Source organism: Pseudomonas hormoni, assembly GCF_018502625.1.
Lineage (GTDB): Bacteria > Pseudomonadota > Gammaproteobacteria > Pseudomonadales > Pseudomonadaceae > Aquipseudomonas > Aquipseudomonas hormoni.
This window is the reverse complement of the sequence record NZ_CP075566.1, coordinates 2,000,480-2,461,852: the sequence shown is the minus strand read 5'-3', so window position 1 is coordinate 2,461,852 and position 461,373 is coordinate 2,000,480. Positions and strand designations below refer to the sequence as shown.

The window sequence follows — 461,373 nt, the reverse complement described above, 5'->3', positions numbered from 1 at the left end:
CCGAAACTTCCTGAAGGTGATGGTTATCTGGCAGCGATAATCAACTACCGGTTCATGGCAAACGCCGTATGGACTACCGAAGAAGTACTCGGAATGTTGGGTGGCAAGGTTTGATTGAGCCGCATGTCACGGGGTTGAGTCCGGCCTCGTGGCAGGATGTCCTCTTGGGGTGAGTTTCAATGCGCTTTGCTTGTTCAATGAGTTCAGCAATTGTTTTGCAGCACGCAGATCAGCTGAATCAAAGCCCTCGGAAAATCGGTTGTAGACGCTCTGAAGTCGCTGGCCTGCCTCGGCGTCCCGGCCTTGCAAAAGATGCAGACGGGTAAGAGAGATAGCGGTGCGCAGTTCCCAAGCCAAGGCCGATAGACGTTCGGCGCAGGCCAGTGAGCGATTCAAGTATTGCTCGGCCAGGGCCAGGTCTGGGCTCGGTCGATACGCATACAAGTCTGCGGTCACCCGCAAAATTTCTGGGGTATCAAATGTTTCTCCGACGTTCTCGACCATTTCCAGTGCGCCGCTGGCGATTTCGATCGCATTGTCATATCGGCCTTTGGCCGCAACACCCTTTGCAAGGCATCTTACAAACATGGTGGTGAGCACCTGATGGTTCTCAATGCTCAGCACGTTTAAGCAGTCATGCAAGAGGTGTATGCCTGCATCCACTCTATCTTGGCCGATCAGCAGAATGCCTTTTAAACCTATACCCGCGGCATGATCGTGCCCGAAGGCATGCTCTTCGGCCGTCGAGATGAGTTTATCAATTGTCTGTTCGGCATTGTTCCAATCACCCACCCATAAAAAAACCGTTGCCACATAAATGAGCGAAAGGCAGATGGTCGCGGGATGGCGCAAGTTGTAGGCGTCACCCAAAGCTTGTCGTCCAATTCGGGCAGCTTGATCCGGGTATCCGCGTAGCCATAAAACTCTAGCCAAAGATGCCAGTGCTCGAATGCGATAGTCATAACCGAAGGAAAATTCGTCCTCGTTCACGAGCGGCGGCTTTAGGTCTGAATTCGCTTTGCATATTCGGAACGAGAACCCCGGCACGCCGGCAGGACGCCCACTGTTTTCCAGCGTCCACTGCATCATGGCGATAATTTTCGGTTCAGTAATTCGCGTACTGAGATTTAGGTTCTGCCACTGGATATCATGAGGGCTCCGTTTCCCCTCAGATCCAGGAAGATCAAAATTCTGCGATTGACGAAGTAGGTTGTCGTCTGGATTTGCGACGGATTCAATTCCCTTGTGATGGTTGATCGGCAAGGTATGTTGGGTCCCTGACGTCATCATCGGAGGGATTGACCGTGGCCAATGCTGCACTACGAGCGGTGGCGCTCCATTGGTTACTTCGGCCCGTGCCGCCAAGGCTCGCTCACTCCACCGTCGACACTCATCGAGCATCGATAAACCAAGGAATAGTGGTGCGGATGCCGCGGCGAGACGGATACCGAGCAGCAGGTTGCGATGATTGGAAAACGCCCATTCCAATGCTGAGCAAATGTTCCCCAAGTGCTCAATGTACAGTTGAATTCGCTCGTATTCAGGAAGCGTTTCCCCTGGCACGTTCAGTCGTTCCAGCATTGATAACAAGTAAATGGCATGACGTTCGATCGTCAAATCCACTTCACCACTGGTACGTAGCTTTTCCAGTGCATAGGCCCGCATTGTATGTGGCAGCTTGTAACGCATCGACCGACCAGCACGCTCAACCAGAATCAAAGATTTCGTGACCAGGCGTCCAATCGCGTCGATAACCAATGACTCATCGACTTCCGATTTGACGATTGCCGTGACCATTTCCAGGGAAAAAACACCGCTGAGAACCGACAACCGTCGTAGCACCATAGCTTCGGTTTCAGATAGCAGGTCACAACTCCAATCGAACATAGCCATTAGCGATTGATGGCGTGGCAGCGCTGTCCGCCTGCCGTCCCAAAAAAGGCTGACACGATTATTCAGTAACTCGGCAATGCCCTGAATCCCATAGGCCTCGACTTGGCCAGCTGCCAGTTCTATCGCTAAAGGCATGCCATCGAGTTTGCGACAAATATGCGCAACCATCGGCGCGTCGTTGTCGCTCAGGATGAACGCGTTATCATTGTTATGAACTCGCTCGACAAGTAATCGCACCGCCGAAAACGTTAACGCGTCAGTTGCCGTCAACCCACACATCTCCGGCGGACAGGTCAAAGGACACAATCGATGGACATGCTCACCTTCAGCCCGCAATGGCTCGCGACTGGTCACCAGAATATGTACGTGTTCGGTTTCTCCATACAGCTTTTCTGCAAGGTAAGTGGCGGCAACGATGATGTGGTCACAGCTATCAAGCACCAGCAACAATCGCTGTTCTTGTGAAAAAGCCATTAGCTCCTGAAGGGGGTCCATCCCCCGATATTGGATGCCTAAAGCAGACGCCAGAATGCCTGGCAACAAAGCAGGATCGGCAATGGAACTCATATCCTGGAAGAGAACCAGGCTTCCAAAATGCGTTGCCAAATGATGAGTTACTGCCAGCGCAAGCGTCGTTTTTCCCATACCGCCATGGCCGCAGATCGTCACGAAACGGTGGAGTTTGATCAGCTGCGCTATGGCGGGCACTGTTTCATCGCGGCCTACCATTCGTAGCAGGCGCGGCGGCAGCGCGCCGATCGAGGTCGTAGGCGACACCTGGGCAGTGTCAGAATCACAATCACGGGTAACGGAGGCCACGAAGCTATAGCCGCGACCAGGAACGTTGGCGATATAGCTCACGTCTGTTTCGGCACAGGCCAAAGCTTTGCGTAATGCGGAAATATGCACACGCAAGCAGCTCTCATCCACAATCACGTCCTGCCAGACCATTCTGATCAGATCGCGGTTGCTGACCACCTCACCCGCATGTTCGAGCAGTGCAATCAGGACGTCGAGAGCGCGGCTACCGAGTTCAATCGGTTTTCCGTTTTTCAATAACAGTCGTTGGGCAGGGAGCAGATGAAATTGGCCGAAGGTGATCGACTGGGGACATTGAGTGTCCGAAGAGTCGCTCGCTGACCCGTTCATGATTCGCAAGCTCGTGCGACCTGGCACGCTGGTTTTCGGTAAAGTGACCGCATAAGCGAGTCGATAGCTGATGCCGTATTCATGGGCGTCACTGACTATAGATGAACTTACCTAGGCAGCTCACTCTGTAGCGTCCGTGACTCCAGTTTTAAGCCTGCCGGTTTGTTATCTCCCTATACGAAATTTTGCTCATCTTGCAGTGTAGGTGCCATGTGGATGTTGGGTAATGAAATTTGTAACCGCAGCCCGATCCGGGCGGTGTGTGCCAATTACAGGGTAAAACTGCCGGGAAGGTTACAACCATGCTGGGTGTTGTAGCGTTGTGATTTCTCAGCCCGTGCTGCAACCACCTCCTTCGACCAAGTACGTTGCGATATGCCGCTCACCTTTGGAGTCTTCATACACCATCTCGGCTTGCACAATCCCGCAGGCCTGGCTGGTATCGGAGATGCTGATGGTTTTTGTCACATCGAATGGAACGCCGGTGCGCCCAGTCTGTACGTCATTAGCGGCGAACGCGCTGCCAGCAGCTACGGTCAGGAACAAAGCAAAAAAAGTGTTCATGGTTTTCATAGTCTTTTCCGTGGAGTTTGTGGGTGATGGCCCGCACTGCGGGCCGGTATCCGTTTAGAAAGGGCGCAGTGGCAGGAACTTGCCATCGAGGGTGATCACTGCACGGTGACCGCCTTCTGGATCTTCGACTTTCTTCATATTCAGCTTGAAGTTGATCGCGCTGATGATGCCGTCGCCGAACTGCTCGTGAACCAGGGCTTTCAGGGTGGTGCCATAGATCTGAATCATTTCGTAGAAACGGTAGATGGTCGGATCCGTTGGAACACCCGACAGGCTGCCGCGCAGTGGGATGATTTGCAGACGGGCGACCGAGTCGGCGTCCAGGTCGAGTTTTTCGCCGATCACTTTGGCAGCGGCTTCAGGCAGTGGGTGCTGACCGAGCAGCGCGGCGGTGACATAAGCCAGACCGAGGCCGGTGCCTTGAGCCATGTCTTCGAAGGACAGGTTTTTACGCGCCTTGGCGTCGAGGATTTTCGCGGTCAGCTCGAGGCTGGTGTCGTTGTAAGCGTGGGACTGTTGCATGGTGTTTCTCCTATCGGGTTTGCTAGTTGGCTGTTTGCCAGGGTGGTGTTGCTTGGGTGTGAAGCAATGTTCTGCTGGTTGCTCGATAGCGTCCAAGACCGATATACAATGCAACGCATAAGCGGGGCCTATAGAGGAGAAATCCCATGCTGCTACGACACTTGCGATATCTGTTGGCTGTTGCCGATAACTCCGGCTTCACCCGCGCCGCCGAGGCGCTGCATGTTTCCCAGCCGACCTTGTCGCAACAGATCCGACAGTTGGAAGAGACCCTAGGCGTTGTGCTGTTCGACAGGACCTCGCGCACGGTAAAACCTACCGATGCGGGGCAGGCTTACATCGAATGTGCACGTCGTGTATTGGTTGAGTTGGAAGCTGGCAAGCGCGCATTGCACGATGTGAAGGATTTGTCCCGCGGCACCCTGCGCCTGGCCATGACACCGACGTTCATGGCGTACCTGGTAGGACCGTTGATGCGCGACTACAAGGCTCTCTATCCAAATATCCATCTTGAGATCTTTGAACTCTCCATGGCCGATATCGAAACCGGCCTGGCGGATGACTCGCTGGATATCGCCATTGCGTTTGATGAGGTGAGAAACCCGGACATCGAAACGATCCCGGCTTTTATTGAAACCCTGGGGCTGGTGGTGGGGCGGGATCATCCGTTATACGACTGTAAGAAACCGTTGACCGCCGAGCAGGTCGCTCAACTGGACTTTGCGTTGCTGACTCCCGACTTCGCTACCCGCATCTGTATTGACGAGTACTTCGCCAAGACGCAGATCACACCCAAGGTGGTGATCGAGGTCAATTCGGTCAACACTTTGCTGGAAGTCATGCGGCACACTGCGGTCGCCACTATTCTTCCGGAGCCCATCGCTACCCAGGACCGAGCCTTGCGCAGGATCGCGCTGCTGGACAAGGGGCCACGGCGCGGAGCCGCCCTGTTACGGCGTAAAAACAACTATCACAGCGCGGCGTCAGTCGCCTTTATGGACCTGATGTTGGGAGTGTCGGTGGGGCAGTAGCTTCGGCAAAAAAAAATGATCATTACACGCAGTGAAATGCTGGATTGTAATTGCTGGTCATTCCGCTGTTTATGAGAGGAGGGGAAGATAACTCCATCGACGCGATCACCGGGTCGAACTCAAACAACATCGGAGCACGTCATGTCCCAGCAAGCGATCAAACTTTATCGTCACCCTTTGTCTGGCCACTCCCATCGGGTCGAACTGATGCTGTCCCTGCTGGGACTGCCAACCGAACTGGTATTCGTGGATCTGATGAAGGGCGCGCACAAAGCGCCTGACTTCCTGGCTCTCAACCGCTTTGGCCAAGTGCCGGTGATCGATGACAACGGCACCGTCCTGGCAGACTCCAACGCCATCGTGGTTTATCTCGCCGCCAAATATGGCAAGGGCCAATGGCTGCCGACCGATCCGGCAGAGCAAGCCAAGGTTCAACGCTGGTTGTCGGTGGCCGCCGGTCAAATCAATTCGGGCCCTGCCTCCGCGCGGTTGATCACCGTGTTTGGTGCCGGTTATGACGCCGAAGATACGATCAAACGTTCTCATGCCCTGCTCAAGGTCATGGAGGAGGAGCTGGGTCAGAGTAAATTCCTGGCCGGCGACAAGCCGACCGTCGCCGATGTTGCTGCCTACACTTACGTGTCCCACGCACCGGAAGGTAACGTGGCGCTGACTGACTACCCGAATGTCCGTGCCTGGTTGAGCAGCATCGAAGGGTTGCCGAACTTCGTTGGCATGCAACGTACTGCTGTAGGCTTGCAAGAGGCTTGACTCGATTCTGAAGGAGCTTGCCGGGAGAATAATTCCGGCCAGTTCCTTTTCATTTGTCTCGCGGTTCTCCCAGGACGCTGTACGTACATGCAGCCAGCCCGACGGCGCGTGCGAAAGTCGCTGTAGCCGACGATACTGGCAATCAGGTCTTCCCGCGCTAGCGGCCAGATACCTCGCTGTCCTCTCATCAAGACAGGGGCGACTATGGATCGTTTTCAAGAAATGCAGATATTCATGGCAGTAGCCGAGGAAGAAGGCTTTGCCGCCGCCGCCCGCCTGTTGAATATCTCTCCCCCCAGCGTGACCCGTGCCATTGCCGCGATGGAGGAGCGAATCGGCACACAGCTCCTTTCTCGAACCACTCGCAGCCTGCATCTCACCGAAGCGGGTCAACGCTATCTCGAGGATTGTCGGCGTATCCTCAGTGATATCGACGAGGCGGAGGAGGCGGCTGCCGGTAGTTACTCGATACCCTGCGGGCATTTGACCGTGACCGCGTCGGTGCTGTTTGGCGAGTTGTACATCGCGCCGCTGCTGGCCGACTACGTGGACCAGTTTCCTTCGGTGCACCTCAATGCCTTGCTGGTGGATCGTGTCGTGAACATGGCTGACGAGGGTATCGATGTGGCCATACGCATCGGCCACTTGCATGAGGCTAATCAGCACGCCATCAAAGTTGGCGAAGTACGTCAGGTGATCTGCGGTACCCCCGATTATTTTGAGCGCTACGGCAGGCCGCGTCATCCCGGTGAACTCAGTACCGCCAACATCGTCATGTCTTCGGCCAGCCATTTGCTGAGCGACTGGCAATTCGTCAATGACGGCAATGCACTGAGCTTTCGATTTGAACCGCGATTGGTGGTCACCGCGAATCAGGCCGCGATCAATATCGCCAGCCTGGGCTGGGGCGTCACGCGGGTGTTGTCCTATCAGGTGGCCAACCAGGTGGCGGCTGGCGAACTGGAATTGGTGCTGGAGGACTTCGAACCACCTGCGCTGCCCATTCAAGTGGTCTACCTCAAGAGCACCCGAATACCGGCAAAGGTTCGTACCTTCGTGGATTTTCTCGCGGATCGACTCGGCAAGGATTCGGCGCTCAAGGCTGTGGTGAAGGGTTCCAACTGATGGATCGCTACCATGAAATGCTGATGTTCGAAGCGTTATCGGAGCGTCCCAGTCTGGCTGCTGCGGCCCGTCGTCTGGATGTGTCCGGACCTACGGTCGTTCGTGCCATTGCACGGCTGGAGGAACGTCTTGGCGTGCCTTTGTTACTTCGAAGCACCCGTGGGGTGTCGCTGACCGAGGCCGGCGCCGGCTTCATGGCCGATTGTTCACGCATTCTCAGGGCCATCGAAGACGCAGAGGCTTCGGCCAAGGGCTTGCACGTTCAGGCCCAAGGCAATCTCACGGTGCTGATGCCTTTGCTGTTCAGCCGTTATGTCATGACCTCGATTCTGACGGACTACATGAGTCTGTATCCCGAGGTAAAAGTCTTTGCGCAATACCATGATCGTTTTCCGAACATGAATGAAGAGGGCATCGATGTGGCGGTGCTGGTCGGCAATCTACCAAGTTCGTCATTGATCGCACGACAGGTGGGCTACGTACGCTCGATGGTATGCAGCAGCCCCGCTTATCTGGCTACTCACGGTGAGCCCGGCGTACCTGAGGATCTGCAAAATCATCGACTGGTCGCCACCCATGCTTATCGAGACAGAGTCCAGTGGGACTTCCAACACGACGGTGAGGTGAATCACTTAAAAGCCCGTACACGGATCAGTTGCGCGACGGTACAGGCGGCCATCGATGCAGCCGCTTATGGCGCCGGCATTACCCGTTGTCTGAGCTATCCGTTGTACGAGTATTTGAACACTGGGCGATTGCGGCGTGTGTTGCAGCCCTATGAGTTACCGGCGCTGCCGGTGCACGTGGTGTACCGCGAAGGGCGCAAGGCCTCGATGCGGGTGCGCAGTTTTGTTGACCACATCGTCGATGGCCTGCGCGAGCATCCGGCCATGCAGCCGGATGTTCTTTGAACGCTTGCAGCGCATGCAACAGCTGAGGTCACTGCTAGTCATTACTTAGCAGTGGCAGCTGTTTCAATCAGGCTGGCAACGACTTTCGGATTGGACACCATCACCCCATGGGACGCGTCTTTGACTACGACAGTCTTCTTGGCGTGTGCCCGCTCAGCCATGAACACCTGGGCATGCGCAGGGATGTTCTTGTCCTTGTCGCCATAGACGAAGTACGACGGAACGGTGTTCCACGCGGGTTCGCTCGAGGAAGCCGCGATCACGGGTAGCCGTCTTCTTCCAGAAGCTGTGTCTCGTATGTGTCTGATTTGCCCGCCCGGCGCATGGAAATACGTCTGAAATCGCCTGAGCTATAAACGCCGTTCGGGCATTTCAGTGAGCGAAATAGTGGATTGTATTTTGTGGTCGTTCTCTACATCGCGGTTAAGGCGGAGCATAAGCACACACACTCTTCCATGCTGTACAGCAGAGGCTCATGACCGATGAAACGCGTGCTTATGTTACTGGCCAACGGCGTAGAGCCCCTGGAAATGGCCGCTTTTACCGATGTGCTTGGCTGGGCCAACCTGCTGGGTGATTACCCTGTGGAACTGGTCAACGCCGGCCTTCGCAGAAAGATCGTGACCACCTTCGGTCTCATGCTCAATCCGAGTTTTTTATTGAGCGATCTGGACGTGAGCAGCTTCGATGCCTTGGCACTGCCGGGTGGTTTTGAACCGTCGGGTTTTTACGAGGAAGCCTTGAGCGAACCCTTCCTGGCGGCCATCCGGCAATTCGTCGAAGCCGGTAAACCTGTTGCCAGCGTTTGCGTGTCTTCCGTGTGCCTGGGCGTGGCCGGCGTGCTGCGTGACAGGAACGCCACGACCTACCACCAGGAGGGCGGCAAGCGGAAAAACCAACTGTTGGAAACCGGTGCACGCTTTGTCGATCGTCCCGTGGTTGTCGATGACCAGATCATCACTTCAAGCGGGCCGGGGACTGCCACCGAAGTTGCATTCGTACTGCTCGAAAAAATAACGAGCGTCGAAAATGCCGCTTTTATCCGCAAGAAGATGCGCTTCGCCACCCCCGACCGTGATTGGTACGAAACGCCGCAAGTGCCCTGAAATGAATCCACCAACTCCGATCGACTTTTTACCAAGGTAACCATATGACCAACACAGCACTCATCGTCGTTGATATTCAGAACGACTATTTTTCCGGCGGCAAATGGGAACTCAACGCTACTGATTCGGCCGCTGACAATGCGGCTCGTGTGATTGGAGCAGCACGTGAGCGGGGTGACTTGGTCATCCATATCCGTCACGAGACTTTAGCCCCTGATGCACCGTTTTTTGTCCCAGGATCCGACGGCGCGCAATTGCACGAGAAGGTGCGCAATCTTGGGGACGAGTTGGTCATCGTCAAACACTTCATGAACCCATACCGCGAAACGGAACTGCTCGAAGTGCTTGAACACAACGAGATTGAACGGGTCACCGTGGTCGGCAACATGAGCCACATGTGCATCGATGCTGTCACCCGCGCGTCTGACGACTTCGGGTTTGAGGCGACAGTTATTCACGATGCCTGTACGACCCACGACCTGGAATTCAACGACGTCAAGGTTCCTGCACATCTGGTGCATGCGGCGTTCATGGCCGCTTTGAAGTTCGGGTACGCCGAAGTGTTGAGCACTGACGAGTATGTGGCCTAGGTTTTCATTCTGCTGCCGAAAAAGGTAACCCAATGTTCAATCTTTCCAATGCTGTCGATTACTACTACTGGCCAACCCCCAACGGGCAGAAGGTCGCCATTTTTCTTGAGGAATCGGAACATCCCTACGTCGCGCATCCCGTCAATATCAGCAATGGTGAGCAATTTTCCACTGAGTTCACCCGAATTTCACCTAATCAGCGCATTCCAGCGATAGTCGACAGAGAGACGGGTGTATCGGTCTTTGAGTCAGGGGCGATTTTGTTGTACCTGGCTCAGCGCCGCGGGCAATTCATCCCCGACGATGCGAAAGGGGCGGCTGAAGTCATGCAGTGGCTGTTCTGGCAAGCGGCGAACCTGGGGCCGATATTGGGACAGGCAGTGTTCTTCCTTAATTACGCCTCTGAACATGTGCCGCTCGCCGTGGCACGGTTCAGTAAAGAGACCGAACGTTTGTATGGCGTTCTGGAGCAGCAATTGAGCGAACGACCTTACGTCGCCGGCGAGTACTCCATTGCCGATATGGCGATCTATCCTTGGGTGCTGCAACATGACAAGCAAGGAATGACGCTCGATGGTTATCCTAACGTCGCCGCTTGGCTAGAAAAGATCAGCATGCGCCCAGCAGTGGTTCGGGCCTACGCTAAAGGGGAGCAAATTCGTCCATCTGGTCAAACTGATCAAGACAGAAAAAAGCTTTATGGGCTTCCATAGCGGGGTTGCTACAACTTAGTCGATTCCAGGTTGCTCGAGTGCGTGCAGGGTCTGTCTCGAGCTTCATGAGGTTGCAAAGCGCAGAGTTGATGATCACCGGCAACTGCGTATTAGACCCCGCTGCCGGGGATTCAACCATTCCTCGCCGGGCGGCGGGTGAAGGGCACCTGTTTACGAATGCGTAGAGGTGATCATGAATCAGTCGGACGCGCCAGGAACATCCCCTTGGCATGCGGGTGAGCGTGAATTGCAGGAAAGCGTCGGCGTCGCCGATCAAATGGAGGTATTCGGACGCAAGGTCGTACGTGACTTCATGCCTGATCAGCATCGATTGTTTTACAACCAGCTGCCTTACCTGGTGGTGGGCGCGGTCGATGAACAAGGGATGCCTTGGGCCACGTTGATCGAAGGCCCCCCTGGCTTCATCCATTCACCCGATCCGCGAATGCTGCAACTCGACCGCCTGCCCGCCGAGGGTGATCCGGTCAGGGCGGCCCTTAAGCAAGGCGCTGCGGTGGGACTGCTGGGCATTGACCTGAAGACCCGAAGGCGCAATCGCATGAACGGCAACATCAGCACCGCCTCGTCAGGCGGTTTTGCCGTTTCTGTGGTGCACGCTTTCGGCAACTGCCCGCAATACATTCAGTTGCGAGGCGTTGAGCCGGTCAGCCTTGGCCAAGCCTCAGCAAATGTTGCGGCCGAATGTCTCAGCGAACTGGATGAAGCCGCGAAGGCGGCCATCAGCAAGGCCGATACCTTTTTCATCGCCAGCTATGTCGACCTGGATGGCGATGCATCCCGGCGCTCGGTGGACGTTTCTCACCGGGGTGGCAATTCAGGTTTCGTCAGGATCGAAGGCAACGTGCTGACGATTCCCGATTTCGCCGGCAACCTGCACTTCAACACCTTGGGTAATTTCCTGCTCAACCCGCGCGCGGGGCTGGTGTTCATCGATTTTGAAACAGGCGACATGCTGCAAGTCAGCGGGCGTACCGAGATCATTCTCGAGGGGCCGGAGATTGCCGCCTTTCAGGGGGCTGAGCGGCTCTGGACGCTGACCGTGGAACAGGTGGTTCGACGTCAGGCTGTGTTGGCCCTCCGTTGGCGGTTTGAAGGTTTTTCGCCTAACAGCCTGATGACGGGCAGTTGGGAGCAAGCTGAGGGCCGATTGCAAGCCGATAACCTGCGCGATCAATGGCGACCGCTGAGGGTGACGCGGATCGTTGACGAGAGCAGCTCCATTCGCTCCTTCTATTTTGAACCGGCCGATGGCGCGGGCATACCGCGATTTGAGGCTGGCCAACATCTGCCGGTGCGCTTTTGCCTTGCTGAAGGACAGGCGCCTCTGGTCAGAACCTACAGCCTGTCGAGTGCGCCGTCGGACAGTTTTTTCCGCATCAGCGTCAAGCGTGACGGACTCATCTCGTCGCATCTGCACGACCGCGTTCAGGTAGGGGATCTGGTTGAAGCCCGTGCCCCTCAAGGGCGCTTCACGGTGCAAGCCGATGAATATCGACCGTTGGTTTTGCTGGCCGCGGGCGTGGGCGTGACCCCACTGCTGTCGATGTTGCGTGAAGTGATTTATGAAGGCGAACGTATCCGTCGCACTCGACCCACCTGGTTCATCCAAAGTGCGCGCAGCCTGGGTGAACTCGGGTTTCGCGATGAGCTTTACGAACTGGCGACCCGTGCCAAGGATAAAATTCGTGCGCTACGTCTGCTCAGTCAGCCGGAAACTCATGCTCGTGTTGGTGAGGATTTTGAGGTGGCGGGGCGGGTGGATGTCGAACTGCTCAAGGCATTGCTGCCGCTGGACGATTACGACTTTTACCTGTGTGGCCCTGGTGCTTTTACCCAGGCGCTTTACGACGGCCTGCGTCAGTTGCGTATTGGCGATGATCGTATTCACGCGGAGACTTTCGGTCCTTCGACCCTGGTTCGCCAACGGGATCATTTAACCCCGGCGGTCGAGCAGATACCCGCGGCAAGCAGCCCGGTCAAAGTGCTGTTTTCGGCGTCGGCGAAGGAAGCTCGTTGGGAGCCGGGTGGCGGGAGTTTACTGGAACTGGCCGAGAGCCGTGGCCTGAACCCGGACTTCAGTTGCCGGGGCGGATCGTGCGGTACATGCCGGACCCGATTGGTCAGTGGCCAGGTGCATTATCTGAACCTGCCGGCTGAGATGCCGGCCGAAGGGGAGGTACTGATTTGCTGTGCGGTGCCAGCGCAAGCCAAGGAGGGCGACGCCCCCCTGGTGCTGGATTTGTGAGCTGGCGTCATCGGTGCTCATCCCGCCATGCGCGGGTTGAGTACCTGGTCGATGCCGCCTTCGCTTTCAAGTTGAGCCAAGTCATCGAAGCCGCCAACGTGCCAGTTGCCGAAAAAGATCTGCGGGACGGTACGGCGACCGCTTCGGCTGACCATTTCGTTCTTCACGTCGACTGAGCGTACATCGATTTCCTTGTACGCAACCCCTTTGGCATCAAGCAAACGCTTGGCATTACGGCAGTAGGGGCAGGTCGTGGTGGTGTACATAGTGACTTCAATCATGTTGAGGACTCCTGAAAATTAGAGGCTGATTTAGGCAACAGCTTTTGCTGGACGGGCATGAACGGCAACGGTGTTCGGATGCTTGACCAGTGACTTGAAGGTCTTGTTGTCGGCGTCCAAGGCGTCGATTGAACCGGTCCCGATGTCGTAGACCCAGCCATGCAGATTCACCAGACCTTTTTCCTGAGCCAGGCGCACGCTTGGATGAGTCTGAATGTTGGCCAGTTGGGCGATGACGTTTTCACGCACCATGGAACTGACTTTGGCGGCTTCACTGGCGTGAGGACGCGATTCGTTGATGACTTTCGCCGACTCGGCATGTTGCAACCAGCCGGCGACCGCAGGCAGATGATCCATGCACTTGCACTTGGCGACAGCGGTCATGGCACCACAATCGGAATGGCCGCAGATCACGATATCGGTCACGCCCAGTACGGCGACGGCGTATTCGACCGTGGCCGACACACCGCCGGAATGCGGGCTGTAGGACGGCACAATGTTGCCAGCGTTACGGATTACGAACAATTCGCCAGGCTCTTGCTGCGTCAGCAGTTCCGGTACAACACGGCTGTCGGAGCAGGTGATGAACAACGTGCCTGGATGTTGCGTGGTGGCCAAGTGTTTGAACAGGTCAGTGCGTTGTGGAAATGCTTCTTTTTGGAACTTCAAAAAACCTTCGATGAGCGCTTTCATGATGTTTTACCTTTCATTGAGTGTTGAGTGAGTGACAATTAGTTGGTGCAGCCGCTACCGATCACGCTGTATTCCAGGATGTGGGTTTCACCGTGCGAATCGCGGTAAGTCATTTGCACGGGTGTCGGGCCGCAGACATCAGCCGTCGGGGTGATGTGAATGACTTTGGCGATATCCAGGTGCATGCCATACGCATATGGAACGGCCTCCGGTGCGACTACGGCTGGCTGGGCGTAAGCCGACAGCGAAGCGGTCAGTGACAGGGCGAGAAACAGAATTTTTTTCATGACGAATCCTCCATTCAAATGTGGTGATTGATCGAAAAGGGTTTAGAAATTTTTTGAAGCAGGCCCGCAAGGCTGCGGGCCGATTTACAGGTCCGGTTGCATCCTTAGAAAGGACGCAGTGGCAGGAACTTGCCATCGAGGGTGATCACTGCACGGTGACCGCCTTCTGGGTCTTCGACTTTCTTCATGTTCAGCTTGAAGTTGATTGCGCTGATGATGCCGTCGCCGAACTGCTCGTGAACCAGGGCTTTCAAGGTGGTGCCGTAGATCTGGATCATTTCGTAGAAGCGGTAGATGGTCGGGTCGGTAGGGACGCCATCGAGGCTGCCGCGCAGCGGGATGATTTGCAGGCGGGCGACCGAATCGGCGTCCAGGTCCAGTTTTTCACCAATCACTTTGGCAGCGGCTTCAGGCAGTGGATGCTGGCCGAGCAGGGCGGCGGTGACGTAAGCCAGGCCAAGGCCGGTGCCTTCGGTCACTTGTTCGAAGGACAGATTCTTGCGCGCCTTGGCGTCCAGGATTTTCGCGGTCAGCTCGAGGCTGGTGTCGTTGTAAGCGTGGGACTGTTGCATGGTGTTTCTCCTATCGGGTTTGCTTGGTGGCGGTTGCCAGGTTGGTGTTGCTTGGGTGTGAAGCAATCTTCTGCCGTTTGCTCGATAGCGTCCAAGACCGATATACAATCCTGCGCATAAGTCGTTCCTATAGATGCAGGTCGGAGCGTTCATGAACGTTGAAAACTCAGAGGCGCTGCTATTGATCCCCAACGGCTTTCCGGTTTGGATTGACGTGGCTCAGGCAAGCATTGGAGGGGCGGGCACGGCGATGCGCTTTGTATTGCCCTTACATGCTCACAACCTACCGTTGATGCATCGTCAGGAAACCAAACTGGTGGTGGCGCTCAAGGGCGAACTGGATATTCGTGCCGGTCGACAGCGAATCGCGTTGCTTCAGGAAGGCGAGGCTATAAAACTCGACCCCGGGATCGCTCACCGCATCCATCAGTGTGGAACGGTGGCGAGCACTGTCGGTGCGGTGTTATGGCCAGGTGCGGTCGAACAAGCCTTTCGAGAACTTGCGGTGGCCGCCCTTCAAAAGGCTTATCAACGCAGCGACATGATTGAGATCCTCGCTCGTTACGATGTGGTCTGGACCACGCAATCTCATGACCATGATCCTGAATCGATAACGGTCCGGCCTTTCCGGGATTGGCTAAGCGATCTGCCAGAGGCATTGGCGAGGCTATTAGTGCTGCGGTGGGGATGGTGAAAGCTTTCGCCTCGATCTGGCCGACGAGGCGAAGCTTTGTGTAAGTCGCAGAGGTAAAAGTCAGGGACTGGCGTAATCTACTTCCACAGCCGTAAATTTTTAGGGAGTAACGGCATGCAGTCGTCTGCCTTTGACACTTACCTGTTGGCCGATGGCAAACTCTTCGCGCGGAGAACGCACTACTTGTTCTTCGCCTGTATTACTCCGAACTGTGTAAGCGCGCTCCTCCAGACCGCTTGCTGTCTGGACCTCACGTCCTCCCAACAATCCTAATCCTGCTCCGATCAACGCTCCTAAAGGTCCGCCGACAGCACCTCCAATTAATACTCCAGTGCCTGCACCAAATGCGGCGCCCGCTGTGGTGTCACCAGTTTGTGAGAGGACCTCGTCGGCTCGCGTTGTACCTGCGCTGAAAAGTGAAAGTCCGACAATAACGGTTAAAACACTTAGGTTTTTCATGCTGCCTCCGAATGGCAAGCACCCGGTACCTACCATATTGATCATCATGAGCGACTGACATAAATCGCTCCCTAACCTTTCTTGAGCATCAAATAACACGGATATTTCTGTGGCACTGACTAGCAATCACCTCAGCCAAAAGGCACCACTTTGCGGGAGCCTGGGAGCTATTGGGGGAAGACCTATTCCTTCAGTTTCGCTGCAATTTTTGCGACGTATTGCCCTTGGTGGTGAGCAATACCTAATTCACGCGAGTCCGGTTGGCGGGAGCCATCAGCACCTGCAATGGTGGATGCCCCATAGGGCGTACCGCCGCCTGGTTGCGATACATCGAACAAGGCTGGATCGGAATAACCGATAGGCACAATGACCATGCCGTGATGAGCAAGTGTCGTCCACGTCGAGGTGATGGTCATCTCTTGGCCACCGCCAGTACCCGTTGATGTAAATACACTTGCGACCTTGCCAACCAGTGCTCCGCTAGCCCACAGGCCGCCAGTCTGATCGAGGAAGTTGCGCATCTGTCCTGACATGTTGCCAAAGCGGGTAGGCGTGCCGAATATGATGGCGTCATAGCCAGACAACTCAGCAGGGTTTGCCACTGGAGCCGCCTGGTCAGTTTTGCCATGTGCCGCTTTGAATGCCTCAGGGTCCATGGTTTCAGGAACACGCTTTACCGTGACTTCAACCCCAGGGACGCTGCTAGCACCCTGAGCTACATGCTGCGCCATAGTTTCGATATGGCCGTACATCGAATGATAGAGAACCAGAATCTTGACCATCTTCACGTCCTCGTTTCGCTACATCGTCTGTCGAACGCCGGTTGTTACAGGCCTAAATCAGAAAGACCCGGATGATCGTCAGGGCGACGGCCTAACGGCCAACGAAATTTTCGCTCCGACTCTTTGATTGGCATGTCATTGACGCAGGCAAACCGATGAGCCATCAGTCCGTTTTCAGCAAACTCCCAATTCTCGTTTCCGTATGAGCGATACCAATTACCGGAGTCATCGTGCCATTCGTAGGCGTAACGTACCGCGATGCGGTTATCGGTAAATGCCCACAACTCTTTGATCAGTCGATAGTCCAGTTCTTTGTTCCATTTTCGGGTGAGGAATGCTGCGGCTTCAGCCCTGTTTACTGCGAAGTCGACTCGATTTCGCCACTTGGTATCAGTTGTGTAAGCCAGTGAAACTTTTTCTGCATCGCGGGAGTTCCAGCCATCTTCTGCAAGCCGGACTTTGAGAATTGCCGATTCGCGATCGAAAGGGGGTAGTGGGGGACGGGTTTCAGATTCAGCCATGATTTTCACTCCGAACGTGTGGGGACATCGTGGTCAAGCAGGCAATGTGCTTAGGGAGCAGGTGAGCCCTATGCCGTTGTTTCTGGAAACTCCGCCAATGGAACGAATTTGTTGGTTCTGCCATCGAGCGCGACGATGGACCCTGTCTCGATGTCATAGACCCAACCATGCAGATTCAGCTTTTTCTGTTCCAGAGCCAATCTGACGCTGGGGTGGGTTTTCAGGTTGGAGAGCTGAGCGATAACATTTTCCCGAACCATTGAGCTGACACGTTCTTTGTCGGATGCGTGGGTACGGGTCGCGTTCACTACCTTCGCCGACTCCGCATAGCTCATCCAGGCCGCCACTGCCGGTAAATGATTCAATGATTTGCCACTGGAAACCGCCGTCATTGCTCCGCAATCCGAGTGACCGCAAATGACGATGTCATGGACCTCAAGTACCGCAACGGCATACTCGACAGAGGCGGTGACACCACCCGGCTGTGGTCCATAGGATGGAACTATGTTTCCAGCGTTGCGTATAACGAATAGCTCTCCGGGCTCTTGCTGTGTGAGCAACTCCGGAATGACTCTACTGTCGGAGCACGTGATAAATAACGTTTCTGGGTTTTGAGTAGTGGCGAGATATTTGAAAAGGTCCGTTCGCTGAGGAAAAACTTCTTTTTGAAACTTGATGAAACCTTCGATGAGTGCTTTCATGTGCAAGTTCCGGCGTTAAGCGTCTGGGTGAAATTGCGAAGACCGATGTTAGAGGCCTGACTAAATATCGTCCAAGAATAAGAGGGAGCAATGATTTATTTGTTATATAGGATAAATCTAATGCTGTTGAACGCTCATGCTGGTTGAAGGGCAAATCGTGACTTCGCTTATCAATTACTGCAATAATTAGGCTTGGTTAACCTGAATTATTGACTGAAATTTTAAGCCGCTTCTTTTTTTGCACTAATCTCGAGCAAAGTTCTACTTTTTTCGCTCAAGTAATCAGCTATGCGGGAGCGTAACCAACGCTCGCCTGGATCGTTGTCCAGCGTGGCGCTCCATGACATGGATAGATCGAGGGTCGGGAGAGTCATCGGAACGGGGTCCGCGCGTAGACCACCTTGTCGAATCATGGCCTTGGCCACGTAATCGGGTACGACGGCCAACATCTGCGTGTCCTCAAGCAGTGTTTTAAGCGCACTGTATTGCGGAACTGCCAGGATGATTTGGCGTTGCCGCCCCAGAGATCCCAACGCTCGGTCAATGTAATCGGACGCTTCACCGTTGACCGAAACAGAGACATGTGGGCGATTACAGTACTCGTTGAGGTCCAGAAGACCCGCTATGGTGTTGGCACTTAAAACAGTCGGTCGGATGCTGCGCAGAAATTTTCGTTTGGCATTGGCAGGGAGTTCCCGGCAGTGGCACACGCCCAGTGACACCTCGCCTGTAGCCAGCTGGTTGGCCAGCAATGAATGGTCGGTACGGCGCACGATGAAACTGACTTGAGGCGCTTCCATGCGCAGTTGGCGAAGCAGGCCTGGCAGCAAGGAATATTCAACATCATCGGAAAGCCCAATTCTGAAGATGTTGGTACTGGTTGTGGGATCAAATTCGCTAATGTTGCTCAGCGCAGCCGCCATGTTGTCCAGCGCCGGAGTCAACGTGAGTTGTATTTCAAATGCTCTGCTCGTGGGCTCCATGGTTCGACCCATCCGAATGAACAGCGGATCATCGAAAAACTGACGCAAACGATTCAAGGAGGCACTGATTGCCGATTGACAGAGAAATAATTTCTCACCGGCACGGGTAAGATTTCGTTCGTGCATCAGCGTTTCGAAAACGATCAAAAGACTGAAGTCGATTTTGCGAAGATCGTTTCTATTCATCGTCATCACCAAAAGGGTTGCGGCCCGTCATTGTGCTTCAGCGCGCAAAGAGCGATGTTCAAAGGGCATCTGACTCATTGCCTGTGAGCCTCTAAGCGGACGGTAATGATCAAATCAATTAAACAGCTTTGAAGACCAGTGTTTAATTGAAATTCCGCTTCGTTGGCTTGGATGTATAGTGAATGATGATGACTTGATTAGCACTTCTACGTAGGTTTCACTTTTCTAGGGTATAAGTGGTAGTGGCTAATACTTGAGTATAAGGGGTGTTAATTAAGTGGGCTGGGTGAGTGCGTCGAATAAGAAACAATTAATATTTTTTAGTTAAATAGCGAGGTTTGACAGGGCGCATCGCGGTTGTCAGTTTACGATAAGGCCTGTCTCTCTATTTCTCAGAATTTGCTCAATACAGTCAATCATTACTTGTCCATCAAATGGTTTGCTGAGAAAGCAGATCGCTCCCGCGGATTTTGCACGTTTTTGAACCAACTCCTCCGGGTATGCGGTGATGAAAATAATGGGGATGTCGTGCCCTTTACTGAGGAGTTCAGATTGCAGATCCAGGCCAGACATGCCCGGCATTTGAACGTCCGAGATCAGGCAGTCCGTGCCGTAGCTTTTGGCGCAGGCGAGAAAATCTTCGGCGCAGGAAAAAAGACTGGGTTCACAGCCCATGGAACGCACCAGGCTACTGAGTGCAATTCGACCAGATTCGTCATCGTCGACAATGGAGATCACAGGGACTTTATTCATTGCGCAGATCCTGGCGCGACATCAATGGATTCGAAACAGCTGAAAAGCTATCGCGCCAATTCCACTCTATTTGCCGATACCCTTAAAAGAAATCATACACACGTATGTGTTGCTCAGCGTTTTGGTCCGATCCCCAGGGTTTGTGCCGTTCGGACCAGGTCTGCAAACGACTTTGCGTGCATTTTTTTCATCACATGCCCGCGATGGATTTTGACGGTGATTTCACTGAGATTCATTTCTCCCGCAATCTGTTTATTCATCAGACCCTTGGCTGCGTGGGCCATGACCTCTCGCTCACGTGCTGTCAGCGTTTGGTAGCAGGCATGCATTTCGGCGTCCTGCTGGTCGATTTTCCGACGCTTGGCATCCCTGTGGTGAGCAGCGGCTACGGCATCCAGCAAATCCTGATCGCGGAACGGTTTGACCAGAAAATCCACGGCCCCGGCCTTCATCGCCTTGACTGACATGGCGATGTCCCCATGTCCCGAGATGAAGATGATGGGCAATGCGATCTTCGATTCCACCAACTGATGTTGGAACTCCAGGCCACTGGCGCCTTGAAGCCGTACATCGAGGACCAGACAGCTGGGCGCATCGGGATCGGGTAGTTGTAGAAATTCTGTCGGCGAGGCAAAAGTCTGCACGTGGAGCCCCACCGAACGAAAGAGACTACTGAGCGCTTCGCGCATGGGGGCCTCGTCGTCAATCACAAAGACAACAGGGCCCTTGTCCATGGGCCCCTTATCCATGGAAGAAATATCTTCGTTCACGCAGGCTCCTCATTGCTGGAGGGGAAGGACAAGTGGAATGCCGCGCCTTCACCTGCTTCACTTGTTGCCCAGATGCGGCCACCATGGGCATCAATGATCGATCGACAAATGGATAACCCCATACCCATTCCGTCGGGCTTGGTAGTGTAGAAAGCGTTGAAGAGTTTGGGCATGCTTTGCGGCGATATACCGGGGCCGTTGTCTTTGACATCAACGCACAGTTCGCCCGCATCAGAACGCCTAAGGTGCAAATGGAGTGTGCGATGTTTACCTTTGGTATTGGACATTGCCTGCACACCATTCATGATCAGATTGATGATGACCTGCTGAAGTTGGACGCGGTCACCAATAATCTGGGCCACCTCAGTATCGTATTGATGGTCTAGCACAATTTTGTTCCGTCTGACCTCCCTGTCGACCAGCGCCAATGACTCTTCTATGACTTCCATGAGATCAACCGGGACGCTTTGAGGATCGGTCTTACGTGACATTGCCCGGATACGGCGAATCACCTCGCTCGCTCGATGGGTCTCGCTCATCATCCGCTCCATTGCACTGCGCACCTCGTCGATGTCAGGCACCTCGCGGTTCAACCAACGCAAACCAGCAGTGCCATTTGTGGTAACGGCGGCCAATGGCTGGTTGACTTCATGTGCTATCGATGCCGCCAGCTCACCCAACGTTGTGATTCGGGTCACGTGAGCCAATTCTGTCTGCGAGCGATGGAGTGCTTCCTCCGACAGCTTTGCATCAGTGACATCCATCAGCGCCCCGATGTATTCAAAATTCCCGGTGGCATCCTGAACGGGATGAGCCAACATTTGCACATGCTTGATCCGCCCGTCTGTCATCAAAAGCCGGTATTCCACCTTGATGTGAGGCTCTTTCTGATAGGCGTGCTTGATCGATACTTTGACCAGGTCCAGATCATCTGGATGGGTTTTTTTCAGGACGTTTGACAGCAGCGGTTCCTCGTCGTCGCCGAACTCGAATATCCGCCGAGCCTCGTCGGACCAATACATCTCGCCACTTGGGATTTTCAGACCAATGCTCCCGGTCTGACTCAGCCATTGAGCACCGGCCAGAAACGCTTCGCTGCGTCGCAGGGCATTGATGGCCCTTTTTTGCTCGGTGATGTCGTTGTGAGTGGCCAAAACCGCTTTTGGCTGATTGCTCTCGTCCCGTGACAGGGAGCAACGACTTACAACCGTCACAGGTGTTCCGTCACGTCGGTGTTCCACAACTTCACCTTCCCATCGGCCGGTTTCAATCAGCGAGTTCATCATTTGCTCCCAGGTGAGCGTCAGTTGAGGCCGCAGAAGCTTTCGAAAATCCTGACCGATAGCTTGTGCTTTGGACCAGCCATACAAGGCTTCGGCGCCCGGGCTCCACGTAGTGATGATGCCATCCATGTCTCGAACGATGATGGCGTCGTGGGTTTGCGCGAGCATCCGCACCTGCTCCTGCAACTCGTCATTGGCTGCTTTGTTTTTCAGTGCCAGTAAAGTGGTGATACCGATCGCGGACAGGCTAACCAGGCAACGGGCGAACGCGGAGCTGTTGAAGTCGCTGCCATGGGAAATAAAAAACGCGGCCAACGTCAATCCAAAGCAGGAGAGCGAAACGCCAATTACACCTTTCCGGGAAAACAGGTTCACCGACATCAAAATCACGGCGACGTAGAGCACCGCTATGGCGATATGGATCGAAGTGAGTGTGTCGATGATGAAGATGGCGCCTGCAAGCGTGGCGGCGCCAAATCTCTGGAGGTGCGTATGAGGGGTAGGGTGCTCGGGGTTTTCTACAGCTACCGTCGGTTCAATTGAGATTTTCATATCAATCAATAGGCCTGCTGGGAATGCAATTCGTCACGGGTGATTGCAGTGAACACCCCTGGCGAAATTGCAGCAAGCAAAACCCATATCGGAAGCGAAGCGTGTTGGTTCCTACCGAAAAACGACGTCGCTCCCGTGTTTCTATGAGTGAAGACGGTTAACGTAAAGTTGGGGAAACGTATGTCAGATACTAGGCAATCAAACCTGTCTTCGACGAGAAGAGCATGCGCACCAGGCGGAACGGGCGATGGAGGTACTCGGCAACTTGTGCGCTGTAGCTATTGCCGTTGATGCACCAATTACAAAAGTGTTCGCAGTTGTTTGACATGATTTTGTACTGTGATTCTCCGACTCTCGACATGGCCCGTACAATGATCTCGTCGCTGGAAAAAGCGCATTGTTCGTGATGTACCCAGATGGAACTGCCGTTGCCGAAGCGATCCAGGTCAGTGACTTCGATCGGGCCGGCTTGCAGCGATGCACTCAATCCAGAGTAATGAGCGACCTTGCCATCGCCAAGGTAGATGCCGTGATGAACATAGAACTTGCGCGGACTCACCAGGTGCGATCCTGCGCTCAGGTGATCAGGGTCGCGGACTATGAAGGCTGCATGCTTTGAGTTTGCATCCCATGGTGTTGGCGCACTATTAGCGTTGCAGGCATGGGAACCGTTTTCAAAAAACGGGTCATTCACGTTTGATCCACATTCCATATTGACGACTGCCGAGTTCAAATAGATCGAACCCAGGGAGGATACAATGCCAATTGTTTTCATCAGTAGCTTGTTCATGATGAAGTCCTCTGGAACCTTTGAAAGTAGAGTATCTTTCCAGAGAGAAATAATCAGTCGTGCATAGGTTTGTAGCCGGTAGTCACTGTATATGGGCGTCTCATACTTCAGTATTATTCGGGGCGCAGATCGAGCTCAATCCGAATCGATGATTCATCCGAAAGCCACTCGCACTGGTTGAGCCGAACCTGCCCGAAGGGTTTGTATCAGAAGGTATCCCTAATCTCCCTCCCGCTAACTTTGCATACAAAACGGCAGTCAGCCCGACACGTGCCATCAGCCTCTTCGGCACTGGACAGCCGATAATCCTGATCACGCAACAAAAACACTGCATCTCCTGCATTCAGCTGCTGCGCCTGATTCTGTCCATTGATATGCAGCCAAACCCTTCTCAATCCGGAGCTTAGCCGTACAGCTGGCAGTTGAATCCAAGAGCAGGCAATTGGATCGCCTGTCTGGGCAGGTTAGCCCAATTGAAAGTCGCCCCAGTTGTTAAGGCAGCGATTTCACGCCGGTATCGAAGCGAATGTGCTGGTACCACAGAGGCCAATGAAAAAGCTCTTCAATAATTGGGTTTCAGGCTTGCTGTACCAGTGCCAGCCTTACGGAGAATCCTATGAGAAGAGTACCGAATAGCCACTGCTGAATGCGTTGCGCCAGCGCGCTTCGTTCAAGCCAGCGGCCTACCCATGCGCTGGCGGTTGCAAAAATACTGTCGAACAGAAGCCCTGTAATTACGAGGACGATACCTAACACGGCAAATTGCTCCCATACGGAGGAGCGATTGGGCTCAATGAATTGTGGTAGCAATATTGAGCTGAACAGTAACGCTTTCGGATTGAGCAGATTCGTCAGAAGACCACGCCGGAAAGCTGCCTTCAAGGATGGCGATGCAACGGGATTCTCAGCTGCTGCTGGCGAGCTTGCGCCACTGCTTTTGAACATTTGTAACCCTATCCAGAGTAGATAAGCAGCGCCTGCGTATTTAACGACATCAAATGTCCAAGGAAAAACTTTGAACATCGTTGCCAGCCCCAAAGCGGTCAATGTGACGTGGCAGGCACGAGCAAATGCCAAACCCAGTGCGGTTGCCAATGCGGCCGTTCTGCCTTGTTTTGCGCCGGTTTGCAGCAGCAGGATCATGTCCGGGCCGGGCATTAAAAAGATCATTGAAAGGGCTAAGAGATACAGCGCTTTATCTTCCATTCTGAAGCGGCTCAGTGAGTGGTGAGGGAGATAAATTCTAGGTCCAAGGGGGAGGGCAGGTGGTTGCGTTTTGAACTCAATACTCTGGTTTTTTTGGCAGTTTATGCCATTAAATGTTTATAAAAGGTTTGTGTATGCCAAATTTTCGAAATCCTTAAATAAAGCTCGGTGTTTATCAGGCAACGCTAGATGCAGAGTCGGTGGGGTTGGGGCTGACGGTGTTCGTTGGAGTAAAAGTCGAAAGCCATCATGAGGTTGGAGGCCCGAAAATTTCGAGTGACGGTTCTGGCGCTTGCAGAGGTGGTGTCAGCTTTCCTGATGTCTGGCGAATCAGATTTCCTCCTGCACGTAGTTGTTCCAGACCTGCGTGGGTACGGGCGTTTCCTGACAAATGTCTTGCTGGGCTTCCTGGTGTCAGGGACATTCGCAGCAATAGGTCCAAGGCAGTTGGTTGCAAACTGCATTTCCCAGCCCTGTGGTGACAGTTCCCGCTCAGGAAGAGCCATAATCCCAGCGTTATGATGGTGATACAAACGCCATTGTCTCCAGATTTTCGTACAAAACCTAAAGACTAAAAAATTGATCTCTTCCCCGTTCTTTAGCTACATAGAGAGCTTTATCAGCTTGCGCCAGTAGTACGTTAGACGGGTGCAGTGGACCAAATGTATGAACTGAATAACCGATGCTTATAGTCAAGTAGCCTGTGCTGGAAGCGGAGTGCGGTATTCTCAAATCTCGCACTCGTTGGCATAGCGACTTGACATACAGCGCTGCCTGGTCTTTCGCCATGCCATTGGACAGAATCACAAATTCTTCGCCGCCATACCTGGCTGCAAAATCAGAGCCTCGCTGGAAGGACTTATTCAAACTATCTGCGACACGTATTAACGCTTCATCGCCCGCTTGATGTCCATAAATATCATTGAATGATTTGAAGTGATCAACATCAATAATGGCAAGAGTCAATGAGTCACCATTGCGGCATGCAATTTTACATTGAATTTCTAACTGTGTATCAAAAAAGCGGCGATTGTAAATGCCGGTGAGTCCATCTTTTATGGATAGTTGCTCAAAGTGTATTTTCATTTTTTCGAGAGACTGATGCTCGTCGCGAAGTTGCTGCTGTATTATCATTCTAGGTGTTACATCTTTTTGGATTCCAATAAAGTTGGTTACAGCTCCGTTCTCATCATGAATTGGCGATATGCTTAACTCGTTCCAAAACATAGTTCCATCCTTGCGGTAGTTTCGCAAGGTTACTAGGCAGTACTCGCCTTTTTTAACGGCATTGTGAACAATTTTCAGCTCAGGTTGTTTTCGATCGTTTCTTTGTAGGTATCGACAGTTAATGTTAGTAATTTCTTCGAACGAGTAGCCAGTCATGCGCTCAAAAGCAGGATTTACAAAAATCAACGGATTATCGTCAATGCAATTGTCGGAGATGGTGATACCGTCCCGTGAGTCCATAACCGCTTGTTTTAGAATTTCAATCTTCATGTGAAGTCCGCTAGTAAGATCAAAGGGGAGGGCGCTGTTTTCAAGGGAGCAACATACAGGTATAAAAATTCATTGAGTCACTTAACTTACAAGTGTAGTCGTTGGAAAAGTAAACAATGTCTGTTTTTCTATACTATCCGATCATAGGGGGGATTGATTTCAGTCAAAGGTTCCGCTGAAATCTCCTTATCTGCGCTGAATTTCGTCAGAAATTACACTACATTGGAACACAATGACGCCAGCCGTATTAAGGGCTTCACCGGTCACTTATTTTTCGCGCGACCGCCTGATGATAGGCAACTTCTGGCCGTTTTATGCCTGTTGCGTGAGGCGGCAACCGACCCATAGCGGCCTTCCAGTGCGACCGTGGTGAGGACAGGAGAGCCGGTTTTGCTTGCCTCCAGGAAGCAGCGGTAGCTTTCAAACAGTGGCTGCGGTAACGAAGGCATGGGACGACCTACACAAAGCATGAACTTAGGGCAATGAATATCCGGATATAACAGTTATCGGATATAGACTTGAGTTGAAGGCCTCGATCTGAAACAGGCATACGATCAAAATAAAAGTTAACTAAACTAAATAGCTGTTTAGTGTAATTAACCTCGGAGCCGATTTCGCGCTCATCAGACGGATGGTATCGACGGGTAGTTGGAAAATCAAGTCGCACCATTTTGGCAAAGCTTAGAAACTGCAAGTATAGAATGTGGCTGTGTTGATTTCGGTGAAGGGCGAGCCTTATTGAGCGTTGCGTGTATATATTATCGACTTATCTATTAAACCACGTTCGGTATCGCTCCATTTTTTTTGCGCTGATTCAACCCTCACAGGTTCTGCGAGAGCTGCATCAAGGCATGGGGAACTATCCTGGCGACTCCTCTGGTACGGGCGTAACGAAGCCTTAATCGGTAAAGTCGGGTAGCTCATTTCCGATAATTTCGGTGAATTTCATGTTTTTCCGGCGGTTTAAGAATTCGTTTGTAGCTTCATAATTCTGATCCACGAGCCAGAGCGTGCCTCTTTATGGTTTTGCGGGGATTCCGGTGACTCAAGAATTATTGTCCGTGACTTGTGAGTCGTCACACCTTTTCACCCAACGTTTAATCGGTCTGTTTCGGACAATCCAAATTACAATTGATCTCTATAAATTCGTCCGAAGTTCGCCCAAAGCAGGCGCAGCGCTTAAGGTTGAATGAAACCGCATCTTCCAACCTTTAACTGCATCAGACCGCCAGCAACGCAGGTAACCGCTCTAAAATGGTATGTCTGCCGGATGGGCTTTCGTTTGTGAGCCTTAAAAGATTCGCAGGACTCTTTTCCATAAGTTCTACCTAAAATCAGCTTTTCGCCGTAAGAGGCTGACTTGGCTAGGATTCCAGCTTTTATGCGCCTTCAGTCCAATTTTTAGCTGATCGTCACAAGATCTGCGTGCAACGGGGCCAGCCTCGAAACATTTTGTTACGTGTAATGTATATTATGTTAAATCATGTATTGCTCTATAGATACGCATACTTCAGGCTTTCGCCTCGTCAGTCCGAGTGCCGTCAGGATCGACGGCATTGTGTATGGGCGAAATCTTGCCATCTCGCACCTCGAGAATCTGGTCTGCAATGCGGATCACGGCAGGACGATGGGACACCGCAATGACGGTGATGCCAGGGGTCAGATTCTTTAGCACCTGGCATATTTCGGCCTCCGATTCCGGATCGAGCGCGCTGGTGGCTTCGTCCAGGATCAGTAGCCTGGGGCGATGCGCCAAGGCACGCGCGATGACGATACGCTGCCTTTGCCCTCCGGAAAGTTTGGCACCGCGCTCGCCTACGATCGATTGCAGCCCGCCGGGACACTCCTGCACGAACTGCCATGCACCGGCTTGACGGAGCGCGCGCTCTGCGTCGGCAGCATTCAGGGCCCTGTCGCCCAAGGTGACGTTCGCCAGGATGCTATCGTGCAGCAGCAAGGTTTCCTGTGTGACGTAGCCGATCATGCGGCGCCAGGCCTTCCTGTCCAGGTCATGCAAGTCACATTCGTCTACTCTGATGCGTCCGGACTGTGGCTCGAGCAGCGAACAGATCAGGTCGAGCACGGTGGTCTTGCCTGCACCGGAAGGACCGATCATGGTGGTGAATGAACCGACCGGAAAGCTCATCGACACGTCGTCAAGAACCTGCCGCCCCCCGTAGCCAAAGTTGATATTTTCGAAAACGATATGCCGCTTCAAGGCAGGAGCGCAGGTCCCTCCAGCAGGCTCGGCATCGGCATTAGCGTTGTCGATCGACTCTTTAATGGCCCAGTAGGCGCTCTCTTGCGCGGCCATCCGGTGATAGCGCTGCTGCGCCTTGTGCAGCAGCCCCAGCATGCGCACCACCACGAATATGAGCACCATCACCGAAGACAGCGGCAGTCCGCCGATGACAAGCCCCGCGTAGAGGCCCGCTGCGGCAAGGATCGCAAGCATGGGCTCCTGCAAGGCTCTCAGCGTTTCGCGGCTCATTACTTCGCGCTCTAATGCTGCGTTGAGCTCGCCGGCATGACGACGCAATAGAGAATCGGCGATGTCATCTCGGGCCATGGCTTTGAGCGGTTTCACCGAAGCAAGCGTGTCCGTCAGGTAGACCAGCAGCTCGCGCATCAGTCGGGTTTGGCTTTTCCCCACGCGTCGCGATGTCTTCACCAGTCCCCGCACGGCCACCAGTAAAACAAAGCCGATCAGCAGCGACAGGATCGCTGCCTGCCAGGAGACAAAAAGCGCAATGATTGCGTAGGCTGCTGCCTGAATACCCAGCGCCAGCATATTGGCCGCATGCTCATAGGCGGTAGAAGCGCGGAAGGCTTCGCTTGCCACGGCGTTGGCCAGTGCTCCGGCCGGTTGGCGTAGATAATATTCCCAGCGGCTGCCCAGCGACGCTTTGATAAGGTCAATACGCAGGTCGGTTGCCACATGCGCCACGGTGTAGCCGACCTGTCGATTGCCCAGCAGGATCAGCAGGTTGCTCAGCGTCATGCCCACGACAATGATCACCAGCATGTTCGGGATCGAGGGTTCCAGGCCAATCGTGTCCATTATCCCGAAGACCTGGACCGCCAGCTTTGAATGGGGCTGGTCTTCAAGCACGGCCGATATCAGGGGAAGCATCGTGCTCAGGCTGATGCTTTCAACCACCCCTGCCAACAGCAGACTCAGCAGCATCAGGACGGTGCGGGCCGGATAGGAGCGGCCGAAGGCAAAAATAATCCGCATGAGTGTCGTTCACTATGACGTAGGTAAAGATTAACTCACCAACAGCTCGCGACACTCATCAAGCGCCCACTGTGACGAGGCCCATCGGGCCACGCAATGAAGCGAAGGCCTCGATGATCTGGTCTATTTGTTCAGATGTATGAGCCGCACTGACGCTGCAACGCACCAGGGTAACGGCGCCGGGTGTCGCGGGAGGAAGGACCAGATTGACATAGACGCCCTTCTCTATCAGCGCCCGCCAGACGGCCAGGCCCTCGTGAGGCGACTTCAGCATGACGGCAATCACCGGACTGGCTTGCGGCCCCAACTGGTAGCCTGACTCTGCCAGACCTTGATAAAGCCGCCGGGCGTTCGACCACAGCTGACGCCGCAACTCCGGGCGTTTCTTGATGGCTGCCAGCGCCGACCTTACCGAGGCTATCGCCGAGGGGGCTGGTGAAGCAGTAAAAATATAAGGTCTGCTGGCGTAGCGAAGCAGGTCCATTTGCGCGTCGTGACAGGCGGCAAATCCGCCGACGGCGCCCAGGCTCTTGCTGAACGTGCCCAACAGAATGTCCACCTCCGAGTCCACGTCCAGCTCCTCGGCCAGCCCTCGCCCGTTGGCCCCCAGGACACCAAAGGAATGCGCCTCGTCAACTAACAGGTAACCTCCGAGACGGCGCTTGACCTCGACTATTTCTCTGAGCGGAGCCTGGTCACCCAGCATGCTGTAGATCCCTTCCACCAGAATAATCGCTTCCCGCGCGCGGTCGCCGAGCCGGACCATGCGCCGTTCCAGATCAGCGACATCGTTATGGCGAAAACGGATGATCTCTGCCCCTCCCAGCTTGCAAGCGTCGTAGATGCTCGCGTGGCAGTCCGCGTCAAGCAGCACCACCTCGCGCGCACCCGCCAGCGTTCCGATGACACCCAGATTGGCGACATACCCGGTCGAGAACACAATGACAGAACGGCGCCCCAGAAAATCAACCAGTTCGTCCTCCAGCGCGCTGTGCCCGGCGTAACTGCCGTTGGCCATGCGAGAGCCGGTGGTGCCGGTTCCTTCAAGCTCCAGTGAGCGCTGCGCCGCCTTGATGCTATCGGGGTCGAAAGTCAGCCCGAGATAATTATTGGTGCCGGCCAGAATGACCCTTTGTCCCTGAATACTGCCCTCGGTCGGGGAATACATCTCGTCGATGCGAATTCCAAAAGGATGCAGTTGTGAATCCGAGAGACTGGCGCGCTCGGTTGCCAGCTTGCCGAATTTGTCAAACAGTCCCATCGGCATGCTCCATCAGGTTAAGAATGGCGTGAGACAACTGCGCAGGCGTGCGCACATCCATCAAAATATTGAGATGGATCGAGATGTCGAATTCGTCTTCCAGTTCCATCAGCATGTCCATCACCTTTATCGACTCCATCCCCAGGTCCTGGGCCAGGTCGGTATTCGGGTTGATTGGCGTTCCTGGTGGTGCGAGCCGCCCGATGAGTAACATCACCCTTTCGAGTATCGTTTCTTGTGTGATCATCATGGGTCTCCTTGAGTTCAGTGGCTCTTTGCCCGCTCAGAACAGGTGATTGCGCAACGCTTGCCGTAAGAGAATCCGGGGCTCCCAGCCCAATGTCGCGCTGATGAGGGCATTGCTGCAGGTCCAGTCAGGGTGCATCAGCTCATTGACTTTACCGGGGGTCAGCATGGGTGCACGCCGGGTGAAACGCGACAGCACCAGATTCGCTCGTGCGATCCCTTTCAATACCGCGGCAGGCATTACCGCTTGCCGTACCGGTGCATTGCGGATGTCGGAGGCGATGCTGGCCAGGCTTGCCCAGTTGTACCCCTGCGCCTGGCCGTCACACAACTCAAAGGTCTGCGATTGCACGACAGGTGCATCCAGCCACTGCATGACGGCACTGACCAGATCGTCCACATGGAGAAAGCTCAGCAGTGAATCGCCTTGACCAAGGGTCACCAGCCAGCCGCGCAGAAGCCATTCGAACACGGGACGCAACTCGCGGTCGCCCGGCCCATACACGGCGGTCGGCCTGAAAATACAGACGGGAATCGCCCCCGCAACGGCCCTGACCTGCCGTTCGCCTTCGAACTTGGAAGCGGCGTACCAGGACAACGTCGGATGCCTGGCCGCAAGGGACGAGATCAGCAGAAAACGCTCGCAACTGCCGCCAAGCCGCGCCGCCTCCATCAAGCGCTTGCTGCCCTGCACATTGACCGCATCGAAATCTCGGGCGTCCCTGCCCCTGACCTTGCCTGCGCAGTGAATGACGGCATCCGCCCCTCTGGTGAGCTCGGCGAGGGCATGTTCATCTTCCAGTGTTCCCTTGATCCACTTTGTTCCATCCTCTGCCGTCCCGCCCCTGGAGCGAGCCAAGGCACGGACCTCCACGCCACGGGCGACGAGTCGTTCGCGTAGGACGCTGCCGATGAAGCCAGTCGCGCCAGTGAGCGAAACAACGCGAGCGCTCACGTCTCCTCCAGTGCTGGATAAGGAAGATCGGTGTTCGCCTGGGCCATGAATCGTTCTAGGGCTTCGGCACGGGAAGGCTTGCCAGAGGAGGTTCGAGGCAGCGAGTGAGGAGGTACAAGGTGTACGTCAGCAGCGAGACCGAATTCACTGAGGATCTTCGCGACCAGGGTACGGACCAGGTGCTCGCGACTTTCCGGCTCACGGATACGGCATTGAATCTGGACCACGACTTTTGGCACATCATCGCCGGGAACGACAAATACGATGGCATCGCCGGGCCTCAGTTCGGGTTCGGACTCCACCAGGTATTCAATATCCTGCGGCCAGATGTTTCGACCGCGGACGATGAGCAAATCCTTGCGCCGACCGGTGATATGGAGTTCACCTTGTGACAGATAGCCCAGGTCACCGGTGTCCAGCCAGTCATCTTTCAAGGCTGCCTGGGTGCTCTGCGGGTCATTGAAATAACCTGACATTACGCTGGGCCCCTGCACGAATATCTGCCCTACCTCACGCTCCGCAACCACAAGCCCCGCAGCGTTGCGGATTTCGACGCGATGGCCGGGCAACGGTGCGCCACAATTGGTAAAGGCACAGCTTCCCGGATCATCGGCGGCGCACTTCTGCGCCCTGAGCTGATACTCCAATACCTGGCGATCGACATGATCCACCAATATCCCGCGGCGGGCGAAGCTGACGGCAAGTGTGCTTTCCGCGAGACCGTAGCAAGGCATGAATGAGGCCGGATCGAATCCGGTGTCGAGAAAACAATCCGCGAAACGGCTCAACACCGATGCACGAATGGGCTCGGCGCCGATCCCCGCGACACGCCAGCAGGAGAGATCCAGCGTCGCTTTTTCCTGGGCCCTGACTCGCCGGGTACAAAGGTCATAGCCAAACGGCGGAGATACCGAAACAGTCACCCGATTCTGGCTGATAAGCTTGAGCCATTGGCCGGGCCGAGTGGCGAAATCCCGGGTCTGCAAGTAGTCGACAGTCAGTTGCGCCGCCATGGGCGCGAGGACAAAACCCACCAGCCCCATGTCATGGTAAAAAGGCAACCAGGAGGCGCACCGGTCCCCCGGACGAACGCCGACCCCGTCCACGACGATGCCTCTGACGTTGGCCATCACCGCGCGCTGGGTAATGATTACGCCACGAGGAAAGCGGGTACTGCCAGAAGTGTATTGCAAATAGGCGATGTCCTCCGCAAAGACGGTGGGAAGGGTCTGCACCGCGGGCAATTCGCCCAATTGCTCAACGGTTCCTACGAATACCTGCCGGGTGTCCTCCAGCGCTTCGCGGATATAGGGAAGCCATTCCTCCAACCCTAAAACGGCCGCCGGGGCGCAATTGGCGAACAGCCCTTTCAACTTGTCCACGTAGGAACGATGGCTTCCCAGGCTGGAAGGAAGCAGAAGAGGAACGGCGATCAGGCCGGCGTATTGGCAGGCGAAAAAGGACTCGACAAAGCTGGGGTGCGTATCGGCGATGAGCGCGACCCGGTCGCCTTTCTTCAACTTGAGCCCAAGTAGCCGCTGAGCAATCGCGACAGCATTACTTCTGAGCGTCGCGTATTCAACCGAGGTACTCAAGTGGCAATGCCTGTCGTAGAAGTTCATGCCGGTCTGACCTGAAGCGGCATAATCGAGTGCTTCCACTAGCGTGGAAAAGTCGGCTAGACGTTGGGCCAATATCTGATTTGTGATGGTCGCAGACATAAAAAAACCCATCCATTTAGCCCATGTAAGGATAAGTCAAATAGCGGGTTGATCAGCGGCGCCAGTAAAGAACGTGCCGTTTTACTGCCCTCAAATCCGTTTCATGGAGTTCAGGCCCCAAGGATATCCGGCTCGGCCTTTTCAATTAATTACAAAGCCTAACGCAATACTAATCGGCATCTGGGTGATCGCAAATTTTTTCCCGGGTGAGCGACGACTGGCGATTATCGAATGTAGCAATTGCACTTCGTTCTCAAACGCAACATTTGTCGCAAAGGCCCGGTTTATCCAGGGCACTGGACCATTGTTTGCAGCACCCCCTGCCCTGCTCCAATACTTCAGCTACGCTTTCTCAGGTACTGAAAAAGAGATGCTAGTTCAACTGCTACGGACTTTTGTGGCCAACGATGATCGATAACAAGTTACCAATCATTACTCGACCCGTCCTCACACGTTTGGATCTCAAGACATTCATCAGTTTCCCCGGCACCCTGTATCGCAACGATCCTTGCTGGATCGAGCCGATCCATTACGAGCGCCATGAACTCCTTTCTGAAAAGAATCCCGCCTCCCCCCATCTGACATGGCAGGCGTGGCTGGCCTGGTCGGGAACGGAAGTCGTGGGGCGTATCACCGCACAGATCGACAACCTTCACCGGGAATTGCACGGCCATGATTCGGGTCACTTCGGGATGCTTGAAGCCGTGGACGACCCCGCCGTATTCGACAGCCTGTTCGCGGCTGCAGAGGCCTGGCTGCGTGAACATGGCGCTGCACGCATCACAGGCCCCTTCAACCTGACCATCAACCAGGAAAGCGGGCTGCTGGTGGAGGGGTTCGATCGTCCCCCGTCCGCCATGATGGGACACGGACAGCGTTATTATGACCAAAGGCTCGCCGCCCTGGGCTACCGGCAAGCCAAGGATCTGCTCGCCTACTGGATGCGCACCGACCAATTGCACTTCCCACCGGCCTTGTCGGCGATGATGGCGCGTGAGCGAAAACGCGTTGTGATCAGGCCCCTGGACACCCGTCAGTTCCGGCGGGACATGCGAATCCTGCGAGAAATATTCAATGATGCCTGGAGCCGCAACTGGGGCTTCGTACCCTTCACCGAATCCGAATTTTTTGAGCTTGGCAGCCAATTGAGGCTGTTGGTCCCCAAAGACATGTTGTACATCGCCGAAGTCGACGGCGAGCCCTGCGCGTTTATCGTGGCCATACCCAACATCAACGAGGCGATCGCTTCCCTCAAGGGGCACTTGCTGCCCTTTGGCTGGCTGCGGCTGCTGTGGCGGCTGTATGTCAAGGGCACGCGGACTGCGCGCGTGCCCCTGATGGGCGTCAAACAGGCTTACCAGTTCAGCCGATTGGGACCCACACTTGCCTTGCTATTGATCGAAGCGCTCAAGCCGCCCTTCGTCAAACGCGGTATAGAAGCCCTGGAAATGTCCTGGATCCTGGAATCGAATGCGGTCATGCGCAAGATCCTCGATCAGATCGGTGCCACCTCTTACAAGCGCTACCGGATTTATGAAAAGCGAATCTGAGGCGAGACAGTTCACCGCTTTGGTCCTGGCTGCTGACAGGGGCCCGGCCGATCCCGTTGCCGCCATGGCCGGGACAGGCTGCAAGGCACTGGCGCCGGTGGCTGGGGTACCCATGGTCCGTCGCGTCATCGAGGCGCTGGAGACCTGTGACCGGATCGACCGAATCGTACTGGTAGGCCCTGCACGGAATTTACTTGCGCAAGATGCCTCGATGACGCAACTGCTGGACACCGCCAGAGTCAGTTGGCTGGAACCCGCCAGCTCCCCCAGTGCCAGTGCGGCGCGGGCGCTGGTGCGTCAACCCGCAGACAGGCCAGTGTTGGTGACTACGGCGGATCATGCGCTGCTCTGCCGGGAAATGGTCGACTATTTTCTTCAGCAAGCGACTGCAGGCAGCCATGACTTTGTGGTGGCGGTGACACCACTGGACACGGTTCTGGCTCGTTTTCCAGGAACCCGCCGAACCAGCATTCGGCTTCGCGGCGGCCCGTATTGCGGCAGCAACCTGTTCGCCTTCATGACCGAGGATGCTCGACGCCTCGCCAGCTTCTGGCAACGGCTCGAACAGGATCGCAAGCATCCCGGGCGGGTCATCGCCGGCGCTCTGGGCCTTCAGGGAGTACTGCGCTATTTGTTGGGGCGGTTAACCCTGGAACAGGCGCTGCAACAGCTTTCCGGCAGGTTGGGGGTGAGTATCGGCGCGGTGATCATGCCCTTTGCGGAGGCCGCTATCGATGTCGATTCGCCGCTGGATTATCAAATGGTGGAGAGGTTTCATGCCCAGAGATATCAATCGATACCGAGCGATACCTGATGAATCCGGACGGCAGAAATGCCCGATCGCCCGAGTGCAGTGCTGGCATGGCGAAAGGTCAGGGACCGGGATATGTTCCTGATCGAACGCTACGTGATCGCCGAAATCCGGCGGCCGGTGGTGGTGATGGTCAGCATCCTGGTGTTCATCTTTGCCAGCTATTCCGCAGAGCGGTATCTCTCTGACGCAGTCGAGGGCACTCTCGCTTTGCAGGCAGTACTGGAGATGGTGTTCTACAAGGTACTGATTGCCCTAGAAATGCTGGTGCCGGTGGCTTTATATGCCTCGGTAACGCTTGCGGTTGGACGCCTGTGCCATGATTCCGAAGTCATTGCGATAGCGGCCTCGGGTGCAAGCCCGCTGCGGATCTATCGGGCTGTCCTGCTGCTGGCAATTCCAATCTCGCTGGCGGTGGCAATGCTTTCGCTCTACGGGCGCCCCTGGGCTTATACGCAGGCCTATGTACTGGAACAGCAATCCCGAACAGATCTGGACGTCAATCATCTGCAAGCGCAACGGTTCAACCTGAACAACGAAAACGGCAGGATGATTCTGGCAGAACGGATCGACCGGACTGATGGCCGGCTCCACGACGTGCTGATCTATGATCCGGGTGACTCGAGATCCCGTGTGTTTCGCGCCGAGCAAGCCCGCATCCTGGATCCAGATCCAGACGATCCGATCGTGGAGCTGACGCAAGGCCATTCCTATTTGCTCAAGCACAGTGCTTCACGGGACATTTGGGAAAAGTTTGAGCATATGCGGCTGCACTTGCTACCCATCGAACGGGCCGCCGAGGGTAAGCGCAAGGCGGCTTCCAACGAAGTGCTGAAGGCTTCCAGCGCGCCTCTGGACAAGGCCGAATTGCAATGGCGCCAGACGCGGGGCGTAAGCGCGACGGTACTTGCATTGCTCGCCATTCCGTTGAGCCGCACCCGGCCCAGGCAGGGACGATTCGCTACCCTGCTGCCCGTGACCGCCGTCTTCGCCTTGATCTACTACGCCGCGGACATTTGCAAGACGATGGTGGGCAACGACACCCTGCCCTTGTATCCGGGTTTGTGGACAGTGCCGCTAATGATGAGCCTGGCCCTGCTGATTTTCCTGGCGCGCGATCTGGCAAACTTTCGGTTCGGCTACCGATGAAAATCCTCGACCGCTACATTACCCGTCATGTGTTCTTCGGCTTCGCGGCGGCGGCGGCGCTGCTGCTACCGCTGTTCACCACCCTCGACCTGGTGGGTGAACTTGACGACGTAACGCCTGGCGGATACCGGTTGAGCCAGGCCATCGAAGTCGTATTCATGACGCTGCCACGCCGTGTTGTCGAGCTTGGACCCTTTATCGCCCTGCTGGGTGGCATTGCTGCGCTGGGTCAACTGTCAGCCACCCGGGAACTGACGGTCATGCGCGCCACCGGGCTGTCGATTGCCCGGATCGGGTTCACGGCGACGCTGGCCGGGCTCGCGCTGGCGCTGGCATGGGCGGCGCTGGATGAATGGGTGGCCTCTCCCCTCCAGCAAAATGGCCTGGAACTGCGCAACGAGGCAATGGCCGCCGGCGCGCAGTCCAGCAACGATCAAGGGAGTGTATGGGCTCGACAGGACGATCAGATCGTACGTATTGGCAATCTTCAGCACAAACGGTTGCCGGTGAATATCGAGATCTTCAGGTTCGACAATGACCGTTCACTGGTTTCCTACATCTTTGCAGAGACGGCGGACATACAGGACGCAGGCCAATGGCGTTTGAACAATGTCCAGGTGAAACAGTGGGACCAGGGCGCCGAAACTACGCAGCAACTCGATCATATGCCTTGGCACTCGATTTTTGGCGGAGCACGATTGGGCGACATCACGCTGCCGACCGAAAGCCTGTCTGCCCGCCAGCTCTACCGTTACATCGCGTACCTCAAAGGCTCGGGCCAGCCCTCGGCACAATACGAAATGGCGATGTGGCAAAAGCTCGGGCGACCGATCCTGACCCTGGCGATGATCCTGTTCGCCATCCCGTTTGCCTTTGCACAACCGCGCTCGCCCAACCTGGGGGCGCGGTTGGCATTGGGTGCGCTCGTCGGGTTAATGGTCTATGTAAGTAATCAGATCATCGTAAACCTCGGTCTACTGCTAAAGATGAACATCCTGATTACTACTTTGGGGCCGGCACTGGTCTTGCTCGCAGTGGCTATTGTGATGGTGGGACATCTGGACCGGGGCAGTCGTTGAAACCGGTCATGCTATTCAATGGACAGGGCGTTGCCGCCCGCTCCTTCAATCAATGTGATTCGGCGCAGGCGGAACAATGAAGACTCCCGTATACCTGATCTGTAGTAGCCCGGTGCGGCTGTGGGGCCTGACGTCCAGGGAGCGAGTGGGCCGTATGCTCGCAAAGCTTCCCAACGCCCATCTCTGCAATGCAGACGATCCGTTGCCGGCACAAGGTGAAGTCGTCCTGCTGCGCGAGGATTACCTTTACGATGACCGCGTGCTCCGGGGGCTGATGGCAACGCCTGAGGTCGCTCTACAGGATCCGCGGACCGGTACCATCGTCGCAGCCCACGCCAGTGTCGACCGGCTCGCACACTTGCCCAGCCTGGACAGTGACGCCGTAGCCGGATTACGCAAAGTGGTTCCCGGCACCGTGGCCACCGCGATGCAGACACAACTGCGCAAATTCGATCCGCCGTGGGTCGCGCAAATCACCGCTGCCAATCAGGCACATCTCGAGAAGTCTCTGTTCAACGGTTCCTACAAAGGCGTCACCGACTTCATCACCCGCGCGATCTGGCCTGTCCCGGCTCGCTGGGCCACCGTCTGGTGCGTGCGGCTGGGGCTCAGTCCCAATCAGGTCACGGCAGCCAGCTATGTCCTGGCCATCCTGGCAGGCATTCTGTTCTGGCATGGGCATTTTGGCGCGGGCCTGGTCGCCGGCTGGCTGATGACGTTTCTGGATACGGTGGATGGCAAGCTGGCACGCGTCACCGTGACCTCCACTCGTTTCGGAAACATTTTCGACCATGGCCTGGACCTGATACACCCACCGCTCTGGTATATCGCGTGGGGAATGGGGTATGAGGCAACCTGGGACTCGGATATCCCCCTCAGCCCTGTGCTCTGGGCCATTTGCCTGGGCTATGTCGCAGGTCGGCTGTGCGAAGTTGCGTTCAGGTTCGCCGCGCCTTTTTCGCTGTTTCTCTGGCGCCCCTTCGACTCACTCAACAGGCTGGTGACCGCGCGACGCAATCCCAATTTGCTCATATTGACCTGCTTATGGGCGGTGGATGCCCATGACACGGGGTTGATCTGGGTGGCCGTCTGGACCTGCGTCTCGACCCTGGTGCTGGGGGTTCGCACGATGTCCGCCATTGTCTTGAAGCACCGAGGTCACCCGCCACAGCCCTGGCTTAGTCGAATCGACATGGCCGCCGAAAGCGACCGTTTGATTGTGCGGATGTTCGCGCCCCGCTCCGGCCTCAATGATGCATGACGCCTGCTCGCGGCCACAGAAAGTCGGAATCTTGCTCAACCCTTGCAGCGGAACCATTCGACGCGCCTTGCCCAAGTTCCGCCTGCTCGCTCGAAACGTACGCGGCGCTGCTGTACTCGAAGCGACTACCCCCCAGCAGATCGCCCACGCCGTGCGCCACTTCCAGCTCAGGGAAAGTGACCTGCTGGTCATCCTGGGTGGGGACGGAACGCTGCAAGCCGCCATCTCCAGTCTGCTGAGCCGCGAGCCTTCAAGCCTACCCATCGTTCTGGTTGTACCGGGGGGCACCACTAACATGAGCGCGATCGATCTGGGCGCGCACCTGAGCGTCGAAAAGGCCTTGATGAGCTTATCCAACTGGCTCGCCGGGAACGTCGCCACGCCAAAAATCGTATCCCGCGCGGCACTTCGGGTTGATGACCCGCTGTGCCACGGACCGCGATTCGGGATGTTCTTCGGCATTGGCGCTGTTGTGAACGGGGTGCGCTACTACCATCGAACGCTGCGGCCCAAACGCGTACCCGGGGCGCTGGGACCGTCGCTGGCCTTCGGCCGAATGCTGCTTTCAGCGCTGCACAACTTGCCGCACGATCTGTTCCGGGCATTGCCTGCTCGCCTGGGCACCCAACATGGTGTCTGGGAAGGCGACTGGCTGGTGGTGTTTGCCACCACCCTGAACAGGCTCCTGGCTGGGAGCAGACCTTATTGGGGCACCGAACAGGAGCCCATTCATCTGACCGCCATCGCACATCGGCCCAAACGACTGGCCCTCATCCTACCGTTCCTGCTCTGCGGGCGGGCCATCTCGATGATCAAAGAGCAGGATGGTTACTTCAGTCACAATTTCACCCGGATGGATCTCGGTGGTGCTGACGAGTACGTGCTGGACGGTGAAATTTTTGCAGCACAAGGCACGATCACGTTAGCCGCCACGGACCCGATCCGCTTCATGACCTTTTAGGACAATTGAGATCGATGCGAGCTTCTGATTCCATGCCGCCCCCCGCGGACCTGCTTGAACAGGTCAGGGAGCAATGCATGCAACCGATGCCCGGCGAGCTGGATGGGATTGTCCAGGCATTGCACACACGCCTGGGCGATGCATTGGTGGCGCTGCTGGTCTACGGTTCATGCCTGCGCAACGGCGATCTCACCGATGGCATGGTCGACTTTTATGCGCTGGTCGATAGCTACGCTCACGCTCATCACAAGCGCTTTCAGCAGCTCGCCAACGCATGGCTTCCGCCTACCGTGATCCTCGTCAGGGTTCCTGCGCCCGATGGACAAATACTCCATGCCAAATGCGCCATCCTCTCGCTGCAGGACTTCGAGGCGGGTACCGGTTCGTGGTTTCAAAGCTACCTCTGGGCCCGTTTTGCCCAACCGTGCCGGCTCGTTTATTTCAAGGACGAGGAGGCGCACAAGCGAATCCATTTCGCACTGGCTCAAGCCGTGATGACGCTGATGGGTCGCTGCGTCGCCAATCTACCGGATCGATTCGACAGCTTTACACTATGGGAAAGAGCACTGTCGCTGACCTACGGAGCCGAGTTGCGTCCCGAGTCAGCCGATCGTCCCGGGCAACTCGTCAGGCATGACAAAGCCTATTATTCGCGCATTACCCGAGCCGCCGCGCCTGCTGTGAAGCACATTGCAGCCTGTGCGGGCGAAGAGAATTGTTATCGCAACCTTTGCCCGCCCGCAACGCGCCGAGGTTACGAACGACAGTGGAGACTCAGGCGAATCCAGGGAAGAACCTTGAACGTAGCGCGATTGGTCAAATCTTTTTTCACCTTCGAAAACGGCGTCGACTATCTCATCTGGAAGCTCGAGCGCCACTTGGGTGAGCCCATCGTGGTGACCCATCGATTGCGCCGCTTTCCGTTGGTCTTTGGATGGCCATTGCTCTGGCGCCTGTTGAAAAGCCGCCGGCTACGCTGATGACGTTGCTCCTCGCCAACGCGAACAACAGAGGCAACCCATGAATAGAGGCAAAGATCGACCAGCAAAGCGTAAGCATCGCCCTAGCGTGGCGCTCGGCTTGTGGATCATCAAGTGTCTTGAAAAGGCCATCCTGCGATATTCCACAGTGGGCGACAGCCCTTTCTTCGAGCCCCGACAGTTTGCGTGGGTTGCCGAGCTGGAAGCGAACTGGCCGAGCATTCTCAAGGAACTTGAAGCCGTCCTCCATGACCGCGACCGGCTGCCCAACTTTCAAGACATCTCCAAAGATCAGCGCAACATTACCCAGGACGACAAGTGGAAAACTTTTTTCCTCTTCGGCTATGGTTACAAAATGGATAAGAACTGTGCCGGGTGCCCTGACACCACGAGAGTGGTAGAAGCGATACCGGGCATGTTTACCGCGTTCTTTTCGATCCTGGCCCCAGGCAAACATATCCCCCTCCATCGAGGCCCTTACAACGGGCTTTTGCGCGTGCATCTAGGGCTCGTGGTGCCTGAACCTGAAGAGAGATGTCGAATTCAGGTCGGCGATCAAATCCGCCATTGGGAAAGCGGCAAATGCCTGATATTCGACGACACATACCGGCATCAAGTGTGGAACGATACGACGGGCACCCGGGTGATTTTGTTTCTTGACGTCGAACGACCGCTCAACCGACGGGGCAGACTGCTCAATAGATTCGTGCTTCGTCTGATTCGCTGGTCGCCATTCATTCAGGACGCGCGCCGCAACCATCGTGCCTGGGAGCGTGGTCTTGAACCATAGCGGCGCCAACGGACGAAAAATGAAGCGCAGAGCCCTGTCGGGTATAGAGGATTTCCAGCAACGATGACCAGTCTTCTGCATATTTCCGATACGCATTTCGGCACAGAACAGCCCCCTGTCATGCAAGCTTTCGAAACGCACGTCAAGGCTCATGGCGCCGATCTGGTACTTTTTACAGGGGACATCACGCAACGCGCCAGACGTGAGCAGTTCGCCTCGGCGCAGGCATTCATCAAGCGCATCAAGGACTACGGAGTACCGCAAGTCCTGACGATACCCGGCAACCACGATATCCCCATGTACAACCTGCTCGCGCGCATATTTTCACCCTACGGGAATTATCGCAGGTACATCGACAGCAATCTCGCACCCATTTTCGAGAATGACGATGCATTGATCATCGGTTTGAATACAACGCACCCTACACGCCGCAAAGCAGGCAAGGTCACTGCCCGGCAAGTCGAGGAAGTGGCTGAGCGGCTACAGAAGTGCGATCCGCAAAAGCTGCGCATCGTCGTCGCTCATCAACCGTTCGGCTCAATCGTCGCGTCCGACCGACGCAATCTGCAGATCGGTGCAAGGGCTGCACTGGAACGCTGGGCCTCGTCCGGGCTGGATCTGGTGATGGGGGGGCACATACATCTTCCCTATGTGCTGGCACTCAGCACGCAATATGCCGGACTGTCCAAGGAAATCTGGGGTGTGCAGGCGGGAACGACCCTCTCGTCACGTATACGCGGCAATTCCCCCAATTCGTTCAATCGACTTTATCTGGACAAACGAACAAGGCAAGTCGCTATCGAGCGCTGGGAGTATTCTGACTCCCGCGCTGCCTTTGAGCGCAGCGCCGAATTTCATTGTGACTGTGTGCTGTCTGCGTCGCCACGTCAGGACCGTGGTTTCTCGCCCTGAGCAAGGGAGAGTTCCGTGCCAGGCTCGCGGTCGGCCCAAGGCTTGACCAGTTCCTGCGCTGCCCTAAGGTCGGCAGGAAAGTCCAACTCCACCCAGCCCAACCCTTCGATTGACTGTGCGAAAACCTGTCCAGTAGTCCCTGCAAGGTAATCGATGATGCTCAAGTACCACATTTGCAAGGCTTCAGGGCGGCGCATGCTTTCTTCCAGCGCACTTCGAAACAGCGGTCCTCCCCCTGTCTGAAAATGCATCATGCCAATAGACTCCCCGTCGACAAAATCGAGCGGAATCAGTTTGCTGATGGCGCTAATTCGATCACCGATGAGTTGGACTTTCATATCGTCGCTGTCATAAGCCGGTTTCCTGTCGACCGCGAGTGTTATCGCCCTGGCAGGAGCATCAAGTAGTCGCTCCAGGACTGGCTGGTCGAATAACGTATCGCCATTAAGCAGGATGAAATCGTCATGCATGATTTGCCGAGCCATCCAACAACTGGCCAGATTATCGGCAACCTCAAAGAACGGGTTGTAAATCGTAGAAATGAAGCCTGGCCCGTAACGGTCGTTCAACACCCGTTCGACCTGCTCTGCACCATAGCCGATCACAACGGTGATCCGGCTTATCCCGGCGGCCATTAGTGCATCAATCTGCCATTCTATAACCCGCTGGCCACCGACCTCGATCAGGCACTTGGGAGTGTTCGTCGTATAGGGAAGAAGCCGTCGTCCTTGCCCGGCGCTCAATAGGATTGCAGTTGTACGAGTGCGTTGTTCGAATAGACCCATTTTCTACCGGGCTCCTGTCTAAGGATTTGAACTAGCAAGACCCTGCGATCATTTAAATACTTGCTTGGTAGACTAGAACAATCCATTCGCTCAGTTAAACCTTTCGACACCCGCCCATCGCCTCGATTCAAAAAAGCACCGCACGGAAACTTTGTCCTCGACTTCTCGTATTTCGCTCTATGCTTTGGGGATTAATTCGCCGAGGAAACGCTCATGCGCTTGGAGGGTTCAGCACAGTCATCCTCAAGCATCGATACCTGCGACCCCGTCGCCTCAGGGGACATAGGGGAACAAATCGCGATACCCCGCATCGAGCCGATAGTTTTGGTAGCCCGAGCCGGGGCACCGCAGGCACCCGCCGTGCGCATATTTCTGGGTACCGAACCTGCGCAACACCGCGCCGAGCGCATGTTTGTCTATGCGCTGGAGCAGGTGCGAAACCCGGACCGCCGCTATGAGATTTACCGGATGACGGGCCTGCCCGGTTTCGCCCAGGCGGGCTGGCGTACCGGCTTCACCAATTATCGCTTCGCTATCCCGGACCTGGCGGGGCGCCACGGTCGCGCTCTATATAACGACGTCGATCAACTCTATACCGCCGACCCGGCCCCTCTGTTCGACCAACCGATGGGCGAGCACGGCTACCTGGCGCTCTCTCCCAGAGAAACGGCTGTCATGCTCATCGACTGCGAGCGGATGCAACGCTGCTGGAATATGAAAGCAGCCACCACGACCAGCAAAAAAAAATTGCACGCGCTTGCAGCCGAAATACCGGGCTGCTTCGGGATACTGGATGCCATCTGGCACGCCCGGGATCTGGAATACAAACACGGCGAATCCCGATTGTTGCATTACACAACGCTGCATCTGCAGCCCTGGAGACCGCTGCCCGCCCAATACAGCTATCAGATCCATCCCTACGCCGAAATTTTTCTCAGCCTTGAGGAGGCGGCAGATGCCAGCGGGTATGAGCTCTACACGGCAGCGCAGCCCAGTCCTCGATTCGTTCACTCCAGTCGGGAAGTCACTACGCACCCGGCGCTTATCCCGGAAGATGTCAAGCTGCTCAGTCGTAAGCTGCAGTGCGCGAAGCTCGGGCTGATCGGACCCTGGCAACAAGCGAAGACACTCGGCCCGGCGGTCAGGCAGATCGATATTGACCAGCTTCGCCAGGTCGATTTACCCCCTCAGGATTTCATCGCGGCCCATGGTCTTGAAAAGTTGGCTCCGGAAGATCTGCCCTGGGTCATGGATCGCCTGTTCAGTCTGGCCACCCGATTGCTTTACATTCAGGCAAGGCTCAGTGGCGATGGTTCGATGATCAGCTCTGTAAGCGGTTGGCGCCGACTCCTGCGGCGCATCGCACGGCGCTATCCGGATCGTTGCTGGCAGCTCGATTGCGAGGATGAAAAGGGTCGCACGCAGCGCTTCGTCGCTGACTATGCGTTGCGTGTCAAGACGGCTGATAGCCCCAAGGTCTGGGTGTTGCTGAGCAAACATGCGGGCGACAACGCACAGCTGATTGCGATGGCCGACGCGTTGGGCTGGCCCTACGAATGCAAACGTATAACCACACCTCCCCGTCCTTATCTGCTCGACGCCCTGCTGGGCACCAGGTTGCCCAGACAGCCAGTACCGGGCCTGAGCGCGCCCTGGCCAGACCTGGTCTTGAGTTCGGGACGGCGTTGCGCCCAGGTTGCCCAATGGATCAAGCATCGCTCCAGGGGCACGACACGACTGGCCCATGTGGGACGTGCCCAGGTCCCGTTGTGGCGCTTCGACCTGGTCTTGTCGACTCCGCAATATGGGCTTGCCCTGGCAGACAATGTAGTGGACCTCCCTGCCCCGTATATGAACCCGCGCACGCTGGATCAGGCGCAACTGGAGTTATGGCGACAGCGCTTCACTTCACTGCCTCGTCCCTGGATCGCCGTCCTCGTGGGAGCAAGCGCCTCACCCTATTGTATGGACGCGGATGCAGAGGTTCGACTCGGCCGTGAAGCCAATGCTGCGGTCAAAGCCATGGGTGGCTCGATCCTGTTATCGACCAGTCCTCGCTCATCTGCAACGACCACCGATACGTTGCTGTCTGCCATTGACATCCCATGCTGGTCGTATCGATTCGGTGAGACGCAAGATAATCCTTATCCCGCATTTCTCGCGCTGGCGGATGGATTTATCGTCACCGGCGACAGCCTTTCAATGCTGACTGAGGCCTGCATGACCGGGCGTCCGGTTGCGGTATTTCCGTTGCCCATCCAACGCAGGGGCAAAGCCCGGCTTCGCCACGCACTGGAACAACGACTGGGGGTAATTGACCGGACAACAGGGGTACGTGGCACGCCCAAGCAGCAGGAGGGCTTCAGCAGACTCTATTTCAAACTCGTGTCGGGCGGATTGATAAGGCGGGAACGACAATTCGAGCAGGCGCATATCGCACTGGGCGTGATGCCCTTGTCAGAAGGGCTTATCCAGCCACCAGGCCTTTCTCCACAATTGCTGAAAAGTGCCCGCGAACGAGCCATCAACGCTATTCGCGGCTTGATAATAGGTGACCACCCATCAAGTTACTGATTGAGGGCTATGGCGCATCAATATGAAGAGCGTCTGATCAAGGCCGGCGCAGCGAGCTTCGCCTACGGGCACCGAAGGACTCTATAGATCTCGGAAACAACCTGCATCGTTGCGTCTTCGATCGTTCCTTCGTTACGGCATAAAACCCAGCCGTGATCTGCAATTGTTTGCTCGAACGCCTTGGTACAAGCGACATGTTCTTCCAGCTTATGGATCACAGTACTGCCCAGCCCACGCCCTCGTGCTGCAGCCCTTGCCCACGAAATTTCAGGGGCGGTGACAACCCCGACATGCAGGTCTGGCACTTGCACGTTTCGATCAATGTTCAACTGTAGTATTTCTGCAAACGGGACTAACCGGCGAAATGCGGCATCAGACGGGTACCAGCGATCGATCAGGATGATGCTGTCTGGTGGCTGTTTAGTCAGCACGTGCCGGGAAATCCAGGTACGGCTATCGGCAAAGCGCTCACAAACCCTCAACTCCAGATCCCGGGTGGGATTTCTGACGAGCTTGTTAACGAGGGTCATTGTTTCCCCTCTATAGGGATCGCTTTTTTTCTCGCAAAGACGGATCACCTTTTTGTTGTCTGCCCTCAGTACTTTCGTCACGGCTTCCAACAGTGTGGTTTTGCCGGCTCCCTTGGGCCCATCTAGAGAAACAAACAGCGGACGATTCATTCTTCACATAACGATTGAGATACGGTTTTTTTTGCCCGGTTCGTTCGCTGGAACCGCTTGGCGCGACTACGCGAATCGAGTGGAGGGACCTGATGAGCAGACATTGATGAACACTCTAACTTGGTTTTTGGCTAACGGGTCTCAAAATCCGGGGTTATAGCCGCTTATGACATCGGTCGTCGCCCGTAAGTTAAATCCTGAATCAAAGGCTCTCAGATAAAACCGGTCGTAAACCGCCCGCGCAAGTAGTCGACAAAAACGCTAACAGCTCTGGGCACATGGGCGGAATAAGGACGCACCAGATAAATGTCCTCCGGGAAGGCTCCTACGACTCTCCACGTTGGCAGCACCTGCACCAGTCCTCCATTTTTGAGCCCTGCTTGGGCGCTGAAGTCGGGCAAAAGCGCTATACCCAGATCAGTCAAGGCCGCATCACGCAACGCTTCGCTATTGTTGGTTGCAAAGGTGCCGCCGATAGGAACAGTCAACCGTTTCTCCTCTCCGTGCGCGAGGTCGATGCCTTCAAAAGCCCAGGCAGGCGTATCGTTGCCTCGTGGGTAGAACAGGCAGTTGTGTTCGACGAGATCTTCCGGACGTTGAGGTTCGCCGAATCTCTCCAGATAGCTGCGGGTTGCAACAAGCACCGACCGAGTCGCGCACAACTTCCAGGCGACATGGGTATCCGGGATCTGATTGCTATGCCGAACCGCCAGATCAAACCCCTCCGAGGCGATGGAGGAAATATGATCGGAAACGTCAAGCTGCACTTTGACTTCGGGATATTTTTTGAAGAACCCGGCCAGTTCCGGAATCAATTGCTGGCGCGCAAACGCGACCGGAGCCGTCAGCCGTATGAGTCCCCGTGCCACACCTGCCGAGTCTCGAACATCGGAAAAACTGCGGGCAATGTGCTCATATGCGCTGCGCACGTCACGTACCAAAGCGTTTCCCGCATCGGTCAACCGCACACTGCGCGTCGTGCGCAACACCAGGCTCAGCCCCGTGGCTTTTTCCAGTTCGGCAATTCGCTGGCTCACCGCTGACTTGCTCACCCCTAATCGGATCGCCGCCGCGGTATACGTGCCCTGCTCTGCAAGGATCGCCAACCAGTGAAGATGGGTCCAGAGTCTTTCGACTTCCACTTTCAGCATGATTTGATTGTTCTCCTGTAGAAACAATTAATTCGATTTTTGCGCCTCGTCATGAACAAAGCAACCGCTTAGTGTGGACATCAAGACCTGCGACGCAGGCATCCCCTCCATACTCGAGATTACCCACATGCCCCTGATGAAATTCGATGTCGTAGAAGGTCGTGATGATGCGCAGCTCAACGCATTACTGGATGCTGCGCATCGTGCGATGGTCGTCGCTTTTGAAGTGCCCGAACGTGATCGTTATCAGATCGTCAATGAACACCGCCCCAGCCGTATGATCGTCGAAGATACCGGGCTGGATATCCCGAGAACGAAAGACGTGATCATTGTCAGCGTCACCAGCAGACCGCGCAGTGAAGCCTCGAAGATCAAATTCTACGAGCTGCTCACTCACGAGCTACACACCCATTGCAATATCCAGCCAAGCGACGTGATCGTTTCCATTGTGATCAACGACGATGCCGACTGGAGTTTCGGCAATGGACGGGCACAGTTTCTGACGGGCGAGCTCTGATCCGCACACAGGCGTTGCAGGGGAACAGACTCAATGGCTCCCCTGCCCCCCTCATTCAGCGATGCCGGAAAACCGGAGCTCGCTTGGCGAGAAACGCCTGCATGCCTTCCTTCTGGCCGTCGGTCGCGAATGCAGCCTGGAACAATCTGCGCTCGTGCAGCATGCCTTCGGTCAGGCTCACTTCCTGCGCGCGATTGACCGCTTCTTTGGCCATTCGCACGGCGGGGGCGTTGTAGCCGGCGATGGTGTGAGCGGCCTCCAGCGCGGTTTGCAACAGATCAGCCGAAGGGACGACTCGGGCAACCAGCCCGGCTGCCTTGGCTTCGATGGCGTTGATGGTGCGACCGGTGAGGATCATGTCCATCGCCAGCGCCTTGCCGACCGATCGGGTAAGGCGCTGCGAGCCGCCGATCCCGGGCAGGATACCCAACTTGATTTCCGGTTGGCCGAACTGTGCGTCTTCTGAAGCGATAATAAAGTCACACATCATCGCCAGTTCGCAACCGCCCCCCAGTGCATAGCCGCTAACGGCTGCGATGATTGGTTTGCTGACTGTGTGCAATTGCGACCATGCCGCGAAGACGTCGTGTTGCTGCAGTTCGACGAAGGTCTTCTCAGCCATTTCTTCAATGTCCGCACCTGCGGCGAATGCCCTTGGGCTGCCGGCGATAACGATCGCGCCGATATTGTCATCGACATCGAAGCTGTGCAGCGCTGCGACCACTTCGCGGGACATGGCCACGCTCAGTGCATTGAGGCTCTTGGGTCTGTGCAGCGTGATCAGCCCGACGCGTTCGCGTCGTTCGACCAGGATCGATTCGTAGCGAGGTGTCGATGCGCTCCGGGTCTCTGTCTCGTTGCTGAGCTTGATGTTGGTGGTTGCCGATTTTTTGTCTTGGGTGGCTGGAACGGTTGCGGCTGTCATGGAGAATTCTCCTGGGGAAATGGGCAGGTATGAAAAGTGAGTCGATGTGCTAGATAGCTTCTTTCAGCAGCGATTCGTCGAAGGCACCCGTGGCTGGCGCGTAGTCTCCGGTGGGTGACATCAGCTGCGAGAGGATGCGTTCACGGTGCTCATCCAGACCCGGCGCGCGCACCGGCGTGGTGACGTCGATGTCGGCATAGGCGTTGAGCTTGATGGGATTGCCGGCGGTGCGGAAAGCACGACCGCCCTCGCCCTGCACCTGGATGATCATGTTGCGTGCGGCCAGTTGCGGATGCTCGAACAGCTTGTCGATGGTGTTGATCGGTGAGCACGGCACCCCTGCTTCGTTGAGCCGGTCAATCCAGTGTGCGATGGGGGCGGTCCGCGTGATCGCCTGTATCGCCTCGATCAACGCCGGGCGATTGCGGCAACGCTGGGCGTTGCTGAGAAACTGCGGCTCCAGCGCCATTTGCGGGCTGCCAAGTGCGTCGGCCATGAACATGAACAACTGGTCGTTACCTGCCGCGATGATGAAGCGCCCGTCTTGCGCGTCATAAGCTTCAAACGGCGAAAGCGAGGGATGGGCGTCGCCCGTGCGTGTTGGCACCTTCCCTTCCACGTCGTAAGTCGCCAACGCGGTTTCCATGAGTGCCGCCTGGCAGTCCAGCATCGCGATATCAACCCGAGAGCCCTGCGCGTCCCGGGTTCGCTTGTACAGTGATGACAGGATGCCGATCACTGCAAACAGCCCGGCACTGAGATCGCCAAAACTGGTGCCGACGCGAGCCGGCGGTGCATCGGGCCAACCGGTCAGGCTCATGATGCCGCCCATGGCCTGTACCACCATGTCGTAGCCCGGCAGGTCACTCATCGGGCCGGTCTGGCCAAAACCCGAAATGGAGGCATAAACCAGGTGCGGATGAGACTGCGCAAGCCGCTCGGCGCCGTAGCCCAGACGGTCCATTACCCCCGGCCGGAAGTTTTCTACCAAGACGTCGGCCTCGGCAAGCATGCGGTCGACCAGCTGCCGGTCCCGAGGACTTTTGAGGTCCAGCGCAATGCTTTCCTTGCCTCGGTTGAAACAGGTGAAATACGCGGAGTCATCCTCTACAAAGGGGCCAAAGGCGCGCGTGTCGTCGCCAGTGGCGAGTCGTTCGACCTTGATTACGCGGGCGCCGAGGTCAGCGAGCACCATCGTGCAATACGGACCTGACAGAACGCGTGAGAAATCAAGGACGGTGATGCCGTCCAAAGGCCCCTTCTTGGCAGGCAGGCCTTGCGAGAAATCCATAATGTTATTTCCTCTTTAGATGGATTAGTGACCGGCGATGATCCAGCGTGCGGCTTTCTCCGCGATCATCAGCGTCGGGCTGTTGGTGTTGCCGCCGGTGATGGTCGGCATGATGCTCGCATCGACGACCCGCAGGCCCTGGATGCCGTGCACTCGCAGATGGCTGTCCACGACGGCCATCGGATCGGAGGCCTTGCCCATTTTCGCCGTGCCAACGGGATGGAAAATCGTCGAGCCAATGTCGCCCGCCAGGCGTGCCAGTTGCTCGTCGGTCTGGTACTGGATGCCCGGTTTGTATTCCTCGGGGCTAAAGCCCGCCATCGCCGGCTGTGACGCGATGCGACGTGTCACACGCAGCGAATCAGCGGCCACGCGACGGTCTTCGTCGGTGCTCAAGTACTCAGGTGCAATGATTGGCGCGTCGCGGAAATCCGCGCTGCGAATCGACACCGTGCCGCGACTGGTCGGGTGGATGTTGCAGACGCTGGCGGTGATGGCGGGGAATGTGTGTAGCGGCTGGCCAAACGCTTCCAGACTCAACGGTTGTACGTGGTACTGGAGATTGGGTTGGGCATAGGACTCATCACTGCTGGTGAAAATGCCCAGTTGCGAAGGCGCCATGCTCATCGGTCCACTGCGTTTGAGTGCGTACTCAAGGGCGATAGCGGCCTTGCCCAGCAGAGACGTCGCCTTGGTGTTCAAGGTAGGCGCACCTTGCACCTTGTACACCGAACGGATCTGCAAATGGTCCTGCAGGTTTGCACCCACGCCCGGCAAATGCCGGACCACCGGAATCTGGTGATCATTCAGCAAGGCGGCATCGCCGATACCTGAAAGCTGCAGCAACTGTGGGCTTCCGATGGCGCCGGCGCTAAGAATCACTTCGCGGTTGGCCCGGACTTTACGTTGCCCGCCTTCGTGAATCAGATCGACGCCGCAACAGGTTTGTTGCCCGTCTTCACGCGGTTCAAATCGCAGACGAGAGACTTGCGCGCCGGTCCAGACAGTGAGGTTCGTGCGTTGCTTGAGGATCGGTCGAAGAAACGCTTTGGAGGCATTCCAGCGCCAGCCGCTGCGCTGATTGACGTCAAAGTAACCGACACCGCGGTTGTCCCCGCCATTGAAGTCATCGGTCGCAGCAATACCTGCCTGCTCTGCTGCCTTGGCAAAGGCATCAAGAATGTCCCAGCGCAGGCGCTGTTTTTCAACGCGCCACTCGCCGCCGTTGCTGTGCAAGGTTCTGAAGCGTGCGGCCTGGCTGTTTTCGCCCTCGGTCATCGCTGCATCGAGGCGATAGTGGTCCTCGTGAGCACGGAAGTCCTTCAGGCAGGTTTCCCAATTCCACTCTTCATCGCCAGTGACGCTTGCCCAGTGATCGTAGTCCTGAGCCTGGCCGCGCATGTAGATCATGCCGTTGATGCTTGAGCTTCCGCCCAGTGTCTTGCCGCGTGGATAGAGCAATTCGCGGCCATTGAGGCCGGCCGATGGCGCCGTTCGGAAACGCCAGTCGGTACGCGGGTTATCGATGCAATACAGATAACCCACGGGGATGTGAATCCACGGATAGTTGTCCGGGCCGCCGGCCTCGAGGAGCAACACCCGATGGTTTGGATCGGCACTGAGCCGGTTGGCCAGCAAGCAGCCGGCCGTGCCGGCGCCGATGACGATGTAGTCGAAAGTTGGCTCACTCATTGGGACGCCTCACTTCTAACGAACGATTCAAAGTCTTTCATATTAATTAGACCGATCGTATATAAAGGGTGAAAAAAAAGAGCCTAAGACCTCAGGCTCATCAAAAAAATATCTGCAAAAACCCGCAACGGCTCGCCGTTGCGCTCAAGCTTGGCGCGCAGAACAGCACCTTCCCAGCCAATCCAGAAAAACGCCGCCAAACGCGCGCTATCCGCATTCGTGGAGATTTCGCCCGCTGCCTTGGCTTCGTCCAGGCAGCGCTCGAACCGGGCCTGCCAGTCCAGAAGGACATCGGTCAGTTGTGCGCGAAAGGCTTCCGGCAACGCTCCCATTTCCTGTCCCAAGTTACCGACGAGGCAACCCCGGCGGAAATCGAATCGCTGCATGCCGTGCTCTGCTTCTTGGCAAAAGGCTTCGATGCGCTTGAGCGGTGTCAGGCTCTCGTCGAGCAGATACCGATCAAGCTTGCGCACGAAATAACGGGCGTACAGCGTGATCAGCTCACTGCCGTACGCTTCCTTGCTCGCGAAGAAATGATAGAAGGAGCCTTTGGGCACGCCGACTGACTTGAGTATTTCGTCAATGCCAGTGGCCGAAAACCCCTTCTCGGTCAAGGCGGCAACCCCGGCACGGCAAAGGGTTTCGCGTGTCTCCCGGAAGTCGCCTGCGGCTTTCGCCGGGCGACCGCGCTTGCGAGGGATAGCAGTAATGTTCGTCATGCGTCGATTAATAGACAGATCGTCTTTATAAATCAACTGATTTCTCACGCTCGCATCCCTCCTGTTGAAACAGCGGCTTTATTTCGCGGTCGGCATCGCAAACTCGGCACCTTTGCCGATGCTTTCCGGCCAGCGCTGCATGATGGATTTTTGCTTGGTGTAAAAGCGTACGCCCTCCTCTCCATAAGCATGCATGTCCCCAAACAGGCTCTTTTTCCAGCCGCCAAAGCCATGCCAGGCCATGGGCACCGGGATCGGCACGTTGATGCCGACCATGCCGACCTGGATGCGACGGCTGAACTCACGTGCCACGTTGCCGTCGCGGGTGAAGCAGGCCACGCCGTTACCGAACTCGTGGTCGTTGACCAACTGCACCGCAGTAGCGAAATCAGGCACGCGCATGCACGCAAGCACCGGGCCGAAGATTTCTTCTTTATAGATGCGCATATCCGGGGTGACATGGTCGAACAGGGTGCCGCCCATCCAAAAGCCTTCCTCGCAGCCTTCGCCAGCGTCCGCGCTATTGAAATTTCGGCCATCGACGAGCAATTGCGCGCCTTCGTTGATGCCTTGCTCGATATATCCGGTAATACGGGCATGGGCAGCCGGGGTGACGATCGGACCCATTTCAGCCGCCAGGTTGCTGCCGTTGAGGACCTTCAGGGCCTTGGTACGCTCCAGCAGTTTTGGCATGACTTTGTCAGCCACGTCGCCGACCAGCACTGCAACCGAGATCGCCATGCAGCGTTCGCCTGCCGAGCCATAACCCGCGCCGATCAGTGCATCAACGACCTGATCGACATCAGCGTCAGGCATGACCACCATATGGTTCTTCGCACCGCCCAGGGCTTGCACGCGCTTGCCGTGGCGAGCACCGGTTTCGTAGATGTAATTGGCGATTGGCGTGGAGCCGACGAAGGACACCGCTTTCACATCCGGGTGGACCAGCAACGCATCCACGGCCTCTTTGTCGCCTTGAACCACGTTGAACACGCCGTCAGGCAAACCAGCCTGCTTCAGCAAATCAGCCATGAACAGACTGGCGCTAGGATCGGTCGGGCTTGGCTTGAGAATGAAGGTGTTGCCCGCCGCGATCGCCACCGGGAACATCCACATCGGTACCATCACCGGAAAGTTAAACGGCGTGATGCCGGCGACGACACCCAAGGGTTGGCGTAGCGTCCAGTTGTCCATGTTGGTGGACACCTGATCGGAGAAGTCGCCCTTGAGCAATTGCGGAATGCCACAAGAGAATTCAACGATGTCGATACCACGGGCCACTTCGCCCTGAGCATCGGTGAAGACCTTGCCATGTTCGGCAGTGATCAGATGCGCCAGTGCGTCTTTGTTCTGGTTCAACAGTTCCAGAAACTTGAACAATACCCGGGCACGGCGGATGGGCGGCGTGTTCGACCAGGCAGGAAAGGCAGCCTGGGCGGAGGCCACTGCGGCGTCTACGTCCTGCGAGGTGCCCAGGCGCACATGGTTACTGACGGCGCCGGTGGCCGGATTGTAAACGGGTTGAGTGCGTACACCGCTGCCGACGACGTGGGCGCCGTGGATGTACTGGGCAATTTCTTTGTTGTCGATAACATGGGTCATGACAGTCTCGCTGCGGTGAATGAAATTAAATTTCACCTCCACAGTAGGCAGCAGTTATCGCCCTGACTACGGCAATAACTTGAATTGATTGTTCGTCGTAGTGAACAATCAATTAGTCGTATTTCCGCAAAATTGGCACTTCAAATACTATCGCCAACCGGTACTGGCCTTACCGATGGCCTCCAAGTGTACCGAGGGGGTGAGTCGAGTCATCCACCGTGGTAACCAGATTTTCGATTAACGGTCTGACGCCTAATGAGGCTTGCAAACTATTGATAGATTGACTGTTTTTACTGCGTACCGATTCGAATGACAGGCTACAAACATTTGCTTACAAAGCAGCAGCTCGCTAAACACCGAGCCTATAGCTACAAGTGATAGGTTGAGCTGCCTGACCTGGCCATGAGATGCACAGCCTCAATGATGCGCATCCACCTACCCACCCTCCCTGCCTTCGGGGCTTATGTTGCCCTCTCTTGCCTTTTTGCGACCGCTTGGTTCACCCATCCCGCTCCCGAGCATGCTTCCTTTGCCCAGATGAATCCGGTGAGGGCTGTGGCAGATCAAGTCGCTCAACCCATTTATACCAGTCGGTTTGCCTCATCCGGGCTGGTGGATTTCGTGCATTCCTCGGCGGTAACCGCCTTGCCGGACGGCAGCCTGATGGCGGTCTGGTTCGCCGGCACTCGCGAGGGTGCGGCCGACGTGCAGGTGCGCTCTGCCCGCTTCGACGCGGCAACCGGCGAATGGGGCGCGGAACAGGTATTGGCGACGCGGGATTCGACCCAACAGGGCACTGGAAAATACATACGCAAATTGGGTAACCCGGTCATTGCGCTCGCACCGGACAACCGCCTCTGGTTGTTCTACGTGTCCGTCTCCATGGGGGGCTGGGCCGGTAGTGCGGTCAACGTGATGGTCTCTGACGACTATGGTCGCCAGTGGTCCGAGCCACGCCAATTGATCACCTCACCCTTTCTGAATATCAGCACCCTGGTACGTTCGGCCCCGGTGTTCCATGCCGACGGATCCATCGGCTTACCGGTCTATCACGAATTTCTGGGCAAGTTTGCCGAGTACCTGTACCTGAGCGCAGACGGTGATGTGATCGACAAATTCCGCATCAGCCACGGCAATAACTCATTGCAACCCACGGTCGTTCCACTGGATGGCCAGCGCGGTATCGCCTTGTTGCGCTATGCCGGCAACACCCACCACCGTGTGCTGGCGACCCGCACTGAAGACGCCGGGCAAACCTGGAGCGAGCCTTATCCGCTCGACCCCTCGAATCCGAATTCTTCGTTGGCGGCCATCGCAACACCCGAACACGGGTTGCTGGTGGCGCTCAATGACTTGCAGGACGGGCGCTTCAAACTGAGTCTTTATGGTACCGACGCAAAAATGGATGATTGGCGCTCGCTGCGGGATCTCGACAAATCACCTGACCCAGAGGGCGATACGTTTTCACCCGAGGCGTACAAGGAAATCATCGGCAGAGAGTTTCGCGGATCCAGTGGTGCACTTCGCCAACCGCTGGAGGCTCAGTTCCTGAACAACCTAGACAGCCGAGTCTGCAAAGACCAGGCCTGCAGTTTCGAATATGAATACCCGTACTTCATCCGAAGTCCCGACGGTATGTATCACCTGGTTTATTCCTGGAACAACACCTTCATCAAGCACGTCACCTTCAACGATGCATGGTTGTCGGAGCGTGCCAAATGATCAATCTGTGGCAAGCCCATATCAGCTTCACCATTATCATCTTCCTGTTGCTGCCTTCGTTTGGTTTAAAGAGGGCCGCGCGGATCGCGCTGTTGGTCGCATTGCTGGCAGCCAGCTTCATACCGCTGGATGGCTTGTCGTTGGCTGCGTACTTACGCAGCCACATTGATGACCTTGCGGTCACGACCTTGGTGTTCATGGCGTGGGGCTGTTTACGCCGACTGAATTTACTGCCGTTTGCGCAGCAAGGTGCAACCGGCGTGTTGATCATCTTTGCCGCGATGGCGCTAGTGCTCTATCCGGCGACGCTGGGATTGAGCTATCTGGACCCTTACCGGTTTGGCTTCAGCCCGCGCCCGATGCTGATCTTCGTCGCACTGCTCACGGCAGGTCTGTTTTACCTGCGCAGTTACCTGGCCGTCGTAATGCTGGCCAGTGCGACCCTGGCTTTCATCGCCGGGATAAAACCTTCGCAAAACTATTGGGATTACCTGGTTGATCCGCTGCTGGGCCTGTATTGCTGCGCGGCACTGCTGATGCTTGCGGTGCGCTGGACGTATGGCTGGCTAAACACGCGGCGTGGCTCAGTGAAAGACTCCGGATCCGTTTGAGATTCAACGACATTTTTATTAGGGGAACAGGGATGGGTTGGCTGCAATCAAGACGTTTGCACTATTGGCTAGGCGCAACAGCGATTGCGTTTGTGCTGTTTGCAGTGCTACGGGTGGTGTTCTTTTTCGGATTCTCCGGTTTTGACGCCAGAGCATTGAGCGACGACCATGCAGTCCTCGAAACCTTGGGCATCGGCTTTCGTTTCGATCTGCGCCTGGCCATCCTGGTCATGTTGCCACTGGCGTTGCTGGCCTGGATTCCGCGTTGGAATCTTGTCAGTAGCCGCCTGCTTCGTCGATTGGCACGTGTGTATGTGTCAGCCGCCATGGGCGCCCTGCTGCTGATCTATATCGTCGATTTTGGCCATTACGCCTACCTGGGCGTAAGGATCAACGCAACCGTGCTGCGCTTCATCGAAGACGCGCAAATTTCCCGTGACATGGTTTGGCAAACCTACCCGGTCATCTGGATTTCACTGGGGTGGCTGGCAACGGTTGCACTGGTGACGCTGGCCCTGGTGCGTCTGGAACGCGTGACACTGGACCGCTCCCGCAAAGCCATCCACCCGCTCTCCGCCACATGGGGTGGCGCGTTGATGGTCGTGCTGGTGCTGCTGGGTATTTTGGGCCGTGTCGAGAACATGAACCTTGAAAACCCTGTGCCATTGCGCTGGAGCGATGCGTTCTTCTCCGGCAATAACCAGGTCGCTGCGTTGGGCCTGAACCCGGTGATTTTCCTTTACGACACGGTCAAGGTCGGCCAGTCGCGCTATGACGAAGCGCAGGTGCGTGAACACTACGCCGTGATTGCCAAGTACCTGGGGGTCGACCAGCCCGACCCGCAAACCCTGAATTTCGTCCGTCATCAATCGCCACAACCCTACAAAGTATCGAGCACACGGCCGCCGAACGTGATGTTTGTGATGCTTGAGTCCCTGGGTACCAGTGCCGTCGGCGCCTATGGCAACCCGATCAATCCGACACCCAATATCGATCGCCTGGCCACGCAGAGCTGGTTCTTCGAGCACTTCTATGTTCCGGTCACCGGGACTGCAAAAACCGTATGGGCCAGCATCAGCGGGGTTCCAGACGTCACTCGACAGGAAACCGCGACGCGTAATCCGCTGATCACCAAGCAGCACACATTGATCAATGCCTTCACCGGTTACGAGAAGATCTACACCATTGGCGGCAACTCCGGTTGGGCCAACATGAACGCCTTGATTCGGCAAAGTATCGACGGGGTTCGTTTGCTCGAAGAGCGGGACTGGCAATCCCCGGTCGTGGATGTCTGGGGGATTTCAGACCTCGACCTGTTCAAGGAAACCGACAAGATCCTGCAGGCACTGCCCAAGGACAAACCGTTCTTTGCCTATGTGCAGACGGCCGGCAACCATCGTCCCTTCACGATTCCCAAGAGCAATGACGGATTCGAGGTCAAGCACCCTACCCTCGCGGAAGTTCAGGCCGCAGGGTCGCGCAGTGTCGAGCAGTACAACGCCGTGCGCTTGCTGGACTTCAACATCGGACGCTTGATGGAAATTGCCAAGGAAGGTGGTTATTACGACAACACCATTTTCGTGCTGTTTGGCGACCACAACACCCGTATCGCCCAGATCCCTTTCCTGGCACCGGCTTATGAGCAACTGGGTCTGGAAAGCAACGCGGTGCCCATGATCATCCACGCACCGGGCCTGCTCGGCACGCGGACCGTCAAGGAAGCCGTCGGTCTGGTGGACTTGTTGCCAACCGTGGCGGGTATGGCCGGTCTTGAGTTTCGCAACAGCGGCCTGGGGCGTGATATCCAGCAGCCTTCGCCCGAGGGTGAACGCGTGGTGCCGTTGGTGCTGCGTGAAGGCACGTTCCCGTTGATTGCGGGCGTCACTCAACACTACATGGTGCAGATGCAGCACGACGGCAGCTCGCCGACGCTGCACGACCTGGCCTCACGGACGCCGCTGGACAACGTGGCCCGGCAAAACCCTGAAGAGTTCACGCGCCTGGTGCAGCTGACCCGCGGCTTGCATGAAACCTCAAGGTTGATGCTGTACCAGAACGTGCGCAAGTGACCGGGATTGCCAGCCCGATTGCGTCGGGGCCGGACTACCGCGCCGGCTCCGACAGCGTGCACGCACCGTTGTCTACTCGCGACCCTCGCCCTGCCCTTCCTTCCAGTCCTCCGGATGGACCTTTAGATAGCTGCTGACGGCGACGCCTAATGTCGGAAAGAACGCAGCTTCGCCAAACCGCTCGAAAAGTCCGAATCGCTTCAACTTGTCTTTGACGGGGTCCTTCATCTCGGCCACGCAGAATGTGATGCCAGCCGCGTTCAAGGTTTCGTCCAGTTCGGCCAGCATGTCGGCGGAAGTCACATCCACGCTGGTGACCGGTTCCGCAGCGACCACCAGCCAACGAACCGGCGTGGGCGATGTCGCCACGGCATCCAGCACTCGGTCATGGAACAGTTCTGCGTTGGCAAAAAACAACGGGGCATCCCAGCGAAACAGCACCAGACCGGGAATAAGATGCGCATCTGGATAACGCGTGATGTCGTGATAGCCCTGGATGCCTTTGGCGCGGCCCAGAACCGCAGAATACGGACGCCAGGCATCCCATAGAAACTCGATCACAGCTATGACGATGGCCAGGCCAATGCCCTCGATGGCGCCGAATACGGCCACACCTGCCGTACAAACGATCGATAACCAGAATTCCCAGCGCTGGATACGATAAATCCGTCGCAGGTCGGCGACTTCGATCAGGCCGATAGCCGATGCGATGACCACCGCCGCCAATGCGCTTGTGGGCAGGTTCTTCAGCAAATCCGGGGCAAACAAAAGCAATAAAGCAACAGCCAGCGCTCCCACCACGCCGGTGAGTTGGGTTCGGGCGCCCGCGGCCTCGGCCACGGGCGTCCGTGACGAACTGCTGCTGATGGGAAAGCCCTGGAACAAACCGCCGGCAAGGTTGGCGACGCCGAGTCCTACCATCTCCTGGTTGGGGTCGACATAGGTCTGGGTCCGCGCCGCATAGACACGCGAGAGCACACTGGTGTCGGCGAACGAGACCAGCGCAACGGCGCAACCCCCGATCAGCACAGGAACGATATCGGCGCTGCTGATCCAGGGGATGGCAAACGCAGGCAAGCCTTGGGGCAGAGAACCGAGGACCGCCACATCGTGGGCTGCAAGGTCCAGCACGCCAACGGCGACGGTGGCTCCTGCCACGGCGATCAGAATCCCGGGCACGCGTTTTTTGTCCTTGAGCAACAAGATGACCGCCACGGTGGCCGCGCCGATCATGAAGGTGGTCCAGTTGGTTTTTCCATCCATCACCGAGGTGGCAATGGCCCACAGGTTGCGCAACGGTCCGTCGGTTTCGATCGAAAAGCCGAAAAACTTGGGTAGTTGACTGATCAACACCGTCAGTGCAATGCCGTTCATGTAGCCATAACGGATCGGTTTGGAAAGCAACTCGGTGACGAAACCCAGCCGCGCTATGCCGGCCAGGATGCACACCGTCCCCGAAACGATCGCCATCATGCCGGCAAGGGCAATCGCGCGATGCGGGTCGCCGCCGGACAGCGGCAGAACGACAGCGAGAATGACGGCTGCCAATGAGGAATCCGGCCCCAGCACCAGGATTCGGCTGGGGCCGAATAACGCATAAGCGAGCAATGGAACAATGGTCGCGTAAAGGCCATAAATGCCGGGCACCCCCGATGCCACCGCGTAGGCGATGCCGACGGGCACCAGCATGGTGGTGAGCACGAGTCCGGCCACAATGTCGTGCTGCAACCATGCCATCTTATAGCGGCCCAACGTCCGCAGCCCCGGCATCCAACGGCTCCAGCTGGTTAGATCGCCAGTATGCCTGCGCGTAATCCGACCCGGTTCAGGAACGGGGGGCGGAGCATCCGAATCGCTCATGGGACTTTAGCCCTCAGGGGTAACAAGCAGAGTAGTTATCAAACGTCGCAAATTCATAAATTCTCGCCGGTCACACGATCTTTTTTTCCTTAATCTCCGTAGATGATGCCAATGTGCCTTCATTGCAGCTTACGCTGACCTCTCGATCGCCCATCGACTAGCTGACTCAGGAATTATGGACTATGGAAAACTGGAAAATCAGGACTCACCTGCTTGTGCTCACCAGCACTTTGCTCCTGGGTTTGTTGTGTGTCGGCGGGCTTGGACTCTTGGGAATGCAATCCGCTGTACACAATCTGGAGACCGTGTACCTCGATCGAGTCGTGCCGCTGCGGGACTTGAAAAAAATCGCTGACCTGTACGCCGTGGACATCGTCGATGCCACCCACAAGGCACGCAATGGCAACTTCACCAGCGCTGAATCATTGAGCCGGATAGAGCAAGCGCAGCGGGAAATCGATCACACGTGGCAAGCGTACCAATCGACAACACTGATCCCCGCAGAAACCCGGTTGATCGCGCAAATCAACCCGCTGATGGAAGCCACCCGCGGGCCCTTGCAAAACCTGCAGGGCATGCTGCGCCAGAACGACAACGCCGGTCTCGCACGTTTCGCGACAGACCAGCTGTATCCACTGATCGATCCCTTGTCAGCCAAGTTTTCCGAGTTGATCGAGGTTCAACTGGTTGAGGCCAAGTCCCAGTTCGAGCAGAACCAGATCGCCTATACCTCCAGTCTCCAGCTCAGCCTGTTGATTCTGGCATTGGCGTTGATCGCGGGCGTGGCCTACACGTTTTTGTTCACCCGACTGTTGAGTCGCCAGCTCGGTGCCGAACCGGCAGAACTTGCCGCCATCAGTTCGAACATCGCCCAAGGGAAACTGGCCGCTACACAGTTTGATCAACAGCAGTCGACGGGCGTGCTGCACTCCGTCCAGGCGATGCGCCACAGCCTGAGCGACATGATCGGCAAGATCAGCCAGGCCTCCGAGCAGATCGAGAGTGCCGCGCTGCAATTGTCTGCGTCCTCCGAACAAGGATTGAGCAGCGCCGCCATGCAAAGCGAGACAGCCTCTTCCATGGCGGCCACGGTAGAAGAGCTTTCCGTCAGCATCACTCACATCGCCGACAATGCTCGACAGGCCCAGAGCACCGCGCAGAAAGCGGGCGAAATCACCAGCGAAGGCATGGAGGTCATGCAAGCATCCATCCAGGAAATGAGCCAGATTGCCGATCTGGTTGCACAAAGCTCATCGGACATCGATCAACTGGCGATTCAGTCTAACGACATCAGCCTGATTGTCGGTGTGATTCGGGGCATCGCCGAACAGACCAATCTCCTGGCCCTCAATGCCGCCATCGAAGCGGCACGCGCGGGGGAGCAAGGTCGCGGCTTCGCCGTGGTCGCCGATGAAGTGCGCAGCCTGGCCGCCCGCACCGCCCAATCCACCACGGAAATCGTGGCCTTGGTCAATGCCATACAAAGCGGCATGGTCAAAGCAAAAGACAGCATGGCCGCCGGCTGTGAGCGCGTGACCCATGGCCAGCAACTGGTCGAAAGCGCGGGCCTTTCCATGGGCAGGATCAAGGGAGCACTGGACGAATCCCTGGCAGCCGTCAGTTTCATTTCGTTGTCGCTCCAGGAACAACGCGCCGCCAGTGAACAGGTCGCCAGCAACGTCGAAAGAGTGGCGCAAAGCGTGGAAGAGAACGCCACAGCCCAAGGCGGGATCGTTAGCACAACCCAGAAACTCAAGGCAATGTCCGACGGACTGGGCGTAATTCTGCAGCGGTTCAGTTTCTAGCCCCCCGACGCTATCGTTGAGCTGTCCTCGCATTGGCGAATCACCTCAACTACCTGCTGACTGAGCAGGGTCCGTCACATCGTCGAGCTACTGATCCAGCCGCAGATTCGCTACTATGTTTGTCCGTTTCCTTTACCGTCAGCTTTCCTCACTTTGGAGTCCGAATGCCTAGTCAAAAGGACATCGCCACCGAAAACGGCGCACCGATGATCCCTGAACAGCGCCGTGAATTGATGCTGCGACAGTTGCGCAAGCATCAGGTGCTGAGCGTTCATCAATTGATGGAAATGTTCGACTGTTCGCACATGACCATTCGCCGCGACATCGCGTTGCTGGAGCAGGAAGGTCGTGCTTACTCGGTAACGGGTGGGGTGCGGATCGCCAGCCAGCTCCATAGTGAGCCCAGCCATCAGTTCAAGGCGGTGGTCGAGTTGCCACAGAAGCAGGCCATGGCCAGGCTCGCCGCCGGGTTACTGCATGCCGATATGACGATTTACCTGGATGCGGGAACCAGCACACTGGAAATCGTCCCCCACATCAAGGCGCTTTCCGGCATGACCGTGGTGACTAACGACTTCGGTATTGTCCAGGCACTGATCGACGCACCCCATGTCACGGTGATTCATACCGGCGGGCAGCTGGATCACTCGAATCAATCGTGCGTGGGCAGCCTGGCGGTTGCCACCTTGCGTCAAGTCGTTACTGATATCGCCTTCATATCGACCAGTTCCTGGGATTTGCGCCGAGGCCTGACCACGCCTTCGGCGCTGAAGGTGGAGGTCAAACAAGCCGCGATGCAATCGGCCTCGCAAGCGGTGCTGGTGGCCAGCAGTTCGAAATACGGCACATTCAGTATGTACAGGATCGCCGGGCTCGAGCAGTTCGACATCATCCTCAGCGATGACGCGTTGGCCCCTGCCGCAGCCGATGGCATCCGCAAGCAGGGTGTCGAATTGTTGCTGCCGTCGAACAATATTCCGGCTTGAAACAACGGGCTCCCGCATCCGGCAGAGCCCGTCTCCCCTCCTGTGCTGCGCTTAGCGCGCCTTCCAGTCCCGCAACCACTGCAAGCCGGCAGACGTGTTGCCTCGCGGCCGATATTCGCACCCTACCCAACCGTCATAACCCAACTGGTCGATCAGCTCGAACAGATAGGGATAGTTGATTTCTCCCAGGTTCGGTTCATGCCGGTCAGGCACGCCGGCGATCTGGATATGGCCGATTCCGTCGAAGTCCCGACGCAGTTTAGTGGCCAGGTCACCTTCGACGATTTGGCAGTGGTAGCAGTCGAACTGAACCTTCAGGTTACTGGCGCCCACTTCCTTGCAGATGGCCTGAGCCTGATCCTGTCGATTGAGGAAAAAGCCCGGCATGTCCCGTGTATTGATCGGCTCGAGCAATACTGTGACGCCTACCTTGGCCGCCTGTGCAGTGGCGTAGGCAAGGTTGTCCAGGTAAACACCTTGATGCCGCACCCGGTCATCCTCGGAGGGCAGCAGGCCGGCCATGACATGGATGCGTGAATTGCCCAGCACGCCGGCGTATTCCAGTGCGCGATCAAAACCGCTACGAAATTCACTCTCCCGACCGGGCAACGACACTATCCCCCGCTCGCCCGCCGCCCAATCACCGGGCGGTGCATTGAACAGTGCCTGTACCAGGCCATTGTCACTCAAGCGTTGCTTGAGTTCTTGAGTGCTGTAGTCGTAGGGAAACAGGTACTCCACCGCTTCGAAACCATCGGCAGCTGCGGCGGCGAAACGATCCAGAAACTGATGCTCCGGGTAGAGCATGCTTAGATTGGCAGCAAAACGAGGCATGGTAGCTCCTATAGATGGCGTTATTGCAGTAGCACGGCTTGCCGTAATGCCTGTCAGTTAAGAGAATTTGAGGAGCGAGCTTGCTCCGGGCGGCGTTCCGACGATGGACTCAAGAGCGCCGTGTTTAGCCAGTAAACACGCGTTTTCGTTAAAGACCATCGCGAGCAATCGGGCGTCGACCGGCTGCTCCTACAGTGCATCACCTTCGCTTAACTGATCGGCATCACGGCTTGCCGGCGATGGCGTCCTTGGGATCGCCATCGCCAGCAAGCTCGGCTCCTACAGGTCGACAGTTCGTTAGACAAAGGGCCAGATCAACAGGGTAATACAGAAACCCAGGGTGCCGAGCAAGGTGGTCAATACCGTCCAGGTGCGCAAGCCGTCGGCCACATTCAGCCCGGCCAGTTTGGTGAAAATCCAGTAACCGGCATCATTGATATGGGACATGGCCAACCCGCCGCCACCCATCGCCAGGCACAGCAGGGCCATGTGGTTCGGAGTGAGACTGAGGGTCGCAATCAGCGGGCTGATGATGCCGGCAGTGGTCACCAGCGCCACCGTGGTCGAGCCCTGCACCGCGCGCAAGAGCATGGTCAGCAGAAAGCCCAGCGCCAGCACCGGCAGACCGGTGGTGCGCAACATATCGGAGACCACGGCACCGATTCCGGTATCCACCAGCACCTTGCCGAACACACCGCCGGCACCGGCAATCAGAATCACCATCGCCACACCGGGCAAGGCCGAACCGATGACATCTGACACCTGAGTGCGGCTCCAGCCCCGACGTGAACCCAGCAACCAGGCACACAGCAAGGTGTCGATCAGCAACGCCACCAGCGGAGCGCCGAGCACGGTCATGATGCCGCGCAGGGTCGATTCAGCAGGCAGCAATGAGGTGGACAGTGTTCCCAACAGAATCAGAATGATGGGTAGCAGGATCAGGCTGACGATCAGACCAAAACCCGGCGGTGGTGCCGGCGGCAATTTGGAAACGATGCTGCTGGTGGATTCTTCCAGGCCCATGTGCGACACAGCGACAGCCGCCTGTTCAGAGCTTTTGTCGTTGCCATTGGACCAGGCGGCCAGATCTTCGTTGGTGACATGCGGGCCATAGACCTCGGCACGAATATCGTCGGTCATCGGGTACACGCGACGGGTCATGCGCCCGGCCACGCGGTAACCGACATAGCAAAGGAACGCGGTCATCGGCAGCCCGAACATCAGCACGCGGCCCAGATCTGCGCCCAATTGGCTGGCAGCGGCCACTGCGCCCGGGTGTGGCGGCAGAAAGGCGTGAACGGTCAACAACGCCGCGCACATCGGCAGCGCGAACACCAACAGCGGCTTACGCGCACTGCGGGCAACGCCATAGGCCAGCGGCATGAGGATGATCACACCGACCTCGAAGAACACCGGCACCCCGACCATGAAGCCGGCAATCGTCAACGCCAGGGGAGTACGCCGGTTGCCGAAACGGGAAATCAGTGTCTTGGCCAGCGCCTCGGCACCACCGGAGAGTTCGATGATCCGCCCGATCATCGCGCCCAAGGCAATGATGATCGCGATATGGCCCAAGGTCTTGCCCATGCCTCCTTCGATGGTAGCGACCAGATCGGCCGGTTTTACCCCGGCCACCAGCGCCACCAGAATACTCACCAGCATCAAGGCCACGAAGGGCTGGAACTTGTACTTGAGCACCAGAAACAACAACAGAGCGATCCCTAACCCCGCTGTAACCAAAAGGATTAACGGGCTCATTTCAGAAGCCCTCCGTGCCGGGAGAGCGAAAGGGTTGTTCTAAAAATGCCGCAGTGAAAGTGAGTCATACCTGGATGTCCTCTTGTTATTGTATTTTTCAGGCAAGCCGGGGTCGTTGGGAGTCGCTGCGCGTCTCCCAAACAAGGCCTGCGTTTTCGATCTATCGAGTTCTGTCGTGCTGAACCAGCGCTCTACCAGTGCGCGCCAAAGGTCTCTCGCAGCTCGTCCAGCGCTGCCTGGTCGAGCGGTTCGGGCTTGGGATTGCTCATCAGCCACAGCCGCGCAGTTTCCTCGAGTTCTTCCAGAGCGTAGCTGGCCCTGGATACCGAACTCTCCCAGACCACCGGGCCCAGCCGTTCGAGCATTACGCCGCGAACGCTGTTGGCCAGTTGGGCGACTTGCTCGGCCACCTTCGGCGAGCCGGGGCGCTGGTAGCCAATCAACGGGATATGCCCGACTTTCATGACTTGATACGGCGTCAGTGGAGGCAGAATATCGTCCGCCTGCCAGACACCGGCGAGCGTCAACGCCACCAGATGGGTGGAGTGGGTATGTACCACGCCACCAACGCTCGGGTTGCGGTCGTAGACCTGGCGATGCAGCGCCAGGGTCTTTGAAGGTTTGTCACCGGACACCCATTCACCGGCCAGATTGACCTTGGCGATGGTCGCCGGATCGAGGCGCCCGAGGCAGACGTCAGTCGGGGTGATCAACCAGCCGTCGTCCAGGCGCGCGCTGATATTGCCGGCGCTGCCGACGGTGTAACCGCGCTGGTAGAGGCTGCGGCCCACCTCACAGATTTCTTCGCGCAGGGCGTTTTCGTTACTCACTGCGCGCCTCCGGCCTGGGCAAGTTGATTCAAGGCCTTGGTGAAGAAGTCCGGGCCACCGAAGTTGCCCGACTTGAGTGCCAGCGCCAAAGGCTCGTCAGTGCTGCTGACGGTCGCCGGCACACCCGGATCGATCTGCGCGCCGATCTGCAGCAGTTGTACGCCCAGCGCCTGAACCACAGCGCCCGACGTTTCACCGCCGGCGATCACGAAGCGGCGCACACCGCTCTGGCGCAGACCTTGTGCAATTTCGCCAAGGGCGTTTTCCACCAGGCTGCCAGCTTGCTCCACACCCAGTTGCTGTTGCACCGACTTGACCTCTTCCGGTGAGCTGGTGGCGTAGATCAATACGGTTTCTTCGTTATCACGGGCGAAGGTCAAGGCTTGCGCCACCACCGGTTCACCCGCAGCCAAGGCCAACGGATCAATCCGAAAGGCTGGCCGACTGGCTTCAAGCCAGGCCGCCACTTGCCCATTGGTGGCGATCGAAGCACTACCGGCCAACACCACTTCTCCACCGAACACTGCCGGGAGTTTCGAGGCATCGAGGTCGCGCAACTTGCCGGCACGACGGAAATTCTCCGGCAAGCCCAATGCCAGCCCCGAACCACCCGTCAACAATGGAAGATCGGCGCAAGCGGCACCGAGGGTATACAGATCGCTGTCAGACAAGGCATCGGCGATTGCCATGCCGACACCTTGAGCCTTCAACTCTGCGATTCGCGCACGTACCGGCTCGATACCGCGGGCAATGGTGTCGTAGCGCAACAGGCCGACATTCAGGCGGGTCTGCGATTGAAGCACCCGAACCAGATTGGCATCGTCCATCGGCGTCAGCGGGTGATGCTGCATACCCGACTCGCTGAGCAGTTGATCCTGCACAAACAAGTGGCCGCGAAAGATCGTCCGGCCATTCTCCGGGAATGCCGGGCAGGCCAGGGTGAAGTCGCTACTCAATGCGCCCAGCAGTGCTTCGCTGACCTGGCCGATATTGCCGGCCGCGGTGGAGTCGAACGTCGAGCAGTACTTGAAGAAGATCTGCTCGCAGCCTTGTTCGCGCAACCATTCCAGCGCAGCGAGAGACTGTTCGACCGCTTCGGCAACCGGCGTGGTACGCGACTTCAGGGCGATGACGATCGCATCGGCGTCAAGCCCGGCAGCAACTTCCGAGCTCGGGATACCGATGCTTTGCACGGTACGCATACCGCCGCGCACCAGCATGTTGGCAAGGTCCGTGGCACCCGTGAAATCGTCGGCGATGCAGCCCAACAGCGGGCGTGCGGTGGAGGTAGTCATGGTGTGTTCCTCAAACGGACTCAGGCTTGGCAGTCGGCAATTCGATGCCCGGGAAAATCTTGATCACCGCCGAATCATCCTCACGACCGAAACCTGCACTGGAAGCCTGCATGAACATCTGGTGAGCGGTGGCCGACAGCGGCAGCGGGAATTTGCTGGCCCGGGCGGTATCCAGCACCAGTCCCAGGTCCTTGACGAAAATATCCACCGCGGACAACGGCGTGTAGTCAGCCTTGAGAATGTGCGGTACGCGGTTTTCGAACATCCAGGAATTACCGGCGCTATGGGTAATCACCTCATACAGCGCATCGGCATCGACCCCTTCACGCAGGCCCAGCGCCATGGCTTCGGCAGAGGCGGCAATATGTACCCCGGCGAGCAGCTGGTTGATGATTTTGACCTTCGAACCCAGGCCATGGACGTCACCCAGGCGATAAACCTTGCCGGCCATGCCCGCCAGGATCGACTCAGCCTTGGCATAGGCGTCGGCTGGACCCGAGGTCATCATGGTCATCTCGCCAGCGGCAGCTTTGGCGGCGCCCCCGGAAATCGGTGCATCCAGATACAGCAGGCCCAACGCGGCCAGGCGCTGGCCCAGTTCCACGGCATAGGTCGGGGCCACGGTGGCGCAGCCGATCACCAGGCTACCCGGCCGTAGCGAGGCCACGGCACCACCCTCACCAAACAATACGGTTTCGGTCTGCTCGGCGTTGACCACGACGGTAATGATCACGTCACACTCAGCGGCCATGTGCGATGGCGAAGGGCAAGCTACACCGCCCTCCCCGGCGAACTGTTCTGTTACGGCAGCGCGCACATCACAGGCATGCACATTGAAACCGCTGCGCAGCAACGAGCGGGCAATGCCCAGTCCCATCGCGCCCAGACCGACAACACCGACATTCTTGTTATTCATGGCGTACTCCAGAGGAAAGCTGCGACTGCTTCCACGCCTGTAAGGCGCAGACGGCGGGCGCGTTGGATAGGGGCGCGGCAGTCAGGATCAGCACCGAGCGGATAAACCAGCTGAGGAGCGCTGTCGTTCAGCACGTGAGTCGAGATCTCATCGAACATCAAGGCAGTCCTGCTTTTATCTTGTTAGCAAGTTGTCATACCGGCTGCACAGATCATCCCCCAATGAGCGGATTATGTGAAGTATTTTTTCTATATAACATTTTTTAACACTGCGGCCGATCACAGCATTCAAATGTCGCTGGTCTCCTGCTACGTGATCCATGCCTGAGGCTGGCGCGAAATGTACAGGTCGAAGGCGCTCCGGCGGTGCTCCGGGCTTTTGTCTGATGGCGTCCGGCCCGGGAGAAACCCAAGCAGGTCATGTGTGTGGAAAACGTATAGACAGTGCGCCGGCCCCCAACACCTGAAGCCGGGGCCAGCTAATTCAATCCTCTGCCGGCCTTCTGAACACCAGCAACTTCCCGGTCGCGCGTTGCACCACTTTGTCATTCTGATTGAGCGTTTCCATGAACAGCGTCACCACGCCCCGATCCGGTTTGGAGGCAGACGGATCGATGGCCTGCACCGTGCTGAACAGGCGCAACACGTCATCCGGATAGGTCGGCGTTGGCCAACTCAGCTCGATGCTCAGGCCAATGATGCCGTCCGCCAAGGGCACGCTGGCCACCAGCAGTTTCATGGTCAGGGCCGCGGTGTTCCAGCCGCTGGCAGCCAGGCCGCCGAACAGACTCAACTTGGCCTCTTCGGCGCTCAGGTGGAAGGGTTGCGGATCGTATTCGCGAGCAAACGCCAGCATCGCTTCCCGGTGGACGCGAACAGGGTCGCTTTCAAATTCCTGACCCAGGCTCAGGTCATCGAGATAGAGTTTTTCCCAGGAATGCAGGGTCATGATTCATTCCTCCGCAGTGCATTACGAGTAGCCGATGTCGCTGAGGTCGATGGCCACCAGCAAGGCGTCCTTGTCCGCCTGGCCGTCAGCCTTGCGGCGATAGGCACGCCGCTTGCCGGGCATGCGCAAGCCATCGGCTTCAACATAGCCATGCACGTACTGGGCGGCAGACAGGCCACCGCTGACGTCCACGTTGTAGTCGTGTCGACACAGTAGAAAGTCGTCACCGAAGTAGAAATCCTGCACCGCGCAGTGCGTGGCGATGCTCTCGGGAAAGGTCACTCGCAAGCGTCGCCAGCGTTGTGAACCCTCTTGCCAGGGCTCGACTTCCTCGGTCACGACACCCGGCCAGGTGAACTGGAAAGGCATGGTCAGGTAGGACCAGAGTGCGTAACCGTTGAAGTACGCACGATGCAGGGGATCCCATGGACTGTTTTCCCCATGGTCGAGGAAGGATTCCCTCGGCGTTGCTCGCTCGGCAATCACCTTGCCGGCGGTATTTTCGATGGCAATTCGATCCGGGGTGTAGGCGGTGAATTGATCGGCTCCGCCAAAGGGCGTCACCGAAGCCCGTTGTTCATGCAGCCACACGGTCATCTGCCGTGGCGCGCTGTCCTGGGTCAGCCCTTTCATTGCCCAGAGCGAGCCACCGGTCACGATTGTCGCGCGTACCTGATTGAAACTGTTCCAGCGTTCCAGCCCACCGTGGGCGATCAGTACCTGGTCCAGCAGTTCATGACACGGTGCACTCATGGTGGCGGCCCTCCACTTTCCGGATGCCGATCCTGTACCCATTGCCAGAATAATTGGTACCCGACCGCCAGCACTACCGGGCCGATGAACAGGCCGAGAATCCCGCCAGTGACCATGCCGCCAAGGGCGCCGATCAGTATCACCGGCATCGGCACATCGACACCGCGCCCCAGCAGCAACGGCTTGAGTACGTTATCCACCAGGCCGGCAACGAAGACATAGACAGCAAACACGATTGTCGCCGTGCTGGCACCTTCCGTGGCGAACACAAAGGCAATCACGGGGAGCGTAATCAACGTCGCCGGCAACTGCATGATTCCGAGCAGCAGCACCCCCAGTGCCAGCAACCCGGCACCGGGAACACCCTTGACCACGAAACCCAGGCCTACCAGCAGCATCTGGATGAAGGCGATGCCGACCACCCCCAGTGCAACCGCACGAATCGTTGCGGTGCACAGCCCGGCGATTTTCGCCCCCTTTTCCGGGCCGCTGATGCGGGAGGCTATCTGAACCGAGCTGCGGTAACCGTTTTCACCATAGGCCATGAAGATCCCGGCGATGATCAAGGCGAAAATGAACATCAGGAAACCCATGCCGACACCGGCGAGTTTGCTCAACAGGTTCAGGCTGACGTCTTTGATCTGCGGAATGTACTTCTCTGTCAGGCCCGGAAGATCGGTGGAAGCCTGTAGCCAAAGGGCCGACAGAGGCTTGCCCACCAATGGCCATTCGGCGACTGAATCGGCGGGCGGCGGAATGTGGAAGCCACCGTTCTTGATCACGCTGATGGCATGCTCGACCGAGTCGGCAATCGAGGTGCCCATCAGATAGATCGGTACCATCAGGATCAGGATGGCGACCAGTATGATCAGCGTCGCAATGCGCCCTTCCTTTTGCCCCAGCGGTCCTTTGAGTCGCTCTTGCAACGGATAAAGGGTGATCGCCAGGATCAGCGACCACAGCATCAGGTCGCGGAACGGGCTGAAGATCTCGAAGCAGAACAGCACCAGAACGGCGATCAACCCGGCCCGGATAAAAACATCGAGCAGCGTGCGCGTCAGCGTTTTTTCGGATAAGGACGTGGGCTCCATGGATGCCTCCCTGATCACTGCAACGGTACGGGATCGGTTAGCCCAGCATAGTCGTTCGGCGGAAAACGCGAGGATTCAACGCAGTTTCAATGGATCAACCAATCCGGCGGCAATGGCCATGCCGACCAGGTCCGGCAGGGTATTGGCCTGCATGCGTTTCATCACGCGTGAGCGGTAGAGGTCGACGGTTTTTGCGCTGACGCCCAGTTGTTCGGCGATTTCCCGGGTGGTGTAACCCTGCACCAGCGGCAGCAAGACGTCACGTTCCCGTGGGGTCAGCGTGAGCAAGCGAGCCTGCAACGCTTCATGCCCTTGATTGCCCGAACGGTGGGTCGCGCAGTTGCTGAGAGCCTGTTGCACGCTGTCCAGCAGCAATTGCTCGTTATAAGGCTTTTCAATGAAGTCGTGAGCACCGGCCTTGAATGCACGCACCACGATCGGCACATCGGCGTGACCGCTGACGAAGATGATCGGCAGATTCAGTTCGCGCACACGCATTTCTTCCTGCACGTTCAAGCCGCCCATGCCAGGCATACGCACATCCAGTAGCACACAGGCCGCCAGACTGGCATCGCAGGCATTGAGGAACTCGACGCCACTGGTGAACGGCAACGCCTTGAGGCCGACCGACTCGAGTAACCAGACTGTTGAATCGAGCATGCCTTGATCGTCATCGACCACATACACCACGTGCTCCGTCACACCCGCCATTGCATTATTCCTGTTGTTGTTTTGTTGGGCCGGCAAGCGGCAAGCGACAGCACATCAGCAGCCCGACCGGTTGGCGGCGGGCCTGCAATTCGCCGCCGAAACCTTCGATGATGCTGCGGCTCATGGACAACCCGAGCCCCAGGCCATCGGCCTTGCTGGTATAGAACGGGGTAAAGATCTGCTCCAGTTCCGGCTCGCTCACGCCGGGGCCCTGGTCTTGCACATTGATGTCCAGGGTGGCAGCATTGCCCTGCCCCGCAGTCATCACGATCAGCGAAGGCTGGCCGGGATGTTGTTCGCGATTGGCATCGATGGCGTTGCGCAACAGATTGAGCAGGACCTGCTCCAGCAGCACCCGGTCGGCATAAACGGGCGGCAGATTATCCGGCAGTCGATCCTCGATTGTCACTTGGCAATTGCTTGCCTCCCAGGCGCACAAACGCACGGCTTCGCGGGCGACATCGGTGACATTCAGTGCCTGCATGCGGCGCTGGCCTTTGCGCAGAAACGCGCGCAAACGGCGGATCACTTCCGAGGCGTGTGTGGCGTGGTGGGTGATGCGCTCCAGGCCTTGCGCCACCCGGGCGGCGGCTTGCGGATTGGAATCCACGGTCTGCAAATAGCGCTGGCTGGCATTGGCGTAATTGACCACCGCGGCCAGTGGCTGATTGATTTCGTGGGCGATGCCCGAGGCCAGTTCACCTAGGGTGACCAGGCGCGCAGTGTGCGCCAGTTCATCCTGATGGCGACGCTGTTGCACTTCGCGCAGCTCACGTTCGGTCATGTCCCGCGCCACGAGGGAATAGTAGCGCTCGCCGCCAGCCGAACGGTGCGCCAACAGCACCAACGACACCGGCACCGACGCGCCACCGCCCGGCGGTTGCAAGCGCGCATCGGTGCTCCAGACGCCGTCACGTTCGGCGCCGCTCCAGCCGTCACGCTGCAGACGCGTCAAGTCAGCGCTGGCGAACAGTTCCGCCAGGGTCGGCATCGGCTGTTGCTCGCCGATTCCGAGGATGCGTCGTGCCGCCGGGTTGAGGTAAGTGACTTGCCCCTCGGGGTCGATAAACAGCACCGGGTCGATGTTGGCCTCGACGACTTCGGCCAGGCGCCGCTTGTTCTCTTCGGCCTGCACCCGGGCGGTGATGTCCCGGGAGACGCTGACCACCTCGACCACCGTGCCGGTGTAGGTTTCACGAATCGCCCGGCTGGCGGTCTCGAACCACAGGTAATGCCCGTCCCGATGACGAATGCGATACGTCATCGTGTGATAACCGTCCTGCTCCAGCGCATCGCGGGCCCGCTGCACCAGGCTGGCCAGGTCCTGACCATGGAACAGACCCTGGGCCATTTGCCCGCGCAATTCTTCCGGCCAGTAACCGAGCAATGTCCACGAGGCGGGCGAAGCATCGAGAAAACGGCCGTCCGGTGTGTGCCGGGAAATCAGGTCGGTGGTGTTCTCGATGATCAACCGGTACAGCCGCCGCGCCTGGGTCGCTTCGCGTTCGGCCAGCACCTGCACGGTGGCGTCGCGGCAACGGGCAAGCACGCGGTTGTCCTGGGGATCGGGAATGAACGTCCAGATCAGGATCTGCGCTTCGAACTGGGCTTCAACCCCTTCAATGGCGCGTTGCTGGTCCAGACAGGCGCGCACTAGCACCCGATGATTGACCGGCAGAAATCCCAGCACGTCGGTCAGCGGCTTTTCCGCCAGCAGCGCCAGCAACGCCGCATTGAATTCCTGCGGCCTGCCCTGCGCGTCGAGCAACAGGCTCGGCTGCGGATCGTGGCCCAACAGCGGCGAACCGCGCAGCATGCCGTTGACGCTGCTGAGCAAAGTCGTCAGCAGATCCTGCACCCAACCCAGCCAATCGAAACTCACGCCCTCGCACACTTCCACCAGCAACAGGCCCGCCTGCCCAGGCGTCAACGCCAGATCAAACACCTGACCATGGCTGATCGCGGCGCGGCGCAGTCGACCGGCCAGCCAGCAATCCAGTTGCCGTACTTGCGCCAGATCGAGGCGCCCCGCTTCCAGCAGCCGCTCGAACAACAACTGGTCGCTGGCCTGCGACGGGTCGCCCTGGCCCGGTGGAAAATGCTGGGCGGCGCCTTCGTGGCTGTAGATCCGCGCCTGGGGTTGCCAGCTCAGGTAAACCGCGCGACGCACCTCGGGGCAATCCTGCAAGGCCCGACACAACGCATCGGCCCGGGCAGCCAGAGAAACGCCTTCGCGCTGCAGGCGCAACCAGCTGTGCAATCGAACGGGAGTCAGGGTCATCACGGGTCCGCTTCGTTAGGGAAACCAAGGATATACCGGCCTTGGCGATATGACTGCAGTCATTTAGATCAACAAGAATTCAATATAGTATATATCCTATACGCTATAGGTTGTACTTCCATATTGATGGAAGATTGTTATATAAAGCAGACCGGACATAAAGGTGACCTCAGCGGCTACGCTGAAAGTCCACCGATAGAGCTAACAATCAGCCACCGAGTACCCGCACATGTCGATCTATGAACAAGGGCTAGGCCCTTCGGCTGTCAATCACATCGCCCTGTCTCCGCTCAGCTTTCTCGAGCGCACGGCCAACGTTTACCCCGACTACCCCGCGGTCATCCACGGCTCCATTCGCCGTACCTGGGCGCAGACCTACACCCGTTGCCGACGCCTGGCCTCGGCACTGGCCGGTCGCGGTATCGGCAAGAACGACACCGTGGCGGTGATGCTGCCCAACATCCCCGAAATGCTCGAAGTGCATTTTGGCGTACCGATGATCGGCGCCGTGCTCAACCCGCTCAACGTGCGCCTGGATGCCGAAGCCATTGCCTTCATGCTGCAGCATGGCGAGGCCAAGGTGCTGATCACCGACCGTGAGTTCCATAACGTGATTCACGCCGCCATCGGCATGCTGGATCACCCGCCGCTGGTCATCGACGTCAACGACCCGGAATACGGCGAAGGCCAGGCCGTCAGCGACCTGGACTATGAAGCCCTGCTGGCCGAAGGCGATCCGGCGTTCGCCTGGCAATGGCCGGTCAACGAGTGGCAAGCCATCTCGCTGAACTACACCTCCGGCACCACCGGCAATCCCAAAGGCGTGGTCTATCACCACCGCGGCGCTTACCTGAACGCCTTGGGCAACCAGATGACCTGGGCCATGGGCAATCACCCGGTGTACCTCTGGACCCTGCCGATGTTCCATTGCAACGGCTGGTGCTACCCGTGGACCATCACCGCGCTGGCCGGTGTGCACGTGTTCCTGCGCCGCGTCGATCCGCAGAAAATCCTCACGCTGATCCGCGAACACCAGGTCACCCACCTGTGTGGCGCGCCGATTGTGCTCAATGCGCTGGTCAACATGCCGGAATCGGCGAAGGCGGCCATCGATCACCCGGTCGACGCCATGGTCGCCGGTGCTGCACCGCCGGCCAAAGTCATTGGCGCCGTGGAAGAAATGGGCATCAAGGTCACCCACGTCTACGGCCTGACCGAAACCTATGGCCCGGTGACCCTTTGCGCCTGGCATGCCGAATGGGATGAGCTGCCACTGGAAGAACGGGCGCAGATCAAGTCCCGCCAGGGTGTGCGCTACCCGACGCTCGAAGGCGTGATGGTCGGCGATTCGAAGACCCTGGAGCCAACCCCGCGCGATGGCCAGACCATCGGTGAAGTGTTCATGCGCGGCAACACCGTGATGAAGGGCTACCTGAAAAACCCGACGGCCACCGCCGAAGCGTTCGAGGGCGGCTGGTTCCATACCGGCGACCTGGCGGTGTGTCATCCCGACGGTTATGTCGAGATCAAGGACCGCCTCAAAGACATCATCATTTCCGGTGGCGAGAACATTTCCACCATCGAACTCGAAGGCGTGCTGTATCGCCATCCGGGCGTGATGGAAGCCGCCGTGGTCGCCCGTCCCGATGAAAAATGGGGCGAAACGCCCTGCGCCTTCATCACCTTGAAGGCTGATCACCAGGACGTTCGCGAGGCCGACATCATCAGTTTCTGCCGCGAACACCTGGCCGGTTTCAAAGTCCCGCGCACGGTGATTTTCACCCTGCTGCCGAAGACCTCCACCGGCAAGATCCAGAAGTACGTGCTGCGCGACAGGGCCAAGGCCCTCTAACCCTCACCCACGTTTCACCTATCAGGCGGCAGGTGTCTTACCTGCCGCTTCGGGCTCGTGCAGGCCGAATTCGGCCTGCCCTGCCCCCTCACACCGATAACAACAACAATGTGGAGCGCACCATGATCGACATCCATGCAACCGATACCCAACGCTGTGAACGTATTCGGACCAACCCGAAATTCCTTCAATTGGTCAGCAGCCGTTCGCGCCTGGCCTGGTCGTTGAGTGCTGCCGTGCTGGGCACTTATTACCTGTTCATGCTCGTGGTGGCGTTTGCCCCGCAGTGGCTGCACGCACCGCTCGGCGAGCATCGGATGTTGACCCTGGGCATGCCGGTTGGCGCGGCGATCATTATTTTTTCCTGGCTGCTGACTGGCTGGTATGTCTACAGCGCCAACACGCGCTTCGATGCACTGGGCGCCGCCATTCTTGAGGAGAGCAAGTGATGCGTAACCTCATCCTCGCCGCAGCGTGCCTGCTGCCGGCCTCCGCTGTGTTCGCCGCACCCGCGTTGGGTGCCATAGAAAAACAACCGCTGAACCTGCATGCCATCGGCATGTTCTTCGTGTTCGTCCTCGGTACGCTGGCGATCACCTGGTGGGCCGCACGCCAGACCAAATCCACGTCGGATTTCTACACCGCCGGCGGTGGCATCACCGGGTTTCAGAACGGCCTGGCGATCGCCGGCGACTACATGTCCGCCGCCACATTGCTGGGGCTGTCGAGCCTGGTGTTCGCCAAGGGTTATGACGGATTCATCTACACCATCGGCTTCTTTGTCGGCTGGCCGATCATCACCTTCCTGATGGCCGAGCGTCTGCGCAATCTGGGGCGCTACACCTTTGCCGACATCGTTTCCTATCGACTGGACCAGAACAAAGTACGGATCTTCGCCGCGTTCGGTTCGTTGACGGTGGTGTGCTGCTACCTGATCGTGCAGATGGTCGGTGCCGGCCAGTTGATCAAATTGCTGTTTGGCCTCGACTACCCGGTAGCGGTGATGATCGTTGGCGCGTTGATGCTGGTGTATGTGATTTTCGGCGGGATGATCGCCACCACCTGGGTGCAGATCATCAAAGCCGTGCTGCTGCTCGCCGGCGGCACAACCCTCGCGGTCATGGCCATGTCGCAGTTCGGTTTCAGCTACGAAACCCTCGCCACCAAAGCAGTCGAGGCGCATGCCAGCGGCTGGAACATCATGGGCCCCGGCTCAATGCTCGCCGACCCGATCAACACCGCGTCGATGTCGCTCGGCCTGGTGTTCGGCATCGCCGGTTTGCCGCACATCCTGATGCGTTTCTTCACCGTGCCCAACGCCAAGGAAGCGCGTAAATCGGTGTTCTACGCCACCGGTTTCATCGGTTTCTTCTTCCTGGTGGTCTGCACCCTGGGCTTCGCCGCGATGGTGATCATCGGCACCGATCCGCAGTACTACGTCAACGGCGAAGTCGGCGGTGCCTTGATCGGCGGCGGCAACATGGTCGCGATGCACCTGGCCAAAGCGGTGGGCGGCAACCTGTTCTTCGGCTTCCTCTCGGCCGTTGCCTTCGCCACCATCCTTGCGGTGGTCTCCGGGCTGGCCCTGGCCGGTGCGTCGGCGATTTCCCACGATCTCTACGCCACCGTGTTCAAGAAAGGCAAAGCCACCCAGAAACAGGAAATGCGCGTGACCCGCCTGGCTACCGTTGGCCTGGGCATCATCGCGATTCTGCTGGGCATTCTGTTCGAGAAGATGAACGTCGCGTTCCTGGTCGGCCTGACGTTCGGCATCGCCGCGTCGACCAACTTCCCGGTGCTGATCATGGCCATGTACTGGAAAGGCCTGACCACCAAAGGCGCGATCATCGGCGGTTTTGCCGGCCTGATCTGCGCCCTGGTGCTGGTGATTCTTTCCCCGGCCGTGTGGGTGACCGTGCTCGGTCATGCTCACGCGATCTTCCCGTACGACCACCCGGCGCTGTTCTCCATGCCGTTGGCGTTCCTGGTGATCGTCTTGGTGTCCCGACTCGACCGCAGCGTGCGGGCCGACAAGGAACGTGATGCCTACGCCGACCAGTTCGTGCGCGCCCAGACCGGCCTCGGTGCCGCCAGCGCTTCCAGTCATTGATTGAAAGGCACGGCGCGCCGTAGCGGCGCCGTGCACAACCGTCCTGTTGAGGTTCACGTTATGCCCGAATTCAAAGCCCCCCTGCGCGACATGCGCTTCGTCCTGCATGAAGTGTTCGACGCCCCGGCCCTGTGGGCACGCCTGCCGGCCCTGGCTGACAACATCGATACCGACATCGCCGACGCGATCCTTGAGGAAGCGGGGAAAGTCACCGCGCACCTGATCGCCCCCTTGAACCGCAGCGGCGACGAGGAAGGCGCGCAGTGGCATGAAGGCCAGGTCACGACGCCGATCGGCTTCAAACAGGCTTATGCCACGTACATCGAAGGTGGCTGGGTCGGCCTCTCGGGTAATACCGAGTATGGCGGCATGGGCATGCCGAAGATGCTGGCCGTGCAGTTTGAAGAGATGCTGTACGGCGCCAATTCAAGCTTCGCGCTGTACTCGGCATTGAGCTCCGGTGCCTGCCTGGCCCTGGATGCCCACGCCAGCGACAGTTTGAAAGACCTGTACCTGCCGCCGATGTATGAAGGTCGCTGGGCCGGCTCCATGTGCCTGACCGAAGCCCATGCCGGCACCGATCTGGGGCTCATCCGCACCCGCGCCGAACCTCGGGCCGACGGCAGTTTCAGCATCACCGGCAGCAAGATTTTCATCACCGGTGGCGATCAGGACCTGACCGAGAACATCGTCCATCTGGTACTGGCCAAACTGCCGGATGCACCGGCCGGGCCGAAAGGTATCTCGCTGTTTGTAGTGCCCAAGGTGCTGCTCAATGCCGACGGTTCCCTCGGTGACGCCAACGCTGTGAGTTGCGGTTCGATCGAACACAAGATGGGCATCAAGGCCTCGGCCACCTGCGTGATGAATTTCGACGGCGCCAGCGGCTGGCTGGTGGGCGAAGCCAACAAAGGCCTCGCGGCGATGTTCACCATGATGAACTACGAACGCCTGTCCATCGGCATTCAGGGCATTGGCTGCGCCGAAGCGTCCTACCAGAGCGCCGTGGCGTACGCCCGTGAACGCATTCAGAGCCGCGCTCCGACGGGCGCCATGGCCCCGGACAAAGTCGCCGATCCGATCATCGTTCACCCCGACGTGCGCCGCATGCTGCTCAGCATGAAAGCCATGACCGAAGGTGGCCGCGCGTTCGCCAGTTATGTCGGGCAGCAGCTCGATCTGGCGAAGTTCTCCGACGATGCGCAAGAACGCGACACCGCGCAAACCCTGGTCGCCCTGCTGACACCGATTGCCAAGGCCTTCTTCACCGACACTGGCCTGGAAAGCTGCATCAACGGCCAGCAAGTGTTCGGCGGCCATGGCTACATCCGCGAGTGGGGCCAGGAACAATTGGTCCGCGACGTGCGCATCGCACAGATCTACGAAGGCACCAACGGCATTCAGGCGCTGGACCTGCTCGGCCGCAAGGTGCTGGCTGATAACGGTGCCGCGCTGCGTCAGTTCACCGGCGAGATCCGCCATTTCGCCCACCAGCCTGACGCGCCCTACTCCGCGCAGCTGTTCGATGCCGTGCAGCGTCTGGAAGACCTGAGCGACTGGTTGCAGGACCGGGCGGCGACCAACCGCAACGAAGTCGGCGCCGCTTCCGTGGAATATCTGCATCTGTTCGGTTACGTCGCTTACGCCTGGCTATGGGCGCGCATGGCGCAGGTTGCCCAGCAAAAACGCGGCGAAGACGAAGCGTTCTACGGCGCGAAAATCGCCACCGCCGACTTCTACATCCATCGCTTGCTGCCGCGCATTTTGAGCCTTGAACAGTCGATTCGCGCCGGCAGTGCCTCGTTGTTCGGTCTGAGCGCCGAGCAGTTCTAACGATTGAACCGCACGCGGCGCCACGCTCCTCTCTTTTCGGTGCCCGCGTTTTTTATTGATAAGCCCTCGCCCGGTTGGCGAGGGTCGCGCAAACCGTCATTCCATAATAAAAACAAAGGGGCTTCACATGGATCGCAACACCCGAACTCTCGCTACCCGACTGTTGCTGGCCGGCGGTGTCATCAGCCTCTCGGCCCCCGCCGCTGCTGACTTTATCAAGGACAGCAAGGCCAGCCTCGAGCTGCGTAACTTCTACTTCAACCGTGACTACCGTCAGGCCAACGCGGCGCAATCGAAACAGGAGGAATGGGCGCAGGGTTTCCTGCTGCGCTACGAATCCGGCTTTACCGAGGGTTTGATCGGGGTCGGCTTCGATACGATCGGCCTGCTGGGCGTCAAACTCGACTCCAGTCCGGATCGCGCCGGTTCCGGTGTGCTCCAGCGCCATCGCGACACGCGCAAAGGTGCTCAGGACGAGTACGGTGAACTGGGCCTGACCGCCAAAGTGCGCGCCTCCAAAAGCACCCTGAAACTCGGTACGTTGCTGCCCAAATTGCCGACGGTGCTGGCCAACGATTCACGGCTGTTGCCGCAAACGTTCAAGGGTGGTCAGTTGACCTCCCTGGAAATCGAAGGCCTGAGCGTGGATGCCGGACGACTGACGCAGGTCAACCAGCGCGACTCCTCGGACTACGAGGACATGGGCATCACCCGCACCGGCGCCAAAGGCATCACCAGCCGTCATCTGGACAGCGACAGCTTCGATTTCGCCAGCCTCAACTACAAATGGACCAGTAACCTCGCCACCGGTTACAGCTACGGTCACCTCGACAATTTCTACAGCCAGCACCTGGTCAACCTGACCTACGTATTGCCGGTCACCACCGGCCAGTCGCTGAAGACCGACTTGCGTTTCGCCCGCTCCACCGACGACGGCGGCAGCAATGTCGACAACAACGCGATTGGCGCGATGTTCACCTACAGCCTCGGCGGGCATGCGTTCGGCCTGGGTTATCAAGGCATGAGCGGCGACACCGGGTATGCCTACGTCAATGGCACCGATGCGTTCCTGGTGAACTTCGTGCAGATCGGCGACTTCGCCAGCAAGGATGAAAAATCCTGGCAGACGCGTTACGACTACAATTTTGCCGCGATGGGCGTGCCGGGCCTGACGTTCATGACGCGCTATATCACTGGTGACAATATCGACCTGGGCGGCAACCGCCCGGAAGGCAAGGAGTGGGAGCGCGATACCGACATCGGGTATGTCGTGCAGAGCGGGCCGCTGAAAAATGTCGGGGTGAAGTGGCGCAACGCGACGGTGCGCTCGACCAATTTTGGCAGCGACCTCGATGAAAACCGTTTGATTGTCAGTTACACGTTGCCGATCTGGTAACTCGATTCAGGTTTAAAAAAGAGGACTCGCTCGACGGCGCAGTCCTCTTTTCTATTGTGGATTTTCATTGTGACGGCGGGCCTCATCGCGAGCAGGCTCGCTCCCACATTGGATCTTCAGTGTTCACAAATCCCCTGTGGGAGCGGGCTTGTTCGCGAAGACGGCCTCAGAAGCACTAAAGATGCTGAACCTGGCTTCCCTCCCCCGACACCATCCCGCGGCCGCAGCCATAGTAGGTTAAGATGCCTGCAAACCAGGCTCGCCACGAGACGCCCCGCATGCCAGATAACAGTCGGAACACTCCCCGCCTGATCAAGAAGTATCCCAATCGCCGACTGTATGACACCCACACCAGCAGTCACCTGACGCTCGCGGACATACGCCAGTTGGTCGTCGATAAGGTTTCGTTTCAGGTGGTCGATGCCAAGTCTGGCGAGGATCTGACTCGCAGCATCCTGCTGCAGGTGATTCTGGAAGCGGAAAGCGGCGGTGAGCCGATCTTCACCAGCGAGATGCTGATGGGGATTATCCAGTTCTACGGTCCTTATCAGGGTGTGCTGGGCAGCTACCTCGACAAAAGCATTCAGACCGTGATCGATATCCAGTCCCAGACCGGCGCGCAATCCTCCGAAGCCTGGAGCACTTTCATGCACCAGCAGGCCCCGGTCATGAAGGACCTGATGCGCCAGTATGTCGACCAGTCCAAGGCGCTCTACCTGAACACGCAAAACATGTTTGGCCTGTTCACCGGCAAACCTGAAAGCGAAAACGGCACGAAAAAAAATGGCGACGGGGAATAAACCCGTCGCCATCGGTGCTGCCAGCCTGATTTGACTTACTTGTTACCGCTGGTGGCCTTGGCGCTGGCTTCTGGCGCTGCTTTGGCGGCAGCGGCAGTGGCGGCGTCAAAATTGTTCTGAGCCACATCTGAAGCCTGTTTCACGGCTTTCTGTGCGCTTTCAAACACGGTACTGGCATTCGCCAGGCCGGACTTGAATGCAGCCACTACAGGCTCGGAGCCGGCCGGTGCATTCTTGCTGATCGATTCAATAAACTCATTCACCTGCTGGGTGCCCGCCTCGACCTGACTCGACGTCAGTTTGGCGATGTCCGACTGCGTGCCCACGATCAGCGCCTGAACCTGGCGATTGAACTCCGCCAGGCGTTCGCTTTGCGCGCTCGGCTGGGTGAACGACGCCTGCAAATCAGCAAAACCTTGTGCATCACGGACGGCCAGCAGCTTGCGCACGCCTTCGAAGTGCTCTTCGGTGGAGTCACGCAGTGCCTTGAACTGCAACTGGCTCAGCTGTTCAACGCTGGCGAACACTTTGCCGCTGATTTGCTGCAACAGGTCGAGGTTGGCTTTCTGAGCAGTTTGCAGATTTTCCGGGTTGAAAAAAGACATGCTTGAATCTCCTGGTACTGGAAGGCCCGGATGGGCCTGAGGACGCGATAGCGATCCTGCCAGTCATCGCGCTGGGTTTGATATTGCAGTGCACAAAACTATTTGGCAACGCCTATTTTGTGCGGCGCACAATAAAGTTCGCTTCCTCGGCTGATATTCCCTATACACTCGTGACAATCAAATGGCCGGCTTGGCTTCTATTAGTCAGGACGACATTCCCACGCATGGCGTCAGGAGTTCACGATGGGTCAGGAAGAAAATATTGCGCTGCAAGATGAAGGGCTTTCAGCTCCGTCCGGTTTGTTTGAGCACCTGAACCATCTCCAGCGCCTCAACACCCTCAACGTTCTCGACGCCGCTCAACAGCGCCAGGCCAAAACCTACGCGCCTTCAAGCCTTGGGCTGCTTAAACAGCCGACCGGCGCTGACTGGCAGGAATACGTCACCGACCTGGGCCAACGCAGCGTGCTGTTCTGGGACACCTTGCGTCAGCGCGGTGACAACACCCTGGCCCACGAACGCGCCGGGTATCCGCTGCTGCTCAAGTTCAATCATGAAACCCTGGTCGCCGGTGAAGACCTGCTTCGCCCGGTCAACTACTCGTTGCTGCAGATCCTCGCGGGCCCCGGGCAACGGCTCGACAGCAAAAAACAGCCGGTGATCATCATTGACCCGCGCGGCGGTCACGGCTCGGGGATTGGCGGTTTCAAACAGGATTCGGTCATCGGCGAAAGCCTGCGCGCCGGCCATCCGACTTATTTCATCTCGTTCAGCCATTCGCCACGCCCGGGGCAAACCCTGGCGGACATCGTTGAAGCCCAGGCGCGGTTCCTCGAAGAGGTCAGCGCGCGACATCCCGCCAGCGCCAAACCCGTGGTGATCGGCAACTGCCAGGCCGGATGGGCATTGATGGGCCTGGCGGCGACCCGCCCGGAACTGCCAGGACTGATCATCGTCAATGGCGCGCCTTTGTCGTACTGGGCCGGCGTCAATGGGCGCAATCCGATGCGCTACACCGGCGGTTTGCTGGGTGGCGGCTGGATGGCGCGCCTGGGCAGCGACCTGGGCAATGACCGTTTCGACGGCACCTGGCTGGTGAGCAATTTCGAAAGCCTCGACCCGGCCAACACCTGGTGGGGTAAGTACTACCACCTGTTCAGCGAAGTCGACAGCGAAGCACCGCGCTTTCTGGATTTCGAACGCTGGTGGGGCAGCCCGACCCTGCTCAATGGTGAAGAGATCGAGATGATTGTCGACGATCTGTTCATCGGCAATCAGCTGTCCGGCGGCCTTGGGCGCAAGAGCAGCGGGCTCGACCTCAAACGCATCGAAGTGCCGGTGGTGGTGTTCTGCTCCTATGGCGACAACATCACCTCGCCGCAGCAGGCGCTGGACTGGATCACCGACGTCTATCCCAGCGATCTCGCCCTGCAAAATGCCGGTCGCACTATCGTTTACCTGCGGCACGCGAGCATCGGTCATCTGGGCATCTTCGTGTCGGGTGAAGTGGCGCGGCGTGAACACCGTGAGTTGCTGGGCGCGGTCGACACGATCAATGAACTGCCGGGCGGGCTCTATGAAATGCTCATCGATGACCTGCCGGAAAACTCGGATACGCCGTACGCCGTGCGTTTCGAGCGACGGCGTATCGCTGACATCCACGGCAAAGTGCAGCCGCCCCGTGACGACGATCGCGAATTCGCACTGGTCGAACGTGCCTCTGATTTCAACAACACGCTTTATGACGGATTTGTACGGCCGTGGTTGCGTCAGTTGATCAACGAGCCGACCGCCGAAATGATGCGCAAGGCCCATCCGTTCCACCAGCAACAAGTGATGTGGAACAGCCTGAACCCGGCGCTCTGGTGGCTGGCAGGCAGTGCCGCTCAAGTGAGCAAGGATCGACATCCCGCCAGCCCGTCCAATCCGTTGCTGGCCTGGCAGGAACTGTTTTCCAACCAGGTACAGGATGCCTTGAATGGCTATCGGGACCTGCGTGATGCCGCTCAGGAGATGAGTTTTTACGGCGTGTATGGCGTACTCAATAGCCTCGCCGGCAATACCCCGGGGCGAGATCTCCAGGCGCATGCCAGGCAGCACGATAAAGTTCTGACCCAACGCCTTCAGGACGCCCTGCCCCTTGGCGGTTTGATGGAAGCCTTGATCCGGATCCTGTTCCTGCTGGGCCGTGACAGCGATGAGCCGGGCAAGCAAAGCGTCGAGAAACTGATCCTGCAATTGCAAGTGCTGCTGCAGGACTACAGTGCCGAGCCGCTGGACCTGCGCGAAACCCTTCGCCTGCAAAAACTGCTGGTCGCCACCCACCCGCAGGAAAGCCTGCACAGCTTGCCCCTGATGCTGGTTGAGCCCGAAGAACGCCAACAAGTGCTGGCGGCCGTCGCCAATTTGCTGCCGGAACTGTTGACCAGCGGCGCAGACAACCCGTTCTGGTGTGAATTGCACACACTGCTCGATGTGCCGCTGCCGGGGTTCAGCCTGACTCAGCCTTCAGGTGAAGCCGATGTTGTCGTGGAGAAAATCCCGGCGATAACCCCGGAGCCGATCAAGCCGAAAACTCCGGTCGTTGTACCAGAGCCGGTCAAGCAAAAAGCTCCGGTCGTCGCACCAGAGCCGGTCAAGCAAAAAGCCCCGGTCGTCGTTCCAGAGCCGGTCAAGCAAAAAGCTCCGGTCGTCGTCGCTGAGCCGACTGCCCCGGTAACGCCGACAAAAACGCGCAAACCCGCGAAGGGCAAAAAAGGCGCGAAGAAACCGCCTGCACCATGATGAGCAACCTGTGTGATCGAGCCTGTGTGTATGTCTGTGGCGAGGAGCTTGCTCCCGCTCGGCTGCGAAGCAGTCGCAAAGCTTTGGGGCCGCTTCGCGACCCAGCGGGAGCAAGCTCCCTCGCCACACAGGTTCGCTCCCACAGGGGATTCATTGCTTACAAAATGGTGGACCAGGCTCAAGCACTGACAAGCACCGCATCACACCGGTGCGGCTTCCTCGATCTCGAACGATTCATCGGAGCGGTACTGACCCGGTGTCATGCCAAACCAGCGGCTACAGGCTTTGTTGAAGCTGCTGTGGTCATGAAAACCAAGGAGATACGCGACATGCTTCATGTTGAAGTGAGAATGACGCAGGTAGAAATCGGCCAGTTGTCGACGCACCGCGTTCAGCACATCCTTGAATTGTGTCCCTTCCTTTTCCAGCGCACGTTGCAGCGTTCGCTTGCTGATGTTCAAGGCTGCCGCGATCGACTCCATGTCGCACTGCCCCTGCCCCTGACTCAAGCGCTCGGTAACCAGCGCGCGAATCCGGCCGACAATGCAAAAACCAAACAGCAGGTCCAGTTGCGCCTCGGCAAAACTGTCATGCAGCACCGCCAACGCTTCGTTGGCCATGCTCAGCGGCCGCATCAGCTCCTGCCCGTCAAACAAAATGCTGTCGTAAGGCGCGTCGAAATGCAGATTGCAACCAAACAGCCGTCGATGCTCGGAGATGTCTTCAGGTTTGGGATAGGTGAATTCGACACTCAAGGGTTGCGGTGTGTTGCCGCCCGACAGCTTGCGACAGAAACCCAGCAATGACGCGAGCCCGGCATCGGTGTATTGGCGCGGTTTGACCGAACCCTGCTGCTGATGGTCGAGCCCGGACAGACGGTAATGTTGCTGTTCCGAAGTGAAGAAAAGGCTGAACCCGGTGCCAATCAACGGACTGAAACGGACCAGGCGTTCAAGGGCTTTTTTCAGATTCAGGCTGGACATCATTGTGTAGCCGACGATCTGAAAGCTGCCGGGGTGGAAACTGCCATAGGCCCGTAAGCCAATGTCCGGATCGCCCGAGGCCTCAGTGGCCAGTTCCCAGAGTCGATAGATGGCCTTTCGCTCGCAAAACTCTCCTGGTTTGTTTGCGAGATTAACGTCTAGTCCAGCCTCCCGACACAGACTGGCAACATCCAGTCCTTGAGCCGAGAGCGTATTTACCAGCACGCTGGCATAGCCTGAACTCATTCTATACATGGCGTCCTCAATGACCTGTGGAACCGAACATCCTGTCCGGAGCCATACGGATCTGCGATAAATCAAAGACTAACGGGTAGTTCAGTTGCCAATATTGATCCCAGTATAGGTAATCCTCATTTTTAGCCATGTTTCAGGCCATTCGTCGCCCAGATGCAACTAAACCGGACATGGCACCTTTGGACACCAGCCCGTCACCTCCCAACACTTCCGCATCCCGCGCCAATACCGAACAATCCTCCCTCATCTTGCAGCGCAAAATACAAAAAGGATTGGAGCTTATGAAGTCGCTTGGTCGTATTGCGTTGGTCACGGGTGGTATGGGTGGGATTGGCACGGCGATAAGCCAGCGCCTGTACAAGGAAGGATTCAAGGTCATCGTCGGTTGCAGCGCTGATTCCGCCCGCAAGAACGACTGGATTGCCACTCAGTTGGCGGCGGGTTATCAGTTCGAGTGCATCTACGGCGACATCACCAATTGGGAGTCGACGCGCAAGGCCTTCGAGATGGCGCGCGAACAATTCGGCCCGATCGATGTGCTGGTCAATAACGCCGGCATCACGCGTGATGCCTCTTTTCGCAAGCTGACGCCCGAGGACTGGAACGCGGTCATCGGCACCAACCTGAGCGGCGTGTTCAACACCACCAAGCAGGTGATTGAAGGGATGTTGGCCAAAGGCTGGGGACGAGTGATCAATATCTCCTCGATCAACGGTCAGCGTGGCCAGTTCGGCCAGACCAACTACAGCGCGGCCAAAGCCGGCATCCACGGTTTCACCATGGCACTGGCACGGGAAGTGTCCGGCAAGGGCGTGACCGTCAACACCGTCTCGCCGGGTTACATCCAGACCAGCATGACCGCGGCCATCCGCCCGGACATCCTCGACACCATGATTGCAGCCACCCCGGTCGGGCGCCTCGGCCAACCCGAAGAAATCGCTTCGATCGTTGCCTGGCTGGCTTCCGATGAATCGGGCTACAGCACCGGCGCCGACTTCTCGGTGAACGGCGGCATGAACATGCAGTAGACCGATCAGGGCAAGGATGCCCTGCTCCCGCTGGACAAAATCTTAATGAGGTCACGCATGAACGAAGTCGTAATCGTTGCCGCTACTCGTACCGCCATTGGCAGTTTTCAAGGTGCCTTGTCCGCGATTCCAGCCACCGAACTGGGCGCCACAGTGATTCGCCGTCTGCTGGAAGAGACCGGTCTGGACGGTGCGCAGATCGATGAAGTGATCCTCGGCCAGGTTCTCACCGCAGGCTCGGGACAAAACCCGGCACGCCAGACGGCTATCAAGGCTGGCCTGCCCTTTACCACTCCTGCCCTGACCCTGAACAAGGTCTGCGGCTCGGGCCTCAAGGCCGTGCAACTGGCTGTTCAGGCGATCCGTTGCGGCGACGCCGAACTGGTGATTGCCGGCGGTCAGGAAAACATGAGCCTGGCACCTTATGTGCTGCCCAAGGCACGCACCGGTCTGCGTCTGGGTCATGCGCAATTGCAAGACAGCGTGATTCAGGACGGTTTGTGGGACGCCTTCAACGACTACCACATGGGCATCACCGCTGAGAATCTGGCCACTCAGTACAGCCTCAGCCGCGAAGATCAGGACGCCTTCGCCGCCGCCTCGCAACAGAAAGCGGCTGCCGCCATCGAAGCGGGCTACTTCAAGCGTGAAATCACGCCGATCCTGATCCCTCAGCGCAAGGGCGATCCGCTGGTGTTCGATACGGATGAACAACCGCGCCCGGGCGGCACGTTGCAAGCCATGAGTAACCTGAAACCGGCGTTCAAGAAAGACGGCAGCGTGACCGCCGGCAACTCGTCGACCCTCAACGATGGCGCCGCCGTGTTGCTGCTGGCCAGCGCCGCCAAGGCCCAGGCCCTCGGCTTGCCGGTGCTGGCACGCATCAAGGCTTACGCCAGCGCGGGCGTCGACCCGTCGATCATGGGCATCGGCCCAGTACCGGCCACCCGTCTGGTGCTGGAAAAAGCCGGCTGGAGCCTGGACGACCTCGACCTGATCGAAGCCAACGAAGCGTTCGCCGCGCAATCACTGGCGGTCGGCAAAGAACTGGGCTGGGACACCCGCAAGGTCAACGTCAACGGTGGCGCGATTGCGCTGGGTCATCCGATCGGCGCGTCGGGCGCGCGGATTCTGGTGTCGCTGGTGCACGAACTGATTCGCCGTGACGGCAAAAAAGGCTTGGCCACGTTGTGCATCGGTGGCGGCCAAGGCGTCAGCCTGGTCATCGAACGATAAAAATAAGAAACACAGGACTGCTTGCTTGACTGCTGACGCGGTGCCGAATTCCGGCACCGCGGTTTTTTTCTGCCCGGTTTACTGATGTGGGCAAGGAGTTCCATGAACACTAACGCGCACACCTTCAACACCTTCTGGTCCGGTCAGGTTCCGTTCATTGCCTCCTTTGCAGTGCAACAATTACGTTTATGGGTCAGCACCAATCCATGGTTTACCGGGCAGGAATACAACGAGTGGTTCGACCTGCCGCGCGGCACCCTGGACAGCCTTCAGTCGGACTATCAGCTGCAATGGACGGACCTCGGCCAACGGTTGATGACCGGCCAACCCTTCACCTTTGAAGATCGACGTTTCGCCAGTGGCAACTGGAGCCAGCCGCTGTTCGGCTCCCTCGCCGCGTTTTACCTGCTCAACGCCGGGTTCCTGCTCAAACTGCTCGACAAACTGCCGATCAAAGACAAGAAACCCCGCCAGCGCCTGCTGTACCTCGTGGAGCAAGCCATCGCCGCGGGTGCGCCGAGCAATTTTCTGGTGAGTAATCCCGATGCTCTGCAGCGGGCCGCGGACACTCAAGGCGGCAGCCTGCTCTCAGGCCTGTTGCACCTGGCCAGCGACCTGCAGGAAGGCAAGATGCGCCAGTGCGACAGCGGCGCCTTCAAGGTTGGCGTCGATCTGGCCAACACCCCTGGCGAAGTGGTGTTCGAGAATGAACTGTTCCAGCTGATTCAGTACTACCCGCAAAGCGAAACCCAGTATCGGCGCCCGGTGTTCATCGTCCCGCCGTCGATCAACAAGTACTACATCCTCGACCTGCGCCCGGACAACTCGATGGTTCGCCATCTGTTACAACAAGGTCATCCGGTGTTTCTGATGTCGTGGCGCAACTTCGATCAGGCACATGCCGGCACCACCTGGGATGACCTGATCGAAACCGGCATCATCAAAGGCCTGCAAGTGACCCGTGAAATCAGCGGCGAACAACGCCCCAACTGCGTCGGCTTCTGCATTGGCGGCACGCTGCTGAGTTCGGCGCTGGCCGTATTGGCGGCGCGCGGTGACAAGGAAATCGGCAGCGTGAGCCTGTTGACCACGTTCCTCGATTACCTCGACACCGGCCCAATCGACATCTTCGTCGACGAGCAACTGGTGGCTTACCGCGAGCGCACCATCGGTGGCGTTGACGGCCCCATCGGCCTGTTCAAGGGCGAGGACATGGGCAACACCTTCTCGCTGTTGCGCCCCAATGATTTGTGGTGGAACTACAACGTCGACAAGTACCTCAAGGGTCAGAAGCCTATTCCGCTGGACTTGTTGTTCTGGAACAACGACAGCACCAACCTCCCAGGCCCGATGTATTGCTGGTATTTGCGCCACACCTATTTGCAGAACGACCTGAAATCCGGCGAGCTGGACTGCTGCGGGGTCAAGCTCGACCTGCGCGCCATCGACGCGCCGGCGTACATCCTCGCCACCCATGACGATCACATCGTGCCGTGGCGAAGCGCCTACGCCAGCACCGAACTGCTGTCCGGCACCAAGCGCTTCGTGCTGGGCGCGTCGGGGCATATCGCCGGGGTCATCAACCCGCCCGCCAGGGAAAAGCGCAATTACTGGACCAACAACCGGGTCACGAAAAACCCCGACACCTGGTTCAAGAATGCCGAGCAACATCCCGGTAGCTGGTGGAATGACTGGTTCGCCTGGCTGGCCGAACACGCCGGTGAACGCCAGCCTTCGGCGCTGCACACCGGCAACGCGCAGTACCCTGCACTTGAATCGGCACCCGGTCGTTACGTGATGCAATGACGGACTGTCCCGCGCGATAGCTTTTATTGCGCGGGGCGGCGCGGTGATCTCGCCCCGCAAGAAAGTCAAAACACAGCACACCAGTTCAATATCCCCGCGTGAATTTACGCAACCATGGCCTCCTCACTCACCCGTAAGGACATCGCCATGGCTATCGCAAAAGCAGTTCCCGGCAAAACCCTGCTGACCCCGACCGACCACACGCTGATCATGATCGACCACCAGTCGCAGATGTCCTTTGCGACCAAGTCGATCGACGCCGTGACCCTGCGCAACAACGCTGCGCTGGTGGCCAAGGCTGCTCGCGGCTTCAAGGTCTCGACCATCCTCACCACGGTTGCCGAGAAGAGCTTCTCCGGTCCGATCTTCGACGAAATCAAATCGGTGTTCCCGGAACACAACGTCATCGACCGCACCAGCATGAACACCTGGGAAGACGAGCGCATCGCCGTTGAAGTGAACAAGTTCGGCAAACAGAAAATCGTCCTCGCCGGCCTGTGGACCTCCGTGTGCATCGTCGGCCCGGCGCTGTCGGCCATCGACCAGGGTTTTGATGTCTACGTGATTGCTGACGCCTGCGGCGACGTCAGCACCGAAGCACATGAAATGGCCATGCAACGCATGATCCAGATCGGCGCGCGGCCGATGACTTCGTTGCAATACCTGCTTGAGTTGCAGCGCGACTGGGCACGTACCGAGACCTATGATGAAACCGTGAAAACCTCGATTGCCAACGGTGGCTCCTACGGTCTGGGGCTGATCTACGCCAAGACTATGTTTGGTGCTTCCGAAGGCCACTAAGCAATACCAGCGGCTCCGCGGCCTGCGGAGTCGCTTTCCCCCGCGGTGATTGACCGATGAAATATTCCTCGCAAGACCTCCGGGTCAGGTTGCCATTGTGCCTGTCCGTGCTTTTAGCCAGCACCACTGGAGCCGCCCGTGCCGATGACTCGGCGCAAGGTTTTCTTGAAGGCTCGAAGGTCGACGTGTTGAGCCGCAACTTCTACCTCAACAGCGATTACCGCACGCCCTCGCCCACCGGCAAGAGTTACAAGGCGGAATGGGCCCAGGGTTTTATCAGCTCGTTCGAATCGGGGTTCACCCACGGCACCCTGGGATTTGGCCTCGATGCCCACGGGTTTCTGGGGCTGAAACTTGATGGCGGCAAGGGCCATTCCGGGACAGGATTATTGCCGCTGGACAGTGACGGCAGGAGCGAAGACAACTACTCCAGTGGCGGCGGCGCATTAAAGATCAAGGCCTCGAAAACCACCCTGGCCTTCGGTGAAATGATGGTCGAAACCCCGGTCTTCGACACCGCCGACAAACGTCTGCAACCGGAATACGCCAGCGGTTTTCTGTTGAACAGTCGCGAAATCGACGGGATGAACCTGGTCGCCGGCCACTTTACGGCGTTCAAGAACCAGGACGGCTCTTCGGGCAAGGGCAACTTTTACGGCTATGGCGCAAACACCGAGGCGGGCGGCATTTCATTGCTGGGTGCCGACCTGTTTACGCAAAGCCCTCTCGGCGCAGCCCTGTACGCATCGGAATTGACCGACACCTGGCATCAGTACTACGGCAATCTGCACCTCAAACAGTCCGGCTGGTTCCTCGACGCCAATCTTTATCACACCCAGGACACCGGCCGATCACTTGCCGGCGCCATCGATAACACAGCGTTCAGCCTGTCGGGCAAATACACCGTCGATGCCCATGCCTTCACCTTGGCCTATCAGAAGGTCAACGGCGATACACCGTTCGATTTCGTCGGCGGCGATTCCATTTACCTCGCCAACTCGATCAAGTACGCCGACTTCAACGGCGCCCACGAACAATCCTGGCAAGCGCGTTACGACCTGGATCTGGGCGCCTATGGCATCCCCGGTCTGAAATTCATGACCCGGTATGTCAGGGGTAGCCAGATTGATGGCACCCATGCACCCCAAGGCGGCGCTTACAACCCGTTCGATGAATCGCTGGGCACGAACGTGCCGCAACAAGGTGATGGCGGACGGCATTGGGAGCGCGACATCGACTTGCGCTACATCGTGCAGTCCGGTTCGGCCAAGGGCTTGTCACTGCAACTGTCCCATGTCTCGCACCGGGCCAACAGCGCCCAGGCCGGTGATGATATCGACCGGGTTTACGTGGTCATCGAGTACCCGTTGAACTTCGGGCGCTTCTGATGGAATGGCGGAAGGCAGCGGGAGTCGAACCTGCCCGGGAACGGATGCCGTCCCCAACCGGGTTTGAAGCCCGGCCGCGCCACCGGGCGCGATTGCCTTCCATGAACTCAGTGCTCTGTTGGCTGGGCCAGTGCGCTGTCCAGACGCACATGGCGCTTGTCGCCAAAGCGTCGGGTCAGGCCGATGCGGTCGAAGTATTCGAGGATCTGGATGCTGCGTTTGCGCCCCAGGCCCACCGCATCGCGAAACGCCGTGACTTGAATCACCTCGTTTTGCGCCGCCAGTTGCAAGAGCATAGCCGCCAGGCGACGCAGCATCGCATCGGTGTAAAACAGGTCACGGACCACTTGATGCATCAGGCCCAGACGCGCCATCTTGCGCAGCAGCAAGCGCACCGCCACCTCATCGCCGCCCAGATCACGCACCCACGGCGAATCGAATCCGGCCTGCTCGAACAACGGTTGCAGGTGTTGCCACAGGGCTTCGTCCTCCTCGCTCAAACGTACCTGATGGCCGGGCAAATGCAGCCACGGTCCGCTGGCGATAATCACGCCGCTTGCCAGTAGTTCGTCGATCAGGCTGATGAACGTCGCGCGGTCCAGCGCCGTGCCGGTGAACCGGCGCAGGCGATCCCGGTCCGGGCCCATTTGATCCGGTTCCAATTGATGAAAGCGTATCAAATGCTCCTGCAACTGGGCTTTTTGTGTTTCCCAACGCAGCGTACTGAACAACAGTTGTCCCTGACGTGTGTCGATCAGGCGCATATCATCGGGCAAATTCCAGGTGCCGCGCGGACGGTTGAACTGGCGCTCCAGACGCTGCGGGTCAAGCCCGGTGTCGCTGTTGGCCAGCAATGCCGGCAAGACGTCTTCCAGATTTGTCGTCGCGGCCAGTGCTTGCAATTGCGCCAGTCGCTCTGGGCTTCGGCGCTGTCGGGATGGCGCGAACGGGTCCAGCACCCGGCCACCGCCGAGGGTGCGTTGAGCGCTTTGATCGCGCAGGATCAAAGGGTCGCCGTTCACCGCATGCACGGGGGCATTGAGCAGGAGTTGCGCGAACATTCGCTCACCCGGCGCCAGGCTGGAACCCTCCAGCAACGCCACTCGCCCCGTTACGTCCTGAGTGCCGAGGTGCACGTGCACCGGCTGAAAATGTTCGAATGCCCTGGGTTCGCTGGCCAGCAAATGCATGTCGATATCCACGCGTTGGGTCGGCGCATACAGCCACTCGGCCAACAACCAGTGCCCTCGGTGAATCTGCACCAGCGCCAGACGCTCGGCGCTCAGGTTCAACGCCACGCGCTGGCCCGCCGTTGCGCTGTCGGCGGCCTGATTCTGCGCGTGCAGGCCCCGTACCCGCACCGGTTTGCCCTGCGGACCGAGCAATAGCGTGTCGCCGACCGTCACCTGCCCGGACAACGCCGTGCCGGTCACCACAATTCCCGCGCCGGCGACGCTGAAAGCCCGATCAATCGCCAGCCGAAACCCGCCGTGGGTACTGCGCTGGAGGACGTTTTTTTGGGGAGCCAGCAAGGCCTGACGCAGCGTTTCGATGCCCTCGCCGGTCGTGTTCGACACCGCAATCTGCAGCGCACCGGCAAATGGACCGGGCGCCAGCAAGGTGGCGATTTGTTCCCGCACGGCCTGAACCCTCGAAGGATCGACCCGGTCGCATTTGGTGATCGCTATCAGTGCCCGAGGAATGCCCAGCAGTTCGACGATGGCCAGGTGTTCGCGGGTCTGGGGCATGACGCCATCGTCGGCGGCCACCACCAGCAACACCAGATCAATGCCCTGCGCCCCGGCCAGCATGTTGTGGGTGAAGCGTTCATGGCCGGGCACGTCGATAAAACCGGTCAGGGCTGCACCGGGTTCGAGCGCGCAATACAGATAGCCGAGGTCGATGGTCATGCCCCGCTCACGCTCTTCCCGGCGACGGTCGCCCGCCTGGCCGGTCAAGGCCTGCAGCAAGGCGGTCTTGCCGTGGTCGATGTGCCCGGCGGTGCCGACGATCACCCGGGCACCTGCAGTTGATCGAGTTGCGCCAGCCACGCCGGCTCGTCGTCCAGTTGCCGCAGATCCAGCCACAGTGCGTCGTCATCGAGGCGACCGAGCACTGGAATGGCCAGTTTTCTGAAGGCAGCCTCCAGATCAAGCAACCGCCGACCGCGTATGCGCTTGCTGACATCCGGTCGCAGGCACAACGCCGCACTCGGCAGGCGCGCCACCGGTTGGCTGCCGCTGCCGATCATGCCCAGCGCCGGCACTGCGCTGACGCTCCAGCCCTCGCCCAACACCCTGGCCAGCGATGGTTGCAGGCGTTCGGCCTGGGCGAGGATGTCTGCCTGCGGGCGGGTGAGCAGGCGCAAACTCGGCAGGCGTTCCGCCAGGCGATCCGGATCGCGATACAGACCCAGCACGGCTTCGAGGGCGGCCAGGGTCAGTTTATCGACGCGCAATGCTCGCTTGAGCGGGTTCTTCTTGATCTTCGCGATCAGCTCTTTACGGCCGACAATCAGCCCGGCCTGCGGGCCGCCGAGCAGTTTGTCGCCGCTGAAGGTGACGATGTCCGCACCGTCGAGCAATGCCTGGCGCACGGTTGGTTCGGCGGGCAAGCCCCAGCGAGTCAGGTCCAGCAGGCTGCCGCTGCCGAGGTCTTCGAGCAGCGGCAAACCATGCTTGTGCGCCAGCTCCGCCAGTTCAGCGGTCGGCACGCTCGTGGTGAAGCCCTGAATGTTGTAGTTGCTGGCGTGCACGCGCATGACCAGACCGCTGCGCGGGCCGATGGCGGCTTCGTAATCCTTGGCGTGGGTGCGATTGGTGGTCCCGACTTCATGCAGCTTCACCCCGGCCCGCGCCATGATGTCGGGAATGCGAAACGCACCGCCGATTTCGATCAGTTCGCCCCGGGAAATGATCCCTTCCTTGCGCGCGCCCAGACTGTTGAGCGTCAGCAGCACGGCGGCCGCGTTGTTGTTGACCACGGTCACGGCTTCGGCACCCGTCAGTTCGCGGATCAGGCCTTCGATCAGGTCGTCTCGGTCGCCGCGCTTGCCGCTGTGCAGGTCGAATTCCAGGTTGAGCGGATAACGGGCGGCCATCTGCACCGCGTCAATCGCTTCCTGTGGCAACAACGCGCGACCGAGATTGGTGTGCAGCACGGTGCCGGTGAGATTGAATACGCGACGGACATGGCTGCGATGTCGTTGGGCAAGGCGCTCGCCTGCCCTGCCCGCGAGGGTTTCGGGGGTGATTTCCAGGGCGTCGAGTTGCCCTGAAATGACCGGTTCACGCAGGTCATCCAGCAGTTGCCGCAAACTGGCCAGCAGCGCCTCGCGTCCGTAGCGCTCGGCCAGTGGCTGACAGGCCGGATGGCGCAGCAAACGGTCGATGGAAGGTAGCCGCAAGGCCGGGCTGGCGGATCTGGAGGACATCAGGGGCTCCCGTAAACGGCTGACCGCCTGAGTGTAGTCGGTGAGGTTATTTGCGAGCGGGCTCGCGCCTGCAATGGATCTGCGTACGGCTGGCGCTCCTGCGATGGCGGCCTGACAGCCGACCGGTTTTTGCGGATGTCCCCGGAACCCCTGTGGGAGCGAGCCTACTCGCGAAGGCGGCCTGACAGACGACCTCTGTTCTCGCGGATGTACCCGAAACCCTGTGGGAGCTGGCTTGCCTGCGATGACGGTGTATCAGGAGACGTAGGTTTTGATGGTGTACATATCCGTTGCTGCGGTAACGGCTGCTATTGGTTCCGCCCTTACGGCGGGTTACTTGGAAGAGCGCCAAGTAACCAAGCGCCAGCGCCCCTGACGTACGGTGCCTCGCTATGGCTCGGCATGCCCTCGCTCCGGTCCTGCTCCGTGGGCCCGCCGCCATCGGCCATCCATGGCCGGGGGCGGCTAACCCGGCATCCATGCCGGGTTGCCCACTGCGCAGAACCTGCGCTCGGCCTTCCGACGGGGCAGATCAAGGTCAAAAACCAGATCAAAAGCCAAAGCTAAAGCCAGATCAACAACTGGAGCGAACTCATACCTGTGGGAGCTAGCCTGCTAGCGATGGACGTCCAGACACCGCGTTCATTCAGACCTCACGCGTTAACGTTAACGTCCATCGCTAGCAGGCTAGCTCCCACAGGGGGAATGCGTTCGATCAAAGAGCCAGGCCGGCCGGTAAGGCCGCCTCGCGGTGCTGTGGCGGTAGTCGCAACCTATATCGAGAGGCCGAGTGGAGGTTCTGCGCGGTGGGCACCGCGGCAAGGATGCCGCGGTAGCCGCCCCCGGCCATGGATGCCCGATGGCGGCGGGCCCACGGAGCAGGACCGGAGCGAGGGCATGCCGAGCATTAGCGAGGCACCGAACGAAAGGGGCAAAAGCGCTTGGTTACTTTGCGCCGGGCGGCGTTCCGTTTTTCCAAGTGACTCGCCGTAAGGGCGAAACCAATAGCCGCCGTTACCGAAGAAACGGATATGCCCCCCCAGCATTCCCCAACAAGACAGACTCAATCCCCCCCAGGCGCAAACAAAAGGTTCGGCGCTAGCCGTTGATACCCTTCCTGCTCCAAGCGCATATCCAGCATCAGACTAGTCAAGTCACCCGACAGCGCTTCAGCATCAGCATCGTTCTCCAGATACAACAACTTCAGGTAACTGCGACAGCCAGGACAGACCTCAGCCCGCAACGGCGCCTGATTGGCGGCATGGCGGTCATCATCAAGGCTGACATATTCAAGTCCCTTGCTCTGCTCGCAATACACACATTTGACCCGCACCACATGCCATTCACAAGCACACAGCGAACACACCAGATAGCGCAAGCCATTGTGTTTGCCGCGATGCCGGATCACCCCGGCCATCGCCGGCGAACCGCAGGCCGGACACTGGCTGAGGCTGTCGCCAGGTTTCAAGACCAGATCAGGCGTGTTCAGCAACCAATGGCTCCAGACGACCTGCAATGCCGCGCCCAGGAACGGCACCAACGCCGCAGGCAGCAACGCAAACTGGCCACTGACCAAAGCAATTGCCCAGCCTTTGAGTTGGCCGACGCTGGCATTGCGCAAACGGATTATCGCGTTCTCGACTTCCAGTTGCGCCGGTGGCTTATAACGCCGCAACAGCGCATCGAGCCAAGGCAACCAATCGTCCTCGCGCACCAGACTGTCGGCAGCGAACGGCGGCAAGCCATGCTGCTGGCAAACCAGCAGGCGTTCGGGGTCCGGCGACGCAGCGACGGGAGGAGCGTCCATCAACTGCTGCTGAACATCACACAACCCAACCACCAAAAGCAGGTAATCGGCCAAAGGATGCCCCTCGGCCAACCGTTCCAGTCGCCGCGCGCGCAACGCAAACAGGTTGTTCGGCGGCAGGTGCAGAAACGGCGGTGAACTTGCCGCCGCTTCAATCTCGCCAGGCTCAAGAATCGTCGCCAAGGTGCTTATCCTTTTTTACTGACCGGCCGTTCGGGGTGTTCGTCGCGCGTCACTTCCCGGTACCAGAGTTCATGGTGTTTCCTTGCCCAGGCGCGGCTGACCCAGCCATGCACCATGGCGCTGACCGAGCCCTTGATCCAGATACCAGCGTAGATGTGCACGATGATGCTCAACACCAATACAAATCCCGCCAAGGCATGCAGCAGCATCGCCCAGCGAATCGAGGTGATGCCGAAATACTCGCTGAAATACGCGCGCCAGATCACCAACCCGCTGAACAGCAGCACCAGCATGCACAGCAGCAACGTCCAGAACAGCAGCTTCTGCCCCGGGTTGTACTTGCCGATCGGCGGTACGCCCTCCTCCTCGTTCTGGATCACCCGCCCGACGCGGCGCAGCCACAAGCGGTCATTGCTGATAAAGAAGTTCGCCCGAAAGAATTGAATCACCAGACCGAGGAACAACACGAACATCACCACGCCCATGAACGGATGCAGGATGCGCGTCCACGGCCCGCCGCCGAACAGGTTGCTGAGCCAGAAGAGCGCCGGATGAAACAGCGCCAGCCCCGACAGCGCCGCCATGAAGAAGGAGATCGCCACCAGCCAGTGGTTGGTGCGCTGGTTCGAGGTGTAGCGCAGGATCTGTTTGCGAATCATGGTCTGTCCTCCCCGCGCGGATCGAAGGTGTGCACCGCCGGGTCGACTTCATGCACCGCAGAGTCTTTGAGGATCGGAAGTTCGTCTTCCTCGACAATCTGCGGGCCAATGCGCACGTAATGGAAGAACCCGGCCAGCACCGCCAGCCCCATGGCCAACAGACCCAAGGGTTTGCTCACGCCTTTCCACAACTCCACCAGCGGACTGATCGTCGGGCTGTTCGGTAAACCGGCGTACAGCACCGGCGTGTCGGCGTGATGCAACACGTACATGACGTGCGTGCCGCCCACACCTTCGGGGTCGTACAGACCGGCGTTGGCGAAGCCGCGGCTCTTGAGGTCGACGATGCGTTCGGCGGCGTGTTCCTTCATGTCGTCCTTGGTGCCGAACACAATCGCTCCGGTCGGGCAGGTTTTCACGCAGGCCGGTTCCAGGCCCACCGCGACCCGGTCGGAGCACAGCGTGCACTTGTAGGCCTTGTGATCCTTTTGCGAGATCCGCGGGATGTTGAACGGGCAGCCGGTGATGCAATAACCGCAGCCGATGCAATGGTCCTGATCGAAATCGACGATGCCGTTGGCGTGCTTGATGATCGCCCCTGGACTCGGGCACGCCGCCAGGCAGCCCGGCTCGGCGCAATGCATGCAGCCGTCCTTGCGGATCAGCCACTCGAGGTTGCCGGCGTCGGTTTCGTGCTCGGTGAAGCGCATCAGGGTCCAGGTTTCGGCGCTCAGGTCCTGGGGATTGTCGTAAGTGCCGAGGTTGTGACCGACGTCGTCGCGCAACTCGTTCCATTCCGAACAGGCGACCTGGCAGGCCTTGCAGCCGATGCACTTGGTGGTGTCGATCAGCTTGGCCACTTCCTCCTGATTGCGCACCGATGGCGAAACCGTCGTGGTGGCCGAACGGGCAATGATGTCTTGGCTGGCCATTTAGACTTTCTCCACGTTGACCAGGAATGACTTGGATTCCGGGGTCTGAGTGTTGCCATCGCCGAGGAACGGCACCAGGGTGTTGGTCAGGTATCCGTGACGCGTGAGCCCGGTAAATCCCCAGTGCAACGGGATGCCGATCTGGTGCACCACCTGATTGTTGACCTGCAGCGGACGTATCCGCTTGGTCACCACCGCCACCGCTTCGATGTGCCCGCGCTTGCTGCTGACCCGCACCCGGTCACCGGCAACGATGCCTTTTTCCTTGGCCAGCACCTCGCCGATCTCGACGAACTGCTCCGGCTGGGCAATTGCGTTGAGCTTGCAATGCTTGCTCCAGAAGTGGAAATGCTCGGTCAGGCGGTAACTGGTGGCGGCGTACGGATAGTCCTTGGCTACGCCGAGGGAATCCCACACCGAATCGAAGATCCGCGCTGCCGGGTTGCTGGTGGCTTTCTTGTTATCCGGGTGCAGCGGGTTGATGCCGATGGGCGTTTCGAACGGCTCGTAGTGTTCCGGGAACGGGCCTTCGTTCATCTTGTCCACGGCAAAGAACCGCGCCACGCCTTCGGGGTTCATGATGAACGGGTTCATGCCGGCTTCCGGTGGCGAGTCGGCCTTGAAGTCCGGCACGTCGGTTCCGCCCCAGACTTTGCCGTTCCACCACACCAGACGTTTTTTCTCGTCCCACGGTTTGCCTTGCGGGTCGCACGAGGCGCGGTTGTAGAGAATCCGTCGGTTTGCCGGCCAGGCCCACGCCCATCCCTGATGCTGTTTCATGCCGTACGGGTCGCTGTTGTCGCGCCGGGCCATCTGGTTACCGGTCTCGGTCCAGCTGCCGCAGAAAATCCAGCAGCCTGACGCGGTGCTGCCGTCGTCCTTGAGTTGGCCGAAGCCGGCCAGTTGCGCATTGCCCTTGATCGCCACACCCGTCGCATCGGTGAAGTCGGTCGTGGCGTAGCCGTTAATTTCCCTGGCCAGCTCTTCCGGCGTCGGTTCGTCGGCAATCTTGTAGGGCCACGACAGTTTGAGGATCGGGTCGGGATAAGTACCACCATTGGCTTGATAGCGCTGACGCAGGCGCAGGAACAGCTCGCTCATGATCTGTACGTCGGTGCGCGCTTCGCCAGGGCCGTCGGCGCCTTTCCAGTGCCATTGCAGCCAGCGACTGCTGTTGACCAGCGAGCCGTCTTCCTCGGCGAAACAGGTGGTGGGCAGGCGAATCACTTCGGTCTGGATGCCCGCGGTTTCCACGTCGTTGTAGGGACCGACGTTGCGCCAGAACTCCGAGGTTTCGGTGGACAGCGGGTCCATCACCACCAGCCATTTCAACTTGGCCAGCGCCGCCATCACCCGGTTTTTGTCGGGCAGCGCGGCAATCGGGTTGAAGCCCTGGCACATGTAGCCGTTGACCTTGCCCTGCCCCATCAGGTCGAACACTTTGAGAATGTCGTAGTTGGGGATGTCGAGTTTCGGCAAATAGTCATACGCCCAATTGTTCTCGATCGTGGCGTTGCCGGCGTACCAGGCTTTCATCAGGCTGACGTGGAATTTGCTGTAGTTCTGCCAGTAGGACAGTTGCCCCGGCCGCAAGGGTTTTTGCGTGCGTTTGGTGATGTAGGCGTTGTAGTCCTGCTCCGCGTCCTGCGGCAGCGTCAGATAGCCCGGCAGCGCATTGGACAGCAGCCCGAGGTCGGTCAGCCCCTGGATATTGGAGTGCCCGCGCAAGGCATTGACGCCCCCGCCCGGCATGCCGACGTTGCCCAGCAGCAACTGCACCATGGCGGCGCTGCGAATGATCTGCGAACCGATCGAATGCTGCGTCCAGCCCAGGGCATAGAGGATCGTCATGGTCTTGCCCGGTTGCGAACAGGTGGCAATCTCATCCCAGATCTTTTGCATGGCCTCCACGGGCATGCCGCAAATCTGACTGGCCAGCTCGATGTTGTAGCGGCTGTAATGCTGCTTCATCAGTTGGTAGACGCAATGCGGGTCTTGCAGGGTCGGGTCGACCTTGACGAAGCCGTCTTCACCGAGTTCATAACCCCAGCCGGACTTGTCGGTATACGCGCGCTTGGCCACGTCGTACCCGCTGAAGATTCCGTCCTCGAAGCCATACCCGGCTTTGACGATGAACGACACGTCGGTGTAGTTGCGCACGTACTCGTGCTGGATCTTGTCCTCGGTCAGCAGGTAATTGATCAGTCCGCCCATAAAGGCAATGTCGGTGCCGGTGCGGATGGGCGCGTAATAGTCGGCCACGGACGCGGTGCGGGTGAATCGCGGGTCGACCACGATCAGCCTCGCGGCGTTGTGCGCCTTGGCTTCGGTCACCCATTTGAAACCGCACGGGTGCGCTTCTGCTGCGTTGCCGCCCATCACCAGGATCAGATTCGCGTTGGCGATATCGGTCCAGGTATTGGTCATGGCACCACGGCCGTACGTCGGGGCAAGACTTGCCACCGTCGGGCCGTGTCAGACACGCGCCTGGTTATCGAACCCCAGCATGCCGAGACTGCGAATGACCTTGTGGGTGATGTAGCCCGCTTCGTTGGACGCCGCAGAGGCCGCAAGGAAACCGGTGGTCAGCCAGCGGTTCACCGTTTGGCCCTGGTCATTCTTCTCGATGAAGTTGGCGTCGCGGTCGGCCTTCATCAGGTCGGCGATGCGATCCAGCGCAGCATCCCACGACACCCGCGTCCATTCGCTGCTGCCCGGCTTGCGCACCTGCGGGTATTGCAGGCGGCCGGGGCTGTGAATGAAGTCCAGCAGGCCCGCGCCTTTCGGGCACAGCGTGCCGCGATTGACCGGATGGTCGGCATCGCCTTCGATGTGGATGATGGTTTGCGCGACATTCTTGGCGGCATCGCCCTGGCTGTACATGATCAAGCCGCAACCGACCGAGCAGTACGGGCAGGTGTTGCGGGTTTCATGGGTGTGGGCAAGCTTGAAGTGGCGCACCTGCTCGGCGAAGGCTGGCGCCGGGAACATGCCCAGCGCGCCCAGGCTCGAGCCTGCAAGGCCGATACCGGCGACCTTGAAGAACTGACGACGGTTGAGGTCCATCGTGCACTCCTGATCAGGTGAAGACCCGGTACTTTTGCCGGGTTTTTCTGGACGATCACGGTGGCGGCAGCGTGGCTACCGACACTTGAAACTCTAGACAATGCTGTTGCGGGCTGTGTGAAAACCGACCGCCGGACAAGATTTGGACATCACTGCCTGTAGAGCCCGAACCTTTGTGGCGAGGGGATTTATCCCCGTTGGGCTGCGAAGCGGCCCCAGCATTTCAAAGGCCAACCGCGTGTACAGAGTTGACGACTGCTTCGCAGCCGAACGGGGATAAATCCCCTCGCCACAAAATCCCCTCTCCACACGGCTCGCTCCCACACGGCTTGGCGCTTATCATGTCTGCCGAATTAATCCCGGCCTTTATGAGATGAGCATGACTTTCGATTTTGATCAGGTGTTCGACCGCCACCACACCGGCAGTACCAAGTGGAGCCGCTACCCGGCCGAGGTATTGCCGATGTGGGTCGCCGACATGGACTTCGCCGCGCCACCGGTGATCATCCAGGCCCTGCAAAAACGTCTGGAACACCCGTTGCTCGGCTACAGCGTGGCTCAGGATGACTTGCGCCACGCCATCGTCAACGATCTGTGGAACAAGTACGCCTGGCGCGTCGAGCCACAGGAACTGATTTTCCTGCCGGGCGTGGAATCGGGTTTTAACATGGCCCTGAACGCGCTGGTGCAACCGCAACAGAACGTCGTGGTCCAGGTTCCCAACTACCCGCCGCTGCGGCATGCCCCCGGCCATTGGGGCCTGAACAAGGTTGAACTGAATTTCGACACACTGGCTGACGGTACCTACGCCACGCCACTCGACGCCTTGCGCCAGTCGCTGGCCGGTGGCGGCGCGTTGCTGCTGAGCAATCCGCACAACCCGCTGGGCAAGGCGTTTCCACGGGACGAACTGCAAGCGGTGGCGGACATCTGCCGGGAACAGGACGCCTGGATCATCTCCGACGAAATCCACGCCGAACTGTGCTTCGACGGGCGCAAACACATTCCCACCGCGTCGTTGAGCCTGGAAATCGCCCGGCGCACCATCACGCTGATGTCGGCGAGCAAGGCCTACAACATCGCAGGTCTGAAGACCTCGTTCATGATCATCCAGGATCGGGCCTTGCGTGAGCGGGTCAACCACGCTCGTTGCGGCATGGTCGACAGCGTCAACCCGCTGGGCATGGAAGCGACGCGGGTTGCTTATACCGAAGCCGGGCCGTGGCTGACTGAGCTGGTGGGTTACCTGCAAGGCAACCGCGATTACCTGGTCGATGCGGTTCGCACCCGGCTGCCGGGCGTCACCATGAATGTACCGCAGAGCACTTATCTGGCGTGGCTCGATTGCTCGGCGCTGGGTCTGGAGAATCCGCAGCAGTTCTTCCTTGAACAAGCAAAGGTCGGGCTCAGCCCAGGCCTGGATTTTGGCGATGACTGCAAACAGTTCGTCCGCCTGAATTTCGGCTGCCCGCGTGCGTTGCTGGAGGAAGGGATTGCACGGATGGAGCGCAGCCTGATCAATCTCAAGGCCTGATTCCATCTCAAGGCAAAGACAATCCCCCTGTGGGAGCTAGCCTGCTAGCGATGGCGTCGGATCAGTCAGCGTCTATGTCGACTGACACTCCGCCATCGCTAGCAGGCTAGCTCCCACAGGAGGTCGGGTTGATTTGAAGGTTTCAGCAACCGTCCGAAATCCAACCGAACTCAAGCCAAAAGAGCAGGGTCCACCCTTTGACTCTTCTGCCTTGAGAACGGAGATTTCCAGATGACTGACTATCCAAAACCACCCTTCAAGAAGCAGGGCCAGCCCGTCCCCGGCTCCCAGAAGAAAATGGACCCGTACCCGGATTGTGGCGAGCAGAGCTACAAAGGCTCCGGCCGTCTGGACGGCAAGATCGCCCTGATCACCGGCGCCGACAGCGGTATCGGCCGCGCCGTCGCGATCGCCTTCGCCCGTGAAGGCGCGGACGTCGCCGTTGCCTACCTCAATGAACATGAAGACGCGCAGGAAACCGCGCGCTGGGTCGAACAGGCCGGGCGTCAGTGCGTGTTGCTGCCTGGTGACATCGCGCAGAAAGCGCAATGCCAGGCGCTGGTCGACAAGACCGTCGAACGCTTTGGCCGGATCGACATCCTGGTCAACAACGCCGCATTCCAGATGACCCACGAAAATTTCGAGGACATCCCGGACGAAGAATGGGTGATGACCTTCGACGTCAACATCACCGCCATTTTCCGGATCTGCCAGGCGGCACTGAAGCACATGAAACCCGGTAGTTCGATCATCAACACCAGTTCGGTCAATTCGGACATGCCCAAGCCGACCCTCCTCCCCTACGCCACGACCAAAGGCGCGATTGCCAACTTCACCGCCGGCCTGGGGCAGATGCTGGGGCCGAAAAACATCCGGGTGAACTGCGTGGCACCGGGGCCCATCTGGACGCCGCTGATCGTTTCGACCATGCCGGATGAGGAAGTGCAGAACTTTGGCGGGCAAACACCGCTGGGACGGCCAGGACAACCGGTCGAAGTGGCGCCGATTTATGTGCTGCTGGCGTCGGATGAGGCCAGCTACATCACCGGTCAGCGCTACGGGATTACCGGTGGCAAGCCGATGCTTTGAATGAGCATCCTGTGCCGACCGAGCTTGCTCGCGCTTGAGTGCGCAGCGCTCACAAAAGGGGCCGCTGCGCAGCCCGGCGGGAGCAAGCTCCCTCGCCACAAAAGCGGCTTAGGGTGACTCTTGAGAAATCACCGGAATCTTGCCACCGGTCAGCGCTGCGGGATACCGGCGGCAAGCCTATGCTTTGAATGTGCATCCTGTGGCGAGCGAGCTTGCTCGCGCTTGAGTGCGCAGCGCTCACAAAAGGGGCCGCTGCGCAGCCCGGCGGGAGCAAGCTCCCTCGCCACAAAAACGGCTTAGGGTGACTCTTGAGAAATCACCGAAGTCTTGCCACCGGTCAGCGCTTCGGGATACCGGCGGCAAGTCTATGCTTTGAATGAGCATCCTGTGGCGAGCGAGCTTGCTCGCGCTTGAGTGCGCAGCGCTCACAAAAGGGGCCGCTGCGCAGCCCGGCGGGAGCAAGCTCCCTCGCCACAAAAACGGCTTAGGGTGACTCTTGAGAAATCACAGGAATCTTGCCACCGGTCAGCGCTGCGGGATACCGGCGGCAAGTCTATGCTTTGAATGAGCATCCTGTGGCGAGCGAGCTTGCTCGCGCTTGAGTGCGCAGCGCTCACAAAAGGGGCCGCTGCGCAGCCCGGCGGGAGCAAGCTCCCTCGCCACAGAAAGCGGTTCAGGGCGAGTCTTGGGCAATCACCGAAATCTTGCCGTTTCGTTCAAGGATCGCAAACTTGATCTGATCCAGGGTTTCGATGCCCTGACTCGAACGGGCGGCCTCCATGATGTCGGCCTCGATCAAACGTGCGTGGCGCAGGCGCTTGTGCAGCACCTTGCCGTTCTCGACGATGATCGTCGGCTCGCCATCGATCAGCTGGGACAACCAGTGCGAGCGCTGCTTGAGCAGCGACAGCCCAACGTCAATCGCAATCAGCGTGACGATGACCAGCATTGAATTAGTCAGGGAAAAGTCATCGCCCAGCAACGCCTGTTGCGTCGCCTCGCCGATGATCATCAGCAGCACAAAATCGAAGGTGGTCAATTCGGCCAGCGAGCGCCGGCCGGCAATCTTGAACAGCACCATCAGGGCCAGATACATCACTGCCGCGCGCAATACCGAATCCATAGGTCACCTAAGGGAAAATGAATTGATCCAGCTGCACCGGCATGGCACCGGGGGAAGAAATACGGCTGCGAAACAACCCGAGCCCGTCGCCGCGTAACGTCAGATAAAGGTTGACCTGTCCCTGCGCATCGGTTTGCAACCACAGCTTCATGCCCTGCCCCGCACTCAGGGCGCGAACGGGTTGCGGTTGCAGGGTTTCGATGCTGAATCCGTCCAGCAGCGCCGCCGAAAGCTCCAGTTCGACCGTGGCATCCGGCGCACCGATCACGCTGATCTGCATCGCGTTGGTCGAGCCATTGCGGTGGAACATCTCGTACTGCACCCGGACCTTGCCATCGCCACCGGAGACGTCCCGAGTGCTCAACGGCCCGTGGGAAAACAGGCCGAGCAGCGCCAGCAAAACCAACACCACCAGGACGTACCAGCCCACACGTTCAAACCGCCAGACTTTGACCTGGTACGCCATGTCGTCCTGCACGGGATAGTCGCGACTTTGGTAATCGCGTTGAGCGGATTCATCGCTCATGACCTTCTCCCTGGCCTGGCCCGCTGGCCAACGCACGCTGATGGAAATCAGGCAGCAGCTTCAAGGCATGTTCTGCGGCTATCAGCTGCACCTGACTCCGTGTGCCGAAAAACCGCTTCTGTCGACTGAAGACACTGCGCCCGTGAGGGGTCTGATAGGCCCAGGCAAAACAGATGGTGCCGGCCGGAATGCCATCGACGTCTTCCGGCCCAAGGATGCCGGTGGTCGCCACGGCAACATTGGCAGTGCTGTCGCGTAGCGCCCCGTCCGCCATTTCCCGGGCGACTTCACAACTGGTCAGGTTGAACGTTTCGATGGTCGAAGGGCTGACGTTGAGCAAGCGTTGTTTCGCTTCGGGGGAATAGACCACGTAGCCGCTTTCGATCAACTCACCGCTGTGCGGCACCTCGGCAAGGAGCGTGACGATTTTTCCGGCGGTGCAGGACTCTGCAGTGGTCAGCAGTAAATCGTGCTCACGCAGGTACTCGACCACGGTTTGGCTGACGCTCATGGTAATTCTCCCGACAGAGAGCTGCTCGGTTGACCTTCCCCTTTGCAAACATTCCCTCTATTGGACCACGTCCGTCTGCGGCGAGAAAAAGTGAACCCCTGACAATGCTCGCCCCTCAATACGTTCAGGGGCCCCTGTCACGGGGCCGCTCCCGATCAGGAGGTCGTCATGTCCGCACTTATCGTCAAGTTGTTTACCCAACCGAACTTCGCGTGGACGGATATCCGCAAGGAAGAGGAAGCCCAGCCTCGCCACCCATGAGCTTCATTCTTTGGGTAGCGGTATTGGGAGCGGTGCTGCTGACTCTGGCGTTGACGTCCTCGTACCTGCGCTGGATGCCGGTGACGACATCGGCGGTGTGCCTGATGCTGGGGGTCGCCATCGGGCCGTCAGCGCTCGGTCTATTGAAGCTGGACATGAACGATGCCTCGATCTGGATGGAGCACCTGACGGAAGTCGCGGTGCTCTTTTCGCTGTTTGTGTGCGGCCTGAAGTTACGCTCGCCCTTCAAGGATAAAAACTGGCGCATCGCGGTCGGCCTGGCCGGACCGGTGATGGTGTTGACCATTGCCGGTGTCAGCCTGCTGTTGCACTACGGTTTCGAATTGTCCTGGGGCACCGCGGTGTTGATTGGCTCGATACTGGCACCCACCGACCCGGTACTCGCCGCGCTGGTACAAGTCAACGACGCCCGGGATGACGACAGTGTGCGCTTCGGCCTCTCCGGTGAGGCGGGGCTCAATGACGGGATTGCCTTTCCGTTCGTGATTCTCGGGTTGCTGCTGTTGCAACACGACGGCAACCCCGGCTGGCTGGGCGACTGGGCGCTGCGCAGCCTGCTCTGGGCCGTCCCTGCCGGCTTGCTCACGGGTTATGCGATGGGGCGTGGCATTGGTCGCCTGACGTTGGCGCTGCGGATCAAAAATGACGACAGCACCCTTTCACCCAACGATTACCTGGCCCTCGCGTTGATTGCCCTGGCGTACGTCGGCGCCGAAGCGGTTCATGGCTACGGTTTTCTGTCAGTGTTCGCGGCGGGCCTGGGTCTGCGTCATGAAGAGGTCAAATCCACCGGCGATGACGAACTGCCGGCCGAGCATCGGGTACAGCCGGTGGTCGGCCATCAGAACGTCGAGCCGCACGAGGCCGTCCATGGCGATACCGAAGGTCTCGAAGACACGCAGGTCGCCGCCGGCATCATGATGGGCGACATGCTCGCGTTCGGCAGCTTGGTCGAACGTGCCATGGAAGTGTTTCTGGTGACGCTGCTCGGTGTCGTGCTGATTGGGCACTGGGACTGGCGAGCGCTGCTGATCGGCGGCGTGTTGTTTTGCCTGATTCGACCGCTAAGCGTTGTCGCCCTGCCCTGGCGTGGCTTGCTGGACGGTCGCCAGCGCCTGTTGATCGGCTGGTTCGGCATTCGCGGGATCGGTAGCCTGTATTACCTTTTCTATGCCCTGAACCATGGGCTCGCGCCTTCAATCGCAGCGCTTTGCACCGACCTGACGTTGTCGGTGGTTGCGCTGAGCATTCTCGTCCATGGCATCAGCACGCAACCAATGCTGGCTTGGTACGAACAGCGCAAAAAGCAAAAGACTTGATTTGATGGCGGTGAGTTTTCACGAAATCCGAAGCCGCGAACTGCATGAGTCAAAATCCGGACTCATGCAGCCTGCATGACCGCAGTTCGCCATCAGCCAATCCAACCCGTTGATTTTCAAGGCGCTTGCTTCAGCAACTTATCGGCACAACAAATGCTCAAGGACTATCAGCGACCTTCGGCCTCGAGACCGTTCGCGCTCATCCCCGTGACTATTTGAGAGACTCGACCATGAACGCCATTGACCTGTTGCAAGCCGACCATGAACGCGTAAAAGGCATCCTGACCCAACTGAGCGAATCCACCGAACGTGGCGTTAAAAAACGCACCGAGCTGCTGGCCAAGCTTGAAATGGAGATCACCATCCATACCCGACTCGAAGAGGAAGTCTTGTACCCTGCGTATAAGAAAGCGGGTGGCAAAGAACAGGACGTCATGTATTACGAAGCCAAGGAAGAACACCGCACCGTCGATTCTCTGGTACTGCCTGACTTGAAAGTCACCGACCCGTCCTCTGTGGAATTCGCCGGGCGCGTGAAAGTGGTCAAGGAGCTGCTGGAGCACCACATCGAAGAGGAAGAAACGGAAATGTTTCCTCAGGCCAAAAAGCTGCTGGGCAAAGCCACCCTCGAAGAATTGGGTGCGCAAATGGAAAGCCTCAAGGCCCAGTACAAGAAAGAAATGAGTGCGGCCAATCTGGCGGCCTGATCTAAGTGGCAGGCGTAAAAAAGGCCCGGCGTTTGCCGGGCCTTTTTTGCTTTTGCGTCTCATGCGCCAGGATTGGTCACCTGGATATAAAACGCGTAACTACCCAGCAACACCCAGAACGTGGCGAAAATCCAGGGAGTGCGCACCGAGAACAACAGCGACTTGCGGTAGCCCTTGTGGGACGACTCCATCTCGCTGAACAGCGGCGACTCGTCGTAGGCCAGTCCCATCAAGGGTTCGCTGCGCAGTAGTTCACTCTGTTTGAAGTGCCAGTGATCGATGATGTCGTACGCCGCGCGAATGCCCGGCCAGGCGTTGAGGGAACTGAGTAGCCCCAACAGCGCCAGAAACGGCGGCACCACCAGGGTAAAGAGTTTGCCCCACTCGGGATTGAGGTTGGCCATGCACGATGCGAAGGCAATCACCAGAAACGATTGCGCCGCGAGGTAGGCGTCGGTGCGATTGGCCAGAATGCTGGTTTCGTACTGGATTTCCCGCCGGTAGAAATCCAGGCGTTCCTTGGGCGAGCCGAACATCTTGGCATTGTGTTCGGTCAGGGCTTCTTCAGCAGTCGCTTCAGTCAGTATTCTTGGCAAGGGAGTCACGCACATAATGGAAAACGTTTAGAAGAAACGCCTACTGACAAGTTCAGCTGGATTAACACTGCAAGGGGCCTGCAATGGACGATCTTGATTGGGTGCAATGGCCAGCGATGCTGGTGACGGTGCTGGCGGCGTGGCTGATCGGTTCACGAGCCCCCAGGCGTCGGGTCTGGGGGTTCATCTGTTTTATCCTCAGCAACATTTTGTGGGTGATCTGGGGGTATCAGTCCCAGGCCTACGCGTTGATCGTGTTGCAGTTTTGCCTGTGCGCCATGAACCTGCGCGGCTTCAAAAAGAACGCAGGCTCCGCGACCGGACAATGAGTCATTTCATCGTCGATGCAATGATTTCTACCAGATTGAGTTGAGTAAAAGGTTTGGACAGGCGTGGGAGTCTGGTCGCAAAACCTTCCAGTCGCTCGGCATAACCCGTGGCGAGGACGATCGGCAGGTCCGGCTTGATGTTTCGAATCGCCTGCGCCAGTTGCGCGCCATCCATTTGCGGCATGGCCATGTCGGTAATGACCAGGTCGATGGCCTGCTCGCTGTCGAACACTTTCAGCGCTTGAGCCCCGGATACCGCACTGATCACCCGGTGCCCCAAATCTTCAAGCAACAGGCAGGTACTGGTCAGCACCAGGCTGTCGTCGTCCACCACCAGCACGCACAGGCGCGACACCGGCGGTGCGGCCTCCTCCTGGGCAGGCTTGGCAGCCAAACCGTTTGTGGCGACGGGGATCCACAGTTCGGCCGTGGTTCCCTTGTCCTTTTGGCTTTTCAGAATGAACCGCCCGCCCAACTGTTCGATGAAACCATGAACCATCGACAATCCCAGCCCCGTGCCTTTGCCCACCCCCTTGGTGGTGAAAAACGGGTCCATCGCCGAGGCAAGGGTGGCCTCATCCATGCCCTCCCCCGAATCACTGACGCTCAGGCAGACAAAACGGCCTGACTTTGGCGAGAGCGAGGAATGATCCCCGGCTTCCTCAGACTTGGCGCTGATCAGGATTTTCCCGCCGTGGGGCATTGCATCGCGGGCGTTGGTCACCAGGTTCAGGACCGCCAGTTCCAGCTGGTTAACGTCTGCCACCACCGGCTCGATGTCTTGCGGAAAACGGGTTTCGAGTACCACGGAAGGTCCGAGGGAACTGCGCAACAGACCGGTAATGCCCTCTACCAACCTCGGTATTTCGACAGACTCGGTCTTCAATTCCTGACGCCGGGCAAAGGCCAGCATGCGCTGGGTCAGCGAAACCCCGCGTAAGGCACCCTGAGCGGCGTTGTCCAGCAACCGGGTGATTTTCGGATCCTCGCCCACGCGCTTGCGGACGATTTCCAGATTGCCAAGGATCACCGTCAGCAGGTTATTGAAGTCATGGGCAATGCCTCCGCTGAGTTGCCCGATGGCCTGCATTTTTTGCGCCTGAAAGAGCGCCTCGCGGGTTTGTTCGAGGGCCTGCTGGGCGAGGGTCGCTTCGGTGATATCCCGGGTGATCTTGGCGAAACCGAGCAATGTGCCGGTGTCGCCCCAGATCGGGTCGACCACGACATGCGCCATAAACCGTGTGCCGTCCTTGCGCAGTCGCCAGCCCTTGTTTTCGAATCGCCCCTCGCGAACCGCAATGTCCAGGGTGCGTTTCGGTTCGCCGGCTTCGCGATCTTCCGGGGTGTAGAACATCGAAAAATGCTTGCCGATCACTTCTTCTGGCAGGTAACCCTTGATGCGCTGGGCACCAGGATTCCAGTTTGTCAGGCGTCCATCAGCGTCGAGCATGTAGATCGCGTAGTCCGTGACGCTTTGCACCAATAACCGGAACTGCTGCTCGCTCTGCTTGAGGACTTCTTCGGCCATCTTGCGGTCGGTCAGGTCCCGGGTGATCTTGGCAAAACCCAACAATGTGCCCGTCGCATCGAAAATCGGATCGATCACCACGTGGCACCAGAAATGCGTACCGTCCTTGCGAACCCGCCAGCCTTCGCCCTCGAACCGTCCCTCGCGGATCGCCGTATCCAGCGCCCGTTGGGGCAACCCTTTGAGACGATCCTCTTCGGTGTAGAAACGCGAGAAGTGCTGACCGAGAATCTCGGCTTCCTCATACCCTTTAAAGCGCTTGGCGCCGGAATTCCAGCTGGTGATGATGCCGTCGGGATCAATCATGTAGATCGCATAGTCAATCACCGCATCGATCAACAGGCGAAAACGCCCGTCCTCGATGGGGCTGGCTTTGATTCGATCTTCGCTCATTGCGCCCTCACGTCAGGAATGTTTTTTTGGAGTATGGGACAAACCGAAGAATTGGAAAGCACGAAAATAGACCCTGGCGTGTGTGTTGATCAGGTTACCTCATGGCAATGGGGTTGCTCCAATGCACAAGCGTGAGTCCCCGACCGACCACCAACGCGGCAGGAGCTGCCTGACCTTGCTGTCGCCAAACCGGTCATCGATCAACATCACCACCCCTTGATCCTGTTGGGTGCGGATCACGCGTCCGGCCGCCTGAACTACTTTCTGCACGCCGGGAAACAGGTAGGCGTAGTCATAACCGGCTCCGAAAATTGCTGCCATCCGATGTTTCAACTGTTCATTGACCGGGTTGAGTTGCGCCAGTCCGAGGGTGGCGATAAAAGCGCCGATCAACCGGGCACCGGGCAAGTCGATGCCTTCGCCAAATGCCCCGCCCAGTACCGCGAAACCGATGCCCTGGCTATGCGCAGTGAACTGATCGAGAAAGTCCTGACGCTGCCCTTCCCCCATGCCCCGGGATTGCGACCAGAGATTGATGTGTGGATGGGTCTCGGCCAGCAACTGTGCGACTTGCTGCAAGTAATCGAAGCTGCTGAAAAACGCCAGGTAATTGCCTGGGCGTTGGCTGAATTGCCTGGCGATCAGCTCGACGATCGGCGCCAGAGAAGACTGTCGATGGACAAACCGCGTGGAAATCTGGCTGACGATATGGACCTTCAACTGGTCAGCGTGAAACGGTGACTCGACGTCGATCCAGACTGTGTTCGCCGGCGTTCCGAGTAAATCGGCGTAGTAATGGCGCGGACTCAACGTCGCGGAAAACAGCACGGTGCTGCGTGCCGCCGTCAGGCGCGGGCGGATGAAACCGGCGGGCACCACGTTGCGCAGGCACAGTTGCGACAGGTTGCGTTGGCGGTCGAGGTCGCGCTTGCTGATGTCGAACAGGAACTGCTCATCGAAGAGCTCGGCGACGCGGCAGAATTGCAGCATGTCGAAATAGAAAGTCTGTAAGGCGCTGTCCAGGCCCTGGGGATGATCATTGAGGTAGTCGCCGATGCTCGCGCTGCATGACGACAATGCCTGGAGCAGTTTCTCCGGTGGTTTGTCGTAGGCCTGGTACGGCGCGAGTTGCAGGTTATGCAGGGCGTTCCACTCGCGATTGACCCGTTGCAAGGTTTTCTTCAAGGGCTCGGGAGCGGTTTTGCGCACACCGTTGAGCGCCGACTGGTCAAGGCTGGCGCTGTACATCTGCCGCCCGCGCTCCACCAGATTGTGGGCTTCGTCCACCAGGACCGCGACTTTCCAGTTGTTGGCCTGGGCCAGCCCGAACAACAGCGCGCTGAAATCGAAATAGTAGTTGTAGTCAGCAACCACCACGTCGGCCCAACGGGCCATTTCCTGGCTCAGGTAATAAGGGCAGACGTTGTGCTTCAGGGCCACTTCGCGCAAGGCGTTCTGGTTCAACAGCGTCAGCTCGCTGGCGGCCTGGCGCGCGGCCGGCAACCGATCATAGAAACCCTGGGCCAACGGGCAGGATTCGCCATGGCAGGCCTTGTCCGGATGCTCGCAGGCCTTGTCCCGGGCGATCATTTCCAGGACCCGCAACGGTGGCGCAGCGGCGCTGTCGAGAATGACCTGCGCCGCATCGAGCGCCAGTTTGCGCCCGGGGGTTTTTGCCGTGAGGAAAAACACTTTGTCCAGCTGCTGCGGTGCCAGGGCCTTGAGCATCGGAAACAGCGTGCCGACGGTCTTGCCAATACCGGTCGGCGCCTGGGCCATCAGGCAACGGCCAGTGCTGACGGCCTTGAACACGGACTCCGCCAGATGCCGTTGCCCCGGACGAAAATCGACATGGGGAAACGCCAGTTGCTGCGCCGCAGCGTTGCGTGCTTCGCGATGGGCCATTTCCTGTTCGGCCCAGCGCAGGAACAGTTGGCAATGGTGTTCGAAGAACGTCTTCAGTGCGTCAGCGCTGAAAGCCTCGACCAGGCAGGTCTCCTTTTCGCTGACGATGTCGAAATACACCAGCGCCAGGTTGATCTGCGCCAGGTCCAGTTTCTGGCACATCAACCAGCCGTAGACCTTGGCCTGCGCCCAGTGCAGTTGACGATGATTGGCCGGCTGCTTGCTCAGGTCGCCGCGGTAGGTTTTGACTTCTTCCAGGCAGTTTTGCACCGGGTCGTAGCCGTCCGCCCTGCCTTTGACCTTCAACGTTTGATACAGGCCTTCAAGCGCGACTTCACTCTGATAACCGTCGCTGCGCCGGGACGCCACCGTCCGGTGGCCGACGATGCCTTCCAGTGCAGTCGGCGAGGGTGTGAAGCGCAGGTCGAGGTCGCCGACCTTGGCGGTGAACTCACACAACGCCCGCACCGCGATGCTGTAGCTCAAGCGCTCTGCTCCGCCCATTGCACGTAGCAGACGGCAATGGGCATCTGGTGTTCATGGCAGAACTCGAGCCAGCGCAACTGATTGTCTTGCAGGCGATCGCCAGGGCCTTTGACTTCGATCATGCGGTAGGTCTTGTGCTGCGGCCAGAACTGGATCAGGTCCGGCATCCCGGCGCGGTTGACCTTGATGTCCAGCAGCAAACGGTTGAACCAGTGTTTGAGGTGCTCGGCCGGCAGGCAATCAAGCGCCTGATCGAGCAATTCTTCGTTTAACGCGCCCCAGAACACAAAGGGCGATTGCACGCCCCACTTGGCGGCATACCGCTCCCGGATCGTCTGCAGGTAACGCCCATCATCGAGCTCGGCTAGGCAGACCTGGAACAGATCGGCCCGCCGTGCCTGGAAGTCTTCATTGAGCAGATCCACCGGCCCACGCTGGAACGGGTGAAAAAACGACCCCGGCAAGGGCGCGAAGATCGCTGGCCAGCACAGCAACCCGAACAGCGAGTTGATCAGGCTGTTTTCGACGTAATGCACCGGTGCCGAATCCTCCGCCAGATGCGCCTGTACGTAAAACTCCACCGATAGCGTGGGATCGATTCTGGGCAGTTGCAGGTCCAGGCGCAGCATTTCCCTTGGGGACGGACGTTTTGCTGGCGGCCCGCCGAGCTTACGCCGCAACCTGGGCAATACACGCAGCAGTTGCTGTTGTTCGGCAGCGCTTTCCGGCGATTGGCCGGCAACCGTGGCCAGGTCCATGGCCAGTTGATATTCGCCGCAGCGCTCCAGCACCCGAATCAACCGCGACCTCGCACCGGGCCAGGCACAGTCGCGGTAAATGCTCAGCGCATTGGAGAAATCCGCCATGCGTTCGCAGTGCTGACCGATCTGGAACAACAGCTTGCTGCGCCGTTTTTGCAACCAGGGATTGGTCAGTGTCAGCCCGTTGATCTGCTCGACGACCTCCGCCACCGCTTCACCCACCTCCAAACGCTGCTGGCATTCGTGAAGAAAGAAACAGGCATCCACATCCTCGCGACTGCGCAAGCCTCGGGATTCGACGCAAAACTCGACTTTTTCGTAGGTAAAGATGCCGAGGTCGGCCAGCACGAACTCCGACCAGTCCTGATAAAGATTGCCGAAGAACATCAGGCGCAGACGATCACAAAGACCCATGATGGTCAGACTGAACAACCGGTCCTCCAGGGGGGCGCACCAATGGGTAAAACTGAGCGTTTCGGGAAACCGCTCGCTCAGGGTCGCAAGCCAGTCGGTCTTTTTGCCTTTGGGCTTATCAATGGCCGTGCCGAAGCACTGCACGATTTCCGCCTTGAGCAACACGTCGAATAACGTTTCGAGCGACAGCGGCGCCTGATCATCGATCCAGCCAAGTTCCAGCAACGGCTTGGCGGCACTGGCGATGTCGCCAATCTCGAGGTAATGCAGTTTGCTCGCCCGGAAGTGAACCCCCTTGCGCATCACCATCCGCACCAGCAGCGCCCTGGATTCGCGGGGCAACCGGTTGAATTCACGGATGAAGGTTCGCTCCTCGAGCGTCAGCACATCGGCATAGCGATGCTCAAGCCAATCAAGCACTTGCATGAAGTTGTTCAAGTAATAGAACGGATCGTCGAGCGGATTCTGGGTCACAGGAAAGCAGGGCCACGGGGAGCGAGTACTGGTTATGCGTACAGATACCAGCAACGCCCTGTCCGGCGCAAACGGAAAAGGATAAGCGGCGGCGCGATCGGGAATATTTCGCCTGCCAGTCGAACTTTCCCGCAATCCATCGTACCAACCGCGTTAGAGGTACAGTGACGATTGAAGGATTCGAAGCAGTCGCGCTGTTTTTTGGAGGATGAGAGGTGGTTATGAATATCAAGACTCTGGGTTTGCCCATGGCAGTGGCGGCCCTGCTGGCCCTCGCCGGTTGCTCGACGCCAACAGTGGTGACACTGCAGAACGGCACCCAGTATTTGACCAAGGACATGCCGAAAGCCAATAACAAGGAAGGTTTTTACGAGTTTGAAGATATTTCCGGGACGAAGGTGAAGGTCAAGGTTGATGACGTGGCCACGGTGCGCAAGGAAGACTGAAGACCGAGTTATCGTTCATCGCGGGCAAGCCCGCTCCCACAGGTTCTGAAGTGAATGCACAATTCGTGCTCGACCATGATCCCTGTGGGAGCGGGCTTGCCCGCGATGAGGCCCTTGCCGGCGCCACATCACCTTCAGGCAATAACAATACCGGCACCGGAAAGGCTATCCAGCCCCACCCCGACCAGCGTCACCGAATCATTGCCAAACGTCAGCACCGTATCCTGCCCCACAACCGTGGCATGGGACAGAAAGTCATCGTTCGGCCCCACCCCCTGAACCCCGAGAAACACCAGCTTGTCATTCGCCTGATAGCCCACCACTCGGTCATGGCCAAACGCACCACTGAACAGGAACGTATCGATCCCGCCGCCCGACTCCATCAGGTCATTCCCCGCTCCGCCGACAAACACGTCGTTGCCTTGGCCTCCGATCAGATGGTCGTTACCCTCCAGGCCAAACAACCAATCACCGCTGACGTGAGCTTTCAGCGTATCGGCGCCCGCTCCGCCCTTCAGCGTCGAGGCGTATTGAGTCAGGTTATTCCCCACCGCCAAACCGTTAGCCGTAACGCTGTGGCTCACGTCATCCTTGAACACCCCCCAGAGAAACCCCGGCTCCTTGGTAACAATGCTGCCAATGTCGCGGGTGATGCTGATGCCGCCCTGCGCATCGCGGATGTACAGGTTGCCGGCGCCGTCATTGGCGAAATCGAAGTTTTTCACCGACTGCTGCAAGTCCAGCACGTTGCTGCCCTTACCGCCCAGCACGATGTTGTAGCCACCGCCGTCGCGGAAGGTGTCATTGCCATCGCGGCCTTCCAGGTAGTCGTTGCCCTTGCCGCCCTGGATCAGGTCGTTGCCGTCGCTGCCGATGATGAAGGTGCTGCCCTTGTGGGGGTCGGCGTTGCGATTGAGGTCCTGGACCCAGGTGTTCCCGCGCACCGGATCGGACAGGTTGGCGACGATGACGGTCGAGTCTTTGCTGGTGAGGTCATAGAACTTCGATTCCAGCACCCGTGACATGCCATCGCCATAACCCGTGGGCAGGTGGGAAATCCAGGTCGGGATATTAAGGATGGAAAACGGCAGCACATTCCACGCCGTCGAGGCGTAATGATCGTTGAAGCTGACGAGGTTGTGGGTCGCCGAGTCCTGATGGGCATCGTGCACACCCACCGACGACAGATTGAAGGATGAACCATCGAGCGCACGGAACACCGGATCGTTCTCATAACCGACGTTGAGCACTTTATCGGTGCTGCTTTGAGTGGGCGACGCGTAGGCAATGTAGTTGGAGTCCTTGTAGAACCCGGCCCACTTGTCGTTGCTCAGGTCCGCCAGGCTGTTGACCGCCAGGCCGCCGAGGCTGTGGCCGCTGACCAGTACGTCCTTGCCCGACAAGCCATTGGCCCGGGCAAATGCCGCGACATCGCCCAGCAAGTCGCCAAACGCTTCGCCCACGTAGTTCTTCGCGTAATCCTTCGGCCCCAATGCGGCGAGCAGATCGTTGATCCCGTCAGCGATCGAGTCGCTGATCAGGCTTTCCCGTGGCCCACTGGTGCCGCGAAAGGCGATGCCGATTTCGCTGAGATGGCCCTGGGCGTCGTACTTGCCGAGGATTTCCACCTGGGCGCTGGTGTAGCCGGCCTTTTCGCCGAAGAAGGTTCCTCGGGCATCGATCTTGCCGTCATAGCCCAGTTGAGTCGCGGTAATGGGCGTCCAGCCAGCCTTGTGCACCGCGTCGAGCGCGGCTTTTTCCGAATCCGGGTTCCACGGCACGCCAGGGATCACGCCCTGGGAATCGGTGCCGCCAATCAGCGCAGTCACCAGCGTCGCCGGTAAGCCGAGGCCAAAGCCGTTGTGCTGGTAACCGGTGGCAAAGCCGTTATCGAGGTTGTGATAGGAATACAGCGTGATCGCCATGGCGTCGGTGAACAACGCCTTTGAATCTGCCGTGCCAAAGTTTTTGTAGTCGTACACACCCATGGTAAAGCCTCTCTTTTTGTTGGAATGCTGGTCACCTAGTGCATACCTTTGTGGCGAGCGAGCTTACTCGCGCTGGGCTGCGTAGCGGCCCCAAAAATCTGACAGCCATTGCCGATTTTTTGTGAGTGCTACGCACTCAAGCGGGAGCAAGCTCCCTCGCCACAGATGTGGGTGCCCGCCGGTATTTCACTGGTGTCAAAGATCTTTGCGGCGTGACTCCGGGCCTTGCCCAAACGCCTCGTCAACCTTGGCCAGGTCCTGCTCGTTCAGCGTTCCGGCGTAGTAATGCAGCTTGATCCAGGCCATCAAATAGTCGTACCGGGTCTGGGCCAGGTCGCGGCGTGTGGTGTAGAGCTGTTGTTCGGCGTTGAGCGCATCGAGGTTGACCCGTTCACCGCCAAGGATGCTCTGCTTCGTCGAGACCACCAGGGCTTCGGCGGACGTCAGGGCTTTCTGATAGGCCCGCAGTTTGCTCACCCCCGACTGGCACGCACTGAATTGCCGGCGCAGCTCGATCAGCGTCTCCCGGGTCTGACCCTCTAGCTGGTACTCCGCCTGCTCCATGGCGCGGCTGGCCTGGCGGGTCGAGGCGGAAACCCCACCGCCGGCATACAGCGGCACGTTGACTTCAATGCCGATGGTGTTGGTGTCGTAGCGCTGGTTGTAGGTGTTGCCGCTTTCCGATTCGTTCTGCCGCACCGACGCGTACGCACTGACTTTCGGCAGGTGCCCGGCGCGATTGCGTTCGACTTCGTAGCGCGCCACTTCCACGGCCTGGCGCTGTGAAGCCAGGTTCGGGTTGTTCGCCACGGCCATTTCGTGCCAGGTGTCGTAACGGGCGGGTTGCAGGGTGAAGGTCTGAAAGTTCTGGTCCAGCGGCGCCAGGTCCGCGATGTCGATTGCCGGCACGCCAATCAGCGCACCGAGTTCCCGCAAGGACGCATCCTGCTCGTTGCGCGCCTCGATTTCCTCGGCGGTCGCCAGTTCGTAGCGGGATTCGGCCTCGAGAATATCGGTGCGCGTGCCCTCGCCCTGGCGGAACATGTGTTCGTTCTGCTGGAACTGTTGCTCGAAGGCCTTCTTTTTCGCCAGTGCAATGTCGATCTGGTCTTGGGCGAACAGCGCCTGCGTGTAGTTTTCCAGCACGCGCACCAGCAATTCCTGGCTCTTTCCGCGGAAGGCTTCGTCGGCAAACAGCGATTGCGCCACACCTTTGCGGTACGCCGCATAGGCTTCGTAATCGATCAAGGGCTGCTGCAACGTCAGCGTCGAGCCGTAACTGCTGTAGTTGCGATCATCGCGCTGATTTTGCCCGCGCTCGTTGAGGTAGGTGACCTTGGAGGTATTGCGGCCCTTGTTGTAGGTGTAACCCAGGTGTGGCAGCAGCCCGGCGCGGCCGATGGCGCGGTTTTCCAGGCCGGCATCGCGTTCCTTGATGGCGCCGAGAAACACCGGATCATTGCGCAACGCTTGTTCGTAAATATCGAACGGGCCCATGGCCATTGACGCGTTGCAGGTCAGCAACGCGAGACTCGCTGCGAAAAGGGAAAGCTTATTCATACAGCGGAACATCCTTATTCCTCGGTCAACGCGGAACCTGCGCGGTCGAGCAGCGGTTTGAACAGATAGTTGAGAAGAGAGCGCTCGCCGGTGCGCACGAACATTTCCGCGGGCATGCCGGGCTTGATCACCAGGCCGTTGAGTTTTTCCATCGCCTGATCGCTGACACTGCTGCGCAGCACGTAATACGGCACGCCGGTTTTCTCATCGACCATCTGGTCGGCGGAAATCAGGCTGACTTCGCCCGGCACACGCGGGGTTCGGCTCTGGTTGAACGCGGTGAACAGGATGTCCACCGGCAGGTGCGTGCCGACCTTGTCGATCAGGTTGATCGGCAGGTGCCCTTCGACTTCCAGGTGTGTGCCTTGCGGGACGATCTCCAGCAGGGTTTCGCCCTGACGGACCACGGCGCCTTCGGTGTGCACACCCAGGTTGACCGCGATGCCGTCGGCGGTGGCGATGATCTCGCTGTGTTGCAGGTCGAATCCGGCGGAGGTCAGCTGCTCTTCGAGGGTCACGCTTTTGAGCTGCGCATCGGCCAGTTGGGTGCGGACTTCTTTCTGGTATTCCTCGATGTGTTGTTGCAGCTTCAGGCGCGATTCGAGGATGCCCTGCTCCACCCGCCCACTTTCACCGGCGTTTTCTGCCAATTGTTGTTGAACTTGCGACAACTGACGTTGGTACTCCATCAGCCGGTTGCGCGGGATGTAGCCGTTGTCCGCCAGCGGCTGAAGATTGCCCAGCTGTTGTTGCAGCGAGCTGGCCTGGGCCGTCAGGTCCAAGCGGGCGCGGCGCATGCCGGCCAGTTGCGCCCCGGCGCCTTCGATGCTGGCGCGCAAGGCGGCCTGTTCGCGGGAAAACGCTTCGCGGCGACTGCTGAACAACTGCCGTTGACCTTCCAGCACCAATGCCAGGCGCGGGTCAGGATCGTTGCTCAGTTCGGCAGGGAAACTCACCTGCTTGAGGTTGTCCCGTTCGCTTTGCCAGCGCGCCAGGCTGGCCCAGGCCAGGCGGTATTGGGCGCGCAGGGATTGCACGTCGGCGGCGACTTGCGTGCGATCGAGCTGGAACAACGGCTGGCCCTGCTTCACCACCTCGCCTTCGCGCACCAGGATCTGGCTGACCACGCCGCTGCTCATCGATTGCACGGCTTTGCGTTTACCGGAGACCACGACCGTGCCTTGCACGGGAATGCCTTGGTCGAGCGGCGCGAGGCTGGCCCAGGTAAAAAAACTGCCAGCGCCGACAATCGCCAGTATCCAGCCCACGCGGGCGAAATAGCGCGCATCGCGTTCAGGGCGCTCGGCGATGTAATCGTGTTCCAGGGTGGCTTCGCTGTGACTGCTCATACGCCCGAATTCCTTGTCGAGGACTGATATTGCCGGCTCATGCTCAGCCCGGCCGGTGCCTGCGCGGGCTTGTATTCCTGAGCGCCGGCGAGCGCCTTGAGCACGTCCTGGCTCGGGCCGAACGCCTGCAACCGTCCATCATTGAGGACCAGCAATTTGTCAGCCTGGGCCAGCGCCGAAGAACGGTGAGTCACCAGAATCACGCTGGTGCCCTGGGCTTTCATTTGCGCAATAGCGCCGGCCAATGCGGCTTCGCCGACGGTGTCGAGGTTGGAATTAGGTTCATCCAGCACCACCAGGCTCGGTTTGCCGTACAGGGCTCGTGCGAGCGCCACGCGCTGTTTCTGACCGCCGGACAAACCGCTTCCATCCTCGCCAAGCACCGTGTCGTAGCCCTGAGGCAGGCGCAGGATCAAGTCATGGACGCCCGCCTGATGCGCCGCTTCCACGACTTTTTGCGGATCGGCCTCACGAAATCTGGCGATGTTTTGCGCGATGCTGCCGCTGAACAATTCGATGTCCTGCGGCAAGTAACCGATGAAGGGGCCGAGTTCGTCGCGATTCCAGCGATGGATGTCGGCACCGTCGAGCCGCACGGTGCCGCCGAGGGTCGGCCACACGCCGACCAGTACACGGGCCAGCGTCGATTTGCCGGAACCGGAAGCACCCAGCACGCCTAGCACTTCGCCAGCGCCGAGCTGGAAACTGACCAGATGCAACGTCGCGCCCCGTTGCCCGGGAGGACCGGCACTGACCTGTTCGAACGTGATCTGCCCTTTGGGCGCCGGCAACGCCATGGCGTCGTCGCTCGGTGGAAAGGCTTGCAGCAGCGCGTCGAGACGCCGATAGGCGAGTTTCGCGCCACTCCACTGTTTCCACACGGCGATCAACTGGTCGATGGGACTCAGCACACGCCCCATCAGAATCGAGCCGGCGATCATCATCCCGGCCGTCATGTCGCCCTTGATCACCAGCAATGCGCCAAGCCCCAGCACGAGTGATTGCAGGCAAAGGCGCAGGGTTTTGCTCAGGGAGCTGATGACCGCGCCGGTATCACTGGCCTGGTTCTGCAGGCCGAGGAAGCGCGAATGCACCTGGAACCAGCGATGGCGCAAGGTACCGAGCATGCCCATCGCTTGAATGGTTTCCGCGTTATGCAGGTGACTGGTGGCCATCTGGCTGGACTTCTGGGAAAAAACCGCCGCTTCACCCAGCGGCTTTTTGGTCATCGCCTCATTGAGACATGCCAACCCGATCAACAACACCGCGCCCGCCGTGGCAAACACGCCAAGCCAGACGTTGAACAGATAAATCACGAACAGGTACACCGGAAACCAAGGTGCATCGAAGAAGGCAAACAGCGCCGGGCCGGTAACGAACTGGCGAATATGCGTCAGATCCCCCAGCGACTGCCCGGCGTTGCCCTCGCCTCTGAACAGGTTGCGCTCGAAAGCGGCCTGATACACCCGCAGGTTGAAGCGTCGCTCCAATTGGCTGCCGATACGAATGACGATGAAACTGCGAATAATCTCCAGCAAACCGATAAACGCAAAGAACCCGACGACCATGAGTGACAACATGGCCAGCGTGGTTTCATTTTGTGAGGACAATACCCGGTCATAAACCTGAAGCATGTAAATAGAGGGCACTAACATCAGAATGTTGATCAGCGCCGTGAAACAGCCGACGCTGACCAGAATGCTCTTGTAATCACCCAGCGCCATAATTAACGGCGCGGTGACCGGGTTCTTAGCCATCTTCATGCGCTCTTCCTGAGGTGTTATCCCTCGCCTGCCTGGCGAGGTCGTTACTTACACTTTAATAACAACTCATAGGGTTTCGATTAATGCAGCGGGTGCTCAAGTGTAATGACCAGCCCGGTCTTCGAAGTGCCTCGATACAGTCCGTCACGCTGACGACTGAAAAACACAATCTTCGACCCTTCCTTACCGGTGAGCGCGATGCCGTCGGGCTCAGGAAACCAACTGATCGGCTGCTCTCCCAGCCATCCAGCGAGGCACTCGGTGCCGTCGCCCAAAGTCTGGTTAGCTTTGAATTCGAGGGGGCAAACGTTCGACGGGTTGTCCTGTTGCGTCACCCGCCACTTTCCCGCCAATTCCGACGGGTCTGCCAATTTCAGGCTACTTGCCATGGCTACATCTCCAAAAAAAATCATGAGCGTCGCAAACAGCCACGCGGTTGCTTTGTAGGTAAAAGCGTCAGGGATCATAAGGCGTTTTTCTCAGGGTTGTGGCTCAAGGGGCAAAGAGCGGCGCTTTAGGCGCCGCCCTCCTTTTGCCTTGAATCAGGCCACGATGTCCGAGAACGCCGCCTGGCCCACGGTGCTGACCAGGAAGTCAGCCACGCCATGCCCGGAGAAGTCCACCGACAGCAGGCTGTTGCCACCGGAGTTGGTCAGCACTGCATCGCCCGCCGCACCCGTGAATGCGCTCACGAAATGCAGGCCTGCGCCGTTGGTGATGCCGGTCAGGTCGATCTTGTCCAGACCACTGACAAAATCGAGGATCTGGTCGACCGCGCCCGGTTTGGAGTCGCTGCTGGCCGCGAACACGAAGGTGTCCGAACCGGCGCCGCCCCACAACTTGTCTGCACCGCCCGCGCCGAAAAGGATGTCGTTGCCGGCACCGCCCTTCAGCTCGTTGGCTACACCGTTACCGATCAGCAGATCATTGCCCGAACCGCCGATGGCGTTTTCGACGGTAACACCCTTGGCGATGGACACGTTACCCACTAGGCCGCCAACGTCGGAGAACGAGGCTTCATTGAGGTTGATCTTCTGGTTTTGAGTAAATCCGGAGAAATCCAGGGTGTCCTTGCCGCCCGCATCCCACACCGAAAACACGACCTTGTCCGACGACGAGGACGCGCTCAGGAAATCGCGACCGGCGTTGGAGTTGAAACCGTAAGTGGTGTCACCGGTCCGGGTGGTGGTGTTGGCGCCGTAGAGCTTCTGAATGGCCGCGATATCGTCCATCAGCGGGCCCGACGAATAGGCTTCGACACCGCCCTTGCTGAAGTTCTGGCTGGTGTTGCTTTCACTCCAGTAGCTCATGACGCTGTAGCCGCGGGTGTCTTGCCCGTAGGACGCGTCGTTGTAGGTCGGTGCGCCTTCACCGGCGTTGTAGTCGCCGGGATGGGCCAGGCCCAGGGTGTGACCGATTTCGTGGGTCAGGGTTTGCCGGCCGTAGTTGTTCAGGTCCGGGGTTTTGTTGGGCGTGTAGCTGCTGTTGGTCAGGTACCAGGAAGTCCCGTCGTAACCTGCGCCCGTGCCAGGCAAGTAAGCGAATGCCGCCGCGCCGTCCTGACCGCCGCTGTAGTTGCCGAAGGTCATGTGACCGTCGCCGCCAGTGGCCTTTTCCGTGAAGGTGACGTTGGCCACGTCGGCCCAGGATTGCATGGCGAGCACAGCCTGGCCTTTTTGTTGGGCACTGAATTGGCTGAACCCGGTGATCCCGTGCTTGTTCATGGTGCTCGACGAGGCCGAGGTCAGGAACGTGTAAGTCAGTTCGATTTTGCCGCTGCCGTCCTTGTCCTGGTAGGCAGCGCCGTCGCGCAGCAATTGGGTGGCTGCCTGGTCGACGGAGAACGACGGTTTGCCGTTGACCGTGAGGTTGCCGCCACGGTCGTACTGATGGCTGAAACTATTGATCTGATTGAACGCAGAACTGGGGGCAGCCAATGCTTGCAAAGGTTGAAAGGCCAGTTCGGCACTCTCAATAGCGTTACCTTTTACTTTCGACATAAACACACTTCCTTGTATTGCTATGGAACAGTTTTAGTCAGATAGCGACAATCTCTGGCGAGATCGTCCTATCACTCGCCCAATGAAGGCGAAAAGAAACTGACACAATTTGAAATCAATCGTCCACTACTTTTTTGGCGTCATGTTTGTGTGTTTCGGAAAGCGCCCGGAAACAATAGGCACCTTGAGAGAAGTTGAATGTAAAAATAAGGAGCCGCCGTTATTGTCTGACAATCGACAATTTAAATATTAAATAAAAGTAAGTTATTCAGGCCGGAATCGTCCGACTATTCATGTTTGGGTTCGCACACTTCGATCAGGGAAAATTAGACTTTTCGAGGAATGTGACCACACTGAAATACCGACTTATCGTTCTTCGCGGGACTCACGAAATGATCCGGGTGAAGCCGACATGAAAATGGTAACGCCCTTTTTGGCCGCTCTCATCGCCGCCAGCGCATGCGCGGCAACGAGCCTTTGTGCAAAGTCCGAGACTTCTACGGTCCTGGCGACCAGCTTCGATTGCGCCACGGCCAGCGCAGCTGTCGAGAAGCTAATCTGTCGCGACCCTCAACTGAAGCAGATGGATATTGAACTGACGCGCCTCTATCGCCTGACGCTCACGGACGTTCATTCGGTGCCGAGTCCTGACAAAGTCGAGATCGAACAGCGGTTCTGGACCGACGCCCGCAATCAGTGTGCCGCCGGTGCAGAGCCCAAGGCATGCACGATCCGAAGTTATGCCGAGCGAGCGCATCAGCTTCGTCAGGGCTCGGCGATTGCGCGAACCAAGGACCCGAGCAGACTCACCGATGGCCCCATAGCCTTGCGTTGTGAGGGGTTCAACGCGTTGATTGGCGCCACTTTCTTCAATGTCGAGCCGCGTGTCATGTACCTGAAATGGGCGAATACCGCTGTCACCCTTATCCAGGTGCCGAATGTTGCCGCGACCCGATACAGCGCCAAGGACTCCCGGGGGAGCTACAGCTTCTTGCAAGACGGCGACGAGGCCTTTTTCCAGATGCCGGGATCGAAACAAATGAGTTGCACGGTCGAGCCGACCGGCTGACCACGCAACGGGACATCCTGTCCCGCTGGCCTGATCCAGCCTGTCAGCTTCCGGTGCGAATCTTGTTCCACACCCTCGTCCGAATCCGGTCTACATTCAGCGGCATCGCTTCCAGCGCAAACAATTTCCCCATCATTTCCGGGCTCGGGTAGACCTTGGTGTCGTTCTTGATCGCCGGGTCGATCAGACTGTCTGACTGTTCGTTGCCATTGGCGTAATGCACGTAGTTGCTGATGCTGGCCATGACGTCCGGGCGCAGCAGGTAGTTCATGAAGGCGTAACCGGCTTTTTCGTCCGGGGCATCGGCGGGCATGGCGACCATGTCGAACCAGATCGCGGCGCCTTCCTTGGGAATCGCATAGCCGATGTCCACGCCGTTGTTGGCTTCCTTCGCGCGGTTTTCGGCTTGCAGGATATCGCCGGAGAAACCGACAGCCACGCAGATGTCACCGTTGGCGAGGTCGCTGGTGTACTTGGACGAGTGGAAATAGCTGACATAAGGCCGGACTTTCATCAGCAGCGCTTCAGCCTTTTTGTAGTCTTCCGGCTTTTTGCTGTGATGCGGCAGGCCCAGGTAGTTCAGCGCCGCCGGGAGCAATTCCGGGCCATTGTCGAGGATCGCCACGCCGCACTTCTGCAGCTTCGCCATGTTCTCGGGCTTGAAGATCAGGTCCCAGGAATCCACGGGTGCGTTATCGCCCAATACGGCTTTGACCTTGGCGATGTTGTAGCCGATGCCGGTGCTGCCCCATAGATACGGGAAGCCGTGCTCGTTGCCCGGGTCGTTGGTCTGCAAAGCCGTGAGCAAGACCGGATTCAGATTCTTCCAGTTCGGCAACTGACTTTTATCGAGTTTTTTCAGCGCCCCGCCCTGAATCTGCCGGGCCATGAAGTGGTTGGACGGGAACACCACGTCGTAGCCGGATTTACCGGTCATCAACTTGCCGTCGAGGGTTTCGTTGCTGTCGTAGACGTCGTAGCTGAAGCCGATACCGGTCGCTGTCTGGAAGTTTTTGGTGGTGTCCGGTGCGATGTAGTCCGACCAGTTGTAGATCTTGACGGTGTCGGCCGCGTGGCTGAAGGACACGACGAGCGCCAGTGGGGCCAGTGCCAGGGTCTTTCGGATCATGAGTGGATTCCTGTGTGGTTTGTTTTTGTTGGCAGGCAATCAGAGGATCAAAAAATCAGAACGTAGGTCTTGCGCACGGTTTCCTGGATGTCCCAGATACCGAGACTGTTGGCTGGCAACATCAGAGCATCGCCGGCTTCTATGTAGAGGGTTTCACCGTCGTCGGGGGTGAAGGTGCAGCGCCCCTGGATGAAATGACAAAATTCCTGGGCCACGATCTGCCGGCGCCAGCGGCCGGGGGTGCATTCCCAGACGCCGGTTTCGACGCCATCGTCGCGTTCGACGCTGGTGGTGGACGCCACCGCCACGGGGGTACCCAGCGGCACGGCGACCGGGTTTGATTCGTCCAGTTTCAGGGTTGCGGTGTTCTTGAATTGCGTGATGCTCATGGGAATACCTTTCGATGTAGAGAGCGCCGTTTACTGCATGAAACCTTCCATGAACCCGGCCACCCCGCTGGCCAGTTTGCGCCGCCAGGGCGCGGTGGCCGGGTTGGCCAGGGTCTGGTCTTCGTGGACGAAGCTGCGGATGATCGCGTTGTAGCCGAGCCAGCGGCAGGGTTCCGGTTCCCAGGCTTTGAGCGCATCGAGACCACCTTGAGGGATGACCCACGGCTGATGAACCAGCTCGGTATCGCGTTGCAGGATCAGATCGGCCAGGGTTCGCCCACCCAGGTTGCTGGCGCCGACGCCCTCCCCGCCATAACCGCCAGAAATCGCAATGCCGCTCGCTTGATCGCACAGCATGTGCGGCTTGAACCGCCGGGACATGCCCAGGTTGCCGCCCCAGCCGTGAGTGATACGTACGTTCTTGAGTTGCGGGAACAACTCGCCGAACAGGTAACGGCGCAACTCCACTTCGTTGCGGGTCAGGTCGAAGTCATGGCGCAGCTTGCCGGCGAACTGATAGCCGCCCCTCGCGCCGAACACCAGACGGTTATCCGCCGTGCGCTGACCGTAAGTGACCTGGCGGCTGCTTTCGCCGAACGCCTGGCCGCGACTCAGGCCGATTTCGTCCCAAGTGGCAGCGGACAGCGGCTCAGTCGCCACAATCAGGCTTTGCACCGGCAACTGGTAACGACCCAGCGGTGGCAAGGTGGCCGCATAACCTTCTACCGCCGGAACGATCCAGCGACTGCGCACGGTAGCTTTCGCCGTGCGCAGGCTGCCCGATTGCCAGTGAGTGACCGGGCTGTTTTCGTAAATCCTGACGCCCATGCGTTCTACCGTCCGGGCCAGACCTCGCACCAACTTTGCCGGGTGAAGGGTCGCGACGTGCGGCGCATAGATACCGCCATAAGGCTTGGCAATTCTGATCTGTTGCGCCAACTGCTCAGGGCTGAGCCAGCGGTAATCGCTTTCGGTCAGGCCCTGTTGGTAGAGCTTGTCCAGATAGTGTCGAAGGCTGGATTCCTGCTCGGGATAGCGCGCAGCGCAATATAGCGCGCCACCTTTGCGGTAATCGCAGTTGATGCCTTCACGTTCGAGGACAATCTCCACTTCGTCTGGAATGCTGTGCAAGAGATCATAAGAAGCGCGACGTTGTTCGGCCGATAGATCGGCCAGCAAGCGGTCTTCGCCGAGGATGTTGCCCATCAGCCAGCCGCCGTTGCGTCCCGAGGCACCAAAACCGGCGGTCTGCGCTTCAATGATGGCGATGTCCAGGCCCGGCGCCAGACGTTTGAGGTAGTACGCGGTCCAGAGTCCGGTGTACCCCGCGCCAATGATGGCGACGTCGACGTCCAGATTCTGCTCCAGCGCCGGACGCGCCAACAAGGGCTCGTCGAGCTGGTCCATCCACAAACTGATAGTGCGCCACGCCGGCATGCAAGACTCCGCCACTCAAGTTTCGATGGCGTTGATCCTAGTGCGTGGGCTCAGAGGCTGTCTTGCGCGCGTGCACGCAAAGAAATTTGTTTGGCGTAGGCCTTAGGCGACAGGCCGGTGTGCTGACGGAAACAGCTGTAGAACGCCGACAGCGAATTGAAGCCGGCGGCAAACGCCAGCTCATCGATCCGCAGCGGCGGCGTGGCGGTGTCCAGCGCGGCGAGCAGATGCTGCAACCGCGCCTGGTTAACGTAGCGATAGAAACTCTGGCCCAGCACCTGATTGAGCAGATAGGAAATCTGATTGCGAGTGTAGCCGCACTCTTTCGCCACCCGTTGCAGGTCTAGCTCCGGATCCAGATAGGGCTGCTGACGCTGGAAATACTGTTGCAGGTCTTGCGCCATGAAACTCAGCTGACGCGGCGACAACCCGAGCCGGCTGGCGGCCGGACGCTGATTGTTGGCGGTTTTGCTGACGGGCCGCTCATGCACCAGCGAGGCGTATTCATTGACCCGCCAGATCAGCCCGTCGCGCACGGTAATCGCTTCACTGGCGCGAAATGACACCAACCCTTCACCGCCGCGCAGGGTGATGCGGTATTGAATGAATGCCGTGTCGCCGTCCAGTCGAATGCGGTCCGAATGCTCCAGCGCTTCATCAGGATCGCGCGGCATGCTGCTGCGCACGTACTCGCGCAACTCGTCGAGCCCCATCACACGGTTCTGGAAAAAGTCGTTGTACTGAACATCCGGGTGATAAAGCGCCATGACCCCGTCCAGGTCCCGGTGTTTCCAGCGCAGGTGATAGCGCATGACCGTCTCGCTCGTGGCTTGGGTTTGCAGCGGACCATCATCATCGGCGGGCATAGATATCTCGATGAGAAAAAAGCGAGCTTGCCGAAATTCAGCACCGGCTTCAACGTTGACTCGGTACTGGCCTTTTGCCTAACAACCATGGCGCTGTGACCTGAATCAAAAAAAACTGAACCAATCGCTAAACGGCCTGAAAAATCCACATTGTTTTCACATCCGGATGCTACTTTTAAATGCAATCACCGGTTGAGCCAATGAAGGCTCTTCCCTCCTAACATGAGCTAACGGAAGCGCTCGATGAAGAAGGCGGGCAACATATGAATAAAGGGTTCAGTAAGGTCACCTTTCCAAACGCCTGCCAGCTGATGCGCTGGCATTTTCATCCCATGGGTTTTGAGGCGAGCATGGACGCCCCGGGCAGTATGATCGCCCGTCTGTTTGACCGCGCCAGTGGCGAGACCATGATCGCCATCGCCGGTATTCCATGCGCAACGGTCATGAATGCCGCGGATGTGGAACGAATAATCGAAGCGGTGGAGGATGAGCTCGAGTCCTTCATTCCACCGGTGGCCCTCAGGAGCTATGTCTGAAGGCTGAGTCAGCGAATAAAAAAAGCCCACGTCATGTGGGCTTTTTCTTGTCCGGGATTAAACGGCCTTGCCCACGCGGTGATCGACAAAGAACGGCTTGCCCTTGCCGATCCGGTCGGAGGCCTTGGGCATGTTCGCCGCTTGGCTGTCCTGGCCATCGACGTACCAATAGCAATGACTCACCGCCCGCGTGATGCCGACATACGCCAGCCGCAAGATCTCGTCTTTCTGTGAGTTGTCGTAGGCCTCGTTGTCGCCAGGCTTGCCGAGACCGGCCATGCGGTAGACCTGATTCTTGTAAGGCGAACTGGTCAGGTGTTGACAATCCCCCAGCAAGAATACGGCATCCGCCTGAAGGCCTTTGGCGCTGTGATAGGTCAGTTGCTTCAGGCGTCGGCTTTCGTACGGCAAGCTAGAATCCACATTAACTACAGATTGAATATGCTCTTCTATCAATGACTTATCGCTACTTTTTCGATAAAGCATCAAGATTGAATCACCCTTTCTGTAGTGCTCCATCAGGCGTTTGGCCATGCCCTGATCGTCGCGATCCAGCACATTGACCGGAAGCAGCGTCTTGGGCTCGCCGCTGGCCCTGGCCTTTTTCCCGGCGATGGCCGGCGCGGCGCGGACGATATGTTCGGCGGCATCGATGATGTGCTGATGGCTGCGGTAGTTGTCACTGAGCATGACCCTGGTGGTGCTCGGCGACGGGAATTCCTTGTTGAACTCCATGAAGTACGTGGGTGAACTGCCGCGCCATCCATAAATGGACTGCCAGTCATCGCCCACGCAAAGCAGTGACGAACGCTGGGCTCCGCGACCGACGTGCATGGCCGGACCACGACTGCGAATCTCGGCCAGGCTGGCACGAATCCAGGAAACGATCTGCGGCGAGACATCCTGGAATTCGTCGATCATCAGGTGCGACAGTGGTCGCAGCAATTCGTCGCTCAGCAGTTTCTGATTTTCCGGGGAGTGCTCGCTGAACAAGGCAAACATGCGGTTGTAGGTCATCACCGGTGGTTTCTGATCCAGCAGATGATCTTCCAGGGCACGCCAGTAAAGACTCAGGGCCTCAAAGAAAAAACGGTCCGGGTCGTCCTTGGCGAAACTCATCTGGCCAACCGCGTTCGGGACATCCACGCCCAGGTTCTCGATAAACCCGGCCGCCGCGACGAAACAGTCGAGCAACGGCGCGGAACCGAGTTCACCCTTGACCTTGTAATCGAACCCCGGCCCGGCGCTGGCATCCCCTGCCAGCGAGGCCAAGACTCGTTTTGATGATTCATAACTGTCCAGCCATATCAATGGCTTACGACAGAAAGCTTGAAACAGGGTTCGCTTTACCGCCCACTCGGCGCGAACGCTGAGCTTGGCATTCGGGCGGCTGACCTGCGGGTTTTCCCGCGGATCGAATCCCAGCACCACCCAGGCGTCCAGGCTTGGAATATAGCCATGACAATGAAACGTCGAGCCGTTGATATCGAACGACTGACGATTGGGCTCGATGCCCTTGATCGGCCAGGCACCGGCGCGAAACCACAAGTCCTCGATGAAATCGCACAACTCTTCATCACGCTTGGCCGCCAGTTCGGTCACAGCCATGCGCTTTTGCACGTCCGGGTGATCGCGCTCCAATTCCTTGAGCTGCAAGGCATGGCGGGATAACGGTTTGATCAGCTCGCGGAAACGCTCATCGCGGGTGTGCAGGCTGTGATAACAGGCGTTGAGCTGCTGACGCTGGGCGTCATTGATACGCAGGTCGAACGGATTGCTGTCGGCTTCCTCATCGCCATGTTGTGGGCGGTGACTGAGATTTTCGAAAGCCTGTAGCCGTTCGAAGCCCGGCAGACTGCGCACCATTGGCAGGATTCGCGAATGGAAGGTGCGCACCAGATCCCGTGCTTCTTTAAAGCTGAGTGCCCGGCCCCAGAGTGCAAACAGCTCGATCAGCTTATTGATGAAGTCCTTGCGCGACTCCCGCGTAAACGTCACCACGGTCATCGAATCGAGTTCGAAGCCCAGGTAGTGAGTCAGCAGCAAAATACGCAGCACCAGCGTGGTGGACTTGCCCGCACCCGCGCCGGCGATTACCGACGTCGATGGCGTGTCGCTGAAGATCATCTTCCACTGTGAGGCACTGGGCTGGGCATGGGCTGGCAGTAACCGGGCGACGTCGGCCTTCATGCGCTTTTTCAAGTCAGCACTCAATGGCAGACGCCAATCATCGAACAGGTTGTCGTCGACGTTGGGCGGGCGGTGTTCGGTCGAGCGCGAGTCACGGATCAGCAACACTTGCCGACCTTCCTCCAACCCTTCGAGCTTGCCTTCCTTATAGCCATAATCCACCCCGGCACTGTGGCCACTGCGAAAGCCATCGGCCTGGCCATGCAACCATGACGCGCGGTGCTGCGCGCGCAGCCGGGTCAGGCCATGGCCGAAGAACCGGGCCGCAAGACGCTTGAGCAGCGGGATCTCGGCCAGGGGACGAAGTTCAGGAGGAAGATCGGGGGTGTGTTGCGGCACGCGGGCTGACTCCAGGGTGTGAGGCTGTTGAAGGCTATGGTGTCTGCATTTGCCTTTCAGTTCTAGTGAAATGCTTACAGGTCATTGGCTTATGCGATGAAGTGAAGGCTGGGTGAGAATGTTTCGAGGTTATTTAACATCAATTAATTCGATGCTATTGAGGCATTTTTTACGCTTTTTATCGATCAGTGCCTGATGGATGATGCTCGCCATCAAAACCCATTTCAGGAGACGATCATGCTCGAACTCAGACCTTTCAACTCCCTGGGCGGCGCCCACCATGGCTGGTTGGATGCTCATCACCACTTTTCGTTCGCCGAGTACCACGACCCCAAACGCATGAACTGGGGCAACCTGCGGGTGTGGAACGATGACGTGATCGCCTCCGGCACCGGCTTCCCGAAACACCCTCACCGGGACATGGAGATCATCACTTACGTTCGTGAAGGCGCAATTACCCACGAAGACAACCTCGGCAACAAGGGCCGCACCGAAGCGGGCGACGTTCAGGTCATGAGTGCCGGCACCGGGATCGCGCATAGCGAGTACAACCTGGAAGCCACCGAAACCAAAATCTTCCAGATCTGGATCATCCCGAACGAAACCGGCCTGGCACCATCGTGGGGCGCCAAGCCGTTTCCTAAAGGCCAGCGCGAAGGTTTTGTGACCCTGGCGAGCGGCAAGAGCGGCGACGACCAAAGCCTGCGGATTCGCGCGGATGCGCGGCTGGTGGCAGCGAACCTGAAGGCTGGCGAGTCTGCCGAATATCGGCTGGACAGCGGCCGTCGTGCTTATCTGGTACCGGCCACGGGCGTGATTGAAGTCAATGGGTTACGTGCACAAGCTCGAGACGGTGTTGCAGTGGCTGATGAGCAGGTGTTGCGGGTGACGGCCATTGAGGACAGTGAGATTGTTTTGGTGGACCTGGCTTGATTGGGTAAATGCAGGACGAAAAAAGGGGCGACCGGAAATGGTCGCCCCTTTTTTATACCTGAATGTGGTTTACACCTCTTTCAGGACTAGACAGTTACCCATTGTGGCGAGGGAGCTTGCTCCCGCTGGGTCGCGAAGCGGCCCCAAATCGCTTGGCGAGGTGTAACAGATACACCGTGCCGGCTGGTTTGCGTCTGCTTCGCAGCCGAACGGGAGCAAGCTCCCTCGCCACAGGGCCCTCGATCACTTCGCTGAAATAGCGCTGTCCACCAGCGTTTGAGCTTCGGCCACCAACTGCTTCAGGTGTTCGTCACTGACGAAACTCTCGGCGTAAATCTTGTAGATGTCCTCGGTGCCCGACGGACGCGCCGCGAACCAGCCGTTCTCGGTCATGACTTTCAGGCCACCGATGGCCTGGTCGTTGCCCGGTGCATGGCTGAGGATGCTCTGGATCGCTTCGCCTGCCAGTTGGGTCGAGGTGACCTGGTCCGGCGACAACTTGCTCAGCAGCGCTTTCTGTTGCGGATTGGCCTTGGCATCGACTCGCACCGAGAACGGTTCGCCCAGTTCGTCAGTCAATGCGCGGTAAGCCTGGCTCGGGTCACGACCGGTACGAGCGGTCATTTCTGCAGCCAATAACGCCGGGATCAAACCGTCCTTGTCGGTACTCCAGACACCGCCGTCCTTGCGCAGGAACGACGCGCCGGCGCTTTCTTCGCCACCAAAACCCAACGAGCCGTCAAACAGACCGTCCGCAAACCATTTGAAGCCGACCGGCACTTCGTACAGGCGACGGCCCAAACGCTTGGCCACGCGATCGATCAAACCGCTGCTGACCACGGTTTTGCCCACGGCCGCATCGGCACGCCATTGCGGACGGTTCTGGAACAGGTAGTCAATCGATACCGCCAGGTAACTGTTCGGCGCGAGCAGCCCACCCGACGGGGTCACGATGCCGTGGCGGTCGTGATCCGGATCGCAGGCAAACGCCACGTCGAAGCGCTCTTTCAGACCGATCAAGCCTTGCATGGCGTGGCTGGACGACGGGTCCATACGGATCTGGCCATCCCAGTCGACCGTCATGAAGCGGAAAGTCGGATCGACCTGCTTGTTCACCACTTCCAGGTCCAGCTTGTAATGCTCGGCAATCGCCGACCAGTAGCGCACCCCTGCTCCGCCCAGCGGATCAACGCCCAGACGCAGCTTGGCATCGCGAATGGCATCGAAGTCGATCACGTTGATCAGGTCGGCAACATAGGTGTTGAGGTAATCATGACGATGGGTGGTGCTGGCCTTCAGCGCCTGTTCGAAGCTGATGCGTTTGACGCCGGCGAGCTTGTTGCCCAGCAGTTCGTTGGCCTTGGCTTCGATCCACTTGGTGATGTGGGTATCGGCCGGGCCACCGTTGGTAGGGTTGTATTTGTAGCCACCGCTTTGCGGCGGGTTGTGGGACGGCGTGATGACGATACCGTCCGCCAGCCCGGAAGTGCGGCCGCGGTTGTAGCAGAGAATGGCGTGGGAAATTGCCGGTGTCGGGGTGTATTCGTCACCCTCGGCAATCATCACCGTCACGCCATTGGCCGCCAGTACCTCGAGGGCGCTGGCGCCGGCCGGGGTGGACAGCGCGTGGGTATCGATGCCGACGAACAACGGGCCATCAATGCCCTGGGCTTCGCGGTACAGGCAGATCGCCTGGCTGATCGCCAGGACGTGCCATTCGTTGAAACTCAGGTCGAACGAGCTGCCCCGGTGCCCGGACGTGCCGAAGGCGACGCGCTGGGTGGAGATGGCGGCATCGGGCTGGCCGGTGTAATAGGCCGTTACCAGTCGCGGGATGTCGACCAACAATTCTGCCGGTGCCGGTTTGCCCGCAAAAGGACTGAGTGTCATGCAAAACCTCTGGAATAGAGTGGTTCAGGAATAGGACCGCAGTTTACTGGCAGTTTGACCGCAACGCGATGGGATCGATCCACGGGCACAAAGGATGTTTACGGCCGTGTTCAGTCCACCGACTCCAACCGCAAGGCATCCCCCAGCAGGCCCAACGCAGCACCGATGTCATGATCTACGCCGAACGCATGACTCAAGCGCAAGTGCTGCGTGTGCAGGCCCTGCAGACTGAAGAGCTCCCCCGGCGCAATCACCACATGATGCTTGAGCAAGCGCTGGAACACTCGACGCATATCGACCTGACGCAGGGAGCGCGCCCAGATTGTCGCCCCACCCTGAGGATCGACGACCTGCAGGGCGTCCCCGAGACGCTCCTGCAATAGCTGCGTCATGTGCACCTTGCGGTCCTTGAGCAACCTGCGCAGCACCTGAAGGTGCTGATCGATCCGGCCATTGCCGTACAAACGGGCAATGGCTTTCTGGCGAATCGGCGACAGGCGAAATGAGCGTAGCAGAAAGTGCCGCTGCAATTGCTCGCTGAAATGCCGCGAAAGCAGATAGCCGTACGGCGCTTCCGGACCGATGATTTTCTCGAATGTGGAGAACACGATCAGCCGGCCGGGGTCGAGCAGGTCGCGGAATCGCAAGCCGCCCGGCTCGAATTCGAGTTCGCCATAACAGTCGTTTTCCAGCACCCAACTGCCATGCTGTTCCAGCAACTGCGCAATGGCGTATCGATTGTCGTCGGGCGGCAGGCTCCCCCGCGGCACGCTCAACCCCGATGACAGCATCACCAGCCGCACCGGCCGGGTTTCCAGCAGCTCCTTGAGTCGCTCGACGTCCAGGCTGCCATTGGCTTGCACCGGCCATTCGATCACTTGAACATCCGCGGCCTGAAGCAAGCGCAAAATCGTCCAGTCACACGGCGACTCGACGACCACCACTGCGTCCTTGAGACCCAGTACAACGATCAATATTTCCAGGACTCCGCGCAAGTCTGCGCCGACATAGACGTCATCGGCATGCCAGCAGCGCACCGGCGACGTGGTGTAACGCGCCGCGAGTGCGGTGCGCAGTTCGAGCTCGCCGCAAGGTTGTGAAGGCGGTTGTGGCAGACGCGGGTATTGGCGCAGCAGTTCGCGTTCCAGCAGCAACAACGGACTGTCGAGGGGCTGCAGCAGCGCCGGCTCATCGGCGCTGAAGACCAGCATGCCCGGGCGCCTGGCGCTGACATAGACAGTTTCGAGCAGGTCGTTGCCACTGCCGGGCATATTGATCGAGGACACCGGCAACGCGTAGTAGCCGGACTTGGCCACCGAATAGACACGCCCTTCTTTCTCCAGCAGCGAATAAGCGTACTGAATGGTCGAGATCGACACGTTCAGACGATTCGCCAACTGGCGTAACGACGGCAAGCGGACACTCGTGTCGCTGACCGGCTCGTTGATCAGGTGGGTCAGGTATCGGTACACCGCCTGATAGGCAAAGTCAGTCTCGCGAGGTCCTTTCAATGTCCCGCTGACCATTCACCCGCCACCGCAGCATCGTGGTCATGATCGGCGGCTTCGGATTGCCCGTCCGCGCCGTCAGTCACCCTGCCCTCGGCGTCAGGCACTGGCCCCATACGGTACAGCTTGCCGATCAGGCTGACGGGCAGCCCGCTGACGTCGACCATCCAATGCGCAATCTGTTCCGACACCGGGTTGCCCTGCATCGCCCTGTGCAAGTCAGGCATCGCCACCAGCATGCCCGGATGGCACTGACGCAGGAAACGCTCAAGCCCGGCACCTTTTTCGATAAAAGGCGCGAAGAGCAGGCACACCAACTGCGCCTCGCTCAACCCGAGGCTTTTCTGTGCCTCGGCCGCTGCCAGTGCGCGCTGATCGGAAACCCTCGCCGGGTTGCCAAAGGCCTCCACGGCTTGTTCGCACAGGCGCTCCGGCAGTTGCTTGCGGCGCATCATCACCAAGGCTCGCTGCAAGTATTCGGCGACGCCCGACTCATAGCTGTGACCGTGCACGGAGCACGCATGCAGCCCCCGGACATGGGCAGATATCGAAGGGCTGACGTATTCGTTGTCGCTGAGCTGGGCCGTGAGTTCGTCAGGCTGAAAACCCAGAAACTCAGTGAGCAGCGGCCATCGCTCTTCCCGGTTGCTGACCAGCAGGTCGTGAATGTCGATGAACGTGGCGCGGCGGCAGGCTTCAAACTGTTCGGCCGGGCGCCATTGCGCTTGCCCTTGCCCTTGCCCGTCATAAAACATGCGGTAACAATCGCTGCCGAGTTCGTCGAGCACTGCAAACAGCTCGTCAAAGCCCGTTCCGGGATGATTCGACGTCTTGAGCCCGGCCTTCGCGGCCGCCCGCTTCAAGCCCTCGAGAAACTGTTTCTGCTGACGCAGCGTGTCACTGCTGATCAATGCATCGACGCCGCTGTGCCACCGGGCAATTTGCCCAACGAACTCGCCAGTGGCCAGATAGCCGTCGTCCCACAGATCGATCGGCCCGTCCAGGGGACGACGATGCCCCACCATCAGCAGATTGAGCCGACTGGCTTCGCGGCCCTCCTCCGAGATCGGTGCCAGGTGCCTGAACGGCAAAACCTGCCGATTATCGGCCATCAATACTTCGACCCGAGGATCATCGTAGAGGAACAATGCGCTGTAGCTGCGATGAATGTTGTCCTGGGCCGTCGAACTGACGCCGTTCATGCGCAATGAAGCGACGCGCAGCTGGAACGTGGAAGGTGACCTGCCGGCAATACTCAGCTGCGCGGCGCGCAGCAGCGCCAGGGTGTAGCAACTGTCCCGGGACCCGGACTGGATGGCCAGCACCTTGTAATCGCCAATGCGCTCCATGCCGCCGGCGGTGACCACCAACCGCTGAATCATCAGCTGCAATGCCGTGCGTTCGGCCCGGGAAAAGAAACTCAGCAAGCGTTGCAGCATTTGCTGATAGACATAATTCATCGCCTGGTCATGGATAAGGGTCATTTTTATTTACCTGATACTCGTAAGTTCAACAGCGCGCAAACAACGACATGCAATGCGCAAACCGATTGCCTGCCACGATTGAAGTGCTGGACGTTATTCCCAAATGCTAACACTTAAGCTTTTAGTAATTATTTGAAATGCCTGAGCAGCGCAGTTGCCGTGGCGACAGACAGACCACCGCCAAGCCCCGTAATACCGGCGCCTCGGGGCTGCGAGAGAGATCCTAGGAAATGTCCGACAACATCCCACAGACATTTAGCACAAGAAATAAGGAAAGAAGTCGCACATGACTGTTTGGCAACTGCGCAACGAACAACGGTTTGTCGGAAATATATTAACGATGTGCATTGAGAAGTATCAAACCGATACCCAGCCATGACTCTTTCCTTGAGATGAAAGTAATCATTCAATTATCAGGGCTTAAATGGCGATTAGAAGATACAGATCGAGAGCAAAAACCAGTTCAGTTGCTGAACTGACCCCATCGGCAGGGGCGCCTGATGTTTTCAGAGGGCAAAAAAAAGTCCGTGCAGGCACGGACTTTTTCAGAGGGTGTTACGCAGGCTCGACCTGCAGGGCAACCCGTTCGCGGCATGGGCATTCGTCCATGTAGCGGTGTGCTTCGACAAACTCGGAAAACGGAAAGACCCGAGTCTTGAGCGGCAGCAGAACGCGATCGGCTGTCATCTGGTTGATGTCGCGCAAGGCACGTTGCAGTGCGACCTGGTCCTGAATGATGCCCAGTTCCGGCTTGCCGGTGAAGTTGCCGATGCAGTGCACAAAGAACTGAATGTTCTTCTGGAACGCTGCACAGGCCGGGAACGGCGTCTGGTTGCCGCCTTGCAGGCCGTACAGCACCAGGCTGCCGCGCGGGGCCAGCACATCGCCGAGCAGCGACATCTGTGGGCCACCCAGGCCATCGAACACCACATCGACACCGCGGTTATCGGTAATTTTGTTGATCCGCATGAGCAGATCTTCTTCCTCGGTGACGATGACCTTCTCTGCACCCAGTGACAGCAGGTATTCACGCTCTTCGGCCGTCTTCGTGGCGGCAATCACCCGTACACCCAAGGCTTTACCCAGTTGGACGAAAGAAGGTCCGGCACAGTGACTGGCGTCGGTGACCAGGGCGAATTGCCCGGGCTTGACCCGTGCCAGGTCGGCATAAGCGAAGTAGGCAATCAACAGCGGCGTGTAGTGCACTGCTGCTTCAATCGGGCTGAGCACGTCCGGATAACGGGTCAGTGCCGAGCGCGGCAGAACGATCTGCTCGCCATAGACTGGATAGTCGTTCGGGCTTTCAGCCGGGAAACTGGCGACCTTGTCACCGACAGCCAGGTCATCGACGCCCTCGCCGACCGCCGTCACGACGCCAGACATTTCATGGCCGAGGCCTGAAGGCAGACGAGCGTGGGACGAGGCCAGGTTCTGGCGCCAGAGAATGTCGTACCAGCTGATGCCAATCGCCTCGACGCGCACCTGCACTTCGCCCGGCGCAGGGAGAGCGGCCGCATGCTCTTCGCATTTGAGCACCTCGGCTGGACCAAACTTGTGAAAACGGATCGTGCGGGACATCGCAAACCTCGTCAAAGAAACCTCTAATGCCCTGAACTCTATCTGGGCTTTCTACCCAAGACTATCAGTGGCTATTAATAGTCGACATGCCTGTCATTGATTCCGCAGCGCCGGCGACATCTTCCAGTGTCGTAAGAAACCGAAGCAGCCTTTGTAGGAAAACTGAATTACTCGGTGCAGAGTAGCAGCCTTTCCCCGTAATATTCATGCCGGCCATTGTTCTCATATGGCCGCTCTCGTCAAGCTTGATGACTCTGCCAGGACTCCAGATGAATCGTAATGACCTGCGTCGTGTCGACCTGAACCTGTTGATCGTTTTCGAAACATTGATGCACGAACGCAGTGTGACCCGCGCTGCGGAGAAATTGTTCCTCGGCCAGCCTGCCATCAGTGCGGCGCTCTCGCGCCTGCGCGGGCTGTTCGATGATCCGTTGTTCGTGCGAACCGGACGCAGCATGGAACCGTCCGCCCGGGCGGTGGAGATCTTCGCCCTGCTCTCTCCGGCCCTGGACTCGATTTCCACCGCCGTCAGCCGTGCGGCGGAATTCGACCCTGCGACCAGCACCGCGGTGTTCCGCATCGGCTTGTCGGACGATGTCGAATTCGCATTGCTGCCGATGCTGCTCAAGCGCCTGCGCGCCGAATCACCGGGGATTGTGCTGGTGGTGCGTCGAGCCAACTACATCCTGATGCCGAGCCTGCTCGCCTCGGGCGAGATTTCAATCGGCGTCAGCTACACCGCCGACCTGCCGGCCAACGCCAAGCGCAAAGTGCTGCGCCGCAGCCTGCCCAAACTGTTGCGCGCCGACAGCGTGCCGGGGCCATTGAGCCTGGACGACTTCTGCGAGCGCCCCCATGCGCTGGTGTCATTCGCCGGCGACCTGAGCGGCTTTATAGATGAAGAACTGGAAAAACTCGGGCGCAAACGGCATGTCGTGCTCGCTGTGCCCCAGTTCAACGGGTTGAGTACGCTAATCAGCGGCACTGACATTGTCGCCACCGTGCCGGATTACACAGCCGAAGCATTGACGGCAGCCGGTGGTGTGCGGGCGGAAGATCCGCCGTTGCCGGTGCGTAGCTTTGAATTGCACATGGCGTGGCGTGGGTCGCAGGACAATGATCCGGGTGAGCGGTGGCTAAGGTCGCGGATTCAGATGTTCTTCGGGGATCCGGACAGCCTCCAGTAACTGCGCACAAACTTTGTAAAAAACAGTTCGGATAGTCTTAAAGTTACGCTGCGCCCGGTCGATAACGACGTGGGTACTCAGCATTCAGGTTAAGGAAAACGATGGCAATGGTCTTTTGTCGTGCATGCGCCAAGGAAATTCACGAGACAGCCCCAACATGCCCCCAATGCGGAGCAAACCAACAACTCACCATAGCCGCAACGAATGGTGCCGGTTCGCCCTGGTTGGCCATTCTCTCGTTAGTGTTGGGCGTCATCTGCGTACTCAGCCTGTTTGATAATTCTGAATGGGATAGAGATACCGTCTTTGGATTGGGTACCTTTTCCACTGCAGGTCTCATTTGCGGGATCATCAGCATTAACCAAAAAAGATCAGGAAATAACCTAGCGATCGCCGGTGTTATCACGTCGGCGATTACGACACTTATTTTCTTAGGATTGTCGTTTAACTAATTTTAGGGAAAAAATATGAGCATGGTTTTTTGTCGTGGTTGCGCCAAGGAAATCCACAACAGTGCAGTGGCCTGCCCCCAATGTGGCGCCCCTCAGGCTGTCCAGCAGGCAGCAACGGCGCAAAGCGCTGCAATTGCCAGTGGCAATCCGTACATTGAAGTGCTGAAAAAATATGCGGTATTCACTGGCCGCGCCAGCCGCAGAGAGTACTGGATGTTTATCCTGATCAACCTTCTGATTGCTGTAGGACTGGGCATTGTTGACGGCTTGCTGGGTGGCAAAGGGTTCATTTCGAACAGCTACAGCCTGGCCATGTTTATTCCCAGTATCGCTGTAGGCGTTCGCCGGATGCACGATACCGATCGCAGTGGCTGGTGGCTGTTGCTGCCTATCGTCAACATTGTCTTCCTGGCCCAGGACAGTCAACGCGGCGACAACCGCTTCGGACCGAACCCTAAAGGGATTGTCTGAATTCAGGTTCGCAAGACGTTTAAAGAGACGGCCTGAGGGCCGTCTTTTTGTTTCGGCAAAACAGACTTTCAGTCGACGCGACCGTTGCACGCTACGCAACACTGAATTGTCATCAATCCAATTGATCGCCCTTACACAGGAGGCGCATGCTAGAGGGCTAGCTTTGAGCTTATATCATTCCGAATGATAGTTACCTTCGCTTCATTCGATTCGTGCGATGCCACCTCGCCGAGCATCATCCGCCCATCTCTATACATTGGCGGATGCATCCATGGAACAGTCATTCAAACATTTGCGCTTCCCATTGGCCTTGTTGGCCGTGCTGGTGATGAGCGCGTGCGGCAAGGCTCCGCAGTCGGCCGCGACCATGCCTGCGGCGAAAGTCAGCGTCGCCAAGGTGCTGGAACAACCGGTCAACGAGTGGGACGAATTCACCGGGCGCCTTGAAGCGCCGGAAACGGTAGAGATTCGTCCACGGGTCTCCGGCCAGATTGATGACGTTGCCTTCACTGAAGGCGCGCTGGTCAAGAAAGGTGACCTGCTGTTCCAGATCGACCCACGCCCTTTCCAGGCTGAGGTCCGCCGCCTCGAAGCACTGGTTGCCCAATCCCGCGCCAATGCCACCCGCAGCGAAAATGAAGCCCAGCGCGGTGAGCGTCTGCGCACCAGCAACGCGATTTCCGCCGAATTGGCCGATTCGCGCACTAGCGCTGCGCAGGAAGCCCGCGCCGCAGTGGGTGCCCTTCAAGCACAGCTGGATCTGGCGAAACTGAACCTGAGCTTCACCCGCGTCACCGCGCCAATCAGCGGCCGCGTCAGCCGTGCGGAAATCACCGCCGGCAACCTGGTGACCGCCGATACCACACCGCTGACCAGCGTGGTGTCCACCGACAAGGTCTACGCCTACTTCGATGCCGACGAGCGTGTGTTCCTCAAGTACACCCAGCTCGCTCGCCAGGGCAAACGCGGCGCCACCACCCCGGTGTACCTCGGCCTGTCCAACGAAGATGGCAACCCGCACCAGGGCGTGATGAACTTCGTCGACAATCAGGTCAACCCGAAAACCGGCACCATCCGTGGTCGCGCGGTGTTCGACAACACCGACGGCACCTACACCCCTGGCCTGTATGCCCGTCTGAAACTGGTTGGCAGCGGCACCTACTCCGCCGTGCTGATCAACGACGAAGCGGTCGGTACCGACCTGGGTAAAAAGTTCGTATTGGTGATGGATGCCGACAACAAAACGGCATACCGCGCGGTCGAGCTGGGTCCGAAAATCGAAGGGTTACGCATCGTGCGCAACGGCCTGAACAAGGACGACACGATCATCGTCAAGGGCCTGCAACGGGTACGTCCCGGTTCGCCAGTCACCCCTGAAGTGATCCCGATGGCCAGCGAACAAACCCTCGCGGCACTCGCACAACAACGACAAGCGCTGGAAGCCAGCAACCTGCCCCAAGTCGCGCCTGCCAAGGTCGCGCCGGGTTCGGTTGTGAAACTGGCTGCTGCGACTCCACGCGGTTAAGGGACAACAACTCCGATGAATTTTTCCCAATTCTTCATTTCTCGGCCGATCTTCGCAGCGGTACTGTCGCTGCTGATCCTGATCGCCGGCGCCATCTCGCTGTTCCAGTTGCCGATCAGCGAATACCCGGAAGTCGTGCCGCCGACCGTTGTGGTCCGTGCCAACTTCCCGGGCGCCAACCCAAAAGTCATCGGTGAAACCGTGGCCGCTCCATTGGAGCAAGCCATCACCGGCGTCGAGAACATGCTGTACATGTCCTCGCAGTCCACCGCTGACGGCAAGATCACCCTGACCATCACCTTTGCGCTGGGCACCGACCTGGACAACGCACAGGTGCAGGTGCAGAACCGCGTGACCCGGACTGAGCCGAAACTTCCAGAAGAAGTGACGCGCATCGGTATCACCGTGGACAAGGCTTCGCCCGACCTGACCATGGTTGTGCACTTGACCTCGCCGGACAAACGCTACGACATGCTGTACCTGTCCAACTATGCCTTGCTCAACATCAAGGATGAGCTGGCGCGTCTGGGCGGTGTCGGTGACGTGCAGCTGTTTGGCATGGGCGATTACTCGCTGCGAGTGTGGCTCGACCCGAACAAGACCGCTTCGCGCAACCTGACCGCCACCGATGTGGTGACCGCGATTCGTGAGCAGAACCGTCAGGTGGCTGCCGGTGCCTTGGGCGCCCCGCCCGCCCCGAACGCCACGGCGTTCCAGTTGTCGGTCAACACCCAAGGTCGTCTGGTTTCTGAAGAAGAGTTCGAGAACATCATCATTCGCTCCGGCGACAACGGTGAAATCACTCGTCTGAAAGACATCGCGCGCGTCGAACTGGGTTCCAGCCAATACGCCCTGCGTTCCTTGCTGAACAACCAACCGGCGGTGGCGATCCCGATCTTCCAGCGCCCGGGTTCCAACGCGATCGAAATTTCCAACGAAGTGCGCGACAAGATGGCGGAGCTGAAGAAGAGCTTCCCGGAAGGCATGGACTTCAGCATCGTCTATGACCCGACGATCTTTGTGCGCGGTTCCATCGAAGCGGTGGTTCACACCCTCTTCGAAGCACTGATCCTCGTTGTTCTGGTGGTGATCCTGTTCCTGCAAACCTGGCGTGCCTCGATCATTCCATTGGTGGCGGTGCCGGTTTCGCTGATCGGTACGTTTGCCGTGATGCACCTGTTCGGCTTCTCGCTGAACGCCTTGTCATTGTTCGGTTTGGTATTGGCCATCGGTATCGTGGTGGACGACGCCATCGTGGTGGTGGAGAACGTGGAAAGGCACATCGAGCTGGGAGAAACGCCCGTCGAAGCCACCAAGAAAGCCATGCGAGAGGTGACCGGGCCGATCATCGCGACGGCGCTGGTGCTGTGTGCAGTATTTATCCCGGCGGCGTTCATTTCCGGACTCACCGGCCAGTTCTACAAACAGTTTGCTCTGACCATTGCCATCTCGACCGTGATCTCGGCGTTCAACTCGCTGACACTGTCCCCAGCCCTGGCCGCCGTGCTGCTCAAGAGCCACAGTGCGCCGAAAGATCGCTTTACCAAAGTGCTTGATAAACTATTGGGCGGCTGGCTGTTCCGTCCGTTCAACCGGTTCTTCGAACGCGCCAGCCATGGCTATGTCGGCACCGTAGCGCGGGTTATCCGTAGCAGCGGTATTGCCCTGCTGTTGTACGCAGGCCTGATGGTGCTGACCTTCTTCGGTTTCGCCCACACCCCGACCGGTTTCGTACCCGGCCAGGACAAGCAATACCTGGTGGCTTTCGCGCAACTGCCGGACGCTTCGAGCCTGGACCGTACCGAAGACGTGATCAAACGCATGTCCGACCTGGCCCTGAAACAGCCTGGCGTGGAAAGTGCGGTAGCGTTCCCGGGCCTGTCGATCAACGGTTTCACCAACAGCCCGAACGCCGGCATTGTGTTCGTGACCCTGAAACCGTTCGACGAGCGTAAAGACCCAAGCATGTCCGCCGGTGCGATTGCCGGTGCATTGAACGGCCAGTTCGCCGGGATTCAGGAAGCCTACATGGCCATCTTCCCACCGCCGCCGGTACAAGGCCTGGGCACCATCGGTGGTTTCCGCCTGCAGATCGAAGACCGGGGCAACCTGGGTTACGACGAGCTGTACAAAGAAACCATGAACATCATCACCAAGAGCCACAACGTGCCGGAACTGGCCGCGCTGTTCACCAGCTACACCGTGAACGTGCCGCAGGTCGATGCCGCCATCGACCGGGAAAAAGCCAAGACCCACGGCGTGGCTGTCAGCGACATCTTCGACACCCTGCAGATCTACCTGGGTTCGCTGTATGCCAACGACTTCAACCGCTTCGGTCGTACCTATCAGGTGAACGTTCAGGCCGAGCAACAGTTCCGCCTCGAGCCGGACCAGATCGGCCAGCTGAAAGTGCGTAACAACAAAGGCGAGATGATCCCGCTGGCGACCTTTATCAAGGTCAGCGACACCTCGGGCCCGGACCGCGTGATGCACTACAACGGCTTCATCACCGCTGAAATCAACGGCGCGGCAGCCCCAGGCTACAGCTCCGGCCAGGCACAGGCCGCCATCGAAAAACTGCTCAAGGAAGAACTTCCGAACGGCATGACCTACGAATGGACCGACCTGACCTACCAGCAGATTCTGTCCGGCAACACCGCGCTGTTCGTGTTCCCGCTCTGTGTTTTGCTGGCGTTCCTGGTACTCGCGGCTCAATACGAAAGCTGGAGCCTGCCACTGGCGGTGATCCTGATCGTACCGATGACCTTGCTGTCGGCCATCACCGGTGTGATTGCTTCGGGAGGTGACAACAACATCTTCACCCAGATCGGCTTGATCGTACTGGTGGGACTTGCGTGTAAGAACGCGATTCTGATCGTCGAGTTTGCCAAGGATAAACAGCAGGACGAAGGCCTCAGCCCGCTCGCTGCGGTATTGGAAGCGTGCCGTCTGCGTCTGCGTCCGATCCTGATGACCTCCTTCGCGTTCATCATGGGTGTTGTGCCACTGGTGTTCTCCAGCGGTGCCGGTGCCGAAATGCGTCACGCCATGGGTGTGGCGGTGTTCTCCGGGATGCTCGGGGTGACCTTCTTCGGTCTGTTGCTGACGCCAGTGTTCTACGTATTGATTCGTAACTTTGTAGAGCGCGGTGAGAAACGCAAAGCGGCCAAGGCCCTGAAACTGGAGGCGCAACAATGAGCCTGAAAGCCTTCCTGCCGAGCCTGCTGGTATTGGCCCTGAGTGCCTGTGCCGTGGGCCCGGACTACAAGACCCCGGCCACAGAACCGGCCAACATCACGACCGCCACCGATGGCGCTGCCGGTCAGAAAAACTTCGACCGTTCGCGTTTCGAAGGTATCTGGTGGCAGCAGTTTGAAGACCCGACCCTCAACCAGTTGGTGACGCAATCCCTGCAAGGCAACCGCGATTTGCGCGTCGCCTTCGCGCGCTGGAAAGCGGCCCGGGCGATCCGCGATGACGCCAGCAATGACGCGATGCCGACCATTACCAGCCGCGCAAGCAGTGATCTGGGCAAAGGTCAGATTCCGGGCGAGACGACCAAACGGGTCAACAGCGAACGCTATGACCTGGGTCTGGACATGGCCTGGGAACTGGATCTGTTTGGTCGCATCCAGCGCAACCTGGAATCCAGCGACGCCGAACAGCAAGCGGCCGAAGCCGACCTGTACCAGCTGCAAGTCAGCATGATTGCCGAACTGGTGGATGCCTACGGTCAACTGCGCGGTGCGCAACTGCGGGAAAAGATTGCCCTGGCCAACCTGAACAACCAGCAGGAATCGCGCAAGATCACCGAAAGCCTGCGTGATGCCGGCGTCGGCGATCAGCTCGATGTGGTCCGCGCCGATGCCCGCCTGGCGGCCGTCGAAGCCAGCGTGCCGCAGTTGCAGGCGGAACAGGTTCGGCAGAAAAACCGGATAGCCACCCTGCTGGGTGAACGTCCGGACAAGCTGACGGTGGACCTGAGTCCGAAAGAATTGCCAGCGATTGCAAAGGCGCTGCCGATCGGTGATCCGGGCGAACTGCTGCAACGTCGTCCGGACATTCTCAGCGCCGAACGCCAACTGGCTTCGGCCACGGCGCGTATCGGTGTGGCCAAGGCTGACCTGTTCCCACGGGTGAGTCTCAGTGGCTTCCTCGGCTTTACCGCCGGGCGCGGTTCGCAGATCGGCTCTTCGGCGGCCAACGCCTGGGCGCTGGGCCCAAGCATCACCTGGGCAGCGTTTGACCTGGGCAGTGTTCGAGCTCGCTTGCGCGGTGCCGACGCGGATGCCGAAGGCGCACTGGCGACCTATGAGCAGCAAGTGCTGCTGGCCCTGGAAGAATCGGAAAACGCCTTCAGCGACTACGGAAAACGCCAGCAACGCCTGATTTCGCTGATTCGTCAGAGTGAATCAAGCCGCGCGGCAGCCGACCTGGCTGAAATTCGCTACCGCGAAGGGTCGTCGGATTTCCTCGTCCTGCTCGATGCCCAGCGCGAACGTCTGGCGGCGGAAGACACCCAGGCCCAGGCCGAAGTCGATCTGTATCGCGGCATCGTCGCGATCTACAAGGCCCTTGGTGGCGGCTGGCAACCAGAGACGGTCGCCAGCAAGTAACGCATTAGCGAGCTCCTTTGGTTGGCCGCAACCAACCAGATTTTTTTGCCCTGCGCCTCATTCGGTCGCGGGGCTTTTTTTTGCCTGATCGCAATGCTGAATCCACTACGCCCCCTGTAGGAGCAAAGCTTGCTCGCGAAAGCGGTGGGCCAATCGCCATCGATGTTGAATGTGCTGCCATCTTCGCGAGCAAGCTTTGCTCCTACAGGGGTTAGCGGTGATCTTGGGATTTTTGGGTTTCCTGGATGGTCACGGTGGCCGTCGTCCCCGCCCGCAGTTTGTCTTTGCCGGCATAGTCGGCGTCGATCCTGATCCGCACCGGCACCCGTTGCGCCAGTTTGACCCAGGTGTAACTGGGGTTGATGTTGGCAAGCAAACGGCCGCCGGGCGAGTTTTCCCGGTCGGCAATGGCGAAAGCGATGCTTTGCACGGTGCCGCCAAAACGTTCGCCACTCATCAATTCAATGTCGACCCGGTCGCCCTCCCCGATTCGCGGCAGTTTGGTTTCTTCAAAATAGCCGCTGATGTAAAAGGATTCGCTGTCCACCAGCGCCACTAACGGACCACCCGCAGTCGCGTAGTCGCCCTGTCGGGTCAGCAGATTGGTGACGTAGCCACTAACCGGCGACTCGACCCGGGTGCGCTCCAGGTCGTGTTCAGCCTCGGCCAATGCGGCGATGGCCAGATGCACGTTGGCCTGGGCAAAACCCAGGTTAGCCTGGTTGCGCAGCAAATCGGCCTGGGCCACCGAGACATCGGTACTGGATTTTTCCCACTCTTCACCGGAAATCGCCGCGCGTTCCTTAAGTGTACGGCGACGGCGCTCCTCACTCTGACGCTGTTTGAGCAGCGCCTGACTGGCCACAATGGTCGCTTCGGATTGCCCCAGTGAAGCCTTCGCCACCTCCACCGAACGCTTGGCATGCTCCACCGCCAGGACGTAGCGCGAAGGATCGATTTCCAACAGCAACTGCCCCTTCTCCACATGCTGGTTGTCCTGCACGCCGAGGTTGACAATGCGTCCCGCGACATCGGCGGACAAGGTCACCACATCGGCACGCACCCGGGCGTCCCGGGTCCAGGGGGCGCGGGTGTAGTGTTCCCAGGCGAACCAGCCGAGCACAAAGGCCAGCACTACCACGACCACAGTCGTGAGTCGGGCGAGGATCTTCTTCAATGCCTCAGGCTCCCATCAGCAGAATCAACGTGGCACACACGCAGGCGTACAACGCGCCCTCGAACAAGGCTTCATGCCACACAAACTGCAATACGCCGAGGCGCCGCAGAATCCAGTCCAGCAGCAGATAAATCGGCAAGCCCAGCAGCAGCGCCTGAGCAATTGGCGGCAGGTAGACACCGCCTATTTCCAGATCAATGGGCAATCTCAAGTACTCCTTGTGGCGTTGCAGGCTCAAAGTGGCCACGGTGACGTTCCAGGAACGACACCACGATCAATAGCGCCACGCGCATACGAAACACCGACCACAGATGCTCATGGACGCCGGAATGCAGCGCATCCAGTTCATCGCCCAGTGCATGCAGGCTATCGAGCACGCGATCCACTTCAAAGTCGGCCCGGCCGGCGACCAATCGCCCGGTTTCCCGAACCGTAGCGAACAGCCGGTTTTGCACTTCCGGGCTCAGCAACACGTTGTTCTGCCCCTGTTGCCTGAGCTGGTTCATCGCAATGCCGAGCGCCATGCAACCGAGGCTGACATCGAACAAGTCACGCGCCGGCTTGTCCTGGATGGACGGCAACAGTCCCAGCATCATGGTCAGGCGGTCGACCATGCGACTCTCGAAGGCAAACTGGTTTTCATCGGTGGCCGGGATTTTCAACAAGGCGTAGACCTGCTCGCAATTCTCCTGGTGCAGCCGGCGAATGCGCAGTACGGGCCTGAAGGGGAAGATCAAGGCATATACACTCAACGCCAGCGCGGCGGCGCAGACATACGAGCCGCCAAATTCAAACCACTGGATCGCGGTGTTCTGCCCCAACCCGGTGTTTTGCGGGCCAAGCAACAGAAAGGTCGACAACCCGAGCCCGATCCCCGTACCCGTGGTGGGCGGGCTGGACAACCCCACCGCGACGGCATACAGCAAGGGCGCCAGCAACAGCGCCAACAGCTCGAAACTGCTGATCATCGGCACCAGCGCGAATTGCAGAACCGCCGACACCACCAGCGCCAGTCCCAGGCCCCGGGCAAAGCTCTGGGCGGCCAGAAGTGGTCGAGGAAACGTCGCCATCAGCGAACAGAGAATCCCGGCGACGATCATGCCGCCCCGTGCGCCGTCCCAACCGGTTTCGATCCAGATCAGACCGGCCACCATCAGTGCGCAAAAGGCGCGGATCGCGTTCATCGCCGCCAGGGTGTAGTCCATGTGCAGCGGGTTCTTCTGCCCGCGATAGAGACTGCTGGCTTTGCGCCCGCTCTGGATGGCATCGCTTAATTCCAGAATCATTTCAAACTGCTGCAGCAGACGCGCCTGCTCCCAGCGCAACGACCATGACAGCGAGCGCAAGATCGCCGCAAAGGGCTCGATGAGTTGCTCCGAACGGTAAGCCAGTTCATCGAAACGCTTCTGCAACGTTGCGAATTGGCGCCTTTGTTCATTGGGCATCGCACGTCCCAGCTGCGCCAGTTGATCGAGAAACAGGACTTCTTCGGCGAGCAAACGCTGGATCTCCTGGGGAATCTCGCCTTCCAGACGCTCAAGCAATAACTGCCTCTGATGGCGCAACGCGGTGAGCCGCGCGGTCAGCAGCACCAGTTGATTGCCGAGCAATTGCACCAGGTCATCGGCACTGCGCAAGCGCGGCGCATCGTAATACAGATGCCGGCGTACCCCTTCCAGTGCGCTGATCTGGCCGAGCAGCTGCATTTGCCGAAGGTGGAAATCGGCCTCGCTTTCCTCGGTACGAATCGCGGCGCTGGCATGGGTCGCCAGCAGCTTGATCACCTGATCGATCCTGGCGAAGTAATCCTTGGCCACGGCCTCCGGGCGCGCAGTCAGAAGGCTGACGACACACACGCAGGCCACCGCCAGCAACGTTTCGGTCACACGGGTCACGGCCAGCAGGAAGGTGCCGTCCTGATCCGGGACCGCCAGCAGCCCCACCACCACCGTCGTGTAGCCACTGAGCACAAAGGCCTGGGAACTGGTGTAGCGCAGCAAGGTGCCACCGGCGGTACACAGTGCCAGCCAAAGGGACAACGTGATGAGGAAAGGCAGCGGCGCCTGAGGGAAGATCGCCATGATCACCACGGCCACCACCGCGCCCAGGGTAGTACCGATGATCTGGCCGAAGCTGCGGGCCAGCGCCATCCCACCCAATGGCTGGCTGACGATGACCACGGCCATGATCGACCACTTGGGCTGATCGAGGTCAAACAGAAACGCCAGGTACAGCGTCAACAGCCCGGCGGCGATGGTTCGCATGGCGAACAGCGCTACCCCCGGCCCAGGGTTGAGTATTGCCTTGAAGTATTGCAGCAGCGGTTGCATGAAAGTGCTCATCGAGTCATCTCCTGCAAGCGTAGTCACTGCTTCGGTGGCTCGACGGGGTTTCAGTGTCGACAGGACTTGTAGGAAAGACGCTGACGATCCGCTGCTGAATGGCCTCGGGATTTGACTCACAGCCCCACCTGACCGAAGCTGGCAACCTTGCAAAAGCCTGCCAGCTCCCGGATTCCTGCATGCCCCAGTCCCGCCGTTACCTGATCATCAGCGTCTGCGTCCTGTTTGCCATTGGCCTTGCCTGGCTTTTCCTGCGCAGTGCGACCCCCGTGGTGCCGGAAGCGATCAAGCGCGGTTACAGCGAAGCACTGACGCAGGCGCGAGCCGGTCAACCGGGCGCAGCGCGGGTGCTTTACCAGCAACTGGGGCGTCCCGACATTTCGCCCAAACGCCGCATCTGGCTGCATGCCGAGTTGCCCAATTACCCAAGCTCCGTGGCGCTGAAACTGGCGGATGCGGACTTGCAACATGAGTCGCCAGACGTGCGCATTGCGGCGATCAAAAGCATCAGTGGGCTGGTACCCACCGGTCAGCGCAGTCTGCTGCTGGCGCCATTGCTCGATGACAGCGAACAACGTGTCCGGTTTGCCGCGGTGAACGCGTTGCTGGGGTTGTCGCCGGATGATCTGGGTTTGTATTTCGGACCGTTGCAGCAAGCCATCGATGCGTGGGAACAGGTGCTCACCCAAGCGCCTGAAAGCGCGGACAACCAGTATCAGTTGGCCCGGTTGCACCTGCACAACGGTGAATTCAAAGCGGCGCAACAGGCGCTTGAAAATACCTTGCGCCTGGCCCCCGACAATCTGCCCGCACTGGTGATGCAGATCGAAGTGCTGGACCGGCAAGGACAAAGCGAAGCCGCCCGGCTGCTGTTGGCCAAACAGTTGAAGGCCCAGCCCGATTCCGCCTACCTGCAACATGCCCTGGGGATGTGGTTGCTGCACCACGGTCAGAGTGAGTTCGCCCTGCTCGGCCTGTCCAAAGCCGTGGAGCTTGAACCGGACAACAAGGATTATCGCTACGACCTGGCAACCACGCTGCATGGCGAACAAGAGCTTGAAGCGGCGCAGAAACAACTGCAGGAAATCGTCCAGCGCCACCCCTCCGATCGCAAGGCCCGGGTCCTGTTGATCAACTACTGGAAAGAAAGCGGGCAGTTGCAAAACGTACAGATCCTGTTGGCGCAACTTGAACAACTCAACCCCGACGACCCGGCGCTTCAGCAAGGCCTTTAAAGCTTCGTTGTTCTTCAGGCCGTCTTCGCTGGCAACCCATGCTCCTACAATGTTGCGTCGTTCACCTGATTTGAAGATCCCCCGATTCTGTTGGAGCCTGGCTTGCCAGCGAAGAGGCCCGCAAGATCTACGCAAAACGTTGGAACCCCCATCACGGCCAATGGTCAAGTGATCAGGCAGTCCATTCAGGCACTTCAGGCCTGCTGCCTCACTTCCCCTGGTCTTGAGAGGGCATTTTTTGTCTACATCTAACGAGTTGTTCAGTGCAAAAGCCGCCACCGGCATCGAAGGTCTGGATGACATCCTGGCCGGTGGACTGTCCCGCGGTCATCTGTTTTTGCTGGAAGGCGAACCCGGAACCGGCAAAACCACCGTCGCTTTGCATTTTCTGTTGGCCGGCGCCAGAGCCTGCGAACGCTCGTTGTACATCACCCTGTCCGAAACCGAACGCGAACTGCGCCAAGGGGCCTTGTCCCATGGCTGGGAGCTGGATGAAAACATCCACATCTTCGAGCTGACGCCGCCGGAAAGCCTGCTCAATGCCGAGCATCAACAGAGCCTTTTGTACTCCTCGGACCTTGAGCTGGGCGAAGCCACCAAGCAGATTTTCGAAGCTGTCGAGCGGGTCAGGCCGACTCGCGTAGTGCTCGACAGCCTGTCCGAGATCCGGCTGCTGGCACAAAGCTCCCTGCGCTACCGTCGCCAGATCCTCGCGATCAAACACTACTTCGTGCGCTATGACGCCACGGTGGTGTTGCTGGACGATCTGACCACCGAGTCCCTCGACAAGACCGTGCACAGTGTGGCGCACGGCGTGATTCGCCTTGAAGAACTGACCCCCAACTATGGCGCCGAGCGCCGGCGCATCCGCGTAGTGAAGTACCGTGGCCAGAAATACCGTGGCGGCTTCCATGACTTCACCATCATGGGCGACGGCGTGCATGTGTTCCCGCGTCTGGTGGCCGCGGAACATCGTGGTGGGTATGTTCGCCAGCAGTTGACCAGCGGCATCAAGGAAATGGACGCCCTGCTCGGCGGTGGCATCGAGACCGGGTCCAGCACCCTGATCCTCGGCCCGGCCGGCACCGGCAAATCGCTGATCTCGATGATCTTCGCCGCGGCCGCCGTGGCCCGGGGCGAGAAAGCCGCGCTGTTCATTTTCGATGAAGAGCTGGGCCTGCTGTTTGAACGCATGAAAAACATGGGGATTGACCTCCAGGCCCTGCAAGACACTGGCAACCTGCTGATTGAACAAGTGGATGCCGCCGAATTGTCCCCTGGCGAGTTTTCCTACCGGGTTCGTCGCTGCGTCGATGAGCGTGATATCAAAACCGTGGTGATCGACAGCATCAACGGCTATCAAGCCGCAATGCCCGAAGAGAACGCCCTGGTGCTGCACATGCACGAATTGTTGCTGTACCTCAATCGCCGGGGCGCCGCGACCTTCATGACGGTGGCCCAGCATGGGCTGGTCGTTGACATGCAAGCGCCCGTGGACATTACCTACCTCGCCGATACGGTCATTTTGTTGCGCTACTTCGAAGCGCTGGGCAAGGTTCGCCGGGCGATCTCGATCATCAAGAAACGCACCGGCAGCCATGAATCGACCATTCGCGAATACCGAATCAGCTCGCAGGGCATGACCATCGGCGAACCACTGGACGCGTTCCAGGGTGTATTGCGTGGTGTACCGACTTATCTGGGTGCGAGTAATCCATTGCTCGGGGACGAAATCCGGTGATGGTCCAGGAAGCGACATCCGAGCGCGCGATCATCCTCGCGCCGCTGGGACGTGACAGCCAGATTGCCCTGATGATGCTCAATGAAGCGGGTTTCGACGGCGTCATCACCCGCGACCTGATCGGCCTTTGCGCCGAACTGGAGCATGGCGCCGGGTTGCTGCTGATTTCTTCCGAGGCCTTGCTGGGCAGTGATGTCCAACCGTTGTTCGGACTGATCGAGCAACAGCCGGCGTGGTCGGACCTGCCCATCGTGCTGATGACCTACCATGGCGGCCCCGAACAGAACCCCGCTTCACGTCTCGGCCCGCAATTGGGCAACGTAACCTTCCTTGAACGCCCTTTTCATCCGGTGACGCTGATCAGTCTGGTGACCACCGCGTTGCGCGGTCGCCGACGACAGTATGAAGCCAGGGATCGGCTGATCGATTTGAGTCTAAGTGAACTGCGCCTGCAAACCACCCTCGAAACCCTGGAACAGCAGGTCGAGGAACGTACCGCGCAGTTGCGCCACAATGAAGAAGCCCTGCGCCAATCGCAGAAAATGGAAGCGGTTGGCCAACTCACCGGCGGCATTGCCCACGACTTCAACAACATGCTGACCGGGATCATCGGCAGTCTGGAACTGCTGCGCCGGCGCCTGGCACGCGGACGCATCGAGGATCTGGACAGTCTGATCGACCTGGGCGTGACCTCGGCCAACCGCGCGGCGGGCCTGACTCACCGCTTGCTGGCGTTCTCCCGTCGTCAGTCGCTGGACTCCAAACCCGTGGAAATGAACACCCTGGTGGTGTCCATGGGTGAACTGCTGCAGCGCAGTATCAATGAAAGCATTCACCTGGACATGCAGCTCAACGAGCAACTGTGGGTGGCCGAGGCCGATCCCAATCAACTGGAAAGCGCCCTGCTCAATCTGGTGATCAATGCGCGGGATGCCATGCCCGACGGTGGAAATCTGGTGGTCAGCACCGGCAATCAGTTTCTGGACAGCGATTTCACCGAAGCCCACAGCAACCTCGAACCCGGAGACTACGTGGTGCTCAGCGTGACAGACACCGGGTGCGGGATGCCGCAAAACACGATCAACCGCGCTTTCGATCCGTTTTTCACCACCAAGCCGATCGGCCAGGGCACCGGCCTTGGCTTGTCGATGATCTACGGTTTCAGCAAACAATCACGCGGGCACGTCGCCATTCACAGTGAAGTGGGCGAAGGCACTACGGTGAGTCTGTTTCTGCCACGTTTCAGTGGTGACCTGCCTCAGGATTGTCCGTCGGACGTGCAGCACGCGCTGTTCGCGCAGAACGGCGAAACGGTGCTGATTGTCGAGGATGATCCGGCGGTGCGGGTGCTGGTCAGCACAGTGCTGAGTGACCTGGGTTATGCCTTCGTCGAGGCCGGCGATGCCGACAGCGCGGTGCCGATTCTGGATTCCGGGCAACGCATCGACCTGATGATCAGCGACGTCGGGCTACCCGGCATGAACGGTCGGCAACTGGCGGAAATCGGCCGGCAGTACCGGCCCGATCTCAAGGTGTTATTCATCACCGGCTATGCCGAACACGCGGCGGTGCGCGGCGGATTTCTGGACCCGGGCATGCAGATGATCACCAAGCCGTTTACCTTCGACCTGTTGACGGCGAAGGTCAGGGAAATGATCCGGATCTGACGCAGCCCCGTCCCCTGTAGGAGCGAGGCTTGCCCGCGAAGAGGCCCTTAGGATTTGCATCGGCCTCACGGACGCCTTCGCGGGTAAGCCTTGCTCCTACAGGTCCGGGGTTGGATGCGCGAAATGCCTACGACAGCATGTCCTGCATCAACTCCTGCAACACATCCAGATCAAACGGCTTGCCCAGAATCGGCGCCTTGCGCGTGATGGGGCTGTCGGTCTCGCGGATTTCCTGCGGGTAACCGCTGATGAAAATTACCTTGAGTTCCGGTCGCAGCTTCACGGCGGGTTCGGCGATCTGCACGCCGGAGATTCCGCCCGGCAGGCGAAAGTCGGTGATCATCATGTCCAGGTGCGGCTTGCTCGCCAGGATCTCGAAGGCTTGCTCGCCGTTTTCGGCCTGCAACACCCGGTAGCCCTCACCCGACAGATAGGCCGACAGCACCATCAGAATCGAGGGGTCATCTTCGACGATCAATACGACGTCTTGTGCATCTTCACTCATGGGAAGCCTTTGTTCGGTCAATAGCTGCTGATACGACCCCGGGGTCGATCAGAGGTTGCGTTTCTCCGGCTGTTTTCCTACAGCGGCAGACAAACGCGAAACAAGGCGCCTTCGCCAATCCGGCTCTCGACGGTTATGGAACCGCCATGGGCGGTTACGATCTGTTCTGAAATAAACAACCCCAGGCCCAGCCCGGCAACGGCATGCCTGGCCGTAACGCGCTCGAACTGCTGGAAGATACGCTTCTGATTTTCCTGATCAATGCCGATCCCATGATCGCGCACTTCCACCAGCGCCTGATCGTGCTCACTGTACACCTTCACGCTGATCGGGCTCTTGGCGCCGTAACGCAACGCATTGGTCAGCAGGTTGGAAATCACCTGTTCAATGCGGAATTCATCCCAGTTGCCGTGCACCGGATGCTCGGCGTCCAGCGTGACTGAGGATTCGGCAGCATCGATCTGCGGGGCGAAATTCTGCAGCAAGTTGCGCACCAGCGCCGACAGATCGAAGCGTGTCGGGCGGATCGACAACTTGCCGGTGCGAATGCGCGACACATCCAGCATGTCCTCGATCAGGCGGATCAGGCTTTTGATCTGCCGTTCGTCGCGGTCGACCATCGCGTGCATCTTGTCCAGGGTGAACGCCGCGGCATTGTCCCGGGCCAGGTGCATTTTGCGCAGTTGGGTTTCAAGGATCAGGCCGTTGAGCGGCGTGCGCACTTCGTGGGCGACGATGGACATGAAGTCATCGCGCATGCGTACTGCCTGCTCCAGTTCCTGCTGAGTGCTCTGCAACTGTTTAAGCAGCGCTTCCTGTTCCCGGCGGCTCTGTTCCAGTGCTTCGACCTGCTGTTTCATGGCCTTGCTCTGGCGGTACAGGTCGACGAATACGTTGACCTTGCTCTTGACCGCGTGGATATCCAGCGGCTTGTGCAGGAAGTCGACGGCACCGCTTTCATAGCCTTTGAACGCATAGTTCAATTCACGGCCGGCGGCACTGACGAACACAATCGGGATGTTCTTGGTCTTCTCGGTGCCGCGCATCAATTCGGCCAGCTCGAAGCCGTTCATGCCGGGCATCTGCACGTCGAGAATGGCCATGGCGAATTCGTGTTGCAACAGCAGCGACAAGGCTTCGTCGGCGGACAAGGCTTTGTAGACCGTGCGGTCTTCACGCTTGATCAGCGCTTCAAGCGCCAACAGGTTCTCCGGCAGATCGTCGACGATCAGCAGTTTGGCTTGGATGTTACTTAGCATGCTATTCGTTCCAGCTCGACAAGCAGACGGCCGATGCCGCGTATAGGGAGGATGTGGTCAGGCTGGTGGGTATCCAGCGCCGCCAGGGGCATGGTCGCAACCTGGGCTTCGTCCGGGTCCTGCACGATGGTCAGGCCGCCAAGATGCTGGACCTTGGCCATGCCGCTCGCGCCGTCGCGGTTGGCGCCAGTCAACAGGACGGCGGCCAGGTTCGGGCCGTAAGCATCGGCAGCCGACTCGAACAGAAAATCGATGGCCGGCCGCGAATAATGCACGCGGTCTTCCAGGCTCAGGGAAAAGGTGCGGTCCTGCTCCACCGACAAGTGATAGCCGGGCATGGCGAAATACAGCGTCCCGGCTTCGATCGGCGTTTTGTCATGGGCTTCCTGAACACGCATGGCCACGCGTCGGTCAAATACGTCGGCGAGGTGGCTGCGACGTTCGTCCGGCAGGTGCAGCACCACAATGATCGGCAGCACGAAGCCTTCACGCAGAGGGCCCAGGATACTCAGCAACGCCTCCACGCCACCGGCTGAAGCACCGATCACGATAGCCTCCACAGAAGGCAACTCTGCTGCTTTGTTCATGATTTGCGGTAGATCCGTTCTTGTTTGACCAACGGCTCGAACTGATTGCCGAAGGCCGAAAACTCCGGCGTTTCCTTGCTGCCCAGCACCAGGAAACCACGATGACAAAGGGATTCGTGGAATAACCCGAACGCCCTGTCCTGAAGCTTTTTATTGAAATAAATCAAAACATTACGGCACGAAATTAACTGGGTTTCTGAAAAGACACTGTCGGTTGCCAGGCTGTGGTCGGCGAAGGTGACGTTTTCACACAGACTCTTGTCGAAAATCGCATAGCCGTACGCCGCCGTGTAGTAGTCGGCAAACGAACGCTGGCCACCTGCCTGCTGGTAGTTATGAGTGTAGGCGCGGACATTCTCCATGGAGAAAATCCCCTGCTTGGCCTTGTCCAGCGAACGCGGATTGATGTCAGTGGCGTAGATGATGGTGCGATCGAGCAAGCCTTCTTCGCGCAGCAGGATCGCCATCGAGTAGACCTCTTCACCGGTGCTGCAACCGGCGATCCAGATCTTGATCGAGGGATAGGTCTTGAGCAGCGGCACCACTTCCTTGCGAATGGCGAGGAAGTGCGAAGGATCGCGGAACATCTCGCTGACCGGGATCGTCAGCAATTGCAGCAACTGCATGAACACCATTGGATCGTGCAGCACCTTCTCTTGCAGCGCCGAAATAGTGGCGCACTCGAACTGGCTCAACGCGTGGTGGACGCGACGCTTGATCGACGCGCCGGAATAATCGCGAAAGTCATAGCTGTACTTGAGGTAGATCGCCTCGATCAACAACCGCAATTCGATTTCGCTATTTCGCTCCACTGAATACATGCGTTCCACTAAATGCGTTCCATCTTCGGTAACCACACGCGAATCAGCGAGAACAGGCGATCCAGGTCGATGGGCTTGGCCAGATAATCATTGGAGCCGGCCTGCAGGCAGCGCTCCTGATCGTCCTTCATGGCCTTGGCCGTCACCGCAATGATCGGCAGCTTGCGCCAGCGCGGGTCCTGACGGATCAGGCTCGTTGCCTCGAAACCGTCCATCTCCGGCATCATCACGTCCATCAACACCAGATCGATGTCCTCCACTTCATTCAATTTTTCAATCGCTTCCCGACCGTTCCGGCCAATGATCACGACTGCACCCTTTTGCTCCAGCGCACTGGTGAGGGCGAAAATGTTGCGTACATCGTCGTCCACCAACAGCACTTTGCGACCCTCGAAGACCTTGTCACGACTGCGCGCGGTCTTGAGCATCGTCTGCCGTTCATGGGACAACCGGGATTCGACTTTGTGCAGAAAGAGTGTGACCTCATCCAGCAAACGCTCCGGCGAGCGCGCACCCTTGATGATGATCGAGCGCGAATACTTGCGCAGTTCGGCCTCTTCGTCGCGGGTCAGGTTGCGCCCGGTGTAGACGATCACCGGCGGGAACGAGCAGATATCCTCGGTGGACATGCGCTTGAGCAGGTCGTTGCCGAGCATGTCCGGCAGTTTCAGGTCGATGATCATGCAGTCGAAAATTGTTGTGCGCAGCAGGTCCAGCGCATCCTGCGCCAGGCCGACGGCGGTAATTTCGATGTCCTCGTCGCCGATCAACCGGGCAATGCTGTCGCGCTGCAGATCGTCGTCTTCGACCAACAGCACGCGCTTGACCTTCTGGGTCAGCTTGGCTTCGAGGCGGGCGAACACGTCCTTGAGCTCTTCGCGGGTGGTCGGCTTGACCGCGTAACCGATGGCGCCCATGTGCATGGCGGCCTCGACGCGGTCTTCGACCGAGATCACATGCACCGGGATGTGCCGGGTTTCCGCGTGTTCCTTCAGGCGTTGCAGCACGGTCAGACCCGAATGGTCCGGCAGGCGCATGTCCAGCAGGATCGCGTCGGGAATGTATTCCCTGGCCAGGTCGTAGCCTTCGTCGGCGCCATGGGCTACCAGGCAGTGATAACCCAGTTCGTGCGCCAGGTCGTAGAGGATGCGCGCAAAGTTCGGCTCGTCCTCGACCACCAGAATGCAGCGGGTCGTGAACGGCGCATTGGTGCGGTCATCGTTGAAGCGCGGGATATCGACTTCGGCAATCAGCGGCACAGGCGCAGCGGGTGCCGCTTTCGGCATCATGGCCACCGGTGAAGCCTTCATCGGCTCGATCGGCGAGTCGCCCGGTTCAACGTACTGCTGCGGCAGGACCAGAGTAAACACACTGCCCTGCCCCGGCTCGCTGGTGACGCTGATGGAACCGCCGAGCAAGGCCGCCAGGTCACGGGAAATCGACAGGCCCAGGCCGGTGCCGCCATAACGACGATTGGTGGTGCCATCGGCCTGACGGAATGCTTCGAAAATGCTTTCCTGCTGATCCGCTGCAATGCCGATTCCGGAATCGCGGACGATGAATGCGATGCCTGCGTTTGGCTGACTGGCCACTGTCAGGCTGACAGAACCTCGTTCGGTGAACTTCACCGCGTTGGACAGCAGGTTCTTGATCACCTGCTCCAGACGCTGACGGTCGGTGAAGATCATCATCGGCGCACCGGGCTGCAGATCGACCTGAAAATCCAGCTTCTTGTCCGTGGCCATCGGCTGGAACATCCCGCGCAAACCGTCCACCAGACGCGCGACGCTGGTGTTCTCCGGGCGCACTTCAAGCTTGCCGGCCTCGACCTTGGAAATGTCGAGGATGTCGTTGATCAGGTTCAGCAGATCGTTACCCGCCGAATAGATCGACTCGGCGAACTTGACCTGCTCGGCGCTGAGGTTTTCCTGGGGGTTCTCCGCCAGCAGCTTGGCCAGGATCAGCGAACTGTTCAGCGGCGTGCGCAGCTCGTGGGACATGTTGGCGAGGAACTCGGATTTGTACTTGCTCGAGCGCTGCAACTCTTCGGCGCGTTCTTCGAGTTGCGTCTGGGCCTGATTGAGCTCGGTGTTTTTCAGGTCCATCGCATCGCGTTGCTCGGCGAGGATCTGCGCCTGTTCGGCGAGTTGTTCGTTGGTCTGTTCCAGCTCGACCTGCTGGGTTTCCAGATGCGCCTGGGACTCCTTGAGAATCCGCGACTGCTCTTCCAGCTCTTCATTCGCGGTCTTGAGCTCTTCCTGCTGGACCTGCAGTTCTTCATTGAGCTGCTGGGTTTCGGCCAGGACTTCCTGCAAGCGCTGGCGATAGCGTGCCGCCTCGATCGAGGTGCCGATATTGCCGGCGATCAGCTCGAGGAGTTCGGTGTCGCGGTCGTTCAACGGACGCAGAAAGCCCAGTTCGATCACACCGTTGACCCGATCGTCATCGCTAGTCGGCACCACCAGCACACTGTGCGGCAGGCCTTCACCGAGACCGGAGGTGACTTTGAAGTAGTCGTTGGGAACGTGATCGAGCCGGATCAAGCGCGCCTGTTGTGCAACCTGGCCCACAATCCCTTCATCGCTGTAAATCTGCTGATCGCGCTCTTCCTGCTCGCGGGAAAAACCATAGGACGCTACCCGCTTGAGGCCACCGTGTTCTTCACGCACATAAATAGCCGCAACGGCTGTGCCCAGGTATTGCGCGCAAAACTGCAGAATATTGCGACCCAGCATATTCAGAGACAATTGCCCCAGCACCTGCTCGGCGAGTTCGGTCTGACCATTACGCAGCCAGGCTTGCTGTTCCAGGCGCTGGGCACTGGCCTGTTGCGCGGTCAGCGTGGCGCTGTAGCTTTGCGACAGGTTGAGCAAATCCCGTCGGCCGATGTAAGCCAGCAATGCGCTGATACCGGCGATGAACAACAGATAAAGGCTGATGCTCCAGATCGTGGTACGGCGCACGTCTTCGTTGCGCGCGGTGCGCAACTGCTGCTCCATGTCGATCACGTCTTCGAACTGCTTGCGAATCTCATCGGTCAGGCGTTTGCCGCGCCCGGCCTTGACCGCGCTGCGGAAATCGCCGCTCGCGCGCTGCAGGTCGATCATGGTCTGCGCATACGTGGCCCACTCATTCTGCAAGGCCTGCAGCCTTTTCAGCCGATCCGTTTGCACGGGGTTGTCTGCGGTCAGTTCGAGCAAGGTATTGACCGCTACCGCGATTCTCGGCTTGGCGGTTTCGTAGGGTTCAAGGAATTTTTCGTCGCCACTGAGCAGGAAGCCGCGCATGCCGGTTTCCAGATCAACGGTCAGCTTTACCGCTTCATTGGCGTTATTGATCACCCGGTCGGTGTGCTCGACCCACTGGATCACCGACAGCAGATAAGTGATCAGCGAGACAAAGAACACCGCACTGAGTACGCCGACGCCCAATGGCAGACTGACGTTGCGGCTCAGGAGTTTACGAAATCGTTGCTCATCAACCGAAGACGCGGTGGTCATGGGGAGGCCTTGTCGAACTGTTGAAAACCAAGGAGTTTGCCCCAAATCAGCCGGATTGATCCATTTTTCTGACGTGTTTTCGCGCAAAATCCTACATTCAGCTGCTCCAGCGCAAGTGAGCGGTTATCCTTGCCGGCCCGTGTGCGGCTATTCTTTTTTATGGCGTGGTTGGGAACTTGTCGGGTTCCGTCACTTACTCATGCTAGAGCCCGGCGTTTTTGATCGACCGGCCACCGCGAATTCAATTTTTGAGAGCCCCATTATGTCCGCCGAAAAATCCATCATCCTGGTCGTCGAAGACGACGACATCGTGCGCATGCTGATCGTCGATGTCCTCGAGGAGCTGGAATTCAAGGTATTGGAGGCTGACGGGTGTGAACAGGCGCTGGAGTTTCTCAACGATGAAGATCAATACATCGATTTGATGATGACCGACGTCGGGTTGCCGGTGATGGATGGCCGTGAACTGGCCACACAGGCACGCATGGTTCGCCCCGAATTGCCGATCCTGTTTGCCAGTGGTTATGCCGAAAGCATTGATGTGCCCGCGGGGATGCATGTGATTGGCAAGCCGTTTTCCATTGATCAGTTGCGGGACAAGGTCAAAGGCATTCTGAACAACTGCTAGTCCGCGTTGAAGCGGGCTCGGTAATCGCCCGGCTGTGGTTTAATTGCGCCCCGCTTTTATCCCTGCCCCGCTTCAAGGAATCGCCCTTCATGAATCAACCCCGCGCAACCAAAGTCCTGGCCATCGGCTACGTCTGGCCCGAGCCTCGGTCTTCAGCGGCCGGCGGGTATGTGATGCAACTGCTTGGGACTTTCCTGCAACAAGGCTGGGACGTGACATTCAGCAGCCCCGCTGGTGCTGGCGAACACCAGGAAGACCTGACAGCGCTGGGCATTCGCGAAGTGCCGATCGAGCTGAACAACAGCAGTTTCGACGCTTTTGTCAGCGAGCTGGCACCGGATATCGTGCTGTTCGAACAATTCATGATGGAAGAACAATTCGGCTGGCGCGTCGAAAAGCACTGCCCTGATGCCTTGCGCGTGTTGGGCACCCAGGATTTGCAAAGCCTGCGTCATGCCCGGCATCAACGGCTCAAGGATCGCCTGAAGGCCAGTGATGATGCCAATGACTTCAGCGACCTGTTCGCGCCGGCCTTGCGTGAAGAATTCGAACTGATGGCTGACACCGACCTGGCCAAACGCGAGATCGCGGCGTTGTATCGCAGTGATTTGAACCTGATGATTTCTGAAGTGGAAATCGAATTATTGGTCGAGCAGTTCAACGTTCCGCGCAGTCTGTTGCATTGGTGCCCGTTGATGGTCGATGTACCCGACAGCCCGCCCGCACCGTTCGAAGATCGCGGGCACTTTATCCATATTGGCAACTTCCGCCATGCGCCCAACTGGGATGCGGTGCTCTGGCTGAAAACCACGATCTGGCCGCTGATTCGCGAGCAGTTGCCCACTGCTCAATTGCACATCTACGGGGCCTATACCCCCCCAAAAGCGACTGCCTTGCACAATGCGGCTCAAGGGTTCCACGTGATGAACTGGGCAGAAGACGCCTTGCAGGTCATGTCGGCGGCGCGAGTGTGTCTGGCGCCGTTACGTTTCGGCGCGGGCATCAAGGGCAAGCTCGTTGATGCAATGATCTGTGGCACGCCGAATGTCACCACGCCAATTGGCGCAGAAGCCATGCATGGCCAGGAGCAATGGCCAGGCGCGATCACCCGGACCGCTCAGGACTTCGCCGATAGCGCGGTGCAACTCTATAAAGACCAGTCGCAATGGTCTAGCGCCCAGACCGTCGGTTTACAGTTGTTGGCCCAACGTTATCAGAAGCAAGTACACGGCCCGGCATTGATTGCAAAACTTGAGTATTACCAACAGCATCTTTCGCAACTAAGGCGAGACAACTTCACCGGCAGCATGTTGCGTCATCATCAACACAAAAGCACTCAATATATGTCGCAATGGATTGAAGCAAAAAACCGATTTAAAGAGGATACCTAAAAGTTTAACTTGCACTGATCCGAATAACTAACCCCGGATAACTTTTAATCCATGTGCAAGGATGCATCAATGAACAGCGAACGAAATACAGAACTTCCCAACTTCCCGTATATCGCCCAAGACTTAAAGCTCAACCGATGGATGAGCGATATCCCGATTATAGATGCTTTAACAATTACACAGCTTGTACTACCGGGCGCCCACAATGCCGGAGCGGACCGGAAAGCCTCCTATATAGGACCGGGCGTCAGTCATTGGGCAGCCTGCCAGAACCATTCTTTTTATTATCAATTGACTCACGGGGCACGCGCACTTGATCTTCGGCTGGAGGATGAAACCGGACGCAACGGCGGCACTACCTTCTGGTTTCACCATAAAGGATGGCGGTCTTCGCGTTCACTGGAAAACCTGATCATGAACGTGATCCGGTTTCTTCAGGAAAACCCCGATGAGTTCATCGTGCTTGATTTTCATGAGTTGAGGGCCGGCAACCAGTACTTCAACTACAAAGAGTTCAACAGATTGCTGGTGACCCATCTGGGTGACCGGATAATTCCGCGTGAAAACGCTCTCCTGACACTGGGAAGCTTGAAGCAGATCAGTCGTAGTCAGCGTGTACTGGTGGCGGCGCAATCTCACCCGGAGATCGACAGAACGTACTTTTGCCGTCAACTCAAACATGAATGGAGTGGTATAGGTGATACCAACACCGATGAACTGAAGGCGCACATCACTCGGGTAATGAAATACCCGCCGAGCGACCTGCTGCCATGGTCCTTGTCTGCGACCAGCTACCTTATTCATATGGGGCCAGTCTCTATCGAGGCGCTTCTTGATCAATGGTTTGATCCCGCGATCAGTGACTGGCCCCTGAAGAGCAGCATTATCAATGCGGACTTTTTCGAAAAGTCAAACCTGGTAAAGCATTGCCGGACGGCCAACATCATTAAGGCAAACGGTACAAATCGCTAACTCGTGCAAGGGCTTGCGTCAAAGACTGGTATTGAGCGTCCGGAAAGAGGCATGATCAGGGTGCAATAACAAAATAAGCGCCCTGATATGACCCGGACTGCCAGAGTCACCGATCCTTCCTACGAATTGATGGACGACCACAACGGGTTGTCGATCATCTATCGCCAGCACGGTTTCCCCTGCCCCTTGGTACGCTGGCATTTCCACAAGGAATACGAACTGCACCTGATCGTCGCCAGTTCCGGCAAGGTGTTCATTGGCGACTACATCGGCAACTTCTATCCGGAAACCCTGTTTCTGACCGGCCCCAACCTGCCCCATAACTGGATCAGCCAGGTAGCCGAGGACGAAGTGGTGCCCAAGCGCGACATGCTGGTCAATTTCACCGACGAGTTGTTCGAGAGCGGCCATCAGGTGTTTGCCGAGCTCAAGACGCTTGCGCCCTTGCTGGAGCGCGCCCAATACGGCATCGAGTTTCGCTGCAAACGCACGATCCGCCAGGCCATGACCTTGATGCAGCGTATTGCCGACACCAAGGGCGTAACCCGGCTCGGGCATTTTTTCATACTGCTGGAATTGCTCGCAGCGTCCGACGACTACCAGTTGCTGTCCGGTGCCACGACGCCGCAACTGGCGGACGAGCACAATATCGATCGCACCAACCGGGCGGTGGATTACATCTTTGCCCATTACGCCCGGGAGCTGCCATTGGAAGAAGTCGCCGAGCACCTGGGCATGAAGCCGACTTATTTCAGCCGTGTATTCAAGCAAGCCACCGGGCGCTGCTTCATCGAGTTCGTCAACCGACTGCGCATCAGCAAATCCTGCGAATTGCTCGCCGATGGCGACAAGCCGGTGACCGATGTGTGTTTCGAGTCAGGCTTCAACAACATTTCCAATTTCAACCGGCGTTTTCAACAGCTCAAGGGCATGACGCCTTCGCATTACCGGCGGCTGGCGGTGCAGCGGTTGACCGAGCAGAACCTTGGATGAAAGCGCGGGTTATGTGTTGATTTTTCAGATCGCCATCGCGGGCAAGCCTTGCTCCTACGGGATTGGGGTTTGATGCACGATTAAATGAACGACACAAAACCACTATAGGAGCGAGGCTTGCCCGCGAAGAGGCCCTCAAAACCTGTACAAATTCAATGCCCTCTCACCCCTGCGAAGCCTGTTCCTGCATCTCCCCCCTCTAACCCCAGTGCAAAATAGTATCGATCCAAGTGCGATGGATGATTTGTCTCATCCTCAATTGAAGGCTGTAATCAGTGCACATTCTTCCTGCCTCGGAAGACACAAAAACAATAACTGTCCTTCTGTCCCCACCGGGTGCAGAAAAGGAGTGCACGATGCAACCTTCGGTAAAAGCTCTGCTAGCCCTCACCTGCATGACCCTCAGCAGCGTCAGCCTCGGCGCTCAGACACTGACCATCGCCACCGTCAATAACAGCGACATGATCCGCATGCAAAAGCTCTCGAAAACGTTCGAAGCCGAGCACCCGGACATCAAGCTCAATTGGGTGGTGCTCGAAGAAAACGTCCTGCGCCAACGCCTGACCACTGACATCGCCACCCAGGGTGGACAGTTCGATGTGCTGACCATCGGCATGTACGAAGCCGCACTCTGGGGCGCCAAGGGCTGGCTGGAACCGATGAAGGATTTGCCCGCCACTTACGACCTCGACGACGTGTTCCCTTCGGTGCGTGAAGGTTTGTCGGTCAAGGGTTCGCTGTACGCCCTGCCGTTCTACGCCGAAAGCTCCATCACCTACTACCGCACCGACCTGTTCAAGGAGGCCGGGCTGACCATGCCCGAGCGCCCGACCTGGGAACAGATCGGCGAATTCGCCGGCAAACTCACCAATAAGGACAAAGAACAGTACGGCATCTGCCTGCGCGGCAAGGCCGGCTGGGGCGAGAACATGGCGCTGATCACCACCGTCGCCAACGCCTATGGCGCACGCTGGTTCGATGAGAAATGGCAGCCTGAATTCACCGGTCCCGAGTGGAAAAACGCGCTGAACTTCTACGTCGACACCATGAAGAAATCCGGTCCACCGGGCGCGTCGAGCAACGGTTTCAACGAAAACCTGGCGCTGTTCAACAGCGGCAAGTGTGCGATCTGGGTCGATGCCAGCGTCGCCGGCTCGTTCGTCACCGACAAGACCCAGAGCAAAGTCAGCGAACACGTTGGCTTCACCTACGCGCCGCATCAGACCACCGACAAAGGCTCGGCCTGGCTCTATTCCTGGGCGCTGGCGATTCCGACCAGCTCCAAGGCCAAGGACGCGGCAAAAACCTTCAGTGCCTGGGCGACTTCCAAGGAGTACGGCGCACTGGTCGCAGAAAAGGACGGCATCGCCAACGTGCCGCCAGGCACTCGGGCCTCGACCTACAGCGACGCCTACATGAGCGCCGCGCCGTTCGCCAAGGTGACGCTGGAATCGCTGAAAGCGGCGGACCCGAGCAAACCGACACTCAAACCCGTGCCATACATCGGCATTCAGCTGGTGACCATTCCCGAGTTCCAGGGGATTGGCACTCAAGTAGGCAAGTCGTTCTCGGCGGCGCTGATCGGCCAGACCACGGTCGATCAGGCCTTGGCTGCCGCCCAGCAAACCACCGAACGTGAGATGAAGCGCGCCGGTTATCCCAAGTAACCCGCCATTTCATTATGGGAACCGCTTGTGTGGCGAGGGAGCTTGCTCCCGCTCGGCTGCGAAGCAGTCGCAAAGCTTTTGGGGTCGCTTCGCAACCCAGCGGGAGCAAGCTCCCTCGCCACACAAGCCCGTTCCCACAATTAGGTCTTCATTTGTCTGTTCCCAATCGGTTTTAACGCCATGAATATTTCAACTGCCAAAGCTCACATGGACATTCCCCAACCGGTGCGTAAAAGCCGGTTGGCCAATCCCGGCTGGTTTCTGGTCAGCCCCTCGGTGGCGTTGTTGCTGCTGTGGATGATCGTGCCGCTGGGCATGACGCTGTACTTCTCGATGATCCGCTACAACCTGCTCAACCCCGGTGAAAACGAGTTCGTCGGGCTGGAGAACTTCACCTATTTTCTGACGGACTCCGGGTTCATGCCCGGCGCCACCAACACCTTGTTGCTGGTGGGCAGCGTGTTGCTGATCAGCGTGGTGCTCGGGGTGTTGATCAGCGCGCTGCTGGAGGCCAGTGAGTTTCTCGGTCGCGGCATCGTGCGGGTGATGCTGATCTCGCCGTTCTTCATCATGCCCACCGTCGGTGCGCTGATCTGGAAGAACCTGATTTTCCACCCGGTGTCGGGGATTCTTGCCTACGTCTGGAAACTGTTTGGCGCGCAACCGGTGGACTGGCTGGCGCACTACCCGCTGCTGTCGATCATCATCATAGTCTCGTGGCAATGGCTGCCGTTCGCGATCCTGATTCTGATGACCGCCATGCAGTCCCTCGACCAGGAACAGAAAGAAGCCGCGCGCCTGGACGGTGCCGGCCCTGTCGCGATTTTCTGGCACCTGACCCTGCCACACCTGGCGCGTCCCATCGCGGTGGTGGTGATGATCGAAACCATCTTCCTGCTCTCGGTGTTCGCCGAAATCTTCACCACCACCAACGGTGGCCCCGGCTACGCCTCGACCAACCTCGCCTACCTGATCTACAACCAGGCGCTGGTGCAGTTCGACGTCGGCATGGCGTCCGCCGGCGGCTTGATTGCGGTGGTGATCGCCAACATCGCGGCCATCGTGCTGGTGCGGATGATCGGCAAAAACCTGACAGACAAAGCCTGAGGCCTGCGCCATGACCCTTCAACAATCCCGCCGCCTGCAAAGCCTGCTGCTCGGCACCCTGGCCTGGGCCATCGCGATCCTGATCTTCTTCCCGATCTTCTGGATGGTGCTGACCAGTTTCAAAACCGAAATCGACGCGTTCGCCACGCCACCGCAGTTCATCTTCACCCCGACGCTGGAGAATTACCTGCACATCAACGAGCGCAGCGATTACTTCAGTTTCGCCTGGAACTCGGTGGTGATTTCCTTCAGCGCCACCGCCTTGTGCCTGCTGATTGCGGTGCCGGCGGCCTACTCCATGGCGTTCTACGAAACCCAGCGCACCAAAGGCACGCTGCTGTGGATGCTCTCCACCAAGATGCTGCCGCCGGTGGGCGTACTGATGCCGATCTACCTGCTGGCCAAGAGCTTTGGCCTGCTCGACACGCGGATTGCGCTGATCGTGATCTACACGCTGATCAACCTGCCGATCGTGGTCTGGATGATTTACACCTACTTCAAGGACATCCCCAAAGACATCCTCGAAGCCGCACGCCTCGACGGCGCCACGCTGTGGCAGGAAATGGTCCGGGTGCTGCTGCCGATCGCCAAGGGCGGTCTGGCTTCCACGGTGCTGCTGTCGCTGATCCTGTGCTGGAACGAAGCGTTCTGGTCGTTGAACCTGACCTCGTCGAAAGCCGCGCCACTGACCGCGTTGATCGCGTCGTACTCGAGTCCCGAAGGCCTGTTCTGGGCCAAGTTGTCGGCGGTGTCCACGCTGGCCTGCGCGCCGATCCTGATCTTCGGCTGGATCAGCCAGAAACAACTGGTCCGCGGCCTGTCGTTTGGCGCTGTGAAATGAGGATCGCCCACCCAACGCGAACCACCGTAACGTCCGCCGGACACGATCTTTGTAGGAGCCAGGCTTGCCGGCGAAGGCGCCCTTGAGATCGCCTTCGCCGGCAAGCCTGGCTCCTACACAAAAAGCCCGTCCGACGTAAACGAATAACAACAAGCGGAGGCCCATCACCATGGCCAACCTGAAAATCAAGAATCTGCAAAAAGGCTTCGAAGGCTTTTCCATCATCAAAGGCATCGACCTGGAAGTGAACGACAAGGAATTCGTGGTCTTCGTCGGCCCGTCGGGCTGCGGTAAATCCACCCTGCTGCGGCTGATCGCCGGCCTGGAAGAAGTCAGCGGCGGCACCATCGAACTCGATGGCCGCGACATCACCGAAGTCAGCCCGGCCAAGCGTGACCTGGCGATGGTGTTCCAGACTTACGCCCTGTACCCGCACATGAGCGTGCGCAAAAACATGTCGTTTGCCCTCGATCTGGCCGGCATGCCGAAAGCCGAAGTGGAAAAAAAGGTCGGCGAAGCGGCGCGCATCCTCGAACTCGGGCCGATGCTGGAGCGCAAGCCGAAGCAACTGTCCGGCGGCCAGCGTCAACGCGTCGCCATCGGTCGCGCCATCGTACGTAATCCGAAAATCTTCCTGTTCGACGAACCGCTGTCCAACCTCGACGCCGCCCTGCGCGTGCAGATGCGTCTGGAACTGCTGCGCCTGCACAAAGAGCTGCAAGCCACGATGATCTACGTGACTCACGATCAAGTCGAAGCCATGACCATGGCCGACAAAGTGGTCGTGTTGAATGGCGGCAAGATCGAGCAGGTCGGTTCGCCGCTGGACCTGTATCACCAGCCGGCCAACCTGTTCGTCGCCGGTTTTCTCGGCACGCCGAAAATGGGTTTCCTCAAGGGCAAAGTTACCCGTGTCGACGGCCAAAGCTGCGAAGTGGCGCTCGATGCGGGCACCCGCATCACCTTGCCGTTGAGCGGCGCCAACCTGAGCGTCGGCGGCGCGGTGACCCTGGGTATTCGCCCGGAACATCTGGAACTGGCGCAACCCGGCGACTGCACTTTGCAAGTCACCGCCGACGTCAGCGAACGCCTGGGCAGCGACACCTTCTGCCACGTGCTGACCTCGTCCGTTGAAGCGCTGACCCTGCGCGTTCGCGGCGACCTGGCCAGCCGTTATGGCGAAACCCTGAGCCTGCACCTGGATGCCGAACACTGCCATTTATTCGATGCCGACGGCGTGGCGCTGACCCGCCCGTTGCGCGCAGCGGCCTGATTTCAGAGAGCCTGTGATGAAACTGAATAAACAGAACCTGCACCACCTCGCTCCCGAGGTGGTCATGCCCGCCTACGCCCTGAGCGACACCCGCCAAGGCATCGCGCACATCGGCGTCGGCGGTTTCCACCGTGCCCATCAGGCGTACTACACCGACGCCTTGATGAATACCGGCGAGGGCCTGGACTGGGCGATTTGCGGCGTTGGCCTGCGCACCGAAGACCGCCGCGCCCGGGACGATCTGAAGGAGCAGGATTACCTGTTCACCCTGTTCGAGTTGGGCGACACCGACGACACTGAAGTCCGGGTCATTGGCGCGATCCGCGACATGCTGCTGGCAGAGGACGGCGCGCAAGCGTTGATCGACAAACTGGCCAGCCCCGAGATTCGCATCGTCTCGCTGACCATCACCGAAGGCGGTTACTGCATCGACGACAGTAACGGCGAATTCATGGCTCATCTGCCGCAGATTCAGCACGACCTCGCGCACCCGGATTCGCCGAAAACCGTGTTCGGTTTCCTCTGCGCCGCGTTGGCCAAACGCCGTGCCGCCGGCACCCCGGCGTTCACCTTGATGTCCTGCGATAACCTGCCGCACAACGGCGCGGTCACCCGCAAGGCGCTGCTGGCCTTCGCTGCTTTACGCGATCCGGACCTACGCGACTGGATCGCCGAGCACGTCAGCTTTCCCAACGCCATGGTCGACCGCATCACGCCGATGACCAGCACCGAACACAAGCTGCAATTGCACGACAAACATGCCGTCGACGATGCCTGGCCGGTGGTCTGTGAACCGTTTGTGCAATGGGTGCTGGAAGACAAGTTCGTCAACGGCCGTCCGGCCTGGGAAAAGGTCGGCGTGCAGTTCACCGATGACGTCACGCCGTATGAAGAAATGAAGATCAAACTGCTCAACGGCAGTCATCTGGCACTGACCTATCTCGGGTTTCTGAAGGGATATCGCTTCGTTCACGAGACCATGAACGATCCGCTGTTTGTGCGGTACATGCGCGCCTACATGGACCTGGACGTCACGCCGCAGCTGTCTTCCGTGCCAGGGATCGACCTGACCGAGTACAAGAACACGCTGGTGGAGCGCTTCTCCAATCAGGCGATTGCCGATCAGCTGGAGCGTGTGTGTTCGGATGGTTCATCGAAATTTCCCAAGTTCACCGTGCCGACGATTAACCGATTGATTGCCGATGGCCGGGAGACCCGGCGTGCGGCATTGGTGGTGGCGGCGTGGGCGTTGTATTTGAAGGGGGTGGATGAGAATGGCGAGACCTACTCGATTCCCGATCCGCGCGCCGCGTTTTGCCAGGCGCTGGTGGCGGATGATGCGTTGATCACGCAGCGGCTGTTGGCGGTGGAGGAGATCTTTGGCACGGCGATTCCGCGTTCGCCAGAGTTTGTCGCGGCGTTTGAGTGGTGCTGCAACAGTTTGCGGGAGGTGGGCGTGACGCGGACCCTGGAGCGGGTGCTGGCTTAAGGACGACGGTGAAACCTTGCCGTCATCGCGGGCAAGCCCGCTCCCACAGGGATCAATGTCGTTCACAAATGTGTGTTCCACCACGGGCCAATGTGGGAGCGGGCTTGCCCGCGATGGCTGACCGTCAGCCTCCAAATATGTTGAATGCGGGCTGATATCAACCTGACGCACCAAGGACCTCCCCATGGCAAACCATCAACTCTTCCTCGGCATCGACTGCGGCACCCAAGGCACAAAGGCCATCGTTCTCGATGCGGTCAGCGGTCAGGTCCTTGGCCAGGGCGCTGCCGCACACACGTTGATCAGCGGCGCCAATGGCCGTCGTGAGCAGGACACATCGCAATGGCTTGAAGCGTTCACTTCAGCGACTCGCCGTGCCTTGCTCGCTGCCAACGTCGACGGCCAGCAGATCCTCGGCATCGGCGTCTCCGGCCAACAACACGGCCTGGTCCTGCTCGATGATCAAGGCCAGGTGCTGCGCCCCGCCAAGCTCTGGTGCGACACCGAATCCACCGCGGAAAACGACCGCCTGCTCGCCCATCTCGGCGGTGAAAAAGGCTCGCTGGAACGCCTCGGCGTGGTCATCGCACCGGGCTACACGGTATCAAAACTGCTCTGGACCAAAGAACAACACCCGGAGGTTTTTTCCCGGATCGCCCGCATCCTGCTGCCCCACGACTACCTCAACCACTGGCTCACCGGCCGCAGTTGCAGCGAGTACGGCGACGCCTCGGGCACCGGTTATTTCAACGTGCGCACCCGCCAGTGGGACCTGCAGCTGTTGCGCGACATCGACCCCAGCGGACGCTTGCAAGCCGCGCTGCCGGAGCTGATCGACGCCCATCAAGCGGTCGGCACGATCCTGCCGGGCATCGCCGAACACTTGGGCATTAACCCCAAGGCGCTGGTCTCCAGCGGCGGCGGCGACAACATGATGGGCGCCATCGGCACCGGCAACATCCGACCCGGCGCGATCACCATGAGCCTCGGTTCCTCGGGCACGGTGTATGCCTATGCTGATCAACCCAAAGTCAGCCCGGACGCCTCGGTCGCGACGTTCTGTGCCTCCAGCGGTGGCTGGCTACCGCTGATCTGCACCATGAACCTGACCAACGCCACCGGAGTGGTTCGCGATTTGTTCGAGCTGGATATCGAACGGTTCAACGACCTCGTGGCGCAAGCGCCGATCGGTGCCGAAGGCGTGTGCATGCTGCCGTTCCTCAACGGCGAACGCGTCCCCGCGCTGCCCCACGCCACCGGCAGCCTGCTGGGCTTGACCATGACTAACCTGACGCAAGCCAACCTGTGCCGCGCCGTGGTCGAAGGCACGACCTTCGGTTTGCGTTACGGACTGGACCAGCTGCGCCAGAATGGCTTACAAAGCCTGCGCATCTGCCTGATTGGCGGCGGCTCGAAAAGCCCGGTGTGGCGGCAGATCGTCGCCGACATCATGAACACCCCGGTGATCTGCACCGAACAAAGCGAAGCCGCCGCCCTCGGCGCGGCGATTCAGGCCGCGTGGTGCAAGTCCTGGGCAAACGGCCACGAAGACAGCCTGGCGGACCTGTGCGAGCGTTGCGTGAAGCTTGACCTCGCCAGTGAAACCCTGCCGATCGCAGCAAACGTGGCGGCCTGTCAGCAGGCCTATGAACGCTATCAACAGCATGTCGCAACCCTTTAAAGAGTGAATAACTATGTACCTGGTGTGTGGCGAAGCGCTGTTCGATTTCTTCAGTGAAGACGACGCCAGCGGCCTGGCTTCAAAAGTGAATTTCAAGGCGATTGCCGGTGGCTCACCGTTCAATGTCGCGGTCGGTTTACGCCGGCTCGGCGTGGATGCGGCGCTGTTTGCCGGGCTGTCGACCGACTACCTTGGCCGACGTTTGCAGCAAGTGCTGCAGGATGAAGGCGTGCGTCCGGATTACCTGGTGGACTTCGCGGCACCGACCACGCTGGCGATGGTCGCGGTCGGCGCCAATGGCTCGCCGCATTACAGCTTCCGTGGCGAAGGCTGCGCGGATCGTCAATTGAAACCTGAGCATCTGCCGGAGTTAGGCCCGGAGGTGCGCGGCTTGCACATCGGCTCGTTCTCGTTGGTGGTGCAGCCGATTGCCGACACATTGCTGGCCTTGGTGCAGCGGGAAAGCGGCAAACGGCTGATCAGCCTCGATCCGAACGTGCGGCTCAATCCTGAACCGAACATCGACCTGTGGCGTTCGCGCGTGGCCACGTTGGTCGAGCTGGCCGACCTGATCAAAGTCAGCGACGAGGACTTGAGCCTGTTGTATCCCGAGCAGGATCCGCAGCGCGTGATTGAAGGCTGGTTGCAGCATCGCTGTCAGTTGGTGTTTTTGACCCGCGGTGGCGAGGGTGCGACGGTGTTCAGCCGCCAGCATGGTTCGTGGTCGGTGCCGGCCTGTTCGGTGAAGATTGCCGACACCGTGGGGGCTGGCGATACCTTTCAGGCGGCGCTGATTACCTGGCTGACCGAGCAGCAGCTGGATTCGGTGGAAGGCGTGCAATCGCTGGCCCGCGAGCAGATCGACGGGATGTTGAGGTTTGCGGTGCAAGCGGCGGCGCTGACGTGCAGCAAGACCGGGCCGGATTTGCCGTATCGGCGGCAGTTGGATCTTGGCTAAAGCCGATGGCCTCATCGCGGGCAAGCCCGCTCCCACAGGGTTTTCTGGCGTACACAGAATTTGCGTACGACATAAACCACTGTGGGAGCGGGCTTGCCCGCGATAGCTAACGTCCAGACGCTGAAAATGATGGGGTGCTTGACGACCAAAACCATACCATTAAGGGTTTCCCCGATGCAGCCCTGCCTCATCGCCTACGGCATTTGCGCCTTGAACGAGGCGGTTTAATCCTGCACCATCCGCATCTGCTTATCCAAAGGACGGAATTCAAGGCATGCTGGACGCAAACGCAATCCATATTTCCCTCACGCTGGAAGGCGTTTCCGTTGACCTTCAGGTTCTCAGTTTCGTCGGTCGCGAAGCCCTCAATCAGCCCTTCTGTTTTGACATCGAACTGGTCAGCACCCGCCCCGACCTGAAGCTCGAAGAGTTGCTGCACAAGCGTGGCTGCCTGACGTTCGGCGCCACCGGCGAAGGCATCATTCACGGCCTGGTCTATCGCATCGAGCAAGGCGACTCCGGCAAAAGCCTGACCCGCTACAGCATCAGCCTGGTGCCGCAACTGGCGTATCTGCGGCATAACCATGACCAGCAGATCTTCCAGCATTTGACGGTGCCGAAGATCATCGCCCAAGTCCTCGAAGACAGGGGAATCCTGGCCGACGCCTACAGCTTCCAGCTCGGCGCGATCTACCCGGAGCGCGTCTACTGCGTGCAGTACGACGAATCCGACCTGCATTTCATCCAGCGTCTGTGCGAGGAAGAAGGCATTCACTTCCACTTCCAGCACAGCAGCAGCGGCCACAAACTGGTGTTCGGCGACGACCAGACGGTATTCCGCAAACTCGCGCCCGTGGCCTATCAGCAAGATTCGGGCATGGCCGCCGAGAAACCGGTGATCAAGCGCTTCAACCTGCGCCTGGAAACCCGCACCACCCGCGTCAGCCGTCGCGATTACGATTTCGAAAAACCCCGCATCCTCCCGGAGGGCGCCGCTTCCAGCGCGTTCGCGCCTGATCTGGAAGACTACGACTACCCAGGCCGATTCACCGACCGGGCCCGCGGCAAGCAACTGGCAACCCGCGCCCTTGAGCGCCACCGCAGCGACTACAAACTCGCGGAAGGCAAAGGCGATCAGCCGACGCTGGTCAGCGGCCACTTCATGGCCCTGAGCGAACACCCGCGCGCCGAATGGAACGACCTCTGGCTGCTGCTGGAAGTGGTCCACGAAGGCAAGCAGCCGCAAGTGCTGGGCGAAAACGTCACCAGCGACGTCACCCAGAACAAAGACGATTTCCATCAGGGCTACCGCAACCGCTTCCTCGCCACACCGTGGGACGCGCACTACCGCCCTGCCCTCGAGCACCCGAAACCGCAAGTCCTCGGCAGCCAGACCGCCATCGTCACCGGCCCGCCGGGTGAAGAAATCCATTGCGACGAGTACGGCCGCGTCAAAGTGCAATTCCACTGGGACCGCGACGGCCAGGCCAACGACAACACCAGCTGCTGGCTGCGCGTTGCCACCGGCTGGGCCGGCAGCGCCTACGGCGGCATCGCCATCCCGCGCGTCGGCATGGAAGTACTCGTCACCTTCCTCGAAGGCGACCCCGACCAACCGTTGATCACCGGCTGCCTGTACCACAAGGAAAACGTCGTCCCCTACGACCTGCCGGCGAACAAGACCCGCAGCACCTTCAAGACCCTCAGCTCCCCGGGCGGCAAGGGCTACAACGAATTCCGCATCGAAGACAAAAAAGGCGCGGAACAGATCTACCTGCACGCCCAGCGCGATTGGGACGAAAACATCGAGCACGACCAGAAAATCCGCATCGGCAACGAACGGCATGACACGGTCGAGGCCAAGGTGTTCAGCGAGTTCAAGGTGGAAGAGCACCGGATCACGCATCTGGACCGCAAGACCGAAGCGCGGGCGGATGATCACCTCACGGTGGGCGTGACTCAGCACGTCAAAGTCGGCACAGCGCAGTTTGTTGAAGCTGGTGAGGAGATTCACTACCACGCGGGCAACAAGGTCGTGGTTGAAGGCGGGATGGAACTGACGGCGAAGGCTGGGGGGAGTTTCGTCAAGGTTGATGCGGGTGGCGTGACCATTAGTGGTGCTGAGGTGAAGGCGAACTCGGGCGGTGCGCCGGGGGCAGGAACCGGGATTGGAATCCTTGCTCCGCTTATTCCGGGACTCGCCGCTGCCGATATCGCCGGGCAGCTGATGAAACAAGCCAAGGCCAATCCGACCTGGCTGGAATTGAACCTGCATTACGACAACCTTGAGCCGGTGCCGGGTGCGTCGTATCGCGTTGACTTTGCAGACGGGTCCACGCGTGAAGGCGTGCTGGATGACGACGGCTTCGCCCGGTTGGAGGACGTCCCGAAAGGACCGGCCATGGTTTACTACGGCGAGGATCCAAGGCCGTTCAACCGTGAAACCGTAACGGTGGTGCAGAACTCGGACGAAAAGGTTAACGAAGATTTACGCAAGCTCGGTCTGGACCCGGACCAGGTTGATTTACAAGCATTGGTGGAGAAAGCCGCAGGGAGGCTGACATGAGCGAGGCAGTAGCTGAGAGCGCAAACGACGGAGGCGAAGACCGTAGCGCCGCCTATCAAGAGGCAGCGGTTGAATTGGCCAAAGGCATCGCGCTCGGCGCCGTGCCCTTTCTGGGCCAAGCCATCGACGCCTACGACACCATCGAATCCTCCATCGTCCTCTACAACGCAGAGTCGACGGATGGAAAGGAAGACGCACAATTTGACCTGCTGATGGCCGTCATCGGCTGGGTGCCTGGACCGGGTGACGGCCTGAAGAAGAGCTTGCGAATCGTCAACAAAGACCCGCAACGCTACGCCCCGGTGTTGTTCGACCTGCTTCGCTTCGTACTGCAAGAGTGCGGAGTTAAAACCAGCCCGGAAGAACTGCTCAAACAGATATTCGATGCAGGAAAACTGCGCGCTGAGCTTGATGAGATCATCACCGGCGTAAAAGGCTCATCCACTTTCCAGAGCCTGCCGAACTGGGCAAAAACATCAGTCGTCACCGTCCTCGCCGCCTCCCGCGACAACATGCCGGCCATGGTGGGGATTGTTGAGAAGCGGTTGGTTAAGTGGAAAGGGATGCAACGCAATAGTTCTGCGGCCTCCTCCGGATCAAGCCACCCGAAAAAAGCGGAAAAGCCTGCCAATAAAGACTCCGCCGTTGCGGCGAAAGGAACCGAGGGTGCGAGCGGCACCCATTCCAACCAGGTTGAAGCTTCCAAAGTTGGCCTTCAGGCGCCTGCCAGTATTTTGAATGAAGGACTGGGGGTTAGCGGGGAGCATATTGCCGACTACATCTGCGCGGTGGAGTTTGGTTGGGGTCAGGATTGGGATGGCCACGATAAGGGCGCGGATGGGAAGTGGCTGGAGGGTGTGCCGAGTGCGAGTAAATCGGGGAAGCTTTCTGCGGGTGGGAGTCCTAAGGCGAAGCACGTTCTCTACAAACTGTCTGATGGCGCTAACGGAACGGGGATAGATGCGGTTTGGCGAGCGAACCCGGCCAATAATGGCGGCGAAAAATTTGCCATTGTTGAGGCGAAGGCGAGCAAAGATGAAGATGCGCCGAAATTTATGCGTAAGCCGAACAATACGCGTAAGCCTGGAGTTGCCTCGAAGCTAGGTGTCTCAGGATTGGGCGATCCAAGTACGCTGCTTGAACCCATCGAAAACGAGCAAGATGCCAGTGAGAAAAAAAGCCCGAGCGCCAAGAACACCGGCAGATCAAAAAAACAGCCCTCCAAAAACTCAAAAATCAGGACCACCAAACCCAAAGACGTTCTCGTACAGATGAGCGTGGAATGGATACTGTTTAATCTTCAAAAAGCCGTCGGCAATCGAATACTCGCCGCCCAAGTAGAAACTTCTTATAGTCGTCATTTATTTTATTCCCCACTCTACCACCCTAGCTCCAGCCCTAAAGAGCATGCTGAGGCCAGATTAAAAAATGCAAATGAAAGCGAACACCACGCTCACAAAGCGTTTCATTACAATGAGGCAGAGGTTAAAGCGTTTGTAAACAAGCGCAAAAAGTCCCTGACCAAAAAATATGGTGCATTGGACACCCTAAAGATTGAGGCTTGACAGCTATGAACATGCGGCAGAAATTTTTTAGTCAAAAACACTATGAGAATTTTCTCAGAGAACATGATGAGCTAATCGAATTTTTCAAAATAAACAAATTCAAATCTGACTCCGCTCTAGAAGAAGCCTCTCAGCGCGCCAAATACTTCCAGACGCTCGCTTTAGACAAGTTACTCGCCACTTACACTGCAGGTGAGAATATAGAAACCCTTATTACTCTCCTTGAAGATTTGGTGGAAAAATACGAAATCCGCCAAAAAACACTTGCCGAGTATCAGGGCATCCCAAATATATCGCCATTGGCAATAGACGACTGGCCTAACCAATATGAAGAAGCCGTCCAGGTAATCAGTTTGTGCATACTTTTGCACCGGACTGACTTGCTCCCACGCTTCGTCAAGCTCATGGATGACGCAGGATATGCGGGTGACGACACGCTTTACGAAGCCCTACTGAACAAGGTAATGCCTAATCGGCACGATGTTGACGAGTGGTATCACGATGTATATACGCCACTTATTCAAGCTATTTACAGCGATGAAAAAGAAGAACCGCCAAAACTTCTGAAAAAATATTGCCAGCAATGGTATCCAGCTTTCAAACAAGCTCCTTGGCACGACACTCACCTTCAAGGAGAGGAAGGAATCTATGTGGGTTACTGGGCCTTTGAAGCTGGTGCGGTTGCATTTTTGTACGGCATAGACGACAGCAAAATTGACCATATGGTTTATCCAAAGGACTTGGTCGAATACGCTAGAAACTACCAAGGAGTTACGGACTCTCAAGTTAATCGTATTGTTGCCGGTGAGCCGTGCAGTAAACCGGGCTTTTGGTTTACACCGGCACAGGGCAACTCAAGACGCCACTTCCAGCAAGGTGAGATCATGCCGAGCATCAGTGACTCGAAGTGGGGAGATACACTTTGGTATTGGTCGGGCGAAGAATAGACCCTGTATAGAAGAAGCATTGCGGCAGATTGGGACTATGGCCCGTCGGAAACGGTCACCCATAAATCGCAAATATTTAAGCCAGTGCCCTTTTCAGAAACGGACGTCGAACTCAGCTCATGGAACTTCATTTCACCATAACCCCCGCACTAACCCAGACCCGATTGGCTGAACTGCTGGAGCGCGAAATGCTTTAGAATGATCAGCAGCTCAGCAACATGCAGGACCACGTCGACGGTTTGCAGGACCGCTGGCTCACGCTTTTGTTGTTTGCCCTCTGTCTGGTTGCCGGTGCGCTGGCGCTCTATTTGCCCGATCGCGAGATAACAGCCGAGAAGGTCATTTCCCTAGCTCTGTGCGCGGTGACTTTGGTCTTACTCTGTTGGTTCGGCTCTGATCGCTTGATTCGCTATTTGCGTACTCGTATCGTCGCCAACCGTGCCAAGCCGCGCACAACTTTCCGCGGATGGAACAAGCGCCTTATCGAAGCCAGGCTACGCACAAACCTCAAGACCGCTGAAGGAGCTTATCGCCTTCAACTCGATGATCAGGGTTTCACCATGATCAGGCCCAAGGGCATCAAGAGCGGGTTAGCGTGGGGACAAATTGTGCGAGTGAGGGAAACGCCCGATTTCTACTTGGTTGCCTGTGCCGAACTGGATCGAAAGGGAAAGGCGTATGTCATCCCCAAACACAGCAATGCCATGGACGCTGAGCTGTATCAACAAGGCCTGAAACTGTTTCTGAGTCGCGTACCGAACTCGGCCGCATTTTGAATCCGGCGAAGACCGCGAATGGGACTTCACTCGATCGCTTGGCCTCATCGTCCGTCTGGCAAGACCAAATGAAAAATTTTGTGTTTGGCATTGGACTTGCCACTTTTTGCGTTCAGGTGTTTGCTGATCAACCGTCGCTACAAACGATGGTTGATTGTGAACTGGCAGAATCACAACACACGATTTCGCTGCTGCGTGGTTCGCCAATCGTCGATTCCTATATTTACAAAACCCGCTACGGTCAAATCACCCGGTTCATATACGACGATGCAGAGGCCTCTCGAGGGAGCGACGTGCAATGGCAATGTGCATCAGATCAAAAAAATACAAACGTACTGGTAGTGTCGGGCGAATTCGCTTCTAACTATCTGCAAGGTGCTTTGTTCTATTTCGATTCAACGGATGGGAAAATCCAACGTATCGATTTCGCCGAAAGAAACCGTCCTCGCTGGGTAAAAATTTCCTCGCAGGGAGCGCAGGTGATTTTTGAGAATACGGGTAATGAAAGCTCGCACAAATATTTGAGCTACGGAAAAGACGGGATTTTCCTCGAATTAGATGAGTTTCCAGCGACCCTGCCCAGTGAATCGTTGATAGAACTGAACACCTCTAAGCCTTGACGCGACGCCCTCAAGTTGCGTTACCAATAGATCAAAACACCGTCCATAAAAAAATCCAGCGCCAAAAGGCGCTGGATTTGTCTGTGAATTCTAACGTCAGACAGGCGCCTTCCAACTCAACATCCGTTGCTGAGCAACCTTCAGCAGATCGCAACCGTCCTGCGTCAGCAGGTAAAGCGCATGGGTAATATGCGGAATGTCCTGCACGTCGCCGTCCTTGAAACATTGAATATGGAGCGTTTCCAGTAAATCACTGGAGGCGCGGACGCGCTGGAGGGCGGCTTCGAGGATGTCTTGAGGGTCGGCTTCTGTGTCGATGACCAAGGGGGATGAAGCGGTGACGCTGCTTTTGATTGAACGGTAGCGATCGGGGAATGGATTGATCGATTGCATAGTAATTACTCGAGTATTAATTAGTAATCGCCAGCACCGTGACCAAACGATGGAGGCGGCTGTGTACAGGCTTGGTCAACCGGTAACACTCAAACGGCTCGCCCGAAGGCGTCCTGCACACAGCCACCATTGCAACGCACTACAAGACTCAAAAGTCTGCGGCGCGAATGATCGCACATCTATGCACAAGTGTTATCAGGTGACCAAACCTGTTCGCTGATTTTGCAGCGAGCCCAAACAGTAATTGCTACGCCCACCATCGGAAAGTCGACAAAGCATCCATCCTTGTAGGACGAAGCCGAAGCTACTGAGGATTCTTACCCCTACGAAACGCCTGACAGAATTCCCCGTCACGACAGGCGGCATTCAGCCCGGTTAACCATCGCTTAACGCTGCGGTCCAAAACTTTACTGGACCGCACGCCCTCAGGTTTTTCTGACGCCCAGTGCGGCAGGCTCGACGCTCGTTACGTCGAGCGCACTTTCTGTCTGCACTGGAGATCGCTCATGAACATGCGCACTTTGCTGGTTACCGCCGCCCTCGCCTGCACCGGTTTTACCGGCCTGGCCCAGGCCAACAACACCGCTTCTTCGCAAGCAGTGCCCTATGAATACGGCATGCCGCTGCACGTAGCCAAGGTGGTTTCGCTGACCGAACCTTCGACCCTGGATTGCAAAGTCATCACGGCGGACATGAAGTACATTGATGCGTCAGGCAAACCCGCAGAGATCACGTATCGCAAACTGTCCGATGCATGCAGTTATCAGAATTGATCGGAAACAACGAACGCGGGTCTGGCTTCATGGCCAGACCCGGAATGTGACGACAGCGAGTTACAGTGCTTGCCGGTCGGGGTGCAGTGTCTGGGTGCTGGCCTGATGCTCCATGTCGGAGCGCAATACGCTGATCAGGTCTTGTATTTCCCGACATCCATTGAGCGAATTGGCATCGATGCCGGTTTTCAACAGCTCTACTTGATCGGTTTCACCGTCCGAATACACCTTGACGGTCATTTTAAGGTCCGGCGACAGCGTGCATTGACAACGTTTCGGCAGAAAACTGCTTTCTACGATGTTGCGGAGTTCCAAGGCAGAAAGAAACATGGCGACCCTCTCCTTAATTGTGAGATTGCCAATCAGCTATCAATGCCGACTCAATAAATTCGCGGTCAGCTTCAGGACCAGCTACAGCATAAAACATGCCTCGGATTTCGCCGTGCAGCTCATCGGCAAATCAAGGGTTTAATGTGTCTTCAAGTAAACAGGCTCATGCAATTTGCAAAAAACCCGGTTCTCGTCCCTGCAAATTGCAACCTGATGAGTCCGGGTTTGCATTGGCCGCCCATGGCAGTAAAAATTGCGACCCGTTCATTCAGTATCCGCTGACCCTACTCACACGCAAGGAGGCATCATGGGTTCATTGACCTATATCACTACCGTCGGGCTGATAGTTGCCGAGCTATCGACCGTCGCTCATGCGGCGAAACTCGAAGACGTCGCGCCCTTCCCCAAAGCCGAAAAAGGGTTTACACGCCAGGTCATTCACCTGGCGCCACAGAAGCAGGAAGACAGCTACCAGGTCGAGATTCTTGCCGGCAAGACTTTGAGCGTGGACTGCAATCGCCAGCGCCTGGGCGGCATGCTCGAGGAGAAGAACCTCGAGGGCTGGGGCTATCCGTTCTACCGCCTGGAAAAAGTGATCGGCCCGATGAGCACGCTGATGGCCTGCCCGGATGGCAAAAGCACACAGGACTTCGTCCCGGTGGTCGGCGACGGTTTCATGTTGCGCTACAACAGCAAGCTGCCGATCGTGCTTTATGTGCCCAAGGATGTTGAGGTCCGTTATCGGGTCTGGTCGGCGTCAGACAAGGTCGAAAAAGCTGTTCAGGAATAACCAGCAAATGCAAAACCTGTGGGAGCGAGCTTGCTCGCGATAGCGGACGCTCAGGCACCACCCGTGTTGAATGTACAACCGTCATCGCGAGCAAGCTCGCTCCCACAGGGGATTGGGTGTGCAAGTCTTACTCCGATTGGCCTTCTGCGTACGCTCATGCCGGGGTGCCGCTCAATGCGGCGCGTTCGGCGACATGGCGCAAGCTGTCGAAATTGATGTTGGCGCCGGAGTCGATGGCCACCAGTGTCTGGCCACGCACGCCCGTCTGCGCCACGTACTTCTTGATGCCCGCCACGGCCAACGCGCCAGAAGGTTCGGTGATCGAGCGGGTATCGTCGTAGATATTCTTGATCGCGGTGCAAAGTTCGTCGTTGCTGACGGTCACCACCTCATCCACGCAAAACCGGCAGACTTCAAATCCATAAGCGCCGATCTGCGCAACGGCGACGCCATCGGCAAATGTGCCTACGTTCGGCAGGACAACACGCTCGCCGGCCTGTAGCGCGGCGGACAGGCACGCGGAATGTTCCGACTCGACACCGATGATGCGGACTTCAGGGCGCAAGTATTTGACGTATGCGGCGATGCCCGCGATCAAGCCGCCACCGCCCACCGGCACAAAGATCGCGTCGAGCGGCCCTTGGTGCTGACGCAGGATTTCCATGGCGACGGTACCCTGCCCGGCGATCACTTCCGGGTCGTCGAACGGCGAGACAAAGGTTCGGCCGGTTTGCTCAGCCAGGTTCAATGCGTACGACAGGGCAAACGGAAAACTTTCCCCGTGCAACACTGCCTCGGCGCCCCGACTGCGGACCCCGAGCACTTTCAATTCCGGCGTTGTGGCGGGCATGACGATGGTGGCGGCAATCCCCAACTCACGTGCTGCCAGCGCCACGCCTTGCGCATGGTTGCCGGCGGAAGCGGTGATCACGCCACGGGCCTTTTGCGCATCGCTCAGCTGAACCAGTTTGTTGTAGGCGCCGCGGATCTTGAAGGAAAAGGTCGGCTGCAAGTCTTCACGCTTCAGCAGGATCTGGTTGCCAAGGGCTTCGGACAGCGCCGGCGCCGCTTGCAATGGCGTGCGCACCGCCAGTTCGTACACCGGCGCGGCGAGGATCTTTTTGACGTAGTGCTCGAGCAAGGCCTGCTGGGCGGGTGTGCTATCCATGGTCGTCTCCTGACGTTGATCAGAACCCAGGAGACAGAAAGTAAAAACCCGCCTCGAGGGCGGGTTGGGTGCTGCAGTCGTGAGCTAGCCCGCCAAATGAGGAATGGCGGTAATAATGCTTGGCTGGCAGCGCAATACGGTGGAAGTCATGGCTGGAAATTAGCCGGGCATGGGGGGCAAGTCAATGGTCAATTTCCTTCAGCTTCGGTAGGCTCGGGATTCCGCTCATTGTCCAAGGAAGGAAACCATGAAGTCTGTCGCCCTGCCCCTGACTGCCCTGCTCGCCTTTGCTGGCTACACCGTTTCGGTGATGCTCCAGGCTGAACAGTCGTTGATTGAATTTGGCATCAGCCTGATGTCGCGGCCGGATACGGCACAGGTGGTGATTGATCTATACCTGCTGGCGACGCTGGCCGGGGTGTGGATGTACCGCGATGCGCGCCAGCGTGGGCGGTCGGCGTTTTCCGTCATTCCCTATCTTTTGCTCACTGCGGTTTTTGTGTCGGTTGGGCCGTTGTTGTACCTCGTTGTTCGTGGGCTGCAGGACAGAAAAAAGCCTGTCGACGCCGAACAAGCAGCCTGATTCTGGATTTGCGGTGGTGTTGAGATTGTCATCGCTGGCAAGCCAGCTCCCACAGGTTTTGTGAACGCCGCAGATCACTGTGGGAGCGGGCTTGCCCGCGATGGCGGCATCACTGACGCCGAGATCATTTCGCCAACCGCCTGAGCCCCAAAACCATCACCCCCGCCCCCAGCATCATCGCCGTCAGAAACAACGGATACGAAACCCACCACGGCGTGCCCGCCGTCATCATGCTGAACTCGGACATGCCGCCGATGCTCGCAATCAGGTTCAACGGCAGGAACACCACGTTGATCAGCGTCAGTTTGCGCAGCAGGTTGTTCATGCTGTTGTTCATCAGGTTGCCCCGGGCATCGATCAGCCCGGAGAACACTGTGGAGTAGATTTCCGCCTGTTTGTAGCACTGGTTGTTTTCGATGATCAGATCGTCGATCAGGCCGATGGCCTCGGCGCTGAAGCGCTGTTTTTCCGCGTGGTTGCGCAGCCGGGTCAGGACTGCGCCGTTGCTGTGAATCGCGTTGATGTAATAGATCAGGCTTTCGCTGAGGTTGAACATCTGAATCAGGTGCTGGTTCTGCATCGACGCGTTGAATTTCTGCTGCAACTCCCGCGCGACCAGCTTGATCACCTTGAGGTGGCCCAGGTAGTGATGGATGTTGTTGAACAGCAGGTCGAGCAATACATCCAGTGGCGTGTTCAACTTCTGCCGGGTGCCGAGCCCATGCAGGGGCGAATCGTCGGTGGCGATTACCAGCAGACTCTGCGTAGAAAACAGCAAACCGCAGGACGACACTTCAAAGGCCAGGCTGCCGGCGCCGGAATAGTTTTCCGGACGCTTCCAGATCAGAAACAAATTGTCGGGGTGAAACTCGATACGCGATACCTCGTCCGGGTCCAGCGCCGAGGCCAGCGCGTGTTCATCGAGCTTGAAATGGCTGTGCAACAAGTCGCGCTCGGCCGCATCGGGGTTGCTGAACAGCATCACCTCGGCGTCCAGCCGTTCGACCGCTTGCAGCGCGCCGTGGGTCAGTTGAAAGCTCTTGATCATCGGCCGCTCACCAGGCCTGGCCGCGACGTTTCAGTTCCAGTCGGCGCACGAACTCTTCCAGCACCAGCGAGTACAGATCGTCCTGCAAGTAGGCGTCTTCGATGCCGGCGTCCATGTTCGGGTTGTCGTTGACCTCGATCACCACCACCTTGTCGCCGGACTGCTTGAGGTCGACGCCGTAGAGGCCGTCGCCGATGAGGTTGGCGGTTTTCACCGCCAGCTCCACGACGGCGCGCGGCGCTTCATGAACCGCCAGCGTGCGGCATTCGCCGTTGATGTCCTGACCCTTGGCCTTGTGGTTGTAGATCTGCCAGTGGCCCTTGGACATGAAGTATTGGCAGGCAAAGATCGGTTTGCGGTTGAGCACGCCAATGCGCCAGTCGTACTCGGTGTAGAAAAATTCCTGAGCCAGCAACAGCACTGAGTGCTCGAACAGTTCGGCCGTCGCTTCGAGCAAGGCTTGCTGGCTTTCGACCTTGATCACGCCGCGGGAGAAACAACCGTCGGGAATCTTCAACACCAGCGGAAATCCCAGACGCTCACCGACCCGTTCGAAGTCTTCCGGTCGTTCCTTGTAGAGGATTTCGGTGGCGGGCATGCCCAGCTGATGGCTTTTGAGCAGGTCAGTCAGGTAGACCTTGTTGGTGCAGCGCAGGATCGACGCCGGATCGTCCATCACCACCAGGCCTTCGCTCTCGGCTTTCTTGGCGAAGCGGTAGGTGTGGTTGTCGACACTGGTGGTCTCGCGGATCAGCAGGCCGTCGTATTCGGCGATGCGCGCGTAGTCCTTGCGCTCGATCAGCTCCACATCGATGCCCAATGTCTTGCCGACGCGTACGAAATTGTCCAGCGCCTTGGGGTTGGACGGCGGCAGTGCTTCCTGCGGATCGTGCAGGATCGCCAGGTCATAGCGGGCCAATCGTCGCGAACGCGGCATGCGCCAGATCTTGCGACTGAAACTGTCCAGCGAGTTGGCAAACTGATCTTCCTGATCTTCGCGCAACTTGTGCAGCGCACCCGACTTGACGCCTTCAATGTGCCAGCCGTTAGTTCGACGGAACTCAACCAATAATATCGGGCATGGAAAGACTTCAAATAACTGTCGTGCCAGATCCTGCAACGGTTCGATATTGGTCCGGCCAAAGTAAAGTGTCAGAGTGAAGCCTTCGGTATCGCTGTAAAGATGATTGCTCAGGGCTTTTTCCAGCGGTTTGTCCAGATCATCAAGGGCCAGACCGTAGAGGGATTTTTTGGTCAGCTCGCTGATGGTCCGCACCGACGGAATGACCTTGTGCCCCCGTGCTTCAGCCAGCAGCGAGCAGTAATACCCGTGCCCCAGGTACTTGTAGCTGCGACACAGGTTGATCACCTGGACCCGTTTGCCCTGCTCGTTGTCGCGAGTCTGCTCGAGGTATTCCTGAGCCGTGACGATGTCTTCGCTGGGGAAGTAGGACGCCCAGTCTTCCTTGCGTTCGACGATGATAATCAACTGGCTGGAAGTTCTAACCGTGTCATTTAAAAAAGTTGCCGCCGGCAAAGTTTGCTCGGATACTTCGCGCCAATGACCCTGTACCGCTGACATAGTGATTGATCCGTTGGAGAACAAGACCTTTCCTATTAAGCACGAACTTTTTCGAAAGTCCCGTTTCGTTACGCAACTTTTACGGCGGTCATATGAATCCTGTCTTTCGCTTGGCGGTAGTTGAAGACTTACCCGCGTTGCTGGCACTCGAACAGCAATGCTTCACCACGGACCGGCTTACCAGTCGCAGTTTTCAGTGGATGATCACCCGGGCTCACGGGCAGCTGTTGGTGGCTGAACGCGACGGGCAATTGCTGGGTTACGCGGTGGTGCTGTTTCACCGGGGCACGTCGCTGGCGCGGCTCTACTCGATTGCCATTGCTGAACAGGCACGAGGCAACGGACTGGGCAAGCAATTGCTTGAGCGCATCGAGGCATGTGCCCTTGAGCATGACTGCGCTTACTTGCGGCTGGAGGTGCGCATCGACAACCCTGCGGCGATTGCCCTGTATGAGCGCAACGGTTATCGGCGTTTCGCACTGATTCACGATTATTACCAGGACCACGCCGATGCGCTGCGCCTGGAGAAACGCATCCTTCAGCATCGCGATGCCCGCAGCATCAAAGTGCCGTGGTATGCGCAGACCACCGATTTCACCTGCGGCCCGGCGTGCCTGTTGATGGCCATGGGCGCCCTGCACGCCGATCGCGTGCTGGAGCGCCGCGAAGAACTGCAGATCTGGCGTGAGGCGACCACCGTGTTCATGACCTCCGGCCACGGCGGCTGCAGCCCTCAAGGTCTGGCACTGGCGGCAGCGCGGCGCGGGTTTCGCGTGCGCTTGCAAGTGAGCATGGCGGGGCCGTTGTTTCTCGATGGCGTGCGCGATGAGCATAAAAAAGATGTCATGCGCCTGGTGCACGATGAGTTCGCGGCACAGTTGAACGCCACAGACGTCGAACAGGTGCTCGGCGGGCCGCTGGACCTGCCACGATTATTGGCCGATGGCGGGCAGCCGCTGGTGCTGATCAGCAGTTATCGGCTGACCCGTTCCAAATCGCCGCACTGGGTGGCCGTCACCGATTGCGATGAAGAGTTCGTCTACCTGCACGACCCGGATGTCGACCATAGCCAGCATCGTCAACCCATGGACTGTCAGCATCTGCCGGTCAGCCATGGGGAGTTCGAGAAGATGTGCAGTTTCGGGCGGGGCAAACTTCGGGCGGCGGTGATTCTCTATCGCCGAGAGTAACCTGTGGCGAGGGAGCTTGCTCCCGCTCGGCTGCGAAGCAGACGCCTGCAAGGGGGGCGCTTCGCACCCCAGCGGGAGCAAGCTCCCTCGCCACAAAAGGCATCGGTTACTTCAGGCCAACCTTGTACAGAGTCCCATCATCCTCATCAGTGAGCACATACAAATACCCGTCCGGCCCCTGCCGCACATCGCGAATGCGCTTGTTGAGTTCGCCCATCAAGCGCTCTTCGTGAACCACTCTGTCGCCGTCGAACTGCAGGCGAATCAGTTCCTGAGTGACCAGCGCACCGATAAACACGTTGTGCTGCCAGGGCTTGAAGCGGTCTGCATCGTAGAACGCCATGCCGCTCAGGCCAGGGGATTTTTCCCAGACGTGGCGCGGCGGGACGGTGCCTTCGGCGGTCTTGCCCTTGGCTTCCGGAATCGGCTGGCCGGAGTAGTTGATGCCATGGGTCGCCAGCGGCCAGCCGTAATTCTTGCCGCGCTCGATGATATTCACCTCGTCACCCCCTAGCGGGCCGTGCTCGTTTTCCCAGAGCACGCCGGTCCATGGATTGAGCGCCGCGCCTTGCGGGTTACGCTGGCCGTAGGACCAGATTTCCGGGCGTACGCCGGACTGACCGACAAAGGGGTTGTCGTCGGGTACCTTGCCGTCCGGGTAGATCCGCACAACCTTGCCCTGCAGCTTGTCCAGATCCTGGGCCGTGGGCCGGTCGTTGTTCTCGCCGAGGGTGATAAACAGATAGCCATCGCGGTCGAATACCAGACGCGAGCCGAAGTGATTGCCGACCGAGAGCTTCGGTTCCTGGCGGAAGATCACCTTGAAATTGTTGATCGCTGTCAGGTCCTCCGACAGCTGCCCGCGACCGACTGCCGTACCGGCCTTGTCGCCCTCACCCCCGCCTTCGGCATACGACAGATACACCGTGCGGTCCTGCTGAAAGTCGGGCGACAGCACCACATCCAGCAAACCGCCCTGGCCTTTGGCCCAGACTTTAGGTACACCGCTGAGCGGCGCCGAGAGCTTGCCATCCGCACCGACCACACGCAGGTTGCCGGGCCGTTCGGTCACCAGCATCCCTTGCCGATCCGGTAGAAACGCCAGGGCCCAGGGATGATCCAGCCCCTGGACGATCGGCGTGACCTCAAGGGTGCCCTGCTCGCTTTTCAGTTCTTGGGCGGGCGCCGCGAAAACCGCAGCGGCTGTGGTGATGAGTGCGCTGGCACAGACTGTGGCCAAGAGAGTCTTACGCAACATGCACGATTCCTTTTGTCGTCTGAATGGCTGACAGTAATTGTGTTCTGCCGCTCAACGGTTGCTGGTGTCCGCGTCGCGATGGGGCGGATTCGGGATGAATTTCGGAGGGCTGGCGGGCGCTGTCCGGTCTTGGGGATAGCGATTGCCGATGCCGCCGTTATCGAGTGTCGGCGGTCGCGGTACGGGCACGGTGTTCGGCCCGCGAATGGCCGGAGCGCCGGGTTGCGTGCCTTGCATACTGTTGGGGTTGGCCCGACGAATCGGGCTGTTGTAAGGGTTGCTGGTGCTGCCCGTCGGACTTTGGGCCAGCAGCAACGGAATGGATGGCAATGCGATATCGGCCTGAGCCAGGTTGCCCAGCACGCCACTCAATGCCATCGCGGTGACGCCAAGCACAAATCGGTTCATGGGCAGCCTCTCTACTTGATTACAGCCTTCGATAGCACGCTACGCCCAGGGTTCGGATTTGTTAACCAAAACCTCCCCGGCAAGATGTAACACGAAGTTGATCCCCCGGCGGGCCTGGGCCACACGCCGCTGAAACTTTTGCGCCGGGCCACGGGTCACCTGATCATCACTCGCGAGTAGACGACCATGGCACGGGCAATCTGGAAAGGCGCAATCAGTTTCGGGCTGGTGCATATCCCTGTGGCGCTGGTCTCGGCGACGTCTTCGCAAGGGGTGGATTTCGACTGGCTCGACAGCCGCAGCATGGACCCGGTGGGTTACAAGCGCGTCAACAAGGTGACCGGCAAGGAAGTGACCAAGGAGAACATCGTCAAAGGTGTGCAATACGAAAAGGGTCGATATGTGGTGCTCAGTGAAGAGGAAATCAAATCGGCGCATCCACTGTCCACGCAGACCATCGACATTTTTTCCTTTGTCGACAGTGATCAAATCCCCCTGCAAAACATCGACACGCCCTACTACCTCGCGCCGGACAAACGCGGTGGCAAAGTCTATGCGCTGTTGCGTGAAACCCTGAGCAAAACCAACAAGGTCGCCCTCGCCCATGTCGTTTTGCACACCCGTCAGCATCTGGCCGCGCTGATGCCGCTGGACTCGGCAATGGTGTTGGTAATGCTGCGCTGGCCAGCGGAAGTACGCAGCCTCGACACGCTGGAACTGGGCAGCGAGGTGACCAAACCGGAACTGGCCAAGGGTGAACTGGACATGGCCAAACGCCTGGTGCAGGACATGAGCGGAGACTGGAGCCCCGACGATTATCGCGACGGTTTTGAAGACAAGATCATGGCGTTGGTCGAGAAGAAGGCGAATGAAGGGAAGATCGAGGATGTCGAGACGGCGACGGGCGAGGAAGAGCGCAAGACGGCGGATGTTATCGATTTGACCGAGTTGCTGAAACGCAGTTTGGGGGGCAAGGCTGGCGGGAAGACGGCTGCGAAACCGAAGGCAGCGGATAAACCGGCGGCGGCGAAAAAAGCGACCAAGCGGTCGAGTGGTTGATCGATGGTGGGGTACCCGAAAATTTGTTGGGAAGTTTACCGGCCTCATCGCGGGCAAGCCCGCTCCCACAGGGTTTAGCGTTAGTTACACGATCGATGGCAAACGCTGAAACTTGTGGGAGCGGGCTTGCCCGCGATGGCGTAACAAGCGGCAACGCTGAATTCAGATCCAGACAAAAAACGCCAGCAACCCGGCAAAAATCGCCCACTTCTCCAGGTAATACAGCTTGCGGTTACGCTTCTTCAACGCCTTGCCGCGCAGGCGAATCTTGTAGATTCTGGCGAACAGACGATTGATACCACCGGTCTTGTCGCCCACATCGTTCGGCGCGCCCGCCGCCGACATCACGTTACGGCTGAACCAGCCGTTGAACGCCGCCGCCCAGCGGTACTTCATCGGCCGCTCGACGTCGCAGAACAGAATGATGCGGTTCTGCTGCGTGGTGTTTTCGGCGTAATGAATGAAGGTTTCATCGAACATCACCGCTTCACCGTCGCGCCAGTGATAGTTTTCGCCATCGACGTTGATGTAGCAGCCAGCGTCGTTCGGCGTCTCCAGGCCCAGGTGATAACGGTAGGAACCGGCATACGGATCGCGGTGACGCACCAGTTTCGAACCCGGCGGCAACTCGGCGAACATCGCGGCTTTGATCGAACCGATGCTCTGCACCAGTTCGGTGGTGCGCGGGCAGAGCTTCATCGCCGAAGGATGACTGGCGCCATACCACTTGAGGTAGAAACGCTTCCAGCCAGTCTTGAAGAACGAGTTGAAGCCGACGTCGTCGTACTGGTTCGAACGCTTGATCTCACCCGCCTTGAGCAGGTTCTGGCCTTCGGCGCGGATTTCTTCCCAATGGGCCTGCAGCGGGCTCAGGTCCGGGAAATCGGCCGGATCGAGATAAGGCTTGTTGGGAACTTTCGAAAACAGATAAAGGAAGCAATTGATCGGTGCCAGAAACGTCGAGTGATCGCTCAGTTGCCGGCCCAGTTTGTGGCGCACCCGGCCGCGCAGGTGGACGTAGGCAATCGATACAACATAAATAGCGGCAATGATGAGTTTCACGGAAATCGTCACACGTCAGAAGTGAACAAACTGCGTCCGTGCCTGTCGGCATCAGTTCGAAAGATGGCATTTTAGCCACGATTTGTAACCAATAGTTAACGTTCGGATGTGAAAATCTGTCCGCTGGTGCCGCCAAAGCGCCCGCGGGGCCTCAACGCTCTATCGTTTAAAGAGCCAGACCAGTACAATCGCCGCCAAACATTACGCGCCCCCCTTGGTTGATGACGGGAATGAACCCCGTCTCAGCGCACTTCGACTCGGGCCAAGCGCTCCATATGCTGCTGTCCACTTATTGCCAGATGGACCTTCCGCTTCTGACCGGGATGTATTTCCCGTGGTTCGAAAACCGGAAACGGGTACTGAATCGGTACTGCCGCAACCCTAGCTACTCTGAATGCTTCGCAGGAAAAACCTTTGATCTCTACAGCTAACATCACGATGCAGTTCGGCGCCAAGCCGCTATTCGAAAACGTTTCGGTCAAATTCGGCGCGGGCAACCGCTACGGCCTGATCGGCGCCAACGGCTGCGGCAAGTCGACCTTCATGAAAATCCTCGGTGGCGACCTCGAGCCGTCCGGCGGCCAGGTCATGCTCGAGCCGAACGTGCGCCTGGGTAAATTGCGCCAGGACCAGTTCGCCTACGAAGAATTCACCGTGATCGACACCGTGATCATGGGTCACGAAGAGCTGTGGAAGGTCAAGGCCGAGCGCGACCGTATCTACTCGCTGCCGGAAATGACTGAAGAAGACGGCATGGCCGTGGCCGAGCTGGAAACCGAGTTCGCCGAAATGGACGGCTACACCGCCGAATCCCGCGCCGGCGAGCTGTTGCTGGGCCTGGGTATCGGCATCGAGCAACATTTCGGCCCGATGAGCGAGGTGTCCCCAGGCTGGAAACTGCGCGTCTTGCTGGCTCAGGCGCTGTTCTCCGATCCTGAAGTGCTGTTGCTCGACGAACCGACCAACCACCTGGACATCAACACCATCCGCTGGCTGGAAAACATCCTGACCCAGCGCTCCAGCCTGATGATCATCATCTCTCACGACCGTCACTTCCTGAACAGCGTGTGCACCCACATGGCTGACCTGGATTACGGCGAGCTGCGTCTGTTCCCGGGCAACTACGACGAGTACATGACCGTGGCGACCCAGTCCCGCGAGCAGCTGCTGTCGGACAACGCCAAGAAGAAGGCACAGATTTCGGAACTGCAATCGTTCGTCAGCCGCTTCTCGGCCAACGCCTCGAAAGCCAAGCAGGCCACCTCCCGCGCCAAGGCGATCGACAAGATCCAGCTGGCCGAGGTCAAGCCTTCGAGCCGTGTGAGCCCGTTCATCCGTTTCGAACAAACCAAGAAGCTGCACCGTCAAGCGGTCATCGTCGAGCGCATGGCCAAAGGCTTCGACGGCAAGACACTGTTCAAGGACTTCAGCTTCCAGGTTGAAGCTGGCGAGCGCGTTGCGATCATCGGCCCGAACGGTATCGGCAAAACCACCCTGCTGCGCACCCTGGTCAACGAACTGACCCCGGATGCCGGCACCGTGAAGTGGACCGACGCCGCGGAACTGGGCTACTACGCCCAGGACCACGCGCACGACTTCGAAGACGACTGCAACCTGTTCGACTGGATGGGCCAATGGACCCAGGGCGGCGAGCAAATCGTTCGTGGCACCCTCGGTCGCATGCTGTTCTCCAACGACGAGATTCTTAAGTCGGTCAAGGTCATCTCCGGTGGTGAGCAAGGTCGCATGCTGTTCGGCAAGCTGATCCTGCAAAAGCCGAACGTGCTGATCATGGACGAACCGACCAACCACTTGGACATGGAATCCATCGAGGCGCTGAACCTGGCGCTGGAAAACTACCCGGGCACGCTGATCTTCGTCAGCCACGACCGTGAGTTCGTATCGTCGCTGGCTACCCGCATCATCGAGTTGAGCGCCAACGGCGTGATCGACTTCAGCGGCACTTATGATGATTACCTGCGTAGTCAGGGTGTTGTGTTCTAAATAGCTGCTGAAAATGAAAAGCCCTGTCCTTGTGATGGGGCTTTTTGCATTTCAGGGCTGAATATTTTTCGGTGCAGAGGGCCTCTTCGCGGGCAAGCCTTGCTCCTACGGAATCAAAGTCGTCCACAACAAATGAGCACGACGCAAATCCTGTAGGAGCGAGGCTTGCCCGCGAAGAGGCCCTAAGGCTCAACGAATATAGTTAGCCTGCTTCCTTTTATTTCCAACCCGCGCCATGATGCAGCTCTCCCACCGCCGCCCGCGAACGAGCCCTCATGTCTGCGCAGCAACTGCCACCGCAAAGCTCCATGGCGATCACCCTGCAGATCGTCTCCATCGTTTTCTATACCTTTATTGCCTTCCTCTGCATCGGCCTGCCGATTGCGGTGTTGCCGGGTTATGTCCACGAGCAGCTCGGTTTCAGTGCGGTCGTGGCCGGGCTGACCATCGGCTCGCAATACCTCGCCACCCTGCTCAGCCGCCCGATGGCCGGGCGCATGTCGGACAGCGTCGGCACCAAGCGTTCGATTGTTTACGGGCTGTCGGGGATTGTGTTGAGCGGCGCGCTGACGTTGTTGTCGACGCTGCTGCAAAGCTTTCCGCTGACGAGTTTGTTGATCCTCATCGCCGGCCGCTTGTTGCTGGGCATCGCACAGGGCTTGATCGGCGTCGGCACCATCAGTTGGTGCATGGGCCAGGTGGGCGCTGAACACACAGCGCGCTCGATTTCATGGAACGGCATCGCGTCCTACGGTGCCATCGCCATTGGCGCGCCGCTGGGCGTGGTGATGGTGGCGGAATATGGCTTTGCCAGTCTGGGGATCGCGCTGTCATTGCTGGCGGCGCTGGCGCTGCTGCTGATCCGCAACAAACCCTCGGTGCCGGTGGTTCGCGGTGAACGCCTGCCGTTCTGGGCGGTGTTCGGGCGCATTGCTCCATTCGGCGCGAGCCTGAGCCTGGCGTCGATCGGCTACGGCAAGTTGACCACCTTTATTACCCTGTATTACCTCAGCCGTGGCTGGACCGGCGCGGCTTACTGCCTGACGGTGTTCGGCATCTGCTTCATTCTGGCGCGTTTGCTGTTTATTTCGGCCATCAGCCGGTTCGGTGGGTTCACGTCGGCGATTGCCTGCATGAGCATTGAAACGGCGGGTTTGGTGCTGCTGTGGCTTGCGCCTTCGACCGGTTTTGCCCTGGTCGGGGCGGGTCTGGCCGGGTTCGGTTTGTCGCTGGTGTACCCGGCGCTGGGGGTAGAGGCGATCAAACAGGTGCCCAACTCCAGTCGCGGTGCGGGGCTGAGTGCGTATGCGGTGTTTTTCGATCTGGCGCTGGCGATTGCCGGGCCGGTGATGGGCGCGGTGGCGTTGAATCTGGGGTATTCGTGGATTTTCTTCAGTGCGGCGTTGTTGTCGATCACTGGCCTGGGTTTGACCCTGCTACTGAAACGCCGGGCAATGGCCTGACACGAAAAACCAAGGTCGGAGCTAGCCCTGTGGCGAGGGAGCTTGCTCCCGCTCGACTGCGAAGCAGTCGCAAAGTTTTTGGGGCCGCTTCGCGACCCAGCGGGAGCAAGCTCCCCCGCCACAGAGGCTCACTCCCACAGAGTATGCGCAGGCTATTGATCGGCGGTTTGCATACCGGCACGGGTCGGCACGCCCAGCGCATGAGAAAAGAACCGCCCGGCTTCGGAGATCATGTTGCGGTGAATGTCTTCGCGGTCGACACCGTCGGCATCGGTGCACAGCGCCGGCATGGCCGCGATTTGTTCTTCGTTGCACGGCGCCAGGAACACGAAGTGACCTGCCCCGGCCAATAGCTTGAAGTCCGGCGCGATCGGCAGCTTGCGCGCCAGCGCCGCGGCGTTTTTGTCGAACGCCACCAGTTTGTCGCCGTCGCCGCTGTAAAGCAGTACCGGCACATGAACGTCGGCCAGGGTGTGCCGGCCGAACTTCAGGCTCAGCGGCGCCATCAGCAACAGCGCGTGAACCCGTGGATCCGCTACCGGTTGCAGGTCATCACGGTCGACGATCAACTCGCCTTGGGTGTTGCAGGCATCGCGGTCGTCCGGGCGTTCCTGGCAGTAGCGACGTAACCGATCCAGATCAGGCGTCGCGCCGGACAGGATCAGCGCCGTCTCCCCGCCCGCCGAGTAGCCGATCACGCCGACCTGATTGGCATTGACGAACGGCGCGAGCATGCGGTCGCCCAGGGTGGCGGTAATGGCTTCAGAAATCTGGATCGGCCGACCGTACAGGTTGCTCAAGGTGCCGAGACGGCTATGGTCTTTGGAGTTGTCGCCGGGATGAATCACCGCCACCACCACAAAACCCTTGCGCGCCAGCGACGTGGCGAGGTCGTGCAGGGCCAGCGGCGTTCCGGTGTTGCCGTGGGACAGCATCAACATCGGAAAACGGCCGATGGCGACGCGGGTGTCTTCGCCCGCTTCGACTGTGTAGCCCTCGAGTTTGCTGGTGTGTTCCCGGTCGCTGGAGGGGTAGAACGCGATGGCGCGCATCGGTTGCAGGTCCAGCGGGTCGAGAAAACTCATCTCATGGAAGCCGACGCTCCAGTGAGGATGTGGCGCAGGCGCGGCGTGCACTGAATTCAGGCTGCTGAGCAGGCAAATCAGTAACGTTGCACAAAGACGCACCATGGGATGCCTCACCTTTGTTACTTGACCGGAAAGCCCGTTCTCCATCGACTACCGAGGAAGCGGCCTTGTACCAGCAATGGCGGCCACCAAGGTCGTTACAGAACAGGGACGTAAACCCTCGACTGCATAACCTGGGCCACAACATGAACGATTCAGGAAACTACTAGAAACAGTCAGAAACAAAAAACTCCGTATCTGACACTTGCGTGATCAGAATACAGAGTTTTTTGGGGTGTTGCCCGAGCTGATTTACATCTTTACGCAAGCCTTACGCGGCGGCGAACAGTTGCTCGCTGATTTGCGTATGGGCATCGCCCATGGCTTTGGTGCGCACTTCGTCACCGTAAGCCAGGCCGTGAGCACGGACGAATTCGATGTCGGTGATGCCGATGAATCCGAACAGTACCTTCAAGTAATCTTCGTGAGCCACACCAGTGGCCTGACCGGCATGCAAGCCGCCGGAAGTCGACACGATCACGACTTTCTTGCCACCGCACAGGCCTTCAGGGCCGGCTTCGGTATAGCGGAAGGTCTGACCGGCAACGGCGATGCGGTCGATCCAGGCCTTGAGTTGGGTCGGGATGCTGAAGTTGTACATTGGCGCGGCAATGACCACGGCATCGGCGGCGAGGAATTCGGCCAGCGTCGAGGCGCTCAGTTCGGCTTCATGCTGCTGGGCGGCGTTGCGCAGTTCGGCGGTGGTGCCAGCGGCGACCAGGGTCGTGGCGGAGAAATGGCTGATGGCATCGCTGGCCAGGTCGCGGTAAGTCACCACGGCGCTCGGCTCGGCGGTTTGCCAGGCTTTGACGACTTCACTGCTCAGCTGACGGGAAGCCGAGTTGTCACCAAGAATGCTCGAATCGATATGCAGTAGTTTCATGTGGGATCTCCAGGTGAGGATCGCCACGGGGCGATCTGATGGAGACAATCCTACAGAGGAAACCAATAGCTGATTAGACCGCAACAATGCGATAGTTCGTCTCACTGATAGAACAATCGGGTTAAGACCATGCAAGACCTCAATGACCTCTACTACTTCGCCAAGGTGGTCGAAGCCGGCGGTTTCGCCGCAGCCGGGCGCTTGCTGGGCATTCCCAAGTCGCGCTTGTCGCGGCGGATCGCCGAGCTGGAAGAACGCCTTGGCGCGCGCTTGTTGCAACGCACCACACGGCAGTTGAAGTTGACCGCCGTGGGCGAGCGTTACCTGCGGCACTGTCAGGCCATGCTGCTGGAAGCCGAGATGGCCGATGAAGCCGTGGCCAGCATGTCCAGCGAGCCTCGCGGGCGCTTGCGGGTGTCCGCTCCCGTCGGCCTCGCCCATGAAATGTTGTCGCCGGTAATCAGTAAATTCCTGGAGAAATACCCTCATGTTCAACTGGAGGTCATGCTGGTCAACCGCAGGGTCGATCTGGTGACCGAGGGCGTCGATGTGGCGTTGCGAGTGCGGGAGCTGGGGGATGAAGACCCTTTACTGGTCACCCGACGTTTGCGTCAGGCGCAGCTGTGGCTGGTGGCCAGTCCCGATTTTTTGCAAGGCCGGGAAATCAACCACCCCGAAGACCTGAAGGGCTTACCGGTGCTCGGCGCCCTTGAAGCCGACCGCATGGTGCACATCCGCATGCTCGACCAGCAGGGCCAAAGTCATGAACTCGCGCTCGAAGCCCGACTGGGCATCGACGATTTCATTGTGCGCAGGGCCTGTACCCTCGCCGGACAGGGCTTTACCATGCTGCCGATGATGTATTGCGAGCAGGAACTGGAAAGCGGCGCGCTGGTGCAGATACTGCCCGACTGGTCATTGCCTGGCGGCTGGCTGCAAGCGGTCTACCCTCACCGGCGTGGCGTCATGCCGGCGGTCCGCGCCTGGCTCGATCATTTGATCGAATCATTCAATGCCTGTGGGGACCGACTGATATGAAGGCTGGACGCATGAGCGAAGAGGATGTCGCACAGTTCTGTCTGGCACTGCCAGGTGCGCGGGAAGACTACAAGTGGGGTGGTGTGCGGGTGTTTTCGATTGCCGGGAACAAGATGTTCGCCCTGCAGAACCTGCGGGGCGAATCCCTCGCCTTCAAGGTCGACAAGGACCTGTTCCTGGGGCATTGCGATCGCCCGGGCGTTCATCCGGCGCCGTACCTGGCGCGGGCCCAGTGGATCATCATGCAAACGCCCTACCCGCTGGGCGCTGAAGAATTGCAAAGCCTGTTGCAACGTTCCCATCAACTGGTGGTGAGCAGGCTGCCCAAGCGCACTCAGGTCGGGCTGCTGCTTTAGAACAACGCCAACAGGTTTGCACCCAGGAACAGCTGATCAATCCAGAACACTTGATGCAGCAGCACGATCATCCAGAACAGCAGCTGAAACGACACTTTGCGCGTCTTGTGCCGAAACACTTGCTGGGCCAGCAAGGCGCCCGGCCAGCCACCGGCGAGTTCCACCGCATGCAACACGTTCTCGGGCGTACGCCAGCTATCGGTGCGGGCCTTGCGCTTGTCACTCCAATAAAGGAAGAACGCCAACACGCTGACGATGCCGTAGGCTGCCAGGGGAATCAGTGAAATCCCTCGCAGCCAGAACGACAACGAGCCTGTCAACGGCAGCGCGCACACAACCGCGAACACCAGCAGTTTCAGTCGCGGGTTGTGAATCTCACCCCCGGAACGGCGTCCGGGGCCGTTGCGCCCGCTGGCATCATTCATGGCTTGGCCGCGGTCCAGTCGACCCAGCCGAACTGCCAGGTGGCCAGAATCACCAGACCAAACGCAATGCGATACCAGGCGAACGCCGCGTAGCTGTGGCTGGCGATGAATTTGAGCAAGCCTCTGACGGCAATCATCGCGAAGATAAATGCGGTGACGAAGCCGATGGCGAATACCGGAAAATCAGCCGGCACGAACAAATCGCGATACTTGTAGCCCGAGTACACCGCTGCTCCGACCATGGTCGGCATCGCCAGGAAAAACGAAAACTCGGTGGCGGTCTTGCGCGACAGCCCGAACAGCAAACCGCCAATGATCGTCGAGCCGGAGCGCGATGTGCCGGGAATCATCGCCAGGCACTGGGCGAAGCCGACTTTCAAGGCGTCTTTCCAGGTCATCTCGTCAACGGTTTCGGCATGCACCTCATGTTGACGCTGTTCCGCCCACAACATCACGATGCCGCCAACGACCAATGCCGTGGCCACGGTAATCGGGTTGAACAGGTAATGGTGGATCAGGTCAGCAAAGATCACCCCCAATACCACGGCCGGCAGGAAGGCAATCAGCAGGTTGGCGGTAAAGCGCCGGGCGCTTGGCTGCGTTGGCAGGCCAACCACCACATCGAAAATCTTGCGCCGGAATTCCCACACCACCGCCAGGATTGCCCCAAGCTGGATAATGATGTTGAACGCCATTGCCCGCTCACCACCGAAATCGAGCAAGTCGGCCACAATAATCTGGTGTCCGGTACTGGAAATGGGCAAGAACTCAGTCAGCCCTTCTACAACGCCAAGTATCAATGCCGAAACGGCAGTCCAAAGATCCATCAATCCCCCAAAAAGCAATGCGCGACGGCATGCCCCGTTAATATTTTTTCAGAAACAGTCAGCGTAGCGAAAAGGCCCGCGCGCACAGAATCCGGACGGAACCGTAAAAATTCCGTGAAACATCGACTTGGATTCAGGTTTTTCCGTGCGGGGCCGAAATCCTATCAGACAAGCCTGATTAACGCTGCCACGTTATAGGACTTGGGTCGGATATGCCCGATCGGCAAAGTGTGGTTGGATGCTGGCGATCATTTATTACAAGAAAAAGAAACTGGAGTGACAGCGTTATGAGCAGCTTGCGAAATATGTCGATCAGCCGCCGTTTGTGGCTCATTTTGATCGTGGCCGTCATGATGCTTTTGACGTTGGGCGTGTTGATGCTCAAGCAGATCCACGAAGACCTGTATCACGCCAAGGCCCAGAAAACCCAGCACGTGGTGCAGACTGCCAGCGGCATTCTGACCTATTACCACGGCCTGGAAACCGCCGGCACGCTCACACGCGAAGCCGCGCAAAAACAGGCACTGACCGCCGTTCGCGGCCTGCGCTATGACCAGAACGACTACTTCTGGATCAACGACCTGACGCCGGTGATGATCATGCACCCGGCGAACCCGAAACTCGATGGTCAGAACCTCTCGGCGATCCGCGACCCGGACGGGTTTGCGGTGTTCAATGAAATGGTCGCCCTCGCCAAAGCCAAGGGCGCCGGCCCGATCGACTATCGCTGGCCGAAACCAGGCGCCAGCGAGCCGGTAGCAAAAACGTCCTACGTCAAACTGTTCGAACCGTGGGGCTGGGTGATCGGCTCGGGCGTGTACATCGATGACATGCAAGCCGAGTTCATGGGCCAGGTCTGGAAAGCTACAGTCGTCGGGCTGGTGATTGCCGCCATCATGGCGCTGCTGGTGATCCTGATTGCCCGCAGCATCGTTCGCCCACTCCAGGACACCGTGAACGCCATGGCCAACATTGCCAGCGGCGAAAGTGACCTGACCCGCAGCCTCGATACCCATGGCCAGGATGAAGTGACACAACTGGCCCGCCACTTCAATGCCTTTACCGCCAAACTGCGGATGGTGATCGGTCAATTGCAGGTGTCCGCCAGCGCGCTGGGCCAGTCGTCCAGCGAACTGGGCAACGACGCCGCCCAGGCCCAGCAACGCAGTCAGCAGCAATCCCAGCAGATGGAACTGGTGGCCACGGCCATCAATGAAGTGACGTACGGCGTGCAGGATGTCGCGAAGAACGCCGAGCAGGCGGCCAGCGAAATGCGCGATGCCGAATCCCAGGCGCAGCAGGGCCAGGTCAACATCGACAGCAGCCTGCAACAGATCGACAAGTTGTCGGGCACCATTGATCAGGCCGTGGAAGTCATCCGCACCCTCGCCACCGAAAGCACCCAGATCGGCAGCGTGCTGGAGGTGATCCGCTCCATCGCCGAGCAGACCAACCTGCTCGCCCTCAACGCCGCCATCGAGGCCGCCCGGGCCGGCGAGCAAGGTCGCGGGTTTGCCGTCGTGGCGGACGAGGTACGCCTGCTGGCCCAGCGTACCCAGAAGTCCACCGCCGAAATCCAGTCGATGATCGAACGTCTGCAAGGCCACTCCGAAGCGGCGGTCAAGGTCATTGGCGACAGCAGCCGCGCGTCCCAGCTGACCATCGAACAGGCCGGCCTTGCCGGTGCAAGCCTGAATGCCATTGGCCAGGCATTGCGCAACCTCAACGGCCTGAACACCTCCATCGCCAGCGCCACCCTGCAACAGGCCCACGTGGTCGAGGACATCAACCAGAACGTCACCCAGGCTGCCGGGTTGTCCCACAGCACGGCGCTGGCGGCAGAACAGTCGAGCGTGGCGAGTGTGCGTCTCAAGGATCTGAGCGAGCAGTTGAACGGGTTGCTCAAGCAGTTCCGCGTCTAAAGCCAAACACCAACCCCTGTCGCGAGCGAGCTTGCTCGCGCTCGGGTGCGAAGCAGCCGCAAGATTTTGGGGCCGCTACGCGCCCCAGCGCGAGCAAGCTCGCTCGCCACAGAAGCCTCGTCAGTACAAACTCGGTACAATCCGCTCCCTCTACGATTTCCCCAAGGAACCTCCATGTCCGGGCTTGAACTGTTTGCCGCCGCCCTCGGTGTCATTGCCGTCTGGTTGACGGTCAAACAGAACCCCTGGTGCTGGCCGATCGGCCTGGTCATGGTGTCGCTGTACAGTTGGGTGTTTTTTGAAGTGAAGCTGTATTCGGACATGCTGTTGCAGGTGATCTACACCGCGTTGCAGCTCTATGGGTGGTGGCAATGGACGCGCGCGGGGGCAGCGCGGCAGGGGCGGCAGGTTAGCCAACTCAAGGGGGAATCGATCGTGTCAGGCCTGGCCATCGGGGCCATCGGCAGTCTGCTGCTCGGCGCGGCCATGGCGCACTGGACCGATGCCGCCCAACCCTGGCTCGATGCGGCGTTGACGGGCTTCAGTCTGGTGGCGCAGGTCTGGATGGCGCAAAAGCGCGTTCAGTGCTGGCCGCTGTGGATCACCCTGGATGTGATTTTCGTCGGGCTCTTCATCTATAAGGGCATGTACCTGACCGCCGGGCTCTATGGGTTGTTCACCGTGATTGCCGTAGAAGGCTGGCGAGAATGGCGCGCCGACCCGGCGTTGCGCACATGAAAGTCCTGGTGCTGACCGGTCCCGAATCCAGCGGCAAGAGCTGGCTTTCGAGTGAGATTTACGCCAACTTTGGCGGCATTTTGGTCGGCGAGTACGTTCGGTATTTCATCGATACTGAAGCCCGTGTAACTTGCTACGACGATATCACGCCAATATCACTTGGCCAGCTGCGTTGGGAAGATGAAGCACGAGCCAAACAACCGCGACTGCTGATTCTCGATACGCATCTCTTAAGCAATATCCTTTGGAGCCGCACGTTATTTGGCGCTTGCCCGGCGTGGATCGAGCAAGCATTGCTAGCCAGGCGCTATGACCTGCATTTGTTGCTCAGCCCCGAAACTGTCGCCTGGCATGACGACGGGCAACGTTGCCAACCGCAACTGGCAGAACGCAAGGCGTTTTTCCAGGCCAGCCACCAGTGGCTTGACCTGCATCGTCAACCTTGCCAAGTCGTGCAAGGTGACTGGAATCAACGCAAGGACGCGGCATTCGAAGCTGTGACACGCCTGCTCAACGTCTGACAGGCGTCGTAAATGTCCATTCCTGAAACACCCTCCCCTGCGAAAACCCGCGGGCTAGAGCGGCCCGTGCGCGCCTGTCAGAAATTGTTAAGGCACTGATACAGATCACCCTTCAGCACCCGCAGCGAGCAATTGCGCCAGCAATGGACGGCGATTTGCGTAGCTCTGTCTCAGTAGCGTTACAAAATTTTTTTGACCACCTCGACAATTAAATCCAACTAATTGTTTTTAAAAGAAAAACAAAAACCGGCACAGCTTCTGCTCTCTTCCTTCGCAACGCTAATAAGGGCCAGCGTTCTCTACAGAAGGAATTGCCGCCGTGGGGAAATTTCATACCAGCATCTATAGCTTCATGCTGATCGCCTTGGGCTCAAGCCTCTGCCCTGTACAGGCTGACGACGGCATCATCATTATCAAACGTGATGTCCAGGTGCGGAACGCAGTGCAAGCCCCGGTGGTTCCCGACCCCAACCCTACGACCGTCAATGCCAACCCCTCCAGGCTAATCCTCAGTCAGACGAACGAACTGAACGACGGCGATTTTGCCAACGTCGCCAGTGGTGCGGGCATCTCACGCCTGGTCAATTTAAACAACACCAATCTGGGCGGCAATATCACCACTCAGAACCAGATTTCCAACCTCCCCGCCGGGCGTTCGGGAGGGGGCAACGGTATTTCCAACCTGGTCAATTCAAGCGTCCAGCGAGGCCTGAGCGGTCTGAACGTCATTACGGGAGGCCGTTGAAATGAATCACAAACTGCTGATTGTCGCCATGTTCTGCAGTGCATCGAGCTTCGCTCAACCGCCCATCATCAACAATGCCGAGATCGACAGTTCGGGCAGCCAGTACCAAGGCAACTTCGCGGTCAACCAGGCTGCAGGCGATCAGCAGCAACAGGCCAACGCCCGGGCCATCGCCATTGGTGATTCAGCCAGCGCGGCCACCCAGATTCGTCAACGACTGAATACGCAGGTCGACCCCAGGATGGATGCTCGGGCCAGCATTCAAGGCGACTCTTTCAGTCACGGCAACGGTGTTCTGGGCGTCAACCAGAGCGCGGGTGCCAGCAACCAGCAAGCCAATGCCCTGCGGATAAGCATCAGCAAACAGCCGCAAAGCATCGACGACAGCGTCCTCATGCAACAGAACGTGGCGCTGCTCAACAACTCCGTTCCAACTGACTCTGCACCCGGCCTCCGCCAGGTCACTACCAGTGACCAGGCTTTCACCGGTAGCCGTGGGGTGATTCAGTTGAATCAGAGCGCCGGGGTAGGAAACCGAATGGCCAATACCCTGAGCGTACGGGTCGCGGACTGACCCAAAAAAGGTAGGAAACAACACTTAACCTAAAATAAGTACGGAGAATCACCATGAAACCTTCGATGGCACTCAAGCCTCTGGTTTTCGCAATTGCTGCGCTCATGGCTGTTGCTGTACAAGCTGGCAACGATCGTCGTCACGATGACCACCACAATGGTCATAACAACAACGGTCAACACACTCCTCCTCCTACAAAGATCCCTGTCTACGCGACTGCCAATGCCAACGACAAACAGAGCAGTACCGGCAACCGCATCCTTAACCAAGGGACTATTAACAACGCCGAGATGAGCGGCTCTGCCACAGGCGCCGACGGCAACGTCGGTATCAACGTCGCGGCAGGCGACGGCAACCAACAGGACAACGCTGCTGCCATCGCGAACGCTGGTGCCACCTCCGCTCTCGATAACAGCTTCGTGTTCGGCGTTGCCAATGCTACTGCCAGCGTCAAGCAGTACAGCAACAATAACAAGGTCGACAATTACAACACCACAGCCTCTGCCGTGATGAGTCAGTCGGGCAATGGCGGCAACGGCAATATGGGGATCAACATTGCTGGTGGCGACCTTAACCAACAGAAAAACACCATGGCAATTGCCAACTCCAATGCTCCGCTCGGCAATGCAACAGCCACCGCCTCTGCTGAACAAAACGGTCCTGGTCTGGTAGTGAACAACAGGGCGGATCAGAACGTCGCCCTGGCTACGGTGACGCTGACCACAACCAACACCGGTAGTGCCTCTTTCAGCCATAACTCCGAGTTGAACATTGATAAGAGCGCTTCCAGCAACTGGGCTAAGAGCGGTGTCAGCAGTTATGACGCCAGCGGCACCAATCACTTTGATGCAAACGGTTCAAAAAGCACCGATAACAGCGCTACCAGCCATGCTTCTGTGATCGCTTCCCTGGAAGCAGCGGCGGATGGTTCCAAATCCGTTACCGTTAATTATGGCCATGGAGATCGCACCAACAGCAAGTCGTTCGACGCATCGCTTAACGCGTCGCTCAATGCATCTGTCGATACAGAGCACACAAACTCGACCGACTCTTCGTTCGAAAAAGCGTTCAATTCCTCCTTCACAAAATCGTATGACTCTTCGTTCGAGAAATCAGGCGAGAAATCGTCCGCTTCTACCAAACACGAAGTGAAGGGCTACACCGAAAGCAATACATGGGATTTGAGCAACACCGTTTCCTATCAAATCCTGACCCCAAATGGCTGGGCTAACCCTGTGACCAACACTGCAACCCTGAGTGGTTCGGTGAATGGCGGCAGTGGCAACCTCGGCGTGAACGTGGCTGCCGGTGTGGGCAACCAACAAAGCAACTCGCTGGCCATTTCCAACCAATCGTTCTGATGGCTGACTCTGGAGGCCCCCTCACGGGGGCCTTTTTCCAACACGACCAGAGGGCGTCCCACCATGCGCATTATCGCCTTGGTAGTTTTGCTTTGCGTGGCCAGTGTGATCGAGGCTGCACAACTGCCGCTTTCCGTCCTGCCTGGCGGCGCGGTGGTGTACAAGCCGATCCAGAGCGTACGCGAGCGTAAATTTGCCGACCTGGTGCAACAGAAAACCGACTTCAGTTGCGGCGCAGCAGCGCTGGCGACCATCTTGCGCCAGGCCTATTGGCTGGACGTGAATGAAGACCAGATCATCGAAGGCATGCTGGCACACGCCGATCAAGACGTTGTCCGCGTCCAGGGCTTTTCCATGCTCGACATGAAGCGTTACGTGGAAAGTATCGGCATGCGGGCCCGTGGCTACCGGGTAGCAGCGGAAACGTTGAGCGATATCAGAATTCCAGTCGTGGTGCTCATGGACATCCGTGGCTACAAACATTTTGTAGTTCTGCAAAAAGTCCATAACGGCTGGGTCTATGTCGGAGATCCGGTACTGGGTCATAAACGTTTCAAAGTCGACGACTTTGTCAAAGGCTGGAACGGCATCATCTTTGCCGTCATTGGCCAGGGCTATGACAAAGCCAATGCGCTGCTCGATCCACCCCTGCCACTGACTGCCAAGAACCGCATCAACACCTTCAGCCCGGTGCAAGACGCAGAGTTGTTGGACTTCGGATTTATCCGAAGCGACTTCTTCTAATAACAAGGGAGCACGACGCTCCGGGAGCATCCAATGAAGACTCCAATCTGGCTGGCCGTAGTCTGCCTGGCCGCCAGCCTGCCAACCCAGGCACAGATATTCAAACCCATCGAACTGAATGATCAGGAATTGGCGAGCCTGCGAGGCCGCTATGTCATGCCGGGACGGATCGTCAGTTTCGGAATTGTGATGACCAGCACTTGGCAAAACTCCAGCGGCCAAGTGATTGGGGCGACGTCCTCGATGCAAATTCAACAAACGACTATCCAGCCACAGTTCTATGTGTCGATGATCGACGAAACAGGCAATGGCTCGGCGGTTTCTCAGGGCACCGGCACCGTCAGCGGCGGTAACGGTTTGAGCACGACCCAGGGCGTCACCCAAGTGGTGCGCGCTGCCGGTGACAACAACAGCGCTTACAACAACGTTAATCTCAACGTCCAGAAAGGCGGCCAGGCGCAACAGATGAACAATCAGGGGCAAGTATTGGCCGCGGGTACAACCTTGACCCACACCAATGGTGCCGGGGCGCTGAGCATTTCCTCTTCCGGCGCGGGCGTGCAGCTCAACATCATGGCCAACAACAACCAGGGCAGCGCTGTGCAGCGCCTTGCCCAGGGCGGGCTTATGCAAAACGCGACCTTGCTCGGTGGTGGCAATCAGGTCAACAACCTGATGTCGATCAACGTTGTGCTGCGCGATAACCTGCCGTCGACCAGTTCGTTGAATGGCAACCTGGATCAACTTAAAGGTCTTCGCGCTCTAGGATTCTGATCTACGCTCAGTCTCATCAGATGCACTCAGAAGGGACGGCTAACATGCACCGATCGTTAACGCTCAGAGCTATCGTTTGTTTGAGTAGCCTGGCACCGGGCACAATGCTTTACGCAGCATCGGACCCCCAGGTTGAAGCACTAAAACAAGAACTCATGGAGTTGAAACAGCGTTATGAGGCACAACAGAACGCGCTGATGGTCCTCGAGCAGCGCGTTCGACAAGTAGAAGAAACACCGGCGACCCCTCCTCCCAAACGCCTGACCAAATCCCCTGCCGAACCGAGCAGGGGTGGCCAGACGGTGGCCGCCGGTGCGCCGGGAACCACGGGCAGTTCATATGGCCAATCGCTCAAGGATGATTCCGAACCTGCGCAAAGCGTTTCCAACTTGTATGACGAAGCCAGCGGATTCTTCGGTGGCGGCAAATTCAGTGTCGAAACCGGCCTGACCTACACGCACTTCGATACACGTGCGCTGACGCTCAATGGCTTTCTGGCGCTGGACTCGATTTTCCTCGGCAACATCAACCTCGACCGCATCAAGGCCGACAACTGGACACTGGACCTGACTGCCCGCTACAACGTGGCGCAACGCTGGCAGTTCGACATTAACGTCCCTGTGGTGTATCGCGAATCAACGTATTCCTCCGGTGGCGCCGGCGGCGCAGGCCCTGTGACGTCGGACGCAACCGTTACCCGCGACCCAACCATCGGCGACGTGAACGTGGGCGTTGCCTACAAGTTTCTGGATGAGTCGGCCAATCTGCCCGACGCGGTGGCTACACTGCGCATCAAGGCACCGACCGGCAAGGATCCTTACGGCATCAAGCTGATTGAGGATCCGAACAACGATAACCTCGCGGTCCCCGAGGACTTGCCAACCGGTAATGGTGTCTGGTCGATTACCCCAGGTATCTCGCTGGTCAAGACCTTCGACCCGGCCGTGCTGTTCGGCTCCCTGGCCTACACCTACAACATGGAGGACTCTTTCAGCGACATCAGCCCTCAGGTCGGCGCCAAGGTGAAAGGGGACGTGAAACTGGGCGATTCCTGGCAGGTCGGAGCCGGCATTGCATTCGCCTTGAACGAGAAGATGAGTATGTCGTTCTCGTTCACCGATCAGTTCGCCCGCAAGAGCAAGATCAGACCGGACGGTGGCGATTGGCAATCGATTTCCAACAGCGATTACAACGCGGCTAACTTCAACATCGGCATGACCCTGGCAGCCACCGATAACCTGACGATCGTTCCCAACCTGGCCATCGGCTTGACCGACGACGCGCCAGACTTTTCCTTCAGCCTGAAATTCCCGTACTACTTCTAACCGCTTCACCTGAATGGAAAAGGCCCGCGGCGAGTTCATCGCAGCGGGCCTTTTCGTTTCGCCCCGCCCTAACGGATCTGGTGCTTGTGCAGCAGTCTGTAAAAGGTTGGCCGCGACACGCCCAGTACCCGGGCGGCGACACTCAGGTTGTCGCTGTGGCGGTTCAATACATCGCACAACGCCTGGCGTTCGGCGCGAGTCTTGTAGTCTTCGAGGGTGCCCATCGGTGCGGCGATCGTCTGCTGGCTGATCAGCCCCAGGTCGCGCGCCTCGATCTGCCGCCCCTCGGCCAGGACCAGCCCGCGGCGTACCCGGTTGGCCAGTTCACGCACATTGCCCGGCCAGTCATGCTTGCCCATGGCAATCAACGCGTCTTCGCTGAAACTGCGCGGACGACGGCCGGTTTCATGGCTGTAGAAATGGGAGAAGTGGTTGGCCAGCATCGACAGATCGCCATGGCGCTCACGCAGCGGCGCGGTGACCACTTGCAGCACGTTGAGGCGATAGTACAAATCTTCGCGGAAGCGCTTCTTCTCGATGGCGGCTTCCAGGTCAATGTGTGTCGCCGCCAATACCCGCACATCCACAGGAATCGGCTGGCTGCCGCCCACGCGCTCGATGTGTTTTTCCTGGAGGAACCGCAACAGGTTGGCTTGCAGCTCCAGCGGGAGGTCACCGATCTCGTCTAGAAACAGGGTTCCGCCGTTGGCGGCTTCGATCCGCCCGACCTTGCGTTGATGGGCGCCGGTGAAGGCCCCCTTCTCGTGGCCAAACAGTTCGGACTGGATCAAGTGTTCGGGAATCGCGCCGCAATTGATCGCGACAAAGGGTTTGCTGTGCCGCTGGGATTGTCGATGGAGGGTGCGGGCGACCAGCTCTTTGCCAGTCCCGCTCTCACCACGAATCAACACCGGAGATTCAGTCGGCGCCAGTTTGCTCAACAGTTTGCGCAGCTCGCGAATCGGCTTGCTGTCGCCGAGCAGCTCGTGTTCGGGCTGATCGATGTGAACCGTGCCCTGGCCACGCAAGCGCGCCATGCCGAACGCCCGGCCGAGCGTCACCTGAACCCGGGACACATCGAACGGCAAGGTGTGGAAATCGAAAAACCATTCACAGACAAAGTCCCCGACATTCTGCAGTCGCAGGACTTCCTGGTTGAGCACGGCGATCCACTCGGTGCCGCTGCGGCTGATCAGCTCCTTGACGGCCTCGGGGCGCTCCAGATGAAACGGCTGCAGACGCAATAGACCGACGTCGCATGTTCGGTCGGCGGCATTTTCCAGCGTACAGCTATCAACGTCCCAACCTACAGCGCGCAACCCCGGCAGCAGACGATGGCAGTCGTCACACGGGTCCACCACTAACAGACGTCGTAACGCGGGCGCTTCGATCATGACTGTTCCTTGGCGCCAAATTGTAGGAAATATTATTAAAAACAGTCATTTGGCAGACCTGACTGTAACATTAGCAATAATTTGACGTTGTCTTGTATCGATTGACTATAGGAAGGTCGCGTAAGCAGTTATAAGAAGTAACTTTGTTAGTTACCTAACGAGTCGAACCTTTCATTCAGCTTTCAAAGCCTGCCAGAACCCTGAACCGATGAAAGAAAGTTGAAATTTCTTTTAATTGTATGTGACCCACCCACCGGTTGCGGGCATCAGTACAAGTAACCAGCCGAACGGTAAGCCCAACCGACGGCACATCACTTGATTGGGCATATAGAGAGAAGATCCCATGACCGCCCCGCTCCGTATCAACGAAGCTCTTTTGATTGCCGACCGCGCATTCCTGCCATTTCAATGCGTGGCCTGGGCCCCACAGGACGGCAATGGCGAACTCAGCCTGACCGTCATCGACCGCACCAATACCCGCATTGGCCGCAAGCAGATTCCAAGCAGCGCCTATACCGATCCCGCGCAACTTGAACATGTTCTGGAAGAAGCCCGCAAAGAGCTGAGCCAGGAAGGTTACACGCTGCAATCGTGGTCGATGCCGCACTAAAGCGTTTTGCGGATTACTTCCGGTAATCCGCACCCTCCCCCCTCGATCGGTAGTTCACTGGCCTTATTACCAGCACTGGCGACATTCGATTATTCGAACTTACGAAGGCCAATTAATTGGCCGGCTTTTCAGTGGTTCGAAAAGACACTGTTCTGGCACAAAGCGACCCTCCGCCTGTTAGTTCTGTCAGTTGTGCAGCCGGTCATTCAGGCGTTGAATATTTCACCAGTCGCCACCTCCCCGATTCCTGGATCACGACGACTCGCAAGGAGATGCGTGCATGTCAATCCAGACCGCTTTCGCCTTACCCGCCGCGCTGAACGACGCCGGGAAGCTCGATGAGTCCTTTGCCGGCACCGGCAAAACCCAAGTGTATTTCCCCGGTAGCACCTCCAGCATGGCCAATGGCGTCGCGATTGATTCCGCGGGCCGGTTGCTGATCGCCGCGAAGGTCGGCACCCCGGGCGGCAGCCGCTTTGGCCTGGCACGCCTGCTCGAGGACGGCTCGGCGGATCTGGCCTTCGGCCAACAAGGCAGTGTCATCAGCCAGTTCGAGCCCGGTTTCGAGGCCATGGCCGGCAAAGTCCTGCTACTCGCCGATGGGCGCATTCTGGTGGCCGGCCTGCACTATGAAAGTGCGCATCGCACACTGCCCGCCTTCGCGCTGTTCAATCAACAGGGCAAACCGGTCCAGTCATTTGGCAACAACGGACGCTGTGTCGTGCGCCTGCCGGGCAATCTTTCCCAAGGCGTGCGTGATGCCTGGTTGCCACCTGGCGTGCCGGGCGCCGAAGCATGTGATGTCTATGTACAGGACAACGGGCGAATCCTTTTGCTGGCCAATCATCATTTCGAGCTGGCCGATCATGTCGGCGTACTTGTACGGCTTCACCCTGACGGCTCACTGGACGACACCTTCAACGGTCGCGGCTTCGTGCTGGTCAGGCACTTGCTGATGAACACCTGGCTGAGCAGTCTGCTGGTGCAACCTGACGGTCGGATTCTGGTGGGCGGCTCGATCAATTTTCCTGAAGAAGGGCTGCTGGCGCGTTATCACAGCGACGGCAGCCTCGACGACAGTTTCGCCGTGGATGGTTTCATGAGTTTCATGGCACAGGGACGTCATGCTCAGGTCAGCCAGATCGTCCAGCAACACAACGGCGACCTGCAGTGTGTTGGCAGCAGCCGCGACCCGATGCAGTGCATGGCCCTCAAAGTCCACAGCAACGGTCGCCCGGACATTCACTGCAACGGCGGCCAACCGCAATTACTGGAGATTGGCCGCAGCGGCTGCCAGTGGACCGCCGCCCAGGTCCTGGCGGACGGCAGCGTGCTAACCGTTGGCGCCACGGTCGGGGGCATCGAAGCTGATTTCATTCTGGCCCGGTATCTGCCCGGCGGACAGCTCGATGGAAGCTTTGGCAATGGCGTCGGTTGGGTCCGCACCCGCCTGAGTCGCGGCCCGGATACCGCGACCTCGCTGGCCGTGCAGTCCGATGGCAACATTGTCGTAGGTGGCTATTCACTGGATGGCAACCACCGGGCAATCGTCACACGCTATCTGGGATAGGTGCGCCGATATTTCCTACGCTTGATCTTCCCTTCGGCTTACGGCAACTTGCGCGCTTCTTAATACAAGGAGTAGCCGATGTCCGGCTCAATGGCCCAGGCGTTCGCGCATAATTTTCTCGGGCATTCACCTCGCTGGTACAAGGCCTGCATTCTCGGCTTCCTGATTCTCAACGCCCTGGTGCTGTGGACCGTGGGTCCGGTCGCGGCCGGTTGGCTGCTGGTGCTGGAATTCATCTTCACCCTGGCCATGGCGCTCAAGTGCTATCCGCTGATGCCCGGCGGCCTGTTGCTGATCGAAGCGCTGCTGTTGAAGATGACCACGCCCCAGGCACTGTATGACGAACTGGTGCACAACTTCCCGGTGATCCTGCTGCTGATGTTCATGGTCGCGGGCATCTACTTCATGAAAGACCTGCTGCTGTTTCTGTTTTCTCGTCTGCTGCTCGGGGTTCGCTCCAAGGCGTTGCTGGCGTTGATGTTCTGCTTTCTGTCGGCGTTTCTCTCGGCCTTTCTCGATGCCTTGACCGTGACCGCCGTGATCATCAGCGCGGCTGTAGGGTTTTACTCGGTGTATCACCGCGTCGCCTCGGGCAATGATCCGCGTCAGGACAGTGAATATGGCGATGACCAGCACCTGCCAACACTCCATCACGCTGACCTCGAACAGTTCCGCGCCTTTCTGCGCAGCCTGTTGATGCACGGCGCCGTAGGCACGGCATTGGGCGGTGTTTGTACCCTGGTCGGCGAGCCACAGAACCTGCTGATCGGCCACGAAATGGGTTGGCACTTTTCTGAATTCTTCCTGAAAGTCGCCCCGGTTTCGCTGCCGGTGCTGGTGGCGGGCCTGGTGACTTGCGTACTGCTGGAAAAGTTGCGCTGGTTTGGTTACGGCACACTCCTGCCGGACAACGTGCGCGCCGTGCTGGCCAACTATGCCGCCGAAGACAACGCCGAACGCACTTCGCGCCAACGCGCTGCGCTGATTGTTCAAGGGCTGGCGGCGCTGATTCTGATTGGCTGCCTGGCCTTCCACGTGGCTGAAGTGGGCCTGATCGGCTTGATGGTGATCGTGCTGATTACCGCGTTCACTGGTATTACTGACGAGCATCGCCTCGGCACTGCGTTCAAGGACGCCATGCCGTTCACGGCGCTGTTGGTGGTGTTTTTTGCGGTGGTGGCGGTGATTCACGATCAGCAGTTGTTCACGCCGCTGATCCAGTGGGTACTGGCGCTGCCGGCGGATCAGCAACCGGGCATGCTGTTTATTGCCAACGGCTTGCTGTCGGCGATCAGCGACAACGTATTTGTCGCGACCATCTACATCACCGAAGTGAAGCAGGCGTTCATCTCCGGCCACATGAGCCGTGAACATTTCGAGACCCTGGCGATTGCGATCAACACCGGCACCAACCTGCCGAGCGTGGCGACGCCCAATGGCCAGGCAGCGTTTCTGTTTCTGCTGACGTCGGCGATTGCACCGCTGATTCGCCTGTCGTATGGACGGATGGTGTGGATGGCGTTGCCGTATACGGTGGTGATGGGTGTTCTTGGGTGGTATGCGGTGAGTTACTGGCTTTGAACAAGCAGGTTTGACGCCTTCGCGGGCAAGCCTCGCTCCTACAGGAACTCACCGTCTGTAGGAGCGAGGCTTGCCCGCGAAGAACGATAACGCGGTTAACCTGCGTTGAGGATGTACCGCTCGATTGCCTGCGCCGCGCCGTCCTCGGTGTTGGCTCCGGTCACCACGTCGGCCTGACGCTTCACCGCCTCTTCCGCCTGCCCCATGGCGATTGACAAACCCGCGCGGTGAAACATGGCGGGGTCATTGCCGCCATCGCCCAAGGCCGCCGTCTGCTCCAGCGGCACGCCCAGGAACGCGGCCAGTGTCTCCAGCGCGTCCCCCTTGTTGGCTTGCATCGCGGTCACGTCGAGGTACACCGGTTGCGATCGCGACACCTGCGCCTGGCCCTCGACCTTGGGCAGCAATTGCGCCTCCAGCTCAATCAACAGCTGCGCGTTATTGCTCGCCGCGACGATCTTGTCGATGTGTTCCAGGTACGGCTCAAAACTCTCCACCATTACGGGCGGATACCCCAGGCCGTGCTGCTCTCGAGGAACCATCGGCCCGGTCGGGTCTTTCACCAGCCAGTCACCACCGCTGAACACCCAGACCTCGATGTCCGGCAGATCGGCAAACAGCGTCAACGTAATCAGTGCCGCCGTGGCCGGCAAGTAATGCGCGACCAGCAAACTGCCATCGGGATGGACAATCGTGCCGCCATTGAATGCTGCCGTCGGCAGATCGACGCCCAGGGCTTCGATCTGCTGCAACATGGCTTTCGGCGGTCGGCCCGTGGCGAGGCTGAACAGCACGCCCGCCTCGCGCAACGAACGGACGGCTTCGATGGTGCGCTGGCTGAGGCTGTGGTCCGGCAGCAACAATGTGCCGTCCATGTCACTGAGCAGAAAACGGATGGTGTGTTGCGTGACCTCACTCATCCGAGGCCATGCCAGACGCGACCATCGCGAGTCAGCAGGTCTTCTGCCGTCGCCGGTCCGTCCTCACCGGCCGCGTAAGTCTGCACGCTCGCGTCCTGCTGCCAGGCATCGAGGAATGGTTGTACGGCACGCCAACCGTTTTCGATGTTGTCGGCGCGCTGGAACAGCGTTTGATCGCCGGTCAGGCAATCGTAGATCAGGGTTTCGTAGCCGGTGGACGGCTGCATTTCAAAGAAATCCTTGTAGGCAAAACCCAGTTCGATATTAGCCATTTTCAACGCCGGCCCAGGCCGTTTGGCCAACAGGTCGAACCACATGCCTTCATTAGGCTGAATCTGGATCCGCAGATAGGTCGGTTGCAGCTCATCGACCTCGGTATCACGGAATTGCGCGTAAGGCGCCGGTTTAAAACAGATGACGATCTCGGTGTCGCGCACGCTCATGCGCTTGCCGGTGCGCAGGTAGAACGGCACGCCGACCCAGCGCCAGTTGTCGATCATGACTTTGAGCGCCACATAGGTTTCGGTCGTGCTGTCGGGCGATACGTTGGTTTCCTGGCGATAACCCGGCAACGGCTTGCCATCGATTTCGCCGGCGGCGTATTGGCCGCGCACCGAATTGGCCCGCGCCTCTTCAGTGGACCAGGGGCGAATCGCCCCCACCACTTTGGCTTTCTCGCCGCGAACCGCATCGGCGCCGAAGGCGGCCGGCGGTTCAATGGCCACCATCGCCAATAGCTGGAACAGGTGATTGGGCACCATGTCCCGCAAGGCGCCGGTGTGCTCATAAAAACTGCCACGGGTTTCCACGCCGACGGTTTCCGCGGCGGTAATCTGTACGTGGTCGATGTAATGGTTGCTCCAGAAGGCTTCGAACAGGCTGTTGGAGAACCGGCTGATCAGAATGTTCTGTACGGTTTCCTTGCCCAGATAGTGATCGATCCGGTAAATCTGGTTTTCCGTCATCACCTTGAGCAAGCACGCGTTCAAGGCTTCGGCGGTGTGCAGATCGGAGCCGAACGGTTTTTCGATTACCACCCTTCTGAAGGCTTCCGGCGTTTCTTGCAGCAAACCGGCGGCGCCGAGACGACGCACCACTTCGCTGAAGAAACGTGGCGCGGTGGCCAGATAAAACACCGCGTTGCCGGTGCCGCTGTCGGCGATTTTCGCCGCCAGCGCCTGATACGTGCTGTCGTCCAGGAAGTCGCCCTGGACGTAGCTGATGCCTTTTGCCAGTTTGGCCCACAACTGCGGATCAAGGACTTGATCGCCCTTGCCGACCTTGCTCGCCACTTCGGCCCGAATGAAATCTTCGAGCTTCTGCGCAAAGGCCTCATCGGTGATGGCGTTGTGGTCAACGCCGATGATCCGCAATCCATCGCCAAGCAGACCGTCGCGACTCAGGTTGTACAGCGCCGGCATCAGCAAGCGCTTGACCAGGTCACCGTGGGCACCGAACAGGAACAGCGTGGTCGGTGGTGCGGGTTCTGCCTTGGATTTATTGCGGATCAACCGGGTCATTTTTTCGCGGTCTCCACGTGGCCGCCGAATCCGAAGCGCTGGGCCGAGAGAATCTTGTCGCCAAACGTGCCTTGCCCGCGTGAACGGTAGCGGGAGAACAGCGAGTTCGACAACACCGGCACGGGCACCGACTGTTCCATGGCCGCTTCGATGGTCCAGCGACCTTCACCGCTGTCAGCGACCGAGCCTGAGTAACCGTCGAGTTTCGGATCGCTGGCGAGCGCGTCAGCCGTCAGGTCGAGCAGCCAGGACGACACAACACTGCCGCGACGCCAGACTTCGGCGATGTCGGCCACGTTGAGATCAAAGCGCTGATCTTCCGGCAGGTTGGTGCTGGCCTTGGTCTTGAGGATGTCGAAGCCTTCGGCGAAGGCCTGCATCATTCCGTATTCGATGCCGTTGTGGATCATCTTCACGAAATGACCAGAGCCTGCGGGACCGGCGTGGATGTAACCGCGTTCGGCGCGATCGTCGTCCGACTTGCGGTCCTTGGTGCGAGGGATATCACCCAGGCCCGGTGCCAGGCTGTCGAACAACGGATCGAGGCGTTTCACCACCTCGGCTTCGCCGCCGATCATCATGCAGTAACCGCGCTCCAGGCCCCAGACGCCGCCAGAGGTGCCGACGTCGACATAGTGCAGGCCTTTTTCCGACAGGGTTTTCGCCCGGCGGATGTCGTCCTTATAAAAGGTGTTGCCGCCGTCGATGATGGTATCGCCGGGTTCGAGCAAGGTGCTCAGGGTGTCGATGGTGTCTTCGGTCGGTGCGCCGGCCGGCAGCATGACCCAGACCGCACGTGGTTTGGCCAGGCCAGCGACCAGGGCTGGCAGGTCGATGACGCCTTTGGCGCCTTCGGCGGCCAGGGTATCGACGAAGGCGGTATTGCGGTCGTAAACAACGGTGGTGTGCCCGTTGAGCATCAGGCGCCGCGCAATATTGCCGCCCATGCGGCCCAGTCCAATAATCCCGAGTTGCATGTGCTGATGCTCCCTACTACAAATAAATGTGTGTCAAAGGTTATAGCCCAACGCGACTAATGTGGGTTAGTCCAGAGCGTTGGCGTGAAGTTTCCGGGCATTGTGCCCGATCCTGACTGATAACGTCTGGAATCGTGCCAAAGACACAACGACCATGAAAAATAAAAAAGTTCCCTTACGGGGCAAAAGAAATCAAAATCAGTGCCGATAGTAAATAAGCACCGATGTCGGGGCGGATTTACAGTTGAGACAGCCATTTGCGAGGTGAGCAATGGGCACAGTACAAGCAGCACGGCCAGCACAAACCCTTTACGTCACGATCCGTCGCGATGAATTGCGCCAGTTGAAAGACGAGCGCGACCAGCTGAAGCAGGAAGTCGAGCAGTTACGGCTGCTGACGCAAGGACTCCAGGCTCAGCCGAAGCCTGTCACACTGCGCGCTCCCCACGCCTGATCCCCTCGCCTGAATCGGAAGCAGCCCTGCGCTGTTTCCGTTACGTCGTTCTGATTCGCCAGCGTTCACAGCTCACAAAACTTTCACACCCCCTTGTTGATACTCCGGCCCCATATGGCCGCCCGGTCTCCGCGCGGCGCCCGTTCGTCGGCGACTTTCCAGTCCCGGCGGTGGAAAGTGATTCTGGCTGGAGCGCGCAATGGCTTTGTTTCAACGCAGCAGCAGTTCGTCTGCGAAAGGTTTTGATTGGGCAGGGTTTCTCTGGCTGTTCCTGTTCTTCTGGTATTTTTCCGGCATCACCCAACTGTTGATCCAGTTGACGGGCACTTCCGGGTTCACCGGATTCCGCCAGGCCTTTGTGATGAGCGCCATCTGGCTGGCGCCGATGCTGCTGTTCCCCCGACAAACCCGTGTATTGGCCGCGCTGATCGGCGTGGTGCTGTGGGCCTGCTCAATGGCGAGCCTGGGTTATTTCTTCATCTATCAGCAGGAATTCTCCCAGAGCGTCATCTTCATCATGTTCGAGTCGAACATCTCTGAAGCCGGCGAGTACATGACCCAGTATTTCGCCTGGTGGATGGTGGCAGCGTTCCTCGCCCACACCCTGTTCGCGTATTTCCTGTGGACGCGGTTGCGCCCGGTGTACATGCCCCGCGTTCGCGCGCTGGTGGCGGCGACAGCCATTCTGGTGGCCGTGGTCGGGTATCCGATGATCAAACAGACCGTCCGCACCGGCAGCCTCGCCGAAGGTTTCGAAAAACTCGAAACCCGCATCGAACCGGCAGTGCCATGGCAGATGGCGGTGGCCTATCACCGTTACCTCGACACCCTCGCCGGCATGCAGGACATGCTCGACAGTGCGAGCAAGATTCCACCCCTGAACAACCTCAAGGATACGATGGCCAACCAGCCGGCCACCCTGGTGCTGGTGATTGGTGAATCCACCAACCGTCAGCGCATGAGCCTCTACGGTTACCCGCGTGAAACCACGCCGGAACTGGACAAGCTCAAGGATCAACTGGCGGTCTTCGATAACGTCATCACCCCGCGCCCCTACACCATCGAGGCGTTGCAGCAGGTGCTGACCTTCGCCGACGAAGAAAACCCGGACCTGTACCTCTCGACCCCATCGCTGGTCAGCATGATGAAACAGGCCGGCTACAAAACCTTCTGGATCACCAACCAGCAGACCATGACCAAGCGCAACACCATGCTCACGACCTTCTCCGAGCAGGCCGACGAGCAGGTGTACCTGAACAACAACCGCAACCAGAATGCCGCCCAGTACGACGGCGATGTCATCGAACCGTTCAACAAGGCCCTGGCCGACGCGGCGCCACGCAAGTTGATCGTCGTGCATCTGCTCGGCACGCACATGAGCTACCAGTACCGCTATCCGTCGACATTCGACAAGTTCAAGGACCGCAACGGCGTTCCCGCCGGCGTGCGTGACGATCAACTGCCGACCTACAACAGCTATGACAACGCAGTGCTGTATAACGACTTCGTGGTCTCGAGCCTGATCAAGGACTACGCCAAATCCGATCCGAACGGTTTCCTGCTGTACCTCTCTGACCACGGCGAAGACGTTTTCGATTCGGCGGGCCATAACACTCTCGGTCGCAATGAAGCCAAGCCGACGGCGCCGATGTACACCATTCCGTTCATGGCCTGGGCCTCGCCGAAATGGCGCGAAAGCCATGACTGGAGCTTCGCCGAAGACCTCGGGCGGCCGTACAGCAGCTCGCACCTGATCCATACCTGGGCCGATCTGGCAGGTTTGAGTTTCGATGAACTCGATCGCAGCAAGAGCCTGGTCAGCGATAGCTTCAAGCCTCGCCCATTGATGATCGGCAATCCTTATGAGCGCGAGCAGAAGGCGTTGATCGACTTCAGCCTGATCAAACCCAAGGCGAAGCCGAACCCTGCGGGCATCGTTCAACAGTAATCGTGTAGGAGCGAAGCTTGCTCGCGAAGAGGACTGCATGTTCAACAGTTATGTTGGCTGAGCTGATACCTTCGCGAGCAAGCTTCGCTCCTACAGTTGTTTCGCAAAGATAATAATTATTCTCGTTTATCGCTAAATACCCTCGCCCTCCTTCGTCTTTGAACAAACGGAATTTTTCCATTGACGACAAGGAGTCGGCCGCGATGTTCGCGCCTATCACCCGTTCCATGACCTTTACCCTTGGGCTTTGCAGTGCCGCGCTGAGCCCGGACCTGCTGGCTGAAAACGACCCGGACAAACAACCCTCCGCCCTGGAACTCGGTGCCACCAGCATCACGGCCCAAGGCTTGGGCAGCACCACCGAAAACACCGGCTCGTACACCACCGGCGCCATGAGCACCGCCACCCGCCTGAACCTGTCGATCAAGGAAACGCCACAATCGGTGTCCGTGATCACGCGCCAGCAAATGGACGACTTCAAACTCGATACGCTCTCCGACGCAATGCGCCAGACCACGGGCGTGGTGGTTCAGCACAACGACTCGGACCGGGTCGTCTATTCCTCCCGCGGCTACACGATCAACAATTTCCAGATCGACGGGATGCTCAACACCTTCAACTACATGAAGTCCGATTCCGACACCATCATCTATGACCGCATCGAAGTCGTCCGCGGCGCAACCGGCCTGACCACAGGCGCAGGCGACCCTTCGGCCACCATCAACATGGTGCGCAAACGTCCGACGGCGCAGTGGGAAGCCAAAACCGGTGTCAGCGGCGGCAGTTATGACGATTACTACAGTTACGTCGATGTCGGCGGGCCGCTGGCCTTCGACGGACGCCTGCGCGGGCGTAGCGTGCTGGCCTATCGCGACAGCCATTCAGTGCGCGACAAGTATCAGCTGCAACGGGAAGTCGGCTACGGGATTCTCGAAGCCGACCTGACCGACGATACGGTGCTCGCCGTGGGTTATGACTATCAGGACAAACAGGTGCAGGGCACCTCCTGGGGCACCGTGCCCTACTGGAACGCGGACGGCAGCAAAGCCAGTCTCGGTCGCTCCACCAACATGGCCACACCCTGGAGTTCCTGGCCGCTAAAAGACAAGACCGCGTTCGCCACGCTGGATCAACAACTGGGGATGGGCTGGCACCTCAAGGCGGCTTACACCCATCGCGAAAGCGACACCGACGGCAAAATTTACTACGGCGGTGGCGGCTTCCCCGAGGCGGACCGCCGCGGCATGATCGCCAATGTCAGCCACATGATCGGTACGCAAAAAATGAAGGCCTATGACTTCAACGTGTCCGGACCGTATTCAGTGTTCGGGCGTGAGCACGAAATGATGCTCGGGTATGGCGAAGCCGAACGCAGTGACGAAAGCCCCTACACCGTCGATGGCGCCCCGAAGGACTACGAAAAAGTGCCCGACTGGAAGTACATGGGCGGCATCCCCAAATTCCCCGACACCGTCACCGGCCTGCCTGGCTCCAGCGACAACACCCGCCAAAAGGCCGGTTACCTGGCCACTCGCCTGACGTTGACCGACGAACTGCACGCCGTCCTCGGCAGCCGCTATGGCAGCTGGAAAGCGTCGAAAACGGCCAACAGCTACAACGACAATCTGCAGTTGAGCGAGTCCGAAGTGACCCGCCAGCAACACAACGACCAGTGGACGCCGTACGCCGGGCTGCTGTACGACCTGACGCCCGAATACACGGCTTACATCAGCTACACCGATATCTTCAAGCCGCAAACCAACCGCGACAGCAGCCGCAAATACCTCGAACCGGTGGTGGGCAGCAACTATGAACTGGGCCTCAAGGGCAGCCTGCTGGAGGAGCGGCTGAACCTCGCCACTGCCTTGTTCTGGAGCAAACAGGACAACGTCGCCGAACGGGACGATTCGGTGCCGCCGGACCCGGTCACCGGCGAGGAGTTCTACACATCCAGCGGCAAGGGCAACAAGGTTCAGGGTTTCGAAACCGAGCTCTCCGGCGAGGTCATGCCGCACTGGAACATGACCGCCGGTTACACCTACACCCACTCGGTCAATGGTGAAGATAAACGCACCAATACCAGTCAGCCGCTGAACCTGCTTCGGGTGTCCACTTCGTATCGCTTGCCTGGCGACTGGCAGGCCCTGACCGTGGGCGGCGCAGTGAACTGGCAAAGTGACGTTTACCGCGCTGCCAATCGCCCGGTCGGACGCAACGCCGCTGGCAGCGTGATGACTGAAAAGACCAACATCCGGCAAGGGGCGTACACCGTGGTCAACTTGATGTCACGTTACGAGTTCGACCCGCACCTGTCTGCCTCGCTCAACGTCGAAAACCTGTTCGACAAGCAGTATTACGACAACGTCGGTTTCTACAACGGCGTGTATTGGGGTGACCCGCGAACGGTGACCCTGAGCCTGGACTGGAAACTCTAGGCGCAGTTAATTCCCAATTAACGAAATCGGCAGATAATGGTCGCGCGACATTGCTTCATGGAAGAAAGGCACCCGATATCCGTTGTGGGAGGCGAACCATGAAACGTACACCCTTGATCGTTGCCGGCCTGATGACATTCGTTTCGGCCAGCGCATTTGCCGAAGGTGGCGCGGAACGCATGCGCTATTACTACGAGAGCCTGCGGCTGAGCCAACAGGAGAATCAGAGTCAGCAAACCACCGAGGTCCGGGTTCCGGACGATCAAACGGCGCAGGTAACGGAGCATTACAAACGCTAGATGTAGGAGCCGGGCTTGCCGGCGAAGGCGATTTCAAATACGCCTTCGCCGGCAAGCCTGGCTCCTACGAAGAGCGCGATGCTACAGCGCCTTGGTCCAGAACAGCATCCGGCCATGCGCCGGATCGAACATGCCGGCGCTAAAGCCGAATTTGGCGTAGGACGACTGGGCCACGGCATTGCCTTCCAGCACTTCCAGGGTGATTTTGCAGCAGCCACGCTGGCGGGCGATTTCCTCGACCTTTTGCAGCATCTTCTGGCTCAGGCCCAACCCGCGAAATGCCTTCATCACCACGACGTCATGCACGTTGACCAATGGCCGACAAGCGAACGTCGAAAAACCTTCGAAGCAATTGACCAGCCCTGCCGGTTCGCCACCGACGAAAGCCAGCACGCTGAATGCATGGGGACGCTTGGCCAGTTCTTCCGGCAGGTGCTCCAGCACCTCGGCGGGCAAGGAATGACCGCCACCCATCGGATCTTCAGCGTAATGATTCAACACAAGGCGCACAGCCTCGGCATGCACCGGGTTGGTGTAGCTGGCCTGAAGTACAAGAATTTCTGCGGATTCCATTTCCATCCTCGATCACACGTGAAATAGCCCCGGCGCGCAGACCGCGCCGCAAGGCCCAGCGACCCTATCGCGAGTCCTGCTCATCCTGCAATCTTTAAACTGAGGTGCCCCAGATCAGCGCTTCGGTCCATCCCAGCTCAGCGAAATCCGCAGCCCGCAGACCCGACTCACCGACACAGAAAAACTCGTCCAGTTGTGGTGGTGCGATCGACGTTCCGCTGAGCATCGCGTGAATCTGTCCACGGTGATGAATTTGATGCTCGAACAAGTGCGACAGCATGCGCAACCGACTCTCGTGTTGCGGCGTGTCCCGGGCGATGGTCACGATCTTGCCCAGGTCCGCGTCGCGCATCTGCTCGCAGTAAGCGATCAACCGGCGATCCACCTGGGCCTGTTCGCGCTTGAGGTCCACAGCGGCGGTAAGCGGCTCGTCGTCAGTGAAAAACACGTCGCAATCCGGGTGCGGCGAATCCCCGCGCAACTCCCGTTCCAATGCATCCACGTAATACCAGTCGCAGGTCAGGATGTGATTGAGGGTCGCTCGCAGGCTGGGGAAGAAACTGACTCGCGGCGCCGCCAGGTCCTGCGGACTCAATTGTCCCCAGGCCTTGGCCAGTCGATGATTGGCCCAGGCGTTCTGATAGGCCATGGTCAACAAATGATGGGACAAGGGCTGATTCATGTTCGCGGTTCCTTGGGTTCAAGCGTCGGCGAAACGTTGCAGCTGCATTTCCTGTAATCGGCTGAGGGTGCGACGGAACGGGAATTCCAGATAGCCTTCGGTGTAGAGCGATTCCATCGGCACCTGCGCCTCAAGGTACAACGGGACTTTGCGGTCGTAGCATTCGTCCACCAACGCGATGAAACGCCGCACACCGTCGTCATGCACCGACAATTGCGGCAATTCGCGATCGCCCGCCACCACCCGTTCGACACCGTCCTCGGTGCCACGGGCGATGCGCCCTTCGCGCTTTTGCGCGCTGAGGTTGGGCACTTCACTCAACAGAATAGCCTTGTAGGTGTCGCACAGGGCCATGAAATCCATGGCGGCAAAGGGTTGTTCGCAGAGGTCGGCGTAACGGCTCCAGAGCACGGTTTCGCTGGCCTGCACCACATTCAGCGAACGGTAGCCGACCTTGATCGGCTCATGGGAAACCGACTGGCCCGCAGTCAACACCTTGAACACATCACCCAGCGCGCCGGGCTGACCGGGCGCGGCGACCCAATAGCGTTGCAAACCGGCGCCGGGATGCAGGCGATGATCTTCGCCACCATCCACCGCAATCACTTGCATATGCCGCTTGATCGCTTCGATGGCCGGCACGAAGCGGTCACGGTTGAAGCCATCGGCGTACAGCAGGTCAGGCGGCTGATTGGAGGTGCAGACCACCACCACGCCCTGGTCGAACATCACCTGAAACAAGCGCCCGAGAATGATCGCATCACCGATGTCATTGACGAACAGTTCGTCGAAGCACAGCACGCGCACTTCTTCGCTCAATTCCCGGGCCAGCGCTTTCAGCGGGTCGGCAATACCGGTCAGCTGAAACGAGCGCTGATGCACCCAGCCCATGAAGTGATGAAAGTGCTGGCGTCGGGCCGGGACCTGCAGGCTTTGGTAGAACTGGTCCATCAACCAGGTCTTGCCCCGCCCGACCGGGCCCCAGAGGTAAACGCCCATCACGGGCGTGCGACCTTCATGCAGCGCTTCGTAGCATTTTTGCAGCGCCCAGACAGCATGTTCCTGGGCTTCGTCCTGGACGAAGCCCTTCTGTTCGATGGCGTGTTGCCAGGCACTTAACGGGGAGTCGACATTCATGCGCGGCAGTATGCCATTGCGACGCGGCCTCTACAGTGAAATGTCCAGTCGAGCGATCTTGCCCTGCTCGTTCAGACGAAACATATAGCGCAATTCCAGCGGGCTGCCGGGAAACGTGCCGGACACCCGGTTATGCACCAGTACCTTGCCGGTGCGCAGTTGCACATCGAGCACCTCGACCTTTGGCTGATAACGCCGGGCCGTGTCTTGCATCCATTGGGCAATGGCCTGGGCGCCGATCTGATGCCGGCCTTCATCGAACACATTGGCATCCTCAGCGAAGAAACTGGCAACCCTCGACGTGTCGCGGGCATTGGCGGCAGCCAGGTAAGCGGCGATGGCGGGCGCCAGCGAAGAGGCGGGACTGGACATGTTTATAACTCCTTGTTGGTTGATTCTGGAGCCATGCTAAAACATGCCTGTGTCAGTTCTTGTCAGGAGTGAAACGCCCCGCTTCATCCAGTTGCATCTGCTTGCGCCAAGTGCGCAACAGGTCACCGCGCCGCCCCGGATAACGCTCGCCCTGCTCGTCCGCCGCCGAAATCCGGTCAGTACGAAACGTCCGATAGGCGCCGCGCAATTCACACCAGGCGACGATGATCCGCACCTCGTTGAGAAACCCCAGCGCCAACGGCCAGATCAGCCGCTGACTGGGCACTTGCCGGGCGTCCGCGTAGTCGATGTGCAACTTGGCCTGATCGCGGATCGCCTGGCGGAACACATTCAGTGCCACGGCGTTGGGTGCAAAGCCATAACCAGGCGGGCCCGGCAGTACCGTCGGGTTGCGCAATGCGTCCAGCGCCTCGGGCGCCAGCACCGCGGCAATCTTGGCCAATGCGTCGGCGGCGGCCTTGCTCAACACCTCATCACCGCGCTGGTCCACGTAGCGCAATCCCAGCACGATGGCTTCGGTTTCGTCGGCGTTGAGCATCAACGGCGGCAGGAACAAACCGCTGCGCAACACGTAACCGATCCCGGCCTCACCGTAGATCGGCGCGCCGAGTGCGGTGAGTTCCGCAATGTCGCGGTAGAGCGTACGCTCGGAAATCTCCAGTTCGCCGGCAAGGGTCGCTGCAGTGACCGGGCGACTCTTGCCGCGCAGCACTTGCAGCAGGGTCAGTAAACGCGTGGTGCGAGACACGATCGGCGGGCTCTTTCCGAAAAATTGGTCGGAGCTTAGCAGAGGCCCCTGTCAGAAAGTGGCAGTAGCGAAGTGCTCGGTGGTCGGCCCTATTGCCGCGATTGAAAAATCGTCTTGACGAAATACATGACTGACATCATCTTTAATAAATGTCATACGACATTTATATTCAGTCGCCGCGTCTTTCCTTCAGGAGTCATCCCATGCATTACACAGTGTTCGGCCGAAAAACCGGCTTGCGTGTCTCGGAACTGGCGCTGGGCGCCGGTAACTTTGGTACGGGTTGGGGCCATGGCGCCGAGCGCGATGAAGCCAAACGCATATTTGATGGCTACCTGGAGGCCGGCGGCAATTTCATCGACACCGCCAACGGCTATCAGGGTGGCCAGTCGGAAGCCATGCTCAGCGAGTTCATTGCCCCGGAGCGCGATCGCCTGGTCATCGCCACGAAATACACCTTGGGGACTACGCCGGCCGCGGGCATTTCCCACACCGGCAACAACCGCAAGAACATGGTTCGCGCCGTGGAAGAAAGCCTGACACGGCTCAAGACCGATCACATCGACCTCTTCTGGGCGCACATGAGCGACGGTGTCACGCCCATGGAAGAGATCCTGCGGGGTTTTGATGATCTGGTGCGCGCCGGCAAGATTCATTACGCCGGCCTGTCGAACTTCCCGGCGTGGCGCATCGCCCGGGCCGACCTGCTGGCCGAAGTTCGCGGTTTTGCGCCGATTGCCGCCCTTCAGGTCGAGTACAGCCTCGCCGAACGCACGGCCGAACGTGAGCAACTGCCGATGGCCGAAGCGTTGGGGCTGGCCGCAACGTTATGGTCGCCGCTGGGTGGCGGGTTCCTGACCGGCAAATACCGCTCCAGCGACGAGAACAATCGCGCCGCCAAACTGGGCATGCTGGTACACATCGAGAAAAGTGCCCGCGAAACCGCCCTGCTCGACACCTTGCTCGCCGTCGCGGCAGAGCTCGGCGCCAGCCCGACGCATGTGGCCATTGCCTGGCTGCGGGAAAAGGCCAGGCAATCGACGACGGCGCTGATCCCGATCCTGGGTTCGCGCACGCGTGAGCAGCTGGATGCGACATTGGGCGCGTTGAATGTGCAGTTGAGTGCCGACCAGTTGTCGCGACTGGATGGCGTCAGCGCAGTGGCGAAGGGTGTGCCACATGAGTCCATCGCCGGGTCGACGGTGCGGTTTACCGGGGGTGAAACCTTGAACCTGCCGATCATTCCGGTCGCCTGAAAAAGCTTCGCGGGCAGCCTCGCTCCTACAGAGTCTGGCGTACACCTTCTACCGGCGGCGGCGATCTTTTGATCGGCTCTTATCGCCGCCGGAACAACGGACGCGGCTCGATCACGGAACGCCCATACAGCACGCTCATGCCCGCCAACCCCTTGAGCGCATCTTCAGCGGACTTGTCTTCGCGCACCGCAAAGCTGTCGAAACCGCATTGGCGCATGTGGCTGAGCTGATCGCGCAGCACATCGCCGACCGCGCGCAATTCGCCGCTCCAGCCCAATCGGGTGCGCAACAGGTACGCCTGGCTATAGGCGCGTCCATCCCGGAAACTCGGGAAATCCAGGGCGATCAGCGGCAGTTGAGCAAACCACGGCTGGAGGCGCTCCACTTCATCGTCCGGGCCCAGCCAAACCCCATGCGGTTGCGGGTCTTCCAGCCAACACGACAGCGGCACAATCACCGGGCCTGTTGGCCATCCAGCATCGAGGTCCCTGATCAATGTCCACGGATCGTCAGTGACAATCCGCGCCTCACCCGCTTCCAGCCGCAGCAAATTGTTCATGCCGACCCCTCCAGCACCTTCGGATAAACCGCTTCCTTGAACGGCTCCAGACCGATGCGCTGCAAGGTGTCGACGAACAGTTCTTCGCTCTCGCGGTAGCGCGCGAATGTGGCGATGATTCGCTCGATGACGTCGGGCACTTCGGCGGCGCTGAAGGACGGACCAATGACTTTGCCCAGCGCACTGTTCTTGCCCTGCGCGCCGCCCAGCGTGATCTGGTACCACTCGCTGCCGTTCTTGTCGACGCCGAGAATGCCGATGTTGCCGATGTGGTGATGGCCGCAGGCGTTCATGCAACCGGAAATGTTGAGGCTGATGTCACCCAGGTCATGCAGGTAGTCCAGGTCTTCAAAACGCGCCTGAATGCCTTGCGCGATCGGGATCGACTTGGCGTTGGCCAGGGCGCAGAAGTCGCCGCCGGGACAGGCGATGATGTCGGTCAGCAACCCGACATTGGCGCTGCCCAGCCCGTGTTCGCAGGCCAGACGCCAGAGGGTGGCCAGGTCTGCTTTTTGCACGTCCGGCAGGACGATGTTCTGCTCATGGGCAATGCGGATTTCGCCAAAACCGAACCGCTCGGACCACCCGGCGACGGCGTCCATTTGCTCCCCGGTAACGTCACCCGGCGGTGAAGCGATGCCCGGTTTGGTCGACAGCACCACACTGGCGTAGCCCGGCACCTTGTGCGGTTGGACATTACGCGACACCCAGCGGGCGAATGCCGGGTTCTCGGCCAGGCGCGTGCCGAATTCCAGGTCAGTGTTGGACAACGAACGGTAATCCGGTGGCACGAAGGCACTGGCGACACGCTCGTATTCAACGCCGGTCAACTGTGCCGGGCCGTCCTTGAGGTGCTGCCACTCTTCCTCCACTTCCCTGGCAAAGGCTTCGATGCCGAGCGCCTTGACCAGAATCTTGATCCGCGCCTTGTACTTGTTGTCGCGCCGGCCGTGGCGGTTATAGACCCGCAGTACTGCCTCGACGTAGGACAGCAAGTGCTGCCACGGCAAACCTTCGCGAATCTGCAAACCAAGAATGGGCGTGCGTCCCAGACCACCGCCAACGATGACCCGCAGGAGCATTTGTCCGTCGGCGCCGGGGTAAAGATAGAGGCCGATGTCATGCATCATGATTGCCGCACGGTCCTGTTCGGCCGAGCAGATGGCGATCTTGAATTTGCGCGGCAGAAACAGAAACTCCGGGTTGATGGTCGACCACTGACGCAGGATTTCCGCCAGGGGCCGCGGGTCGATCAGTTCGTCCGCGGCCACCCCGGCGAAGGCTTCGGTGGTGATGTTGCGCACACAGTTGCCGGAGGTCTGGATCGCGTGCATTTCCACCTCGGCCAGGCGTTCGAGGATCTCCGGCACCTGGGCCAGTTCGATCCAGTTGAACTGCATGTTCTGCCGGGTGGTGAAGTGGCCGTAGCCGCGGTCGTAATCCCGGGCGATGCTCGCCAGCGTACGCATCTGCCCGGCGCTGAGCGTGCCGTAGGGAATCGCCACCCGCAGCATGTACGCGTGTTTTTGCATGTACAGGCCGTTCTGCAAGCGCAACGGCAGGAATTCTTCTTCGCTCAACTCGCCCGCCATAAAGCGTTCGACCTGATCGCGAAACTGCGCAACCCGCTCGAAAACCAGCGCCCGGTCATAGTCGTCGTACTGATACATGTGGCTACCTCATCAGGAATGATCGGGCTCTGCGGCTGGCGCCGGTCAAGATGCAAACCCTGTGGGAGCGAGCCTGCTCGCGATAGCGCACTGACAGGCAGCACATGTATTGAATGTGCAACCGTCATCGCCGGCAAGCCGGTCTCGCTCCCACAGGGTCAGCGTTTGCCGGATCCGGCTCTGTGGCTCGTTTGAGGTGTCGACTATGAACCTGTGGCGCAGCGCGTTACAGATCCACCTGAACACTAAAAAACCGTATCAGGTTGCGTCAGATGACCGCAGGCAAGCCCTGGATCTGATCCGTATAAACTCGGTTTTTCTGAGTCTGTTTTGTTTAAGGCAGGGTTTCTACAGTGGGGTTGCATGCCAGTCCGGGTGGTCTGGCAAGACTTTGCAACCGTGGAAGCATTGACCATGAGCACAGCAACAATCGGACAGGCCTATAACTACAAGGTCGTCCGCCAATTCGTCGTGGCAACCATTGTCTGGGGCGTCGTGGGGATGGCGATGGGGGTGTGGATCGCCTCGCAACTGGTGTGGCCCGAGATGAACCTCGACCTGCCGTGGACCACCTTCGGCCGGTTACGACCGCTGCACACCAGCCTGGTGATTTTCGGCTTTGCCGGCAGCGCGCAGTTCGCCGCCAGTTACTACGCGGTGCAGCGTACCTGCCAGGTGCGGCTGTACTCGGACACCCTCGCCGCGTTCACGTTCTGGGGGTGGCAATCGGTGATTGTGGTGATGCTGATCACGTTGCCGCTGGGCTATACCACCACCAAGGAATACGCCGAGATCGAGTTCTCCGGCGCGGTGTGGATGACCGTGGTCTGGGTGGCGTACGCCATCGTGTTTTTCACCACCGTGGTGCAACGCAAGACCAAACACATCTACGTCGGCAACTGGTTCTTTGGCGCGTTCATCGTGGTCATCGCGATGCTGCACGTGGTCAATCACCTGTCGATTCCGGTGGGCTGGTTCAAGTCTTATCCGGTCTATTCCGGGGCCACCGACGCCATGGTGCAGTGGTGGTACGGGCACAACGCGGTGGGTTTCTTCCTGACCACCGGGTTTCTGGGAATGATGTATTACTTCGTGCCGAAACAGGTCGGGCGGCCGGTGTATTCCTATCGCTTGTCCATCGTGCATTTCTGGGCGCTGATTACCCTGTACATCTGGGCCGGCCCGCACCATTTGCACTACACGGCACTGCCGGACTGGGCGCAGTCGCTCGGCATGGCGATGTCGCTGATCCTGCTGGCGCCGAGCTGGGGCGGGATGATCAACGGCATGATGACGCTATCGGGCGCCTGGCATAAGTTGCGCACCGACCCGATCCTGCGTTTTCTGGTGCTGTCGCTGGCCTTCTATGGCATGTCGACCTTTGAAGGTCCGATGATGGCGATCAAGACCGTCAACGCCCTCTCCCACTACACCGACTGGACCATCGGCCACGTGCACGCCGGCGCCCTCGGCTGGGTGGCGATGATCACCTTCGGTGCGGTCTATCACATGATTCCAAAAGTCTTTGGCCGCGAGCAGATGTACAGCACGCCGTTGATCAACCTGCATTTCTGGCTGGCGACCATTGGCACCGTGCTGTACATCGCTTCGATGTGGGTCAACGGCATTACCCAGGGTCTGATGTGGCGCGCGATCAACGACGACGGCACGCTGACCTACTCCTTCGTCGAAGCCTTGCAGGCCAGCCATCCGGGGTTTGTGGTGCGCTTTGCCGGCGGCGTGTTCTTCCTCAGCGGCATGCTGCTGATGGCGTACAACGCCTGGCGTACCGTGCGGGTTTCCGACGTGGCGATGGCTGAACGTGAAGCGCAGATTGCCTGAGGCGAGGAGCTGGAAATGATCGAGATGGTGCTCAATGGTTTAGGCGTGGCGGGGCTTTGGCTGGCGGTCGAATATTGCCTGAAGCACCAGACGGCGCAGAGCCTGGAAGAGGCGAGCCTGATACCGTTTGCCGATGACCCGGAGGTGGCGCGGCGGGTGGAATTGGCGACGGGCAAAGTCGTGAAAGCGGTTGCGCCGGAAGTCGAGAAACCAGGCTGGGTGAATCTGGAGATTTGATGCATTCCTGTGTGGGAGCGAGCCTTTGTGGCGAGGGAGCTTGCTCCCGCCGGGTCGCGAAGCGGCCCCAAAAGCTTTGCGACTGCTTCGCAGCCGAGCGGGAGCAAGCTCCCTCGCCACAAAGGCTCCCTCACCACACAGGCTCGCTCCCACAGGGAATCGGGTGTCTTCAGCCGCGATCGCGAGGGATCAGGCTCTGTAACTGCTGCGCCAGAAAATTTGCGTCGAAGGCAAAGGTGTCCGGGTCTTTCAAACCATTGGTCTTGCGCCATTGCCAGTTGCTCGACGGCGGCAGGCATACCAGCGAAATGCTGCCATACCGCGCGGCGGTCAGGCCCATCACGGCCAGGGAAATCTGCCCACCCGCGCCCATCACATCCGGTACGAACTCCACCGGTTTGCCGGCGATCACGATACCGAGCTTCTCAGTCTTGAACGTCGACGTCTCGACCGGAACGCTGGGCCCCGAGGCCACGTAGGCCTCACGGCTCACTTCCAGCAGGTTCGGCGCCTTGACCGGTTCCAGCCATTGCTGGATCTGATCGAACAGCTCGCCAATGCGTGTCGCCCATACGGCCGACTGCGACTCGAACAGTTGTTTTTTGTGCGCTTCGCTGTCTGCGTAGTGGCGAAGCATTTCGCCCAGTTGCTGTACGTCGTCCATCGCGGTGTTCCTTTGGTTGAAGCAGTGCTGCGGACTTTGAGCATGGCAGATGCGCGCGCCGGCCGTACAAGTCAATTGCACAGGCGGTCACATCACGGGACACTCGCGGCTCAGGGGCAGCCATCAACAGGAGCACGCCATGCGCACCATCGGCCTTATCGGCGGGATGAGCTGGGAGTCCAGCGCCGAGTACTACCGCCTCATCAACCAACAGGTACGCGACCGGCTCGGGCCGTTGCGTTCAGCGAAATTGCTCATGTACAGCGTCGACTTCGGGCCTGTCGAACAGGCTCAGCATGCCGGGCGCTGGGACGATGCGGCATTGATCCTGGTGGACGCGGCGCGGCGGCTTGAAGCGGGTGGTGCCGATTGCGTGGTGCTGTGCACCAACACCATGCACAAGGTCGCCGGGCAGATTCAGGCGGCGATCAGTATTCCGTTCCTGCACATCGCCGACCCGGCGGGTCAGGCGGCTGTCGAGGCGGGTGCGCTGAAGGTCGGATTGCTGGGTACAGCGTTCACCATGGAACAGGACTTCCTCAAGGAACGCCTGATGTCGATGGGGCTGACCGTTCTGGTGCCGGAGGCCGAGGAGCGTCAGGCCGTGCACCGGATCATTTACGACGAACTGTGCGTCGGGGTGATCAGCGAGGATTCACGCCGGATTTATCAGCAGGTCATTGAATCCCTGAGCCAACGCGGCGCTCAGGCCATCATCCTTGGCTGCACGGAAATCAGCCTGCTGCTCAAACCCGAGCACAGCGCCCTGCCCCTGCTCGACACCACCGAACTGCATGCGCAGGCGGCGGTGGCGTTCGCACTGGCGCAGTGATCAACCGGCCTTGGGCGTGCGCCGCAGACGCGCCATGCTCAAGGTATCCACCAGCCTTCCGTCACGCACGGCGTAGTCACGAAACAGGCCTTCGGTTTCAAAGCCGAACTTGCGGTACAAGCCGATGGCCGCTTCGTTGTCGGCGTACACCGAAAGCTCGACCCGTTGCAGGTTCATCCAGTTGTCGGCGATGTCCAGCACGGTCGCCAGCAGCTTCGAGCCAACCCCCTTGCCCTGCCACGCGGGCAAGACGCCCATGCCGAAGCTGCCGGCGTGACTGCGACGGATCCGCGTGAACTGCTCCAGGCCGATGCTGCCGATGACCTGCTTCTGATGCAGCGCCACCAGTTTTATGTCGCGTTCGTTATCCGTCGCCAGGCGTTTGCGCCAGACTTCTATGGATTGAAACGGCATTTGCAGGACCTGCCGGGTAACGGCCGGCTCGTTGTAGAGCGCGGTGATGCCTTCGAGATGGGATTCGTTGAAGCGTGCGAGGGTGATGGCAGTGTCAGTGGCGGGCATGGGTGATTCATCCTTGAGACAAACATGGCCGCTCACTCTACAACGCAATCTTCCAACATGGCGAATACCAATGTGGGAGCGAGACCGGCTTGCCGGCGATGGCGGTGTGTCAGTCGCATTAAAGTTGGCTGACACACCGCCATCGCTGGCAAGCCGGTCTCGCTCCCACATTTTTGGGCGGTGCTCAGCTCTCGAACCACTCCCGGCGCTCATTGAACGTGTTCTGGATAAGCTCGACGATCATCTGCACCTGCGCTTCGCCCTCGGACTGCGCATTAACCGCCATCCACACCTCACGCTGCATCGGCTGGCCAAACAGCCCCGGCAACGCGATGAGACCGCGGTCAAAGCGGCTGATGTAGCCTGGCAGCAAACCGATGCAGGCGCTGCAACGAATCATCTCCAGCAGCAGTTCATAGGAATGCAGCTGCACGACACCGGCCAGGCGCTGGTCTACCAGCGCATTCCACGGCACGAAATTCTCGACCTGACGGTGAGACTGCCATTGCACCAACAGGAAATCGGCGAGGTCCTCGAGGCTGTCCGGGCGCGACGCCGTCCGTGAATAGCGCTTGGCGATGTGCGGCTGGTAGTCAAGCCGCGCCAGGCGCCGGGGCTCGCTGACCGCAAAACTCGGGCCCGGCAGCGGCGATTCGGTACCGGCCAGCCACACCACCACATCGGCGCTGACGGCTTGCAGCGCCAGTTCGCTGTCGAGAGTGATGATGTCCAGGCGTACGCTGGCGTTGCGGCGCAACAAGGCCACCAGGTCGCGACCGAGAATGTCGTGCAGGATCGATTCGGCAACAGCCAGGCGCACCAACGGTTGCTCGATCACCGGCAAATCGCGCTCATGAGCCAACGCAATCAACTGCGCCTGAAGCTGCAAGCCTTCACGGCTAAGGGCCATGCCACTGTCGCAATGACTAAACAGCGAACACTGCAATTGCGCTTCGAGCTGCGCCAGTTGTTTGCGCAGCAAGGTTGCCTTGATGTTGAGGCTGCGCGCCGCCTGCATGAAACAACCACAGCGGGCACTGACCGTGAACCCCAGAGCCAGTTGCGGATCAATCGCCGTGGCCTGCGCACGCCAGGACGGTGAGGTTGCTACCGGCAAACGGTACTCGTCGGGGCTTTGGCGCCCTGTGGTTTCCATGAATGACATCGATGACTCCCTGTCGATATGTCCTTTGAAAACCTCATCCTGCGCAACGTTCATGAACCTGCTGTGACAGCCGGGTTGTGATTCGCTTTCGTAGGAGCCAGGCTTGCCGGCGAGGGCGCGCTGAAGGACGCCTTCGCCGGCAAGTCGGATCGCCGCACCGCTGGCTCCTACAGTGAAATTTATCCATTGAATGATCGGCACTAGCCTCAAGCACTGGGCGTTTGTCGAAAACTCACGGCCAGGCGATTCCAGCTGTTGATGGTGGTGACGGCGATGGTCAGGTCGACCATCTCGCTTTCACTGAACTGCTCCCGGGCCTGGGCATAGACGTCATCGGGCACATGGCTTTGCGAGAGCAAGGTGACCGCCTCGGTCCAGGCCAGCGCCGCGCGTTCCCGTGGGTTGAAGAAGCCACTGTCGCGCCAGACCACGATTGAATACAGGCGACGGTCGGTCTCGCCGAGGCGCCGCGCATCCACCGAATGCATGTCGGTGCAAAAGGCGCAGCCATTGAGCTGCGAGGCGCGGATCTTGATCAGGTGCAGCAGCGCCGGCTCGATACTCAGGTTACTGGTCAGCGCCTCCATGGCAATCATCGCTTTCATCGCTTTGGGCGACGCGCTGTAGTAATCCAGACGGGAAGTCATGGCGTGCCTCGTGGATTGATAGATGCTTTTAACGTTAGGCGCTGATGCGCAAGCGTTACAGATCCAATTCAGCGAAATTCCGGTGGACCACCGCACAACAGGCCAATCCGCGGTTTTTCATCCGCGCAACTTCTGCGCAGCGGTGCTTGCGGGTAATCTGGCGCCACGCACACGCGCCCCAACCGCCACAAGGAGCCCCGTCGGTATGGAACTTCATGTTGTCATCAACGGCCGCAAGGACCTGGCGGGCCAGTTGTACAACCAACTGCGCAGCGCCATCGAATCCGGCCGTCTGGCAGCCGGGACGCAACTGCCGCCCAGTCGATTGCTGGCCGAACAGCTGGGCATCTCGCGCAAGACCATTTCCGACACCTACGCGCAACTGACCTATGAAAACTTCCTCACCGGCGTGATCGGCAAAGGCACCTACGTCAATGCCCGGACCGCAAAAGCGCTGCCCAAGCAAAGCCATTCGCAGTTGGCGAGCGCCGAGGTCATCGAGTCGTGGCGCAACCTGCCGGTGTTTTTGCGTCATCCGACGCTGGAAGGTTCGCTGCGCTATGACTTCATCGGTGGCGCCACCAGCAAGGCTCAGTTCCCGCAGGACGATTGGCGGCGCTGCACCTCTCACGCCTTGCGTCAGATGACCGGTTCGAAGGGTTTCTACAGCCTGCCCGAAGGTCTTCCGGCACTGCGCAACGCGATCGCCCGGCATATCGCATTTTCCCGTGGCGTGAACTGTCAGGACGAAGACGTGGTGGTGTGCAACGGCGCGCAACAGGCGCTGGACCTGATCTCCCGCGTGATGACCCGCCCCGGCAGCATCGTCGCCATGGAAGACCCCGGCTACCCGCCCGCGCGCCTGCTGTTCGGCAGCCACGGCGCCACGGTGATCGGCGTGCCGGTCGACGCCGAAGGCATTCAGGTCGACAAAATCCCCCTCGGTACGCAGCTGATTTATGTCACGCCGTCGCATCAGTTTCCGCTGGGCATGCCGATGAGCCAGGCGCGGCGAGTGGCATTGCTGGAACGCGCGTATGAGCTGGGCGCGATCATCATCGAGGACGATTACGACAGCGAATTCCGCTATGAAGGCCGGCCCACCGACTCCCTGCAAAGCATGGATGAGCGCGGGATCGTGGCCTACGTCGGGACCTTTTCGAAAACCCTGCTGCCAGAGTTGCGCCTCGGTTACGCGATTTTGCCGCCAGCGATTCTCGAAGCGGTGATCCAGGCCAAGCAACTCACCGATCGGCATACCTCCACCCTGCCCCAGTGGGCGCTGGCCAAGTTCATCGCCGAAGGCTGCCTGCTCAAACACGTTCGCCGTTGCCATATGATCTACGCCGGGCGTCGTGAGCGAATCCTGACGCGTGTTGCGGGTGACCTGTCCCCTTGGTTCGAAGCCATCCAAAGCACCGCCGGGTTTCACATGGTGCTTATGTGCAAAGTGCCTATCGATATGCCGCTGGTGATCGAACTGGCGAAAAAGGTCGAAGTGGGACTGTATTCCATCGAAGACTTCTACTATCAACAAGCGCCACAGGCCGGGCTTCTCATGGGCTTTGGCGCCATTGAAACCCTCGACATCGACACCGCCCTGGACCGTCTGCGGGACATTTTGCAGCAGGTCGCCTGACAGATTGGTCTGGGTTTTTATCCGGCGATTGGCTATTGGCGGTCCCAAGGTGCGGGCCTATCCTGCATAAGCGTTATCCCTCAATGAGCAGGATTCGTCCGGCCTGATTCAGGAGTGTGAGCAATGTCCAACGAAGTGATCAATACCGTAAAGGTGCAGGCCGCCGCCGGCCGCTCGGACGAACTGGGCAGGCAACTGCAAAAGATTGTCGAAACCCTGCGTGAACAACCGGGCTGCGAATCCTATATGGTCGACCGCTGCCCCGAGGACAGCAACCGCTGGAACGTCAGCGCCCGCTGGCAATCGGAAGCAGCCATGCAGATGCATTTCAACTGCCCTGAAGTTCAAGGCTTCATCGGCCTTATCGACAGTCGACTGGCCAACGCCGTCGACTTCAACACCTTTCCTATCGTCTAGAAAGTTTGGTCCCGGCTTACGGTCACTCCTGCAGGGCAATGGGTACCCCTGCAGGAGCGGCCGCAAGCCGGGATCTTCACGTATCAAAGCCCCCGATTGGTCCCCTGGCCTTCTCGTAAATTGGCTGTTTGATTGCCGTCACTGGCGGACTAACGTTGTTCCTGACAACTAACCACCGCAGGTGATGAATCATGAGAGCTTTGCGTTTACTTGCTGCCCCGCTTGCCGTCTTCGCCCTGACCGTATCTGCCTCGGCATTTGCCCACGACCCCTCGGAAAAAGTCACGATCCTGCAGGACGAAGTACTCAAGAACGTCCCGGGTAAAAAGGCGCTGATGATCGAAGTCGATTACAAGCCCGGCCAGTCCTCCATCGCCCACAAACACGAAGGCACGGCCATGGCGTACGTGCTTTCGGGATCGATCGTTTCTCAAGTGAAAGGCGAGCAACCGAAAACCTACAAGGCCGGCGAGTATTGGTATGAACCGGCCGGGTCGGAGCATCTGGTCTCGAAAAATGCCAGTGCGACCAAGCCGGCCAAACTCCTGGTATTCATGGTGTTGTCCCCCGACGAAAAAGTGTTGATCCCATTGGAAAACTGATGGCTGAGCGTACAGCCATAAATAAACAGGCCCGACTCTCAAGTTCGGGCTTTTTTATTTCCCTGCGCAATTAAACGCAACGATTTAAACCAAACAAAAACTATTGGCCACCTGATAAGTGCGGTTATTGGCTATTTCATTCAGTGCCGACAGGTTTAGTCTGAAAACACCGCCGGCTCGCTCGGCAACTAACACTCGTTGTTTCACTGGAGAAACACCATGAAACTTGCACTTGTCAGTACCCTGACGATAGCCGCTGTTTTAACCGGATGTTCAATTCCCACCGCTCCGACGGCTACTTCTTCACTGGACGGCATTTTCAGCGAGCCGGTCGGCCGCAGCAGCGCTACCCATGTCGCCAGCGGCCGTCATGTATCGCTGGGCATCGTTTACAGTCGCAACACCCAGACCAACCGCGCCTACCTTCAGGATTACCAGGCCAATGCCGGCACCGGTTTCGGCCAGAGCCTGCTGGTGCAACCGATTCATGATGCCTACGTTGCCACCTCCAGGCCCGACATGGCGGTGGATTGGGTCAAGGCATCCTTGCAACGTCAGTTCGGTTCGGTAACGGTGTACCCGGACATGCAAAGCCTCAGGACCGCGAAACCGGACATGGTGGCGATTGTCGACACCCGCAGCCAATTGATCACCTCGCGCAGTTCGGACGTCGAGGCGGATGTGAGTGCGGTTTTTTATGACGCCAACTTCAATTACATCGGTACTGCACAAGGGCATGACGCCAAAGCACTGAGTCCGCTGTGGGCGGATTACAAACGCAGCGAAGAGATCGTGGCGGATATTAACGAACAACAGAATGTGCAAGTTCGGGCATTGCAGAAGTTTGACCAATCACTCAGTAATTTATTGACTGGGCCGACAGATAAAGTGTCGATGGTTGATAACACATCCATTCGGAAGTTGTATTGATATCAACGGCCTCTTCGCGGGCAAGCCTCGCTCCTACAGGTTTTATGTCGTTTTGGGGTATGTGTACGACACAAACCTGTAGGAGCGAGGCTTGCCCGCGAAGAGGCCCTACCAGACACCACAGAAACTCCAGGCAAAAAAAAGCCCTGCATCTCTCAATGCGGGGCTTTTTCATTCAGCGACTGATCAGGCCGCTGGTTCCAGCTCGACACTGGTGGTGGCAGGCGCAGGCACTACCGCCTGCCCGCTCAACGCCAGATCCAGCAGTTCACGGTTGGCCACCGCGTACATGGCGTAGTCCGTGCCGCTCGCGGCACGGATTTCCACCAGCATGGCGCGCCAGCGTTCGATCATGCCTTTGTGCTCTTCCATCCACAGTGCCAGGCGTGTTTCCACGTCCTGAGAACCGTCGCCCTGTTGCAGGACGGAGATGGTGATCGCACGTTGCTGCCAGTCGACGTCATCGCGGAACGCTTCACGGGCCAGGGCTTGCCAGTTGTTTTCAACCGGCAGAGCGCTGATCTGTTGCAGGTACCAGGTGATGTCCAGCGCGCTGCCGACGGCGAAGTAAGCCTTCGCGACGTCCGCAGGGTTCTGGCCGGTCACGTCGGAAGCCTCGATGATCGGCAGCAGGGTGTACAGGTGCGTGGTGCCAGCCACCATGCGCGCCAGCAACTCTGGCACGCCGGCTTCGACGTACGCCTGATAACGCGCCTGCCAGGTTTCGCGGATCTCGCCACTGAGCAGATCGTCGAGCTTGAGACCCAACTCCTTCAGATGCGGACCGAAGTGCGCGACGTCACGGGCAGCGTTCTGCTCGTTGCGACGGGCACGCAGGAACCAGCGCGTAGCGCGACGGCCCAGACGCATCAGCTCGTCCATCAGCTCCAGTTGTACGTCGGCCGAAACCTGGTAGTCCAGGGCTTCGATCTGACGGAACCAGTGCGGGAGATGGAAGATGTCACGCACGATCACGTAAGCACCGGCCACGTTCGCCGGGCTCATGCCGGTGGACTCTTTGAGTCGTTGAACGAAAGTGATGCCCATGTGGTTGACCAGATCGTTGGCGATCTGGGTGCTGACGATCTCGCGCTTCAGACGGTGACGGCGCATGGCTTCGGAGAACTTGCTCACCAGGCTCGGCGGGAAAGCGGTTTCCATGTCGCGCGTCAGGTAGTCGTCGTCCGGCACCTGGGAGTTGAGCAGCGCTTCCTTGAGGTCGATCTTGCTGTAGGAGATCAGCACCGACAGCTCCGCACGGGTCAGGCCATGGCCTTCCGCGAGACGCTCGTTGATGGCTTCTTCCGACGGCAGGAACTCGATGGCGCGATCCAGCTTGCCGCGGCCTTCCAGATCGTTCATCAGACGCTTGTATTCGGCAATCCGCACGAAAGCACGGCGTGCCGCCAGGGACAGGGCCTGAGTCTGCTTGTAGTTGTTGCCCAGCACCAGGTTGCCGACTTCGTCGGTCATGCTCGCCAGCAACTGGTTACGTTGCTTGTCGGTCATGTCACCGGCCTGAACCACTTCGTTCAGCAGGATCTTGATGTTCACTTCGTGGTCGGAGCAGTCCACGCCACCGGCGTTGTCGATGAAGTCGGTGTTGGAACCGCCGCCGTTGAGGCCGAATTCGACACGACCCAGTTGGGTCATACCGAGGTTACCGCCCTCGCCCACGACTTTGCAGCGCAGTTCGTTGCCGTTTACACGCAGTGCATCGTTGGCCTTGTCGCCAACATCGGCGTGGCTTTCGCTGCTCGCCTTGACGTAGGTGCCGATACCGCCGTTCCACAACAGGTCTACCGGCGCCTTGAGCAAGGCATTCAGCAGTTCGGTCGGGGTCAGCTTGTCCGCTTGAATGTCGAAGCGCTCTTTCATCTGCGGGGAAATCGCGATGCTTTTCGCGCTACGGGAGAAGATCCCGCCGCCTTCGGACATGATGCTGGTGTCGTAATCCGACCACGCCGAACGCGGCAGATCGAACAGGCGCTGACGCTCGGCGAAGCTGTTTGCAGGCTCAGGGTTTGGATCGATGAAGATGTGCAAGTGGTTGAACGCAGCGACCAGTTGCAGTTTGTCGGACATCAACAAGCCGTTACCGAACACGTCACCGGCCATGTCGCCGACGCCCACTACAGTGATGCTGTCTTCCTGAACATTGATGCCGCGCTCGCGGAAGTGACGCTGTACGCCAACCCACGCGCCTTTGGCGGTAATGCCCATTTTCTTGTGGTCGTAACCGGCAGAACCGCCGGACGCGAACGCGTCACCCAGCCAGAAGCCGTAGTCGATGGCGATGCCGTTGGCGATGTCGGAGAAGGTTGCAGTGCCCTTGTCCGCCGCCACCACCAGGTACGGGTCATCGTCGTCATGACGCACGACGTTCACCGGCGGCACCAGCGCACCGTCCTTCAGGTTGTCGGTAATGTCCAACAGGCCCGAAATGAAGATGCGGTAGCAGGCAATGCCCTCGGCCGCGATCTCGTCACGGCTGCCGCCCAGTGGCAGGCGACGCGGCAGGAAGCCGCCCTTCGCGCCCACCGGCACGATGACCGAGTTCTTCACTTGCTGGGCTTTTACCAGGCCCAGGACTTCGGTACGGAAGTCTTCTTCACGGTCAGACCAGCGCAGACCACCGCGAGCGACGTTGCCGAAGCGCAGGTGCACGCCTTCGACGCGAGGCGAGTAAACGAAGATTTCGAACTTCGGTACCGGCTTCGGCAGCTCTGGAATCTGGTGCGGGTTGAACTTGAAGCTGAAGTAGGACTTGTTCTGACCGTTGGCATCGGTCTGGTAGAAGTTGGTCCGCAGGGTCGCCTTGATCAGGTCCAGGTAGCGGCGCAGGATACGGTCTTCGTTCAACACCTGGACGTCGTCCAGTGCGGTGACGATCGCGTGTTCCAGGCGTTGCTGCTTGTCTTCCAGATCGTCGCCGGTCAGCTTGCGCGCCAGGTAGAAACGGGTCTTGAACAACCGGGTCAACTCGCGAGCGATGTCGGTGTGGTTGTTCAGGGTGCTGGCGATGTAGCCCAGGTCAAAGCCCAGACGGATCTGTTTCATGTAACGGGCGTAGGCACGCAGCAACGCCACGTCGCGCCACGGCAGGCCGGCGGTCAGCACCAGACGGTTGAACGCATCGTTCTCGGCATCGCCACGCACGATGTGGACGAAGGCGTCCTGCAAGGTGTCGTTGAGTTGCTGGATGTCGAGTTCCAGGCCTTCGGCCGCGGTGAACGCGAAATCGTGAATCCAGAACTCGCGGCCATTGTTGTGACGCAGGCGATACGGGAATTCACCCAGCACGCGCAGGCCGAGGTTTTCCAGGATCGGCAACACGTCGGACAGTGCCAGCGGGGTATCGGCGTGATACAGCTTGCAGTGCAGCTCGCGCTTACCGGAAACCTGACCCAGTGGCTGATAGAAGCTCATCACCAGTGGATTGGCTTCTTTCAGGCTGAGCAGGTGCTGCATGTCGACCACAGCCGAATGCGCGGCGAAACGCTCGCGGTAACCGGCCGGGAAGCCTTTCGGGAAGTCGGCCAGCACATTGGTGCCGTGGGCTTCGCCGAAAGTTTCGACGGTCAGGGCCGAGTAATCGTCCTGCCAGCTGCGGCAAGCCTGGATCACTTCGTTTTCCAGCTGCTGCGGGTCGATGTCCAGACGGTTTTTCGGATCGACGCGCAGAATCAGTTGCACGCGAGCCAGCACGGATTCGGAGAAGAAGGTCCAGAACTCGCAGTCCGAGGCTTTCAGGCGATCCATCAGCACTTGCTGGATCTTCTGGCGCACTTCGGTGGAATAGATGTCGCGCGGCACGTAAGCCAGGCAATAGCAGAAACGACCGTACGGGTCTTTGCGCAGGAACACGCGGATCTTGTTGCGTTCCTGGATCTGCACGATCGACATCACGGTGGCGAACAGTTCGTCGACCGGAGTCTGGAACAGGTCGTCGCGCGGCAGTACTTCAACCACCTGCGCCAATTCCTTGCCCAAGTGAGCCTTGGCCTGGAAGCCGGAGCGGCGTTCGATTTCCTCGACCTTGCGGCGGATGTACGGGATGACCCGCACGCTCTCGCCATACACCGACGAGGTGTACAGGCCCATGAAACGGCATTCCTTGATGACTTTGCCGTCAGCGTCGATCTCGCGGATCGACACGTAATCCGGGTAAGCCGGACGGTGTACGCGGCTTGGGTGTGCAGCCTTGGCGAACGACAGCAGGGTCGGTTCGCGCAGGTAGTTCACGGCGTAGTCTTCGATGCGCAGGTCATCGTAGGTCAGGCCGGTGCGCAGCAGTTTGGTCAGGCCGAGGAAGGAATCCTGGTCGTAGACGATGTGGCCGCCATCGGCTTCATCGCGCACCACGAATTCTTCATAGCCCAGGAAGGTGAAGTGGTTGCCCACCAGCCATTCCAGGAAGCTTTTGATTTCAGCTTTTTCTTCGCCGTCGACAGCGAACTGGCTGTTGTCCAGGCCGGTCAGGATTTCCTGGACCTTGGCTTTCATCGGTTCGAAATCGGCGACCGCGACGCGGACTTCACCGAGAACCTGCTCCAGCTCTTTGCTCAGGACATTCAGTTCGGCCGTGTTGGCGCAACGGTCGATTTCCAGGTACATCAGGGATTCTTGCAGGATCCCTTCGCCCTGGGTGCCTTTCGGCAGGATTTCCAGCAGCTCGCCCTTGCTGCCGCGACGCACGCTCAGCACGGTGGTTTGCAAGGTATGAATGCTGTAGCCGCGACGGTTCAGCTCGGTACGCACCGAGTCCACCAGGAATGGCAGGTCGTGGTGCAGCACTTCGACGGCGGTGTGGGTCGACTGCCAGCCGTGGCGTTCGTAATCAGGGTTGTAGACGCGAACCTGCGGTTGCGCGTGATCGAAGCGCTCAAGCAGGCGCCACGCAGAAAGGGTACAGCCAGCGAGGTCGGACAGCCGACGCTGGGTCAGCTCGTCCAGGGAAATGATGCCGAAGAATTGTTCAGCGAACAGCGCCACTTGTGGCAGTGCCTGTTCACTGATGTGCTGCGCCAGTGCCGCTTGCAGTTGGTGCTGGAAGTCGGCTTTGCTGGCTGCGGTGAAGAACGCCATCTGTGGTACTCCGCTTGGGCTTGTTATTGATGGAAGCGTCGCGTGCAAAACCCCTTTCGGGGCGATCCGTCACCCGGTTCCTGATTCTCGGGCAGAGGAAACAGGGTGACAGGTGGGTGAAGCTGGACGAGACACTCAGGTCACATTCACCTTCCATGAATGGGCATCTGCAAAAACGACTGGCGAACCGATAGCGCAATGTCTTTACAGGTGCTCATCCGTTGCGCAGCTTAACGAGTGCGGCAAGGCCCGTGCTTGCAGCGCTGCGACATATTCGGTCATCGGCACGCAGCTCAAGGCCTGTGCATCGAACAACACTAGCAGCCGTGTAGGAAATTGGGCGTTTTATGCCCGGATTTACGGCACCTTTGTGCCAGAAATGACCAGCAGCGCCCCGAATGTTCACGACACATTCTCTGACAGTCAGCCGAGCAGAAATTCCCGAGGGCTGGCAGAATCGCCTTTTGTTGTGTTCACAACGCTCGCCGAGCCAGGATTTTCCCATGCAAATGACCACCTCCCTGTTGATCGTCAACCCGTGTGACGAGGAAGAAGACAACATGGCCATGCTCGCCTGCCACAGCGATCAGGGTGAAATGTTCCTGATGAGCCGTTATCCCGACGAGGACGAACTGGAGATCACCCTTGATGGCGAGCCTTCGACCCTGGACGGCGTGAAAGTGACGCTGAGCCCTACCCGTTTGCTGATCGAGATTGCGGCGGCGGATGCGGATGCGTTGAATGGGGATGATTCGCTGGAGATCATCCACAGCACGGATGCGAGTGATCTGGCGGAGGTTGAAGAAACGTTGCAGAACATTCTCAAGGGGACCGGGACTTATATTAGCGAGCTTTGAGGGTGTCTGAGCGGGCCCCTTCGCGAGCAAGCTTCGCTCCTGCGGTTTTGCGCCGAACGCAATATCGCGGCCACCCCAGCACTGTAGGAGCAAGGCTTGCCCGCGAAGGCGTCCGTAAGATCGCCACATCTTCCGAAACAACATCGATAACCCGCCCTTGCGCACATTTGCACAAAATGCCGTTAGTCGCCGCCCCCCGCGATGCATTAAAGTAACGCCCCCAGCCCTGGCGTTATTCGAACGTCTTCGGTCACCCTTTCCAGGAACAGTCATCGATGGAACATCGTGAAGCGCTGCTCGCGCTGCGAACCTTTCTTTCAACGCAGATTCTCGGCCAGGAAAAACTCATCGAGCGCTTGCTCATCGCCTTGCTCGCCGATGGCCACATGCTGGTCGAGGGCGCACCGGGCCTGGCCAAGACCAAAGCCATCAAAGAACTCGCCGAAGGCATCGAAGCCCAGTTCCATCGCATCCAGTTCACCCCCGATCTGCTGCCTGCCGACATCACCGGCACGGAAATCTATCGCCCGGAAACCGGCAGTTTCGTGTTCCAGCAAGGCCCGATCTTCCACAACCTTGTGTTGGCGGACGAAATCAACCGTGCCCCGGCCAAAGTGCAATCGGCCTTGCTCGAAGCCATGGGCGAGCGTCAGGTCAGTGTCGGGCGCAGCACCTACGAGCTGTCGCCGCTGTTCCTGGTGATGGCCACGCAAAACCCGATCGAGCAGGAAGGCACCTATCCGTTGCCCGAAGCCCAGCTCGATCGCTTCCTCATGCACGTGAAAATCGGTTTCCCGGACGCGACCGTTGAACGCCGCATCCTGCAGCAGGCCCGCGGTGAAGCCCTGAACGGCGAAACCAAACCGGAACGCCGGGTCAGCCAGCAGGCCATTTTCGCCGCCCGCAAGGAAATTCTCGGTCTGTACATGGCCGACGCCGTGGAGGAATACCTGGTGCAACTGGTCATGGCCACGCGCACCCCGGCCAAGTTCGACCCGGAGATGGCCGAGTGGATCGCCTACGGCGCCAGCCCGCGTGGCTCGATTGCCCTCGATCGCTGCGCCCGGGCCCACGCCTGGCTCGCCGGTCGCGACTTCGTCAGCCCCGAAGACATTCAGGCCGTGCTGTTCGACGTCCTGCGCCACCGCATCATTCTTTCCTTTGAAGCCGAAGCCGCGGGCATCGACCAGGACCGGGTCGTCCAGCGGATTCTCGACGTCGTAGCCGTCGCTTGACCCCGATGAACGCCATTCTGCCGCCCGAGCCGGGCATCCGCGTCAGCCTTGCCGAGCTGATCGAGATGCGCCATCGCGTGCGTGAAGTGCAGTTGTTCTCCACGCCGAGCCAGCGCAGCCCGCTGATCGGCCTGCACCACTCCAAGCTGCGTGGCCGTGGCGTGGATTTCGATCAGGTGCGGGTCTATCAGGCCGGCGACGACGTGCGCAGCATCGACTGGCGGGTTACCGCCCGAACACAGGAACCTCACACCAAACTGTTCCACGAAGAGCGCGAACGACCGATTTTCATCATGGTCGAGCAAAGCCGACGGCTGTTTTTCGGTTCAGGGCTGATGTTCAAATCGGTGCTCGCCGCCCAGGCCGCGAGCCTGATCGGCTGGGCCGCGCTCGGCCATAACGATCGAGTCGGCGGGCTGGTGTTCGGCGACAACGAACACTACGAAATCAAGCCCCGGCGCAGCAAACAAAGCCTGCTGCAATTTCTCAACCGACTGGTGCGTGTCAATCAGTCGTTGCACACCGAAGGCGAGCAGAACCGCGATGCCCTCAACCTGGCCCTGCGCCGTGCCCGGGAGGTGCTGCGCCCCGGCAGCCTGGTGATCGTGATCTGCGACGAGCGTGCGTTGACTGAGGGCTCCGAGCAGCAGCTGAGCCTGCTGTCTCGCCATTGCGACCTGCTGCTGCTGCCGCTGTCCGATCCACTGGACCACGCCCTGCCAGCTGCCGGCCTTTTACGCTTTGTCGAACGCGGTGCGCAACTGGAACTCGATACGCTGAATTTCGACCTGCGCCAGACCTACCGCGCCCAGGCTGAAGCGCGCATCGCCCATTGGGAATTGCTCGCGCAAAAACTGCGGGTGTTGTTGATGCCCCTGAGCACCCAGAGCGAGATGGTCGAACAACTGCGCGAGTACCTGAACCCGCAGAAACCGGGGAAACATCGATGAGCAGCCTCGATCAACTGCAGCCGCTGATTTCTCCGCCACCGCCAGGCTTCTGGCCACCCGCACCGGGCTGGTGGTTATTGCTGTTGTTGCTGCCGCTGATCGGCTTCGGCCTGTGGAAGGCGCGGCGTTTCCTGCCGAACAAGCGCCCCATCGTTCGCGCCGAACAACCGCTGGACCCGGTACGTCTCGCCGCACTGGCCGAACTGGCGCTGATGCCCAAGCCGTACGACGGCGCTCCGGCCGGCGCCTGGTTGCAGCAACTCAACGGCCTGCTCAAACGCCTGTGCCGCAACCATTACCCCTACAGCCAGAGCCACACCCTCAACGGGCGCAAATGGCTGGCGTTCCTCGACAACCGCTGCCCGGCCGCCGGCCTGACGCGCTGGATGGTGCTGGTCGAAGGCGCCTACAAACCCGAATGCAAACTCGACGACAAGGCCATTGCCGGCCTGACACAAGCCGTCGACACATGGATTCGCAAACATGTTTGAGTTCGCCTGGCCGTGGATCTTCGCCCTGCTACCGCTGCCCTGGTTGATGCGTGTGGTGCTGCCAGTGGCCGACAGCGGCGAACCGGCGCTCAAAGTCAGCTTCCTCAGCGACCTCGAAGGCCTCGCCCGGCGACGCGCTCGCGCCAATCTGCCGGCCTGGCGCCAGCAAGCGCCGTTCATGCTGCTGTGGCTGTTTTTACTGATCGCCGCGGCGCGGCCGCAGTGGCTCGGCGAACCGTTGCCGATTGCCGCCAGCGGCCGTGATCTGCTGGTGGCGGTGGACGTTTCCGGCTCCATGGATTTTCCCGACATGCAGTGGCAGGACGATGAGGTCAGCCGCCTGACGCTGGTTCAACGTTTGCTCGGTGATTTTCTGGAGAGTCGCGAAGGCGACCGTGTCGGACTGATCCTGTTCGGCAGTCGGGCGTACCTGCAGGCCCCCCTGACGTTTGACCGGCGCACCGTGCGAGTCTGGCTCGACGAAGCACGCATCGGTATCGCCGGCAAGAACACCGCCATCGGCGACGCCATCGGCCTCGCGCTTAAACGCCTGCGCATGCGTCCAGCGCAAAGCCGCGTGCTGATTCTGGTCACGGACGGCGCCAACAACGGCGGCGAAATCGATCCGCTGACGGCGGCGCGGCTGGCGGCCAGGGAAGGCGTGAAAATCTACCCGATCGGGATCGGCGCCGATCCCGAGGAAAGCGGCACCGCGGGATTCCTCGGTATCAACCCGAGCCTGGACCTCGACGAGCCTGCGCTGAAGGCCATCGCCGCCGCCACGGGTGGCCAGTATTTCCGCGCCCGCGACGGCAAGGAATTGCAAGCGATCAAGGAAACCCTCGATCAACTGGAGCCCGTGACCCAACAACCGACTCAGGCCCGCCCGGCGCAGACGTTGTATCACTGGCCGTTGGCGATGGCGCTGCTGTTGAGCATGCTGTTGGTCGTCCGCGAACGCTGGCCGGACAACCCGTTTCAGCGCCTGTTTACCAAGGATCTGTTCTTGCAGACGCCACTGCCTGACTGGCGTCAGCGGCTCAAGCGCCTGCGCCTGCGGAGACGCCGATGAGTGCGCTGTGGCCTTACTGGTTTCGCCCTTGGTGGCTGCTGCTGTTGCCGCTGCTCGGCTGGTTGCTGTGGCAGCTCTGGCATCGACAGAAGCGCGCCGGGCGCTGGCAGATGATTCTACCGCCGGCCTTCCATTCCGCGCTGCTCAGTGGCGGCAACGGTCGCGACAGTAAACTGCCGTGGGTCGCGCTCGGCGTCGCGTGGCTGCTGACGATACTGGCGTTGCTCGGACCGAGCTGGGAGCGTGTCGAACAAAACAGCCAGAAACCGGCTGACCCGCTGGTGGTGATTCTGGAGCTGACCCCGGAAATGCTCGCCACCGACGTGACACCAAACCGGCTGGAACAGGCCCGGCGCAAGCTGTTCGACCTGCTGCAGAATCGCAGCGACGCGCAGACCGCCATCGTTGTCTACGCCGGCAGCGCGCACACGCTGGTGCCGCTGTCGGACGACCTGTCCACCAGTCGAAATCTGCTGGATGCGCTCAAACCGTCGCTGATGCCGCAGACCGGCCATCGCGCCGACCTCGCGGTGACCAAGGCGCTTGCGCTGCTGAATCAAGCCGCGCTGGGTGACGGCCGGATCCTGCTGATCGGCTCGTCCCTGACCGAACTGGAACGCGAAGGGATTCAACAGGTTCTGGACGGCAAGTCGACACAATTCCTGATGCTCGGCATCGGCACCGCCGAAGGTGCGCCGATCACGCAGGAAGACGGCAGTTTCCTTAAGGATGATCAGGGCGCAATTCTGGTGCCGCACCTGGACGAGCCAAGCCTGAAAGCGTTCGCCAACGGACTCGATGGACGTTATCGCCATGCGCGACTGGACGACGCCGACCTGCGCGCCCTCGGCCTGCTCGACGGCCCACGCCATCTGCGCAATGACGGCCAGACCTTGCGCCTCGACTCCTGGGCCGATCAGGGTTACTGGCTGTTGTTGCCGCTGTTGCTGTTGGCGGCCTGCGCCGGGCGTCGCGGCTGGTTGTTCTGTCTGCCACTGCTGTTTCTGTTCCCGCAACCGAGCTACGCCTTCGACTTCGAAGACTTGTGGCTGCGTCCGGATCAACAGGGTCTGCACCTGCTCAAGAAGAAGCGTCCCGGCGAAGCCGCGCAACACTTCGAAGATCGACAATGGCAAGGCGTGGCGCTTTATGAGTCCGGCGACTACAGCGGCGCCGCCCAGCGGTTCGCCGAGGGCAATGACGCTCACGCCCACTACAATCGTGGCAACGCCCTGGCCAAAAGCGGAGAGCTGGAAGCCGCGCTGGATGCTTACGACCAGGCGCTGGAACGTCAGCCGGACCTGCGCCCGGCGCTGACCAACAAGGCTTTGGTGGAAAGCCTGCTTAAACAGAAAAACACACCGGCGCCCGTTGAGCCGGACAAAACCGAAGGCGACGAGACCGGAACCCCGCAGGAACCACCGCCCGGCGCAGCCACCCAACCGTCGAACAGTGGCGAACCGAAATCCGACACCCAGGCGACTGCGCCCGATGCGGAACCGTCGGATACGACACCACCGCGCCCCGGCACCAATGAGGTGCCCGGCAGCGAGTTGGGCGACGAACAAAGCACCACCCCGCCGTTGCGCCCGGCCAGCGATGCCATCGATGGCGAACAGCGCCAGGCGCTGGAGCAATGGCTGCGCAAGATCCCGGATGACCCGGGTGAATTGCTCAGGCGCAAATTCTGGTACGAACAGCAACAACATCAGGATCAGGAAAAAACTCGATGACCCGCTTCACCGCTTTCTTGCTTGCCATGTTTCTCTGGATTGTACAGGCCCAGGCTGCGGGGCTGGTCGCCAGTGTCGATCGCACTCGCCTGAACTCCGGCGAGACGGTCGAACTGACCCTGGAATCCAACGACGTGACGCAGTTCGGCAAGCCTGACCTGACGGCGCTGGAGCCGCTGTTCGACGTGCGCGGCACCCGCCAGGTCAACCAGTTGACCACCATTAACGGCGATAACCGCGCCACCACCCGCTGGATCATCACCCTGCTGCCTCGCCAGAACGGCAGCGTGGTGATTCCGGCGCTGCAACTGGGCGACGTGCAGACCCAGCCGATCACCCTGCAAGTGGTGGAAAGCGAAACCCAGGACAGCAAGAACAAGCTGGCCCCGGTGTTCATCGACGCCAGCCTCGATCAGAGCAGCGTGTACGTGCAGGCCCAGGCGATCCTGACCTTGCGCATCTACCATTCCGTTTCGCTGTACGACGACAGCAGCCTGACCCCGTTGCAGATCCCCGATGCGCGCATCGAGCAACTGGGCGAGTCGCGCACTTACGAAAAAGACATCAACGGCCTGCGCCACGGTGTGATCGAACTGCGTTACGCGATCTACCCGCAACACAGTGGCCAGTTGATCATTCCGGCGCAGATCTTCAGTGCCACGCTGGTCGACGCGCAACCGGCCCAGGACGTCGAATCCCAGGTGCCGAAGTCCGGCAAACTGATGCGCGTCAGCTCGGCCGAACTGCCGCTGACCGTCAAGGCAAAACCCGCCACTTACCCGGCTGACGTGCCTTGGTTGCCGGCCCGCAGCCTGAGTCTGAGCGAGAGCTGGAACCCTGAACCGGATCACGCGCAGGTGGGCGATTCGCTGACCCGCAGCCTGACCTTGAAGGCCGAAGGCCTGGCCAGTTCCCAACTGCCACCGTTGCCGGCGACCGACGTCAATGGCTTGCGTCGCTATCCGGATCAGCCGGTGCTGGTCAACCAGAACAGCGAGCGCGGTCTGATCGGCAGCCGCGAGGACCGTGAAGCGCTGGTGCCCGTTCGCAACGGTGACGTCGAATTGCCGGCGGTGGAGGTGGTCTGGTGGAACACGTTCGAGGATCATCTGGAGCACACCAGCCTGCCGGCCCGGACCCTGCAAGTGGCGAATAATCCAGGCATGATGGTCGATAGCCCGGCCGGCATGCCGCCGGTCATTTCCGCTGCCGACAACGAAGCGCTCTGGTGGTGGAAACTCAGCACCGTGATTCTGGCCTGCACCACCCTGCTGGGTTTCGGCCTCTGGTGGCGCGCCCGCTGGCAACCGGCGATCCTGCGCGCAACCCAGACCGGCCCGAGCCCGCGCACGGTGCTCGACGACCTCAAGCGTGCCTGCCAGGCCAACGACTCCCACGCCACCCGCCAGGCGCTCGACGCCTGGGCGCGGCAACAACCGGAAACTCTGGCCGACATGGCGGCGCGATTTGTGCCGTTGTCCGATGCATTGGATGGTTTGAACGGGGCGCTGTACAGCGAGACTGGCCAGCATTGGCAGGGTGAGGAGTTGTGGCGCGCGATCAAGGCGATCCCGATTGCCGAGCGTGTTCACGATCCGGTCGGCGACAGCGGCCTGCCGCCGCTTTACCCCAAATAACCCCTGCCCTCAGGTGAACAGAGCTCTTGTGGCGGGGGAGCTTGCTCCCGCTCGACTGCGCAGCAGTCGTAAACTCAGGCGACTTGGTGTGCCAGAAAGATTGAAGGGGTCTGCTTCGCAGCCCAGCGGGAGCAAGCTCCCTCGCCACAGGTCAGTGGCTTGATCACATCCACCGGGCGATCCATCGTATTTGCCAGTAAACTCTCTCCCCTTTCGCCGCCTCCATTTCCTCGCGGCCATCACCTATTCCCTACGGAGCTCGCCTTGCGTTTGTTTCACACCTCCGACTGGCACCTTGGGCAGAACCTGCACGGCCAGGATCGCGATTTCGAGCACGGTTGTTTCCTCGAGTGGCTGTTGCGACAGTTGAAACTGGACCAGCCCGATGTGCTGCTGATCGCCGGCGATATCTTCGACACGGTCAATCCACCGGTCAAAGCCCAGGAACGCCTCTACGACTTCATCGTCAGCGCCCACGAACAACAACCGAAGCTGACCATCGTGATGATCGCCGGCAACCACGATTCCGGTTCGCGCATCGAACTGCCCGCGCCGCTGATGCGCCGGTTGCGCACCCATGCATTAGGTCGCGTGCTGTGGCTGGATGACGGGCAGCTCGACGCCGAGCGTTTGCTGCTGCCACTGCCGGACGCCAAGGGCAAGACCGTCGCCTGGTGCCTGGCGCTGCCCTTCCTGCGCCCTGCCGAGGTCACCGGCGCGCACTTGGGTCACAACTACCTGCGCGGGATCGGCCAGGTTCACGAATGGCTGATCGAAGCGGCCAACGCCAAGCGCAAGAAGGGCCAGGCGCTGATTGCCATCAGTCATGCGCACATGGCGGGCGGTTCGGTGTCGGAAGACTCCGAGCGCAGCCTGATCATCGGCAACGCCGAAGCGCTGCCCGCCAGCCTGTTCGGCCCGAGCATCAGCTATGTCGCTCTCGGCCACTTGCACAAGCCGCAGAAGGTCAACGGTGAAGAGCGCATTCGCTACAGCGGCTCGCCGATTCCATTGTCGTTCTCCGAAATCGGTTATCAGCATCAGATTCTCGACATCCAGCTCGACGGCGAAACCCTGGTCAGCGTGGAGCCGAAACTGATTCCCCGCGCCGTGAACCTGCAACGCATCGGCCCCGCGCCATTGGCTGAAATCCTCCTGCTACTGGCCGACCTGCCGAACATTGATCTGCTGGCGGATATTCAGCGTCAGCCGTGGCTGGAAGTCCGGGTTCGCCTCGACGAACCGCAACCCGACTTGCGCCACCAGGTTGAAACCGCCCTGCAAGGCAAAGCCGTGCGCCTGGTGCGCATCGCCGCTGAATACGCCGGCAACGGCAACCGCGATGGCGTCGATGACGGCACGACCTTGATCGAACTGGACCAACTCACCCCTCAGGAACTGTTCAGCCGCGCCTGGCAGGACAACTACGGCAGCGAGGTCGACGAGCAAACGCTCAAGGACTTTGCCGAGCTGTTGCAGGACGTGCAGATGGAGAGCGAACAGCCATGAAAATTCTCGCGATCCGCCTGAAAAACCTCGCCTCGTTGGCCGGGCCGTTTGAAATCGATTTCACCGCCGAACCCTTGGCCAGCGCCGGTTTGTTCGCGATCACCGGGCCGACCGGCGCCGGCAAAAGCACCTTGCTCGATGCCTTGTGCCTGGCGCTGTTCGGCGCCGTGCCTCGACTGAGCAACGCTCAAGTGTCGGCCAAAGCGCCGGACGCCGATGGCGAGATCAGCACCGGCGACCCTCGCACGCTGCTGCGTCGCGGCACCGGTGAAGGCTATGCCGAAGTCGATTTCGTCGGCATCGATGGCCGCCGCTACCGTGCTCGCTGGGAAGCCAATCGCGCCCGGGAGAAGGCTGGCGGCAAGCTGCAACACAGCCGTCAGAGCTTGCGCGACATCGACCTGGATCAGTTGCTGGCCAGTCAGAAAGTTGAATTCAAAATCCAGCTCGAAACCGTCCTCGGCCTGAACTTCGAGCAGTTCACCCGCGCTGTGTTACTGGCACAAAGTGAGTTCAGTGCGTTCCTCAAGGCCAACGACAACGAGCGCAGCGAACTGCTGGAAAAACTCACCGACACCGCGCTCTACACGCGCCTGGGTCGTCGCGCGTTCGACAAGACCAAAGAAGCCCGCGAAACCCACAAGCTGTTGCAGGATCAGGCCACCGGCGTCACACCGCTGTCGCCCGAAGCCCGTGCAGAACTGGATGAACGCTTCAATGAGGCGCAGCAGCAACTCAAGTCCCAGCAAGCGCAACTCAAGCAACTAGAGCTGCAACACACGTGGTTGAAAGAGCTACGCCAGTTGCAGGACGAGCAGCTCAGCGCCACCGAACAACTGACCAGCGCCCAGCAGGATTGGCAAAGCCTGGCCGGCGAACGCTTGAAGCTGACGCGTCTGGAACACCTGGCGCCCCAACGGCACCAGTTCGCCCGTCAGACCGAACTCAGCGCCCGGCTCACGCCGCTGGCAGAGCAGATTCAGCAGCACACCCGGCAAGAACAGGAACTGCAGACGCGTCAGACGCAACTCGAACACAGCCTGAGCGAGGCGCAAACGGCGCTGGTCGAGGCGCAAAGCCAACACACGTCAAGCGCGCCACTGCTGCGTCAGGCCTTTGAGGCGCAAAGCACCCTCGCCCGCCTGATCAAGGACACCGGCCTCAGTGCCGACCTCAAGCAACAAGCGGAACTGGCCTGCTCTGAAGGCCAACAGACGATTCAAGGTTTGCTCGATCAGCAGAATCGGGTTGCCGAGCGCCTGCAACGGATTGCCGCCGAGCTTGAGCAAAGCACTCATCTTGCGCCGCTCAGCGACGCCTGGAACGCCTACCGCGACCGCCTGCAGCAGTTGATGCTGATCGGCAATCGCCTGAACAAGGGTCAGGCCGAACTGGCGTCTCTGGAACAGAACGCTACCCGTGCCGCCGAAGAATGGGCCGCGCAAAAACAGAATCTGGAAGTGCTCTACAAAGAGGCCGGTGCCGAGCCGGAAGCGGTGGCCGAACAGATCCAGTTGCTGGGTAATCTGTTGCAAGACAATCGCAAGCAACTGCGCAGCTTTGAGGAACTGACGCGTCTATGGGCCAGCCAGCAGGAGCTGGACAAACGCATCTCCGAACTGCAACAACGCCAGACCGTTGCCCAACAGGAACGTGACCGTCTGACCCAGGACGGGGTGAAAACCAAAAACGAATTGACCGTCGCTGAACAGACCCTGACGGTGACCCGCGAACTGCTGGAACGTCAGCGCTTGGCTCGCAGCGCCAGCGTCGAAGAACTGCGCGAGCAGTTGCAGGATGATCAGCCGTGCCCGGTCTGCGGCAGCCCGGACCATCCTTACCATCAGCCCGAAGCGCTGCTGCAAAGCCTCGGCCGCCATGATGAAAGCGAACAGGCCAACGCGCAGAAAGCGGTGGATTTGCTCAAGGAAAAACTCACTGACCTGCGTACCGAAGTCGGCGGTGTGATCGCGCAACAGAAGGAATTGCTGCAACAGCAGGAACAACTGGTCGCTCAGCAGCAAAGCCTGACACCGAGCCTCGATGCGCATCCGTTATCCGCGCAGCTTTTCACTCAGGACAGCGCCAAACGCGATGCCTGGCTGAACCAGCAAAACAGCCAGCTGAACCAAAGCATCACCCAGGACGAACAGCGGCAAACCGCCCTACTCACCCTGCAACAGGATGCGGCGCGGCTGCAACAGCAACTGCGCAGCGCCGAAACCGCGAGCCTGCAGGCGACCCAGCATCTGGCCAACCAGCAACGCGAGCTGAACAACGACCGCCAGCGTCTGGACGAAGAACTGACCGCATTCAGCACCCTGCTCCCGGCCGACACACTGGACGCCTTGCGCAACGAGCCTGCCGCGACCTTCATGCAACTCGACCGACAGATCGCCCAGCGCCTGGAACAACTCGACCAGCAACGGGATGAACTCAGCGAACAGCAGCAACGCCAGCAGACGCTGGAAAAGGAACAGGTTCGTCAACTGACCCGCGTCCAGCAGCTGGAGGCGGCTCAGCAGCAGTTCGCCACCCTCGCCGAGCAGCAACAGGCTTGCCAGCAACAACTGACGCATCTGCTCGGTTCACACAGCAGCGCTGATCAGTGGCAGCAGCAACTGAATCAGGCTGTCGAACAGGCGCGCAACGCCGAAACGGCTGCGAATCAGGAACTGCAATCGGTACGTACGCGGCTGGTGCAACTGGCCGCGGAACTGAAAGCGCAGCAAGACCGCCTGATCGCCCTGGAAACCGAAAACCACGAACTGAATACGAAGATCGCCGACTGGCGCGCCTTGCATCCGGAACTGGATGACGGCGGTCTGGAACAGTTGCTCAGCGTCGACGACCAGCAGGTCAGCGAATTGCGCCAACGGTTGCAGCACAACGAAAAAGCCATCGAACAAGCCAAAGTGTTGTTGCAGGAGCGGGACAAGCGCCTGACCACTCACCAGGCACAGCACAACGGCAATCTCGATGCCGAGCAACTGGCTACCGCCCTGACCACACTGCAAAGCCAGTTTGCCGCCAGCGAGCACCGCAGCGCCGAACTGCGCGCCGAACAGGCCGAGGATCAGCGCCGGCAAAACGCCAATCAGGCGTTGGCCCAACAGATCGCCGACGCCTACACCGAGTACCAGCGCTGGGCGCGTCTGAATGCGTTGATCGGTTCCGCCAGCGGCGACACCTTCCGCAAGATCGCCCAGGCCTACAACCTCGACCTGCTGGTGCATCACGCCAACGTACAGCTACGGCAACTGGTGCGGCGCTATCGCTTGAAACGCGGCGGCAGCATGCTCGGGTTGCTGGTGATGGACACCGAGATGGGCGACGAACTGCGCTCGGTGCATTCGTTGTCCGGCGGCGAAACCTTCCTCGTCTCCCTGGCGCTGGCATTGGGTCTGGCGTCGATGGCGTCGAGCACATTGAAAATCGAATCGCTGTTTATCGACGAAGGCTTCGGCAGTCTCGATCCGGAATCCCTGCAACTGGCCATGGATGCCCTCGACGGTTTGCAGGCTCAGGGTCGCAAGGTCGCGGTGATTTCCCACGTACAGGAAATGCACGAACGGATACCGGTGCAGATCCAGGTCCACCGCCAGGGCAACGGTTTGAGTACGCTGGAGGTGAAATGAATACGCTGTACTCATTCCGCCGCTGCCCGTACGCCATGCGGGCACGCATGGCCCTGCGTTACTCGGGGGTTGCGGTGAACATCGTCGAAGTCAGCCTGAAGGCCAAGCCTGCCGAGATGCTCGCGCTGTCGAGCAAAGGCACGGTGCCGGTGCTGAGTGTGAACGTTGAAGTGATCGATGAAAGCCTGTCGATCATGCGCTGGGCGCTGGCGCAGCACGATCCGCAGGATTGGTTGCTCAAGGGTGATCCTGCGGCGCAAGTGCAGATCACTGCTCTGATCGAAGAGAACGATCAGGCGTTCAAGGTGCATTTGAATCGCTACAAGTACGCCGAGCGTTATCCCGAGCAGCCGATGGAGTTTTATCGCGCTGAGGGCGAGGTGTTCTTGCGCAGGCTTGATGGGTTGCTGGAGGGGCGCGATTACTTGTTGGCGGAGCATCCGAGCCTGGCGGATGTGGCGTTGATGCCGTTTATTCGGCAATTCGCGCATGTCAATCGCGAGTGGTTTGGACAGACGCCTTACGTGCGGTTGCAAGCTTGGTTGCAGCGGTTTCTGGAGTCAGACCTGTTCACCGCAATTATGGTCAAGTAGCAATCCCCTGTGGCGAGGGAGCTTGCTCCCGCTAGGCTGCGAAGCGGCCCCTCTGTTTCGTCAGAAATATCGAGTTGCCTGGATTTACGACTGCTTCGCAGCCGAGCGGGAGCAAGCTCCCTCGCCACAGTGGACCTCATTAGCAGTTGGATTCAGGCAAACACCTCACACATCTGCAGCACCGAGCAATCAACCTGGAACGGCCCGAAGAAATCGCCTTGGCGTTTCATCGGCGGATTACCGGCCAGCAAGCCCATGGCCTTGTCGGTTTCGATGCTGCGAGCGAGGTTGTGGTTGGCTTCAATGGACCGAGCCACGGAACCTGCCGAGGATTGCCCGATCCCCAACAATGAAGATCCATTGGTCATGAACGCCAGGAAGGCGATGACCCAGAGTCTGACCCCTTTCATGCCCCCGCCACTCCCGCCACGTCTGCGTGATCGACCACGGCATTTTGTGCGCGGTGCTCGAACTGGATGGCGGGATAAGCGACCTGGATCGGTGCTTCGAATTCGTGTTGCGATTGCGCGGTAATGCTGACGACCGACACCAGCGCCACGTAAAGACCGATGGCCAGGTAGGCGCCGTATTTGGCAGAAGTGAGGATTGAGTTGGCCATGATGTTCTCCGTGGGCATGTTTCAGTGCCCACAGAATCGATCAAAAAAGCCGTGATAACCACTCAAGGTTATCCATAGTAAGCATCAGCTTCGTTGATCATTAAGCCAGTCTATTTCAGCCTTCAATAAAACTCATCATGCGCTCGCGCGCAGCGTCGGGCTCGCCTGGTATTGGCGTTGCTGCCGATAAAATGGGGGTCGAATAGAGGAACAGAAGTACCACGGCCAGACGCATCGCCATGCTGTCGATCCTTTTTATAAGAGAAGGAGTCAATAAGTCAGCGTCAAATTTAAACTCATGGCCATGTGATATCAAGCAATGCATTGATAGCAATATGATGCTGTCGTAAACGCGTTATGCAGGAGCGACATCACTCAGGCGTTCTCGAAGCTGTTCAGCTTGATCGGCGCAAGTGACTTCGCTCCTGCATAAAGGGTGCAGGGTTAGGCTTTCAGGCTTGGGTTTTGTGATCCAGTGCGGCGTAGAAGTTGGCGCTCTGTTGCAGGTATTTCTGGGTGTAGCTCTGGGTGTGAGATTTTTTGTCGCTGATTTCAACGTTGGCGCTGGCTGGCAGAGCAACGGTCGCAGAAATAGCGGAAGCGGCGATTACAGAGAAGAGATTGAAGTTCATGACGGTATTCCTCGAAGTCAGTTGGCTTGCTTTGCCCGGTGGGGCCGTGAAGCAAACTTAACCGTCGAGGCTGGCGCCTTGAAATCTTTTGTAGCATTAGCAGATATCAGTGTCATTAATAGAAGGAGGCAGGCCCCATCAACCGGGGCCTGTGGCCTATTGACGCACCAGGAACTTGAGGTCGCTTGGAGCATCCATCGGCAGTTTCTGCACGGTTTTACCCAGCAGACCGCTCTGGGTATCGCGTTCAACGACGATAATCTGGTTGCTCTTCTGATTGGCGATCAGCACGAACTTGCCACTCGGGTCGAGGCTGAACTCGCGGGGGTGATCACCTTCCACCGAACGGCGTTGCAGCTCCTTGAGGTGGCCGGTGGCTGGGTCGATGGCGAATACCAGCAGCTGATTGGCCGTTCCGCGATTGCTGACATAAAGGAACTTGCCATCCTTTGAGGCATGCAACGCCGCGGCCGCCTTGTCCGACGTCGGTTGCCCGGCTGCCAAATCGACCATTTGTGTTTGCTCAAGCGTGCCGTTCCGGTAATCGAACACGGCGACCTGCGCACTCATTTCCATGGTCAGCCAGGCATGCTTGCCGTCCGCGCTGAACAGCAAATGCCGGGGGCCGCTGCCGGGCGGCAACTGGACCGAAGCCGGTGTCGCGGCCGTTAATGGCAGATCCGGATTGGCCTTGGGATCGAAGCGGTAGACAAAGATCTTGTCCGCGCCAAGGTCATTGGAGAACACAAATTTGCCGTCTGGCGAGGACACTGTCGAATGCACATGCGCCGACATCTGCCGCTCGGGATTGACCCGGCTGGACGGATGACTGCTCATCTGCACGACAGTTTTGAGCTTGCCATCGGCGTTCACCGGCAATACCGCCAACGTGCCGCCCGGATCTTCAGCCACCGAGTAGTTGCTGACGAACAAATGGCTGGCATCGCCGCTGAGGCTCGAATGGGTCGGCTCATTGCCCAGGCTCTGCACCTGGCTGATCAGGCTCAATTCATGGGTCTTGGGATCGATCGCATAACTGCTGACGCGCCCGACCGGGTCTTTCTGTCCCGGGCCGTTTTCGTTGACCACGAACAGGTGGCGCTGATCCTTGGACAGGGTCAGCCAGGACGGGTTTTCACTCTTGACCACTTGCACGGGTTTGGCGTCGATCTGCCCGTTGGCGCTGTCGAAATTCAGGCGGTAAATGCCCTGGCTCTGGCCGGCGGTATACGACCCCACCAGCAACTGATAATGCTCGACCGGCGCAGCCTGAACGCCCATGGCGCCAACACTGCCAGCCATCAACAGTGGCCAGAGATTACGCATCCTCATTCAGATCATCCTCGTCGTCATGCCCGCCGATGGCGGTCAGACATACCAGTCGGTGCTCGCCGGTATCACCAGTGATCAACCAGCTTTGCAGGGTCGGATCGAAAGTCGCTGCCTTAACCTGCTCCGGGGTGAACTCCCAGTGTTTTGCCGCACGGCCGTCCATGCATTCGATGTGCAGGTTGTCGTCTTCATCGAGGGAGAATTCAAAGGCATGCAGCCCGTCGATTTCCACCATGTCGCAGTGTTCGAGGGTGTAGAGCAGGGTGTCGGTTGCGGCAGTCATGGTAGTCAATCTTTGAAGGGGAAAGACGCAATGATAGCTCAATGAGAGAGCGATCCAGTGCCAGTCACTTTACTCACATACAACGCAGAACAAATGTGGGAGCGAGCCTGCTCGCGATAGCGATCTAATATTCAACTTCAATATTGACCGTTAGTACGCTATCGCGAGCAGGCTCGCTCCCACAGGGGGCTGCGTTTAGTTTTTAGAGGGTGTCATGCGAACTCTGACCATCCACCAACCGCTGTATGCGCAGAGGATTGCCGTTCTTCAACGCGTCCGGCAGCAAGCTATCCGGATAGTTCTGGAAGCACACCGGCCGCAGGAACCGGTCAATCGCCAGCGTGCCCACCGACGTGCCACGCGCATCGGACGTCGCCGGGTACGGGCCGCCGTGAACCATCGAATCGCAGACTTCCACGCCAGTCGGATAGCCGTTGAGCAGGATCCGTCCGACCTTCTGTTCCAGCAACGCTGTCAGTTCACCGAACTGTTCGAAGTCGGCTGATTCGCCAATGATCGTCGCTGTCAGTTGCCCGTGCAGCCCATTCAACGCGGCGCTGAGTTGCTCCTGATCCGCCACTTCGACGAACACCGTGGTCGGGCCGAATACTTCTTCCTGCAGGACTTCATCGCCTTCGATCAACAGGCTGACATCCGCCTTGAACAACTGCGGCCGGGCCTGATTCCCTTGCTGCGGATGACCCGCCAGGTGCGTCACACCCGGATGCGCGAGAAGTTTTTGCAGACCTTTGCCATAACTGCTCAAGGTACCGGCATTGAGCATGGTTTGCGCCGGCTGATCGTTGATCAACCCCGCAACCTGTTGCATGAATGCACTGAACTGCGTCGAGCGAATGCCAATCACCAGGCCGGGGTTGGTGCAGAACTGGCCACAGCCTTGGACCACCGAAGCCGTCAGGTCACGGGCGACGGTTTCAGCCCGGGCTTCAAGCGCCTGCGGCAACACGATCACCGGGTTGATGCTCGACATCTCGGCGAACACCGGAATCGGCTGCGGACGGGCTGCGGCCATGTCGCACAACGCTCGGCCGCCCTTGAGTGATCCGGTAAAACCGACTGCCTGGATCGCCGGATGCTTGACCAGCGCTTCACCGACCCCGCCGCCGTAGATCATGTTGAACACACCCGCCGGCATGCCGGTTTTTTCGGCGGCTAGAATGATCGCATCGGCAACCTGCTCGGCCGTCGCCATGTGACCGCTGTGGGCCTTGAACACTACCGGGCAACCGGCGGCCAAGGCTGAGGCGGTGTCGCCGCCGGCGGTGGAAAATGCCAGGGGGAAATTGCTCGCGCCAAACACGGCAACCGGGCCGAGGCCGATGCGGTACTGACGCAGGTCCGGACGGGGCAACGGCTTGCGATCCGGCAGCGCCAGATCAATCCGCGCGCCATAGAAATCACCGCGACGCAGGACCTTGGCGAACAGGCGCATCTGGCCGCTGGTGCGACCGCGTTCGCCTTGAATGCGTGCGGCGGGCAACGCGGTTTCGCGGCAAACCACGGCGACAAATTCATCGCCCAACGCGTCCAGCTCATCGGCAATCGCATCGAGAAATTGCGCACGGCGCTCGGCGCTGAGCTTGCGATAGGCCGGGTAGGCGGCAGCGGCAGCCTTGGCAGCGGCATCGACCTCTTCAGGTGTGGCCTGGAAGAAATCGTGCGGCAACGCTTCGCCAGTGCTGGCGTCGACGCTCTGAAGTTTGACGGTGCCGGCCGCACTACGCTGGCCGCCGATGTAGTTGTGACCAAAAATCCGGGTCATGGTTTTTTCCTTAAAGAGTGCCGATGGTGCCGGGTTCGAACACCGCGTCGACCGGTGCAATACCGTTGATCAACGGTGCACCGAACTCGGCCTGACTGATCTCGAACACGTCACCCGGTTGGGTGCGGATGCCGTCGGCAAAGGACAGGGTCGCGGTGCCGAAGAAGTGAATGTGCACGTCTCCCGGACGCAGGAACTGGCTGTATTTGAAATGGTGGTATTCGAGGTTCGCGAGGCTGTGGCACATGTTGGCCTCGCCGCTGAGAAACTCGTTCTGCCACAGCACTTCGCCGTTACGCAAAATGCGGCTGGTGCCGGCCAGATGCTCCGGCAGTTCACCGACCCGAAGTTCCGGGCCATAACTGCAACTGCGCAATTTCGAGTGGGCCAGGTACAGGTAATTCTTGCGTTCCATGACGTGGTCGGAGAACTCGTTGCCCACCGCAAAACCGAGGCGGTACGGCTTGCCGTCGTGGCCGATGACGTAGAGACCGCTGAGCTCGGGCTCTTCGCCGGCGTCTTCGGCAAAGGGCGGCAGCGGGAACGGATGGCCGGGGCGCACGACGATGCTGCCGTCACCTTTATAGAACCATTCTGGCTGTACGCCGGCCTGCCCCGCTGCCGGTTTGCCACCCTCCACGCCCCACTTGAAAATGCGCATGGTGTCGGTCATCGCCGCTTCGTCGCCGGCCTGCTGATGCATCTTGTCCCGCGCCGAGGCGCTGCCCAAATGGGTAAGGCCGGTACCGCTGACCAGCATGTGCGCCGGGTCCGGATGGTCAAGCGGTGGCAGGATGCGCAGTTTGGCCAGCAGTTCTGCATAGTCATGGCTGATGCCCAGGCCCAGGGTTTGCACCTGTTGCTCAAGATTGACGCCCGCCTCGATCGCCGCCAGTGCCAGATCGCGCACCGTGCGCGCATCCTGTACCTCACGGACCAGACCGTCCTCGACCACGCCAACCCGGCGCTCGCCGTTAATCAATTCAAACTGAACCAGACGCATGATTTTCTCCTGTAAACAAACTCGAAAACGCCACAAAACCAATGTGGGAGCGAGCCTGCTCGCGATGAGGCCATTCAGTCCGACATCAATGTTGAATATCAGGCCGTCATCGCGAGCAGGCTCGCTCCCACAGTTGACTGGTGTGAATCCTCAGGTGCGGGATGCGCCACGCGCACTCGCGGCAAACTGATCGGTCGGCAGCACATGCTTGCGCTCAAGCAACCGATAAACCACGCCGGTCAACACCAACCCGAACACCATCACCGCCGAAAGGAAATACAACCCCGAAGCCAGGTTCCCGGTGTATTCCTTCAACGCACCAATCACGAACGGACCGATGTAGCCGCCGAGGTTGCCCACCGAGTTGATCAGTGCAATCCCCGCCGCTGCGCTGGCGCCGGCGAAGAAACGGCCGGGCAAGGTCCAGAACACCGCCGTGCAGGAGAACAGCGCGAACGCCACCAGGCACAACGCCGCCAGTTGCAGCACCGGCACCGTCAGCCAGGCGCTGAGGAACAGGCCGATGGCACCCAGCACATACAGCACCGCCAGGTGGCCATAGCGATCATTCAAGCGGTCGGAACTGCGCGGAATGATCAGCAAGCCGATGATCCCGAAAATGTACGGCACCGATGACACGAAACCGGTGACCAGGTCGGTGCCGCCGAACTGTTTGATTAAGGTCGGCAGCCACAGACCCAAGCCATAAATGCTCAGGGTCACCGGCAGATAAAACAGCGCCAGCAGCAATACGCGTTTGTCTTTGAGCGCATGCAACGGATTGCCATGTCGGGTCTGGCCGTACGCTTCCAGGTCTTTTTTCAACTCGCCGGCCAGCCAGTCTTTCTCGGGCTGATCCATCCATTTCACCTGTTGCGGACCATCCGGCAGCCAACGCAGCACCGGCCAGGTCAGCAGAATCGCCGGGGTGCCGATGACGATGAACAGCCACTGCCAGCCATGCAGACCAAGAATGCCGTCCATACCCAGCAAGCCGCCAGACACCGGGCCAGTGATCAGCATGGCGATCGGTTGGGAAAGGATGAACAAGCCGAGGATCTTGCCGCGATGGCGAACCGGGAACCATTGGGTGATGTAGTACAGAACGCCCGGGAAGAACCCGGCTTCGGCGGCACCCAGCAGGAAGCGCATCACGTAAAAACTGTGCGGCCCCTGCACGAACGCCATGCCGATGGTGATGGCGCCCCAGGTGACCATGATCCGCGCGAACCAGCGCCGCGCGCCGAAGCGTTCGAGCATCAGGTTGCTGGGGATTTCCAGCAGGAAGTAACCAATGAAGAACAGTCCGGCACCGAGGCCGTAAGCCGCGTCGCCGATACCGATGTCGGCGCCCATGTGCAGCTTGGCGAAGCCTACGGCGGAGCGATCCACATAGGCGATCAGGTACAGCAGGATCAGGAAGGGAATCAGTTTCAGCGTGATGCGACGTATAAGCCGCAGTTCCTGGCTCATGAGATCGGTCTCCGATTGTTGTTGTTATAGAACCTCGGGGGACGCCTCTCGCGGAAAACCGCCAGGGCCATCCCTCCGTTGAACGCGACTATATAGTAATACTATTTAAGCAAGCAACACTTCCAAAGCGGCGAAATTGCGCTTATGTTACGCCTCAGCTCGAACAATATAGTCATACAATAAGAGAATCGATCATGTCTGATAAGAAACCCACCCTGCGCTCCGCCCAATGGTTTGGCACGGCCGACAAGAACGGCTTCATGTACCGCAGCTGGATGAAGAATCAGGGCATCGCCGACCACCAGTTCCACGGCAAGCCGATCATCGGTATCTGCAATACCTGGTCGGAACTCACCCCGTGCAACGCGCATTTCCGCCAGATCGCGGAACACGTCAAACGCGGCGTGATCGAGGCCGGTGGTTTCCCGGTGGAATTCCCGGTGTTCTCCAACGGTGAGTCGAACCTGCGCCCGACCGCCATGCTCACCCGCAACCTGGCGAGCATGGACGTTGAAGAAGCCATTCGCGGCAACCCGATCGATGGTGTGGTGCTGCTGACCGGTTGCGACAAAACCACCCCGGCCTTGTTGATGGGTGCCGCCAGTTGCGACGTGCCGGCCATCGTTGTGACCGGCGGGCCGATGCTCAACGGCAAACACAAGGGCCAGGACATTGGCTCGGGCACCGTGGTCTGGCAGCTCAGTGAACAGGTCAAGGCCGGCACCATCACCATCGATGACTTCCTCGCCGCCGAGGGTGGCATGTCCCGTTCCGCCGGCACCTGCAACACCATGGGCACCGCGTCGACCATGGCTTGCATGGCTGAAGCGCTCGGCACTTCCCTGCCCCACAACGCGGCGATTCCGGCGGTGGATGCGCGCCGTTATGTACTGGCGCACATGTCCGGCATGCGCGCAGTGGAGATGGTTCGCGAAGACTTGCGGCTGTCGAAAATCCTCACCAAAGAAGCCTTTGAAAACGCCATTCGGGTGAACGCGGCCATTGGCGGTTCGACTAACGCCGTCATCCATTTGAAAGCCATCGCCGGGCGCATCGGCGTGGAACTGGACCTGGACGACTGGACCCGTATCGGTCGCGGCATGCCGACCATCGTCGATCTGCAACCGTCCGGGCGTTTCCTGATGGAAGAGTTCTACTACGCCGGCGGCTTGCCTGCGGTACTGCGTCGCCTCGGCGAAGCCAACCTGATTCCCAATCCGAATGCCTTGACCGTCAACGGCAAGACCCTCGGCGAAAACACCAAGGACGCGCCGATCTACGGCCAGGACGAAGTGATCCGCACCCTCGACAACCCGATCCGCGCCGACGGCGGAATCTGCGTATTGCGCGGTAACCTGGCGCCGCTCGGTGCCGTGCTCAAACCGTCCGCCGCCAGTGCCGAATTGATGCAGCATCGCGGGCGCGCGGTGGTGTTCGAAAACTTCGACATGTACAAGGCGCGGATCAACGATCCCGAACTGGACGTCGATGCCAACTCGATTCTGGTGATGAAGAACTGCGGACCGAAGGGTTATCCAGGCATGGCCGAGGTCGGCAACATGGGCTTGCCGGCCAAGCTATTGGCGCAAGGCGTGACTGATATGGTGCGCATTTCCGATGCGCGCATGAGCGGCACCGCGTACGGCACGGTCGTTTTGCATGTCGCTCCGGAAGCAGCGGCCGGCGGGCCTTTGGCGACGGTGAAGGAAGGCGACTGGATCGAGCTGGACTGCGCCAATGGCCGTCTGCACCTGGACATTCCAGATGCTGAACTGGCGGCGCGCATGGCGGATCTGCAACCGCCGCAAAACCTGATCGTGGGCGGATATCGGCAGCTGTACATTGACCATGTGCTGCAAGCGGATCAGGGGTGTGACTTTGACTTCCTGGTCGGTTGCCGTGGCTCCGAGGTCCCCCGCCATTCTCACTAACACCACAATCCCCCCTGTGGGAGCGAGCCTGCTCGCGATGACGGCTTAACATTCAACATCGATGTTGACTGATACTCCGCTATCGCGAGCAGGCTCGCTCCCACATTTGATTTACGCCAGCCTCAAGATTGCGCCGCGCCTGCTATCATGCGCGGCACCTCCATCGCACAGGATCGCGCCGTTTCCCATGGATTACCGCAAACCCTCCGACCGCAAAAGCATGCACTCGCGCATCGTCCAGGAACTGGGCATGCAGATCGTTTCGGGACGCTTCAAACCGGACGACAAACTGCCCGCCGAAGCCCTGTTGTGCGAGGAGTACGCGGTCAGCCGGCCGGTGCTGCGCGAAGCCACTCGCGTGTTGGTCGCCAAAGGCCTGGTGTATTCCCGTCCGCGGGTGGGAACGGTGGTCAAGCAGCGCAAGGAATGGCACATGCTCGACCCGGACGTGCTGCACTGGCTGATGCAAAGCAGCCCGCAGAATCAGTTCTTCGATTTGCTGACCAGTGTGCGCAGCATCATCGAACCTGCTGCCGCCGCCCTTGCCGCACAGTTCGCCACCGACGCGGACATCGCCTCCATCGGTGAAGCCTACCAACGCATGGAAGCCGCGCCGACTCCTGAAGCGCTGTTGCAACCAGACCTGGATTTCCACAGCCGAATCGCCGATGCCACCCACAACGATCTGTTGGCCAACCTGTGCAACATGCTGTCGGTGGCGATCGCCGAAGCGTTGAAGCATTCCAACCAGCGGCCGAATCTGCATGAACTCGCACTGCCACGGCACAAGGCGATTCTCACGGCGATCGAGAATCGTGATGCGCTGGGTGCGCGGCATGCGACGCTGGTGCAGCTGGATGATGCGCGAAGTGCGCTGAATGTCGTGCTTGGAACCGATCCTTCCTGACACCATAAAACCCTGTGGGAGCGGGCTTGCTCGCGAAGGACGTCAGGGCGCCGCGTTCATCCAGGCAGCCCGCGTCATCGTTGACGGTCTTCGCGAGCAAGCTTCGCTCCTACAGGGGATCGCGGCCTATCAGGCTTTGCGCGCAGCTATTTGCCAGATCCGCGCAATATCGCTCGCCCGTTCACGCAACAACCGCGGAGCGTCGGCACACGCCTGCTCCAGAGTCATTGGCCCGCTCGCCAGGGCAAATGCGGCATCGATACCATGCTCGTACAAGGCCTGATAGCCCTCCCCCAGCGTGCCGGCGATGACGATCACCGGTACACCGTGGTGCCGAGCGATCCGCGCAACGCCGAAGGGTGTCTTGCCGCGCAAGGTCTGCGCATCGAAACGGCCTTCGCCGGTGATCACCAGATCAGCGCTTTTCACAGCCTCGGCCAGGCCAACCAGTTCCGCGACCACTTCAACGCCGGCCTTGAACTGCGCGCCGAGAAACGCTTTGGCGGCAAACCCCAGACCGCCCGCTGCGCCGCTACCGGGTTCATCGCGTACGTCTTTGACGAGGACTTGGGCGCACAGCTCGGCAAAGTGCCCGAGTGCGCGATCCAGTTGCTCGACCTGCGCAGGCGTCGCGCCTTTCTGCGGGCCGAAAATCGCAGAGGCGCCGTGGGGGCCGCACAGCGGATTGTTGACGTCGGCGGCGATATCGAAGCGCACCTGGGCCAGACGCGGATCAATGTCACTCAGATCGATGCGGGCCAGTTGCGTCAGCGCCAGTCCGCCCGGCGCCAGGGTTTCGCCCTGGGCATCCAGCAGCTTCACGCCCAAGGCTTGCATCGCCCCCGCGCCGCCGTCGTTGGTGGCGCTGCCGCCAATTGCGAGGATCACCCGTTGCGCGCCGGCATCGAGTGCGGCGCGGATCAGCTCGCCGGTGCCGAACGTGCTGCTGATACAGGCATCACGCTGCCCCGGCGGCACGAGTTGCAGTCCACTGGCCTCGGCCATTTCGATGATGGCTGTCAGGCTCTGTGGCAGCCAGCCCCACGCGGCGTCGACCGTTGTGCCCAGCGGCCCCCGGACGTTGTTTCGACGCAACTGGCCTTCGCAGGCCGCCAGAACCGACTCGACCGTGCCTTCCCCGCCATCGGCCATCGGGCATTTGACCAACTGCGCATCGGGCCAGACTTGCGCCAGCCCGAGGGCAATGGCATCGGCCACACCCTGGGCACTCAGGCTGTCCTTGAACGAATCGGGGGCGATGACGATCTTCATGCGAATTCTCCAGTTCCAAGGCCCTCATGCTGCCAGCAGGCCTGAACAATAACGCCGGTCCGCTGCACAAGCGGCAGGGAGGATTATTGTTCATTTCTACAAAACCTGTGATCCAGTCAGCATTGATGTTGGATGTGATGGCCTCATCGCTAGCAGGCTAGCTCCCACAAGGGATCTCCAGTGACTACCAAATTTGTGTGCGACCAGAATCAAATGTGGGAGCGAGCCTGCTCGCGAAGGCGTCCTTGAAATCGCCATCGCCGGCAAACCGGGCTCCTACAAAGGCGCAGGCGCGTCAGTTTGTGGGAGCAGTTGCACGCCCAGGTACAGGGCCAGCATGCCATCGAGCCTCAACGGGTCCACGCCACTCAGTTCGGCAATCCGCTCCATGCGATAACGTAAACTGTTGCGATGAATCCCCAACGCATCGGCACAGGCCTGGCTCTGGCCATCGTGATCGCACCAACTGCGCAAGGTCGCCAGCAGTTGGCCGTTGCCGTCCTTGGCGATGACTTTGCGCAGTGGTTTGAGCAACTCGTCCAGCGCATCGTCGTTGCGGTGCCGCCAGAGCATCACTGGCAGGCGATAACGGGTCAGCGTCAGCAAGCGCGAATGCGGCAGGACATCACGCCCGTAGGCCAGCAAATCACCGACCCGGCGATAGCAACGGCGCAAGCCCGACAAACCATCCGCCTGCCCGCCCACGGCGATGCGCAAGATATTCCAGCCAAGGCCGTCGAGCTTTTCCAGCAGCCGGTCGTTCTCGATGGCCTGGCTCGCCGGTCGGCACCACAGCAACGAAGACTTGGCCGAACTCACGCACCAACTGTCCGGGTAACGCGAGGTCAGCCAGGCGCTGAGTGCCTCGACGGTTTGCCCCGGCCCGTGTTCCGTCCCCAGCTCGAACAGATACGGCACCCGTGTCATTTGCGGTTTGAGCCCAAGCTGCTGCGCTTCATCGATCAGCCGCGGCGACTCCCCCGCCTCGCTCAACAGCAGCGCCAGCAGGTCATCGCAACGCTGGCGCCGCCATTGCTGCTCGGCTTGCTGGTTGCGCTGGCCCACCAGCATCTCGGCGGTCATGCGCACCAGCTCGGCATAGGTGCGCAATTGTTCAGGCTCACCAGTGATGCCCAGCACACCAATCAAACGTTGATCGAGCAACAGCGGCAGGTTGATCCCCGGCTGCACGCCTTTGAGATGGATCGCCGTTTGCGCATCGATTTCCACCACGCGCCCGTTGGCCAGCACCAGTTGTGCGCCTTCGTGCCGGGTGTTGACCCGCTCCGGTTCACCGCTGCCGAGAATTAACCCCTGGCTGTCCATGACGTTGACGTTGTACGGCAGGATGGCCATCGCCCGGTCGACGATGTCCTGGGCCAGGTCGTGATCGAGTTCGAACATAGCGGTAATCCTTGCAAGCGTGATGGATCGGGGGTTGTTCACCCGCACAGGACCGGGTGACAAACCCTGTGCTCAGGCACAAAGACAGCGGCCATCAGGGTGGCTGAGACTCTCAGGGCGATCAACGTTACCCTTTGCATCGCAAAAAATCATAATAAAGAGAGAGCCCGCCATGTCACAGAGCGCCGCCGCTACCCAGGCCATCGTTGACGAAAAAAATGCCGTCTACAAACGCATTACCCTGCGTTTGATTCCCTTCATTTTCATCTGCTACCTGTTCAACTACCTCGACCGGGTGAACGTTGGATTTGCCAAGCTGCAGATGCTCGACGCACTGAAATTCAGCGAAACCGTGTACGGCCTCGGGGCCGGGATCTTCTTTATCGGCTACGTGCTGTGCGGCGTGCCAAGCAACCTGGCGTTGACCAGATTCGGCCCGCGCCGCTGGATCGCGCTGATGATGATCGTCTGGGGCACGCTGTCGACCTGCCTGCTGTTCGTCACCACCCCGACCGAGTTCTACACCCTGCGCCTGTTCACCGGCGCGGCCGAAGCCGGGTTCTTCCCGGGCGTGGTGCTCTACCTCTCGCAATGGTTCCCGACCTTCCGCCGTGGCCGCATAATGGCGCTGTTCATGTCGGCGATCCCGGTGTCCGGCCTGCTTGGCAGCCCGTTTTCCGGCTGGATCCTCAACCACTTCGCCGCGGGCCAAGGCGGTTTGGCCGGCTGGCAGTGGATGTTCCTGCTGCAAGGCATTCCGACCGTGATCCTCGGCGCCCTCGCCTACTTCCTGCTCAGCGACAGTTACGCCAATGCCAAATGGCTCACGCCGTTCGAGCGTTCGGTGCTGGAAGCCGACCACGCCGAAGACCTCGCCAACAAACCGAAAACCACCACCGACTCATTGCTGGCGGTGTTCAAGAACCCGGCGATCTGGGCGTTTGGTTTGATCTATTTCTGCATTCAGAGCGGCGTCTACGCGATCAACTTCTGGCTGCCATCGATCATCAAGAACCTGGGCTTCAGCGATAACCTGGTGATCGGCTGGTTGAGTGCCATTCCGTACCTGCTGGCGGCGGTGTTCATGCTGATGGTCGGCCGCTCGGCTGACTTACGCAAAGAACGTCGCTGGCATTTGGTGGTGCCGATGCTGATGGGCGCTGTCGGCCTGCTGATCGCCGTGAACTTCGCCACCACGCCAGCCATTGCGATTCTTGGCCTGACGATCGCCACCATGGGCGCCCTCACCGGCCTGCCGATGTTCTGGCCGGTGCCGACCGCGCTACTCAGTGCCGGTGCTGCGGCGGGTGGTCTGGCGTTGATCAATTCCATGGGCCAGATGGCGGGCTTCCTCAGTCCGTACCTGGTGGGCTGGGTCAAGGACAGCACCGGCTCGACCGACGCCGCGCTGTACCTGCTGGCGGGCGTGATTGTCTGCGGTAGTCTGCTGGCGTTGCGCATGACGCGCACCTTGCGCGCCTAAGCACCGCAAAACCCCTGTGGGAGCTAGCCTGCTAGCGATGGCTGAGTGTCAGTCAGCATTGACGTTGCTGACAAACCGTCATCGCTAGCAGGCTAGCTCCCACATTTGTTCCGGGGATGTTTGAGATTTGCGTTTGCTCCCTGTCACAGTTCTGGTATTTGATTGAGCCTTTCCCACTGGTAAAAGGAATTCGTCATGAGCTACCGCACGCTGGGTCATTCGGGTTTGCAGGTGTCCACCCTGACCCTGGGCACCATGATGTTCGGCGAACAGACCAGCACCGAAGATTCCCTGCGGATCATCGACAAGGCCTGGGACCAGGGCATCAATTTCATCGACACCGCCGACGTCTACACCGGCGGGCGTTCCGAGGAAATCGTCGGCGAAGCGATTGCCGGTAACCGCCACGAATGGGTGCTCGCCACCAAGGTCGGTTTTGGCCCGGTGGACGGCGTGCCGAACCGCAGCGGCCTGAGCCGCAAGCACCTATTCAATGGCATCGATGCCAGCCTGACGCGCCTCGGCACCGACTACGTCGACATCTATTACCTGCACCGCGAAGACCACAACACGCCGCTGGACGTCACGGTGTCGGCCATCGGCGACCTGATTCGCCAAGGCAAAATCCGCTATTGGGGCTTGTCGAATTACCGTGGTTGGCGGATCGCCGAGGTGATCCGCATCGCCGACAAACTGGGTGTTGACCGCCCCGTCATCAGCCAGCCGTTGTACAACATCGTCAACCGCCAGGCCGAAACCGAACAGATCACCGCCGCGCAGAACTACGGTTTGGGCGTGGTGCCTTACAGCCCGCTGGCGCGCGGGGTGCTCAGTGGCAAATATGCGCCGGACGTGAAACCGGATGCCAACAGCCGAGCCGGCCGCGCCGACAAACGCATTCTTGAAACAGAATGGCGGGTGGAATCCCTGCGCATCGCCCAGCAGATCCAGCAGTACACGCAAGGTCGTGGCGTGGGCATCGTCGAGTTCGCGATTGCCTGGGTGCTGAACAACAGCGCCGTCACCTCCGCCATTGTCGGGCCGCGCACCGAAGAACAATGGGACGCCTACACTAAGGCGCAGGCGGTGAAGATCACGGCTGAGGATGAAGCGTTTATCGACGCGCTGGTGACACCGGGGCATGCGTCTACGCCGGGGTTTAATGATGTGAGTCATTTCGTGTCCGGCCGTAAACCCCGCAACCCTTGAGATCTTTCGCGAGCAGGCTCGCTCCCACAGGGGGTTTGTGTCGATCCAATGGCTATGCTTCGACTCAGATCCATTGTGGGAGCGAGCCTGCTCGCGATAGCGGTTTTAATTCAACATTGATATTGGATGACAGACCGCTTTCGCCGGCAAGCCGGTCTCGCTCCCACAAGGGGTCGGTGTTGATCAGTTAGTCAATATTCGACCGTAAAACCACGTATCCTCCGCCCCCCGTTTCACCTTCAACTTCGCGAGGACAGCTTGTCTAAAGGTATCGCTCTATCGGTTTCGGCCTCGGTGCTGTTTGCCGTCATGTATTACTACACCTCACTGCTCACCCCGTTGAGCGGTGTGGAAATTTTCGGCTGGCGAATGCTGCTGACGGTGCCGTGCATGACCGTGTTCATGGTGGTGTCCGGGGAATGGAAGCGCGTGGTCGAGATTGTCCGGCGAGCCGCCGCCCAGCCGAAACTGATCGCCGGCCTGATCGCCTCTTCTGCCTTGCTCGGCGTGCAGCTCTGGCTGTTCATGTGGGCACCGCTCAACGGCTACAGCCTCGATGTGTCGCTGGGCTATTTCCTGTTGCCATTGACCATGGTCCTGACCGGACGGCTCGCTTATGGCGAACGCCTCTCCTACCTGCAAAAAATCGCGGTGTTTTTCGCTTGCCTCGGTGTGATCAACGAGGTGTACCAGGTCGGTGGTTTTTCCTGGGCAACCTTGCTGGTGTGCGTCGGCTATCCGACCTATTTCATCCTTCGCAAGCGTCTGACGGCAGACAATCTGGGCGGCTTATGGCTGGACATGGCACTCACGCTGCCCGTGGCCTTTTGGTTCGTGCAGACGGGCGAACAAGGTTTCAGTGTGTTTGACCAGCATCCGTGGCTGTCGCTGCTGATCCCGATCCTCGGCGTGATCAGTGCCTCTGCGCTGGTGATCTACATCATCGCCAGTCGGCTGCTGCCGTTCAGCCTGTTCGGGTTGTTGAGCTACGTCGAACCAGTGCTGTTGCTGGGCGTCGCGTTGCTGCTCGGGGAAAGCATCAAGGCGGGGGAATGGCTGACCTACATTCCGATCTGGATGGCGGTGCTGGTGTTGGTGTTCGAAGGGTTCAAACACTTGGTCCGGCAGCGCAAACCTTAAGCGCACACAAAACAAATGTGGGAGTGGGCTTGCTCCCGATGAGGGCCTGACATTCAACATCTCGGTTGACTGATCTGGCGCTATCGCGAGCAAGCCCGCTCCCACAGTTTTATTGCGGTAACGGCTTAGTCGGTGGACAACACACCACGACGAACCTGATCACGCTCGATCGATTCGAACAACGCCTTGAAGTTGCCCTCGCCGAAGCCATCGTCGCCTTTACGCTGGATGAACTCGAAGAACACCGGGCCCATCAGGGTTTCCGAGAAGATCTGCAACAGTAGACGTTTGTCGCCCGACTCGGACGAACCGTCCAGCAGAATGCCCCGCGCTTGCAGTTGATCAACCGGCTCGCCGTGGTTCGGCAAACGGCCTTCGAGCATTTCGTAATAGGTTTCCGGTGGCGCGGTCATGAAGCGCATGCCGATGCTTTTCAGGTGATCCCAGGTCTTGATCAGGTCATCGCTGAGGAAGGCAACGTGCTGGATACCCTCGCCGTTGAACTGCATCAGGAACTCTTCAATCTGACCGGCACCCTTGGACGACTCTTCGTTCAACGGGATGCGGATCATGCCGTCCGGCGCGGTCATCGCCTTGGAGGTCAGGCCGGTGTATTCGCCCTTGATGTCGAAGTAGCGGATTTCCCGGAAGTTGAACAGCTTCTCGTAGAAGTTCGCCCAGTACGCCATGCGACCGCGATACACGTTGTGGGTCAGGTGGTCGATGATCTTCAGGCCAGCGCCAACCGGGTTGCGATCAACGCCTTCGATGAACACGAAGTCGATGTCGTAGATCGAGCTGCCTTCACCAAAACGGTCGATCAGGTACAGCGGCGCGCCGCCGATGCCTTTGATTGCTGGCAGGTTCAGCTCCATCGGGCCAGTTTCGATATGAATCGGCTGGGCGCCGATTTCCAAGGCGCGCTTGTAGGCCTGTTGCGAATCCTTGACCCGGAACGCCATGCCGCACACCGACGGGCCGTGCTCGGCCGCGAAGTACGAAGCAACGCTGTTGGGTTCGTTGTTGAGGATCAGGTTGATCGCGCCCTGGCGATACAGGTGCACGTCTTTGGACCGGTGGGTCGCCACTTTGGTGAAGCCCATGATCTCGAAGATCGGCTCCAGCGTGTTCGGGGTTGGCGATGCGAATTCGATGAATTCAAAGCCCATCAGGCCCATTGGGTTTTCGTATAAATCTGCCATTTTGGCGCCTCATCATTTTTTAGAATTAACGTAACGTTAGTTGCTAAGAATGCTGAAGCCGGCGGGTGGCGCGCAGGAGATGCCCCGCACGCTGCGCGCGAGGAAGTCACCGTAGATCAATTGAAACCCGAAACTTTTCATTGTCGACCCAAGGCTGATACGGGCGAGGCTTCTGCTGCCAGAAGACGATTATTCTTATATGCGTAACCGGATTCTACACAGCGTAAACAGATTTGTCCGTCTTCTGTATCAAATCCCCTTTTTCCCTGCTCGCGCAAGGGGTTTGTTGCACAGGAAAATCCCCGCCAGGATCAACCCGCCGCCCAGACACATCGCCAGGGTCAGTTGCTCGCCCAACAGCAACGCGCCGAGGATGACCGCGGTCAGCGGGTTCAGCGCGATGAACACACCGGAACGGGTCGCGCCGATTTTGCGGATGCCATCGTAATAGCCGATGTACGCCAGTGCCGAGCCCAAAACGCCCAGGTACATCAGGCTCAACCATTGCTGCGCCCCCAGGTCGAGCAACGCCGCAATGCTCACCTCGCCCCTGACGGTGCTCGCGACCCAGAGCATCACCGTGCCGAGCAGGATCGAATACGTCACGGTTTGCATCGGCCCCAAGGTCTGGTTCAGGTCTTTGGCGCACAGCGAATAAATCCCCCAGCTCAGAACGCAGCCGAAAATCAGCAGATCGCCGATCCACGCATTGGCATTGCCGGCCAGCAACTGCGGGTTGCGGCTGACGATCACCAGGCTCGCCCCGACAATGCAAATCGCTATGCCGACGACCTTCACCCGACTCAAACGCTCCTTGAACAGCAACCACGAGACCAATCCGATGACCGCCGGGTTCAGCGCCACGATCAATGACGCCCTGGAGGCATTGATGTAATGCAGGCCATAAAAGAAGCACAGGTTGTAGAAGAAGATGCCGAAGAACCCCAGCAGCGACAGTTGCAGCCATTGCCGGGGGCTGGGGCGCGCCAGCGGCACGCGGGCCACCAGCAAAAACAGCAGCAGCGCCCCGCTCGCCAGCAAAAATCTCAGGCTGGCGGCGAACAATGGGCTGAGGCTGTCAGCGAGAAAACGCCCGGCAACGAAGGTCCCGCCCCAGATCATGGTGACGGCAGCGAGCTTGAAATACACCCCCACGTCGGAAGTTTCCGACACCCTTTGTTCATACGCAGTCATAAGTCCCCGGATTGAGAAGTCGAGCAGATGACGTATCATTCCGCTAATACTTGATCATCGTAAAATGAGTAAACACTCATGACCCTTACCCAACTGGAGATCTTTTCGCTGGTGGCCGAGCTTCACGGCTTCACGGCGGCGGCCCATCGTCTGGGGATTTCGCAATCGGCGGTGTCTCACGCACTCAAGTCGCTGGAGCAGGAGTTGGGTGTCGAATTGCTTCGTCGACATCAATCCCAGGTCGAACTCAGCGACATCGGCCAACAACTATTGCTGCGCGCCCGGGCGATGCTCGGGTTGGCCAACACGTTGCGCCAGGAAGCGGCCGATGCCCGCGGGATGAAACGCGGCACGCTGCGCATCGGCTCGTTCGGCCCGACCTCGTCGATCAAGTTGCTACCGATGATCCTGCAGCAGTACCGTGCGGCTCACCCTGGCATCGAGGTCCATATAGATGAAGGTCCCGACCGGCAGGTGATCCAGTGGCTGGAAGAGCGGCGTATCGACATCGGCTTTGTGGTGTTGCCGCAGGAGCGATTCGACACCGTCGCACTGATCGAGGACCAAATGGTCGCGTTGTTGCCCGTCGATCATCCGCTGGCAGTTCGCGACAGCGTGAGCCTGGGCGATTTGTGCGACGACCCATTCGTGCTGACCGAGGCCGGCTCTTCGGAGCTGGTTTCGCGGATGTTCAGCGCGGCGCACCTGACGCCGAACATTCGCTACCGCTGCTCGCAACTGCTAAGCACGCTGGACACCGTTGGCCGGGGTGATGCCGTGACGGTGGTCGCCGAAGGTTCACTGCCAGACGAGTACGACGGCCGCTACGTAAAAAAACCGCTGTCGCCAGCGGTCGCGCGCCAGGTGGGCTTGGCGGTGCTCGACCGTCGTCAGTCTTCACCGGCAACGCTGGCCTTTATCAAACTCGCCTCCCATCTGGAATACCGTTGAGCGGCATAAGCGTTGAACGCCAACTATCATGGCCTCTGACCGAACTCTTTTTGGGAGGCATTCCGTTGTCCTGCCAGCATTTGAGAGCCCTATTTCATCGATACAGGTTTCGCGAATGCCATTGACTGTAAAAACCCGCCGAAAACGCGGCACCCGAATTGTCGTGACGGTATTGAGCGGTTTGCTCCCAATACTGCTGGGGTTCTTCATTCTTTACTGGCAGGCCGAACGTGCACTTTCGCAAAGCACCCAACTGACCGCCGAAGAAGCCATCCGTCAATTCGAGCTGATGCTCGACAACACCGCCCAGGCCGCGCGCGAGTTGTTGCCGCTGGCCGGCCAATCCTGCAACAACGTCAAACTGGCCTTGCGCGAACAGGTCACCCGCCGTCCGTTCGTGCGTTCGACGAATCTGGTGTGGGCCGACAACCTCTATTGCAGTTCGTTGTTTGGTGACTATCAGGAAAAGGTCAACGCCGGAGACTACACCCAAGGCAAGTTATGGCTCATGAACGGCAACCCGGTCACGCCCAATACCGCGTTGTTGGTGTACCGGCTCAGCGAAGGACAACAGGGTGCATTGACCACGCTGGACGGTTATCACTTGAGCAACGTGCTGCGCCTGATTGGTCGCAAGACAGTACTGTTGCTGCAAGTCGGCCCAGACTGGTTGTCGGCTGACGGCAAGGTTCACGAAGGCGCCCTGCCCACCCTGCCCGTCGCCGACAGCAAAATGATGTCCTCGCGTTATGCCTTCACCGTCGCGGCGGGTTTTCCCGAGGGTGAGACCTGGCGTTACATGAGCAGCGAGTATCCGCCGCTGTTCAGCTTGCTGATCTTTTTTGGCGCCGTGTCCGGCCTGATTGGACATGTTTTGCAAAAGCGCTCGTCGTCACCCAGTCATGAACTGCAGCGTGCACTGGAGGCGGCGGAATTCGTTCCGTATTTTCAGCCAGTGGTGCATGGCACGAACAAGAAATGGTCCGGCACCGAGGTTTTGATGCGCTGGAATCATCCGAAGGAAGGCCTGGTGCGCCCTGACCTGTTCATTCCGTTTGCCGAGCACTCAGGCCTGATCGTGCCGATGACCCGCTCACTGATGCAGCAAACTGCGCAACTGCTGGCACCTGTCTCCAACTCGTTCGAAGAGCCGTTTCACATCGGCATCAACATCACGGCCAGCCACTGCAAGGACCTGGAACTGGTCAAGGATTGCCGGGAGTTTCTCGGTGCTTTTGCGCCGGGCTCCATCCATCTGGTGCTGGAGCTGACCGAGCGCGAACTGATCGAGCCCACCGCCATCACCTTGCAATTGTTCGAGCAACTTCACGCGCTGGGCGTGATGATCGCCATCGACGACTTTGGCACCGGTCACTCAAGCCTGGGTTACTTGCGCCAGTTCAACGTGGATTTCCTGAAAATCGACCAGAGCTTTGTCGCCATGATCGGTGCCGATGCGCTGTCCCGGCACATTCTGGACAGCATCATTGAGCTCTCGGCCAAGCTCGATCTGGGCATCGTTGCCGAAGGCGTGGAAACCGAGGAGCAAAGTGCTTATCTCACTGCTCATGGTGTGAACTTCTTGCAAGGTTATCTGTTCGGACGGCCGATGCCCGGTGCCGACTTCATTGATGCATTAAGTCACCATTAACTAGCGCCTTTATGCGACAAGACAACGAGGCCGCGCACCGATTTGAATCAAAAGACTACTCTTGTTACATGAAGAAAAAGTCAGGATTTACTCTTTGCCCATTAACTACTACAATTTTTCATACCTGCGCTAGATTGGCAGGCGAGCCATTTATCACCGAGTCGCTTCAAGGCTCTTGGCTTATAGCTTTGTTTGCGGTTGGTATCAGCCAAACACACTATTGGAGTAAAGATATTGTCCAGACTCGCTGAATTTCGTGCAGCTGAAAAGGCCCTTCAAGAGCAGCTCAAGCAGCTGGAATCCCTGAAGAACGATGCCGGGCTCAAGAAAGAAATCGAATTCGAAGAAAAGCTCCAGGGGCTGATGAAAACCTACGGCAAGAGCCTGCGCGACATCATCGCCATTCTCGATCCGAACCCGGCCAAATCCGGCCTGCAACAGGCCGCTGCGCCTAAAACCCGCCGCGCTCGCGTGGTCAAGGTTTATTCGAACCCGCACACCGGTGAACTGATTGAAACCAAGGGCGGCAACCACCGTGGCCTGAAAGCTTGGAAGGAACAATACGGTGCTGCCACCGTTGACTCCTGGCTGCGCGGCTAAGCACTCGCGGTGACAAAAAAAGCCCTGCCTTGCGCAGGGCTTTTTTCATGGACGCCGTCCAAATGCAACGATTGGAATCGATCAACTCGCTACTTGCAGATTAACTTTGTGCTTAATTCCTTCGGTATCTAAAGATTGCGAAATGCACGACCGCGCAAACCTTCAACTAAAGTTTCAAGCTGTTACGAGCAACCTCTATTTCATCCAGGCTTGCCTTATAAGCCTCGGCTTGCCCCGCGTACGAAAAAACATAGGCCTTATCGCCATCCACCGCAGCGACCAATGTTTGCGACAGCACGTGTCGGCCGTTTTGGGTAATCGTGCAGGTAGTTTCCAGTGCCGATAGCCGGCTCAAGGTCGCCGGATGGATTTTGTTGCAGACGCTTTGATAGCCACCCTGGAAGAAATCCTTCTGCACTGACTTGCGCATCTCCAGCAATACGCCTTGCAAATTCACCTGATGACCGCTTTCCACTGGCGTCACGGTCAACTCCATCACCATCACCGGCGTGCCGCCCTGATCACTCTTCACCGCGCGCTGGCGGGACACCTGAGGCTTCGCATCATCCTGCGGAATCGCTTCAACTTCCCAGCCATCTGGCCAAGTCACGATCGGCGTCTCTGCATGAGCGCAAGTAATGCCTGACAACAGCCCCATCAGAACGAACAGCGATTTACAGAATCGAATCATTGCAATAAACACTCGCGGATTGAACCGTAAAGTCTGAGCCTCGTCCCGCTGTCAGGCAATAGCCGACGGTTTGGGTTTGGTGATGCCTGCACCCTTGCGTATCATTGTCGCCATCGTTAGCCCCACTTATTGTCCGGAGGGCCCATGAGCCTGCACGAATTGAACACGTTCCCGGGTGTCACCGCCCAACCTGATACCGCCACCCAGAAGTTCGTCTTCAACCACACCATGCTGCGGGTCAAAGACATCACCAAGTCCCTGGATTTCTACACGCGTATCCTGGGTTTCTCGCTGGTGGAAAAACGCGACTTCCCGGAAGCCGAGTTCAGCCTGTATTTCCTGGCACTGGTCGATAAAGACCAGATCCCGGCCGATGCCGCCGCCCGTACCGAGTGGATGAAATCGATCCCCGGCATCCTCGAGCTGACCCACAACCACGGCACCGAGAACGACGCGGATTTTGCCTACCACAATGGCAACACCGACCCACGCGGCTTCGGCCACATTTGCATCTCGGTGCCGGACATTGTCGCTGCGTGCGAGCGCTTCGAAGCGCTGGGTTGCGATTTCCAGAAGCGCCTGAACGACGGCCGCATGAAGAGCCTGGCGTTCATCAAGGACCCGGATGCCTACTGGGTCGAGATCATCCAGCCTGCGCCGCTGTAATATTCAACACAGATCTAATGTGAGAGCGGGCTTGCTCGCTCCCACATTTTGGAATGCGCAAGACACAAAAAACCCCATGATCACTCATGGGGTTTTGTGTTTTCAGCGTGCGGCTTTATGCCGGCGCGGAAGTCCGGATCAGGTGATCGAAGGCACTCAGGGAAGCCTTGGCGCCCTCGCCCACTGCAATCACGATCTGCTTGTACGGCACGGTCGTCACGTCACCGGCAGCAAACACACCTGGCAGCGATGTCTCGCCACGCGCATCGACGATGATCTCGCCACGCGGCGACAACTCGACGGTCCCTTTGAGCCAGTCGGTGTTCGGCAGCAAACCGATCTGCACGAAGATGCCTTCGAGGTTGACCGTGTTGAACTCGCCCGAATCGCGGTCTTTGTAGACCAGGCCGGTGACTTTCTGGCCGTCGCCCTTCACTTCACTGGTCAATGCGCTGGTGATCACATTGACGTTCGGGAGGCTGAACAACTTGCGTTGCAGCACGGCGTCGGCGCGCAGCTTGCTGTCAAACTCCAGCAGCGTGACGTGGCTGACAATACCGGCCAGATCGATCGCTGCTTCAACGCCGGAGTTACCGCCGCCGATCACCGCTACGCGCTTGCCTTTGAACAGCGGGCCGTCACAGTGCGGGCAGAAACACACGCCTTTGGCTTTATATTCCTGCTCTCCTGGCACGCCCATTTCACGCCAGCGCGCGCCAGTGGCGAGGATCAGCGCTTTGGTTTTCAGGGTGGCGCCGCTTTCGAAGCGAACTTCGTGCAACTCGCCAGGATTCTTCGCCGGGATCAGCGCGGTGGCCCGCTGCAGGTTCATGATGTCGACGTCGTACTGCTTGACGTGTTCTTCGAGCGCGCTGGCCAGTTTCGGCCCTTCGGTTTCCTGCACGGAGATGAAGTTTTCGATGGCCATGGTGTCGAGCACCTGCCCACCAAAACGTTCAGCCGCCACGCCAGTGCGAATGCCTTTACGGGCGGCGTAGATCGCTGCCGCAGCACCGGCCGGGCCACCACCGACCACCAGCACGTCAAAGGCTTCTTTGGCGCTGATTTTCTCGGCTTGGCGTTCGGCACCGCTGGTGTCGATCTTGGCGAGGATTTCTTCCAGGCCCATACGACCCTGACCGAAAATCTCACCGTTCAGGTAAATGCTTGGCACGGCCATGATCTTGCGATCATCGACTTCGGCCTGGAACAACGCACCGTCGATAGCGACGTGGCGAATGTTCGGGTTCAGTACCGCCATCAGGTTCAGCGCCTGGACCACGTCCGGGCAGTTCTGGCAGGACAGCGAGAAGTAAGTCTCGAAGCTGAACTCACCTTTGAGCGAACGGATCTGCTCAATCACTTCCGCGCTGGCTTTCGAAGGGTGACCACCGACTTGCAGCAAGGCCAGCACCAACGAGGTAAATTCGTGGCCCATCGGGATACCGGCGAAACGCAGGCTGATATCGGCACCGGGGCGGTTGATCGAGAACGATGGCTTGCGTGCGTCGTCACCGTTGTCGAGCAAGGTAATCTGGGTGGAAAGACTGGCAACGTCTTTCAGCAGTTCAAGCATTTCCTGGGATTTCGCACCGTCGTCGAGGGATGCAACGATCTCGATCGGCTGGGTGACCCGTTCCAGGTACGATTTCAACTGGGCTTTAAGATTGGCGTCCAACATACGGGCGATTTCCATGCTGTTTGGTAAAGAAACGAGTTCGAAAAAAAACGCCCGAGCGAATCTCGCCCGGGCGTTTTATAGGGCGGTGCAGCTTACTTAGTAGGTGCGGAGTTCCGCCCTGATGAAGCGCGTCACAGACTTAGATCTTGCCGACCAGGTCCAGGGACGGAGCCAGAGTGGCCTCGCCTTCTTTCCACTTGGCAGGGCAAACCTGGCCTGGGTGAGCAGCGACGTACTGGGCAGCCTTGATTTTGCGCAGCAGCTCGGAAGCGTCACGGCCAACGCCGCCATCGTTCAGTTCAACGATTTTGATCTGGCCTTCAGGGTTGATCACGAAGGTGCCACGGTCAGCCAGACCGGCTTCTTCGATCAGCACGTCGAAGTTGCGGGAGATAGCGTGGGTCGGGTCACCAATCATGGTGTACTGGATTTTGCCGATGGCTGGCGAAGTGTTGTGCCAGGCAGCGTGGGCAAAGTGGGTGTCAGTGGAAACGCTGTAGATTTCGACGCCCAGTTTCTGGAACGCGTCGTAGTTGTCAGCCAGGTCTTCCAGTTCGGTCGGGCAAACGAAGGTGAAGTCAGCTGGGTAAAAGAACACGACAGACCACTTGCCTTTCAGGTCAGCGTCCGACACTTGTACGAAGTCGCCATTTTTGTAGGCGGTAGCTTTGAACGGTTTAACTTGGCTGTTGATGATAGGCATCGTTGACTCTCCGTCAGGGGTTAAGAAGTTGATGGAGTGAACTCTACCCACTCGATGGACGGATGGCTCATTGGCAAACTTGATGCTGCTGATGGGTTTTCGCTATTAGCCAGCAGTATTAATAGAAGAAAACGATATCTACGGCGCCAACGGCTTTTCAGAAATCCGGTTCATCCCGAGAAACGGATTGGCTTCCACGTAGCGCATCGCCGACTTCATGTCCTTCCAGCCCACGTAGCTCATCAAGGATTTCAAGTCCCAACCACTTTGGTGCGCCCAAGTGGCGAAGCCGCGTCGCAGGGAGTGACTGGTGTACTGCTCGGCCGGGATACCAGCGCGCTCCAACGCCTGGCGCAACAACGGAATGACGCTGTTGGCGTGCAAACCCTCCTCGCTCAGATGCCCCCAGCGATCGATGCCACGGAACACCGGCCCTCGCACCAGCGCCGCTTCGGTGATCCAGGCGATGTACGCCTGCACCGGACACAGACGTTGCAATGCCGGCGTCTGGTAGGTCTTGCCGAGGTTTTCGCGGTCGCTCTTGCTCCGCGGCAAATACAGGGTGATGCCGGAACCCGCGCTGGCCTGCACGTGTTCGATCTGGACGCGACACAACTCGTCGCTACGGAAACCGCGCCAGAAGCCCAACAGGATCAGAGCCAAATCGCGCCGGGCTCTTAACAGGGTCGGTCGATCGTTTTGTGATTTCGCGGTTTGTGCTTCCTGCTCCAGCCAGGCAACCACTTGCTCCAGATGTTGAAGCTGCAATGGTTCGGCTTGTTTCTCCTGCGCCGGGTGCAGCGCGCGAATGCCTTTGAATACCTTGCGCACAACGGGCGCCTTGGTGGGATCGGCAAAACCCTGACTGTTGTGCCACTGCGCGAGCGCTGACAAGCGCAGCTTCAACGTGTTGATCGACAACTCCCCGGCGTACGTCACCAGATAGCGCGCGACGCTGTCAGCAGTGGCCGGCAGGAAACCGCCCCAACCCACTTCGAAATGCTCGATGGCCGCTCGATAGCTACGGCGGGTGTTGTCACGCGTGGCAGCTTGCAGGTATCGATCCAGCTCGGTCATGGGCTCATGCCTCGAAGTCGTACGGCTTTCTTGGCGCCAGGGCCGTTTCAAAGCGCATCACATTGGGTAATACCAGTATATCCCGTATCAATAACTTACATTTTTTCCATTTCAAGTATGCGTGGTACACTGCGCGCTTTAGTGGTATGTACCACAGTACGAAATCGTAGGAGAACACATGGCTCGTGGCGGCATAAACAAAGCAGTGGTTCAAACGGCGCGCCTGGCTATCCTCGCCCGCGGCGAACACCCGAGCATCGACGCGGTACGCATCGAAATGGGCAACACGGGTTCCAAAACCACCATCCACCGGTATTTGAAGGAACTGGACGACGGTGTCGAACCCGTCGCAACGTCCTCCGAACCCATCGATGACGAACTGACAGGGCTGGTCTCGCGCCTCGCTCAACGCCTCAAGGAGCAGGCACAGGAGCCCATCGATCAGGCTCGTGCGCAGTTCGAGCAACAACGAAAAGACCTGGAAATCCAGCTGGCCGATGCGCAAGAAGCCAACAGCGAATTACAGCAGCAGTACGAGCTTCAAACCCTGGCGCTGACGCAGGAATCCGACACCCTGCAAAACACTCTTTCCATGCTGCAGACCGAGCAAACCCGCAACGCCGGGCTGAACCAGGCGCTGGCCGACTTCGAATTACGCTTGCAGGACAAGGACGAGCAGATCCGCTCTCTTGAGGAAAAGCACCTGCACGCCCGCGATGCGCTGGAACACTATCGCAATGCCGTCAAAGAGCAGCGCGAACAGGAGCAACGACGCCACGAAGGTCAGGTGCAGCAGATTCAGATGGAGTTGCGTCAGGCCCAGCAAAGCGCCCTTGTCCGCCAGGATGAAATCACCCAGCTGCACCGTGACAACGAACGTTTACTGACTGAAAACCGTGGCACGCTACGGGAACTCAGCCTGCTGCAGGAACAGCTCAAGCAGACCCATACCCGCCAGGATCAACTGCTGGAACAGGTCAACCGCATCGACAGCGAACGCACCCTCCTCCAGGAACGCCTGCGCGCAGCCCTGCTGGAAAGCCAGTCGCTGAAGCAGAACGTCGAGGAGCAGTCGCAGATAAACAAAGCACTGGAAATTGAATTACTGAAGACTCAGGCGAGCCTCGATGAAAGCGTGCGCCTGGCGGCTGTCGTTGCGACAGCGCCAGACGCGGCCAAGGCCGATTAACCTGCGACCGGCGTACGCATGGTGACGAACTCTTCGGCGGCGGTCGGGTGCACGCCGATGGTTTCGTCGAAGTCGCGCTTGGTGGCGCCCGCCTTCAAGGCGATTGCCAGCCCTTGCACGATCTCGCCGGCATCCGGCCCGACCATGTGACAGCCGAGCACCTTGTCGGTCTTGCCGTCCACCACGAGCTTCATCAGCGTGCGCTCCTGGCATTCCGTCAGGGTCAGCTTCATCGGGCGGAAACGGCTTTCGTAGATCACCACGTCGTGGCCGGCTTCGCGAGCCTCTTCTTCGGTCAGGCCAACGGTGCCGATGTTCGGCAAGCTGAACACTGCGGTCGGGATCATCTTGTAATCCACCGGACGATATTGCTCAGGCTTGAACAAGCGTCGCGCCACGGCCATGCCTTCGGCCAGTGCAACCGGGGTGAGCTGGACCCGACCAATCACATCGCCAAGGGCCAGGATCGACGGCTCGGCGGTCTGGTATTGCTCATCGACCTCGACGAAACCTTTCTTGTCGAGTTTGACGCCGGTGTTTTCCAGCCCGAGGTTGTCCAGCATCGGGCGGCGGCCGGTGGCGTAGAACACGCAATCGGCTTCCAACTGGCGACCGTCCTTGAGCGTCACTTTCAGACTGCCATCGGTCAGTTTTTCAATGCGCTCGATGTCGGCATTGAATTGCAGGTCCATGCCACGCTTGGTCAGCTCTTCCTGCAAGTGCTTGCGTACCGCGACGTCAAAGCCGCGCAGGAACAGGTCGCCGCGATACAACAACGTGGTCTCGGCGCCCAGACCGTGGAAGATCCCGGCGAACTCGACGGCGATGTAGCCACCGCCCACGACCAGCACGCGTTTTGGCAACTCTTTGAGGAAGAACGCCTGGTTGGAACTGATCGCATGCTCGTGCCCCGGAATCTCCGGGATCTGCGGCCAGCCGCCGGTAGCAATCAGGATGTTCTTGGCGGTGAAGCGCTCACCATTGATCTCGACGGTATTGGGGTCGACGATTTTGGCGTGGCCTTCATGCAGGGTCACACCGCTGTTCACCAGCAGGTTGCGATAGATGCCGTTCAGGCGATTGATCTCGCGATCCTTATTGGCGATCAGCGTCGCCCAATCGAACTTCGCCTCGCCCGGGGTCCAGCCAAAACCCGAAGACTGCTCGAAGTCTTCGGCGAAGTGCGCGCCGTAGACCAACAATTTCTTCGGCACGCAACCGACGTTCACACAGGTGCCACCCAGGTAGCGGCTCTCGGCCACCGCCACTTTCGCGCCAAACCCGGCCGCAAATCGTGCAGCCCGCACACCGCCGGAACCGGCACCAATCACATAAAGGTCAAAATCGTAGGCCATTTTCAATCTCCTCGGCAGGCAAACAGCATACCCGCAGACGTCCGTTGGGCAAGCGCTGCAAACGATATGGGGCCGGAAAATGAAAAAGCCACCCGAAGGTGGCTTTTCATTACAAGGAGGTCAAACGCTATCAGTAAGCCTTGCCCGTCTTGTAGAAGTTCTCGAAGCAGAAGTTGGTCGCTTCGATGTAGCCTTCAGCGCCACCGCAGTCGAAACGCTGGCCCTTGAACTTATAGGCAATCACGCAACCGTTCTTCGCCTGCTTCATCAGGGCGTCGGTGATCTGGATCTCACCACCTTTGCCTGGCTCGGTTTGCTTGATCAGCTCGAAAATGTCCGGAGTCAGGATGTAACGACCGATGATCGCCAGGTTCGACGGAGCGTCTTCCGGCGCCGGTTTTTCGACCATGTTACGAACGCGGTACAGGTCATCAGCGATCAACTCGCCAGCGATCACGCCATACTTGTTGGTTTCCTGCGGATCCACTTCCTGGATCGCGACGATGGTGCAGCGATACTGCTCGTACAGCTTGACCATCTGGGTCAGTACGCCGTCGCCTTCGAGGTTGACGCACAAGTCGTCCGCCAGTACCACGGCGAACGGCTCGTCACCGATCAGCGGGCGGCCAGTCAGGATCGCGTGGCCAAGGCCTTTCATTTCGGTTTGACGGGTGTAGGAGAACGAGCACTCGTCCAGCAGCTTGCGGATGCCGACCAGGTATTTTTCCTTGTCAGTACCCTTGATCTGATTTTCCAGCTCGTAGCTGATGTCGAAGTGGTCTTCCAGAGCGCGCTTGCCGCGGCCGGTGACGATGGAGATTTCGGTCAAACCGGCGTCCAGAGCTTCTTCGACGCCGTACTGGATCAGTGGCTTGTTTACCACCGGCAGCATTTCTTTGGGCATGGCTTTAGTCGCTGGCAGGAAGCGAGTACCGTAACCGGCTGCTGGGAACAAGCATTTCTTGATCATATAAGTCCTTGAAAGGGCTGTGTGTACGAGTTTCGGCGCAGTCTAATCAGGCGGCGTGCACCTTACAATGCCCCGCACTGGCTAACCGATGCCATCATAGAGAAATATTCTCGCGGATAGTTCCGCAGTTCGCTCCAGAGCCTTTATTGATAGCAGAAATTCCGAGCGGCGCCGACGAATCTGCCGCCCGCAGATTCGCACCACCATACGCCCATCAGCACCTGCTGAGTGCAATTGGCGCTATCATTGCGCAATTGAACCAGCCAACGAGGCAGATAGATGTCGGTAGCAAAAAGTGTCAACGGGTTCCTGATCAATCAGGCGAAAGACGGCCAATGGTGGGTAGACAGCGTCAGCGGCGAGAATATCGCCGGGCCATTCCCGACCGAAGCGTTGGCGATTGAAGTGGCATCCGTATTGGAGCTCGAACACCCCGCCCCAAAACGTCGCGGCAAGGACAAGTCCTGATCTAAAGCGAATTTGCCTGACCAAGCCCTGCCTCGTGCAGGGCTTTTTTGCGATTGCCGGCGACGAAGTGGCCTTTCGCTATAACCTTTTGATTCCGGCGCTGTCACAGGCTTAGCCCTATTATTCTGACGACGACCACAACATGACTAAATTCTTGCCCCTGATTGCGGTATTGGCCCTGAGCGGCTGCGCAACTTCCGAAACCACCTACCTGAACAACGGCGAGCAAGGCCTGAGCATCGACTGCTCGGGTGAAGCCAATTCCTGGGCCACCTGCTATGAAAAAGCCGAAGCCTCCTGCGCCGGCACCGGCTATCGGATCGTTGGCACTGACGGTACTCCTTCACCCAAGGAAAGTGACAAGACCCTGGGCGTCGATGTCGGCAATTACAAAAACCGCAGCGTCGTGGTGGTCTGCAAGTAAGGCGCTTGTGCCCTACATGTGAATTTCAGCGAATTTGATCCCGAGACCGCGCACGGTCTCGATCAGGTCGTCAAGGCGACCGAAGGACTCGACTTCATCGTTGTCATCCACGAGAAAATAACTGCGCCCGCCGCTTTTCTTGAAAAACACGATCCATTCCCCGGGGTCCGCCGGATTCTGAATCACATGGGTAGCAGAGATGTGACCCTCTGCATGCTGCTCCCGTACCTGCTCTCGCTTCATGCTCGACTCCAGAAATGACAATGCCGCCAAAGCGTGCTTTGGCGGCATCGGTGCTGACTGTCGCTAGTTTATCAGCCGGAGATACACGCGGTGGCGGCATTGCGCACATCCATCGGGCGCAATGGCACGTTGGAAATGCGTTCATGCAGCTTGATGCTGCTGCCGCTGGAACGCTCTTCAATATCGAATACGGCCGCCGGGCCCGAGGAGAACTTCTGCGGCACGATGACCCGCACGCCTTCTTTCTCCTGCGGCTCGACTTGCAGGGCACCGCGACTGCTGGCCAGTTTCTCGGTCAGGCACTGCGCGTATTCATTGGGCTTCTTGCCGGAAATCACGTTCATGGTGGGCAGCGACTCGTTGATTTCCGAGACACTTGCACAACCACTTATCGCCAATGCAAACGGCAAGACCCATGCACCCCACTTCATACAAAACCTCCAATAAAGACCCTCCGACAGCACAAATGCTGGTTTTCTCCGAGGCTCACTGCTTTTATCGCTAATGGAATTCCGAATAACTGTTTTTAATTGTCAAAGCGGACCCCGACGACCGGATAATAACCTGTTCGGGCTGATAAACTGCGCCAATCGCCCATGCTATCGTTTTGATTTTGTAGAAAAAGCCCTTCTGGAGGCGCCTCATGAAATTTATCCACCAGCGCGAGCACCTCAATGAAGACGACATCGTCGTCATCCAGTGCTCCCAAATGTGCAACATCCGCTTGATGAACGACGCCAACTTCCGCAGCTTCAAGAATGGCGGCCGTCACACTTACCATGGCGGTGCGTTCGACACCTTCCCGGCCCGCATTACTGCACCGAGTACCGGTTTCTGGAACATTACCATCGACACCGTCAACCGTCGGCCGATCAGCGTGACCCGCAAACCGACCCTGACTCACTCGATCAAGATCATCCGCCGCTCCACCACGAAACTGAGCTGAGCGGCACCCAACTCGAACATAAGCAGGTATGACCGTGGCCCAAACGACCAAGTACGTCATCAAATACAAACTCAATGGCGAGCGCCGTTTCGAATTTGCCCAGCTTGAAAACGGCACCGAAGCAGAAGCCAGAGCCGCGCTGGACGCGATTCATGGCCAGGGCGAAGACGTCATCAGCGATATCAGCGTCAGCAAAGCGCTGTAACGGGATTCGGAGCGACAATGTGGATGTCTGCTCCATCCGTTGAATTCGACCGCAAGCCCCGGAGTGTTCACCAAGGCAGCGCTCCCTAGACTGGCCACCTCAACCTTTGGTTAAGGAGTCAGAACATGTCTATGTCACCGATTCGTTTCATCAGCGGCAGTTCCAGCCTCGGCGTCCTGCTGCTGGCCTCCAGCGCGCAAGGGTTGTGCGCGTTGCTGCTCGGCGATGACCTGGAGACGCTTGAGCGCGACCTTGCGCGGCGATTCCCCGGCCAGCCAACACCCCAGCGTGATGAAGGCTTGATGCCTGCGCTGGAGCAAACTCTTCGCTACCTCGACAACCCTCTCGCCGAACTCGACCTTCCTCTGGATCTGGTCGGCAGCGTTTTTCAACGACGGGTCTGGGATGCCCTGCGCCAGATCCCGTCCGGCAAAACCGCCAGCTACCAGGACATCGCCCGGCAACTGGGACAACCCAAAGCCTTCCGGGCCGTGGCCAATGCCTGTGGCGCGAACCCGCTGGCAGTCATCGTGCCCTGCCATCGGGTCCTGCGCCAGGACGGCAGCCTCGGCGGTTACCGTTGGGGCCTGCACCGCAAACGGCAACTGCTGGAGCGTGAGGCGCAGCAATGATCGAGCACTTTCTGGATGCACTCGACTGGGCAACGCTGGAGCAACAACTGGATCAGGATGGCTGCGCGATCATCCGCTCGCTGATCAGCAGTGAAACGTGCGATGACATCAGTGCGCTGTACGCCCGATCCGAACCGTTCCGCTCGCAAGTGATGATGGCGCGTCACGGCTTCGGCCGTGGCGAGTACAAATACTTCCGATACCCGTTGCCGGAGATCGTCGCCACTTTGCGCAAAGCGCTCTACCCTCGCCTGGTGCCGATCGCCAACCGCTGGTACGAGCAAATGGACTTGCCGGTCCGTTTCCCTGAAAGGCATGCGGTGTTTCTTGAGCGCTGTCATGCCGCCGGTCAGGAGCGTCCCACGCCGTTGTTGCTGCAATACGGGCCGCAGGACTACAACTGCCTGCATCAGGATCTGTACGGCGAACACGTTTTTCCGCTGCAAGTGGCGATTCTTCTGTCAGAACCGGGCGAAGATTTCACCGGCGGCGAGTTTGTCCTGACCGAACAACGCCCACGGATGCAGTCGCGCCCCCAGGTCATTGGATTGAAAAAGGGGGACGCGGTGATCTTTGCCGTCAACCAGCGACCGGTGAAAGGCGTTCGTGGCTATTACCGGGTCACCCTGCGCCACGGCGTGAGTCGCCTGCACAGCGGAAAACGGCATACCCTTGGAATCATCTTTCACGACGCGTTATGACCTTATGAACCCGACCACTCTCGATCTGTTTGCCGACTCGGAGCCCGAGCAACAGTCTCGGCGCGAGCAAATCGGCGAACAGTCCTACGTCTTGAGGGGCTTTGCCCTGCCTTGGCTAGAGCGGTTACTGCCTGCGCTCGAGGCCGTTCTGGCAGCAGCGCCGTTTCGGCAGATGGTCACGCCCGGCGGTTTTACCATGTCAGCGGCCATGAGCAGTTGCGGCACATGGGGCTGGACCACCGACCGCAGCGGTTATCGCTATACCCGTCATGACCCGCGGACCGACGCCCCCTGGCCGGAAATGCCGCCGGTATTTTTTGAGCTCGCACAAGCGGCGGCGCTGGAAGCCGGCTTTGCCGATTTCGTGCCCGATTCCTGCCTGATCAACCGCTATATCCCCGGCGCGAAGATGTCATTGCACCAGGACAAGGACGAAGCGTCCTACGCAGCGCCGATCGTTTCGGTGTCGCTGGGCCTGCCGGCGATGTTCCTTTTTGGCGGTTTTGAACGCGGCGACAAAAGCCAGCGGGTGCCGGTGTTCCATGGCGATATCGTGGTCTGGGGCGGCGTCGATCGCCTGCGTTATCACGGGGTCTTGCCGATCAAGGAGGGTCAGCATCCGCGCCTGGGCGAGCAACGGATCAATTTCACGTTTCGTACCGCACAATGAGCCCGAGAATTTGACCGCAAGACCCGGAGTGCAGCGCGCCTGCCGACTGGTTACCCTGAATCAAACGGGTCAACGGACATGAAGCCATGACAACCACCGAGAACGATCCCCGCTGGGCCGCCGTCGTCGCCCGGGATCCCCGCGCTGACGGGCAATTTGTGTATGCGGTGAAAACCACCGGCATCTACTGCCGCCCCAGCAGCCTCGCGCGTTTGCCGAAGCCGCAAAATGTCGAATTCTTTGACACGGCCGAGCAGGCCCAGGCAGCGGGTTACCGCCCGAGCAAACGAGCGACGAAGGATCAAAGTGACGTCGCCGCGCAACATGCCGCGACCGTCGCCGCTGCTTGTCGTCAGATCGAGACAGCCGAACATCTGCCGGCGCTGAGTGAACTGGCCGACGTCGCGGGCCTGAGCAGTTTTCACTTTCACCGAGTGTTTAAAGCCGTTACCGGGCTGACACCCAAGGGTTACGCCACGGCCCACCGTTCACGCAAGGTTCGTCAACGCTTGGCCGGTGGAGGTTCGGTGACCGAAGCCCTGTATGACGCCGGCTTCAACTCCAACAGCCGTTTTTATGAGGCGGCGGATCAGCTGCTGGGCATGAAACCCGGTGACTACCGCGCCGAAGGTCAGAACAACGACATTCGTTTTGCCGTCGGCCAGTGTTCCCTGGGGGCGATTCTGGTGGCGCAGAGCGTACGCGGTGTTTGCGCGATCCTGCTGGGTGATGATCCGCACCAACTGGTGTGTGACCTGCAAGACAGGTTTCGGCGGGCCAATCTGATTGGCGCCGATCACGAGTTCGAGCAACTGATCGCCAAGGTCGTCGGTTTTATCGAAGCCCCGGCCATCGGCCTGGATTTGCCGCTGGACGTTCAAGGCACGGCATTTCAGGAGCGCGTCTGGCAAGCGTTGCGGGAGATTCCTGCAGGCAGCACCGCCAGTTACGCGGATATCGCCCAGCGCATCGGCGCACCGAAAGCGGTGCGCGCCGTGGCTCAGGCCTGCGGCGCGAACAGTCTGGCGGTGGCGATCCCGTGCCACCGCGTGGTGCGCAGCGATGGCAACCTGTCGGGCTATCGCTGGGGTGTGGAGCGCAAGCGGCAATTGCTGGAGCGTGAGACACAGTAATCAGCGATTCACATCCACCACCACTCGACCGCGCAGCTGACCGGCGAGCAAGCGCGGTGCAGCTTCGATCGCTTCACTCAAACCGATTTCATGACTGATCAGCGGCAGCAAAGCGAAGTCCAGATCCTTGGCCAGGCGATTCCAGGCGAGCACTCGTTTGGCTTTGGGTTGGGTCACGCTGTTGATCCCGGCCAGGGTCACGCCACGCAAAATGAACGGTGCGACGGAGGCTGGAAAATCCATGCCTTGCGCCAGGCCACAGGCGGCGACGGTGCCGTTGGCCTTCGTGCTGGCACAGGCGTTGGCCAGGGTGTGACTGCCGACCGAGTCGATCACGGCTGCCCAACGCTCCTTGGCCAGTGGCTTGCCCGGTTCGGACAGCGTAGCGCGGTCGATGATTTCGCTGGCGCCCAACTGTTTGAGGTAGTCGTGCTCGGAGGTGCGGCCAGTGGACGCGACCACCCGGTAACCGAGCTTGCTCAGCAACGCGATGGCGAAACTGCCTACACCACCGTTGGCGCCCGTGACCAGGACGTCGCCCTGCTCTGGCGTCACGCCGTTATGCTCCAGCGCCAGAATGCAAAGCATCGCCGTGTAGCCGGCCGTGCCGATGGCCATTGCCTGGGCAGCCGTGAATTCCCGGGGCAATGGAATCAGCCAGTCGCCATTCAGGCGCGCCTTCTGCGCCAGCCCGCCCCAATGCCCTTCACCTACACCCCAGCCATTGAGTACGACCTGATCACCGACCTTGTAGTCCGGATGGCCACTGACTTCGACAGTCCCCGCCAGATCGATGCCCGGCACCATCGGGAATTTTCGCACCACCGGGCTGCTGCCGGTGATCGCCAGACCGTCCTTGAAATTCAGCGTGCTGTACGCCACTCGCACTGTCACATCGCCCTCGGGCAACTGATCGTCATTGATCTCTTGCAGTGTGGCCCGGTAACCGCTGTCGTCTTTGTCGATCAAAATGCCCTGGAACATCGTCGTCTCCCAATCGAATCACTCAGTTGTGGTGCAGTTGAAATATCACACTGCAACATTTTGCCGTACCCGACTTTAAGCCAATCCAGGCGCTTCCATCACCGAAGATTGCGCAGCTCATGCAAAAATCGATTGGTCCTGCGCCCGCCATTACTGGTACAAAACCCGTTCCTGTTGTGACGCCGGAGAACCTTGCAAATGAGCCAATGGCCAGACACCCGAATTATTGATCTGCTGGGGATCGAACTGCCCATCATCCAGGCGCCGATGGCTGGCGCCACCGGTTCGGCCATGGTGATTGCGGCGAGCAATGCCGGTGGCCTGGGCTCGATGCCTGCGGCGATGTTGAGCACCGAGCAGTTGCGCGAAGAATTGAAGACAATCCGCCAACACACTCAGCGCCCTATCAACGTCAATTTCTTCTGTCACCAACCGCCGGCAGCCGATGAGCAACGGGCTCGGGACTGGAAGAATCTGCTGGAGCCCTACTACCGGGAATTGGGCGTGGATTTCGACGCGCCGACACCGGTATCCAATCGCGCGCCGTTTGATAACGCGACCTGCGAAGTGATCGAAGAATGTCGCCCCGAAGTGGTGAGCTTTCACTTTGGCCTGCCGGAAAAATCCCTGTTGGATCGCGTCAAGGCCACCGGCGCAAAGGTGCTGTCTTCAGCAACGACCGTCGAAGAAGCGATCTGGCTTGAGCAACACGGTTGCGACGCCATCATCGCCATGGGTTACGAAGCCGGAGGTCATCGGGGCATGTTCCTCAGCGACGATCTGAGTAGCCAGGTGGGTGTCTTCGCGCTGGTGCCGCAAATCGTCGACGCGGTGAAAGTACCGGTGATTGCTGCCGGTGGTATTGCCGATGCACGAGGCGTCGCGGCGGCGTTCCTGTTGGGCGCTTCGGCGGTGCAAGTGGGTACGGCGTATCTGTTCACGCCGGAGGCCAAGGTCAGCGCCTCCCATCACAAGGCGTTGCGCACGGCCAAGGAAAGCGAGACCGCAATCACCAACCTTTTTACCGGCCGCCCGGCGCGGGGAATTCTGAATCGGGTCATGCGTGAACTCGGGCCAATGAGCGATAAAGCTCCGGCCTTCCCGCTGGCGGGGGGAGCGTTGATGCCATTGCGCGCAAAGGGGGAAGCAGATTTCAGCAACCTCTGGACCGGGCAGGCATTTACGTTGGGGGTTGAGATGACGACGGCGGAGCTGACGCGGCGTTTGGCCGAGGAAGGATTGGCGAAGTTGCTGCGCGTGTAGACACAAGCCTGTGGCGAGGGAGCTTGCTCCCGCTCGGGTGCGAAGCAGCCGCAAGACTTTTAGGGCCGCTGCGCGCCCCAGCGGGAGCAAGCTCCCTCGCTACAGAGATTTATTCGTCACCCTTCAATCCAGTTCCAACACATTCCGTTTGCAGGCAATTCGCTATATATTCGGCTATATAGCGTTTTAACCCCCTTGCTGTGCTTGCCTACCACGGAGCCGTTTCATGACCATTCGTGCCTCACGTTTTGCCCCAACCTGCCTGGCGATCCTGCTCGCGGTGTTCGCCATCGGCGCTGCCCAGGCCGATGAAGTCCAGGTCGCTGTCGCGGCCAACTTTACCGCGCCGATCCAGGCCATCGCTGCCGATTTCGAGAAAGACACCGGGCATAAACTGGTCACCTCCTTTGGTGCAACCGGCCAGTTCTACACCCAGATCAAGAATGGCGCGCCGTTCGAGGTGTTCCTCTCGGCGGACGACACCACCCCGCAAAAACTCGAAACCGAAGGTGACACCGTCAAGGGCTCGCGCTTCACCTATGCCGTCGGCACCCTCGCGCTCTGGTCGGCCAAGGAAGGTTACGTCGATGCCAAGGGCAAAGTGTTGAGCGACAACCAGTACCAGCATCTGTCGATCGCCAACCCGAAAGCCGCACCTTATGGCCTCGCCGCCACTCAGGTACTGGCCAAGCTGGGCCTCACCGACAAGGTCAAGGATAAAATCGTTGAAGGCCAGAACATCACTCAGGCTTACCAGTTCGTTTCCACCGGCAACGCAGAACTGGGCTTCGTCGCCTTGTCGCAGATCTACAAAGACGGCAAAGTGACCAGCGGTTCGGCATGGATCGTTCCAGCCAACATGCACGAGCCGATCAAACAAGATGCGGTGATCCTCACCAAAGGCAAGGACAACCCGGCCGCCAAGGCACTGGTTGACTACCTCAAGGGGCCGAAAGCCGCCGCTGTCATCAAGTCCTACGGTTACCAACTCTAAATGACCCTATCGAGTGCCGACTTTTCCGCGATCTGGCTGACCCTGAAACTCGCGTCCCTGACGACGGTTATCCTGCTGGTGATCGGCACTCCGATTGCGTTATGGCTGTCGCGCACCCAGTCCTGGTTGCGCGGCCCGGTCGGGGCGATCGTCGCCCTGCCCCTGGTGTTGCCGCCCACGGTGATTGGTTTTTATCTGTTGCTGGCGCTTGGCCCTAATGGCTTTGTCGGCCACTTCACCCAGTCACTGGGGCTCGGCACCCTGACGTTCAGTTTTGCAGGGTTGGTGATCGGTTCGGTGCTCTACTCGATGCCGTTCGTGGTCCAGCCGCTGCAGAACGCTTTTTCTGCCATCGGCACCCGCCCACTGGAAGTGGCCGCGACCTTGCGCGCCAATCCCTGGGACACTTTTTTCAGTGTGATCCTGCCGCTGGCCCGACCGGGATTCATCACCGCGGCGATTCTCGGTTTCGCCCATACCGTTGGCGAATTTGGTGTGGTGCTGATGATCGGCGGCAACATTCCCGACAAGACCCGCGTGGTCTCGGTGCAAATCTACGATCACGTCGAAGCCATGGAATATGCCCAGGCCCATTGGCTGGCCGGGGCAATGCTGGTGTTCTCGTTTGCCGTGTTGCTGGCGCTCTACTCCAGTCGCAAAACCAAAGCAGGCTGGAGCTGATTGATGATTCAAATGCGCCTGAAACTGAACTACTCGGGGTTCGCCCTGGATGTGGATTTGCAACTGCCGGGCCGTGGCGTCACCGCGCTTTACGGTCACTCCGGCTCGGGCAAGACCACGTGCCTGCGCTGCATCGCGGGCCTTGAACGGGCGGAACGCGGATTTATCCAGGTCAACGATGAAGTCTGGCAAGACAGCGACAGGAAGATTTTCGTCGCGCCGCACAAACGCACGCTCGGGTATGTTTTTCAGGAAGCCAGTCTGTTTCCGCATCTGTCGGTGCTGGCGAACCTGCAATTCGGTCTTCGGCGAATCCCGAAACAACAGCGCCGGGTCGACATGGCTCACGCGACTGAACTGCTGGGCATAGGCCATCTGCTGGATCGTCACCCACAAAACCTTTCCGGCGGCGAACGGCAGCGCATCGGCATCGCCCGCGCCCTGCTGACCAGCCCAAAACTGTTGCTGATGGATGAACCGCTGGCGGCACTGGATGCGCAACGCAAAAGCGAAATCCTGCCGTACCTGCAACGGCTGCACGATGAGCTGGACATTCCGGTGTTGTACGTCAGTCATTCCCAGGATGAAGTGGCGCGACTGGCCGACCACATCGTCCTGCTCAGCCACGGCAAGGCACTGGCCAGCGGCCCTATCGGTGAAACCCTGGCTCGCCTCGACTTGCCATTGGCGTTGGGCGATGACGCCGGCGTAGTGATTGAGGGCCATGTCAGTTCCTATGACGCGGACTATCAATTACTGACCCTGCAATTACCGGGCACCGCGCTGAACATTCGCGTGACACACACCCCGATGGACGCCGGCCAGGCACTTCGCTGCAAGGTTCAGGCGCGGGATGTCAGCCTGAGCCTGCAAAGCGTCGAGCACAGCAGCATCCTCAATCGTCTGCCGGTGACGGTGGTCAGTGAAATGGGTGCTGACAACGCCGCCCATGTGCTGATTCGACTGGACGCGGCCGGCACGCCGCTGCTGGCACGGATCACCCGCTACTCCCGGGATCAATTGAACGTGCACCCCGGCCAGCAACTCTGGGCGCAGATCAAGGCGGTGGCGGTGCTGGCGTAAATCCGCTGGCACGTCTGCAAAGGCGTGCGGTCAATGGCTGTAACGGCCCCTGATTCGTTGCCAAGGATTACCGCCATGTCCGATTCCGCATTGCCCGACGTGCTGCCGCCCGACCTGCACTACGTCGACGACACCCAGCCCGGCATCACTCGCAAGAAACTGCGCGGCAAGTTTTGCTACTTCGAGCCCACGGGTCAGCGCATCACTGATCCGGATGAAATCAAGCGCATCAACGCCCTCGCCGTGCCCCCGGCCTACACCGACGTATGGATCTGCGCCGACCCGCGCGGGCATCTGCAAGCCACCGGCCGCGATGCGCGGGGGCGCAAACAATACCGTTATCACCCGCGCTGGCGTGAAGTGCGTGATGCCGATAAGTACTCGCGTCTGCGGGACTTCGGGTTGGCCCTGCCGAAGCTGCGCAAACAGCTTGAAACACTGTTGGAAGCGCCGGGTTTCAGCCGCGACAAAGTCATGGCCACGGTCATTACCTTGCTCGATGCGACGTTGATCCGGGTCGGCAATACGCAGTACGCACGGGACAATCGCTCCTATGGGTTGACCACCCTGCGCAACCGTCACGTCGAGGTCAACGGCAGTGCGATCCGATTCCAGTTCCGTGGCAAGAGCGGTGTCGAACACCAGATCACCGTGAAAGACCGGCGCCTGGCGCGGATCATCAAACGCTGCCAGGAAATTCCGGGGCAAAATCTGTTTCAGTACCTGGATGAGAACGGTGAACGGCACACCGTCAGCTCCTCCGACGTGAATGCCTACCTGCAAACCCTGACCGGCGCCGACTTCACCGCCAAGGATTACCGCACCTGGGCCGGCAGCGCGTTGGCATTGGCGGTGCTGCGCGAACTGCAATGGGAGCCGGAGTCGGATGCCAAGCGCCATGTGGTGGAGATGGTCAAGAACGTCGCCAGACAACTCGGCAACACCCCGGCGGTCTGTCGCAAATGCTACATCCACCCGGCGGTGCTCGACGGTTTTCTGCTGGGGGCATTGGCCGAGTTACCGCGTCCCAGAACCCGTAAAGGTCTCAGGGCCGAAGAAGTCGGGCTGGCGATGTACCTGGAACGGATGATCGAAGCGTCTCAACCGACGAACTGACCTGTTCATTTTTTGCACGATTGCAAATGGCTTCTATAGTTGTTGTGATAGAAATCAGCTTCGGTGAGGCCATGGAAGACATTTACGTTGTGAAGCACTGCAACAAGATCATCATTCGTGGTCGTCGAGCCGGGGAAGCCGGTCATCCACCACCTGACGCTGAATGTTGGTACCGCATCGCCGATACCCGCACCAATGGCTTCATCGGCGACGGCTATGATGTTGAAGAAGATGCCCATCGCGCCTGCCGTCAACTCAACGCCCGATCGCAGGTCAAGGCCCGACAAGGCTGAAGTCCGGGTCTATACTGAAAATGGCTGAGGGAACAGCGACCCCATCGGCAGAAAGCTCGCTCCAAGCGGGCTTTTTGTTGCCAATTGCCAGGTTTCTTGAACGGAGGTGTTTGCCATGTCCGAAAAAGAGTCCATCACCACCCTGCTCACCCTGCTTGATTCCCGCCAGGCTCGCTTGGCCGCGGCGTGCAAGGAAATCGCCGACTGGGTCGATCATCAAGGCGGACACCCCACCGCCCTCAGAATCCGTGATCGCCTGAACGACATCGAGAAGGATGCGCCACTGATCCGCAGCACCTTGTCCTCGCTCAAGCCTGTCGACCGGCCGCTGCCAAGGTTCAGATGATTCGATCCGGACACCGGATACGCGAGCACGGTCTGTTTCAGGGCCCATGAACGGCGACGTTTTCGTCACCGTGCGCGTACTTGCCTGATCATCTACTGCTGCCCCCCCACCCGGCCTGGCGTCGGGATTTTTTTGCCCGGCCATTTCACACAGCGTTCACAACTCACGCCTTACAGTGAACCCACTCCTTTTAATGAACCCCTTGGTCCGCCCGCATGCGGGCCATTTTTTTGCCCGTCGAACGTCAGTACTTGCGAGAGGTCCAACGCTTACACGTCACCAAGGAGGCGTCTGATGGTTACTCACTTCAAAGTTGGCGGGCATCTGGCCTGCGGTCACAAAGGAAGCAAACTCACCTCAACGACTGAACTGACCCGGGTGAAATGCAGAAGCTGCCGAAACACCGATGCGTTCAAGGATGCGCGCAAAGACCAGCGTAACGCTGCACGCCGCGCCGCACGCAAAGCCAAAGTCACTCACACCGCCAATGACTGGCGCGCAGCGTGGGTCGAGCGGCTGACCGCGATGGACGGGCTGCAACGATTGCCGCGTGGCTTTACCGGTCAACCATTTGTTTAACTCACAGGCTTGGCGGTTGCGACGCCCTTCGTCCCAGCCGCCACCCCCGCTATTTCACGCAAGGACATTCGCTTGAACGCCTCGACCACTCCGCGCCCTTCTTCGGGTGCACAAGAGATGGCCAGGCGCATGGTCGCTTCGCCCAGGTGCCAGATCAAAAAGGCCGACGCCTGAACTTGCCCCGCGTCACTGCCTGGATACACCCGCAGTATCACGTCAGCCAACAGCTTGCCGGCAATCCGGCTTTCCTGCAGCTCCAGCGCCATGAGTTGTTTGTCTGCCTGCATGCCCGACCAGATGTCGCGCATCGCCGGTGTCGCCAGCACGATTTCGTAATACTCGTCGAGCAACGCTGAAAAGGCTGCTTGCAGCCCTTGCGCGTCTTCAACCGCTGCCAGCGCCGCTTCGATACAGCGACGGCTTTCGGCGTTGTAGCGCTCTGCCAGGGTCTGTATGACCGAACTTTTGTCAGGAAAATACTGATAAAGCGAGCCGATCGAAATCCCGCAGCATTCGGCGATTTCACTCATTTTGAGTTGATCGCTGCCCTTGCTCGCAGTCAATTGCGTCGCCGCCGCCAGGATTCGCTCCTGACGCTCACGACTCCGTTGTTGAGTTGGATTACGCCGGGCCGACTCGGAGACAGGCGATTCGACTACTTCGGTGGTTTTCTTCGGCACTGCCGCGCTCCCCGATCAATAACATGACTTAGGCTCACCTTAGCACTGCCCGTACGTCGGTTTCAGCGATTCTGCCGGTTGACGTTAAAACATGAGGGTTTATCATCTTTTAAATATGAGCATCACTCACATTAACCCGATGGAGATGAACGCGATGAAAACCACCCAGGAAACCATTCTGATTCTCGGTGCAACGGGCAAAACCGGGCGGCGAATTGCTCAGCGACTGCAAGCGGACGGAGTGCCTGTGCGTTTGGGCTCTCGAGGGGCAAATCCAGCATTCGACTGGGAGGATCGAAGCACGTGGGCCGCCGTGCTCGATGGCGTTCGCGCCGCCTACATCTCCTTTCAACCAGACCTGGCGGTCCCCGGCGCCGTTGAGACCGTGCAGGCATTCACCTATCAGGCGGTCAAGAGTGGCGTCCGCAAACTGGTGCTGCTGTCGGGGCGCGGCGAAGTTGAAGCGGAACACGCCGAACGCGTCGTTCAGAACAGCGGGGCCGACTGGACCATCCTGCGGGCCAGCTGGTTTTTTCAGAACTTCAGCGAAGCCCACTTTCTAGAACCGATTCTGCAAGGGGAACTCGTCCTCCCCGTCGGCAACGTCGCCGAGCCCTTTGTCGACGTGGAAGACATCGCCGAGATCGCGATCGAAGCGCTGACCAAACCGGGGCACGCAGGCCAACTGTATGAACTGACGGGCCCGCGAGCATTGACCTTCGCTGAGGCCGTCGCTGAAATTGCCCGTGAGACGGAACGGGATATTGCGTTCGTTGCAGTACCGCCGGACGCCTATCGCCAGGCGTTGGAACAGGCACAGCTACCCGCCGAATTGATCGATCTGGTGCTTTATCTCTTCACTACCGTACTCGACGGCCGCAATACACCGGTGGCCGATGGCGTACAGCGTGCTCTGGGTCGCCCGGCGCGGGACTTCAGCGACTATGTTCGACGCACTGCCGCCACGGGTGTCTGGGCAAGCGAAGAGTGAAATTGAAGCGCACCGCGCGACCGTTAAGTGATTCAGTGTGCATCGGTTAATGCACACTGAATACATTATTAGTGGTCTTTTTGTTTTCATCGATCAACCAAACTGAAACACCGTCGCTGCGCACGGTATTGCACTCCTTCCCATACTCTTTATACGTCACGCAGATCACGTCTCCAGCCACCGTCCAATTCCCTTTTACTTCCGAGTAGTTAGAGATCTTAATGACCGCCGCTCCGCCAGGGCTCAAGGTTTGCCAGAATCTTTCCCCCTTCTCGGTGCGGCTCTGCAGCTCATGGCCGACCAGAACCTGCTGTATCTCCTCGCCGCTAAGCTGCTTCGCATTGGGCGGCGCCGGAGAGTGAGCATCCTTAGGAAGGCCTGTAGAACATCCCGCTAAAAATATCGATACAGATAAGGCAGTTATTAATTTGGTCATCACTTCACCTTTTCTATTTTTTTATAGGCGGACATCGAACCTTAAGATTAGATAGATCTAAACCGATGAATATATTGATTGACTATAAATTCAATAGCGTCGTTACCGCTCCCTTTTTGGCGATAAACCGTTTCCTCAACTAGGATTTCTAACGCATCGAAAACGCGCCAACCTTAGTGTGGAGACTGATCAAGGAGGAATGAATGACACCGATTCTTAAGGCGGAGAAAACCTACCGCACCTATTCCAGCCCGATCTTGCTGGAGCTTAAGGAGAGAGAGCATCAGCTTGCGCCGGCAGATCGCCAGGCACTGCAGAATATTCTGATGGAGAGAAGACTCGTTGACATCGGAAGCCCTACCGGCAGCGAGCGGCGCAATACTGGGGAATACGATCGTCAAAAATAATGAAGCGGAAAATAATAAGGGCTTACATAAGCTTTCGCTTGCAAGCCCTTAATTTTACAAGGCGATCAACACTGTAATCCCATCAATAACTTAGCGTTGTGTATTACTGCAGTACCTTTTGGTCGGCGTCCTGCCGATCAATCACACCTGCTAGTTGCTCTGGTGAGTCGTATCCACTGCGCCTGTAACGGTCTTTCGGCTGCTGGACTTGCTGCCATCGCTGAATTTTGTGTCTTCCCCACCCGAACCGTTTGCGATGCCGGTGGACGTGCGGCCATCGCTATAATCGGTGTAAGTCGCTCCCGTAACGGTCGTTCGGCTGCTGGACTTGCTTCCATCGCTGAAGCGTGTGTCTTCCCCACCCGAACCATTCGCAATGCTCGTGGAAGAGCGGCCATTGCTATATTCGGTGAACAACGCCCCAGCCGGTGTTCTTCGGCTGGTGGATGTTGTGCCATCATCGTAACGGCAAAAAAAACCACCGTTACTGTTTGGACTGCAAACATCGGCAAAAGCTTGATACAGCGGCGAAGCAAACAGAATCCGGTGTTGACTGATCGAATCATGGAGGCGTCAGCTGTCTCGAAGTCCGGGTTCAAATGCAGGATCTGCGTGCCAAAGCTGATACGGACAAAGCCGAATCGTATGGGCAACAAAGTCCCGTCACTTTGTAGAACCCTATTATCAGGACCCGGAAACAAACAAGGGTTTGCATCAGCTTTCGCCCGCAAACCCTTGATTTTAGATGGTGCCCGAAGCCGGAATCGAACCGGCACGCCCTTACGAGCGGGGGATTTTAAGTCCCATGCGTCTACCAGTTTCGCCATTCGGGCGGTAGCGCGGTAAGCCGTCTGAAGGCTGACAAATGTGGATCTGTCAGTTCTGACGCCTGTGCAACAGAGGACGAAATATATACATCCCGTCCCGGCGAAGCAAGTTCGCAAACGCCCATTTCAAGACTAAATCTTGCCGTGCGATGCAAATAAAAAAGCTCCGTAAATCATCGATCTACGGAGCTTGTTTAAAGTGGAGGCCGAGGTCGGAATCGAACCGGCGTAGGTGGATTTGCAATCCACTGCATAACCATTTTGCTACTCGGCCTCAAACATCTGATGTCATGTAGCACAACATCAAACGCGTACAGTCTTGGAGTAGATTCTAGATCTAACTCCTTGAAAACATTGAGCTTTTTCAGCGGTCAGTGCTTTCGATGGCGTGAATTATGTACTGATTTCCGAGGGCTGGCAACCCCTTGATTTCAAAAAAAATTTGTCGGGCGCTTTGCATGTTTCGGCGCAGGCTCAACACTTGCCTACGTCCCCCAATCCAGCCAGCCCCACCCTCGTGCCGCCGACCCGCTCAGTGCCCACGAATGTAGTACTCCAACTGCCGAATCAAATCGGCCTGCTCGACAATCGCCTCTTTGACCAAGTCGCCAATCGACAACAAACCGATCAACTCGCCGCTATCCACTACCGGCAGATGGCGCAGGTGGCTGTCGGTCATGACCGCCATACAACGCTCGATGCTCTGCTGACTGTCGGCGGTCACCACCGGCACGCTCATGATGTCGCGCACGGGTGTGCCGACCGAGGAGCGTCCCTGCAGAACGACCTTGCGCGCATAGTCGCGCTCGCTGATGACGCCGACCACCTGCCCCGCTTCGATGACCGGCAGCGCGCCTACATTTTTCTCGGCCATCATTTTCAGTGCTTCAAGCACCATCTGGTCCGGCGCGATGCTATGCACGTGCTGGTTTTGCACGACTTTCAGTTTCAGCAGTTGTGCGGCTGTTTTCATGGTTGCCTCCGCTATCGTTGCTCATTGCCGATGCTTGAACTCAAGCCACGCCGACTTCCACCACGCCGCCGTTCAGCCGTACCGGCCAGACCCGCAGACGCTGTTGCGGATATTCCAGGCAGCTGCCGTCCTCCAGCCGAAAATGCTGTTTGTAGATCGGCGAAGCGACGACGAGATCACCCTTGATGCTGCCCACCAATCCACGACCGATGACGTTCGCTCCGGATTGCGGATCATGGTTGTCGATGGCATAGAGGCTCCGACCCTCGGCACCCGGCAGGTAGAACAGCGCCACTTGGGCGCCATCGAGCCAGACGACAACGCCGGAGTTGCTGACCAGATCCTGCTGAGCGCACACGCTTTGCCAGACTTCGGTGTTGACCAGAGAATCGATGCGTCGGTTAGTGGACTGGCTCATCAGGCAAGCTCCTCGGTGACTGGGATAAGGTTGAGTTCGGCGGCCATGATCGGGCGCCGCTGACCGCGTTCCTGGACAAAGTGGATGTCCGGGTCCGGGCGTTTATCGTTGACGAAGGTGCGGAAGCGCTTGAGTTTTTCCGGGTCTTTGAGCGCATTGGCCCATTCGCATTCATAGCGGTCGACCACCAATTGCATCTGCGATTCGAGTTCGGCACCGAGCCCGAGGCTGTCGCGGATGATGACGTCCTTGAGGTAGTCGAGGCCGCCTTCGAGGCTTTCTCGCCACACCGAGGTGCGCTGCAGTTTGTCGGCGGTGCGGATGTAGAACATCAGGAAGCGGTCGATGTAGCGGATCAGGGTTTCGTCGTCGAGGTCGGTGGCGAACAGTTCAGCGTGGCGCGGACGCATGCCGCCGTTGCCGGCGATGTAGAGGTTCCAGCCTTTCTCGGTGGCAATCACGCCCACGTCTTTGCTCTGGGCCTCGGCGCATTCGCGAGTGCAACCGGACACCGCAAACTTGAGCTTGTGCGGCGAGCGCAACCCCTTGTAGCGATCCTCGATCGTCAGGGCCATTTGCACGCTGTCCTGCACGCCGTAACGGCACCAGGTGCTGCCGACGCAGGATTTCACCGTCCGGGTCGATTTGCCGTAGGCATGCCCGGTTTCGAAACCGGCTTCAATCAACTCGGCCCAGATGTCCGGCAATTCATGCAACTGCGCGCCAAACAGGTCGATCCGCTGGCCGCCGGTGATTTTGGTGTAGAGGTCGTATTTCTTCGCCACCACACCGATCGCGATCAGCTTGTCGGCGGTGATCTCGCCACCTGGAATGCGCGGCACCACCGAATAGGTGCCGTTTTTCTGCATGTTGGCCATGAAGGTGTCGTTGGTGTCCTGCAACGGCACCAGCGAGGCGTCCATGATCGGCTGGTTCCAGCACGACGCGAGGATCGAGCCCACCACTGGCTTGCAGACATCGCAACCGGTGTGGCCACGGCCATGTTTGGCCAGCAGTTCTTCGAAGGTGATCACCCCTTCTACCCGCACCAGCGCATACAACTCCTGACGGGTGTAGGCGAAGTGTTCGCAGAGGCTTTTGTCGACGCTAACGCCACGGGCAATCAGTTCATGTTCGAAGACTTGCTTGAGCAATCCGGCGCAACCCCCGCAGCCGGTGCAGGCCTTGGTCTGCGCCTTGAGCAGGCCGAGATCGGTGCAGCCACCGTCGATGGCCGAGCAGATGGAACCCTTGGTGACGTTGTGGCACGAGCAGACCGTGGCCGACTCGGGCAATGCGCCCGGGCCCAGGGTCGGCGCGCCTTCGGAGGACGGCAGAATCAGGCTGGCCGGTTCCGACGGCAAGGCTATGGCGTTCTGCATGTACTGCAGCAGCGTGTCGTAATAGCTGTTGTCGCCGACCAGCACCGCGCCGATGACCTGCTTGCCGGAGGCATCCAGCACCAGCCGCCGATAGCTGGCCGTGGTTTCGTCGATGAACTGATAACTGCGCGCGCCCGGCGTGCTGCCATGGGCGTCGCCGATGGAGCCGACATCGACGCCCAGCAGCTTGAGCTTGGTCGACATGTCGGCGCCCGTGAAGGGCTCGGCGATCTCGTTACACAAGCGTGCCGCGACGCTGCGCGCCATCTGGTAGCCCGGCGCGACCAGGCCGAAGAGATTGCCATTCCACGAGGCGCACTCGCCGATGGCGTAGATGTCCGGATCGCTGCTCAGGCATTCGTCGTCAATCACGACGCCGCCGCGCGGACCGATCTCCAGCGCGCACTGCCGGGCCAGCGCATCTTGTGCGCGGATGCCGGCCGAGAATACGATCAGGTCGGCTTCGAGAAACTCGTCGTTGGCGAAGTACATGCGGTAGCGATACTGCTCGCCCACGCTGATCGACTGTGTGGCGCGCGACAGGTGCACACCGACGCCCAGCCTTTCGATCTGCGACTTGAGCGCAAGGCCACCCATCTCGTCCAGCTGTACCGGCATCAGGCGTGGAGCGAATTCAACGACATGCGCTTCCAGGCCCAGACTTTTCAGCGCGTTGGCGGCTTCAAGGCCCAACAGCCCCCCGCCCACCACGACGCCACGTCGAGCGTTGGCAGCGGCGGCGCGGATGGCGTCGAGGTCTTCAAGGGTTCGATACACCAGGCGTGAATCGCCCTCTGCGCCTTCAATCGGCGGCACAAACGGATAAGACCCGGTGGCCAGGACCAATTTGTCGTAAGGGACGCACCCTTGCGCGGTGATCACCTGACGACGGTCGCGGTCGATTTCCAGTACCGGCACGCCCAAATGCAGGGTGACGCCCGGCGTCTGGTACAGCGAGGCTTCACCGAGGGCCAGGGATTCAGCATCACGGCCGGCGAAATACTCGGAAAGATGCACGCGGTCGTAGGCACGCATCGGCTCTTCGCTGAACACGTGCAATCGATACTGTTCAAGCGCGCCCCGCTCGATCAACTGCTCGACACAATGATGGCCGACCATGCCATTGCCAATCACGATCAGCGTTTGCAATTTGTTCAACGCGGCAACATTGGAATTCATAAGAAGCACCCGGCTAAAGCGGTTCAAAAAGCAAAAAAAAACGCCTGAAACCTTTCGGTTCCAGGCGTCTTTGCCTGTTCTTTTGCGGTGTTAAACCAGACGTCTATGCCTGACTCACCGATGTTGCCCACGAATCGATCGTCGTTGACCGAGGGGCTGCCCACTCGACTGCATTCAGGGTGGGCCTGTTCGGTGTGTTGCAGTGTTTGTGCCAGATCGCAAAAGTTCTGCTGTTAGCACCTTGTCCGGGCTTATGCCGTGAGAAAGGGTCCCGCGTCGTGCCTTCGCATAGTGCAACGGCACGCTTCACGGCTTTATAAAAGTGCACGGACAGGGGTATTAAAAGTATTTCAGCCAGGCAATGTCTCGACGTCGGGCTTTTAATCCGGAGAACCATTTAACCGGCGGGTACAGCGCAATGGCGAGCAGGATGGCCGTCATCCAGACCGCCCCTACCGACGTGAAACCAAACCACACGCCCTGATTCAATCCGAACAGCGCGACAGCGATGACATACAAAACCTTCAGCGCATACAGGTGCAACAGGTAGAAGAACATCGGTGCCGACCCGAACACCGTCAACGGACGCAGCCACCGGCGCTTCTGCGCATGCTCAAACCACAGAAGCAGCAAGCATCCAACGCTTACAGTCAGTGCAACAAACAGCAGTGACGGCGGATATTTGGTGATGTTGAAAAAACTCATCAGCGTTTGCAGGGACGTCTCGCTCACGCTCCAGGGCTTCTCGCCATAACCATTGAGCAGCCGCAACACAATGAATCCCGCCAACCCGGCGACACCACCGATCAGCAATGTACGTTGGCGCACCCTCGCGTCCGCCGTTCGCCCGAACCATGGCCCCATGGCATAACCCAGCCCGATCACGCCAATCCACGGCAGCACCGGATAGGACGTGCGCAGCCGAAACCCTTCGACCAGTTCGATCCAGCCGCGATCATGGAGAATCGCCCAGGGCACATGCATCGCCGATTCGACGGGAAAGTGCAGAGCATCCAGCAGGTTGTGCCCGGCGATGATCGCCAGGCTCAGGAGCAGCAACACCGGACGCGGCAACCAGACCAATAACGACAGCGCAATCATGCTCAGGCCGATGGCCCAAATCACCTGCAGGTAGATAACCGTCGGCGGAAACTGGAACGTCCAGGCGAAGTTCACCAGGGTGAACTCAAGCACCACCAAAAACAGACCGCGCTTGAACAGAAAACTGCAAACATCGGCCTTGCCGGCATATTTCTCGCCGTACAACCAGGCCGACAGACCGGTGAGCAGCACGAAGACCGGCGCGCACAAATGGGCGAGTGTGCGGCTGAAAAACAGCGCGGGTTCGGTCGTGGCGATGTCCATGGGATCGGACACCTGTCGATGCAGGAAAAAGGTCTCGCGGACGTGGTCGAGCAGCATGAACAGAATCACCATGCCTCTCAATGCATCGATGGAAAGGAGCCGGCCGACTGCCGTGCCGGTGGAACGAGGAAGAGCAATGGTCATGGAGGTTTCGCAACAAGGATTGAATAAACGTGTCCCGCAGAACAGATTGCCGGGCACCTTATATTGTTACCCTATAACATCTCAAGCCAATTCTTAATCTGCACACATCTTGTAAAACTCGCCACAAAAACGATCCGGGTCTCTTTTTCGTTTCTGCGCCGCTTTTGCACGACTGTGCGACAGATCGCGCTTCAGGGACTCCCCTATTGCGCCCCCGTGGTGGTAGGTTGGAAACGTTTTGTTTCATTAATCAAACACTTCTAACCCACTCCCTGCAAAGGAATGCCCCCAGCAATGGACTTCTCACTCAAGCACCTGGCCGCAACAACCCTGCTGTTGGCCAGCCTTTCGTCGTTCACCACGGCCGCGCACGCCAACATCACCCCGGAACAAAGCGCGACCATCCTCAAGACGTTCAGTGAGGCTTCGGCCACCGATTTCAGGCAGTTCCTGACAAGCCTGGCCAAGACCGACCTGGCCAAAACCGATGACCTCGGCGCGGCAATCAGTGCCTTCCTCGACAACAAAACCCTTTCCGCCGACCAGCAGAACGAAATCCATCGCCTGCTGGGCCTCTATGCGCGGGTGAAGTACGGCAGCGCCGCCACCGAGACGCTGCGTGAGCTGGTGGCCATCCCGACCTTCAACGTGGACGGCGTTGCCCAGCACGACAATCCTGAATTCATCAAGATCGCTGACAAGATCAAAAGCCTTGCCCAGGCCTTCAACCTTAACTTTCGCAACATCGATAACCGCGTCTATGAGATCTCCCTCGAGGGCACTGGCGATGAAGTGGTCGGCATTCACGCCCACGCCGACGTGGTGCCCGTGACACCGGAGAACTGGGTCCTGGAAGACGGCACCAAACTCGATCCGTTCAAGGTCACCCTGATCGGCGACCGCATGTATGGCCGGGGCACTGAGGATGACAAGAACGGTATCGTGGTAGCGCTCTACGCCATGAAAGTCATCAAGGAAGAAAAACTGCCACTGGCGAGGAATTTCAAGCTGCTGGTGGACACCACCGAGGAAACCTCCGGCGACGCCATTCCCTATTACTTTGAACACAACCCGACACCCAACTACAACCTGGCGCTGGATGGCGGCTACCCGGTGGTGATCGCCGAAAAAGGCTACGGCACCGTCATGGGAAATTTTCCCAAGCGCAAGGCCGACGGCAAAGGCGCTGAAATCGTCTCGATGACTGGCGGCCTGGCCACCAACCAGATTCCGTCGGCTTCGGTCGCTACGCTGCTGAGTGACAAGCCCGCCGAGTTGGCCAAGAGCCTGCAGAAGGCTGGAGCTGAGTATGCCAAGCGCAATGGCGGCAATTTCAGCGTGAACGCCAAGGTTGACGGCAAGGACGTCAAGCTGACGGTCACCGGCGTTTCCGCCCACTCCTCCGAGCCGGAGTCAGGCGTCAACCCGGTATCCCGGATGCTGGTCTTCATCAATAGCCTCGACGGCAAGGTCGCGCTCAAGCACAACCACATCACCGACGCCGCCCGCTACGCCGCTGACAACTGGGGCCTGGATTACCTGGGCGGCAAATTGGGGGTCGGTTTCTCTGATGCCTTCATGGGACCGCTGACCACTTCCCTGACGTTTGTCGGGATGGATGAAAAAACCTTCAAACTCGCGGTCAACCTGCGGGTGCCTAAGGGCAAGTCCCCGGAAGCGCTCAAGGCCGAAATCGCCGACAAGATTGGCGCCTGGAGCAAGCAGTCCCACGTTGCAGCAACTTTCGATTACTCGATTGCCGAGCCGATGTACCGCAACCCTGAGGGTGAATGGGTCAAGGCCCTGCTGGCCGTGGCGAGCGAAAACCTTGGCATGAAACACGAGTACGGCACCTCTGCCGGCGCCACTTCGGTACATGAATTGCCCAATGGCGTGCAGTTCGGCCTGGCCCGGCCCGAGAACAAATACACCGGCCACACCGACAACGAGTTCAAGACCGTCGACCAGTTCCTGCTGGACCTGCAGATCGTGACCGAAATGATGGGGCGCATCGGGCAATTGCCGAAACTTTGATTCCCCTTTCGGACCCGCCTGTTCTGGCGGGTCCATCTCTTGATCTGTTCTCCTCAAAATAGCCTTTTCGGGACTTCACATCATCGTTGCGTCCAGAGCAACGATGTCTGAATAAAGTTGCTCTTGCTGCCATCGGTCAATGGAGCGAGCATCGCTCTCGACACCGCAGCACCGTCAAAACCGCACGCTGACGGCTGTCATTACCTCCCCCGTCCTACTCGCAAGGCCCTCGAAAGAGCGTCTACGGCGGAGTCATGTCTAATAAAAACAAGAGTCAAAATATGACAAGAGATCGAGGCAAACTGTGTGCGCTGTTCCGAAGAAGGTCGCAAACTGGTGGGCAAGGTCTACAACCAGGCCTTCTTCTCGCTGCTATCGGCCAAGCTCGGTGGTCATACGTTCTATGCCGGTTACCAGGGCATGTACGGCGACAGCCCCTTTCCTCGCGTGTTTCTCAACGTCAGCGCCCTTGGCAACGAACTGCCGACCTACGAGTTCGTCTCCACCCATGAGCGCTCCTTTCAACTGCGTTATGACTATGACTTCGCGGCCCTCGGTGTGCCTGGGCTGCTAGCCAGCACGCGCTATGTCACTGGCGACTACGTGAAAACAGGGATGGGCTATGAGGGCAAAGACTGGGAGCGTGATCTGGACCTCAGCTACACCTTCCAGGCCGCCCCGCTGAAAGGCCTCGGCGTGCGAGTGCGCAACGCGTTGGCACGCTCAAACTGCCGCACGGGTATCAACGAGAACCGGTTGATCATCAGTTACACCTGGACGCTGTTCTAAGCTCTTGTTACGGACTGTGGGGGCGAATGGCTTCGCCCCCACACGTCACATTTCACCGTTACCCGATCTTCAACGGACTTCAACGGTTACTTCTATTTCGACACAAGCACCCAACGGAATCTGAGCCACACCGAATGCCGAGCGCGCGTGTTTTCCCTGATCGCCGAACACCTCGGCAAACAGCTCCGAGGCGCCGTTCGTGACCAGATGCTGCTCGGTGAAACGGGAAGTTGAATTCACCAGGCTCAGCACTTTGACAATCCGCGTAACCCGATTCAGATCGCCAAGATGAGCCTGCAGCGTCGCCAACAAGTCGATGGCCGTCGAACGCGCGGCCGCATAGCCCTCCTCTGTCGTCAGCGTTTCGCCCAGTTTTCCTGCCCAGACTTTGCCGTCCTTTTTTGCGATATGGCCGGACAGGTAAACGACATTGCCACTCTGCGCACTCATCACATACGCAGCGGCGGGAGCGCCGGTGGTGGGTAACTCGATACCGAGGTCTTTCAGGCGGGTATAAACGTCATGTTCAATCATGGGATTTCCTCGAACAGGATGTGCCAACGCCCGGAAATTCCGGGCGTTGGCCAAGTTGAAAAGTCTGAATCCGATTGTTTAGGAGGGAATCGATTCACGGTTGAAGGCGTCGAGTTCCTGCACCAGGCCCTGCGCTGCCAACATCACCAAGTCGCGGCCTTTGTCCGGGCTGGCCAGGGACGGATCCGACCCCATGCGCCCATCCGGATGACGTGCGCGGAAATCGAGCGCTTCGCGGATAGGTCCCCACGGCGCGATCTGCGGCGAGTATTGGGCGGACTTGATCGCGTCCGGGTAAGCCCATTGGGTGACGGCAATTTCGGACGGCGTGGCATGAATGCCGTGGCCGGTAGGGAATTGATCTCGCGCCAGATCACCTACCCCTTCCAGGTCCCACCAGTTGCACAACTTCAGCGCGAACCCCGCGGGGCGTCGAGCGAAGCTTGCTTCGGCATAGAGCTCCGAGAACGCCGCTTCGATTGATGCGACGTTGCCGCCATGGCCGTTGAGGAAGAGGATTTTCTCGAACCCGTGAGCGGCCAACGAACGTACCCAGTCGCCAATCGCGGCTATGAACGTCGACGGGCGAAGTGAAATGGTCCCGGGGAATCCAAGATGGTGTTGGGCCATGCCGATGTTGAAGGTAGGAGCAATCAGGATGTCAGCGGATTTCTGCGCCTGGTGTGCAATTATTTCGGGACACATCCAGTCGGTCCCCAAAAGACCGGTCGGACCGTGTTGTTCGTTGGAGCCGATCGGGATCACGATAGTGCGGCTGCGTTCAAGGAATTGCCCGATCTCGGCCCAGGTCGATAGGTGTAAAAGCATGTGGATTCTCTCTTTAAAAAGGTTCCTTTCGGAACACGATTGATCAAGTAGGAGGCGGTTGATCAACCCGCACTGAATTCAGAAACCGAGTTATCACGGGTGCGCGGTTTGGTGGAAAGGATTACCAACGCTGCGCACAGGAACACGCAGCCCACAATAACGATGCCGAGATTGGCGCTGCCGGTTGCCGTTTTTGCCCAGCCAATCACAGCGGGCCCCCAGAAGCCGCCGGAAAGACCGATGGTGTTGATCAAGGCGATACCGCCCGCCGCCGCATCGCCCTTGATGTGTTCGGACGGCATTGCCCATAGCACGGTGTAGGCCATGAACATCATGGCGGTTGCCAGGGTCAGCAGAACCAGCGACGCGATCAGGTGACCGTCGGCAAAGGGGTACATGAGCAGCAGGATTGCGCCGATGCCCGCAGGGACTGCGCAGTGATAGCGTCTTTCACCGACCCGGTCCGACCGGCGCCCAATCCAGTACATGCCGCATGCCGCTGCGACGTAGGGAATTGCGGCATACCAACCCAGCTGCATGGTGTCGTTGACGCCCTGGGCCTTGAGGATGGCCGGCAGCCAGAAACTCATGGCGTAGATCGAGAAAATGATGCAGAAATAGGCTGACGCCAGGACGTAGATTTTCGGGTCGCGCAACACTGCCCGGAACGAATGGACTCGCCCCGTCGATGCACCGAGTTCGCTCTCCAACAGTGTCCTCTCCTCAGTACTCAGCCAACGGGCTTCCGAGGGCCGATTGGAAAGAACGAAATAGGTCAGAATGCCAAGGAACACGCAAGGCAGGCCTTCAATCAGGAACATCCACTGCCACCCGGCCATGCCGCCAACACCTTCAAACGTAGTGATCAACCAGGCCGACAATGGGCCGCCAACAATCCCGCCGATGGGGCCGGCGATGAACACGATCGCAATGGCCCGCGCCATGCGTTTGGGACCGTACCAGCAGGACAAGTAATAGATCATGCCCGGCGCAAAACCGGCTTCGAATACACCCAGCAGAAAACGCATCGCGTAAAACATCGGCACGTTGCGCACGAACAGCATGCAGGCCGAGGTGATGCCCCAACACACCAGAATGCGGCTGAAGGTTTTTCGCGCACCCACCTTCGGCAACATCAGGTTGCTCGGTATCTCGAACAATACATACCCCAGAAAGAAAATCCCTGCGCCCGCGCCGTAAGCCGCATCGGAAAGTCCGAGATCATGTTGCATCTGCAGCTTGGCGAAGCCGACGTTGATCCGGTCCAGATACGCAAAGACGTAGCAAATGAACAGGAGCGGTAGCAGCCGCCAATTGAGCTTGCGGTAAAGGGCGGAAGTGGCATCACTTCCTGCCGATGCTGAAAAGGTTGACATGCGACTCTCCAATTATTCTTGTTGGTCTGCGTTCGTGCCAAGGAATGTTGCACCGGCACCTCATGACCAGCAAGAGCAACTAAGTTCGTGTATCGTTGCTCTACAGGCAACACAATCTTTTTGAGGGAGGCCCTGCATGCGCGAGATCAACCAACAACGGCTGCGGTATTTCCACGAGGTGCTGGTCCACGGGTCGATTCGCGGTGCGGCGGACAACATCAATACGTCGCCCTCGGTGATCACGCGCCAGATCAAGTTGCTGGAAGAGGAATTGGGGGCGAAGCTGTTCGAGCGTCAGGCCCGTGGCGTCCAACCCACCGAGGCCGCGGCGCACTTGCTGGAGTTCTGGCGAGGGTATCGCTCCCATCAGGAGAAGCTCGAAGACCAGCTCCAGGCGATCAAAGGCCTGCAGCAAGGCCATGTGCGAGTGGTGATCAGCGAGGGGTATGTCGATGCATTGGTCGATAACGTGCTCGCACCGTTTTGCAAACAGTACCCCAAGCTCGATGTCAGGCTGGACATCTTGCCCGTGGACGACGTGCTGAATGAAGTCGCCGAAAACCGTGCGCACATCGGCCTTGCCTATAGCCCTCCTCCGCATTCGCACATCGATTTCTGCGCGACGTCATCGCAGCCGGTGATGCTGCTGGTTCGACCCGATCATCCATTGGCATTGCGAGGGGGACCGGCAACAGTCGCGGACATACTCACCTGCCAACTGGTATTGACGCCCCCCACCTTCGGTATCGGTCATGCGATCAAGATGCTGGAGTACGCCGAGAAGATCGAAATTCGGCCGGCGCTGGTCAGCAACTCCCTCGCAGCGCTCAAACGCCTGGTGGCCTCCGGAGATTTCGCGTCGTTGCTCGGCGAATTCGCGGCTTATCGGGAGATCGCCAAAGGCAGCCTGGCGGCGGTATCGATCGACCATCCGCTGTTTCTGGGGGTGGAGGCGAAACTGCTGGTGAAGTCCGGCCGACCACTGGCCGCCCCGGCTCAGGAGTTGCTGAACTGGATGTTGCAGCGCTTGCCGATGTTTGCGTCTGGCAACGAAACGACCGTGGCCTCACGGTAACCTCAGCGTTGCTTGCTGATCCGCTCAATGAAATGGCTGGAACGAAAAAAGAGGCCGAAGCCTCTTTTTCGTGAAAAACCAATGCGTCAGAGCGCTTCCACCGCCGGCCGCGGTCCTCTGTAGTCGACTGCAGGCTGCCACTGGGTCGCCATATCCTGCGGGAAGTTCTTGAAGTAGTAACGACCCTTGGTCGCCACGCTGAAGGCGATGTGCAGCACCGGTCCCACCAGCATGGCGATGAACGAGGAGTAGTACATCGGATAGGCGCCTAGAATCCCGGCCGCGCCAATCTCACCCACTTCATGCACATACCTGGAGTCCGCGGGCGCCTGGCGGGCGGGAACCGTAATCGGCCAGAATCGGACATTGGAGTAGAAACAGGCACCATGGGTATGCCTACGCTCTTTGAGAAGTTATGGATGCACTTGGAGGCGTAGCGGTTGACCCATTCAGGATGCCCAGATCTCAGTACATATCCGTGCACCATCCAAAGCCTGTCTCAACGCATCAAAAGAATTTGAACCGCTGTTGGATGCGCTCGCCTAATGATCAGCTTGTGGATATTCGCACAGGCAATGTGCCAATACCGGCATACTCGGAGAGGTGGTCAACATGGCTAAAGACGAGAAGAAAAGCAAAGGTGACGCTTCGAACGCCAGCAAGGAATTGAAAGACAAAAAGTCATCACCGGCAAAGAAATCAGCGGCGGCCTCGGCTCTTTCGAAATCTTCCGAAAAGAAAGACAAGAAAAAAGATGCCGAACCAAAGAAATCTGCAAAAAAAGCTGATAGCAAGCCAGAAAAGGCTAAGAAATCAGACAAGGCAGAAAAGCCGGCGAAAAAGAAAAAGTGACATCTACTCTCTGCTAGGGCTTTACGCCCTAGCGTCCTCAGGCCGTGTTGCCTTCCATAGCTATCAAACGACTAACGACCGCTTCCGGCCAACTCCTGCCTCTCACGACTGACCGAAATCGGACCCAAAGCTGCCCCATCGAACATCTTCCTGTGTCGAGGGAGACCGGGACAATTAACTGTATGGATCCGGCAAAGCCATCTAGCTGACTTCGCGAGTCCAGGCGTGGTGTCCACTTGATTTTGAGGAAGGACAGCTAACCCTTGACCAATGCGAATAATGAGACATTCGTTATTGGTGGATGGCGTTCACGTGAACATTTTTACCTGCTTCGGCAGCAGATATTTGTAGGGAGTCTAATATTGAAATGCAATAGATCGGCCCATCCCATATTTGCGTAATGATGCGAGGGGCCGTTGGCGTGTAAGCGGCTCCAACTTCGGACCGGTGTTGGCTAAATGGATTCAAATGGAGGGAACCATGAGCAATCTCATCGCCACCGGCGAGCCACCTGAAGCCGTTCGCCTCATGGTGAAGGTTTACGCCTACTTGCTGCTCGCAGGATTTGCGTTTGTTCCGGCCTATCTGATTGGCTACTTATACTTCTTTCAAGACCCCACCCTTATCTTCGAGAACCACCTGTTCCATATATTTGCGATCACGGCAGCCACCTTGGCAGGCTTGTTTGTTACTTACGTCACGTGGCGCTGCTATCAGTCATCGGGAGATCCGCTGCTGCGATGGATGACGCTTGGTTTTCTCGGTTTTGTAGTGATCTACGCGTTGCATGGTGCGTTCACCGGACTTGCACACCACAATATCTGGCTCTTCCTGTTGTATGGACCAGCCTCTCGACTGGTCATGTCGGTTCTGCTGTTAGTCGGAATGCTGTCGTACCACCGCCCACCCGATGCCGCGGACCAACGAATGAAGGCCCGCCAGTGGTTGACCTGGATAGGACTGTTCCTACTGGTTGACGTGGCAGTAGCGTACGTCGCGAATTCGCCGATCGCCGGCAACCTCGCGGTGCGCCTCTCGATGGAAGGGGGCGCCCTCGTTCTTTCCACATTGACCGTGATAATGCTCCTGCTGCGCCGTATCCGTTCGCCGCTGATGATGATTTTTGTCATTTCGGTCACCGCATTCGCGCTGTCATCGCTTGCCTTTATCCTTGCACGTCCGTGGAACCATATGTGGTGGCTCGCTCATGCGATTTTCGCCGGTGGATTCTTCATGTTGAGCTATGGGGTCGTGCAAGCGTTCCTCACCACGCGGTCGTTCTCGAAGATTTACAGCCAAGAGGAGTTGATGGTCCGTCTTGCCGAAGCGATGGCCTATACCGAGAGTGCCCTGCAGGAACTCCAGCGCACCAATCAAGAACTCGGGCACCTTGCCGCGACCGATCCACTGACTGGCGCTGATAATCGGCGTCGGTTCATGGAGCGGGTCGAAATCGAAATTGGCCGGACCAAGCGTGGCGGTGAGCCGTTCTCCGTGTTGGCACTCGATCTGGATAATTTCAAGTCCATCAACGATCGCTTCGGCCATCAGGTTGGCGATGACATCCTGAAAAGTTTCGTGGAGACATGCCTCGATTCGATCCGGCCGTATGACGGCGTAGCCCGAGTGGGCGGCGAAGAATTCATGATATTGCTACCTCAGACGTCACTAGAAGGCGCGCATGTAATCGCTGAGCGTCTGCGAAGCAGCGTTGCAAATAACTCTTTTCATGGCCAGCAGCGGTCAACCGTGGTCACAGTGAGCATCGGCGTATCGCAATCTGGCCGCGACGGCGACACCATCGAGGCCATTCTGCGTACAGCCGATCAACGCCTGTATCACGCTAAACACGAAGGCCGCAACCGTGTGGTCACGACCATCAAGACCAGCCTCCAATCGCTGTGAAAGCGTCGGCACCGATACTCAGCTTTGCCCGTCACAACACGCAGCAGTCGGCCAGAAGCAGTCACTCCAGACATCGCCAGGAACATCCCAAGAACGCGCGCTATGTTCGCCAGCGAACAGACGAACAGCCCTTCAAGTCACCACACTCAAGTTGACAAGTTACGTCTACCCAACGCTGCTCGGTGCTGGCGCTATGCGTTGGTGCACCTATAAAAATGCACGCAATTGTATGATGCATTTCAGGCTCAGGACCTTATGAACAGCATATGGACACGCCTACAGAAGGTATTTTCTCGCTCGCCCGGTTTTTGGCGAACCCGCCTGTTTCCCCCTCCCCGATTCAAATACGAGCCCATATTGCGCTCGGAGCTTTTCAGCGCCGATCAGATGGCCAGTCACGGCATCGCCCTGGCTGGGCAACATCGCCTGACCACGCTGTCCGCACGGGACTCGATGCTGCACAGGCTCGATGACAACGAGGCGTTGCTCAAACGCAGCTGCGCGGCGCTGACCAACGCGCAAGGGTCCAGCCGACGAGTGACGCCGGCAGCGGAATGGCTGCTGGACAATTACTATCTGATCGAGGAAAACATTCGCACCGCCAGAACGCACCTGCCCAAAGGCTATAGCCGTGAGTTGCCACGCCTGATCAACGGCCCGTCGGCGGGGCTGCCTCGCGTCTATGACATCGCATTGGAGACCATCTCCCATGGCGACGGTCGAGTCGATGAGGAAAGCCTGAGCCGCTTCATTTTTTCCTATCAGACCGTGATGCCGCTTGCGCTGGGCGAACTGTGGGCGATACCGATCATGCTGCGTCTGGCGTTGATCGAAAACCTGCGGCGAGTGGCCTCGCGGGTAATGGCCAACGCGGATGATCGCAATCTGGCTGATGACTGGGCCGAGCGCTTGATCGAAACCTCAGAACGAGACATCAAAAATGTAGTGCTGACCGTTGCCGACATGGCCCGCTCCGCACCGCCGATGACCCCCGCCTTTGTCGCCGAATTCACCCGCCGCCTGCAGGGTCAGAACGCAGCGCTGGCGCTAGCGCTGAACTGGATCGAACAGATGTTGAGCGAGACAGGCTCCAGCATCGAACGCCAAGTACAACTTGATGCGCAACAACAGGCAGCGGATCAAGTGTCCATCAGTAACAGCATCGGCAGTTTGCGCCTCTTGTCCGCAACTGACTGGCGCAAGTTTGTCGAGTCGATGAGTCATGTTGAACAGATTCTCAATGAAGACTCGGCAGACATTTACCGGACGATGGATTTCAGCACCCGCGACAGCTATCGGCATGTCATAGAACGCCTTGCCCGCAGAAGCCCCCAGCACTCGGAAATCCAGGTCGCCCGCGCCGCGATCAATCTCGCCGCAGCCGGAACCGCCTCAGTCCCCAGCGAACTGCTGGCCCGCCATGTCGGGTATTACCTGATCAGCGCAGGGCTGCCGACGCTGGAGCGACGACTCAAGGCCAGGGTGCCGCTTCATGAGCGCTGGAAACGGTTGTTACAGCAGTCGCCGCTGATGTTTTACCTGGCGCCGGTGGCTGTTCTAACGTTCATTTTCGCCTGGCCTTTACTGGCCTCCGCGAAGCGCGACGGGATGCCCGATGCGGCGCTTCTGATGATGGCGATTCCCTGCCTGATCATGACCAGCCGACTGGCGATCAGCCTGATCAACTGGTTGGTGACGTTCAGTCTGTTGCCAACGACGCTGCCGAAAATGGATTTTGCCAGCGGTATTCCCGATGGCGCGCGAAGCCTGGTGGTGATTCCGACGCTGATCGCCAGCCCGGCAGACGTGGACGAACTGGTGGAAGGTCTTGAAGTGCGGTTTCTCGCCAACCGCGACAGCAACCTGTATTTCGCGTTGCTCAGCGATTTTATGGATGCGCCGCAAGAGTCTCAGCCGCAAGACGCCGAGCTGCTCACACAAGCCTCCCGTGCAATCACCCTGCTCAATCGAAAATACGCGGACGGACCCGGCGACCGATTCTTTCTGCTGCACCGGCCGCGTCGCTGGAACGCGAGCGAACGCGTGTGGATGGGCCACGAGCGCAAACGCGGCAAGCTGATTGAACTCAACGCCCTGTTGCGTGGCCATGGAGAGGAACGTTTCAACGCCATTGTCGGCGACATCACGCCACTGCGCGGGGTGCGTTACGTGATCACGCTGGACACCGACACCCTGCTGCCGCGCGATGTCGCGCGCCAATGCGTGGCGGCCATGATGCACCCGTTGAATCGTCCGATATTCGACAGTGACGGCGAGCAGATCATTTCCGGCTACGCGGTGTTGCAACCGCGAGTGGGCATCAGCCTGACCAGCGCCACGCGCTCGATCTACGCCCGACTGTTTGGCAGTGATGCCGGCGTCGACCCCTACACTCGGTCGGTTTCCGACGTTTACCAAGACTTGTTCCAGCAAGGTTCCTTCATCGGCAAGGGCATCTACGACGTGGACGCGTTCACCTGCGCCCTGGAAGGTTGCTTGCCGGATAACCAGATTCTCAGCCACGACCTGATCGAAGGGTGTTATGCACGATCGGGCCTGCTCAGCGACGTGCAAGTCTACGAACAATACCCCTCGCGCTACGGTGCCGATGTCAAACGACGGCATCGCTGGGTTCGCGGCGACTGGCAACTGCTGCCGTGGACATTGCCCTGGGCGCGCAACGCCGATGGCAAATGGGTGCGCAACAGGCTGAGCGTCATGGCACGCTGGAAGATTCTGGACAATCTGCGACGCAGCCTGGAACCGCTGGCGTTGCTGCTGATGTTTGCATGGGGCTGGTTTGCCAGCAGTCAGCCAATGAACTGGACGCTGACAGTCATCGGGTTGATGGTGATTCAACCGTTGCTGCGAGCGGTGACTGATCTGATGCAGCCCCCCGCTGATGTGCCTTATGGACAATACCTCAAGGCGTTGCTGGGTGATCTGACACAAGACCTCGCCCGGGCTGGTCTGACGCTCGCCTGGCTGCCCTTCGAGATGTTCTACAGCGCTGACGCCATCCTGCGCTCGCTCTGGCGAATCGGCTTCAGCAGACGCCGACTGTTACAATGGCAGCCTTCGCGAGAGGTGGAGCGCACCACCGAAAACCGGCTGTCCGGCCTCTATCGCCAGATGTGGATCGAGCCGGTGTCGGCCCTGATCTCATTGGCCCTGCTGGTGAAGGATCCGCAGACGCTGGCCATCGCCAGTCCGCTACTGTTGTCCTGGTTAGTGGGCCCCTGGATCGCTTGGTGGCTCAGTTCGGCACCCAAGCAGTCAGTGTTCGCACCGTCGACGGATGATTTGCGCTTCCTGCGGTTGCTGGCGCGCAAGACCTGGGCGTTCTTCGATCAATACGTCGGGCCCGAGGATCACTGGCTGCCACCGGACAACGTGCAGGAAGACCCCAGGCCTGCCATTGCCCATCGCACTTCGCCGACCAATATGGGCATGTCGCTGCTCGCCCACCTGGCCGCTCACGATTTCGCTTACTTGAGCACTGAACGGCTGCTGTCCCGGCTTGCGGCGTCGCTGGACAGCATGGACGGTCTGGAGCGATATCGGGAGCATTTCTATAACTGGTACGACACGCAGACCCTCGAGCCGCTGCGTCCGCATTACGTCTCCACCGTCGACAGCGGCAACCTGGCGGGCCTGCTGTTGACCTTGAGCACCGGCATTGCGCAGCTGGCAGACGCCCCTATGTTCGGCCCCGCCGTGATCAAGGGCCTGCGCGATACCCTGGATATCCTTGCAGATTCCCAACGCGCCTCGGGGGTGGATGAATACGCCCTGTCATTGAGAAAAGGCCTTGAATTGGTCTCGCCAATTGCGACGCCTGAAGCGCTGGCAGATTTGCTGCATACGGCTCGCATCATGGTCACCAGCCAGCCAGCGGACTCCGACGAGGAAAGCCTCTACTGGCGAGAAGCGTTTACCCGTCAATGCATCGACTGGACAGAAGAACTGCAGCGTTATCGCCTCCCTGCCCCCTCGGTCACGATTGAATCGCCTCGCACCTTGCGTCAACTGGCCGGCCTGAACCCCGCCGACTGGGCCGCCGAGCATCACCCTGAAGTCGAGCGAGTCCGCAGTGACGCCGCGCAGCGTCTGGAAACCCTGAGGCGTCTGGCGTTATTGGCCACTTCGCTGGCGCAGATGGATTTCTCGTTGCTTTACGACCACCAGCGTGACCTGTTTGTCATCGGTTACAACGCCGAGGAGCGCAGGCTCGACACCGGTTACTACGACCTGCTGGCGTCCGAGGTGCGACTGACCAATTACGTGGCCATCGCTCAAGGACAAATCCCCCAACGCGCCTGGTTCACCCTGGGAAGGCTGCTAAGTGAAAACGCTGGCGTACCGACGTTGCTGTCCTGGTCGGGCTCGATGTTCGAATACCTGATGCCGATGCTGGTGATGCCTAACTTCGAGGGCAGCCTGCTGGACCAGACTTGCCGCGCCGCCGTGTCGGTGCAGATCGAACAGGGCAACAGGCTGGGCATTCCGTGGGGCGTTTCGGAGTCGGGTTACTCCACCGTCGACGCGCACTTCAATTATCAATACCGCGCCTTCGGCGTTCAGGCCCTGGGGCTCCAGCGCGGGCTGAGCAATGACGTCGTGATAGCGCCCTACGCCAGCGCCCTGGCGTTGATGGTCGATGCCGATGCGGCCTGCAAGAACTTGCAACGCCTCGCCCTGCAAGGCTCCGCCGGACGTTTCGGATTGTATGAAGCAGTGGACTACACCGAGGCCCGCTTACCCCGCGGCCAACACTTCGTCGTAGTCCGGTCGTTCATGGCTCACCACCAGGGCATGAGCTTGCTGGCCTTGACTAGCCGACTGCTCGATCAACCCATGCAACAGCGATTCGAGGCCGACCCGGCGCTGCGATCAGCCCTGCTGCTGCTACAGGAGCGGGTGCCGAAATCCGCCGCGCCGTACCTGCAAACCGCACAGTCGCCGGTACTCGGCGATGTCGGCCAAGGCCAGGATACGGGGCTTCGGGTGTTCTCCGAACCGGGACGCAAACGCCCGGCCGTGCAGTTGCTTTCCAACGGGCGCTACCACGTCATGCTGACCAGCGGCGGCGGTGGTTACAGCCGCCGTAATGAAATGGCGATCACCCGTTGGCAGGAGGACACCTCACAGGACAATTGGGGGATGTTCTGCTACCTGCGCGATGTCCAGAGCAACACGGTCTGGTCGGCTGCGCATCAACCGACGATGCATCAACCCGAGAGCCACGAGGCGATCTTCTGCGATTCCCGCGCAGAGTTCCGTGCGCGCAACCTGGATTTCGACACGCACCTGGAGATTGTTGTCTCCCCTGAAGACGACATCGAACTGCGCCGCCTGCATGTCACCAATCGAGCGTCTTCGGCCAAGACACTGGAGATCACCACCTACGCCGAAGTCGTGCTGACAACCCCGGTCAACGACGCGATGCACCCGGCGTTCAGCAAGCTGTTCGTGCAGACCGAATTACTGCCTGCGCTTCAGGCGATTATCTGTAGCCGCCGCCCACGGGCCAGCGATGAGCCGACGCCGTGGATGTGCCATTTGCTGGCGGCACACGGGGTGGACATCGATGCGATTTCGTACGAAACCGATCGCGCCCGGTTCATCGGCCGAGGACGCAGCCTCGTGTCACCCGCTGCCCTTGATGCCGATTGCCAGCGCTTGTCAGGCAGTGCAGGCCCGGTGCTCGATCCGGTGATCGCGATTCGCTGCAGGATTACCCTGCAACCCGGCCAGCAGGCCACCATCGACCTGGTCACCGGCGTCGCCGACAGCCGTGATGACTGCCTTTACCTCATCAACAAATACCGCGACCGCCACCTCGCCGACCGCGTGTTCGACCTGTCCTGGACCCATAGCCAAGTGCTTCTGCGTCAGCTCAACGCCTCGTTGTCCGATGCCCGTCTGTACGAGCAGATGGCCTCGTCGCTGCTTTATGCGAATGCCTCGATGCGCGCCGATAATGCGGTGCTGATTGCCAATCGCCGCAATCAGCCGGGACTCTGGGGTCAGTCCATCTCCGGCGACCTGCCCATCGTGTTGCTGCAAATCCAGAGCCTGGACAACATCGCCCTGGCGCAGCAATTGATTCAGGCGCATGCCTACTGGCGGCAAAAAGGGTTGGTGGTCGATTTGCTGATCTGGAACGAAGATCAGGCGGGTTATCGCCAGCAACTGCAGGACGCGATCCTGGGCCTCATCACTTCAGGCAGTGAAGCCACTCTGCTGGATCGCCCGGGCGGGATTTTTGTGCGCCCCGCGCAGCAGATGTCGAATGAAGATCGCGTGCTGTTCCTCTCGGTTGCCAGGCTGGTGCTGAGCGAAGATCTGGGCAGCCTTGCCGAACAGATTCATCGGCGCAAAGTATCACCGGTGCACGCGCCGTTTGTGCCGACCCGGTATTTTCAGGCTCGGCCGGCATCGGTACGACCGAACCGTCCCTTCCTGCTGTTGAGCAACGAATATGGCGGCTTCAGCGCCGATGGCGGTGAGTACATCATCACCGGGCTCGCGCCCGATCCGACACCCGCGCCCTGGGTCAACGTGATCGCCAATGCACATCTCGGCACGGTGGTCTCGGAAGCCGGCAGTGCCTATACCTGGGCCGAAAATGCCCACGAATTTCGCCTCACACCCTGGCACAACGATCCGGTCACCGATAGCAGCGGCGAAGCCATTTACCTGCGTGATGAAGAGACCGGGCACTTCTGGTCTGCAGCGCCTCAACCCTGCCCCGGACAAGGCCCGTACCAGACCCGTCACGGTTTCGGTTACAGCGTGTTCGAACATGAAGAAGACGGCATTTACAGCGAACTGTGGATCTACGTGGCGCTGGATGCGCCGATCAAATTTTCGCGGCTGGTGTTGAGCAACCGCTCGGGACGCCGCCGATCATTGTCGGTCACAGGGTATGTGGAATGGGTGCTGGGCGATCTGCGCAGCAAATCGGCGATGCATGTGGTCACGCAATCGGATCCTGCCAGCGGGGCCTTCTTCGCCCGCAACGCCTATTCGGTGGAGTTTTCCGAGCGGGTGGCGTTCTTTGACACTGACACGATCTATCACGGTGTAAGCGGTGACCGCACCGAATTCATCGGCCGCAATGGCACCCTCGCCTCACCGGCAGCGATGCAGCACGCCGGTCTGTCCGGGCGCATGGGCGGTGGCCTGGACCCTTGTGCCGCCCTGCAAGTGCCGATCGAACTCAGCGAAGGTGATACTCGGGAAGTCATCCTGCGTCTGGGGGCAGCGTCTTCCAGTAACGCCGCCACCCAACTGGTGCAGCGTTATCGGGGCAGCCTGGTGGCTGCCGAGGAATTGCATAAAGTACGGGAACACTGGCGCACATTGCTCGGGGTGATTCGTATTGAAACGGCCGCGCCTGCGGTCGACGTCATGGTCAACGGCTGGTTGATGTATCAGGTCATCGCGTGCCGTTTCCAGGCCCGAAGCGGCTACTACCAGTCGGGTGGCGCCATCGGTTTTCGCGATCAGCTGCAGGACAGCATGGCGATGATCCATGCCGATCCGGCAGCCGTGCGCGCGCACCTGTTGCTATGCGCCGGCCATCAGTATGTGGAAGGCGACGTGCAACACTGGTGGCACCCGCCGATGAATCGAGGGGTCCGCACCGCCTGCTCCGATGATTTTTTGTGGCTGGTGGCCGCCACCAACCGCTATATCGAAATGACCGCCGACGCGGGTGTGCTGGAAGAGGTCGCGGGATATCTGGAAGGACGCCAACTGGTGGCCGGCGAAGAGTCCTACTATGACCTCCCCGGTGAATCGCCCCTGCGAGAGTCCCTGTATCAACACTGTGTGCGGGCGATAGAACACAGCCTGCGCCGCGGTCATCACGGGTTGCCGCTGATGGGCTCCGGGGACTGGAACGACGGCATGAATCGCGTCGGCCACCTGGGTGCAGGTGAAAGTGTCTGGCTGGGCTTCTTCAGCTATCAGGTGCTGGAGCAATTTGCGGAGACCGCTCGCCTGCACGGTGATCACGCATTTGCCAAACGCTGCAGCGACAGCGCGGTGACACTGCAACGCAACCTTGATAAAACGGCCTGGGACGGCGCCTGGTATCGCCGCGCCTGGTTCGATGACGGACAAATGCTCGGCTCGGCGAGCAATGAAGAATGTCGTATCGACTCCATTGCTCAAAGCTGGTCAGTGCTGTCGGGGGCCGGCTCTGCCGTCCGCCAGATCAAGGCCATGCAGTCATTGGATGAGCATCTGATCAAACGTGACATCCGCGCCGTGTTGCTGCTGGATCCCCCGTTTGACAAGGGCGCCCTGGACCCCGGCTACATCAAGGGCTACGTGCCTGGCGTGCGCGAGAACGGTGGTCAATACACCCATGCTGCCGTTTGGGCGGGCATGGCGTTTGCGCAGTTGGGTGAAGCCGGCAAAGCCTGGGAACTGCTGAATCTGATCAACCCCGCCGCGCCTGCCAACAACGCTCAAATCGAGACCTATAAGGTCGAGCCCTATGTGATGGCCGCGGATGTCTACGGCACCGCGCCCCATGCCGGTCGAGGTGGCTGGACCTGGTACACCGGTTCTGCGGGCTGGATGTACCGGCTGATTGTCGAGTCGTTGCTGGGCGTACAACGCAGCGGCCGCACGCTCAGGATCGAACCGCTGATACCCGTCGACTGGCCGGGCTTCCTCCTGCACTACCGCTTCGGCAAAACCCTCTACCACTTTGATGTGCGTCAGGGCAGTTCGACCTTCACCTCCATGACCCTCGACGGCCAGCCATTGAATGACGCTTCGCTGACACTGGATGACGGCGGTCTGGAGCATTGGATTCGGGTAGATTGTCGCGCACGGTCACCCAGGCCCCAAGCGCTGGAATTTGAGCATGCTGCGGATGAATAGACATTGATCACCAGCCATGGCGTGCATGGGAGTACCTTGAGTGGGCACGCCCCTGTTCCGCCACGGATGCTCTGTCATGAATGCCTCCCCCGATCCAAGCCACAATCATCTGCTCGCGGCGCTCCCGGCCGTCGACTTCCAGCGCCTTGTTCCGCACCTGGAGCAGGTCAGTCTGGCGCTGGGCGATGTACTGTATGAGCCGGGGGACACCTTGCGCCACGTTTACTTTCCGACCGACGCCATCGTTTCTCTGCTGCATGTCACGGAAAACGGTTCGTCAGCAGAAATCGCCGTGGTCGGAAACGAGGGTTTGATCGGCATTGCGCTGTTCATGGGTGGCGAAAGCACCTCCAGTCGGGCGGTGGTACAAAGTGCCGGTGGTGCATTTCGCCTGCCGGGGCAAAAGCTCAAGAAAGAGTTCAACCGCCATGGCGACCTACTCCTGCTGATGCTGCGTTATACCCAGGCGCTGATCACGCAGATGTCACAGACCGCCCTGTGCAATCGCCATCATTCGATCGATCAACAATTGTGTCGATGGCTGCTGTTGTCGCTGGATCGCCTGCATGGCAATCGCCTGAACATGACCCAGGAGCTGATCGCCAACATGCTGGGCGTGCGCCGCGAAGGCGTCACGGAAGCGGCCGGCAAACTGCAGCGTCAAGGCGTCATCGAGTACAGCCGGGGCCAGATCACGGTTCTGGATAGAGCGCGCCTTGAACGGCTCAGCTGCGAGTGCTACCTGGTGGTCAAGACCGAAACCGATCGGCTGTTGCATTACACCCGCCGTCAGGACGAGTGATGCGTTCGAATGGATTGCCGACGGCAATACCGGCTGTCCCTTAAAACTGTCAGCGAGCGGATATTGCTCCTGCTGACCGCGCATAAGACTAGGGTGAGTGAGCAGTCCTATCAATGAGCCGGAGTTCATCGCATGTCTTATGACGCAAGCATCACCACACGTTTCAAGGATGAAACCGATGGGCTGGCCGGCGAATACTGGGTGGAATCCTTGGGGGATGGCACTCCCCTGCTGATTCGAGAGTTGGCAGAGTCTGATCGAGACCGGGACCTGGCCTTTTTCAACGAGCTAGGCAAAGGCAAACCGCATTTTCATTTTCTGGCCTCGTTCAGCAATCTGGTAGAACCCCACGACCAGCTCATGGACATCAATCTGCACAATCGCATGGCTTACATTGCCCTGGCATACGAAGGCACCCAGCTCATTGAAATCGGAACAGCGCGTTACGGGGCGTACGAAGGCGATGCTCATTGCGAGTTCGCCGTTGCTGTTCGCGACCGCTGGCAACGACGGGGAGTCGCCACTGCGCTGTTACAACATTTGATGGACACAGCCACGCGCCAAGGCTTCAGCAAAATTTCGTCAATGGATTCGTCAGGAAACGAGGCGATGCACGGCCTGGCCGTTGGTATGGGATTTACCAGCAGAGCTGATGAAGAGCACGGGTCGCAGATTTTTCATGAATATGTTTTAGCGCCCTAGTTTAAAAGGAAGATTCGGCAGCTCGCTCAAGCGAGCATAAGGCCACTTAAGGCTTTGGATCTTGAGATTTCTCTTACCGAAGCGTACTAATGCTGGCGACCCGAATGGCGCGATGGGTGTTGCCAATGCGTGAAATTACAGCGTTTTCAATTCAAATGGTGCCTACGAACCGGTGCCCATGAGCATGATGAATTCATGCTCATGGTTCCGGAGCATGGCTTGTTGCGATTCAAGGACGAACAGAGCGGCCGCTCAACGTCGGTGATCGATCGCCAGTTCGTGTTGGTGCCGCCGCAATGGAGTCATTCCTCGTCGTCCATGACCACCAGTCAGGGTCACGCAGCATTTTATGTCGCCCCTGATTACATGCGGTACGCCCTGCGTGACCTGTCCGGCGATGCCAATCGCTTATTGAGGGAGCCGACTCTGGGCATCTGGCACGCATCCGCACCGTTACACCATTTGTTACTTGCGAAAAATGCGTTCAGTCAGCCGGATCATTGCGTGGACCGACGCCGACAGATTACGCAGACCGATCACCTGTTGCTGCTCGAATGCCTGGCGATTTCCATGAGCCAGCCGAGCCTGCAACGCTCTTCGACGGAACGTCATGGCGCGGCATTGGTACGCGATGTCCAGCGCTACCTGGAGGGCAACCTTGAGCACGCCCCTGGGCTGGACGAGATCGCCGAAGCCTTCCATGTTTCACGACGCCACCTTACCCGCCTGTTTGCCCAGCACACCGGAGAATCAGTGCTGGCCTGCGTTCAACGTACGCGACTGGAGCGGGTGAAAAACCTGTTGCAGCACACGCGCATGTCAGTGCTGGAGATTGCCAACAGCGTTGGCTACGAATCGCCTTCGCACCTGGCCAGTGTGTTCCGGCGCGTGCTGGGCTGCTCGCCTGACGAGTTCCGCCGCAACGCCAACCGTTAAACCATCCAGATTATCCATGGCCCGATTCCGCGCATGATCAGGCCCGATCCCACGCGCCCGAAAAATTCCCGCCCTGCATCCTGAACCCTGACAAAACAACAAGAGGGTGGGGCCGTGAGCCGAGAACCATTGATCAGCTTCGCTGATGTGCAGAAGAGTTTTAAGGTCGATCGAAATAAAAAGGGGTTTATGCCTGTGCTTCATCGCCAGCGCAGGCCTCTTCAAGTGTTGGTGTGTGCTTCGACACTCGTCCTGTCCTTGACCGCAGGCGCGACCAACCCCGATCCCACGAAGACTTACCAACATGCGCACGAGCCGATTGGCGAAGTGCAGGCGATATATGACGGCAAGCTCAGCGAGGACCTGGCTGTCACTACCTTCCGTAACTCCGACCGTTTGTTCCCTGTGCGGACGATCAAAGCGGGTGGCCATCCTTTCCCGTTACCGCATAGCGGCCAGCCAATCGGGCCGGTTGCCTTTGACTATAAAGGCAAGCGTTACAGCCTCGATGACTACATTGCGATCAATCGGGTAACAGGGTTGTTAGTGCTCAACGGCCGTATCAGTCAAAGGTATGCGTACATCTCCTCGTCTCGATCGATTGAGGAGAGATGTACGGGTCCCGGCAATGCATCATCTATCTGAAAACTGACACGTTTCGAGCGCGTATTTCGATGTACGTTTTAATGAACAAAAAAAGTGAGGCTAGGGGTGGTTTTCGGTAGAAGTCGCTGGAACGAAAAAAGAAGCCGAAGCCTCTTTTTTCTAATGCTAACCATAAAAAACACGCAAAAAAAAGCGCCACTCATTGAGTGGCGCTTTTTTGTATTTGGAGCGGGAAACGAGACTCGAACTCGCGACCCCGACCTTGGCAAGGTCGTGCTCTACCAACTGAGCTATTCCCGCGTCTTGGTGAGGCGCATTCTATAGAATCCAGATGCCCCGTCAACCCTTTGATTCAAAAAAGTTTATTTCTTTTCCACGTCGGTCTTCAGATGCGGCCAGGCAGCTCGCAAATATTGAACCATGGACCACAGCGTCAGGCCCGCAGAGATCAGCAGCAAGGCATAACCCACCAGAACCCAGAACGTGAAGTCTGACGGATTGGCCAGCAGGATCACCAGCGCCAGCATTTGCGCAGCGGTTTTCCATTTGCCCAGGTTCGACACGGCGACGTGAGCACGAGCACCGAGCTCGGCCATCCACTCCCGCAGCGCCGAGACGACAATTTCGCGACCGATAATCACCGCGGCCGGCAGCGTGAGCCACAGGTTACCGTGTTCCTGCACCAGCAACACCAGCGCCACGGCGACCATCAGCTTGTCGGCCACCGGATCGAGAAAAGCCCCGAACGGCGTGCTTTGCTCCAGACGGCGAGCCAGATAACCGTCCAGCCAGTCCGTGGCGGCGGCAAACGCAAAAACCGAAGCGGACGCCAGGTAGCTCCATTGGTAAGGCAGGTAGAACAGTAAAATGAAGATCGGGATAAGCAGGACGCGTAGAACGGTAATCAGATTAGGGATATTCATCGGCACAACTGGCTACGAGGTGAGGTGGCATTCTACTCGCTGTGCAGATTTGCATAAATCAACTCTGCGAGCTTTTTACTGATCCCGGGTGCTTTGGCGATCTCGTCGATGCTGGCACGAGACAGCTCCTGCAATCCACCAAAATGTTTCAACAAATCGCGCCGGCGTGTCGGTCCAACGCCAGCGACGCCTTCCAGTGTAGACGTGCGGCGCGTTTTGCCACGACGGGCACGGTGGCCGGTAATCGCGAATCGGTGAGCTTCGTCACGGATCTGCTGGATCAAATGCAATGCCGGGGAATCACCACGCAAAGTGAATTCGTGGGCGGCGTCGTTGAGGTACAGGGTTTCGAAACCGGCCTTGCGCGTCGCGCCCTTGGCCACGCCCAGCAGAATCAGGTCGGGCACCGCCAGCTCATTGAGCACATCGCGCGCCATCGATAGCTGGCCCTTGCCGCCGTCGACCAGCAGGATGTCCGGCAGCTTGCCCTCCCCGTCCTTCAGTTTGCTGAAGCGTCGAGTCAGGGCCTGGTGCATCGCGGCGTAGTCATCGCCCGGCGTGACGCCTTCGATGTTGTAGCGACGGTAGTCGGACTTGATCGGGCCTTCGGGACCGAACACCACACAGGACGCCACGGTCGCTTCGCCGCTGGAGTGACTGATGTCGTAACACTCCAGGCGCTGCGGCGGCTCGTCCAGTTTCAGCACGTCGGCCAGGGCATCGAAACGCGCGGCGACGTGTTGGCGGTTCGCCAGGCGTGCGCCCAGTGCCTGCTCGGCATTGGTCACGGCCAATTGCTGCCAGCGTGCCCGCGTCCCGCGAACCCGGTAACTGATGGTCAGTTCGCGACCACGCAACTCTTCAATGGCCGCGATCAGCGTCGGAAAATCTTCGTGCACCACGTTGACGATCAATTCGCTCGGCAAGTCGCGTTCAGGGCTGCTGATGAAATACTGACCGAGAAACGCGGCCATGACCTCGGACACGTCTTCTTCAATACCCACCTGCGGGAAAAAGTTCTTGCTTCCCAGCACCCGGCCGCCGCGCACGCTGATCAGGTGAACGCAGGCACCACCCGGATTGACGAACGCGGCGATCACATCGACATCTCCGGTCCCGCCTTCCATGCTCTGCTGATCCTGAACCCGGCGCAGCAAGGAGATCTGGTCGCGCAATTCGGCGGCTCGCTCGAACTCGAGGTTGATCGCCGCCTCTTCCATGCCGGCGGATAACTCGTCGGTCAGCGCATTGCTGCGCCCCTCCAGGAACATCACCGAGTGCCGCACATCTTCGGCGTACACCTCGGGCTCCACCAGGCCGACACAGGGCGCCTTGCAGCGTTTGATCTGATATTGCAGGCACGGCCGCGTGCGGTTCTTGTAATAGCTGTCTTCGCACTGGCGTACGAAAAAGGTCTTTTGCAGCAGGCTCAGGCTTTCGCGGATCGCACCGGCACTAGGATAGGGACCGAAATACTTGCCTTTGGCCTTCTTCGCACCACGATGAATGCTCAGGCGTGGAAACTGGCCATCCGAGAGAAACACGTACGGGTAGGATTTGTCGTCGCGCAGCAGGATGTTGTAGGGCGGGCGCCATTCCTTGATCAGCGTCTGCTCAAGCAGCAAGGCTTCGGTTTCGTTGGCCGTGATCGTCGTTTCGACCTGGGCAATACGCGCGACCAGTGCAGCGGTTTTCGGCGCGAGCCCGGACTTGCGGAAGTAGCTCGACAGGCGATTCTTGAGATTCTTGGCCTTGCCGACGTAAAGCAGGCGCGCTTCGCTGTCGAACATGCGATAGACGCCGGGGCGTCCACTGACCGTCGACAGGAAAGCACTTGGATCAAAGGTGTCAGTCATTTTCAGAGGCTGGCATCAACCATGCCGTGACGAACCGCCAACAGCGTCAACTCGACATCGCTGCTGATCGAAAGCTTTTCGAAAATTCGGTAACGGTAGGTGTTCACGGTTTTGGGCGACAGGCACAACTTGTCGGAAATGATCTGCACCTTCTGGCAGCCGACAATCATCAGTGCGATCTGGATCTCCCGTTCCGACAGTGCGTCGAACGGCGAATCGTTGGTCGGCTGAAAGGATTTGATCGCCAGCTGCTGGGCAATTTGCGGGCTGATGTAGCGCTGCCCGGCAAACACCAGGCGGATGGCCTGGACCATTTCCGGCAACCCGGCGCCTTTGGTCAGGTAACCCGCGGCTCCGGCCTGCAACAACCGTGTAGGAAACGGATCTTCCTCACACACGGTGACCGCAACGACCTTGATGTCCGGATGACTGCGCAACAATTTGCGGGTGGCCTCAAGACCGCCGATACCGGGCATCTTGACGTCCATCAGCACCACATCGGGTTTCAACTCACGCGCCTTGAGCAGGGATTCTTCGCCTGACTCGGCCTGGCCGACCACTTGCAGGCCATCGATGTCAGCCAGCATTCGTGTAATGCCTGTACGAACGAGATCATGGTCATCGACTACTAGCACCCTAATCAAGCAGACACCTCGCGATATGGTCTTATTGAGTTGTCGACACCTTAGCAAAAAGCGACTGGCAGACCTAGCGGCAAGCGTCATATAAAAAGTTTCAATACATCTTGAAAGGCTTGTCCGATGCGTGTTTCAGCGATTCGCGACCTCGACATCGCGCTGCATTCTCAGGAAACACTCGTCTGCACCGACCACCTGCAGGCCCTTTCTCTCGTATAACGCTTTCGCCGGATTATTTTCAAACACCGTCAACCGCAGGGCCGGGCGCCGTTCCTTGCGCGCCATCGACAATACCTGATCGATCGCCCAGGAACCGGCACCCTGCCCCTGGAACGTTTCGAGCACGTGCAACTCACGGATGTACAAGGCCCTTGCGTCGCGGCTGAGGCTCACATAACCCAGTAACACCTCATCACGCACGATCAGCCAGTTTTCCCGCCCCGCCCAGGCCACATCGAAGGCCTCGTCCTGCCACAGCAGATCGTGCTGAATGTAGTAGCGGAGCATGGTTTGACAGGTCAAATCCCGTGCAAAGTCGAGGTCTTGCGACGTCGCTGGACGTAAACCGAACCCCATCAGGCCTCCGCGACGGCCACGACGTGCCCCGCCCAGCCGTCAGCATTGCGTTGAGCAACGACCAGCAAACTGCCGGTGCCGGGTGCGGCGGCAATCAGCGAACCGTCCGACGCCCAGATGGCGCTGCGTCCTGCCGACTCCCAGCCCCCCGTCGCACCGCCATGGTTGGCCATCAGCACCGTCATCGAATGCGTGACGGAATAGCCCTGCAACAACGCAGTGTCCGGGGCATAGCCGTTTTCGGTGATCAGCACGCCCGCGGCATACAGGTCGGCGCCCTGTTGCGCCGCTGCGGCTGCATGGCTGGCGTGGGAAAAATCGGCGCACACCGCCAGGGCGACCGTGTCGCCACCGATTGTCAGGGTCGAACCGCCGAAGCCCGGTGCAAACGCTACTTCCTCGCCGGGATGCAGATGCTGCTTGCTGTAGACCCCGAGTGAGCCATCGGTGCCCAAGATCAGCGCACCCATCAACACTGGCGAATTCTCCGACAGACGAATAGGCATCCCGACCACGGTCGTTACGCCGATTTCCTGCGCGAAATCCCGTAGCGGTTGCAGTAGCGCATCCTCCGGTGCAATCGCCAGCTCAACCGCCAGCCCACGCTCGTACCCGGTCAGCGACAATTCCGGAAACACCAGCAACTGCACGCTCTGCTCCGCCGCTACCTGCATGAAGCGTTGATGCCAGGCGATATTGGCGGCCAGGTCTCCCGCGATAGAGATCGATTGAGCGGCGGCGATGGTCAAAGGCATCATGGTTCGTCCTTGTGACGTTGTGTTTTTGTTTAAGCGATGAGTGTGTCACAACCTTCGACGCACTCAAGCGATAGAAAACGCCGTCGGTGATCGATAGCAATTTCTGATTGAATCCGCGTACCGGCCTCTAGTAAGCTCGGCGCATCCATCGGAGACAGACCATGTTAAACGCCCTCTCACAGCTTCGTATCGCCAGCGCCCCGCGCTCGGTTGCGGCTGCCCGGGCGAACGTCGGTTGCGCTCCGGTCAGCTTTTATTTTGGGTATTGGTTTAGCCACTGGCGCGCCTGATACCCACACGGCGCCCACTTTAAACGGGTCGCCACCAGAAAATTCTCAACCCCCGGTCGGCCTCCCGACCGGGGGTTTTGTTTTTTCAGCCCCAGACACTTTTTTGCAATAACCAGACAACTCGAGGATTCACGACATGAACTACGCCACTTATTACCGTTACGACAGTTTTAGCGCCTGGCGATTTAGCAGCCTCCGCTCGGGACAGCCTGCCGCCTCCGATCGGTCACCCACAGGTGGCAAGCACACACACGCAGCCAATCCGGCCAATTGTCGAACACCCCAGTAGGGCCGAGCGCGCGGGAACGAACCCGCCGCCCGCCCAGGAAGCCTGAATATGAACTCGTCCGTCTCTGCTTTGCCGCTGTCCACCCTGAGCCCTGCCAATGAAGCGCTGACCCTGCGTCTGCCCAGCTCTTTGCAACTCAAACAGCAACTGCCCCTCAGCAGCGCCCTGACCCGCCAGGTCGCCGCCCACCGCGACGCGGTCCGCGCGATCCTCAACGGTGAAGACGCCCGTTTGCTGGTCATCGTCGGCCCTTGCTCGATTCACGATCCCCAGTCCGCCCTCGAATACGCGAGCAACCTCGCCCGCCTCGCCGCCGAAGTCAGCGATGAAATGCTGCTGGTGATGCGCGCCTACGTTGAAAAACCCCGAACCACAGTCGGCTGGAAAGGCCTGGCCTACGATCCGCACCTGGACGGCAGCGATGACATGGCCGGCGGCCTGACCCTGTCCCGTGAGCTGATGCGCGAAATGCTCCGACTGGGTTTGCCCATTGCCACCGAACTGCTGCAACCGATGGCCGCCGGTTACTTCGACGACCTGCTCAGTTGGGTGGCCATTGGCGCCCGCACCACCGAGTCGCAGATCCACCGGGAAATGGCCAGCGGCCTGAGCATGCCGGTCGGCTTCAAGAACGGCACCGATGGCGGCGTCGGCGTTGCCAGCGACGCCATGCGCTCGGCCGCCCATCCGCATCGGCATTTCGGTGTCGACAGTCAGGGCCATCCGGCGATCATTCAGACCCCGGGCAATGCAGACACTCACCTGGTATTGCGCGGTGGCCATCGCGGCCCGAACTACGATCGCGACAGCGTCGCCCAAGTGAACAGCGATTTGACCAAACTGAAGATCCCGGCGCGGATCATGGTCGATTGCAGCCACGCCAACAGCGGCAAAGACCCGCTGCGTCAACCGGCGGTTTTCAACGATGTGCTTGAGCAGCGTTTGCAAGGTGATCGCTCGCTGATCGGGATGATGATCGAGAGTCATTTGTTCGAGGGTTGCCAGCCGTTGAGTGCAGCGCTTCAGTACGGCGTATCGGTGACGGATGGTTGTCTTGGGTGGGACGGAACCGAGGCGTTGTTGCGTTCGGCGGCGGAGCGGTTGCGAGCGACACACGGTTGACAGGCAAATGACATTTCGGAGGTAGGTCATTGCAGAACTCTGCGCTACCTCCGGTTAAAGGACGTCCGGACATTCCGAAAAAAGCCTCCTGCGGATTCGAATATTCGTACCTTACCTATTCCGTTTTCCCCCATTTACAGCGGCTTTTTCAGACATCGCGCGAACACCCGAGTGCTTTAGAGTGAGGCCCGAGCACATCCACGAACTTCCGCGAAAAGGTACGAACATGCAACGGAATGCAAGCACTCTCTATCCCATCCTGCTCGTTCACGGTCTATTCGGTTTCGACCGGATCGGTCCATTCGAACTCTTCCAGGACATCAAGCAAGCACTGCGAACCGACGGCGCCAGGGTGTTCATACCTCACCTGTCGGCTACCCATACCAACGAAGCACGCGGTGAACAGCTTTTGGCACAGATTGAACGGGTGCTGGAAGGTACCGGCGCAGAAAAGGTCAATCTGATCGGGCACAGCCAGGGGGCACTGGCCGCACGTTATGCCGCAGCGATAAATCCGCAAGTCGTAGCGTCGGTGACGTCGGTCAGCGGACCGAACCACGGCTCGGAACTGGCGGACTTCCTGCGCAAGGCACTGACGCCCGGACGCCTCCCGGAACGGGCCGCCGAAGCGGTCGTCACCTTGTTCGCCGATTTCCTGTCTTTGCTGAGTGGCAACCCGCACCTGCCGCAGAACGCTATCGCCGCGTTGAATGCGCTGACCACTGAAGGTGTCTACGCATTTAATGAGAAATACCCCCAGGGTTTGCCAAAAACCTGGGGTGGCAAGGGCCGCGAGCTGGTCAACGGGGTTCGCTACTATTCCTGGAGCGGCACTTTGCAAGGGACCGTTCTCGATGAAGGGCTCAATGCACTCGATCCGCTAAACGGGTTCTCACGGGCCTTTTCTCGGTATTTCACCACCGAAGCCGATCAGAACGACGGCTTGGTCGGTCGCTTCAGTTCCCATCTGGGTAAAGTGATCCGCTCCGACTATCCGCTGGATCATCTCGACAGCATCAACCAGACAGCCGGTCGGGTACGCAAAGGCATCGACCCGGTTGATCTGTATGTGCAGCACGCCGAACGCCTGCGAAAGGCTGGCCTGTAAGCATTGGAAGGAACTTTGAGAAGAAATGGACCACTGAATCCGGTAGGCTCCGCATTTTATTGAACACTGAAAGGAGTATTTCCCATGGCTAAAGCCACTGCCCGTCACATCCTGGTTGCCAGCGAAGACAAGTGCAACGAACTCAAAGCCCAAATCGAGGCAGGTGCCGATTTCGCCGAAGTTGCCAAAGCCAACTCCACCTGCCCTTCCAGCCGTCAGGGCGGTGACCTGGGTTCGTTCGGTCCGGGCCAGATGGTCAAGGAATTCGACACTGTGGTCTTCAGTGCACCGATCAACGTGGTGCAAGGTCCGGTCAAGACTCAGTTTGGTTACCACTTGCTGGAAGTGACCAGCCGTCAGGACTGATCCAATCGCTGAGCTTTGTGCACAACGGCCCGCCTTTTTGGTGGGCCGTCGTGTTTCGGATGCGTGATACGGCTGGCGAGGGACGCGCCGCTAGCGTACAAATTGCGGTTATCGACCACCCGGCTCTAAGGCTGACAATGCGACTGGCTTTCCCTACTTTGTTGTTCACTGCCGTGGCCCTGCTGTTGGGCGCCGCCGGTGTGAACGCCGCCCCCCAACATGCGCTGACCGTCTACGGCGAACCGGCGAAGTACCCTGCCGGCTTCAGTCATTTTGCCTACACCAATCCGCAAGCCCCGAAGGGCGGGACGATGCGCCGCTCGGCGATCGAAATCGGGCATTTCGATCATGTCCTGCCTTATATAGACAAAGGCATCGGTGTGACGCAGATCGACGGTTTGATCTATTCGCCCCTGGCCCAGCGCTCGCTGGACGAGCCTTACACCGTTTATGGCCTGGTGGCGCAGAAGATGGAGCGCTCGGAAGACGGTTTATCCCTGCGTTTCTACCTCAACCCCAAGGCCCGCTTCGCCGATGGCAAGCCGATTACCGCTGAAGACGTGCGCTACACCTTCGACCTGCTGATGACCCAGGGCAGCCTGCGCTATCGCACGCAATTCGCCGACGTAAAAGGCGTCGAAGTGGAATCGCCGAGCACCGTTCGTTTCGACTTCAAGAGCAACGAAAACCGCACCCTGCCCCTCGACATCGCGACCTTGCCGGTGTTTCCCGAGCACTGGTGGAAAACCCGCGACTTCGCCGGCGGCGGTGGTTACGAGCCACCACTGGGCAGCGGCCCGTACAAGGTGAGCAAGGTCGACTCCGGGCGCAGTATCACCTTCGAACGCAATCCCGACTGGTGGGGCAAGGACCTGCCGGTCAGCCGCGGCCTCTACAACTTCGACCATTTCAGCATCGAGTACTTCGGCGATACCGACGTGGCGCGTCAGGTGTTGCGCGGTGGTGCCTACGACTACAACCGTGAATTCTCCGCCACCGGTTACTCCATCGGCTACGACAGCCCGGCGCTCAGTGACGGTCGCCTGCAGAAGGCGCATCTGGCGCAAAACGCGCCACAATCGGCGCAAGGTTTCGTGTTCAATCTGCAAAATCCGCTGTTTCAGGATCGCCGCGTACGCCAGGCGTTGGTGATGCTCTGGGATTTCGAATGGAGCAACCGGCAGATGATGCGCGACCTCTACATTCGACAGCAGAGCTTCTTTTCCAACACCGACCTTGCCGCCCGCAGCCTTCCCGATGCCGCCGAGCTGGCGATTCTTGAACCCTTGCGCGGACAGATCCCCGACGAAGTGTTCACCAAAGTCTTCGAAGCACCGAAAACCGATGGCAGCGGCGTGATCCGCGACAAGCAACTGCAAGCGCTGGACTTGCTGGAGCAGGCCGGGTGGAAACCCGATGGCGATCAACTGGTGAACGCCGAAGGCAAACCACTGAGCTTTACTTTCCTGGTCAGCCAGAACGGCATGGACCGTTTGCTGCTGCCGTACAAACGCACGCTGAAGCAGATCGGCATCGACCTGAACATCCGGCGCATCGACTCGTCCCAGTACGTCAATCGCCTGATGTCCCGGGATTACGACATGATCGTCACGGGCTACCCGGTCACCACCTCGCCGGGCAACGAACTGAACAACTATTTTGGCTCCGCGGCGGCCAACGATCCGGGCTCCAACAATTACATGGTGTTGAAAAACCCGGCGGTCGATACGCTGGTCAGCGGCCTGGTTCGCGCCACCACCCAGGCCGACATGTTGCGCTACGCCCATGCCCTGGACCGGGTGCTGCAATGGAACTACTACTGGATTCCCAACTACTATCCGCCGGGCAGTTCGACCGTGTGGTGGAACCGTTTCGGGATTCCCAGCGTGCAAGCCGCCAATGACGAAGCCATCGAGAGTTGGTGGGAAGTGAGCACCACGCCGCTGACCAACCAACAGATGACCGCCGAGCTGATCAAGCGCGGCAAACCCGGAGGGCCGCACTGATGTGGGCTTATATTCTGCGGCGTCTGCTGCTGATCATTCCGACGCTGGTGATCATTCTGCTGGTCAACTTCGTCATCGTTCAGGCCGCGCCGGGCGGCCCGGTGGAACAGGCGATCGCTCACTTGCAAGGCATCGGCGGCGCCAGTGTCGGCGGCGGTTCCAGCGAAGTCATGAGCGGCAGTTCGCGGGCCAGCCGTGGCCTCGATCCGCAACTGATCAAGGAAATCGAAAAACAGTACGGCTTCGACAAACCGGCGCCGGAGCGTCTGTGGCTGATGCTCAAAAGCTATGCGCAACTGGATTTTGGCAAAAGCTTTTTCCGCGGTGCCACGGTCACCGACCTGATCCTGGAAAAAATGCCGGTGACCATTTCCCTCGGGCTCTGGGCCACGCTGATCACCTATCTGGTGTCGATCCCGCTGGGCATCCGCAAGGCCGTGCACCACGGCAGCCACTTCGATATCTGGAGCAGCACCGCGATCATCATCGGCTATGCGATGCCGGCATTCCTGTTCGCGATGTTCCTGATCGTGGTGTTCGCCGGCGGCACGTCGCTGAACTGGTTCCCGGTGCGCGGCCTGGTCTCGGACAACTTCGAATCGCTGTCCACCGTTGGCAAGATCGCCGACTACTTCTGGCACCTGGTGTTGCCGGTGACGGCGCTGGTGATCGGCGGGTTCGCCACCCTGACCATCCTGACCAAAAACTCCTTCCTCAATGAAATCACCCGCCAATACGTGGTCACCGCCCGCGCCAAAGGCATGAGCGAACGGCGCGTGCTGTACGGTCACGTGTTCCGCAACGCGATGCTGTTGGTGGTGTCGGGGATTCCCCAGGCGTTCATCAGTGTGTTCTTTGCCGGCTCGCTGCTGATCGAGGTGATCTTTTCCCTCGATGGTCTGGGCCGCATGAGTTACGAAGCCGCGGTGTCCCGGGATTATCCGGTGGTGTTCGGTTCGCTGTTCATCTTCACGCTGTTCGGTCTCCTGATAAAACTGGTCGGCGACCTCTGCTATACCCTGGTCGACCCGCGTATCGACTTCGCCGCGAGGAACGCCTGATGTTCAAGCTTTCGCCGTTGGCGCGTCGCCGTTTCGAACGCTTCAAGAAAAACCGTCGTGGCTGGTGGTCGCTGTGGCTGTTTATCGGTCTGTTCCTGTTGAGCCTCGGTGGCGAGCTGATCGCCAATGACAAACCGCTGGTGGTCCGTTACCAGGACTCGTTGTACTTCCCGGTTTTCAAGCGCTACACCGAGCAGGAATTCGGCGGGCAACTGCCGTTCCAGGCTGACTACCGCAGCGACTATGTGCAGAAGCTGATCAAAAAGGACGGCGGCTGGCTGCTGTTTCCGCCGATCCCGTTCAGCGACGACACGCCCAACTACGACCTGAACAAACCGGCGCCGAGCCCGCCCTCGAACGTCAATTGGCTGGGCACCGACGACCAGGCACGTGACGTGTTGGCCCGGGTGATTTTCGGTGCACGGGTGTCGATTCTGTTTGCGTTGATGCTGACGTTTGTCAGCGCGCTGATCGGCATCGCTGCCGGCGCGCTGCAGGGTTACTACGGCGGCTGGGTCGACCTCATCGGTCAGCGCTTGCTGGAAGTCTGGTCGGGGTTGCCGGTGTTGTATCTGCTGATCATCCTGTCGGGGTTCGTCGAGCCGAATTTCTGGTGGCTGCTGGGGATCATGGCGCTGTTTTCCTGGCTGGCCCTGGTGGACGTGGTGCGAGCCGAGTTCCTGCGCGGACGCAACCTGGAATACGTCAAGGCCGCCCGAGCACTGGGCCTGACCGATCGCAAAGTGATCGTGCGGCACATTCTGCCCAACGCGATGAACGCAACCCTGAGTTACCTGCCGTTCATTCTGACCGGGGCGATATCGACACTCACGGCGCTGGATTTCCTCGGTTTCGGCATGCCGGCCGGCAGTGCATCGCTGGGCGAACTGATCGGTCAGGGCAAACAGAATCTGCAAGCGCCGTGGCTAGGGCTGACAGCGTTTTTCACCCTGGCGTTGATTCTTTCTTTACTGGTGTTTATCGGCGAGGCGTTGCGAGATGCCTTTGATCCTCGGTCTTGAATAAGCGGATGTTGATATGAGTAACCTGATCGAAATCCGCAACCTCAGCGTGGCCTTCAGCGGCCAGACCGTGGTGCGCAATCTGTGCCTGGATATCCGCCCCGGTGAATGCCTGGCGCTGGTCGGCGAATCCGGGTCCGGCAAATCGGTGACTGCGCACTCGATCCTGCAATTGCTGCCCGAGACCGGCACCGAATCCACCGGCAGCATCCGCTATCGCGGCAAGGAACTGCTCGGCGCTTCCTCCAAAGTGCTGCGGGAGTTGCGCGGCAATCGCATCGCGATGATCTTTCAGGAGCCGATGACCTCGCTCAACCCGCTGCACAGCATTGAAAAGCAGATTGGCGAAACCTTGCTCTTGCACAAAGGCTTGACCGGCAAACCCGCGCAGGCACGGATTCTTGAATTGCTGCACCTGGTGGGCATCCAGAAACCCAAGGAACGGCTCAAGGCGTACCCGCATCAACTGTCCGGCGGCCAGCGGCAACGGGTGATGATCGCCATGGCCCTGGCCTGCGAACCGGAGTTGCTGATCGCCGACGAGCCCACCACAGCGCTGGACGTGACGGTGCAGCGCAAGATCCTGCTGCTGCTCAAATCCCTGCAACAGCGACTCGGCATGTCGCTGCTGCTGATCAGCCACGACCTCAATCTGGTGCGCAGCATCGCCCAGCGCGTGTGCGTTATGAAGGCCGGGGAAATCGTCGAACAGGCGCCGTGCGAGACGCTGTTCACCGAGCCAAAGCATCCGTACAGCTGCGTATTGCTAAACGCCGAACCGGAAGGCGAAGCCCTGGCCCGGGACGCGCGCGAGAACGTACTGGAAGTGGAAAATCTTTCCGTGCGCTTCGCCCTCAGTGGCGGACTGTTCCAGCGCAAAACGTATTTGCACGCGGTGGATGGCATCAGCCTGAATGTCCAGCGCGGCAAGACGCTGGGCATTGTCGGTGAATCCGGTTCCGGCAAGTCCACACTGGGCCAGGCGATCCTGCGCCTGCTCGACTCCGAAGGCAGTATTCGCTTTCAGGGTGAAGCGCTGGACGGTCTGACGCAAAAGCAGCTGCGGCCGTGGCGCAAGAAAATGCAGGTGGTGTTCCAGGACCCCTTCGGCAGTCTCAGTCCACGGATGTCCGTGGCGCAGATCATCAGCGAAGGCCTTGAGGTTCACAGCCAATTGACGGCGGACGAATGCAAGGCCGAGGTGATTCGGGCACTGCAGGAAGTCGGCCTCGACCCGCAAAGTCGCCATCGCTACCCGCACGAATTCTCCGGCGGCCAGCGCCAGCGCATCGCCATCGCCCGGGCGCTGGTGCTGAAACCGGCGCTGATCCTGCTCGACGAACCGACCTCGGCGCTGGACCGCACGGTGCAAAAACAAGTGGTTGCCCTGCTTCGCCAGCTTCAGGAAAAACACGGGCTGACCTATCTGTTTATCAGCCACGACCTGGCGGTAGTCCGCGCCCTCGCCCATGACATGATCGTGATCAAGGACGGCAAGGTGGTGGAAAGCGGCGCCAGCCACGACGTGTTCGAGTCACCGCAGCATCCGTATACCAAAGAGCTGTTGGCGGCGGCGCATCCGCGTTAGGCATAATCCGCGTCAATCGTTGGACCGCGTCGCCTTCTTCGCGAGCAAGCTTCGCTCCTACAGATCACCCTGTACCTGTAGGAGCGAGGCTTGCCCGCGAAGAGGCCCGCACAGGCAATAAATAATCAGGATCAGCCGACATGAACACCACCGAAAGCCTGAAGGACTACCAGCGCGTTCGCCTGTTGGCGATCCGTTCGTTGTTCGAGATCATCGAGCAGTCGAGTGAAGGCACGGTGATCGTCGATCGCGACGCCAACATCGTCTGGATGAACGAACGTTATGCCCGACGCTTCGGACTGGCGTCGGCGGACGTGGCCATCGGCAAGGCCTGCGAAAGCGTAATCCCCGGCAGTCTGCTGCGTGAGGTGGTGCGCACCGGTCGCCCGATTTTGCTCGACATGCAGGACACCCCCAAGGAACCGCTGGTGGTCATGCGCCTGCCAATTCACGACGATGCCGGCGTGGTGATCGGTGCAATCGGTTTTGCGCTGTTCGACGAGTTGCGCAGCCTGTCGCCGATGCTCAAGCGCTACATGAGCATGCAGGAAGAACTGGCCTCCACCCGCTCGCTGCTGCGGGCACGACAGACCAAGTACAACTTCGCCCATTTCATCGGCACCAGCGCGGCCAGCCTCGAAGTCAAACGCCGCGCCCGGCGCAGTGCCAGCGCCGATTCGCCGGTGTTGCTGCTCGGAGAAACCGGCACCGGCAAAGAGCTGTTGGCGCAGGCTATTCACGGGGCTTCGCCGCGTGCCCATAAAGCCTTCGTCAGCATCAACAGTGCAGCGATTCCGGAGTCGCTGCTGGAAGCCGAATTCTTCGGCACCGCCCCCGGCGCGTTCACCGGTGCAGACCGCAAGGGCCGTGCCGGCAAGTTGCAGATTGCCCAGGGCGGTACGCTGTTCCTCGATGAGATCGGCGACATGCCGCTGCCCCTGCAAAGCAAATTGCTGCGGGTGTTGCAGGAAAAGGAATTTGAACCGGTCGGTTCCAATGAAGTGATCCAGAGCGATGTGCGGGTGATCGCAGCCACCTCGACCGACCTTGAAGCGGCGATCAAACGCGGCGAGTTTCGTGCCGATCTGTATTACCGCCTCAACGTGCTGCCGATCCAGGTGCCACCGTTGCGCGATCGTCTCGATGATTTGCCGGCCCTGAGTGAAGCGATTCTCGAGGAGCTGCGCAGTCAGCATGAACTGAACCGCGAAGCGCTGGAGCTGTTGGGGCAACACGCCTGGCCGGGGAATATTCGCGAACTGCGCAACGTGCTCGAACGGGCGGCGCTGCTCAGTGACGACCTGATGCTGAATGCGCTGGATATTCGTGCAGCGATTGGCACGTTTACGCCGGTCCAACGCACGGCGCCATTGAAGGTTAAGTCGGTTGAGCACGAGACGTTTAGTGAGGCGCGTGAGCGGTTTGACCGGCAATTGATTGAATCGGCCCTCGCGCAATGCGGGGGGAGAGTGATTGAAGCGGCGGCACGGTTGGGGCTTGGGCGGTCGACGTTGTACAAGAAGATGGTGGCATTGGGGATTGCCGAGTCTCACTAAAGAGACATAGATCTCCCTTGTTAGACAGACCATCGCGAGCAGGCTCGTTCCCACAGGTTATGCATTTCATCAAAGAAATGCGGTCAACTGTGGGAGCGAGCCTGCTCGCGATGAGGCCACCACTGCCAGTACATGTCTCACATCAGAGACTATCAAGCGCTCCCCACATAACCAGTTCTATAAATATCCTTATATTTCAACATGTTGCATGTATGGCACGAAACTCGCTATAGCCCTCCCCCACACAGCTACACCACACAAAAATAACAATCCAGGAGACACACCATGAGTGTGATCATTGCCTTGGCAGCCCTCGCGCTGCTGATGCTCGCGGCCTACCGTGGCTACAGCGTTATCCTCTTTGCCCCGATTGCCGCCCTCGGCGCCGTTCTGCTCACTGACCCTTCCGCCGTCGCCCCCGCCTTCACCGGGGTGTTCATGGAAAAAATGGTCGGCTTCATCAAACTGTATTTCCCGGTGTTCCTGCTCGGTGCAGTGTTCGGCAAGCTGATCGAGTTGTCGGGTTTCTCGCGTTCCATTGTCGCGGCGGCGATTCGCCTGCTCGGCACCCGTCAGGCGATGCTGGTGATCGTGCTGGTCTGCGCCCTGCTCACCTACGGCGGCGTGTCGCTGTTTGTGGTGGTGTTTGCGGTCTACCCGTTCGCGGCCGAAATGTTCCGCCAGAGCAATATCCCTAAACGCCTGATCCCGGCGACCATCGCCCTCGGCGCGTTCTCGTTCACCATGGACGCCCTGCCCGGCACCCCACAGATCCAGAACATCATCCCCAGCACGTTCTTCAACACCACCGCCTGGGCGGCGCCGTGGCTGGGTTTGATCGGCTCGATTTTCGTGGTCTGCGCCGGCATGCTGTTTCTGCAGCGCCAGCGCAACAAGGCTCAAGCCGCCGGTGAAGGCTATGGCACTGACCTGCGCAACGAGCCCGAAACCGCTCCCGATATCAAGCTGCCGAATCCATGGATTGCGCTGTCGCCGTTGCTGGCGGTGGGCATCATGAACCTGCTGTTCACCCAGTGGATTCCCCAGTGGTATGGCAAGACCCACAGCCTCGCGCTGCCGGGCATGGCTGCGCCGGTAACCACCGACATCGCCAAGCTCACGGCGATCTGGGCGGTTCAGGCTGCGTTGCTGGTCGGTATCATCATGGTGCTGGTGTTCGGCTTCCAGGCGATTCGCGGCAAGTTGGCCGAAGGCAGCCGAAGCGCGGTCGGCGGTTCGTTGCTGGCGGCGATGAACACCGCCTCGGAATACGGCTTCGGTGCGGTAATCGCTTCCTTGCCGGGCTTCCTGGTACTGGCCGACTGGCTCAAGAGCATTCCCAACCCGTTGGTCAACGAAGCGGTTACCGTAACCCTGCTGGCCGGCATCACCGGCTCGGCATCGGGCGGCATGAGCATCGCGCTGGCGGCCATGGCCAATGACTTCATCGCTGCGGCCCATGCGGCCAACATTCCGCTGGAAGTGATGCACCGGGTCGCCGCGATGGCGAGCGGCGGCATGGACACCCTGCCGCACAACGGCGCGGTGATCACCTTGCTGGCCGTCACCGGCCTGACCCACCGTGAAGCCTACAAAGACATTTTCTGTATTACGCTGATCAAGACCCTGGCGGTCTTTGTGGTGATCGGTACTTTCTACGCCACTGGCATTGTGTGAGGTATTCATGACGACTCTTACCGGCAAGACTGCACTGGTCACCGGCTCCACCAGCGGCATCGGCCTGGGCATCGCCCTCAGCCTGGCCAAAGCTGGCGCCAACCTAATCCTCAACGGTTTCGGCGATGCCTCCAAGGTGATTGCCGAGGTTGAACAGTTCGGTGGCAAGGTCGGCCATCACCCCGCCGATGTCAGCGACCCGGCGCAGATTGCCGACATGATCGCCTACGCCGAGCGCGAGTTCGGTGGCGTGGACATTCTGGTCAACAATGCCGGCATCCAGCATGTGGCTCCGGTGGAAGACTTTCCCGTGGAGCGCTGGGATTCGATCATTGCGATCAACCTGTCGTCGGTGTTCCACAGCACCCGTTTGAGCCTGCCGGGCATGCGCCAGAAAGGCTGGGGACGGGTCATCAACATCGCCTCGGTGCACGGCCAGGTCGGGTCGGTGGGCAAGGCGGCTTACGTCGCGGCCAAGCACGGGGTGATCGGTTTGACCAAGGTGGTCGGCCTGGAAACCGCCACGACCAATGTCACCTGCAACGCAATCTGTCCGGGTTGGGTGTTGACGCCGCTGGTGCAGAAGCAGATCGATGACCGCATCGCGGCCGGGACTGATCCGCAACAGGCGCAGCATGATTTGCTGGCCGAGAAACAGCCGTCGCTGGAGTTCGTCACGCCGCCGCAACTGGGTGAGCTGGTGTTGTTCCTGTGCAGCGAGGCCGGCAGCCAGGTGCGGGGCGCGGCGTGGAATATTGATGGTGGGTGGTTGGCGCAGTAAGCCGCTGCTAACCCCTGTGGCGAGGGAGCTTGCTCCCGCTGGGTGGCGAAGCCGCCCCAGACAATGGTCGCATCAGCCATTTTCACGACTGCTGCGTAGCCGAGCGGGAGCAAGCTCCCTCGCCACAGAAGCTCATATTTCACAAAGGCCTGTGTAATTAGAAGAAGAGGCAAATCATGTCCGACATCCTCTGGCAACCCGACGCCAAGCGCATCGCGAAAACCCGCATGGAGGCCTTTCGGCGCTTCATCAATCAGCGACATCACCTCGACGTCGCCGACTACGCCGATCTGCATCAATGGTCCATCGATCAGCGGGTCGACTTCTGGCAAGCCATCGTCGATTTCTTTGATATCCGCTTCCACGATCAACCCGACGCCGTGCTGATCGAAGGCGATCACATGCCCAGCGCCCAATGGTTCCCCGGTGCCACCCTGAATTTCGCCGAACACTTGCTGCGCCGCCGCGACGATGCCGTCGCCGTGATCGCGATCGGCGAAAACGGCCAGCGCGAACAGCTGACCTGGGCCGAACTGGCCGAGCATGTCGCCGGTTTTCAGAACAGTCTGATCGCTGCCGGCGTCGGCCTCGGCGACCGCGTCGCCGCGTGCATGCCCAATACCTGGCAAACCCTGGTCGCCATGCTCGCGACCACCAGCCTCGGGGCGATCTGGTCCTGTTCGTCGCCGGACTTCGGCACCCAAGGGGTGATCGACCGCTTCGGCCAGATCGAACCGAAAGTGCTGATCACCTGCGCCGGTTACCGCTACGCCGGCAAAGACATCGACCAGCGCACCAAGGTCAACGAAATCCTCGAACGCCTGCCTTCCCTGCAACAATTGATCGTCGTGCCTTACGCTCGACCACAGGCGCGTATCGCAGACTTCCGCACCCACGCCGACGTGGCGCTCTGGGATGAATTCTACGAACCCGGTGGCGAGCCGGTTTTTGTCGCCGTGCCCTTCGCGCACCCGCTGTATATCCTCTATTCCAGCGGCACCACCGGCGTGCCCAAATGCATCATTCACAGCACCGGTGGCGTGTTGCTGCAACACGTCAAGGAACATGGCCTGCATTGCGATCTCGGTCCCGCCGACCGTTTGTTCTACTACACCACGTGCGGCTGGATGATGTGGAACTGGCTGGTCTCGGCCCTGGCCGTGGACAGCGCCGTGGTGTTGTACGACGGCTCGCCGTTTCATCCCGGCCCCGAGCGTTTGATCGACCTGATCGACGACGAGCGCATCAGTGTGTTCGGCACCAGCCCCAAATACCTCGCGACGCTGGAAAGCACTGGCGTGAAGCCTCGGGAAAGTCATGATCCTGGCAGCCTGAAAACCCTGCTGTGCACCGGTTCTGCGCTGTCGCCGCAAACTTACGACTACGTTTACCGCGACTTCAAGGCCGACCTGTGCCTGGCGTCGATGTCCGGCGGCACCGACATCGTTTCGTGCTTCGTGAACGGCAATCCGTGGCTGCCGGTGCGTCGCGGCGAAATCCAGGGCAAGAGCCTGGGCATGGCCGTCGAGGTCTGGAATGACGCCGGCACGCAGGTAGTGGGTGAAAAAGGCGAACTGGTCTGCACCCGGCACTTCCCGGCGATACCCATCGGCCTGTGGAACGACCCGACCGGTGAAAAGCTCCGCGCGTCCTACTTCAGCCAGTTTCCGGGCGTCTGGGCCCAAGGCGATTACGCCGAGCAGCTGGCTCACGGCGCAATGATGATTCACGGCCGCTCGGACGCCGTACTCAACCCCGGCGGCGTGCGCATCGGCACCGCGGAAATCTACCGTCAGGTGGAGAAACTCACGCAGGTGATCGACAGCGTGGCCATCGGTCAGCAGTGGCAGGATGACGTGCGGGTGGTGCTATTCGTGCGCTTGCGCGATGGCGTCGAGCTCGACGAAGCCCTGCAACAGCAGATTCGCCAGGTCATTCGCGCCAACACCACGCCACGGCATGTGCCGGCAAAAATCGTCGCGGTAACGGACATTCCACGGACCATCAGCGGCAAAGTGGTCGAGCTGGCGGTGCGGAACGTGGTGCATGGCCAGCCGGTGAAAAACACCGATGCGCTGGCCAATCCAGAAGCGCTGGAGCAATTCCGCAACCGCCCCGAGCTCAAGGATTGATAACGCAGATTTCACTGTAGGAGCGGGCTTGCTCGCGAAGGACGTTAACGATAACGCGGTTTTGCTGATTAAACGCGTTGCTCTCAAGGTCTTCGCGAGCAAGCTCGCTCCTACAGAGGATTTGGGTCAGTCCATCAGTCCCCATTCGCCGGGTGCTGCATTGGGTCCTGGTGATGCGTCGGCATGCAGCTTCAGCCGCAGGCGCAAATTGTTCACCGAGTCCGCGTGCTTCAGCGCTTCCTCCTCATCGATCGCGCCCTCTTCAACCAACGCAAACAACGCGCCATCGAACGTCTGCATGCCCTGCTCGGCGGACTTCTCCATGATTCCTTTGAGCTCGTCGAATTCGTTGCGCCGGATCAAGTCACCAATGGTCGGCGAACCGAGCATCACTTCCACCGCCGCCCTCCGTTGCCCATCACGGGTGCGCACAAGCCGTTGGGAAACAAACGCTTTGAGATTGTTGCCCAGGTCATGCAGCAGTTGCGCCCGTCGTTCCTCCGGGAAGAAGTTGATGATGCGGTCCAGCGCCTGATGGGCGTTGTGGGCATGCAAGGTAGAAATCACCAGGTGCCCGGTATCGGCAAACGCCAGCGCATGCTCCATGGTTTCGCGGTCGCGGATCTCGCCGATCAGCACCACATCCGGCGCCTGGCGCAGGGTGTTCTTCAACGCAGCATGGAAACTGCGGGTATCCACGCCAACCTCGCGCTGATTGATGATCGATTTCTTGTGCCGATGAATATATTCGACCGGGTCTTCGATGGTGATGATGTGGCCGCTGCTGTGGCGGTTTCGGTAGTCGATCAACGCCGCCAGTGAGGTAGACTTTCCCGAATCGGTGGCGCCGACGAACAGCATCAGCCCTTGTTTGAGCATGACCGTTTCCAGCAGCACCGCGGGCAACTGGAGGTCTTCGAAGCGCGGAATGTCGAGTTTGACATTACGCATCACGATCGACACGTCGTTGCGTTGTTTGAAAATGTTGACCCGAAAACGCCCGACACCCGTCAAAGAGATCGCCAGGTTCATCTCCAGTTCACGATCGAACTCCAGCCGTTGCTCGGCGTCCATGATGGTCATGGCAATCGCCGTGATTTCCCCCGGCTTGAACGGCTGATCGGACAAGGGTTTGAGCACACCATCAAACCGTGCGCAGGGCGGCGCGCCGGTGGACAGGTACAGATCGGAACCTTCCTGGCTGGCCAGAATCTTTAAAAGCCCATCGATTTCCATGGCAAAAAGCACCCGCGAAGCATTGAATGAACAGAAATGACCCCAAAAACGGGTCATGCAGCGCCTACCGCTCTAGGATAGTAGACGCCGCCACACAGACTGACGTGCAGGACACCTTTGATGAACGCAACACCCACCGGCAGCGATGCCCAGGCCCTGATAGCCAGACTGGACTGGACGCGCACCCCGCTCGGCAGCGCCAGTGCCTGGCCGCAGAGCCTGCGCACGGCGGTGGACATCGTGATTCACTCGCCGATGCCGATGCTGTTGCTGTGGGGTCCGGAACTCACGCAGATCTACAACGACGGCTTCGCCCGGCTGGCCGGCAGCAAGCATCCGCACGCTTTCGGACAACCGACACACCAGATATGGCCAGAACTCAAAGACTTTACCGACCCGATTTACAGCGCCGTCCTACAGGGCCAGGTGCGAACCTACAGCGAACAGCGCTTCACCCTGCAACGCGACAAGGACGAATCCGACTTCTGGCTGGATTTGACCTACAGTCCGATCCGCGATGAAAGCGCCGAGGTCGCCGGGATTCTGGTCACCGCCATCGAAACCAACAAACGCCGGCGCATCGCCCTCGAACTTGAACAGCGCTCCGCCGCCAGCCTGAAGGCTCAGCGCGAAACCGAGGAACGCCTGCAATTGGCGCTGGCCGCCACCGACGCTGTCGGCACCTGGGACTGGGACATCAGCGAAGACCGCTTCATCGCCGACGCGCACTTCGCCCAATGGCACGGCATCGATCCGCTCCTCGCCAGCCAGTTGCCCATCAGTGCTTATCTCGAAGCCGTGCATCCGGAAGACCGCGCGATGGTCACCCGCGGCATCAAGCATTGCATCACCCACGGCACCGAATACGCCGAGGAATATCGCCTGCTGCAACCCGACGGCCAGCTGCGCTGGGTGTTTGCCCGGGGCCGTTGCTACAAGGATCACCATGGCCGGCCCATTCGCTTCCTCGGCGCCGCCCTGGACCTGACCGAACGCAAACACACCGAGCAGGCCTTGCGCCAGAGCCAGACCGAGCTGCAACTGATCATCAACGCCATGCCGATCCTGATCAGTTACGTCGACAGCGAGGAACGCTTTCGCCTGAACAACGCCGCGTACCTGGATTGGTACGGCCTGACACCCCAGGAACTTTACGGTCGGACCATTCGTGAGGTGCTGGGTGACGAAGCCTACGCCTTGCGCGCCGAATACATCGCCGAAGCACTGGCGGGCAGAACCTGCTGTTTCAGCATCAGCACGCCGCATCGTGACGGCAGCACCCGTCAGGCCTTGATGAATTACCTGCCCCGTCATGGACCGGATGGCGCGGTGAACGGTTTCTACATCTTCGTGATCGACGAAACCGAGCGCAAACAGACCGAAGAAGCCTTGCGCAACCTCAACGAAACCCTTGAAGAACGCGTTGCCGCCCGCACCCAGCAATTGGCCGAAGCGAACCAGCGCCTGCAAAACGAGATGTTCGAGCGCGAGCGCGCTGAAGATGCCTTGCGCCATGCGCAAAAAATGGAAGCGGTCGGCCAGCTCACCGGCGGCATCGCCCATGACTTCAACAACATGCTTACCGGGATTATCGGCAGCCTCGACCTGATGCAGCGCTACATCGCTGACGGGCGCACCGCCGAAATCGGCCGATTCACCGAGGCGGCCGTGTCGTCGGCCAACCGCGCGGCCGCCCTGACTCATCGCCTGCTGGCATTCTCCCGGCGCCAGTCGCTGGATCGCAAGACGCTGAATGCCAACGAGCTGATACATTCCCTGGAAGACCTGCTCAGCCGCACCAAAGGCGATCACATCGCGCTGAAGCTGCAACTGGCCGATGAGGTCTGGCCGGTCAGCACCGACGTCAGCCAACTGGAAAACGCGTTGCTCAACCTCGTGATCAACGCCCGCGACGCCATGCCCGATGGCGGCGAGTTGCTGATTGAAACGGCCAATGTTTACCTCGACAGCAGCGACATCAACACTCTGGAAACAGTCAAGCCGGGGGACTACGTGATGATTGCCGTCAGCGATAACGGCACCGGCATGACCCCGTCGGTGTTGGCCAAGGCATTCGATCCATTCTTCACCACCAAACCCATCGGCCAGGGCACAGGGCTTGGTTTGTCGATGATCTATGGTTTTGCCCAGCAGTCAGGCGGTCACGTCAAACTCGACAGCCTTCCTGGCCAAGGCACCTGCGTTCGCCTTTACCTGCCGCGCCTGCATTTCCCGGAACCGGAGAACACGCTGCTGCCCTTCAGCGGCGAGGCGCCAGCGGCGATTGCCGGTGAAACCGTGATGTTGGTGGAGGATGATCCGGCCGTGCGCATGCTGGTCCTCGACTTGCTGAACGAGCTGGGTTATCACGCCCATGAAGCCGAAGATGCGAAGACCGCCCTGCCCTTGCTGGAGTCCGACGTGCGCGTTGATCTACTCGTGACCGATGTCGGGTTGCCGGGCATGAACGGTCGGCAACTGGCAGAAATCGCGCGTCAGCATCGGCCGGAACTCAAGGTGCTGTTCATGACCGGGTACGCGGAGAAAGCCGCCGAACGCCAGGGTTTCCTCGAGGAAGGCATGGACATGGTGGCCAAACCGTTTTCCATTGATCTGCTGGCCAACAAGATTCGCACGATGATCGGCCAACCCGAGTGAGTTGAGGCATAATCGCGCGCCCCCGCTGGCCCCAACATAGCCACCACCGTTGCAAGGTACTGCCAATGAAAGCTCAAGCCCGCCATATTCTGGTGAAAACCTCGGAAGAAGCCGAGCAGCTCAAACAACGCATCGCCAAGGGCGAAGCCTTCGATGTGCTGGCCAAGAAATACTCCACCTGCCCGTCCGGCAAGCGCGGCGGTGATCTGGGTGAAGTGCGGCCGGGGCAGATGGTCGGGGTGATTGACGCGGTGATCTTCAAGAAACCGCTGCGAGTGGTGCATGGGCCGATCAAGAGCAAGTTCGGGTATCACCTGGTGCAGGTGTTTTACCGGGATTGATCGGTTTTCCAAGGCCCCCTGTGGCGAGGGAGCTTGCTCCCGCTCGGCTGCGAAGCAGTCGTAAAACCTGAGAATGCGGTGTGCCTGACAGTATGTGCTTTCAGGTATTGGGGCTGCTTCGCAGCCCAGCGGGAGCAAGCTCCCTTGCCACAAGTCATTCGTGTCAGTCTTTCGGAATCAACGCCCCCGGCACCTGAATCACTCGACTCGCCAACCGATGCCCCGCCTCGGCCGCTTCCACCGGACTGCCGCCCTTGAGCCGACTGGCCAGGTACGCCGCACTGAACGAGTCTCCCGCCGCCGTGGTATCCACCACGCGCTCAACTTTCTGCGCCGGCACCTCAAACGACTCGCCGTCACAACGAATCAGACACGCCTCGGCGCCGCGCTTGAGCACCACTTCCGGCGTCCCCATCTGCGCGTAAGCGGCAAACACCGCCTCGCAATCGGAAAAATGGAACAGCGCCTGCTCGTCATCCACCGTCAGCAACGCCAGGTCGACATACGGCAACACGCTGCGATACGCCGCCCGAGCCTCCTCGATCGACGCCCACAGGCGTGGCCGGTAGTTGTTGTCGAAGACGATCCGCGCATCCCGCTGCCGGGCTTCGATCAGGGTTTCCAGCAGTTTCGCCCGACCTTGCGCGCCGAGCACCGCCAGGGTGATGCCGCTGAAATACAGCACATCGTAATCCGGCAACGCCGCCAGAATGGGGCCCGCCGCCGGGGTGGTAAAGCAATCGCGGACCGCGGCTTCGTTGCGCCAATAGAGAAAACGTCGCTCACCGGCGGCGTCGGTCTGGATGCAATACAAGCCGGGCAAACGGCCGGGCAAGCGCTGAACCATGCCCAGACCGATGTTTTCGTCGGCCCAGCTCTGGCACATGGCGTCGCTGAAACTGTCATCGCCCAGGGCAGTGACGTAATCCACCGCGCCGCCTTCGCCCAGTTCGCGGGACAGGTAGACCGCGGTGTTCAAGGTATCGCCGCCGAAGCTCTGTTGCAGACTGCCGTCGGCGCGTTGCTGCAGCTCGATCATGCATTCGCCGATCAGGGCGATGCGCGGGGTGTTGGGGCCGAGGGTGTTGATGGTGTTCATTGTTGTGGTGTCTCAGGTAGTTAGATGGTGTCTGGGCGGGCCTCATCGCGGGCAAGCCCGCTCCCACAGGTTCTATGTAATGCCACAGATTGCAGACACACCATTACCCCTGTGGGAGCTGGCTTGCCAGCGATGGGTGCGACTCGGTCTAAACCTTAGAAACAGGTTTCCATGGTCTCGATAACATTCAATTGCTCATCCACCAGACACCCCGTACGCCACTTGTCGAACGTCAGGCACGGGTGCGAAGTCCCGAACGAAATGATATCGCCCACCCGCAACTCAACACCCGGCGCCACCGTCATGAACGCATGCTGGTCCATCACCGCCGTCACCTTGCAGGCGCTGACGTCGTCGCCCGTCGCCGGCACCACACCGGCCTTGTAACGCAGCAGCGGCACCGGCAGACCGGCGTCATAGGCCACATCGCGTTTGCCCAGCGCGATCACTGCGAACCCAGGCTCCGGCAACGATTGCACGTGAGCCCAGACTTCCAGTGCCGGACGCAGGCCTTCGTGCAAATCGCTGCGGCGGTCGAGCACGCAGCATTGCGCTTCTTTATAGATGCCATGGTCGTGCGCCACGTAGCTGCCGGGGCGCAACACGCTGAGGAAACGTCCGCTGGCGTTCTGCGCTTCGAAAGACTCGGCGATCAGGTCGTACCAGGCCGAGCCCGACGCCGTGATGATCGGCTTGGCAATGGCGAACGCGCCGCTGTCCTGCAACTGCACCGCCAGACGCACCAACGACGCCGCAAATTCACGGATACCGGTGACGGCATGATCACCATGAATCACGCCTTCGTAGCCTTCAATGCCCGTCAGCGCCAATGCCGGTTGGGCGTTGATGGCCTTGGCCAACGCGAGCACTTCCTCTTCCGTGCGGCAACCGCAACGACCGCCGACCACGCCGTACTCGATCATCACGTTCAGGCGTACACCCCGCGAAGCGAAATAAGCACCGAGGTCCGCGACGTTGTCCGGGTGATCGACCATGCAGTGGAAGTCGAACGTCGGGTCCGCCAGCAAATCAGCGATCAGCGCCATGTTCGGCGTGCCGACCAGTTGGTTGGCCATCAGCACCCGACGCACGCCGTGGGCATACGCCGCGCGGGTTTGCGTGGCACTGGCCAGGGTGATGCCCCAGGCACCGGCGTCCAGTTGGCGGCGAAACAGCGCCGGGGTCATGCTGGTTTTGCCGTGGGGCGCGAGTTCGGCGCCGCTGTTGCTGACGAACGTCTGCATCCAGCGAATATTGTGCTCCAGCGCTTCGCGGTGCAGCACCAGCGCCGGCAGGCTGACGTCTCGCACCAGGTTGGCACCGGTCTGGGCAAAGCCCTTTTCCACGACGGCAGTATTTTGGGCAGTAGACATGGTCGAACTCCTCACATTCGCGGCCGCAGGCAGCCGCTGTTATTCGTTGATGCGCCGGGCGAGGCTGTTGGCGCTGTCGATCAGCACCCGGCGATAGTCGTTGTAATTGTTCTTGGCATCGGCCCGTGGAGCGACGATGCACAGGGTCGCAATGGCAATGCCGTTCGGATCTTTGACCGGAGCGGCGAAGCAATGGGTGAAGGTGTCGGCGACGCTATCGAAGGAGAAGAACCCGTCGATACCGGCCTGACGGATTTCACCGAGAAACTGCTCCAGCGGCAGGCGTTCGCCGTTGGGCAGGATGAAGTCATCGTGGTCGATCAGGTCGATGATTGCCTGGTCGCTCAGGTGCGCCAGCAGCAGGCGTCCGGAGGCGGTCCAGGGAATCGGCGCGTTCTCGCCGATGTCCGAGGAAATGCGGAAATGCCGCTCACCCTCTTTCATCAGGGCCACGGTGTATTTACGCCCGTTGAGCAGGCACATCTGCGCGGTTTCGCGGGTCTGGCTGACGATCTCCTGCAAGGCGTGATCGGCCTCGCGGGTCAAGTCGAAATGGCGCAAGTGCGCCTGGCCGAGGAAGTACAGCTGACGGCCGAGGTAGACGTGACCGTCCTTGCCCACGGGTTCGAGAATCCGCCGTTCCAACAGCGAGGCCACCAGTTCGTAGACCGTGGATTTGGGGCTGCCGATGCCGCTGGCGATTTCATTCGGACGCAGGGGCTGGCCGATCTCCTTGAGGAAATCGAGGATATCGAACGCCCGGTCCAGACCGCGAGCCCGGCGCTTGATGGTGTCTTCGGTCATGTTTCAAATTCCCATTCAAAGTGCCGGGAGTTTACCTAGAGTGCTGCGGCGACCGTTAGGCCGCCATCGCTAGCAGGCTAGCTCCCACATTTGGAATGCGTTTCCCTGTGGGAGCGTGGCTTGCCCGCGATGGGCGCGACTCGGTTCAGGCCTTTTTCTTGTACGCGATGCAGTCGATCTCAACCTTGCAATCAACCATCATGTTCGCCTGCACGCAGGCCCGGGCCGGGGCGTGCTCGGGTTTGAAGTACTCGGAGAAGACCTTGTTGAAACTGGTGAAATCCCGCGGATCCTCCAGCCACACGCCAGCACGCACCACGTCTTCCAGGCCATAACCGGCCTCTTCGAGAATCGCGATCAGGTTCTTCATGGTCTGGTGGGTCTGCTCGACGATGCCGCCAGCAATGATCTCGCCGTCCACCGCCGGCACCTGCCCGGAAACGTGCAGCCAGCCATCGGCTTCAACGGCGCGGGCGAAAGGGCGAGGCTGACCGCCAGCGGCGGTGCTGCCGGTGCCGTAACGAGTAATGCTCATGAGTGTTTCTCCTGATTTGAAAGTGAAGTGCTTTTAAAAAAAATCAGAACCGCGTGTTCTTGAGAAATTCAGCCAGACGCGGTGATTGCGGGCGCTCGAACAGCTCCTTGGGTGGCCCCTGCTCTTCGATCCGCCCCTGATTCATGAAAACGATCTTGTCCGAGACCTCGAACGCGAAGCGCATTTCGTGGGTCACCAACAGCATGGTCATGCCGTCTTCGGCCAGGCCCTTGATCACGCTCAACACTTCGCCCACCAGTTCCGGGTCGAGGGCCGAGGTGACTTCGTCGAACAGCATCAGGCTCGGGTTCATCGCGATCGCCCGGGCAATCGCCACGCGCTGTTGCTGGCCGCCGGACAACTGACCGGGATAGTGATCACGTCGCTCCAGCAGGCCGACCCGTTCCAGCCACTTTTCGGCCAGGGCCACGGCCTCGTCCTTGTGCAGCTTCTTGACCTTGAGCAGACCGAGGGTGACGTTCTGCAACGCGGTCAGGTGCGGGAACAGATTGAACTGCTGGAACGCCATGCCGGTCATGGCCCGATGACGAGCGATGACTTTTTCCGGGTGCCGTACACGCTTGCCGTTGGTCTCGTCATAACCGATGGACTCGCCATCGAGCATGATCTGCCCGCCCTGGAATTCTTCGAGCATGTTCACGCAGCGCAGCAACGTGGTCTTGCCCGAACCGCTGGAACCGATCAGCGTGACCACGTTGCCGCGCTGCATTGTCAGGTCGACGCCCTTGAGCACTTCGAGCTGGCCATATTTTTTGTGCAGCCCGCGGATGTCCAGCAGGGGCTGACCGTTTTGAGCGTTCGAAACTTGAGGTTGAGTCATGGCAAGGCCACCCGCTTTTCAATGTGCCGGCCGAGTAATTCGATGGCGTAGTTGATGACGAAAAACAGAAATCCGGCGAACAGGTAAAACTCGAGGGTCATGAACGTCCGGGCGATGATCTGCTGGGTGCTGAGCAGCAACTCGGCGACGCCGATCACCGACAACAGCGTCGAGGCCTTGACGATCTCGGTGGACGAGTTGACCCAGGTCGGCAGGATCTGTCGCAACGCCTGGGGCAACAACACGTAGCCAAGGGATTGAAAAAAAGTCAGGCCAATCGCCTTGCTCGCTTCCATCTGTCCGCTCGGCAACGCTTGCAGCGCACCGCGCACAATCTCGGCGACGTGGGAACCGCAAAACAGCGTCAGCCCCAGGGCACCGGCCTGAAACGCGCTGATCTGCCAGCCCAGCGCCGGCGCCATATAGAAGCAGGCCAGCACCAGCACAAACACCGGCGTGCCACGAATAATGTCCACGTAAAAACGGAACGGCGCGCGCATCCAGAACTTGCCGTAGGTCAGCACCAGACCGGCAACAATGCCGAGCATCGTGCCCAGCAAAATCGCCAGGGCCGACACCTGCACACTGGTCAGAAAGCCTTGCCACAACACTTCGCGGGCAACCCATAACTCATGCAACCAACTGGGTGATTCGTACATGGGGCCTCCTATCGGCGGATCGCCAGACGCTGCTCGAGGTAACGCAGCATCATGGCAATGAGGTAACAGGCCGCAACATAGAGCGCTGTAGTGACCATCCAGGTTTCAATCACCCGGTAGCTCTCGACATTGATCTTGCGCGCGTAATAGGTCAGCTCCGGCACCGCAATCGCCGCCGCCAGCGAGGTGTCCTTGAACAGCGAAATGAAGTTGTTCGACAGCGCCGGCAACACATTGCGCAGCATCACCGGGACGGTGACGTAGGCCTTGACCTGCCACTCGCCCAGACCGATCGCCAACCCCGCTTCGCGCTGCCCCTTGGGAATGCTCAACAGACCGCCACGGAACACTTCGGTCAGGTACGCCCCGGCGTACAGCGACAGGGTGATGATGAACGACGGGATCTTGTCCAGACGAATGCCGAGGCTCGGCAAGGCGAAGTAAATCAACAGAATCAACACCAGAATCGGCGTATTACGGATCACCGTCACATACACCGACGCCAGCACCCGCAACGCGCGATGCTTTGACAGCAAGGCAAACGCCATCAGCAGGCCGATCACGCAGCCGATGGCGATCGACACCAGCGCCAGCTCAAGGCCCAGACCGAGCCCCGCCAGCAAGGTGTCGAAATCGCGCCACACGGCGGCAAAGTTCAACTGATAGTTCATGGTCAGCAGTACCTTGAGCGGGGCGATTCATCACCGCCCCGCTCTCACGGGATCATTTGAATTCGACGGGGAAACCGATGGCTGGAGTCGGCAGATCAACGCCGAACCACTGTTTGAAGGACGCCGCGTAAGTCGGGAACTCAACGCCGGTCATGGCTTCATGCAGGGTGGTGTTGACGAAGTTCAGCCAGTCCTGATCGCCGCGCTTGACGGCACAGGCGTAGGTTTGCGGGCTCCAGGCATAGGCCGGGCTGCGATAGCGGCCGGGGTTCTGCACCATCAGGTATTTCACCGACGACTGATCGGTGGCCGCCGCGTCGGCACGGCCGGAGTTCACGGCCTGATACATCAGGTCCACGCTGTCGTACTGATCGACCTTGGCTTTGGGCAGTGCCTGATGCACCAGCTCTTCAGCGTATACGTTCTGCAGCACCGCCACGGTCACGCTGTCATTGGCAGCCTTCAGGTCTTCGATTTCCTTGTACTTGCTGTTCGCCGGCAACAGCAGGCCGACGCCTTCGCGGTAGTACGGCAGCGTGAACGCCACTTGCTGGGCACGGCTGGCGGTGACGGTGATGAACTGACAGCTGATATCGACTTTGTCAGTCAACAGATTGGGAATCCGTGCATCGGACGACTGCACCACGTATTCGACCTTCGCCGGGTCGTTGAACAGACCCTTGGCAATCATGTGCCCGATATCGATATCAAAACCCTGCAACTTGCCATCCGCTCCCTGGAAATGCCACGGCGCGTTGGTACTGCCCGTACCCACGATCAGTTTCCCGCGGGCCAGCACGCTATCGAGCTTGCTGTCCGCCGCCTGGGCCACACCCATGGCAGCAGCCGAAGCCGCAAAAAGAAAAACACACGCTTTGAACAAGGAAGGTCGGCGATGCATGGCAAGCACTCCAGGATGATGTTTATTCCGCTATACCGGAACTTGGTATGTAACAACGGAATAGACAGCAGAAAGTGTGCCACAGGATGCGGGGGGAATGTAGGGGGGATTGAAAAGTGTTTTGAATCAGAGGGATGCGCAACGGCAAAAAAAGACGTTACGAATCGCACACCTGACGAACGCTACGGTTGGCCACAACGCACGGGTACTTGCACCACAATTGCGATGCCGCGATTCACAATGGAGCAAAGCACGCCACACACCTTGTAGCAGCTGGCGAAGCCTGCGTTCGGCTGCGTTCGGCTGCGTAGCAGTCGTAAAACCTGAGCATGAGGTAATCCTGAAGGACCGCGCTGCCTGATTTCACGACTGCTGCGCAGCCGAACGCAGCCTCGTAAGCTCGACAGCTGCTACGGATTGCGTTGCTGCTTAACGGACTGACGAGGAATTGGACAACTCCGCCTCCGGCTGCTTTATTGAAAGATCAGGCGATCAACAGTCTCAATGGCCAGGAGGCACCCGGCGTAAGCTGTCCCGGAGGGCCAATGTCTTTCAAAGTCATGATGGTTTTCGGTACTCGCCCGGAGGCCATCAAGATGGCCCCACTGGCCCGAGTGCTGCGTCAGTGGCCTGGGGTCGATCTGAACATCTGCTCCACCGGCCAACACCGGGAAATGCTCAAGCAAGTGCTGGATTCCTTCGAGCTGGCGGTCGACCAGGACCTGCAAGTGATGACCCAGGGCCAGACGCTCAACGGCCTGTCACAACAATTGTTGATTCACCTCGACCAAGCCTACGAGCGCATAAAACCCGACATTGTACTGGTCCACGGCGATACCACGACCAGCTTCATCGCCGCCCTCGCCGCGTTCAATCGCCATCTTCCCATCGGCCATGTCGAGGCGGGCCTGCGCACCGGCAATCTGCGCTCGCCCTGGCCGGAAGAAGCCAACCGGCGTCTGACCGGCGTCATCGCCGACCTGCATTTCACCCCGACCACCAAGGGCGAAGCGAACCTGCTGCGCGAAGGCGTGCCCAACGCCGATATCGAAGTCACAGGCAACACGGTGATCGACGCGTTGCTGTGGATGCGCACCCATCAACAGGACATTCACTGGCACCCGGCTGCCGATTCACCGCTGGCCGTGCTCGACGACACTCGGCGGATGGTGCTGATCACCGGCCATCGCCGGGAAAGTTTCGGCGGCGGTTTCCGTAATATCTGCCTGGCCCTCGCCGACCTCGCCCACCGTTACCCCAACGTGCAATTCGTCTACCCGGTGCACCTCAATCCGCAGGTGCAAAACGCGGTGTATAGCGTGCTGGCGGACACTTCCAACATCTATCTGGTAGCGCCGCAGGATTACCAGCATTTCGTCTGGCTGATGGGCCGCGCGCATTTCATCCTCACAGATTCCGGCGGTATTCAGGAGGAAGCCCCGGCCATCGGCAAACCGTTGCTGGTACTGCGCGATGTCACCGAACGCCCGTCAGTGCTGGAAGGCGGAACCGTGCTGTTGGTGGGCACCGATACCGAGCGCATCGTCAAGGAGGCCAGCCTGTTGCTCGATGACGACGCCACCTTCCAACGCATGAGCCGCATCCACAGTCCCTACGGTGATGGCCACGCCAGCGAACGAATCGCCAACCGCCTCTGCATCTGGCTGAAACACCGCTCGGCAGCGAGCAAAACAGCATGAGCCTGGGTCTGGTCGACTTTTTTGCTTACGTGCTGTTCGGTCTCAAATACTTCGCGATCCTCCTGGCCCTGCTGATGTTCGTGCTCGGGCTCGATGACCTGTTCATCGACGTGGTGTACTGGAGCCGCAAGCTGATCCGGCGCTGGCGGATCTATGAGAAATTCAAGCGCGCCGATGAGGAACGCCTATACGCCATTGCCGAAAAACCGCTGGCGATCATGGTTCCGGCATGGAACGAAGTTGGCGTGGTGGGCGAGATGGCGCGTCTTGCGGCGTCGACCCTCGATTACGAGAACTATCAGATTTTCGTCGGCACTTACCCCAACGATGCCGAGACTCAGGCCGACGTCGATGCAGTCTGTCGGCACTATCCCAACGTGCACAAAGTGGTCTGCGCCCGCCCCGGCCCCACCAGTAAGGCCGACTGCCTGAACAACGTCATCGACGCGATCCTGCGCTTTGAAAGCGAGGCGAAAATCCAGTTTGCGGGGTTCATTCTGCACGATGCAGAAGACGTGATTTCGCCAATGGAATTGCGCCTCTTCAACTACTTGCTGCCGGCCAAGGACCTGATCCAGATTCCGGTCTATCCCTATGCGCCGGAGTGGCGAGGCTTCACCGCCGGGCACTACGTCGACGAGTTCGCCGAGAACCACGGCAAAGACGTTATCGTCCGCGAAGCCATGACCGGCCAGGTGCCCAGCGCCGGCGTCGGCACCTGCTTCAGCCGTAAAGCCATCACGGCCCTGCTGGAAGACGGCGACGGCATTGCCTTCGACGTGCAGAGCCTGACCGAAGACTACGACATCGGTTTCCGCCTCAAACAAAAAGGCATGAAGTGCATCTTCGCCCGTTACTCGGTGACCGACCCGAAACTGGCGCTCGACCAGCCCTGGGCGTTCGGCATGGACCGTGTGTTTTCCCAGGTGATCTGCGTTCGCGAACATTTCCCCCGGGACTTTCAGCATGCCATCCGCCAGAAATCCCGCTGGATCGTCGGCATCGTCTTTCAGGGCACCAAGAACCTCGGCTGGAGCCCCACGGGCGTGCTCAACTATTTCCTGTGGCGTGACCGTCGCGGCATGATCGCCTACTTGCTGAGTTTCCTGGTCAACCTGCTGTGCATCGTGCTGCTGGCGATGTGGCTGATGACGGTGATTGCACCGACCGCCTGGCGCTATCCGTCGATCCTGTCCAACAGCCCACTGCTCGCGACACTCCTGTGGCTCAACGGTTTGATGCTGATCAATCGGCTGTTCCAGCGTGGCTGGTTCGTCACGCGTTACTACGGACTGGTCGAAGGCCTGTTGTCGGCACCGCGCATGATATGGAGCAACTTCATCAACTTCTTCGCCAACGTGCGGGCACTGCGCCAGGTCATGGAGATGGGCGATTCGCGCCGCGTGGCGTGGGACAAGACCACCCACGAATTCCCGGCCCTGACCAAGGCCCAGCGCACGCCGCTGGGTCATCGTCTGGTGGAAAAAGGCCTGCTCACCGAAGAGCAACTGGAAGCGGCGATCACCAACCCGATACGGCGCCGACTGGGCCACGAACTGCTGTTGCGCGAACACATCAACAGCACGCAACTGGTGGAAACCCTCGCCGAACAACTGGACCTTGAATGGGCGCCGTTGAACCCGTTCAAGCTCGACAAACACTTGATCGACGCCGTGCCGCGCAAGATCGCCTCCCACTACGGCGTGCTGCCGGTGGCTGAGGATGGCAACACACTGGTGCTCGCCTCCGAAGGCCCGGTGAGCCAGGTCTCCCTCGGAGCCATCAGCCGTCAATTGAAACGCCCGGTGCGCTGCCGTCTCGCGCCCCAGGGCCGGGTCACGCTGGGTATCCGTTACTGGTACGCCAGCCCCCGTCAGAACCAGGAAGTCCACCACATGCTCGAAGTGCTTGAGCGTCATCAGGACGATGAAGCCTTGCTCGAACGCGTCAGTCATCACCAGGTGCTCCTGGGTAACCTGCTGCAAGTGCGCGGCATGGTCCCGCCGAGCCTGTTCAATCAGGCGTTGATCGACTTCGATGCCGAGCACATGTCCCTGGGCGAACACCTGATCTCGCGCGGCATGATCACTCAGGAAATCCTCGAACAGGCTCTGGCGGACCAGGCCAGCGAACAGCAAGCCGCCTACCGCATTGTCCGGGAGGTCGCATGAAGCCTGATCGTCATGCCCTTCTGGTCGCCAGCCTGATACTGAGCCTGAGTACCTTTTCCGTACACGCTGAACCGCTGACCGAGTTCGAACAGTTCCGCAGTTTTCCCTACATGGATCGCAGTTACCGCGAGGCGAAAAAAGGCAACTGGCCCGAAGTCGAACGACTGATGCGCCACCTGCTGACCAAAGTGCCGAACAACGATGAAGCCCGGGCACTGCTGGTGGAAGCACTGGCCAAGCAGCGGCGTTACAAGGATGCCGTGCAAGCGCTGCCGGACAACCCGGATAACAACGACGCCCTGCTCAACCTGCGCCTGACCTGGATCGAACAGGATCCGCCGAGCAGCGAGCAGGTGGAACAATGGCTGGCCACCAGCAACCTCAATCAGCGTGTACGCCTGTGGCAGGCCTACAGCCTGAGCCTCGCCAGGTTTGGTGGCGCAGGCCGGGCCCACGACTGGCTCGCGCAACTGGCGCCCAAGGGAGACGACAACATTCTGCGCGAGGCTCGCGCCAATTGGTCCGAGCAATTGCGCGACTGGAACGGCACCATCGAGCAACTCGCACCACTCGCCGCCAGCAAGCAACTGGACGCCGAAGGTTGGCAGCGACTGGCCAATGCCTATGTGCAACGTCTCGACGAACAGCCTTTGCAGCAATTGCTGCAACAGGCACCGACACCCGAAGCGTCGCGCAAGGTGCGCCTTGCCATGATCGACCGGGCGATCGCCATGGGCGACGTCAAGCAGGCCCAACGCTGGATTCAAACGTTGCCGGCCAGTGACCAGACTGATCCGGCGCAACGCCAGCGCCTGTGGGAACTGGCACGACAGACCGGCGATGTGCCGACCGTGCAACGCTTGAGTGGCGAATTGCAGCGCCCGTGCCTGGAAACGGCCGAATGGCTGTCCGGTCGCGATCCGGAAGCCGCACGCACACAATTGCGTGACTGCCCACCGAGCGACGATCCCCAAACCTGGCTCATCCTGGCCCAGCGCCTGCAGGCCACCGAGCTGCTGCAAAGCACGCGGCTGCCCGAACCCTGGGATAGCCGTCGGCAGGCACAGCTGCTGGACATCTGGCAGGACCAGGGCCAGAGCGACAAAGTCATGGCCTGGCTCGCCGGCCAGCCACAGACCGCTGACGTGGTGAAACGCCGGGCCGAACTGGTTCAGGCACTGGGGCGCAACACCGAAGCAGCGACGCTTTGGGAGCGCCATTACCAGCAGACCGGCAACCTCGGATCACTCAATCAGGCAACGTATCTGGCGCTCAACGCCGGTCAGCGTGAACACGCGCAACAGTTGCTCGAAAGCGCTTATGACCGCCACAACGGCAAGTTGCCCGCCACCCTGCTGCGACGACTTGCGGGGCTCTATGCGTCGTCGACGCCGACCCCGGCGCAACAGCAACGCATGGTGTCACTGCTCAATCGCGTCGATCCCGACACGCGCGGCCAACTGCTGGCGCAACTGGCGGAAAAGGGCCAGTGCGACGCGGTGCAACAAGCCATCGGCAACCACCCGCAAGTCGCCGGCGACTATCGTGCACTGGGCCGTTGTGCCATGCCACAGCGGCCGGGCGAAGCGGTCGTCTATTACCAGACGGCAGAAAAACTCGGCGACCGCGGCAGCCGTCTGCCATTGGCGTATGCCCTGGAGGCGGCCGGCGATTCATCCGGCGCCCTGGCCATCTGGCGCAGCCTGCCGGAGGCCGAACTGAGCGACAACGCCAAACTGACGGCCAGTCGCAGCGCCCTCACCGCTGACGATCCTCAGGCTGCGGAACGTTACTGGCAACACAGCCACGCCCGAGGCGCCAATGAATGGGCGCTCGGTGCAGCCATCGCCGACGCTCGCGGCGATCAAGCACAGGCGTTGCAGCGCCAACGCTCAGCCTTGCAACAGGCACCGGATGCCGGTCATTTTTATGCGGCGTCGGTCACCGCACAAAAGGCCGGCGAGCTGGAGCAAAGCACCGCATGGCTGGCCGAAGCCGTACGCCGCGAGCCGAACAACCCGCGTTATCGCGCCGATTACGGCATGCGCCTGGCCGGTGCTGACACCAGAGAACAGCGCGCCCACGCCATCCCGTATCTGCAAAGTGCTACCCGGGATTTCCCGGAAGACTATCGTCTTGGCGAAACCCTCGCCCTGAGGTACGACGAAGTCGAAGACAGTGCTTCAGCACGCAAGGAGTTGCGTAGGGTCATCGACCTGGAGCAGCACCCGATCGCCGCCGACGACGCAGACGGCAGCATGGAAGCCCGGCGTTATCGCCAGCGCCGCGCTCACGAAACCCTGTCCCGCCGCGACAGCCGCACGCTTGCCAGCACCTGGTCGCCGGCCGGGGTGTCGACCAACGACAGCTTCCGCCCCGACGGCAACCGCAGTGACACATCACGGCGCGCCGCCTCGCAGAATGTGCAAGTGGCGATCTGGGACCACGCGCTCGGCGAAGAGCCAAGCCGCGCCGGCAGCACGTTGTCGGTCTACGGCCGCGTGCTGCTCGGCGGTCAGGGTCGATCGAGCTATGCCGAGTCCATCGGCACGGGCGTGGGGCTGCGTTACAAGCCGTGGGGCACCGCTAACATCAACTTCTACGGCGAGGTCTACAAGCAGAGCACGTTCGATGATGACGACAGTCAGCGTCTGAGCCTCGGGCAAATGCTCATTCCCGAAAAACTCGCGGACCAGTTCAACAATCACCGTCAGGACGGCCACACCAGCACCGATTACCTGCTGCGTACCACCGCGTCGTTCCTCGATCAGGGGCGATTCCGCAACGATTGGCGCGTCGATGAAAACGACTGGGAAGAACGCTTCCTTTACCTCGACGCGGCGTGGTGGACCAAGGCCGGCGATCACCAATGGCTGTCGCGGTTCCAGCAAGGTCACACCTGGAAGCTGCCGTTCAACGGCGCCCAAACCATCATGCCTTACGGCTTGCTCGAGTTCGCCACACAGGACCCGAGCAACGACTGGCGCCAGGACCTGCGCACCGGCATCGGCGTGCGTTGGCAATGGTGGTTCGACGACGACATCTACAACGCCTACCGCGCACACCTGACGGTGCGCACCGAATATCAGCAATCCCTGAGCGGCAATCTGTATGAAGGCGGGAACGGCGTGCTGCTGGGCGTGGAGTTGAATTTCTGATGACTCGACTTTTCCTGGTTTTTTGCCTGTTACTGAGCAGCACCATGGCCCGCGCCGATGAACGGATTTTCTATCAACCGCTGAACGTCGACGCCGGTCTCAGCCAGGCGCAATGGCAGCGGATCTGGCAAGACACCGCCAGACACGGCGTGCAAACCGTCATCGTGCAATGGACGGCCTACGGAGATTCGGACTTCGGCGGCGCGGATGGCTGGCTCGCCAACAGTCTGGAACTGGCCCATCAACAAGGTCTGAAACTGGTGCTTGGCCTGAACATGGACCCGGCCTATTACCAGCGCATCGATGAATTGGACAGCGCCGGCATCGCGACTTACTGGCAGGCGCAGCTCGGCCAGTCGCTGGCGCAGCAACAGCGGTTGCGCGGGGAGTGGAAGCTGCCCGTCAGCGGTTGGTACCTGCCGCTGGAACTCGACGACGTTCACTTCCTTGCGGTCGATCGACGACAAACCCTGCAACGCCAGCTCAAGGATTTCGCCGGAAAACTGGACGCACCGTTGCACGTCAGCGCTTTCACTGCGGGCAAGCTTGCGCCGCAGGTGAACGGGCAGTGGCTGGGCGGACTCGCGGACATCGGCGTGCAGGTCTGGTGGCAGGACGGCGCCGGCACCGGTCGTTTGCCGCCGCTAGTGCGCAACGGCTATGCCAGCGCGCTGCCCTGCCCGGTCGGCATCGTGCGCGAAGCATTCCGGCAGGTCAGCACCGAGGGCCAGCCGTTTCGGGCAGAACCGGCCACTCCGGACACCACGTCGGCAGGCTGCCACCCTACGGCGGTGTTTTCCCTGCGATATCGGCCGTGGGGCAAAGTGATTCTCGACAACCAACGCAAGCATCAGGTCGGCGATGTACAAAACCATTGAAGAAAAAGCGCTGCATGAGTCTAAAAATCGGAGAGGGACAGGTTTCCCTTGATGATCAGGCTTGAGTTATCTGTCGCTTGATACGCCGCTTTCGCGAGCAAGCCCGTTCCCACATCTGACGGTAACGCCGTCACTTGTGGGAGCGGGCTTGCTCGCGATAAGGCCCTCAAATCCAGCGTAAAATCACCCGCCGATCCGCGCCAGAAACACCCGTGTCACCCGCCGCTCTTCAACAGCCATGACGGTCACGCGCCAGCCTTCCCACTCATGGTGGTCGCCGATCATCGGCAGACGGTCCAGCAAGCTCACCACCAACCCGGCCAGGGTCTGATAGTCCTCGGTCGGCTCCGCAGCAAACCCGGTTCGCTGGCGCACCCGCACCAGGTTCAACGCGCCACTGACCATAAACCCGCCTTTCTCCTCGACCACATCCGGACCTTCGATTTCGCTGGCGTCGGGCAACTCACCGGCAATCGACTCAAGAATATCGGTCATGGTCAACACACCCACGAAATCACCAAACTCATTGACCACGAAGGCAATGTGCGTCGAAGCCTTGCGCATCTGTTCCAGGGCATTGAGGATCGAATAACTGTCCAGCAAGTTGATGGTCTTGCGCGCCAGGTGTTCGAGGTCCGGCTCGTTGCCGGCCAGGTATTCCTTGAGCAATTCCTTCTTGTGCACGAAGCCCAGTGGCTCATCCACCGCGCCATCGCGTATCAACGGCAGGCGCGAGTAGGACGAATGCATCAGCCGCGTTCGAATGATTTCGGCATCGTCGGACAGGTCGATGTGATCGACATCGGCGCGCACGGTCATCAGCGTGCGGATCGGACGCTCCGCCAGTTGCAACACGCCGCTGATCATCACGCGCTCGCGGCGATCGAACAGTTCCTCGCTCGGTGCTTCGCCGTTGTCCAGCAGATCGGAGATCTCCTCGCCCACTTCTTCCGCCGCCAACTTGCGACCGCCCAACAAACGCAGCACGGCATGGGCCGTACGCTCACGCATCGGTCGCAGACCCTGCATGGACCTCTTGCGCCGGGCCCGGGCGATCTGGTTGAAAATTTCGATCAGGATCGAGAAGCCGATGGCCGCATACAGGTAACCCTTCGGAATGTGGAAGCCCAGGCCTTCGGCGGTCAGCGCGAAGCCGATCATCATCAGGAAGCCCAGACACAGCATGATCACCGTCGGGTGCGCGTTGACGAAGCGGGTCAGCGGCTTGCTGGCGACGATCATCAGGCCAATGGAAATGATCACCGCGATCATCATTACCGCCAGTTCATCGACCATGCCCACCGCGGTAATAACCGCGTCCAGCGAGAACACCGCGTCGAGCACCACGATCTGCGCGACGATCGGCCAGAACAGCGCGTAAGCCGTGCTGGATGAGCGTTCGCCGACATGACCTTCGAGTCGCTCGTGCAACTCCATCGTCGCTTTGAACAACAGGAACACACCACCGAACAACATGATCAGGTCACGACCGGAGAAGCTCTTGTCGAACACCTCGAACAGCGGCTGGGTCAGGGTCACCAGCCAGGAAATACTCGCCAGCAGGCCCAGACGCATCAGCAGCGCCAGGGACAAACCGATGATTCGCGCACGGTCGCGTTGCTCGGGGGGCAGTTTGTCCGCGAGGATCGCGATAAACACCAGGTTGTCGATGCCGAGCACCAGCTCCAGCACGATCAACGTCAACAGTCCCAACCAAGCGGTAGGATCAGCTATCCATTCCATAAAAACGTCTCGATCTCTTCAGTGAATTCAGAATGCCGGGCACGGCAAGGCGCGGCGCAGAGGCCGTGAAGCTGCAATGTCAAAGGTAATCAGAAGTCGAAAGACCGGGTGTTTCCCATGCATCAAACGTGCGCGGTGGCGCGAGGGGGAAGGATAACTGGGGGGCTCCGAAAGGGTGTTCATGCAAATCCTGAAAGGAAAAAGGCCTTGAAGCGTACAGGCGAAGGCGACATTTCCTACAGCCGAAAATCATTACAAAATCTGTAAGCCTTTGGATTTTCGTTGTCTCGACAGCCGCCTTGCTCGCGAAGCTTTTGCTCTCTCAGCGATGTTTTACCTGTTCGATATATCTGATAACCGCCGCCGATTTCTCGAACCGCCGATGAATCAACGACAGCCACGAACTCGCCTCACAGCCCTTGATCGACCGGTACAGCACACCGGGCAAACCGACATGCCCGACCACCGATTGCGGCACCACCGCCACGCCCTGCCCCAGCGACACCAACGCCAGCACCGCCACCAGCCCGCCGGGTTGCGCGCCCAGTTTCGGCGCAAACCCGCCTTCGGCAGCCACTTGCAAGGTGCCGCTGATCTGTTCCGGAAGGATAAACGTCTCGCTCTGCAAATGCTCCGGGCTGACCTCGGTCAACCGGCACATCCAGGACTCGGTCGGCAGCGCGAGCACAAAGCCCTCGGCATCCAGGCGAATAGCCTCCAGGCCGTCGGGCAAGGTCATGGGTGAGCGGACATAACCGATGTCGAATCGACCCTCGACCACCATCGTCGGCAACGACACCATGGGGTTTTCGCGCACATTCAGGCTGACGTCCGGACACTCGCGACTGAAGGCCTGCACCTGTTTTTGCAACACACCGGAGTACACCGCCGAAGCCACGTAACCCAGTTCGATATGGCCAATGTCCCCGCGCCCGGCGCGCTGGGCATTTTGCTGGGCGTATTCGAATTGCCGCACCGTTGCCTCGGCTTCGATCACCAGCGCAGCGCCGGCTTCGGTCAGGCTGACTTCACGCGTCTGGCGCACGAACAGTCGGGTGCCGAGTTCGTTTTCCATGTCCTGGATCTGTCGAGTCAGTGTCGGCGGCGCGATACCGAGTTGTTCGGCGGCACGCGTGAAGTTGCCTTGCCGGGCAACAGCGAGAAAATAGCGGAAATGGCGGATGTCCATCGATGCATTAGCTCAAAGGTAATGAAGTCCCGTTTTCCGGCTAACGAAGACAGCAAACGGTCGGGATAAGCTCGCTGTGCAACCACAGTAGAGAGCCCATCTCATGTACGTCAAACCCCTTAATGCCTGCGCGATCAACGGCCTTGCCCAAAAGGCAATCACATCATGAGCCGGGTCAGTCCACGTCTGACGTTGTTGACGGCCTCCGGCGTCTGTTCGCTGATCGTCCTCGACACCAACATTGTCGCCGTCACCCTGCCGACGATCGCCCGTGACCTGGGTGCGAACTTCGCCGACATCGAATGGGTGGTCAGCGCTTACATGCTCGCGTTCGCCGCCCTGCTTTTACCGGCGGGCAGCATTGCCGACCGCTTTGGCCGGCAGAAAACCCTGCTCTGTGGCCTGGGCCTGTTCATTCTCGCGTCCATCGGTTGCGGCGCGGCACCCACGGCGTTGTTCCTCGACATCGCCCGGGCGGTCAAAGGTGTTGGTGCGGCGTTGCTGCTGACCTCGGCGCTCGCCTCCATCGGCCACACCTTTCACGATGAAGTTGAGCGGGCGAAAGCCTGGGCGTTCTGGGGCGCGTGCATGGGCGTGGCAATGACCGCTGCGCCGACCATCGGCGGGCTGATTACCGAGTACATCGGCTGGCGCTGGATTTTCTACCTCAACTTGCCGGTGGGCCTGTTCCTGATGCTGATGGTCTGGCGCGCTGTGCCGGAATCCCGCGACCCTCAATCCGCGCGCCTCGATCCGTGGGGCAGCCTGGCGTTCAGTGCCAGTTTGCTGTGCCTGATCTGGGGCCTGATCGAGGCCAACCGGATCGGCTGGAGCAACCCGGCCACCTACGCCCGAATGATCGGCGGCGCGCTGTTGTTGGGATTGTTCGTCGTGATCGAGCGGATCCAGCAGCGGCCAATGGTTGACCTGCAATTGTTCAAACACCCGCGCTTCATCGGCGCGTTGCTGGGTATGTTTGCCTACGCCGGTTGCGCCCAGGTGATGATGACACTGCTGCCGTTCTACCTGCAAAACGGCCTGGGTTTCTCGGCCATCGCTTCAGGCCTGGGCATGTTGCCGTTCGCTCTGACCATGCTGATTTTCCCGCGCATCGGCGTACGGCTTGCCAGCCGGTTTGCTCCGTCGACACTGATGGCCACCGGTTTGACCCTGGTCGGCAGTGGCAACCTGCTGAGCGCCTGGGCGGTCAGCAGCGGCGGTTACCTATCCTTCGCCCTGGCGATTGCCGTGACGGGCGCCGGCGCCGGATTGCTCAATGGCGATACGCAGAAAAACATCATGGCCTGCGTGCCACGGGAACGCACCGGCATGGCGTCGGGCATGAGCACCACCATGCGCTTCAGCGCAATCGTGTTGGCTATCGGCGTGTACGGAGCATTGCTGTCCAGTCATACCGAGCAAATGCTGCGCGCCAGTCTGTCGGCACAGGGGTCGCAATGGCTCGACCAGACTCAGGGCATCGCCTCGCGGGTGGTGGCCGGCGACATGACGGCGGCGCTGGGCCTGCTGCCGGAAACCGCTCGAAACGCGGTCGAACCGTTGGCCCGACAGGCGTTCGTCGGCGGTTTCAGTCTCTTGCTGTTGCTTGCCGGTTTACTGGCATTGCTGGGGGCGTTAGTGGTGGGCACGTTGATGCGCAATCCGATCCCCGCCCCCTCGGCTGCCGCCATCAACGCGAATGCTTGAATGAAGCCAGCACCCGCTCGGCATTGGCATCGCAGCCCATGCCGTCGGGTTTTGCCTGAATATCGTCGATCACCGCCAACAGCTTCGCCTTGCTCTGCGCCAGGTGCAGCTGCATTTCTTCGATCTGTTCGACTTTGCGCCTGAGACCCGCCAGCAGTTCGTCGTGCTTGAATTCCCCGGTCACGGTGTCCGGCATCAACTGCTTCAACTCCTCCAGGCTGAACCCGGCCTGCTGCGCGCACTGGATGAGGTACAGCGTTTGCAAAACCTGGTCGGGATAATGCCGGTAACCGTTCGCCCGGCGTTCCACTTTCTGGATCAAGCCCTGGGCTTCATAAAAACGAATACGCGACGGGTTAAACCCGCTTAACTGCGCCAATTCACCAATCTTCATCCCGGCCTCATTTGCCTGCTTGACATTAAAGTTAACTTTAAGCTTAGCCTCTGCTCTTCACTGATGAGGAGTCAAGCATGTCGCCCTTCCAAGCGTTGAATTTGCCCAACGGCCAGACGATCGGCAATCGCATTGCCAAAGCGGCGATGGAAGAGAACCTCGCCGACACCGGACAGGCGCCGTCCGATGCGCTGTTTCGGTTGTATCAGGCCTGGGCCGGGGGCGAAGCCGGGTTGCTGCTGACCGGCAACGTGATGATCGATCGTCGTGCGATGACCGGCCCAGGTGGCGTGGTGCTGGAAGATGATCGCGACATGGAACGCTTTCGCCAATGGGCAACGATTGGCCGTTCCGGTGGTGCGCAATTCTGGATGCAGCTCAATCATCCGGGGCGCCAGACCATGGCCAACCTCGGCCAGCAAGCGTGGGCGCCCTCGGCGGTGGCACTGGACCTCGGTTCATTTTCCAAGATGTTTGCCGAACCCAAACCGATGTCCGAGGACGATATCGCCGAGGTGATCACGCGCTTCGCCACCAGCGCCGCGCTTGCTGAAAAAGCCGGATTCACCGGTGTGCAGATTCATGCGGCACACGGTTACCTGATCAGTCAGTTCCTGTCGCCGCTGACTAACCGTCGAACTGACTGTTGGGGCGGTTCCCTGAAAAATCGCGCGCGCTTGCTGCTGGATGTCGTCCGCGCCGTTCGCCAATCCGTGTCACCGCAGTTTTGTGTGGCGGTGAAGCTCAACTCCGCCGACTTCCAGCGCGGCGGATTCGATGCCGAGGACGCCCGGCAAGTGATCCTGTGGCTCAACGATTCGCAGATCGATTTGTTGGAATTGTCGGGCGGCAGCTACGAAGCCCCCGCCATGCAAGGCGAGGCGCGCGATGGCCGGACCCTGGCGCGGGAAGCGTATTTTCTGGAGATGGCCGGCGAACTGGCGAGCGTGGCGCGCATGCCGGTGATGGTGACGGGCGGAATTCGACGTCTGGCGATCGTCGAACAGGTGCTCGCCAGCGGCATCGCCATGGCCGGCATCGGCACGGCGCTGGCCCTCGAGCCGCAGTTGGTCAAACACTGGTGCGAAGGCCAGGACAGCCATCCGCAATTGCCGCCGATTCGCTGGAAACGCAAGCCGTTGGCCGCGCTGGCGAGCATGGCCGTGGTGAAATTCCAGCTCCATCGTCTCAGCCGTGGACGCAAACCCCGGCCCGAAGTGTCGGCGGTCTGGGCGCTGATTATCGATCGCTTGTACATCGGCAGACGCACGCGGCAGTACCGGCAGGCGATGGGTAAGTAATCGGAGAGTGCCTGGGAACGAGGTGATGGTGAAGGCCCGCTCCAACAAGGCAATGCTGTTCACTTAAGAGAGTCTTGACTCAGAGAAACCTGTGGCGAGGGAGCTTGTCGGATCGCCGCACCGTCCCGCTTGAGTGCGTAGCACTCATATAAATCGGCGATGGTTGTCAGATTTTTGGGGCCGCTACGCAGCCCAGCGCGAGCAAGCTCGCTCGCCACAAAGGTATGCATGATCCAAGAGCGTGCTTAAGTGATCAGCATTGGCTCCCACAAGGGGACCTCTAACGCCCGGAGAAACGAAGTCGCGAGAGCTGCCGCAAATCCCCCGCGACGTAATAGTCATCGGTCCAGCTGTCATCCACCACCAGCGGATGAACCTGCTTCAGCGCAAGCTTCTTGGCAAAGTAACGAAAGCGGTAATGCTCGTAGAACCGTAGCAACTCCAAACCATAACGATCGGCCAGGTCGGTATCGCCGCGAACGATCAGGTAGTTCTCGTCGTTGCCGTTACTGGCCGCAGCACTCAGGTTGTGGCTACCACTGATGATCGTCGGCGCGTCGCTGGTGAAGTCGGTGACCACGGCTTTGGTGTGCACCAGCAGGTTGCCCTTCTGGCCTTTCATGTTCTCGCGAAGCCAGCCCTCCAGCCCGGTATTGAGCAGCGCGGTAGCGGCGAACTCGGCGCTGCGGTCGGCGTGGAAACCGGTAATGCGGCTGGCGGTGTTTTGCAGGCCGTAACGCAAAATGTCGTCGTGGGGCTGGCCAAGCAAGGCGTTGAGGATGTCGTCCGGCAACGCGAACGCAGTGACGAACAGTACGTCCTTTTTCGCGGCGGTGATGATCTCGACGAACTCACGCAAATCGCCCTGACCCGAACGCGGTGAGAAGCCCGCAAACAACGGTTGCTGCGGGTCCATCGGGTTGTGTTGCGTGATCCATTGCCGGGTGGCGCCGACGTCGGCCGGTGTCGCCCAGACTTGCTCGAAAGTGCGCAGATAACTGGTGCTGACGCTGACATCGTCCAGCACGTGCACCACGTTCGCCTGGCGATAAACGCCATTGGGCGTGAAGTTAGTGCTGCCGCACAGCACCGCTTCGGGCTGAAGCTGCCCGGCGGCTTCGACCCGGCTCAGCACCATGAATTTGTTGTGGAAGATGTTGTGGGTGATGCGCCCGCGCTTGTTCGCCGCCGGGATTTTTTCCAGGCTGGCTTCGTTGATGGCGGTGTCGTCATCGCCGGGTTGCGCGTGGTACAGCACGCGAACCTTCACCCCCCGTTCGAACGCCGCATTGACGGCATCGACAATCACCTCCAACTCGTATTCGTAAATGGCAATGTCCAGCGCCCACTGATCATCCACCGCCCGCTCGATGAACCCCAGCAAGCGCCCGAGCAAACCGTTTTCCAGCCATTGTCGAGGGGCATCGGGCCAGGCTTCGATGGGCAGGTTTTTGTTGGCACTGATCAGTGCATCGAGTTCGGGAAATTTGCGCTGGAACGCCTGACTGGCGGCCACCGCGCGGTTGAAGATCACGCTTTGATGTAGCGGCAGACCATTGTCGGACGTGACGGTCACTTCCAGGTATTCGCCCAGCTGCGGTGCATCGGCGCTGCCGTACGCCAGGTGAATCCGGTAATGGATCGTCATCCCCGGATTGACCGCGTAATCGGCCCAGCGAAATTTCTGCAGCGGCGCGAGGTCGCTCGGGGTGGCGTGAAACTGCGGGAACGTATGCGCCTTGTCGGGGAACGTCAGGCTGTTGAACAGGAACAACCAAGGCTTGCTGCCCTGCTGTTTTTCGATGGCAAAACCCAGCAGGCCTGTGCGACGGGATTCGGCCAGGTCCATGGCCAGCAGCACGCCGTTGGTGCCGGCGTAGGCTTTGACGCGGAAATCGTCCTGACTGTTTGTGGCGAGAACACGCATGCTTCACTCCTGTGAATGGCTTGCTTTCAGAGCATAGGGCAGCGCTGCGGACTTGGGGGCAATGCTGTAACCGAGTGGATGCTATCGCGGGCAAGCCCGCTCCCACAGGGTTTATGTCGTTCGCAAATTATTGATCAATACACAAACTCTGTGGGAGCGGGCTTGCCCGCGATGAGGCCCTTTGAGACGCGGCAACTCTCAGATCGACAGCAACTCATCGATATGCCGATAATCCGCCTGTAGCTCTGCCGCCAACTGCTGCGCCCGACCCAACCGAATCGGCCCACGCTCAATATCAATCAGCAACCCCGGACACTCCAGCGCCGGCAACCTCGACCACTCCTTCAATCGCCCATCCGTCACCAGCAACAACCGCTGCTGTTCCGCCGGAAAGCGTTTTTGTCGTGCCGCGAGCCATCGTCCCGCCTCGCCAAGCGCCGCCAGCAACGGCGTGCCACCGCCCGCGCCGAGGCCATCGAGCCAGTGGCGTAAACCGGTGGATGCTTTCAAGCCCTGCACTTGCCACGTGGGTGCATGACCGCTGGCCGTCAACAACGCCAGGCGCGCGCGTTGGCGATAAGCGTCGTCGAACAGCTGCGCCAGCAAGCCCTTGGCATCGCTCAATGCCTGGTGCCGGCGCGTCGAGGCCGAAGCGTCGACGATCACCAGCCACAGTTCGTGGGGCGAGCGGGTGCGCAAATGAAACAACACATCCTGGCGTTGACGAGGACGGCCATTGAGCAAGGTGCCGGGCCAGTTGATCGAGCCGCTGCGCGCAGCCTGACGTTTACCCTGTTTGCCGTTGGCCAGGTGTCCGGCGCGGGGTCTGGCATTCGCCCCCGCATCAGATCGAGGGCGAATGCCTAGGGCTTTTTTGGCCAGATCGGCACTTCACGTCGGGCACCGACCGGCAGCGCCTGGGCAGGCATTTCACCCCACTGGCCCTGGCCTTCACTCGGGCTGGACTGTTGTGGTGAGGGTTGCTGGGCCTGTTGTGGTGCCGGAGGCGATTGTTCGCGGCGACGATGACGCAGGGCGAATTCGGCCACCGCGTCGATATCCTCCTCGGCAATGGCGCTCGCCCCTCGCCACGCCGCATGGGCGCGGGCGGCACGCAGCCAGACCAGATCGGCGCGCAGGCCATCGACACCGGCGGTGAAACAGCGCTGGGTAATCTGTGCCAGCGCTTCATCGTCGAGGGGGATGCTCGCCAGTGTGCTGCGCGCGGTCTCACAGCGTTCACGCAGCGACTGCTGCTGGCTCTCCCACTCGGTGCAGAATCGTTGCGGATCGCTGTCGAAATCCAGACGCCGGCGAATGATCTGACACCGTTGGGCCGGCGCGGTATGGCCACCGAGCGCCACGTTCAAGCCAAAGCGGTCGAGCAGTTGCGGGCGCAGCTCACCCTCCTCCGGGTTCATCGTGCCAATCAGCACGAACTTCGCCGAATGCCGATGGGATATGCCATCGCGCTCGATCAGGTTGGTGCCGCTGGCGGCGACATCGAGCAGCAGGTCCACGAGGTGATCGGGCAGCAGATTGACTTCATCGACGTACAGCACACCGCCGTCCGCCTTGGCCAATACGCCGGGAGAAAACTGTGCGCGACCTTCGCTCAGGGCCGCGTCGAGGTCGAGGGTGCCGACCAGGCGTTCTTCCGTGGCACCGAGCGGCAAGGTGACGAACTGACCGCTGGCGAGCAGGTCCGCGAGACCCCGGGCCAGGGTGGATTTGGCCATGCCGCGCGGACCTTCGATCAGCACGCCGCCGATTTTCGGGTCGATGGCGGTGAGGTACAGGGCGAGTTTCAAGTCGTCGGCGCCGACCACGGCGGATAAGGGGAAATGCGGGGTGTCGGTCATCTTCAATACTCACTCATGGTCGGTGATTACTCTGTGGCGAGGGAGCTTGCTCCCGCTGGGCTGCGCAGCAGCCCCAATACCTGAAAGCACATTCTGTCAGGCACACCGCGTTCTCAGGTTTTACGACTGCCTCGCAGCCGAGCGGGAGCAAGCTCCCTCGCCACAGGGTTCCCGGTTTGCATCAGCTGTCTTCTTCTATATCCAGCAACAAATTCTCCAGCGCCTCGCGGTACTCGCCCGGTTCCTTCCACATCCCGCGCTGCTGCGCTTCCAGCATGCGCTCGGTCATGTCGCGCAAGGCATGCGGATTATGTTCGCGCACAAACTCCCGCGTCGCCGGGTCCAGCAAATACGCATCCGCCAGCAACGCGTACTGGTGATCGTCGATCAACTGCGTCGTCGCGTCGAAGGCAAACAGGTTATCGACCGTGGCCGCCAGTTCAAACGCGCCTTTGTAGCCGTGGCGCTTCACGCCGTCGATCCACTTCGGATTGGCCGCCCGCGAGCGTATCACCCGGTTCAGCTCTTCCTTCAACGTGCGAATCTTCGGCAGGTCCGGCTGACTGTGATCGCCATGGTAGCTGGCGGCCGTTTCGCCGCTCAGGCTTTCCACGGCGGCGAGCATGCCGCCCTGGAACTGGTAATAGTCGTTGGAATCGAGCAAGTCATGCTCGCGGTTATCCTGGTTTTGCAGCACGGCCTGAACCTGGCTCAGGCGTTGGGCGAACTGTTCGCGGGCGGTGGTGCCTTCGTCGGAGCCGCCGTAAGCGTAGCCGCCCCAGTTCAGGTACACCTCGGCCAGGTCCTCGCGGCTTTGCCACAGACGCCCGTCAATGGCGCCTTGCACACCCGCGCCATAAGCGCCGGGTTTGGCACCGAAGATGCGCCAACCGGCCTGACGCCTGGCCGCCTCCTCATCGAGCCCCGATTGCAGCAGCGTTTCACGCTCGGCGCGAACCTTGGCGGCCAATGGATTGAGATCGTCCGGCTCATCCAGCGCGGCGACCGCTTGCACGGCGGCGTCGAACAGACGGATCAGGTTGGCAAACGCATCACGGAAAAAACCGGACACGCGCAAGGTCACGTCGACCCGCGGACGGTCCAGCAGACTCAGCGGCAGAATCTCAAAATCATCGACGCGCTGACTGCCCGTCGCCCAGACCGGGCGCACGCCCATCAGCGCCATGGCTTGCGCGATGTCATCGCCGCCGGTGCGCATGGTCGCAGTGCCCCAGACCGACAGGCCGAGCTGACGCAGGTGATCACCGTTATCCTGCAAGTGCCGCTCAAGAATCAGGTTCGCCGACTGGAAACCGATGCGCCACGCAGTGGTGGTCGGCAGGTTGCGCACGTCCACCGAATAGAAATTGCGCCCGGTCGGCAGCACGTCCAGGCGACCGCGACTTGGCGCGCCGCTAGGGCCGGCCGGAACGAAACGACCGCTGAGGGCGTCGAGCAGACCGCGCATTTCAGCCGGGCCGCAGGCGTCCAGTCGCGGCGCGACCAATTCGTGCAGGTTGTCGAGGATGGCGCCAACCTCATCCCAACTCGCCTCCTGTGGGAGCAGGCTTTTGTGGCGAGGGAGCTTGCTCTCGCTGGACTGCGCAGCAGTCCCATTTTCCGGGTCCGCTTCGCGAACCAGCGGGAGCAAGCTCCCTCGCCACAAAGGCTCGTTCCCACCGGGTTGGAGGTTGGGGTTCAAAGTCTGCGAGATCAGTTGCGCGGCGAACAGTTCCAGGCGTTCGCGGGTATCGCCTGCGGTGCGCCAAAGTTCATCGCTGATCGCTGACAAGGCATCCGGCCGAGGCCCAACCCAAGGCTCGGACAACGCACAATCCAGCGGATCGAAACCCAATTCAAAGGCCTTGGCCAACGCCCGCAACAGACTCGATTGCGCCCCACGGCCATCGCCACGGGGAATGCGCAACAGCGCCAGCAACGTATCGATGCGCAACCGTCCGGTCGGCGACTCGCCAAAGATGTGCAGGCCGTCACGGATCTGCGACTCTTTCAAATCGCACAGGTAAGTGTCGAGGCGCGGCAACCAGATCGCCGCATCGGCATCGCTGTCGAGCTTCTCGTCCAGTTGCAGCTCGCGGTCGATGTGCGTGTCGCGCACCAGTTGCAGGATGTCACGCTGCAACTCCCGGGCGCGACGCGGATCAAGCAATTGCGCTTCGTAATATTCGTCGGCCAGCAACTCAAGGTTGCGCAGCGGGCCGTAAGTTTCGGCGCGGGTCAGCGGTGGCATCAGGTGATCGATGATCACCGCCTGGGTGCGACGCTTGGCCTGGGCGCCCTCGCCCGGATCGTTGACGATAAACGGATAGATGTTCGGCAGCGGCCCGAGCAACGCGTCCGGCCAGCAGTTCTCCGACAGCCCGACGCCTTTGCCCGGCAGCCATTCGAGGTTGCCGTGCTTGCCGACGTGGATCACGCCGTGAGCACCGTAGGTGTTGCGCAACCAGAAGTAGAACGCCAGATAGCCGTGGGGCGGCACCAGGTCCGGGTCGTGATAGACCGCGCTCGGATCAACCTGATACCCGCGCGCCGGTTGAATGCCGATGAAGGTCAGGCCGAAACGCAGCCCGGCAATCATCATCCGTCCGCCGCGGAACATCGGATCGCTTTCGGCCGCGCCCCAGCGCTCCAGCACGGCTTGGCGGTTGGCCTCGGGCAAGGCGTCGAACATCGAGTTGTAGTCGTCCAGCGCCAGGCTTTGATGACACGGACGCTGGTCGAGGGTGTCGAGGTCGTTGCTGACACCACCGAGCAATTGCTGGATCAACGCGGTGCCGCTGTCCGGGAGCTCGGCGGGCAGCGGATAACCTTCTGCGTGCAACGCGCGGAGGATGTTCAACGCTGCGGCAGGGGTATCGAGGCCCACGCCATTGCCGATGCGGCCGTCACGGGTCGGGTAATTGGCGAGGATCAGGGCGATGCGTTTTTCGCTGTTCGGCACCCGCGCCAGATCGATCCAGCGTCGCGCCAGTTCGGCGACAAAATCCATGCGTTCCGGTTGTGGCCGGTAGCAGACCACATCGGACTGACTGCGTTCGCTGCGCCACGCCAGGTCCTTGAAGCTGATTGGGCGGCTGATGATCCGCCCGTCCAGTTCCGGCAGCGCGATGTGCATCGCCAGATCCCGCGGGCCGAGGCCCTGTTCGCTGGCACGCCAACCCGGTTCGTTGTCCTGGGCGCAGATGGCCTGGATCACCGGGATATTACGGCGAAACGGTCGTAAATGCGGCGCTTCTGGGCTGGATTGGGCGAAACCAGTGGTGTTGAGAATCACCCCTGCTTCGACCTCATCCAACCAGTCCTCGACCACCGTCAGGCAGCCGGGCTCTTTCAAACTGGCCACGGCAATCGGCAAGGGGTTCAACCCCGCCGCTTGCAAACGCTGGCAGAAAACATCGATGAACGCGGTGTTCGCCGCCTGCAAATGCGAGCGGTAAAACAGCACCGCCGCCACCGGTTGACCGGCTTGCCAGTCGGCTTGCCAATCACTCAATGCGGCGGGGCTTTTTTGCGGGTGGTAGATCGCGGTGCGCGGCAGGGTTTGTGGCTCGGCCCAGGCATAGTCGCGATCCAGCCAGCGATTGGCCAGGCAGCGAAACAGGTCGAGGGCGTTGGCCATGCCGCCCTGGCGCAGGTAATGCCAGAGCCGATCGCGGTCTTCAGGCATCACCGTGCTCAGGTCGCTGAGCTCCGGGTCCGGACGATCATCGCCGGGCACCAGAATCAGCTGCACGCCGCGCTGCGAAAGCTCGACCAGACGCTCGACGCCGTAACGCCAATAAGCGATGCCGCCGTGCAACGAGATCAAAATCACCTTGGCGTGGCGCAGCACTTCATCGACATACAGGTCGACCGACGCGTGGTTTTGTACCTGCATCGGGTTGGCCAGACGCATGCTCGGGTAATCGTCCGGCAACTGCTGCGCCGCTTCGGCGAGCAGCGCCAGGCTGGAGTCGCCGCTGCACAGGATCACCAGCTCGGCGGGGGTTTGTCCAAGGTCGGCAATGTTGTCGTCCGACACGAAACCGCCGGGCTGGGTCCTGAGCAGGTGCATGGGTTAAACGCTGAGCGCGGCGCGCAGTTGCGCTTCGAGTTGCACGGCGTCCAGCTCCTGACCGATCAACACCAGACGCGTGGTGCGCGCTTCATCGGCGCCCCACTGACGATCGAAATGCTTGTCGAAACGCGTGCCCACGCCCTGGATCAGCAGACGCATCGGTTTGTTCGGGATTGCGGCGAAACCCTTGACCCTCAGAATGCCGTGCTTGACCACCAATTGGGTCAGGGCGTCCAGCAGCAGGCTTTCGTCGGCTTGTGGCAGTTCGATGGAAATGGAGTCGAACGCGTCGTGATCGTGATCATCTTCGCCTTCATGGTGGTGATCGTGATGGCTGTGACGGCTGTCGATGTGTTCTTCGGAACCGGCACCGAGGCCGATCAGTACGTCCAGTGGCAGGCGACCGCTGCTGGCTTCGATGACTTTCACCGCCGGCGGCAGTTCTTCGGCGACTTCCAGGCGTACGCGGGCCAGGTCTTCCGGGCTGATCAGGTCGGCCTTGTTGAGAATCACCAGGTCGGCGCTGGCCAGTTGGTCGGCGAACAGTTCGTGCAGGGGCGATTCGTGGTCCAGGTTCGGGTCGAGTTTGCGCTGGGCGTCGACCTGGTCCGGGAAGGCGGCGAAAGTACCCGCGGCAACGGCCGGGCTGTCGACCACGGTGATGACCGCGTCCACGGTGCAGGCGCTGCGGATTTCCGGCCACTGGAAGGCTTGAACCAAAGGCTTTGGCAGGGCCAGGCCAGAGGTTTCGATCAGGATGTGGTCAAGGTCGCCGCGACGAGCGACGAGTTCGCGCATCACCGGGAAGAATTCTTCCTGGACGGTGCAGCACAGGCAGCCGTTGGCCAGTTCGTAGACCCGGCCGCTGGCTTCTTCTTCGGTGCAACCGATGGAGCATTGCTTGAGGATTTCGCCGTCGATGCCCAGTTCGCCGAACTCGTTGACGATCACCGCGATGCGGCGGCCCTGAGCGTTGTCGAGCATGTGCCGCAGCAAGGTGGTTTTGCCCGAGCCGAGGAAGCCGGTAACGATGGTGACGGGGAGTTTGGCCAGTGTTTTCATCGGATGCCCTTTGGCAAGGTGGCGGGCATACGGGACGACGACCGCTGCTGCACAGGCAGGCGCGCGGAAGATTTCGCCACCGGATCACCCCGCCCGGTTGTAGTGAGAATTCGTGTCGAGGCAGGTCTCCTGGCTGACGGTGTGCCTGTCGCTAGACTGGCGTTTGCTGCGCCTTCCCGCGGGCTCCAGGGCTGGAGCGTGCAGTGGCGTGGCAGCGAACATCACCGTTCACAGTTGCGGGGGCAGCCGCGGCATCGACCGCGTTCCCTTCTTAGCTTCGGCAAACGCCGAAGAACCTCGAAAGCGCAAGGCTACGCATGGTGTCGAAGCGGGTCAATGTCCGTCAGTTGCTTGCAGTCCCCTGTGGCGAGGGAGCTTGCTCCCGCTCGGCGGCGAAGCCGCCGTAATACCTGCTTGCGAGTTATGTCTGAAGCAATGTCGGGGGTCGCTTCGCAACCCAGCGGGAGCAAGCTCCCTCGCCACAGTAATCGTTCCCCGGATTCAGAGTTGAGAACCCCTGCCAATTGACGCCCAACCCCCGCCCATGCTCTCCTACACACCTTGTTACGGGTGCCCTTCACAGGGTGAAACGGGAAACCGGTGAATCATGTGCTTTACTCAAAGCCATGTCAGTCCGGTGCTGCCCCCGCAACGGTAAGCGAGCGAAGCGTCAGATCCACTGTGCCAGCAGTTCGGCATGGGAAGGTGACGCTTGCAGGTTTCGGTGAATGCCAAAGCCCCTCGCGAGCCCGGAGACCGGCCCGCAACACAAAGTGACGATTACGTTCACTGAATAACAAACCCGCGGTGGGCGGGCGCTGTTTGAATCTCTGCGAGCCCGATTTGCAGGGATCTTCCATGCGCTCTATTCACCCGCTGACAGACCAGAGGGAAGCGCCATGTCGATCATCAGCAGCACCGGCCACACGACCGCCAGCACCACCACGACCCTGAGCCAACGCCTGACCGCTGCCGTATGCGCATCGATCCTTGGCGCGTGCCTGGTGTATTTCGCCGGTTTCTCGCACATCGAAGCGGTGCACAACGCCGCGCACGATACCCGTCACAGCTCGGCCTTCCCGTGCCATTGAGACCTGCCAACATGATCAAGCGTATTGCGCAAACCGCAGGTTTCACCGGGCTGCTGGCCGCCCTGTTGCTGACCCTGCTGCAAAGTTTCTGGGTCGCCCCGCTGATTCTGCAGGCCGAGACTTACGAAAAATCCGAGCCGGCCGCTGTTGAAGTTCACGAACACGCCGCCGGTACCGCCGCTCACACCCACGATGCCGAAGCCTGGGAACCGGAAGACGGCTGGCAGCGTGTGCTGTCGACGACCGGCGGCAACCTGGTGGTTGCAGTGGGTTTCGCCCTGATGCTCGCCGGCCTCTACACCTTGCGTGCGCCAACCAAAACCTCCCAGGGCCTGCTCTGGGGCCTCGCCGGTTACGCGACATTTGTACTTGCGCCGACCCTGGGCCTGCCGCCGGAATTGCCGGGCACTGCCGCGGCGGACCTGGCACAACGGCAAATCTGGTGGATCGGCACGGCAGCGTCCACCGCTGTCGGCATCGCGCTGATCGTGTTCAGCCGTCACTGGCTGATGAAGATCCTGGGCGTGGCGATTCTCGCCGTTCCTCACGTGATCGGCGCGCCACAACCGGAAGTGCACTCGATGCTCGCGCCGGAAGCCCTGGAAGCCCAGTTCAAAATCGCTTCGCAGCTGACCAACGTGGCGTTCTGGCTGGCCCTGGGCCTGATCAGCGCCTGGTTGTTCCGCCGCAAAAGCGATGGCCAATACCACGCATGACGGATTCCAGCACAGCGCCGACTTTAGTGGTCGGCCTGGGCTGCCAGCGCGGCTGCCCTGTCAGTACGCTGCGGGCGTTACTCGATCAGGCGTTACAGGCGCATCAAATCGGACTTCACCAGATCAAGGCCCTGGCCAGCATCGACCTGAAGCGCGACGAACCTGGCCTGATCGAACTCGCTGCACAACTCAAGCTGCCCTTGATGTACTTCAGCAGCGAGCAATTGACCGGCTATGAACCGCGACTCAGCCACCGTTCGGACATCGCCTTTGAGCGCACCGGCTGCTACGGCGTAGCGGAAAGTGCCGCCCTCGCCCTCGCGGAACACCTGATTCAGGCACCGGCAAAACTGCTGATTTCGCGGCAAAAATATGCCCAGGCGACCCTGGCATTGGCCTGCGCTGCGTAAAATCCTCGATAATCCCCGCCTTCGATCATGAGCAATCTTCATCTGAAGCCTTGCCCCGCCCCTTTTTTGACAGGAAACGACGATGACCGTCTACTTCATTGGCGCAGGTCCCGGCGACCCGGAACTGATCACCGTCAAAGGCCAGCGACTGATCCGTAGCTGCCCGGTAATCATTTACGCCGGTTCCCTGGTGCCCGCCGCCGTACTGGAAGGCCATTGCGCCGAACAGGTGGTCAACAGCGCCGAACTGCACCTGGAACAAATCATCGAACTGATCAAGACTGCCCATGCCAATGGCCAGGATGTGGCGCGGGTGCATTCCGGCGACCCAAGCCTTTATGGCGCGATTGGCGAACAGATTCGCTACCTGCGTGAACTCGATATTCCGTTTGAGATTATTCCCGGTGTCACCGCCACGGCGGCCTGTGCGGCGCTTTTGGGCGCGGAGCTGACGCTGCCGGACGTGTCCCAGAGCGTGATTCTGACTCGCTACGCCGACAAGACTGCGATGCCCGCCGGCGAAGAACTGGGGAATCTGGCGCAGCATGGGGCGACCATGGCGATTCACCTGGGGGTGAATCATCTGCAAAAGATTCTCGCCGAATTGCTGCCGCACTATGGGGCGGATTGCCCGATAGCGGTGATACACCGGGCGACCTGGCCGGATCAGGATTGGGTAGTGGGAACGCTGGCGGATATTGCCGGGAAGGTTGAGGCGAAGGGGTTTCGGCGTACGGCGTTGATTCTGGTGGGTCGGGTGTTGGGTAGCGATCACTTCAGTGAGTCATCGCTTTACCGTGCAGGGCATGCACATTTGTATCGGCCCTAAAGCTCCTGTGGCGAGGGAGCTTGCTCCCGCTGGACCGCGGAGCGGTCCCAATATCAGCCAACGCACTCATCACGGGAAAAATGCATTAGCTGCTTTGCGATTGCTTCGCAATCGAGCGGGAGCAAGCTCCCTCGCCACAGTGCCGTTTTTTCGTTTCTGCAGCGAACACCTTAGTAGTAGGCGTTTTCTTTCTGCGTATGGTCGGTCACGTCGCGAACACCCTTAAGCTCGGGAATGCGCTCGAGCAAGGTGCGCTCGATGCCTTCACGCAGGGTGACGTCTGCCTGGCCGCAGCCCTGGCAACCGCCGCCGAACTTCAGTACGGCGATACCGTCTTCGACCACATCGATCAGGCTGACCTGACCGCCGTGGCTGGCGAGCCCCGGATTGATCTCGGTTTGCAGGTAGTAGTTGATGCGCTCGTTGACCGGGCTGTCGGCATTGACCATCGGGACTTTGGCGTTTGGCGCCTTGATGGTCAGCTGGCCGCCCATGCGGTCGGTGGCGTAGTCGACCACCGCGTCGTCCAGGAAAGCTTCGCTGAACGAGTCGATATAAGCGGTGAAGCTTTTCAGCCCCAGCGCGGTGTCTTCGGGTTTTTCTTCGCCCGGCTTGCAATAGGCAATGCAGGTTTCGGCGTACTGGGTGCCAGGCTGGGTGATGAAGACGCGGATGCCGATGCCCGGGGTGTTCTGCTTGGAGAGCAGATCAGCCAGGTAATCGTGGGCGGCGTCGGTGATGGTAATAGCGGTCATGGAAACTCCTCGCAGGCTTGGGCGCAGTTTACGCCAATCATCGCGCCGTACAAAGTCCTAGTATTTTTGTCGGGAAAGCGCCAGTTCACCACGACCAGACGATTCGCCGTCAATCCGCGCTTTAAGCCACCGATAGCTGCTTTTTTCCACCCATTCGTAACTTGCCCATGACGCCACGCCGATGGTCGCAGCGCAAACGGCAAACATCACGTAAGGGTTTACGCCATAACGCTGTGCGACAAAACCTCCGGCAGACAGCACCAACACGTGCATCAGGTACACCGAGTAGGAACAATCGCCGAGCAGCTTCAACAACTTGCTGTTCTCGAAAAAGCGTTCCAGCGCCATGCACGCCATGACCAGTACTGCGCTCGGCAGGCCCCAGGCGAAAAATCGCGGTTGCGGCGCCAGGTAATAAATGGCCAGCAACGCCCCGGCAATCCCCAGCAATGGCAGCCATAGACCGGGTTTGATCCAGCCACGGCGGTAGATCATGCCGATAGCAATCCCCAGCAGAAACTCATAAACAATGTCCGAGCGATAAAACTCACTGATCCAGCCGTAGCCGGTCCACGCCTGACACACCGCAAACAGCAGCGCCGCGACGATCAGCAACCGTGCCTGCAAACGGAACAGCAACGCCCAGGAAAACAGCACGTAGAAGAGCATTTCGTAGTTAAGGGTCCAGCCGACATTGAGCGTCGGATAAATCCCGTAACCGCCGGGATTTTCCGTAGGAATGAACAGCAACGACAGAAGGAAATGCGACCAGTCGACCGTCTGGTCCGGTAACACCGGCCGGGCGAATACCACGACCAGCGCCATCAGCACCGTGTACAGCCAATACGCCGGCACGATGCGAAACAGCCGATACAGCAGAAACCGCCCCGGCGGCAACGACTTGCCCTCGGTGGACAGGAATATCACCAGACCACTGATGACGAAGAAGACATCGACGCCCACCGCGCCCCGGTCGATGAACATCTGACCGATCGGCCCACGGGCCTTGAAGTCGAAGAAAATCTGCATGAAATGGTGGCAAACCACCGTCCAGGCCGCGAGCGCGCGCAGTGCCTGCACTGAAATCAACATTGGCCGCCCCTCCCGTCGCAATTCTTTAAGGTCACTGTAGGAGCGAAGCTTGCTCGCGAAGGCGATCGATCAGCCAACAATGATGTTGAATGTACCGGCCTCTTCGCGAGCAAGCTTCGCTCCTACAGTTCGGACAGCGGCGTCGGATCAAAAGTCGATCAAAGATTCTCGTAGCGGTTCATGTCCAGCACACCCTCTTCCACCAGATCGGTTTCGTGGACGTACTGGCTCAGGTCATGGAAATAAAACCAGAACTGCGGATGACTACGGCGAATCCCCCAGCGTTCGACGATTTTCTCGAAACGATGGGCATCCTTGGCGTTTTCCATCGCCTCGACAAACGCCGGCACTTCTTCGGCGGGAATGTTGAATATGAAGTTTGGATAACTGCTGAGCACGCCCGGAAAGATCGTAAGCGTGTCGAGCCCCGGCTGGTAACGCAGCGACTCGCCCAGCAGGAACGCCACGTTGCTGTGCGCGCGGTTGCGCAACAGGCTGTAAACCTCACGCTTGCCACTCGCCGTTTCGATACGCAGCATTGTTGCTTCCGGCAACTGATCGATGACTTTCAGCCCGGCGGCAGGACGCGAAGCCAGGCGGCTCAAGGCCTGCTCGGCACTTTGCAGGTCCGGATCAATGTTCGGTCGCGAGCAATAAGCCCCGTCGCAGCGGTTGATCGGGTCGGGCTTGGCGTTGAGTTCACCGTAGCGAGCCAGCAACTGCATCGCAAAATCGCGCTTCGGGTCTTTCTCGTCGAGCTTCAGCGCCGTCGGTTTGTCGTTGTCGATGGCTTCATAGTCCAGCCACATCTTGAATTTGCCGCTGCTCTGATACCAGTCGTTGAGATAACCATCCCGGGAATCGGCGGGCATCAGGCGCAGAAAATTCTGCTCGGCACCGTTGCGAATCAGGTCGAAATACAGGCGCGTCTGCGCTTGATGCGAGACGTTGCCGAACACGTCGAAGTTGACCGCCAACTGATAATACGTGCGCTCCAGCAAGGGAAAATCGAACAGCCACATTGTTTGTGGCACATCACCGATCAGCCCCTTGTTCACCGAAGCGCTGTCAAAATGCCGGAAGATGGTCAGCAGCGCGTTGTCATTGCCAGCCCACAAGGTCGACCAGCTCGGCGCGGGCGCATCGGCATAGTTGTCGCGGCGTAGTGCCTCGTACTCGTTACGCTTGTCGCGATAGTCATGCCACAGGCTCAGCACACTGCCAACGTCATCGTTCTGCCCCGGCATCGCCAGCAATGGCGTGGCCTGCCCGCGGTAGTTCGGGTCGATGATGTAGAGATCGTGTTCCGGCGCCTGGAACAGCGCCCAGAAGTTATCGCGGATCACGTCGGTGGCGATCTGGCCGCGGCACACCGGCCCGCGGATAAAGGTGCGCACGAAGTACTCGGCGTTATCGAGCATGAACTGATAACGCGCCTGCGCCGGGATCGCCTCGAACGTGGTGAACGGATTGGCCCGGCGTTCCGGCCCGTAACCCGGCAAGGCGTTGACCTGCCAGTTGCCGTTGTAGAACAGGCTTTTGATCCGCGCCATCTTCGCCGCGCTCAGCGGATAAGTGATGTGGGTCTTCTGCACAATCACGCCCTGTACCGGCCACAAACGGTAATACACCTGCGTGCCGGGATCGTCATTCGGGCGGCGCGTGTTGATCAGGTCAATGGGCTGGCCGGTGGGCGTGCGCGAACGCACCCACTGAAAGAAATGCCCCGGCTCGCCCTCCTTGAAGAAAATGTGGGCGAGGAACCAGTGCTCGAACAACCAGCGCCCCACCAGGCTCTGGCGGGCGCCCGGCGAGTTGAGCAGGTTTTCCCACTGCACCACTTGCAAGGCTTCTTTCGCGGACGGCACCAGACCTTGCTCGTCGATCGGCGCGCCCGAGGCCAGCCAGCGTTGCAGCGTCTGGTACTGCTGATCGGTCAGGCCGGTCACCGCCAGCGGCATGCCTTCCTTCGGATGCGCGCTGGCGTAACCGTCGAACTCGGCCGGCATCGCGCACAGGTTTTCACGGTTCAGACCCAAGACGATGTCTTCGGGCAATTTGGCGTTGGCCGTCAGAGGCGTTTTGTGACCCAGTTCCAGCATCCGCGCCATCAACGCGGCCTGGCTGCCCTGGGCGTCGAGCACTGGATAGAAACCCTTTTGCTGCCAGGCGTGCTTGCCGAAGGCGTCATAAAATAACCGGGTCGGCGCGGCAACCTGACTGCGTTCGCCGTCGTAGACCGGGACTTTCGACGCGCCGCGCGCAGCACCCTCGCCGCTGCCCAGATTGAGCTGACAGGCGGCGTCATTGCAGGCATGGCAGGCCACGCACTTTTCGGTGAAGATCGGTTGGATGTCGCGACTGTAGGAAATGGCAGCAGAAATCGCCGGATCCTGCGCCACGGCGCCCCAGCTTAAAAACAGCAATACACTGCTGATGACGACGCGATACGACATGTCCCTGTTCCCGATCCTTGAAAAAACGCCGCGATTCTACCGGGACAGCACCCACATCAACATGAGCGGTATTCATGCAAAAACCGAATATGCTCTAAAAGCGCGCAGGTTTGTTATGATCCCGCCCCTTCATCATGGTCTTTCCGAGTAGTCCCAATGTCCGATCGCAGTGTTCGCCTTCAAGCTCTCAAGCACGCCCTCAAAGAGCGCATCCTGATTCTCGATGGCGGTATGGGCACGATGATCCAGAGCTACAAGCTCGAGGAGCAGGACTACCGTGGCAAACGCTTTGCCGACTGGCCGAGCGATGTCAAAGGCAACAACGACCTGTTGGTGCTGACGCGCCCGGACGTGATCGGCGGCATCGAAAAAGCCTACCTGGATGCCGGCGCTGACATTCTGGAAACCAATACCTTCAACGCCACCCGGATTTCCATGGCCGATTACGGCATGGAAGAACTGGCCTACGAACTGAACGTAGAAGGCGCTCGCCTGGCACGCAAGATCACCGACGCGAAAACCCTCGAGAACCCGGACAAGCCACGCTTCGTCGCCGGCGTGCTCGGTCCGACCAGCCGTACCTGCTCGCTGTCGCCGGACGTGAACAACCCTGGTTACCGCAACGTGACCTTCGATGAACTGGTGGAGAACTACACCGAGGCCACCAAAGGCCTGATCGAAGGCGGCGCCGACCTGATCCTGATCGAAACCATTTTCGACACCCTCAACGCCAAAGCCGCGATCTTCGCCGTGCAAGGGGTGTTCGAAGAGCTGGGCGTCGAGCTGCCGATCATGATTTCCGGCACCATCACCGACGCCTCCGGCCGTACCCTGTCGGGCCAGACCACCGAAGCGTTCTGGAACTCCGTGGCCCACGCCAAGCCTATTTCGGTCGGTTTGAACTGCGCGCTGGGCGCCAGTGAACTGCGCCCGTATCTGGAAGAGCTGTCGAACAAGGCCAGCACCCACGTGTCGGCGCACCCGAACGCCGGGCTGCCGAACGAATTCGGCGAGTACGACGAACTGCCGTCGGAAACCGCCAAGGTCATCGAAGAGTTCGCCCAAAGCGGCTTCCTCAACATCGTCGGCGGTTGCTGCGGTACCACGCCGGGTCACATCGAAGCCATCGCCAAAGCCGTGGCCGGTTATGCGCCGCGTGAAATCCCGGACATTCCGAAGGCCTGCCGCCTCTCGGGCCTGGAGCCGTTCACCATCGATCGCAGCTCGTTGTTCGTCAACGTCGGTGAGCGCACCAACATCACCGGTTCGGCAAAATTCGCCCGCCTGATCCGCGAAGACAACTACACCGAAGCCCTGGAAGTCGCCCTGCAGCAGGTCGAGGCCGGCGCCCAGGTAATCGACATCAACATGGACGAAGGGATGCTCGATTCGAAGAAGGCGATGGTCACCTTCCTCAATCTGATTGCCGGTGAACCGGACATCTCCCGCGTGCCGATCATGATCGACTCCTCCAAATGGGAAGTGATCGAAGCCGGCCTCAAGTGCATTCAAGGCAAGGGCATCGTCAACTCGATCAGCATGAAGGAAGGCGTCGAGCAGTTCATTCATCACGCCAAACTGTGCAAGCGCTACGGCGCCGCAGTGGTCGTGATGGCCTTCGACGAAGCCGGCCAGGCCGACACCGAAGCGCGCAAGAAAGAAATCTGCAAACGCTCCTACGACATTCTGGTCAACGAAGTCGGCTTCCCGCCGGAAGACATCATCTTCGACCCGAACATCTTCGCTGTGGCCACCGGTATCGAAGAACACAACAACTACGCCGTGGACTTCATCAACGCCTGCGCCTATATCCGTGACGAGCTGCCGTATGCGCTGACCTCGGGCGGCGTATCCAACGTGTCGTTCTCGTTCCGTGGCAACAACCCGGTGCGTGAGGCGATTCACTCGGTGTTCCTGCTGTATGCGATCCGCAATGGCCTGACCATGGGCATCGTCAACGCCGGTCAGCTGGAGATCTACGACCAGATCCCGGTGGAACTGCGCGACGCCGTCGAAGACGTGATCCTCAACCGTACCCCGGAAGGCACCGACGCCCTCCTCGCCATCGCCGACAAGTACAAGGGCGACGGCAGCGTCAAGGAAGCCGAGACCGAAGAGTGGCGCAGCTGGGACGTCAACAAGCGTCTGGAGCACGCACTGGTCAAGGGCATCACCACGCACATTGTTGAAGACACCGAGGAATCCCGTCAGTCGTTTGCGCGCCCGATCGAAGTGATCGAAGGCCCGCTGATGTCCGGCATGAACATCGTCGGCGACCTGTTCGGCGCCGGCAAAATGTTCCTGCCGCAGGTGGTGAAATCCGCCCGCGTGATGAAGCAAGCCGTGGCCCACTTGATCCCGTTCATCGAACTGGAAAAAGGCGACAAACCGGAAGCCAAGGGCAAGATCCTCATGGCCACGGTGAAAGGCGACGTGCACGACATCGGCAAGAACATCGTCGGCGTGGTGCTGGGCTGTAACGGCTACGACATCGTCGACCTCGGCGTGATGGTGCCGGCGGAGAAGATCCTGCAAGTGGCCAAGGAGCAGAAATGCGACATCATTGGCCTCTCCGGCCTGATCACGCCGTCGCTGGATGAAATGGTCCACGTGGCCCGCGAGATGCAGCGTCAGGACTTTTACCTGCCGTTGATGATCGGTGGCGCGACCACGTCCAAGGCGCACACCGCGGTGAAGATCGAGCCGAAGTACAGCAACGACGCGGTGATCTACGTCACCGATGCCTCCCGCGCCGTGGGCGTGGCGACGCAGTTGCTGTCCAAGGAGTTGAAACCGGCGTTTGTCGAGAAGACCCGTCTGGAATACATCGACGTTCGCGAGCGCACCGCCAACCGCAGCGCCCGTACCGAACGACTGAGCTACCCAGCGGCCATCGCCAAAAAGCCGCAGTTCGACTGGAGCACTTACGCGCCGGTCAAACCGACGTTCACCGGTTCCAAAGTGCTGGACAACATTGACCTGAAAGTCCTGGCCGAATACATCGACTGGACACCGTTCTTCATCTCCTGGGACCTGGCCGGCAAATTCCCGCGCATCCTCGAAGACGAAGTGGTCGGTGAAGCCGCTACGGCGCTGTACGCCGACGCCCAGGAAATGCTGGCCAAACTGATCGACGAGAAACTGATCAGCGCCCGTGCGGTGTTCGGTTTCTGGCCAGCCAATCAGGTCCGTGACGACGACATCGAAGTCTACGGCGATGACGGCAAGCCACTGGCCAAGCTGCATCACCTGCGCCAGCAGATCATCAAGACCGACGGCAAGCCGAACTTCTCCCTGGCCGACTTCGTGGCACCGAAGGACAGCGAAATCACCGACTACGTGGGTGGCTTCATCACCACCGCCGGCATCGGCGCCGAAGAAGTGGCCAAGGCGTATCAGGACGCGGGCGACGATTACAACTCGATCATGGTCAAGGCCCTGGCCGACCGCCTGGCCGAGGCGTGCGCCGAGTGGTTGCACCAGCAAGTGCGTAAAGAGCACTGGGGCTACGCGAAGGACGAAACCCTCGACAACGAAGCGCTGATCAAAGAGCAATACACCGGCATTCGCCCTGCTCCCGGCTACCCGGCCTGCCCGGATCACACCGAGAAAAGCACCCTGTTCGCGTTGCTCGACCCTGAAGCCAGCGAAATGCAGGCCGGTCGAAGCGGCGTGTTCCTCACCGAACACTATGCAATGTTCCCGGCGGCGGCAGTCAGCGGCTGGTACTTCGCTCACCCGCAGGCGCAGTATTTCGCCGTGGGCAAAGTCGACAAGGATCAGGTGCAGAGCTACACGTCGCGTAAAGGTCAGGAGTTGAGTGTCACTGAACGGTGGTTGGCGCCGAACCTCGGTTACGACAACTAGTCGCTATCGCATTGTGCATTGCCTTTGTAGGAGCGAGGCTTGCCCGCGAAGAAGGCACCTCGGTCCTACAGGAAAACCGCGTCATCGTTCTTCGCGGGCAAGCCTCGCTCCTACGGAATTCGTGTGGAGCGATCGCTGCGGCATTGTCTATGCTTACCACTCACACATCCGTGAAGAGGGGTTTATGGACGATCCTGTCGACAACAAGCCGCCCACGTTCTGGCAGATGCTGCACAGCGTCATGGCGGCGGCGTTCGGGGTGCAGAGCGGGAAGAACCGGGCCCGGGATTTCACTCACGGCAAGCCCAGTCATTTTGTGATTCTGGGGATTCTGTTCACGGCCGTGTTCGCATTGGCGCTCTTCGGCATTGTGCAACTGGTGCTGCTGCTGGCAGGCGTTTAGCGCATCAGGGTTTGCAGGCTGAACGGATAGCGATAGGACGTCGGGCGGCCCTTGGCCGACAGGCGACGGAAGTCCACGCCGTAGTCCGGCGAGTCACCCATGGCCAGCATTCGCCTGGCGGTTGACTTGTCGATCAGTTGCAGCAGCGGAATCTGACGATCACGGCCGCCATACTGGCTGATGTCCACGCCCCGATCGAGGTCATGCAATTCCACCAGAGCCCAGCCACCCAGGGTGAAATTTCCGCCCAACAAGACGCTCAATCGTCCATCCACTTTCGCCTTCAACGCGGCGGTAGAGGTGTTGACCGCGCTGAACAACGCGTCCTTTCCGGGCACGCCGCCCGTCTCTGAATACGCTTGCATGGCGCCAAACGCCATTTCGTCATTGGCGGACCACACCAGCGACACCTTCGGGTAGCGCCGCAACAGCAATTTCGCCTGCTCATAGGCACGGTCCCGGGTCCAGCCGCTGTAAACCAGTTGCCGCAAACGCACCTCGGGATGCTCGGCCAACGCCCGCATCATGCCTTGCTCGCGCAGTTGCGCCGATGGCGTGATCTTCAGGCCGGAGAACGCCAGCAACTCGATCACTTGACCGGGCGCCACGGGCGGATGCTGGCGGATCAGCTCCTTAAGCATCAGGTAGCCGCCCTCCTCATCGTTGGGCACCAGGCTGCCCAGCCGATCGGGGCGCTCACCCAACAGGCTCATCTGATTGGCCGTCAGCGACGCGTTGACCATAAACAGCTTCACGCCGCTGCTCTGTGCCAGACGCAGAACCTGCGGGGCAATGTACTGTTCGTTGACGAACACCAGATAATCCGGCCGATCGGGGCCTTGCAACGCCAGACGGGCTTGCGCCAGCGTAAGCTCAGGCATGCGCCGGGAATAGAGAATTCGCAGGTCGATCCCCAGATCCGTGGCGGCTGCCTGCATGAATTGCGAATAGCTGATCCAGAAGGCTTCATCCACCTTGCCCGGATTCAGGAACAACACCGATTCCGCACGCGCAACAGGACCGTAAGTGGTGCCCAGCATCAGCAGGAAGGTGTAGAAGAACTTCAGCATTGATCGTCCGAGCCCCCGGAAATTCGCTGCGCATTATAGCCAGCGAACCTCCGTAAAACGGCGTTTATTCCGGCTTCTGTCCGACAATCGTCAGAGTCTGGCCCGGACGGGGTCGGTTATTGATGGCTGACCCAGAATACCGCGGTGCCTACGACCAGAATGATCAGGAACAGAATGGCCCACGCATCGACCGTACTGTCAGGCTTTGAAGCTTTGGTAGGGTTGCTCATTGCATCGCCTCTTGTCGGTTTTATCGGTGATTGCATAAAGACTCGACCACAGTAAAGACGAGGATTGCCCGCACGACAAATACGGGTTTATCAATAACGGTTCTCGTTAGTCGTTTTGGTTCTTTACATATACTCAAACATCACTTTTGCGCATAACTCCAAACTGGTATCTTGCCCCGGCTCCGTAGGGAGTGCGCGGCCGTGCGCGCAGAATTGCCGAGGCAGTATCGGAGATGTCAGCAAGCGAAAATCGCAACTGGATCCGACCGGCCCAAGCCTGAGAACAGGACTTATATGTACGTATACGACGAGTACGATCAGCGGATCATCGAGGACCGCGTCAAGCAGTTCCGTGATCAGACCCGACGCTATCTGGCAGGCGAGCTGAGCGAAGAAGAATTCCGCCCTCTGCGCTTGCAAAACGGGCTTTATATCCAGCGCTTCGCGCCGATGCTGCGGGTGGCTGTGCCTTACGGCCAGCTGACTTCGCGCCAGACGCGAATGATGGCCAAGATTGCCCGCGACTACGACAAGGGCTATGCCCACATCAGTACCCGCCAGAACGTGCAGTTCAACTGGCCGGCGCTGGAAGACATCCCGGACATCCTGGCTGAGCTGGCGACCGTGCAGATGCACGCGATCCAGACCAGCGGCAACTGCCTGCGCAACGTCACCACCGACCAGTTCGCCGGTGTCGCCGCCGATGAATTGATCGACCCGCGCCCATGGTGCGAGATCGTTCGCCAGTGGACTACGTTCCACCCGGAATTCGCTTACCTGCCGCGTAAATTCAAGATCGCCATCAACGGTTCGACTTCCGACCGTGCGGCCATCGAAGTCCATGACATCGGCCTTGAGCCGGTGCACAACGCCGCGGGCGAACTGGGCTTCCGTGTGCTGGTCGGCGGTGGCCTGGGCCGTACTCCGGTGGTCGGCGCGTTCATCAATGAATTCCTGCCGTGGCAAGACCTGTTGAGCTACCTCGACGCTATCCTGCGTGTTTACAACCGCTATGGCCGTCGTGACAACAAGTACAAGGCGCGGATCAAGATTCTGGTCAAGGCCCTGACACCTGAAGTGTTCGCGCAAAAAGTCGACGCGGAAATGGAACACCTTCGCGGGGGCCAGACCACGCTGACCGAGGCCGAAGTGCATCGCGTCGCCAAGCACTTCGTCGACCCGGACTACAAGGCGCTGGACAACCAGGCCGCCGAACTCATCGAACTCGACAAGCAACACCCGGGCTTCGCTCGCTGGCGTACCCGCAATACCCTGGCGCACAAGAAGCCGGGTTATGTCGCCGTGACCCTGTCCCTGAAGCCGACCGGCGTTGCGCCGGGCGACATCACCGACAAGCAGCTCGACGCCGTGGCCGACCTGGCCGATCGTTACAGCTTCGGTCAACTGCGCACGTCCCACGAGCAGAACATCATTCTGGCCGACGTTGAACAGAGCCAGTTGTTCGCCATGTGGGGCGAACTGCGCGAGCAAGGTTTCGCCACGCCGAACATCGGTCTGCTGACCGACATCATCTGCTGCCCTGGCGGTGATTTCTGCTCGCTGGCCAACGCCAAGTCGATCCCGATCGCCGAATCGATCCAGCGCCGTTTCGACGACCTGGACTACCTGTTCGACATCGGTGAACTGGACCTGAACATCTCCGGTTGCATGAACGCCTGTGGTCACCACCACGTTGGCCACATCGGCATTCTCGGAGTGGACAAGAAAGGCGAAGAGTTCTACCAGGTGTCCCTCGGCGGCAGCGCCAGTCGCGATGCGAGCCTGGGCAAGATCCTCGGCCCGTCCTTTGCCCAGGAAGCCATGCCTGATGTGATCGAAAAGCTGATCGACGTGTACATCGAACAACGTACCGAAGACGAGCGCTTCATCGACACCTACCAGCGTATTGGCATCGACCTCTTCAAGGAACGCGTCTATGCAGCGAATCATTAAAAACAACGAAGTCGTCGACGAAACCTGGCACCTGTTGCCCAAGGACTTCAACATCGACGAGATCAGCAACTGCGACGACCTGATCGTCCCGTTGCAGCTGTGGCGCGAACACGGCCGCATGCTCAAGGCCCGCGATGGCGGCCTGGGTGTGTGGCTGGATGCCGATGAAGAAGCCGAAGAAATCGGTGAAGACGTCACGGACTTCCAGGTCATCGCCCTGAACTTCCCGGCCTTCACCGACGGCCGCAACTACTCCAACGCCCGCCTGCTGCGTGACCGTTACGGTTTCAAAGGTGAACTTCGGGCGATTGGTGATGTGTTGCGTGACCAGCTGTTTTATATGCATCGCTGCGGTTTCGACGCATTTGCCATTCGCGCCGACAAAGACCCGTACGAAGCCCTTGAAGGTCTCAGGGACTTCTCGGTGACCTATCAGGCCGCCACCGACGAACCGCTACCGCTGTTCCGTCGTCGTTGATCGTCACACCTTGAACCCCTTTTCAGGGGTTCAAGGTACGCGCCCTACCTTGCATTGACTGGAAACGGTCGCCCCAGGGACACCCAGTCCCGAAACAGCCTCGCTCGATTCTCCAGCACCATGAACACCGCAAACGGGTTGTCCGCATCAGCCTCGGTCACTTCGACATCCTCGGCCAGGCGCGCCCACAACTCCTCTGAAGCATCGGCTTCGCCCAGCAGTCGCCAGACCCTCGCCTGCAGCGACAGATAATCCACGCGGAAATCCGCGGTCAAACTCAAACCGTCCATGGTTCTTAAAAAGCGCGGCCCTTGCCGCCTGGCTGCCAGCCGCTGCCAGATCAAGCGTCTGGCCTGGCGTTGTTCGTCATCGCCTTCCCGCAGCCACCCGATGACGTCGCCGTAGTCCGGGCCGGGCTCGCTCAACCACAGGTTGATCCCCGTTTGCTGCCGATGCGCCACAAGACGCAACAACGTGTCCTCGTCGGTCAGCGGGTTGCCCTGCAGCAGAACGCGGTCCCGCCCGATGGCCTGGTTGACTACGGCGTGAGGCACTCGGGCTATCCGGTTATTTCGCAAGTCCAGCGTGTTCAGATACGGTTGATCCATGATTCCGATCGGGCACGAGCCAATTTGTGTATTACGCAGGTTCAGCCAGCGCAGTTCACTCATTCCGAGAACCACAGGCGGTATCGTTAGCGGGTTGTCACTCAGGTCCAGCGCCTGCAAATGGACCAACCCGGAAAACTGCGAAGCTGTGGCTTCTTTCAGTTCCATTTCGGCCGCCCTGAGATTCAACGAAATCAAATGGCGCATTTTGGTGATGGCGGGCGGCAAGACGCTTTGCAGCTCTTCGTCCTCGTCGGGAAGACGAAGATCGACACTGTCCAGATTCAGGATGCGCAGATTCGGAAAGGATTCCAGGAAACCATCAAGGCTTTCTCGCTCGACCACGTGAAAACCTTGCATCGACAATCCGGTCACCTCGTTGAGGCGGACATTCAGGGCTGGCAAGCGATGGAAATCCTCAAAATTCATATGCATTGTGAACCCGGCCGAGTAGCTGCCTGAATAGTGGCTACCTTGTCCCGGCGCACGCTTTTGCCAGATGGCAATCAATTCGTCCGCCAGTTCGGTCCTCAGTGCCCGCTCGTCCTGTAGCGATTCTTGCAGCAACGCCACGTTATGGGCGGCGATCTGCGCGTGGCTCATCCCCTGGGCCTCGTCATCACCGGCCAGCAGAAATGGAAGGTCCATGTCTTCGACGTCGTCGGCTGCCTGATCGATCCAACTGTCCAGATCGCTGTTCAATTGCTGAAATTGCTGTTTCAACCCATCAATGTGCGCCTGGGCCCGTGCACCCGCCTGTTGCAAAAACTCATCGGCTTCAGCGTTGCTGAAGTCGGGGTAAATGTCCTTGACCTGCAGCCGCATCATGTCGTGTGTCAACGCTGAAAACGGCGGAATGCCCGGGGAGCCTCCACCCTTGAGTCCCCAGGCCTCAAAAGGCAGCCTGGCGTCCATCCGCCCCAACCCGAGCATGAGTTCGGACCGGGGCAACGCGTGTTCTCCGATCTTCAACCGTAAGTCACTGGCCTGATCGAGCAACGGCAGGTGTAGCGCCGAACGCTCATCGTCCGATAACACTCCGAGAAGCGCGCCGAAAAAATCGGTTTCCAGTCCCTTGTGGAGGTAGTGGTCTTGCGACTTGATCAGGCGTCGAACATCCGTTGCATCGAGTGGGCCGCTACGGTCCAGCACCTGACCGAAGGTTGACTGATCCAGGACTTCGATCCGCAGATTCCGCGGCCAACCGGAAAGGTTTTTCAGCGAGTGCAAGGCCAGCGTGTCCGACTCCGGATTGAGCACCGAGCGAAGGTACAAACCCTCGTACGCGCGATTGAGCCGCACATGCTGCTGATACTGGCGAGCCTTGCTGTCCAGGCGTTTGAACACCTGCATGGCCTCGGAGGCATCGGGTGGTGCCTGAATATCTACGCCATAGCGATCGAGCATCTGTTCGATGGCGCTTTTCGGCAGTCCCGGGTATTCGTCTTGAAACAACCGCACCCATTCGTGCCCGGAGTGCTGGAGTGCTTCGTAGTGGGTGTTGAACAGTTCGGGGTGGCCGGTCAGCGCCAGATCCTGGTCGATCCTGAAACGGCTGATCGTATCCGCCAGCAACGGCGTCGGCGGGCGCCCCGTCTGCATCAGGCGCAGCATGTCGTCATCGATCGCACTGACCTTGCCGATCTGCGCGAGCGTTTCATCACTGAAAGACGCCATCGAAGGATCGATTCCGCGCAGGAGTGCTACCCGGTTCGGGACAGGGTGAGTCGCCTGCACGGGCAGCTCGATTGCAGTGGGTGCCATCGAAGGTTCGCCAGCCCCATGATCGGTGCTCTTCACCGCTCCGATTTCCGCCGCGTCGCCCTCCGCCAGGGCCGCATCCCTCACCAGCGGCAGCGCGTTGAGCAAGCCAAACACCGCACGCGTCACGCCCTCGGAGCGTTCACTCGCGGTTTCACCATTCACCGCTTGATTCAGCCCGTAGCCCGCGTCGATTAGCCCGGCCAGTGCCAGCAAACCTTCGCCGCCGGGGACGAACAACGCCAGAGGGCCGAAGCGGTTGACCCACTGCACGATCGGCTCGACAACGGCACTCAGATTGTCGCGATTGACCTGCGCATCATCACGGATGGTTGCGACACTGGCCAATGCCGTCTGCTTCATCGTCAGAACCAATTGTGCAAAAACATCGGCTGTTGTCGGCGTGTCATCGAAGCCGATGTACTCGGCGGGATCCCAGTAGCCATCGTTGTTGAAGAAGCCGGCCTCTTTCGTCAGCCAGTGTTCTTTAGGCCAGTCCGCCATGCCGTCCAGTGCAGTCAGTACACCTGCGTGAAAGGTTTCATCTTTGCAATCCGCATCGGCAAAGTGTCCTGCCAGCGCCTGCCTGGTTTCGTTCACGCGCCCTTGCGCCACAATCCATTGGCGCAATTTCCCGACATCGGCGAATTCATGCAGCGGTGACGAGTTACCGGGAATGTACACCAGCACCCTGGCGCTGGACGGGCTGCGAAAGGTCCAGATATCGGTTGCGGTATACCGATAGAGTTTCAAGCGGCTTGCCTTCACCCTGGAAGTCACCGGGACTGCAGCTTGGAGTTGGTTGATCGTCAGCGTTTCCCACGTCTGATCAACTGATAACCCAGCAGCCTGCAACGCAAGCTTCAAACCATCCTGACTCAGCCGTTGCTCATGACGCTGCAGCCAGGCACTCAAGACAAAAGCCGACTTGACCGCCGTCCTCAAGGCATAAGGCGCAGGAGCCGTAAGCACTGCGTCGGACGGCCAGGCGCGATCAAGATAGGCGCAGTACAAATCCTGCAATTCAAGGGTCCAGACCCACTTCTTGAAGTCGGCCGGTCGCAAGGCAATCTGCGTTGTCGGCCCGTAGATTTGCGGAACGGTCTGCCGATAAATGCCTTCATAAGCCCGGTGGTTGCCGCTGCCCCGATCGGCGAATTCATCGACCTTTTCCACGATGCGAATGTTCGGTCCGATGTCAGGCGGGGTCAGCAGGCCGAATACATTTTCACCGAATCGGCCATCGGCGACAGTCTGGTAGTCAAGGAGTAGCGTTTGTAGCAATGATTGTGAGTTATTGACTTGACCCTGGTGGATGCCGTCCTGTGCAGGATGCCCCTTGTAATCGTAATCGAGCGTTACCAGCATGGCGGTCCGTGGGTCGATGTCGTGCCCCCATTTTTCCTTGATCTGGCGCTCGCCGAACTGACCAGGGGTTTGGGGCAGTGCGATGTCCACGAGGTCTTTCAGTTCGTCGCGCATTCGCCAGTTCGAGGCCGGATGAGGGCCGGCTTCTTCATCGTGTTCTTTCATGGTGCATTCCCTTGCAGTCGATTAAGGAATATCACCCTATCCGGCTTCGGCCCCTTCTACAGCGGGAGTAAGCGACAGCGGCTTTAGGACATTTCGCTGAGTGTGGAAGGAAAGTGCACCGTTTCAGAGAGCAAAAAAAACCGTGGACGTGCCACGGCTTTATGGTCAGAACAATCTCGCTTTGAAAATCACCAGAAGCGTTGCTGGGTCAACCGGCTCCACCAGGTCAGCAAGACGCGATCGACCGAACCGCTGGCTGCCATGCCAATGCGCTCCTGCAGGCTTTTGCGTTCGGCGTAGTGCAAGTGATAGAGCTCGGATTTCTTCGCTCGTTCGGCGAGGTATTCATCACTGGTCTTGAGTTCATCGACCAGTTGCTTGTCCAGCGCGGCAACACCGAGCCAGATTTCGCCAGTGGCCACCTCGTCGATCGCCAGTTGCGGGCGATAGCGCGAGACAAAGTTCTTGAACAGCTGATGGGTGACGTCCAGGTCTTCCTGAAACTTCTCACGGCCCTTTTCGGTGTTTTCGCCAAACACGGTCAGGGTGCGCTTGTATTCGCCGGCAGTGAGGACTTCAAAGTCAATGTCGTGCTTCCTCAGCAGGCGATTGACGTTCGGCAACTGCGCCACCACGCCGATCGAGCCGAGTATCGCGAACGGGGCGCTGATGATCTTGTCGCCGATGCACGCCATCATGTAGCCGCCGCTGGCCGCGACCTTGTCGATGCACACGGTCAACGGCACGCCGGCCTCACGAATGCGCGCCAGTTGCGAGGACGCCAGGCCGTAGCTGTGGACCATGCCGCCGCCGCTTTCCAGACGCAGCACCACTTCATCCTTTGGCGTCGCCAAGGTCAGCAGCGCGGTAATTTCGTGGCGCAGGCTTTCGGTGGCCGATGCCTTGATGTCGCCATCGAAATCCAGCACGAATACCCGGGGCTTGGCTTCGAGTTTCTTCTTTTGTTTTTTCTCGGTTTTAGCCTCTACCTTGCGCAAGGCCTTGAGCTGGTCCTTGTCGAGCAAGGTCTGCTCCAGGCGTTCGCGCAGCCCTTTGTAGAAATCATTGAGTTTGCTGACTTGCAACTGGCCGGCCGATTTGCGCCGACCTTTACTGCGCAACGACGCGAAACTGGCCAGGACCACCAGAATGGCGATCACCAGTGTCACGGTTTTAGCCAGGAAACTGGCGTATTCGGACAGAAACTCCACAGGGACTCCTCGATACAATGCGCTGCATAACGCGCGCGGGATAACATCAGCATACCCATGCGCCGGCCCGGCGGCCAGCCGTGAAACCTCTGGCAACAGGCTGGAACGGGCATTTCAAACAAGCGTATGTTTTTTCATTGACAGCTCACCGTCATCCTCATAACCTCGCCAAACCTTCAACGTACCGGGATGACGCGGACGTGGGCAGTATCTATTTGATTCGACATGGCCAGGCCTCCTTTGGTGCAGACGACTATGACGTCCTGTCGCCGACCGGTATTCGCCAGGCAGAAGTCCTCGGCCAGCACCTCGCCGGGCTGGGTATCCGCTTTGATCGCTGCCTCTCGGGCGACCTGCGCCGCCAGCAACACACCGCCAGCAGCGCACTTGAACAGTTCGCTGCCGCAGGTTTGCCGGTGCCGATCGTGGAAACCGATTCCGCCTTCAACGAATTCGATGCCGATGCGGTAATCCGCGCGCTGTTGCCGGCCATGCTCGACGACGAACCCGAAGCGCTGGAGATCCTGCGCAACGCCGCGCAGAACCGTGCCGAATTCCAGCGTATTTTTGCCCTGATCATCGAGCGCTGGCTCGCCGGCACGTATGACACCCCGGGCCTTGAAAGCTGGCTGGGTTTTGTCGAGCGGGTGCAGGCCGGTCTGCACCGGATCCTCGAAAGCGCCGACAACTCACAGAAAATCGCCGTGTTCACCTCCGGTGGCACCATCACCGCCCTGCTCCACCTCATTACGCAAATGCCTGCCAGACAGGCGTTTGAACTTAACTGGCAAATCGTCAACACCTCGCTCAACCACCTGAAGTTTCGTGGTCGCGAGGTGGCACTGGCTTCTTTCAACAGTCATGCGCATCTGCAACTGTTGAAAGCCCCGGAACTCATCACGTTTCGCTGAGTCCGGACTATTGTGACCCTGGCTGTAATCACCCAGCTCTTATTACCAAGAAAGGATCGAACCATGACCTCCGTAGCTGATGCCGTACAAGCAATGAAAGCCAAGTTCAACCCAGCCGCTGCTGCCGGTCTGGACCTGGTCTTCGGTTTCCGCATCGACGACACCAAGAACTTCTCGCTGATCGTCAAGGACAGCACCTGCGAGCTGAAAGAAGGCGAAAACCCTGACGCCCAGGTCACTCTGGTGATGGACGGCGAAACCCTGGAAGGCATCGTTGACGGTTCGACCGACGGCATGCAAGCGTTCATGGGCGGCAAACTGCGCGCTGAAGGCGACATGATGCTGGCGATGAAACTGTCCGAGCTGTTCCCGAGCTAAGACGGCGGCTCCCGCGCTCGGGAGCCTCTCTGGCTGCACACGAATCCCGCCCCTTGTGGCGGGATTCGTCGTTTTTCACCTTTGGAAAACCGCCCCCTGAGGATTTGCGGTCTATATTCCTTCTGGCCGCATGCGTCAGACATCGGCTGTTCAATCCGATAATTTTTGCGGAGAACACTGCCATGACCCCACCTGACGACCACGAAGGGATCAATCGCCGACATGTGCTGCAAGGCCTTTCGGCAGGTGCCGTCGGTGCCTGGATCAGCCCTCTATTCGCAGGGAGTAAAACCATGCCAGATACCCCGGCCGACCTCATTCTGTACAACGGACGCCTGCACACCGTCGATCGCAAGAAACCCCAGGCCAGTGCCGTCGCCATCAAGGACGGACGCTTCGTGGTGGTCGGTAGCGACGCTCAGGCCATGGCGCTGCAAGGCCCGGGCACGCAAATCATCGACCTCCACGGTCGCACGGTGATTCCCGGTCTCAACGACTCGCACCTGCACTTGATCCGTGGTGGTTTGAACTACAACCTCGAATTGCGCTGGGAAGGCGTGCCGTCACTGGTCGATGCCTTGCGCATGCTCAAGGAGCAGGCCGACCGTACACCCACGCCGCAATGGGTGCGGGTGGTGGGTGGCTGGAACGAGTTCCAGTTCGCCGATAAACGCCTGCCAACGATTGAGGAACTGAACAAAGCTGCGCCAGACACACCGGTGTTCGTGCTGCACCTCTACGACCGCGCCTTGCTAAACCGCGCTGCATTGAAAGTGGTCGGCTACACCCGCGATACACCGAACCCGCCGGGCGGTGAAATCCAGCGCGACGCCAATGGCGACCCGACTGGCATGCTGATCGCCCGCCCCAACGCGATGATTCTCTACTCGACCCTGGCCAAGGGGCCGAAACTGCCGCTGGAGTATCAGGTCAATTCGACCCGGCAATTCATGCGCGAACTCAATCGCCTCGGCGTCACCAGCGCCATCGATGCCGGCGGCGGTTACCAGAATTACCCGGACGACTATCAGGTCATTCAGCAACTGGCCAAGGACCAACAGCTCACGGTGCGCATCGCCTACAACCTGTTCACCCAGAAACCGAAGGAAGAACTGACCGACTTCAAGAACTGGACCAGTACCTCCCATTACGGCCAGGGCGACGACTTCCTGCGGCACAACGGTGCCGGGGAAATGCTGGTGTTCTCGGCGGCGGATTTCGAAGACTTTCTCGAACCTCGTCCGGACCTGCCGCAAACCATGGAGCAGGAACTGGAGCCGGTGGTTCGCCACCTCGTCGAGCAACGCTGGCCATTCCGCCTGCACGCCACCTACAACGAATCCATCAGCCGCATGCTTGATGTGTTCGAGAAGGTCAATCGCGACATTCCGTTCGACGGCTTGCCCTGGTTTTTCGATCACGCCGAAACCATCACCCCACAGAACATCGAGCGGGTCAAAGCCTTGGGCGGCGGGATCGCAATCCAGGATCGCATGGCGTTCCAGGGCGAGTATTTTGTCGACCGCTATGGCGCCAAGGCCGCCGAGCACACGCCACCGATCGCGCGGATGCTCGCCGAAGGCGTTCCCGTCGGCGCTGGCACCGATGCCACGCGAGTGTCGAGCTACAACCCCTGGACGTCGATGTACTGGCTGGTCAGCGGGCGTACCGTCGGTGGTCTGGCGTTGCACCCGCAAGGCTTGAGCCGCGACACCGCACTGGAGTTGTTCACCCACGGCAGTGCCTGGTTTTCTTCCGAGCAAGGCAAGAAAGGCCAGATCAAGGTCGGGCAACTGGCGGATTTGATTGCGCTATCGGCGGACTATTTCCATATCGAGGATGAGGCGGTGAAATGGATCGAGTCGGTGCTGACGATTGTCGACGGCAAGATCGTCTACGGCACCGCCGAGTTCGAGAAACTCGGTCCGCCCCCCGTGCCGGTGGTGCCGGAATGGTCACCGGTGGTTAATGTGCCGGGCCATTGGAGACCGCTGGCGCCGATGACGACGCAGGTTCATCAATGCGTCGGGGCTTGCGCGGTGCATGCTCACAGTCATGAACGGGCGCGGTTGTCTTCGGCCCCGGTCAGTGACTTTCAGGGCTTCTGGGGAGCGTTTGGCTGTTCGTGTTTTGCGTTTTGAATATGTCCGGCGGCGGAGGTTTTGATGGTGTACATATCCGTTGCTGCGGTAACGGCTGCTATTGGTTCCGCCCTTACGGCGGGTTACTTGGAAGAGCGCCAAGTAACCAAGCGCCTGCGCCCCTGACGTACGGTGGCTCACTAAGGCTCGCCATGCCCTCGCTCCGGTCCTGCTCCGTGGGCCCGCCACAGGAGGAATGCGTACATCCGAAGAGCCAGGCCGGCCGGTTAGGCCGCCTCGCGTTGCTGTGGCGGTAGTCGCCCCCTCACGCCCTGAGCCTGTCCGTCAACCTGTGACTACCTCCATCGGCGCCTCTACCAACGTTGATCTGCGCCGCGTTAAAGCCTGCAAGTAAGCCATCTCGTCATAGACAGTGCTGGTTTTCCAGCACTGATAGACGATTCTGATCCACTTAAAAGCAAGTGCTCTCAGCGCCGCTTGGTATGAGCATCCTTTTGCCCGCTGCTGCCGATAGTAAGCCTCGGCCCACGTTGATTGAGTGATGCTGTGAGCGGCCCATTCGACAAAAGTCTGGCGCAACAAACGACTCCGCCTGTATCCGTTTACAATGCCCAAACCTCCCGCACCGGCCTCCCCATGGACATCGACCTCGCCCGTACCTTTCTGGAAATCGTCCGCCACGGCAGCCTCGCCGCCGCAGCGGAAAAACTCCACGTCACCCAGACCGCGATCACCGCACGTGTACAGAAACTCGAAAACCAACTGGGCAGCACACTGTTCGTGCGTAACCGCGCCGGTGCTCGTCTGACCCCGAACGGCGAAGCCTTTGTGGTCTACGCCAATCAACTGGTCGAAACCTGGGAAGCCGCGCGCCGGGATTTGCCCTTGCCTGAGGGTTACCACGACGTACTGCACATCGGCGGCGAAGTCAGCTTGTGCAACCCGTTGATGCTCAGTTGGGCCACCGAACTGCGGGAGAAGATTCCCGGTCACGCGCTGCGCATGGAGATCCGCGACGGGGAAAACCTGCTGCGCCAACTGGAACTGGGGGTGCTGGACGCGGCGCTGGTCTATCAGCCCGAATACTGGCCGCGCCTGCAAGTCGAGCAGGTGCTGGAAGAAAAACTGATTCTGGTACGCCTGGCCGGAAAGCCAGATCCCTACGTGTACATCGACTGGGGCCAGGACTTCCGCCGTCAGCACGATGCCGCGTTACCGGAGAAAGCCAAGGCGGCGCTGAGCTTCAACCTCGGCCCCCTGGCCTTGCAATACATTCTGGAAAACGGCGGCAGTGGCTACTTTCGTACCCGCGTGGTGCAGAGTTACCTGGAAAGCGGTGTACTGGAACAAGTGCCGAAAGCCCCGGAATTCAGCTACCCGACCTATCTGGTTTACTCCCGCGACCGTGACTCGGCCACCCTGCAACACGCCTTCGACCTGCTGCGCAAAGTCATCCAGTCCGACGATGACTGGTCGCAACGCTGGAACCCGCTGACCTGAGTCCGCTTTACACCGGAACATGGCGTTTGTGTCCCCTGGCTTCGGCCCGCCGGAAACGGCGGGATCGTCTAATCTGCTGGGACAACAATAACCACAGGTGAACGCAGTGAGGCAGACCACCGAGGCTTTTCGCAGCCGCTATCGCGCGGACATTCATCCACGCTACAACCCCTGGCTGCACGGCGGGTTTGTGCTGCTGTTCGGCTTGCTGGCCATCAGTGCATTCTGGAGCAGCGTGCATCAGGTGCTGCCGCTGGAATGGCTGGCGGTACCGCTGACGTTGTTGTTCTTCAACTTGGGCGTGTACACGGTGCATCGCCACCTCGGGCATCACAAAAAAAGCTTCGCGCGGATGTTCTATGCCCGCCATGCCGGCGACCATCACAGCTTCTTCGCTCCCGGCCACATGACCTACGACAGCGCCCGCGACTGGCGGGTGATCCTGTTCCCGGCCTGGCTGATCGTGATGCATACGCTCGTCATCACCTTGCCCATCTGGTGGCTGCTCGAGCAGTTCGATGCCAACGTCGCGGGTCTGGTCGGCGGCTGTCTGGTTCTCGGTTACCTGACCTATGAAGTGTTCCATGCCTGCGAGCACCTGCCGCCCTCAAACCCGGTGACACGCTGGCCGTGGATCCGTCAGATGCGTCGCCTGCATGAACTGCATCACCGCCGGGAGCTGATGCAGGAGCGCAATTTCAACATCGTCTTTCCACTGACGGACTACCTGTTCGGCACCCTTTATTGGGAGCCCGAGCCCACGTACCTGCACCCGACGAGAACGCCCATGACCCGCATGCAGCATCAGATCACTATTGCCGGCAACCCGATTGATGTGCTCGCCTATGCCAGCACCGTGACCCGTTGGCCGGAGTGGCACCCGTCGTCGCTCAAGGTCGAGGGTCAGGGCGGCCCGCTGCATGCCGGGTCGCGCTTTGAAGAAGACATCCGGGCCGGCGGGCGCGAGGGGCATTTAAGCTGGGCGGTCAACGAGTATTTGCCCGGTCGTCGCTGGAGCGCTCGCGCTCAGGGCGATCATGGCCTGTCGCTGGAGGTGACTTACGAATGTGAGGCCGAGGGCGACGGCACGCGGTTTGTCCGCACCCTGGAATACCAGTTCAGCGGTTTGGCGATGCGCATCGCCAACCGTCTGTTGCTGAAGCGGCGCATCGATCATGAATCGGCCGCGTCGATGCTGGCCTTGCGCGAAATGGCCCACAAGCACCTGGCCCCGGCAGGAGTCACCGTGTGAGTAGGACCGTCACGTTTCGCCGCGTCGTGCTGCTGGTGATCGTGGCCATTGCCGCGTTTCTGTTGCTGATGCCGACCAAAGTGCAACCGGTGGCCTGGATGCCGCCACCGGCGCCTTCACTCACCAGTGGGCCGTACGCCGACAACCAGCGCCTCAAAGGCGTGGAGCGTGTGGGTGCCGACGATATCGACGGACCGGAAGCCTTGCTGCTGGAAGAAAATGTCCTCATCACCGGCCTGCATGACGGTCGGCTGATTCGCACCAGTCTCGACGGCAAGGTCACCAAAGTGCTGGCCGACACTGGCGGCCGGCCGTTGGGCCTGGCACGTCATCCCAATGGTTTGCTAGTGATCGCTGACGGGGTCAAGGGCTTGCTGTCGCTGGACGCTCAGGGGCGATTGATCGCACTGACCACGGCGGCGAATGGCGTGGACTTCGGGTTCACCGACGACGTGGCCATCGACAAGTCCGGGCACTACGCCTATTTCAGTGATGCTTCCAGCCGCTTCGGATACGGCCACGACGGCGAGGCGATCATTGAGCACGGCGGCGATGGTCGCTTGCTGCGCTATGACTTCCAGACCGGTAAAACGGTAGTCCTGCTGGATAAACTGGAGTTTGCCAACGGCGTGACCCTGGGACCGGACGAGGCGTTTGTGCTGGTCAACGAAACGGGTGCCTATCGCATCAGTCGATACTGGCTGAGCGGTCCGAAGGCCGGCACCCACGATCTGTTTATCGACAACTTGCCGGGACTGCCGGACAACCTCGCGTTCAATGGCAGGGATCGTTTCTGGGTGGCGCTGTATGCCCCGCGTAACGCACTGCTCGATGGCACGGCAGCGCATCCCTTCGTGCGCAAGATGATCGTGCGGGCGATGACCGTTCTGCCCAAACCGGTGGAGAAACGCGGGTTTGCGTTAGGGCTGGATGTCGAGGGCAAGGTGATTGCCAATCTGCAGGACGGCAGCAGCGACAACTACTCCCCGATCACCACGGTGCGTGAGTATGGAGAGTGGTTGTATTTCGGGTCGTTGAAGGCGACGCATATGGTGCGGTTGCCGTTGAGCACCGCGTTGTCACAGGCACCGAAATAACCTGTAGGAGCTGAGCTTGCTCGCGATGACGGCAGCACGATTAACATTGATGTGTCTGACAGACCGTCATCGCGAGCAAGCTCAGCTCCTACAGAATATTGGGGGTGATTGGCTTACCGCGGATCCATCTCGCCATCGCGCACCGCGTTATCGGTTTCTTCCCGCACGCGCTCCGGGTCCAGGTCGGTGCCGTCGTCCTGGTCCATGGGGATGGCGCCTTCGTTGTTCGGCAGTTCGTCGATACCCGGTTCATCTTCAGGGTTGACGGTGGTGCGCCCCGGGCTCAAGGGCTCGGGATGGGTAGGGATGGGGTCGTAGCCGCCCTGCTCTTCGCTCGGGAACTTTGGGTCATTCATTGAGGCACCTCGCATGGAGCCGTAAAGTCGGACTCTAATCATTCGAGGTGCCGGGATTTATCGCCGTTCCAATTTTTCAGCCACCGGTCGTCGGTGGCTGGAGCGACATGTCAGGATGACTGGAGTTGTTGGACGATCTTGTCCTTGACCTGCAAGCGCTTCTCCTTGAGCTTCTTCAGTGCGTCATCACTGGGCGCATCCGATTGGGCGGTTTCAGCCTTTACCACCTCGGCGTCCGCCTGCGAATACTTGTTGATCAGTGAATCCAGTAACGGATCCTTGGTGCGTTTTTGCTGGATATCTTCCTTTGAAAGTTTCAAGTCCTGATAAAGGTCGTGTGGCACCGGCATGGAACACCTCCGTTTGTTGATCGGTGGCAAACGCGATCGATTGCGTTCACCAACTATCAGAATGGCCTTGGTCTGCAGGTTCTGTCGACCGCCTATCAGACCAGCGGTGTCCGTTCGTCGTCCTGTCGCAAACCCGATAAAACCTTTGCCCGTCCGTCGGCCTCCACAGATTAACGATCACCTGATCGCCCATGAAAACCTGTGTGGAGAATAACCAATGGACGGATTCACCCTGCGCAACCTCACGTTGGCCGTAGCCTTGAGCACCAGCATGGGCGCGGCCTTCGCGGCCACTTCCAATGACTTCGTCGACAAGGCGGCCGCTGGCGGCATCGCCGAGATCGAAACCAGCCGGCTCGCCCTGGAAAAAAGCGCATCGGCCGACATCAAGGCATTCGCCAACATGATGATCACCGATCATTCCAAGGCGAACGACGAACTGGCGACCATCGCGAAAAAACACGACATCGAGGTGCCTGACACCACGACATTGGTGAAGCAGGCCAAGGAAAAGATTCTCGACATGCGTGACGAGTCGTTCGACGCCGCGTATGCCAACAATCAAGTCAAGGCGCACGAAGACACCATCGAACTGTTCAAGAAAGAAGCCAACACCGTGACCGACGACAAAGTCAAAGGCGCCACTGAACTGAAAGGTTTCGCGCAAAAAATGTTGCCGGGTCTGGAAAAGCACCTGGATGCGGCAAAAAAACTGCAAGCCGCCCATCCGAGCAAGTAACGCACGCCACAACAAAGGACCGTCTCCATGGAGGTAATGCTGTTCACCTAAGCGTGCTCTGAATCTGAGAACTCTGTGGCGAGGGAGCTTGCTCCCGTTTGAGTGCGTAGCACTCACAAAAATCGGCAATGATTGTCAGACTTTTGGGGCCGCTACGCAGCCCAGCGCGAGCAAGCTCGCTCGCCACAAAGGTATGCACGATCCAAGCGCGCTTAAGTGAACAGCATTACCTCCATGGAGGCGGTCTTTTGTTTGTGCCGGTCCTAGCCGCCGTCGGTATCGATGTCCGCGTCCGTCTCCTCGCCAGGTTTCGGGCGATCCGGATGCGGCTTGAAGCCCGGGCTGAACTCATTGTCGTTGTCGGTGTTGCGATTCTTCTGGTCAACCGCTTTATCGGCACTTTCCGGTTCGGCGGTTTTAGCGTTTTCCTCAAGCTCACGTTGATCGGTCATATGCACCTCGTTCGTCACTGACATTGCGCGGCTGAAACACCGGCCTTGTGAATTCGAAGCTTTGCGGCAGGCATCGTTCCATCGGTGCGCCGGATGAAAATATCCCGCGGGAGAAAACAACTATTCCATACGAGAAATGTCACTGACTTGCACCGGTCGTTTTTTGAGGAATCGGCGCACACTTCCAGGGAGTCACGGCACATGGCAGCACTGCAAACCACCACACTCAATGCGATGAAGACAACTCAGGCGCAACTGCTTGCCGATTGGGCGCACGGCCTTGAGACCAGTGGTGCCACACGCAATATAAAAGAGCTGGATCTGAAGCAGCAGACGTCGGAATTTCTGCAGTTGATCATCGCCGGCCTTGAAAACGGCAACAGCCAGAATGTCGCGGCACCAGGCTGGGACGAGATTCGCCAGTTTCTGGAAAAGCTCTCCCATAGCCGCGCCCTCCTCGGCCAGGATTCGCAGCAGACCGCCAGTTTCATCTTCGCGCTGAAAGGCCCTCTGTTCGCACTGTTGCAGAATCATTACCAGGACAACCCGGCACTGTTGGCCGAACAACTCTGGGAAGTCTCCGAACTGCTCGATGCGCTGGGCATGCACACGATCCGCACGTTCCAGAAATCCCGCGAAGCGGTGATCAAGCGCCAGCAGGAAGAGCTGCTTGAATTGTCGACCCCGGTGGTCAAACTCTGGGACGGCGTACTGGCGCTGCCGATGATCGGCACCCTCGACTCGCAACGCACCCAGGTGGTGATGGAATCGCTGTTGCAGCGCATCGTCGACACCGGCTCGGAAATCGCCATCATCGACATCACCGGCGTGCCGACCGTCGACACCCTGGTCGCCCAGCACTTGCTCAAAACCGTGACCGCCATTCGCCTGATGGGCGCCGATTGCATCATCAGCGGCGTGCGTCCACAGATCGCCCAGACCATCGTGCACCTGGGGCTGGACCTGCAAGGCGTGGTCACCAAAGCCAACCTGGCCGATGCGCTGAAACTGGCCCTGACCCGACTGGGCATCACCGTCAGCAAGGCGGACTGAGCCGATGGAGCGTATTCCGATTTTGCAGATGGGCAACTTCCTGCTGGTGACCATCCAGGTCGACATGCATGACCAGTTGGCCCTGACGCTTCAGGATGATTTGTCCGAGCGCATCAGCCGGACATCCGCCCGGGGCGTGCTGATCGATATTTCTGCACTGGACATGGTCGACTCGTTCATCGGCCGGATGATCGGCACCATTTCCGGTCTGTCGAAAATCATGGACGCCCAGACCGTGCTGGTCGGCATGCAACCTGCTGTCGCCATTACCCTGGTGGAGCTCGGCCTGACCTTGCCCGGCGTCAGCACCGCGCTGAATGTCGAACGCGGGATGAAACTGCTTCAGGATCGAGTACGCGAGCAATGACCGTGCGCAGCAGCGGCAGTCAGCCTATTCAAATCGAGCAGGACGTCGTGCTCGCCCGGCAAATGGCGCGCAAACTCGCCCAGGAATGCGGCATGCGCCTGATCGACCTGACCAAACTGGTGACCGCTGTCAGTGAGCTGGCACGCAACACCATGGTGTATGGCGGTGGCGGTGACATGGACTGGCAAATTCTCGACGAAAACGCGCGCACCGGTTTGCGCCTGGTCTTTCGCGACGAAGGCCCGGGCATCCCCGACATCAAACTGGCGATGACCGACGGCTGGACCTCCGGCAGCGGCCTGGGGCTGGGCCTGACCGGCGCCAAGCGGCTGGTGGAAGAGTTCGAGCTCGACACCGCGCCCGGCAAAGGCACTCGCATAACGATCACCCGATGGACATGAATATCGGCGGTTCGATGACGCAGGTATTAATCATCGAAGACAGCAGCCAGATCGGTCACGCACGCCGCACCGCTCAGCACCTCGCAGAAAAAAACGGCTTTGACGCCACGGATGCCGGGCGTGTGGCACTGGTGGCCACCGAGCTTGCCAGCAACATTCTCAAGCACGCCACCCGAGGCGAAATGCACCTGAGGGTGGTGCCACGAATTTCAGGGGCGGGAATCGAAATACTCGCCATCGACCGCGCCAAGGGCTTTGACTTACAGGCGTGCCTGGCCGACGGGTTTTCCACCCGCGGTACCCAGGGCATCGGCCTTGGCGCCGTGTCGCGCCAGACCGACGTGTTCGACGCATTTGCCGATGCGCGTGGGGCTGTGCTGTTGACGCGGTTTTACCCGCGCAGCGACAAGGCACCGGATCGACGTATCGGCGTCAGCCAGCATTCGCTGCACGACGATCCGGCCTGCGGTGACGTCTTTCACCTGGCCTTCGACGGGTCACGCATCAGTGCGCTGGTGATCGACGGCCTGGGGCATGGCGAAGAAGCCGAACGTGCCGCCCGCGCCGGCGAAAAAACCTTTGCCCGGTCGCCGTTCACTTCGCCGATGCTGTTGCTCGAGGACATCCACATCGCCATGACCGGCACCCGTGGCGGCGCACTGGCCATCGCTCAGTTCGATGGCGAGGCCAACGCGCTGAGATTCGTCGGCATCGGCAACATCGGCGCCTGCCTGATCGCCCCGGACAAGTCCCGTGGCATGGCCTCCCACCCCGGCATCGTCGGCGGGCAATACCGCAAAGCGCAGCCCTTTGACTATGCACACGTGAACGGACATTTGTTGATCATGTACAGCGACGGTTTGCAGTCCCGCTGGAACCTGCAGGATTACCCCGGCCTGGTACACCGTCACCCCGCCGTGATTGCCGCCATTCTGCACCGCGATTTCTGCCGTGGACGGGACGACGTTACGGTGTTGGTCATCGCTCTGGAGACAGCCCATGGCTGAGATACCCCTGAGTCAGATCGACGAACAGGCCGCGCTGATCGCGCAGCTGCAAAGCGAAGCCCAAGCCCTGCGCGAAGAGCTGGACGAGACCAACCAGGGCGTGCTCGCGCTGTACGCCGAGCTCGATACCCAGGCTGAACAGTTGCGCCAGGCCTCGGACCTGAAAAGCCGTTTCCTGTCGTACATGAGCCACGAGTTCCGCACACCACTGGGCTCGATCCTGAGCATCGCCAGCCTCCTGACCGATGAACTCGACGGACCGTTGAGCGTGGAACAGCACAAGCAGGTGGCGTTCGTCAGCACCGCCGCACGCGAGCTCAGCGACATGGTCGACGACCTGCTGGACCTGGCGAAAATCGAAGCCGGGCGCATCACCATATCGCCGGCCTGGTTCGACATGTTCGACCTGTTCGCCGCGCTGCGCGGCATGTTCCGCCCGATTGTCGACGCCAGCGCCGTGGACCTGATTTTCGAAGAACCCGTCGGCCTGCCACGGCTTTATACCGACGACAAGAAGCTCGCGCAGATTCTGCGCAACTTCATTTCCAACTCGTTGAAGTTCACCACACGCGGCGAAATCCGCGTTTCGGCGCGGCTGGAGGGCAGCGACCAGGTCCGCTTCGCCGTGACCGATACCGGAATAGGTATCGCTGCGGAGCTGCATGGCGCATTGTTCGAGGACTTTTCCCAGGTCGACTCGCCGCTGCAAAAACGCTTGCGCGGCACTGGCCTGGGTCTGTCCTTGTGCAAACGCTTCGCAGCACTGCTGGGAGGTGACGTCGGGGTCGAGAGTACACCGAGGGTCGGTTCGACCTTCTTTGTGATCATCCCGCTGGCCATCGCCATGGAGCCCGCCGATGAAACGTGATATCCGCCTGCTGATCGTCGATGACAACGCCGCCACGCGCTACGCCCTGCGTCGACGTCTGGAACCGCATGGCTACGCCGTGCTTGAAGCGGGTACGGGTGGCGACGGGCTCGCCCTGATCGACAGCGAGTGCATCGACGCGCTGATCCTCGACGTCAACCTGCCGGACATGAGCGGCTTCGACATCGTGCGCAAACTGCGCTCCGAAGCCGCCACCGCCCTGCTCCCGGTGATCCACGTGTCCGCCGCGTCCATCCAGACCGGCGACATCATCACCGGCCTGGACGCCGGTGCCGACGCCTACCTGATCCACCCCGTGGACCCGGATGTGTTGCTCGCCACCTTGCGCACGCTGCTGCGGGTCCGTGATACCGAAAACGCCCTGCGTGAAAGCGAAGCGCGTTTTCGCGAGATTTTCGTCAACGTCTCGGCGCCCATCGCCGTGCTGGACGCACAGCTCAAGGTGCACGAATGCAATCACGCGTTCGCCCGGCTGATCCAGGACAATCGCGACCCGGACGCCCTGCGAGAGTGCTTCGCCGACCAGCAGGAGATCATCCTCGACGAACTGCGTATGCGCCTGACCGCTGGCGAGCGCTGGAAAGGCACGCTGAACATGCGCGTCGAAGGTGAACTGCGGGAAACCGAGTGGCAGATCTCGCCTTATCGCACGCCGGAGCTGAGCCTGGTGTTCGTCGAGGACGTCACCGAACATCGCCACCGCGAACGTTCTCACCTAGCCAGGCTGGATGACGCGACCTCGCAACTGGAACATGAAATCGCCGAACGGGTGCGTACCGAAGCGCAGTTGCTGCAGGTGCAGAAGATGGACGCGCTGGGCAAACTCACCGGCGGCATCGCCCATGACTTCAACAACTTGCTGACCGGCATCATCACCAGCCTGGAGCTGATCCAGAAACGCGTCGCCAACGGACGCACCGACAAGGTCGTTCTTTACGCCGAAGCGGCGCTGAACTCGGCCACCAGCGCCGCCTCGCTGACTCATCGCTTGCTGGCTTTTGCCCGCCAGCAACCGCTCGATACCCGGCCGGTGGACATCAACGAACACATCCGTTCGCTGGAAGAATTGCTGGTACGCACCATCGGCGAACACATCGCGCTGAAACTCGAACTGACCTCCAAAGCCGCGATTGCCCTGGTCGATCCGATTCAACTGGAAAGTGCGGTGCTGAATCTGGTGATCAACGCCCGCGATGCGCTGCCCCAGGGCGGCAATATCTGGGTCAGCACCTACGCGGCGTACTCCCACGGGGACCTGAAACTGGCGGACGGGGCGTACGTCGCGCTGTCGGTACGCGACGACGGGACCGGCATCGAACACAGCGTGATCGACAAGGTGTTCGACCCGTTTTTCACCACCAAGCCGCTGGGCCAGGGCACCGGGCTGGGGCTGTCGAGTATTTATGGTTTCGCCCGCCAATCCGGGGGCGACGCGCACATCCGCAGCGTGGCGCGACGCGGCACCGAAGTGACCATCATGCTGCCCGCCTCGGCTGATCCGACCTCCCGTGAAGAAGAACCTTCAACCGTGAACCCGCAAGGCTCGGGCGAGCATGTGCTGATTGTCGAAGACATGCCGGCGGTGCGCATGTTCGTTGCCGAAGTGCTGGTGGATGCGGGTTATCGCTGCACGCAGGTGGGCGATATCGAAGGTGCGCTGGAACGCCTGCAAAACGACCCTTCCATCAATCTGATGCTGACGGACGTGGGCCTGCCGCGCATGAATGGCCGGGAACTGGCAGACGTTGCCCGTGGCTGGCGCGAAGGGTTGCCGATCCTGTTCATGACCGGCTACGCGGAAAACGCCCTTAACCGCCAGGTGTTCCTCGGCAATGGCATGGACATGCTGATCAAACCATTCCAGATCAGCGAGCTGCTGGACAAGGTTCGCCGCACGCTCGACTGCGCCTGACGCACCTGTAGGAGCACGGCTTGCCGGCGATGGCGTCCGTGAAATCGCTATCGCCGGCAAGCCGTGCTCCTACAGGTTGAGGGTTTTCGCGAGAAATGGCGCCGTCCGGCTCTTTTTGCTGTTGGCGACTTTCTGCGGCGTCCCTGCCGCCACAATCCTGCCGCCCTGATCCCCTGCCCCCGGCCCAATGTCGATCACCCAGTCGCTCTGCGCCACCACGCGCATTTCATGCTCGACGACAATCACCGTGTGCCCTGCCTTGACCAGCGTATTCAATTGCTCGAGCAAGCGATCGACGTCTCGCGCATGCAACCCGGTGGTGGGCTCGTCGAGCACATACAAGGTCGCGCCGCGCTGGTTGCGTTGCAGTTCGGTGGCCAGTTTGATCCGCTGGGCTTCACCGCCGGACAACTCGGTCGCCGGCTGCCCGAGACGCAGATAACCCAGACCGATATCCCGCAGCACTTCCAGCGAGCGCCGGATACCCGGCTGCTCAACGAACACCTCGACCGCTTCGTCCACCGTCAACTGCAACACCTGGGCAATGTTCAAACCCTGCCAGGTAATCGCCAGCGTTTCGGGGTTGTAGCGTGCACCGTGGCACGTCGGGCATGGCGCGTAGACGCTGGGCATGAACAGCAATTCGACGCTGACAAAGCCTTCGCCTTCGCAGGTCGGGCAGCGGCCCTTGGCGACGTTGAAGGAGAACTGACCGGCGTCGTAGCCCTCGGCCTGCGCCTCGGCTGTCGCGGCGTACAGCTTGCGCACGTTGTCGAACAGCCCGGTGTAGGTCGCCAGGTTCGAGCGCGGCGTGCGGCCGATGGGTTTCTGATCGACTTGCACCAGCCGCTTGATCGATTCCAGCCCTGCGCTGACCTGACCACCACTGACTTGCGGTGCATCGTCTTCCAGGCTCAGTTCTTCGGGTTCGCTGTCACTCCCCCCACGCCCGAGATGTGCGCCTACCAGTTCCAGCAGCGCCTGGCTGACCAGGCTTGATTTACCGGAACCCGAAACGCCGGTCACCGAGGTGAAACAACCCAGCGGAAACTCGACGCTGAGGTTACTCAGGTTGTTACGGGTGATGCCCTCCAGCCGCAACCAATCGGTCGGCTTGCGGCTGGTTCGCGGTTGACTGACCTGATCGGCGAACAGGTACGCGCGGGTCTGCGAGTTCGTCACTTCGGCCAGACCCTGGGGCGGCCCGCTGTACAGGATGCGGCCGCCATGCTCGCCCGCCGCCGGGCCCACATCGATCAGCCAGTCGGCGCGGCGCATGGTTTCCAGGTCATGCTCGACCACGAACAAGGTGTTGCCCGCGGCTTTCAAGCGCTGCAAGGCTTCGAACAGCGCTTCGCCATCCGCCGGGTGCAGACCGGCGGACGGTTCATCCAGTACGTAAATCACCCCGAACAATTGCGAACCCAATTGCGTCGCCAGGCGCAACCGCTGCAACTCACCGGACGACAACGTCGGCGTGCTGCGCTCCAGCGCCAGGTAACCGAGCCCCAGATCGGTCAGCGTGCTGACCCGCTCCAGCAAATCCTGAGCGATCCGTTGCGCCGCCAGGCGTTTTTCCACCGACAGGTTCGGCGTGTGACGAACATCCGGCGCGTTGGTGTGACCACTGGCGCCGTGGGCGACTCGCTGCTCACGGGCTTCGCGGGTCTGGTCGTGGGTCAGCACCTCGCCCGCCTCATCGGCCTGTTCGAGGTAACTGTGAGCGGCCACCGGCTTCAAGACTTCGGCCACTTGCAGCAACGGCATCTGCGACAACTCGCCGATGTCGTAACCGGCGAACGTCACCGACAACGCCTCGCGTTTAAGCCGTTTGCCGTCGCACAGCGGGCACGGGCTGCCGAGCATGAATTGCGAGACCCGCTTCTTCATCAACGCACTTTGCGAATGGGTGAAGGTGTGCAGGATGTAACGCCGGGCACCGGTGAAGGTGCCCTGATAACTCGGCTCCATTTTGCGCTTGAGGGCGACTCTGGTTTCTTCCGGTGTGAGCCCGGCATACACCGGAACGGTCGGGGTTTCCTCGGTGAAGAGAATCCAGTCGCGTTGCTTTTTCGGCAGGTCGCGCCAGGGCTTGTCGACGTCATAGCCCATGGTCACGAGGATGTCCCGCAGGTTCTGTCCCTGCCACGCCGTGGGCCAGGAAGCGACCGCACGCTGGCGAATGGTCAGGCTCGGGTCCGGGACCATCAGGGCTTCGGTGACTTCGTACACCCGGCCCAAACCATGACATTCAGGGCAAGCGCCTTGTGGTGTGTTGGGCGAAAAGTCTTCGGCATAGAGCATCGGCTGCCCCGGCGGATAACTGCCGGCGCGGGAGTACAGCATGCGGATCAGGCTCGACAACGTGGTCACGCTGCCCACCGAAGACCGGGTACTCGGTGTGCCTCGCTGTTGTTGCAAGGCGACCGCGGGCGGCAGGCCTTCGATGGAATCGACGTCCGGCACGCCGACCTGATCGATCAGGCGCCGCGCATACGGCGCCACAGACTCGAAATAGCGCCGCTGCGCTTCGGCGTACAGGGTCGAGAATGCCAGGGACGATTTCCCCGAACCGGATACGCCGGTGAACACCACCAGCGCATCACGCGGGATATCGACGTCGATGTTCTTGAGGTTGTGTTCACGGGCACCGCGCACTCTGACCATGCCGGAAGGAGGATTGGGAATGCGCTTGGAAGTCATCGGGCAACCTTAATTAAATTGCAGAAACACACAGCCCCCTGTGGGAGCGAGCCTGCTCGCGATTGCGATCTGACAGTCAACAATGATGTCGGCTGACCCGACGCTATCGCGAGCAGGCTCGCTCCCACATTTTGATTGGGGTTAGCCATTGAGGACTGTGCGGATCATCCGGGTCAGTGCTTCGGGGCTATAGGGTTTGCTCAGCAAAAAAGTGTCGGGGCTGAGTTGGTGATTGCGCGAAATAATGTCACGGGTATGGCCGGACGTGAACAACACCGCCACCGGTGGCGTCTGCACTTTGGCCCAGGCCGCCAGGTCCGAACTTTTGATCAGCCCGGGCATGACCACGTCGGTGAAAATCAGCTCCACTTCCACCCCGTCCAGCAGCATCTGCATGGCGGCATCGCCGTTGGCAGCGGTCAGGATTTGATAGCCTTCTTCACGCAACAACTCCACTGCGGAGCTGCGCACCGCTTCGTTGTCCTCGACCACCAGAATGGTTTCGTGGCCGCCGCGTTGTGGCGTGTCATGGGTCACTGTTTCACTGAGCAGGGGTCGCAGGCTCCGCGGGAAATACTGCTGCACCCGAGTGCCCTGCCCTTCGACGCTGGACATCTCGATGTGCCCGCCACTCTGTTTGACGAAACCGAACACCATGCTCAGCCCCAACCCCGTGCCCTGTCCATCGACCTTGGTGGTGAAAAACGGTTCGAACGCTTGCGCGAGCACTTGCGGCGACATGCCGGCGCCCGTATCGGCCACGGCGACGCGGACATAATCGCCCGCTGAAATCCCCTTGCCCGCGCAGAACTGACGGTCGAGCACGACGTTCTCGGCGCTCAGTTCAATGGTCCCTTCACCCTGCATGGCGTCACGGGCATTGATCACCAGATTGAGAATTGCGTTTTCCAGTTGATTGCGATCGACGTTGATATACCACGACGCTTGAGGCAAGCGCACATCAATCTGGATGGTTTCGCCCAACGCCCGTTGCAACAACTCGCCGAGGCCTTCGAAGATTTGCCGTGGGTCGCAGACCGCTGGTGACAACGGCTGACGGCGGGCGAATGCGAGCAATTGCGAGGACAGCTTCGCGCCCCGCTCCACCGCCGCAATCGATGCGCTGACCCGGCGCTGCACGTTGGCATTGTCCGGCTCATGCCGCGCCAGCAAGTGCAGGTTGCCGGCGATCACCTGCAGCAGGTTATTGAAGTCATGGGCCACGCCCCCCGTGAGTCCGCCGATGGCTTCGAGTTTCTGTGACTGGCGTAGTTGTTCTTCCGCCGCCAGCCGCGCTTCGACTTCGTCGGCGACGCGCTGCTCCAGATTCCGGGTGAACTTGAGCAGGGATTCTTCGGCGGTCTTGCGCTCGTGGATGTCGATCAACACCCCGGGAAAGCGGAACGGTTGGCCTTGCTCGTCGAACTCGCAGCAACCGCTGGCCTGCACCCAGAGGTAACTGCCGTCGGGGCGCAGCACGCGATATTCGGCGTTGAAGGGCTCGCCAGTGGCGATGGATTTATTGACCTGCTCGTTGACCCAGCTGCGGTCGTCGGGATGAATCCGTGCTTCGGCGATGTCCGTCGGCAAGTCGCCGAGGTTATACCCGGCCGGATAGGAAAAGGTCCGGGCGAAGCGTTCATCACCGGAGAGCAGATTGCCCTTCATGTCCCAGACGAACGAGCCGAGCAAGGCCCCGGCATTCAACGCCAGGCGCACCCGTTCATTGTCGGCGCGGTAGGCGTCTTCGGCTTCCTGGCGTCGGCGCTCGGTAATCACATGGTCAGTGGTTTCAACCACCATCGCCATGACCCCGGCCGGCTGCCCCTCGTCATTGGCCACCGGGCTGTAATAGAGGTCCAGCCACACGTCTTCGGGGACGCCGTCCCTCAACAGCACCAGCTCTTTGTTGCGATAGGACAAGGTGCCGCCGGCCAGGCAGGTATCGACCACATGCCGGTTGAACTCGGCGACTTCCGGCCAGCCCAGCTCCACCGGAGAGCCCAACAGATAAGGATGTCGGCCACCGGCGAACGACGAGTATGCATCGTTATAGATCATGTAACCGGGACGGCCCCACAGCATCACCATCGGCAGTGGCGAGGCGAGCAACAGCTGCACCGCGCTGCACAGGCTGGCGGGCCAGGTGTCGATGCTCCCCAGCTCGGTCCGGCTCCAGTCGAACGCACGGATGCGCCCGGCCATTTCGCCGTTCCATCCGGCACACCCGTGGCTATCGTCTAGAAACTGCATCGACTGGTTCTGAGTCCTGTGATTGGCGCCCGTTTGTTTCGAGCATCGCAGCTGCCAATGGTTTCATAGAGGGTAGCTGATTCTTGCGGCAATCCGTGGCGCCACAGATCCCTGTGGGAGCGAGCCTGCTCGCGATGAGGGCCTGGCAGTCAATATTTTCATCGACTGCTACAGCGCTATCGCGAGCAGGCTCGCTCCCACAGGGTGCAGCTTCGGATTCAAGATTGGTGGCTACACCTCGATCAGGTGCTTCAGCGGATGGTAGCCAGTTTTCAACGTGGCGGCGACGTCCAGGATCGCCTTCTCGATACCGTTCAAATGCATGCAGGTCAGTTCGATGGCGGCGCTCTGGTTACCGGCTTCGATGTACTCGATCAGACGCAGGTGTTCATCGTCGCGGCAGGCTTCGTGGCTGTCGTCATCCAGCGCGGCGGCGTACAGCGAGGCGCGGGAAATCAGTTTGCGGAACCAGTCCAGCAGCACCGGGTTGTTCAGGCTTTGCGCGAGTTTGATGTGGAACTCGCCGAGCAGATGGATCAGCCGTTCATGATCGCCGCTGCGATGTGCTTCATCCTCCAGCAACAGGTGATCGCGCAGGTCCTGGGTCACTGCGGTATCACGCCGGCGACAGAGTTCGCTGACGATGCCGATCTCGATCAAGCGCCGCGTTTCAAACAGCGAACGGATCTCTTCATCGCTGGGCAGCGACACCGACGCCCCCTTGTTGGGCTCGGTCGTCACCAATCCATCAGCCTCCAATTGCTTGAGCGCGGCACGAACCGACGTGCGGCTGACATTGAAAAGCTCGGCCAGCGACGCCTCGCCGAGCTTCATGCCGGGACGCAACGAATGTTTGCTGATCGCCTCGTAAACCCCTTGGTAGACGCGGTCGACCGTGGTCTCGAGTTTCTTCTCGGTCATTTGAACCCTCCTTTAGCGCTAAACAACCGGCCCCAGGCGATGAGCAGCCTTTGAAAAAGGGGGTTGCACAAGCAGATTAATCCGGTTATTTGTAGATTGCATCCAGATATTGCATACAATAATTAGAGGAATGCACCATTATGGGTCATCCAGTCGCAATCGAAGTGCGTAACGTCTCCAAGCGGTATTCCGACGATCCGGGGCTGGCTCCAGCCCTCGACAACGTTTCAGTCGACATTGCCGACAACGAGTTCTTCACCCTGCTCGGTCCGTCCGGCTGCGGCAAAACCACCCTGCTGCGCACCATCGCCGGCTTCGAACACGTCAGCGATGGCGAGATCCGTCTGGCGGGCGAACCGGTCAATGATTTGCCCCCGTTCAAGCGCCGGGTCAACACCGTCTTCCAGAGTTACGCGCTGTTTCCGCACATGAGTGTCGCGCAGAATATCGCCTTCGGCCTCGAGATGCAGGGCCTTGATCACAAGGTTATTCCTCGGCGCGTCGACGAGATGCTGGCGCTGGTGCAGATGCAGCACTTGGCCAAACGCAAACCCGCCGAATTGTCCGGTGGCCAGCAACAACGCGTGGCCCTGGCCCGGGCGTTGGCGCCGAAACCGAAAGTGCTGTTGCTGGACGAACCGCTGTCGGCGCTTGACCTCAAGCTGCGTAAAGAGATGCAGGTCGAACTCAAGCGCGTGCAGAAGGAAGCCGGGATCACCTTCATTTTCGTCACTCACGATCAGGAAGAAGCCCTCACCCTGTCTGATCGCATCGCGGTGATGTCCGCCGGCAAGATCCTGCAGATCGGCACGCCGAACGACATTTACGAACGGCCGCAGCATCAGTTCGTCGCCCAGTTCATCGGCGACATCAATTTCCTGCCCGGCCACCTCAAGCGCGGTCAGCAGAACGAAAAACTCTTCGTGCCCAGCGGCATGCCGGTGGAAATCCCCTGCCCGGCCCAGGGCTTCGACGGCAGCAACGTGCAACTGGCGTTCCGCCCGGAGCGTTCGCAACTGGTCGAACCGGAGCAACCGCATCACCTGCGCGGCGTCATTGAAGCGGTGTTGTACGTCGGCACCGCGACCCTCTACCAATGCCGCTTGAACAACGACATCAAGGTCATGCTGCGCGAAAACAACGAAGGCCTGAACCGCGGTCGCGTGGTCGGTGATCGCGTCGCGGTCAACCTGCCGCCCCACGCCTGTCTGTTGATGGAGGCCTGAGATGAGCGTCAGCAGCACTTCTCCCGCTCTCAACCGCGCGCTGTTGCTCAGCCCGGTGGTTCTGACTTTGCTGGCGCTGATCGCCATTCCGCTGGGCATCATGGGCTACATCAGCCTGTTGCCGCGTAACGTGTATGGCGGTGTCGACTGGCAAGCCGACTGGCAATTGCAAAGCTACGTGCAACTGTTTTTCCAGGAAGGTTTCGACGGTGAACTGGAACTGAACTGGGTCTACGCCCAAGCACTGTTGCGCTCGGTGTTCCAGGCCGGCGGCACGACATTGTTGTGCTTCCTGTTCGGCTTCCCGGTGGCGTTTTGGATGTCGAGCCTGACCCCGCGCCGGCGCAACCTCATGGTCCTGCTGATCACCATTCCGTTCTGGACCAACCTGCTGATCCGCAACTACGCGTGGCTGATCATCCTGCGCGAACACGGCTGGGTCGCGCAAAGCCTCAACGCGCTGTTCCCGCAGGCGGGCGGCATCACCCTGCTCTACAACGACTTCGCCGTCAGCGTCGGTCTGGTCTACAGCTTCCTGCCGTTCATGATTCTGCCGATCTACTCGACCCTGGAAAAACTCGACTGGCGTCTGGTTGAAGCTGCCTACGATCTGGGTGCCAATCGCTGGCACGCGCTGAAGCGGATCATCCTGCCGCTGTCGATGCCCGGCGTGATTGCCGGTGCGCTGCTGGTGTTTGTGCCGAGCCTCGGCGCCTTCATCACTCCGGCAATTCTCGGCGGCGGCAAGACGCTGATGATCGGCAACCTGATCCAGCAACAGTTCGGCACCGCGCGGAACTGGCCGCTGGGCAGTTCGCTGTCGTTCCTGTTGCTGGGGATTCTGCTGCTGTCCCTGGTGCTTTACGCGCTCTATAGCCGCAGCGCCGCCAAAACTCTTCGTCGGGAAGCCACCGCATGATTGCCCTGCACCTGAAAAAACTGCCGCTGACCCGCGAAGTCAGCCTGCTGATCCTGGCCTATTTGTACGTGCCGATCTTTGTGCTGATCGCCTACAGCTTCAACGCCAATCGCTCGGCGACGGTGTGGACCGAGTTTTCGTTCGCCTGGTATGGACGGATTCTGGCCAACCCGTCGATCCAGACGGCGGCGCTGAACTCGATCATCGTCGCCAGCATCGCCACGGTTTGCGCCACGGCCATTGCACTGCTCGCGGCGTTGGCGACTTACCGGCCGTTCTATGGGCAGAAGATGGTCGAGGGCGGGATCAACCTCCCGCTGATCCTGCCGGAGATCGTCACCGCCGTGGCCACGTTGCTGCTGTTCATGGCCCTGGGGATCAAGCTCGGTTTGCTGACGGTGATCGTCGCGCACATCGGCTTCTGCATTCCTTTCGCGTACCTACCGATCCGCGCGCGTTTGAATGACCTGGACAAAAGCCTGCTGGAAGCGGCGAACGATTTGTACGCCAACCCGTGGCAGGTGTTTCGCCGGGTGACGTTGCCGTTGTTGTGGCCGGCGGTGTTGTCCGGTTCGGTGCTGGCGTTCGTGGTCAGCCTCGACGATTTCATCATGACCTTCTTTGTGGCCGGCCCCGGTTCGACGACGTTGCCGGTGTACATCTTCTCGGCGATCAAGGCCGGCGTGACGCCGGAGATCAACGCGATCTCGACCCTGATGCTGGTGATTTCCATCGTGCTGGTGGTGCTGGCCTTCTGGCTGGGACAGCGCGGCAAACAACAATAATCCTGGAGCGTTCTTTTATGAAACTGAAAAGCATGCGTTATGGCGTCGCCGGTCTGGCCCTCAGTTGCTTCACCGTTTTCACCGCGCAGGCCGCCGAACCCAAGGAGCTGTTCTTCTACAACTGGACCGATTACTACCCGGTAGATCTGCTGGCCAAATTCGAAAAAGAGACCGGCATCAAGGTCACCATGGACGGCTACGACAGTAACGAAACCCTGTTGGCCAAATTGCAGGCCGGCGGCGCGGCGTATGACGTGATCGTGCCGTCGCAGTCGATCATGCGCACCCTGATCAATCAGGACCTGCTGCTGGAGATCGACGCGTCGACCCTGCCCAATTTCAAGCACGTCAAACCGGCGTTTCGCGACCCGAGTTTCGACCCTGGCCGCAAGTTCTCGGCACCGTACCTGTGGGGCACCACCGGGTTTTCCTATGACAGCGCACGCGTGCCCGGCGGCAAACTCGACGACTCCTGGAAAGAGTTCTTCGAACCGCGCAAGGAACTGCAAGGCCAACTCGCCGCCCTCGATACGTCCAGCAGTGTGATCAATGCCGCCAGCCATTATCTGAACGTCGACGAATGCAGCGAAAACCCGCAGGACGCCAAGCGCATTCTGGAACTGCTGCAAAAGCAGAAACCGTTCCTGAAGATGTACAGCTCGGACAACACCGTCGACCGCATGGCCTCCGGCGAAGTGATCATGATGCAGAACTGGAACGGCTCCACCGCCCGGGCCACGTTGCAGAAGAGCACGATCAAATACGTGTATCCGAAGGAAGGCCTGGCGATGTTCCAGGACAACTTCGCCGTGCCCAAAAGCGCCCCGCACCCCGGCAACGCGAAGATCTTCATCGACTGGATGATGAAACCGGAAAACGCCGCCGCCGTGTCCAACGCCATCGCCTACGACAACGGCATTCAGAGCGACAAGTTGATCGACGCCAAATGGCGGGTCATGGATGCGATCAACATGCCCGACGAGTTCGCCTCGCGCCTGCGCCCCGAGAAAGAGTGCAGCAACAAGGCGCGGGCGCTGCAGGACCGGATCTGGTCGAAGCTCAAGGGCTGACTTAACACCGAGTCGCGGCCATCGCTGGCAAGCCAGCTCCCACAGTGTTTTGTGTTGATCACAACATTTGTGAACACCCCCTAACCCTGTGGGAGCGAAACCGAGGCGCGGCCATCGCGGGCAAGCCCGGCTCCCACAAAGTTTTCGGTTGGCACACTATTTTTATTCCAACACAAAACCCTGTGGGAGCGGGCTTGCCCGCGATGAGGCCCGCCTGAACACCACAAAATTCGAGGTATGCAATGACCCAACCCCGCTGGCTGCGCAACGTGCGCCCCTACGGCGCCACCGCCGAAGACCTGCTGATCGAAAACGGCCTGTTCAAACAACGCCGCCCGGCATCGTCCGCGGTCCTGACCGCCACCGACATCGACGGCCAGAACCAGCTCCTCACCCCGGCCCTCGTGGAAAGCCACGTCCACCTCGACAAAACGCTTTGGGGCCAACCCTGGCGCCCGAACAGTGCCGGGCCGACGCTCAAGGATTACATCGCCAACGAGCGCCGAGTGCTGCGTGACGTGAAAAGCCCCATCGCCGAACGCGCCGGGGCCCTGCTGGAAAACTGCATCGCCCGTGGCTCGCTGACCATGCGTTGCCACGTCGACATTGACCCGGATTTCGGTCTGCGTCATGTCGAGGCCATGCAACAACTGCGCGAACGCTACCGCGACCTGATCGACCTGCAACTGGTGGCGTTCCCGCAAACCGGGCTGATCTGTCGCCCCGGCACCGCCGAACTGATGCGCGAAGCCATGGCACTGGGCGTGGAAAACGTCGGTGGCCTCGACCCCTGCGGCATCGACAACGACCCGGTCGCCCAGCTCGATTTTGTGTTCAAACTGGCCAGCGAATTCGACCGTGGAGTCGACATTCACCTGCACGACAAGGGTGAACTGGGTCTTTGGCAAATCGCGCTGATCGCCGACTACACCGAGCATTACGGGCGTCACGGTCGGGTCATGATCAGCCATGCGTATTGCCTGGGCATGTTGCCGTGGAGTCAGGTCAAACCGGTGGCCGAACGACTGGCGGCGCTGGGGATTTCGTTGATGAGCTCTGCACCGGCCGATTGCGCGGTGCCGCCGTTCCTTGCATTGCGCGAGGCCGGGGTGAATGTGTGCCTGGGTTCGGACGGCATTCGTGACGCCTGGTCGCCCATGGGCAACGGCGACATGCTGGAACGGGCGATGCTGCTGGCGTTTCGTTTCGACCTGAACAAGGACGAGGAACTCGCGGCGGCGTTTGCAGCGGCGACCGTGAATGGCGCGCTGGCGCTGGGCTGTGACGATTATGGCGTGGAGATCGGTCAACCGGCAGACTTCCTGTTGATGCCGGTGCAGACGCTGGGTGAAGCGGTGGTCTCGCGACCCGTGCGCCAGGTGTATCGGCGCGGCGAGTTGATTGCTTCAGGCGGTCGTTTGCTGGAAAGCCGTTTGTGAAGCGCATCGCCCTTAAAAGCAGTTGCGTGGTCGGTTTCGACGGCACGCAGCATGTGCTGTGGCGCGATGGCGAAGTGGTGTTCGAAGGCTCGCGCATCGTGTTTGTCGGTAGGGATTATGCCGGGCCGGTGGATCAGTGGATCGATTACGGCAACGCGCTGATCGGTCCCGGCTTCATCGACCTGGATGCGCTCGGCGACCTCGATTCCACGGTGCTGACGCTGGATAACGGCGATGAACGCGACATGGGCCGGATGTGGTCCGAAGACTATCTGGCCGCCGGTCCACGGGAGAGTTACACCGCGGACGAAGAAGTCTTCAAGTACCGCTACGCCCTCACACAGCTGATTCGCAATGGCATCACCACCGCCATGCCGATCACCTCGATGTACTACCGCGAGTGGGCCGAAACCTACGACGAATTTGCTGCGGTGGCCGGTGTGGCGGCCGAACTGGGACTGCGGACTTACCTTGGCCCCTGCTACATGAGTGGCATGAGTTACTGGCGCGCCGATGGCAGCCTGGGGCACCACTGGGATGAAGCCCGGGGCATGGCCGGACTCGACGCGGCTGTGCGGTTTTTCGAGGATTTCGACGGTTCACATGACGGTCTGATTCGTGGCGCGCTGCTGCCGGATCGAATCCAGACCTGCACCCCGGCGCTGCTGCAACGCACCGCCGCGCTGAGCCGTGAGCTGAACGCGCCGATGCGTTTGCATTGCTGCCAGGGCCTTGGCGAAGTGGCGATGGTTGAGCAGTTGCGCGGTGTTTCGCCGCTGGCGTGGCTGGAGCAATCGGGTCTGCTGACGCCGCGCAGCCTGCTGCCCCACGGCATTTACACCCACGGTGATGAAGACCTGCAACGGGTGGTGAATGGCGGCGCGAGCCTGGTGCATTGCCCAGTGGTGTTTGCCCGGGACGGCGAGGCGCTGAACTCGTTCGGGCGCTATCGGGCCAAGGGCATCAACTTTGCGCTGGGCACTGACACCTGGCCGGCGGACTTGCTGGACAACATGCGTCAGGGGTTGAACATCGCTCGCTTGATGGAGGACGGTGGTTCGTTGACCAGCACGCTGGACATGTACAACGCCGCCACCCTCGGCGGCGCCAAGGCGCTGGGGCGTGATGATCTCGGCCGACTGGCGCCGGGGTGCAGGGCCGACATCACGGTGTTCAGCCTTCGCGGCCTGCATTTGGGGCCGCTGTTCGATCCACTGAAAAACCTGCTGCTGGCCGGGCGCGGTGACGACTGCATCGCCAGCTACATCGATGGCCGCTGCGTGATGCAGGACGGGCAGGTTCAAGGCGTCGACTACCCCGCCCTGCAACGCCAGGCCCAACGACAATTCGAAACACTGATGCGCAGCCACAGCGATCGGGCGTTTGGCCAACCGGACTGGAAAACCCTGTTCAAACCGGCCATCCCGTTCGCCGACGACTACAGCGCACACGCGCCGCTGAGCGCGATCGATCCCCTTCTCTAGAGATTTCTGCCCATGCAAAGCTTCGACTTCAGCACCCTGAGTGCGCGGGACAAATACAAGATTCTGATCGGCAGCGTGGTGCCTCGGCCCATCGCCCTGGTCACCACGATTGATGGCGAAGGACGGATCAACGCCGCGCCGTTCAGTTTCTTCAATGCGCTGTCGGCCGACCCGCCGATCCTCGCACTGGGCGTTGAGAACTACGGCGACCAAAGCCCCAAGGACACCACCCGCAACATCCAGCTCAATCAGGAATTCACCGTCAACATCGTCAGCGATGCGTTGGTGGAAGCGATGAACGTCTGCGCCGTGCCCTTCGCTCCCGGTTTCGACGAACTGACCGCCGCCGGCCTTACCGCGATTCCCGGTACCACCGTGAAATGCCCTCGCATTGGCGAGGCGCCCGTGGCGCTGGAGTGCCGACGGATGATGGCGCTGTCCATCGGGCAGTCTCGGGAGATCATCTTCGGCGAAGTGCTGATGGCCCATGTGCGGGACGAACTGATCGACCCGAAAACCCTGTACATCGATCAACTGGGGCTCGATGCGATCGGGCGCATGGGTGGACATGGGTATGCGCGTACGCGGGATTATTTCGATTTGCCGACCCGCTCGTTGCAGGCCTGGACGGATGCACCGGGGGGTGGCGAGCGGTTTTGGCCTGTCGCCAAATAAAACGAGCTTGCACATCACCTGTGGCGAGGGAGCTTGCTCCCGCTCGAGTGCGCAGCAGTCGTAAATCCTGCGTGCACGGTGTCATTGAGGCCATTGGGGGCAAGTTTTGAGGCTGCTTCGCAGCCCAGCGGGAGCAAGCTCCCTCGCCACAGACAAATTCGCTCTCCATCGGTCTCCACAGGTCAATGAAAATCCCGACTGCGCACATGGATGCCGTCGAGTAGCGGGCTCAGGTCGCTCAAACGCCCTGCAATCAAATGTCGCACCTCGCCTTCCTTCTCCCAGCGCCCATCGACCTTGAGCAACTGCGATCCGACCAACACCTGTCGTTGCCGATCAGCCAGGTCACGCCAGACCACCACGTTGACGTTGCCGAACTCGTCTTCAAGGGTGACAAAGGTCACGCCACTGGCGGTGCCCGGACGCTGTCGACCGGTCACCAGCCCGGCGACACTGACCGGTCGGCCATGCTCGACCTCCAGCAGCTCCTTCGAACTGCGGCAGCGCCGGGCTTTCAATTCGCCGCGCAACAGGGCCAGCGGATGCGGGCCGAGGGTGGTGCCGAGGCTGTTGTAATCGGCCAGCAGGTCTTCGCCGACCGTGGGTTTTGGCAACGCCACCGCGTCCTCTTCCTGGCTCGGCAAACCGGCGAACAAACCCAATTGTTTCTGCACCCCCGCCACTTCCCAGCGCGCCCGATGCCGGTCACCGGCCAGCCCTCGCAACGCGCCGGCATCGGCCAGTTGCTCCTGCGCACGGGCATCGAGCCGCGCCCGTTCGCCGAGGTCGGCGATGTCGATAAACGCGCCCTTCGCCCTCGCGATTTCGATTCGCTTCGCATCGTCTTCGCGAAAACCCTTGATCATCCGCAGCCCCATGCGAATCGCTGGCTGCGCGCCGATAATCGGTTCGAGGCTGCAATCCCAGTCGCTGGCACGCACGTCCACCGGGCGAATCTGCAAATGATGCCGGCGAGCGTCCTGCAGAATCTGGTCCGGGCTGTAGAAGCCCATGGGCCAGCTGTTGATCAGCGCACAGGCGAAGGCCGCCGGTTCGTGGCATTTCAACCAGCAACTGGCATAGGTCAGCAAGGCAAAACTGGCGGCGTGGGACTCGGGGAATCCGTAGCTGCCGAAGCCTTTGATCTGCTCGAAAATCAGCGCAGAAAATTCAGCCGTATAGCCGTTTTTCTTCATCCCCGCAGCCAAGCGTTCCTTGTGCGGTTCAAGCCCGCCGTGGCGTTTCCAGGCTGCCATGGAACGGCGCAACTGATCAGCCTCGCCGGGGCTGTAATCGGCAGCGACGATGGCGATCTGCATCACTTGCTCCTGAAACAGCGGCACGCCCAACGTACGCTCCAGCACCACCTCGAGTTTCTTCGACGGGTACTTCACTTCTTCTTCGCCATTACGCCGCCGCAGGTACGGATGCACCATCCCGCCCTGAATCGGCCCGGGCCGGACGATGGCCACCTCGATCACCAAATCGTAGAACGTCTTGGGCCTGAGCCTCGGCAGCATCGACATCTGCGCCCGGGACTCGATCTGGAACACCCCGATAGTGTCCGCACGGCCAATCATCTCGTAGGTTTGCGGGTCTTCGGCCGGGACAGTCGCCAGACTCAAATCAAGGTGGCGGTGCCGTCGCAGCAGATCAAAACAGCGGCGGATGGCGCTGAGCATGCCCAGCGCAAGAATATCGACCTTGAGCAAACCGACCGCGTCCAGATCATCCTTGTCCCACTGAATGATGGTGCGCTCGGCCATCGCCGCGTTTTCCACCGGCACAAGGCTGTCCAGCGGCTGCTCGGAAATGACGAAGCCGCCGGGGTGCTGGGACAGGTGCCGGGGGAAACCGATCAGTTGCCCGGTCAGGCCCAGCACCCGGCGCAACACCGGGCTGTCGGGATCGAAGCCCCCTTCACGCAGGCGCTCCACCGGTGGCGTTTCATCACTCCAGTGACCGCAGCAGTCGGCCAGGGCATTGATCTGATCCGGCGGCAAACCCAGCGCTTTGGCCACATCGCGCACCGCACCCGCCGAGTGATACGTGCTGACCACGGCGGTCAGCGCCGCGCGGGTCCGGCCATAACGCTGGAACACATACTGCAAGACTTCTTCGCGGCGTTCGTGCTCGAAGTCCACATCAATATCCGGCGGCTCGTTGCGCTCCTTTGAAAGAAAGCGCTCGAACAACAGCGTGGTGCGATCCGGATCGATTTCCGTGATTCCCAACGCATAACACACCGCCGAGTTGGCGGCTGAACCGCGTCCCTGGCAGAGGATTTTTTGCTCACGAGCAAACCGGACGATGTCGTGAACCGTCAGGAAATAACTTTCGTAACCCAGTTCGGCAATCAGCTCCAGTTCCTTGTCGATCTGCTTGAGCACCTTGGCTTGCGGGCCTTTTGGCCAACGCCATGCGCTCCCCTCGTCGGTCAAATGACGCAGCCAGGACGTGGCCGTCTGACCCTGCGGCACCAGCTCGCGGGGATACTGATAACGCAACTGGCCAAGATCAAAGGCGCAGCGCCGGGCAATGGTCACCGTTTCATCGAGCAACGCTTGCGGGTAGATCGATTGCAAGACATCGAGGCCGCGCAGGTGCCGCTCGCCATTGGGGTGCAGGCGCAGCCCGGCCTCGGCCACCGGCAGGTGATGACGAATGGCGGTCATGGTGTCCTGCAAGGCGCGTCGGCCACGGGTGTGCATGTGCACATCGCCGCTGGCCACTGCCGGGATTCGCAGTTCCCGCGCCAGCGTCAGCAATGCGCTCAATCGCCCTGTGTCGTCCTGGCCGCGATGCAGCTGGACCGCCAGCCAGAGGCGCTCGGCGAACGTCTGTTTCAGCCAGTGACCGCTTTGAAAATCATCGACCGCATCCGGCACCCACAACACCAACAGCCCCGGCAACGGCTCGCTGAAATCCTCCCGCAACACCTGATACTGACCTTTCTGCGTGCGCCGCCGTGCTCGGGTAATCAGCCGGCACAGGTTTTGGTAGCCCTCAAGGTTCTCCACCAGCAGCACCAGTTTCGGACCGTTCTCGATGCGCACTTCGCTGCCGATGATCAGCGGCAGTTCCACGGAGTTGGCCGCTTGCCAGGCGCGGACGATGCCCGCCAGGGTGCATTCATCGGTGATCGCCAGCGCCTGATAGCCCTGTTTTTTCGCCCGCTGAAAGAGCTCAAGGGCGCTGGAAGCACCGCGCTGGAAACTGAAGTTCGACAGGCAGTGCAACTCGGCGTAGTCGATGCTCATGCGAACCAGCCCTGCAACCACAACGGGCCGTCCTCACCGACTGCACGATAGGCCCAGCCATGCTGGCCGGAACGGGTTTCGATCAGGTAGTAATCGCGGCGCACGTCGTCGCCGTCCCACCAACCGGACTCGATGCGCTCCGGGCCCATGAGAATGCGCGTCGAACCTTCATTCACCGCTTGCGGTTCCGTCAGCAACCAGCCGGGACGCTGCACGCCCGGCATGACCCCGCAACGCTGGCTGTCGGCACTGGCCTGCCACGCACACTCCGGCCGGTGATCGGCCTGGAACCGCAAGCCCTGCACCGCGTCATCCCCCAGCCGCGCGCGCAAGCGTTCGCGCAGTTGTTCCCAGGGCAAGGACTGCTGCGGGCGATCGTCGAACAGTTCCTGATACTGGGGAACGAAGGCCGGCAAGTCTTCGGCACGCAGACGAAAACCGCGCACCGGGGCCTCGACCTGAACCTGTTCCAGGCGCCCTCGGGCCAGTTCGAACAACATGGCCGGATCGCGCTCGGCGCTGAGCAGACCAACCTTGATCACGCTGTCCGGTAACCCGGCGTGCTCCAGGTGCAGGTCGAAACGCTGCACGCCGCTGTCGCGACCGCACAGGAACGCCGACAGATCGCCGGTCAGCCGGCGTAACGGAAACAGCAGCGCCTGATGGGACTGCACGTCGAAATTGAGTTCGATGCGCACATCGAACCGGTCCGGCGGCAGGTAGAACGCCAGGGCCAGTCGCCGCGTGCCAAGCAGCGCATCGAGGTGCTTGAGCACCTGAGACTCGAAGCGCCGGGCCAGACTCTGCCGGGGCAATGCCTGCACCTGGCTCAAGGTGCGCAGCCCCATGCGCGACAACGCTGTGGCGACGCTGGCCTCCAGCCCGATCCGGTCGACGGGCAGTTGCCCCAGATGGTGCTGCAAGGCCTGATCGTCGGGCACCACCAGACCGTCATAGGCGTTGGCCAGAATTCGTGCCGCGACCGGGTTGGGCGCCGCCACGATCCGATGCCGAAACCCCAGCTCGCCGAGTTCGGCGCGCAATCGCGCTTCGAGTTGCGGCCAGTCCCCGAACAATCCCAGGCTGGACTCGATTTCAAACACCACCGCTCGCGGGTAATGCACGCTGACCTGGGAGCTGAAGCGGTAGGCCCACGCGGCGAGAAATTGCTGCCAGTGTTCGATCTCGGCAGCGTCGTATTCCGCCGTGACAAAGCCTTTGCTCAACGCCTGGGCGGCGGTCATCGACTGACCGGGTCGCAAGCCCAGCGTCCGCGCCGAAGCGTTGACCGCCTGCAACACCCGACGCTGCGCCGGGCCGGTCAGCAGCGCCAGTGGCTCATCGGGGTCGGCGCGCTGACGCAGTACCGCGTCCAGCGCCAATTGCGGGAAAAGAATACACACCCAGCGCATGGCAACCTCAATGCCCCACGGGGAAGGCAATCGGCGCCGAACGGGCCAGCCCGCCCCGGCACTTGAGCACGCGCAATTGCGCAGGCCTGGCGTCGATGGCGATGCGCAGGGCCGCGGGCGAAGGGTTGATGGCTTCATTGATCGAGCGATAGGCAAACGCCAGGGTCGCGCCGGTTTCCGCCGCCACCTGCAAGCGCCGCAACGCCCGGTCATCAGCCCTGTGCGGCCAGCACAGCACCGCGCCGCAACTGCCCGAACGCAGGCATTGTTCCGCCGCCCACAGGGCATCGCGCCCGCTGGCCTGGATGATCGACAACTGGCGCAGATCGACCCCGGCGTTCTGCCACGCTTGCGGATACGGCACGTACGGCGGCGCCACCAGCACGATGCGCTCGCCCGCCGCCGACAGCCGTGCCAGTGCCGGCCACACCAGTTGCAACTCGCCAACGCCCTGCTCGGCCAGGAGGATTTCGCTCAGCGACGCTTCCGGCCAGCCACCCGTGGGCAACGCCGCATCCAGCGCGGCATGCCCGGTGGGTTGCGGGCTGACGGTCGGGGGCGCAGGCCGGCCTTTCCAGACCTGGCCGCCATTGAACAGCGTGTCCAGCGCAACGACGGCGCCCATCACCCTTGCCTCACCAGACCGCAGAACACCCCTTCGATGGCGAGGTCCTGATCGGGTTGAACGATGATCGGCTTGTAGGCCGGGTTGCGTGGCAACAGGCGAACAGAATCGCCGATCCGCTCGAAACGCTTGATGGTCACTTCGCCGTCGAGCCGCGCCACGACGATCTGACCGTTAAAGGCCTCGGGATTGCGGTGCACGCCCACCAGGTCGCCGTCGAGAATGCCGTCCTCGATCATCGAGTCGCCTTTTACCCGCAGCATGTAATCCGGCACCCGCGAAAAAATCGAAGGATCGAGTAGCAAACGACTGTGCACCTCGGCATCGGCACCGATCGGCGCACCCGCGGCCACCCGGCCTAGGACCGGAATGTCCAGCAACTCGGGCCGCGCCGGTTGCCCAAGCAAACGAATGCCCCGGGCCTGATGCGGATTGACCTCGATGAAACCGGCTTCGGTCAGCGCCAGCACATGCTTGCGCGCCACGCTGCGGGAGGCGAAACCGAAGGCCTCGCTGATTTCAGCGAGGCTCGGGGACTGGCCGTGCTCCGCGATTCGATCGCGGATAAAGGTCAGGATGGCGGTACGGCGGGGCGTTAAAGTCGTCATGGAGTACATTTGTACTCTTTTGCCTTTTTCCTGACAAGTACCACCTGTAGGAGCAGCCGGTCGACGCTCGATTGCTCGCGAAAAACGTCCAGCTGCACCGGTTTCTCTAATGACATAGCGTTATCGTTCACGTCCATCGCGAGCAAGCTTGCTCCTACAAAGGGGTATCACCCAAGCCGCGTGACGCCAGAAACCCTGCGATGTAATCAATAAACGCCACGACCTTGGCCGTCGCCCGCCGATGGCTCGGGTACACCGCCAGAATGTGCGCGCCAAAGCTGTCCGGATCGATGTCGTAGTCAGCCATCACCCGCACCAGCCGCCCGTCGGCAATGTACGGCGCGGCACTCCACAGCGGCGTGTGCAGCAAGCCGCGCCCGGCGAGCGCGTTGGCCAGCAGCAGGTCGTAATTGTCGCTGCGCAAACGCGGCGCCGGCGGTTGCGGCAGGCTCAGACGCTGCCCGTCGCGCTCGGCCCACCAGAATTCGCGGCTGAGCAGCGGATGGCGATACAGCAACCATTCGTGGTCATCGAGGGTTTGCGGCGTAACCGGCAACGCCTTGCGCGCCAGATACGCGGGGCTGGCGCACAACGCCAGGCGATTGCTGCCGACGACGCGGGCAATCAGCCCCGGCAAATCGTCATGGCCTTCGCGCAACGCAAGGTCGTAACCGCTTTCCAGCAGGTTGACGAACTCATCGCACAGGTCCACTTGCAGATTGATCTGCGGGTATTGCTCCAGAAAACCGCCGCAGACCTGATCCAGAAAAGCCTGCCCGTAGGCCAGCGGCGCGGTGATTTTCAGGTTGCCACGCAAGCCATGCTGCAACTGCTCGATTTCCTCGCCGGCCTCGTCCAGTCGCTGCAATACCTGGCGCGCGGTTTCCAGATAGAGCCGCCCGGATTCCGTCAACAGAATTCGGCGGGTGCTGCGCTCGAATAATCGGGCACCCAGCTCGGCTTCCAGGTGATTGACCGCTTTGGTCAGGGCCGACGGTGTCTTGCCCAATTGCTCGGCGGCGCGACTGAAACTGCCCAGTTGCGCCGTGACCACGAACATTTTCAATGCACCCAACTTGTCCATGCTTTTTCCATTCAGGCAAAAACGTTTTTCGTGAGCGAGGCGTTCTGTTGCGCTCGGCCAGCCACTAATCTGGCCATCAGACGCAATAACAAGGAAACATTCAATGAAAAGATTCATCCCGAATCTGTTGATGGCCGCCGTGAGTTTTGCCTCGATGGAAGCCATGGCAGCGGCCGACCTGGTCCTGCTCAATGGCAAGATTTTCACCGCCGACCGCGCCAACCCGAGGGTGCAGGCGCTGGCGGTGCAGGACGGCAAAGTGCTGCAGGCCGGCAGCGATGCGCTGATCAAAAACTTGATCACACCTGAAACCAAAGTGGTCGACCTCGGCGGCAAGGCGTTGATGCCTGGCCTGATCGACAGCCATTCCAACGCTATTTTCGGCGGCCTGGAAATGGTGTCGGCCAATATGCAAGACGAGGTGGTCGACCTCGATGAGCTGGAAAAACGCCTGCGCGGCTGGCGGGATGACGGCAAGGCAAAGCATGGCGATGTGCTGAGCGTGGCCGGCATGAGTTCGGCTTATTGGGCGCAGGCCGAAGCCTTCGGCAAAACATTCAACACGGGCGAATGGGCCAAGGTGCCCGTGGTGTTCACCGGCAGCGACCATCACACTGCGTGGGCCAATAACGCGATGCTCGAACGCGCCGGCATTGATGCCGCGCTGCTGCAAAATCTGCCCGAAGCCGAGAAAGACACCATCGGCAAACTCGCCGATGGCAGCCCCAACGGTTTCGTGGTGGATGCCGGTTGGGACCGCGTCGCGTCGAAAATGCCGGTGCCGAGCGCCGCCGACATGCTCAAAGCCGCGCAATCGGCCGTGCGCTACAACAACAGCCTCGGCATCACCGCGTGGATGGACCCCGCTGCCAACGCCGCCCCCGGCGAGCCGGTGTTCGCGCTCAAACCCACGGAGAAAACCGTCGGTGTGCTGCCCGTTTATAAAGCACTGTCCGAAACCGGCGGCATGAGCGCACACGTCGCCGCGCTGTTGGTGGCCAATCCGAAAAGCGTTCCCGCCGATCTCGACACACTGGACAAGGTACGCCAGCAATTCCAGGGCATCCCCAACCTGACCCTGCCGGGCGTCAAGATCTTCGCCGATGGCGTGATCGAATACCCGGCGCAGAGCGCGGCGATGATCGATCCGTACAGCAACTCGCACAAACAGGGTGAGTTGCTGATCGATCCGAAGCATTTCGGTGAGCTGGTCAGCGCCATCGATCAGCGTGGCTGGCGGGTGCATATCCACGCCATCGGCGACCGCGCGGTGCGCGAGGCGTTGAACGGCATCGCTCAGGCGCGCAAGGATCGCCAGAGCGGCGTGACGCATTCGATCACGCACCTGCAGATGGTCAACCCGAAAGAATTTGCGCGATTCAAACCGCTCAACGTCATCGCCTCGATGCAATTGCTGTGGGCCACCGCCGACGACTACACGCTGGACATGATCAAGCCGTACGTCAGCGCCCTCGCCTTCCGCTATCAATACCCGGCGCACTCGCTGCTCAAACAGGGCGCGACCATCGCTGGCGCCAGTGACTGGCCGGTGTCGTCGCCGAACCCGTGGAACGCCATGGCCCAGGCCATCACCCGCGACGGCCCGTTGGGTGTGCTCAACGCCTCTGAACGCCTCGACCGCGAAACCATGTTCTACGCCTACACCCTGAACGCCGCGCGCACCATCGGCCTGGAGAAGCAGATCGGGTCGCTGAGCCCCGGCAAGCAAGCTGATTTCATCGTGCTGGACCGCGACGTGTTCAGCGTCGACAACAAAGCCCTGCACGACACCCAAGTGCTGCAAACCTGGTTCGCCGGCCGCGAAGTCTACGCCCCCGCCCTCTAAGAACCATCACCTGAAACCACTGCCCGACCCCGCGTTCATCGCCGGGGTTCGGCGCAGCCTTGCGCAAAAAAACTGCCCCTGACAACCACAATAAATAACGGGACGCTATCCATGAAAGCTTTCACCCTGTTCGCCCTCGGTTCCTTGAGCGTGCTGCCCTTGAGCAGTCAGGCGATGCCCTTGAATGACGACTTCGCCGTGCTGGCCGACGTGACCCTGGCCAGTGACTACCGCACCCGCGGCATTTCCCAAACCCAGAATGATCCTGCCTTGCAGGCCAGCGTCACCCTGGCTCACAGCAGCGGTCTTTACGTGGGCGCCTGGAGTTCCAACGTCGATTTCGGCGGTGGCCTGAAAACCCGTCAGGAAGTCGACTACTACGCCGGCTGGCTGTGGCAAGCGACCGATGCGGTCAGCCTGGACCTCGGCTACCTGAAATATGCCTACCCGAAAGAAAGCCAGTTCAATCAGGGCGAGTCCTACGCCATCCTCAGCATCTACGGGGTGAAGCTCGCGGCCTATTACTCCGACGATGCGCCGGGCATCGATAGCAAGCAGAGCTCGCTGTACAGCTATGTGGGTTACGAAACGGAGTTGCCTTACGACACGGGCCTGAAACTGCGATACGGCAACATGGATTTCAAGGATCCGTACCTGTACTCGACCTCGGGCGATGCGCAAGACTCGTACCGCGAATGGGAGGTCAAACTGACCCACGAACTGGTCGGTGTGATACTTGGTTTGAGTTACATCGACACCGACCTGTCGAAAAGCCAGTGCGCCAGCAATTGGGGGTTTGATGATGTGTGCAGCGCCACTGTGGTGGCGAGCATCAGTAAATCCTTCTGACCAACACCGATACCTGTAGGAGCGAGGCTTGCCCGCGAAGGCGATTTGCCTGACACACCGCCTTCGCGGGCAAGCCTCGCTCCTACAGGGTTCACGTCAGGCTGGAGAGGTAGGGCCACGGGTAGATGCCGCGTTCGTGGCCGTCGCTGAAGATCAGTTGCAGGCCGTAGCCTTGTGAGTTGAGTTCGACCACGCGAATGCGTGAATCAACTTTCACGGTCAGCCCTTGCAACCGAAACGCCCGGCATTGCGAGCACGGGCACTGACGACGCAATTCTGCATGATCCAGCAACTGCTCGCGGCCGTCCGGCCAGTTCAGCCGCAGCTGCTGTTTGCTTCGAGAATTGCCGATCGCCAGCGGGTTCATTGCAACTGGCTCAACGCGATGCGCACGGCTTTGCGCACTTCCGGGTCGCCGTCATCTTGCGCGGCCTGCAACGGGGCAATGGCGCCTTTGTCGTTCAATTCGCCGAGCGCCAGCGCGGCTTCCTTGCGCAGATTACTGATGCGGTGGCCGAGGGTTTCGATCAGCGCTTCCAGCGCCGGAGCGTAGCGCAAGCGACCGAGGCTACGGGTGGCGCGCAGGCGCACTTGCCAGTAATCGTCGCTCAGGGCTTCGACCAATGCAGGGCCGGCGTCGGCGTGCCCGACTTTGCCCAACGTGGTGGCGGCTTCTTCGCGCACTTGCCAGGCATTGTCCTGCAAGGCCTGGCGCAGGGATGGCAGGACCAGTGCGTCAGACGCCAGGCCCAACGCCCCGGTGGCGGCGCGACGGACTTCGGTGTCCGGGTCGTCGCTGGCCAGTCGCGCCAGCGCCGGCAACGCATCGAGCTGTTTGAGCCAGCCGAGCACGCCTACCGCCTCGCGGCGAACAGCGGCGTCCGCGTCGTTCAACGCCCCCACAGCAGCAGCGGCGGCATCGGGAAAACGCAACTCGCGCAAGGCTCTGAACGCGGCGATGCGCACACTGATGTCGGCGTGCCCGGTCCACGGCAGAATCACCCGTCCGGCCGCCTCGCTCTTGAGCAGGCTCAAGCTCTGTGCGGCGGCGGATTGCACGGCCAGCGCGGGATCGGTCAGGGCCTGGCACAGCGCCTCGACGACCGGCTCGTCCTCCCAGGCTTCAAGCAAACGCGCGGCTTCGGCGCGGACTTCTTCGGTCGGGTCTTCGGCCAGTCGATTGACCAGCCATAGCAAGCCGTCCGGTTCTTCGAGGTCGGCCAGTTCGATCAGGGCAATCCGGCGCACGCCGGGGTCCTCATCCGTCAGGCGCGGTTGCAGGGCGAGGATGTCGTCGTTATCGGTTACATCGAATAGAGAGGTCATAAGGCAAATCGCGGCAGTTTGTTTTCAGGAGGAAGTCCGAGAGGGTTCAGGCGCGGTAACTGCCGACCGTCTTCGTGACGCAGTAATTCGAGGCAATGGCGCTTCAAGCGGGAGAATTCGTGGCGGGTCACCAGTTCAGTGGTGCGTGGCCGGGGGAAGTCGAGGCGCAGGTCTTCGATGATCCGGCCGGGGCGCGAACTCATCACCAGCAGCCGGTCGGCGAGGAACAGCGCTTCGTCAATGTCATGGGTGACGAACACCACGGTGGTGCGGATGCGCGTCCAGATATCCAGCAGCAGTTCCTGCATGTTCAAGCGGGTCAACGCATCGAGCGCGCCGAAGGGCTCGTCCATCAGCAACAGGCGCGGACGATTGATCAGTACCCGGGCGATTTCCACCCGCTGCTGCATTCCACCGGAGAGCTGATCCGGCCAGCGCTCGGCAAACCCTTCGAGGCCGACCAGCGCGAGAATTTCGTCGGCTGCCCTGTGGCGCTCCGCTTTGCCGATGCCGCGCATTTTCAGGCCGAACGCCACGTTGTCGCGCACCGTGCGCCAAGGGAACAGCGTGTGCTGCTGGAACACCATGCCGCGCTGCGGTGAAGGCGCCGACACGTCTTCGCCGTCGACCTTGAGGCTGCCGGCGCGGGGTTGCAGGTGGCCGGCCAGTGCACCGAGCAAGGTGGATTTGCCGCAACCGGACGGCCCGAGGATGCACACGAACTGGCCCGGTTCGATCTGGCAATCGAGGCCCTGCACCGCCTCGAACGCGGCGCTGCCCTCCCCCAGGCTGATCGAAAGTCCGCGAATATCGACCCGCCCTTCAGGGTGTTGAAAAACGCTCATCAGGTTTTTCCTCGTGGTCGATGCCAGGGGGTGAACAATCCGCCCAGTCGTTTGATCAGCAAGCTGCTGCCCATGCCAAGTACGCCGATCAGCAACATGCCGACCACGATGTCGGCGTAGTTCTGGATGGTGTAGGACTCCCAGGTGTAATAGCCGATGCCGTACTGGCCGGAGATCATCTCCGCGGTCACCAGGCAGAACCACGAGGTGCCCATGCCGATGGCGAGGCCGGTGATGATGCTCGGCGCAGCGCCTGGCAGAATCACCTCCAGCAGGATCGCCCGCCGCCCGGCGCCGAGACTTTTCGCCGAGGCGATCAAGCGTGGATCGACACCTTCGACGCCGTGCACGGTGTTGAGCAGGATCGGGAACAGCGCGCCGGTGAAGGTGATGAAGACCATCGACAACTCGGACGACGGGAACATCAGGATGGCCAAGGGAATCCAGGCCACCGCCGGGATCGGGCGCAGGACTTCCAGTGGCGGCAACAACAGGTCTTCGGCCCATTTCGAACGGCCGATCGCCAGGCCCAACGCGATGCCGATGATCAGCGCCGCGAGGTAACCGGCGAACACCCGGCTGAGGCTGCTGCTCAGGTGCTGGGCGAGCTTGCCGGAGTCGCCGAGGCCCAGCGCCGCTTCAATGACCGCGAGCGGGGTTGGCACGTTGGCGAAGGTGACCAGGCCAAGGTTCCAGTGGTGGCTGGCGGCGAGTTGCCAGAATACAAGGCAGAGCAGTATCGAAGCTGCTCTTGGAATCCAGCGTGCATATGATCCGTACACAATTCTTCCTCTCAACCAAGCCCCCCTGTAGGAGCGAAGCTTGCTCGCGAAGGTGTGTCAGTCGACATCGATTTGGCTGATACACCTTCGCGAGCAAGCTTCGCTCCTACAAGGGGTCTGCGGTGTTCTTGGGGTTAGCGACTGGCAACCGCCTGGGTCGTGGCGTCGGTGAAGTCGAGGACTTTGCCGCCCTGGGCCGTGGCAAATTGCTGGGCCTGGCCCTTGAGCAGGAACGCGCTGAGGCGCCCTTTCGCATCACTGGCAAACCACGCCTGATCCGCCAGCAACTTGATCCCGCTGTCACTCGCCTGGGCATACACCGCGCGGATGTTTTTGCCTTCTGCCTTCAACCCGGCCAACGCTGTGAAAGCAGATTCCGCCGACGCGTACTGACGGACCTTCGGTTCGCCGCGCACCCAGATCTCGGCCACATGGCTGAAGTCGGTGATGGCTTTACCGCTCAAGGCATCCACCGCTTTCAGAGGCGTCTGGCCGTAGTTGGCCAGTTGCGCGGTGTAGTCCAGGTTCGACGCCTTGAACGCGGCGCGGATGTACTGATCGTCGATGAAGGTGTTGAGGTCGAGACCGCGATCCGCCTTCTTCAGCAGCTTGAGGGTGTCGATGGCGGTGCCGACCGCCTGACGGTATTCCGGCTTCCAGCTCAGGTCGCGGGTCTGCACGCCGAGTGGGCCGTGAAACAGGTAATTGACCTCGGCATCGACGCCGGTGACCTTGGCGATCAGCTCGCTGTACTTCTCGGGCTCTGCCGCCAATAACTGGTTGGCTTCGATGCTGGCGCGCAGGTAGGCGACGACGATTTCCGGGTACTTTTTCGCGTAGGCCTGATCGACCAGTGCACCGTGGAACGTTGGCGTGTTGGCCTGGGAACCGTCATAAATCTTGCGGGCAAAACCACGGCTCGGGAAGAGTTCGGCAAAGGGTACGAAGTCAGCGTGGGCGTCGATCTTCCCGGCCTGCAACGCGGAACCGGCGACTTCCGGTGGCTGGGCAATGATGTTCACGTCTTTAAGCGGATCCCAACCTTGCGCGGCCACGGCACGCAGCAACATGCCATGGGCGGTCGAGGCGAACGGCACGGAAATGGTCTTGCCCTTGAGCTCGGCCAGCGACTGCACGCCCGAAGCGCTCGGCACCACGATGCCGTTGCCGCTGCCCTTGATGCTGCCCGACAGCACGCTGATAAACAGGCTGTGCTTGCCGGCGGTTTCGAACGCGACGCCGTTGAACGAGCCTGGGAAATCGGCCATCGCGCCGAAGTCGAGTTTGCCGGCGACCATCTCGTTGGTCAGGGGCGCGCCGCTGGTGAAGTTCTTCCACTCCACTTCATATTTGGCGTCTTTGTATGGGCCGTCGTGGGGCAGGTATTTGTCCAGCAGCCCCAACTCGCGAATCAACAGACCGCCGGCGGCGCAGTTGATGGTGGTGTCCTGGGTGCCGATGGCGATACGGATGGTTTCGGCGGAAGCCGACAAGGTGAATGAGGCCAGTACCAGACCGGCAAATGCTGCACGCAGCGATGTTGGCAAAGACATGGTGAATCCCCTCGAATCATTTATAGGATGTTCGTCTCCGCCACGATCAGGGCGTGGTGGGAAACGAGGGGTGTTTTGAAGCGAGCGTCCGGGGGTGCCGGGTAGCTTTTTTGTTGCCTGGACTGGCCTCATCGCTGGCAAGCCAGCTCCCACAGGGATTTGCAGTGGGACACAGATTTCGCTCGCAACAGAGAACCTTGTGGGAGCTGGCTTGCCAGCGATGGCGTCCTTTCAGTCAACGCAGCAAATAAGGGATTTCGACTTTCACCGCTCCGGTCGGGCAGTCCTTTTCGCACGGCATGCAGTACCAGCATTCATCGAAGGCCATGTAGGCCTTTTGCGTGGCCGGGTTGATCGCCAGCAAGTCCATCGGGCAAACGTCGACGCACACGGTGCAGCCTTTGTGGGCGATGCACAGGTCCTCCTCGACCGTGACCGGCGCGTTGGAGCGAAAGAAGATTTCCTGGGGTTGATAGGCCATTCGCGGTCTCTCCGTTTGTGAAGCTCAGGCCGCAAAGGCACCGACGCGCAGCCGGTCGTAGGCCTGCATTTCTTCGGCATCCAGCGGGATGATGTAAGGCTCGACGGCTTTCTTGAAACTGGTCATCTGGCCGTTTTCATCCTTCTTCAAATGGCAATGGCAGAACCAGTCGCTGTCGTTGCGCTGCGGGTGATCGACCCGATAGTGGTAAAGCCCCCAGCGACTTTCGGCGCGGAACAACGAAGCCCGGGCGGCCATTTCGGCGCAGTCGCGGATCATGCTGACCTCCATGGCGCGCATCAGTTCGTGGGCGTTGTGGGCCTTGATCTGATCGAGGTCGCGCTGGATATCGCTGAAACGCTGCAGGCCGATCTGCATCTTTTTGGTGACTTTCGGCGGCTGCAGGTAATCGTTCACAAAGCGCCGCAACTTGTATTCGACTTGAGCAGGCGGCAGGCCGTGCTCGCGATCCAGTGGCGCGTAGACCCGCTGTTTTTCCGTTTCGATCTGCCGGGCATCGACCGCTGAAAACTCGCGTTGGGCGACGAAGTCCGCCGCGTTGGTGCCGGCAAACCAGCCATAGGTGAACGCACCGAGCATGTAGTTGTGCGGCACCGCCGCAATGTCACCCGCCGAGTACAAACCCTTGACCGAGGTTTCGGCTTTCTCGTTGACCCATACGCCGGAGGCCGAGTGACCGCTGCAAAATCCGATTTCGGAGATGTGCATCTCGACCATCTGCGTGCGGTAATCGGTGCCGCGATTGGCGTGGAACTGGCCACGACTCGGGCGCTCGTTGCTGTGCAGGATTTCTTCGATGTTCTGGATGGTTTCCTCGGCCAGGTGATCGAGCTTGAGGAACACCGGACCGTTGCCGCTTTCGAGTTCCTGGTGGAACTCCCACATCATCTGGCCGCTCCAGTAATCGCATTCGATGAAGCGTTCGCCCTTGTTGTTCGCGGTATAGCCGCCCAATGGACCCGTGACATAGGCGCAGGCCGGGCCGTTGTAATCCTTGATCAGCGGGTTGATCTGGAAGCATTCGAGGTTCGATAGCTCGGCCCCGGCGTGATAGGCCATGGCGTAACCGTCGCCGGCATTGGTCGGGTTTTCGTAGGTGCCCATCAGGTAACCCGAAGACGGCAACCCCAAGCGCCCCGCCGCGCCACAGCACAGGATCACGGCTTTGGCCTTGATCACGTGGAAGTCGGCGGTGCGGCAATCGAAGCCCATCACGCCGTTGACCGCGCCCTCTTCATCCGTCAGCAAACGCGTGCAAACGACGCGATTGGTGATGCTGACCCGCGCCCGTTTCAACTGGCGGTACAGGACTTTCTTGATGTCGTGCCCTTCCGGCATCGGCAGCACGTAGGCGCCCATGTGGTGGACCTTTTTCACCGCGTAGTCGCCGGTTTCGTCCTTCTCGAACTTCACGCCCCAGCGGTCCAGTTGCTCGATAGTTTCGAAGCTGTGGGTTGCATAGGCGTAGACCGCCGCCTGATTGACGATGCCGTCATTGGCGATGGTGATTTCCTTGGTGTACTGCTCCGGCGTCGAGTGGCCGGGAATGATCGCATTGTTCAGGCCGTCCATGCCCATGCTGATCGCGCCGCTGCGCTTGACGTTGGCCTTGTCGATCAGCAGCACCCGCAGATCGCGGTTACGCTCCTTGGCTTTGATCGCCGCCATCGGCCCTGCGGTGCCGCCGCCGATGACGACGATGTCGTATTCCTGTTCGTGTGTCGTTCGGGTCATGCCAGCGCCCCTTTTTGCCGGTCGATCCGCAGGCGGTACTGGAACGCATCGCCGCGGTAGTAAAGGTGTTCGAAGTCCACGGGCTGGCCGCTGGCGTCGTGGGTCAGCCGCTCGATGCGCATGATCGGCGAGCCTGCCTCGACGTTCAGCGCCTGGGTCAGGTCGCTGTCGGCCAGTACGGCGTCGATGGCCAGGTCGGCATGACCGAGGGCCAGGCCGCAGTCGTTTTCGAGGATCAGGAAGATGTCGCGGGTGACCAGATCGGCCTTCTCCAGCCGCTCGCCGATGGCTTTTGGCAGGTAGGTGATTTCCAGCGAAATCGGTTCGCGATTGATCAGGCGCACCCGCTTGATCTGCGCCACGGTCTCGCCTTCGGCCACCTGCAAACGCTCGGCGACGAGTTTGTCAGCGGCAATGAATTTGAAGCTGCGCAGGCGGTTGATCACCTCGTAGCCACGACCGGTCATGGACTCGGCGAGGCCTTGCAGGGTGCTGACGTTCTGGAAGGTTTTCGGCTTGGCGACGAAGGTGCCCTTGCCGTGAATCTTGAAGATCAGCCCTTCTTTCTGCAGATCACCGAGTGCCTGGCGCACGGTGATGCGACTGACTTTGAACAGCGCGCCCAGTTCGCTTTCGGACGGCATCTGGCTGTCTTGCGGGTATTCACCGTCGAGGATGCGAGCGCGCAGGACATCGCGCAGTTGCGTGTGCAAGGGAACGCTGCTTAGGGATAGAACGTTATCGGTCATGGCAGATCACTTGTTATAACGAGTTATGACGTGATCTTAGAGTTCTAATGGCAGGCTTGAGAAATATTGTTTGGGTATAAGGTTAGAGCCGGTCGGATACCTTGATTCAGGCCTGACCAGAACTTTGTGGCGAGGGAGCTTGCTCCCGCTGGGGCGCGGAGCGGCCCCAAAATAGGCAACCGCATCCACTCAGACATACCGCGTACGCAGGAATTACGACTGCTACGCAGCCGAGCGGGAGCAAGCTCCCTCGCCACAAAAGCAGCTTGCCTGGCGCATGGCTTAGCCGCGCTTGAGAATCTGGTCCATCACCCAGTCGGTTTTCAGCGCCTGTCCGGCCACCGCTGGATGCTTGGTCTCACCACGGATATGGGCGTTCATACCCAGCACGTGATGCCACTGAATATGCTGATGATTGTCGATGTCCAGGCTGAGGCTTTTATCCGCTTCAAGCTGCACCGGGTGCTCATCGAACACCGAGAACATGATCCGGCCTTGGCTGCCGATCAGTTCGACCCTATCTTCACGACGGTCCGCCACGAAGTTCCAGCAGCCCATCCCCATCGCCCCCGACGCAAACCGCCAACTGGCGCTAACGGCGTCTTCAGCGGCATACAACCCAGCCTGCCGCGCGGTAAACCCGGCGACTTCGACGATGTCGCCAAGCAGGTACTGGAACAGATCGAAGCCATGGCTGGCGAGGTCGGCAAAGTATCCGCCGCCGGCAATCGTCGGGTCGGTGCGCCAGTTGTCCGCGCCGTCGAGATCAGCAGGCGATGGCGCCTTGGTGAGCGTCCAGGTCAAGTGCCGGACCTCACCGATCCGCCCCTCTTCCAGCCATTGCCGCACTTGCTGGAAGCGCGGCAGCGAACGCCGGTAGTAGGACACGAAAAGATGCAGCCCGGCCTCGGCAAACACCGCCTGCATCTCACGGCTCTGCCCGGCATTCAGCGACATCGGTTTTTCGACGCAGCAATGTTTGCCGGCAGCGGCCACCCTCAGGGCGTAGGCGTGGTGACTGTCGGGTGGCGTGGCGATGTACACCGCGTCCACCTCGGGATCATTGATCAGCGCTGCAGCGTCGGTGTAGACCCGGGCAATGCCGTGGCGCGCGGCATAATCGCTCACCGCGTCCAGTCGCCGCCCCATCACCGCCACCAACGCCGAGCCGGGCGCCTTGTAGAAGGCCGGCCCGCTCTTGCGTTCAGCGACGCTGCCACACCCGATCATGCCCCAGCGCACCACGTTCATAACCACTCCCTGTTTTTAGCCGAGGCGCAAGGCGCGCAAATTCAGATAACCATCCTTGATCGGCGGGCACCAGTAGTAACCGCCGGTGATCGGCCGGCTGATGCGGTACAAACCGTCGGTGATGCCGTCTTCCAGACCGCTCATGCGGCGCAGTTGCGCTTCGAAGGCATCGAGGGAAAAACCGAACGCCAGGAACATCAGGCCGGCGCGATCACCTTCGATCCACGGCATCGAACGGCGCACCACGAACGCTTCCGGGGCGAAGCTTTCCTGGGCGGTGCGTTTGACATGAGCGGAGATCGGCGCGTCATCGAGTTCTTCGTTGTCGCTCAAGCGACGGCCCATGATGTTGTCCTTTTCATCGGACGGCATGGCGTGGAAGCCTTTCAGGTCATGCTGCCATTGCTGGATCGCGGCGAAGCTGCCACCGACCAGACCGTCAGCGCCCTCACCGACCAGCGCGGCAGCCACGGCGGCTTCGTCGTGCGGGTTTTCAGTGCCGTCTTCGTAACCGGTCAGGTCGTGGCCGGTGAGGTGGCGGAAGGTTTCGTTCATCTGCACCAGACGCAGGGCCGGTGCCAGCGCGGCTTCGATGGCGTTGCTGCGATTGAGTAACTCACCACGGTCGACGCCGTGCAGCCAGCACCACAGCGCGTGTTGGGTCGACGGGTTGTCGACGCCGACGCCGGTCAGCGCCGGAAACGGCCGCAGGCCGTCGATCTGCCCGTGCAGCGCCTTGACCAGGGATTCACCGAAACCGACCACTGCCGACTTACCGTCCACCAGCTGTGCCAACTTGTCGAGCGCGGCCGGCAGTGCATCGACGGATTCCAGCGCGAAGAACATATGACGGGCTTGAGGCGGTACTGGGGTGGCGAGAATGCCCGGCTGGTAGTAACTCATATGAACTCCTTAAGAAAGAGCGCGAAGTTTACCCGCAGCGTTGGCCATTGTGTGTTCTCAGGTCAAAAGATCGCGGGTTCGTGAAATCCGGACTTAAAAAGTCGGACCAATAAGGCGTATAACCTTTGAAGTGAATTCTGAACTGCAAGCCGCCAGCGCATGGCTTACATCACATGGAGTAGCGACATGACCACAGCACACATCCTCGGCAACCTGTTTCCCGACTCCAGCGACATCCCGGAAAAATACCGTCTCGACGGCCAGACCGAACAGCGTGAATACCTGGTCGATGGAGAACTGAAAACCTGGTCAGGTCCCCTCGCCCAAGTCCGCAGCCCGGTGTACCTGACCGGTGAAAACGGCGATGAACAAGTCATCCTCGGCAGCACGCCGCTGCTCGATGCCGCCACCGCACTGACCGCCCTTGATGCCGCCGTCCGCGCCTATGACCGGGGCCAGGGCCTGTGGCCGACCATGCGCGTGGCCGAGCGCATCCAGCACGTCGAAACCTTCCTCGGTCGTATGCGCGAACAACGCGACGCGGTGGTCAAGTTGCTGATGTGGGAGATCGGCAAGAACCTCAAGGACTCGGAAAAAGAATTCGACCGCACCTGCGACTACATCGTCGACACCATCAACGCTCTCAAGGAACTCGACCGCCGCTCCAGCCGTTTCGAGCTGGAGCAGGACACCCTGGGCCAGATCCGCCGCGTTCCACTGGGCGTGGCGCTGTGCATGGGACCTTACAACTACCCGCTGAACGAAACCTTCACCACGCTGATTCCGGCGCTGATCATGGGCAACACCGTGGTGTTCAAGCCGGCCAAACTTGGGGTGCTGTTGATTCGCCCACTGCTGGAAGCGTTCCGCGACAGCTTCCCGGCCGGGGTGATCAACGTCATCTACGGCAGCGGCCGCGAGACGGTCAGCGCGCTGATGGCCAGCGGCAAGATCGACATCTTTGCGTTTATCGGCACCAACAAGGCTGCCAGCGACCTGAAAAAACTCCACCCGAAACCGCATCGCTTGCGTGCCGCGCTGGGCCTGGATGCGAAAAACCCGGGCATTGTTTTGCCTGAGGTGGATCTGGACAACGCCGTAAACGAAGCGGTCACCGGTTCCTTGTCCTTCAATGGCCAGCGCTGCACCGCGCTGAAAATCCTCTTCGTCCACGAAGACGTGGTCGAGGCGTTCATCGACAAATTCAACGCCAAACTCGCCAGCCTCAAACCCGGCATGCCGTGGGAAAGCGGCGTGGCCCTGACGCCGTTGCCGGAGTCGGGCAAGGTCGATTATCTGCACGCGCTGGTCGCGGATGCCGTCGGCAAAGGTGCTCGCGTGGTCAACCCCAATGGCGGTGAAGCCCGTGCATCGTTCTTCTATCCGGCGGTGTTGTACCCGGTGACGCCGCAGATGCGCGTCTATCAGGAAGAACAGTTCGGCCCGGTGGTGCCGATCGTGCCTTACCGGCATCTGGACACGGTGATCGATTACGTCCTGGAGTCGGACTTCGGCCAGCAACTGAGTATCTTCGGCACAAACCCGGTGGCGGTCGGCCGGCTGGTGGACACCTTCGCCAACCAGGTCGGGCGGATCAACCTCAACGCCCAGTGTCAGCGCGGTCCGGACACCTACCCGTTCAACGGCCGCAAGAATTCCGCCGAAGGGACGTTGTCGGTGCATGATGCGCTGCGGGTGTTTTCGATTCGCACGCTGGTCGCGACCAAGTTCCAGGAGACCAACAAAGACCTGATCAGCGAAATCATCAGCGGCCGCAGTTCGAGCTTCCTGACCACCGATTACATCTTCTGAGGACAACGAGCCTGAGCACCTTCAGAGCCCAAAGACTGCCACCCCTGTTGCGCCGGGTATTGCGTCCGTTACTGGACCCGTACCGGCGCTATCGCCATGCGAAATTGATCCACGCCGTGCGCGTATCGCTGGGGTTGCTGGCGACGATCCTGCTGACCACCGGCATCCACCTGCCCCACGGTGAATGGGCGTCGGTGACGATGTTGGTGGTGATCGGCGGTTTGCAGCACCACGGCAACATCGGCAAAAAAGCTGCCGAACGCGCCATCGGCACCTTGATCGGGGCCGGCGTCGGTCTTCTGTTGGTGGCGCAACAGGCCTGGCTCGGAATGCCGTGGCTGACCTATTTTGCGATGTCGGTGGTCTGCGGATTCTTCTCTTATCACGCCATTGGCAAGGGAGGTTACACGGCGCTGCTGTCGGCGATCACCGTGTTTATCGTCGCCGGGCATGGCGATAACCCAGTGACCGACGGGCTGTGGCGCGGCGTGGATATCCTGATCGGCATTGCCCTGGCGCTGGCGTTTTCCTTCGCGCTGCCGCTGTACGCGGTTTACTCCTGGCGCTACAACCTGGCCGATGCCCTGCGCGATTGCGCGACGATTTACGGGCGCATCATCAATGGCCAGCCCGTCACCGATGACGAACACGTGAAGTTGATGAATCGCCTGAACGCGGTGATGGTGCAACTGCGCTCGCTGATGCCGTCGGTGTCCAAGGAAGTGAAGATTTCCATGACCGAGCTCGATGCGATTCAGCGTCATTTGCGGATGTGCGTCAGTACCCTGGAAATCCTCAGTAACACCCGGCCGGATACCAATGACCCGAACGCGATGGCGCATTTGCAATCGGCGTTGAAAGCGGAGCATCGGCTGATTCGGGTGCAACTGGTGGGGATGGCGCGGGCGTTGAAGTCCGGCGCGTCGCAACGGCTCAGTCGACCCGTTGAACTGCCGCCGGATTCAAGCCTGGACGCACCGGTCTATAACCCGCTGGACGGTTACCGGTTATTGATCCGGCAGCTGGCCAGCAACATCGGCGAGATGCGCCAGCGCCTGGCCAAGACTGCGCCGCGCTGGAATATCTGACGCCGGTTATTGCGTCACTGTCCGCCGAAACTTCAGGCTCCAACCTTGCTGCATGCCGGCAGCGGCCAGCAGAATCGCGGCGACACCGATCCATTGCAGCGTTTCCAGGCGATGGCCGAAGGCAAACCAGTCGACGAAAATCGCCGCGATCGGGTAGATGAACGACAACGCACCGGTCAGTGCCGTTGGCAATTTTTGAATCGCGCCGTACAGCAGCACATACATCACGCCGGTGTGAACAATGCCGAGTGTCACCAGGCTGGCCCAGGCGCTCGGTGCTTGCGCCAACGCCGAGAAGTGCGCGAACGGCGCGAGCAACAACACGCCGGTGCTGACCTGAATCAGCGCAATCAGGTGCGGTGGTGTGCCGGTCAGGCGTTTGATGATCAACGCTGCAATCGCATAAAGGAAAGCAGCCCCGAGCGCTAGCGCGATGCCTATCAGGTATTCACCGCCGCCCTCGCCCTGTTCGCCATGCGCACTGACAATCGCCAGCATCCCCAGAAACGAAATTCCCAGCCAGAACAGTTTCTGCAGGGTGATTTTTTCGTTGAGGAACAGCGCAGCCAACCCGACCAGCATGAACGGCTGAACGTTATAGACCGCCGTGCC

At 59.4% G+C, this 461,373-nt stretch carries 394 protein-coding genes, 4 tRNA genes, 5 pseudogenes and 2 riboswitches (2 of these 405 only partly in view); of the genes and pseudogenes, 205 read left to right on the top strand and 198 right to left on the bottom strand.

Translation table 11 applies throughout. The features are described 5' to 3' along the window. A protein-coding gene (locus tag KJF94_RS11445; RefSeq protein WP_205012909.1) for a cysteine hydrolase family protein crosses the window boundary here: on the top strand, nucleotides 1-114 show its 3' end. It extends 627 nt beyond the left edge of the window; the window shows 114 of its 741 coding nt (coding positions 628-741); its start codon lies beyond the left edge, outside the window; the stop codon is at nucleotides 112-114. 12 nt (nucleotides 115-126) lie between these two features. On the opposite strand, the gene KJF94_RS11440 is transcribed toward KJF94_RS11445, so the two are convergent. The 3 genes from KJF94_RS11440 to cynS (KJF94_RS11430) all read right to left on the bottom strand — a co-directional run bounded on the left by KJF94_RS11440 (nucleotide 127) and on the right by cynS (KJF94_RS11430) (nucleotide 4,137). After that, complete coding sequence (locus KJF94_RS11440) at nucleotides 127-3,042, bottom strand: winged helix-turn-helix domain-containing protein (RefSeq protein WP_214383454.1); 2,916 nt, start codon at nucleotides 3,040-3,042, stop codon at nucleotides 127-129. A 330-nt stretch (nucleotides 3,043-3,372) separates the two neighbouring features. After that, entirely contained in the window at nucleotides 3,373-3,615 is a 243-nt protein-coding gene (locus KJF94_RS11435) for a DUF2790 domain-containing protein (RefSeq protein ID WP_250548271.1), read from the bottom strand. A gap of 54 nt (nucleotides 3,616-3,669) precedes the next feature. Beyond that, nucleotides 3,670-4,137 carry a cyanase gene (cynS, locus tag KJF94_RS11430; RefSeq protein WP_214383452.1) on the bottom strand — a complete coding sequence of 156 codons (468 nt, stop codon included), beginning with the start codon at nucleotides 4,135-4,137 and terminating at the stop codon, nucleotides 3,670-3,672. Nucleotides 4,138-4,283: 146 nt separating this feature from the next. Here cynS (KJF94_RS11430) and cynR point away from each other — a divergent pair, with 146 nt between their 5' ends. The 4 genes from cynR (at nucleotide 4,284) to KJF94_RS11410 (ending at nucleotide 7,975) form a co-directional block, all read left to right on the top strand. Beyond that, nucleotides 4,284-5,168, top strand: coding sequence for a transcriptional regulator CynR (cynR, locus tag KJF94_RS11425; RefSeq protein WP_214383450.1), 885 nt, complete (start codon nucleotides 4,284-4,286; stop codon nucleotides 5,166-5,168). A gap of 141 nt (nucleotides 5,169-5,309) precedes the next feature. Further along, entirely contained in the window at nucleotides 5,310-5,939 is a 630-nt protein-coding gene (locus tag KJF94_RS11420) for a glutathione S-transferase family protein (RefSeq protein ID WP_214383448.1), read from the top strand. 204 nt (nucleotides 5,940-6,143) lie between these two features. Next, a complete protein-coding gene (locus tag KJF94_RS11415) occupies nucleotides 6,144-7,064 on the top strand; it encodes a LysR substrate-binding domain-containing protein (RefSeq protein WP_214383446.1) in 921 nt (306 codons plus the stop codon). After that, a complete protein-coding gene (locus KJF94_RS11410) occupies nucleotides 7,064-7,975 on the top strand; it encodes a LysR family transcriptional regulator (protein ID WP_214383444.1) in 912 nt (303 codons plus the stop codon). The genes KJF94_RS11415 and KJF94_RS11410 overlap by 1 nt, the downstream gene beginning before the upstream one ends. A 41-nt stretch (nucleotides 7,976-8,016) precedes the next feature. Here KJF94_RS11410 and KJF94_RS11405 read toward each other — a convergent pair whose 3' ends face one another. Further along, a complete protein-coding gene (locus KJF94_RS11405) occupies nucleotides 8,017-8,274 on the bottom strand; it encodes an alpha/beta fold hydrolase (protein ID WP_431768156.1) in 258 nt (85 codons plus the stop codon). A 183-nt stretch (nucleotides 8,275-8,457) separates the two neighbouring features. Here KJF94_RS11405 and KJF94_RS11400 point away from each other — a divergent pair, with 183 nt between their 5' ends. The 4 genes from KJF94_RS11400 (at nucleotide 8,458) to KJF94_RS11385 (ending at nucleotide 12,650) form a co-directional block, all read left to right on the top strand. Further along, nucleotides 8,458-9,081 (top strand): DJ-1/PfpI family protein, encoded by a 624-nt coding sequence (locus tag KJF94_RS11400; RefSeq protein WP_214383440.1) that lies wholly within the window; start codon nucleotides 8,458-8,460, stop codon nucleotides 9,079-9,081. A gap of 44 nt (nucleotides 9,082-9,125) precedes the next feature. Then, a complete protein-coding gene (locus KJF94_RS11395) occupies nucleotides 9,126-9,671 on the top strand; it encodes a cysteine hydrolase family protein (RefSeq protein WP_214383438.1) in 546 nt (181 codons plus the stop codon). 32 nt (nucleotides 9,672-9,703) lie between these two features. Next, the gene (locus tag KJF94_RS11390; RefSeq protein WP_214383436.1) at nucleotides 9,704-10,384 is read left to right on the top strand and encodes a glutathione S-transferase family protein; all 681 of its coding nucleotides are present in this window, start codon (nucleotides 9,704-9,706) and stop codon (nucleotides 10,382-10,384) included. A gap of 193 nt (nucleotides 10,385-10,577) precedes the next feature. Then, nucleotides 10,578-12,650: a 2Fe-2S iron-sulfur cluster-binding protein gene (locus KJF94_RS11385; RefSeq protein ID WP_214383434.1), complete on the top strand. Its 2,073-nt coding sequence runs from the start codon at nucleotides 10,578-10,580 to the stop codon at nucleotides 12,648-12,650. A 17-nt stretch (nucleotides 12,651-12,667) separates the two neighbouring features. Here KJF94_RS11385 and grxC read toward each other — a convergent pair whose 3' ends face one another. From grxC to cynS (KJF94_RS11365), 4 genes are all read right to left on the bottom strand, one after another. Beyond that, the gene (gene grxC / locus KJF94_RS11380; RefSeq protein ID WP_214383432.1) at nucleotides 12,668-12,931 is read right to left on the bottom strand and encodes a glutaredoxin 3; all 264 of its coding nucleotides are present in this window, start codon (nucleotides 12,929-12,931) and stop codon (nucleotides 12,668-12,670) included. Nucleotides 12,932-12,961: 30 nt separating this feature from the next. Further along, the gene (locus tag KJF94_RS11375; protein WP_110750121.1) at nucleotides 12,962-13,624 is read right to left on the bottom strand and encodes a carbonic anhydrase; all 663 of its coding nucleotides are present in this window, start codon (nucleotides 13,622-13,624) and stop codon (nucleotides 12,962-12,964) included. 38 nt (nucleotides 13,625-13,662) lie between these two features. After that, entirely contained in the window at nucleotides 13,663-13,911 is a 249-nt protein-coding gene (locus KJF94_RS11370; RefSeq protein ID WP_214383430.1) for a DUF2790 domain-containing protein, read from the bottom strand. A 104-nt stretch (nucleotides 13,912-14,015) separates the two neighbouring features. After that, entirely contained in the window at nucleotides 14,016-14,483 is a 468-nt protein-coding gene (cynS, locus tag KJF94_RS11365) for a cyanase (RefSeq protein ID WP_214383428.1), read from the bottom strand. 151 nt (nucleotides 14,484-14,634) lie between these two features. Here cynS (KJF94_RS11365) and KJF94_RS11360 point away from each other — a divergent pair, with 151 nt between their 5' ends. Further along, nucleotides 14,635-15,177 carry a hypothetical protein gene (locus KJF94_RS11360; RefSeq protein ID WP_214383426.1) on the top strand — a complete coding sequence of 181 codons (543 nt, stop codon included), beginning with the start codon at nucleotides 14,635-14,637 and terminating at the stop codon, nucleotides 15,175-15,177. A 99-nt stretch (nucleotides 15,178-15,276) separates the two neighbouring features. On the opposite strand, the gene KJF94_RS11355 is transcribed toward KJF94_RS11360, so the two are convergent. The 11 genes and pseudogenes from KJF94_RS11355 to KJF94_RS11310 all read right to left on the bottom strand — a co-directional run bounded on the left by KJF94_RS11355 (nucleotide 15,277) and on the right by KJF94_RS11310 (nucleotide 24,163). Next, complete coding sequence (locus tag KJF94_RS11355; protein ID WP_250548270.1) at nucleotides 15,277-15,636, bottom strand: YMGG-like glycine zipper-containing protein; 360 nt, start codon at nucleotides 15,634-15,636, stop codon at nucleotides 15,277-15,279. Nucleotides 15,637-15,818: 182 nt separating this feature from the next. Next, entirely contained in the window at nucleotides 15,819-16,418 is a 600-nt protein-coding gene (wrbA, locus tag KJF94_RS11350) for an NAD(P)H:quinone oxidoreductase (RefSeq protein WP_214383424.1), read from the bottom strand. A gap of 44 nt (nucleotides 16,419-16,462) precedes the next feature. Continuing rightward, entirely contained in the window at nucleotides 16,463-16,939 is a 477-nt protein-coding gene (locus tag KJF94_RS11345; protein ID WP_214383422.1) for a nuclear transport factor 2 family protein, read from the bottom strand. A 68-nt stretch (nucleotides 16,940-17,007) separates the two neighbouring features. Further along, entirely contained in the window at nucleotides 17,008-17,640 is a 633-nt protein-coding gene (locus KJF94_RS11340; RefSeq protein ID WP_214383420.1) for a carbonic anhydrase, read from the bottom strand. A 221-nt stretch (nucleotides 17,641-17,861) separates the two neighbouring features. Continuing rightward, nucleotides 17,862-18,809: a LysR substrate-binding domain-containing protein gene (locus tag KJF94_RS11335; protein WP_214383419.1), complete on the bottom strand. Its 948-nt coding sequence runs from the start codon at nucleotides 18,807-18,809 to the stop codon at nucleotides 17,862-17,864. Nucleotides 18,810-19,169: 360 nt separating this feature from the next. After that, nucleotides 19,170-19,562: a response regulator transcription factor gene (locus tag KJF94_RS11330; RefSeq protein WP_214383417.1), complete on the bottom strand. Its 393-nt coding sequence runs from the start codon at nucleotides 19,560-19,562 to the stop codon at nucleotides 19,170-19,172. Between the two features lie 113 nt (nucleotides 19,563-19,675). Continuing rightward, complete coding sequence (locus tag KJF94_RS11325) at nucleotides 19,676-20,311, bottom strand: response regulator transcription factor (RefSeq protein ID WP_214384842.1); 636 nt, start codon at nucleotides 20,309-20,311, stop codon at nucleotides 19,676-19,678. A 17-nt stretch (nucleotides 20,312-20,328) separates the two neighbouring features. Then, entirely contained in the window at nucleotides 20,329-22,167 is a 1,839-nt protein-coding gene (locus KJF94_RS11320) for a PAS domain-containing sensor histidine kinase (RefSeq protein ID WP_250548269.1), read from the bottom strand. A gap of 190 nt (nucleotides 22,168-22,357) precedes the next feature. After that, the gene (locus tag KJF94_RS11315) at nucleotides 22,358-22,957 is read right to left on the bottom strand and encodes a lecithin retinol acyltransferase family protein (protein WP_214383415.1); all 600 of its coding nucleotides are present in this window, start codon (nucleotides 22,955-22,957) and stop codon (nucleotides 22,358-22,360) included. A 281-nt stretch (nucleotides 22,958-23,238) separates the two neighbouring features. Then, nucleotides 23,239-23,340: pseudogene (locus tag KJF94_RS30185) on the bottom strand (AraC family transcriptional regulator); the annotation flags it as partial. A 193-nt stretch (nucleotides 23,341-23,533) separates the two neighbouring features. Further along, entirely contained in the window at nucleotides 23,534-24,163 is a 630-nt protein-coding gene (locus KJF94_RS11310; RefSeq protein ID WP_214383413.1) for a LysE family translocator, read from the bottom strand. 173 nt (nucleotides 24,164-24,336) lie between these two features. On the opposite strand from KJF94_RS11310, the pseudogene KJF94_RS11305 reads away from it, so the two are divergent. After that, a pseudogene (locus KJF94_RS11305) lies at nucleotides 24,337-24,645 on the top strand (Lrp/AsnC family transcriptional regulator); the annotation flags it as partial. An 82-nt stretch (nucleotides 24,646-24,727) separates the two neighbouring features. Here KJF94_RS11305 and KJF94_RS11300 read toward each other — a convergent pair. The 6 genes from KJF94_RS11300 to KJF94_RS11275 form a co-directional block, all read right to left on the bottom strand. Next, nucleotides 24,728-25,660: a GGDEF domain-containing protein gene (locus KJF94_RS11300; protein ID WP_214383411.1), complete on the bottom strand. Its 933-nt coding sequence runs from the start codon at nucleotides 25,658-25,660 to the stop codon at nucleotides 24,728-24,730. A gap of 1,510 nt (nucleotides 25,661-27,170) precedes the next feature. Continuing rightward, nucleotides 27,171-28,898, bottom strand: a complete 1,728-nt coding sequence (locus KJF94_RS11295) for an ABC transporter ATP-binding protein (RefSeq protein WP_214383409.1) — start codon at nucleotides 28,896-28,898, stop codon at nucleotides 27,171-27,173. 58 nt (nucleotides 28,899-28,956) lie between these two features. After that, nucleotides 28,957-30,159, bottom strand: coding sequence for a serine palmitoyltransferase (gene spt, locus KJF94_RS11290; RefSeq protein WP_214383407.1), 1,203 nt, complete (start codon nucleotides 30,157-30,159; stop codon nucleotides 28,957-28,959). After that, entirely contained in the window at nucleotides 30,146-30,409 is a 264-nt protein-coding gene (locus KJF94_RS11285; RefSeq protein ID WP_250548268.1) for an acyl carrier protein, read from the bottom strand. The genes spt and KJF94_RS11285 overlap by 14 nt, the downstream gene beginning before the upstream one ends. A 33-nt stretch (nucleotides 30,410-30,442) precedes the next feature. After that, the gene (locus tag KJF94_RS11280; protein WP_214383405.1) at nucleotides 30,443-31,360 is read right to left on the bottom strand and encodes an NAD-dependent epimerase/dehydratase family protein; all 918 of its coding nucleotides are present in this window, start codon (nucleotides 31,358-31,360) and stop codon (nucleotides 30,443-30,445) included. Beyond that, a complete protein-coding gene (locus KJF94_RS11275; RefSeq protein WP_214383403.1) occupies nucleotides 31,357-33,081 on the bottom strand; it encodes a fatty acyl-AMP ligase in 1,725 nt (574 codons plus the stop codon). Before KJF94_RS11275 ends, KJF94_RS11280 begins: the two co-directional genes overlap by 4 nt. A 407-nt stretch (nucleotides 33,082-33,488) precedes the next feature. Here KJF94_RS11275 and KJF94_RS11270 point away from each other — a divergent pair, with 407 nt between their 5' ends. From KJF94_RS11270 to KJF94_RS11230, 9 genes are all read left to right on the top strand, one after another. Then, nucleotides 33,489-34,631 carry an N-acetyltransferase gene (locus tag KJF94_RS11270; protein WP_214383401.1) on the top strand — a complete coding sequence of 381 codons (1,143 nt, stop codon included), beginning with the start codon at nucleotides 33,489-33,491 and terminating at the stop codon, nucleotides 34,629-34,631. Then, nucleotides 34,615-35,445 (top strand): nucleotidyltransferase family protein, encoded by an 831-nt coding sequence (locus KJF94_RS11265; RefSeq protein WP_214383399.1) that lies wholly within the window; start codon nucleotides 34,615-34,617, stop codon nucleotides 35,443-35,445. The genes KJF94_RS11270 and KJF94_RS11265 overlap by 17 nt, the downstream gene beginning before the upstream one ends. A gap of 72 nt (nucleotides 35,446-35,517) precedes the next feature. Then, entirely contained in the window at nucleotides 35,518-36,591 is a 1,074-nt protein-coding gene (gene lptF / locus KJF94_RS11260; RefSeq protein ID WP_214383397.1) for an LPS export ABC transporter permease LptF, read from the top strand. Further along, entirely contained in the window at nucleotides 36,588-37,670 is a 1,083-nt protein-coding gene (gene lptG, locus KJF94_RS11255) for an LPS export ABC transporter permease LptG (RefSeq protein WP_214383395.1), read from the top strand. Before lptF ends, lptG begins: the two co-directional genes overlap by 4 nt. 154 nt (nucleotides 37,671-37,824) lie before the next feature. After that, on the top strand, nucleotides 37,825-38,931 hold the full coding sequence (locus KJF94_RS11250; RefSeq protein WP_250548267.1) for a CDP-alcohol phosphatidyltransferase family protein: 1,107 nt from the start codon (nucleotides 37,825-37,827) through the stop codon (nucleotides 38,929-38,931). After that, the gene (locus tag KJF94_RS11245) at nucleotides 38,921-39,892 is read left to right on the top strand and encodes a diacylglycerol/lipid kinase family protein (protein ID WP_348772794.1); all 972 of its coding nucleotides are present in this window, start codon (nucleotides 38,921-38,923) and stop codon (nucleotides 39,890-39,892) included. The genes KJF94_RS11250 and KJF94_RS11245 overlap by 11 nt, the downstream gene beginning before the upstream one ends. Nucleotides 39,893-39,969: 77 nt before the next feature. Further along, complete coding sequence (locus KJF94_RS11240) at nucleotides 39,970-40,872, top strand: hypothetical protein (protein WP_250548265.1); 903 nt, start codon at nucleotides 39,970-39,972, stop codon at nucleotides 40,870-40,872. Between the two features lie 40 nt (nucleotides 40,873-40,912). Next, entirely contained in the window at nucleotides 40,913-41,662 is a 750-nt protein-coding gene (locus tag KJF94_RS11235; protein WP_214383389.1) for an aspartyl/asparaginyl beta-hydroxylase domain-containing protein, read from the top strand. A 63-nt stretch (nucleotides 41,663-41,725) separates the two neighbouring features. Beyond that, nucleotides 41,726-42,574: a metallophosphoesterase family protein gene (locus KJF94_RS11230; RefSeq protein WP_214383387.1), complete on the top strand. Its 849-nt coding sequence runs from the start codon at nucleotides 41,726-41,728 to the stop codon at nucleotides 42,572-42,574. Here KJF94_RS11230 and KJF94_RS11225 read toward each other — a convergent pair. Then, complete coding sequence (locus tag KJF94_RS11225; protein WP_214383385.1) at nucleotides 42,550-43,359, bottom strand: phosphocholine cytidylyltransferase family protein; 810 nt, start codon at nucleotides 43,357-43,359, stop codon at nucleotides 42,550-42,552. The two genes, KJF94_RS11230 and KJF94_RS11225, sit on opposite strands and share 25 nt — an antisense overlap. 360 nt (nucleotides 43,360-43,719) lie before the next feature. On the opposite strand from KJF94_RS11225, the gene KJF94_RS11220 reads away from it, so the two are divergent. Further along, nucleotides 43,720-45,933 carry an ELM1/GtrOC1 family putative glycosyltransferase gene (locus KJF94_RS11220; protein ID WP_250548264.1) on the top strand — a complete coding sequence of 738 codons (2,214 nt, stop codon included), beginning with the start codon at nucleotides 43,720-43,722 and terminating at the stop codon, nucleotides 45,931-45,933. Between the two features lie 62 nt (nucleotides 45,934-45,995). On the opposite strand, the gene KJF94_RS11215 is transcribed toward KJF94_RS11220, so the two are convergent. Together KJF94_RS11215 and KJF94_RS11210 are read right to left on the bottom strand one after the other, a co-directional pair. Beyond that, nucleotides 45,996-46,613 carry a dTMP kinase gene (locus tag KJF94_RS11215; protein ID WP_214383381.1) on the bottom strand — a complete coding sequence of 206 codons (618 nt, stop codon included), beginning with the start codon at nucleotides 46,611-46,613 and terminating at the stop codon, nucleotides 45,996-45,998. A 212-nt stretch (nucleotides 46,614-46,825) separates the two neighbouring features. Beyond that, a complete protein-coding gene (locus tag KJF94_RS11210; RefSeq protein ID WP_214383379.1) occupies nucleotides 46,826-47,764 on the bottom strand; it encodes a LysR family transcriptional regulator in 939 nt (312 codons plus the stop codon). Nucleotides 47,765-47,891: 127 nt separating this feature from the next. Here KJF94_RS11210 and KJF94_RS11205 point away from each other — a divergent pair, with 127 nt between their 5' ends. Further along, a complete protein-coding gene (locus KJF94_RS11205; protein WP_214383377.1) occupies nucleotides 47,892-48,281 on the top strand; it encodes a tautomerase family protein in 390 nt (129 codons plus the stop codon). A 55-nt stretch (nucleotides 48,282-48,336) separates the two neighbouring features. On the opposite strand, the gene KJF94_RS11200 is transcribed toward KJF94_RS11205, so the two are convergent. From KJF94_RS11200 to KJF94_RS11180, 5 genes are all read right to left on the bottom strand, one after another. After that, nucleotides 48,337-49,206, bottom strand: coding sequence for an enoyl-CoA hydratase (locus KJF94_RS11200; protein WP_214383375.1), 870 nt, complete (start codon nucleotides 49,204-49,206; stop codon nucleotides 48,337-48,339). Nucleotides 49,207-49,255: 49 nt separating this feature from the next. Next, nucleotides 49,256-50,497: a CaiB/BaiF CoA transferase family protein gene (locus KJF94_RS11195; protein ID WP_214383373.1), complete on the bottom strand. Its 1,242-nt coding sequence runs from the start codon at nucleotides 50,495-50,497 to the stop codon at nucleotides 49,256-49,258. Nucleotides 50,498-50,521: 24 nt separating this feature from the next. Continuing rightward, nucleotides 50,522-52,189, bottom strand: coding sequence for a GMC family oxidoreductase (locus KJF94_RS11190; protein WP_214383371.1), 1,668 nt, complete (start codon nucleotides 52,187-52,189; stop codon nucleotides 50,522-50,524). A gap of 83 nt (nucleotides 52,190-52,272) precedes the next feature. Further along, the gene (acuR, locus tag KJF94_RS11185) at nucleotides 52,273-52,908 is read right to left on the bottom strand and encodes an acrylate utilization transcriptional regulator AcuR (RefSeq protein ID WP_214384838.1); all 636 of its coding nucleotides are present in this window, start codon (nucleotides 52,906-52,908) and stop codon (nucleotides 52,273-52,275) included. A gap of 78 nt (nucleotides 52,909-52,986) precedes the next feature. Continuing rightward, nucleotides 52,987-54,510 (bottom strand): CoA-acylating methylmalonate-semialdehyde dehydrogenase, encoded by a 1,524-nt coding sequence (locus tag KJF94_RS11180; RefSeq protein ID WP_214383369.1) that lies wholly within the window; start codon nucleotides 54,508-54,510, stop codon nucleotides 52,987-52,989. A 423-nt stretch (nucleotides 54,511-54,933) separates the two neighbouring features. Here KJF94_RS11180 and KJF94_RS11175 point away from each other — a divergent pair, with 423 nt between their 5' ends. The 3 genes from KJF94_RS11175 to KJF94_RS11165 are packed head-to-tail and all read left to right on the top strand — an operon-like array spanning nucleotide 54,934 to nucleotide 58,912. After that, nucleotides 54,934-56,232, top strand: coding sequence for a sialidase family protein (locus KJF94_RS11175; RefSeq protein ID WP_214384837.1), 1,299 nt, complete (start codon nucleotides 54,934-54,936; stop codon nucleotides 56,230-56,232). Further along, nucleotides 56,229-56,843 (top strand): hypothetical protein, encoded by a 615-nt coding sequence (locus tag KJF94_RS11170; protein WP_214383367.1) that lies wholly within the window; start codon nucleotides 56,229-56,231, stop codon nucleotides 56,841-56,843. Before KJF94_RS11175 ends, KJF94_RS11170 begins: the two co-directional genes overlap by 4 nt. Nucleotides 56,844-56,875: 32 nt before the next feature. Beyond that, nucleotides 56,876-58,912, top strand: coding sequence for an LTA synthase family protein (locus KJF94_RS11165; RefSeq protein ID WP_214383365.1), 2,037 nt, complete (start codon nucleotides 56,876-56,878; stop codon nucleotides 58,910-58,912). Nucleotides 58,913-58,984: 72 nt separating this feature from the next. Here the strand turns inward: KJF94_RS11165 and KJF94_RS11160 are convergent, their stop codons facing one another. Beyond that, on the bottom strand, nucleotides 58,985-60,772 hold the full coding sequence (locus KJF94_RS11160; protein ID WP_214383363.1) for a SulP family inorganic anion transporter: 1,788 nt from the start codon (nucleotides 60,770-60,772) through the stop codon (nucleotides 58,985-58,987). A gap of 182 nt (nucleotides 60,773-60,954) precedes the next feature. On the opposite strand from KJF94_RS11160, the gene KJF94_RS11155 reads away from it, so the two are divergent. Beyond that, nucleotides 60,955-62,577 (top strand): methyl-accepting chemotaxis protein, encoded by a 1,623-nt coding sequence (locus KJF94_RS11155; RefSeq protein ID WP_214383361.1) that lies wholly within the window; start codon nucleotides 60,955-60,957, stop codon nucleotides 62,575-62,577. Nucleotides 62,578-62,741: 164 nt separating this feature from the next. Further along, nucleotides 62,742-63,563, top strand: a complete 822-nt coding sequence (locus KJF94_RS11150; protein WP_214383360.1) for a DeoR/GlpR family DNA-binding transcription regulator — start codon at nucleotides 62,742-62,744, stop codon at nucleotides 63,561-63,563. Between the two features lie 51 nt (nucleotides 63,564-63,614). Here KJF94_RS11150 and otnI read toward each other — a convergent pair whose 3' ends face one another. The 10 genes from otnI to KJF94_RS11100 all read right to left on the bottom strand — a co-directional run bounded on the left by otnI (nucleotide 63,615) and on the right by KJF94_RS11100 (nucleotide 74,980). Continuing rightward, on the bottom strand, nucleotides 63,615-64,397 hold the full coding sequence (gene otnI / locus KJF94_RS11145) for a 2-oxo-tetronate isomerase (protein ID WP_214383359.1): 783 nt from the start codon (nucleotides 64,395-64,397) through the stop codon (nucleotides 63,615-63,617). Between the two features lie 297 nt (nucleotides 64,398-64,694). Next, a complete protein-coding gene (locus tag KJF94_RS11140; RefSeq protein ID WP_214383358.1) occupies nucleotides 64,695-66,155 on the bottom strand; it encodes a GntT/GntP/DsdX family permease in 1,461 nt (486 codons plus the stop codon). Between the two features lie 191 nt (nucleotides 66,156-66,346). Then, complete coding sequence (gene otnC, locus KJF94_RS11135; protein WP_214383357.1) at nucleotides 66,347-66,985, bottom strand: 3-oxo-tetronate 4-phosphate decarboxylase; 639 nt, start codon at nucleotides 66,983-66,985, stop codon at nucleotides 66,347-66,349. Beyond that, nucleotides 66,982-68,280: a 3-oxo-tetronate kinase gene (gene otnK, locus KJF94_RS11130; protein ID WP_214383356.1), complete on the bottom strand. Its 1,299-nt coding sequence runs from the start codon at nucleotides 68,278-68,280 to the stop codon at nucleotides 66,982-66,984. Before otnK ends, otnC begins: the two co-directional genes overlap by 4 nt. Before the next feature lie 10 nt (nucleotides 68,281-68,290). Continuing rightward, entirely contained in the window at nucleotides 68,291-69,196 is a 906-nt protein-coding gene (gene ltnD, locus KJF94_RS11125) for an L-threonate dehydrogenase (RefSeq protein ID WP_214383355.1), read from the bottom strand. 483 nt (nucleotides 69,197-69,679) lie between these two features. Then, nucleotides 69,680-70,144, bottom strand: coding sequence for a MaoC family dehydratase (locus KJF94_RS11120; RefSeq protein WP_214383353.1), 465 nt, complete (start codon nucleotides 70,142-70,144; stop codon nucleotides 69,680-69,682). A gap of 21 nt (nucleotides 70,145-70,165) precedes the next feature. Beyond that, the gene (locus tag KJF94_RS11115; protein ID WP_214383351.1) at nucleotides 70,166-70,897 is read right to left on the bottom strand and encodes a hypothetical protein; all 732 of its coding nucleotides are present in this window, start codon (nucleotides 70,895-70,897) and stop codon (nucleotides 70,166-70,168) included. Continuing rightward, the gene (locus KJF94_RS11110; RefSeq protein WP_214383349.1) at nucleotides 70,894-71,988 is read right to left on the bottom strand and encodes an AI-2E family transporter; all 1,095 of its coding nucleotides are present in this window, start codon (nucleotides 71,986-71,988) and stop codon (nucleotides 70,894-70,896) included. Before KJF94_RS11110 ends, KJF94_RS11115 begins: the two co-directional genes overlap by 4 nt. 75 nt (nucleotides 71,989-72,063) lie before the next feature. Next, nucleotides 72,064-72,699 carry a response regulator transcription factor gene (locus KJF94_RS11105; protein WP_214383347.1) on the bottom strand — a complete coding sequence of 212 codons (636 nt, stop codon included), beginning with the start codon at nucleotides 72,697-72,699 and terminating at the stop codon, nucleotides 72,064-72,066. A gap of 4 nt (nucleotides 72,700-72,703) precedes the next feature. Next, nucleotides 72,704-74,980 (bottom strand): PAS domain-containing sensor histidine kinase, encoded by a 2,277-nt coding sequence (locus KJF94_RS11100; protein WP_214383346.1) that lies wholly within the window; start codon nucleotides 74,978-74,980, stop codon nucleotides 72,704-72,706. A gap of 229 nt (nucleotides 74,981-75,209) precedes the next feature. Between KJF94_RS11100 and KJF94_RS11095 the strand changes: the two genes are divergently transcribed. The 6 genes from KJF94_RS11095 (at nucleotide 75,210) to phaR (ending at nucleotide 82,971) form a co-directional block, all read left to right on the top strand. Further along, complete coding sequence (locus KJF94_RS11095; protein WP_214383345.1) at nucleotides 75,210-76,832, top strand: acyl-CoA synthetase; 1,623 nt, start codon at nucleotides 75,210-75,212, stop codon at nucleotides 76,830-76,832. Nucleotides 76,833-76,954: 122 nt separating this feature from the next. After that, the gene (locus KJF94_RS11090) at nucleotides 76,955-77,281 is read left to right on the top strand and encodes a DUF485 domain-containing protein (protein ID WP_031318916.1); all 327 of its coding nucleotides are present in this window, start codon (nucleotides 76,955-76,957) and stop codon (nucleotides 77,279-77,281) included. Continuing rightward, nucleotides 77,281-78,942, top strand: a complete 1,662-nt coding sequence (locus tag KJF94_RS11085) for a cation acetate symporter (protein ID WP_214383344.1) — start codon at nucleotides 77,281-77,283, stop codon at nucleotides 78,940-78,942. Before KJF94_RS11090 ends, KJF94_RS11085 begins: the two co-directional genes overlap by 1 nt. A gap of 60 nt (nucleotides 78,943-79,002) precedes the next feature. Then, nucleotides 79,003-80,775 (top strand): acyl-CoA dehydrogenase C-terminal domain-containing protein, encoded by a 1,773-nt coding sequence (locus KJF94_RS11080; protein WP_214383343.1) that lies wholly within the window; start codon nucleotides 79,003-79,005, stop codon nucleotides 80,773-80,775. Nucleotides 80,776-80,902: 127 nt separating this feature from the next. Then, a complete protein-coding gene (locus KJF94_RS11075; protein ID WP_214383342.1) occupies nucleotides 80,903-82,171 on the top strand; it encodes an OprD family porin in 1,269 nt (422 codons plus the stop codon). A 278-nt stretch (nucleotides 82,172-82,449) separates the two neighbouring features. Further along, the gene (phaR, locus tag KJF94_RS11070; protein ID WP_145316454.1) at nucleotides 82,450-82,971 is read left to right on the top strand and encodes a polyhydroxyalkanoate synthesis repressor PhaR; all 522 of its coding nucleotides are present in this window, start codon (nucleotides 82,450-82,452) and stop codon (nucleotides 82,969-82,971) included. 35 nt (nucleotides 82,972-83,006) lie between these two features. Here the strand turns inward: phaR and phaP are convergent, their stop codons facing one another. Further along, nucleotides 83,007-83,576, bottom strand: coding sequence for a TIGR01841 family phasin (gene phaP, locus KJF94_RS11065; RefSeq protein WP_214383341.1), 570 nt, complete (start codon nucleotides 83,574-83,576; stop codon nucleotides 83,007-83,009). Between the two features lie 243 nt (nucleotides 83,577-83,819). Between phaP and KJF94_RS11060 the strand changes: the two genes are divergently transcribed. Then, a complete protein-coding gene (locus KJF94_RS11060; RefSeq protein WP_214383340.1) occupies nucleotides 83,820-86,360 on the top strand; it encodes a DUF3141 domain-containing protein in 2,541 nt (846 codons plus the stop codon). A 200-nt stretch (nucleotides 86,361-86,560) separates the two neighbouring features. Here KJF94_RS11060 and KJF94_RS11055 read toward each other — a convergent pair whose 3' ends face one another. Then, the gene (locus tag KJF94_RS11055; protein ID WP_214383338.1) at nucleotides 86,561-87,598 is read right to left on the bottom strand and encodes an AraC family transcriptional regulator; all 1,038 of its coding nucleotides are present in this window, start codon (nucleotides 87,596-87,598) and stop codon (nucleotides 86,561-86,563) included. Nucleotides 87,599-87,879: 281 nt separating this feature from the next. Here KJF94_RS11055 and phbB point away from each other — a divergent pair, with 281 nt between their 5' ends. From phbB to KJF94_RS11030, 5 genes are all read left to right on the top strand, one after another. Continuing rightward, the gene (phbB, locus tag KJF94_RS11050; protein WP_214383336.1) at nucleotides 87,880-88,626 is read left to right on the top strand and encodes an acetoacetyl-CoA reductase; all 747 of its coding nucleotides are present in this window, start codon (nucleotides 87,880-87,882) and stop codon (nucleotides 88,624-88,626) included. A 57-nt stretch (nucleotides 88,627-88,683) separates the two neighbouring features. Then, nucleotides 88,684-89,862 carry an acetyl-CoA C-acetyltransferase gene (locus tag KJF94_RS11045; RefSeq protein WP_214383335.1) on the top strand — a complete coding sequence of 393 codons (1,179 nt, stop codon included), beginning with the start codon at nucleotides 88,684-88,686 and terminating at the stop codon, nucleotides 89,860-89,862. 102 nt (nucleotides 89,863-89,964) lie between these two features. Further along, nucleotides 89,965-91,668, top strand: coding sequence for a class I poly(R)-hydroxyalkanoic acid synthase (phaC, locus tag KJF94_RS11040; protein ID WP_214383334.1), 1,704 nt, complete (start codon nucleotides 89,965-89,967; stop codon nucleotides 91,666-91,668). A 147-nt stretch (nucleotides 91,669-91,815) separates the two neighbouring features. After that, entirely contained in the window at nucleotides 91,816-92,469 is a 654-nt protein-coding gene (locus KJF94_RS11035) for a hydrolase (RefSeq protein WP_214383333.1), read from the top strand. Nucleotides 92,470-92,525: 56 nt separating this feature from the next. Next, nucleotides 92,526-93,857 carry an OprD family porin gene (locus KJF94_RS11030; protein ID WP_214383332.1) on the top strand — a complete coding sequence of 444 codons (1,332 nt, stop codon included), beginning with the start codon at nucleotides 92,526-92,528 and terminating at the stop codon, nucleotides 93,855-93,857. Nucleotides 93,858-93,862: 5 nt separating this feature from the next. Here KJF94_RS11030 and KJF94_RS11025 read toward each other — a convergent pair. The 8 genes from KJF94_RS11025 to fdnG form a co-directional block, all read right to left on the bottom strand. Further along, a tRNA-Sec gene (locus KJF94_RS11025) sits at nucleotides 93,863-93,958 on the bottom strand. Between the two features lie 6 nt (nucleotides 93,959-93,964). Further along, nucleotides 93,965-95,872 carry a selenocysteine-specific translation elongation factor gene (selB, locus tag KJF94_RS11020; RefSeq protein WP_214384836.1) on the bottom strand — a complete coding sequence of 636 codons (1,908 nt, stop codon included), beginning with the start codon at nucleotides 95,870-95,872 and terminating at the stop codon, nucleotides 93,965-93,967. Next, nucleotides 95,869-97,290: an L-seryl-tRNA(Sec) selenium transferase gene (gene selA, locus KJF94_RS11015; protein WP_214383331.1), complete on the bottom strand. Its 1,422-nt coding sequence runs from the start codon at nucleotides 97,288-97,290 to the stop codon at nucleotides 95,869-95,871. Before selA ends, selB begins: the two co-directional genes overlap by 4 nt. A 563-nt stretch (nucleotides 97,291-97,853) precedes the next feature. Further along, nucleotides 97,854-97,940 carry a DUF3693 domain-containing protein gene (locus KJF94_RS30760; RefSeq protein ID WP_489676609.1) on the bottom strand — a complete coding sequence of 29 codons (87 nt, stop codon included), beginning with the start codon at nucleotides 97,938-97,940 and terminating at the stop codon, nucleotides 97,854-97,856. Between the two features lie 413 nt (nucleotides 97,941-98,353). Continuing rightward, complete coding sequence (fdhE, locus tag KJF94_RS11010; RefSeq protein ID WP_214383330.1) at nucleotides 98,354-99,280, bottom strand: formate dehydrogenase accessory protein FdhE; 927 nt, start codon at nucleotides 99,278-99,280, stop codon at nucleotides 98,354-98,356. Between the two features lie 5 nt (nucleotides 99,281-99,285). Further along, complete coding sequence (locus tag KJF94_RS11005; protein WP_214383328.1) at nucleotides 99,286-99,939, bottom strand: formate dehydrogenase subunit gamma; 654 nt, start codon at nucleotides 99,937-99,939, stop codon at nucleotides 99,286-99,288. Next, nucleotides 99,936-100,871, bottom strand: a complete 936-nt coding sequence (fdxH, locus tag KJF94_RS11000) for a formate dehydrogenase subunit beta (protein WP_214383326.1) — start codon at nucleotides 100,869-100,871, stop codon at nucleotides 99,936-99,938. The genes KJF94_RS11005 and fdxH overlap by 4 nt, the downstream gene beginning before the upstream one ends. Further along, nucleotides 100,872-103,937 (bottom strand): formate dehydrogenase-N subunit alpha, encoded by a 3,066-nt coding sequence (gene fdnG / locus KJF94_RS10995; protein ID WP_214383324.1) that lies wholly within the window; start codon nucleotides 103,935-103,937, stop codon nucleotides 100,872-100,874. A 379-nt stretch (nucleotides 103,938-104,316) separates the two neighbouring features. On the opposite strand from fdnG, the gene KJF94_RS10990 reads away from it, so the two are divergent. Both KJF94_RS10990 and KJF94_RS10985 read left to right on the top strand, forming a co-directional pair. Beyond that, nucleotides 104,317-105,471 carry a MalY/PatB family protein gene (locus KJF94_RS10990; protein WP_214383322.1) on the top strand — a complete coding sequence of 385 codons (1,155 nt, stop codon included), beginning with the start codon at nucleotides 104,317-104,319 and terminating at the stop codon, nucleotides 105,469-105,471. A gap of 231 nt (nucleotides 105,472-105,702) precedes the next feature. Then, nucleotides 105,703-106,560, top strand: a complete 858-nt coding sequence (locus tag KJF94_RS10985) for an SDR family oxidoreductase (protein ID WP_214383320.1) — start codon at nucleotides 105,703-105,705, stop codon at nucleotides 106,558-106,560. A 673-nt stretch (nucleotides 106,561-107,233) separates the two neighbouring features. Here the strand turns inward: KJF94_RS10985 and KJF94_RS10980 are convergent. Genes KJF94_RS10980 through KJF94_RS10970 form a run of 3 tightly spaced genes read right to left on the bottom strand, consistent with a single transcriptional unit; the run spans nucleotide 107,234 to nucleotide 108,720 of the window. Beyond that, nucleotides 107,234-107,683: a DUF421 domain-containing protein gene (locus tag KJF94_RS10980; protein WP_214383319.1), complete on the bottom strand. Its 450-nt coding sequence runs from the start codon at nucleotides 107,681-107,683 to the stop codon at nucleotides 107,234-107,236. A 7-nt stretch (nucleotides 107,684-107,690) separates the two neighbouring features. Then, nucleotides 107,691-108,209 carry a hypothetical protein gene (locus KJF94_RS10975; RefSeq protein WP_214383317.1) on the bottom strand — a complete coding sequence of 173 codons (519 nt, stop codon included), beginning with the start codon at nucleotides 108,207-108,209 and terminating at the stop codon, nucleotides 107,691-107,693. Beyond that, on the bottom strand, nucleotides 108,199-108,720 hold the full coding sequence (locus KJF94_RS10970; RefSeq protein ID WP_214383315.1) for a CinA family protein: 522 nt from the start codon (nucleotides 108,718-108,720) through the stop codon (nucleotides 108,199-108,201). The genes KJF94_RS10975 and KJF94_RS10970 overlap by 11 nt, the downstream gene beginning before the upstream one ends. Nucleotides 108,721-108,977: 257 nt before the next feature. Between KJF94_RS10970 and KJF94_RS10965 the strand changes: the two genes are divergently transcribed. Further along, entirely contained in the window at nucleotides 108,978-110,321 is a 1,344-nt protein-coding gene (locus tag KJF94_RS10965) for a cation:proton antiporter (protein ID WP_214383313.1), read from the top strand. A 230-nt stretch (nucleotides 110,322-110,551) separates the two neighbouring features. Beyond that, nucleotides 110,552-111,028, top strand: coding sequence for a PA2171 family ribosome-binding persister protein (locus tag KJF94_RS10960; protein WP_150629579.1), 477 nt, complete (start codon nucleotides 110,552-110,554; stop codon nucleotides 111,026-111,028). A gap of 59 nt (nucleotides 111,029-111,087) precedes the next feature. Here KJF94_RS10960 and KJF94_RS10955 read toward each other — a convergent pair whose 3' ends face one another. Then, entirely contained in the window at nucleotides 111,088-111,624 is a 537-nt protein-coding gene (locus KJF94_RS10955) for a hypothetical protein (RefSeq protein WP_214383311.1), read from the bottom strand. An 83-nt stretch (nucleotides 111,625-111,707) separates the two neighbouring features. Here KJF94_RS10955 and KJF94_RS10950 point away from each other — a divergent pair, with 83 nt between their 5' ends. Beyond that, a complete protein-coding gene (locus KJF94_RS10950) occupies nucleotides 111,708-111,953 on the top strand; it encodes a hypothetical protein (protein WP_214383310.1) in 246 nt (81 codons plus the stop codon). A gap of 1 nt (nucleotide 111,954) precedes the next feature. Here the strand turns inward: KJF94_RS10950 and KJF94_RS10945 are convergent, their stop codons facing one another. The 3 genes from KJF94_RS10945 to KJF94_RS10935 form a co-directional block, all read right to left on the bottom strand. After that, nucleotides 111,955-113,874 (bottom strand): hybrid sensor histidine kinase/response regulator, encoded by a 1,920-nt coding sequence (locus KJF94_RS10945; RefSeq protein WP_214383308.1) that lies wholly within the window; start codon nucleotides 113,872-113,874, stop codon nucleotides 111,955-111,957. 99 nt (nucleotides 113,875-113,973) lie between these two features. After that, on the bottom strand, nucleotides 113,974-116,265 hold the full coding sequence (locus KJF94_RS10940) for an ATP-dependent DNA helicase (protein WP_214383306.1): 2,292 nt from the start codon (nucleotides 116,263-116,265) through the stop codon (nucleotides 113,974-113,976). Continuing rightward, nucleotides 116,262-117,914, bottom strand: coding sequence for a VRR-NUC domain-containing protein (locus tag KJF94_RS10935; RefSeq protein ID WP_214383304.1), 1,653 nt, complete (start codon nucleotides 117,912-117,914; stop codon nucleotides 116,262-116,264). Before KJF94_RS10935 ends, KJF94_RS10940 begins: the two co-directional genes overlap by 4 nt. Before the next feature lie 221 nt (nucleotides 117,915-118,135). Between KJF94_RS10935 and KJF94_RS10930 the strand changes: the two genes are divergently transcribed. After that, nucleotides 118,136-118,360, top strand: coding sequence for a YgdI/YgdR family lipoprotein (locus KJF94_RS10930; RefSeq protein WP_214383302.1), 225 nt, complete (start codon nucleotides 118,136-118,138; stop codon nucleotides 118,358-118,360). A 134-nt stretch (nucleotides 118,361-118,494) separates the two neighbouring features. Here the strand turns inward: KJF94_RS10930 and KJF94_RS10925 are convergent, their stop codons facing one another. The 6 genes from KJF94_RS10925 to KJF94_RS10900 form a co-directional block, all read right to left on the bottom strand. Then, nucleotides 118,495-120,348: a polyurethane esterase gene (locus tag KJF94_RS10925; protein WP_214383300.1), complete on the bottom strand. Its 1,854-nt coding sequence runs from the start codon at nucleotides 120,346-120,348 to the stop codon at nucleotides 118,495-118,497. A gap of 195 nt (nucleotides 120,349-120,543) precedes the next feature. Beyond that, on the bottom strand, nucleotides 120,544-121,920 hold the full coding sequence (locus KJF94_RS10920) for a TolC family outer membrane protein (RefSeq protein WP_214383298.1): 1,377 nt from the start codon (nucleotides 121,918-121,920) through the stop codon (nucleotides 120,544-120,546). Nucleotides 121,921-121,922: 2 nt separating this feature from the next. Further along, on the bottom strand, nucleotides 121,923-123,257 hold the full coding sequence (locus KJF94_RS10915) for an HlyD family type I secretion periplasmic adaptor subunit (protein ID WP_214383296.1): 1,335 nt from the start codon (nucleotides 123,255-123,257) through the stop codon (nucleotides 121,923-121,925). Further along, nucleotides 123,254-125,020 (bottom strand): type I secretion system permease/ATPase, encoded by a 1,767-nt coding sequence (locus tag KJF94_RS10910; RefSeq protein WP_214383294.1) that lies wholly within the window; start codon nucleotides 125,018-125,020, stop codon nucleotides 123,254-123,256. Before KJF94_RS10910 ends, KJF94_RS10915 begins: the two co-directional genes overlap by 4 nt. A gap of 80 nt (nucleotides 125,021-125,100) precedes the next feature. Then, nucleotides 125,101-125,487, bottom strand: coding sequence for an AprI/Inh family metalloprotease inhibitor (locus KJF94_RS10905; protein ID WP_214383292.1), 387 nt, complete (start codon nucleotides 125,485-125,487; stop codon nucleotides 125,101-125,103). A 75-nt stretch (nucleotides 125,488-125,562) separates the two neighbouring features. Further along, the gene (locus KJF94_RS10900) at nucleotides 125,563-127,020 is read right to left on the bottom strand and encodes a serralysin family metalloprotease (protein WP_214383290.1); all 1,458 of its coding nucleotides are present in this window, start codon (nucleotides 127,018-127,020) and stop codon (nucleotides 125,563-125,565) included. A 412-nt stretch (nucleotides 127,021-127,432) separates the two neighbouring features. Here KJF94_RS10900 and KJF94_RS10895 point away from each other — a divergent pair, with 412 nt between their 5' ends. Beyond that, complete coding sequence (locus KJF94_RS10895; RefSeq protein WP_214383288.1) at nucleotides 127,433-128,089, top strand: MliC family protein; 657 nt, start codon at nucleotides 127,433-127,435, stop codon at nucleotides 128,087-128,089. A gap of 43 nt (nucleotides 128,090-128,132) precedes the next feature. Here KJF94_RS10895 and KJF94_RS10890 read toward each other — a convergent pair whose 3' ends face one another. From KJF94_RS10890 to KJF94_RS10875, 4 genes are read right to left on the bottom strand one after another with little or no spacing between them, the layout of a single operon-like run. Beyond that, complete coding sequence (locus tag KJF94_RS10890; RefSeq protein ID WP_214383286.1) at nucleotides 128,133-129,218, bottom strand: polyamine ABC transporter substrate-binding protein; 1,086 nt, start codon at nucleotides 129,216-129,218, stop codon at nucleotides 128,133-128,135. Nucleotides 129,219-129,265: 47 nt separating this feature from the next. After that, on the bottom strand, nucleotides 129,266-129,607 hold the full coding sequence (locus KJF94_RS10885) for a cupin domain-containing protein (RefSeq protein WP_214383284.1): 342 nt from the start codon (nucleotides 129,605-129,607) through the stop codon (nucleotides 129,266-129,268). 30 nt (nucleotides 129,608-129,637) lie between these two features. Beyond that, a complete protein-coding gene (locus KJF94_RS10880) occupies nucleotides 129,638-131,044 on the bottom strand; it encodes an NAD(P)/FAD-dependent oxidoreductase (protein ID WP_214383281.1) in 1,407 nt (468 codons plus the stop codon). 50 nt (nucleotides 131,045-131,094) lie between these two features. Continuing rightward, nucleotides 131,095-131,910 (bottom strand): AraC family transcriptional regulator, encoded by an 816-nt coding sequence (locus tag KJF94_RS10875; RefSeq protein ID WP_214383279.1) that lies wholly within the window; start codon nucleotides 131,908-131,910, stop codon nucleotides 131,095-131,097. 263 nt (nucleotides 131,911-132,173) lie between these two features. Between KJF94_RS10875 and KJF94_RS10870 the strand changes: the two genes are divergently transcribed. Then, nucleotides 132,174-132,446, top strand: a complete 273-nt coding sequence (locus KJF94_RS10870) for a DUF1652 domain-containing protein (protein ID WP_214383277.1) — start codon at nucleotides 132,174-132,176, stop codon at nucleotides 132,444-132,446. A 57-nt stretch (nucleotides 132,447-132,503) separates the two neighbouring features. On the opposite strand, the gene KJF94_RS10865 is transcribed toward KJF94_RS10870, so the two are convergent. Next, the gene (locus KJF94_RS10865) at nucleotides 132,504-134,975 is read right to left on the bottom strand and encodes a UvrD-helicase domain-containing protein (protein WP_214383276.1); all 2,472 of its coding nucleotides are present in this window, start codon (nucleotides 134,973-134,975) and stop codon (nucleotides 132,504-132,506) included. 237 nt (nucleotides 134,976-135,212) lie between these two features. Here KJF94_RS10865 and KJF94_RS10860 point away from each other — a divergent pair, with 237 nt between their 5' ends. Next, nucleotides 135,213-135,908, top strand: coding sequence for a pirin family protein (locus KJF94_RS10860; RefSeq protein ID WP_214383274.1), 696 nt, complete (start codon nucleotides 135,213-135,215; stop codon nucleotides 135,906-135,908). Between the two features lie 243 nt (nucleotides 135,909-136,151). Here KJF94_RS10860 and pgm read toward each other — a convergent pair whose 3' ends face one another. From pgm to KJF94_RS10840, 4 genes are all read right to left on the bottom strand, one after another. Then, entirely contained in the window at nucleotides 136,152-137,798 is a 1,647-nt protein-coding gene (gene pgm / locus KJF94_RS10855) for a phosphoglucomutase (alpha-D-glucose-1,6-bisphosphate-dependent) (RefSeq protein ID WP_214383272.1), read from the bottom strand. Nucleotides 137,799-137,908: 110 nt separating this feature from the next. After that, nucleotides 137,909-139,309, bottom strand: coding sequence for an aminotransferase-like domain-containing protein (locus KJF94_RS10850; RefSeq protein ID WP_214384835.1), 1,401 nt, complete (start codon nucleotides 139,307-139,309; stop codon nucleotides 137,909-137,911). After that, nucleotides 139,306-140,790 carry a hypothetical protein gene (locus KJF94_RS10845; RefSeq protein WP_214383270.1) on the bottom strand — a complete coding sequence of 495 codons (1,485 nt, stop codon included), beginning with the start codon at nucleotides 140,788-140,790 and terminating at the stop codon, nucleotides 139,306-139,308. Before KJF94_RS10845 ends, KJF94_RS10850 begins: the two co-directional genes overlap by 4 nt. A gap of 555 nt (nucleotides 140,791-141,345) precedes the next feature. After that, nucleotides 141,346-142,368: a zinc-dependent alcohol dehydrogenase family protein gene (locus KJF94_RS10840; RefSeq protein WP_214383268.1), complete on the bottom strand. Its 1,023-nt coding sequence runs from the start codon at nucleotides 142,366-142,368 to the stop codon at nucleotides 141,346-141,348. A gap of 269 nt (nucleotides 142,369-142,637) precedes the next feature. Between KJF94_RS10840 and KJF94_RS10835 the strand changes: the two genes are divergently transcribed. From KJF94_RS10835 to KJF94_RS10810, 6 genes are all read left to right on the top strand, one after another. Further along, entirely contained in the window at nucleotides 142,638-143,555 is a 918-nt protein-coding gene (locus tag KJF94_RS10835) for a LysR family transcriptional regulator (protein WP_250548262.1), read from the top strand. 101 nt (nucleotides 143,556-143,656) lie between these two features. Continuing rightward, nucleotides 143,657-144,007 (top strand): DUF4190 domain-containing protein, encoded by a 351-nt coding sequence (locus KJF94_RS10830; protein ID WP_214383266.1) that lies wholly within the window; start codon nucleotides 143,657-143,659, stop codon nucleotides 144,005-144,007. Nucleotides 144,008-144,022: 15 nt separating this feature from the next. Then, nucleotides 144,023-144,478: a DUF805 domain-containing protein gene (locus tag KJF94_RS10825; protein WP_250548261.1), complete on the top strand. Its 456-nt coding sequence runs from the start codon at nucleotides 144,023-144,025 to the stop codon at nucleotides 144,476-144,478. Nucleotides 144,479-144,749: 271 nt separating this feature from the next. Further along, nucleotides 144,750-146,003, top strand: a complete 1,254-nt coding sequence (gene mexE, locus KJF94_RS10820; RefSeq protein WP_214383264.1) for a multidrug efflux RND transporter periplasmic adaptor subunit MexE — start codon at nucleotides 144,750-144,752, stop codon at nucleotides 146,001-146,003. Nucleotides 146,004-146,018: 15 nt separating this feature from the next. Further along, entirely contained in the window at nucleotides 146,019-149,201 is a 3,183-nt protein-coding gene (locus KJF94_RS10815; protein ID WP_214383262.1) for an efflux RND transporter permease subunit, read from the top strand. Further along, nucleotides 149,198-150,619, top strand: coding sequence for an efflux transporter outer membrane subunit (locus tag KJF94_RS10810; protein WP_214383260.1), 1,422 nt, complete (start codon nucleotides 149,198-149,200; stop codon nucleotides 150,617-150,619). Before KJF94_RS10815 ends, KJF94_RS10810 begins: the two co-directional genes overlap by 4 nt. 211 nt (nucleotides 150,620-150,830) lie before the next feature. Here the strand turns inward: KJF94_RS10810 and KJF94_RS10805 are convergent, their stop codons facing one another. From KJF94_RS10805 to KJF94_RS10795, 3 genes are read right to left on the bottom strand one after another with little or no spacing between them, the layout of a single operon-like run. Continuing rightward, complete coding sequence (locus KJF94_RS10805; RefSeq protein WP_214383258.1) at nucleotides 150,831-151,796, bottom strand: HlyD family secretion protein; 966 nt, start codon at nucleotides 151,794-151,796, stop codon at nucleotides 150,831-150,833. Nucleotides 151,797-151,800: 4 nt separating this feature from the next. Then, the gene (locus KJF94_RS10800; protein WP_214383257.1) at nucleotides 151,801-152,001 is read right to left on the bottom strand and encodes a DUF1656 domain-containing protein; all 201 of its coding nucleotides are present in this window, start codon (nucleotides 151,999-152,001) and stop codon (nucleotides 151,801-151,803) included. Next, complete coding sequence (locus KJF94_RS10795) at nucleotides 151,991-154,138, bottom strand: FUSC family protein (protein WP_214383255.1); 2,148 nt, start codon at nucleotides 154,136-154,138, stop codon at nucleotides 151,991-151,993. The genes KJF94_RS10800 and KJF94_RS10795 overlap by 11 nt, the downstream gene beginning before the upstream one ends. 179 nt (nucleotides 154,139-154,317) lie before the next feature. Between KJF94_RS10795 and KJF94_RS10790 the strand changes: the two genes are divergently transcribed. The 3 genes from KJF94_RS10790 to KJF94_RS10780 all read left to right on the top strand — a co-directional run bounded on the left by KJF94_RS10790 (nucleotide 154,318) and on the right by KJF94_RS10780 (nucleotide 158,781). Further along, nucleotides 154,318-155,373: a HEAT repeat domain-containing protein gene (locus KJF94_RS10790; protein WP_214383253.1), complete on the top strand. Its 1,056-nt coding sequence runs from the start codon at nucleotides 154,318-154,320 to the stop codon at nucleotides 155,371-155,373. A 238-nt stretch (nucleotides 155,374-155,611) separates the two neighbouring features. Further along, nucleotides 155,612-157,114, top strand: coding sequence for an ATPase domain-containing protein (locus tag KJF94_RS10785; protein WP_214383251.1), 1,503 nt, complete (start codon nucleotides 155,612-155,614; stop codon nucleotides 157,112-157,114). Continuing rightward, the gene (locus tag KJF94_RS10780) at nucleotides 157,114-158,781 is read left to right on the top strand and encodes an ATP-binding protein (RefSeq protein ID WP_375379854.1); all 1,668 of its coding nucleotides are present in this window, start codon (nucleotides 157,114-157,116) and stop codon (nucleotides 158,779-158,781) included. The genes KJF94_RS10785 and KJF94_RS10780 overlap by 1 nt, the downstream gene beginning before the upstream one ends. 127 nt (nucleotides 158,782-158,908) lie before the next feature. Here KJF94_RS10780 and KJF94_RS10775 read toward each other — a convergent pair whose 3' ends face one another. The 5 genes from KJF94_RS10775 to KJF94_RS10755 form a co-directional block, all read right to left on the bottom strand. Then, nucleotides 158,909-159,286: a response regulator gene (locus KJF94_RS10775; RefSeq protein ID WP_010460444.1), complete on the bottom strand. Its 378-nt coding sequence runs from the start codon at nucleotides 159,284-159,286 to the stop codon at nucleotides 158,909-158,911. A gap of 77 nt (nucleotides 159,287-159,363) precedes the next feature. Further along, nucleotides 159,364-160,545, bottom strand: coding sequence for a hybrid sensor histidine kinase/response regulator (locus KJF94_RS10770; RefSeq protein WP_214383247.1), 1,182 nt, complete (start codon nucleotides 160,543-160,545; stop codon nucleotides 159,364-159,366). Next, a complete protein-coding gene (locus KJF94_RS10765; RefSeq protein WP_214383246.1) occupies nucleotides 160,539-161,132 on the bottom strand; it encodes a chemotaxis protein CheB in 594 nt (197 codons plus the stop codon). The genes KJF94_RS10770 and KJF94_RS10765 overlap by 7 nt, the downstream gene beginning before the upstream one ends. Next, on the bottom strand, nucleotides 161,129-161,962 hold the full coding sequence (locus tag KJF94_RS10760; RefSeq protein ID WP_214383244.1) for a CheR family methyltransferase: 834 nt from the start codon (nucleotides 161,960-161,962) through the stop codon (nucleotides 161,129-161,131). Before KJF94_RS10760 ends, KJF94_RS10765 begins: the two co-directional genes overlap by 4 nt. Next, a complete protein-coding gene (locus KJF94_RS10755; RefSeq protein ID WP_214383242.1) occupies nucleotides 161,962-165,453 on the bottom strand; it encodes a response regulator in 3,492 nt (1,163 codons plus the stop codon). Before KJF94_RS10755 ends, KJF94_RS10760 begins: the two co-directional genes overlap by 1 nt. Nucleotides 165,454-165,715: 262 nt before the next feature. On the opposite strand from KJF94_RS10755, the gene KJF94_RS10750 reads away from it, so the two are divergent. The 16 genes from KJF94_RS10750 to KJF94_RS10675 all read left to right on the top strand — a co-directional run bounded on the left by KJF94_RS10750 (nucleotide 165,716) and on the right by KJF94_RS10675 (nucleotide 184,927). Next, nucleotides 165,716-166,081, top strand: a complete 366-nt coding sequence (locus KJF94_RS10750; protein ID WP_214383240.1) for a response regulator — start codon at nucleotides 165,716-165,718, stop codon at nucleotides 166,079-166,081. An 89-nt stretch (nucleotides 166,082-166,170) separates the two neighbouring features. Then, nucleotides 166,171-167,472: a glycosyltransferase gene (locus tag KJF94_RS10745; RefSeq protein ID WP_214383238.1), complete on the top strand. Its 1,302-nt coding sequence runs from the start codon at nucleotides 166,171-166,173 to the stop codon at nucleotides 167,470-167,472. A gap of 69 nt (nucleotides 167,473-167,541) precedes the next feature. Beyond that, nucleotides 167,542-168,444 carry a phosphatidylinositol-specific phospholipase C domain-containing protein gene (locus tag KJF94_RS10740; RefSeq protein ID WP_214383236.1) on the top strand — a complete coding sequence of 301 codons (903 nt, stop codon included), beginning with the start codon at nucleotides 167,542-167,544 and terminating at the stop codon, nucleotides 168,442-168,444. A gap of 87 nt (nucleotides 168,445-168,531) precedes the next feature. Further along, nucleotides 168,532-169,437: an AraC family transcriptional regulator gene (locus KJF94_RS10735; protein ID WP_214383234.1), complete on the top strand. Its 906-nt coding sequence runs from the start codon at nucleotides 168,532-168,534 to the stop codon at nucleotides 169,435-169,437. Between the two features lie 356 nt (nucleotides 169,438-169,793). Further along, the gene (locus KJF94_RS10730; RefSeq protein WP_214383232.1) at nucleotides 169,794-171,104 is read left to right on the top strand and encodes an ABC transporter substrate-binding protein; all 1,311 of its coding nucleotides are present in this window, start codon (nucleotides 169,794-169,796) and stop codon (nucleotides 171,102-171,104) included. Nucleotides 171,105-171,284: 180 nt separating this feature from the next. Beyond that, on the top strand, nucleotides 171,285-172,211 hold the full coding sequence (locus tag KJF94_RS10725) for a carbohydrate ABC transporter permease (RefSeq protein ID WP_214383230.1): 927 nt from the start codon (nucleotides 171,285-171,287) through the stop codon (nucleotides 172,209-172,211). Between the two features lie 10 nt (nucleotides 172,212-172,221). Then, nucleotides 172,222-173,052 carry a carbohydrate ABC transporter permease gene (locus KJF94_RS10720; RefSeq protein ID WP_007936731.1) on the top strand — a complete coding sequence of 277 codons (831 nt, stop codon included), beginning with the start codon at nucleotides 172,222-172,224 and terminating at the stop codon, nucleotides 173,050-173,052. Between the two features lie 169 nt (nucleotides 173,053-173,221). Further along, nucleotides 173,222-174,325: an ABC transporter ATP-binding protein gene (locus KJF94_RS10715; protein ID WP_214383228.1), complete on the top strand. Its 1,104-nt coding sequence runs from the start codon at nucleotides 173,222-173,224 to the stop codon at nucleotides 174,323-174,325. A 16-nt stretch (nucleotides 174,326-174,341) separates the two neighbouring features. After that, nucleotides 174,342-175,814 carry a mannitol dehydrogenase family protein gene (locus tag KJF94_RS10710; protein ID WP_214383226.1) on the top strand — a complete coding sequence of 491 codons (1,473 nt, stop codon included), beginning with the start codon at nucleotides 174,342-174,344 and terminating at the stop codon, nucleotides 175,812-175,814. A gap of 184 nt (nucleotides 175,815-175,998) precedes the next feature. Then, entirely contained in the window at nucleotides 175,999-177,495 is a 1,497-nt protein-coding gene (gene xylB / locus KJF94_RS10705; RefSeq protein WP_214383224.1) for a xylulokinase, read from the top strand. 13 nt (nucleotides 177,496-177,508) lie between these two features. Then, complete coding sequence (locus KJF94_RS10700; protein WP_214383222.1) at nucleotides 177,509-178,453, top strand: carbohydrate kinase family protein; 945 nt, start codon at nucleotides 177,509-177,511, stop codon at nucleotides 178,451-178,453. 274 nt (nucleotides 178,454-178,727) lie between these two features. Beyond that, on the top strand, nucleotides 178,728-181,019 hold the full coding sequence (locus KJF94_RS10695) for a type VI secretion system Vgr family protein (RefSeq protein WP_214383220.1): 2,292 nt from the start codon (nucleotides 178,728-178,730) through the stop codon (nucleotides 181,017-181,019). Beyond that, nucleotides 181,016-182,584, top strand: a complete 1,569-nt coding sequence (locus tag KJF94_RS10690) for a hypothetical protein (protein WP_214383218.1) — start codon at nucleotides 181,016-181,018, stop codon at nucleotides 182,582-182,584. Before KJF94_RS10695 ends, KJF94_RS10690 begins: the two co-directional genes overlap by 4 nt. Nucleotides 182,585-182,589: 5 nt before the next feature. Next, on the top strand, nucleotides 182,590-183,531 hold the full coding sequence (locus KJF94_RS10685; protein ID WP_214384833.1) for a PoNe immunity protein domain-containing protein: 942 nt from the start codon (nucleotides 182,590-182,592) through the stop codon (nucleotides 183,529-183,531). Nucleotides 183,532-183,749: 218 nt separating this feature from the next. Further along, the gene (locus tag KJF94_RS10680; protein WP_214383217.1) at nucleotides 183,750-184,307 is read left to right on the top strand and encodes a YcxB family protein; all 558 of its coding nucleotides are present in this window, start codon (nucleotides 183,750-183,752) and stop codon (nucleotides 184,305-184,307) included. A 68-nt stretch (nucleotides 184,308-184,375) separates the two neighbouring features. Further along, nucleotides 184,376-184,927: a hypothetical protein gene (locus KJF94_RS10675; protein WP_214383215.1), complete on the top strand. Its 552-nt coding sequence runs from the start codon at nucleotides 184,376-184,378 to the stop codon at nucleotides 184,925-184,927. Between the two features lie 96 nt (nucleotides 184,928-185,023). On the opposite strand, the gene KJF94_RS10670 is transcribed toward KJF94_RS10675, so the two are convergent. Beyond that, nucleotides 185,024-185,320, bottom strand: coding sequence for a hypothetical protein (locus KJF94_RS10670; RefSeq protein ID WP_214383213.1), 297 nt, complete (start codon nucleotides 185,318-185,320; stop codon nucleotides 185,024-185,026). A gap of 506 nt (nucleotides 185,321-185,826) precedes the next feature. Between KJF94_RS10670 and KJF94_RS10665 the strand changes: the two genes are divergently transcribed. Further along, complete coding sequence (locus tag KJF94_RS10665; protein WP_214383211.1) at nucleotides 185,827-186,093, top strand: DUF2790 domain-containing protein; 267 nt, start codon at nucleotides 185,827-185,829, stop codon at nucleotides 186,091-186,093. A 60-nt stretch (nucleotides 186,094-186,153) separates the two neighbouring features. Here KJF94_RS10665 and KJF94_RS10660 read toward each other — a convergent pair whose 3' ends face one another. Next, complete coding sequence (locus tag KJF94_RS10660) at nucleotides 186,154-186,423, bottom strand: DUF1652 domain-containing protein (protein ID WP_214383209.1); 270 nt, start codon at nucleotides 186,421-186,423, stop codon at nucleotides 186,154-186,156. Between the two features lie 307 nt (nucleotides 186,424-186,730). On the opposite strand from KJF94_RS10660, the gene eco reads away from it, so the two are divergent. Beyond that, nucleotides 186,731-187,213, top strand: coding sequence for a serine protease inhibitor ecotin (eco, locus tag KJF94_RS10655; protein WP_214383207.1), 483 nt, complete (start codon nucleotides 186,731-186,733; stop codon nucleotides 187,211-187,213). 172 nt (nucleotides 187,214-187,385) lie between these two features. Here eco and ilvA read toward each other — a convergent pair. Further along, nucleotides 187,386-188,381 (bottom strand): annotated as a pseudogene (ilvA, locus tag KJF94_RS10650) (threonine ammonia-lyase, biosynthetic); the annotation flags it as partial. Nucleotides 188,382-188,628: 247 nt separating this feature from the next. Between ilvA and KJF94_RS10645 the strand changes: the two are divergent. After that, the gene (locus KJF94_RS10645; RefSeq protein ID WP_214383205.1) at nucleotides 188,629-188,964 is read left to right on the top strand and encodes a DUF2834 domain-containing protein; all 336 of its coding nucleotides are present in this window, start codon (nucleotides 188,629-188,631) and stop codon (nucleotides 188,962-188,964) included. Nucleotides 188,965-189,088: 124 nt separating this feature from the next. On the opposite strand, the gene KJF94_RS10640 is transcribed toward KJF94_RS10645, so the two are convergent. Both KJF94_RS10640 and KJF94_RS10635 read right to left on the bottom strand, forming a co-directional pair. Then, nucleotides 189,089-190,012: a magnesium transporter CorA family protein gene (locus KJF94_RS10640; protein WP_214383204.1), complete on the bottom strand. Its 924-nt coding sequence runs from the start codon at nucleotides 190,010-190,012 to the stop codon at nucleotides 189,089-189,091. Between the two features lie 7 nt (nucleotides 190,013-190,019). Further along, nucleotides 190,020-191,594 (bottom strand): RimK family ATP-grasp domain-containing protein, encoded by a 1,575-nt coding sequence (locus KJF94_RS10635; protein WP_250548260.1) that lies wholly within the window; start codon nucleotides 191,592-191,594, stop codon nucleotides 190,020-190,022. Between the two features lie 92 nt (nucleotides 191,595-191,686). Here KJF94_RS10635 and rimI point away from each other — a divergent pair, with 92 nt between their 5' ends. Continuing rightward, complete coding sequence (gene rimI / locus KJF94_RS10630) at nucleotides 191,687-192,784, top strand: ribosomal protein S18-alanine N-acetyltransferase (RefSeq protein WP_214383203.1); 1,098 nt, start codon at nucleotides 191,687-191,689, stop codon at nucleotides 192,782-192,784. A gap of 106 nt (nucleotides 192,785-192,890) precedes the next feature. On the opposite strand, the gene KJF94_RS10625 is transcribed toward rimI, so the two are convergent. Together KJF94_RS10625 and KJF94_RS10620 are read right to left on the bottom strand one after the other, a co-directional pair. Then, nucleotides 192,891-194,042, bottom strand: coding sequence for a PQQ-dependent sugar dehydrogenase (locus tag KJF94_RS10625; protein ID WP_214383202.1), 1,152 nt, complete (start codon nucleotides 194,040-194,042; stop codon nucleotides 192,891-192,893). 51 nt (nucleotides 194,043-194,093) lie between these two features. After that, complete coding sequence (locus KJF94_RS10620; RefSeq protein WP_214383201.1) at nucleotides 194,094-194,450, bottom strand: hypothetical protein; 357 nt, start codon at nucleotides 194,448-194,450, stop codon at nucleotides 194,094-194,096. A 186-nt stretch (nucleotides 194,451-194,636) separates the two neighbouring features. Between KJF94_RS10620 and ku the strand changes: the two genes are divergently transcribed. After that, nucleotides 194,637-195,509, top strand: a complete 873-nt coding sequence (gene ku / locus KJF94_RS10615) for a non-homologous end joining protein Ku (protein WP_214383200.1) — start codon at nucleotides 194,637-194,639, stop codon at nucleotides 195,507-195,509. Between the two features lie 162 nt (nucleotides 195,510-195,671). On the opposite strand, the gene lpxO is transcribed toward ku, so the two are convergent. Next, nucleotides 195,672-196,571: a lipid A hydroxylase LpxO gene (gene lpxO, locus KJF94_RS10610; RefSeq protein ID WP_214383199.1), complete on the bottom strand. Its 900-nt coding sequence runs from the start codon at nucleotides 196,569-196,571 to the stop codon at nucleotides 195,672-195,674. Between the two features lie 414 nt (nucleotides 196,572-196,985). On the opposite strand from lpxO, the gene KJF94_RS10605 reads away from it, so the two are divergent. Next, nucleotides 196,986-198,575, top strand: a complete 1,590-nt coding sequence (locus tag KJF94_RS10605) for an ABC-F family ATPase (protein WP_214383197.1) — start codon at nucleotides 196,986-196,988, stop codon at nucleotides 198,573-198,575. 275 nt (nucleotides 198,576-198,850) lie between these two features. Then, the gene (locus tag KJF94_RS10600; RefSeq protein WP_214383195.1) at nucleotides 198,851-200,038 is read left to right on the top strand and encodes an MFS transporter; all 1,188 of its coding nucleotides are present in this window, start codon (nucleotides 198,851-198,853) and stop codon (nucleotides 200,036-200,038) included. Between the two features lie 152 nt (nucleotides 200,039-200,190). Here KJF94_RS10600 and KJF94_RS10595 read toward each other — a convergent pair whose 3' ends face one another. Next, nucleotides 200,191-201,228, bottom strand: coding sequence for an alpha/beta hydrolase family protein (locus KJF94_RS10595; protein ID WP_214383193.1), 1,038 nt, complete (start codon nucleotides 201,226-201,228; stop codon nucleotides 200,191-200,193). Between the two features lie 268 nt (nucleotides 201,229-201,496). After that, nucleotides 201,497-202,108 carry an FMN-dependent NADH-azoreductase gene (locus KJF94_RS10590; RefSeq protein WP_214383191.1) on the bottom strand — a complete coding sequence of 204 codons (612 nt, stop codon included), beginning with the start codon at nucleotides 202,106-202,108 and terminating at the stop codon, nucleotides 201,497-201,499. A 129-nt stretch (nucleotides 202,109-202,237) separates the two neighbouring features. Here KJF94_RS10590 and KJF94_RS10585 point away from each other — a divergent pair, with 129 nt between their 5' ends. Together KJF94_RS10585 and KJF94_RS10580 are read left to right on the top strand one after the other, a co-directional pair. Beyond that, nucleotides 202,238-203,146 carry a LysR substrate-binding domain-containing protein gene (locus tag KJF94_RS10585; protein ID WP_214383189.1) on the top strand — a complete coding sequence of 303 codons (909 nt, stop codon included), beginning with the start codon at nucleotides 202,238-202,240 and terminating at the stop codon, nucleotides 203,144-203,146. Further along, nucleotides 203,143-203,502, top strand: coding sequence for an MmcQ/YjbR family DNA-binding protein (locus KJF94_RS10580; protein ID WP_214383187.1), 360 nt, complete (start codon nucleotides 203,143-203,145; stop codon nucleotides 203,500-203,502). The genes KJF94_RS10585 and KJF94_RS10580 overlap by 4 nt, the downstream gene beginning before the upstream one ends. Here the strand turns inward: KJF94_RS10580 and KJF94_RS10575 are convergent. Both KJF94_RS10575 and KJF94_RS10570 read right to left on the bottom strand, forming a co-directional pair. Further along, a complete protein-coding gene (locus KJF94_RS10575) occupies nucleotides 203,499-203,927 on the bottom strand; it encodes a DUF1294 domain-containing protein (RefSeq protein ID WP_214383185.1) in 429 nt (142 codons plus the stop codon). The genes KJF94_RS10580 and KJF94_RS10575 overlap by 4 nt on opposite strands. After that, the gene (locus tag KJF94_RS10570; protein ID WP_214383183.1) at nucleotides 203,924-204,754 is read right to left on the bottom strand and encodes an undecaprenyl-diphosphate phosphatase; all 831 of its coding nucleotides are present in this window, start codon (nucleotides 204,752-204,754) and stop codon (nucleotides 203,924-203,926) included. The genes KJF94_RS10575 and KJF94_RS10570 overlap by 4 nt, the downstream gene beginning before the upstream one ends. Before the next feature lie 287 nt (nucleotides 204,755-205,041). On the opposite strand from KJF94_RS10570, the gene KJF94_RS10565 reads away from it, so the two are divergent. From KJF94_RS10565 to fapF, 9 genes are all read left to right on the top strand, one after another. Beyond that, nucleotides 205,042-206,676 carry a methyl-accepting chemotaxis protein gene (locus tag KJF94_RS10565; protein ID WP_214383181.1) on the top strand — a complete coding sequence of 545 codons (1,635 nt, stop codon included), beginning with the start codon at nucleotides 205,042-205,044 and terminating at the stop codon, nucleotides 206,674-206,676. A gap of 174 nt (nucleotides 206,677-206,850) precedes the next feature. Further along, the gene (gene pnuC, locus KJF94_RS10560; protein WP_214383179.1) at nucleotides 206,851-207,414 is read left to right on the top strand and encodes a nicotinamide riboside transporter PnuC; all 564 of its coding nucleotides are present in this window, start codon (nucleotides 206,851-206,853) and stop codon (nucleotides 207,412-207,414) included. Beyond that, the gene (locus tag KJF94_RS10555) at nucleotides 207,411-207,935 is read left to right on the top strand and encodes an AAA family ATPase (RefSeq protein ID WP_214383177.1); all 525 of its coding nucleotides are present in this window, start codon (nucleotides 207,411-207,413) and stop codon (nucleotides 207,933-207,935) included. Before pnuC ends, KJF94_RS10555 begins: the two co-directional genes overlap by 4 nt. 319 nt (nucleotides 207,936-208,254) lie before the next feature. Then, the gene (locus KJF94_RS10550) at nucleotides 208,255-208,680 is read left to right on the top strand and encodes a hypothetical protein (RefSeq protein ID WP_214383175.1); all 426 of its coding nucleotides are present in this window, start codon (nucleotides 208,255-208,257) and stop codon (nucleotides 208,678-208,680) included. Between the two features lies 1 nt (nucleotide 208,681). Further along, complete coding sequence (gene fapB / locus KJF94_RS10545; protein WP_214383173.1) at nucleotides 208,682-209,254, top strand: fibril amyloid subunit FapB; 573 nt, start codon at nucleotides 208,682-208,684, stop codon at nucleotides 209,252-209,254. A gap of 53 nt (nucleotides 209,255-209,307) precedes the next feature. Further along, entirely contained in the window at nucleotides 209,308-210,615 is a 1,308-nt protein-coding gene (locus tag KJF94_RS10540; protein WP_214383171.1) for an autotransporter outer membrane beta-barrel domain-containing protein, read from the top strand. Between the two features lie 63 nt (nucleotides 210,616-210,678). Further along, nucleotides 210,679-211,359 carry a C39 family peptidase gene (locus tag KJF94_RS10535; protein ID WP_214383169.1) on the top strand — a complete coding sequence of 227 codons (681 nt, stop codon included), beginning with the start codon at nucleotides 210,679-210,681 and terminating at the stop codon, nucleotides 211,357-211,359. Nucleotides 211,360-211,392: 33 nt separating this feature from the next. Continuing rightward, nucleotides 211,393-212,133 carry a fibril amyloid subunit FapE gene (fapE, locus tag KJF94_RS10530; RefSeq protein ID WP_214383167.1) on the top strand — a complete coding sequence of 247 codons (741 nt, stop codon included), beginning with the start codon at nucleotides 211,393-211,395 and terminating at the stop codon, nucleotides 212,131-212,133. A gap of 44 nt (nucleotides 212,134-212,177) precedes the next feature. Beyond that, nucleotides 212,178-213,458 (top strand): fibril amyloid transporter FapF, encoded by a 1,281-nt coding sequence (fapF, locus tag KJF94_RS10525; protein ID WP_214383165.1) that lies wholly within the window; start codon nucleotides 212,178-212,180, stop codon nucleotides 213,456-213,458. A 68-nt stretch (nucleotides 213,459-213,526) separates the two neighbouring features. On the opposite strand, the gene KJF94_RS10520 is transcribed toward fapF, so the two are convergent. Continuing rightward, nucleotides 213,527-214,852, bottom strand: coding sequence for a sigma-54 dependent transcriptional regulator (locus KJF94_RS10520; protein WP_214383163.1), 1,326 nt, complete (start codon nucleotides 214,850-214,852; stop codon nucleotides 213,527-213,529). Between the two features lie 343 nt (nucleotides 214,853-215,195). Between KJF94_RS10520 and KJF94_RS10515 the strand changes: the two genes are divergently transcribed. The 3 genes from KJF94_RS10515 to nhaB all read left to right on the top strand — a co-directional run bounded on the left by KJF94_RS10515 (nucleotide 215,196) and on the right by nhaB (nucleotide 218,613). Continuing rightward, nucleotides 215,196-215,462 (top strand): hypothetical protein, encoded by a 267-nt coding sequence (locus KJF94_RS10515; protein ID WP_214383161.1) that lies wholly within the window; start codon nucleotides 215,196-215,198, stop codon nucleotides 215,460-215,462. 280 nt (nucleotides 215,463-215,742) lie between these two features. Further along, a complete protein-coding gene (locus tag KJF94_RS10510) occupies nucleotides 215,743-217,032 on the top strand; it encodes a hypothetical protein (protein ID WP_214383159.1) in 1,290 nt (429 codons plus the stop codon). 78 nt (nucleotides 217,033-217,110) lie between these two features. Beyond that, complete coding sequence (gene nhaB / locus KJF94_RS10505) at nucleotides 217,111-218,613, top strand: sodium/proton antiporter NhaB (protein ID WP_214383157.1); 1,503 nt, start codon at nucleotides 217,111-217,113, stop codon at nucleotides 218,611-218,613. Between the two features lie 95 nt (nucleotides 218,614-218,708). Here nhaB and KJF94_RS10500 read toward each other — a convergent pair whose 3' ends face one another. The 3 genes from KJF94_RS10500 to gnd are packed head-to-tail and all read right to left on the bottom strand — an operon-like array spanning nucleotide 218,709 to nucleotide 222,030. Next, nucleotides 218,709-219,533, bottom strand: coding sequence for an HAD family hydrolase (locus KJF94_RS10500; RefSeq protein ID WP_214383155.1), 825 nt, complete (start codon nucleotides 219,531-219,533; stop codon nucleotides 218,709-218,711). Beyond that, complete coding sequence (gene zwf / locus KJF94_RS10495; protein ID WP_214383153.1) at nucleotides 219,530-221,053, bottom strand: glucose-6-phosphate dehydrogenase; 1,524 nt, start codon at nucleotides 221,051-221,053, stop codon at nucleotides 219,530-219,532. Before zwf ends, KJF94_RS10500 begins: the two co-directional genes overlap by 4 nt. After that, nucleotides 221,050-222,030 carry a phosphogluconate dehydrogenase (NAD(+)-dependent, decarboxylating) gene (gene gnd, locus KJF94_RS10490; RefSeq protein ID WP_214383151.1) on the bottom strand — a complete coding sequence of 327 codons (981 nt, stop codon included), beginning with the start codon at nucleotides 222,028-222,030 and terminating at the stop codon, nucleotides 221,050-221,052. The genes zwf and gnd overlap by 4 nt, the downstream gene beginning before the upstream one ends. 271 nt (nucleotides 222,031-222,301) lie before the next feature. Between gnd and KJF94_RS10485 the strand changes: the two genes are divergently transcribed. The 4 genes from KJF94_RS10485 (at nucleotide 222,302) to KJF94_RS10470 (ending at nucleotide 227,166) form a co-directional block, all read left to right on the top strand. Further along, nucleotides 222,302-222,484: a DUF6026 family protein gene (locus KJF94_RS10485; protein WP_214383149.1), complete on the top strand. Its 183-nt coding sequence runs from the start codon at nucleotides 222,302-222,304 to the stop codon at nucleotides 222,482-222,484. Nucleotides 222,485-222,683: 199 nt separating this feature from the next. Continuing rightward, the gene (locus tag KJF94_RS10480) at nucleotides 222,684-224,432 is read left to right on the top strand and encodes a phosphoethanolamine transferase CptA (RefSeq protein ID WP_214383147.1); all 1,749 of its coding nucleotides are present in this window, start codon (nucleotides 222,684-222,686) and stop codon (nucleotides 224,430-224,432) included. Nucleotides 224,433-224,635: 203 nt separating this feature from the next. Then, nucleotides 224,636-226,867 carry a TonB-dependent siderophore receptor gene (locus tag KJF94_RS10475; protein WP_214383145.1) on the top strand — a complete coding sequence of 744 codons (2,232 nt, stop codon included), beginning with the start codon at nucleotides 224,636-224,638 and terminating at the stop codon, nucleotides 226,865-226,867. A gap of 98 nt (nucleotides 226,868-226,965) precedes the next feature. Beyond that, the gene (locus KJF94_RS10470) at nucleotides 226,966-227,166 is read left to right on the top strand and encodes a hypothetical protein (protein ID WP_214383143.1); all 201 of its coding nucleotides are present in this window, start codon (nucleotides 226,966-226,968) and stop codon (nucleotides 227,164-227,166) included. Nucleotides 227,167-227,247: 81 nt separating this feature from the next. Here KJF94_RS10470 and KJF94_RS10465 read toward each other — a convergent pair whose 3' ends face one another. The 5 genes from KJF94_RS10465 to KJF94_RS10445 all read right to left on the bottom strand — a co-directional run bounded on the left by KJF94_RS10465 (nucleotide 227,248) and on the right by KJF94_RS10445 (nucleotide 230,699). Continuing rightward, nucleotides 227,248-227,739, bottom strand: coding sequence for a GNAT family N-acetyltransferase (locus tag KJF94_RS10465; RefSeq protein ID WP_017338673.1), 492 nt, complete (start codon nucleotides 227,737-227,739; stop codon nucleotides 227,248-227,250). A 94-nt stretch (nucleotides 227,740-227,833) separates the two neighbouring features. Continuing rightward, nucleotides 227,834-228,421: a DinB family protein gene (locus tag KJF94_RS10460; RefSeq protein WP_214383141.1), complete on the bottom strand. Its 588-nt coding sequence runs from the start codon at nucleotides 228,419-228,421 to the stop codon at nucleotides 227,834-227,836. Nucleotides 228,422-228,439: 18 nt separating this feature from the next. Then, nucleotides 228,440-229,558, bottom strand: a complete 1,119-nt coding sequence (gene zapE, locus KJF94_RS10455; protein ID WP_214383139.1) for a cell division protein ZapE — start codon at nucleotides 229,556-229,558, stop codon at nucleotides 228,440-228,442. A gap of 30 nt (nucleotides 229,559-229,588) precedes the next feature. Further along, nucleotides 229,589-229,930, bottom strand: coding sequence for a nuclear transport factor 2 family protein (locus tag KJF94_RS10450; RefSeq protein ID WP_214383137.1), 342 nt, complete (start codon nucleotides 229,928-229,930; stop codon nucleotides 229,589-229,591). A gap of 52 nt (nucleotides 229,931-229,982) precedes the next feature. Continuing rightward, nucleotides 229,983-230,699, bottom strand: coding sequence for a helix-turn-helix transcriptional regulator (locus tag KJF94_RS10445; protein ID WP_214383135.1), 717 nt, complete (start codon nucleotides 230,697-230,699; stop codon nucleotides 229,983-229,985). A 203-nt stretch (nucleotides 230,700-230,902) separates the two neighbouring features. Between KJF94_RS10445 and KJF94_RS10440 the strand changes: the two genes are divergently transcribed. Continuing rightward, complete coding sequence (locus KJF94_RS10440; RefSeq protein ID WP_214383133.1) at nucleotides 230,903-231,955, top strand: aldo/keto reductase; 1,053 nt, start codon at nucleotides 230,903-230,905, stop codon at nucleotides 231,953-231,955. Between the two features lie 79 nt (nucleotides 231,956-232,034). Here the strand turns inward: KJF94_RS10440 and KJF94_RS10435 are convergent, their stop codons facing one another. Next, nucleotides 232,035-232,514 (bottom strand): DUF934 domain-containing protein, encoded by a 480-nt coding sequence (locus tag KJF94_RS10435; protein WP_214383131.1) that lies wholly within the window; start codon nucleotides 232,512-232,514, stop codon nucleotides 232,035-232,037. Beyond that, entirely contained in the window at nucleotides 232,511-234,184 is a 1,674-nt protein-coding gene (locus KJF94_RS10430; protein ID WP_214383130.1) for a nitrite/sulfite reductase, read from the bottom strand. Before KJF94_RS10430 ends, KJF94_RS10435 begins: the two co-directional genes overlap by 4 nt. A gap of 414 nt (nucleotides 234,185-234,598) precedes the next feature. Here KJF94_RS10430 and ccoN point away from each other — a divergent pair, with 414 nt between their 5' ends. Continuing rightward, nucleotides 234,599-236,026, top strand: coding sequence for a cytochrome-c oxidase, cbb3-type subunit I (ccoN, locus tag KJF94_RS10425; protein ID WP_214383128.1), 1,428 nt, complete (start codon nucleotides 234,599-234,601; stop codon nucleotides 236,024-236,026). A 15-nt stretch (nucleotides 236,027-236,041) separates the two neighbouring features. Continuing rightward, a complete protein-coding gene (locus KJF94_RS10420) occupies nucleotides 236,042-236,263 on the top strand; it encodes a cbb3-type cytochrome c oxidase subunit 3 (RefSeq protein ID WP_214383126.1) in 222 nt (73 codons plus the stop codon). 169 nt (nucleotides 236,264-236,432) lie between these two features. On the opposite strand, the gene KJF94_RS10415 is transcribed toward KJF94_RS10420, so the two are convergent. Beyond that, nucleotides 236,433-236,927: a hypothetical protein gene (locus tag KJF94_RS10415; protein WP_214383124.1), complete on the bottom strand. Its 495-nt coding sequence runs from the start codon at nucleotides 236,925-236,927 to the stop codon at nucleotides 236,433-236,435. Between the two features lie 139 nt (nucleotides 236,928-237,066). Between KJF94_RS10415 and KJF94_RS10410 the strand changes: the two genes are divergently transcribed. After that, nucleotides 237,067-237,759 carry an aspartate/glutamate racemase family protein gene (locus tag KJF94_RS10410; protein ID WP_214383122.1) on the top strand — a complete coding sequence of 231 codons (693 nt, stop codon included), beginning with the start codon at nucleotides 237,067-237,069 and terminating at the stop codon, nucleotides 237,757-237,759. Here the strand turns inward: KJF94_RS10410 and KJF94_RS10405 are convergent, their stop codons facing one another. The 3 genes from KJF94_RS10405 to KJF94_RS10395 all read right to left on the bottom strand — a co-directional run bounded on the left by KJF94_RS10405 (nucleotide 237,760) and on the right by KJF94_RS10395 (nucleotide 240,093). Then, a complete protein-coding gene (locus KJF94_RS10405; protein ID WP_214383120.1) occupies nucleotides 237,760-238,281 on the bottom strand; it encodes a GNAT family N-acetyltransferase in 522 nt (173 codons plus the stop codon). Nucleotides 238,282-238,465: 184 nt separating this feature from the next. After that, complete coding sequence (locus KJF94_RS10400) at nucleotides 238,466-239,446, bottom strand: LysR family transcriptional regulator (protein ID WP_214383118.1); 981 nt, start codon at nucleotides 239,444-239,446, stop codon at nucleotides 238,466-238,468. A gap of 206 nt (nucleotides 239,447-239,652) precedes the next feature. Then, on the bottom strand, nucleotides 239,653-240,093 hold the full coding sequence (locus KJF94_RS10395) for a carboxymuconolactone decarboxylase family protein (RefSeq protein ID WP_192416476.1): 441 nt from the start codon (nucleotides 240,091-240,093) through the stop codon (nucleotides 239,653-239,655). Nucleotides 240,094-240,298: 205 nt separating this feature from the next. On the opposite strand from KJF94_RS10395, the gene pdxR reads away from it, so the two are divergent. The 4 genes from pdxR to KJF94_RS10375 all read left to right on the top strand — a co-directional run bounded on the left by pdxR (nucleotide 240,299) and on the right by KJF94_RS10375 (nucleotide 243,681). Beyond that, on the top strand, nucleotides 240,299-241,732 hold the full coding sequence (gene pdxR, locus KJF94_RS10390) for a MocR-like pyridoxine biosynthesis transcription factor PdxR (RefSeq protein ID WP_214383116.1): 1,434 nt from the start codon (nucleotides 240,299-240,301) through the stop codon (nucleotides 241,730-241,732). Nucleotides 241,733-241,855: 123 nt separating this feature from the next. Then, complete coding sequence (locus tag KJF94_RS10385) at nucleotides 241,856-242,149, top strand: putative quinol monooxygenase (RefSeq protein WP_214383114.1); 294 nt, start codon at nucleotides 241,856-241,858, stop codon at nucleotides 242,147-242,149. A 191-nt stretch (nucleotides 242,150-242,340) separates the two neighbouring features. Further along, nucleotides 242,341-242,751 (top strand): cupin domain-containing protein, encoded by a 411-nt coding sequence (locus KJF94_RS10380; protein WP_214383112.1) that lies wholly within the window; start codon nucleotides 242,341-242,343, stop codon nucleotides 242,749-242,751. Between the two features lie 219 nt (nucleotides 242,752-242,970). Beyond that, a complete protein-coding gene (locus tag KJF94_RS10375) occupies nucleotides 242,971-243,681 on the top strand; it encodes an ATPase (protein ID WP_214383110.1) in 711 nt (236 codons plus the stop codon). Nucleotides 243,682-243,867: 186 nt separating this feature from the next. Here the strand turns inward: KJF94_RS10375 and KJF94_RS10370 are convergent, their stop codons facing one another. Continuing rightward, entirely contained in the window at nucleotides 243,868-248,769 is a 4,902-nt protein-coding gene (locus KJF94_RS10370) for an NAD-glutamate dehydrogenase (protein ID WP_214383108.1), read from the bottom strand. A 503-nt stretch (nucleotides 248,770-249,272) separates the two neighbouring features. Here KJF94_RS10370 and KJF94_RS10365 point away from each other — a divergent pair. The 10 genes from KJF94_RS10365 (at nucleotide 249,273) to KJF94_RS10320 (ending at nucleotide 262,484) form a co-directional block, all read left to right on the top strand. Beyond that, a complete protein-coding gene (locus KJF94_RS10365; protein WP_214383106.1) occupies nucleotides 249,273-249,626 on the top strand; it encodes a hypothetical protein in 354 nt (117 codons plus the stop codon). A 275-nt stretch (nucleotides 249,627-249,901) separates the two neighbouring features. After that, entirely contained in the window at nucleotides 249,902-250,861 is a 960-nt protein-coding gene (locus KJF94_RS10360) for an AAA family ATPase (protein WP_008030123.1), read from the top strand. A gap of 5 nt (nucleotides 250,862-250,866) precedes the next feature. Next, a complete protein-coding gene (locus KJF94_RS10355; protein WP_214383104.1) occupies nucleotides 250,867-251,811 on the top strand; it encodes a DUF58 domain-containing protein in 945 nt (314 codons plus the stop codon). Next, entirely contained in the window at nucleotides 251,808-252,302 is a 495-nt protein-coding gene (locus KJF94_RS10350; RefSeq protein ID WP_017338461.1) for a DUF4381 domain-containing protein, read from the top strand. The genes KJF94_RS10355 and KJF94_RS10350 overlap by 4 nt, the downstream gene beginning before the upstream one ends. Beyond that, on the top strand, nucleotides 252,295-253,374 hold the full coding sequence (locus KJF94_RS10345; protein ID WP_214383102.1) for a vWA domain-containing protein: 1,080 nt from the start codon (nucleotides 252,295-252,297) through the stop codon (nucleotides 253,372-253,374). The genes KJF94_RS10350 and KJF94_RS10345 overlap by 8 nt, the downstream gene beginning before the upstream one ends. Then, a complete protein-coding gene (locus KJF94_RS10340) occupies nucleotides 253,371-255,107 on the top strand; it encodes a VWA domain-containing protein (protein WP_214383100.1) in 1,737 nt (578 codons plus the stop codon). The genes KJF94_RS10345 and KJF94_RS10340 overlap by 4 nt, the downstream gene beginning before the upstream one ends. Continuing rightward, on the top strand, nucleotides 255,104-256,744 hold the full coding sequence (locus KJF94_RS10335) for a BatD family protein (RefSeq protein ID WP_214383098.1): 1,641 nt from the start codon (nucleotides 255,104-255,106) through the stop codon (nucleotides 256,742-256,744). The genes KJF94_RS10340 and KJF94_RS10335 overlap by 4 nt, the downstream gene beginning before the upstream one ends. Before the next feature lie 264 nt (nucleotides 256,745-257,008). Next, nucleotides 257,009-258,253, top strand: coding sequence for an exonuclease SbcCD subunit D C-terminal domain-containing protein (locus KJF94_RS10330; RefSeq protein ID WP_214383096.1), 1,245 nt, complete (start codon nucleotides 257,009-257,011; stop codon nucleotides 258,251-258,253). Then, on the top strand, nucleotides 258,250-261,891 hold the full coding sequence (locus KJF94_RS10325) for an AAA family ATPase (RefSeq protein ID WP_214383094.1): 3,642 nt from the start codon (nucleotides 258,250-258,252) through the stop codon (nucleotides 261,889-261,891). The genes KJF94_RS10330 and KJF94_RS10325 overlap by 4 nt, the downstream gene beginning before the upstream one ends. After that, entirely contained in the window at nucleotides 261,888-262,484 is a 597-nt protein-coding gene (locus KJF94_RS10320; protein WP_214383093.1) for a glutathione S-transferase, read from the top strand. Before KJF94_RS10325 ends, KJF94_RS10320 begins: the two co-directional genes overlap by 4 nt. A 152-nt stretch (nucleotides 262,485-262,636) precedes the next feature. Here the strand turns inward: KJF94_RS10320 and KJF94_RS10315 are convergent, their stop codons facing one another. The 9 genes from KJF94_RS10315 to KJF94_RS10280 all read right to left on the bottom strand — a co-directional run bounded on the left by KJF94_RS10315 (nucleotide 262,637) and on the right by KJF94_RS10280 (nucleotide 269,609). Beyond that, on the bottom strand, nucleotides 262,637-262,894 hold the full coding sequence (locus KJF94_RS10315) for a hypothetical protein (RefSeq protein ID WP_214383091.1): 258 nt from the start codon (nucleotides 262,892-262,894) through the stop codon (nucleotides 262,637-262,639). Continuing rightward, the gene (locus KJF94_RS10310) at nucleotides 262,891-263,103 is read right to left on the bottom strand and encodes a hypothetical protein (RefSeq protein ID WP_214383089.1); all 213 of its coding nucleotides are present in this window, start codon (nucleotides 263,101-263,103) and stop codon (nucleotides 262,891-262,893) included. The genes KJF94_RS10315 and KJF94_RS10310 overlap by 4 nt, the downstream gene beginning before the upstream one ends. 115 nt (nucleotides 263,104-263,218) lie before the next feature. Then, nucleotides 263,219-263,344 (bottom strand): hypothetical protein, encoded by a 126-nt coding sequence (locus KJF94_RS30380; protein WP_284681142.1) that lies wholly within the window; start codon nucleotides 263,342-263,344, stop codon nucleotides 263,219-263,221. A 211-nt stretch (nucleotides 263,345-263,555) separates the two neighbouring features. Beyond that, nucleotides 263,556-263,735 (bottom strand): hypothetical protein, encoded by a 180-nt coding sequence (locus tag KJF94_RS10305; protein ID WP_031318838.1) that lies wholly within the window; start codon nucleotides 263,733-263,735, stop codon nucleotides 263,556-263,558. Between the two features lie 156 nt (nucleotides 263,736-263,891). Beyond that, nucleotides 263,892-265,061, bottom strand: a complete 1,170-nt coding sequence (locus KJF94_RS10300) for a lactonase family protein (protein ID WP_214384831.1) — start codon at nucleotides 265,059-265,061, stop codon at nucleotides 263,892-263,894. Further along, nucleotides 265,054-265,350: a DUF5629 family protein gene (locus tag KJF94_RS10295; protein WP_214383087.1), complete on the bottom strand. Its 297-nt coding sequence runs from the start codon at nucleotides 265,348-265,350 to the stop codon at nucleotides 265,054-265,056. Before KJF94_RS10295 ends, KJF94_RS10300 begins: the two co-directional genes overlap by 8 nt. A gap of 202 nt (nucleotides 265,351-265,552) precedes the next feature. Beyond that, nucleotides 265,553-267,133, bottom strand: a complete 1,581-nt coding sequence (locus tag KJF94_RS10290) for an aldehyde dehydrogenase (NADP(+)) (protein ID WP_214383085.1) — start codon at nucleotides 267,131-267,133, stop codon at nucleotides 265,553-265,555. Between the two features lie 10 nt (nucleotides 267,134-267,143). After that, on the bottom strand, nucleotides 267,144-268,136 hold the full coding sequence (araD1, locus tag KJF94_RS10285) for an AraD1 family protein (RefSeq protein ID WP_214383083.1): 993 nt from the start codon (nucleotides 268,134-268,136) through the stop codon (nucleotides 267,144-267,146). A 150-nt stretch (nucleotides 268,137-268,286) separates the two neighbouring features. Continuing rightward, entirely contained in the window at nucleotides 268,287-269,609 is a 1,323-nt protein-coding gene (locus KJF94_RS10280) for an MFS transporter (protein WP_214383081.1), read from the bottom strand. 194 nt (nucleotides 269,610-269,803) lie between these two features. Between KJF94_RS10280 and KJF94_RS10275 the strand changes: the two genes are divergently transcribed. Both KJF94_RS10275 and KJF94_RS10270 read left to right on the top strand, forming a co-directional pair. Then, on the top strand, nucleotides 269,804-271,540 hold the full coding sequence (locus tag KJF94_RS10275) for an IlvD/Edd family dehydratase (RefSeq protein ID WP_017338445.1): 1,737 nt from the start codon (nucleotides 269,804-269,806) through the stop codon (nucleotides 271,538-271,540). 187 nt (nucleotides 271,541-271,727) lie between these two features. Then, a complete protein-coding gene (locus tag KJF94_RS10270; protein WP_084320617.1) occupies nucleotides 271,728-272,447 on the top strand; it encodes a FadR/GntR family transcriptional regulator in 720 nt (239 codons plus the stop codon). A gap of 129 nt (nucleotides 272,448-272,576) precedes the next feature. On the opposite strand, the gene KJF94_RS10265 is transcribed toward KJF94_RS10270, so the two are convergent. Beyond that, nucleotides 272,577-273,719 carry a glycerate kinase gene (locus KJF94_RS10265; protein ID WP_214383080.1) on the bottom strand — a complete coding sequence of 381 codons (1,143 nt, stop codon included), beginning with the start codon at nucleotides 273,717-273,719 and terminating at the stop codon, nucleotides 272,577-272,579. Between the two features lie 276 nt (nucleotides 273,720-273,995). Continuing rightward, nucleotides 273,996-275,123 carry a sugar diacid recognition domain-containing protein gene (locus KJF94_RS10260; protein ID WP_214383079.1) on the bottom strand — a complete coding sequence of 376 codons (1,128 nt, stop codon included), beginning with the start codon at nucleotides 275,121-275,123 and terminating at the stop codon, nucleotides 273,996-273,998. A 172-nt stretch (nucleotides 275,124-275,295) separates the two neighbouring features. On the opposite strand from KJF94_RS10260, the gene KJF94_RS10255 reads away from it, so the two are divergent. From KJF94_RS10255 to rarD, 3 genes are all read left to right on the top strand, one after another. Next, on the top strand, nucleotides 275,296-276,606 hold the full coding sequence (locus tag KJF94_RS10255; protein ID WP_150629829.1) for an MFS transporter: 1,311 nt from the start codon (nucleotides 275,296-275,298) through the stop codon (nucleotides 276,604-276,606). 195 nt (nucleotides 276,607-276,801) lie between these two features. Continuing rightward, the gene (locus KJF94_RS10250; protein ID WP_214383077.1) at nucleotides 276,802-277,815 is read left to right on the top strand and encodes an aldo/keto reductase; all 1,014 of its coding nucleotides are present in this window, start codon (nucleotides 276,802-276,804) and stop codon (nucleotides 277,813-277,815) included. A gap of 258 nt (nucleotides 277,816-278,073) precedes the next feature. Next, nucleotides 278,074-278,955, top strand: a complete 882-nt coding sequence (rarD, locus tag KJF94_RS10245) for an EamA family transporter RarD (protein ID WP_214383075.1) — start codon at nucleotides 278,074-278,076, stop codon at nucleotides 278,953-278,955. 125 nt (nucleotides 278,956-279,080) lie between these two features. Here the strand turns inward: rarD and hppD are convergent, their stop codons facing one another. Both hppD and KJF94_RS10235 read right to left on the bottom strand, forming a co-directional pair. Further along, nucleotides 279,081-280,157, bottom strand: coding sequence for a 4-hydroxyphenylpyruvate dioxygenase (gene hppD, locus KJF94_RS10240; protein WP_214383073.1), 1,077 nt, complete (start codon nucleotides 280,155-280,157; stop codon nucleotides 279,081-279,083). A 249-nt stretch (nucleotides 280,158-280,406) separates the two neighbouring features. Further along, nucleotides 280,407-281,351 (bottom strand): DMT family transporter, encoded by a 945-nt coding sequence (locus KJF94_RS10235; RefSeq protein ID WP_214383071.1) that lies wholly within the window; start codon nucleotides 281,349-281,351, stop codon nucleotides 280,407-280,409. A gap of 78 nt (nucleotides 281,352-281,429) precedes the next feature. On the opposite strand from KJF94_RS10235, the gene KJF94_RS10230 reads away from it, so the two are divergent. From KJF94_RS10230 to KJF94_RS10220, 3 genes are all read left to right on the top strand, one after another. Further along, complete coding sequence (locus KJF94_RS10230; protein ID WP_214383069.1) at nucleotides 281,430-282,302, top strand: LysR family transcriptional regulator; 873 nt, start codon at nucleotides 281,430-281,432, stop codon at nucleotides 282,300-282,302. Between the two features lie 115 nt (nucleotides 282,303-282,417). Beyond that, complete coding sequence (locus KJF94_RS10225; RefSeq protein WP_214383067.1) at nucleotides 282,418-283,953, top strand: EAL domain-containing protein; 1,536 nt, start codon at nucleotides 282,418-282,420, stop codon at nucleotides 283,951-283,953. Between the two features lie 234 nt (nucleotides 283,954-284,187). Continuing rightward, the gene (locus KJF94_RS10220) at nucleotides 284,188-284,553 is read left to right on the top strand and encodes a histone-like nucleoid-structuring protein, MvaT/MvaU family (protein ID WP_214383065.1); all 366 of its coding nucleotides are present in this window, start codon (nucleotides 284,188-284,190) and stop codon (nucleotides 284,551-284,553) included. A gap of 166 nt (nucleotides 284,554-284,719) precedes the next feature. On the opposite strand, the gene KJF94_RS10215 is transcribed toward KJF94_RS10220, so the two are convergent. Continuing rightward, entirely contained in the window at nucleotides 284,720-285,244 is a 525-nt protein-coding gene (locus tag KJF94_RS10215; RefSeq protein ID WP_214383063.1) for a DUF4946 domain-containing protein, read from the bottom strand. A gap of 144 nt (nucleotides 285,245-285,388) precedes the next feature. On the opposite strand from KJF94_RS10215, the gene gloA reads away from it, so the two are divergent. Then, on the top strand, nucleotides 285,389-285,910 hold the full coding sequence (gene gloA / locus KJF94_RS10210; RefSeq protein ID WP_084323329.1) for a lactoylglutathione lyase: 522 nt from the start codon (nucleotides 285,389-285,391) through the stop codon (nucleotides 285,908-285,910). Nucleotides 285,911-286,025: 115 nt separating this feature from the next. Here gloA and ahpF read toward each other — a convergent pair whose 3' ends face one another. The 3 genes from ahpF to KJF94_RS10195 all read right to left on the bottom strand — a co-directional run bounded on the left by ahpF (nucleotide 286,026) and on the right by KJF94_RS10195 (nucleotide 289,371). Beyond that, a complete protein-coding gene (gene ahpF / locus KJF94_RS10205) occupies nucleotides 286,026-287,591 on the bottom strand; it encodes an alkyl hydroperoxide reductase subunit F (protein ID WP_214383061.1) in 1,566 nt (521 codons plus the stop codon). A gap of 139 nt (nucleotides 287,592-287,730) precedes the next feature. Next, nucleotides 287,731-288,294 (bottom strand): alkyl hydroperoxide reductase subunit C, encoded by a 564-nt coding sequence (gene ahpC, locus KJF94_RS10200; RefSeq protein ID WP_008155117.1) that lies wholly within the window; start codon nucleotides 288,292-288,294, stop codon nucleotides 287,731-287,733. A gap of 138 nt (nucleotides 288,295-288,432) precedes the next feature. After that, nucleotides 288,433-289,371 carry a site-specific integrase gene (locus KJF94_RS10195; protein WP_214383059.1) on the bottom strand — a complete coding sequence of 313 codons (939 nt, stop codon included), beginning with the start codon at nucleotides 289,369-289,371 and terminating at the stop codon, nucleotides 288,433-288,435. Between the two features lie 178 nt (nucleotides 289,372-289,549). Here KJF94_RS10195 and KJF94_RS10190 point away from each other — a divergent pair, with 178 nt between their 5' ends. Further along, the gene (locus KJF94_RS10190; protein WP_214383057.1) at nucleotides 289,550-290,560 is read left to right on the top strand and encodes a DNA-binding protein; all 1,011 of its coding nucleotides are present in this window, start codon (nucleotides 289,550-289,552) and stop codon (nucleotides 290,558-290,560) included. Here the strand turns inward: KJF94_RS10190 and gorA are convergent. Both gorA and galU read right to left on the bottom strand, forming a co-directional pair. Then, entirely contained in the window at nucleotides 290,557-291,915 is a 1,359-nt protein-coding gene (gene gorA, locus KJF94_RS10185; RefSeq protein ID WP_214383055.1) for a glutathione-disulfide reductase, read from the bottom strand. The genes KJF94_RS10190 and gorA overlap by 4 nt on opposite strands. A gap of 130 nt (nucleotides 291,916-292,045) precedes the next feature. After that, nucleotides 292,046-292,885 carry a UTP--glucose-1-phosphate uridylyltransferase GalU gene (gene galU, locus KJF94_RS10180; RefSeq protein WP_056739849.1) on the bottom strand — a complete coding sequence of 280 codons (840 nt, stop codon included), beginning with the start codon at nucleotides 292,883-292,885 and terminating at the stop codon, nucleotides 292,046-292,048. Between the two features lie 279 nt (nucleotides 292,886-293,164). Between galU and KJF94_RS10175 the strand changes: the two genes are divergently transcribed. Continuing rightward, nucleotides 293,165-293,353 carry a hypothetical protein gene (locus KJF94_RS10175; RefSeq protein WP_192416220.1) on the top strand — a complete coding sequence of 63 codons (189 nt, stop codon included), beginning with the start codon at nucleotides 293,165-293,167 and terminating at the stop codon, nucleotides 293,351-293,353. Between the two features lie 142 nt (nucleotides 293,354-293,495). Next, nucleotides 293,496-293,777, top strand: a complete 282-nt coding sequence (locus KJF94_RS10170; protein WP_214383053.1) for a hypothetical protein — start codon at nucleotides 293,496-293,498, stop codon at nucleotides 293,775-293,777. A 12-nt stretch (nucleotides 293,778-293,789) separates the two neighbouring features. On the opposite strand, the gene KJF94_RS10165 is transcribed toward KJF94_RS10170, so the two are convergent. Next, nucleotides 293,790-294,020, bottom strand: coding sequence for a hypothetical protein (locus tag KJF94_RS10165; protein WP_214383043.1), 231 nt, complete (start codon nucleotides 294,018-294,020; stop codon nucleotides 293,790-293,792). A 71-nt stretch (nucleotides 294,021-294,091) separates the two neighbouring features. Next, nucleotides 294,092-294,451, bottom strand: coding sequence for a hypothetical protein (locus KJF94_RS10160; protein WP_214383042.1), 360 nt, complete (start codon nucleotides 294,449-294,451; stop codon nucleotides 294,092-294,094). Between the two features lie 212 nt (nucleotides 294,452-294,663). Here KJF94_RS10160 and KJF94_RS10155 point away from each other — a divergent pair, with 212 nt between their 5' ends. The 6 genes from KJF94_RS10155 (at nucleotide 294,664) to ada (ending at nucleotide 298,307) form a co-directional block, all read left to right on the top strand. Further along, nucleotides 294,664-294,966 (top strand): DUF1883 domain-containing protein, encoded by a 303-nt coding sequence (locus KJF94_RS10155; protein WP_028620033.1) that lies wholly within the window; start codon nucleotides 294,664-294,666, stop codon nucleotides 294,964-294,966. A 28-nt stretch (nucleotides 294,967-294,994) separates the two neighbouring features. Beyond that, complete coding sequence (locus KJF94_RS10150) at nucleotides 294,995-295,171, top strand: hypothetical protein (protein WP_214383041.1); 177 nt, start codon at nucleotides 294,995-294,997, stop codon at nucleotides 295,169-295,171. Between the two features lie 125 nt (nucleotides 295,172-295,296). Beyond that, complete coding sequence (locus tag KJF94_RS10145; RefSeq protein WP_214383040.1) at nucleotides 295,297-295,803, top strand: methylated-DNA--[protein]-cysteine S-methyltransferase; 507 nt, start codon at nucleotides 295,297-295,299, stop codon at nucleotides 295,801-295,803. Further along, nucleotides 295,800-296,504, top strand: a complete 705-nt coding sequence (locus KJF94_RS10140; RefSeq protein WP_214383039.1) for a 2OG-Fe(II) oxygenase — start codon at nucleotides 295,800-295,802, stop codon at nucleotides 296,502-296,504. Before KJF94_RS10145 ends, KJF94_RS10140 begins: the two co-directional genes overlap by 4 nt. A gap of 4 nt (nucleotides 296,505-296,508) precedes the next feature. Then, entirely contained in the window at nucleotides 296,509-297,174 is a 666-nt protein-coding gene (gene alkB, locus KJF94_RS10135; protein WP_214383038.1) for a DNA oxidative demethylase AlkB, read from the top strand. A gap of 86 nt (nucleotides 297,175-297,260) precedes the next feature. Next, a complete protein-coding gene (gene ada, locus KJF94_RS10130) occupies nucleotides 297,261-298,307 on the top strand; it encodes a bifunctional DNA-binding transcriptional regulator/O6-methylguanine-DNA methyltransferase Ada (RefSeq protein WP_214383036.1) in 1,047 nt (348 codons plus the stop codon). Here the strand turns inward: ada and acuI are convergent, their stop codons facing one another. After that, nucleotides 298,308-299,291 (bottom strand): acrylyl-CoA reductase (NADPH), encoded by a 984-nt coding sequence (gene acuI / locus KJF94_RS10125; protein WP_214383034.1) that lies wholly within the window; start codon nucleotides 299,289-299,291, stop codon nucleotides 298,308-298,310. Nucleotides 299,292-299,489: 198 nt separating this feature from the next. Here acuI and KJF94_RS10120 point away from each other — a divergent pair, with 198 nt between their 5' ends. The 8 genes from KJF94_RS10120 (at nucleotide 299,490) to KJF94_RS10085 (ending at nucleotide 305,646) form a co-directional block, all read left to right on the top strand. After that, the gene (locus tag KJF94_RS10120; protein WP_214383032.1) at nucleotides 299,490-300,554 is read left to right on the top strand and encodes an NAD(P)H-dependent flavin oxidoreductase; all 1,065 of its coding nucleotides are present in this window, start codon (nucleotides 299,490-299,492) and stop codon (nucleotides 300,552-300,554) included. Between the two features lie 226 nt (nucleotides 300,555-300,780). Further along, nucleotides 300,781-301,548, top strand: a complete 768-nt coding sequence (gene modA, locus KJF94_RS10115; RefSeq protein WP_250548259.1) for a molybdate ABC transporter substrate-binding protein — start codon at nucleotides 300,781-300,783, stop codon at nucleotides 301,546-301,548. Next, the gene (gene modB / locus KJF94_RS10110; protein ID WP_214383030.1) at nucleotides 301,549-302,229 is read left to right on the top strand and encodes a molybdate ABC transporter permease subunit; all 681 of its coding nucleotides are present in this window, start codon (nucleotides 301,549-301,551) and stop codon (nucleotides 302,227-302,229) included. 3 nt (nucleotides 302,230-302,232) lie between these two features. After that, on the top strand, nucleotides 302,233-303,312 hold the full coding sequence (gene modC, locus KJF94_RS10105; protein WP_214383028.1) for a molybdenum ABC transporter ATP-binding protein: 1,080 nt from the start codon (nucleotides 302,233-302,235) through the stop codon (nucleotides 303,310-303,312). A 75-nt stretch (nucleotides 303,313-303,387) separates the two neighbouring features. Beyond that, nucleotides 303,388-304,428, top strand: coding sequence for a DNA topoisomerase IB (locus KJF94_RS10100; RefSeq protein WP_214383026.1), 1,041 nt, complete (start codon nucleotides 303,388-303,390; stop codon nucleotides 304,426-304,428). 71 nt (nucleotides 304,429-304,499) lie between these two features. Beyond that, nucleotides 304,500-304,721 (top strand): hypothetical protein, encoded by a 222-nt coding sequence (locus KJF94_RS10095; protein WP_214384829.1) that lies wholly within the window; start codon nucleotides 304,500-304,502, stop codon nucleotides 304,719-304,721. 115 nt (nucleotides 304,722-304,836) lie between these two features. Beyond that, nucleotides 304,837-305,067: a hypothetical protein gene (locus KJF94_RS10090; RefSeq protein WP_214383025.1), complete on the top strand. Its 231-nt coding sequence runs from the start codon at nucleotides 304,837-304,839 to the stop codon at nucleotides 305,065-305,067. 294 nt (nucleotides 305,068-305,361) lie between these two features. Next, the gene (locus KJF94_RS10085) at nucleotides 305,362-305,646 is read left to right on the top strand and encodes a hypothetical protein (protein ID WP_214383023.1); all 285 of its coding nucleotides are present in this window, start codon (nucleotides 305,362-305,364) and stop codon (nucleotides 305,644-305,646) included. Here the strand turns inward: KJF94_RS10085 and KJF94_RS10080 are convergent. After that, a complete protein-coding gene (locus KJF94_RS10080) occupies nucleotides 305,643-306,326 on the bottom strand; it encodes a TetR/AcrR family transcriptional regulator (RefSeq protein ID WP_214383021.1) in 684 nt (227 codons plus the stop codon). The genes KJF94_RS10085 and KJF94_RS10080 overlap by 4 nt on opposite strands. Before the next feature lie 154 nt (nucleotides 306,327-306,480). Between KJF94_RS10080 and KJF94_RS10075 the strand changes: the two genes are divergently transcribed. Then, nucleotides 306,481-307,317 (top strand): NmrA family NAD(P)-binding protein, encoded by an 837-nt coding sequence (locus KJF94_RS10075; protein ID WP_214383019.1) that lies wholly within the window; start codon nucleotides 306,481-306,483, stop codon nucleotides 307,315-307,317. A gap of 46 nt (nucleotides 307,318-307,363) precedes the next feature. Here KJF94_RS10075 and KJF94_RS10070 read toward each other — a convergent pair whose 3' ends face one another. Then, nucleotides 307,364-307,753: a hypothetical protein gene (locus tag KJF94_RS10070; RefSeq protein ID WP_214383017.1), complete on the bottom strand. Its 390-nt coding sequence runs from the start codon at nucleotides 307,751-307,753 to the stop codon at nucleotides 307,364-307,366. Between the two features lie 203 nt (nucleotides 307,754-307,956). Between KJF94_RS10070 and KJF94_RS10065 the strand changes: the two genes are divergently transcribed. Then, a complete protein-coding gene (locus KJF94_RS10065) occupies nucleotides 307,957-308,160 on the top strand; it encodes a hypothetical protein (RefSeq protein WP_214383015.1) in 204 nt (67 codons plus the stop codon). A 746-nt stretch (nucleotides 308,161-308,906) separates the two neighbouring features. Here KJF94_RS10065 and KJF94_RS10060 read toward each other — a convergent pair. From KJF94_RS10060 to KJF94_RS10035, 6 genes are all read right to left on the bottom strand, one after another. After that, nucleotides 308,907-308,993 (bottom strand) — tRNA-Leu (locus KJF94_RS10060). Nucleotides 308,994-309,187: 194 nt separating this feature from the next. Then, a tRNA-Cys gene (locus KJF94_RS10055) sits at nucleotides 309,188-309,261 on the bottom strand. 258 nt (nucleotides 309,262-309,519) lie between these two features. Next, on the bottom strand, nucleotides 309,520-309,960 hold the full coding sequence (locus KJF94_RS10050) for a CBS domain-containing protein (protein WP_214383013.1): 441 nt from the start codon (nucleotides 309,958-309,960) through the stop codon (nucleotides 309,520-309,522). Between the two features lie 40 nt (nucleotides 309,961-310,000). Then, nucleotides 310,001-310,378 carry a nitrite reductase small subunit NirD gene (gene nirD, locus KJF94_RS10045; protein ID WP_214383011.1) on the bottom strand — a complete coding sequence of 126 codons (378 nt, stop codon included), beginning with the start codon at nucleotides 310,376-310,378 and terminating at the stop codon, nucleotides 310,001-310,003. Further along, the gene (gene nirB, locus KJF94_RS10040; protein WP_214383009.1) at nucleotides 310,378-312,939 is read right to left on the bottom strand and encodes a nitrite reductase large subunit NirB; all 2,562 of its coding nucleotides are present in this window, start codon (nucleotides 312,937-312,939) and stop codon (nucleotides 310,378-310,380) included. Before nirB ends, nirD begins: the two co-directional genes overlap by 1 nt. 339 nt (nucleotides 312,940-313,278) lie before the next feature. Then, a complete protein-coding gene (locus KJF94_RS10035) occupies nucleotides 313,279-314,448 on the bottom strand; it encodes an acetyltransferase domain-containing protein (RefSeq protein WP_214383008.1) in 1,170 nt (389 codons plus the stop codon). A gap of 294 nt (nucleotides 314,449-314,742) precedes the next feature. Here KJF94_RS10035 and KJF94_RS10030 point away from each other — a divergent pair, with 294 nt between their 5' ends. Next, the gene (locus KJF94_RS10030) at nucleotides 314,743-316,482 is read left to right on the top strand and encodes a dipeptidase (protein ID WP_214383007.1); all 1,740 of its coding nucleotides are present in this window, start codon (nucleotides 314,743-314,745) and stop codon (nucleotides 316,480-316,482) included. A gap of 291 nt (nucleotides 316,483-316,773) precedes the next feature. Next, nucleotides 316,774-317,271: an OprD family outer membrane porin gene (locus KJF94_RS10025; RefSeq protein ID WP_284681154.1), complete on the top strand. Its 498-nt coding sequence runs from the start codon at nucleotides 316,774-316,776 to the stop codon at nucleotides 317,269-317,271. Nucleotides 317,272-317,340: 69 nt separating this feature from the next. Here KJF94_RS10025 and KJF94_RS10020 read toward each other — a convergent pair whose 3' ends face one another. The 3 genes from KJF94_RS10020 to KJF94_RS10010 form a co-directional block, all read right to left on the bottom strand. Then, the gene (locus KJF94_RS10020; RefSeq protein WP_214383006.1) at nucleotides 317,341-317,805 is read right to left on the bottom strand and encodes a RidA family protein; all 465 of its coding nucleotides are present in this window, start codon (nucleotides 317,803-317,805) and stop codon (nucleotides 317,341-317,343) included. A gap of 78 nt (nucleotides 317,806-317,883) precedes the next feature. Further along, on the bottom strand, nucleotides 317,884-318,633 hold the full coding sequence (locus tag KJF94_RS10015) for a creatininase family protein (protein ID WP_214383005.1): 750 nt from the start codon (nucleotides 318,631-318,633) through the stop codon (nucleotides 317,884-317,886). A gap of 62 nt (nucleotides 318,634-318,695) precedes the next feature. Further along, nucleotides 318,696-320,009, bottom strand: a complete 1,314-nt coding sequence (locus KJF94_RS10010; RefSeq protein WP_214383004.1) for an MFS transporter — start codon at nucleotides 320,007-320,009, stop codon at nucleotides 318,696-318,698. 136 nt (nucleotides 320,010-320,145) lie between these two features. On the opposite strand from KJF94_RS10010, the gene KJF94_RS10005 reads away from it, so the two are divergent. Next, entirely contained in the window at nucleotides 320,146-321,084 is a 939-nt protein-coding gene (locus KJF94_RS10005; protein WP_214383003.1) for a LysR family transcriptional regulator, read from the top strand. Nucleotides 321,085-321,170: 86 nt separating this feature from the next. Here the strand turns inward: KJF94_RS10005 and KJF94_RS10000 are convergent, their stop codons facing one another. Next, nucleotides 321,171-321,392, bottom strand: a complete 222-nt coding sequence (locus KJF94_RS10000; protein ID WP_250548258.1) for a hypothetical protein — start codon at nucleotides 321,390-321,392, stop codon at nucleotides 321,171-321,173. A gap of 295 nt (nucleotides 321,393-321,687) precedes the next feature. Between KJF94_RS10000 and KJF94_RS09995 the strand changes: the two genes are divergently transcribed. The 7 genes and pseudogenes from KJF94_RS09995 to KJF94_RS09965 form a co-directional block, all read left to right on the top strand. Further along, nucleotides 321,688-321,936, top strand: a complete 249-nt coding sequence (locus KJF94_RS09995) for a hypothetical protein (RefSeq protein ID WP_214383001.1) — start codon at nucleotides 321,688-321,690, stop codon at nucleotides 321,934-321,936. 480 nt (nucleotides 321,937-322,416) lie between these two features. Then, on the top strand, nucleotides 322,417-323,841 hold the full coding sequence (locus tag KJF94_RS09990) for a GGDEF domain-containing protein (protein WP_214382999.1): 1,425 nt from the start codon (nucleotides 322,417-322,419) through the stop codon (nucleotides 323,839-323,841). Between the two features lie 255 nt (nucleotides 323,842-324,096). Then, nucleotides 324,097-332,745: a glycoside hydrolase family 94 protein gene (locus KJF94_RS09985; protein ID WP_214382997.1), complete on the top strand. Its 8,649-nt coding sequence runs from the start codon at nucleotides 324,097-324,099 to the stop codon at nucleotides 332,743-332,745. Nucleotides 332,746-332,821: 76 nt separating this feature from the next. Then, nucleotides 332,822-333,547 carry a Crp/Fnr family transcriptional regulator gene (locus tag KJF94_RS09980; RefSeq protein ID WP_214382995.1) on the top strand — a complete coding sequence of 242 codons (726 nt, stop codon included), beginning with the start codon at nucleotides 332,822-332,824 and terminating at the stop codon, nucleotides 333,545-333,547. Nucleotides 333,548-333,679: 132 nt separating this feature from the next. Further along, on the top strand, nucleotides 333,680-334,249 hold the full coding sequence (locus KJF94_RS09975) for a GNAT family N-acetyltransferase (RefSeq protein WP_214382993.1): 570 nt from the start codon (nucleotides 333,680-333,682) through the stop codon (nucleotides 334,247-334,249). A 195-nt stretch (nucleotides 334,250-334,444) separates the two neighbouring features. Next, entirely contained in the window at nucleotides 334,445-335,185 is a 741-nt protein-coding gene (locus tag KJF94_RS09970) for an AraC family transcriptional regulator (RefSeq protein WP_250548257.1), read from the top strand. 189 nt (nucleotides 335,186-335,374) lie between these two features. After that, nucleotides 335,375-335,761, top strand: a pseudogene (locus KJF94_RS09965) (serine hydrolase); the annotation flags it as partial. 254 nt (nucleotides 335,762-336,015) lie between these two features. Here the strand turns inward: KJF94_RS09965 and KJF94_RS09960 are convergent. From KJF94_RS09960 to KJF94_RS09935, 6 genes are all read right to left on the bottom strand, one after another. Next, a tRNA-Gly gene (locus KJF94_RS09960) sits at nucleotides 336,016-336,091 on the bottom strand. A gap of 62 nt (nucleotides 336,092-336,153) precedes the next feature. Continuing rightward, nucleotides 336,154-336,714, bottom strand: coding sequence for a CDP-diacylglycerol--glycerol-3-phosphate 3-phosphatidyltransferase (pgsA, locus tag KJF94_RS09955; protein WP_017339130.1), 561 nt, complete (start codon nucleotides 336,712-336,714; stop codon nucleotides 336,154-336,156). Between the two features lie 32 nt (nucleotides 336,715-336,746). Then, entirely contained in the window at nucleotides 336,747-338,570 is a 1,824-nt protein-coding gene (gene uvrC, locus KJF94_RS09950; protein WP_214382991.1) for an excinuclease ABC subunit UvrC, read from the bottom strand. Between the two features lie 2 nt (nucleotides 338,571-338,572). Beyond that, nucleotides 338,573-339,214 (bottom strand): response regulator transcription factor GacA, encoded by a 642-nt coding sequence (gene gacA / locus KJF94_RS09945; protein WP_008015884.1) that lies wholly within the window; start codon nucleotides 339,212-339,214, stop codon nucleotides 338,573-338,575. Nucleotides 339,215-339,340: 126 nt separating this feature from the next. Next, entirely contained in the window at nucleotides 339,341-339,784 is a 444-nt protein-coding gene (locus KJF94_RS09940; protein WP_214382990.1) for a GNAT family N-acetyltransferase, read from the bottom strand. Continuing rightward, nucleotides 339,784-340,542: a carbon-nitrogen hydrolase family protein gene (locus tag KJF94_RS09935; protein WP_214382989.1), complete on the bottom strand. Its 759-nt coding sequence runs from the start codon at nucleotides 340,540-340,542 to the stop codon at nucleotides 339,784-339,786. The genes KJF94_RS09940 and KJF94_RS09935 overlap by 1 nt, the downstream gene beginning before the upstream one ends. 627 nt (nucleotides 340,543-341,169) lie before the next feature. Here KJF94_RS09935 and KJF94_RS09930 point away from each other — a divergent pair. The 11 genes from KJF94_RS09930 to KJF94_RS09880 all read left to right on the top strand — a co-directional run bounded on the left by KJF94_RS09930 (nucleotide 341,170) and on the right by KJF94_RS09880 (nucleotide 355,540). Continuing rightward, nucleotides 341,170-342,243 carry a 3-deoxy-7-phosphoheptulonate synthase gene (locus tag KJF94_RS09930; RefSeq protein ID WP_214382988.1) on the top strand — a complete coding sequence of 358 codons (1,074 nt, stop codon included), beginning with the start codon at nucleotides 341,170-341,172 and terminating at the stop codon, nucleotides 342,241-342,243. 226 nt (nucleotides 342,244-342,469) lie between these two features. Then, nucleotides 342,470-343,351, top strand: a complete 882-nt coding sequence (locus tag KJF94_RS09925; protein WP_214382987.1) for an esterase/lipase family protein — start codon at nucleotides 342,470-342,472, stop codon at nucleotides 343,349-343,351. Between the two features lie 84 nt (nucleotides 343,352-343,435). Continuing rightward, nucleotides 343,436-343,717 carry a peptidylprolyl isomerase gene (locus KJF94_RS09920; RefSeq protein WP_008029538.1) on the top strand — a complete coding sequence of 94 codons (282 nt, stop codon included), beginning with the start codon at nucleotides 343,436-343,438 and terminating at the stop codon, nucleotides 343,715-343,717. 137 nt (nucleotides 343,718-343,854) lie between these two features. Then, nucleotides 343,855-345,723, top strand: a complete 1,869-nt coding sequence (locus KJF94_RS09915) for an extracellular solute-binding protein (RefSeq protein ID WP_214382986.1) — start codon at nucleotides 343,855-343,857, stop codon at nucleotides 345,721-345,723. Next, complete coding sequence (locus KJF94_RS09910) at nucleotides 345,723-346,784, top strand: microcin C ABC transporter permease YejB (RefSeq protein ID WP_017339138.1); 1,062 nt, start codon at nucleotides 345,723-345,725, stop codon at nucleotides 346,782-346,784. The genes KJF94_RS09915 and KJF94_RS09910 overlap by 1 nt, the downstream gene beginning before the upstream one ends. After that, nucleotides 346,784-347,806 carry an ABC transporter permease gene (locus tag KJF94_RS09905; protein ID WP_084320175.1) on the top strand — a complete coding sequence of 341 codons (1,023 nt, stop codon included), beginning with the start codon at nucleotides 346,784-346,786 and terminating at the stop codon, nucleotides 347,804-347,806. The genes KJF94_RS09910 and KJF94_RS09905 overlap by 1 nt, the downstream gene beginning before the upstream one ends. Before the next feature lie 16 nt (nucleotides 347,807-347,822). Next, entirely contained in the window at nucleotides 347,823-349,394 is a 1,572-nt protein-coding gene (locus KJF94_RS09900) for an ABC transporter ATP-binding protein (RefSeq protein ID WP_214382985.1), read from the top strand. Between the two features lie 140 nt (nucleotides 349,395-349,534). Further along, nucleotides 349,535-350,950 (top strand): sigma-54 interaction domain-containing protein, encoded by a 1,416-nt coding sequence (locus KJF94_RS09895; RefSeq protein ID WP_214382984.1) that lies wholly within the window; start codon nucleotides 349,535-349,537, stop codon nucleotides 350,948-350,950. 285 nt (nucleotides 350,951-351,235) lie between these two features. Then, complete coding sequence (locus KJF94_RS09890; protein WP_214382982.1) at nucleotides 351,236-352,627, top strand: GntP family permease; 1,392 nt, start codon at nucleotides 351,236-351,238, stop codon at nucleotides 352,625-352,627. A 7-nt stretch (nucleotides 352,628-352,634) separates the two neighbouring features. After that, entirely contained in the window at nucleotides 352,635-353,408 is a 774-nt protein-coding gene (gene hbdH / locus KJF94_RS09885; protein ID WP_214382980.1) for a 3-hydroxybutyrate dehydrogenase, read from the top strand. Between the two features lie 176 nt (nucleotides 353,409-353,584). Then, entirely contained in the window at nucleotides 353,585-355,540 is a 1,956-nt protein-coding gene (locus KJF94_RS09880) for an acetoacetate--CoA ligase (protein ID WP_214382978.1), read from the top strand. A 126-nt stretch (nucleotides 355,541-355,666) separates the two neighbouring features. Here the strand turns inward: KJF94_RS09880 and KJF94_RS09875 are convergent, their stop codons facing one another. After that, a complete protein-coding gene (locus tag KJF94_RS09875; protein ID WP_214384828.1) occupies nucleotides 355,667-356,776 on the bottom strand; it encodes a PilT/PilU family type 4a pilus ATPase in 1,110 nt (369 codons plus the stop codon). Nucleotides 356,777-356,896: 120 nt separating this feature from the next. Between KJF94_RS09875 and KJF94_RS09870 the strand changes: the two genes are divergently transcribed. Then, entirely contained in the window at nucleotides 356,897-359,434 is a 2,538-nt protein-coding gene (locus KJF94_RS09870; protein WP_214382976.1) for a PAS domain-containing hybrid sensor histidine kinase/response regulator, read from the top strand. 65 nt (nucleotides 359,435-359,499) lie between these two features. Continuing rightward, nucleotides 359,500-359,775, top strand: a complete 276-nt coding sequence (locus tag KJF94_RS09865; RefSeq protein WP_007898282.1) for a peptidylprolyl isomerase — start codon at nucleotides 359,500-359,502, stop codon at nucleotides 359,773-359,775. Nucleotides 359,776-359,938: 163 nt separating this feature from the next. Here KJF94_RS09865 and KJF94_RS09860 read toward each other — a convergent pair whose 3' ends face one another. The 8 genes from KJF94_RS09860 to KJF94_RS09825 form a co-directional block, all read right to left on the bottom strand. Continuing rightward, entirely contained in the window at nucleotides 359,939-360,874 is a 936-nt protein-coding gene (locus KJF94_RS09860) for a sugar kinase (RefSeq protein ID WP_214382974.1), read from the bottom strand. Nucleotides 360,875-361,029: 155 nt separating this feature from the next. Beyond that, nucleotides 361,030-362,247 (bottom strand): amino acid deaminase, encoded by a 1,218-nt coding sequence (locus KJF94_RS09855; protein ID WP_214382972.1) that lies wholly within the window; start codon nucleotides 362,245-362,247, stop codon nucleotides 361,030-361,032. 39 nt (nucleotides 362,248-362,286) lie between these two features. Then, complete coding sequence (locus KJF94_RS09850; RefSeq protein ID WP_214382970.1) at nucleotides 362,287-363,051, bottom strand: IclR family transcriptional regulator; 765 nt, start codon at nucleotides 363,049-363,051, stop codon at nucleotides 362,287-362,289. A 145-nt stretch (nucleotides 363,052-363,196) separates the two neighbouring features. Then, on the bottom strand, nucleotides 363,197-363,586 hold the full coding sequence (locus tag KJF94_RS09845) for a RidA family protein (RefSeq protein ID WP_084322830.1): 390 nt from the start codon (nucleotides 363,584-363,586) through the stop codon (nucleotides 363,197-363,199). Between the two features lie 43 nt (nucleotides 363,587-363,629). Then, the gene (locus tag KJF94_RS09840) at nucleotides 363,630-364,427 is read right to left on the bottom strand and encodes an amino acid ABC transporter ATP-binding protein (protein WP_214382968.1); all 798 of its coding nucleotides are present in this window, start codon (nucleotides 364,425-364,427) and stop codon (nucleotides 363,630-363,632) included. Beyond that, the gene (locus KJF94_RS09835; RefSeq protein ID WP_084322828.1) at nucleotides 364,424-365,086 is read right to left on the bottom strand and encodes an amino acid ABC transporter permease; all 663 of its coding nucleotides are present in this window, start codon (nucleotides 365,084-365,086) and stop codon (nucleotides 364,424-364,426) included. Before KJF94_RS09835 ends, KJF94_RS09840 begins: the two co-directional genes overlap by 4 nt. Before the next feature lie 8 nt (nucleotides 365,087-365,094). After that, entirely contained in the window at nucleotides 365,095-365,757 is a 663-nt protein-coding gene (locus tag KJF94_RS09830) for an amino acid ABC transporter permease (protein WP_017339153.1), read from the bottom strand. Between the two features lie 52 nt (nucleotides 365,758-365,809). After that, complete coding sequence (locus tag KJF94_RS09825) at nucleotides 365,810-366,658, bottom strand: transporter substrate-binding protein (RefSeq protein ID WP_214382966.1); 849 nt, start codon at nucleotides 366,656-366,658, stop codon at nucleotides 365,810-365,812. A gap of 545 nt (nucleotides 366,659-367,203) precedes the next feature. Between KJF94_RS09825 and wecB the strand changes: the two genes are divergently transcribed. Genes wecB through KJF94_RS09805 form a run of 4 tightly spaced genes read left to right on the top strand, consistent with a single transcriptional unit; the run spans nucleotide 367,204 to nucleotide 374,565 of the window. Continuing rightward, nucleotides 367,204-368,358 carry a non-hydrolyzing UDP-N-acetylglucosamine 2-epimerase gene (gene wecB, locus KJF94_RS09820; protein WP_214382964.1) on the top strand — a complete coding sequence of 385 codons (1,155 nt, stop codon included), beginning with the start codon at nucleotides 367,204-367,206 and terminating at the stop codon, nucleotides 368,356-368,358. Next, the gene (nfrB, locus tag KJF94_RS09815; protein ID WP_214382962.1) at nucleotides 368,355-370,529 is read left to right on the top strand and encodes a cyclic di-3',5'-guanylate-activated glycosyltransferase NfrB; all 2,175 of its coding nucleotides are present in this window, start codon (nucleotides 368,355-368,357) and stop codon (nucleotides 370,527-370,529) included. Before wecB ends, nfrB begins: the two co-directional genes overlap by 4 nt. After that, complete coding sequence (locus tag KJF94_RS09810) at nucleotides 370,526-373,687, top strand: NfrA family protein (RefSeq protein ID WP_214382960.1); 3,162 nt, start codon at nucleotides 370,526-370,528, stop codon at nucleotides 373,685-373,687. The genes nfrB and KJF94_RS09810 overlap by 4 nt, the downstream gene beginning before the upstream one ends. Next, a complete protein-coding gene (locus KJF94_RS09805; RefSeq protein WP_214382958.1) occupies nucleotides 373,687-374,565 on the top strand; it encodes a DUF4434 family protein in 879 nt (292 codons plus the stop codon). Before KJF94_RS09810 ends, KJF94_RS09805 begins: the two co-directional genes overlap by 1 nt. A gap of 183 nt (nucleotides 374,566-374,748) precedes the next feature. Here KJF94_RS09805 and KJF94_RS09800 read toward each other — a convergent pair whose 3' ends face one another. Both KJF94_RS09800 and KJF94_RS09795 read right to left on the bottom strand, forming a co-directional pair. Further along, entirely contained in the window at nucleotides 374,749-376,308 is a 1,560-nt protein-coding gene (locus tag KJF94_RS09800) for a TerC family protein (protein ID WP_214382956.1), read from the bottom strand. Nucleotides 376,309-376,630: 322 nt separating this feature from the next. Then, nucleotides 376,631-377,497 (bottom strand): LysR family transcriptional regulator, encoded by an 867-nt coding sequence (locus KJF94_RS09795; RefSeq protein ID WP_214382954.1) that lies wholly within the window; start codon nucleotides 377,495-377,497, stop codon nucleotides 376,631-376,633. Between the two features lie 165 nt (nucleotides 377,498-377,662). Here KJF94_RS09795 and KJF94_RS09790 point away from each other — a divergent pair, with 165 nt between their 5' ends. Then, nucleotides 377,663-379,204 carry an MFS transporter gene (locus tag KJF94_RS09790; RefSeq protein WP_214382952.1) on the top strand — a complete coding sequence of 514 codons (1,542 nt, stop codon included), beginning with the start codon at nucleotides 377,663-377,665 and terminating at the stop codon, nucleotides 379,202-379,204. Here KJF94_RS09790 and KJF94_RS09785 read toward each other — a convergent pair. Further along, nucleotides 379,188-379,598, bottom strand: coding sequence for a MerR family transcriptional regulator (locus tag KJF94_RS09785; RefSeq protein ID WP_214382950.1), 411 nt, complete (start codon nucleotides 379,596-379,598; stop codon nucleotides 379,188-379,190). The two genes, KJF94_RS09790 and KJF94_RS09785, sit on opposite strands and share 17 nt — an antisense overlap. A 77-nt stretch (nucleotides 379,599-379,675) precedes the next feature. On the opposite strand from KJF94_RS09785, the gene KJF94_RS09780 reads away from it, so the two are divergent. After that, the gene (locus tag KJF94_RS09780) at nucleotides 379,676-380,899 is read left to right on the top strand and encodes an NADH:flavin oxidoreductase/NADH oxidase family protein (protein ID WP_214382948.1); all 1,224 of its coding nucleotides are present in this window, start codon (nucleotides 379,676-379,678) and stop codon (nucleotides 380,897-380,899) included. Between the two features lie 280 nt (nucleotides 380,900-381,179). Here KJF94_RS09780 and KJF94_RS09775 read toward each other — a convergent pair whose 3' ends face one another. From KJF94_RS09775 to cobW, 5 genes are all read right to left on the bottom strand, one after another. Then, nucleotides 381,180-382,826, bottom strand: coding sequence for a phospholipase D-like domain-containing protein (locus tag KJF94_RS09775; RefSeq protein WP_214382947.1), 1,647 nt, complete (start codon nucleotides 382,824-382,826; stop codon nucleotides 381,180-381,182). Between the two features lie 198 nt (nucleotides 382,827-383,024). Further along, complete coding sequence (locus KJF94_RS09770) at nucleotides 383,025-383,570, bottom strand: vWA domain-containing protein (protein WP_214382945.1); 546 nt, start codon at nucleotides 383,568-383,570, stop codon at nucleotides 383,025-383,027. Nucleotides 383,571-383,689: 119 nt separating this feature from the next. Further along, the gene (locus KJF94_RS09765; RefSeq protein WP_214382944.1) at nucleotides 383,690-384,688 is read right to left on the bottom strand and encodes a magnesium chelatase ATPase subunit I; all 999 of its coding nucleotides are present in this window, start codon (nucleotides 384,686-384,688) and stop codon (nucleotides 383,690-383,692) included. Between the two features lie 181 nt (nucleotides 384,689-384,869). Then, nucleotides 384,870-388,763, bottom strand: a complete 3,894-nt coding sequence (cobN, locus tag KJF94_RS09760; RefSeq protein WP_214382942.1) for a cobaltochelatase subunit CobN — start codon at nucleotides 388,761-388,763, stop codon at nucleotides 384,870-384,872. Nucleotides 388,764-388,766: 3 nt separating this feature from the next. Then, nucleotides 388,767-389,828, bottom strand: a complete 1,062-nt coding sequence (gene cobW / locus KJF94_RS09755) for a cobalamin biosynthesis protein CobW (RefSeq protein ID WP_214382940.1) — start codon at nucleotides 389,826-389,828, stop codon at nucleotides 388,767-388,769. A gap of 102 nt (nucleotides 389,829-389,930) precedes the next feature. Beyond that, nucleotides 389,931-390,143: riboswitch (cobalamin riboswitch) on the bottom strand. 236 nt (nucleotides 390,144-390,379) lie between these two features. Next, a riboswitch (cobalamin riboswitch) is annotated at nucleotides 390,380-390,607 on the top strand. Between the two features lie 120 nt (nucleotides 390,608-390,727). Between cobW and KJF94_RS09750 the strand changes: the two genes are divergently transcribed. The 4 genes from KJF94_RS09750 (at nucleotide 390,728) to cobM (ending at nucleotide 392,874) form a co-directional block, all read left to right on the top strand. Further along, on the top strand, nucleotides 390,728-390,919 hold the full coding sequence (locus KJF94_RS09750) for a CbtB domain-containing protein (protein WP_214382938.1): 192 nt from the start codon (nucleotides 390,728-390,730) through the stop codon (nucleotides 390,917-390,919). 11 nt (nucleotides 390,920-390,930) lie between these two features. After that, nucleotides 390,931-391,635: a CbtA family protein gene (locus KJF94_RS09745; RefSeq protein ID WP_214382936.1), complete on the top strand. Its 705-nt coding sequence runs from the start codon at nucleotides 390,931-390,933 to the stop codon at nucleotides 391,633-391,635. After that, nucleotides 391,632-392,045 carry a cobalamin biosynthesis protein gene (locus KJF94_RS09740; RefSeq protein ID WP_214382935.1) on the top strand — a complete coding sequence of 138 codons (414 nt, stop codon included), beginning with the start codon at nucleotides 391,632-391,634 and terminating at the stop codon, nucleotides 392,043-392,045. Before KJF94_RS09745 ends, KJF94_RS09740 begins: the two co-directional genes overlap by 4 nt. An 82-nt stretch (nucleotides 392,046-392,127) precedes the next feature. Then, nucleotides 392,128-392,874, top strand: coding sequence for a precorrin-4 C(11)-methyltransferase (cobM, locus tag KJF94_RS09735; protein ID WP_214382933.1), 747 nt, complete (start codon nucleotides 392,128-392,130; stop codon nucleotides 392,872-392,874). Between the two features lie 170 nt (nucleotides 392,875-393,044). On the opposite strand, the gene nfuA is transcribed toward cobM, so the two are convergent. From nfuA to KJF94_RS09720, 3 genes are all read right to left on the bottom strand, one after another. Next, nucleotides 393,045-393,629 carry a Fe-S biogenesis protein NfuA gene (gene nfuA / locus KJF94_RS09730; RefSeq protein ID WP_007898222.1) on the bottom strand — a complete coding sequence of 195 codons (585 nt, stop codon included), beginning with the start codon at nucleotides 393,627-393,629 and terminating at the stop codon, nucleotides 393,045-393,047. Nucleotides 393,630-393,686: 57 nt separating this feature from the next. After that, entirely contained in the window at nucleotides 393,687-394,721 is a 1,035-nt protein-coding gene (locus KJF94_RS09725; protein ID WP_214382931.1) for an acyltransferase family protein, read from the bottom strand. Between the two features lie 158 nt (nucleotides 394,722-394,879). Continuing rightward, nucleotides 394,880-397,177 carry a fatty acid cis/trans isomerase gene (locus tag KJF94_RS09720; protein ID WP_214382928.1) on the bottom strand — a complete coding sequence of 766 codons (2,298 nt, stop codon included), beginning with the start codon at nucleotides 397,175-397,177 and terminating at the stop codon, nucleotides 394,880-394,882. A gap of 156 nt (nucleotides 397,178-397,333) precedes the next feature. Here KJF94_RS09720 and metH point away from each other — a divergent pair, with 156 nt between their 5' ends. Next, a complete protein-coding gene (gene metH / locus KJF94_RS09715; protein ID WP_214382926.1) occupies nucleotides 397,334-401,044 on the top strand; it encodes a methionine synthase in 3,711 nt (1,236 codons plus the stop codon). A gap of 184 nt (nucleotides 401,045-401,228) precedes the next feature. After that, nucleotides 401,229-401,447: a DUF2970 domain-containing protein gene (locus KJF94_RS09710; protein ID WP_214382924.1), complete on the top strand. Its 219-nt coding sequence runs from the start codon at nucleotides 401,229-401,231 to the stop codon at nucleotides 401,445-401,447. On the opposite strand, the gene KJF94_RS09705 is transcribed toward KJF94_RS09710, so the two are convergent. Next, the gene (locus KJF94_RS09705) at nucleotides 401,444-402,517 is read right to left on the bottom strand and encodes an ABC transporter substrate-binding protein (protein WP_214382922.1); all 1,074 of its coding nucleotides are present in this window, start codon (nucleotides 402,515-402,517) and stop codon (nucleotides 401,444-401,446) included. The genes KJF94_RS09710 and KJF94_RS09705 overlap by 4 nt on opposite strands. Nucleotides 402,518-403,041: 524 nt before the next feature. Between KJF94_RS09705 and KJF94_RS09700 the strand changes: the two genes are divergently transcribed. Together KJF94_RS09700 and KJF94_RS09695 are read left to right on the top strand one after the other, a co-directional pair. Beyond that, complete coding sequence (locus KJF94_RS09700) at nucleotides 403,042-404,700, top strand: nitrite/sulfite reductase (RefSeq protein ID WP_214382920.1); 1,659 nt, start codon at nucleotides 403,042-403,044, stop codon at nucleotides 404,698-404,700. Then, entirely contained in the window at nucleotides 404,684-405,178 is a 495-nt protein-coding gene (locus KJF94_RS09695) for a DUF934 domain-containing protein (RefSeq protein WP_214382918.1), read from the top strand. Before KJF94_RS09700 ends, KJF94_RS09695 begins: the two co-directional genes overlap by 17 nt. Nucleotides 405,179-405,222: 44 nt before the next feature. Here the strand turns inward: KJF94_RS09695 and KJF94_RS09690 are convergent, their stop codons facing one another. Next, the gene (locus KJF94_RS09690; protein WP_214382916.1) at nucleotides 405,223-409,080 is read right to left on the bottom strand and encodes a dermonecrotic toxin domain-containing protein; all 3,858 of its coding nucleotides are present in this window, start codon (nucleotides 409,078-409,080) and stop codon (nucleotides 405,223-405,225) included. A 188-nt stretch (nucleotides 409,081-409,268) separates the two neighbouring features. After that, nucleotides 409,269-410,291 carry a protease SohB gene (gene sohB, locus KJF94_RS09685; protein WP_214382914.1) on the bottom strand — a complete coding sequence of 341 codons (1,023 nt, stop codon included), beginning with the start codon at nucleotides 410,289-410,291 and terminating at the stop codon, nucleotides 409,269-409,271. A 200-nt stretch (nucleotides 410,292-410,491) separates the two neighbouring features. On the opposite strand from sohB, the gene KJF94_RS09680 reads away from it, so the two are divergent. The 3 genes from KJF94_RS09680 (at nucleotide 410,492) to KJF94_RS09670 (ending at nucleotide 413,721) form a co-directional block, all read left to right on the top strand. Further along, entirely contained in the window at nucleotides 410,492-411,202 is a 711-nt protein-coding gene (locus KJF94_RS09680; protein WP_214382912.1) for a histidine phosphatase family protein, read from the top strand. 63 nt (nucleotides 411,203-411,265) lie between these two features. Beyond that, nucleotides 411,266-411,580 carry an SCP2 sterol-binding domain-containing protein gene (locus KJF94_RS09675; RefSeq protein WP_019690779.1) on the top strand — a complete coding sequence of 105 codons (315 nt, stop codon included), beginning with the start codon at nucleotides 411,266-411,268 and terminating at the stop codon, nucleotides 411,578-411,580. A 293-nt stretch (nucleotides 411,581-411,873) separates the two neighbouring features. Continuing rightward, nucleotides 411,874-413,721, top strand: coding sequence for an amidohydrolase (locus KJF94_RS09670; protein WP_214384827.1), 1,848 nt, complete (start codon nucleotides 411,874-411,876; stop codon nucleotides 413,719-413,721). A gap of 285 nt (nucleotides 413,722-414,006) precedes the next feature. On the opposite strand, the pseudogene KJF94_RS30540 reads toward KJF94_RS09670, so the two are convergent. After that, nucleotides 414,007-414,264, bottom strand: a pseudogene (locus tag KJF94_RS30540) (IS110 family transposase); the annotation flags it as partial. Between the two features lie 54 nt (nucleotides 414,265-414,318). Here KJF94_RS30540 and KJF94_RS09665 point away from each other — a divergent pair. The 3 genes from KJF94_RS09665 to KJF94_RS09655 all read left to right on the top strand — a co-directional run bounded on the left by KJF94_RS09665 (nucleotide 414,319) and on the right by KJF94_RS09655 (nucleotide 417,531). Beyond that, nucleotides 414,319-415,182, top strand: a complete 864-nt coding sequence (locus tag KJF94_RS09665; RefSeq protein WP_214382910.1) for a LysR family transcriptional regulator — start codon at nucleotides 414,319-414,321, stop codon at nucleotides 415,180-415,182. Nucleotides 415,183-415,288: 106 nt separating this feature from the next. After that, on the top strand, nucleotides 415,289-416,434 hold the full coding sequence (locus KJF94_RS09660) for a sterol desaturase/SRPBCC family protein (protein WP_214382908.1): 1,146 nt from the start codon (nucleotides 415,289-415,291) through the stop codon (nucleotides 416,432-416,434). A 68-nt stretch (nucleotides 416,435-416,502) separates the two neighbouring features. Beyond that, nucleotides 416,503-417,531: an SMP-30/gluconolactonase/LRE family protein gene (locus KJF94_RS09655; protein WP_375379874.1), complete on the top strand. Its 1,029-nt coding sequence runs from the start codon at nucleotides 416,503-416,505 to the stop codon at nucleotides 417,529-417,531. Between the two features lie 113 nt (nucleotides 417,532-417,644). Here the strand turns inward: KJF94_RS09655 and KJF94_RS09650 are convergent, their stop codons facing one another. Next, nucleotides 417,645-417,887 carry a hypothetical protein gene (locus KJF94_RS09650; RefSeq protein ID WP_214382904.1) on the bottom strand — a complete coding sequence of 81 codons (243 nt, stop codon included), beginning with the start codon at nucleotides 417,885-417,887 and terminating at the stop codon, nucleotides 417,645-417,647. 110 nt (nucleotides 417,888-417,997) lie between these two features. Next, nucleotides 417,998-418,237 (bottom strand): DUF465 domain-containing protein, encoded by a 240-nt coding sequence (locus tag KJF94_RS09645; RefSeq protein ID WP_214382902.1) that lies wholly within the window; start codon nucleotides 418,235-418,237, stop codon nucleotides 417,998-418,000. Nucleotides 418,238-418,454: 217 nt separating this feature from the next. On the opposite strand from KJF94_RS09645, the gene KJF94_RS09640 reads away from it, so the two are divergent. Continuing rightward, complete coding sequence (locus tag KJF94_RS09640) at nucleotides 418,455-418,976, top strand: DUF4142 domain-containing protein (protein WP_214382900.1); 522 nt, start codon at nucleotides 418,455-418,457, stop codon at nucleotides 418,974-418,976. A gap of 263 nt (nucleotides 418,977-419,239) precedes the next feature. Here the strand turns inward: KJF94_RS09640 and KJF94_RS09635 are convergent, their stop codons facing one another. Continuing rightward, nucleotides 419,240-419,428 carry a hypothetical protein gene (locus KJF94_RS09635; protein ID WP_214382898.1) on the bottom strand — a complete coding sequence of 63 codons (189 nt, stop codon included), beginning with the start codon at nucleotides 419,426-419,428 and terminating at the stop codon, nucleotides 419,240-419,242. A gap of 201 nt (nucleotides 419,429-419,629) precedes the next feature. Here KJF94_RS09635 and KJF94_RS09630 point away from each other — a divergent pair, with 201 nt between their 5' ends. The 6 genes from KJF94_RS09630 to KJF94_RS09605 are packed head-to-tail and all read left to right on the top strand — an operon-like array spanning nucleotide 419,630 to nucleotide 425,057. After that, on the top strand, nucleotides 419,630-420,481 hold the full coding sequence (locus KJF94_RS09630) for an STAS domain-containing protein (RefSeq protein ID WP_214382896.1): 852 nt from the start codon (nucleotides 419,630-419,632) through the stop codon (nucleotides 420,479-420,481). Nucleotides 420,482-420,485: 4 nt separating this feature from the next. Beyond that, nucleotides 420,486-420,848, top strand: coding sequence for an STAS domain-containing protein (locus tag KJF94_RS09625; protein WP_084323448.1), 363 nt, complete (start codon nucleotides 420,486-420,488; stop codon nucleotides 420,846-420,848). Continuing rightward, nucleotides 420,845-421,249 carry an anti-sigma regulatory factor gene (locus tag KJF94_RS09620; protein ID WP_214382894.1) on the top strand — a complete coding sequence of 135 codons (405 nt, stop codon included), beginning with the start codon at nucleotides 420,845-420,847 and terminating at the stop codon, nucleotides 421,247-421,249. Before KJF94_RS09625 ends, KJF94_RS09620 begins: the two co-directional genes overlap by 4 nt. Beyond that, nucleotides 421,246-422,256: an ATP-binding protein gene (locus KJF94_RS09615; protein ID WP_214384826.1), complete on the top strand. Its 1,011-nt coding sequence runs from the start codon at nucleotides 421,246-421,248 to the stop codon at nucleotides 422,254-422,256. Before KJF94_RS09620 ends, KJF94_RS09615 begins: the two co-directional genes overlap by 4 nt. Then, on the top strand, nucleotides 422,249-423,124 hold the full coding sequence (locus tag KJF94_RS09610; protein WP_214382892.1) for a sensor histidine kinase: 876 nt from the start codon (nucleotides 422,249-422,251) through the stop codon (nucleotides 423,122-423,124). Before KJF94_RS09615 ends, KJF94_RS09610 begins: the two co-directional genes overlap by 8 nt. After that, a complete protein-coding gene (locus KJF94_RS09605) occupies nucleotides 423,114-425,057 on the top strand; it encodes a response regulator (protein WP_214382890.1) in 1,944 nt (647 codons plus the stop codon). Before KJF94_RS09610 ends, KJF94_RS09605 begins: the two co-directional genes overlap by 11 nt. A gap of 69 nt (nucleotides 425,058-425,126) precedes the next feature. On the opposite strand, the gene uvrA is transcribed toward KJF94_RS09605, so the two are convergent. The 3 genes from uvrA to KJF94_RS09590 form a co-directional block, all read right to left on the bottom strand. Continuing rightward, nucleotides 425,127-427,760: an excinuclease ABC subunit UvrA gene (gene uvrA, locus KJF94_RS09600; RefSeq protein ID WP_214382888.1), complete on the bottom strand. Its 2,634-nt coding sequence runs from the start codon at nucleotides 427,758-427,760 to the stop codon at nucleotides 425,127-425,129. A 141-nt stretch (nucleotides 427,761-427,901) separates the two neighbouring features. Then, complete coding sequence (locus tag KJF94_RS09595; protein WP_214382885.1) at nucleotides 427,902-430,013, bottom strand: hybrid sensor histidine kinase/response regulator; 2,112 nt, start codon at nucleotides 430,011-430,013, stop codon at nucleotides 427,902-427,904. A gap of 231 nt (nucleotides 430,014-430,244) precedes the next feature. Continuing rightward, complete coding sequence (locus KJF94_RS09590; protein WP_214382883.1) at nucleotides 430,245-430,934, bottom strand: GntR family transcriptional regulator; 690 nt, start codon at nucleotides 430,932-430,934, stop codon at nucleotides 430,245-430,247. 140 nt (nucleotides 430,935-431,074) lie between these two features. On the opposite strand from KJF94_RS09590, the gene KJF94_RS09585 reads away from it, so the two are divergent. From KJF94_RS09585 to KJF94_RS09555, 7 genes are all read left to right on the top strand, one after another. Further along, nucleotides 431,075-432,160 carry an ABC transporter ATP-binding protein gene (locus tag KJF94_RS09585; protein ID WP_214382881.1) on the top strand — a complete coding sequence of 362 codons (1,086 nt, stop codon included), beginning with the start codon at nucleotides 431,075-431,077 and terminating at the stop codon, nucleotides 432,158-432,160. Between the two features lies 1 nt (nucleotide 432,161). Then, a complete protein-coding gene (locus KJF94_RS09580; RefSeq protein ID WP_214382879.1) occupies nucleotides 432,162-433,079 on the top strand; it encodes an ABC transporter permease in 918 nt (305 codons plus the stop codon). Then, nucleotides 433,076-433,864: an ABC transporter permease gene (locus tag KJF94_RS09575; protein ID WP_084323457.1), complete on the top strand. Its 789-nt coding sequence runs from the start codon at nucleotides 433,076-433,078 to the stop codon at nucleotides 433,862-433,864. Before KJF94_RS09580 ends, KJF94_RS09575 begins: the two co-directional genes overlap by 4 nt. Nucleotides 433,865-433,881: 17 nt before the next feature. Beyond that, the gene (locus KJF94_RS09570) at nucleotides 433,882-434,934 is read left to right on the top strand and encodes an extracellular solute-binding protein (RefSeq protein ID WP_214382877.1); all 1,053 of its coding nucleotides are present in this window, start codon (nucleotides 433,882-433,884) and stop codon (nucleotides 434,932-434,934) included. Between the two features lie 242 nt (nucleotides 434,935-435,176). Continuing rightward, nucleotides 435,177-436,373 carry an amidohydrolase family protein gene (locus tag KJF94_RS09565; RefSeq protein ID WP_214382875.1) on the top strand — a complete coding sequence of 399 codons (1,197 nt, stop codon included), beginning with the start codon at nucleotides 435,177-435,179 and terminating at the stop codon, nucleotides 436,371-436,373. Further along, nucleotides 436,370-437,857 (top strand): amidohydrolase family protein, encoded by a 1,488-nt coding sequence (locus KJF94_RS09560; protein WP_214382873.1) that lies wholly within the window; start codon nucleotides 436,370-436,372, stop codon nucleotides 437,855-437,857. Before KJF94_RS09565 ends, KJF94_RS09560 begins: the two co-directional genes overlap by 4 nt. A 12-nt stretch (nucleotides 437,858-437,869) precedes the next feature. Then, a complete protein-coding gene (locus KJF94_RS09555) occupies nucleotides 437,870-438,532 on the top strand; it encodes a flavin reductase family protein (RefSeq protein WP_214382871.1) in 663 nt (220 codons plus the stop codon). A 182-nt stretch (nucleotides 438,533-438,714) separates the two neighbouring features. On the opposite strand, the gene KJF94_RS09550 is transcribed toward KJF94_RS09555, so the two are convergent. From KJF94_RS09550 to KJF94_RS09530, 5 genes are all read right to left on the bottom strand, one after another. Next, nucleotides 438,715-441,813 carry an error-prone DNA polymerase gene (locus KJF94_RS09550; RefSeq protein ID WP_214382869.1) on the bottom strand — a complete coding sequence of 1,033 codons (3,099 nt, stop codon included), beginning with the start codon at nucleotides 441,811-441,813 and terminating at the stop codon, nucleotides 438,715-438,717. Then, entirely contained in the window at nucleotides 441,789-443,204 is a 1,416-nt protein-coding gene (locus KJF94_RS09545; RefSeq protein ID WP_214382867.1) for a Y-family DNA polymerase, read from the bottom strand. The genes KJF94_RS09550 and KJF94_RS09545 overlap by 25 nt, the downstream gene beginning before the upstream one ends. A 7-nt stretch (nucleotides 443,205-443,211) precedes the next feature. After that, nucleotides 443,212-443,829: a translesion DNA synthesis-associated protein ImuA gene (gene imuA, locus KJF94_RS09540; RefSeq protein WP_214382865.1), complete on the bottom strand. Its 618-nt coding sequence runs from the start codon at nucleotides 443,827-443,829 to the stop codon at nucleotides 443,212-443,214. Beyond that, entirely contained in the window at nucleotides 443,829-444,446 is a 618-nt protein-coding gene (lexA, locus tag KJF94_RS09535) for a transcriptional repressor LexA (RefSeq protein WP_214382863.1), read from the bottom strand. Before lexA ends, imuA begins: the two co-directional genes overlap by 1 nt. A gap of 145 nt (nucleotides 444,447-444,591) precedes the next feature. After that, nucleotides 444,592-445,521, bottom strand: a complete 930-nt coding sequence (locus KJF94_RS09530) for a LysR family transcriptional regulator (protein WP_214382861.1) — start codon at nucleotides 445,519-445,521, stop codon at nucleotides 444,592-444,594. A 103-nt stretch (nucleotides 445,522-445,624) separates the two neighbouring features. Here KJF94_RS09530 and KJF94_RS09525 point away from each other — a divergent pair, with 103 nt between their 5' ends. After that, complete coding sequence (locus KJF94_RS09525) at nucleotides 445,625-447,367, top strand: amidohydrolase (RefSeq protein WP_214382859.1); 1,743 nt, start codon at nucleotides 445,625-445,627, stop codon at nucleotides 447,365-447,367. 111 nt (nucleotides 447,368-447,478) lie between these two features. After that, nucleotides 447,479-448,216, top strand: coding sequence for a TorF family putative porin (locus KJF94_RS09520; protein WP_214382857.1), 738 nt, complete (start codon nucleotides 447,479-447,481; stop codon nucleotides 448,214-448,216). A 91-nt stretch (nucleotides 448,217-448,307) separates the two neighbouring features. On the opposite strand, the gene KJF94_RS09515 is transcribed toward KJF94_RS09520, so the two are convergent. The 10 genes from KJF94_RS09515 to KJF94_RS09470 all read right to left on the bottom strand — a co-directional run bounded on the left by KJF94_RS09515 (nucleotide 448,308) and on the right by KJF94_RS09470 (nucleotide 457,861). Then, on the bottom strand, nucleotides 448,308-448,583 hold the full coding sequence (locus KJF94_RS09515; RefSeq protein ID WP_214382855.1) for a DUF971 domain-containing protein: 276 nt from the start codon (nucleotides 448,581-448,583) through the stop codon (nucleotides 448,308-448,310). After that, the gene (locus KJF94_RS09510; RefSeq protein WP_214382853.1) at nucleotides 448,580-449,542 is read right to left on the bottom strand and encodes a HEAT repeat domain-containing protein; all 963 of its coding nucleotides are present in this window, start codon (nucleotides 449,540-449,542) and stop codon (nucleotides 448,580-448,582) included. Before KJF94_RS09510 ends, KJF94_RS09515 begins: the two co-directional genes overlap by 4 nt. Beyond that, nucleotides 449,539-450,387, bottom strand: a complete 849-nt coding sequence (locus KJF94_RS09505) for an ABC transporter ATP-binding protein (RefSeq protein WP_214382851.1) — start codon at nucleotides 450,385-450,387, stop codon at nucleotides 449,539-449,541. The genes KJF94_RS09510 and KJF94_RS09505 overlap by 4 nt, the downstream gene beginning before the upstream one ends. Next, nucleotides 450,387-451,169, bottom strand: a complete 783-nt coding sequence (locus KJF94_RS09500) for an ABC transporter permease (RefSeq protein WP_214382849.1) — start codon at nucleotides 451,167-451,169, stop codon at nucleotides 450,387-450,389. Before KJF94_RS09500 ends, KJF94_RS09505 begins: the two co-directional genes overlap by 1 nt. A gap of 134 nt (nucleotides 451,170-451,303) precedes the next feature. Then, the gene (locus KJF94_RS09495) at nucleotides 451,304-452,722 is read right to left on the bottom strand and encodes an ABC transporter substrate-binding protein (protein WP_214382847.1); all 1,419 of its coding nucleotides are present in this window, start codon (nucleotides 452,720-452,722) and stop codon (nucleotides 451,304-451,306) included. Between the two features lie 235 nt (nucleotides 452,723-452,957). After that, entirely contained in the window at nucleotides 452,958-453,203 is a 246-nt protein-coding gene (locus tag KJF94_RS09490; RefSeq protein ID WP_214382846.1) for a 4Fe-4S dicluster domain-containing protein, read from the bottom strand. 24 nt (nucleotides 453,204-453,227) lie between these two features. Next, a complete protein-coding gene (locus KJF94_RS09485) occupies nucleotides 453,228-454,958 on the bottom strand; it encodes a fumarate reductase/succinate dehydrogenase flavoprotein subunit (protein WP_214382844.1) in 1,731 nt (576 codons plus the stop codon). Next, nucleotides 454,955-455,707 carry a GntR family transcriptional regulator gene (locus KJF94_RS09480; RefSeq protein WP_214382842.1) on the bottom strand — a complete coding sequence of 251 codons (753 nt, stop codon included), beginning with the start codon at nucleotides 455,705-455,707 and terminating at the stop codon, nucleotides 454,955-454,957. Before KJF94_RS09480 ends, KJF94_RS09485 begins: the two co-directional genes overlap by 4 nt. Nucleotides 455,708-455,989: 282 nt before the next feature. Beyond that, nucleotides 455,990-456,958: a Gfo/Idh/MocA family protein gene (locus tag KJF94_RS09475; protein ID WP_214382841.1), complete on the bottom strand. Its 969-nt coding sequence runs from the start codon at nucleotides 456,956-456,958 to the stop codon at nucleotides 455,990-455,992. A 15-nt stretch (nucleotides 456,959-456,973) separates the two neighbouring features. Further along, on the bottom strand, nucleotides 456,974-457,861 hold the full coding sequence (locus KJF94_RS09470; RefSeq protein ID WP_214382840.1) for a Dyp-type peroxidase: 888 nt from the start codon (nucleotides 457,859-457,861) through the stop codon (nucleotides 456,974-456,976). A gap of 186 nt (nucleotides 457,862-458,047) precedes the next feature. Here KJF94_RS09470 and KJF94_RS09465 point away from each other — a divergent pair, with 186 nt between their 5' ends. Both KJF94_RS09465 and KJF94_RS09460 read left to right on the top strand, forming a co-directional pair. After that, nucleotides 458,048-459,673, top strand: a complete 1,626-nt coding sequence (locus KJF94_RS09465; protein WP_214382839.1) for an NADP-dependent glyceraldehyde-3-phosphate dehydrogenase — start codon at nucleotides 458,048-458,050, stop codon at nucleotides 459,671-459,673. A gap of 44 nt (nucleotides 459,674-459,717) precedes the next feature. Next, nucleotides 459,718-460,761, top strand: a complete 1,044-nt coding sequence (locus tag KJF94_RS09460) for an FUSC family protein (protein WP_214384825.1) — start codon at nucleotides 459,718-459,720, stop codon at nucleotides 460,759-460,761. A 6-nt stretch (nucleotides 460,762-460,767) separates the two neighbouring features. Here the strand turns inward: KJF94_RS09460 and KJF94_RS09455 are convergent, their stop codons facing one another. After that, nucleotides 460,768-461,373: the 3' portion of a DMT family transporter gene (locus tag KJF94_RS09455; RefSeq protein WP_214384824.1), read on the bottom strand. Its footprint extends 288 nt past the window's final position; the window shows 606 of its 894 coding nt (coding positions 289-894); its start codon lies beyond the right edge, outside the window; the stop codon is at nucleotides 460,768-460,770.

Coding starts and splice junctions, on each gene's coding strand:
- KJF94_RS11440 (WP_214383454.1), bottom strand. CDS start 3,042: ATGAACGGGTCAGCGAGCGACTCTTCGGACACTCAATGTCCCCAGTCG.
- KJF94_RS11435 (WP_250548271.1), bottom strand. CDS start 3,615: ATGAAAACCATGAACACTTTTTTTGCTTTGTTCCTGACCGTAGCTGCT.
- cynS (WP_214383452.1), bottom strand. CDS start 4,137: ATGCAACAGTCCCACGCTTACAACGACACCAGCCTCGAGCTGACCGCG.
- cynR (WP_214383450.1), top strand. CDS start 4,284: ATGCTGCTACGACACTTGCGATATCTGTTGGCTGTTGCCGATAACTCC.
- KJF94_RS11420 (WP_214383448.1), top strand. CDS start 5,310: ATGTCCCAGCAAGCGATCAAACTTTATCGTCACCCTTTGTCTGGCCAC.
- KJF94_RS11415 (WP_214383446.1), top strand. CDS start 6,144: ATGGATCGTTTTCAAGAAATGCAGATATTCATGGCAGTAGCCGAGGAA.
- KJF94_RS11410 (WP_214383444.1), top strand. CDS start 7,064: ATGGATCGCTACCATGAAATGCTGATGTTCGAAGCGTTATCGGAGCGT.
- KJF94_RS11400 (WP_214383440.1), top strand. CDS start 8,458: ATGAAACGCGTGCTTATGTTACTGGCCAACGGCGTAGAGCCCCTGGAA.
- KJF94_RS11395 (WP_214383438.1), top strand. CDS start 9,126: ATGACCAACACAGCACTCATCGTCGTTGATATTCAGAACGACTATTTT.
- KJF94_RS11390 (WP_214383436.1), top strand. CDS start 9,704: ATGTTCAATCTTTCCAATGCTGTCGATTACTACTACTGGCCAACCCCC.
- KJF94_RS11385 (WP_214383434.1), top strand. CDS start 10,578: ATGAATCAGTCGGACGCGCCAGGAACATCCCCTTGGCATGCGGGTGAG.
- grxC (WP_214383432.1), bottom strand. CDS start 12,931: ATGATTGAAGTCACTATGTACACCACCACGACCTGCCCCTACTGCCGT.
- KJF94_RS11375 (WP_110750121.1), bottom strand. CDS start 13,624: ATGAAAGCGCTCATCGAAGGTTTTTTGAAGTTCCAAAAAGAAGCATTT.
- KJF94_RS11370 (WP_214383430.1), bottom strand. CDS start 13,911: ATGAAAAAAATTCTGTTTCTCGCCCTGTCACTGACCGCTTCGCTGTCG.
- cynS (WP_214383428.1), bottom strand. CDS start 14,483: ATGCAACAGTCCCACGCTTACAACGACACCAGCCTCGAGCTGACCGCG.
- KJF94_RS11360 (WP_214383426.1), top strand. CDS start 14,635: ATGAACGTTGAAAACTCAGAGGCGCTGCTATTGATCCCCAACGGCTTT.
- KJF94_RS11355 (WP_250548270.1), bottom strand. CDS start 15,636: ATGAAAAACCTAAGTGTTTTAACCGTTATTGTCGGACTTTCACTTTTC.
- wrbA (WP_214383424.1), bottom strand. CDS start 16,418: ATGGTCAAGATTCTGGTTCTCTATCATTCGATGTACGGCCATATCGAA.
- KJF94_RS11345 (WP_214383422.1), bottom strand. CDS start 16,939: ATGGCTGAATCTGAAACCCGTCCCCCACTACCCCCTTTCGATCGCGAA.
- KJF94_RS11340 (WP_214383420.1), bottom strand. CDS start 17,640: ATGAAAGCACTCATCGAAGGTTTCATCAAGTTTCAAAAAGAAGTTTTT.
- KJF94_RS11335 (WP_214383419.1), bottom strand. CDS start 18,809: ATGAATAGAAACGATCTTCGCAAAATCGACTTCAGTCTTTTGATCGTT.
- KJF94_RS11330 (WP_214383417.1), bottom strand. CDS start 19,562: ATGAATAAAGTCCCTGTGATCTCCATTGTCGACGATGACGAATCTGGT.
- KJF94_RS11325 (WP_214384842.1), bottom strand. CDS start 20,311: ATGGATAAGGGGCCCATGGACAAGGGCCCTGTTGTCTTTGTGATTGAC.
- KJF94_RS11320 (WP_250548269.1), bottom strand. CDS start 22,167: ATGAAAATCTCAATTGAACCGACGGTAGCTGTAGAAAACCCCGAGCAC.
- KJF94_RS11315 (WP_214383415.1), bottom strand. CDS start 22,957: ATGAACAAGCTACTGATGAAAACAATTGGCATTGTATCCTCCCTGGGT.
- KJF94_RS11310 (WP_214383413.1), bottom strand. CDS start 24,163: ATGGAAGATAAAGCGCTGTATCTCTTAGCCCTTTCAATGATCTTTTTA.
- KJF94_RS11300 (WP_214383411.1), bottom strand. CDS start 25,660: ATGAAGATTGAAATTCTAAAACAAGCGGTTATGGACTCACGGGACGGT.
- KJF94_RS11295 (WP_214383409.1), bottom strand. CDS start 28,898: ATGCGGATTATTTTTGCCTTCGGCCGCTCCTATCCGGCCCGCACCGTC.
- spt (WP_214383407.1), bottom strand. CDS start 30,159: ATGGGACTGTTTGACAAATTCGGCAAGCTGGCAACCGAGCGCGCCAGT.
- KJF94_RS11285 (WP_250548268.1), bottom strand. CDS start 30,409: ATGATGATCACACAAGAAACGATACTCGAAAGGGTGATGTTACTCATC.
- KJF94_RS11275 (WP_214383403.1), bottom strand. CDS start 33,081: ATGTCTGCGACCATCACAAATCAGATATTGGCCCAACGTCTAGCCGAC.
- KJF94_RS11270 (WP_214383401.1), top strand. CDS start 33,489: ATGATCGATAACAAGTTACCAATCATTACTCGACCCGTCCTCACACGT.
- KJF94_RS11265 (WP_214383399.1), top strand. CDS start 34,615: ATGAAAAGCGAATCTGAGGCGAGACAGTTCACCGCTTTGGTCCTGGCT.
- lptF (WP_214383397.1), top strand. CDS start 35,518: ATGTTCCTGATCGAACGCTACGTGATCGCCGAAATCCGGCGGCCGGTG.
- lptG (WP_214383395.1), top strand. CDS start 36,588: ATGAAAATCCTCGACCGCTACATTACCCGTCATGTGTTCTTCGGCTTC.
- KJF94_RS11250 (WP_250548267.1), top strand. CDS start 37,825: ATGCTCGCAAAGCTTCCCAACGCCCATCTCTGCAATGCAGACGATCCG.
- KJF94_RS11245 (WP_348772794.1), top strand. CDS start 38,921: ATGATGCATGACGCCTGCTCGCGGCCACAGAAAGTCGGAATCTTGCTC.
- KJF94_RS11240 (WP_250548265.1), top strand. CDS start 39,970: ATGCAACCGATGCCCGGCGAGCTGGATGGGATTGTCCAGGCATTGCAC.
- KJF94_RS11235 (WP_214383389.1), top strand. CDS start 40,913: ATGAATAGAGGCAAAGATCGACCAGCAAAGCGTAAGCATCGCCCTAGC.
- KJF94_RS11230 (WP_214383387.1), top strand. CDS start 41,726: ATGACCAGTCTTCTGCATATTTCCGATACGCATTTCGGCACAGAACAG.
- KJF94_RS11225 (WP_214383385.1), bottom strand. CDS start 43,359: ATGGGTCTATTCGAACAACGCACTCGTACAACTGCAATCCTATTGAGC.
- KJF94_RS11215 (WP_214383381.1), bottom strand. CDS start 46,613: ATGAATCGTCCGCTGTTTGTTTCTCTAGATGGGCCCAAGGGAGCCGGC.
- KJF94_RS11210 (WP_214383379.1), bottom strand. CDS start 47,764: ATGCTGAAAGTGGAAGTCGAAAGACTCTGGACCCATCTTCACTGGTTG.
- KJF94_RS11205 (WP_214383377.1), top strand. CDS start 47,892: ATGCCCCTGATGAAATTCGATGTCGTAGAAGGTCGTGATGATGCGCAG.
- KJF94_RS11200 (WP_214383375.1), bottom strand. CDS start 49,206: ATGACAGCCGCAACCGTTCCAGCCACCCAAGACAAAAAATCGGCAACC.
- KJF94_RS11195 (WP_214383373.1), bottom strand. CDS start 50,497: ATGGATTTCTCGCAAGGCCTGCCTGCCAAGAAGGGGCCTTTGGACGGC.
- KJF94_RS11190 (WP_214383371.1), bottom strand. CDS start 52,189: ATGAGTGAGCCAACTTTCGACTACATCGTCATCGGCGCCGGCACGGCC.
- acuR (WP_214384838.1), bottom strand. CDS start 52,908: ATGACGAACATTACTGCTATCCCTCGCAAGCGCGGTCGCCCGGCGAAA.
- KJF94_RS11180 (WP_214383369.1), bottom strand. CDS start 54,510: ATGACCCATGTTATCGACAACAAAGAAATTGCCCAGTACATCCACGGC.
- KJF94_RS11175 (WP_214384837.1), top strand. CDS start 54,934: ATGCGCATCCACCTACCCACCCTCCCTGCCTTCGGGGCTTATGTTGCC.
- KJF94_RS11170 (WP_214383367.1), top strand. CDS start 56,229: ATGATCAATCTGTGGCAAGCCCATATCAGCTTCACCATTATCATCTTC.
- KJF94_RS11165 (WP_214383365.1), top strand. CDS start 56,876: ATGGGTTGGCTGCAATCAAGACGTTTGCACTATTGGCTAGGCGCAACA.
- KJF94_RS11160 (WP_214383363.1), bottom strand. CDS start 60,772: ATGAGCGATTCGGATGCTCCGCCCCCCGTTCCTGAACCGGGTCGGATT.
- KJF94_RS11155 (WP_214383361.1), top strand. CDS start 60,955: ATGGAAAACTGGAAAATCAGGACTCACCTGCTTGTGCTCACCAGCACT.
- KJF94_RS11150 (WP_214383360.1), top strand. CDS start 62,742: ATGCCTAGTCAAAAGGACATCGCCACCGAAAACGGCGCACCGATGATC.
- otnI (WP_214383359.1), bottom strand. CDS start 64,397: ATGCCTCGTTTTGCTGCCAATCTAAGCATGCTCTACCCGGAGCATCAG.
- KJF94_RS11140 (WP_214383358.1), bottom strand. CDS start 66,155: ATGAGCCCGTTAATCCTTTTGGTTACAGCGGGGTTAGGGATCGCTCTG.
- otnK (WP_214383356.1), bottom strand. CDS start 68,280: ATGACTACCTCCACCGCACGCCCGCTGTTGGGCTGCATCGCCGACGAT.
- ltnD (WP_214383355.1), bottom strand. CDS start 69,196: ATGAATAACAAGAATGTCGGTGTTGTCGGTCTGGGCGCGATGGGACTG.
- KJF94_RS11120 (WP_214383353.1), bottom strand. CDS start 70,144: ATGACCCTGCATTCCTGGGAAAAACTCTATCTCGATGACCTGAGCCTG.
- KJF94_RS11115 (WP_214383351.1), bottom strand. CDS start 70,897: ATGAGTGCACCGTGTCATGAACTGCTGGACCAGGTACTGATCGCCCAC.
- KJF94_RS11110 (WP_214383349.1), bottom strand. CDS start 71,988: ATGGAGCCCACGTCCTTATCCGAAAAAACGCTGACGCGCACGCTGCTC.
- KJF94_RS11105 (WP_214383347.1), bottom strand. CDS start 72,699: ATGGCGGGTGTGACGGAGCACGTGGTGTATGTGGTCGATGACGATCAA.
- KJF94_RS11100 (WP_214383346.1), bottom strand. CDS start 74,980: ATGACCCTGACTCCCGTTCGATTGCACAGCTGGTTGCGCCTGCAGCGC.
- KJF94_RS11095 (WP_214383345.1), top strand. CDS start 75,210: ATGTCGATCTATGAACAAGGGCTAGGCCCTTCGGCTGTCAATCACATC.
- KJF94_RS11090 (WP_031318916.1), top strand. CDS start 76,955: ATGATCGACATCCATGCAACCGATACCCAACGCTGTGAACGTATTCGG.
- KJF94_RS11085 (WP_214383344.1), top strand. CDS start 77,281: ATGCGTAACCTCATCCTCGCCGCAGCGTGCCTGCTGCCGGCCTCCGCT.
- KJF94_RS11080 (WP_214383343.1), top strand. CDS start 79,003: ATGCCCGAATTCAAAGCCCCCCTGCGCGACATGCGCTTCGTCCTGCAT.
- KJF94_RS11075 (WP_214383342.1), top strand. CDS start 80,903: ATGGATCGCAACACCCGAACTCTCGCTACCCGACTGTTGCTGGCCGGC.
- phaR (WP_145316454.1), top strand. CDS start 82,450: ATGCCAGATAACAGTCGGAACACTCCCCGCCTGATCAAGAAGTATCCC.
- phaP (WP_214383341.1), bottom strand. CDS start 83,576: ATGTCTTTTTTCAACCCGGAAAATCTGCAAACTGCTCAGAAAGCCAAC.
- KJF94_RS11060 (WP_214383340.1), top strand. CDS start 83,820: ATGGGTCAGGAAGAAAATATTGCGCTGCAAGATGAAGGGCTTTCAGCT.
- KJF94_RS11055 (WP_214383338.1), bottom strand. CDS start 87,598: ATGTATAGAATGAGTTCAGGCTATGCCAGCGTGCTGGTAAATACGCTC.
- phbB (WP_214383336.1), top strand. CDS start 87,880: ATGAAGTCGCTTGGTCGTATTGCGTTGGTCACGGGTGGTATGGGTGGG.
- KJF94_RS11045 (WP_214383335.1), top strand. CDS start 88,684: ATGAACGAAGTCGTAATCGTTGCCGCTACTCGTACCGCCATTGGCAGT.
- phaC (WP_214383334.1), top strand. CDS start 89,965: ATGAACACTAACGCGCACACCTTCAACACCTTCTGGTCCGGTCAGGTT.
- KJF94_RS11035 (WP_214383333.1), top strand. CDS start 91,816: ATGGCTATCGCAAAAGCAGTTCCCGGCAAAACCCTGCTGACCCCGACC.
- KJF94_RS11030 (WP_214383332.1), top strand. CDS start 92,526: ATGAAATATTCCTCGCAAGACCTCCGGGTCAGGTTGCCATTGTGCCTG.
- selA (WP_214383331.1), bottom strand. CDS start 97,290: ATGTCCTCCAGATCCGCCAGCCCGGCCTTGCGGCTACCTTCCATCGAC.
- KJF94_RS11005 (WP_214383328.1), bottom strand. CDS start 99,939: ATGATTCGCAAACAGATCCTGCGCTACACCTCGAACCAGCGCACCAAC.
- fdxH (WP_214383326.1), bottom strand. CDS start 100,871: ATGGCCAGCCAAGACATCATTGCCCGTTCGGCCACCACGACGGTTTCG.
- KJF94_RS10990 (WP_214383322.1), top strand. CDS start 104,317: ATGACTTTCGATTTTGATCAGGTGTTCGACCGCCACCACACCGGCAGT.
- KJF94_RS10985 (WP_214383320.1), top strand. CDS start 105,703: ATGACTGACTATCCAAAACCACCCTTCAAGAAGCAGGGCCAGCCCGTC.
- KJF94_RS10980 (WP_214383319.1), bottom strand. CDS start 107,683: ATGGATTCGGTATTGCGCGCGGCAGTGATGTATCTGGCCCTGATGGTG.
- KJF94_RS10975 (WP_214383317.1), bottom strand. CDS start 108,209: ATGAGCGATGAATCCGCTCAACGCGATTACCAAAGTCGCGACTATCCC.
- KJF94_RS10970 (WP_214383315.1), bottom strand. CDS start 108,720: ATGAGCGTCAGCCAAACCGTGGTCGAGTACCTGCGTGAGCACGATTTA.
- KJF94_RS10965 (WP_214383313.1), top strand. CDS start 108,978: ATGAGCTTCATTCTTTGGGTAGCGGTATTGGGAGCGGTGCTGCTGACT.
- KJF94_RS10960 (WP_150629579.1), top strand. CDS start 110,552: ATGAACGCCATTGACCTGTTGCAAGCCGACCATGAACGCGTAAAAGGC.
- KJF94_RS10950 (WP_214383310.1), top strand. CDS start 111,708: ATGGACGATCTTGATTGGGTGCAATGGCCAGCGATGCTGGTGACGGTG.
- KJF94_RS10945 (WP_214383308.1), bottom strand. CDS start 113,874: ATGAGCGAAGATCGAATCAAAGCCAGCCCCATCGAGGACGGGCGTTTT.
- KJF94_RS10930 (WP_214383302.1), top strand. CDS start 118,136: ATGAATATCAAGACTCTGGGTTTGCCCATGGCAGTGGCGGCCCTGCTG.
- KJF94_RS10925 (WP_214383300.1), bottom strand. CDS start 120,348: ATGGGTGTGTACGACTACAAAAACTTTGGCACGGCAGATTCAAAGGCG.
- KJF94_RS10920 (WP_214383298.1), bottom strand. CDS start 121,920: ATGTTCCGCTGTATGAATAAGCTTTCCCTTTTCGCAGCGAGTCTCGCG.
- KJF94_RS10915 (WP_214383296.1), bottom strand. CDS start 123,257: ATGAGCAGTCACAGCGAAGCCACCCTGGAACACGATTACATCGCCGAG.
- KJF94_RS10910 (WP_214383294.1), bottom strand. CDS start 125,020: ATGAAGATGGCTAAGAACCCGGTCACCGCGCCGTTAATTATGGCGCTG.
- KJF94_RS10905 (WP_214383292.1), bottom strand. CDS start 125,487: ATGATCCCTGACGCTTTTACCTACAAAGCAACCGCGTGGCTGTTTGCG.
- KJF94_RS10900 (WP_214383290.1), bottom strand. CDS start 127,020: ATGTCGAAAGTAAAAGGTAACGCTATTGAGAGTGCCGAACTGGCCTTT.
- KJF94_RS10895 (WP_214383288.1), top strand. CDS start 127,433: ATGAAAATGGTAACGCCCTTTTTGGCCGCTCTCATCGCCGCCAGCGCA.
- KJF94_RS10890 (WP_214383286.1), bottom strand. CDS start 129,218: ATGATCCGAAAGACCCTGGCACTGGCCCCACTGGCGCTCGTCGTGTCC.
- KJF94_RS10885 (WP_214383284.1), bottom strand. CDS start 129,607: ATGAGCATCACGCAATTCAAGAACACCGCAACCCTGAAACTGGACGAA.
- KJF94_RS10880 (WP_214383281.1), bottom strand. CDS start 131,044: ATGCCGGCGTGGCGCACTATCAGTTTGTGGATGGACCAGCTCGACGAG.
- KJF94_RS10875 (WP_214383279.1), bottom strand. CDS start 131,910: ATGCCCGCCGATGATGATGGTCCGCTGCAAACCCAAGCCACGAGCGAG.
- KJF94_RS10870 (WP_214383277.1), top strand. CDS start 132,174: ATGAATAAAGGGTTCAGTAAGGTCACCTTTCCAAACGCCTGCCAGCTG.
- KJF94_RS10860 (WP_214383274.1), top strand. CDS start 135,213: ATGCTCGAACTCAGACCTTTCAACTCCCTGGGCGGCGCCCACCATGGC.
- pgm (WP_214383272.1), bottom strand. CDS start 137,798: ATGACACTCAGTCCTTTTGCGGGCAAACCGGCACCGGCAGAATTGTTG.
- KJF94_RS10845 (WP_214383270.1), bottom strand. CDS start 140,790: ATGACCCTTATCCATGACCAGGCGATGAATTATGTCTATCAGCAAATG.
- KJF94_RS10840 (WP_214383268.1), bottom strand. CDS start 142,368: ATGTCCCGCACGATCCGTTTTCACAAGTTTGGTCCAGCCGAGGTGCTC.
- KJF94_RS10835 (WP_250548262.1), top strand. CDS start 142,638: ATGAATCGTAATGACCTGCGTCGTGTCGACCTGAACCTGTTGATCGTT.
- KJF94_RS10830 (WP_214383266.1), top strand. CDS start 143,657: ATGGCAATGGTCTTTTGTCGTGCATGCGCCAAGGAAATTCACGAGACA.
- KJF94_RS10825 (WP_250548261.1), top strand. CDS start 144,023: ATGAGCATGGTTTTTTGTCGTGGTTGCGCCAAGGAAATCCACAACAGT.
- mexE (WP_214383264.1), top strand. CDS start 144,750: ATGGAACAGTCATTCAAACATTTGCGCTTCCCATTGGCCTTGTTGGCC.
- KJF94_RS10815 (WP_214383262.1), top strand. CDS start 146,019: ATGAATTTTTCCCAATTCTTCATTTCTCGGCCGATCTTCGCAGCGGTA.
- KJF94_RS10810 (WP_214383260.1), top strand. CDS start 149,198: ATGAGCCTGAAAGCCTTCCTGCCGAGCCTGCTGGTATTGGCCCTGAGT.
- KJF94_RS10795 (WP_214383255.1), bottom strand. CDS start 154,138: ATGAGCACTTTCATGCAACCGCTGCTGCAATACTTCAAGGCAATACTC.
- KJF94_RS10790 (WP_214383253.1), top strand. CDS start 154,318: ATGCCCCAGTCCCGCCGTTACCTGATCATCAGCGTCTGCGTCCTGTTT.
- KJF94_RS10780 (WP_375379854.1), top strand. CDS start 157,114: ATGGTCCAGGAAGCGACATCCGAGCGCGCGATCATCCTCGCGCCGCTG.
- KJF94_RS10775 (WP_010460444.1), bottom strand. CDS start 159,286: ATGAGTGAAGATGCACAAGACGTCGTATTGATCGTCGAAGATGACCCC.
- KJF94_RS10770 (WP_214383247.1), bottom strand. CDS start 160,545: ATGCTAAGTAACATCCAAGCCAAACTGCTGATCGTCGACGATCTGCCG.
- KJF94_RS10765 (WP_214383246.1), bottom strand. CDS start 161,132: ATGAACAAAGCAGCAGAGTTGCCTTCTGTGGAGGCTATCGTGATCGGT.
- KJF94_RS10755 (WP_214383242.1), bottom strand. CDS start 165,453: ATGACCACCGCGTCTTCGGTTGATGAGCAACGATTTCGTAAACTCCTG.
- KJF94_RS10750 (WP_214383240.1), top strand. CDS start 165,716: ATGTCCGCCGAAAAATCCATCATCCTGGTCGTCGAAGACGACGACATC.
- KJF94_RS10745 (WP_214383238.1), top strand. CDS start 166,171: ATGAATCAACCCCGCGCAACCAAAGTCCTGGCCATCGGCTACGTCTGG.
- KJF94_RS10740 (WP_214383236.1), top strand. CDS start 167,542: ATGAACAGCGAACGAAATACAGAACTTCCCAACTTCCCGTATATCGCC.
- KJF94_RS10735 (WP_214383234.1), top strand. CDS start 168,532: ATGACCCGGACTGCCAGAGTCACCGATCCTTCCTACGAATTGATGGAC.
- KJF94_RS10730 (WP_214383232.1), top strand. CDS start 169,794: ATGCAACCTTCGGTAAAAGCTCTGCTAGCCCTCACCTGCATGACCCTC.
- KJF94_RS10725 (WP_214383230.1), top strand. CDS start 171,285: ATGAATATTTCAACTGCCAAAGCTCACATGGACATTCCCCAACCGGTG.
- KJF94_RS10720 (WP_007936731.1), top strand. CDS start 172,222: ATGACCCTTCAACAATCCCGCCGCCTGCAAAGCCTGCTGCTCGGCACC.
- KJF94_RS10715 (WP_214383228.1), top strand. CDS start 173,222: ATGGCCAACCTGAAAATCAAGAATCTGCAAAAAGGCTTCGAAGGCTTT.
- KJF94_RS10710 (WP_214383226.1), top strand. CDS start 174,342: ATGAAACTGAATAAACAGAACCTGCACCACCTCGCTCCCGAGGTGGTC.
- xylB (WP_214383224.1), top strand. CDS start 175,999: ATGGCAAACCATCAACTCTTCCTCGGCATCGACTGCGGCACCCAAGGC.
- KJF94_RS10700 (WP_214383222.1), top strand. CDS start 177,509: ATGTACCTGGTGTGTGGCGAAGCGCTGTTCGATTTCTTCAGTGAAGAC.
- KJF94_RS10695 (WP_214383220.1), top strand. CDS start 178,728: ATGCTGGACGCAAACGCAATCCATATTTCCCTCACGCTGGAAGGCGTT.
- KJF94_RS10690 (WP_214383218.1), top strand. CDS start 181,016: ATGAGCGAGGCAGTAGCTGAGAGCGCAAACGACGGAGGCGAAGACCGT.
- KJF94_RS10685 (WP_214384833.1), top strand. CDS start 182,590: ATGAACATGCGGCAGAAATTTTTTAGTCAAAAACACTATGAGAATTTT.
- KJF94_RS10680 (WP_214383217.1), top strand. CDS start 183,750: ATGCAGGACCACGTCGACGGTTTGCAGGACCGCTGGCTCACGCTTTTG.
- KJF94_RS10675 (WP_214383215.1), top strand. CDS start 184,376: ATGAAAAATTTTGTGTTTGGCATTGGACTTGCCACTTTTTGCGTTCAG.
- KJF94_RS10670 (WP_214383213.1), bottom strand. CDS start 185,320: ATGCAATCGATCAATCCATTCCCCGATCGCTACCGTTCAATCAAAAGC.
- KJF94_RS10665 (WP_214383211.1), top strand. CDS start 185,827: ATGAACATGCGCACTTTGCTGGTTACCGCCGCCCTCGCCTGCACCGGT.
- KJF94_RS10660 (WP_214383209.1), bottom strand. CDS start 186,423: ATGTTTCTTTCTGCCTTGGAACTCCGCAACATCGTAGAAAGCAGTTTT.
- eco (WP_214383207.1), top strand. CDS start 186,731: ATGGGTTCATTGACCTATATCACTACCGTCGGGCTGATAGTTGCCGAG.
- KJF94_RS10645 (WP_214383205.1), top strand. CDS start 188,629: ATGAAGTCTGTCGCCCTGCCCCTGACTGCCCTGCTCGCCTTTGCTGGC.
- KJF94_RS10640 (WP_214383204.1), bottom strand. CDS start 190,012: ATGATCAAGAGCTTTCAACTGACCCACGGCGCGCTGCAAGCGGTCGAA.
- KJF94_RS10635 (WP_250548260.1), bottom strand. CDS start 191,594: ATGTCAGCGGTACAGGGTCATTGGCGCGAAGTATCCGAGCAAACTTTG.
- rimI (WP_214383203.1), top strand. CDS start 191,687: ATGAATCCTGTCTTTCGCTTGGCGGTAGTTGAAGACTTACCCGCGTTG.
- KJF94_RS10625 (WP_214383202.1), bottom strand. CDS start 194,042: ATGTTGCGTAAGACTCTCTTGGCCACAGTCTGTGCCAGCGCACTCATC.
- KJF94_RS10620 (WP_214383201.1), bottom strand. CDS start 194,450: ATGAACCGATTTGTGCTTGGCGTCACCGCGATGGCATTGAGTGGCGTG.
- ku (WP_214383200.1), top strand. CDS start 194,637: ATGGCACGGGCAATCTGGAAAGGCGCAATCAGTTTCGGGCTGGTGCAT.
- KJF94_RS10600 (WP_214383195.1), top strand. CDS start 198,851: ATGTCTGCGCAGCAACTGCCACCGCAAAGCTCCATGGCGATCACCCTG.
- KJF94_RS10595 (WP_214383193.1), bottom strand. CDS start 201,228: ATGGTGCGTCTTTGTGCAACGTTACTGATTTGCCTGCTCAGCAGCCTG.
- KJF94_RS10590 (WP_214383191.1), bottom strand. CDS start 202,108: ATGAAACTACTGCATATCGATTCGAGCATTCTTGGTGACAACTCGGCT.
- KJF94_RS10585 (WP_214383189.1), top strand. CDS start 202,238: ATGCAAGACCTCAATGACCTCTACTACTTCGCCAAGGTGGTCGAAGCC.
- KJF94_RS10580 (WP_214383187.1), top strand. CDS start 203,143: ATGAAGGCTGGACGCATGAGCGAAGAGGATGTCGCACAGTTCTGTCTG.
- KJF94_RS10575 (WP_214383185.1), bottom strand. CDS start 203,927: ATGAATGATGCCAGCGGGCGCAACGGCCCCGGACGCCGTTCCGGGGGT.
- KJF94_RS10570 (WP_214383183.1), bottom strand. CDS start 204,754: ATGGATCTTTGGACTGCCGTTTCGGCATTGATACTTGGCGTTGTAGAA.
- KJF94_RS10565 (WP_214383181.1), top strand. CDS start 205,042: ATGAGCAGCTTGCGAAATATGTCGATCAGCCGCCGTTTGTGGCTCATT.
- pnuC (WP_214383179.1), top strand. CDS start 206,851: ATGTCCGGGCTTGAACTGTTTGCCGCCGCCCTCGGTGTCATTGCCGTC.
- KJF94_RS10555 (WP_214383177.1), top strand. CDS start 207,411: ATGAAAGTCCTGGTGCTGACCGGTCCCGAATCCAGCGGCAAGAGCTGG.
- fapB (WP_214383173.1), top strand. CDS start 208,682: ATGAATCACAAACTGCTGATTGTCGCCATGTTCTGCAGTGCATCGAGC.
- KJF94_RS10540 (WP_214383171.1), top strand. CDS start 209,308: ATGAAACCTTCGATGGCACTCAAGCCTCTGGTTTTCGCAATTGCTGCG.
- KJF94_RS10535 (WP_214383169.1), top strand. CDS start 210,679: ATGCGCATTATCGCCTTGGTAGTTTTGCTTTGCGTGGCCAGTGTGATC.
- fapE (WP_214383167.1), top strand. CDS start 211,393: ATGAAGACTCCAATCTGGCTGGCCGTAGTCTGCCTGGCCGCCAGCCTG.
- fapF (WP_214383165.1), top strand. CDS start 212,178: ATGCACCGATCGTTAACGCTCAGAGCTATCGTTTGTTTGAGTAGCCTG.
- KJF94_RS10520 (WP_214383163.1), bottom strand. CDS start 214,852: ATGATCGAAGCGCCCGCGTTACGACGTCTGTTAGTGGTGGACCCGTGT.
- KJF94_RS10515 (WP_214383161.1), top strand. CDS start 215,196: ATGACCGCCCCGCTCCGTATCAACGAAGCTCTTTTGATTGCCGACCGC.
- KJF94_RS10510 (WP_214383159.1), top strand. CDS start 215,743: ATGTCAATCCAGACCGCTTTCGCCTTACCCGCCGCGCTGAACGACGCC.
- nhaB (WP_214383157.1), top strand. CDS start 217,111: ATGTCCGGCTCAATGGCCCAGGCGTTCGCGCATAATTTTCTCGGGCAT.
- KJF94_RS10500 (WP_214383155.1), bottom strand. CDS start 219,533: ATGAGTGAGGTCACGCAACACACCATCCGTTTTCTGCTCAGTGACATG.
- zwf (WP_214383153.1), bottom strand. CDS start 221,053: ATGACCCGGTTGATCCGCAATAAATCCAAGGCAGAACCCGCACCACCG.
- gnd (WP_214383151.1), bottom strand. CDS start 222,030: ATGCAACTCGGGATTATTGGACTGGGCCGCATGGGCGGCAATATTGCG.
- KJF94_RS10485 (WP_214383149.1), top strand. CDS start 222,302: ATGGGCACAGTACAAGCAGCACGGCCAGCACAAACCCTTTACGTCACG.
- KJF94_RS10480 (WP_214383147.1), top strand. CDS start 222,684: ATGGCTTTGTTTCAACGCAGCAGCAGTTCGTCTGCGAAAGGTTTTGAT.
- KJF94_RS10475 (WP_214383145.1), top strand. CDS start 224,636: ATGTTCGCGCCTATCACCCGTTCCATGACCTTTACCCTTGGGCTTTGC.
- KJF94_RS10470 (WP_214383143.1), top strand. CDS start 226,966: ATGAAACGTACACCCTTGATCGTTGCCGGCCTGATGACATTCGTTTCG.
- KJF94_RS10465 (WP_017338673.1), bottom strand. CDS start 227,739: ATGGAATCCGCAGAAATTCTTGTACTTCAGGCCAGCTACACCAACCCG.
- KJF94_RS10460 (WP_214383141.1), bottom strand. CDS start 228,421: ATGAATCAGCCCTTGTCCCATCATTTGTTGACCATGGCCTATCAGAAC.
- zapE (WP_214383139.1), bottom strand. CDS start 229,558: ATGAATGTCGACTCCCCGTTAAGTGCCTGGCAACACGCCATCGAACAG.
- KJF94_RS10450 (WP_214383137.1), bottom strand. CDS start 229,930: ATGTCCAGTCCCGCCTCTTCGCTGGCGCCCGCCATCGCCGCTTACCTG.
- KJF94_RS10440 (WP_214383133.1), top strand. CDS start 230,903: ATGCATTACACAGTGTTCGGCCGAAAAACCGGCTTGCGTGTCTCGGAA.
- KJF94_RS10435 (WP_214383131.1), bottom strand. CDS start 232,514: ATGAACAATTTGCTGCGGCTGGAAGCGGGTGAGGCGCGGATTGTCACT.
- KJF94_RS10430 (WP_214383130.1), bottom strand. CDS start 234,184: ATGTATCAGTACGACGACTATGACCGGGCGCTGGTTTTCGAGCGGGTT.
- ccoN (WP_214383128.1), top strand. CDS start 234,599: ATGAGCACAGCAACAATCGGACAGGCCTATAACTACAAGGTCGTCCGC.
- KJF94_RS10420 (WP_214383126.1), top strand. CDS start 236,042: ATGATCGAGATGGTGCTCAATGGTTTAGGCGTGGCGGGGCTTTGGCTG.
- KJF94_RS10415 (WP_214383124.1), bottom strand. CDS start 236,927: ATGGACGACGTACAGCAACTGGGCGAAATGCTTCGCCACTACGCAGAC.
- KJF94_RS10410 (WP_214383122.1), top strand. CDS start 237,067: ATGCGCACCATCGGCCTTATCGGCGGGATGAGCTGGGAGTCCAGCGCC.
- KJF94_RS10405 (WP_214383120.1), bottom strand. CDS start 238,281: ATGCCCGCCACTGACACTGCCATCACCCTCGCACGCTTCAACGAATCC.
- KJF94_RS10400 (WP_214383118.1), bottom strand. CDS start 239,446: ATGTCATTCATGGAAACCACAGGGCGCCAAAGCCCCGACGAGTACCGT.
- KJF94_RS10395 (WP_192416476.1), bottom strand. CDS start 240,093: ATGACTTCCCGTCTGGATTACTACAGCGCGTCGCCCAAAGCGATGAAA.
- pdxR (WP_214383116.1), top strand. CDS start 240,299: ATGGAACTTCATGTTGTCATCAACGGCCGCAAGGACCTGGCGGGCCAG.
- KJF94_RS10385 (WP_214383114.1), top strand. CDS start 241,856: ATGTCCAACGAAGTGATCAATACCGTAAAGGTGCAGGCCGCCGCCGGC.
- KJF94_RS10380 (WP_214383112.1), top strand. CDS start 242,341: ATGAGAGCTTTGCGTTTACTTGCTGCCCCGCTTGCCGTCTTCGCCCTG.
- KJF94_RS10375 (WP_214383110.1), top strand. CDS start 242,971: ATGAAACTTGCACTTGTCAGTACCCTGACGATAGCCGCTGTTTTAACC.
- KJF94_RS10370 (WP_214383108.1), bottom strand. CDS start 248,769: ATGGCGTTCTTCACCGCAGCCAGCAAAGCCGACTTCCAGCACCAACTG.
- KJF94_RS10365 (WP_214383106.1), top strand. CDS start 249,273: ATGCAAATGACCACCTCCCTGTTGATCGTCAACCCGTGTGACGAGGAA.
- KJF94_RS10360 (WP_008030123.1), top strand. CDS start 249,902: ATGGAACATCGTGAAGCGCTGCTCGCGCTGCGAACCTTTCTTTCAACG.
- KJF94_RS10355 (WP_214383104.1), top strand. CDS start 250,867: ATGAACGCCATTCTGCCGCCCGAGCCGGGCATCCGCGTCAGCCTTGCC.
- KJF94_RS10350 (WP_017338461.1), top strand. CDS start 251,808: ATGAGCAGCCTCGATCAACTGCAGCCGCTGATTTCTCCGCCACCGCCA.
- KJF94_RS10345 (WP_214383102.1), top strand. CDS start 252,295: ATGTTTGAGTTCGCCTGGCCGTGGATCTTCGCCCTGCTACCGCTGCCC.
- KJF94_RS10340 (WP_214383100.1), top strand. CDS start 253,371: ATGAGTGCGCTGTGGCCTTACTGGTTTCGCCCTTGGTGGCTGCTGCTG.
- KJF94_RS10335 (WP_214383098.1), top strand. CDS start 255,104: ATGACCCGCTTCACCGCTTTCTTGCTTGCCATGTTTCTCTGGATTGTA.
- KJF94_RS10325 (WP_214383094.1), top strand. CDS start 258,250: ATGAAAATTCTCGCGATCCGCCTGAAAAACCTCGCCTCGTTGGCCGGG.
- KJF94_RS10320 (WP_214383093.1), top strand. CDS start 261,888: ATGAATACGCTGTACTCATTCCGCCGCTGCCCGTACGCCATGCGGGCA.
- KJF94_RS10315 (WP_214383091.1), bottom strand. CDS start 262,894: ATGAAAGGGGTCAGACTCTGGGTCATCGCCTTCCTGGCGTTCATGACC.
- KJF94_RS10310 (WP_214383089.1), bottom strand. CDS start 263,103: ATGGCCAACTCAATCCTCACTTCTGCCAAATACGGCGCCTACCTGGCC.
- KJF94_RS30380 (WP_284681142.1), bottom strand. CDS start 263,344: ATGGCGATGCGTCTGGCCGTGGTACTTCTGTTCCTCTATTCGACCCCC.
- KJF94_RS10305 (WP_031318838.1), bottom strand. CDS start 263,735: ATGAACTTCAATCTCTTCTCTGTAATCGCCGCTTCCGCTATTTCTGCG.
- KJF94_RS10300 (WP_214384831.1), bottom strand. CDS start 265,061: ATGCGTAATCTCTGGCCACTGTTGATGGCTGGCAGTGTTGGCGCCATG.
- KJF94_RS10295 (WP_214383087.1), bottom strand. CDS start 265,350: ATGACTGCCGCAACCGACACCCTGCTCTACACCCTCGAACACTGCGAC.
- KJF94_RS10290 (WP_214383085.1), bottom strand. CDS start 267,133: ATGACCCGGATTTTTGGTCACAACTACATCGGCGGCCAGCGTAGTGCG.
- araD1 (WP_214383083.1), bottom strand. CDS start 268,136: ATGCGTCTGGTTCAGTTTGAATTGATTAACGGCGAGCGCCGGGTTGGC.
- KJF94_RS10280 (WP_214383081.1), bottom strand. CDS start 269,609: ATGAGCCAGGAACTGCGGCTTATACGTCGCATCACGCTGAAACTGATT.
- KJF94_RS10275 (WP_017338445.1), top strand. CDS start 269,804: ATGTCTGATAAGAAACCCACCCTGCGCTCCGCCCAATGGTTTGGCACG.
- KJF94_RS10270 (WP_084320617.1), top strand. CDS start 271,728: ATGGATTACCGCAAACCCTCCGACCGCAAAAGCATGCACTCGCGCATC.
- KJF94_RS10265 (WP_214383080.1), bottom strand. CDS start 273,719: ATGAAGATCGTCATCGCCCCCGATTCGTTCAAGGACAGCCTGAGTGCC.
- KJF94_RS10260 (WP_214383079.1), bottom strand. CDS start 275,123: ATGTTCGAACTCGATCACGACCTGGCCCAGGACATCGTCGACCGGGCG.
- KJF94_RS10255 (WP_150629829.1), top strand. CDS start 275,296: ATGTCACAGAGCGCCGCCGCTACCCAGGCCATCGTTGACGAAAAAAAT.
- KJF94_RS10250 (WP_214383077.1), top strand. CDS start 276,802: ATGAGCTACCGCACGCTGGGTCATTCGGGTTTGCAGGTGTCCACCCTG.
- hppD (WP_214383073.1), bottom strand. CDS start 280,157: ATGGCAGATTTATACGAAAACCCAATGGGCCTGATGGGCTTTGAATTC.
- KJF94_RS10235 (WP_214383071.1), bottom strand. CDS start 281,351: ATGACTGCGTATGAACAAAGGGTGTCGGAAACTTCCGACGTGGGGGTG.
- KJF94_RS10230 (WP_214383069.1), top strand. CDS start 281,430: ATGACCCTTACCCAACTGGAGATCTTTTCGCTGGTGGCCGAGCTTCAC.
- KJF94_RS10225 (WP_214383067.1), top strand. CDS start 282,418: ATGCCATTGACTGTAAAAACCCGCCGAAAACGCGGCACCCGAATTGTC.
- KJF94_RS10215 (WP_214383063.1), bottom strand. CDS start 285,244: ATGATTCGATTCTGTAAATCGCTGTTCGTTCTGATGGGGCTGTTGTCA.
- gloA (WP_084323329.1), top strand. CDS start 285,389: ATGAGCCTGCACGAATTGAACACGTTCCCGGGTGTCACCGCCCAACCT.
- ahpF (WP_214383061.1), bottom strand. CDS start 287,591: ATGTTGGACGCCAATCTTAAAGCCCAGTTGAAATCGTACCTGGAACGG.
- ahpC (WP_008155117.1), bottom strand. CDS start 288,294: ATGCCTATCATCAACAGCCAAGTTAAACCGTTCAAAGCTACCGCCTAC.
- KJF94_RS10195 (WP_214383059.1), bottom strand. CDS start 289,371: ATGACCGAGCTGGATCGATACCTGCAAGCTGCCACGCGTGACAACACC.
- KJF94_RS10190 (WP_214383057.1), top strand. CDS start 289,550: ATGGCTCGTGGCGGCATAAACAAAGCAGTGGTTCAAACGGCGCGCCTG.
- gorA (WP_214383055.1), bottom strand. CDS start 291,915: ATGGCCTACGATTTTGACCTTTATGTGATTGGTGCCGGTTCCGGCGGT.
- galU (WP_056739849.1), bottom strand. CDS start 292,885: ATGATCAAGAAATGCTTGTTCCCAGCAGCCGGTTACGGTACTCGCTTC.
- KJF94_RS10175 (WP_192416220.1), top strand. CDS start 293,165: ATGTCGGTAGCAAAAAGTGTCAACGGGTTCCTGATCAATCAGGCGAAA.
- KJF94_RS10170 (WP_214383053.1), top strand. CDS start 293,496: ATGACTAAATTCTTGCCCCTGATTGCGGTATTGGCCCTGAGCGGCTGC.
- KJF94_RS10165 (WP_214383043.1), bottom strand. CDS start 294,020: ATGAAGCGAGAGCAGGTACGGGAGCAGCATGCAGAGGGTCACATCTCT.
- KJF94_RS10160 (WP_214383042.1), bottom strand. CDS start 294,451: ATGAAGTGGGGTGCATGGGTCTTGCCGTTTGCATTGGCGATAAGTGGT.
- KJF94_RS10155 (WP_028620033.1), top strand. CDS start 294,664: ATGAAATTTATCCACCAGCGCGAGCACCTCAATGAAGACGACATCGTC.
- KJF94_RS10150 (WP_214383041.1), top strand. CDS start 294,995: ATGACCGTGGCCCAAACGACCAAGTACGTCATCAAATACAAACTCAAT.
- KJF94_RS10145 (WP_214383040.1), top strand. CDS start 295,297: ATGTCTATGTCACCGATTCGTTTCATCAGCGGCAGTTCCAGCCTCGGC.
- KJF94_RS10140 (WP_214383039.1), top strand. CDS start 295,800: ATGATCGAGCACTTTCTGGATGCACTCGACTGGGCAACGCTGGAGCAA.
- alkB (WP_214383038.1), top strand. CDS start 296,509: ATGAACCCGACCACTCTCGATCTGTTTGCCGACTCGGAGCCCGAGCAA.
- ada (WP_214383036.1), top strand. CDS start 297,261: ATGACAACCACCGAGAACGATCCCCGCTGGGCCGCCGTCGTCGCCCGG.
- acuI (WP_214383034.1), bottom strand. CDS start 299,291: ATGTTCCAGGGCATTTTGATCGACAAAGACGACAGCGGTTACCGGGCC.
- KJF94_RS10120 (WP_214383032.1), top strand. CDS start 299,490: ATGAGCCAATGGCCAGACACCCGAATTATTGATCTGCTGGGGATCGAA.
- modA (WP_250548259.1), top strand. CDS start 300,781: ATGACCATTCGTGCCTCACGTTTTGCCCCAACCTGCCTGGCGATCCTG.
- modB (WP_214383030.1), top strand. CDS start 301,549: ATGACCCTATCGAGTGCCGACTTTTCCGCGATCTGGCTGACCCTGAAA.
- modC (WP_214383028.1), top strand. CDS start 302,233: ATGATTCAAATGCGCCTGAAACTGAACTACTCGGGGTTCGCCCTGGAT.
- KJF94_RS10100 (WP_214383026.1), top strand. CDS start 303,388: ATGTCCGATTCCGCATTGCCCGACGTGCTGCCGCCCGACCTGCACTAC.
- KJF94_RS10095 (WP_214384829.1), top strand. CDS start 304,500: ATGGAAGACATTTACGTTGTGAAGCACTGCAACAAGATCATCATTCGT.
- KJF94_RS10090 (WP_214383025.1), top strand. CDS start 304,837: ATGTCCGAAAAAGAGTCCATCACCACCCTGCTCACCCTGCTTGATTCC.
- KJF94_RS10085 (WP_214383023.1), top strand. CDS start 305,362: ATGGTTACTCACTTCAAAGTTGGCGGGCATCTGGCCTGCGGTCACAAA.
- KJF94_RS10075 (WP_214383019.1), top strand. CDS start 306,481: ATGAAAACCACCCAGGAAACCATTCTGATTCTCGGTGCAACGGGCAAA.
- KJF94_RS10070 (WP_214383017.1), bottom strand. CDS start 307,753: ATGACCAAATTAATAACTGCCTTATCTGTATCGATATTTTTAGCGGGA.
- KJF94_RS10065 (WP_214383015.1), top strand. CDS start 307,957: ATGACACCGATTCTTAAGGCGGAGAAAACCTACCGCACCTATTCCAGC.
- KJF94_RS10050 (WP_214383013.1), bottom strand. CDS start 309,960: ATGAAAACAGCCGCACAACTGCTGAAACTGAAAGTCGTGCAAAACCAG.
- nirD (WP_214383011.1), bottom strand. CDS start 310,378: ATGAGCCAGTCCACTAACCGACGCATCGATTCTCTGGTCAACACCGAA.
- nirB (WP_214383009.1), bottom strand. CDS start 312,939: ATGAATTCCAATGTTGCCGCGTTGAACAAATTGCAAACGCTGATCGTG.
- KJF94_RS10035 (WP_214383008.1), bottom strand. CDS start 314,448: ATGACCATTGCTCTTCCTCGTTCCACCGGCACGGCAGTCGGCCGGCTC.
- KJF94_RS10030 (WP_214383007.1), top strand. CDS start 314,743: ATGGACTTCTCACTCAAGCACCTGGCCGCAACAACCCTGCTGTTGGCC.
- KJF94_RS10020 (WP_214383006.1), bottom strand. CDS start 317,805: ATGATTGAACATGACGTTTATACCCGCCTGAAAGACCTCGGTATCGAG.
- KJF94_RS10015 (WP_214383005.1), bottom strand. CDS start 318,633: ATGCTTTTACACCTATCGACCTGGGCCGAGATCGGGCAATTCCTTGAA.
- KJF94_RS10010 (WP_214383004.1), bottom strand. CDS start 320,009: ATGTCAACCTTTTCAGCATCGGCAGGAAGTGATGCCACTTCCGCCCTT.
- KJF94_RS10005 (WP_214383003.1), top strand. CDS start 320,146: ATGCGCGAGATCAACCAACAACGGCTGCGGTATTTCCACGAGGTGCTG.
- KJF94_RS09990 (WP_214382999.1), top strand. CDS start 322,417: ATGAGCAATCTCATCGCCACCGGCGAGCCACCTGAAGCCGTTCGCCTC.
- KJF94_RS09985 (WP_214382997.1), top strand. CDS start 324,097: ATGAACAGCATATGGACACGCCTACAGAAGGTATTTTCTCGCTCGCCC.
- KJF94_RS09980 (WP_214382995.1), top strand. CDS start 332,822: ATGAATGCCTCCCCCGATCCAAGCCACAATCATCTGCTCGCGGCGCTC.
- KJF94_RS09975 (WP_214382993.1), top strand. CDS start 333,680: ATGTCTTATGACGCAAGCATCACCACACGTTTCAAGGATGAAACCGAT.
- KJF94_RS09970 (WP_250548257.1), top strand. CDS start 334,445: ATGCTCATGGTTCCGGAGCATGGCTTGTTGCGATTCAAGGACGAACAG.
- pgsA (WP_017339130.1), bottom strand. CDS start 336,714: ATGAATATCCCTAATCTGATTACCGTTCTACGCGTCCTGCTTATCCCG.
- uvrC (WP_214382991.1), bottom strand. CDS start 338,570: ATGACTGACACCTTTGATCCAAGTGCTTTCCTGTCGACGGTCAGTGGA.
- KJF94_RS09940 (WP_214382990.1), bottom strand. CDS start 339,784: ATGGGGTTCGGTTTACGTCCAGCGACGTCGCAAGACCTCGACTTTGCA.
- KJF94_RS09935 (WP_214382989.1), bottom strand. CDS start 340,542: ATGATGCCTTTGACCATCGCCGCCGCTCAATCGATCTCTATCGCGGGA.
- KJF94_RS09930 (WP_214382988.1), top strand. CDS start 341,170: ATGAACTCGTCCGTCTCTGCTTTGCCGCTGTCCACCCTGAGCCCTGCC.
- KJF94_RS09925 (WP_214382987.1), top strand. CDS start 342,470: ATGCAACGGAATGCAAGCACTCTCTATCCCATCCTGCTCGTTCACGGT.
- KJF94_RS09920 (WP_008029538.1), top strand. CDS start 343,436: ATGGCTAAAGCCACTGCCCGTCACATCCTGGTTGCCAGCGAAGACAAG.
- KJF94_RS09915 (WP_214382986.1), top strand. CDS start 343,855: ATGCGACTGGCTTTCCCTACTTTGTTGTTCACTGCCGTGGCCCTGCTG.
- KJF94_RS09910 (WP_017339138.1), top strand. CDS start 345,723: ATGTGGGCTTATATTCTGCGGCGTCTGCTGCTGATCATTCCGACGCTG.
- KJF94_RS09905 (WP_084320175.1), top strand. CDS start 346,784: ATGTTCAAGCTTTCGCCGTTGGCGCGTCGCCGTTTCGAACGCTTCAAG.
- KJF94_RS09900 (WP_214382985.1), top strand. CDS start 347,823: ATGAGTAACCTGATCGAAATCCGCAACCTCAGCGTGGCCTTCAGCGGC.
- KJF94_RS09895 (WP_214382984.1), top strand. CDS start 349,535: ATGAACACCACCGAAAGCCTGAAGGACTACCAGCGCGTTCGCCTGTTG.
- KJF94_RS09890 (WP_214382982.1), top strand. CDS start 351,236: ATGAGTGTGATCATTGCCTTGGCAGCCCTCGCGCTGCTGATGCTCGCG.
- hbdH (WP_214382980.1), top strand. CDS start 352,635: ATGACGACTCTTACCGGCAAGACTGCACTGGTCACCGGCTCCACCAGC.
- KJF94_RS09880 (WP_214382978.1), top strand. CDS start 353,585: ATGTCCGACATCCTCTGGCAACCCGACGCCAAGCGCATCGCGAAAACC.
- KJF94_RS09875 (WP_214384828.1), bottom strand. CDS start 356,776: ATGGAAATCGATGGGCTTTTAAAGATTCTGGCCAGCCAGGAAGGTTCC.
- KJF94_RS09870 (WP_214382976.1), top strand. CDS start 356,897: ATGAACGCAACACCCACCGGCAGCGATGCCCAGGCCCTGATAGCCAGA.
- KJF94_RS09865 (WP_007898282.1), top strand. CDS start 359,500: ATGAAAGCTCAAGCCCGCCATATTCTGGTGAAAACCTCGGAAGAAGCC.
- KJF94_RS09860 (WP_214382974.1), bottom strand. CDS start 360,874: ATGAACACCATCAACACCCTCGGCCCCAACACCCCGCGCATCGCCCTG.
- KJF94_RS09855 (WP_214382972.1), bottom strand. CDS start 362,247: ATGTCTACTGCCCAAAATACTGCCGTCGTGGAAAAGGGCTTTGCCCAG.
- KJF94_RS09850 (WP_214382970.1), bottom strand. CDS start 363,051: ATGACCGAAGACACCATCAAGCGCCGGGCTCGCGGTCTGGACCGGGCG.
- KJF94_RS09845 (WP_084322830.1), bottom strand. CDS start 363,586: ATGAGCATTACTCGTTACGGCACCGGCAGCACCGCCGCTGGCGGTCAG.
- KJF94_RS09840 (WP_214382968.1), bottom strand. CDS start 364,427: ATGACTCAACCTCAAGTTTCGAACGCTCAAAACGGTCAGCCCCTGCTG.
- KJF94_RS09835 (WP_084322828.1), bottom strand. CDS start 365,086: ATGTACGAATCACCCAGTTGGTTGCATGAGTTATGGGTTGCCCGCGAA.
- KJF94_RS09830 (WP_017339153.1), bottom strand. CDS start 365,757: ATGAACTATCAGTTGAACTTTGCCGCCGTGTGGCGCGATTTCGACACC.
- KJF94_RS09825 (WP_214382966.1), bottom strand. CDS start 366,658: ATGCATCGCCGACCTTCCTTGTTCAAAGCGTGTGTTTTTCTTTTTGCG.
- wecB (WP_214382964.1), top strand. CDS start 367,204: ATGTCTTTCAAAGTCATGATGGTTTTCGGTACTCGCCCGGAGGCCATC.
- nfrB (WP_214382962.1), top strand. CDS start 368,355: ATGAGCCTGGGTCTGGTCGACTTTTTTGCTTACGTGCTGTTCGGTCTC.
- KJF94_RS09810 (WP_214382960.1), top strand. CDS start 370,526: ATGAAGCCTGATCGTCATGCCCTTCTGGTCGCCAGCCTGATACTGAGC.
- KJF94_RS09805 (WP_214382958.1), top strand. CDS start 373,687: ATGACTCGACTTTTCCTGGTTTTTTGCCTGTTACTGAGCAGCACCATG.
- KJF94_RS09800 (WP_214382956.1), bottom strand. CDS start 376,308: ATGGAATGGATAGCTGATCCTACCGCTTGGTTGGGACTGTTGACGTTG.
- KJF94_RS09795 (WP_214382954.1), bottom strand. CDS start 377,497: ATGGACATCCGCCATTTCCGCTATTTTCTCGCTGTTGCCCGGCAAGGC.
- KJF94_RS09790 (WP_214382952.1), top strand. CDS start 377,663: ATGAGCCGGGTCAGTCCACGTCTGACGTTGTTGACGGCCTCCGGCGTC.
- KJF94_RS09785 (WP_214382950.1), bottom strand. CDS start 379,598: ATGAAGATTGGTGAATTGGCGCAGTTAAGCGGGTTTAACCCGTCGCGT.
- KJF94_RS09780 (WP_214382948.1), top strand. CDS start 379,676: ATGTCGCCCTTCCAAGCGTTGAATTTGCCCAACGGCCAGACGATCGGC.
- KJF94_RS09775 (WP_214382947.1), bottom strand. CDS start 382,826: ATGCGTGTTCTCGCCACAAACAGTCAGGACGATTTCCGCGTCAAAGCC.
- KJF94_RS09765 (WP_214382944.1), bottom strand. CDS start 384,688: ATGACCGACACCCCGCATTTCCCCTTATCCGCCGTGGTCGGCGCCGAC.
- cobN (WP_214382942.1), bottom strand. CDS start 388,763: ATGCACCTGCTCAGGACCCAGCCCGGCGGTTTCGTGTCGGACGACAAC.
- cobW (WP_214382940.1), bottom strand. CDS start 389,828: ATGAAAACACTGGCCAAACTCCCCGTCACCATCGTTACCGGCTTCCTC.
- KJF94_RS09750 (WP_214382938.1), top strand. CDS start 390,728: ATGTCGATCATCAGCAGCACCGGCCACACGACCGCCAGCACCACCACG.
- KJF94_RS09745 (WP_214382936.1), top strand. CDS start 390,931: ATGATCAAGCGTATTGCGCAAACCGCAGGTTTCACCGGGCTGCTGGCC.
- KJF94_RS09740 (WP_214382935.1), top strand. CDS start 391,632: ATGACGGATTCCAGCACAGCGCCGACTTTAGTGGTCGGCCTGGGCTGC.
- cobM (WP_214382933.1), top strand. CDS start 392,128: ATGACCGTCTACTTCATTGGCGCAGGTCCCGGCGACCCGGAACTGATC.
- nfuA (WP_007898222.1), bottom strand. CDS start 393,629: ATGACCGCTATTACCATCACCGACGCCGCCCACGATTACCTGGCTGAT.
- KJF94_RS09725 (WP_214382931.1), bottom strand. CDS start 394,721: ATGTTGATTTCAGTGCAGGCACTGCGCGCGCTCGCGGCCTGGACGGTG.
- KJF94_RS09720 (WP_214382928.1), bottom strand. CDS start 397,177: ATGTCGTATCGCGTCGTCATCAGCAGTGTATTGCTGTTTTTAAGCTGG.
- metH (WP_214382926.1), top strand. CDS start 397,334: ATGTCCGATCGCAGTGTTCGCCTTCAAGCTCTCAAGCACGCCCTCAAA.
- KJF94_RS09710 (WP_214382924.1), top strand. CDS start 401,229: ATGGACGATCCTGTCGACAACAAGCCGCCCACGTTCTGGCAGATGCTG.
- KJF94_RS09705 (WP_214382922.1), bottom strand. CDS start 402,517: ATGCTGAAGTTCTTCTACACCTTCCTGCTGATGCTGGGCACCACTTAC.
- KJF94_RS09700 (WP_214382920.1), top strand. CDS start 403,042: ATGTACGTATACGACGAGTACGATCAGCGGATCATCGAGGACCGCGTC.
- KJF94_RS09695 (WP_214382918.1), top strand. CDS start 404,684: ATGCAGCGAATCATTAAAAACAACGAAGTCGTCGACGAAACCTGGCAC.
- KJF94_RS09690 (WP_214382916.1), bottom strand. CDS start 409,080: ATGAAAGAACACGATGAAGAAGCCGGCCCTCATCCGGCCTCGAACTGG.
- KJF94_RS09675 (WP_019690779.1), top strand. CDS start 411,266: ATGACCTCCGTAGCTGATGCCGTACAAGCAATGAAAGCCAAGTTCAAC.
- KJF94_RS09670 (WP_214384827.1), top strand. CDS start 411,874: ATGCCAGATACCCCGGCCGACCTCATTCTGTACAACGGACGCCTGCAC.
- KJF94_RS09665 (WP_214382910.1), top strand. CDS start 414,319: ATGGACATCGACCTCGCCCGTACCTTTCTGGAAATCGTCCGCCACGGC.
- KJF94_RS09655 (WP_375379874.1), top strand. CDS start 416,503: ATGCCGACCAAAGTGCAACCGGTGGCCTGGATGCCGCCACCGGCGCCT.
- KJF94_RS09650 (WP_214382904.1), bottom strand. CDS start 417,887: ATGAATGACCCAAAGTTCCCGAGCGAAGAGCAGGGCGGCTACGACCCC.
- KJF94_RS09645 (WP_214382902.1), bottom strand. CDS start 418,237: ATGCCGGTGCCACACGACCTTTATCAGGACTTGAAACTTTCAAAGGAA.
- KJF94_RS09640 (WP_214382900.1), top strand. CDS start 418,455: ATGGACGGATTCACCCTGCGCAACCTCACGTTGGCCGTAGCCTTGAGC.
- KJF94_RS09635 (WP_214382898.1), bottom strand. CDS start 419,428: ATGACCGATCAACGTGAGCTTGAGGAAAACGCTAAAACCGCCGAACCG.
- KJF94_RS09630 (WP_214382896.1), top strand. CDS start 419,630: ATGGCAGCACTGCAAACCACCACACTCAATGCGATGAAGACAACTCAG.
- KJF94_RS09625 (WP_084323448.1), top strand. CDS start 420,486: ATGGAGCGTATTCCGATTTTGCAGATGGGCAACTTCCTGCTGGTGACC.
- KJF94_RS09620 (WP_214382894.1), top strand. CDS start 420,845: ATGACCGTGCGCAGCAGCGGCAGTCAGCCTATTCAAATCGAGCAGGAC.
- KJF94_RS09615 (WP_214384826.1), top strand. CDS start 421,246: ATGAATATCGGCGGTTCGATGACGCAGGTATTAATCATCGAAGACAGC.
- KJF94_RS09610 (WP_214382892.1), top strand. CDS start 422,249: ATGGCTGAGATACCCCTGAGTCAGATCGACGAACAGGCCGCGCTGATC.
- KJF94_RS09605 (WP_214382890.1), top strand. CDS start 423,114: ATGAAACGTGATATCCGCCTGCTGATCGTCGATGACAACGCCGCCACG.
- uvrA (WP_214382888.1), bottom strand. CDS start 427,760: ATGACTTCCAAGCGCATTCCCAATCCTCCTTCCGGCATGGTCAGAGTG.
- KJF94_RS09595 (WP_214382885.1), bottom strand. CDS start 430,013: ATGCAGTTTCTAGACGATAGCCACGGGTGTGCCGGATGGAACGGCGAA.
- KJF94_RS09590 (WP_214382883.1), bottom strand. CDS start 430,934: ATGACCGAGAAGAAACTCGAGACCACGGTCGACCGCGTCTACCAAGGG.
- KJF94_RS09585 (WP_214382881.1), top strand. CDS start 431,075: ATGGGTCATCCAGTCGCAATCGAAGTGCGTAACGTCTCCAAGCGGTAT.
- KJF94_RS09580 (WP_214382879.1), top strand. CDS start 432,162: ATGAGCGTCAGCAGCACTTCTCCCGCTCTCAACCGCGCGCTGTTGCTC.
- KJF94_RS09575 (WP_084323457.1), top strand. CDS start 433,076: ATGATTGCCCTGCACCTGAAAAAACTGCCGCTGACCCGCGAAGTCAGC.
- KJF94_RS09570 (WP_214382877.1), top strand. CDS start 433,882: ATGAAACTGAAAAGCATGCGTTATGGCGTCGCCGGTCTGGCCCTCAGT.
- KJF94_RS09565 (WP_214382875.1), top strand. CDS start 435,177: ATGACCCAACCCCGCTGGCTGCGCAACGTGCGCCCCTACGGCGCCACC.
- KJF94_RS09555 (WP_214382871.1), top strand. CDS start 437,870: ATGCAAAGCTTCGACTTCAGCACCCTGAGTGCGCGGGACAAATACAAG.
- KJF94_RS09545 (WP_214382867.1), bottom strand. CDS start 443,204: ATGCGCTGGGTGTGTATTCTTTTCCCGCAATTGGCGCTGGACGCGGTA.
- imuA (WP_214382865.1), bottom strand. CDS start 443,829: ATGGGCGCCGTCGTTGCGCTGGACACGCTGTTCAATGGCGGCCAGGTC.
- lexA (WP_214382863.1), bottom strand. CDS start 444,446: ATGTACTCCATGACGACTTTAACGCCCCGCCGTACCGCCATCCTGACC.
- KJF94_RS09530 (WP_214382861.1), bottom strand. CDS start 445,521: ATGGACAAGTTGGGTGCATTGAAAATGTTCGTGGTCACGGCGCAACTG.
- KJF94_RS09525 (WP_214382859.1), top strand. CDS start 445,625: ATGAAAAGATTCATCCCGAATCTGTTGATGGCCGCCGTGAGTTTTGCC.
- KJF94_RS09520 (WP_214382857.1), top strand. CDS start 447,479: ATGAAAGCTTTCACCCTGTTCGCCCTCGGTTCCTTGAGCGTGCTGCCC.
- KJF94_RS09515 (WP_214382855.1), bottom strand. CDS start 448,583: ATGAACCCGCTGGCGATCGGCAATTCTCGAAGCAAACAGCAGCTGCGG.
- KJF94_RS09510 (WP_214382853.1), bottom strand. CDS start 449,542: ATGACCTCTCTATTCGATGTAACCGATAACGACGACATCCTCGCCCTG.
- KJF94_RS09505 (WP_214382851.1), bottom strand. CDS start 450,387: ATGAGCGTTTTTCAACACCCTGAAGGGCGGGTCGATATTCGCGGACTT.
- KJF94_RS09495 (WP_214382847.1), bottom strand. CDS start 452,722: ATGTCTTTGCCAACATCGCTGCGTGCAGCATTTGCCGGTCTGGTACTG.
- KJF94_RS09490 (WP_214382846.1), bottom strand. CDS start 453,203: ATGGCCTATCAACCCCAGGAAATCTTCTTTCGCTCCAACGCGCCGGTC.
- KJF94_RS09485 (WP_214382844.1), bottom strand. CDS start 454,958: ATGACCCGAACGACACACGAACAGGAATACGACATCGTCGTCATCGGC.
- KJF94_RS09480 (WP_214382842.1), bottom strand. CDS start 455,707: ATGACCGATAACGTTCTATCCCTAAGCAGCGTTCCCTTGCACACGCAA.
- KJF94_RS09475 (WP_214382841.1), bottom strand. CDS start 456,958: ATGAACGTGGTGCGCTGGGGCATGATCGGGTGTGGCAGCGTCGCTGAA.
- KJF94_RS09470 (WP_214382840.1), bottom strand. CDS start 457,861: ATGAGTTACTACCAGCCGGGCATTCTCGCCACCCCAGTACCGCCTCAA.
- KJF94_RS09465 (WP_214382839.1), top strand. CDS start 458,048: ATGACCACAGCACACATCCTCGGCAACCTGTTTCCCGACTCCAGCGAC.